This is a genomic window from Variovorax sp. ISS6 (genome assembly GCF_056523145.1).
Genome location: NZ_JAWRZC010000001.1, coordinates 442,872 through 887,320 on the forward strand (window position 1 = coordinate 442,872; position 444,449 = coordinate 887,320).

At 69.6% G+C, this 444,449-nt stretch carries 412 protein-coding genes, 1 tRNA gene, 2 pseudogenes and 1 riboswitch (2 of these 416 cut by a window edge); of the genes and pseudogenes, 181 read left to right on the forward strand and 234 right to left on the reverse strand.

Annotated elements, in window-relative coordinates; genetic code table 11:
- Nucleotides 1-236, forward strand: the end of a protein-coding gene (locus tag AC1HIL_RS02000) for a tripartite tricarboxylate transporter permease (RefSeq protein WP_057597257.1). Its footprint begins 1,276 nt before the window's first position; the window shows 236 of its 1,512 coding nt (coding positions 1,277-1,512); its start codon lies beyond the left edge, outside the window; it ends in the stop codon at nucleotides 234-236.
- Between the two features lie 56 nt (nucleotides 237-292).
- On the opposite strand, the gene AC1HIL_RS02005 is transcribed toward AC1HIL_RS02000, so the two are convergent.
- A complete protein-coding gene (locus tag AC1HIL_RS02005; protein WP_057597258.1) occupies nucleotides 293-1,051 on the reverse strand; it encodes a sulfite exporter TauE/SafE family protein in 759 nt (252 codons plus the stop codon).
- Nucleotides 1,052-1,468: 417 nt separating this feature from the next.
- Here AC1HIL_RS02005 and AC1HIL_RS02010 point away from each other — a divergent pair, with 417 nt between their 5' ends.
- Both AC1HIL_RS02010 and AC1HIL_RS02015 read left to right on the forward strand, forming a co-directional pair.
- On the forward strand, nucleotides 1,469-2,704 hold the full coding sequence (locus tag AC1HIL_RS02010; protein WP_057597259.1) for an ammonium transporter: 1,236 nt from the start codon (nucleotides 1,469-1,471) through the stop codon (nucleotides 2,702-2,704).
- A 6-nt stretch (nucleotides 2,705-2,710) separates the two neighbouring features.
- The gene (locus tag AC1HIL_RS02015; protein ID WP_203203224.1) at nucleotides 2,711-3,025 is read left to right on the forward strand and encodes a hypothetical protein; all 315 of its coding nucleotides are present in this window, start codon (nucleotides 2,711-2,713) and stop codon (nucleotides 3,023-3,025) included.
- Here AC1HIL_RS02015 and AC1HIL_RS02020 read toward each other — a convergent pair.
- The 4 genes from AC1HIL_RS02020 to amaB form a co-directional block, all read right to left on the reverse strand.
- Nucleotides 3,022-4,701, reverse strand: a complete 1,680-nt coding sequence (locus AC1HIL_RS02020) for a thiamine pyrophosphate-binding protein (protein ID WP_479671034.1) — start codon at nucleotides 4,699-4,701, stop codon at nucleotides 3,022-3,024. The two genes, AC1HIL_RS02015 and AC1HIL_RS02020, sit on opposite strands and share 4 nt — an antisense overlap.
- A gap of 43 nt (nucleotides 4,702-4,744) precedes the next feature.
- Nucleotides 4,745-5,980, reverse strand: a complete 1,236-nt coding sequence (locus AC1HIL_RS02025; RefSeq protein WP_261210064.1) for a pyridoxal phosphate-dependent aminotransferase — start codon at nucleotides 5,978-5,980, stop codon at nucleotides 4,745-4,747.
- Nucleotides 5,977-6,894: an amino acid ABC transporter substrate-binding protein gene (locus AC1HIL_RS02030; RefSeq protein ID WP_057597263.1), complete on the reverse strand. Its 918-nt coding sequence runs from the start codon at nucleotides 6,892-6,894 to the stop codon at nucleotides 5,977-5,979. Before AC1HIL_RS02030 ends, AC1HIL_RS02025 begins: the two co-directional genes overlap by 4 nt.
- 103 nt (nucleotides 6,895-6,997) lie before the next feature.
- Nucleotides 6,998-8,539 carry an L-piperidine-6-carboxylate dehydrogenase gene (gene amaB / locus AC1HIL_RS02035; RefSeq protein ID WP_057597264.1) on the reverse strand — a complete coding sequence of 514 codons (1,542 nt, stop codon included), beginning with the start codon at nucleotides 8,537-8,539 and terminating at the stop codon, nucleotides 6,998-7,000.
- A 260-nt stretch (nucleotides 8,540-8,799) separates the two neighbouring features.
- Here amaB and AC1HIL_RS02040 point away from each other — a divergent pair, with 260 nt between their 5' ends.
- Nucleotides 8,800-9,303 (forward strand): hypothetical protein, encoded by a 504-nt coding sequence (locus tag AC1HIL_RS02040; protein ID WP_057597265.1) that lies wholly within the window; start codon nucleotides 8,800-8,802, stop codon nucleotides 9,301-9,303.
- On the opposite strand, the gene AC1HIL_RS02045 is transcribed toward AC1HIL_RS02040, so the two are convergent.
- A complete protein-coding gene (locus tag AC1HIL_RS02045; protein WP_479671035.1) occupies nucleotides 9,293-10,129 on the reverse strand; it encodes an IclR family transcriptional regulator in 837 nt (278 codons plus the stop codon). The genes AC1HIL_RS02040 and AC1HIL_RS02045 overlap by 11 nt on opposite strands.
- A 207-nt stretch (nucleotides 10,130-10,336) precedes the next feature.
- Here AC1HIL_RS02045 and AC1HIL_RS02050 point away from each other — a divergent pair, with 207 nt between their 5' ends.
- From AC1HIL_RS02050 to AC1HIL_RS02080, 7 genes are all read left to right on the forward strand, one after another.
- Nucleotides 10,337-11,407, forward strand: a complete 1,071-nt coding sequence (locus AC1HIL_RS02050) for an ABC transporter ATP-binding protein (protein WP_479671036.1) — start codon at nucleotides 10,337-10,339, stop codon at nucleotides 11,405-11,407.
- Complete coding sequence (locus AC1HIL_RS02055; RefSeq protein ID WP_261210079.1) at nucleotides 11,404-12,264, forward strand: ABC transporter permease; 861 nt, start codon at nucleotides 11,404-11,406, stop codon at nucleotides 12,262-12,264. The genes AC1HIL_RS02050 and AC1HIL_RS02055 overlap by 4 nt, the downstream gene beginning before the upstream one ends.
- A 4-nt stretch (nucleotides 12,265-12,268) precedes the next feature.
- Nucleotides 12,269-13,063: an ABC transporter permease gene (locus AC1HIL_RS02060; protein WP_057597269.1), complete on the forward strand. Its 795-nt coding sequence runs from the start codon at nucleotides 12,269-12,271 to the stop codon at nucleotides 13,061-13,063.
- Nucleotides 13,064-13,360 carry a (2Fe-2S)-binding protein gene (locus tag AC1HIL_RS02065; protein WP_261210082.1) on the forward strand — a complete coding sequence of 99 codons (297 nt, stop codon included), beginning with the start codon at nucleotides 13,064-13,066 and terminating at the stop codon, nucleotides 13,358-13,360.
- Nucleotides 13,357-14,766: an FAD/NAD(P)-dependent oxidoreductase gene (locus tag AC1HIL_RS02070; RefSeq protein WP_479671037.1), complete on the forward strand. Its 1,410-nt coding sequence runs from the start codon at nucleotides 13,357-13,359 to the stop codon at nucleotides 14,764-14,766. Before AC1HIL_RS02065 ends, AC1HIL_RS02070 begins: the two co-directional genes overlap by 4 nt.
- Entirely contained in the window at nucleotides 14,763-15,944 is a 1,182-nt protein-coding gene (locus AC1HIL_RS02075) for an NAD(P)/FAD-dependent oxidoreductase (RefSeq protein ID WP_422098280.1), read from the forward strand. Before AC1HIL_RS02070 ends, AC1HIL_RS02075 begins: the two co-directional genes overlap by 4 nt.
- Nucleotides 15,945-16,008: 64 nt before the next feature.
- Nucleotides 16,009-17,073 (forward strand): ABC transporter substrate-binding protein, encoded by a 1,065-nt coding sequence (locus AC1HIL_RS02080; protein WP_057597404.1) that lies wholly within the window; start codon nucleotides 16,009-16,011, stop codon nucleotides 17,071-17,073.
- A gap of 23 nt (nucleotides 17,074-17,096) precedes the next feature.
- On the opposite strand, the gene tet is transcribed toward AC1HIL_RS02080, so the two are convergent.
- Nucleotides 17,097-18,299, reverse strand: coding sequence for a Tet(A)/Tet(B)/Tet(C) family tetracycline efflux MFS transporter (tet, locus tag AC1HIL_RS02085; protein WP_057597405.1), 1,203 nt, complete (start codon nucleotides 18,297-18,299; stop codon nucleotides 17,097-17,099).
- A gap of 93 nt (nucleotides 18,300-18,392) precedes the next feature.
- Between tet and tetR the strand changes: the two genes are divergently transcribed.
- Nucleotides 18,393-19,079, forward strand: a complete 687-nt coding sequence (tetR, locus tag AC1HIL_RS02090) for a tetracycline resistance transcriptional repressor TetR (RefSeq protein ID WP_479671038.1) — start codon at nucleotides 18,393-18,395, stop codon at nucleotides 19,077-19,079.
- 7 nt (nucleotides 19,080-19,086) lie between these two features.
- On the opposite strand, the gene AC1HIL_RS02095 is transcribed toward tetR, so the two are convergent.
- Nucleotides 19,087-20,721, reverse strand: coding sequence for a GMC family oxidoreductase (locus tag AC1HIL_RS02095; RefSeq protein ID WP_479671039.1), 1,635 nt, complete (start codon nucleotides 20,719-20,721; stop codon nucleotides 19,087-19,089).
- Nucleotides 20,722-20,750: 29 nt separating this feature from the next.
- Nucleotides 20,751-26,420, reverse strand: coding sequence for an alpha-2-macroglobulin family protein (locus AC1HIL_RS02100; RefSeq protein WP_479671040.1), 5,670 nt, complete (start codon nucleotides 26,418-26,420; stop codon nucleotides 20,751-20,753).
- A 270-nt stretch (nucleotides 26,421-26,690) separates the two neighbouring features.
- Here AC1HIL_RS02100 and AC1HIL_RS02105 point away from each other — a divergent pair, with 270 nt between their 5' ends.
- The 6 genes from AC1HIL_RS02105 (at nucleotide 26,691) to AC1HIL_RS02130 (ending at nucleotide 31,722) form a co-directional block, all read left to right on the forward strand.
- Nucleotides 26,691-27,581 (forward strand): LysR family transcriptional regulator, encoded by an 891-nt coding sequence (locus AC1HIL_RS02105; RefSeq protein ID WP_261210097.1) that lies wholly within the window; start codon nucleotides 26,691-26,693, stop codon nucleotides 27,579-27,581.
- A gap of 183 nt (nucleotides 27,582-27,764) precedes the next feature.
- Nucleotides 27,765-28,937: an MlaE family ABC transporter permease gene (locus AC1HIL_RS02110; RefSeq protein WP_479671041.1), complete on the forward strand. Its 1,173-nt coding sequence runs from the start codon at nucleotides 27,765-27,767 to the stop codon at nucleotides 28,935-28,937.
- Nucleotides 28,934-29,788 (forward strand): ABC transporter ATP-binding protein, encoded by an 855-nt coding sequence (locus tag AC1HIL_RS02115; protein WP_413762093.1) that lies wholly within the window; start codon nucleotides 28,934-28,936, stop codon nucleotides 29,786-29,788. The genes AC1HIL_RS02110 and AC1HIL_RS02115 overlap by 4 nt, the downstream gene beginning before the upstream one ends.
- 3 nt (nucleotides 29,789-29,791) lie before the next feature.
- On the forward strand, nucleotides 29,792-30,763 hold the full coding sequence (locus AC1HIL_RS02120; protein ID WP_479671042.1) for an MlaD family protein: 972 nt from the start codon (nucleotides 29,792-29,794) through the stop codon (nucleotides 30,761-30,763).
- A gap of 35 nt (nucleotides 30,764-30,798) precedes the next feature.
- The gene (locus tag AC1HIL_RS02125) at nucleotides 30,799-31,455 is read left to right on the forward strand and encodes an ABC-type transport auxiliary lipoprotein family protein (RefSeq protein WP_479671043.1); all 657 of its coding nucleotides are present in this window, start codon (nucleotides 30,799-30,801) and stop codon (nucleotides 31,453-31,455) included.
- A 45-nt stretch (nucleotides 31,456-31,500) separates the two neighbouring features.
- The gene (locus AC1HIL_RS02130) at nucleotides 31,501-31,722 is read left to right on the forward strand and encodes a hypothetical protein (protein ID WP_479671044.1); all 222 of its coding nucleotides are present in this window, start codon (nucleotides 31,501-31,503) and stop codon (nucleotides 31,720-31,722) included.
- A gap of 14 nt (nucleotides 31,723-31,736) precedes the next feature.
- Here the strand turns inward: AC1HIL_RS02130 and AC1HIL_RS02135 are convergent, their stop codons facing one another.
- The 3 genes from AC1HIL_RS02135 to AC1HIL_RS02145 are packed head-to-tail and all read right to left on the reverse strand — an operon-like array spanning nucleotide 31,737 to nucleotide 35,121.
- Nucleotides 31,737-32,756: an alginate O-acetyltransferase AlgX-related protein gene (locus tag AC1HIL_RS02135; RefSeq protein ID WP_064262236.1), complete on the reverse strand. Its 1,020-nt coding sequence runs from the start codon at nucleotides 32,754-32,756 to the stop codon at nucleotides 31,737-31,739.
- Entirely contained in the window at nucleotides 32,753-34,291 is a 1,539-nt protein-coding gene (locus AC1HIL_RS02140; RefSeq protein ID WP_296732686.1) for a serine hydrolase domain-containing protein, read from the reverse strand. Before AC1HIL_RS02140 ends, AC1HIL_RS02135 begins: the two co-directional genes overlap by 4 nt.
- The gene (locus tag AC1HIL_RS02145; protein WP_479671045.1) at nucleotides 34,288-35,121 is read right to left on the reverse strand and encodes an IclR family transcriptional regulator; all 834 of its coding nucleotides are present in this window, start codon (nucleotides 35,119-35,121) and stop codon (nucleotides 34,288-34,290) included. The genes AC1HIL_RS02140 and AC1HIL_RS02145 overlap by 4 nt, the downstream gene beginning before the upstream one ends.
- Before the next feature lie 119 nt (nucleotides 35,122-35,240).
- On the opposite strand from AC1HIL_RS02145, the gene AC1HIL_RS02150 reads away from it, so the two are divergent.
- Genes AC1HIL_RS02150 through fahA form a run of 6 tightly spaced genes read left to right on the forward strand, consistent with a single transcriptional unit; the run spans nucleotide 35,241 to nucleotide 41,758 of the window.
- Nucleotides 35,241-36,200, forward strand: coding sequence for an MBL fold metallo-hydrolase (locus tag AC1HIL_RS02150; RefSeq protein WP_057593181.1), 960 nt, complete (start codon nucleotides 35,241-35,243; stop codon nucleotides 36,198-36,200).
- Nucleotides 36,201-36,259: 59 nt separating this feature from the next.
- Nucleotides 36,260-37,936 (forward strand): FAD-dependent oxidoreductase, encoded by a 1,677-nt coding sequence (locus AC1HIL_RS02155; RefSeq protein ID WP_479671046.1) that lies wholly within the window; start codon nucleotides 36,260-36,262, stop codon nucleotides 37,934-37,936.
- Between the two features lie 24 nt (nucleotides 37,937-37,960).
- Nucleotides 37,961-38,158, forward strand: a complete 198-nt coding sequence (locus AC1HIL_RS02160; protein WP_057593179.1) for a DUF2783 domain-containing protein — start codon at nucleotides 37,961-37,963, stop codon at nucleotides 38,156-38,158.
- 21 nt (nucleotides 38,159-38,179) lie between these two features.
- Complete coding sequence (hmgA, locus tag AC1HIL_RS02165; RefSeq protein ID WP_413762088.1) at nucleotides 38,180-39,490, forward strand: homogentisate 1,2-dioxygenase; 1,311 nt, start codon at nucleotides 38,180-38,182, stop codon at nucleotides 39,488-39,490.
- Complete coding sequence (locus AC1HIL_RS02170; protein WP_203203250.1) at nucleotides 39,487-40,461, forward strand: Bug family tripartite tricarboxylate transporter substrate binding protein; 975 nt, start codon at nucleotides 39,487-39,489, stop codon at nucleotides 40,459-40,461. Before hmgA ends, AC1HIL_RS02170 begins: the two co-directional genes overlap by 4 nt.
- Before the next feature lie 28 nt (nucleotides 40,462-40,489).
- The gene (gene fahA, locus AC1HIL_RS02175) at nucleotides 40,490-41,758 is read left to right on the forward strand and encodes a fumarylacetoacetase (protein ID WP_413762086.1); all 1,269 of its coding nucleotides are present in this window, start codon (nucleotides 40,490-40,492) and stop codon (nucleotides 41,756-41,758) included.
- An 81-nt stretch (nucleotides 41,759-41,839) separates the two neighbouring features.
- Here fahA and ggt read toward each other — a convergent pair whose 3' ends face one another.
- Nucleotides 41,840-43,648 carry a gamma-glutamyltransferase gene (gene ggt / locus AC1HIL_RS02180; protein WP_479671047.1) on the reverse strand — a complete coding sequence of 603 codons (1,809 nt, stop codon included), beginning with the start codon at nucleotides 43,646-43,648 and terminating at the stop codon, nucleotides 41,840-41,842.
- A gap of 106 nt (nucleotides 43,649-43,754) precedes the next feature.
- Here ggt and AC1HIL_RS02185 point away from each other — a divergent pair, with 106 nt between their 5' ends.
- The 9 genes from AC1HIL_RS02185 (at nucleotide 43,755) to AC1HIL_RS02225 (ending at nucleotide 56,562) form a co-directional block, all read left to right on the forward strand.
- Nucleotides 43,755-44,663 carry a LysR family transcriptional regulator gene (locus AC1HIL_RS02185; RefSeq protein ID WP_296732693.1) on the forward strand — a complete coding sequence of 303 codons (909 nt, stop codon included), beginning with the start codon at nucleotides 43,755-43,757 and terminating at the stop codon, nucleotides 44,661-44,663.
- Nucleotides 44,660-45,820 (forward strand): branched-chain amino acid ABC transporter substrate-binding protein, encoded by a 1,161-nt coding sequence (locus AC1HIL_RS02190; protein ID WP_479671048.1) that lies wholly within the window; start codon nucleotides 44,660-44,662, stop codon nucleotides 45,818-45,820. The genes AC1HIL_RS02185 and AC1HIL_RS02190 overlap by 4 nt, the downstream gene beginning before the upstream one ends.
- Before the next feature lie 172 nt (nucleotides 45,821-45,992).
- The gene (locus AC1HIL_RS02195; protein ID WP_479671049.1) at nucleotides 45,993-48,476 is read left to right on the forward strand and encodes a type VI secretion system Vgr family protein; all 2,484 of its coding nucleotides are present in this window, start codon (nucleotides 45,993-45,995) and stop codon (nucleotides 48,474-48,476) included.
- Between the two features lie 22 nt (nucleotides 48,477-48,498).
- Nucleotides 48,499-48,927, forward strand: coding sequence for a DcrB-related protein (locus AC1HIL_RS02200; RefSeq protein WP_057593172.1), 429 nt, complete (start codon nucleotides 48,499-48,501; stop codon nucleotides 48,925-48,927).
- A gap of 22 nt (nucleotides 48,928-48,949) precedes the next feature.
- A complete protein-coding gene (locus tag AC1HIL_RS02205; RefSeq protein ID WP_479671050.1) occupies nucleotides 48,950-53,518 on the forward strand; it encodes an RHS repeat-associated core domain-containing protein in 4,569 nt (1,522 codons plus the stop codon).
- A 25-nt stretch (nucleotides 53,519-53,543) separates the two neighbouring features.
- Nucleotides 53,544-53,948, forward strand: a complete 405-nt coding sequence (locus tag AC1HIL_RS02210; protein WP_057593170.1) for an immunity 22 family protein — start codon at nucleotides 53,544-53,546, stop codon at nucleotides 53,946-53,948.
- A gap of 92 nt (nucleotides 53,949-54,040) precedes the next feature.
- Nucleotides 54,041-55,063, forward strand: coding sequence for a thiamine pyrophosphate-dependent dehydrogenase E1 component subunit alpha (locus AC1HIL_RS02215; RefSeq protein ID WP_422098267.1), 1,023 nt, complete (start codon nucleotides 54,041-54,043; stop codon nucleotides 55,061-55,063).
- A complete protein-coding gene (locus AC1HIL_RS02220; RefSeq protein WP_057593168.1) occupies nucleotides 55,054-56,034 on the forward strand; it encodes an alpha-ketoacid dehydrogenase subunit beta in 981 nt (326 codons plus the stop codon). The genes AC1HIL_RS02215 and AC1HIL_RS02220 overlap by 10 nt, the downstream gene beginning before the upstream one ends.
- 18 nt (nucleotides 56,035-56,052) lie before the next feature.
- Nucleotides 56,053-56,562 (forward strand): MarR family winged helix-turn-helix transcriptional regulator, encoded by a 510-nt coding sequence (locus AC1HIL_RS02225; RefSeq protein ID WP_413762080.1) that lies wholly within the window; start codon nucleotides 56,053-56,055, stop codon nucleotides 56,560-56,562.
- On the opposite strand, the gene AC1HIL_RS02230 is transcribed toward AC1HIL_RS02225, so the two are convergent.
- The gene (locus tag AC1HIL_RS02230) at nucleotides 56,490-57,170 is read right to left on the reverse strand and encodes a peroxiredoxin-like family protein (RefSeq protein ID WP_479671051.1); all 681 of its coding nucleotides are present in this window, start codon (nucleotides 57,168-57,170) and stop codon (nucleotides 56,490-56,492) included. The two genes, AC1HIL_RS02225 and AC1HIL_RS02230, sit on opposite strands and share 73 nt — an antisense overlap.
- 125 nt (nucleotides 57,171-57,295) lie before the next feature.
- On the opposite strand from AC1HIL_RS02230, the gene AC1HIL_RS02235 reads away from it, so the two are divergent.
- The gene (locus AC1HIL_RS02235) at nucleotides 57,296-58,195 is read left to right on the forward strand and encodes a LysR family transcriptional regulator (protein WP_057593166.1); all 900 of its coding nucleotides are present in this window, start codon (nucleotides 57,296-57,298) and stop codon (nucleotides 58,193-58,195) included.
- 9 nt (nucleotides 58,196-58,204) lie between these two features.
- On the opposite strand, the gene AC1HIL_RS02240 is transcribed toward AC1HIL_RS02235, so the two are convergent.
- Entirely contained in the window at nucleotides 58,205-58,972 is a 768-nt protein-coding gene (locus tag AC1HIL_RS02240) for an SDR family oxidoreductase (protein WP_479671052.1), read from the reverse strand.
- Nucleotides 58,973-59,085: 113 nt separating this feature from the next.
- Between AC1HIL_RS02240 and AC1HIL_RS02245 the strand changes: the two genes are divergently transcribed.
- Together AC1HIL_RS02245 and AC1HIL_RS02250 are read left to right on the forward strand one after the other, a co-directional pair.
- Nucleotides 59,086-60,024, forward strand: a complete 939-nt coding sequence (locus AC1HIL_RS02245; RefSeq protein ID WP_479671053.1) for a LysR family transcriptional regulator — start codon at nucleotides 59,086-59,088, stop codon at nucleotides 60,022-60,024.
- Nucleotides 60,025-60,146: 122 nt separating this feature from the next.
- Complete coding sequence (locus AC1HIL_RS02250) at nucleotides 60,147-61,166, forward strand: Bug family tripartite tricarboxylate transporter substrate binding protein (RefSeq protein WP_479671054.1); 1,020 nt, start codon at nucleotides 60,147-60,149, stop codon at nucleotides 61,164-61,166.
- 91 nt (nucleotides 61,167-61,257) lie between these two features.
- On the opposite strand, the gene AC1HIL_RS02255 is transcribed toward AC1HIL_RS02250, so the two are convergent.
- Together AC1HIL_RS02255 and AC1HIL_RS02260 are read right to left on the reverse strand one after the other, a co-directional pair.
- The gene (locus AC1HIL_RS02255) at nucleotides 61,258-61,581 is read right to left on the reverse strand and encodes a DUF1840 domain-containing protein (RefSeq protein ID WP_057593162.1); all 324 of its coding nucleotides are present in this window, start codon (nucleotides 61,579-61,581) and stop codon (nucleotides 61,258-61,260) included.
- 13 nt (nucleotides 61,582-61,594) lie between these two features.
- On the reverse strand, nucleotides 61,595-62,866 hold the full coding sequence (locus AC1HIL_RS02260; RefSeq protein ID WP_057593161.1) for an SAM-dependent methyltransferase: 1,272 nt from the start codon (nucleotides 62,864-62,866) through the stop codon (nucleotides 61,595-61,597).
- A gap of 187 nt (nucleotides 62,867-63,053) precedes the next feature.
- Between AC1HIL_RS02260 and AC1HIL_RS02265 the strand changes: the two genes are divergently transcribed.
- From AC1HIL_RS02265 to AC1HIL_RS02290, 6 genes are read left to right on the forward strand one after another with little or no spacing between them, the layout of a single operon-like run.
- On the forward strand, nucleotides 63,054-65,402 hold the full coding sequence (locus tag AC1HIL_RS02265) for a bifunctional salicylyl-CoA 5-hydroxylase/oxidoreductase (RefSeq protein ID WP_479671055.1): 2,349 nt from the start codon (nucleotides 63,054-63,056) through the stop codon (nucleotides 65,400-65,402).
- Between the two features lie 16 nt (nucleotides 65,403-65,418).
- Complete coding sequence (locus AC1HIL_RS02270; protein ID WP_057593159.1) at nucleotides 65,419-65,898, forward strand: MarR family winged helix-turn-helix transcriptional regulator; 480 nt, start codon at nucleotides 65,419-65,421, stop codon at nucleotides 65,896-65,898.
- Nucleotides 65,895-66,749 carry an enoyl-CoA hydratase family protein gene (locus AC1HIL_RS02275; RefSeq protein ID WP_057593158.1) on the forward strand — a complete coding sequence of 285 codons (855 nt, stop codon included), beginning with the start codon at nucleotides 65,895-65,897 and terminating at the stop codon, nucleotides 66,747-66,749. The genes AC1HIL_RS02270 and AC1HIL_RS02275 overlap by 4 nt, the downstream gene beginning before the upstream one ends.
- Before the next feature lie 4 nt (nucleotides 66,750-66,753).
- Nucleotides 66,754-67,944, forward strand: coding sequence for an acyl-CoA dehydrogenase family protein (locus tag AC1HIL_RS02280; RefSeq protein WP_261213045.1), 1,191 nt, complete (start codon nucleotides 66,754-66,756; stop codon nucleotides 67,942-67,944).
- Nucleotides 67,941-69,593 (forward strand): AMP-binding protein, encoded by a 1,653-nt coding sequence (locus AC1HIL_RS02285; protein WP_479671056.1) that lies wholly within the window; start codon nucleotides 67,941-67,943, stop codon nucleotides 69,591-69,593. The genes AC1HIL_RS02280 and AC1HIL_RS02285 overlap by 4 nt, the downstream gene beginning before the upstream one ends.
- The gene (locus tag AC1HIL_RS02290) at nucleotides 69,587-69,985 is read left to right on the forward strand and encodes a RidA family protein (protein ID WP_057593191.1); all 399 of its coding nucleotides are present in this window, start codon (nucleotides 69,587-69,589) and stop codon (nucleotides 69,983-69,985) included. The genes AC1HIL_RS02285 and AC1HIL_RS02290 overlap by 7 nt, the downstream gene beginning before the upstream one ends.
- A gap of 145 nt (nucleotides 69,986-70,130) precedes the next feature.
- On the opposite strand, the gene AC1HIL_RS02295 is transcribed toward AC1HIL_RS02290, so the two are convergent.
- From AC1HIL_RS02295 to rplN, 18 genes are all read right to left on the reverse strand, one after another.
- Nucleotides 70,131-70,207 (reverse strand) — tRNA-Met (locus AC1HIL_RS02295).
- 21 nt (nucleotides 70,208-70,228) lie between these two features.
- Nucleotides 70,229-70,630: a 50S ribosomal protein L17 gene (gene rplQ / locus AC1HIL_RS02300; protein WP_057593155.1), complete on the reverse strand. Its 402-nt coding sequence runs from the start codon at nucleotides 70,628-70,630 to the stop codon at nucleotides 70,229-70,231.
- A gap of 87 nt (nucleotides 70,631-70,717) precedes the next feature.
- A complete protein-coding gene (locus tag AC1HIL_RS02305; protein WP_057593154.1) occupies nucleotides 70,718-71,707 on the reverse strand; it encodes a DNA-directed RNA polymerase subunit alpha in 990 nt (329 codons plus the stop codon).
- A 145-nt stretch (nucleotides 71,708-71,852) separates the two neighbouring features.
- Nucleotides 71,853-72,476, reverse strand: coding sequence for a 30S ribosomal protein S4 (gene rpsD / locus AC1HIL_RS02310; protein WP_057593153.1), 624 nt, complete (start codon nucleotides 72,474-72,476; stop codon nucleotides 71,853-71,855).
- Nucleotides 72,477-72,606: 130 nt separating this feature from the next.
- The gene (rpsK, locus tag AC1HIL_RS02315) at nucleotides 72,607-73,011 is read right to left on the reverse strand and encodes a 30S ribosomal protein S11 (protein WP_009124825.1); all 405 of its coding nucleotides are present in this window, start codon (nucleotides 73,009-73,011) and stop codon (nucleotides 72,607-72,609) included.
- Nucleotides 73,012-73,024: 13 nt separating this feature from the next.
- On the reverse strand, nucleotides 73,025-73,390 hold the full coding sequence (gene rpsM, locus AC1HIL_RS02320) for a 30S ribosomal protein S13 (RefSeq protein ID WP_013544105.1): 366 nt from the start codon (nucleotides 73,388-73,390) through the stop codon (nucleotides 73,025-73,027).
- 23 nt (nucleotides 73,391-73,413) lie between these two features.
- Nucleotides 73,414-73,527 carry a 50S ribosomal protein L36 gene (gene rpmJ / locus AC1HIL_RS02325; protein WP_038201958.1) on the reverse strand — a complete coding sequence of 38 codons (114 nt, stop codon included), beginning with the start codon at nucleotides 73,525-73,527 and terminating at the stop codon, nucleotides 73,414-73,416.
- A gap of 51 nt (nucleotides 73,528-73,578) precedes the next feature.
- Nucleotides 73,579-74,892, reverse strand: a complete 1,314-nt coding sequence (gene secY / locus AC1HIL_RS02330; RefSeq protein WP_057593152.1) for a preprotein translocase subunit SecY — start codon at nucleotides 74,890-74,892, stop codon at nucleotides 73,579-73,581.
- 32 nt (nucleotides 74,893-74,924) lie between these two features.
- Nucleotides 74,925-75,356: a 50S ribosomal protein L15 gene (gene rplO / locus AC1HIL_RS02335; RefSeq protein ID WP_057593151.1), complete on the reverse strand. Its 432-nt coding sequence runs from the start codon at nucleotides 75,354-75,356 to the stop codon at nucleotides 74,925-74,927.
- A gap of 11 nt (nucleotides 75,357-75,367) precedes the next feature.
- Complete coding sequence (gene rpmD / locus AC1HIL_RS02340; RefSeq protein ID WP_057593150.1) at nucleotides 75,368-75,553, reverse strand: 50S ribosomal protein L30; 186 nt, start codon at nucleotides 75,551-75,553, stop codon at nucleotides 75,368-75,370.
- A gap of 35 nt (nucleotides 75,554-75,588) precedes the next feature.
- Nucleotides 75,589-76,107 carry a 30S ribosomal protein S5 gene (gene rpsE / locus AC1HIL_RS02345; protein WP_057593149.1) on the reverse strand — a complete coding sequence of 173 codons (519 nt, stop codon included), beginning with the start codon at nucleotides 76,105-76,107 and terminating at the stop codon, nucleotides 75,589-75,591.
- 18 nt (nucleotides 76,108-76,125) lie between these two features.
- Nucleotides 76,126-76,491, reverse strand: a complete 366-nt coding sequence (gene rplR, locus AC1HIL_RS02350; RefSeq protein WP_057593190.1) for a 50S ribosomal protein L18 — start codon at nucleotides 76,489-76,491, stop codon at nucleotides 76,126-76,128.
- Nucleotides 76,492-76,505: 14 nt separating this feature from the next.
- Complete coding sequence (rplF, locus tag AC1HIL_RS02355) at nucleotides 76,506-77,039, reverse strand: 50S ribosomal protein L6 (RefSeq protein ID WP_057593148.1); 534 nt, start codon at nucleotides 77,037-77,039, stop codon at nucleotides 76,506-76,508.
- Nucleotides 77,040-77,063: 24 nt separating this feature from the next.
- Nucleotides 77,064-77,459: a 30S ribosomal protein S8 gene (rpsH, locus tag AC1HIL_RS02360; protein WP_057593147.1), complete on the reverse strand. Its 396-nt coding sequence runs from the start codon at nucleotides 77,457-77,459 to the stop codon at nucleotides 77,064-77,066.
- 20 nt (nucleotides 77,460-77,479) lie between these two features.
- Nucleotides 77,480-77,785: a 30S ribosomal protein S14 gene (rpsN, locus tag AC1HIL_RS02365; protein ID WP_057593146.1), complete on the reverse strand. Its 306-nt coding sequence runs from the start codon at nucleotides 77,783-77,785 to the stop codon at nucleotides 77,480-77,482.
- 8 nt (nucleotides 77,786-77,793) lie between these two features.
- A complete protein-coding gene (gene rplE / locus AC1HIL_RS02370; RefSeq protein WP_057593145.1) occupies nucleotides 77,794-78,333 on the reverse strand; it encodes a 50S ribosomal protein L5 in 540 nt (179 codons plus the stop codon).
- An 11-nt stretch (nucleotides 78,334-78,344) separates the two neighbouring features.
- Nucleotides 78,345-78,677 (reverse strand): 50S ribosomal protein L24, encoded by a 333-nt coding sequence (gene rplX / locus AC1HIL_RS02375; RefSeq protein WP_057593144.1) that lies wholly within the window; start codon nucleotides 78,675-78,677, stop codon nucleotides 78,345-78,347.
- A gap of 13 nt (nucleotides 78,678-78,690) precedes the next feature.
- Nucleotides 78,691-79,059: a 50S ribosomal protein L14 gene (gene rplN, locus AC1HIL_RS02380; RefSeq protein ID WP_057593143.1), complete on the reverse strand. Its 369-nt coding sequence runs from the start codon at nucleotides 79,057-79,059 to the stop codon at nucleotides 78,691-78,693.
- A gap of 225 nt (nucleotides 79,060-79,284) precedes the next feature.
- Between rplN and AC1HIL_RS02385 the strand changes: the two genes are divergently transcribed.
- Together AC1HIL_RS02385 and proC are read left to right on the forward strand one after the other, a co-directional pair.
- On the forward strand, nucleotides 79,285-80,469 hold the full coding sequence (locus tag AC1HIL_RS02385; RefSeq protein WP_296734160.1) for an esterase-like activity of phytase family protein: 1,185 nt from the start codon (nucleotides 79,285-79,287) through the stop codon (nucleotides 80,467-80,469).
- Nucleotides 80,466-81,323 (forward strand): pyrroline-5-carboxylate reductase, encoded by an 858-nt coding sequence (gene proC / locus AC1HIL_RS02390; RefSeq protein ID WP_479671057.1) that lies wholly within the window; start codon nucleotides 80,466-80,468, stop codon nucleotides 81,321-81,323. The genes AC1HIL_RS02385 and proC overlap by 4 nt, the downstream gene beginning before the upstream one ends.
- Nucleotides 81,324-81,329: 6 nt before the next feature.
- Here the strand turns inward: proC and AC1HIL_RS02395 are convergent, their stop codons facing one another.
- From AC1HIL_RS02395 to AC1HIL_RS02420, 6 genes are all read right to left on the reverse strand, one after another.
- The gene (locus AC1HIL_RS02395; protein WP_479671058.1) at nucleotides 81,330-81,845 is read right to left on the reverse strand and encodes a MaoC/PaaZ C-terminal domain-containing protein; all 516 of its coding nucleotides are present in this window, start codon (nucleotides 81,843-81,845) and stop codon (nucleotides 81,330-81,332) included.
- Nucleotides 81,846-81,870: 25 nt separating this feature from the next.
- Entirely contained in the window at nucleotides 81,871-82,770 is a 900-nt protein-coding gene (gene ubiA, locus AC1HIL_RS02400; protein WP_057593139.1) for a 4-hydroxybenzoate octaprenyltransferase, read from the reverse strand.
- The gene (locus AC1HIL_RS02405) at nucleotides 82,767-83,348 is read right to left on the reverse strand and encodes a Dps family protein (protein ID WP_057593138.1); all 582 of its coding nucleotides are present in this window, start codon (nucleotides 83,346-83,348) and stop codon (nucleotides 82,767-82,769) included. The genes ubiA and AC1HIL_RS02405 overlap by 4 nt, the downstream gene beginning before the upstream one ends.
- A gap of 157 nt (nucleotides 83,349-83,505) precedes the next feature.
- Nucleotides 83,506-84,471 (reverse strand): LysR substrate-binding domain-containing protein, encoded by a 966-nt coding sequence (locus AC1HIL_RS02410; protein WP_057593137.1) that lies wholly within the window; start codon nucleotides 84,469-84,471, stop codon nucleotides 83,506-83,508.
- A 74-nt stretch (nucleotides 84,472-84,545) separates the two neighbouring features.
- Nucleotides 84,546-84,941 (reverse strand): tautomerase family protein, encoded by a 396-nt coding sequence (locus AC1HIL_RS02415; RefSeq protein WP_057593136.1) that lies wholly within the window; start codon nucleotides 84,939-84,941, stop codon nucleotides 84,546-84,548.
- A 31-nt stretch (nucleotides 84,942-84,972) separates the two neighbouring features.
- Nucleotides 84,973-85,776 (reverse strand): SDR family NAD(P)-dependent oxidoreductase, encoded by an 804-nt coding sequence (locus AC1HIL_RS02420; RefSeq protein WP_261212920.1) that lies wholly within the window; start codon nucleotides 85,774-85,776, stop codon nucleotides 84,973-84,975.
- Nucleotides 85,777-85,966: 190 nt separating this feature from the next.
- Between AC1HIL_RS02420 and AC1HIL_RS02425 the strand changes: the two genes are divergently transcribed.
- On the forward strand, nucleotides 85,967-86,911 hold the full coding sequence (locus tag AC1HIL_RS02425) for a GlxA family transcriptional regulator (RefSeq protein WP_479671059.1): 945 nt from the start codon (nucleotides 85,967-85,969) through the stop codon (nucleotides 86,909-86,911).
- Nucleotides 86,912-86,920: 9 nt separating this feature from the next.
- On the opposite strand, the gene AC1HIL_RS02430 is transcribed toward AC1HIL_RS02425, so the two are convergent.
- Nucleotides 86,921-87,853 carry a LysR substrate-binding domain-containing protein gene (locus tag AC1HIL_RS02430; RefSeq protein WP_479671060.1) on the reverse strand — a complete coding sequence of 311 codons (933 nt, stop codon included), beginning with the start codon at nucleotides 87,851-87,853 and terminating at the stop codon, nucleotides 86,921-86,923.
- A gap of 70 nt (nucleotides 87,854-87,923) precedes the next feature.
- Between AC1HIL_RS02430 and AC1HIL_RS02435 the strand changes: the two genes are divergently transcribed.
- The 3 genes from AC1HIL_RS02435 to AC1HIL_RS02445 all read left to right on the forward strand — a co-directional run bounded on the left by AC1HIL_RS02435 (nucleotide 87,924) and on the right by AC1HIL_RS02445 (nucleotide 90,690).
- On the forward strand, nucleotides 87,924-88,991 hold the full coding sequence (locus AC1HIL_RS02435; RefSeq protein WP_479671061.1) for a GntG family PLP-dependent aldolase: 1,068 nt from the start codon (nucleotides 87,924-87,926) through the stop codon (nucleotides 88,989-88,991).
- Nucleotides 88,992-89,016: 25 nt separating this feature from the next.
- A complete protein-coding gene (locus AC1HIL_RS02440; protein ID WP_261212914.1) occupies nucleotides 89,017-89,997 on the forward strand; it encodes a tripartite tricarboxylate transporter substrate binding protein in 981 nt (326 codons plus the stop codon).
- Between the two features lie 135 nt (nucleotides 89,998-90,132).
- Nucleotides 90,133-90,690: a thioredoxin family protein gene (locus AC1HIL_RS02445; RefSeq protein WP_057597878.1), complete on the forward strand. Its 558-nt coding sequence runs from the start codon at nucleotides 90,133-90,135 to the stop codon at nucleotides 90,688-90,690.
- 126 nt (nucleotides 90,691-90,816) lie between these two features.
- Here AC1HIL_RS02445 and AC1HIL_RS02450 read toward each other — a convergent pair whose 3' ends face one another.
- Nucleotides 90,817-91,557 carry a response regulator gene (locus AC1HIL_RS02450; RefSeq protein ID WP_057597879.1) on the reverse strand — a complete coding sequence of 247 codons (741 nt, stop codon included), beginning with the start codon at nucleotides 91,555-91,557 and terminating at the stop codon, nucleotides 90,817-90,819.
- Between the two features lie 266 nt (nucleotides 91,558-91,823).
- On the opposite strand from AC1HIL_RS02450, the gene AC1HIL_RS02455 reads away from it, so the two are divergent.
- From AC1HIL_RS02455 to AC1HIL_RS02465, 3 genes are all read left to right on the forward strand, one after another.
- The gene (locus tag AC1HIL_RS02455; RefSeq protein WP_057597880.1) at nucleotides 91,824-92,243 is read left to right on the forward strand and encodes an organic hydroperoxide resistance protein; all 420 of its coding nucleotides are present in this window, start codon (nucleotides 91,824-91,826) and stop codon (nucleotides 92,241-92,243) included.
- Between the two features lie 41 nt (nucleotides 92,244-92,284).
- Nucleotides 92,285-93,658, forward strand: a complete 1,374-nt coding sequence (locus tag AC1HIL_RS02460; RefSeq protein WP_479671062.1) for an ATP-binding protein — start codon at nucleotides 92,285-92,287, stop codon at nucleotides 93,656-93,658.
- A gap of 113 nt (nucleotides 93,659-93,771) precedes the next feature.
- The gene (locus AC1HIL_RS02465) at nucleotides 93,772-95,556 is read left to right on the forward strand and encodes a cytochrome c biogenesis protein DipZ (protein ID WP_479671063.1); all 1,785 of its coding nucleotides are present in this window, start codon (nucleotides 93,772-93,774) and stop codon (nucleotides 95,554-95,556) included.
- Between the two features lie 15 nt (nucleotides 95,557-95,571).
- Here AC1HIL_RS02465 and AC1HIL_RS02470 read toward each other — a convergent pair whose 3' ends face one another.
- The 6 genes from AC1HIL_RS02470 to AC1HIL_RS02495 are packed head-to-tail and all read right to left on the reverse strand — an operon-like array spanning nucleotide 95,572 to nucleotide 101,465.
- Complete coding sequence (locus tag AC1HIL_RS02470) at nucleotides 95,572-97,023, reverse strand: aldehyde dehydrogenase (protein WP_479671064.1); 1,452 nt, start codon at nucleotides 97,021-97,023, stop codon at nucleotides 95,572-95,574.
- Between the two features lie 26 nt (nucleotides 97,024-97,049).
- Nucleotides 97,050-97,775 carry an ABC transporter ATP-binding protein gene (locus tag AC1HIL_RS02475; RefSeq protein WP_479671065.1) on the reverse strand — a complete coding sequence of 242 codons (726 nt, stop codon included), beginning with the start codon at nucleotides 97,773-97,775 and terminating at the stop codon, nucleotides 97,050-97,052.
- Nucleotides 97,772-98,530, reverse strand: a complete 759-nt coding sequence (locus AC1HIL_RS02480) for an ABC transporter ATP-binding protein (protein ID WP_479671066.1) — start codon at nucleotides 98,528-98,530, stop codon at nucleotides 97,772-97,774. Before AC1HIL_RS02480 ends, AC1HIL_RS02475 begins: the two co-directional genes overlap by 4 nt.
- Entirely contained in the window at nucleotides 98,523-99,455 is a 933-nt protein-coding gene (locus AC1HIL_RS02485) for a branched-chain amino acid ABC transporter permease (protein ID WP_479671067.1), read from the reverse strand. The genes AC1HIL_RS02480 and AC1HIL_RS02485 overlap by 8 nt, the downstream gene beginning before the upstream one ends.
- Nucleotides 99,452-100,327, reverse strand: coding sequence for a branched-chain amino acid ABC transporter permease (locus tag AC1HIL_RS02490; protein ID WP_261212896.1), 876 nt, complete (start codon nucleotides 100,325-100,327; stop codon nucleotides 99,452-99,454). The genes AC1HIL_RS02485 and AC1HIL_RS02490 overlap by 4 nt, the downstream gene beginning before the upstream one ends.
- 4 nt (nucleotides 100,328-100,331) lie before the next feature.
- The gene (locus AC1HIL_RS02495) at nucleotides 100,332-101,465 is read right to left on the reverse strand and encodes an amino acid ABC transporter substrate-binding protein (protein WP_479672464.1); all 1,134 of its coding nucleotides are present in this window, start codon (nucleotides 101,463-101,465) and stop codon (nucleotides 100,332-100,334) included.
- Nucleotides 101,466-101,743: 278 nt separating this feature from the next.
- Here AC1HIL_RS02495 and AC1HIL_RS02500 point away from each other — a divergent pair, with 278 nt between their 5' ends.
- Complete coding sequence (locus tag AC1HIL_RS02500) at nucleotides 101,744-102,700, forward strand: AraC-like ligand-binding domain-containing protein (protein ID WP_296794833.1); 957 nt, start codon at nucleotides 101,744-101,746, stop codon at nucleotides 102,698-102,700.
- A gap of 65 nt (nucleotides 102,701-102,765) precedes the next feature.
- Nucleotides 102,766-103,395: a LysE family translocator gene (locus AC1HIL_RS02505; protein ID WP_208509744.1), complete on the forward strand. Its 630-nt coding sequence runs from the start codon at nucleotides 102,766-102,768 to the stop codon at nucleotides 103,393-103,395.
- A 25-nt stretch (nucleotides 103,396-103,420) separates the two neighbouring features.
- Here the strand turns inward: AC1HIL_RS02505 and recG are convergent, their stop codons facing one another.
- The 3 genes from recG to AC1HIL_RS02520 are packed head-to-tail and all read right to left on the reverse strand — an operon-like array spanning nucleotide 103,421 to nucleotide 107,774.
- Nucleotides 103,421-105,604 carry an ATP-dependent DNA helicase RecG gene (recG, locus tag AC1HIL_RS02510; protein WP_479671068.1) on the reverse strand — a complete coding sequence of 728 codons (2,184 nt, stop codon included), beginning with the start codon at nucleotides 105,602-105,604 and terminating at the stop codon, nucleotides 103,421-103,423.
- 11 nt (nucleotides 105,605-105,615) lie between these two features.
- Nucleotides 105,616-107,106, reverse strand: coding sequence for a TIGR01777 family oxidoreductase (locus AC1HIL_RS02515; protein WP_479671069.1), 1,491 nt, complete (start codon nucleotides 107,104-107,106; stop codon nucleotides 105,616-105,618).
- Nucleotides 107,103-107,774 (reverse strand): DUF4166 domain-containing protein, encoded by a 672-nt coding sequence (locus AC1HIL_RS02520; RefSeq protein ID WP_479671070.1) that lies wholly within the window; start codon nucleotides 107,772-107,774, stop codon nucleotides 107,103-107,105. The genes AC1HIL_RS02515 and AC1HIL_RS02520 overlap by 4 nt, the downstream gene beginning before the upstream one ends.
- A 141-nt stretch (nucleotides 107,775-107,915) precedes the next feature.
- On the opposite strand from AC1HIL_RS02520, the gene queA reads away from it, so the two are divergent.
- Genes queA through AC1HIL_RS02535 form a run of 3 tightly spaced genes read left to right on the forward strand, consistent with a single transcriptional unit; the run spans nucleotide 107,916 to nucleotide 110,982 of the window.
- On the forward strand, nucleotides 107,916-108,968 hold the full coding sequence (gene queA, locus AC1HIL_RS02525; protein ID WP_479671071.1) for a tRNA preQ1(34) S-adenosylmethionine ribosyltransferase-isomerase QueA: 1,053 nt from the start codon (nucleotides 107,916-107,918) through the stop codon (nucleotides 108,966-108,968).
- Nucleotides 108,969-108,973: 5 nt separating this feature from the next.
- Nucleotides 108,974-110,146 (forward strand): tRNA guanosine(34) transglycosylase Tgt, encoded by a 1,173-nt coding sequence (gene tgt / locus AC1HIL_RS02530; RefSeq protein ID WP_261212883.1) that lies wholly within the window; start codon nucleotides 108,974-108,976, stop codon nucleotides 110,144-110,146.
- 59 nt (nucleotides 110,147-110,205) lie between these two features.
- The gene (locus tag AC1HIL_RS02535; RefSeq protein ID WP_057596195.1) at nucleotides 110,206-110,982 is read left to right on the forward strand and encodes an SDR family NAD(P)-dependent oxidoreductase; all 777 of its coding nucleotides are present in this window, start codon (nucleotides 110,206-110,208) and stop codon (nucleotides 110,980-110,982) included.
- A gap of 74 nt (nucleotides 110,983-111,056) precedes the next feature.
- Here the strand turns inward: AC1HIL_RS02535 and AC1HIL_RS02540 are convergent, their stop codons facing one another.
- From AC1HIL_RS02540 to AC1HIL_RS02570, 7 genes are all read right to left on the reverse strand, one after another.
- Nucleotides 111,057-111,449, reverse strand: coding sequence for a DUF3597 domain-containing protein (locus AC1HIL_RS02540; RefSeq protein ID WP_057596196.1), 393 nt, complete (start codon nucleotides 111,447-111,449; stop codon nucleotides 111,057-111,059).
- 99 nt (nucleotides 111,450-111,548) lie between these two features.
- A complete protein-coding gene (locus tag AC1HIL_RS02545) occupies nucleotides 111,549-112,640 on the reverse strand; it encodes a zinc ribbon domain-containing protein (protein ID WP_057596197.1) in 1,092 nt (363 codons plus the stop codon).
- A 37-nt stretch (nucleotides 112,641-112,677) separates the two neighbouring features.
- Nucleotides 112,678-113,472: a DUF2145 domain-containing protein gene (locus AC1HIL_RS02550; protein ID WP_057596198.1), complete on the reverse strand. Its 795-nt coding sequence runs from the start codon at nucleotides 113,470-113,472 to the stop codon at nucleotides 112,678-112,680.
- Nucleotides 113,469-113,948 (reverse strand): hypothetical protein, encoded by a 480-nt coding sequence (locus AC1HIL_RS02555; RefSeq protein ID WP_172705682.1) that lies wholly within the window; start codon nucleotides 113,946-113,948, stop codon nucleotides 113,469-113,471. The genes AC1HIL_RS02550 and AC1HIL_RS02555 overlap by 4 nt, the downstream gene beginning before the upstream one ends.
- A 32-nt stretch (nucleotides 113,949-113,980) precedes the next feature.
- A complete protein-coding gene (locus tag AC1HIL_RS02560) occupies nucleotides 113,981-114,478 on the reverse strand; it encodes a YiaA/YiaB family inner membrane protein (protein ID WP_479671072.1) in 498 nt (165 codons plus the stop codon).
- Between the two features lie 187 nt (nucleotides 114,479-114,665).
- Nucleotides 114,666-116,606: an MFS transporter gene (locus AC1HIL_RS02565; protein ID WP_479671073.1), complete on the reverse strand. Its 1,941-nt coding sequence runs from the start codon at nucleotides 116,604-116,606 to the stop codon at nucleotides 114,666-114,668.
- A gap of 71 nt (nucleotides 116,607-116,677) precedes the next feature.
- Nucleotides 116,678-117,535 (reverse strand): hypothetical protein, encoded by an 858-nt coding sequence (locus AC1HIL_RS02570; protein ID WP_057596202.1) that lies wholly within the window; start codon nucleotides 117,533-117,535, stop codon nucleotides 116,678-116,680.
- A 157-nt stretch (nucleotides 117,536-117,692) separates the two neighbouring features.
- On the opposite strand from AC1HIL_RS02570, the gene AC1HIL_RS02575 reads away from it, so the two are divergent.
- Complete coding sequence (locus AC1HIL_RS02575) at nucleotides 117,693-118,427, forward strand: helix-turn-helix domain-containing protein (protein ID WP_057596203.1); 735 nt, start codon at nucleotides 117,693-117,695, stop codon at nucleotides 118,425-118,427.
- Between the two features lie 16 nt (nucleotides 118,428-118,443).
- Here the strand turns inward: AC1HIL_RS02575 and pyrF are convergent, their stop codons facing one another.
- The 6 genes from pyrF to AC1HIL_RS02605 all read right to left on the reverse strand — a co-directional run bounded on the left by pyrF (nucleotide 118,444) and on the right by AC1HIL_RS02605 (nucleotide 123,281).
- The gene (gene pyrF / locus AC1HIL_RS02580) at nucleotides 118,444-119,268 is read right to left on the reverse strand and encodes an orotidine-5'-phosphate decarboxylase (RefSeq protein ID WP_413762052.1); all 825 of its coding nucleotides are present in this window, start codon (nucleotides 119,266-119,268) and stop codon (nucleotides 118,444-118,446) included.
- A gap of 44 nt (nucleotides 119,269-119,312) precedes the next feature.
- Nucleotides 119,313-120,140 (reverse strand): uracil-DNA glycosylase family protein, encoded by an 828-nt coding sequence (locus AC1HIL_RS02585; protein ID WP_261212874.1) that lies wholly within the window; start codon nucleotides 120,138-120,140, stop codon nucleotides 119,313-119,315.
- Nucleotides 120,137-120,691 carry a ribosomal protein S18-alanine N-acetyltransferase gene (gene rimI / locus AC1HIL_RS02590; RefSeq protein WP_057597908.1) on the reverse strand — a complete coding sequence of 185 codons (555 nt, stop codon included), beginning with the start codon at nucleotides 120,689-120,691 and terminating at the stop codon, nucleotides 120,137-120,139. Before rimI ends, AC1HIL_RS02585 begins: the two co-directional genes overlap by 4 nt.
- The gene (tsaB, locus tag AC1HIL_RS02595; RefSeq protein WP_479671074.1) at nucleotides 120,688-121,416 is read right to left on the reverse strand and encodes a tRNA (adenosine(37)-N6)-threonylcarbamoyltransferase complex dimerization subunit type 1 TsaB; all 729 of its coding nucleotides are present in this window, start codon (nucleotides 121,414-121,416) and stop codon (nucleotides 120,688-120,690) included. Before tsaB ends, rimI begins: the two co-directional genes overlap by 4 nt.
- On the reverse strand, nucleotides 121,409-122,443 hold the full coding sequence (locus tag AC1HIL_RS02600) for a DMT family transporter (protein WP_479671075.1): 1,035 nt from the start codon (nucleotides 122,441-122,443) through the stop codon (nucleotides 121,409-121,411). Before AC1HIL_RS02600 ends, tsaB begins: the two co-directional genes overlap by 8 nt.
- A 67-nt stretch (nucleotides 122,444-122,510) precedes the next feature.
- On the reverse strand, nucleotides 122,511-123,281 hold the full coding sequence (locus tag AC1HIL_RS02605; protein ID WP_296723872.1) for a DeoR/GlpR family DNA-binding transcription regulator: 771 nt from the start codon (nucleotides 123,279-123,281) through the stop codon (nucleotides 122,511-122,513).
- A gap of 79 nt (nucleotides 123,282-123,360) precedes the next feature.
- Here AC1HIL_RS02605 and AC1HIL_RS02610 point away from each other — a divergent pair, with 79 nt between their 5' ends.
- From AC1HIL_RS02610 to AC1HIL_RS02620, 3 genes are all read left to right on the forward strand, one after another.
- Complete coding sequence (locus AC1HIL_RS02610) at nucleotides 123,361-123,948, forward strand: GDP-mannose pyrophosphatase (RefSeq protein WP_479671076.1); 588 nt, start codon at nucleotides 123,361-123,363, stop codon at nucleotides 123,946-123,948.
- Between the two features lie 8 nt (nucleotides 123,949-123,956).
- The gene (gene dacB, locus AC1HIL_RS02615; protein WP_479671077.1) at nucleotides 123,957-125,399 is read left to right on the forward strand and encodes a D-alanyl-D-alanine carboxypeptidase/D-alanyl-D-alanine endopeptidase; all 1,443 of its coding nucleotides are present in this window, start codon (nucleotides 123,957-123,959) and stop codon (nucleotides 125,397-125,399) included.
- A 119-nt stretch (nucleotides 125,400-125,518) separates the two neighbouring features.
- Nucleotides 125,519-127,117 carry an alpha/beta hydrolase family protein gene (locus tag AC1HIL_RS02620; RefSeq protein WP_479671078.1) on the forward strand — a complete coding sequence of 533 codons (1,599 nt, stop codon included), beginning with the start codon at nucleotides 125,519-125,521 and terminating at the stop codon, nucleotides 127,115-127,117.
- Nucleotides 127,118-127,143: 26 nt separating this feature from the next.
- Here AC1HIL_RS02620 and AC1HIL_RS02625 read toward each other — a convergent pair whose 3' ends face one another.
- From AC1HIL_RS02625 to purE, 3 genes are read right to left on the reverse strand one after another with little or no spacing between them, the layout of a single operon-like run.
- Nucleotides 127,144-128,145, reverse strand: coding sequence for an L-threonylcarbamoyladenylate synthase (locus AC1HIL_RS02625; RefSeq protein ID WP_057594390.1), 1,002 nt, complete (start codon nucleotides 128,143-128,145; stop codon nucleotides 127,144-127,146).
- Between the two features lie 7 nt (nucleotides 128,146-128,152).
- Complete coding sequence (locus AC1HIL_RS02630; RefSeq protein ID WP_479671079.1) at nucleotides 128,153-129,334, reverse strand: 5-(carboxyamino)imidazole ribonucleotide synthase; 1,182 nt, start codon at nucleotides 129,332-129,334, stop codon at nucleotides 128,153-128,155.
- Nucleotides 129,331-129,873 (reverse strand): 5-(carboxyamino)imidazole ribonucleotide mutase, encoded by a 543-nt coding sequence (purE, locus tag AC1HIL_RS02635; protein WP_057594388.1) that lies wholly within the window; start codon nucleotides 129,871-129,873, stop codon nucleotides 129,331-129,333. Before purE ends, AC1HIL_RS02630 begins: the two co-directional genes overlap by 4 nt.
- Nucleotides 129,874-129,909: 36 nt before the next feature.
- Here purE and AC1HIL_RS02640 point away from each other — a divergent pair, with 36 nt between their 5' ends.
- The 4 genes from AC1HIL_RS02640 (at nucleotide 129,910) to AC1HIL_RS02655 (ending at nucleotide 133,164) form a co-directional block, all read left to right on the forward strand.
- On the forward strand, nucleotides 129,910-130,830 hold the full coding sequence (locus AC1HIL_RS02640; RefSeq protein WP_479671080.1) for a tetratricopeptide repeat protein: 921 nt from the start codon (nucleotides 129,910-129,912) through the stop codon (nucleotides 130,828-130,830).
- 131 nt (nucleotides 130,831-130,961) lie between these two features.
- Nucleotides 130,962-131,261 carry a helix-turn-helix transcriptional regulator gene (locus tag AC1HIL_RS02645; RefSeq protein ID WP_413762044.1) on the forward strand — a complete coding sequence of 100 codons (300 nt, stop codon included), beginning with the start codon at nucleotides 130,962-130,964 and terminating at the stop codon, nucleotides 131,259-131,261.
- Nucleotides 131,262-131,302: 41 nt separating this feature from the next.
- Nucleotides 131,303-132,604 carry a type II toxin-antitoxin system HipA family toxin gene (locus AC1HIL_RS02650; protein WP_479672465.1) on the forward strand — a complete coding sequence of 434 codons (1,302 nt, stop codon included), beginning with the start codon at nucleotides 131,303-131,305 and terminating at the stop codon, nucleotides 132,602-132,604.
- Between the two features lie 113 nt (nucleotides 132,605-132,717).
- Nucleotides 132,718-133,164 (forward strand): META domain-containing protein, encoded by a 447-nt coding sequence (locus tag AC1HIL_RS02655; RefSeq protein ID WP_057594385.1) that lies wholly within the window; start codon nucleotides 132,718-132,720, stop codon nucleotides 133,162-133,164.
- A 54-nt stretch (nucleotides 133,165-133,218) separates the two neighbouring features.
- Here AC1HIL_RS02655 and AC1HIL_RS02660 read toward each other — a convergent pair whose 3' ends face one another.
- The 4 genes from AC1HIL_RS02660 to AC1HIL_RS02675 all read right to left on the reverse strand — a co-directional run bounded on the left by AC1HIL_RS02660 (nucleotide 133,219) and on the right by AC1HIL_RS02675 (nucleotide 136,909).
- Nucleotides 133,219-134,124: a phosphoribosylaminoimidazolesuccinocarboxamide synthase gene (locus AC1HIL_RS02660; protein WP_057594384.1), complete on the reverse strand. Its 906-nt coding sequence runs from the start codon at nucleotides 134,122-134,124 to the stop codon at nucleotides 133,219-133,221.
- 102 nt (nucleotides 134,125-134,226) lie between these two features.
- Nucleotides 134,227-135,291 carry a class II fructose-bisphosphate aldolase gene (gene fba / locus AC1HIL_RS02665; RefSeq protein WP_057594383.1) on the reverse strand — a complete coding sequence of 355 codons (1,065 nt, stop codon included), beginning with the start codon at nucleotides 135,289-135,291 and terminating at the stop codon, nucleotides 134,227-134,229.
- A 66-nt stretch (nucleotides 135,292-135,357) separates the two neighbouring features.
- Nucleotides 135,358-136,287, reverse strand: coding sequence for an alpha/beta hydrolase (locus AC1HIL_RS02670; RefSeq protein WP_082322028.1), 930 nt, complete (start codon nucleotides 136,285-136,287; stop codon nucleotides 135,358-135,360).
- 82 nt (nucleotides 136,288-136,369) lie between these two features.
- Nucleotides 136,370-136,909, reverse strand: a complete 540-nt coding sequence (locus tag AC1HIL_RS02675) for an Lrp/AsnC family transcriptional regulator (RefSeq protein ID WP_057594382.1) — start codon at nucleotides 136,907-136,909, stop codon at nucleotides 136,370-136,372.
- Between the two features lie 151 nt (nucleotides 136,910-137,060).
- Between AC1HIL_RS02675 and AC1HIL_RS02680 the strand changes: the two genes are divergently transcribed.
- Nucleotides 137,061-138,077 (forward strand): 1-aminocyclopropane-1-carboxylate deaminase, encoded by a 1,017-nt coding sequence (locus AC1HIL_RS02680; RefSeq protein ID WP_479671081.1) that lies wholly within the window; start codon nucleotides 137,061-137,063, stop codon nucleotides 138,075-138,077.
- Here the strand turns inward: AC1HIL_RS02680 and pyk are convergent, their stop codons facing one another.
- The 3 genes from pyk to AC1HIL_RS02695 all read right to left on the reverse strand — a co-directional run bounded on the left by pyk (nucleotide 138,078) and on the right by AC1HIL_RS02695 (nucleotide 141,818).
- Nucleotides 138,078-139,526 (reverse strand): pyruvate kinase, encoded by a 1,449-nt coding sequence (pyk, locus tag AC1HIL_RS02685; RefSeq protein WP_057594380.1) that lies wholly within the window; start codon nucleotides 139,524-139,526, stop codon nucleotides 138,078-138,080. It lies immediately after the preceding gene.
- A gap of 100 nt (nucleotides 139,527-139,626) precedes the next feature.
- Complete coding sequence (locus AC1HIL_RS02690) at nucleotides 139,627-140,820, reverse strand: phosphoglycerate kinase (protein WP_057594379.1); 1,194 nt, start codon at nucleotides 140,818-140,820, stop codon at nucleotides 139,627-139,629.
- Nucleotides 140,821-140,909: 89 nt separating this feature from the next.
- Nucleotides 140,910-141,818: a LysR family transcriptional regulator gene (locus tag AC1HIL_RS02695; RefSeq protein ID WP_479671082.1), complete on the reverse strand. Its 909-nt coding sequence runs from the start codon at nucleotides 141,816-141,818 to the stop codon at nucleotides 140,910-140,912.
- Nucleotides 141,819-141,924: 106 nt separating this feature from the next.
- Here AC1HIL_RS02695 and AC1HIL_RS02700 point away from each other — a divergent pair, with 106 nt between their 5' ends.
- From AC1HIL_RS02700 to AC1HIL_RS02730, 7 genes and pseudogenes are all read left to right on the forward strand, one after another.
- Nucleotides 141,925-142,470: a VOC family protein gene (locus AC1HIL_RS02700; protein ID WP_057594377.1), complete on the forward strand. Its 546-nt coding sequence runs from the start codon at nucleotides 141,925-141,927 to the stop codon at nucleotides 142,468-142,470.
- A complete protein-coding gene (locus tag AC1HIL_RS02705) occupies nucleotides 142,463-143,584 on the forward strand; it encodes an alpha/beta hydrolase family protein (protein ID WP_413762042.1) in 1,122 nt (373 codons plus the stop codon). Before AC1HIL_RS02700 ends, AC1HIL_RS02705 begins: the two co-directional genes overlap by 8 nt.
- Before the next feature lie 15 nt (nucleotides 143,585-143,599).
- Nucleotides 143,600-145,261 (forward strand): FAD-dependent monooxygenase, encoded by a 1,662-nt coding sequence (locus tag AC1HIL_RS02710; RefSeq protein ID WP_479671083.1) that lies wholly within the window; start codon nucleotides 143,600-143,602, stop codon nucleotides 145,259-145,261.
- Nucleotides 145,258-145,467, forward strand: a complete 210-nt coding sequence (locus tag AC1HIL_RS02715) for a DUF2783 domain-containing protein (protein ID WP_093351286.1) — start codon at nucleotides 145,258-145,260, stop codon at nucleotides 145,465-145,467. Before AC1HIL_RS02710 ends, AC1HIL_RS02715 begins: the two co-directional genes overlap by 4 nt.
- Nucleotides 145,464-146,436 (forward strand): annotated as a pseudogene (locus AC1HIL_RS02720) (MBL fold metallo-hydrolase). Before AC1HIL_RS02715 ends, AC1HIL_RS02720 begins: the two are co-directional and overlap by 4 nt.
- Nucleotides 146,437-146,483: 47 nt before the next feature.
- Entirely contained in the window at nucleotides 146,484-147,467 is a 984-nt protein-coding gene (locus AC1HIL_RS02725) for a Bug family tripartite tricarboxylate transporter substrate binding protein (RefSeq protein ID WP_057594372.1), read from the forward strand.
- Nucleotides 147,468-147,533: 66 nt separating this feature from the next.
- Nucleotides 147,534-148,448 carry an NAD(P)-dependent oxidoreductase gene (locus AC1HIL_RS02730; protein WP_479671084.1) on the forward strand — a complete coding sequence of 305 codons (915 nt, stop codon included), beginning with the start codon at nucleotides 147,534-147,536 and terminating at the stop codon, nucleotides 148,446-148,448.
- Here the strand turns inward: AC1HIL_RS02730 and AC1HIL_RS02735 are convergent.
- From AC1HIL_RS02735 to def, 5 genes are read right to left on the reverse strand one after another with little or no spacing between them, the layout of a single operon-like run.
- Nucleotides 148,432-148,770, reverse strand: coding sequence for an AzlD domain-containing protein (locus tag AC1HIL_RS02735; protein WP_057594370.1), 339 nt, complete (start codon nucleotides 148,768-148,770; stop codon nucleotides 148,432-148,434). The two genes, AC1HIL_RS02730 and AC1HIL_RS02735, sit on opposite strands and share 17 nt — an antisense overlap.
- Nucleotides 148,767-149,507 (reverse strand): AzlC family ABC transporter permease, encoded by a 741-nt coding sequence (locus tag AC1HIL_RS02740; RefSeq protein WP_057594369.1) that lies wholly within the window; start codon nucleotides 149,505-149,507, stop codon nucleotides 148,767-148,769. Before AC1HIL_RS02740 ends, AC1HIL_RS02735 begins: the two co-directional genes overlap by 4 nt.
- Nucleotides 149,508-149,514: 7 nt before the next feature.
- Nucleotides 149,515-150,474, reverse strand: a complete 960-nt coding sequence (fmt, locus tag AC1HIL_RS02745; RefSeq protein ID WP_398498626.1) for a methionyl-tRNA formyltransferase — start codon at nucleotides 150,472-150,474, stop codon at nucleotides 149,515-149,517.
- Nucleotides 150,471-150,974: a hypothetical protein gene (locus tag AC1HIL_RS02750; protein ID WP_057594368.1), complete on the reverse strand. Its 504-nt coding sequence runs from the start codon at nucleotides 150,972-150,974 to the stop codon at nucleotides 150,471-150,473. Before AC1HIL_RS02750 ends, fmt begins: the two co-directional genes overlap by 4 nt.
- 3 nt (nucleotides 150,975-150,977) lie before the next feature.
- A complete protein-coding gene (gene def / locus AC1HIL_RS02755; RefSeq protein WP_057594367.1) occupies nucleotides 150,978-151,499 on the reverse strand; it encodes a peptide deformylase in 522 nt (173 codons plus the stop codon).
- A gap of 160 nt (nucleotides 151,500-151,659) precedes the next feature.
- Here def and AC1HIL_RS02760 point away from each other — a divergent pair, with 160 nt between their 5' ends.
- The 3 genes from AC1HIL_RS02760 to AC1HIL_RS02770 all read left to right on the forward strand — a co-directional run bounded on the left by AC1HIL_RS02760 (nucleotide 151,660) and on the right by AC1HIL_RS02770 (nucleotide 154,691).
- A complete protein-coding gene (locus AC1HIL_RS02760) occupies nucleotides 151,660-152,874 on the forward strand; it encodes a LysM peptidoglycan-binding domain-containing protein (RefSeq protein WP_261212847.1) in 1,215 nt (404 codons plus the stop codon).
- A gap of 16 nt (nucleotides 152,875-152,890) precedes the next feature.
- Complete coding sequence (gene dprA, locus AC1HIL_RS02765) at nucleotides 152,891-154,045, forward strand: DNA-processing protein DprA (RefSeq protein ID WP_479671085.1); 1,155 nt, start codon at nucleotides 152,891-152,893, stop codon at nucleotides 154,043-154,045.
- A 127-nt stretch (nucleotides 154,046-154,172) separates the two neighbouring features.
- Complete coding sequence (locus AC1HIL_RS02770; protein ID WP_057594364.1) at nucleotides 154,173-154,691, forward strand: Smg family protein; 519 nt, start codon at nucleotides 154,173-154,175, stop codon at nucleotides 154,689-154,691.
- 13 nt (nucleotides 154,692-154,704) lie between these two features.
- Here the strand turns inward: AC1HIL_RS02770 and AC1HIL_RS02775 are convergent, their stop codons facing one another.
- From AC1HIL_RS02775 to AC1HIL_RS02795, 5 genes are all read right to left on the reverse strand, one after another.
- Nucleotides 154,705-157,080 carry a DUF1631 family protein gene (locus AC1HIL_RS02775; RefSeq protein ID WP_479671086.1) on the reverse strand — a complete coding sequence of 792 codons (2,376 nt, stop codon included), beginning with the start codon at nucleotides 157,078-157,080 and terminating at the stop codon, nucleotides 154,705-154,707.
- Nucleotides 157,081-157,245: 165 nt separating this feature from the next.
- The gene (gene secF, locus AC1HIL_RS02780; RefSeq protein WP_057594362.1) at nucleotides 157,246-158,199 is read right to left on the reverse strand and encodes a protein translocase subunit SecF; all 954 of its coding nucleotides are present in this window, start codon (nucleotides 158,197-158,199) and stop codon (nucleotides 157,246-157,248) included.
- Between the two features lie 12 nt (nucleotides 158,200-158,211).
- Nucleotides 158,212-160,104 carry a protein translocase subunit SecD gene (gene secD, locus AC1HIL_RS02785; protein ID WP_479671087.1) on the reverse strand — a complete coding sequence of 631 codons (1,893 nt, stop codon included), beginning with the start codon at nucleotides 160,102-160,104 and terminating at the stop codon, nucleotides 158,212-158,214.
- A 93-nt stretch (nucleotides 160,105-160,197) separates the two neighbouring features.
- Complete coding sequence (yajC, locus tag AC1HIL_RS02790; protein WP_057594360.1) at nucleotides 160,198-160,530, reverse strand: preprotein translocase subunit YajC; 333 nt, start codon at nucleotides 160,528-160,530, stop codon at nucleotides 160,198-160,200.
- A gap of 331 nt (nucleotides 160,531-160,861) precedes the next feature.
- The gene (locus tag AC1HIL_RS02795) at nucleotides 160,862-164,464 is read right to left on the reverse strand and encodes an indolepyruvate ferredoxin oxidoreductase family protein (RefSeq protein WP_261212843.1); all 3,603 of its coding nucleotides are present in this window, start codon (nucleotides 164,462-164,464) and stop codon (nucleotides 160,862-160,864) included.
- 178 nt (nucleotides 164,465-164,642) lie between these two features.
- On the opposite strand from AC1HIL_RS02795, the gene AC1HIL_RS02800 reads away from it, so the two are divergent.
- The 16 genes from AC1HIL_RS02800 (at nucleotide 164,643) to AC1HIL_RS02875 (ending at nucleotide 182,534) form a co-directional block, all read left to right on the forward strand.
- On the forward strand, nucleotides 164,643-165,119 hold the full coding sequence (locus AC1HIL_RS02800; RefSeq protein ID WP_057594358.1) for an Lrp/AsnC family transcriptional regulator: 477 nt from the start codon (nucleotides 164,643-164,645) through the stop codon (nucleotides 165,117-165,119).
- Nucleotides 165,120-165,250: 131 nt separating this feature from the next.
- Entirely contained in the window at nucleotides 165,251-167,701 is a 2,451-nt protein-coding gene (locus AC1HIL_RS02805; protein WP_479671088.1) for a type VI secretion system Vgr family protein, read from the forward strand.
- 17 nt (nucleotides 167,702-167,718) lie between these two features.
- On the forward strand, nucleotides 167,719-169,965 hold the full coding sequence (locus AC1HIL_RS02810; protein ID WP_479672743.1) for a hypothetical protein: 2,247 nt from the start codon (nucleotides 167,719-167,721) through the stop codon (nucleotides 169,963-169,965).
- Entirely contained in the window at nucleotides 169,962-170,423 is a 462-nt protein-coding gene (locus AC1HIL_RS02815; RefSeq protein WP_479671091.1) for a hypothetical protein, read from the forward strand. The genes AC1HIL_RS02810 and AC1HIL_RS02815 overlap by 4 nt, the downstream gene beginning before the upstream one ends.
- Nucleotides 170,424-170,501: 78 nt before the next feature.
- Nucleotides 170,502-171,272 carry a basic amino acid ABC transporter substrate-binding protein gene (locus AC1HIL_RS02820; RefSeq protein ID WP_479671092.1) on the forward strand — a complete coding sequence of 257 codons (771 nt, stop codon included), beginning with the start codon at nucleotides 170,502-170,504 and terminating at the stop codon, nucleotides 171,270-171,272.
- A gap of 91 nt (nucleotides 171,273-171,363) precedes the next feature.
- Nucleotides 171,364-172,134: an amino acid ABC transporter permease gene (locus AC1HIL_RS02825; RefSeq protein WP_057595865.1), complete on the forward strand. Its 771-nt coding sequence runs from the start codon at nucleotides 171,364-171,366 to the stop codon at nucleotides 172,132-172,134.
- 45 nt (nucleotides 172,135-172,179) lie between these two features.
- On the forward strand, nucleotides 172,180-173,805 hold the full coding sequence (locus tag AC1HIL_RS02830) for an MFS transporter (protein WP_296732508.1): 1,626 nt from the start codon (nucleotides 172,180-172,182) through the stop codon (nucleotides 173,803-173,805).
- Between the two features lie 22 nt (nucleotides 173,806-173,827).
- On the forward strand, nucleotides 173,828-174,991 hold the full coding sequence (locus AC1HIL_RS02835) for an MFS transporter (RefSeq protein WP_479671093.1): 1,164 nt from the start codon (nucleotides 173,828-173,830) through the stop codon (nucleotides 174,989-174,991).
- Between the two features lie 103 nt (nucleotides 174,992-175,094).
- Nucleotides 175,095-175,916, forward strand: a complete 822-nt coding sequence (locus AC1HIL_RS02840; protein ID WP_203203336.1) for a creatininase family protein — start codon at nucleotides 175,095-175,097, stop codon at nucleotides 175,914-175,916.
- 38 nt (nucleotides 175,917-175,954) lie between these two features.
- Nucleotides 175,955-176,761: an ABC transporter ATP-binding protein gene (locus AC1HIL_RS02845; RefSeq protein ID WP_057595869.1), complete on the forward strand. Its 807-nt coding sequence runs from the start codon at nucleotides 175,955-175,957 to the stop codon at nucleotides 176,759-176,761.
- Nucleotides 176,739-177,629, forward strand: coding sequence for an ABC transporter permease (locus AC1HIL_RS02850; protein WP_261209000.1), 891 nt, complete (start codon nucleotides 176,739-176,741; stop codon nucleotides 177,627-177,629). The genes AC1HIL_RS02845 and AC1HIL_RS02850 overlap by 23 nt, the downstream gene beginning before the upstream one ends.
- Entirely contained in the window at nucleotides 177,601-179,001 is a 1,401-nt protein-coding gene (locus tag AC1HIL_RS02855; protein WP_479671094.1) for an FAD-binding oxidoreductase, read from the forward strand. Before AC1HIL_RS02850 ends, AC1HIL_RS02855 begins: the two co-directional genes overlap by 29 nt.
- A gap of 59 nt (nucleotides 179,002-179,060) precedes the next feature.
- Nucleotides 179,061-180,098, forward strand: coding sequence for an ABC transporter substrate-binding protein (locus tag AC1HIL_RS02860; protein WP_057595872.1), 1,038 nt, complete (start codon nucleotides 179,061-179,063; stop codon nucleotides 180,096-180,098).
- A gap of 168 nt (nucleotides 180,099-180,266) precedes the next feature.
- Nucleotides 180,267-180,857: an NAD(P)H-dependent oxidoreductase gene (locus AC1HIL_RS02865; protein ID WP_093351348.1), complete on the forward strand. Its 591-nt coding sequence runs from the start codon at nucleotides 180,267-180,269 to the stop codon at nucleotides 180,855-180,857.
- Between the two features lie 31 nt (nucleotides 180,858-180,888).
- The gene (locus AC1HIL_RS02870; RefSeq protein WP_413762026.1) at nucleotides 180,889-181,860 is read left to right on the forward strand and encodes a PDR/VanB family oxidoreductase; all 972 of its coding nucleotides are present in this window, start codon (nucleotides 180,889-180,891) and stop codon (nucleotides 181,858-181,860) included.
- An 8-nt stretch (nucleotides 181,861-181,868) separates the two neighbouring features.
- Entirely contained in the window at nucleotides 181,869-182,534 is a 666-nt protein-coding gene (locus AC1HIL_RS02875) for a TetR family transcriptional regulator C-terminal domain-containing protein (protein ID WP_422099819.1), read from the forward strand.
- Here the strand turns inward: AC1HIL_RS02875 and AC1HIL_RS02880 are convergent.
- The 11 genes from AC1HIL_RS02880 to mdeB all read right to left on the reverse strand — a co-directional run bounded on the left by AC1HIL_RS02880 (nucleotide 182,527) and on the right by mdeB (nucleotide 195,002).
- Nucleotides 182,527-182,991 carry a RidA family protein gene (locus tag AC1HIL_RS02880; RefSeq protein WP_479671095.1) on the reverse strand — a complete coding sequence of 155 codons (465 nt, stop codon included), beginning with the start codon at nucleotides 182,989-182,991 and terminating at the stop codon, nucleotides 182,527-182,529. The two genes, AC1HIL_RS02875 and AC1HIL_RS02880, sit on opposite strands and share 8 nt — an antisense overlap.
- Nucleotides 182,988-184,196, reverse strand: a complete 1,209-nt coding sequence (locus AC1HIL_RS02885; protein ID WP_479671096.1) for an amidohydrolase family protein — start codon at nucleotides 184,194-184,196, stop codon at nucleotides 182,988-182,990. Before AC1HIL_RS02885 ends, AC1HIL_RS02880 begins: the two co-directional genes overlap by 4 nt.
- Nucleotides 184,178-184,996, reverse strand: a complete 819-nt coding sequence (gene otnI, locus AC1HIL_RS02890) for a 2-oxo-tetronate isomerase (RefSeq protein WP_479671097.1) — start codon at nucleotides 184,994-184,996, stop codon at nucleotides 184,178-184,180. Before otnI ends, AC1HIL_RS02885 begins: the two co-directional genes overlap by 19 nt.
- A 45-nt stretch (nucleotides 184,997-185,041) precedes the next feature.
- Nucleotides 185,042-185,716, reverse strand: coding sequence for a class II aldolase/adducin family protein (locus tag AC1HIL_RS02895; protein ID WP_422099822.1), 675 nt, complete (start codon nucleotides 185,714-185,716; stop codon nucleotides 185,042-185,044).
- A 197-nt stretch (nucleotides 185,717-185,913) separates the two neighbouring features.
- The gene (gene otnK / locus AC1HIL_RS02900) at nucleotides 185,914-187,185 is read right to left on the reverse strand and encodes a 3-oxo-tetronate kinase (RefSeq protein ID WP_479671098.1); all 1,272 of its coding nucleotides are present in this window, start codon (nucleotides 187,183-187,185) and stop codon (nucleotides 185,914-185,916) included.
- Between the two features lie 3 nt (nucleotides 187,186-187,188).
- Nucleotides 187,189-188,202: a D-erythronate dehydrogenase gene (gene denD / locus AC1HIL_RS02905; protein ID WP_296742414.1), complete on the reverse strand. Its 1,014-nt coding sequence runs from the start codon at nucleotides 188,200-188,202 to the stop codon at nucleotides 187,189-187,191.
- Between the two features lie 5 nt (nucleotides 188,203-188,207).
- On the reverse strand, nucleotides 188,208-189,131 hold the full coding sequence (gene ltnD, locus AC1HIL_RS02910; RefSeq protein ID WP_479671099.1) for an L-threonate dehydrogenase: 924 nt from the start codon (nucleotides 189,129-189,131) through the stop codon (nucleotides 188,208-188,210).
- Nucleotides 189,132-189,226: 95 nt separating this feature from the next.
- Nucleotides 189,227-190,036, reverse strand: coding sequence for a FadR/GntR family transcriptional regulator (locus AC1HIL_RS02915; RefSeq protein WP_296742417.1), 810 nt, complete (start codon nucleotides 190,034-190,036; stop codon nucleotides 189,227-189,229).
- 40 nt (nucleotides 190,037-190,076) lie between these two features.
- Nucleotides 190,077-191,249: an MFS transporter gene (locus AC1HIL_RS02920; protein ID WP_479671100.1), complete on the reverse strand. Its 1,173-nt coding sequence runs from the start codon at nucleotides 191,247-191,249 to the stop codon at nucleotides 190,077-190,079.
- Between the two features lie 3 nt (nucleotides 191,250-191,252).
- Complete coding sequence (locus AC1HIL_RS02925; protein ID WP_479671101.1) at nucleotides 191,253-192,257, reverse strand: GlxA family transcriptional regulator; 1,005 nt, start codon at nucleotides 192,255-192,257, stop codon at nucleotides 191,253-191,255.
- A gap of 90 nt (nucleotides 192,258-192,347) precedes the next feature.
- On the reverse strand, nucleotides 192,348-195,002 hold the full coding sequence (gene mdeB, locus AC1HIL_RS02930) for an alpha-ketoglutarate dehydrogenase (protein WP_479671102.1): 2,655 nt from the start codon (nucleotides 195,000-195,002) through the stop codon (nucleotides 192,348-192,350).
- Between the two features lie 105 nt (nucleotides 195,003-195,107).
- On the opposite strand from mdeB, the gene AC1HIL_RS02935 reads away from it, so the two are divergent.
- Nucleotides 195,108-195,581 carry an Lrp/AsnC family transcriptional regulator gene (locus AC1HIL_RS02935; RefSeq protein WP_057595886.1) on the forward strand — a complete coding sequence of 158 codons (474 nt, stop codon included), beginning with the start codon at nucleotides 195,108-195,110 and terminating at the stop codon, nucleotides 195,579-195,581.
- Between the two features lie 18 nt (nucleotides 195,582-195,599).
- Here the strand turns inward: AC1HIL_RS02935 and AC1HIL_RS02940 are convergent, their stop codons facing one another.
- From AC1HIL_RS02940 to mltA, 3 genes are all read right to left on the reverse strand, one after another.
- Complete coding sequence (locus AC1HIL_RS02940) at nucleotides 195,600-197,603, reverse strand: PhoX family protein (RefSeq protein ID WP_479671103.1); 2,004 nt, start codon at nucleotides 197,601-197,603, stop codon at nucleotides 195,600-195,602.
- Between the two features lie 223 nt (nucleotides 197,604-197,826).
- Complete coding sequence (locus tag AC1HIL_RS02945) at nucleotides 197,827-200,055, reverse strand: PhoX family protein (RefSeq protein ID WP_479671104.1); 2,229 nt, start codon at nucleotides 200,053-200,055, stop codon at nucleotides 197,827-197,829.
- Nucleotides 200,056-200,280: 225 nt separating this feature from the next.
- Nucleotides 200,281-201,432 (reverse strand): murein transglycosylase A, encoded by a 1,152-nt coding sequence (gene mltA, locus AC1HIL_RS02950; RefSeq protein WP_261208972.1) that lies wholly within the window; start codon nucleotides 201,430-201,432, stop codon nucleotides 200,281-200,283.
- Here mltA and AC1HIL_RS02955 point away from each other — a divergent pair.
- The 3 genes from AC1HIL_RS02955 to AC1HIL_RS02965 all read left to right on the forward strand — a co-directional run bounded on the left by AC1HIL_RS02955 (nucleotide 201,431) and on the right by AC1HIL_RS02965 (nucleotide 203,132).
- Nucleotides 201,431-201,592 carry a hypothetical protein gene (locus AC1HIL_RS02955; protein WP_172705778.1) on the forward strand — a complete coding sequence of 54 codons (162 nt, stop codon included), beginning with the start codon at nucleotides 201,431-201,433 and terminating at the stop codon, nucleotides 201,590-201,592. The genes mltA and AC1HIL_RS02955 overlap by 2 nt on opposite strands.
- A gap of 195 nt (nucleotides 201,593-201,787) precedes the next feature.
- Nucleotides 201,788-202,450 (forward strand): YiaD family glycine zipper/OmpA-like lipoprotein, encoded by a 663-nt coding sequence (locus tag AC1HIL_RS02960; protein WP_057597447.1) that lies wholly within the window; start codon nucleotides 201,788-201,790, stop codon nucleotides 202,448-202,450.
- Nucleotides 202,451-202,559: 109 nt separating this feature from the next.
- On the forward strand, nucleotides 202,560-203,132 hold the full coding sequence (locus AC1HIL_RS02965) for an OmpA family protein (protein WP_057597446.1): 573 nt from the start codon (nucleotides 202,560-202,562) through the stop codon (nucleotides 203,130-203,132).
- A gap of 61 nt (nucleotides 203,133-203,193) precedes the next feature.
- Here AC1HIL_RS02965 and AC1HIL_RS02970 read toward each other — a convergent pair whose 3' ends face one another.
- The 4 genes from AC1HIL_RS02970 to AC1HIL_RS02985 all read right to left on the reverse strand — a co-directional run bounded on the left by AC1HIL_RS02970 (nucleotide 203,194) and on the right by AC1HIL_RS02985 (nucleotide 211,179).
- Entirely contained in the window at nucleotides 203,194-203,820 is a 627-nt protein-coding gene (locus AC1HIL_RS02970; protein ID WP_057597445.1) for a response regulator transcription factor, read from the reverse strand.
- Between the two features lie 44 nt (nucleotides 203,821-203,864).
- Nucleotides 203,865-205,901 (reverse strand): two-component system sensor histidine kinase NtrB, encoded by a 2,037-nt coding sequence (locus AC1HIL_RS02975; RefSeq protein ID WP_057597448.1) that lies wholly within the window; start codon nucleotides 205,899-205,901, stop codon nucleotides 203,865-203,867.
- 77 nt (nucleotides 205,902-205,978) lie between these two features.
- Entirely contained in the window at nucleotides 205,979-206,794 is an 816-nt protein-coding gene (locus AC1HIL_RS02980) for a carbon-nitrogen hydrolase family protein (RefSeq protein ID WP_057597444.1), read from the reverse strand.
- The gene (locus tag AC1HIL_RS02985; RefSeq protein WP_479672744.1) at nucleotides 206,791-211,179 is read right to left on the reverse strand and encodes a YhdP family protein; all 4,389 of its coding nucleotides are present in this window, start codon (nucleotides 211,177-211,179) and stop codon (nucleotides 206,791-206,793) included. Before AC1HIL_RS02985 ends, AC1HIL_RS02980 begins: the two co-directional genes overlap by 4 nt.
- Here AC1HIL_RS02985 and glnE point away from each other — a divergent pair.
- Both glnE and AC1HIL_RS02995 read left to right on the forward strand, forming a co-directional pair.
- Nucleotides 211,166-213,982, forward strand: coding sequence for a bifunctional [glutamate--ammonia ligase]-adenylyl-L-tyrosine phosphorylase/[glutamate--ammonia-ligase] adenylyltransferase (glnE, locus tag AC1HIL_RS02990; RefSeq protein WP_479671106.1), 2,817 nt, complete (start codon nucleotides 211,166-211,168; stop codon nucleotides 213,980-213,982). The genes AC1HIL_RS02985 and glnE overlap by 14 nt on opposite strands.
- A 46-nt stretch (nucleotides 213,983-214,028) precedes the next feature.
- Entirely contained in the window at nucleotides 214,029-215,156 is a 1,128-nt protein-coding gene (locus AC1HIL_RS02995) for a septal ring lytic transglycosylase RlpA family protein (protein ID WP_413762013.1), read from the forward strand.
- A gap of 19 nt (nucleotides 215,157-215,175) precedes the next feature.
- On the opposite strand, the gene AC1HIL_RS03000 is transcribed toward AC1HIL_RS02995, so the two are convergent.
- The 3 genes from AC1HIL_RS03000 to AC1HIL_RS03010 all read right to left on the reverse strand — a co-directional run bounded on the left by AC1HIL_RS03000 (nucleotide 215,176) and on the right by AC1HIL_RS03010 (nucleotide 217,571).
- Nucleotides 215,176-215,637: a carboxymuconolactone decarboxylase family protein gene (locus AC1HIL_RS03000; protein WP_422099831.1), complete on the reverse strand. Its 462-nt coding sequence runs from the start codon at nucleotides 215,635-215,637 to the stop codon at nucleotides 215,176-215,178.
- A gap of 90 nt (nucleotides 215,638-215,727) precedes the next feature.
- Entirely contained in the window at nucleotides 215,728-216,621 is an 894-nt protein-coding gene (locus AC1HIL_RS03005) for an RNA polymerase sigma-70 factor (RefSeq protein WP_413762012.1), read from the reverse strand.
- Nucleotides 216,622-216,713: 92 nt separating this feature from the next.
- Nucleotides 216,714-217,571: a ferritin family protein gene (locus AC1HIL_RS03010; protein ID WP_057597796.1), complete on the reverse strand. Its 858-nt coding sequence runs from the start codon at nucleotides 217,569-217,571 to the stop codon at nucleotides 216,714-216,716.
- 128 nt (nucleotides 217,572-217,699) lie between these two features.
- On the opposite strand from AC1HIL_RS03010, the gene AC1HIL_RS03015 reads away from it, so the two are divergent.
- From AC1HIL_RS03015 to AC1HIL_RS03030, 4 genes are all read left to right on the forward strand, one after another.
- Entirely contained in the window at nucleotides 217,700-218,329 is a 630-nt protein-coding gene (locus tag AC1HIL_RS03015; protein WP_057597797.1) for a glutathione peroxidase, read from the forward strand.
- Nucleotides 218,330-218,655: 326 nt separating this feature from the next.
- Complete coding sequence (locus tag AC1HIL_RS03020; RefSeq protein WP_479671107.1) at nucleotides 218,656-219,972, forward strand: NAD(P)/FAD-dependent oxidoreductase; 1,317 nt, start codon at nucleotides 218,656-218,658, stop codon at nucleotides 219,970-219,972.
- The gene (locus AC1HIL_RS03025) at nucleotides 219,969-220,772 is read left to right on the forward strand and encodes a DUF1365 domain-containing protein (protein ID WP_479671108.1); all 804 of its coding nucleotides are present in this window, start codon (nucleotides 219,969-219,971) and stop codon (nucleotides 220,770-220,772) included. The genes AC1HIL_RS03020 and AC1HIL_RS03025 overlap by 4 nt, the downstream gene beginning before the upstream one ends.
- A complete protein-coding gene (locus tag AC1HIL_RS03030; RefSeq protein ID WP_261208956.1) occupies nucleotides 220,769-222,013 on the forward strand; it encodes an SAM-dependent methyltransferase in 1,245 nt (414 codons plus the stop codon). Before AC1HIL_RS03025 ends, AC1HIL_RS03030 begins: the two co-directional genes overlap by 4 nt.
- A gap of 65 nt (nucleotides 222,014-222,078) precedes the next feature.
- Here AC1HIL_RS03030 and AC1HIL_RS03035 read toward each other — a convergent pair whose 3' ends face one another.
- The gene (locus AC1HIL_RS03035) at nucleotides 222,079-222,690 is read right to left on the reverse strand and encodes a glutathione S-transferase N-terminal domain-containing protein (protein WP_057593676.1); all 612 of its coding nucleotides are present in this window, start codon (nucleotides 222,688-222,690) and stop codon (nucleotides 222,079-222,081) included.
- 116 nt (nucleotides 222,691-222,806) lie between these two features.
- Here AC1HIL_RS03035 and purB point away from each other — a divergent pair, with 116 nt between their 5' ends.
- The 4 genes from purB to AC1HIL_RS03055 all read left to right on the forward strand — a co-directional run bounded on the left by purB (nucleotide 222,807) and on the right by AC1HIL_RS03055 (nucleotide 228,412).
- The gene (gene purB / locus AC1HIL_RS03040) at nucleotides 222,807-224,186 is read left to right on the forward strand and encodes an adenylosuccinate lyase (protein WP_261208953.1); all 1,380 of its coding nucleotides are present in this window, start codon (nucleotides 222,807-222,809) and stop codon (nucleotides 224,184-224,186) included.
- A 205-nt stretch (nucleotides 224,187-224,391) separates the two neighbouring features.
- A complete protein-coding gene (locus tag AC1HIL_RS03045) occupies nucleotides 224,392-225,519 on the forward strand; it encodes a PepSY-associated TM helix domain-containing protein (protein ID WP_479671109.1) in 1,128 nt (375 codons plus the stop codon).
- 132 nt (nucleotides 225,520-225,651) lie between these two features.
- A complete protein-coding gene (locus AC1HIL_RS03050; RefSeq protein ID WP_479671110.1) occupies nucleotides 225,652-227,787 on the forward strand; it encodes a TonB-dependent receptor family protein in 2,136 nt (711 codons plus the stop codon).
- Nucleotides 227,788-227,851: 64 nt separating this feature from the next.
- The gene (locus AC1HIL_RS03055; RefSeq protein WP_479671111.1) at nucleotides 227,852-228,412 is read left to right on the forward strand and encodes a YaeQ family protein; all 561 of its coding nucleotides are present in this window, start codon (nucleotides 227,852-227,854) and stop codon (nucleotides 228,410-228,412) included.
- Between the two features lie 10 nt (nucleotides 228,413-228,422).
- On the opposite strand, the gene AC1HIL_RS03060 is transcribed toward AC1HIL_RS03055, so the two are convergent.
- Together AC1HIL_RS03060 and AC1HIL_RS03065 are read right to left on the reverse strand one after the other, a co-directional pair.
- Nucleotides 228,423-228,725: a DUF2007 domain-containing protein gene (locus AC1HIL_RS03060; protein ID WP_413762007.1), complete on the reverse strand. Its 303-nt coding sequence runs from the start codon at nucleotides 228,723-228,725 to the stop codon at nucleotides 228,423-228,425.
- Between the two features lie 12 nt (nucleotides 228,726-228,737).
- Entirely contained in the window at nucleotides 228,738-229,205 is a 468-nt protein-coding gene (locus tag AC1HIL_RS03065; protein WP_479671112.1) for a DUF3717 domain-containing protein, read from the reverse strand.
- 494 nt (nucleotides 229,206-229,699) lie between these two features.
- On the opposite strand from AC1HIL_RS03065, the gene AC1HIL_RS03070 reads away from it, so the two are divergent.
- From AC1HIL_RS03070 to AC1HIL_RS03080, 3 genes are all read left to right on the forward strand, one after another.
- Entirely contained in the window at nucleotides 229,700-230,446 is a 747-nt protein-coding gene (locus tag AC1HIL_RS03070) for a TerC family protein (protein ID WP_057593682.1), read from the forward strand.
- Nucleotides 230,447-230,524: 78 nt separating this feature from the next.
- Complete coding sequence (locus tag AC1HIL_RS03075; RefSeq protein ID WP_057593683.1) at nucleotides 230,525-230,989, forward strand: hypothetical protein; 465 nt, start codon at nucleotides 230,525-230,527, stop codon at nucleotides 230,987-230,989.
- Nucleotides 230,990-231,138: 149 nt separating this feature from the next.
- Complete coding sequence (locus AC1HIL_RS03080) at nucleotides 231,139-231,492, forward strand: phage holin family protein (protein ID WP_057593684.1); 354 nt, start codon at nucleotides 231,139-231,141, stop codon at nucleotides 231,490-231,492.
- A 16-nt stretch (nucleotides 231,493-231,508) separates the two neighbouring features.
- On the opposite strand, the gene AC1HIL_RS03085 is transcribed toward AC1HIL_RS03080, so the two are convergent.
- The gene (locus AC1HIL_RS03085) at nucleotides 231,509-233,095 is read right to left on the reverse strand and encodes a M48 family metalloprotease (RefSeq protein WP_479671113.1); all 1,587 of its coding nucleotides are present in this window, start codon (nucleotides 233,093-233,095) and stop codon (nucleotides 231,509-231,511) included.
- Nucleotides 233,096-233,148: 53 nt separating this feature from the next.
- Here AC1HIL_RS03085 and moaC point away from each other — a divergent pair, with 53 nt between their 5' ends.
- Nucleotides 233,149-233,640 (forward strand): cyclic pyranopterin monophosphate synthase MoaC, encoded by a 492-nt coding sequence (moaC, locus tag AC1HIL_RS03090; RefSeq protein WP_479671114.1) that lies wholly within the window; start codon nucleotides 233,149-233,151, stop codon nucleotides 233,638-233,640.
- Here the strand turns inward: moaC and AC1HIL_RS03095 are convergent.
- On the reverse strand, nucleotides 233,637-235,115 hold the full coding sequence (locus AC1HIL_RS03095) for a PglL family O-oligosaccharyltransferase (protein ID WP_479671115.1): 1,479 nt from the start codon (nucleotides 235,113-235,115) through the stop codon (nucleotides 233,637-233,639). The two genes, moaC and AC1HIL_RS03095, sit on opposite strands and share 4 nt — an antisense overlap.
- A gap of 415 nt (nucleotides 235,116-235,530) precedes the next feature.
- Between AC1HIL_RS03095 and AC1HIL_RS03100 the strand changes: the two genes are divergently transcribed.
- The 7 genes from AC1HIL_RS03100 (at nucleotide 235,531) to AC1HIL_RS03130 (ending at nucleotide 243,671) form a co-directional block, all read left to right on the forward strand.
- Nucleotides 235,531-236,010 (forward strand): type IV pilin protein, encoded by a 480-nt coding sequence (locus tag AC1HIL_RS03100; RefSeq protein ID WP_479671116.1) that lies wholly within the window; start codon nucleotides 235,531-235,533, stop codon nucleotides 236,008-236,010.
- Nucleotides 235,980-236,642 carry a GspH/FimT family pseudopilin gene (locus AC1HIL_RS03105; protein ID WP_479671117.1) on the forward strand — a complete coding sequence of 221 codons (663 nt, stop codon included), beginning with the start codon at nucleotides 235,980-235,982 and terminating at the stop codon, nucleotides 236,640-236,642. Before AC1HIL_RS03100 ends, AC1HIL_RS03105 begins: the two co-directional genes overlap by 31 nt.
- Nucleotides 236,643-236,725: 83 nt before the next feature.
- Entirely contained in the window at nucleotides 236,726-237,115 is a 390-nt protein-coding gene (locus AC1HIL_RS03110) for a type IV pilus modification PilV family protein (protein WP_479671118.1), read from the forward strand.
- Between the two features lie 2 nt (nucleotides 237,116-237,117).
- Nucleotides 237,118-238,308, forward strand: a complete 1,191-nt coding sequence (locus tag AC1HIL_RS03115) for a PilW family protein (RefSeq protein WP_479671119.1) — start codon at nucleotides 237,118-237,120, stop codon at nucleotides 238,306-238,308.
- Nucleotides 238,305-238,991: a pilus assembly PilX family protein gene (locus AC1HIL_RS03120; protein ID WP_479671120.1), complete on the forward strand. Its 687-nt coding sequence runs from the start codon at nucleotides 238,305-238,307 to the stop codon at nucleotides 238,989-238,991. Before AC1HIL_RS03115 ends, AC1HIL_RS03120 begins: the two co-directional genes overlap by 4 nt.
- A 30-nt stretch (nucleotides 238,992-239,021) precedes the next feature.
- On the forward strand, nucleotides 239,022-242,918 hold the full coding sequence (locus AC1HIL_RS03125) for a pilus assembly protein (RefSeq protein WP_479671121.1): 3,897 nt from the start codon (nucleotides 239,022-239,024) through the stop codon (nucleotides 242,916-242,918).
- A 396-nt stretch (nucleotides 242,919-243,314) separates the two neighbouring features.
- Complete coding sequence (locus tag AC1HIL_RS03130) at nucleotides 243,315-243,671, forward strand: hypothetical protein (RefSeq protein ID WP_479671122.1); 357 nt, start codon at nucleotides 243,315-243,317, stop codon at nucleotides 243,669-243,671.
- A 136-nt stretch (nucleotides 243,672-243,807) separates the two neighbouring features.
- Here the strand turns inward: AC1HIL_RS03130 and AC1HIL_RS03135 are convergent, their stop codons facing one another.
- The 13 genes from AC1HIL_RS03135 to sucC form a co-directional block, all read right to left on the reverse strand.
- The gene (locus AC1HIL_RS03135) at nucleotides 243,808-245,334 is read right to left on the reverse strand and encodes a hypothetical protein (protein ID WP_479671123.1); all 1,527 of its coding nucleotides are present in this window, start codon (nucleotides 245,332-245,334) and stop codon (nucleotides 243,808-243,810) included.
- A complete protein-coding gene (locus AC1HIL_RS03140; RefSeq protein ID WP_479671124.1) occupies nucleotides 245,331-245,816 on the reverse strand; it encodes a hypothetical protein in 486 nt (161 codons plus the stop codon). The genes AC1HIL_RS03135 and AC1HIL_RS03140 overlap by 4 nt, the downstream gene beginning before the upstream one ends.
- A 114-nt stretch (nucleotides 245,817-245,930) precedes the next feature.
- Nucleotides 245,931-247,553: an NAD(P)/FAD-dependent oxidoreductase gene (locus tag AC1HIL_RS03145; RefSeq protein ID WP_479671125.1), complete on the reverse strand. Its 1,623-nt coding sequence runs from the start codon at nucleotides 247,551-247,553 to the stop codon at nucleotides 245,931-245,933.
- 10 nt (nucleotides 247,554-247,563) lie between these two features.
- Nucleotides 247,564-248,004: a GtrA family protein gene (locus AC1HIL_RS03150; protein ID WP_479671126.1), complete on the reverse strand. Its 441-nt coding sequence runs from the start codon at nucleotides 248,002-248,004 to the stop codon at nucleotides 247,564-247,566.
- On the reverse strand, nucleotides 247,994-249,799 hold the full coding sequence (locus tag AC1HIL_RS03155; RefSeq protein WP_479671127.1) for a hypothetical protein: 1,806 nt from the start codon (nucleotides 249,797-249,799) through the stop codon (nucleotides 247,994-247,996). The genes AC1HIL_RS03150 and AC1HIL_RS03155 overlap by 11 nt, the downstream gene beginning before the upstream one ends.
- Nucleotides 249,800-249,973: 174 nt before the next feature.
- Nucleotides 249,974-250,444 carry a pilin gene (locus AC1HIL_RS03160; protein WP_479671128.1) on the reverse strand — a complete coding sequence of 157 codons (471 nt, stop codon included), beginning with the start codon at nucleotides 250,442-250,444 and terminating at the stop codon, nucleotides 249,974-249,976.
- A gap of 221 nt (nucleotides 250,445-250,665) precedes the next feature.
- Entirely contained in the window at nucleotides 250,666-251,469 is an 804-nt protein-coding gene (locus tag AC1HIL_RS03165) for a 3',5'-cyclic-nucleotide phosphodiesterase (RefSeq protein ID WP_057593694.1), read from the reverse strand.
- A gap of 26 nt (nucleotides 251,470-251,495) precedes the next feature.
- Complete coding sequence (locus tag AC1HIL_RS03170) at nucleotides 251,496-253,757, reverse strand: CHASE2 domain-containing protein (RefSeq protein ID WP_479671129.1); 2,262 nt, start codon at nucleotides 253,755-253,757, stop codon at nucleotides 251,496-251,498.
- Nucleotides 253,758-253,814: 57 nt separating this feature from the next.
- A complete protein-coding gene (locus AC1HIL_RS03175; RefSeq protein ID WP_057593696.1) occupies nucleotides 253,815-254,465 on the reverse strand; it encodes an FHA domain-containing protein in 651 nt (216 codons plus the stop codon).
- A 75-nt stretch (nucleotides 254,466-254,540) separates the two neighbouring features.
- Nucleotides 254,541-255,344 carry a Stp1/IreP family PP2C-type Ser/Thr phosphatase gene (locus AC1HIL_RS03180; protein ID WP_057593697.1) on the reverse strand — a complete coding sequence of 268 codons (804 nt, stop codon included), beginning with the start codon at nucleotides 255,342-255,344 and terminating at the stop codon, nucleotides 254,541-254,543.
- Between the two features lie 46 nt (nucleotides 255,345-255,390).
- Entirely contained in the window at nucleotides 255,391-256,080 is a 690-nt protein-coding gene (locus AC1HIL_RS03185; protein WP_057593698.1) for a TerC family protein, read from the reverse strand.
- A gap of 117 nt (nucleotides 256,081-256,197) precedes the next feature.
- Nucleotides 256,198-257,091 (reverse strand): succinate--CoA ligase subunit alpha, encoded by an 894-nt coding sequence (gene sucD, locus AC1HIL_RS03190; RefSeq protein ID WP_057593699.1) that lies wholly within the window; start codon nucleotides 257,089-257,091, stop codon nucleotides 256,198-256,200.
- 11 nt (nucleotides 257,092-257,102) lie between these two features.
- The gene (gene sucC / locus AC1HIL_RS03195) at nucleotides 257,103-258,269 is read right to left on the reverse strand and encodes an ADP-forming succinate--CoA ligase subunit beta (RefSeq protein ID WP_057593700.1); all 1,167 of its coding nucleotides are present in this window, start codon (nucleotides 258,267-258,269) and stop codon (nucleotides 257,103-257,105) included.
- Between the two features lie 208 nt (nucleotides 258,270-258,477).
- Here sucC and argC point away from each other — a divergent pair, with 208 nt between their 5' ends.
- On the forward strand, nucleotides 258,478-259,401 hold the full coding sequence (argC, locus tag AC1HIL_RS03200; RefSeq protein ID WP_479671130.1) for an N-acetyl-gamma-glutamyl-phosphate reductase: 924 nt from the start codon (nucleotides 258,478-258,480) through the stop codon (nucleotides 259,399-259,401).
- Nucleotides 259,402-259,454: 53 nt separating this feature from the next.
- On the opposite strand, the gene AC1HIL_RS03205 is transcribed toward argC, so the two are convergent.
- From AC1HIL_RS03205 to recA, 4 genes are all read right to left on the reverse strand, one after another.
- Nucleotides 259,455-260,207 (reverse strand): hypothetical protein, encoded by a 753-nt coding sequence (locus AC1HIL_RS03205; protein WP_479671131.1) that lies wholly within the window; start codon nucleotides 260,205-260,207, stop codon nucleotides 259,455-259,457.
- Nucleotides 260,208-260,281: 74 nt separating this feature from the next.
- Nucleotides 260,282-260,698 (reverse strand): hypothetical protein, encoded by a 417-nt coding sequence (locus AC1HIL_RS03210; protein WP_057593703.1) that lies wholly within the window; start codon nucleotides 260,696-260,698, stop codon nucleotides 260,282-260,284.
- The gene (recX, locus tag AC1HIL_RS03215) at nucleotides 260,685-261,140 is read right to left on the reverse strand and encodes a recombination regulator RecX (RefSeq protein WP_057593704.1); all 456 of its coding nucleotides are present in this window, start codon (nucleotides 261,138-261,140) and stop codon (nucleotides 260,685-260,687) included. The genes AC1HIL_RS03210 and recX overlap by 14 nt, the downstream gene beginning before the upstream one ends.
- A 67-nt stretch (nucleotides 261,141-261,207) precedes the next feature.
- Nucleotides 261,208-262,269 (reverse strand): recombinase RecA, encoded by a 1,062-nt coding sequence (gene recA, locus AC1HIL_RS03220; protein WP_057593705.1) that lies wholly within the window; start codon nucleotides 262,267-262,269, stop codon nucleotides 261,208-261,210.
- 146 nt (nucleotides 262,270-262,415) lie between these two features.
- Here recA and AC1HIL_RS03225 point away from each other — a divergent pair, with 146 nt between their 5' ends.
- From AC1HIL_RS03225 to AC1HIL_RS03235, 3 genes are all read left to right on the forward strand, one after another.
- Nucleotides 262,416-262,901 carry a MarR family winged helix-turn-helix transcriptional regulator gene (locus tag AC1HIL_RS03225; RefSeq protein WP_479671132.1) on the forward strand — a complete coding sequence of 162 codons (486 nt, stop codon included), beginning with the start codon at nucleotides 262,416-262,418 and terminating at the stop codon, nucleotides 262,899-262,901.
- Nucleotides 262,902-262,974: 73 nt separating this feature from the next.
- Nucleotides 262,975-263,646, forward strand: coding sequence for a response regulator (locus AC1HIL_RS03230; RefSeq protein WP_057593707.1), 672 nt, complete (start codon nucleotides 262,975-262,977; stop codon nucleotides 263,644-263,646).
- 37 nt (nucleotides 263,647-263,683) lie between these two features.
- Complete coding sequence (locus AC1HIL_RS03235; protein WP_057593708.1) at nucleotides 263,684-265,123, forward strand: sensor histidine kinase; 1,440 nt, start codon at nucleotides 263,684-263,686, stop codon at nucleotides 265,121-265,123.
- 9 nt (nucleotides 265,124-265,132) lie between these two features.
- On the opposite strand, the gene AC1HIL_RS03240 is transcribed toward AC1HIL_RS03235, so the two are convergent.
- The 3 genes from AC1HIL_RS03240 to AC1HIL_RS03250 are packed head-to-tail and all read right to left on the reverse strand — an operon-like array spanning nucleotide 265,133 to nucleotide 266,900.
- The gene (locus AC1HIL_RS03240; RefSeq protein WP_479671133.1) at nucleotides 265,133-265,342 is read right to left on the reverse strand and encodes a sporulation protein; all 210 of its coding nucleotides are present in this window, start codon (nucleotides 265,340-265,342) and stop codon (nucleotides 265,133-265,135) included.
- A 14-nt stretch (nucleotides 265,343-265,356) separates the two neighbouring features.
- The gene (locus AC1HIL_RS03245; RefSeq protein ID WP_413761989.1) at nucleotides 265,357-266,184 is read right to left on the reverse strand and encodes a biotin--[acetyl-CoA-carboxylase] ligase; all 828 of its coding nucleotides are present in this window, start codon (nucleotides 266,182-266,184) and stop codon (nucleotides 265,357-265,359) included.
- Nucleotides 266,185-266,186: 2 nt separating this feature from the next.
- Nucleotides 266,187-266,900 (reverse strand): SET domain-containing protein, encoded by a 714-nt coding sequence (locus AC1HIL_RS03250; protein WP_479671134.1) that lies wholly within the window; start codon nucleotides 266,898-266,900, stop codon nucleotides 266,187-266,189.
- Nucleotides 266,901-267,040: 140 nt separating this feature from the next.
- Between AC1HIL_RS03250 and AC1HIL_RS03255 the strand changes: the two genes are divergently transcribed.
- The 3 genes from AC1HIL_RS03255 (at nucleotide 267,041) to AC1HIL_RS03265 (ending at nucleotide 271,258) form a co-directional block, all read left to right on the forward strand.
- On the forward strand, nucleotides 267,041-269,992 hold the full coding sequence (locus AC1HIL_RS03255) for a DNA topoisomerase III (RefSeq protein ID WP_057593712.1): 2,952 nt from the start codon (nucleotides 267,041-267,043) through the stop codon (nucleotides 269,990-269,992).
- Between the two features lie 3 nt (nucleotides 269,993-269,995).
- Nucleotides 269,996-270,982: a tripartite tricarboxylate transporter substrate binding protein gene (locus tag AC1HIL_RS03260; RefSeq protein ID WP_479671135.1), complete on the forward strand. Its 987-nt coding sequence runs from the start codon at nucleotides 269,996-269,998 to the stop codon at nucleotides 270,980-270,982.
- A 96-nt stretch (nucleotides 270,983-271,078) separates the two neighbouring features.
- On the forward strand, nucleotides 271,079-271,258 hold the full coding sequence (locus AC1HIL_RS03265; protein ID WP_057593714.1) for a hypothetical protein: 180 nt from the start codon (nucleotides 271,079-271,081) through the stop codon (nucleotides 271,256-271,258).
- 13 nt (nucleotides 271,259-271,271) lie between these two features.
- On the opposite strand, the gene AC1HIL_RS03270 is transcribed toward AC1HIL_RS03265, so the two are convergent.
- Nucleotides 271,272-272,165 carry a gamma-glutamyl-gamma-aminobutyrate hydrolase family protein gene (locus tag AC1HIL_RS03270; protein WP_057593715.1) on the reverse strand — a complete coding sequence of 298 codons (894 nt, stop codon included), beginning with the start codon at nucleotides 272,163-272,165 and terminating at the stop codon, nucleotides 271,272-271,274.
- A gap of 106 nt (nucleotides 272,166-272,271) precedes the next feature.
- Between AC1HIL_RS03270 and AC1HIL_RS03275 the strand changes: the two genes are divergently transcribed.
- Nucleotides 272,272-273,327, forward strand: a complete 1,056-nt coding sequence (locus tag AC1HIL_RS03275) for a sugar phosphate isomerase/epimerase family protein (RefSeq protein WP_057593716.1) — start codon at nucleotides 272,272-272,274, stop codon at nucleotides 273,325-273,327.
- A gap of 9 nt (nucleotides 273,328-273,336) precedes the next feature.
- Here AC1HIL_RS03275 and AC1HIL_RS03280 read toward each other — a convergent pair whose 3' ends face one another.
- Nucleotides 273,337-274,428 (reverse strand): catalase family protein, encoded by a 1,092-nt coding sequence (locus tag AC1HIL_RS03280; protein WP_479671136.1) that lies wholly within the window; start codon nucleotides 274,426-274,428, stop codon nucleotides 273,337-273,339.
- A 113-nt stretch (nucleotides 274,429-274,541) separates the two neighbouring features.
- On the reverse strand, nucleotides 274,542-276,023 hold the full coding sequence (gene pdxR / locus AC1HIL_RS03285; protein ID WP_479671137.1) for a MocR-like pyridoxine biosynthesis transcription factor PdxR: 1,482 nt from the start codon (nucleotides 276,021-276,023) through the stop codon (nucleotides 274,542-274,544).
- A gap of 83 nt (nucleotides 276,024-276,106) precedes the next feature.
- On the opposite strand from pdxR, the gene AC1HIL_RS03290 reads away from it, so the two are divergent.
- From AC1HIL_RS03290 to dbpA, 3 genes are all read left to right on the forward strand, one after another.
- The gene (locus AC1HIL_RS03290) at nucleotides 276,107-277,354 is read left to right on the forward strand and encodes an MFS transporter (RefSeq protein ID WP_479671138.1); all 1,248 of its coding nucleotides are present in this window, start codon (nucleotides 276,107-276,109) and stop codon (nucleotides 277,352-277,354) included.
- A gap of 418 nt (nucleotides 277,355-277,772) precedes the next feature.
- Complete coding sequence (gene infA / locus AC1HIL_RS03295; protein WP_057597684.1) at nucleotides 277,773-278,051, forward strand: translation initiation factor IF-1; 279 nt, start codon at nucleotides 277,773-277,775, stop codon at nucleotides 278,049-278,051.
- A gap of 137 nt (nucleotides 278,052-278,188) precedes the next feature.
- Nucleotides 278,189-279,595 carry an ATP-dependent RNA helicase DbpA gene (gene dbpA, locus AC1HIL_RS03300; RefSeq protein WP_479671139.1) on the forward strand — a complete coding sequence of 469 codons (1,407 nt, stop codon included), beginning with the start codon at nucleotides 278,189-278,191 and terminating at the stop codon, nucleotides 279,593-279,595.
- Here the strand turns inward: dbpA and AC1HIL_RS03305 are convergent.
- On the reverse strand, nucleotides 279,570-281,018 hold the full coding sequence (locus tag AC1HIL_RS03305) for an MATE family efflux transporter (protein WP_479671140.1): 1,449 nt from the start codon (nucleotides 281,016-281,018) through the stop codon (nucleotides 279,570-279,572). The two genes, dbpA and AC1HIL_RS03305, sit on opposite strands and share 26 nt — an antisense overlap.
- Before the next feature lie 86 nt (nucleotides 281,019-281,104).
- Between AC1HIL_RS03305 and AC1HIL_RS03310 the strand changes: the two genes are divergently transcribed.
- From AC1HIL_RS03310 to AC1HIL_RS03325, 4 genes are all read left to right on the forward strand, one after another.
- The gene (locus AC1HIL_RS03310; protein WP_172705803.1) at nucleotides 281,105-281,275 is read left to right on the forward strand and encodes a hypothetical protein; all 171 of its coding nucleotides are present in this window, start codon (nucleotides 281,105-281,107) and stop codon (nucleotides 281,273-281,275) included.
- A gap of 111 nt (nucleotides 281,276-281,386) precedes the next feature.
- On the forward strand, nucleotides 281,387-281,707 hold the full coding sequence (locus AC1HIL_RS03315) for a hypothetical protein (protein ID WP_413761979.1): 321 nt from the start codon (nucleotides 281,387-281,389) through the stop codon (nucleotides 281,705-281,707).
- Between the two features lie 16 nt (nucleotides 281,708-281,723).
- Nucleotides 281,724-282,731 carry a MerR family transcriptional regulator gene (locus AC1HIL_RS03320; RefSeq protein WP_479671141.1) on the forward strand — a complete coding sequence of 336 codons (1,008 nt, stop codon included), beginning with the start codon at nucleotides 281,724-281,726 and terminating at the stop codon, nucleotides 282,729-282,731.
- Nucleotides 282,732-282,787: 56 nt separating this feature from the next.
- A complete protein-coding gene (locus AC1HIL_RS03325; protein ID WP_479671142.1) occupies nucleotides 282,788-284,005 on the forward strand; it encodes an acyltransferase family protein in 1,218 nt (405 codons plus the stop codon).
- Here the strand turns inward: AC1HIL_RS03325 and AC1HIL_RS03330 are convergent.
- Nucleotides 283,942-284,829, reverse strand: coding sequence for a LysR family transcriptional regulator (locus AC1HIL_RS03330; RefSeq protein WP_261208871.1), 888 nt, complete (start codon nucleotides 284,827-284,829; stop codon nucleotides 283,942-283,944). The two genes, AC1HIL_RS03325 and AC1HIL_RS03330, sit on opposite strands and share 64 nt — an antisense overlap.
- A gap of 81 nt (nucleotides 284,830-284,910) precedes the next feature.
- Between AC1HIL_RS03330 and AC1HIL_RS03335 the strand changes: the two genes are divergently transcribed.
- The gene (locus AC1HIL_RS03335; RefSeq protein WP_479671143.1) at nucleotides 284,911-285,825 is read left to right on the forward strand and encodes an EamA family transporter; all 915 of its coding nucleotides are present in this window, start codon (nucleotides 284,911-284,913) and stop codon (nucleotides 285,823-285,825) included.
- Nucleotides 285,826-285,829: 4 nt separating this feature from the next.
- Here AC1HIL_RS03335 and AC1HIL_RS03340 read toward each other — a convergent pair whose 3' ends face one another.
- The 15 genes from AC1HIL_RS03340 to AC1HIL_RS03410 form a co-directional block, all read right to left on the reverse strand.
- Nucleotides 285,830-286,753 (reverse strand): fatty acid desaturase family protein, encoded by a 924-nt coding sequence (locus tag AC1HIL_RS03340; RefSeq protein ID WP_479671144.1) that lies wholly within the window; start codon nucleotides 286,751-286,753, stop codon nucleotides 285,830-285,832.
- A gap of 55 nt (nucleotides 286,754-286,808) precedes the next feature.
- On the reverse strand, nucleotides 286,809-287,483 hold the full coding sequence (locus tag AC1HIL_RS03345) for a GntR family transcriptional regulator (RefSeq protein WP_057598405.1): 675 nt from the start codon (nucleotides 287,481-287,483) through the stop codon (nucleotides 286,809-286,811).
- 34 nt (nucleotides 287,484-287,517) lie between these two features.
- Entirely contained in the window at nucleotides 287,518-288,810 is a 1,293-nt protein-coding gene (locus AC1HIL_RS03350) for an FAD-dependent oxidoreductase (protein WP_479671145.1), read from the reverse strand.
- Nucleotides 288,807-289,070: a 2Fe-2S iron-sulfur cluster-binding protein gene (locus tag AC1HIL_RS03355; protein WP_057593239.1), complete on the reverse strand. Its 264-nt coding sequence runs from the start codon at nucleotides 289,068-289,070 to the stop codon at nucleotides 288,807-288,809. Before AC1HIL_RS03355 ends, AC1HIL_RS03350 begins: the two co-directional genes overlap by 4 nt.
- Nucleotides 289,067-290,176 carry an NAD(P)/FAD-dependent oxidoreductase gene (locus tag AC1HIL_RS03360; RefSeq protein WP_479671146.1) on the reverse strand — a complete coding sequence of 370 codons (1,110 nt, stop codon included), beginning with the start codon at nucleotides 290,174-290,176 and terminating at the stop codon, nucleotides 289,067-289,069. Before AC1HIL_RS03360 ends, AC1HIL_RS03355 begins: the two co-directional genes overlap by 4 nt.
- A gap of 8 nt (nucleotides 290,177-290,184) precedes the next feature.
- Entirely contained in the window at nucleotides 290,185-291,129 is a 945-nt protein-coding gene (locus tag AC1HIL_RS03365) for a 4-hydroxyproline epimerase (protein ID WP_479671147.1), read from the reverse strand.
- 91 nt (nucleotides 291,130-291,220) lie between these two features.
- Nucleotides 291,221-292,354, reverse strand: coding sequence for a branched-chain amino acid ABC transporter substrate-binding protein (locus AC1HIL_RS03370; protein ID WP_479671148.1), 1,134 nt, complete (start codon nucleotides 292,352-292,354; stop codon nucleotides 291,221-291,223).
- Nucleotides 292,355-292,436: 82 nt separating this feature from the next.
- Nucleotides 292,437-293,351, reverse strand: coding sequence for a dihydrodipicolinate synthase family protein (locus tag AC1HIL_RS03375; RefSeq protein ID WP_479671149.1), 915 nt, complete (start codon nucleotides 293,349-293,351; stop codon nucleotides 292,437-292,439).
- A gap of 139 nt (nucleotides 293,352-293,490) precedes the next feature.
- Nucleotides 293,491-294,180 (reverse strand): outer membrane lipoprotein, encoded by a 690-nt coding sequence (locus AC1HIL_RS03380; RefSeq protein WP_479671150.1) that lies wholly within the window; start codon nucleotides 294,178-294,180, stop codon nucleotides 293,491-293,493.
- 137 nt (nucleotides 294,181-294,317) lie between these two features.
- On the reverse strand, nucleotides 294,318-295,631 hold the full coding sequence (locus tag AC1HIL_RS03385) for a HipA domain-containing protein (protein WP_479672466.1): 1,314 nt from the start codon (nucleotides 295,629-295,631) through the stop codon (nucleotides 294,318-294,320).
- A 20-nt stretch (nucleotides 295,632-295,651) separates the two neighbouring features.
- Nucleotides 295,652-296,104 carry a helix-turn-helix domain-containing protein gene (locus tag AC1HIL_RS03390; RefSeq protein WP_479671151.1) on the reverse strand — a complete coding sequence of 151 codons (453 nt, stop codon included), beginning with the start codon at nucleotides 296,102-296,104 and terminating at the stop codon, nucleotides 295,652-295,654.
- A gap of 92 nt (nucleotides 296,105-296,196) precedes the next feature.
- Nucleotides 296,197-297,159 (reverse strand): tripartite tricarboxylate transporter substrate-binding protein, encoded by a 963-nt coding sequence (locus AC1HIL_RS03395; RefSeq protein ID WP_057593245.1) that lies wholly within the window; start codon nucleotides 297,157-297,159, stop codon nucleotides 296,197-296,199.
- A gap of 53 nt (nucleotides 297,160-297,212) precedes the next feature.
- Nucleotides 297,213-298,415 (reverse strand): M20 aminoacylase family protein, encoded by a 1,203-nt coding sequence (locus AC1HIL_RS03400; protein ID WP_479671152.1) that lies wholly within the window; start codon nucleotides 298,413-298,415, stop codon nucleotides 297,213-297,215.
- 70 nt (nucleotides 298,416-298,485) lie between these two features.
- A complete protein-coding gene (locus AC1HIL_RS03405) occupies nucleotides 298,486-299,349 on the reverse strand; it encodes a pirin family protein (protein ID WP_479671153.1) in 864 nt (287 codons plus the stop codon).
- Nucleotides 299,346-299,930, reverse strand: coding sequence for an NADPH-dependent FMN reductase (locus AC1HIL_RS03410; RefSeq protein ID WP_479671154.1), 585 nt, complete (start codon nucleotides 299,928-299,930; stop codon nucleotides 299,346-299,348). Before AC1HIL_RS03410 ends, AC1HIL_RS03405 begins: the two co-directional genes overlap by 4 nt.
- Before the next feature lie 141 nt (nucleotides 299,931-300,071).
- Between AC1HIL_RS03410 and AC1HIL_RS03415 the strand changes: the two genes are divergently transcribed.
- From AC1HIL_RS03415 to AC1HIL_RS03425, 3 genes are read left to right on the forward strand one after another with little or no spacing between them, the layout of a single operon-like run.
- Complete coding sequence (locus AC1HIL_RS03415) at nucleotides 300,072-300,998, forward strand: LysR family transcriptional regulator (RefSeq protein WP_479671155.1); 927 nt, start codon at nucleotides 300,072-300,074, stop codon at nucleotides 300,996-300,998.
- Between the two features lie 37 nt (nucleotides 300,999-301,035).
- Entirely contained in the window at nucleotides 301,036-301,512 is a 477-nt protein-coding gene (locus AC1HIL_RS03420) for an FKBP-type peptidyl-prolyl cis-trans isomerase (RefSeq protein ID WP_093351617.1), read from the forward strand.
- A gap of 22 nt (nucleotides 301,513-301,534) precedes the next feature.
- Nucleotides 301,535-302,380: a DUF6216 family protein gene (locus AC1HIL_RS03425; RefSeq protein ID WP_479671156.1), complete on the forward strand. Its 846-nt coding sequence runs from the start codon at nucleotides 301,535-301,537 to the stop codon at nucleotides 302,378-302,380.
- Between the two features lie 36 nt (nucleotides 302,381-302,416).
- Here AC1HIL_RS03425 and AC1HIL_RS03430 read toward each other — a convergent pair whose 3' ends face one another.
- A complete protein-coding gene (locus AC1HIL_RS03430) occupies nucleotides 302,417-304,009 on the reverse strand; it encodes a CYTH and CHAD domain-containing protein (protein ID WP_479671157.1) in 1,593 nt (530 codons plus the stop codon).
- 223 nt (nucleotides 304,010-304,232) lie between these two features.
- On the opposite strand from AC1HIL_RS03430, the gene AC1HIL_RS03435 reads away from it, so the two are divergent.
- A complete protein-coding gene (locus AC1HIL_RS03435; RefSeq protein ID WP_057593252.1) occupies nucleotides 304,233-304,649 on the forward strand; it encodes a VOC family protein in 417 nt (138 codons plus the stop codon).
- 20 nt (nucleotides 304,650-304,669) lie between these two features.
- A complete protein-coding gene (locus tag AC1HIL_RS03440) occupies nucleotides 304,670-305,869 on the forward strand; it encodes a pirin family protein (RefSeq protein WP_261208836.1) in 1,200 nt (399 codons plus the stop codon).
- Between the two features lie 4 nt (nucleotides 305,870-305,873).
- On the opposite strand, the gene AC1HIL_RS03445 is transcribed toward AC1HIL_RS03440, so the two are convergent.
- Both AC1HIL_RS03445 and AC1HIL_RS03450 read right to left on the reverse strand, forming a co-directional pair.
- Nucleotides 305,874-306,164 carry a YciI family protein gene (locus AC1HIL_RS03445; RefSeq protein ID WP_209540170.1) on the reverse strand — a complete coding sequence of 97 codons (291 nt, stop codon included), beginning with the start codon at nucleotides 306,162-306,164 and terminating at the stop codon, nucleotides 305,874-305,876.
- Nucleotides 306,165-306,272: 108 nt separating this feature from the next.
- Nucleotides 306,273-307,601 (reverse strand): Nramp family divalent metal transporter, encoded by a 1,329-nt coding sequence (locus AC1HIL_RS03450; RefSeq protein WP_261208833.1) that lies wholly within the window; start codon nucleotides 307,599-307,601, stop codon nucleotides 306,273-306,275.
- A 130-nt stretch (nucleotides 307,602-307,731) separates the two neighbouring features.
- Between AC1HIL_RS03450 and AC1HIL_RS03455 the strand changes: the two genes are divergently transcribed.
- The 3 genes from AC1HIL_RS03455 to AC1HIL_RS03465 all read left to right on the forward strand — a co-directional run bounded on the left by AC1HIL_RS03455 (nucleotide 307,732) and on the right by AC1HIL_RS03465 (nucleotide 309,387).
- A complete protein-coding gene (locus AC1HIL_RS03455) occupies nucleotides 307,732-308,040 on the forward strand; it encodes a putative quinol monooxygenase (RefSeq protein ID WP_057593255.1) in 309 nt (102 codons plus the stop codon).
- A 121-nt stretch (nucleotides 308,041-308,161) separates the two neighbouring features.
- Nucleotides 308,162-308,761, forward strand: coding sequence for a hypothetical protein (locus AC1HIL_RS03460; protein WP_057593256.1), 600 nt, complete (start codon nucleotides 308,162-308,164; stop codon nucleotides 308,759-308,761).
- Between the two features lie 23 nt (nucleotides 308,762-308,784).
- Nucleotides 308,785-309,387 (forward strand): hypothetical protein, encoded by a 603-nt coding sequence (locus AC1HIL_RS03465; RefSeq protein WP_082322056.1) that lies wholly within the window; start codon nucleotides 308,785-308,787, stop codon nucleotides 309,385-309,387.
- A gap of 66 nt (nucleotides 309,388-309,453) precedes the next feature.
- On the opposite strand, the gene gap is transcribed toward AC1HIL_RS03465, so the two are convergent.
- Together gap and AC1HIL_RS03475 are read right to left on the reverse strand one after the other, a co-directional pair.
- Nucleotides 309,454-310,455 carry a type I glyceraldehyde-3-phosphate dehydrogenase gene (gap, locus tag AC1HIL_RS03470; protein ID WP_057593257.1) on the reverse strand — a complete coding sequence of 334 codons (1,002 nt, stop codon included), beginning with the start codon at nucleotides 310,453-310,455 and terminating at the stop codon, nucleotides 309,454-309,456.
- Nucleotides 310,456-310,517: 62 nt separating this feature from the next.
- Complete coding sequence (locus tag AC1HIL_RS03475) at nucleotides 310,518-312,620, reverse strand: transketolase family protein (RefSeq protein ID WP_057593258.1); 2,103 nt, start codon at nucleotides 312,618-312,620, stop codon at nucleotides 310,518-310,520.
- Between the two features lie 172 nt (nucleotides 312,621-312,792).
- On the opposite strand from AC1HIL_RS03475, the gene speD reads away from it, so the two are divergent.
- From speD to AC1HIL_RS03490, 3 genes are read left to right on the forward strand one after another with little or no spacing between them, the layout of a single operon-like run.
- On the forward strand, nucleotides 312,793-313,179 hold the full coding sequence (gene speD, locus AC1HIL_RS03480) for an adenosylmethionine decarboxylase (RefSeq protein ID WP_422099878.1): 387 nt from the start codon (nucleotides 312,793-312,795) through the stop codon (nucleotides 313,177-313,179).
- Nucleotides 313,180-313,208: 29 nt separating this feature from the next.
- Complete coding sequence (locus AC1HIL_RS03485; protein WP_479672467.1) at nucleotides 313,209-313,922, forward strand: nucleotidyltransferase family protein; 714 nt, start codon at nucleotides 313,209-313,211, stop codon at nucleotides 313,920-313,922.
- Nucleotides 313,923-313,952: 30 nt separating this feature from the next.
- Nucleotides 313,953-315,350, forward strand: a complete 1,398-nt coding sequence (locus AC1HIL_RS03490) for an aminopeptidase P N-terminal domain-containing protein (RefSeq protein WP_057593260.1) — start codon at nucleotides 313,953-313,955, stop codon at nucleotides 315,348-315,350.
- Here the strand turns inward: AC1HIL_RS03490 and AC1HIL_RS03495 are convergent.
- Nucleotides 315,292-316,257, reverse strand: a complete 966-nt coding sequence (locus AC1HIL_RS03495) for a LysR family transcriptional regulator (RefSeq protein WP_479671158.1) — start codon at nucleotides 316,255-316,257, stop codon at nucleotides 315,292-315,294. The genes AC1HIL_RS03490 and AC1HIL_RS03495 overlap by 59 nt on opposite strands.
- Before the next feature lie 130 nt (nucleotides 316,258-316,387).
- Here AC1HIL_RS03495 and AC1HIL_RS03500 point away from each other — a divergent pair, with 130 nt between their 5' ends.
- Nucleotides 316,388-317,455 carry an aldo/keto reductase gene (locus AC1HIL_RS03500; RefSeq protein ID WP_479671159.1) on the forward strand — a complete coding sequence of 356 codons (1,068 nt, stop codon included), beginning with the start codon at nucleotides 316,388-316,390 and terminating at the stop codon, nucleotides 317,453-317,455.
- A 7-nt stretch (nucleotides 317,456-317,462) separates the two neighbouring features.
- Here the strand turns inward: AC1HIL_RS03500 and AC1HIL_RS03505 are convergent, their stop codons facing one another.
- The 19 genes from AC1HIL_RS03505 to AC1HIL_RS03595 all read right to left on the reverse strand — a co-directional run bounded on the left by AC1HIL_RS03505 (nucleotide 317,463) and on the right by AC1HIL_RS03595 (nucleotide 340,169).
- The gene (locus AC1HIL_RS03505) at nucleotides 317,463-317,828 is read right to left on the reverse strand and encodes a DUF3325 domain-containing protein (protein ID WP_057593263.1); all 366 of its coding nucleotides are present in this window, start codon (nucleotides 317,826-317,828) and stop codon (nucleotides 317,463-317,465) included.
- Nucleotides 317,828-319,501 carry a PepSY-associated TM helix domain-containing protein gene (locus AC1HIL_RS03510; RefSeq protein ID WP_479671160.1) on the reverse strand — a complete coding sequence of 558 codons (1,674 nt, stop codon included), beginning with the start codon at nucleotides 319,499-319,501 and terminating at the stop codon, nucleotides 317,828-317,830. Before AC1HIL_RS03510 ends, AC1HIL_RS03505 begins: the two co-directional genes overlap by 1 nt.
- A complete protein-coding gene (locus tag AC1HIL_RS03515) occupies nucleotides 319,498-319,803 on the reverse strand; it encodes a DUF3649 domain-containing protein (protein ID WP_057593265.1) in 306 nt (101 codons plus the stop codon). Before AC1HIL_RS03515 ends, AC1HIL_RS03510 begins: the two co-directional genes overlap by 4 nt.
- A 116-nt stretch (nucleotides 319,804-319,919) precedes the next feature.
- On the reverse strand, nucleotides 319,920-322,502 hold the full coding sequence (locus AC1HIL_RS03520) for a phage head spike fiber domain-containing protein (RefSeq protein WP_479671161.1): 2,583 nt from the start codon (nucleotides 322,500-322,502) through the stop codon (nucleotides 319,920-319,922).
- A 4-nt stretch (nucleotides 322,503-322,506) separates the two neighbouring features.
- Complete coding sequence (locus AC1HIL_RS03525; protein ID WP_479671162.1) at nucleotides 322,507-323,691, reverse strand: phage head spike fiber domain-containing protein; 1,185 nt, start codon at nucleotides 323,689-323,691, stop codon at nucleotides 322,507-322,509.
- A gap of 17 nt (nucleotides 323,692-323,708) precedes the next feature.
- Nucleotides 323,709-324,350 (reverse strand): DUF4376 domain-containing protein, encoded by a 642-nt coding sequence (locus AC1HIL_RS03530; protein ID WP_296735004.1) that lies wholly within the window; start codon nucleotides 324,348-324,350, stop codon nucleotides 323,709-323,711.
- Between the two features lie 3 nt (nucleotides 324,351-324,353).
- Entirely contained in the window at nucleotides 324,354-330,995 is a 6,642-nt protein-coding gene (locus AC1HIL_RS03535) for a hypothetical protein (RefSeq protein WP_479671163.1), read from the reverse strand.
- A complete protein-coding gene (locus AC1HIL_RS03540) occupies nucleotides 330,983-331,411 on the reverse strand; it encodes a DUF6950 family protein (RefSeq protein ID WP_296735009.1) in 429 nt (142 codons plus the stop codon). Before AC1HIL_RS03540 ends, AC1HIL_RS03535 begins: the two co-directional genes overlap by 13 nt.
- Complete coding sequence (locus AC1HIL_RS03545; protein WP_296735012.1) at nucleotides 331,408-332,031, reverse strand: hypothetical protein; 624 nt, start codon at nucleotides 332,029-332,031, stop codon at nucleotides 331,408-331,410. The genes AC1HIL_RS03540 and AC1HIL_RS03545 overlap by 4 nt, the downstream gene beginning before the upstream one ends.
- Nucleotides 332,028-332,651 (reverse strand): hypothetical protein, encoded by a 624-nt coding sequence (locus tag AC1HIL_RS03550; protein WP_479671164.1) that lies wholly within the window; start codon nucleotides 332,649-332,651, stop codon nucleotides 332,028-332,030. The genes AC1HIL_RS03545 and AC1HIL_RS03550 overlap by 4 nt, the downstream gene beginning before the upstream one ends.
- Nucleotides 332,648-335,212 (reverse strand): phage tail length tape measure family protein, encoded by a 2,565-nt coding sequence (locus AC1HIL_RS03555; RefSeq protein ID WP_479671165.1) that lies wholly within the window; start codon nucleotides 335,210-335,212, stop codon nucleotides 332,648-332,650. Before AC1HIL_RS03555 ends, AC1HIL_RS03550 begins: the two co-directional genes overlap by 4 nt.
- A gap of 76 nt (nucleotides 335,213-335,288) precedes the next feature.
- Nucleotides 335,289-335,639, reverse strand: a complete 351-nt coding sequence (locus AC1HIL_RS03560) for a DUF1799 domain-containing protein (RefSeq protein WP_479671166.1) — start codon at nucleotides 335,637-335,639, stop codon at nucleotides 335,289-335,291.
- A 17-nt stretch (nucleotides 335,640-335,656) separates the two neighbouring features.
- A complete protein-coding gene (locus AC1HIL_RS03565; protein ID WP_093343522.1) occupies nucleotides 335,657-336,007 on the reverse strand; it encodes a hypothetical protein in 351 nt (116 codons plus the stop codon).
- A 37-nt stretch (nucleotides 336,008-336,044) separates the two neighbouring features.
- On the reverse strand, nucleotides 336,045-336,974 hold the full coding sequence (locus AC1HIL_RS03570; RefSeq protein WP_479671167.1) for a phage tail tube protein: 930 nt from the start codon (nucleotides 336,972-336,974) through the stop codon (nucleotides 336,045-336,047).
- Nucleotides 336,975-337,203: 229 nt separating this feature from the next.
- Complete coding sequence (locus AC1HIL_RS03575; protein ID WP_296735022.1) at nucleotides 337,204-337,695, reverse strand: hypothetical protein; 492 nt, start codon at nucleotides 337,693-337,695, stop codon at nucleotides 337,204-337,206.
- Between the two features lie 189 nt (nucleotides 337,696-337,884).
- A complete protein-coding gene (locus AC1HIL_RS03580; RefSeq protein WP_281078879.1) occupies nucleotides 337,885-338,154 on the reverse strand; it encodes a hypothetical protein in 270 nt (89 codons plus the stop codon).
- Nucleotides 338,151-338,795, reverse strand: a complete 645-nt coding sequence (locus AC1HIL_RS03585) for a hypothetical protein (RefSeq protein ID WP_479671168.1) — start codon at nucleotides 338,793-338,795, stop codon at nucleotides 338,151-338,153. Before AC1HIL_RS03585 ends, AC1HIL_RS03580 begins: the two co-directional genes overlap by 4 nt.
- Nucleotides 338,792-339,361, reverse strand: coding sequence for a lysozyme (locus AC1HIL_RS03590; RefSeq protein WP_479671169.1), 570 nt, complete (start codon nucleotides 339,359-339,361; stop codon nucleotides 338,792-338,794). Before AC1HIL_RS03590 ends, AC1HIL_RS03585 begins: the two co-directional genes overlap by 4 nt.
- Nucleotides 339,362-339,449: 88 nt before the next feature.
- Nucleotides 339,450-340,169 (reverse strand): XRE family transcriptional regulator, encoded by a 720-nt coding sequence (locus AC1HIL_RS03595; RefSeq protein ID WP_479672745.1) that lies wholly within the window; start codon nucleotides 340,167-340,169, stop codon nucleotides 339,450-339,452.
- 349 nt (nucleotides 340,170-340,518) lie between these two features.
- On the opposite strand from AC1HIL_RS03595, the gene AC1HIL_RS03600 reads away from it, so the two are divergent.
- The 4 genes from AC1HIL_RS03600 (at nucleotide 340,519) to AC1HIL_RS03615 (ending at nucleotide 342,937) form a co-directional block, all read left to right on the forward strand.
- Nucleotides 340,519-341,037 carry a hypothetical protein gene (locus tag AC1HIL_RS03600; protein WP_479671170.1) on the forward strand — a complete coding sequence of 173 codons (519 nt, stop codon included), beginning with the start codon at nucleotides 340,519-340,521 and terminating at the stop codon, nucleotides 341,035-341,037.
- Entirely contained in the window at nucleotides 341,034-341,486 is a 453-nt protein-coding gene (locus AC1HIL_RS03605; protein WP_479671171.1) for a hypothetical protein, read from the forward strand. Before AC1HIL_RS03600 ends, AC1HIL_RS03605 begins: the two co-directional genes overlap by 4 nt.
- A gap of 49 nt (nucleotides 341,487-341,535) precedes the next feature.
- A complete protein-coding gene (locus AC1HIL_RS03610) occupies nucleotides 341,536-342,147 on the forward strand; it encodes a DUF3164 family protein (RefSeq protein WP_093343537.1) in 612 nt (203 codons plus the stop codon).
- Between the two features lie 262 nt (nucleotides 342,148-342,409).
- Nucleotides 342,410-342,937 (forward strand): Mor transcription activator family protein, encoded by a 528-nt coding sequence (locus tag AC1HIL_RS03615; protein ID WP_479671172.1) that lies wholly within the window; start codon nucleotides 342,410-342,412, stop codon nucleotides 342,935-342,937.
- A gap of 9 nt (nucleotides 342,938-342,946) precedes the next feature.
- Here the strand turns inward: AC1HIL_RS03615 and AC1HIL_RS03620 are convergent, their stop codons facing one another.
- From AC1HIL_RS03620 to AC1HIL_RS03660, 9 genes are all read right to left on the reverse strand, one after another.
- The gene (locus AC1HIL_RS03620) at nucleotides 342,947-344,302 is read right to left on the reverse strand and encodes an esterase-like activity of phytase family protein (RefSeq protein WP_422099473.1); all 1,356 of its coding nucleotides are present in this window, start codon (nucleotides 344,300-344,302) and stop codon (nucleotides 342,947-342,949) included.
- Between the two features lie 73 nt (nucleotides 344,303-344,375).
- Nucleotides 344,376-346,709 (reverse strand): penicillin-binding protein 1C, encoded by a 2,334-nt coding sequence (gene pbpC, locus AC1HIL_RS03625; protein WP_479671173.1) that lies wholly within the window; start codon nucleotides 346,707-346,709, stop codon nucleotides 344,376-344,378.
- Nucleotides 346,710-346,728: 19 nt separating this feature from the next.
- The gene (locus tag AC1HIL_RS03630) at nucleotides 346,729-352,752 is read right to left on the reverse strand and encodes an alpha-2-macroglobulin (protein ID WP_479671174.1); all 6,024 of its coding nucleotides are present in this window, start codon (nucleotides 352,750-352,752) and stop codon (nucleotides 346,729-346,731) included.
- Nucleotides 352,753-352,867: 115 nt separating this feature from the next.
- Complete coding sequence (locus AC1HIL_RS03635; protein ID WP_479671175.1) at nucleotides 352,868-352,990, reverse strand: hypothetical protein; 123 nt, start codon at nucleotides 352,988-352,990, stop codon at nucleotides 352,868-352,870.
- On the reverse strand, nucleotides 352,987-354,618 hold the full coding sequence (locus AC1HIL_RS03640; protein WP_479671176.1) for an FAD-dependent oxidoreductase: 1,632 nt from the start codon (nucleotides 354,616-354,618) through the stop codon (nucleotides 352,987-352,989). The genes AC1HIL_RS03635 and AC1HIL_RS03640 overlap by 4 nt, the downstream gene beginning before the upstream one ends.
- Nucleotides 354,619-354,637: 19 nt before the next feature.
- Nucleotides 354,638-356,203: a polyamine aminopropyltransferase gene (locus tag AC1HIL_RS03645; protein WP_412179415.1), complete on the reverse strand. Its 1,566-nt coding sequence runs from the start codon at nucleotides 356,201-356,203 to the stop codon at nucleotides 354,638-354,640.
- The gene (locus AC1HIL_RS03650; RefSeq protein ID WP_057593269.1) at nucleotides 356,200-356,418 is read right to left on the reverse strand and encodes a DUF350 domain-containing protein; all 219 of its coding nucleotides are present in this window, start codon (nucleotides 356,416-356,418) and stop codon (nucleotides 356,200-356,202) included. Before AC1HIL_RS03650 ends, AC1HIL_RS03645 begins: the two co-directional genes overlap by 4 nt.
- A 57-nt stretch (nucleotides 356,419-356,475) precedes the next feature.
- Nucleotides 356,476-357,963: a DUF4178 domain-containing protein gene (locus AC1HIL_RS03655; protein ID WP_057593284.1), complete on the reverse strand. Its 1,488-nt coding sequence runs from the start codon at nucleotides 357,961-357,963 to the stop codon at nucleotides 356,476-356,478.
- A 103-nt stretch (nucleotides 357,964-358,066) separates the two neighbouring features.
- Nucleotides 358,067-359,116, reverse strand: a complete 1,050-nt coding sequence (locus tag AC1HIL_RS03660) for an SPFH domain-containing protein (protein ID WP_057593270.1) — start codon at nucleotides 359,114-359,116, stop codon at nucleotides 358,067-358,069.
- Nucleotides 359,117-359,296: 180 nt separating this feature from the next.
- Here AC1HIL_RS03660 and AC1HIL_RS03665 point away from each other — a divergent pair, with 180 nt between their 5' ends.
- The 4 genes from AC1HIL_RS03665 to AC1HIL_RS03680 all read left to right on the forward strand — a co-directional run bounded on the left by AC1HIL_RS03665 (nucleotide 359,297) and on the right by AC1HIL_RS03680 (nucleotide 362,979).
- The gene (locus tag AC1HIL_RS03665; RefSeq protein WP_057593271.1) at nucleotides 359,297-361,645 is read left to right on the forward strand and encodes an NADP-dependent malic enzyme; all 2,349 of its coding nucleotides are present in this window, start codon (nucleotides 359,297-359,299) and stop codon (nucleotides 361,643-361,645) included.
- 202 nt (nucleotides 361,646-361,847) lie between these two features.
- Nucleotides 361,848-362,264: a guanyl-specific ribonuclease gene (locus AC1HIL_RS03670; RefSeq protein WP_057593285.1), complete on the forward strand. Its 417-nt coding sequence runs from the start codon at nucleotides 361,848-361,850 to the stop codon at nucleotides 362,262-362,264.
- Nucleotides 362,265-362,317: 53 nt separating this feature from the next.
- Nucleotides 362,318-362,743: a barstar family protein gene (locus tag AC1HIL_RS03675; protein ID WP_172705479.1), complete on the forward strand. Its 426-nt coding sequence runs from the start codon at nucleotides 362,318-362,320 to the stop codon at nucleotides 362,741-362,743.
- A complete protein-coding gene (locus AC1HIL_RS03680) occupies nucleotides 362,722-362,979 on the forward strand; it encodes a hypothetical protein (RefSeq protein WP_172705478.1) in 258 nt (85 codons plus the stop codon). Before AC1HIL_RS03675 ends, AC1HIL_RS03680 begins: the two co-directional genes overlap by 22 nt.
- Nucleotides 362,980-363,061: 82 nt before the next feature.
- On the opposite strand, the gene rsmA is transcribed toward AC1HIL_RS03680, so the two are convergent.
- The 3 genes from rsmA to AC1HIL_RS03695 are packed head-to-tail and all read right to left on the reverse strand — an operon-like array spanning nucleotide 363,062 to nucleotide 367,883.
- Nucleotides 363,062-363,829 carry a 16S rRNA (adenine(1518)-N(6)/adenine(1519)-N(6))-dimethyltransferase RsmA gene (rsmA, locus tag AC1HIL_RS03685; RefSeq protein ID WP_057593272.1) on the reverse strand — a complete coding sequence of 256 codons (768 nt, stop codon included), beginning with the start codon at nucleotides 363,827-363,829 and terminating at the stop codon, nucleotides 363,062-363,064.
- A gap of 10 nt (nucleotides 363,830-363,839) precedes the next feature.
- Entirely contained in the window at nucleotides 363,840-365,249 is a 1,410-nt protein-coding gene (locus AC1HIL_RS03690) for a peptidylprolyl isomerase (protein WP_057593273.1), read from the reverse strand.
- Between the two features lie 21 nt (nucleotides 365,250-365,270).
- Nucleotides 365,271-367,883, reverse strand: coding sequence for an LPS-assembly protein LptD (locus AC1HIL_RS03695; RefSeq protein ID WP_057593274.1), 2,613 nt, complete (start codon nucleotides 367,881-367,883; stop codon nucleotides 365,271-365,273).
- 235 nt (nucleotides 367,884-368,118) lie between these two features.
- Here AC1HIL_RS03695 and AC1HIL_RS03700 point away from each other — a divergent pair, with 235 nt between their 5' ends.
- The 6 genes from AC1HIL_RS03700 to AC1HIL_RS03725 all read left to right on the forward strand — a co-directional run bounded on the left by AC1HIL_RS03700 (nucleotide 368,119) and on the right by AC1HIL_RS03725 (nucleotide 376,347).
- Entirely contained in the window at nucleotides 368,119-369,237 is a 1,119-nt protein-coding gene (locus AC1HIL_RS03700) for an aminoglycoside phosphotransferase family protein (protein WP_261208800.1), read from the forward strand.
- A gap of 87 nt (nucleotides 369,238-369,324) precedes the next feature.
- Nucleotides 369,325-370,059, forward strand: a complete 735-nt coding sequence (locus AC1HIL_RS03705) for a 16S rRNA (uracil(1498)-N(3))-methyltransferase (RefSeq protein WP_057593276.1) — start codon at nucleotides 369,325-369,327, stop codon at nucleotides 370,057-370,059.
- Nucleotides 370,060-370,166: 107 nt separating this feature from the next.
- On the forward strand, nucleotides 370,167-371,534 hold the full coding sequence (locus AC1HIL_RS03710; protein WP_413761958.1) for a M20/M25/M40 family metallo-hydrolase: 1,368 nt from the start codon (nucleotides 370,167-370,169) through the stop codon (nucleotides 371,532-371,534).
- 99 nt (nucleotides 371,535-371,633) lie between these two features.
- Nucleotides 371,634-372,092 (forward strand): YidB family protein, encoded by a 459-nt coding sequence (locus AC1HIL_RS03715; RefSeq protein WP_057597353.1) that lies wholly within the window; start codon nucleotides 371,634-371,636, stop codon nucleotides 372,090-372,092.
- Between the two features lie 129 nt (nucleotides 372,093-372,221).
- On the forward strand, nucleotides 372,222-373,391 hold the full coding sequence (locus AC1HIL_RS03720; protein WP_479671177.1) for an MFS transporter: 1,170 nt from the start codon (nucleotides 372,222-372,224) through the stop codon (nucleotides 373,389-373,391).
- A 19-nt stretch (nucleotides 373,392-373,410) separates the two neighbouring features.
- Entirely contained in the window at nucleotides 373,411-376,347 is a 2,937-nt protein-coding gene (locus tag AC1HIL_RS03725; RefSeq protein ID WP_479671178.1) for a DUF4132 domain-containing protein, read from the forward strand.
- Nucleotides 376,348-376,357: 10 nt separating this feature from the next.
- On the opposite strand, the gene AC1HIL_RS03730 is transcribed toward AC1HIL_RS03725, so the two are convergent.
- Nucleotides 376,358-377,221: a lysophospholipase gene (locus tag AC1HIL_RS03730; RefSeq protein ID WP_479671179.1), complete on the reverse strand. Its 864-nt coding sequence runs from the start codon at nucleotides 377,219-377,221 to the stop codon at nucleotides 376,358-376,360.
- The gene (locus AC1HIL_RS03735; protein WP_422099483.1) at nucleotides 377,218-378,729 is read right to left on the reverse strand and encodes a M20 family metallopeptidase; all 1,512 of its coding nucleotides are present in this window, start codon (nucleotides 378,727-378,729) and stop codon (nucleotides 377,218-377,220) included. The genes AC1HIL_RS03730 and AC1HIL_RS03735 overlap by 4 nt, the downstream gene beginning before the upstream one ends.
- Nucleotides 378,730-378,824: 95 nt before the next feature.
- On the opposite strand from AC1HIL_RS03735, the gene AC1HIL_RS03740 reads away from it, so the two are divergent.
- Entirely contained in the window at nucleotides 378,825-379,727 is a 903-nt protein-coding gene (locus tag AC1HIL_RS03740) for a DUF72 domain-containing protein (RefSeq protein ID WP_479671180.1), read from the forward strand.
- On the opposite strand, the gene AC1HIL_RS03745 is transcribed toward AC1HIL_RS03740, so the two are convergent.
- Nucleotides 379,728-380,252, reverse strand: a complete 525-nt coding sequence (locus AC1HIL_RS03745; protein ID WP_261212084.1) for a bactofilin family protein — start codon at nucleotides 380,250-380,252, stop codon at nucleotides 379,728-379,730.
- A 156-nt stretch (nucleotides 380,253-380,408) separates the two neighbouring features.
- Between AC1HIL_RS03745 and AC1HIL_RS03750 the strand changes: the two genes are divergently transcribed.
- Complete coding sequence (locus tag AC1HIL_RS03750) at nucleotides 380,409-381,362, forward strand: ion transporter (RefSeq protein ID WP_057597359.1); 954 nt, start codon at nucleotides 380,409-380,411, stop codon at nucleotides 381,360-381,362.
- On the opposite strand, the gene AC1HIL_RS03755 is transcribed toward AC1HIL_RS03750, so the two are convergent.
- From AC1HIL_RS03755 to AC1HIL_RS03770, 4 genes are all read right to left on the reverse strand, one after another.
- Nucleotides 381,307-381,894, reverse strand: coding sequence for an IMPACT family protein (locus AC1HIL_RS03755; protein WP_413761952.1), 588 nt, complete (start codon nucleotides 381,892-381,894; stop codon nucleotides 381,307-381,309). The genes AC1HIL_RS03750 and AC1HIL_RS03755 overlap by 56 nt on opposite strands.
- Before the next feature lie 16 nt (nucleotides 381,895-381,910).
- Nucleotides 381,911-382,498, reverse strand: a complete 588-nt coding sequence (gene metW / locus AC1HIL_RS03760) for a methionine biosynthesis protein MetW (RefSeq protein ID WP_057597361.1) — start codon at nucleotides 382,496-382,498, stop codon at nucleotides 381,911-381,913.
- Entirely contained in the window at nucleotides 382,495-383,655 is a 1,161-nt protein-coding gene (gene metX, locus AC1HIL_RS03765; RefSeq protein WP_057597362.1) for a homoserine O-succinyltransferase MetX, read from the reverse strand. Before metX ends, metW begins: the two co-directional genes overlap by 4 nt.
- Nucleotides 383,656-383,811: 156 nt before the next feature.
- The gene (locus AC1HIL_RS03770; RefSeq protein WP_057597363.1) at nucleotides 383,812-384,375 is read right to left on the reverse strand and encodes a TMEM165/GDT1 family protein; all 564 of its coding nucleotides are present in this window, start codon (nucleotides 384,373-384,375) and stop codon (nucleotides 383,812-383,814) included.
- A 90-nt stretch (nucleotides 384,376-384,465) separates the two neighbouring features.
- Nucleotides 384,466-384,573, reverse strand: a riboswitch (yybP-ykoY riboswitch).
- 266 nt (nucleotides 384,574-384,839) lie between these two features.
- Here AC1HIL_RS03770 and AC1HIL_RS03775 point away from each other — a divergent pair.
- Nucleotides 384,840-385,370 (forward strand): RNA recognition motif domain-containing protein, encoded by a 531-nt coding sequence (locus AC1HIL_RS03775; protein WP_479671181.1) that lies wholly within the window; start codon nucleotides 384,840-384,842, stop codon nucleotides 385,368-385,370.
- A 70-nt stretch (nucleotides 385,371-385,440) separates the two neighbouring features.
- Here the strand turns inward: AC1HIL_RS03775 and AC1HIL_RS03780 are convergent, their stop codons facing one another.
- From AC1HIL_RS03780 to AC1HIL_RS03795, 4 genes are read right to left on the reverse strand one after another with little or no spacing between them, the layout of a single operon-like run.
- Nucleotides 385,441-386,229 carry an SDR family oxidoreductase gene (locus AC1HIL_RS03780; RefSeq protein WP_479671182.1) on the reverse strand — a complete coding sequence of 263 codons (789 nt, stop codon included), beginning with the start codon at nucleotides 386,227-386,229 and terminating at the stop codon, nucleotides 385,441-385,443.
- Between the two features lie 10 nt (nucleotides 386,230-386,239).
- Nucleotides 386,240-386,887, reverse strand: a complete 648-nt coding sequence (gene lptC / locus AC1HIL_RS03785) for an LPS export ABC transporter periplasmic protein LptC (protein ID WP_479671183.1) — start codon at nucleotides 386,885-386,887, stop codon at nucleotides 386,240-386,242.
- Nucleotides 386,884-387,432 carry a KdsC family phosphatase gene (locus AC1HIL_RS03790; protein WP_057597889.1) on the reverse strand — a complete coding sequence of 183 codons (549 nt, stop codon included), beginning with the start codon at nucleotides 387,430-387,432 and terminating at the stop codon, nucleotides 386,884-386,886. Before AC1HIL_RS03790 ends, lptC begins: the two co-directional genes overlap by 4 nt.
- Nucleotides 387,432-388,433, reverse strand: a complete 1,002-nt coding sequence (locus AC1HIL_RS03795) for a KpsF/GutQ family sugar-phosphate isomerase (RefSeq protein WP_479671184.1) — start codon at nucleotides 388,431-388,433, stop codon at nucleotides 387,432-387,434. Before AC1HIL_RS03795 ends, AC1HIL_RS03790 begins: the two co-directional genes overlap by 1 nt.
- A 123-nt stretch (nucleotides 388,434-388,556) precedes the next feature.
- Here AC1HIL_RS03795 and AC1HIL_RS03800 point away from each other — a divergent pair, with 123 nt between their 5' ends.
- Nucleotides 388,557-390,542 (forward strand): monovalent cation:proton antiporter-2 (CPA2) family protein, encoded by a 1,986-nt coding sequence (locus tag AC1HIL_RS03800; protein WP_413761948.1) that lies wholly within the window; start codon nucleotides 388,557-388,559, stop codon nucleotides 390,540-390,542.
- A gap of 12 nt (nucleotides 390,543-390,554) precedes the next feature.
- On the opposite strand, the gene AC1HIL_RS03805 is transcribed toward AC1HIL_RS03800, so the two are convergent.
- The 7 genes from AC1HIL_RS03805 to rpmH form a co-directional block, all read right to left on the reverse strand.
- Complete coding sequence (locus AC1HIL_RS03805) at nucleotides 390,555-391,499, reverse strand: zinc-ribbon domain-containing protein (RefSeq protein WP_479671185.1); 945 nt, start codon at nucleotides 391,497-391,499, stop codon at nucleotides 390,555-390,557.
- 76 nt (nucleotides 391,500-391,575) lie between these two features.
- Nucleotides 391,576-392,037 (reverse strand): Crp/Fnr family transcriptional regulator, encoded by a 462-nt coding sequence (locus AC1HIL_RS03810; RefSeq protein WP_296733178.1) that lies wholly within the window; start codon nucleotides 392,035-392,037, stop codon nucleotides 391,576-391,578.
- Nucleotides 392,038-392,143: 106 nt separating this feature from the next.
- Nucleotides 392,144-393,553: a tRNA uridine-5-carboxymethylaminomethyl(34) synthesis GTPase MnmE gene (gene mnmE / locus AC1HIL_RS03815; protein WP_057591859.1), complete on the reverse strand. Its 1,410-nt coding sequence runs from the start codon at nucleotides 393,551-393,553 to the stop codon at nucleotides 392,144-392,146.
- 76 nt (nucleotides 393,554-393,629) lie between these two features.
- Nucleotides 393,630-395,324 (reverse strand): membrane protein insertase YidC, encoded by a 1,695-nt coding sequence (gene yidC / locus AC1HIL_RS03820; protein ID WP_479671186.1) that lies wholly within the window; start codon nucleotides 395,322-395,324, stop codon nucleotides 393,630-393,632.
- A complete protein-coding gene (gene yidD, locus AC1HIL_RS03825; RefSeq protein WP_057591857.1) occupies nucleotides 395,321-395,608 on the reverse strand; it encodes a membrane protein insertion efficiency factor YidD in 288 nt (95 codons plus the stop codon). The genes yidC and yidD overlap by 4 nt, the downstream gene beginning before the upstream one ends.
- Nucleotides 395,605-396,027, reverse strand: coding sequence for a ribonuclease P protein component (locus tag AC1HIL_RS03830; RefSeq protein ID WP_057591856.1), 423 nt, complete (start codon nucleotides 396,025-396,027; stop codon nucleotides 395,605-395,607). The genes yidD and AC1HIL_RS03830 overlap by 4 nt, the downstream gene beginning before the upstream one ends.
- 86 nt (nucleotides 396,028-396,113) lie before the next feature.
- Complete coding sequence (rpmH, locus tag AC1HIL_RS03835) at nucleotides 396,114-396,248, reverse strand: 50S ribosomal protein L34 (protein WP_007834827.1); 135 nt, start codon at nucleotides 396,246-396,248, stop codon at nucleotides 396,114-396,116.
- Nucleotides 396,249-396,618: 370 nt separating this feature from the next.
- Here rpmH and dnaA point away from each other — a divergent pair, with 370 nt between their 5' ends.
- The 6 genes and pseudogenes from dnaA (at nucleotide 396,619) to AC1HIL_RS03865 (ending at nucleotide 404,830) form a co-directional block, all read left to right on the forward strand.
- Nucleotides 396,619-397,998, forward strand: coding sequence for a chromosomal replication initiator protein DnaA (gene dnaA, locus AC1HIL_RS03840; RefSeq protein WP_057591855.1), 1,380 nt, complete (start codon nucleotides 396,619-396,621; stop codon nucleotides 397,996-397,998).
- A gap of 121 nt (nucleotides 397,999-398,119) precedes the next feature.
- Nucleotides 398,120-399,226 carry a DNA polymerase III subunit beta gene (gene dnaN, locus AC1HIL_RS03845; protein WP_057591854.1) on the forward strand — a complete coding sequence of 369 codons (1,107 nt, stop codon included), beginning with the start codon at nucleotides 398,120-398,122 and terminating at the stop codon, nucleotides 399,224-399,226.
- Between the two features lie 242 nt (nucleotides 399,227-399,468).
- Nucleotides 399,469-401,988, forward strand: a pseudogene (gene gyrB / locus AC1HIL_RS03850) (DNA topoisomerase (ATP-hydrolyzing) subunit B); the annotation flags it as partial.
- Nucleotides 401,989-402,321: 333 nt separating this feature from the next.
- A complete protein-coding gene (locus tag AC1HIL_RS03855; protein ID WP_057591852.1) occupies nucleotides 402,322-402,843 on the forward strand; it encodes a hypothetical protein in 522 nt (173 codons plus the stop codon).
- Between the two features lie 131 nt (nucleotides 402,844-402,974).
- Nucleotides 402,975-403,463: a hypothetical protein gene (locus tag AC1HIL_RS03860; protein WP_057591851.1), complete on the forward strand. Its 489-nt coding sequence runs from the start codon at nucleotides 402,975-402,977 to the stop codon at nucleotides 403,461-403,463.
- Between the two features lie 119 nt (nucleotides 403,464-403,582).
- Nucleotides 403,583-404,830: a metallophosphoesterase gene (locus tag AC1HIL_RS03865; protein WP_479671187.1), complete on the forward strand. Its 1,248-nt coding sequence runs from the start codon at nucleotides 403,583-403,585 to the stop codon at nucleotides 404,828-404,830.
- Nucleotides 404,831-404,839: 9 nt separating this feature from the next.
- On the opposite strand, the gene AC1HIL_RS03870 is transcribed toward AC1HIL_RS03865, so the two are convergent.
- From AC1HIL_RS03870 to AC1HIL_RS03885, 4 genes are all read right to left on the reverse strand, one after another.
- Nucleotides 404,840-405,355, reverse strand: coding sequence for a polyhydroxyalkanoate granule-associated phasin (locus tag AC1HIL_RS03870; RefSeq protein WP_057591849.1), 516 nt, complete (start codon nucleotides 405,353-405,355; stop codon nucleotides 404,840-404,842).
- 156 nt (nucleotides 405,356-405,511) lie between these two features.
- Nucleotides 405,512-406,516: a lysylphosphatidylglycerol synthase domain-containing protein gene (locus tag AC1HIL_RS03875; RefSeq protein WP_479671188.1), complete on the reverse strand. Its 1,005-nt coding sequence runs from the start codon at nucleotides 406,514-406,516 to the stop codon at nucleotides 405,512-405,514.
- Nucleotides 406,513-407,784, reverse strand: coding sequence for a cardiolipin synthase ClsB (clsB, locus tag AC1HIL_RS03880; protein WP_479671189.1), 1,272 nt, complete (start codon nucleotides 407,782-407,784; stop codon nucleotides 406,513-406,515). Before clsB ends, AC1HIL_RS03875 begins: the two co-directional genes overlap by 4 nt.
- 14 nt (nucleotides 407,785-407,798) lie before the next feature.
- Nucleotides 407,799-408,527 carry an endonuclease/exonuclease/phosphatase family protein gene (locus AC1HIL_RS03885; protein ID WP_172705372.1) on the reverse strand — a complete coding sequence of 243 codons (729 nt, stop codon included), beginning with the start codon at nucleotides 408,525-408,527 and terminating at the stop codon, nucleotides 407,799-407,801.
- A 366-nt stretch (nucleotides 408,528-408,893) separates the two neighbouring features.
- Here AC1HIL_RS03885 and AC1HIL_RS03890 point away from each other — a divergent pair, with 366 nt between their 5' ends.
- Nucleotides 408,894-409,331: a hypothetical protein gene (locus AC1HIL_RS03890; RefSeq protein WP_057591845.1), complete on the forward strand. Its 438-nt coding sequence runs from the start codon at nucleotides 408,894-408,896 to the stop codon at nucleotides 409,329-409,331.
- Between the two features lie 100 nt (nucleotides 409,332-409,431).
- Here AC1HIL_RS03890 and AC1HIL_RS03895 read toward each other — a convergent pair whose 3' ends face one another.
- From AC1HIL_RS03895 to AC1HIL_RS03915, 5 genes are all read right to left on the reverse strand, one after another.
- Nucleotides 409,432-409,998 (reverse strand): Spy/CpxP family protein refolding chaperone, encoded by a 567-nt coding sequence (locus AC1HIL_RS03895; protein ID WP_479671190.1) that lies wholly within the window; start codon nucleotides 409,996-409,998, stop codon nucleotides 409,432-409,434.
- Between the two features lie 150 nt (nucleotides 409,999-410,148).
- On the reverse strand, nucleotides 410,149-411,222 hold the full coding sequence (locus AC1HIL_RS03900; RefSeq protein ID WP_479671191.1) for a flavodoxin family protein: 1,074 nt from the start codon (nucleotides 411,220-411,222) through the stop codon (nucleotides 410,149-410,151).
- 92 nt (nucleotides 411,223-411,314) lie between these two features.
- Nucleotides 411,315-412,214, reverse strand: coding sequence for a pirin family protein (locus tag AC1HIL_RS03905; protein WP_057591842.1), 900 nt, complete (start codon nucleotides 412,212-412,214; stop codon nucleotides 411,315-411,317).
- 52 nt (nucleotides 412,215-412,266) lie between these two features.
- Nucleotides 412,267-412,830, reverse strand: coding sequence for a hypothetical protein (locus tag AC1HIL_RS03910; protein ID WP_057591841.1), 564 nt, complete (start codon nucleotides 412,828-412,830; stop codon nucleotides 412,267-412,269).
- The gene (locus AC1HIL_RS03915) at nucleotides 412,827-414,296 is read right to left on the reverse strand and encodes a carotenoid oxygenase family protein (RefSeq protein WP_479671193.1); all 1,470 of its coding nucleotides are present in this window, start codon (nucleotides 414,294-414,296) and stop codon (nucleotides 412,827-412,829) included. The genes AC1HIL_RS03910 and AC1HIL_RS03915 overlap by 4 nt, the downstream gene beginning before the upstream one ends.
- A gap of 131 nt (nucleotides 414,297-414,427) precedes the next feature.
- Between AC1HIL_RS03915 and AC1HIL_RS03920 the strand changes: the two genes are divergently transcribed.
- Nucleotides 414,428-415,159, forward strand: a complete 732-nt coding sequence (locus AC1HIL_RS03920) for a TetR/AcrR family transcriptional regulator (RefSeq protein ID WP_479671194.1) — start codon at nucleotides 414,428-414,430, stop codon at nucleotides 415,157-415,159.
- Nucleotides 415,160-415,169: 10 nt separating this feature from the next.
- Here the strand turns inward: AC1HIL_RS03920 and AC1HIL_RS03925 are convergent, their stop codons facing one another.
- Genes AC1HIL_RS03925 through AC1HIL_RS03945 form a run of 5 tightly spaced genes read right to left on the reverse strand, consistent with a single transcriptional unit; the run spans nucleotide 415,170 to nucleotide 420,795 of the window.
- A complete protein-coding gene (locus AC1HIL_RS03925) occupies nucleotides 415,170-415,916 on the reverse strand; it encodes a GNAT family N-acetyltransferase (RefSeq protein WP_479671195.1) in 747 nt (248 codons plus the stop codon).
- Nucleotides 415,913-417,202, reverse strand: a complete 1,290-nt coding sequence (locus tag AC1HIL_RS03930; RefSeq protein WP_261212120.1) for a biosynthetic peptidoglycan transglycosylase — start codon at nucleotides 417,200-417,202, stop codon at nucleotides 415,913-415,915. Before AC1HIL_RS03930 ends, AC1HIL_RS03925 begins: the two co-directional genes overlap by 4 nt.
- The gene (locus tag AC1HIL_RS03935; RefSeq protein ID WP_413764584.1) at nucleotides 417,199-417,765 is read right to left on the reverse strand and encodes a hypothetical protein; all 567 of its coding nucleotides are present in this window, start codon (nucleotides 417,763-417,765) and stop codon (nucleotides 417,199-417,201) included. The genes AC1HIL_RS03930 and AC1HIL_RS03935 overlap by 4 nt, the downstream gene beginning before the upstream one ends.
- 4 nt (nucleotides 417,766-417,769) lie before the next feature.
- A complete protein-coding gene (gene xrtQ / locus AC1HIL_RS03940) occupies nucleotides 417,770-418,705 on the reverse strand; it encodes an exosortase Q (protein WP_057591837.1) in 936 nt (311 codons plus the stop codon).
- A 17-nt stretch (nucleotides 418,706-418,722) separates the two neighbouring features.
- The gene (locus tag AC1HIL_RS03945) at nucleotides 418,723-420,795 is read right to left on the reverse strand and encodes a VIT and vWA domain-containing protein (RefSeq protein WP_479671196.1); all 2,073 of its coding nucleotides are present in this window, start codon (nucleotides 420,793-420,795) and stop codon (nucleotides 418,723-418,725) included.
- Between the two features lie 187 nt (nucleotides 420,796-420,982).
- On the opposite strand from AC1HIL_RS03945, the gene creD reads away from it, so the two are divergent.
- From creD to AC1HIL_RS03965, 4 genes are all read left to right on the forward strand, one after another.
- A complete protein-coding gene (creD, locus tag AC1HIL_RS03950; RefSeq protein WP_479671197.1) occupies nucleotides 420,983-422,431 on the forward strand; it encodes a cell envelope integrity protein CreD in 1,449 nt (482 codons plus the stop codon).
- Nucleotides 422,428-423,744, forward strand: a complete 1,317-nt coding sequence (locus AC1HIL_RS03955) for a glycoside hydrolase family 3 N-terminal domain-containing protein (RefSeq protein ID WP_479671198.1) — start codon at nucleotides 422,428-422,430, stop codon at nucleotides 423,742-423,744. Before creD ends, AC1HIL_RS03955 begins: the two co-directional genes overlap by 4 nt.
- A 13-nt stretch (nucleotides 423,745-423,757) precedes the next feature.
- Nucleotides 423,758-426,142, forward strand: a complete 2,385-nt coding sequence (locus tag AC1HIL_RS03960) for a penicillin-binding protein 1A (RefSeq protein ID WP_479671199.1) — start codon at nucleotides 423,758-423,760, stop codon at nucleotides 426,140-426,142.
- 80 nt (nucleotides 426,143-426,222) lie between these two features.
- Nucleotides 426,223-426,834 carry a hypothetical protein gene (locus tag AC1HIL_RS03965; protein ID WP_057591832.1) on the forward strand — a complete coding sequence of 204 codons (612 nt, stop codon included), beginning with the start codon at nucleotides 426,223-426,225 and terminating at the stop codon, nucleotides 426,832-426,834.
- Between the two features lies 1 nt (nucleotide 426,835).
- On the opposite strand, the gene creC is transcribed toward AC1HIL_RS03965, so the two are convergent.
- Both creC and AC1HIL_RS03975 read right to left on the reverse strand, forming a co-directional pair.
- Complete coding sequence (gene creC / locus AC1HIL_RS03970) at nucleotides 426,836-428,284, reverse strand: two-component system sensor histidine kinase CreC (protein ID WP_413761931.1); 1,449 nt, start codon at nucleotides 428,282-428,284, stop codon at nucleotides 426,836-426,838.
- Complete coding sequence (locus AC1HIL_RS03975; protein ID WP_479671200.1) at nucleotides 428,281-429,087, reverse strand: response regulator; 807 nt, start codon at nucleotides 429,085-429,087, stop codon at nucleotides 428,281-428,283. Before AC1HIL_RS03975 ends, creC begins: the two co-directional genes overlap by 4 nt.
- 560 nt (nucleotides 429,088-429,647) lie before the next feature.
- Here AC1HIL_RS03975 and AC1HIL_RS03980 point away from each other — a divergent pair.
- Nucleotides 429,648-430,622 (forward strand): YcjF family protein, encoded by a 975-nt coding sequence (locus tag AC1HIL_RS03980; RefSeq protein WP_479671201.1) that lies wholly within the window; start codon nucleotides 429,648-429,650, stop codon nucleotides 430,620-430,622.
- 4 nt (nucleotides 430,623-430,626) lie between these two features.
- On the opposite strand, the gene cueR is transcribed toward AC1HIL_RS03980, so the two are convergent.
- Both cueR and AC1HIL_RS03990 read right to left on the reverse strand, forming a co-directional pair.
- The gene (gene cueR / locus AC1HIL_RS03985) at nucleotides 430,627-430,974 is read right to left on the reverse strand and encodes a Cu(I)-responsive transcriptional regulator (protein ID WP_409976546.1); all 348 of its coding nucleotides are present in this window, start codon (nucleotides 430,972-430,974) and stop codon (nucleotides 430,627-430,629) included.
- Nucleotides 430,975-431,042: 68 nt separating this feature from the next.
- Nucleotides 431,043-431,237: a heavy-metal-associated domain-containing protein gene (locus AC1HIL_RS03990; RefSeq protein WP_057591827.1), complete on the reverse strand. Its 195-nt coding sequence runs from the start codon at nucleotides 431,235-431,237 to the stop codon at nucleotides 431,043-431,045.
- Between the two features lie 147 nt (nucleotides 431,238-431,384).
- Between AC1HIL_RS03990 and AC1HIL_RS03995 the strand changes: the two genes are divergently transcribed.
- The gene (locus tag AC1HIL_RS03995) at nucleotides 431,385-433,643 is read left to right on the forward strand and encodes a heavy metal translocating P-type ATPase (protein ID WP_479671202.1); all 2,259 of its coding nucleotides are present in this window, start codon (nucleotides 431,385-431,387) and stop codon (nucleotides 433,641-433,643) included.
- Between the two features lie 7 nt (nucleotides 433,644-433,650).
- Here AC1HIL_RS03995 and AC1HIL_RS04000 read toward each other — a convergent pair whose 3' ends face one another.
- The 5 genes from AC1HIL_RS04000 to AC1HIL_RS04020 form a co-directional block, all read right to left on the reverse strand.
- Nucleotides 433,651-434,133 carry a GNAT family N-acetyltransferase gene (locus AC1HIL_RS04000; protein ID WP_296733097.1) on the reverse strand — a complete coding sequence of 161 codons (483 nt, stop codon included), beginning with the start codon at nucleotides 434,131-434,133 and terminating at the stop codon, nucleotides 433,651-433,653.
- 59 nt (nucleotides 434,134-434,192) lie between these two features.
- Entirely contained in the window at nucleotides 434,193-435,329 is a 1,137-nt protein-coding gene (locus tag AC1HIL_RS04005) for a sterol desaturase family protein (RefSeq protein ID WP_479671203.1), read from the reverse strand.
- A 46-nt stretch (nucleotides 435,330-435,375) separates the two neighbouring features.
- The gene (locus AC1HIL_RS04010) at nucleotides 435,376-436,677 is read right to left on the reverse strand and encodes a beta-ketoacyl-[acyl-carrier-protein] synthase family protein (protein ID WP_261212142.1); all 1,302 of its coding nucleotides are present in this window, start codon (nucleotides 436,675-436,677) and stop codon (nucleotides 435,376-435,378) included.
- Complete coding sequence (locus tag AC1HIL_RS04015; RefSeq protein WP_057591822.1) at nucleotides 436,674-436,967, reverse strand: acyl carrier protein; 294 nt, start codon at nucleotides 436,965-436,967, stop codon at nucleotides 436,674-436,676. Before AC1HIL_RS04015 ends, AC1HIL_RS04010 begins: the two co-directional genes overlap by 4 nt.
- Before the next feature lie 160 nt (nucleotides 436,968-437,127).
- Complete coding sequence (locus AC1HIL_RS04020; RefSeq protein ID WP_479671204.1) at nucleotides 437,128-438,000, reverse strand: alpha/beta hydrolase; 873 nt, start codon at nucleotides 437,998-438,000, stop codon at nucleotides 437,128-437,130.
- Between the two features lie 137 nt (nucleotides 438,001-438,137).
- Here AC1HIL_RS04020 and AC1HIL_RS04025 point away from each other — a divergent pair, with 137 nt between their 5' ends.
- Both AC1HIL_RS04025 and AC1HIL_RS04030 read left to right on the forward strand, forming a co-directional pair.
- Nucleotides 438,138-438,827, forward strand: a complete 690-nt coding sequence (locus AC1HIL_RS04025; protein ID WP_057591820.1) for a response regulator transcription factor — start codon at nucleotides 438,138-438,140, stop codon at nucleotides 438,825-438,827.
- 13 nt (nucleotides 438,828-438,840) lie between these two features.
- Nucleotides 438,841-440,247, forward strand: a complete 1,407-nt coding sequence (locus AC1HIL_RS04030) for a sensor histidine kinase (RefSeq protein WP_057591819.1) — start codon at nucleotides 438,841-438,843, stop codon at nucleotides 440,245-440,247.
- On the opposite strand, the gene gloA2 is transcribed toward AC1HIL_RS04030, so the two are convergent.
- The 5 genes from gloA2 to gstA form a co-directional block, all read right to left on the reverse strand.
- The gene (gene gloA2 / locus AC1HIL_RS04035; protein WP_413761927.1) at nucleotides 440,231-440,641 is read right to left on the reverse strand and encodes an SMU1112c/YaeR family gloxylase I-like metalloprotein; all 411 of its coding nucleotides are present in this window, start codon (nucleotides 440,639-440,641) and stop codon (nucleotides 440,231-440,233) included. The genes AC1HIL_RS04030 and gloA2 overlap by 17 nt on opposite strands.
- Nucleotides 440,638-441,120: a GNAT family N-acetyltransferase gene (locus AC1HIL_RS04040; protein ID WP_261212145.1), complete on the reverse strand. Its 483-nt coding sequence runs from the start codon at nucleotides 441,118-441,120 to the stop codon at nucleotides 440,638-440,640. The genes gloA2 and AC1HIL_RS04040 overlap by 4 nt, the downstream gene beginning before the upstream one ends.
- Nucleotides 441,117-441,602, reverse strand: coding sequence for a RidA family protein (locus AC1HIL_RS04045; protein WP_093343645.1), 486 nt, complete (start codon nucleotides 441,600-441,602; stop codon nucleotides 441,117-441,119). Before AC1HIL_RS04045 ends, AC1HIL_RS04040 begins: the two co-directional genes overlap by 4 nt.
- A gap of 45 nt (nucleotides 441,603-441,647) precedes the next feature.
- Nucleotides 441,648-442,751, reverse strand: coding sequence for an alkene reductase (locus tag AC1HIL_RS04050; protein ID WP_479671205.1), 1,104 nt, complete (start codon nucleotides 442,749-442,751; stop codon nucleotides 441,648-441,650).
- 217 nt (nucleotides 442,752-442,968) lie between these two features.
- A complete protein-coding gene (gene gstA / locus AC1HIL_RS04055; RefSeq protein WP_057591814.1) occupies nucleotides 442,969-443,577 on the reverse strand; it encodes a glutathione transferase GstA in 609 nt (202 codons plus the stop codon).
- A gap of 177 nt (nucleotides 443,578-443,754) precedes the next feature.
- On the opposite strand from gstA, the gene AC1HIL_RS04060 reads away from it, so the two are divergent.
- The 3 genes in view from AC1HIL_RS04060 to AC1HIL_RS04070 are tightly spaced (at most 28 nt apart) and all read left to right on the forward strand, a layout consistent with a single transcriptional unit that may run on beyond the window.
- On the forward strand, nucleotides 443,755-443,940 hold the full coding sequence (locus AC1HIL_RS04060) for a DUF1328 domain-containing protein (protein WP_057591813.1): 186 nt from the start codon (nucleotides 443,755-443,757) through the stop codon (nucleotides 443,938-443,940).
- Nucleotides 443,940-444,089, forward strand: coding sequence for a hypothetical protein (locus tag AC1HIL_RS04065; RefSeq protein ID WP_172705369.1), 150 nt, complete (start codon nucleotides 443,940-443,942; stop codon nucleotides 444,087-444,089). The genes AC1HIL_RS04060 and AC1HIL_RS04065 overlap by 1 nt, the downstream gene beginning before the upstream one ends.
- 28 nt (nucleotides 444,090-444,117) lie before the next feature.
- Nucleotides 444,118-444,449, forward strand: the start of a protein-coding gene (locus AC1HIL_RS04070) for a transglutaminase-like domain-containing protein (protein ID WP_479671206.1). Its footprint extends 553 nt past the window's final position; only the first 332 of its 885 coding nucleotides appear in the window; the start codon lies at nucleotides 444,118-444,120; its stop codon lies off the right edge, out of view.

Here is a 444,449-nt window from a genome sequence, read left to right on the forward strand (position 1 = left end):
GCTACCTGTTCCTCAAGCTGCGCACCGAGCCGGCCCCGCTGCTGCTGGGCTTCATCCTCGGCCCGATGATGGAAGAGAACCTGCGGCGCGCGCTGCTGCTGTCGCGCGGCGCCTGGAGCGTGTTCGTCACGCGGCCGCTGTCGGCGGGCCTGCTGGTGGCCGCGGCGCTGCTGCTGGGCATCGTGCTGCTGCCGGCCGTGAAATCGAAGCGCGAGGAAGCCTTCGTCGAGGATTGAGCGCCACCGCGCCGTTCGACTGAGCAAAGGCCCCGGTGTTCGCCCCGGGGCCTTTTCTATTTGAGGAAGGCGTCGTACGCGGTCTTGAGGATCAGCGCGCTCACCACGACCATGAACACGATCCGCACGAAGCCCGCGCCGTGCCTGAGCGCCACGCGCGTGCCGATCAGGCTGCCGGCCACGTTGGCGACCGCCATCGCCAGCCCGTAGTGCCACCAGACATGGCCCTTGAGCGCGAGCAGCAGCAGCGCCGCGCCGTTGGTGAGCACGTTGATGACCTTGGCCGAGGCCGAGGCGTTGAGGAAGTCGTAGCCCATCCAGCGCACGAACAGGAACACCAGGAAGCTGCCCGTGCCGGGGCCGAAGAAGCCGTCGTAGACGCCGATGCCCAGGCCGATGCTGCAGGCCGCGAGCGTCTCGGCGCGGCCGGTGAAGCGCGGCGCGTGGTGACGCCCCATGTCCTTGCGCGCGAGCGTGTAGAGCAGCACCGCCAGCAGGATGGCCGGCAGCGCGCGGCGCAGGAAGTCGCCCGGGAACTGGGTGACGCCCCAGGCGCCGGCCAGCGCGCCGCAGAAACCGGCCAGCGCGGCCGGCCACAGCGCGCCCCAGCGCATCTGCACACGCTGGCTGAACTGCGCCGCCGAAGCGGCCGTGCCCCAGATCGACGCGCTCTTGTTGGTGCCCAGCAACGTGGCCGGCGGTGCCCCGGGGAAGGCGGCGAACAGCGCCGGCACCAGGATCAGTCCACCACCGCCCACGATCGCATCCACGAACCCCGCGAGCAGCGAGGCCGCGGTCATCAGCCACATTTCCATGGCTGCGATTGTCGCACTGGAATCACTATCAAAAGAGTAGCAACCAATGGCGACGCAGCCGACTCTCCGGCTGCTTTTCAAGGCAAGAAATCGGGACGCCGATGCGAAAGCGACAGGCAAAAAAAAGCGCCGACCAGCGGCGCTTCTGAATTTTTCAACCCGGCTCTCGGATGTAGCCTTTTGGATGATTGTTCTTGTCGATCGGGAATTTGTCTCCTCGGCCCTCGGCAGCACGAGCAGGGCCCGTTCGCGAGTGGCTGGACTTTAGGGGGTGCACCGCCGCAGTGCATTGGGAATTACCCGCTTTGCCTTACTTTCGCGCACGGCGTAGCAAACCAAAGTGTTTCACGCAGTTAACGATGTGGCACGACTTGTGCACAGAGCCCGGGACCACCACTCCAAGAAGAGACCGCCCCCATGGCCCTGGTACCGCAAGCCTCCATCAGCGCCGCGGACACCGCGTGGATGATGACCTCCACGGTGCTGGTGCTGCTGATGACGCTGCCGGGCATCGCGCTCTTCTATGCCGGCATGGTGCGGCGCAAGAACGTGCTCGCCACCATGGCCTGCGTGGTCGCCATCGCCGCGGTGGTGTCGCTGACCTGGTTCGCGCTCGGCTATTCGCTGGCCTTCACGCCCGGCTGGCCCTGGCTCGGCGGCACCGGGCGCTTCTGGTTCGCGGGCTTCGACTACCTGAAGGACGCCGGCACGCTGGCCGTGAGCCACGTGGCGCCCAACGTGCCCGAAACGGTCTACGCGATGTTCCAGCTGAGCTTCGCGATCATCACCACCGCGCTGGTGCTCGGCGCCTTCGTCGAGCGCATGCGCTTCTCGGCGGTGCTGTGGTTCGCGCTGCTGTGGAGCGTGCTGGTCTACGCACCGATCGCGCACTGGGTCTGGGAGCCCGGCGGCTGGCTCGCGCAGATGGGCGCGCTCGACTTCGCGGGCGGCTCGGTGGTGCACGTCAATGCGGGCGTGGCGGGACTGGTCTGCGCCTATGCGCTGGGCCCGCGCCGCGGCTACGGCCGCGAGCCCTTCGAGCCCTACAACCTGGCCTTCACCATGGCCGGCGCCAGCCTGTTGTGGGTGGGCTGGTTCGGCTTCAATGCGGGCTCGGCGGTGGCGGCCGACGGGCGCGCGGGCCTCGCGATGCTGGTCACGCACGTGGCGGCCGCCGCGGGTGCCGCGAGCTGGATGATCGCCGAGTGGACGGTGCGCCGCAGCCCCTCGCTGCTGGGCCTGTGCTCGGGCCTGGTCGCGGGGCTGGTGGCGATCACGCCGGCCGCGGGCTTCGTCACGCCGCCCTCGGCGCTGGCCATCGGCGCCATCGCCGGCCTGGCCTGCTACTGGGGCGCCACCGGCCTCAAGCGCCTGCTGGGCGCGGACGATTCGCTCGACGTGTTCGGCGTGCACGGCATCGGCGGCATCGTGGGCGCGCTGCTCACGGGCGTGTTCGCCGACAAGGCCATCTCGGGCGCCAGCGGCAACGTGCTGACGCAGGCGATCGCGGTCGGCGGCGTGGCGGTCTACAGCGCGGCCGGCACCGCGATCGTGCTGTTCCTGGTGCGCGTGCTGGTGGGGCTGCGCGTCGATCCCGACAGCGAGGTGCAGGGGCTCGACCTGGCCCAGCACCGCGAACACATCGGAGGCTGAACCGCGATGGATGGCCACGTCATGTCCGAGAGCGAGCGCATCGCGCTCGCGGCGCGCCTGCACGTGGCCCTGCGCCGCAAGCACGGCCGCGTGACCGACACCGAGTGGATGGCCGTCAATGCCGAGTACGCCACCGAGATGGTGCGCTTCGCGCGCGCGCATGCGGCCGAGACCCACGACGACGAGCTCGCGGCCATCGCGCTGCGGCTCGAACAGGCGATGGAGCCGCTGGCGCGCGCCGCGCGGCTCGAGGCCGCGGCGCGGCTGCCCGACGGCAGCGGGCGGCAGCCGCCGCCCAAATACATCGGCGGCCTGCGCTAGGCGTTCTTCGCAAGCGCCGTGTCGCGGATCGCCTGCAGCGTGGCCGACGGCGTGATCGCCTCCGGATCGAGCACGCAGTGCAGGATCGCGGGCTTGCCGCTGGCCCGCGCGCGCGCCAGCGCGGGGCCGAACTCGGCGGTGCTCGTCACGCGCTCGCCGTGGCCGCCGAACACCTCGGCATAGCCGCGGAAGTCGGGGTTCTTCAGCTGCGTGGCGCTGACGCGGCCCGGGTAGTGGCGTTCCTGGTGCATGCGGATGGTGCCGTACATGGCGTTGTCGAGCAGCACCACGAGGATCGGCAGCCCGTACTGCACCGCGGTCGCGAACTCCTGGCCGTGCATCAGGAAGTCGCCGTCGCCCGCGAACACCACCACCTCGCGCTGCGGCCACAGCCGCTTCGCGCCGACCCCGGCCGGCAGGCCGTAGCCCATCGAGCCGCTGGTGGGCGCGAGCTGGCTCGCGAAGGCGCGGAACGGCCAGAAGCGGTGCACCCAGGTCGCGAAGTTGCCCGCGCCGTTGCAGAAGATGGTGTCGTGCGGCAGCACCTCGCGCAGGTGCTGCATCACCTCGCCCATCTGCAGCGGACCCGGCACGCGGATCGGCGCGGGATCGCTCCAGCGCAGGAACTCCTCGCGCGCTTCGGCCGTGCGCGACTTCCAGGCCGGCGCCCGCGCCGGCTTCAGCGCGGCCACCGCCTCGGCGAAGGCGCGCGGCGTGGCATGGATGCCCAGCGCGGGCCGGTAGAGCCTGCCGAGTTCGTCGGCATCGGCATGCACGTGCACCAGCGCCTGCGCGGGCTGCGGAATGGCCAGCAGCTCGTAGCCCTGCGACGGCACCTCCGACAGCCGGCCGCCGACCAGCAGCACCAGGTCGGCCTCGCGGATGCGCTGCAGCATGCGCGGGTTGGCGCCCAGCCCCAGGTCGCCCGCGTAGCAGGGATGCTCGGCCGACAGCAGCATCTGGCGCCGGAACGAGCAGTACACGGGCAGCGAGAAGGCCTCGGCGAACTGCGCGAACTGCCGCGCGGCCTCGGCCGACCAGCGGCTGCCGCCGAGCACCACCACCGGCCGCTCGGCCTGCGCGAGGCGCTGCTGCAGCTCGGCGATCTGCGCCGCGCCCGGATGGGTTTCGGTCACGGCGTAGGGCAGCGCATCGGCCACCGCGGCGGCCTCGGTCAGCATGTCCTCGGGCAGCGCGATCACCACCGGGCCCGGCCGGCCCGAGGTCGCCACGTGGAAGGCGCGCGACACCAGTTCGGGCACGCGCGCGGGGTCGTCGATCTGCACCACCCACTTGGCCATGGTGCCGAACACCGCGCCGTAGTCGAGCTCCTGGAAGGCCTCGCGTCCCAGCGCCTCGCGCGCCACCTGGCCCACGAACAGCAGCAGCGGCGTCGAGTCCTGGTGCGCGATGTGCACGCCGGCCGAGGCATTGGTCGCGCCCGGTCCGCGCGTGACGAAGCACACGCCGGGCCGGCCGGTGAGCTTGCCCTGCGCCTCGGCCATCATGGTGGCGCCGCCTTCCTGGCGGCAGACGGTGACGGCGATCGAGGCGTCATGCAGCGCATCGAGCACCGCGAGGAAGCTTTCGCCAGGAACGCAGAACAGCTGCTCGACGCCGTGCAGGACGAGCTGGTCGACCAGGAGCTGGCCGCCGGTGCGGGAGGTGGGGGTCACGAGAGGGCTCCGATGCGAGGGAGAAGAAGAAGGAAGGACGGATTCATTCGAGCGCCGCGCAGGCCGCCGCGATGCGCGCGCAGGCCTCCTCGAGCTGCGCCATCGAGGTCGCGTACGAGATGCGGAAATAGGGCGCGAGCCCGAACACGCTGCCCGGCACCACCGCCACCTCGAAGTCCTCGAGCAGGTAGCGGCAGAAGTCCGCGTCGCTGGCCAGCAGCGCGCCATGGCGCGTGCGCCGGCCCAGCAGGCCCTGGCAGCGCGCGAAGGTATAGAACGCGCCCTCGGGCCGCGGGCAGTGCAGGCCGTCGATGCGGTTCAGCGCGGCCACCACGAAGTCGCGCCGGCGCTGGAAGTCGTCGCGCCGCTCGGCCACGATCTGCTGCGGCCCGGTCAGCGCCTCGATCGCCGCGGCCTGACTCACCGACGAGGGGCACGAGGTGGTCTGGCTCTGCACCACGGCCATCGCCGCGATCAGCGCGCGCGGCCCGGCGCCATAGCCCACGCGCCAGCCGGTCATCGCATAGGCCTTCGACACGCCGTTGATCGTCAGCGTGCGCTCGCGCAACCGCGGCTCCACCGCCGCCGGCGTGGCGAAGGCCAGGCCGTCGTAGAGGATGTGCTCGTAGATGTCGTCGGCCAGCACCCACACGCGCGGATGCCGCAGCAGCACCTCGCACAGCGGCTTCAATTGATCGGCGCCGTAGGCCGCGCCGCTCGGGTTCGAGGGCGAGTTGAGGAACAACCAGCGCGTGCGCGGCGTGATCGCCGCCTCGAGCTGCGCGGCCTCGAGCCGGAAGCCCTGTGCGTCGCCGCAGGGCACGCCGACCGGCACGCCGCCGCAGATGCGCACGATGTCGGCGTACGAGGTCCAGTAGGGCGCGGGCAGGATCACCTCGTCGCCCGGATCGAGGCTGGCCATCAGCGCGTTGAAGATCACCTGCTTGGCGCCCGCGCTCACGCTGATCTCGTCGAGGCCGAAGTCCAGCGCGTTGTCGCGCCTGAACTTGAGCTGCACCGCCGCCTTCATCGCCGGGCTGCCGTCGAGCACCGTGTAGCGCGTGTCGCCGCGCCCGATGGCGCGCACCGCGGCCTCGCGCACGTTGTCGGGCGTGTCGAAGTCGGGCTCGCCCGCGCCCAGCACGATCACCGGGCGGCCCGCGCGTTTGAGCGCATTGGCATGGTCGGTGATGCGCAGGATCTCCGACACGCCGAGCGCGCGCACGCGCTGCGCCGGCACGAAGTCCGAGGAAGAAGAGACGGCGGCAGCGGGACTCACTTGGCGTAGCTCTCCAGCGGCTTGTCGTTGGGCTCGAGCACCAGCTGCTTGAGCATCGCGCTCATCGGCAGGTTCAGGCTGGTGTTCTTCGGCGGGATCGGCGCCACGAACCACTTGGTGTAGAGGCGCTCGAGCTCGCCGCTCTTCATGAGGCGGCGCAGCGCGCCGTCGACCGCGGCCTTGAAGGCCGGGTCGTCCTTGCGGAACAGCAGCGCGATCGGCTCCGAGCCCAGCGGCTCGCCGACGATGCGGTAGGCCGTCGGGTTCTTCGAGTTCGCGATGATCCCGGCCAGCAGGTTGTCGTCGAGCACGAAGGCATCGGCACGGCCGGACTCCATCAGCAGGAAGCTCTCGAGGTGGTCCTTGCCGAGCATGGTGTTGATGCTCACGTTGTTGCTGCGCTCGCGCTTGCGCAGCAGCTGCACCGCCGTCGTACCGGTGGAGGCCGACACGGTGCGGCCCGCGAGCTGGTCGAGCGTGGTGATGCCCGAGTCGACGCGCGTGGCCATGCGCACCTCGCTCACGTAGGTGGTGAGCGCGAAGGCCACCTGCTGCTGGCGCGCGAGGTTGTTGGTGGTGGGGCCGCAGCCGATGTCGAGCGTGCCGTTCTGCACCAGCGGGATGGTGTTCTGCGCCGTGACCGCCATGTACTCGAGCTTCGCGGCCGGCACGATGTCCTTGAGCACGCGCTCGCACAGCTCCACGTGGTAACCCACGTACTTCTCGCCCGCGCCCAGCATGTAGGCCATGGGCGGCGAGGCCTCGCGCACGCCGAGCACCGCCTTGCCGCTGGCGGCGATCTTCTCGAGCGTGCCCGCGGGCGCCGGTTGCTGCGCGCCGGCCGTGGCGGCCAGGGCCAGCAGCAGCGTGGCGGCCGCGGCCTTGAGCGGGTGCAGGGATGGAATGAAGTTCATGTCGTCGTCTCCTCGTCGTTGTGGTGGATGGTCAGGCAAGCGCGCAGGCATCCGCTCCGCGGCGACGCTCATGCGCCGCCGCGGCCGGTATGCCGTCAGAAAATCAGTCGCCGATGTCGAAGGTCACGCCTTGCGCCAGGGGCAGTGCCGTCGAATAGTTGATGGTGTTCGTCGCGCGGCGCATGTAGGCCTTCCAGCTGTCGGAGCCGGCCTCGCGGCCGCCGCCGGTTTCCTTCTCGCCGCCGAAGGCACCGCCGATCTCGGCGCCGCTCGGGCCGATGTTGACGTTGGCGATGCCGCAGTCGGAACCGGCGCACGAGAGGAAGCGCTCGGCCTCGCGCATGTCGAGCGTGAAGATCGACGACGACAGGCCCGCGCCCACCGCGTTGTGCTGCTCGATCGCCTCGTCGAGCGAGGCATAGCGCAGCACGTAGAGGATCGGCGCGAAGGTCTCGCGCAGCACCGCGCCGGCATGCGCCTTCAGTTCGACCAGCGCCGGGCGCGCGTAGTAGGCCTCGGCACCGCCGATGCCCTCGACGCGGCCGCCGCCATGCACGATCGCGCCGGCATCGCGGCTCTCGTCGAGCGCCTTCTGCATGCCTTCGAAGGCCGCGCGGTCGATCAGCGGACCGACCAGCGTGCCGGCCTCGCGCGGATCGCCGACCTTCACGCCGCCATACACCTTGACGAGGCGCGGCACCAGCTTGTCGTACACGCTCTCGTGCACGAACAGCCGGCGCAGCGTGGTGCAGCGCTGGCCCGCCGTGCCCATGGCCGCGAAGGCGATCGCGCGCAGGGTGAGGTCGAGGTCGGCCGAAGGCGTGACGATGGCCGCGTTGTTGCCGCCGAGTTCGAGGATGGCGCGCGCGAAACGGGCCGCGAGCTTGGGACCGACCTGGCGGCCCATCGCGGTGGAGCCGGTGGCCGACAGCACCGCCACGCGGTGGTCGTCGACCAGCAGCTCGCCGATGTCGCGTTGGCCCAGCAACAGGCCGAGCAGGCCCTCGGGCGCGTCGGCACCGAAGCGCTCGATGGCGCGCGCGGCGATCGCATGGACCGCGAGCGCGGTCAGCGGCGTCTTCTCGGACGGCTTCCACACCACCGGGTCGCCGCACACCAGCGCCAGCGCCGCGTTCCACGACCACACCGCGACCGGGAAGTTGAAGGCCGAGATCACGCCGCACACGCCCAGTGGATGCCAGGTTTCCATCATCCGGTGCTCGGCGCGCTCGGTGGCCAGCGTGAGGCCGTAGAGCTGGCGCGAGAGCCCGACCGCGAAGTCGCAGATGTCGATCATTTCCTGCACCTCGCCGGCGCCCTCGGACGGGACCTTGCCGGCCTCGAGCGTGACCAGCCGGCCGAGGTCGCGCTTGGCCGCGCGCAGTTCCTCGCCGAGCAGCCGCACCAGTTCGCCGCGCCGCGGCGCCGGCACCGCGCGCCAGGCCTTGAAGGCCGCATGCGCGCGCGCGATGGTCTCGGTGGCCGCGGCCGGCGTGGTCTGCGCGACCTGCGCGATCACCTCGCCCGTGAGCGGCGAGCGCACCGTCAGCTCGCCGCCGACGTGGGACTCGCGCGGCACGCCCAGGCGCTGGAGCAGTTGTTCGACTTCGGAGGGCAGGGAGACGGAGGTGTGGACTTCGGACATGGGCGCGCTCCGCGGGGGAGTCGGGAAGAAAGAAGAAGGAAGGCGACCGGGGTCGGGGGAACCGCGCCAATATCTGCGAAGTGGGCGGGGTTGGCTAGTGAAAATATGGAAGGACTTGATGCGTTTGGGGAAGGAACTCGGCCGCCGGAGCTCGCCTGCGTATCACCCGCCACGCGCGTTCCTCGAAACGGCTCGCGCGCCTACGCACCGATTTGCGCCCGGCGCCGACGATGCGGCACCCTCACTTCGCCGCCCCTGCCATGAAGCTGATCCACACCCTCTATGCCGCGGTCCATGCGCTGATGGCGCTCGCCTTCGCCATCGCGTCGCTGGTTCTGATCGTGATCGCGGCGCGCGCCGGCTGGGGCGCGGTCGTGCACGACCTCGACCTGCCGGCGGCCGAGGCGATCATCGAGGCGGTGGGCCTGCTCGCGGCGGCTGTCGTGGCGCTGCAGATCTCCCAGACCGTGGTCGAAGAGGAGGTGGTGCGCGACGCCCACATCGGCGCGCCGACCCGGGTGCGTCGCTTCCTCTCGCGCTTCATGGTGGTGATCGTGGTGGCCGTCGCGGTCGAAGGGCTGGTCGCGACCTTCAAGGCGCGCGAGGCGCCGGAGCTGATGCTGCACGCGGCCGCCATGCTGGGCGCGGTCGGGCTGATGATGGCCGGCTGGGGCCTCTTCATCCGGCTCAACCGCTACGCCGAGGAACTGGAGCCCGAGGCGATGCAGGAAGCGAAGAACGAGGACCGCAAGCTCAAGCAGTGATCCTCTGCCCCGCCGGCGACCCCGCCAGGCTCTGCGCCGGCCGGCGCAGCGAGGCATCGAAGGGATTGATCCTCGGCCCGATCGCCACCGCCTCGCGCTGCAGCAGGTCGACCACGGTCGGCAGCCGGTCGGCATTGAGGCGGTCGGCGATGGTGCCCACGCTCAGCGCGGCCACGGCGCGGCCCTCGCGGTCGAGGATGGGCACGGCCACGCCGGCCATGCCCTCGAGCAGGCCGGTGTTGCGGCCCGCGAAGCCGCTCTGGCGCACGCGCTCGATCTCGGTGCGCAGGTAGACCTCGTCGTAGACGCCGTACTCGCGCACGCGCGAGAGGTTGAAGCGGATCACCTCCTCGCGCTCGCCCTCGGGCAGGAAGGCCAGGATCGCGAGCGCGCCCTGCCCCACGCCGAGCGCGATGCGCCCGCCGATGTCGCCGGTGAACGAGCGGATCGGGAACGGGCCCTCGCTGCGGTCGAGGCACACGGCGTCGAAGCCGCTGCGCACCAGCAGGAAGATGCTGTCGCCCAGGCTCGCGCACAGGCGCAGCAGCGCGGGCCGGCACAGGGTGCGCAGGTCGCCGGGATTGCCGGCGTTGGCCGCGAGCGCGAAGAACTCGATGCTCAGCCGGTACAGCTTGCTGCGCTCGTCCTGCTCGACCACGCCCTCGGCCATCAGCGACTGCAGCAGGCGGTGCGTGGTGGCCTGCGTGAGGCCGACGGCGCGCGCGATCTGGGTGACGCGGCCGCCCTCGGCCTGCACCACGCCGAGCGCCCGGATCACCGAAAAGATGCGCGGCACGCCGCCGCTGGCCGCGGTTGTGGTTTCCATGTCCCGTTTCCTTGGAATATGTCGATCTTGCTCGAGCCATCATATTCCATTTAACGGAATAAATTGAATAAATATTCTGATTAATGGAATACCCGTGGCGATCTGGCGCGATCGTTGCAATAGAGTGAACCGAAAGCACTCACGCATCCATGGCCCCGGCGCCTGCGCGCCGGCCATGGATTCCGACCCCCGACGAAAGGCGTTTCCATGTCATTCCTGCGGCTCAGCGACGTGTCCAAGTCCTATGGCGCCACCCGCGCGGTGACGGCCATGAACCTCACCGTCGAGAAGGGCGAGTTCGTCTCGCTTCTCGGCCCCTCGGGCTGCGGCAAGACCACCACGCTGCAGATGATCGCGGGCTTCGAGGCCGTGACCAGCGGCCGCATCGAGCTCGCGGGCCAGGACATCACGCATGCCAAGGCCAACACGCGCGGCCTGGGCATCGTGTTCCAGAGCTATGCGCTGTTTCCGCACATGACGGTGGCCGACAACGTGAGCTTCGGCCTCGAGATGCGCAAGATGCCCAAGGCCGAGCGCCGCGAGCGCGTGCAGCAGGCGCTGGCGCTGGTGCACCTCGAGGCCCATGCCGCGCGCTATCCGCGCGAGCTCTCGGGCGGCCAGCGGCAGCGCGTGGCGCTGGCGCGCGCGCTGGTGATCGAGCCGCCGGTGCTCTTGCTCGACGAGCCGCTGTCGAATCTCGACGCCAAGCTGCGCGAGGAGATGCAGTTCGAGCTGCGCCAGATCCAGCGCAAGGTCGGTACCACCACGGTGATGGTCACGCACGATCAGAGCGAGGCGATGTCGATCAGCGACCGCGTGGTGGTGATGGAAGGCGGCCGCGCGACGCAGATCGATCATCCGCATCGCGTGTACGAGCATCCGGGCACGCGCTTCATCTCGACCTTCGTGGGCAAGGCCAACCTGCTGCCGGGCCGGGTCACGGCCTGCGGCACCGGCAGCTGCAACGTGGCGGTCGGGCCGCTCGCGGTCGAGGTGGACGAAGGTGGCTACGACAGCGGCGCCGCCGTGCTGATGAGCGTGCGCCCCGAGAAGCTGCAGCTGGTGCCCGCGGGCAGCGGCCGGCTCGACGGCACGGTACAGGAGCGCTTCTTCCTCGGCAGCCAGTGGCTCTACCGCCTTGCCACGCCGGCCGGCGAGCTGATGGTGCTGAGCCCCAACGACGGCCGCGCCGCGCTGGCCGAGGGCGACGCGGCCGGCATCGACTGGCCCGCGCACTGCACGCGGCTGCTGCGCGACGACGAGGCGGTGGCGGCATGAGCGGCATCGCTCGCAAGGCCACGCCCTGGTGGCTCTCGGGCCCCGCGCTGGCGCTGTTCATCGCGCTGCTCGTGGTGCCGCTGCTGCTCACGGCCGTGCTGTCCTTCAACGTCTACGACCCGGCCAGCGGCCCGCGCGCCGGCGAGTTCACGCTCGCGCACTACGCGCAGGTGTTCGGCGACGACTACTACCACGGCATCTTCTGGCGCACCTTCTGGATCTCGGCGCTGGTCACGCTGATCTGCGTGCTGATCGGCGCGCCCGAGGCCTATGTGCTGAGCCGCATGCGCAACCCCTGGCGCTCGGTGCTGCTGCTCGTGGTGCTGGCGCCGCTTTTGGTGTCGGTGGTGGTGCGCGCCTTCGGCTGGAGCATGCTGCTGGGCCCCGAGGGCGCGGTCAACGCGCTGCTGCAACTCGTGGGCATCGGCCCGGTGAAGATCCTCTACACCAGCGCGGCCGTGGTGATCGCGCTGGTGCACGTGATGCTGCCGTTCATGGTGATCCCGGTCTGGACCTCGCTGCAGAAGCTCGATCCCGGCGTGGAGAACGCGGCCCTCTCGCTCAATGCCACGCCCTTCACCACGCTGCGCCGCATCGTGCTGCCGCAGGTGATGCCCGGCATCCTCTCGGGCAGCCTGATCGTGTTCGGCCTCGCGGCGAGCTCGTTCGCGATTCCCGGCCTGCTCGGCGGACGCCGGCTCAAGATGGTCGCGACCGTGGTCTACGACGAGTACCTGAGCGAGCTCAACTGGCCGCTGGGCGCGGCCGTGGCGCTCACGCTGCTGGTGGCCAACCTCGTGGTGATGCTCAGCTACAACCGCCTGGTCGAAGGCCGCTACAAGAAAGCGCTGGGGTGATCGCATGAGCAGGAACGGCCCCGTCGCCCTCGCGTTCAACGCGCTCGTCATCGCCTTCATGCTGGCCCCGCTGCTGGTGGTCTGCATCGTCGCGTTCACGCCCGAGAACACGCTGACCATTCCGACCACGCACTTCTCGCTGCGCTGGTTCGAGGCGGTGTTCGCGCACCCCGACTTCATGCAGTCGTTCTGGAACAGCCTGTGGCTCGCGCTGAGCGCGGCCACCATCGCGACGCTGCTCGCGGTACCGGCCGGCATGGCGATCACGCGCTACGACTTTCCGGGCCGCGACTTCCTCAACGGCCTGTTCCTGTCGCCGCTGATCATTCCGCACCTGGTGCTCGGCGTCGCGCTGCTGCGGCTGTTCGCGCTGGTGGGCGGCACCGGCAGCTTCGGCTGGCTGGTGATGGCGCATGCGCTGATCGTCACGCCCTACACGCTGCGGCTGGTGGTGGCGGCACTGGTGGGCTTCGACCGCAGCGCCGAGCAGGCCGCGCTCTCGCTGGGCGCGAGCCAGGCCACAGTGTTCCGCCGCATCACGCTGCCGATGATCCTGCCGGGCGTCACCGGCGGCTGGATGCTGGCCTTCATCAACAGCTTCGACGAAGTGACGATGTCGATCTTCGTCACCTCGCCGAGCACGGTGACGCTGCCGGTGCGCATGTACATGTACGCCACCGAGTCGATCGACCCATTGATGGCCGCGGTGTCGGCGCTGATGGTGGCCGTGACGGCCGTCGCGATGGTGGTGCTCGACCGGCTCTACGGACTGGACCGCGTGCTGGTGGGGCGCAAGTAGATGGCGACCCATGCATTGCTGCATCGCGTGGCCGAGACCGGCCGCGCCACGGTGTCCTTCACGCTCGACGGCGCGCCCGCCTCGGCGCTGGCCGGCGACACGGTGCTGACCGCCGTGCTCACGCAGGCCGCCCAGCTGCGCCGCAACGAATTCAGCGACGCGCCGCGCGCAGGCTTCTGCATGATGGGCGCCTGCCAGGACTGCTGGATCGCGACCGCCGAGGGCGAGCGGCTGCGCGCCTGCTCCACCTTCATCGCGCCGGGCATGGCGCTGCTCACCGGGCGGGGCGAGGCATGACGACGACGGCACTTCCTCCCGTGATCGTCGGCGCCGGGCCGGCCGGCGTGCGCGCCGCGCAGGCACTGGTCGCGCATGGCCTGCGGCCGATCGTGATCGACGAGGCCGCGCGCGCCGGCGGGCAGATCTACCGCCGCCCGCCCGCCAACTTCGTCGAACGCGCGGCGGCCACGCTCTACGGCTTCGAGGCCGCGCGCGCGAAGGCGGTGCACGCGACCTTCGACGGGCTGCGCGATCGCATCGACTACCTGCCCGACAGCCTGGTGTGGAACGCGCAGGGCGGCGTGCTCGACGTGCTGCACGGCCCGACGCGCAGCACCGCGCGCGTGCCGCACGGCCCGCTGATCGTGGCCACCGGCGCCACCGACCGCGTGCTGCCGCTGCCGGGCTGGACCCTGCCCGGCGTCTACACGCTCGGCGGCGCGCAGGTGGCGCTCAAGTTCCAGGGCTGTGCCATCGGGCAGCGCGTGGTGTTCATGGGCACGGGGCCGCTGCTCTATCTGGTGGCCTACCAGTATGCGAAGGCCGGCGCGCGGGTCGCGGCCGTGCTCGACACCGCGCGCCTCGCGGACCAGCTCGCGGCCACGCCCGCGATGCTGCGGCAGCCCGCGGTGTTCGCGAAGGGCGTCTACTTCGTCGCCTGGCTGCGCGCGCATGGCGTGCCGCTGCATGGCGGCGTGCGGCCGCTGCGCGTGCTCGGCGACGATGCCTCGAGCCGCGTCACCGGCGTCGCCTGGCACGACGGCCGCGAGGAGCGCCGCATCGACTGCGATGCCGTCGGCTTCGGCTATGCGCTGCGTTCCGAGACCCAGCTGGCCGACCTGCTGGGCTGCCGCTTCGAATTCGCGCCGATGCATCGCGCCCATCTTCCCGTGCGCGACGCGGCGGGCCGCTCGAGCGTGGCGGGCGTGTACCTCGCGGGCGATGGCGCCGGCATCATGGGCGCCGACGCGGCCGAGTGGGCCGGCGAGCGCGCGGCGCTCGCGCTGCTCGCGGACCAGGGCGTGGCCGTCGATGGCGCGCGCGCCGCGCTGCTCGAGCGCAAGCTCGACCAGCTGACGGGCTTTCGCCGCGGACTCGAACGCGCGTTTCCGCTGCCGCGGGACTGGGCCGCCAACGCACCCGACGAGCTCGTCGTCTGCCGCTGCGAGAACGTCACGGCCGGCACGCTGCGCCAGACCGTCGCGGTCAACGGCGCCGACGAACTCAACCGCCTCAAGGCGCTGTCGCGCGTGGGCATGGGCCGCTGCCAGGGCCGCATGTGCGGCGTGGCCGCGGCCGAGATCCTCGCGCATGCAACCGGCCAGCCGCTCGCGCAGGTGGGCAGGCTGCGCGGTCAGGCGCCGGTCAAGCCGATACCGATCCGGCTCGTCACGCAGGCCCCCGCCGAGGGAGCGCGCGCATGAGCACCACCCGTACCCTGCGCTGCGACGTGGCGATCGTAGGCGGCGGCATCGTGGGTTCGTCGGCCGCGCTCGCGCTGCGGCGCATGGGCCTGGAGGTGGTGCTGCTCGAGCGCGACCTCTGCGGCTCGCGCTCCAGCGGCGTCAACTACGGCGGCGTGCGGCGCCAGGGCCGGCCCTTGAGCCAGCTGCCGCTGGCGCAGCGCGCGCACCGCATCTGGGGCCGTCTCGGCGAGCTGATCGGCACCGAGGGCGAGTACCAGCGCTCGGGCCATTTCAAGATCGGCCGCAGCGAGGACGACATGGCCGCGCTCGAACGCTACCGCGCGAGCGTGCGCGACGCCGGCTTCGACCTCGGGCTCGAGCTGGTGACGGGCACGCGGCTGCGCGAGCGCTGCCCCTGGCTCGGCGCGCGCGCGCTCGGCGGCTCGCTGTGCATCGAGGACGGGCAGGCCAATCCGCGGCTGGTGTCGCCGGCCTTCGCGCTCGCGGCACGCCAGGCGGGTGCGCAAGTGCTCGAGCGCCACCGCGTCGACGAGGTCGCGCACGACGGCACGCTGTTCCGGCTGCGCGCCACCCATGCCGAGGGCACGCTCGAGGTGCGCTCGCCGGTGCTGCTGAACTGCGCGGGCGCCTGGTCGGGCCCGATCGCCACCCACTTCGGCGAGGCCGTGCCGCTGCAGTCGGGCCATCCCGCGATGGCCGTGACCGAGCCCCTGCCCTTCTTCATGGACTGGAGCCTCGGCGTCGAGGGCGGCGGCATCTACTGCCGCCAGGTCGCGCGCGGCAACCTCGTGCTCGGCGGCGGTGCCGGCATCGGGCTCGATGCCGAGCGCGCGCGTTCCGAGCGCGACGCGATCGCCACGCTGTCGACGCAGGCGATCGAGCTCTTGCCGCGGCTCGCGCATGCGCACTTCATCCGCACCTGGAGCGGCACCGAGGGCTACCTGCCCGACCGGCAGCCGGTGCTGGGGCCGAGCCGCACCACGCCCGGCCTGTTCCACGGCTTCGGCTTCGCGGGCGCGGGCTTCCAGATCGGCCCGGCCGCAGGGGAGGTGCTGGCCGAACTGGCGCGCGATGGCCGCAGCACCACGCCGATCGAGGCCTTCGCGATCGAGCGCTTCCTTCCCGACACGCGGGCCGAGCGGCCCGCCGAAGCCGCCGCATCGGCCTCGCACTGAACACGACCAGAGCAACCCACCGCAACCGCAGATCCACCCTCGACACCGAACGGAGAGTCCCACCATGGCACGACGCGAACGCACTTCCTTTTTCCTCACCTTCGCCGCCACCGCGGCGGCCGCCCTCGCGGGCTTCGGCGGCGCGGCCCACGCGCAGACGAAGACGCTCTACATCGGCATGAACGGCGGCACGATGGAGAAGGCGTACACGCAGTACGTCTTCCCGGCCTTCGAGAAGCTCTACGGCGCGAAGGTGGTGGTGGTTCCCGGCACCTCCTCCGACATCCTCGCCAAGGCGCAGGCCAACAAGGACCGGCCGCAGATGCACGTGATGTTCCTCGACGACGGCATCATGGTGCGCGCCATCGGCATGGGCCTGTGCCAGAAGCAGAAGCCCAATCCCTCGCTGGCCGAGATCTACCCGGCCGCGCGCTTCAAGGACGACATGGCCAGCGGCGTGAGCCTGGGCATGACCGGCCTGGCCTACAACGCGAAGATGTTCAAGGAGAAGGGCTGGGCCGCGCCCACCTCGTGGATGGACCTGGCCGATCCGAAGTTCAAGGGCAAGGTGGTGTTCCAGTCGATGTCGTCCTCGTCCTTCGGGCTGCACGGCTTCCTGATGTTCAACCGCATCCAGGGCGGCAACGACAGGAACGTGGAACCCGGCTTCAAGGCCTGGCCCACCACCATCGGCCCCAACGTGCTCGAGTACATCCCGAGCTCGGCCAAGCTCTCGGAGATGGTGCAGACCGGCGAGGCCGCGATCTTCCCGCTCACGCCGACGGCCGTGGCCGCGCTCAAGGTCAAGGGCATCCCGGTGGAATACGCGCCGCCCAAGGAGGGCGCGGTGGTGCTGATGGTGGGCCAGTGCGTGATCGCCAACAACAGCGAGCCCGAGCTGTCGCAGAAGCTCGCCGAGTTCCTGCTGAGCCCGCTGGCGCAGGCCAACGTGCTGCAGTACGGCGCGCAGATCCCGACCAACCCCAAGGCACCGGCCGTGGGCGAGGGCGCGACGCAGGTGGCCGAGATCAACCAGTGGATGAAGAGCGCCATCACCATCGACTGGGAGAGCATCAACGCCAACCGGCCGGCCTGGAACGCGCGCTGGAACAAGACGATCGAGAAGTGACCGGCGCTTTTCGGTGAAGCGGCTCAGCGCGTGCGGCGCAGCAGCACCGGCAGGCACAGCAGGTAGAGCGAGGCACCCGCGAGCCACACGATGCCCGGAAAGCGCGCGCGGAACGCGAAGTACAGCGGGCTGATCAAGAGCGGCCCGAACACCGCGGCCAGGCTGGTGATGCTCGCGAGCACGCCCTGCAGCCGACCCTGCTGCGCCTCGCCCACGCGCGCCGACAGCGTGGCCTGCAGCGCGGGCGCGCAGACGCCGCCCATGCACAGCAGCGGCAGCAGCGCGATGGCCATCCAGCCCTGGGAGGCGAAGGCGATCAGCGCATAGCCGGTGCCGTCGGCGATGGTGCCGACGGCGATCGCCGCGCGCTCGCCCCAGCGCTCGACCAGCGGGCCGGCCGCGAAGCCCTGCACCAGCGCATGGAGCAGGCCGAAGACCGCGAGCGAGAAGCCGACCATGGTGCCGTTCCAGGCATAGCGGTCCTGGCCGTAGAGCACCCAGGTGGTGCCCGCGACCTCGCCCACCAGCACCAGCAGCAGGAACACGCCGAGCAGCGGCAGCAGCGCCGGAAAGCTCGTGGCCCAGCGCAGCGGCGCGAGCGGATGCAGCACGCCGCGGTCGAAGGGCTGCGCGGCGAGCGCCGGCGGCCGCGATTCGCGCAGCACCAGCAGGCCGACCAGGAAGGTCAGGCCGTTGAGCGCGGCCGCCGCGAGGAAGGGCAGGCGCACGCCGTGGTCGCCGAGCACGCCGCCGAGCGCCGGCCCGGCGATGAAGCCCAGCCCGAAGCAGGCGCCCATGCGGCCGAACCAGCGCGCGCGCTGGTGCTCGGGCGTGAGGTCGGCGATGGCGGCCGAGGCCACGGCCATGCTCGCGCCGGTCATGCCGGCGATCGCGCGGCCCACGAACAGCAGCCACAGCGAGGGTGCGAAGGCCATGAACAGCGCGTCGATCGCCGCGCCCAGCACCGAGACCAGCAGCACCGGCCGGCGGCCGAAGCGGTCGCTGAGCGCGCCGAGCACGGGCGCGCAGAGGAACTGCATCAGCGCGTAGAGCGAGAGGAAGGCGCCGAAGTGCCAGCCGAGCTCGCCGCCGTGGCCGACCTCGCGCAGCAGGCTCGGCACGATCGGCATGACCAGGCTGATGCCGATGGCATCGAGCGTGACGATCGCCAGGATCACCGCCTGCGCATGGCGGCCTCCGGCGAATGGGATGGAAGTGGAGGACATGTTGGAATTTATCGTTGATAAGGAATTATCAGCGATAAATTTTGGACTGTGAAGTACCCTCCCGGATCGACACCCGGCAAGCACGACATCTGAATGAAACTGGACCGCGACGTGATCCTCCAGGCGGCGCTCGCGCTGCTCGACGAGGTAGGCATGGACAAGCTCAGCACCCGGCTGCTGGCCGAGCGGCTCGGCGTGCAGCAGCCCGCCCTCTACTGGCACTTCAAGAACAAGCGCGCGCTGCTCGACGCGATGAACGGCGAGATCCTGCGCCGCAGCCATCACCGCAAGCTGCCGCTGCCCGACGAGACCTGGGAGGGTTTCCTGCGCGAGAACGCGCGCAGCTTCCGGCGCGCGCTGCTGGCGCGGCGCGACGGCGCGCGCCTGCATGCGGGCTCCGAGCCCGACCCGGGCGACCTCGACATGGTCGAGGCCCAGCTCGCGGCCGTGGTGCGCCTGGGCGTGCCGCCCGCGCAGGCGATGACCCTGCTGATCGCGCTGGGCCGCTACACCGTGGGCTGCGTGCTCGAGCAGCAGGCGACGCCGGCCGACGCGGCGATGCAGCAGCAGACGCTCGATGCCGCCGCGGCCTCGCGGCCGTTGCTGGCGGAGGCTTTCGCGACCTACCGCGCGGCCGGGCCCGATGCGCTGTTCGAGATCGGTGTGGACCTGATGCTCGAAGGCGCGAAGGTGCGGCTGGCGGCCCAGGCCCCGCAGGCGAGGCGCCGCGCGGCCGCCGAGGGCGCGCCGCCGCGGCGCGGCCCGGCGCCGCGGCGCTGAGGCCGGTTCAGCGCGCCTCCGCGCGGATCCAGCCCGCCGCCTTCTCCGCCATCATCAAGGTGGGGCTGTTGGTGTTGCCGCTCGTGATGGTCGGCATCGCGCCCGCATCGACCACGCGCAGCCCCTGCACGCCGCGCACGCGCAGCCGCGCGTCGAGCACCGCCATCGGATCGTTGTCGGCGCCCATCCTGGTGGTGCCCACCGGATGGAAGATGGTGGTCGCGATGTCGCCAGCCAGGCGCGCGAGGTCCTCGTCGCTCTGGTACTGCACGCCGGGCTTCCATTCCTGCGGCTTGTACTTGGCGAGCGCGGGCTGCGCGGCGATGCGGCGCGTCACGCGCAGCGAGTCGGCCGCCACCTTGCGGTCGGCGTCGGTGCTCAGGTAGTTGGGCGCGATCGCGGGCGCGTCCTCGAAGCGCTTCGAGCGGATGCGCACCGTGCCGCGGCTCGTGGGGTTGAGGTTGCACACGCTCGCGGTGAAGGCCGGGAAGGCGTGCAGCGGCTCGCCGAAGGCATCGAGCGAGAGCGGCTGCACGTGGTACTGGATGTTGGGCCACTCGCGATCCGGCGAGCTGCGCGTGAAGGCGCCGAGCTGCGAGGGCGCCATGCTCATCGGGCCGCTGCGGCTCATCACGTACTCCAGGCCGATGCGCGCCTTGCCGAACAGCGAGGAGGCCAGCACGTTGAGCGTGGGCGCGCCGTCGATCTTGTAGACCGCGCGGATCTGCAGGTGGTCCTGCAGGTTGGCGCCGACGCCGGGCGCGTCGACCGCCACCTCGATGCCGTGCTGGCGCAGCAGCTCGGCCGGGCCGATGCCCGAGAGCTGCAGGATCTGCGGCGAGCCGATGCTGCCCGCGCTCAGGATCACCTCGCGCGTGGCATGCGCCGTCACCATCTCCTGGCCGTTCCAGATCCGCGCGCCGGTGCAGCGCTGCGTGCCGTCGGCCTGCCGCTCGATCACCAGCTGCGAGACCTGCGCGCCGGTCCAGAGCTCGAAGTTGGGCCGGCCGTAGCAGGTGGGCCGCAGGAAGGCCTTGGCCGTGTTCCAGCGCCAGCCGTTCTTCTGGTTGACCTGGAAGTAGCCCACGCCCTCGTTGCTGCCGCGGTTGAAGTCGGTGGTGTGCGGCACGCCGGCCTCGACCGCGGCGGCCGCGAAGGCATCGAGGATGTCCCAGCGCAGCCGCTGCTTCTCGACCCGCCATTCGCCGCCCGCGCCGTGCATCTCGTCGGCGCCGAGGTAGAAGTCCTCGTGCTTCTTGAAGGCCGGCAGCACGTTCTGCCAGCGCCACTCCTCGTCGCCGGTGAGCGCGGCCCACTGCTCGTAGTCGCGCGACTGGCCGCGCATGTAGATCATGCCGTTGATGCTCGAGCAGCCGCCCAGCGTCTTGCCGCGCGGATAGCGCAGCACGCGGCCGTTGAGGCCGGCGTCGGGCTCGGTGCTGTAGAGCCAGTCGGTGCGCGGGTTGCCGATGCAGTAGAGGTAGCCGACCGGGATGTGGATCCAGTGGTAGTCGTCCTTGCGGCCGGCCTCGACCAGCAGCACGCGCTTGTCCTTGTCGGCGCTGAGCCGGTTCGCGAGCAGCGCGCCGGCGGTGCCGGCGCCGATGACGATGTAGTCGAAGGTGGTGTCGTTGTCTCTCATCTTTGCTTTCTCTTTTCTGGCGTGTGCTCTCAGGGTTGGACGGTCATGGTTTCGGGCACGCCCTCGCCGAAGACCTCGGGCGCGTACATCGCCTCGGCGCGCACGGGCGGCAGCCTGAATTCGCCCGCGTTGTTCAGGCGCACGGTGTACTCCACGCGCCATTGGCCGCGCGGCACGTAGCGGAAATAGGCGCGCCAGCTGTCGGTGGCGCGCTCGACGTGGCTGGGCCAGGCCCAGCCGCCTTGCGTCTCGCCCTGCCGCGCCAGGCCGCTCTCGCGGCCCAGGCCGCGGCCGAGCTGGCTGGCACCCGAGGGCACGGCGTCGCGCACCACCACCCAGGTCTGCGCGGCCGTGGATTCGAGATCGAGCCGCACGCGGTAGACGTCGCCCACCGACCACCGGCCCTTGCGCTTCTGCTCCACTGGCGTGACGCTGCGGCGCACCGAGAGGCCGTGCGCGAGCGGCTGCGCATTGCGCGTCGCGGCCAGCGCGCTGACGACGGCCCAGGGCTTGCCGCCGCCTTCGTGGCGCAATTGCAGCGTGCCTTGCGCGCCCTGCGCGGGCCAGGGCAGCAGCATGTCGGGCGCCTTCGCATCGGTCCAGGCGGCCTCGCGCGTCGCGCGGCCCAGCGCCGCGCGCGTGACGCCGTCGACCGGTCCGGCCTCGAACTGCTGCTGGAAGTTGCGCAGCGCCACGGTGCTCCAGGCATTGCCGGTGGTGGTGCTCCAGCGGCCCGCGCTCTGGCGGCCGACCAGGCCCTGCACGATCAGCGGCGCATCGGCCTTCCAGGCCGCATCGGTGCGCGCCCATTGCTGCGCCAGCAGCGCCATGCGCGCGGCCGTGCTGTCGCCGCTCCACATGAACCACCACCAGTGCAGCGCCGGCTCGTCGCGCCAGCGCATGCGCGTGCCCTGCACGTCGAAGCGGCCGCGCAGCTGCGCGCCGGCCTCGGCCAGCGCGGCATCGCGCACGGCGTCCGCGGGCATGGCCAGCAGCGTGCGCGACCAGTCGACCAGCGACTGCGCCGAGAGCGCAGCGACGGACTGGGGCCGCAGCACGATGTTCCGGCGGCCCTGCTCGACCAGCGTGGCCTGCGCGGCGAGCTGCTGCGATTCGAGGTAGTTGCGCGGCGCCCAGTCCTGCGCCTCGAGGCGGCCTTCGAGCAGCGACTCGAGCGCATCGAGCATGCGGCGGCGCTGCGCCTCGGGCACCGGCCAGCCCTTGGCCTGCGCGATGTCGAGCAGCTGCACCGTGAGCATCTCGCTGCCCGGCAGCGTGGGCTCGGGAAAGTAGCGCGCCAGGCCCTTGTCGTCGATGTACTTCGGCAACTGCGCCATCAACCGGTCCCAGCTCGCGCGGTCGTCGAGCGAGACGAAGCGCGAGCTCTGCTGCTCGAGGCACATGTACGGGTACTGCGCCATCCAGCGCATCGATTCGGCGAGCGCGGCATCGACCAGGCTGGACTGCAGCGCGACGCGCACGCCGCCGACCAGCGGCACCGCATCGCGCGGCTGCGCCACGGGCACGGCACCCGCGTCGGCCACCGGCAGCAGCATCGACTGGCGCACCGTGGCGTTCAGCGCGGGCACCACGCGCTGCACGATCTCCAGCGCGTCGCGCTCGTCGACGCCGGCCCCCCGGCCCTGCGCACCGATGCGCCAGCGCAGCGCGCCCGCGCCGCCCGGCACGGCCACGGGCCACAGCACTTCCTGCGTCTGGCCGGGCGCGAGCTGCAGCCGGCGCTCGATCTTCAGGCCGCGCGCGGCCAGTGCCTCGGCGGGCACGATCTCGCGCGCGCCCGACCATTCGTCGCCGGGCTCGACCGCGGCCTCGGCCTTGAGCACCACGGCGAGCGCTGCCTTGCCGGTGTTGCGCAGGCTGAGCTTCTGCACGATCGCATCGTCCGCACGCAGCAGCTCGGGCAGGCCGCTGAAGATCTGCAGCGGCTGGGTGCTGACGAGCGTGGCCTCGCCCTCGCCGAACTGCGCCTCGCCCGCGCTCGCGATGGCGACGATGCGGAACTGGGTCAGCGCGTCGTTGAGCGGCACGGTGGCGCGGGCGATGCCCTGGGCGTCGGTGCGCAGGTCGGTGCGCCAGAGGACGAGCGAGGAGAAATCGGAGCGTGTCGGGGGCGCGTCGCCGCCGTCGAGCCCCGGCGCCCTGCCGGCCGCCATCATCGCCGCGGGAGCCGGCACCACGCCGGGCATGCTGCGCGCGGCCTCGTCGTAAGGCCGATGCGCGGGCTGCCATCCGAGGTCCACGCCGCGCAGCAGCCCGGCATCGAGCGCGCCGCCGCGCACGGCATTGCCGCGCTGGGCGAACATCGCCTTCGCGAGCGCCCAGGTCCCGTTGGGCTTGAGCGCGAGCAGTGCCTGGTCGACCGCCACCAGCGTGACGCGCGCATCGGCCACGGCCCGGCCGGCGGCATCGCGCACCGCGACCTCCACCGGCACCTGCGCGCGCGGCCGCGTATCCGTGGCCGCGGGCCGCACGCCCACCGAGAGCGTCCACGCATCGGGCCGCACCCGCAGGTCGGCGCGCTGCGCGCTCGACAGCGGCTGGTCCTTGCCCGCGCCCTGCAGCGGATACACGTAGCGCGCGGACAGGGCCACGTTGGGCGCGTGCTGCGCGGCGAGCGGCAACGCGATGCGCTGCTGCAGCGCCGAGAGCGCATGCACGCTCGCGCTCATCACGCCCTCGCGCTCGACGGTCAGCAGCAGATGGGCCGGCAGGCGCTCGGGGCGCGCGACGACGATGGCCGTGTCGCCGGGGCCGAAGTCCGGGCCGTTGTCGACCTGCAGCGCGTCGCGCGCCAGCGCCTCGCGCCAGCCGAGCGACCAGCGGCTCTCGAGCATCGCGGTGCGCACGATCGCTCGGCTGTGCCTGAGCGAATCGGCGCTGGCCTCGAACAGCCAGTGTTCGGCGACCTGTGCCCCCTGCGCATCGTCGGGCAGTCGCCATTCGCAAGCCCATTGGCCCTGGGCGTCGGTGCGCGCGCTGCACACCTGCGTCTCGGGGCCCAGATCGACGATGCTGTACTGGCCGCCGTTCCAGTCCCGCCGCACGGGCCTGGCGCGCACCGTGACGGGTTCGTCCGCCACCGGCCGGTCCCTGTCGTCGAGCGCGATGCCTTCGATCGCCTGCGGCCGGTCGCGCTCCTTCGCGCGCACGCGCAGGCCGAGCTTCATGCGGTCGGGCCACAGCATGGCGGCACTGCCGACGGTCTGCGTCTCTCCGTTCGGGTCCTGGAACTTCAACTCCGTCTGCAGCAGCATCGGGCGCTCGAGCGGCGGCGCGGCGAGACGGATGCGCGCCTTGCCGTCGCGATCGAGCTGCGCCTGTTCGGCCGGGATGGCCGGCGGCATCGCGCGGCCCTGGGCGGTCTCCGCGGCGTAGAAGGAATAGCCTTCGCGCGGCGCGCGCACCTGCGCGAGCCAACTCTGCTTGACCTCGACGGGCAGTCCCACCGCGGCACCGCCCGCGAAGTAGGCCAGCCGCGCATCGAGCTGCGCCACCTGCGTGTCGCGCTCCCAGAAGGCCTTCGCCTGCAGGGCCGCGTCGAACACCGGCGTGCGGAACTCCTCGACCTGGAACTGCGTGCCGCCGAGCCGGCTGCCGGCCTGCGACAGGCTCACCGTGTAGTCGCCGAGCCGGGCATCGCGCGGGATCGTCCATGCGCTCGTGGCGCTGCCGTCGGCGCCGAGCATCGCGCTGGTGGCGAAGACCTTCTCGCCCGCGCCATGGCGGATCTCGATCTCCACCGCGCCGCGCGGCGGCAGGGCGAAGCCGCGGCTTTCCAGCAACCGCACCACGTGCTGCATGCCGACGGTCTCGCCGGCCTTGAAGAGCGTGCGGTCGAGCACCGTGTGGGCGCGCAGGTTGCGCGCGGCGCCGCCCGTGGCTTGATATCCGTACCAGTTCGCCGGCACCTGCATCACGGCCATGTCGTTGCCGGCGCGCACCACCACCCAGGCGCCGTTGGCATAGCCGGCGTCGCTGCAGGCGAGCCGGCCCCGCAGCGCCTCGCCGGGCTGGGCCAGGCCCTGCGCGTCGGTCCTGCCGCGCCAGAGCAGTTCGCGCTTGCAGGAATAGATCGCCACCTCCGCGGCCGCCACCGGCAGCGCGGTGTCGAGCGCGGTCACCCAGACCGACGAGGCGCCGATGTCGCTGAAGCGCGCATCGGGATTGAGGTTGGTGGCCTGCACCACCGTGTAGCGCTGGAACGGCCCGGGGTCCGGCCGCTCGCCCGGCAAGGGCTTGCGGTTGCCCATGTAGTCGGAGAAGGCCGCGCTGTCGGCGCGTACCACGTGCAGGCCGGGCGCTGTCAGCGGCACGCCGACGAACTCCATCGCGCCGCCTTGCGTGGGGATGCTCGAGGTGCGCGGCGCGCCGGCCTTGTCGTCCAGCGGCGTGACGGGCCAGGCGTTCGACCTGCGGGCCTGCAGCAACTCGATCGCATAGGCCTCGACGCCCTCGCCCATCTCGCCGCCGAAGCGCCATTGGCGCACCGGCAAGGACTTTTCAGCGCGACGCACCGCGAAGGCCGCGACCGCGCCGCCGCTACCCGGCTGCCACGGCATGACCGACTGCGCATGGACGGCGCCCAGATAGGGCGGCAGCTGCACGAAGGCGACGCTTCGCGGGAACTCGCCGGCGTTGGCGAGCGGCCGGCCCAGCGTGTCGCGCAGTTCGGCCGGCATGCGCAGGCTGTAGCGGCTGTCCTCGCCGAAGCCCGCCGCGGCAGGCGTCGCCGCCAGCTGCGTCGTCTCCTGCGGCTGGCGCCAGGCGGGCATCGGGGTCAGCGGCATGTCCCGGCCCGCCGGGTCCACGAGCCGAACCTGCCGCGCGGCCTCCAGCGACAGCGGCGCCGAGAACACGATGTTCAGCGACAGGCGCGGGTCGCAGGCCTCGCGGCCCCTGGGATGTTCGAGGACGGTGCAGCCGACGCGGGCGGTGAAGGGCGGACGCACGCGATAGCTGAAGGACCGCGGCTCGCCGTCCTGGACGAACCGCAGCACGGCGCCCTCCGGCACCGGCTGCGCGCAGCGCAGGCCGAGTGCGAAATTGCGCGATCCGCGCTCGCGGCGCGCGGTCTCGAGCGCAGCCTCGAGCGCCGCCCCGGTCACGGCCACCGCGGGTTGGCGCCGCACCCGGTCGCCGTCGTGCACCTCGCAGGCGAAGCCGGCCGCCAGCGTTGGCGCAGCTTCGGCCGGCTGCGGGTCATGGTGGCGCAGCAGGACGACCTGATCGGGCGCGATCTCCGATCCCTCGACCGGCTCGCTGCTGAAGAAGCCGTAGGGCCCGGCGACGAAGCCGGCCATCGACGGCGTGCTCACCGCCTCGCCAGCCAAGGTCTTCAACCCCGGCTTGAACACCACGCGGCAACGCGTGCCGCCGCGCACGTCCTGCGCGAACTCGAAGGCCCAGGCGCGCGGCCCGATCCAGCGGGCGCTGCCCGCCGGCGTCCGCGGCGTGCACTGCACGCTCGCGGGTTCGGCGCCGTCGTCCTGGCCCAGCGGCACCATGTCGGCGTCGAAGCGCACCGCCACCTGCCGCACGTCGCGCGCCTCGCCCTGCGGGCTCACCGACAGCACGCCGGCCGCATGCAGCGGCGCCGCCGCGCAGGCCGCCAGCAACGCGGCCAGCACGGCCATCAGCCAAGGGGTTCGACGGGATGCCTCGCGAGAAGTCGCAGCCATGGTTCCTCCGTTCTTCGTGAAGTCTTGTGCCCGCGGATGCGCAAGGCCTGCGCTCCGTCCACCCCTCCTGGGGATCACGGCGACTCTACGAAAGAAAGGTTTCAGCGAAAGCGGCATCGACCCGCACCGGTGACGGCGAAAGATATTTCACGGACTGATGGATGCGACGACTGCTCCATGGCCGTCATTGGGCCCAATCCACGAGGGGAAAGCCAATGAATTCGGTTCGCCCAGCGTATAAACCTACCTTATATGACTGCCGCCGCCCCGATGGACCTCCAGATCCTGCGCGCCTTCGTGCTGGCCGCGCGCGAAGGCAGCGTCTCGCGCGCCGCCGCCAGGCTGCACCTCACGCAGCCCGCCGTGAGCCTGCAGCTCAAGCGCCTGGCGGAGGACACCGGCCTGCAACTGTTCACGCGCACGCCGCACGGGCTGGCGCTCACGGCCGACGGCGCGGCGCTGCTGCCGCAGGCCGAGCGCGTGCTGGCCGCGGTGGGCGACCTGCAGCAGGCGGCGCGCAACCTGCAGTCGACGGTGCGCGGCGCGCTGCGCATCGGCACCATCCTCGACCCCGAATTCACGCGCCTGGGCATGTTCCTGCGCGAGCTGGTCGAGTCGGCGCCGCAGATCGAGACCGAGCTGCGCCACGGCATGAGCGGCACGGTGCTGGCGCAGGTGCTGCGCGGCGAGCTCGACGTGGGCTTCCATCTCGATGCGGATGGCGATGCGGACGGCGGCGATGCCGCGCTGGCCGCGCGCACCCTCACGCGCTTCACCTACCGCGTGGTCGCGCCGGCCGGCTGGGGACCTCAGGTGACGGGGCGCGACTGGAAGGCGCTGGCGGCGCTGCCCTGGCTCGCGACGCCGCCCGAATCGGCGCACCACCGGCTGCTCGAGCGCGTGTTCGGACCGCTGGGCCTGGCGCCGCGCCGCGTGGCGCTGGTCGACCAGGAGGCCTCGATGCTCGACCTGCTGAAGTCGGGCGTGGGCCTGAGCCTCTTGCGCGACTCGATCGCGATCCGCGAGAGCCAGGCCCACGGGCTGGTGCTGGCCGACCGGGTGCAGCTCGACTGCGCGCTGCGCTTCGTGTCGCTGGCGGCGCGGCGCAACGAGCCGGTGATCGCGAGTGCCTGGGATGCGCTGACGCGCGCCTGGAGCTGAGCCTCCAAAAGGTTTCACGAAAAGTTAAGAAAGGCCTCAGGAAAAACGGCGTGCTTCCCTACGTAATCCAGGGTTCGGTCGCACATGGCGCCCCGGGGCCTACGGTTAGGATGCGCGCTGCATTTTGAAACCTTTGGTTCGTTTCGCTCCTCCTTCCTCCTCTTCCCACCCGCCCCCCGGACCATGCCCTCCACCACGACGCCTGCCGACAGCCCCGCTGCAGCCGACGTCGGCGCGAGCCCCCGCATCGAGTCGCGCGAACAGGACGGCCGGCGCTGGATCGTGGCGAGCGGCCGCTGGACCACGCTGGCGATGTCCTCGGCCGCCGACTGGCAGGCGCTCGCGAAGAGCCTGGACGCGCTGCCCAGGCAGGACGACGCGGCCTGGGACCTGCGCCCGATCACGCAGCTCGACCACATCGGCGCGCAGTTGCTGTGGGAGCGCTGGCGCCACGACTGGCCGGCCACGCTCGAGATGGCGCCGCGGCACAAGGCGGTGCTCGACCAGGTGGCGCAATACACGGTCGGCACGCCCGAGGAACCGGCCAGGACGCTGACCGAGCGGCTGCGCGACTTCTCGCACAACGGCCCGCGCGCGATGGGCGTGGTGCGCGACTTCGTCGGGCTGATCGGCCAGCTCACGATCGACGTCGGCAAGCTGCTGGCGGCGCCGCACCGCGGGCCCTGGCGCGACTTCTCGGGCCACCTCTACCAGTTCGGCGCGACGGCGCTGCACATCACGGCGCTGGTCGGGCTGCTGATCGGCGTGGTGCTGGCCTACCTGATCTCGCAGCAGCTGCGCCAGTACGGCGCCGAGACCTTCGTGGTCAACATCCTCGGCCTGTCGCTGGTGCGCGAGCTCGGCCCGGTGCTCGCGGCGGTGCTGATCGCGGGCCGCTCGGGCTCGGCGATCACGGCGCAGATCGGTGTGATGCGCGTGACCGAGGAGCTCGACGCGATGCGCGTGATGGGCATCCCGCACGGCTTCCGGCTGGTGATGCCGCGCGTGCTGGCGCTCGCCATCGCGATGCCGCTGATCAGCCTGTGGACCTCGATGGCGGCGCTCCTGGGCGGCATGCTCGCGGCCGACGCGGCGCTCGACATCTCGCCGGCCTATTTCCTCTCGGCGCTGCCGCGCGCGGTGCCGATCGCCAACCTCTGGCTGGCCACCGCCAAGTCGGCGGTGTTCGGCATCCTGATCGCGCTGATCGGCTGCTACTTCGGCATGAAGGTCAAGCCCAACACCGAGAGCCTGGGGCGCGGCACCACCTCGTCGGTCGTGACCTCGATCACCGCGGTGATCCTGGTCGACGCGCTGTTCGCCGTGCTGTTCAAGGGCATCGGGTTCCGCGGATGAACGCGCAGGCCACGCCTTCCACCGCCGCGCCCGAGACCGTGGTCGACATCCGCCGGCTGTGGACCGTGTTCAGGAACACCGACGGCGAGCAGGTGGTGCACCGCGACCTCGACCTGCGCATCGCGCGCGGCGAGGTGCTGTCGCTGGTCGGCGGCTCGGGCACCGGCAAGACGGTGCTGCTGCGCCAGATCCTCGGCCTGGAGAAGCCCTCGAAGGGCACGGTCGAGGTGCTGGGCCAGGCGCCCGGCGAACTCAGCGCGGCGGGCGCGGCCAACGTCGGCATGCTGTTCCAGCACGGCGCGCTGTTCTCGGCCTTCAGCGTGCTCGAGAACATCGCCTTTCCGCTGCGCGAGCTCAAGCTGCTGCCCGACGAGCTGATCCGCAACGCGGCGCTGGTCAAGCTGCAGATGGTGGGCCTGGAGCCGCGCCATGCGAACCGCAGCCCGGCCGACCTGTCGGGCGGCATGATCAAGCGCGTGGCGCTGGCGCGCGCGCTGATCATGGATCCGCCGCTGCTGCTGCTCGACGAACCCACGGCCGGCCTCGACCCCGAGGCCTCCGACAGCTTCTGCGACCTGCTGCGCGGGCTGCACCGCGAGCTCGGCCTCACGGTGGTGATGGTCACGCACGACCTCGACACGCTGTTCGACCTCAGCACCCGCATCGCGGTGCTGGCCGACCAGAAGGTCATCGTGAGCGGTACCGCGCGCGAGGTGATCGCCTACCCGCATCCCTTCATCCACGAGTACTTTCTCGGTGGGCGCGGCCAGCGCGCCCTGGAGGCGCTGCACGACAAACCCGCCCCCGAATCACATGCGCCGCGGCCCGGGGCCGGCGGCGCCGAAAGGTAGTCCATGGAAAACAAGGCCCATGCCCTCGCCGCCGGAGCCTTCGTGCTCGGCCTGCTCGCCGTGCTCGTGGGACTGGTGGTCTGGTTCACGCGCGACAGCACCGTGCGCAACATCTACGAGCTCTCCACGCGCGACCCGGTCAGCGGCCTGCAGCCGCAGGCGATGGTGCGCTACCGCGGCATCGCGGTCGGCAAGGTCACGCTGATCGACTTCGACCCCAAGGTGAAGGGCAACGTGCGCGTGCGCATCACGGTCGACGAACGCGTGCCGCTGACCACCTCGAGCTTCGCCACGCTGAGCTACCAGGGCGTGACCGGCCTGGCCTTCATCGCGCTGGACGACAAGGGCGAATCGAACGTGGCGCTCAAGCCCGACAACGGCGATCCGCCGCGCATCCCGCTCAAGCCCTCGATGCTGGCCCAGCTGCAGGACCGCGGCGAGGCGATCATCAACCAGGTCGAGGAGGTGACCAAGCGCGCCAACCGCCTGCTCAACGACGACAACCAGAAGCGCGTGGCCGACGCGCTCGAGAACATCGCGGCCGCGACCTCGAGCGCCAACCAGCTGATGCTGCGCCTCGACGGCACCGTGAAGACCGGCGTCGCCCCCGTGCTGCAACGGCTGCCCGACACGCTCGATTCGGTGAAGAAGGCCGCGGGCGACGTCTCGCGCGTGGCGAACAACTTCAACGGCACCGTGACCCGGCTCAATGCGCCCGACGGCCCGGTGCAGCGCCTGGGCGACGGCACCAAGGCGCTGGCGCAGGCGGTCGATTCCTTCAACGCCGCCACGCTGCCGCGCGTGAACCGCGTGGCCGACGACACCTCGCACGCGGTGCGCCGGCTCGGCCGCGCGGCCGACAGCATCAACGACAACCCGCAATCGCTGCTGTTCGGCAACGGCGGCGCGGCGGCCGGACCGGGCGAGCCGGGCTTCTCGCCGCCGCCCGCCTCGGGCAGCGGCGCCAGGCCCTGAGCGGCCACTGCATCCACGATGGCAGGACAACGACCATGAAGAACGCCACGCATCCCCTTCTCGGCCTCGGCCTCGCGCTGCTGCTGGCCGGCTGCGGCGCGCTGCCCGACAAGCCCCAGCGCGCCACGCTCTACGACTTCGGTCCCGGGCCGATGGCGGCGCAGCAGGCGAGCAGCGCGCCGGCGGCGCAGGCCATGATCGCGCTGCCCGAGATCGAGGCCAATCCGCGGCTCGACGGCACGCAGATCCTCTACCGCCTCGGCTATGCCGACGCCAACGAACTCAAGCCCTACGGCCAGTCGCGCTGGAGCCTGTCGCCCGCGCAGCTGCTGCGCCAGCGGCTGCGCGACACGCTGGCCGAGCGCCGCACCGTGCTCGGCCCCGAGGAGAGCGCGACCATCGCGCGCGCCGAGGGCCGCGTGCCCGACACGCTGCGTCTCTCGCTCGACGAGTTCAGCCACTACTTCGATTCGCCCACCGCCAGCGTGGGCCTGGTGCGGCTGCGCGTCACGCTCGTGCGCGGCGGCACCGGCGGCGACCGCGTGCTGGGCCAGAAGCTGATCACCGTGCGCCGGCCCGCGCCGAGCGCCGACGCACCGGGCGGTGTGAAGGCGCTGGCCGCGGCCAGCGACGCGGCGATCGCCGAGATCGTGCAGTGGGTGGACCAGCAGCAACAGCAGCAGCCGCGGTAGTAAGCTGCCGCCGGCCACTTCGGTCCAAGGATGGAGGAAACGCACATGAACGTCACCCGCATCGTCGGCATCATCCTGATCGTCGCCGGCATCGCCGGGCTCGGTCTCGGCGGCTTCAGCTTCACGCGCGAGACGCACCAGGCCAAGCTCGGGCCGATCGAGCTGTCGGTCAAGGAGAAGCAGACAGTGAACTTCCCGGCCTGGGCCGGCGTCGCGGCGATCGTGGTGGGCGGCGTGCTGGTGCTGTTCGGCGGCCGCAAGGGCTGAACGGCCTCGCGGCCTCAGCCCCCGCGCGGCGCGGCCAGCTTCTCCTTCACCGCCTGCACCATGCGGTCGCCCAGCACCAGCTGCCCCTGCATCGAGATGTGGGTGTCGTTGGGCATGTAGAAGTCGCGCATCGCGGTCTTCTGCTGCTGCGCGAAGGCGTACAGGTCGGGGCCGAGGCCGGCCTCGCCGAAGGCCTTCACGAAGTCCCGCGAATGCGCGGGCTTGAGATAGGTGGTGGTCTTGTCGGGCACGATCATCCAGAGGATCGGCACCGTGCCGCGCGCCTTGCCGAAGGCCTGCAGCTGCGCCGCGTGCGCGGCCGTGAGTTCGCGGCTGGCCTCGTCCTGGCCCAGGAACAGCGCCATCTCGCAGCGCCGGTTGCTGAACAGCGCGCAGCCGTCGGGCACCGCATGCGCGCGCGTCTGCTGGTCGCAGCCGCTGCGCTTCTTGCCTTCGATGGCCGCGCGCGTGCAGCGCTGCGTGAGGAAGCCGGCGTAGAGCTGGCCCTCCCAGTTGAGCGCGAAGCCCGGCACGCTGTCGAGCGGCGGCGACGGCACCTCGGGATTCGCCGCCAGCGGCTTCTTCATTTCGCGGCAGGCCTGCGAGCGCTCGAGCCGGAAATCGACCAGCCGCTCCACGCTCTCGACGATCACCAGCTTGCCGCGAAAGCCGCCGGCCGCGAGCCAGCCGTCGAAGTCGTCGCACAGCGTCTCGTCGATGCCCTGCCAGTAGGTAGTGGCGACGCCGTATCCGGCCTTCGCGAGCTGCGACTGCCAGCGGTGCGTGGCCGAGAAGCTGTCGCCGATCACCAGGATGTCGGCCTGCTCGAGCGGCACGCCGCGCAGCAGCGCGGGGTCGACGTGCGGCGGGTCGATGCGCCAGCCGAAGTCGTGGTCGGAGATGCGCCCGATGCGCGCGAGGTCGCCGTAGGGCGCGGGCGTGAAGAGGGTCTGCAGCAGCAGCCCGACGAGCACGGCATAGCCGATGCCGAAGATCCAGAGCCAGAGCCTGGCGAAGGAAGCGTTCATGGTCATGGCGCGGGCTCCCCGCGCATTTCGGCCTGGAAGCCGTAGGAGTTGGAAAAGACGAGGTCGATGCCCTCGGCGCCATCTTCGCGCAGCCGCAGCAGGTAGCGGGTGCGCAGCGGTTCGCCGAGGATGCGCGCCTCCACGTCGAAGCTGCGCGCATCGCTCCAGCGGCCCCGGGTGGCGACCACCGGCATCGGGCCGCCCGCGGGGCTGGTGCGGAACAGGCCGTCGAGGCCGATCGGCGCGGTGAAGCGCTCGTCGGCGCCGCCGGGGCGGCGCGCGGCGGTCACGACCTCGTAGCGCGGGTTCGCGGGATCGAGCTCGAGCCGCAGGCTGCGCAGCCCGATCGGATTGGCACCGAAGCGCCAGGTGCGGCCCGCGAGGCGCTGCGCCGCCTCGGGCACCGGGCCGGCCTCGGAGGGCTTCTCGGCCGTGGCCTTCGCCACCGCGGCCTCGAGCGCGGCCTGGGCCGCGGCATCGTCGGCGACGGCGCCGCCGGCCTTGACCGACCGAAGGATGCGCTCGATCAGCAGAGGCACCGGCGCCGCGCGCGTGCTCGTGAACACCGCCACCGCGTCGGCCTCGGGCAGCACCACGATGCCCTGGCCGTTGTGGCCCATGGCCATGTAGACGCGGCGCGCGGGCAGGGTCCACCAGCCGTTGGCATAGAAGAAGCCCGGCGTGCCGAGGTCCTTCATCTCGACCGTGGCCGCGAGGTTCTTCGCGACCCAGGCGGCCGGCACGAGCTGGCGGTCTTCCCAGCGGCCGCCGCGCAGGTAGAGCTGGCCGATCTTCGCCATGTCGCGCGGCTGCAGCGCGAGGCCGAAGCCGCCCACGGGCAGGCCCTGCGGGTCCTGGCGCCAGCGCAGGTCGGCGATGCCCAGCGGCTTGAACAGGCGCTCGGCGGCGTAGGCCCGCAGGTCGCCGCCGGTGCGCCGCGCGAGCAGCGCCGACAGCAGTTGCGAGTTGCCGCTGTTGTAGTTGAAGCCGGCGCCGGGCGCCTGCGCCATCGGGCGGCCGCGCACGTAGGCGGCCCAGTCGCTCGCGCGCTCCATCTCGATCAGCGAGACCGGCTTGCCGCGGTCGTTGAGCGGCTCGGTCCAGTCGATGCCCGAGGTCATGTCGAGCAGGTGCGCGACCGTGACCGCGCTGCGCCGGGGATCGGTGGCGCCGTCGAACACCGGGTCGTCGAGGCGCAGCCTGCCGTCCTCGATGGCGATGCCCGCGAGCGTGCCCACCACGGCCTTGGTGACCGAGTTGACCGCATGGCGCAGGCCGGGGCGGAACGGCGCGTAGTAGGCCTCCACCACGATGCGGCCGTGGCGCACCACCAGCAGGCTGTCGAGCTGGTGGGTGGCGCCGAGTTCGACCAGCCGCGCGAGCTCGGCCGGGTCCATGCCCTGCGAGGCGGGCGTGGCGACGGTCCAGCCGGCGGTGGGCCAGGGGCCGTCGTCGGCCGCGGCGGCACCGCCCGCGAAGGCGAGGGAGACGGACAGCGAGAGGGCCTGGAGGCCCGCGGCCACGGCATTCGACGCGTTCATCGGCGGCTCGCCCCCAGCCGTTGCGACACCGCGTCGGCGCAGCCCTTGAGCGCGGTGCCGATGGCGCCGTCCCAGGTCGTGTCGAAGATGCCGGCCGGGCCGATGGCGGTGATCGCGAGCACGATCGCGCCCGTGTGGTCGAACACCGGCGCGGCCATGGCGCTCACGCCCTCGATCACCTCGCCGTCGGAACGGCTGATGCCGTGCGCGCGCACCTCCCGCAGCTGGCGCTCGAAATCGGCCCACGAGGGCAGCGGCTGCACCGGCGGCATGCCGGCCGGCGGCGCGGGCTCGGCCTTGCGCTGTTTCTGGCGCTGGCGCTCGGCCTCGAGCAGTTCGCGCACGCGCTCGGCGTCGAGGTAGGCCGCGAACACCCGGCCCGAGGCCGTGTTGGTCAGCGAGAACACCGTGCCGTGGCGCATGTTGACGTGCACCGGCGAGGGCGATTCGGCCGTGCGCACGATGGTCGCGCCGCGCGCGCCCCAGACCGCCAGCGCGATGGTGTGGCCGGTCTGCTGCGCGAGCTGGGCGATGGCCGGCGTGGCGATGTGCACCGGGTCGGCCTGCTGCAGGCTGATCAGGCCCAGTTGCAGCGCCAGCGGGCCGAGCAGATAGTGGCCGCTCGCGCGGTCCTGCTCGATCAGCCCCAGCCGGCCGAAGCTCACCATGTAGGGATGGGCCTTGGCGGGCGTCATGTCGGCCTCGCGCGCCAGGTCCTTGAGCGCCATCGGCCGGCCGTGGTGCACCAGCGCGCGCAGCAGCTGGCCGCCGACCTCGATGCTCTGGATGCCGCGCTGGGCGCGGTCGGCGTCAGGTTGTGCTTCGTTCATGGAGTGGGGATTAGACATGAAGCGATTCGCGGCTTACACTCGCGGAAATTCGTTAACCGCAAATTCGTTCGATTTAGACGAATTCACGATCCACCCACCCACTCCACCGGAGACACACGATGAGCCAAGCCAAGAAATTCGCCAGCCAGGCCGACATGGAAGAGAAGAAGGTCACCTTCAGCCAGATCTCGGAGCACGCCTGGGCCTACACCGCCGAGGGCGACCCGAACACCGGCATCGTGATCGGCGACGACTGCGTGCTGGTGGCCGACACCCAGGCCACGCCCGCGATGGCGGCCGACGTGGTGCGCCGCATCCGCGAGGTGACCGACAAGCCGATCAAGTACGTGGTGCTCACGCACTACCACGCGGTGCGCGTGCTGGGCGCGGCCGGCTACGGTGCCGAGCACATCCTGGCCAGCCAGGACACGCGCGACCTGATCGTCGAGCGCGGCGAGCAGGACAAGGCCAGCGAGATCGGCCGCTTCCCGCGCCTGTTCCAGAACGTCGAGACCGTGCCGCCGGGCCTGACCTGGCCCACCATGACCTTCACCGGCAAGATGACCCTGTGGCTCGGCAAGCTCGAGGTGCAGCTGCTGCAGCTCGGCCGCGGCCACACCAAGGGCGACACCGTGGTCTGGCTGCCGCAGGAGCGTGCGCTGCTCTCGGGCGACCTGGTCGAGTTCGGCGCCACGCCGTACGCGGGCGATGCCTATTTCAAGGACTGGCCGCAGACGCTGGACAACGTCGCCGCCCTCAAGCCCGCCGCGCTGGTGCCGGGCCGCGGCGCCGCGCTGACCACGCCCGAGGCCGTGGCCGAGGGCCTGACGGGCACGCGCGACTTCATCGCCGACGTCTACGCCAGCGTGCAGGAAGGCGTGAAGGCCGGGCGCGACCTGAACGCGGTCTACAAGGACACCTACGAGAAGCTCAAGCCCAAGTACAGCCAGTGGGTGATCTTCGACCACTGCATGCCGTTCGACGTGAGCCGCGCCTACGACGAGGCCTCGGGCCATGTCGACCCGCGCGTGTGGACCGCCGAGCGCGACGTGGAGATGTGGAAGGCGCTCGAAGGCTGAGACGGGCGCTCCCTCCCCGCCGAGGGAGCGGCAGGACAGAAGAGACGGAGACAACGGACGTGAACGCACTCGCCACCGAAGCCGCGCAGGTCGACTACCAGAGCCTGCGCTTCGACTACCGCCGCCACCCCGACCAGGACGCGGCCCCGCCCGCGCGCCACCCGGTGGTGGTGGTCGGCGCCGGCCCCGTGGGCCTGGCGCTGGCCATCGACCTCGCGCTGCGCCAGGTGCCGGTGGTGCTGCTCGACAACGACAACACCCTGTCGACCGGGTCGCGCGCGATCTGCTTCGCCAAGCGCACGCTCGAGGTCTTCGACCGGCTGGGCTGCGGCGACCGCATGGTCGACAAGGGCGTGTCGTGGAACATCGGCAAGGTCTACTTCCACGACGAGCAGGTCTACCGCTTCGACCTGCTGCCCGAGCCCGGCCACGAGCGCCCGGCCTTCATCAACCTGCAGCAGTACTACGTCGAGGGCTACCTGGCCGAGCGCGCGGCGCAGCTGCCGCTGATCGACATCCGCTGGAACAACAAGGTCACCGGCATCGCGCAGGACGCCGATGGCGCGACGCTGAACGTGGAGACGCCCGAGGGCGAGTACCGGCTGGCCGCCGACTACGTGAGCGCCTGCGACGGCTCGCGCTCGAACCTGCGCCAGCTGCTGGGCCAGGAATCGAAGGGCCGCGTGTTCCGCGACCGCTTCCTGATCGCCGACATCACGATGGACGCGCAGCTGCCGACCGAGCGCCGCTTCTGGTTCGACCCGCCCTTCCATCCGGGCCAGAGCGTGCTGCTGCACAAGCAGGCCGACGGCATGTGGCGCATCGACTTCCAGCTCGGCTGGGAGGCCGACCCGGTGGAGGAGCGCAAGCCCGAGCGCATCGTGCCGCGCGTGCGCGCGCTGCTCGACAGCATCGGCCACGCGGGCGTGCAGTTCGAGATCGGCTGGGCCAGCGTCTACACCTTCGCCTGCCAGCGCATGGACAGCTTCCGCCACGGCCGCGTGCTGTTCGCGGGCGACTCGGCGCACGGCGTGTCGCCGTTCGGCGCGCGCGGCGCCAACTCGGGCGTGCAGGACGCCGACAACCTGGCCTGGAAGCTGGCCGCCGTGGTGCGCGGCGAGGCGCCCGATGCGCTGCTCGACAGCTATGCCGGCGAGCGCGAGTATGCGGCCGACGAGAACATCCGCAACTCCACGCGCGCCACCGACTTCATCACACCCAAGAGCGAGGTCAGCCGGCTGTTCCGCGACGCGGTGCTGGCGCTGACGCGGCAGCACGCCTTCGCGCGCACGCTGGTCAACAGCGGCCGGCTGTCGGTGCCCTCCGTGCTGCGCGGCTCGCCGCTCAACACGCCCGACGTGGATGGCGACGGCTTCGCGGGCGCGATGGTGCCGGGCGCGGCCGCGGCCGACGCGCCGGTGGCACTCGCCGACGGCGGCAGCGGCTGGCTGCTGCGCGAGCTCGGCCGCGCGCACGGCTTCACGGCGCTGGTGTTCGGCGATGCCGACGACGCGGCGGTCGCGCGGAGCCTGCGCGCCATCGAGGCCGCGGCGCTGCCGCTGCGCACCGTGCGCGTGCCCGCGGGCGAAGCGAGCGAACTGGCCGTGCGGCGCTACGATGCGCGGCCCGGCACCGTCTACCTGCTGCGCCCCGACCAGCATGTGAGCGCGCGCTGGCGCGCGCCATCGTCCGCGCAGATCCGCGCGGCCTTCGACCGCGCGCTCGGCAAGGCCTGAGACCACACGCAGCGAGACATTGCCATGACCGCATCCACCCCCACGCTGATCACCGACGCGCACCTCGAGGCGCCCGACGATTTCTACGAAGCGCTGATCGAGGCGCACCAGGGCCTGAGCACCGAGGAAAGCCATGCGTACAACGCGCGCCTCGTGCTGCTGCTGGCCAACCACATCGGCTCGCTGCCCGTGCTGCGCGAAGCGCTCGCGGCCGCGAAATGAACACCACCCAGTGAGGACACCATGACCGCCGCAACTCCCGCCACCGAGCGCCGCTACCAGAGCGGCTTCGGCAACGAATACGCGTCCGAGGCCGTGCCCGGCGCGCTGCCGCAGGGCCGCAACAACCCGCAGCGCGGGCCCTTCGACCTCTACACCGAGCTGCTCTCGGGCACCGCCTTCACCGCGCCGCGCCACGAGAACCGCCGCACCTGGCTCTACCGCCGCCAGCCCTCGGTGGTGTCGGGCCGCTACCAGCCCTATGCGCAGGCGCACTGGACCACCGGCGCCGACCGCGAGATCGCGCTGCCGCCCGAGCCGCTGCGCTGGCATCCGCAGCCGCTGGACGGCGCGGGGGAACATGACTTCGTCGACGGCATGCACACCATCGCGGCCAACGGCGATGCCGAGTCGCAGGTCGGCATCGGCTCGCTGATGTACCTGGCGGGCCGCTCGATGGACAAGCGCGCCTTCGTCAACGCCGACGGCGAGATGCTGGTGGTGCCGCAGCAGGGCCGGCTGGTCATCACCACCGAGCTCGGCGTGCTCGAGGTGAAGCCCGGCGAGATCGCGCTGCTGCCGCGCGGCATGGCCTTCAAGGTGGCGCTGCCCGACGGTCTCTCGCGCGGCTACGTCTGCGAGAACTACGGCGCGCACTTCCGCCTGCCCGAACTCGGCCCGATCGGCTCGAACGGGCTGGCCAACGCGCGCGACTTCCAGGCGCCGGTGGCGGCCTTCGAAACGGAAGAAGGCGGCTACGAGATCGTCAAGAAGTTCGGCGGCCGCTTCTGGCACGCGCCGATGAAGCAGACGCCCTTCAACGTGGTTGCCTGGCACGGCAACCTCGCGCCCGTGAAGTACGACACCGCGCACTTCATGGTGATCGGCTCGATCAGCTTCGACCATCCCGATCCCTCGATCTTCACCGTGCTGACCTCGCCCAGCGACACGCCCGGCACCGCCAACTGCGACTTCGTGATCTTCCCGCCGCGCTGGATGGTGATGGAGAACACTTTCCGTCCGCCGTGGTTCCACCGCAACCTGATGAGCGAGTTCATGGGCCTGGTGCTCGGCGAGTACGACGCCAAGCCCGGCGGCTTCAAGCCCGGCGGCGCGAGCCTGCACAACAGCATGGTGCCGCACGGCCCCGACGAGGAAGCCTTCGACAAGGCCACCCACGCCGACCTCAAGCCGCACAAGCTCGACAACACGCTGGCCTTCATGTTCGAGAGCCGCTACCGTTTCATCCCGACGAACTTCGCGCTGCAAAGCAAGGCGCTCGACACCGACTACGCCGACTGCTGGGCCGGCCTCAAGGACCAGTTCAAGCCATGAACCCCGTCTTCGCACTGACGCGCCGCGCGGCCGTCCTCGCGCTGCTCGCCGCGCCCCTGTTCTCGCAGGCCGCGGACTTCCCCGCCAAGCCGATCCGCTTCATCGTGCCCTACACCCCGGGCGGCACCACCGACCTGGTGGCGCGCACCGTGGGCCAGAAGGTGTCGGAGAAGCTGGGCCAGCCGGTGCTGATCGACAACCGCGGCGGCGCGGGCGGCAACATCGGCATGGATGCCGTGGCCAAGGCCGCGCCCGACGGCTACACCATCGGCTTCGGCGCCATCTCGACCAATGCGCTGAACCCGCACATCTACAAGTCGATGGCTTTCGACCCGCGCAAGGACTTCACGGCCATCAGCCTGCTGGGCACCTCGACCATCGTGCTCGAAGTGCCGGCGGCCTCGCCGATCAAGTCGGTGGCCGACCTGATCGCGGCCGCGAAGAAGACTCCGGGCATGCCCTACGCCACCGCGGGCGCGGGCACCTCGATGAACCTGGCCGGCGTGATGTTCGCGCAGATGACCGGCACCGAGCTGACGCACGTGGCCTACAAGGGCAGCGGCCCGGCCATCACCGACATGCTGGGCAACAACATCGGCCTGATGTTCGACAACCTGCCGGCCTCGCTGCCGCACATCCAGGCCGGCAAGCTGCGCGCGCTGGCCGTGGCCGGTCCCACGCGCTCGCCCTCGCTGCCCGAGGTGCCGACCATCGCCGAGGCCGGCCTCAAGGGCTATGCGCTCGAGCCCTGGTTCGGCGTCTACGGCCCCGCCAACCTGCCGGCGCCGATCGTGAAGGCGCTCAACGAGGCCTTCGTGGAGGCGCTCGCGCAGCCCGACGTGAAAGCCAAGCTGGCGCAGGCCGGCTTCTCGCCGCGCGGCTCGAGCGCGCAGGAACTGGCCACGCTCACGCAGACCGAGTACCAGCGGCTCGGCGAGGTGGCGAAGAAGGCCGGCATGACGGCCGAGTGAACCGAACACAGCAACGAAAGACACATCCATGACCACCGCACTGAACGCCACCCACGACCCGAAACTGCGCAGCTGGGTCGCCTCGGCCAATGAAGCCGGCAGCGACTTCCCGATCCAGAACCTGCCCTTCGGCCGCTTCCGCGCCGCCGGCAGCACCGAGGCCTTCCGCATCGGCGTCGCCATCGGCGACCAGGTGCTCGACCTGCGCGCCGCGGGCCTGGTCGACAGCGACGACATGAACGCGCTGATGGCCGCCGGCACCCAGGAGCGCCAGGCGCTGCGCGCCGCGCTCTCGGCCGGCCTCGCCGAAGGCAGCGACAAGCAGGCCGCCTGGTCGAAGGCGCTCGTCGCGCAGGCGCAGGCCGAGATGACCGTGCCCTGCCGCATCGGCGACTACACCGACTTCTACACCGGCATCCACCACGCGACCACCATCGGCAAGCTGTTCCGTCCCGACCAGCCGCTGATGCCCAACTACAAGTGGGTGCCGATCGGCTACCACGGCCGCGCCTCGTCGATCGGCGTGAGCGGCCAGGTCTTCAAGCGCCCGCAGGGCCAGACCAAGGCACCCGATGCCGCCGAGCCCAGCTTCGGTCCGTCGAAGCGCCTGGACTACGAACTCGAGCTCGGCTTCCTGGTCGGCCGCGGCAATGCGCTCGGCGAGCCGATCGCCATCGGCGAGGCCGAGGAGCACCTGTTCGGCGTGACCCTGCTCAACGACTGGTCGGCGCGCGACCTGCAGGCCTGGGAGTACCAGCCGCTCGGCCCCTTCCTCGCGAAGAACTTCGCGAGCACGCTGTCGCCGTGGATCGTGACCATGGAGGCGCTCGCGCCCTTCCGCGCGAAGTTCGAGCGGCCCGAGGGCGATCCGCAGCCGCTGCCCTACCTCGACGCGCCGTCGAACCGCGCAGCCGGCGCGCTCGACATCACGCTCGAGGTGCTGCTGCAGACCGCGAAGATGCGCGAGGCCGGCGAGGCGCCGGTGCGCCTCACGCTCGGCAACACCACCGAGGCCGCCTACTGGACCGCGGCGCAGCTCGTGACCCACCACACGGTGAACGGCTGCAACCTGCAGCCCGGCGACCTGCTGGGCTCGGGCACGCTTTCGGGCCCGAAGCCCGACCAGGCCGGCTCGCTGATGGAGCTCACGCTCGGCGGCAAGCAGGCGGTGACCTTGCCCAACGGAGAGAAGCGCACCTTCCTCGAGAACGGCGACACGCTGGTGATGCGCGGCTGGTGCGAGCGCGCGGGCGCGGTGCGCATTGGGCTCGGCGAGGTCAGCGGCACGGTGGTCTGACGCCACCGGCGTTCGTCCTGCACAAGACAGTGAAGGCGGTGAAGGCGGCAACGCCTTCACCGCCTTTTTCACGTCAACGCATCAGGGCTTCGGCGCCACCACGAGCGCGAGGCCGTCGGGATTGCGCGGGTCGGACACCGGCACCGGCGCGTTGCCCACGACCTGGATCGCCTGGATGTTCTGGCCGCCGGCCAGTCCGTCCTGCATCGTCCAGCCGCGTGCGCGCAGGTTGTCGGCCGTGGCCGCGGGGAAGCGCTCGGCCTCGTAGTAGATGACGTTGTCGGGCAGGAGCTGGTGGTGGAAGCGCGGTTGCGCCTGCGCCTGGTCGAGCGGCAGCTTGTAGTCGAGCACGTTGACCAGCACCTGGTAGACCGCCGTGAAGATGCGCGAGCCGCCGGGCGTGCCGAGCACCAGCGCGAGCTTGCCGTCCTTCACCGCGATGGTCGGGCTCATCGACGACAGCGGGCGCTTGTTGGGCTGGATCGAGTTGACATCGCCGCCGACCACGCCGAACTGGTTCGGCACGCCGGGCTTGGCGGAGAAGTCGTCCATCTCGTTGTTGAGCAGGAAGCCCGCACCCTCGACCACGATGCCGCTGCCGAAGCCGCCGTTGAGCGTGTAGGTGATGGCCAGTGCGTTGCCCCACTTGTCGACCACCGAGAAGTGCGTGGTCTGCGGCTTCTCGCCGGTGCTGACCGGCGGCACGGGGTCGGTGCCGAGGCCCGGCTTCACCTTGGCCAGCGGCGTCGGCGTGGCGGGGTTGACCTCGGCCGCGCGGCCCTTGAGGTAGTCGTCGGCCAGCAGCTTCAGCATCGGCACCTGGTAGAAGTCCGAGTCGCCGAGGTACTGCGCGCGGTCCGCGAACACGCGCTTCTCCATCTCCGCCGTCAGGTGCACGTACTGCGCCGAGTTGAGCGGCGCCTTGGCGAACTGCGGCTCGAGGTCCTTCTTCATCTTGAGCAGTTGCCCAATGCCGAAGCCGCCCGAACTCGGCGGCGGCGCGGTGTAGACCGTGTGGCCGTTCCAGTCGATGGCCACGGGATCGCGCCACACCGCCTGGTAGTTCTTCAGGTCGTTCTTGCTGATGAGGCCGCCGGTGCGTCCCATCTCGGCCACCAGCAGGTCGGCCGTCTTGCCGGTGTAGAACTCGCTGCCGCCGTTGTCGCTGATGCGCTGCAGCGTGTCGGCCAGCTCGGCCTGCTTGAACAGCTGGCCCTTGATCATCTTGCCGCCGAAGTACTTGTTGAAGTTCGAGCGGCTGTTGACGGTGGTCAGCTCGGCCGTCGAGTACGCGACGAAGCCGTTGCGCGCATAGGCGATGGCCGGTGCCAGCACCTGCGCCCAGCTGAGCTTGCCGAAGCGCTGGTGCGCGGTCCACATGCCCGCGACCGAGCCCGGCACGCCCGCGGCCAGCGAGCCGTCGAGGCTCAGGCCCGGGATCACGTCGCCGTTCTTGTCGAGGTACATGGTGGGCGTGGCCGCGCCCGGTGCCTTCTCGCGGAAGTCGAGGAAATAGGGCTTGCCGTTCATCCAGGTCGTCATGAAGCCGCCGCCGCCGAGGTTGCCCGCCTCGGGCAGGGTCACGGCGAGCGCGAAGGCGGTAGCGACGCCGGCATCGACGGCATTGCCGCCCGCGTCGAGGATCTGCTTGGCGGCGGCCGCGCCGAACTGGTCGGGCGATGCCACCGCGCCCGCGTTGAGCGTGGTGCTCTCGGCCGGAGGCGCCGGTGGCGCGGCGGGAACGACGGGGGCGAAGGCGGTGCCCGATCCGCCACCGCCGCAAGCGGAAATACCGATGGTGGCGAACAGGATCAGGGAATGAAATGCGCGGCGCGACGTGGCGTGCGTGAAGGGCACTGTGAGTCTCCTCAAGTTGTGAATCTCTGGCATGCTCGCCAGGCTTTTTTGGGGGGTGCGCACTCCCGGGGGCGGACTGTAGTGCCCGGTCCTGCCAGCGTCTAACGAAAGATTTTCGATTTACCTATTCCGGATCCTCATGGAGACAAGAAAGCTGGCGCACCTGATCGAATTGGCGATGACCGGCTCCTTCAGCCGCGCGGCCGCCAACCTGCATCTCACGCAATCGGCGCTGAGCAAGAGCATCCAGTCGCTCGAGGCCGAAATCGGCGTGCCGCTGATCGAGCGGCTCGGGCGGCGCTGCACCACCACCGCCGCGGGCTCGCTGGTGGTCGAGCGCGCGCGCCGGCTGCTGGTCGACGTCGACAACCTCTCGGTCGGCGTGAGGGACGAGGCCGTGCTCGAGGGCACGCTGCGCGTGGGCTTCGGTGCCGGCCCCGGCGCGTGCATGAGCGCGGACTTCATCAACCACGTGCTCGAGGCGCATCCGCGCGTGAAGCTGCTGGTGCGCCGCGGCACGGCGCGCTTTCTCATGAGCGCGCTGCGCGACCGCTCGATCGACGCCGTCCTGATCGACGCGCGCTCGCTGGTGCTGTCCGACGAGCTCGTGGTCGAGCGCCTGGGCGGCCTCGCGGGCGGTGCCATCTGCCGCGTCGGCCATCCGCTGGCCGCGCGCGCGGCGGTCACGATGCAGGACCTGCTGCAGTACCCGATCCTCAGCACCGACGTGTCGGACGAGGTGGCGACGCTGACGAAGGAGCACTACGGCCTGAGCGACGACGTGCGCCACTCGACCACCGTGGAGTCGGAGGAACTCGAGCCCCTGATCGCCGCGACGGCGCGCTCCGACGCGATCTTCTTCGGCGCGCTCGCGGCCGCCGGCGAGCAGATCGCCGCGGGCCGATTGCGGCGCATCACGGTCGAGTCGCAGCTCGAGCTGTCGATCCCGGTCGCGCTCGTGCGGCTGGCCAGCAAGGGCGAACAGAAGCTGGTGCAGGTGGTGCGCGAGTTCGCGGCCCATTGGTTCGCGGCGCGGGAGACCCCATGAAGCCTTCTTCGTCGCGCATCGCGAAGCGCGTGCTGGCGAGCGCGCTGGCCGGTCTCGCCTTCGGCGCGCTCGCGCAGGAACAGACCATCCGCATCGGCCTGGTCGCGCCCATGAGCGGCGCGCTGGCCGTCTCGGGCAAGGCCAACCAGAAGGGCGGGCAACTGGCCGTGGACGAACTCAACCGGCAGCAGTTGCGCATCGGCGGACGACGCGCGCGCTTCGAGCTGATGGCCGAGGACGATGCGGGCGATCCGAAGCAGGGCACCGCGGCCGCGCAGAAGCTGGTCGACGCCAGGGTCCACGGCGTGGTCGGCCACCAGACCTCGGGCTCGGCCATTCCCGCCTCGCGGCTCTACAGCGAAGCCGGCATCCCGCAGGTCTCGCCTTCGGTCACGGCACCCAGGTACACCGAGCAGGGCTTCAAGACCACCTTCCGCATCGTCGCGGGCGACGCCAACATCGGCGACGCGATCGCCACCCATGCGGTGCAGCGGCTGCGCATGAAGCGCTTCGCGATCGTCGACGACCGCAGCTCCTACGGCCACGGCATCGCCGAGGAGTTCGCCAAGGCCGCCGTGCGTGCGGGCGGCACCATCGTCGGCCGCGAACATGCGAGCGACAGGAGCAGCGACTTCTCGGCCATCCTCACCGCGATCAAGGCACAGCAACCCGATGCGATCTTCGTCGGCGGCATGTACGCGATGGCCGGCCCGATGCTGCGCCAGATGAAGCAGCTCGGGCTCGGTGCCGGCATGCTCGGCGGCGACGGCATCTGCGACAACGAGCTGCTGCGCCTGGCCGGCGGCGCGGCGCGCGACGACCAGGTGTTCTGCGCGGCCTCGGGCGAGATCGAGGACGACCGCGAAGGCCGGCTGCGCGACTTCCGGAAGGCCTACCGCCAGCGCTTCGACATGGACCCGGAGCTGGTCTCGCTGTATTCCTACGACGCGGTGAAACTGCTCGCGGATGCGATGCGCCGCGCCGATTCCGCGAACCCCGAGACCTACCTGCCCTTCCTGGCACGCACGCGCGACTACGCCGGGCTCACGGGCAGGATCTCCTTCGATGCGAAGGGCGACCTGCTGCATCCGCAACTGGCGCTCTACACCTTCAGGCACGGCGTGCGCGCGCACCTGGCGACGGTCCAGATGCCGTAGCGCGCGCGGCCGCTGCGAGCTTTCGTACTCCTCGCGCGACCGGATCGCCCGCCGCGCGCCGCGTGTCATATCCCGGCCATGAAAGCTTCATAAGGTCATCGCAGCACCTGGGGCCACACCGTCTTGCGCTCCAGCGATCGACGGCCATCAGGTCACGGGGAGACCAGAAGGAATGAACCGCAGCTTCATCGCCCACAGTCCGCTGGGCGAGCGCGTGAAGTTTCGCTCGATGACGGGACAGGAGCGGATCTCCACGCTGTTCGAATCGCGCGTGCGCCTGGTCGCCGACACGCCCGGCATCGCCGCCCGGAGCGTGCTCGGCAAGGACATGACGATCGAGATCGACCTCGCGACCGAGCTCGGCGGCGCGGGCCGGCGCTTCATCAGCGGCCAGGTCACGCGCTTCGCGCGCGTGGGCAAGGACGACGGCGACATGCATGTCTACGAAGCCGTGCTGCGCCCCTGGCTCTGGTACGCGACGCGGCGCTCGGACTTCAAGATCTTCCAGTTCAAGACCGTGCCCGAGATCGTGCAGGAGGTGCTCGCGCCCTATGGCTTCGCGATCGAACCCAAGCTCTCGGGCAGCTACCGCAACTGGGACTACTGCGTGCAGTACGGCGAGACCGACTTCGACTTCGTGAGCCGGCTCATGGAGTCCGAGGGCATCTACTACTTCTTCGCGCATGCAAAAGGCAGCCATCAGCTCGTGCTGTGCGACGGACCGGGCTCGCATGCGCCGCTGCCCGCCGGCCCGGTGAAGGTGCCCTACCACGCGGGCGTGCTCGCGGCGCAGATCCTCGAGCAGGACTTCATCGACAGCTGGCACCACGCCGAGGACATCGCCTCGGGCCATTTCGCGGCCGACGACTACGACTTCAGGAAGCCCCAAGCCGAGATCGACACGCTGCGCCGCCAGCCCGCGGGCCATGACCACGACAGCTACGAGCGCTACGACTGGCCCGGCGGCTACACCGAACTCGGCGACGGCGAGAACTACGCGCGGCTGCGGCTCGAACAGCAGATCGGCCGGCGCGAATCGATCGAGGCCGAAGGCAACCTGCGCCACATCGCGCCCGGCTACCTGTTCGACCTCGCGCGCCATCCGAACGCCGAGGACAACCGCCGCTACCTGATCGAGGCCGCGAGCCACGACTTCCAGGAGAACGCGCTGCGCGTGGCCGCCGCCGGCGCCGCCTACGGCGAATCGACCAGCAGCACCAGCTACCGCCAGGCCTTCGCGGTGGTGCCCGACAGCGCGCCGTATCGCGTGCCGCGCCTCACGCCGCGCCCGCGCACCACCGGCCCGCAGACCGCGGTGGTGGTGGGCCCGGCGGGCGAGGAGATTTACACCGACGAGTACGGCCGCATCAAGGTGCAGTTCCACTGGGACCGCTACGGCCAGCGCGACGAGAACGCCTCGTGCTGGATCCGCGTCTCGCAGACCTGGGCCGGCGGCGGCTACGGCAGCATGCAGATCCCGCGCATCGGGCAGGAGGTGATCGTCGACTTCCTCAACGGCGATCCCGACCATCCGATCGTGACCGGCTGCGTCTACAACGCCGCGCAGATGCCGGCCTGGGAGCTGCCGCGCCACAAGACGCAGTCGGGCATCCAGACGCACTGGAGCAAGGGCGGTGGCGGCAAGCACATGCTGCGCTTCGAGGACCAGCGCGGCAGCGAGCACATCGAGCTCTCGACCGACCATGGCGCCACCCACCTGCACATGGGCTACCTGATGAACCAGGGCTCGGAGGTGCAGCGCAGCTACGGCTTCGAGTTGCGCACCAACGAGTGGGGTTCGATCCGCGCCGACAAGGGCCTGCTCTTGACCACCTACACGCAAGACTTCACGCAGAAGATCTCGCGCGACAACCCCGACGGCCACGAGCAGCTCGGCGCCACACTGGCCCAGAGCCAGGCCCTGATGCAGGAGGCGGGCCAGGCGATGGCCGCCACGAAGTCGCTGGTCGGCGCGCTGGCGCGCGGCAAGAACCAGCAGCTCGTGGGCCTGGTGCAGGGCGTGCAGTCGGCCGGCGGCACCTCGCAGGCGGTGGCGGCGCTCGCGGCCGCGGGATCGCCCGAGGGCGGCGTGTCGGACGATGCGGACCCCTCGATGGACGAGGCGCAGCAGATGCTGGGCCTGTCGCGCAAGATCGACAAGCCGGTGGTGTCGATCGTGAGCCCCGAGGGCCAGACCATGATCAGCCCCAAGCCCATCGTCGTGAGCTCGGGCCGCAGCGTGTCGATCCGCGCGCAGTCGGCCATGACGCTGACCAGCGGCGCGCAACTCACGCAGCTCGCCAAGACCGGCATGGTGACGCAGGTCAGCACCGGCGGCCAGGTCAACGTGGTGTCGGCCGGCGACATCGTCTCGCGCGCCAGCGAGGGCGCGATGAACCTGCTGTCGAAGAACGATGCCACGCTGGCCTCGACGAGCGAGAACGCGAACCTGTTCGGCAGGAAGTCGGTGATCGTGAATGCGGCCGAGCAGGACGTCTTCGTGCTCGGCAAGACCAGCATCTCGCTGCTCTGCGGCGAATCGTCGATCGTGTTGCTGGCCGACGGGACCATCCGGATCAAGGGCAAGACCGGCGTCTTCGAGTTCTCCGACACGCTGGACCAGACGGGCCGCAACAAGATCCTTCTCAACTGCTGAGGCGCGCCCGCCGGAAAGCCGAATGCACTATCACTTCCAACGCGGCACCGTCGAGGTCCCCGACCACTACAACGACCGCACGATGCACGTGCTGGTGCCCGCGGGCGCCGGCTTCACCTTCATCATCAGCCAGGACGAGCTCGAGCCCGGCGAGTCGCCCGAGGCCTTCGTGCAGCGCCAGCTCGGCAACCTCGCGCGCCAGGTCACGAAGTTCGAGGAGACCGCGCGCGAAGCGATCTTCCTGGGCCCGCCCGAGCAGGGCGTGCAGGGACTGCGCATCGAGTTCAGGTACCGCCAGCGCGGCAGCTTCTCCTACCAGTGCCAGGGCATCTTCCCGTTGTCCGACCGCAAGACGCTGCTGACCTTCACCGCCAGCGCCGCCGCGCCCTTCGACGCACCGCAGCTGCAGCTGTGGCGGCAGATGGTGGCGAGCGTGGCGCTGCGCCGGTAGGCCCCGCAGCGCGAGCCGCGCCATGCCCGAAGCCGCGCGCATCGACGACGCCATCGGCCATGTCTCCGTGTGGGCCCGGCTCGCGCGCGTGGGGTTGCGCGTGGCCGCGGGCATGGCCGAGGCGGTGCTCGTGGGCGCGGCGATCGTGGGCGTGGCCGCGCTCATGTCCACGCCGGTCGGCTGGTGCGGCGCGATCTTCGCGGGCGGGCTGATCGCCGGCTTCGTCGGCGGCGCGACCGGCTGGAGCGACTACAAGGAAAAGAAGATCAAGGAGCTGACCGAGGACATCGGCTCGCCCACGGTCACCGGCGCCATCAGCCGCATGGGCTCGCCCGACGTGCAGGTCAACGGCAAGGCGGCCGCGCGCGCGATCGCGGACTCGGGCGCCTGCTCGAGGCACTCGGGCCCGATCCCGATCGCCGAAGGATCGGACTCGGTGTGGATCAACACCTTCCCGGCCGCGCGCAAGGGCGACAAGCTGCAGTGCTCGGCCGCGATCGTCGAGGGCAGCGCCAACGTGTTCATCGGCGGCGCGAAGACCGCCTACATGGAGATCGCCGACGACAAGGAATGGTGGGAGACCGCGCTGGAGATCGGCATCGGCCTGGCCATGGGCCGCGGCAGCTTCGGCGCGCGCCTCGGCTGCCTGGGCATGGGCATGCTCGCCAACATGGCGGCCGACCGGCTGGGGCGCGGCTTCCGCTCGCTGATCGGCTATCCCGTGCATCCCGCGACGGGCGGCAAGATCCTGACCGGCGAGGCCGACACCGACTTCGTGCTGCCGGGGCCGCTGCCGATCGTCTGGAAGCGGCGCTACAGCAGCCACGACCGCCGCGCCGACGGGCCGTTCGGCACCGGCTGGAGCGTCGCGCCCCATGGGGTGAGCCTGCGCGTGCAGCCCGGCGCGGGGCCGCGCGCGCTGGTCTACACCGACGAGGCGGGCCGCGAGGTCGAGATGCCGGCCCTGCAGCCCGGCCACGGCCTCTTCAACGTGGCCGAGATGTTCTCGATCGGCTGCACGCCCGGCGGCCACTACGAAGTGACCACGCTCGAGGGCCTGCTCTACCAGTTCGGCGCGCCGGCGGCGCCCGAGGTCGCCGAGACGCTGCCGCTTCGGCGCCTGCGCGACCGCAACGGCAACTGGATCGCCTGCCGCCACGACGCGGCGCGGCGCCTCGCCGAGATGGCCGACAGCATCGGCCGGCTGCTGCGCTTCGACTACGCGGGCGACTCGCGGCGCGTGCAGGCCATCCACCTCGCCAAGGGCGCGGAGGACGAGATACCGGGCCTGCTGGTGCGCTACGGCTACGACGCCAACGCGCAGCTGGCGACGGTGATCTCGCGCGAGGACCGGCCGCTGCGGCGCTTCGCCTACACCGACGGCCTGATGACATGGCAGGAATCGGCCGGCGGCTTCTCCTGCGGCTACGAATGGGAACCGGCGGGCGCGGCCACCGGGCCCGAGGGCGACCGCCGCGTGCTGCGCCACTGGACCGGGGACGGCGAGCACTGGGACATCGCCTATGCCGAGGCTTCGGGCCCGGACGCGGCGGGCACCACCGTCGCGACCGACCAGCTCGGCCGGCGCTCGAGCTGGTGCTGGGATGCCGGCTACAACCTCACGCGCTACGTCGATCCGCTGGGCCACGCATGGACCCTGCAATGGGACGCGGACCGGAAGCTGCGCAGCGTGCGCAACCCGGGCGGCGGCGAGCTGCGCTTCGCGTACAACGCCCATGGCATGCCGGTGGCCGAGACCGATCCGCTGGGCCGCAGCACGCGCACGCTCTGGGACGACCGCTGGTTCGAGCCGCGCAAGATCACGCTGCCCGACGGCCGCAGCTATCTCTTCGAGTACGACGACCGCGGCAACCACACGGTGCTCATCGATCCCGCGGGGCAGGAAACCCGCTACGCCTACGACCGCTTCGGCCTGCTCGAGGCGGTGACCGATGCCCTCGGCGGCACCAGCCGCCTGCGCTGGAACCGGCGCGCGCAGGTCGTGGCGCGCACCGACTGCTCGGGCAAGACCACCCGCTTCGCCTACGACGCCTGGGGCTTCCCGCAGTCGGTGACCGACGCCGCCGGGCAGTCCACGCGCTTCGTCCACGACGCGATGGGGCGGCTGCTCTCGATGTCGCAGCCCGACGGCTCGCACCATGCCTATCGCTACGACGCGGCCGGCCGCCTGGTCGGCGCCGTCGATCCGCTGAGCCGCGGCACGCAGCTGGTGCTGAACGCGCGCGGCCAGCCCACGCTGCAGCAGGACGCGCAGGGCCGGCGCATCGAGCTGCACTACGACGGCGGCCATCGGCTGCATGCGCTGGTCAACGAGAACGGCATGCACTTCCGCTTCGCGCACGACGAGGCCGACCGCGTGGTGGAGGAGCATCGCGCGGGCGGCACGCGCGTGTGCATCGAGTACGACGCCAATGGCTGGCCGTCGGCGGTCGTGCACTACCCGGGCATCGGCGACGAGGACCTGGCGCTCGACGGGGGCGCGGATGGCGGCACGCGCACGCAGCCGCTGCGCACCGAGTTCGTCCGCGATGCCGCGGGCCGGCTGGTGGAGAAGCGCACCGCGCGCCATCGCTACCGCTACCGCTACGACGCGCTCGACCAGCTGGTGGAGGCCTGCAAGCTCGCGCCCGCGGAGGCCGGCGGCGAGCCGCGCGCGCTGCATCGCGTCGCCTTCGAGTACGACCGCCTCGGCAACCTCGCGGCCGAGACCGCCATCGACGAGACCACCGGCGAGCGCCATGCGCTGCGCCACGAGCACGACGCGCTGGGCAACCGCACGCGCACGCTGCTGCCGGCGCTGGGCGACGGCGGCGTCCAGCGCGCGCTGAACTACCTGCACTACGGCTCGGGCCACCTGCACCAGGTCAACCTTTGGCAGCGGCACGGCGACGCGCCCGCGGAGCACGCCCTGGTCAGCGACATCGAGCGCGACGACCTGCACCGCGAGGTGGCGCGCACGCAGGGCCGGCTGGCCACGCGCTTCGCCTGGGATCCGCTGGGGCGCCGCGTGGCGTCGTGGTGCCGCGCGGCATCGCTGGGCGAGGCCTTCACGCCGCGCGACGCCGGCTGGCGCGAGGCGATGGACAGCGTGGGCACCGCGCGCGCCCGGGTTCTCGACGGGCTGATGAAGGAATACGGCTACGACCTCGCCGGCGAACTGCGCCATGCGCGCCATTCGCTGCAGGGCCGCACGGAACACGGCTACGACGCCACCGGCCGCATCGAGGCCACGCGGCGCGTGCCGCGCGCGGCATCGGGCGCGGCCGCGAACGAGGAACGCTTCGCCTACGACCCCGCCGGCAACCTGCTCGACAGCGCGATGGCCGGCGCCCGGGGCCCGGGCTACGTGCGCGACAACCTCGTGCGCGTGTTCGAGGACAAGCGCTACGACTACGACGGCCACGGCCGCCTCGTGCGCAAGCGCGCGGGCCGCCACACCGAGCAGCGCTTCGAGTGGGACGAGGAGCACCGCCTGCTCGCGGTGCGCACCACGCGCCGGCCCGGCACGCCGCAGGCCGTGACGCAACACACGCGCTTCGACTACGACGCTCTCGGCCGCCGCGTGGCGCGCCACGATGCCTTCGGCAGCACCCGCTTCGTGTGGGAAGGGCTGCGGCTGCTCGAGGAGCGGCGCGGCGGCCACGCGACCAGCTATGTCTACGAGCCCGGCTCCCACGTGCCGCTGGCGCGGCTCGACGCCGGGCAGGACACGGCCGGGCGCGAGGCCGGCGAGCTTCGCTACTTCCACACCGCGCCCTCGGGCCTGCCCGAGGAACTGAGCGACAGCGAGGGCCGGCTGTGCTGGCGCGCCAGCTACCGGACCTGGGGCGCGACGGTCTCGGAGCAATGGGAGACGGTGGCGCTGGACGGGCGGCCCGCCGTGTCCGGCGCGCCGGCGTCCCCGCCGCTCGAGCAGAACCTGCGGCTGCAGGGCCAGTACCTCGACCGCGACACCGGCCTGCACTACAACACCTTCCGCTTCTACGACCCCGACATCGGCCGCTTCATCGGTCCCGACCCGATCGGGCTGAGCGGCGGCATCAACCTCGGCAGCTACGCGCCCAACCCCTACGGCTGGATCGATCCGCCGGGCTGGGCCGGCGGCCTGTGGGGCGGGCCGGGGCAGCCAGCGAGCTTCGACACCTGGTTCGACAACGCCAGCGTGGCCGACGTGCGCGAGGCGATGGCCAACCCCGCCTCGCGCGACGCGATCCACACCGCGCTGCGCAACGGCGGCGGCGCGCACGAGTGGTTCCCGGTGTCGATGGCCGACAAGGCCAAGGAGCTGGGCTTCTCGGCACAGGAACTCAAGAAACTCACCACGCCCACGCGCGAGGTCTGGTTCCAGAACGTGCCCGATCCGCGCAACCCGGGCGAGACCCTCTCGGGCCCGCACTCCACCGGCGCCGCGCTACCCGAGGGCCAGTCGGGCCGCGCCAGTTCGCTCGCGCACAAGATCCTCTTCGCCAAGCTCGCTGGCGCCACCTCCAAGGCCGGCGCGCTGGCGCGCATCCGCAACTTCGCGAACAAGTACACCCGCGGAGGAAAATCCTCCATCGGCAAGTGCTAGCCCGCCACCGCATCGAGGCCACCCCATGATCGACAGCAGAACCCCCGGCATCGTCTCCGTCTGGATGGGCACCACCCGCCAGTCGCTCGAGGACTTCAATCAGTACACCGAAGGCATGGAGACCGCGGGCTCGGGCTGCCCCGCACATGCGGACTTCGGCTGCGACTTCATCGACTCGGACGTGTTCGTCGCCTATCTCGCCGCGGGCGGCGCGGCGGTGCCGGTCGAGGACCTGGCCGAGGAGGTCGACGTCTCCACCAACGAGGCCGTGACCGCGATCGCCGCGCGCTGCCACGAGCTCGGCATCGACAGCGCCAACGCGCTGTACTACTGGGTGAACTGCACCTTCACCGAGGAGCAGCCGGGACGGCTCTACAACGGGCTGCGCTTCATCGGGGCCTTCGACGACCGGAAGAAGCGCAAGCGCTGAGCGCCGGCCCCGGGGAAAGCCCCCTGCCCCCAGTCCGTCACGCTTGATACGATTTTTCCGCAAACGCCCATTCCACAGGCGTCGGAGACAAGATGGACCTGGACATCCCCAGCGGCGCCGCCGAGGCGCTGTACCGCACCATGGTGCGCATCCGCGCGTTCGAGAACGCGGCCGAGACGGCCAGCCAGGGCGGCGTGAGCGCCTATGGGCAGCAGGCCGGCGGCGCGGCCAAGGTGCGCGGGCCGCTGCACCTGTCGACCGGGCAGGAGGCGGTGCCGGCCGGCGTCTGCGCGCACCTGCGCGCGAGCGACTACCTCACCTCCACGCATCGCGGCCACGGCCACACGCTGGCCAAGGGCGCCGACCTCGCGCGCATGATGTGCGAGCTGTTCGGCAAGGCCACGGGCTTCAACGGCGGCAAGGGCGGCTCGATGCACATCGCCGATTTCTCGGTCGGCATGCTGGGTGCCAACGGCGTGGTGGCGGCCGGGCTGCCGATCGCGGTGGGCGCGGCGCATGCGCAGAAGGTGCTGGGCCAGGGCGACGCGATCACGGTCTGCTTCTTCGGCGACGGCGCGATCAACCGCGGCCCCTTCCTCGAGGCGCTGAACTGGGCCCGCGTGTACGAGCTGCCGGTGCTGTTCGTCTGCGAGGACAACCGCTGGAGCGCGACCACGGCGAGCGGCCCGATGACCGCGGGCGACGGCGCCTCGGCGCGCGCCGAAGCGCTGGGCATCGCGGCCACGCAGGTCGACGGCAACGACGTGTTCGCGGTGCACGCGGCCGCGGCGCGGCTGGTGGCCGAGGTGCGCGGCGGCGGCGGACCGCGATTGCTGCATGCGCTGACCTACCGCGTGAAGGGCCACGTGTCGGTCGACCTCGCGGCCTACCGCGATCCGGCCGAGCTGGCGGCGGCGCTCGAGACCGATCCGCTGGCGCGCGCGCGTGGCCGGCTGCTGGAAGCCGGGCTCGAGGCGGCGGCGCTCGATGCGATCGAGAACGCGGCCACGGCCGAGGTCGAGGCCGCCCTCGCCACCGCCGACGCGGCGCCCTGGCCCGAGGCCGGCGCCGCCTTCACCGACGTGCAGACCACGGGAGCCGGGCAATGGCACTGAACGCAGCGAACACCGTGGAAGAACTCGGCTATGCCGAAGCCGCCGTGCGCGCCATCGCGCGCGAGATGGAAGCCGACGCGCGCGTGGTCGTGCTCGGCGAGGACGTGGGCCGCGGCGGCATCTTCGGCCAGTACAAGGGGCTGCAGCAGCGCTTCGGCGAGCGGCGCGTGATCGACACGCCGATCAGCGAGGCCGCGATCATGGGCGCGGGCGTGGGCATGGCGCTCGCGGGCCTGCGGCCGGTGGTCGAGATGCGCGTGGTCGACTTCGCGCTGTGCGGCATGGACGAACTGGTGAACCAGGCCGCCAAGAACCGCTTCATGTTCGGCGGCCAGGGCCGCGTGCCGCTGGTGGCGCGCATGCCGGGCGGCATCTGGGACGCCTCGGCGGCGCAGCATTCGCAGTCGCTCGAAGCCTGGTTCGCGCACCTGCCGGGCGTGGTGGTGGTGAGCCCGTCGACGCCGCAGGACAACCATTCGCTGCTGCGCGCGGCGCTGCAGTGCGGCGACCCGGTGGTCTACATCGAGCACAAGACGCTGTGGGGCGCGCGCGGCCCGGTCGACGAGACGCTGGCGGTGCCGCTGGGCAAGGCGGCACGCATGCGCCAGGGCGATGCGCTCACGCTCGTGAGCTGGAGCCGGCAGGCGCAGGTCTGCGCCGAGGCCTGCGAGCGGCTCGCGGCCGAGGGCATCGCGGTCGACCTGATCGACCTGCGCACGTTGTGGCCCTGGGACCGCGAGACGGTGTTCGAATCGTGCGCGCGCACCGGCCGGCTGCTGGTGGCGCACGAGGCGGTGCAGGCCGCGGGCTTCGGCGCCGAGATCGCGGCCAGCGCGGCCGAGGCCACGGGCTGCCGCATCGCGCGGCTCGGCGCGCCGCGCATTCCGGTCGGCTATGCGCCGGTGCTCGAGGCGCAGTCGCGCGTGGGCGTCGACGCCATCGTCGCGGCGGCGAAGAAGCTGGCGGGCTGACACGCGCCCCGCGCACCCATGGACCCGCTGTTCTTCAAGCTGGTGCGCGTGGTCAACCTCACGGCGCGGCCCTTCCACGAACGCGTGGGCCGCGAGCACCAGCTCACGCTCAACGAGTGGCGTACGATGGCGGTGCTGGGCGCGCAGCCCGGGCTCACCGCCTCGCAGGTGGCCGACCAGACCGGCCTCGACAAGATGGCGGTGAGTCGCGCGCTGGCCGGCCTGAAACGTCATCGGCGCGTGCAGTGCCGCGAGGATCCGACCGACCAGCGCAGGAGCCGGCTGCACCTCACGGCCGCGGGCAAGGCGTTGCACGCAACTGTGAGCGAACTGGGCCGCGAACGCGAGGCCGCGCTGTTCGCGGGCGTGGGCGCCGACGAGCTCGCGCGGCTGGGCAGCACGCTCGACCGGCTGATCGCCTCGGTGAGCGGCGACGCGGAGACCCAGGCCCAGGCTCATGCGCCGGCCGTCGCGCGCAGCCGCTCGAGCACCGGCAGCAGCTCCGAGGGATCGGGCCGCTGCGTGTAGTCGGGGTTGACCTCGGCATAGGCGATGGTGCCGTCGCGCGCGATCACGTAGCGCGCGGGCATCGGCAGGGTCCAGCTCGGCTCGCCGTTGACCACCGCGAGGTCGTTCCTGAACACGTCGCGGTAGAGGTCCTGCAGGTAGCCCGGAAGCGCGAAGCGCAGGCCGAAGGCGGCGGCCACGGCATTGCCGGTGTCCGACAGGATCGGGAAGGCGAGCTTGTTGTCGCGCGCCGACTTGCGGCTGTTCGAGGGCGTCTGCGGCGACACCGCCGCCAGTTGCGCGCCGAGCGCCTGCAGGCCCGGCAGCGCTTCCTGCAGCGCCTGCAGGTCCAGGTTGCAGTAGGGGCACCAGACGCCGCGGTAGAAGGTCAGCACCAGCGGGCCCTGGGCCAGCAGCTCCTGCGACGACCAGGCGCGGCCGTCGGCGTCGTGCAGCGTGAAGACGGGGGCGCGATCGCCGGCGCGCAGCGCGCGGTCGGCGGCGCCCGAGGCGATCAGCTCGTCGGTGGCGCGGTGCATGGGCTCGTGGATGAAGGCGGGCGCGTTCCACGGCGGGCCGCCGGCTTCGAAGTTGGCGCGGAAGGCGGCGAGTTTCTCGGGCAGTGACATGGCGATTTCTCCAGCAGGTTGAAGGCACCGGCGGTGCCGTGCCGTCACTGTCTTTGATTCGCCGTTCAGCCGGTAGCCGGCCGGCACGACTAAGATCCATTCGCCATGCAAATCAATCGCAAGCCATGAGCGACCGGCTGCTCGCCCTGCGCCTGTTCACGCGCGTCGCGCACGCGGGCAGCTTCTCGCGCGCGGGGCGCGAGTTCGGGCTCTCGCAGCCTTCGGCCTCGCGCGTGATCGCGACGCTCGAGAAGGAAGTGGGCGCGGCGCTGCTGACGCGCACCACGCGCGCCGTGACGCTGACCGAGGCCGGTGCCGACTACCTCGCGCGCATCGAGCCGATCCTGGCCGCGCTCGAGGAGGCCGACCATGCGGCGCGCGGCACCGGCGAGCTGCGCGGCGTGCTGCGCGTGGCGCTGTCCTCGAGCTTCGCGGTGCGCGAGGCGATCCCCGCGCTGGCGCCTTTCATGGCGCGGCATCCGGCGCTGCGCGTCAAGCTGCTGATGCACGACCAGCTGCAGGACCTGGTGAGCGAGGGCGCGGACCTCGCGTTCCGCTTCGGCACGCTGCCCGATTCCAGCGCCACGGCGCGCAGCCTGGGGCTGTTCCAGACCCTGCTGGTGGCCGCGCCCGGCTACCTGCGCCATGCCGGCACGCCGGCGCTGCCGGCCGAGCTCGCGGCGCACGCGGTGGTGGCCGGGCCGAGCGGCGGCGCGTCCTGGTCCTTCGAGCGCGACGGGCGGAAGGTGTCGGTGCGCATCGCGGGCGCGCTGCTGAGCAGCACGATGAACGAGGGCTCGATCGCCGCGGCCGTGGCGGGCCTGGGCATCACCCACACCAGCGAGCTGGGCTGCGGCGCCGAGCTGGCCAGCGGCGCGCTGGTGCGGGTGCTCGCGGACTGGCGCATGGCGCCGGTGGAGCTGCATGCGGTGTTCCCGGCCGGGCGCGCCGCCAAGCCCTCGGCGCGTGCGCTGGCCGAGCACGTGGGCGCGACGCTGGCGGCGCGGGCGACGCCCGGCCGCTGAGCCGCGCGCTCAGGCCGCGAAGCCGCCGTCGATGTTGAGTCCGGCGCCGGTCACGAACGCGGCCTCGGGGCTCGCGAGGTAGGCCACCATGCCCGCGATCTCGTCGGCGTGGCCGTGGCGGTCGAGCGCCATGAAGCTGTGCATGGTCGCGGCCATCGGGCCGTTGGCCGGGTTCATGTCGGTGTCGACCGGGCCGGGCTGCACGTTGTTGACCGTGATGCCGCGCGGACCGAGGTCGCGCGCCAGGCCCTGCACCAGGCCCGTGAGCGCCGACTTGCTCATGGCGTAGATGCTGCCGCCCGCGAAGGGCATGCGCTCGGCGTTGGTGCTGCCGATGTTGACGATGCGCCCGCCGCTGCCCATGTGCGCCAGCGCGGCCTGGATGGCGACGAACACGGCGCGCACGTTGACGGCGATGGTGCGGTCGAAGTCGGCCAGCGTGAGCTGGTCGACCGGCCCCAGGTGCAGCACGCCGGCGCTGTTGACCAGGATGTCGATGCGGCCGCCGAAGTGGCGCGCGGCCTGGTCGATGCCGGCCTTGAGCGCCTCGGCATCGGCGCTGTCGATCTTCAGCGCGAGCGCGCGGCCGCCCTCGGCCTCGAGGCTGCGCGCGAGTGCCTCGGCGACGGCCTGCGAGCTGCTGTAGCTGAAGGCCACGGCGGCGCCGTCGCGCGCCAGGCGGCGCACGATGGCCGCGCCGATGCCGCGCGAGCCGCCGGTGACGAAGGCGACCTTGCCCGCGAGGACGGGGGCCGGGGAAGTGGTGGTGGAGGTCATGGTTTTTTCCTGGGTGAGTGGTGTTGGAAGGCCTCCAGTCTCTGCCTTCGATTGCGTTTTCGGTAGCCATCAATCGGTCCCATCAAATTCAACCATTGGTTGAAAATGAGACGATGGAACCGCTCAACCATCTCGCCTCCTTCGTGCAGAGCGCCGAGGGCGGCAGCTTCTCGGCCGCCGCGCGCCGCCTCGGGCTCACGCCGGCCGCGGTCAGCAAGAACGTGGCGCGGCTGGAGGCGCGGCTCGGCGTGCGGCTGTTCCAGCGCAGCACGCGCCGGCTCACGCTGACCGAGGGCGGCGAACGCTTCCTGGCGCAGATCGGCGGCGCGCTCGCCACCCTGCAGGAGGCGGTGGCCGGCATCGACCAGGACGACGGCCAGCCCTCGGGCACGCTCAAGGTCAGCATGGGCCAGGCCTTCGGCCGCGCCCACGTGCTGCCGATGATGGGCGACTTCCTCGCGCGCTACCCGGCGATCGTGCCGGACTGGCATTTCGACAACCTGCAGGCCGACCTCGTCGGCGAGGGCTTCGACGCGGCCATCGGCGGCGGCTTCGAGCTGTCGGCCGGGCTGGTGGCGCGCGAGCTGGCGCGCATCCACGTGGTGGCGGTGGCAGCGCCGGCCTACATGGCGCAGCGGCGGATGCCGCGCCATCCCTCGGAGCTGGCAGCGCTCGACGCACTGGTGCGCCGCTCCTCGCCCACGGGCCGGCTGCGCAGCTGGACCTTGCGGCATGCGCGCGGCGCGGCGAAGGAGGCGGAGGTCACGGTCGAGCTGCCGCGCCCGCGCGCGATCTTCAACGACCCCGAGGCGATCGCGCAGGCCGCGCTGATGGGGCTGGGCGTGGCGATGCTGCCGATGCCCTTCGTGGAACGGGGACTGCGCGACGGCAGCCTGCTGCGGCTGCTGCCCGAGTGGCACCACGACGCGGGCGCGGTCTGGCTCTACTACCCGAGCAAGAAGCTGCTGCCGCCGAAGACGCGGGCCTTCGTCGACTTCGTGCTCGAGCGCTTCCGTGAGGAGCGGTTTGCGCAGCGCATGCAGGTGAGCTGAGCGCCGCGCCGGGCCGCCCCAAGCAAGCTCGCACCGCAGTGCGAAGCACGAAGGTGCTTCAATGAGCCACGCCGGGGTTTTCACCCGCGACGACCGCGGCGAGCGCCTGTACAAAGGCGCGCATGACTTCCATCCCCCTCCATTCCTCGTCCCGGCGCGCGCTGCTCGCCGCCTCGATCGCTGCCACCACCTTGCTCGTCGCGCCCGCGTGGGCACAGGGCACCTGGCCCACCAAGCCGGTGCGCATCGTCGTGCCCTTCGCCGCCGGCGGCACCACCGACATCCTCGCGCGCGCGGTCGCGCCCGAGCTCTCGAAGGCCTTCGGCCAGCAGTTCATCGTGGACAACCGCGCGGGCGCCGGCGGCAACATGGGCGCGGAGATCGTGGCGCGCGCGCCGAACGACGGCTACACGCTGCTGATGGGCACGGTGGGCACGCACGGCATCAACCGCGCGCTCTATCCGAAGCTGCCCTTCGACCCGATCAAGGACTTCGTGCCGATCACCATGGTGGCCGCGGTGCCGAACGTGATGGAGATGAACGCCGAGAAGGCGAAGACGCTCGGCATCCACAACGTGCAGGACTTCATCAAGTACAGCAAGGCCAATCCCGGCAAGTTCAACATGGCCTCGAGCGGCAGCGGCACCTCGATCCATCTCGCGGGCGAGCTGTTCAAGAGCATGACGGGCACCTTCATGGCCCACATCCCCTACAAGGGGTCGGGCCCGGCCCTGCTCGACATGGTGGCCGGCAACGCCGACGTGATGTTCGACAACCTGCCCTCGTCGATGGCGCAGATCAAGGCCGGCAAGCTCACGGCGCTGGCCGTGACCAGCGCCCAGCGCTCGCCCGCGCTGCCCGACGTTCCGACGGTGGAAGAGGCCGGCGGCCCGACGCTCAAGGGCTTCGAGGCCAGTTCGTGGTTCGGGCTGCTGGCGCCCGCGGGCACCTCGCCCGAGATCGTCAACCGCATCCAGCAGGAAGTCGCCAAGTCGCTCGGCACGGCGGCGATCAAGGAGAAGATGCTGGCGCAGGGCGCGATCCCGAGCGGCAGCACGCCGGCCGACTTCACGAAGCTCATCGCGAGCGAGCACGTGAAGTGGGCGAAGGTGGTGAAGGATTCGGGCGCGAAGGTGGACTGAGAGCGTCCCGCCCGAGTGAAGATTCAGCGCCCGTCCGTCGCGGGCTGGCGCCGGCAACCGGCCGCCGCGCGGCCGGTTGTCCGACCCGGACTCAGGTGGTCCAGGTCACGTCCTTGTTTTCGGCCAGCGATTCCTTGAGCATGTGCAGCAGCGGCGTGGCGCGCTGGTGCAGCGCCACATGCTGTTTTTCGGCGTCGTGGGTGTGGTCCTCGACCGCGAATTCGTCGTGGTTGTGGGTGTTGCTCTTCTCGCGCGCGAGCGCGGCCTCGATGGCCGAGATCGCCCCGGGAATCTGCTCGACCGTGATGATTCCTTGCGCGGAAGGCGACTTGCCGACGATGTCGAACAGCTGGCGCGCGTGCGTCTCGAGCATCACGAAATCCGACGAGGCCCTGGACTGGAAACGATAGAGCATGGGGTTGTCCCTTTCACTTGTAGAGATGATCACGCGTGAAAGGGTACACCGATTGCGCACCGCGCAAGGTGCCGTGATCGACCTTGCCGTCGGGCTTGGTCGAGACCATCTGGTACAGGCCGATCCAGCCCTGCTCGAAGCTCATGGCCGAGCCCGCGAGGTAGAGCCGGTAGGCGCGCAGGATGCGCTCGGCGTTGGCGTGCTGGCGCTCGCTGCCGCCGTTGCGCAGCACGGCGCGCGCCGTTTCGAGCTGCGCCTCGAGCGCGTCGGACCAGGCCCACAAGGTGCGCGCGTAGTGCGGCCGCAGGCTCTCGACGTCGACGATCTCCAGGCCGGCCGCCGCGGTCTCGCGCAGCACGTGCGTGACGTGCAGCAGCTCGCCGCCCGGGAAGATGTACTTCTCGATGAAGTCGCCCATGCCGTTGCCGAGCTGGCGGTAGTTGAGCTGGCCCGAGGTGATGCCGTGGTTCATCAGCAGGCCGCCGGGCGCCAGCAACGAATGGATCTTGGCGAAGTAGGTCGGCATGTTGGCCGCGCCCACGTGTTCGAACATGCCCACCGAGGAGATCTTGTCGAAGGGCCGCTCCGCCGACAGCTCGCGGTAGTCGCGCAGCTCGACGCGCACGCGGCCCGTGAGGCCCTTCTCCTCGATCAGGCGCTGCACGTGCGCATGCTGGTTGCGCGACAGCGTGATGCCGGTGGCGTCGACACCGTAGTGCTCGGCGGCCCATAGCAGCAGGCCGCCCCAGCCCGAACCCACGTCGAGGTAGCGCTCGCCGGGCTTGAGCATCAGCTTGCGGCAGATGTGGTCGAGCTTGGCTTCCTGCGCCTGCGCCAGCGTGAGGTCGGGCGTCGCGTAGTAGGCGCAGGAGTAGACCCGGCGCGGGTCGAGCCACAGCGCGTAGAAGTCGTCGGAGACGTCGTAGTGGAACTCGATCTGGGCGGCGTCCTTGCGCAGCGAATGCGAGCCGCGGGACTTGGCCAGGTGCTGCAGGCGGCTCCACCATCCGGTGTCGGTCTCGGCCGGGTTGCCGGGCAGCAGGCCGACGGCGGCATCGATCAGGTCGCGCATGGCGCCCTCGATCTGCACCTTGCCCTCCACATAGGCCTCGCCGATCGCGCCCACCTGTCGGGCCGCGAGCTTGGCCAGTGCCGACCACTCCGAAAAAGCCAGCGTGACACGCGAACCGGCTGCGGCAACCCGTCGCCCATCGGGCAGTTCCAGTGCCACGGGCACGGGTAGCGAAGCCAGCTGCGACTCGATCTTGGGTATCAAGCTTTGCATGGGCCGCATGGTATTGATTTTTCGAGCTTCTTGCATGCGGTTGCATCCGGCGGCCCGGATCGTGTCGCGGGGACACCGGCCGGCGCCAGCGCGGACGGGCCCGATGTGCTGCGGGTAAATCCGTTTGACAGCAGATTGTTTATGTCTAAACTATTCAACCATGAACAGCATCGCCCACGCCCCGTCCATGGACCTCCAACGCATCCTGTGCATCGGCGGCGGGCCCGCCGGCCTGTACTTCGCGCTGCTGATGAAGGCGCGCAACCCGGCCCTCCAGATCACGGTGGTGGAGCGCAACCGGCCCTTCGACACCTTCGGCTGGGGCGTGGTGCTCAGCGACCAGACGCTCGCGAACCTGCGCGCGGCCGACCCCGAATCCGCCGCGCTGATCGGCGACGACTTCCACCACTGGGACGACATCCAGGTCTTCTTCAAGGGCCGCCAGGTGCGCTCGGGCGGCCACGGCTTCTGCGGCATCGGCCGCAAGCGGCTGCTCAACATCCTGCAGGAGCGCTGCCTCGCGCTCGGCGTCGAGCTGGTGTTCGAGACCGACGTGACCGACGACCAGGCACTGGCCGCGAAGTACGAGGCCGACCTGGTGATCGCGAGCGACGGCCTCAACAGCCGCATCCGCCAGCGCTATGCCGACGTGTTCCAGCCCGACATCGACCTGCGCCAGTGCCGCTTCGTCTGGCTCGGCACGCACCAGACCTTCGACGCCTTCACCTTCGCCTTCGAACAGACCGAGCACGGCTGGTTCCAGGCCCACGCCTACCAGTTCGACAAGGACACCTCGACCTTCATCGTCGAGACGCCCGAGGCCGTGTGGCAGGCCCATGGCCTCGACCGGATGGAGCAGCCCGAGGCGATCGCCTTCTGCGAGAAGCTGTTCGCCAAGTACCTCGACGGCCACTCGCTGATCAGCAACGCCACGCACCTGCGCGGCTCGGCCAACTGGATCCGCTTCCCGCGCGTGGTGTGCGAGCACTGGACGCACCGCGTCGACGTCGGCGGCCGCTCGGTGCCCGTGGTGCTGATGGGCGATGCCGCGCACACGGCGCACTTCTCGATCGGCTCGGGCACCAAGCTCGCGCTCGAGGACGCGATCGACCTGGCCAACGAATTCGCCGCCGGCGGCAGCACCGACCAGGTGCTCGAGCAGTACGAGGCGCGCCGCAGCGTCGAGGTGCTCAAGATCCAGAACGCCGCGCGCAACTCCACCGAATGGTTCGAGAACGTGCCGCGCTACACCGGCATGGAGATCGAGCAGTTCGCCTATTCGCTGCTCACGCGCTCGCAGCGCATCAGCCACGAGAACCTGCGGCTGCGCGACACGAAGTGGCTCGGCGGCTACGAGCAGTGGCTGGCCGGCGGCAAGGCCGTCGCGCCGATGCTGATGCCGCTCAAGGTGCGCGGGCTCGAGCTCAAGAACCGCATCCTGGTCTCGCCGATGGCGACCTACAGCGCGGTCGACGGCGTGCCGCAGGACTTCCTGCTGGTGCACCTGGGCGCGCGCGCGCTCGGCGGCGCGGCGATGGTGTTCGTCGAGATGACCAGCCCCACGCCCGAAGGCCGCATCACGCCCGGCTGCACCGGCCTCTACAACGACGAGCAGCAGGCCGCGTTCAAGCGCATCGTCGACTTCGTGCACGCGCAGTCGAGCGCGAAGATCGCGATGCAGCTCGGCCACAGCGGCCCCAAGGGCTCGACGCAGGTGGGCTGGGAAGGCACCGACGAGCCGCTGCCCAGCGGCAACTGGCCGCTGCTGGCCGCCAGCGCGCTGCCCTACGGCGAACAGAACCAGCTGCCGGCCGCGATCACGCGCGCCGAGATGGACACGCTGCGCGATCAGTTCGTGGCCTCGACCCGCCGCACGGCCGAGGCCGGCTTCGACTGGCTCGAGCTGCACTGCGCGCACGGCTACCTGCTGTCGGCCTTCATCAGCCCGCTGACCAACCTGCGCGAGGACGAGTACGGCGGCAGCCTCGAGAACCGCTGCCGCTATCCGCTCGAGGTGTTCCGCGCGATGCGCGCCGCCTGGCCGGCGGACAAGCCGATGAGCGTGCGCATCTCGGCCCACGACTGGGCGCCCGGCGGCAACACCGATGCCGACGCGGTGGCGATCGCGCGCTTCTTCAAGGACGCGGGCGCCGACTTCATCGACGTCTCCTCGGGCCAGACCACGCGCGCCGCCAAGCCGGTCTACGGCCGCATGTACCAGACGCCGTTCGCCGACCGCATCCGCAACGAGGTCGGCATCTCGACCATCGCCGTGGGCGCCATCACCGAGGCCGACCAGGCCAACAGCATCATCGCGGCCGGCCGGGCCGACCTCTGCGCGATCGCGCGGCCCCACTTGGCCGACCCGGCCTGGACGCTGCACGAGGCCGCCAAGCTGCAGAGCCGCGCCGTCGAGTGGCCGAAGCAGTACCTGAGCGGGCGCGACCAGATGTACCGCGAGATCGCGAAGCAGCAGCAGATGGCGGCCGCCGCCAATGCAGCGATGGCCGCGGCGCAAAGCGAAGAGACGCACTGAACGACGGCGGCACCCCATGGACCTCGAAGCCCGCGCCCACGCCGAACACCCCGAAGCGCTGCGGCTGTGGCTGCGCCTGCTGACCTGCACGCAGCTGATCGAGAAGGAAGTGCGCAACGGGCTGCGCGCGCAATTCGCCACCACGCTGCCGCGCTTCGACCTGATGTCGCAGCTCGAGCGCTCGCCCGAGGGGCTGAAGATGAACGAGCTGTCGCGCCGGATGATGGTGACCGGCGGCAACGTGACCGGCATCACCGACCAGCTCGTGACCGAGGGCCTGGTCGAGCGCGTCGACGTCGAGGGCGACCGCCGCGCCTGGCGCGTGCGGCTCACGCCGCGCGGCCGCAAGCTGTTCCACGAGATGGCGCAGCAGCACGAGGACTGGATCGTCGAGGCCTTCGCGGGCCTCACGGGCAAGGAGATCGCGCAGTTGCACAAGCTGCTCGGCAAGGTCAAGCAACACTCACAGAGCCAGACACTGGCGGAGGCCGAATGAAGCACTACATCGGCGCGGGCAATCCCATGCACGCGCAATTCGAAGCGAAGGCGGCCTATGCCGCGAAGCACTTCGCCTGGCACTACGACAACGGCGTGGGCACCATCACGCTGAACCGCCCCGAGCGCAAGAACCCGCTGACCTTCGACTCGTACGCCGAGCTGCGCGACCTGTTCCGCGCGCTCAACTACGCGAGCGACGTGAAGGTGATCGTGGTCACGGGCGCGGGCGGCAACTTCTGCTCGGGCGGCGACGTGCACGAGATCATCGGTCCGCTGACCGGCATGCGCATGCCCGAGCTGCTCGAATTCACGCGCATGACGGGCGACCTGGTGAAGGCGATCCGCGCCTGCCCGCAGCCGATCGTCGGCGCGATCGACGGCGTGTGCGCCGGCGCCGGCGCGATGATCGCGCTGGCCTGCGACCTGCGCTACGGCTCGCCCGCCACGCGCACCGCCTTCCTGTTCACGCGCGTCGGCCTGGCCGGCGCGGACATGGGCGCCTGCGCGCTGCTGCCGCGCGTGATCGGCCAGGGCCGCGCTTCCGAGCTGCTGTTCACGGGCCGCGCGATGACCGCGCAGGAAGGCCATGCCTGGGGCTTCTTCAACGCGCTGCACGAGAGCGACGCGCTGCTCGAGGCCGCGACCAAGATGGCGCGCGAGCTGGCCGAGGGCCCGAGCTTCGCGCACGGCATGACCAAGACCATGCTGGCGCAGGAATGGTCGATGACCATCGACCAGGCGATCGAGGCCGAGGCGCAGGCGCAGGCGATCTGCATGCAGACCGAGGACTTCCGCCGTGCCTACGAGGCCTTCGCGGCCAAGCGCAAGCCGGTGTTCGGCGGGGACTGAGGCCATGGCGAAGATCCCGGCTCCCCCTTCCACCGCGCACCTGGCGCTGCCCTTCTTCGACGAGGCGCATCGCGCCCTCGCGAGCGACCTGCTGCCCTGGTGCGCCGCGCAGGAGGTCGACGAGCGCGACGACCGCGCGGCCTGCCGCGAATGGGTGCGCCGCCTCGGCGACGGCGGCTGGCTGCGCTACGCGGTGCCCGGCAGCGCCGGCGGTGCGCTCGAGCGCCTCGATTCGCGCGCGCTGGTGCTGCTGCGCGAGACCCTCGGCTACCACTCGCCGCTGGCCGATTTCGCGTTCGCGATGCAGGGCCTGGGCAGCGGTGCGATCACGCTCGCCGGCACGCCCGAGCAGCAGTCGCGCTACCTCGGCGCGGTCGGCAAGGGCGAGAAGATCGCGGCCTTCGCGCTGAGCGAGCCCGAGGCCGGCTCCGACGTGGCCGCCATGGCCATGCGCGCCGAGCCCACGGCCGACGGCTGGCGCCTCCACGGCAGCAAGACCTGGATCAGCAACGGCGGCATCGCCGACTTCTACTGCGTGTTCGCCAAGACCGATCCCGCGGGCGGCACGCGCGGCATCACGGTGTTCATCGTCGATGCGACCACGCCCGGCCTCGACACCTCCGAGCACATCGACGTGATGGCGCCGCATCCGCTGGCCACCCTGCGCTTCGACGACTGCGTGGTGCCGCGCGACGCGCAGCTCGGCGAGCTCAATGGCGGCTTCAAGCTCGCGATGCGCACGCTCGACATCTTCCGCGCCTCCGTGGCCGGCGCCGCGCTCGGCATGGGCCGGCGCGCGCTGGCCGAGGCGATCTCGCACGCGAAGAACCGCCGCATGTTCGGCCAGACGCTGGCCGACTTCCAGCTCACGCAGGCCAGGCTCGGCGAGATGGCGGCGCTGATCGATGGCGCGGCGCTCCTGACCTACCGCGCGGCCTGGATGCGCGACGAGGCCGAGCAGCGCGGCGGCGCGCCGGTGGGCGACGTGTCGGCCGCGGCCGCGATGGCCAAGATGGCCGCGACCGAGAACGCCAGCCGCGTCATCGACATGGCGCTGCAGATGCATGGCGGCCTCGGCGTCAAGGTCGGCACCAAGATCGAGGCCCTCTACCGCGACATCCGTTCGCTACGCATCTACGAGGGCGCGACGGAAGTGCAGCAACTGATCATCGGCAAATCCGTACTGCGGGGATGAACACCGTGACCGCTCCATCCGCCCAAGTCGACCGCTTCGTGCACGACCGGCTGCCGCCGGCGGCGCAGTTGCCGGTCTTCCGCTACGACCGGCCCGAACTGCAACTGCCCGACCAGCTCAACCTGGTCGAGGAACTGCTCGACAAGGCGCCCGCCAAGGGCTTCGGCGACCGGCCGCTGCTGCGCTCGCCGCAAGGCACGCTCAGCTATTCGCAGGCCGCCATCGAGGTCAACCGCATCGCGCAGGTGCTGACCGAGGACCTGGGCCTGGTGCCCGGCAACCGCGTGCTGCTGCGCGGCGGCAACTCGGTGGCGATGGCGCTGGCCTGGCTCGCGGTGGTGAAGGCCGGACTGATCGCCGTCGCGACCATGCCGCTGCTGCGCGCCAAGGAGCTCGGCGACATCATCGAGAAGTCGCAGCCGGTGGCCGCGCTGTGCGACGGCCGGCTGCTCGAAGAGCTGGTGGCCGCGCAGCAGGCGCACCCGGTGCTCGCCGACATCATCGCCTTCAACCGGCCCGACGCGCCCGATTCGCTGTCCGCGCGCGCGGCCGCCAAGAGCGGCATCTTCGAGGCCTGCCCCACGGCGGCCGACGACATCGCGCTGCTGGCCTTCACCTCGGGCACCACGGGCAAGCCGAAGGCGCCCGTGACCACGCACCGCGACGTGCTCGCGATGTGCGAGACCTGGCCGCGCCACGTGCTGCAGGCGCGGCCCGAGGACGTGGTGGTGGGCTCGCCGCCGCTGGCCTTCACCTTCGGGCTCGGCGGGCTGCTGGTGTTCCCGATGTACGCGGGTGCCTCGATCTACTTCCCCGACGCGCCCTTCACGCCCGAAGGCCTGGTGAAGCTGATCAACGAGGTCGGCGCGACCATCTGCTACACCGCCCCGACCTTCTACCGCCAGATGGCGCCGTTCGTGAAGCAGCACGGCGCGCCCACGCTGCGCATCAGCGTGAGCGCGGGCGAAGCCCTGCCCGATGCCACGCGCCAGCTCTGGAAGGAGGCCACCGGCCTCGAGATGCTCGACGGCATCGGCGGCACCGAGGTGTTCCACATCTACATCTCGGCCGCGGGCGACGAGGTGCGCCGCGGCGCCGTCGGCAAGGCCGTGCCGGGCTTCATCGCCAAGGTGGTCGACGCCGAGGGCAACGAGGTGCCGCGCGGCACGGTCGGCAAGCTGGCGCTGCAGGGACCGGTGGGCTGCCGCTACCTCGACGACGCGCGGCAGGCCGACTACGTGAAGAACGGCTGGAACTATCCGGGCGATTCCTTCGTCCAGGACGACGACGGCTATTTCTTCTACCAGGCGCGCGCCGACGACATGATCATCACCGCCGGCTACAACGTCGGCGGCCCCGAGGTCGAGGATGCGCTGCTCAAGCATCCGGCCGTGGCCGAATGCGGCGTGATCGGCAAGCCCGATGCCGACCGCGGCATGATCGTCAAGGCCTTCTGCGTGCTGAAGCCCGGGCAGACCGGCGATGCCGGCCTCGTGAAGGCGCTGCAGGACCACGTGAAGGCCACGATCGCGCCGTTCAAGTACCCGCGCGAGATCGAGTTCGTGTCCGTGCTGCCACGCACCGAAACCGGCAAGCTGCAACGCTTCAAACTGAGACAAACCGAAGACAACAGGTCCACCACATCATGATCAAACTCTTGCAGCCTCCAGGCTGGTTGCCCCCCAAGGGCTATGCGAATGGCGTCGCGGCGCGCGGCACCATGGTGTTCGTCGGCGGACAGATCGGCTGGAATGCCCAGCAGCAGTTCGAGTCGGACGACTTCATCGACCAATGCGGCCTGGCGCTGCGCAACATCGTCGAGGTGCTGCGCGAGGCCGGTGCCGGCCCCGAGCACATGGTGCGCATGACCTGGTACGTGGTCGACCGCGACGAGTACAGCAGTCGGCTCGCCGAGCTCGGCCCGGTGTACCGCGATGCGATGGGCCGCAACTTCCCGGCGATGACCTGCGTGCAGGTCGCGGCGCTGGTGGAGCCGCGCGCGAAGATCGAGATCGAGGTCACGGCGGTGGTGCCGGACTGACGAAGGCACTTCGCCCCATCAACGACAAAGCCCTCTCGCGAGGGCTTTTCTTTTGGGCGTGCGCTTTGCGTTGTTGCAACGCGCTTGCGAATTCGGAGCGGGAAAAGAAAAAGGGCCTTTCGTTTCCGAAAGACCCTTCTCAATGTGGTTGCGCGAGCAAGATTTGAACTTGCGACCTTTGGGTTATGAGCCCAACGAGCTACCAGGCTGCTCCATCGCGCGGCAAGAGATAAATTATAGCACTTATTCCGCGGCGTTCTGCTCGGTGGCAGCAACTTCGCTCACTTCAGGGCGATCGACGAGTTCGACCAGCGCCATCGGCGCGTTGTCGCCCACGCGGAAACCCATCTTGAGGATGCGGGTGTAGCCACCGGGACGCGCGGCGAAGCGCGGGCCCAGTTCGCCGAACAGCTTCACGACGGAGTCGCGGCTGCGCAGGCGGTCGAAGGCCAGGCGCTTGTTGGCGACGGTGGGCTTCTTGGCGAGCGTGATCATCGGCTCGATGACGCGGCGCAGTTCCTTGGCCTTGGGGACCGTGGTCTTGATGACTTCATGCTCGATGAGCGAGTTCATCATGTTCTGCAGCATCGCGAGGCGGTGCGAGCTGGTGCGGTTGAGTTTGCGGAGTCCGTGTCCGTGACGCATGGTGCTTTCCTTTGCTTTTTGAAGAACGGGCAGCCGTGTCAGGTACTGCCCGGTGCACTGGCCCTTTTCAGAGGGCCGTTAAAAAAATCAACGCTTGTCGAGGCCGGCCGGCGGCCAGCTTTCGAGCTTCATACCCAGGGTCAGGCCGCGCGAGGCGAGCACTTCCTTGATTTCGTTGAGCGACTTGCGACCCAGGTTCGGGGTCTTGAGCAGCTCGTTCTCGGTACGCTGGATCAGGTCGCCGATGTAGTAGATGTTTTCGGCCTTCAGGCAGTTGGCCGAACGCACGGTGAGCTCGAGCTCGTCGACCGGGCGCAGCAGGATCGGGTCGAACTGCTGTGCGCTGCGCGGTGCCGGAGCATCGAACGCGGCCAGTTCGCCGCCTTCGAGCTGCGCGAACACGGCGAGCTGCTCGACCAGGATCTTGGCCGAGGCGCGCACGGCGTCTTCGGCGGTGATCGCGCCGTTGGTCTCGATTTCGACCAGCAGCTTGTCGAGGTCGGTGCGCTGCTCGACGCGGGCGCTTTCGACGGTGTAGCTCACGCGCTTCACGGGCGAGAACGAAGCATCGAGAACGATGCGGCCGATCGACTTGGTCGGCTCGTCCGCATAGCGGCGCATCGTGCCGGGCACGTAGCCGCGGCCCTTCTCGACCTTGATCTGCATGTCGAGCTTGCCGCCTTGCGACAGGTGGGCGATCACGTGGTCGGGATTGATGATCTCGACGTCGTGCGGGGTCTGGATGTCCGATGCCAGGACCGCGCCTTCGCCGTCCTTGCGCAGGCTCAGCGTGACTTCATCGCGGTTGTGGAGCTTGAACACCACGCCCTTGAGGTTCAGCAGGATGTTGACGACGTCTTCCTGCACGCCATCGATCGACGAGTACTCGTGCAGAACGCCGGCGATCGTGACTTCGGTGGCCGAATAACCGACCATGGACGACAGCAGCACGCGACGCAGCGCGTTGCCGAGCGTGTGGCCGTAGCCGCGCTCGAAAGGCTCGAGCGTCACCTTGGCCTTGTTGGCCGCGAGTTGCTCGACCTGGATGGTCTTGGGTTTCAGCAGGGTGGTTTGCATGCAGACTTCCTCTCAATACCCCCGGCTCGTTACACCGGTAAGGCTGGTGAAGCGCCTGGCCCGCAGCGCGCGTGCGGCACGAACCAGGAACGGGAACAACAAAAACAGGACTCCCGCCGCCGCTTGCGCGGTGCGGGAGTGGAAATCAACGCGAATACAGTTCGACGATCAGCGATTCGTTGATGTCCGCGGCGAACTCGTCGCGATCCGGGACCTTCTTGAAGGTGCCTTCGGCCTTGTCGGCATTCACGTCGACCCAGCCGGGGATACCGACTTGCTGGGCGAGTTGCAGCGCTTCGACGACGCGGTTCTGCTTCTTCGACTTCTCGCGCACGGCGATCACGTCGCCGGTCTTCACCAGGTACGACGGGATGTTGACCGACTGGCCGTTCACCGTGATCGCCTTGTGCGACACGAGCTGGCGCGCTTCGGCGCGGGTCGAGCCGAAGCCCATGCGGTAGACGACGTTGTCCAGGCGCGACTCGAGCAGGAACAGCAGGTTGGCGCCGGTGTTGCCACGGCGGCGATCGGCTTCTTCGAAGTAGCGGCGGAACTGCTTCTCGAGCACGCCGTACATGCGCTTGACCTTCTGCTTCTCACGCAGCTGCAGACCGTAGTCCGAGGTGCGCTGACCCGAGGTGCGGCCATGCTGGCCGGGCTTGGAGTCGAACTTGGCCTTGTCCTGGATCGAGCGGCGGGCGCTCTTCAGGAACAGGTCGGTGCCTTCGCGGCGGGAGAGTTTGGCCTTGGGGCCGAGGTAGCGTGCCACGTCTTTTCCTTTGTTTGCTGCCGCAGTCGCCTGCGGGAGCCATCGACAACAGAGTGCCGATGGCGGTGGGCTTAGTTAAAAAACAAATGCGCAGCCGCTTTGAAACGGCTGCGCCTGAGGGGGCTGACGCTCAGATGCGACGACGCTTCTGGGGGCGGCAGCCGTTGTGCGGAACGGGCGTCACGTCGGCAATGGAATTGATCCGGATGCCGAGCGCAGCCAGTGCGCGCACCGACGATTCGCGACCGGGGCCGGGGCCCTTGATCTCGACGTCGAGGTTCTTGATGCCTTGTTCGACAGCAGCACGGCCGGCCACTTCGGAAGCGACCTGCGCGGCGAACGGGGTCGACTTGCGCGAGCCCTTGAAGCCCTGGCCACCCGACGAAGCCCACGACAGGGCGTTGCCCTGGCGATCGGTGATCGTGATGATGGTGTTGTTGAACGAGGCGTGCACGTGGGCGATGCCGTCCGCAACGTTCTTGCGAACCTTCTTGCGAACGCGCTGTGCGGCGTTGTTGGCAGGAGCTTTAGCCATGCTGTTTCAATCCTTACTTCTTCAGGGACTGCGCTGCCTTGCGCGGACCCTTGCGGGTGCGGGCATTGGTGCGCGTGCGCTGGCCGCGCATCGGCAGGCCGCGACGATGACGGAAGCCGCGGTAGCAGCCGATGTCCATCAAGCGCTTGATGTTCATCGTCGTCTCGCGGCGCAGGTCGCCTTCGATCGTGAACAAGGCGATCTGGTCGCGGATCTTCTCGAGATCGGCGTCGGTCAGATCCTTGATCTTCTTCGAATATTCGATGCCGCTCGCTTCGCAGATCTGACGGGCGCGGGTGCGACCGATACCGAAGATGGCGGTCAGGCCGATCTCAGCGTGCTTGTGCGGCGGAATGTTGATGCCAGCAATACGTGCCATGTGCGTCCTCTAATACTCTTTGATCAACCCTGGCGCTGCTTGTGGCGCGGGTCGGTACAGATCACGCGCACCACACCCTTGCGGCGGATGATCTTGCAATTACGGCAGATGGTTTTGACCGAAGCCGAAACTCTCATTTCACTCTCCTAAATCTCTGTTCAACCGGCGGGGGGACGGTGCCCTGTGCCTTACGAAGTCTTGAAATTGGCCTTCTTCAGCAGCGACTCGTACTGCTGGGACATCATGTAGTTCTGCACCTGGGCCATGAAGTCCATCGTGACGACCACGATGATCAACAGGGAGGTACCGCCGAAGTAGAACGGAACGTTGTACTTCAGGATCAGGAACTCGGGCAGCAGGCAGACGAAGGTGATGTACACCGCGCCAGCCAACGTCAGGCGAACCAGGATCTTGTCGATGTAGCGCGCCGTCTGGTCACCCGGGCGGATGCCCGGAATGAACGCACCGCTCTTCTTCAGGTTGTCGGCGGTCTCGCGGCTGTTGAACACGAGGGCCGTATAGAAGAAGCAGAAGAACACGATCGCGGCGGCATACAGCAGCACGTAGATCGGCTCGCCCGGGCGCAATGCGCTCGCCACGTCCTTGATCCAGCGGAACCCGCCTTCGCCGGTGCTGAACCAGCCCACCACCGTCGCCGGCAGCAGAATGATCGAGGACGCGAAGATCGGCGGAATCACGCCGGCCATGTTCAGCTTCAGCGGCAGGTGCGACGACTGGCCGCCATACACCTTGTTGCCGACCTGGCGCCGCGCATAGTTCACGAGGATCTTGCGCTGGCCGCGTTCGACGAACACCACGAAGTAGGTGACCAGCACCACCACCGCGACGATGAACAGCGCGATGATCACGTTCATGGCGCCGGTACGCACCAGCTCCAGCAGACCGCCGATGGCGTTCGGCAGGCCGGCCGCGATACCCGCGAAGATCAGGATCGAGATGCCGTTGCCCAGGCCGCGTTCGGTGATCTGCTCGCCGAGCCACATCAGGAACATCGAACCGGCCGTCAGGCTCACCATGGCGGTGATGCGGAAGCCGAAGCCGGGCGAGATCACCAGGCCGGCCGACGACTCGAGCGCCACCGCGATGCTGAACGACTGGAACAGCGCCAGACCCAGTGCACCGTAGCGGGTGTACTGCGTGATCTTGCGACGGCCCGCCTCGCCTTCCTTCTTCAATTGCTCGAAGCTCGGAAGCACGTAGGTCATCAGCTGCATGATGATCGACGCCGAGATGTACGGCATGATCCCCAGCGCAAACACCGTGAAACGCGACAGCGCGCCACCCGAGAACATGTTGAACAGGCTCAGGATGCCGCCCTGCTGCCCCTGGAACAACGCCGCGAGCTGGTCGGGGTTGATGCCGGGCACGGGAATGTGCGCGCCGATCCGGTAGACCACGAGCGCGAGCAGCAAGAAGACCAGCCGGCGACGCAGGTCGCCGAACTTGCCCGTCTTTGCGATCGTTGCCGCGTTAGTTGCCACGAGGAGCTTCTTTCAGTCCGAAGGTCTGTCGATCAGGCGACGCTGCCGCCGGCCGCTTCGATCGCGGCCTTGGCACCAGCGGTGGCACCGACGCCCGTCAGCTTGACGGCCTTGGTGAGTTCACCGGTCTTGATGACCTTCACCACCTTGGCGAGCTGGCCCACGAGGCCGGCTTGCTTCAGGGCGAGCACGTCCACTTCGGCCAAGCCGAGCTGCTCGAGAGCGGCCAGCGTGACTTCGGCGTTGAACTTGAGCGATTGCGACTTGAAGCCACGCTTCGGCAGGCGGCGCTGCAGCGGCATTTGACCGCCTTCGAAGCCGACCTTGTGGAAACCGCCTGCGCGCGACTTCTGGCCCTTGTGGCCGCGACCCGAGGTCTTGCCCAGGCCGGAACCGATACCGCGGCCGACACGGCGCTTGGCGTGCTTGGCGCCATCCGCCGGCTTGATGCCATTGAGTTCCATGTCAGTCTCTCTTACAGAACTTTGACCAGATAACTGATCTTGTTGATCATGCCGCGCACCGCGGGGGTGTCCTGCAGCTCGCTCACGCTGTTGAGCTTGCGCAGACCCAGGCCACGGACGGTGTCCCGGTGCGATTGCTTGGTGCCGATCGGGCTCTTGACCAGTTGCACCTTCAGGGTTTGTTGTTGCGTCGTCATTTGAATGCTTCCTTCAGCCTTGCAAGAGCTCGCGCTCAGGCGAAGAGTTCTTCGACGGTGAGGCCGCGCTTGGCAGCCACTTCGGACGCGGTCGTCGAGTTCTTCAACCCGTCGAGCGTGGCACGAACCATGTTGTAGGGATTCGACGAACCATGGCTCTTGGCCACGATGTCGGTGATGCCCATGACTTCGAACACGGCGCGCATCGGGCCGCCGGCGATGATGCCGGTACCCTTGGGGGCCGGGTACATCACGACCGTCGAGGCACCGTGGTGACCCTGCACCTGGTGATGCAGCGTGCCGTTCTTGATCGGCGCCTTGAACAGGTTGCGACGGGCTTCTTCCATCGCCTTCTGCACGGCGGCGGGCACTTCCTTCGACTTGCCCTTGCCCATGCCGACGCGGCCATCGCCGTCACCGACCACGGTCAGCGCCGCGAAACCGAGGATACGACCACCCTTCACCACCTTGGTGACGCGGTTGATCGCGATCATCTTCTCGCGCAGACCGTCCTCGGGGCCTTCGTTCTGCGTTCTTGCCTGAATCTTTGCCATTTTGAATCTCGTGTCCGGTTAGAACTGCAGGCCGGCTTCGCGGGCCGCATCGGCCAGCGCCTTGACGCGGCCGTGGTACGCGAAACCTGCGCGGTCGAAGGCAACCTTCTCGACGCCGGCAGCCTTCGCCTTTTCGGCGATGCGCTTGCCGATGGCCGTGGCCGCAGCGGTGTTGCCGCCCTTGCCCGAGCCGCCGAGCGCGGTGCGCACTTCGGCTTCGGCGGTGGAGGCCGTGGCCAGCACCTTCGAGCCGTCGCCGGAGATGACGGTCGCGTAGATGTGCAGGTTGGTGCGGTTCACGGTCAGGCGAGCCACGCCCTGCGTCGCGATGCGGATGCGGGTCTGGCGCGAACGGCGGAGACGCTGTGCTTTTTTGGTCAACATCATTTTGCTGCCCCTTACTTCTTCTTGGTCTCTTTGATCACGATCTTCTCGTCCGCATAGCGGATACCCTTGCCCTTGTAGGGCTCGGGCGGACGAACGGCACGGATCTCAGCGGCCACTTGGCCGACGCGCTGGCGGTCGGCACCCTTGATCACGATTTCGGTCGGGGTCGCGGTGGCCACCGTGATGCCTTGCGGCATGTCGATGTTGACCGGGTGCGAGTAACCGACTTGCAGATTCAGCTTGGAACCCTGGGCGGCGGCCTTGTAGCCCACGCCGATCAGGTTGAGCTTCTTCTCGAAGCCCTTGGTCACACCGACCACCATGTTGTTCACCAGCTGGCGGATCGTGCCGCTCATCGCATTCGCTTCGCGCGAATCGTTGGCGGGCTCGAAGTTCAGCTTGCCGTCCTTGCTGACGACGTTGACCAGCGCGTTGCGCGCGAGGCTGAGCGAACCGCCCGTGCCCTTGACGCTGATCTGGTCTTCCTTGATCTGCACATCCACGCCTTGGGGGATGGCGACCGGCGATTTTCCTACTCGGGACATTTCAGTTTCTCCTCGATGTCTCGGTCAGGCGACGTAGCACAGCACTTCGCCACCGACACCGGAGGCGCGCGCCTTGCGGTCGGTCATCACGCCCTGGGGGGTCGTGACGATCGCAACGCCGAGGCCGTTCTGGACTTGCGGAATGGCCGAGCTGGCCTTGTAGACGCGCAGGCCGGGGCGGCTCACGCGTTCGATGCGCTCGATCACCGGACGACCGGCGTAGTACTTCAGCGAAATCTCGAGCTCGCTCTTGCCGGCTTCGGTCTTGACCTGGAAGCCGTCGATGTAGCCCTCGTCCTTCAGGACTTGTGCGATCGCGATCTTCACCTTGGAAGACGGGACCGACACGGTGGGCTTCGCCACCATCTGCGCGTTGCGGATACGCGTCAGCAGGTCGGCAATGGGATCACTCATGCTCATGTTGTTTGCTCCTGCCTGGCTTACCAGCTGGCCTTGATGACACCGGGGATGTCACCGTTGAATGCCAGTTCGCGGATCTTGGCGCGGGCCAGACCGAATTGACGGAAGGTGCCGCGCGGACGACCGGTGATTTCGCAACGGTTGCGTTGACGCGTGGGGTTCGCGTTGCGCGGGAGCTTTTGCAGTGCCAGGCGGGCGGCTGCGCGCTCTTCTTCGGTCTTCTTGAGGTCGTTCGAGGCGGCCTTCAGTTCGGCGTGCTTGGCGGCGAACTTGGCAACCAGCTTGTCGCGCTTGAGTTCGCGCTGGATCAAAGATGCTTTAGCCACGGATCACCTCAGTTCTTGAACGGGAAACGGAAGCCGGCGAGCAGCGCCTTGGCTTCTTCATCGGTCTTGGCCGTCGTCGTGATGCTGATGTTCAGACCACGCAGGGCGTCGACCTTGTCGTACTCGATCTCGGGGAAGATGATCTGCTCTTTCACGCCGATGTTGTAGTTGCCACGACCGTCGAATGCACGACCCGAGATACCGCGGAAGTCGCGCACGCGGGGCAGGGCCACGGTGACGAAGCGGTCCAGGAATTCGTACATGTGCACGCCGCGCAGCGTGACCATGCAGCCGATGGGCTGGTTCTCGCGGATCTTGAAACCGGCGATGGCCTTCTTCGACTTGGTGACCACGGGCTTCTGGCCGGCGATCTTGGTCAGGTCGGCGACGGCGTTGTCGAGGACCTTCTTGTCGGCGACGGCTTCACCCACGCCCATGTTGAGCGTGATCTTGGTGAGGCGGGGGACCTGCATCGGCGAGGTGTAGCCGAACTTCTCGGTCAGGTCTTTCGCGATCTTTTCGCGATAGTGTTGTTGGAGACGTGCCATCTGAGTACCTCTTAGGCGATCTTGATTTCTTCGCCGCTGGACTTGAAGACACGCACTGCGACGCGCTTGCCTTCGGCATCCTGGCTCACCTTGATGCCCACGCGATCGGCCTTGCCGGTCGCGGCATTGAAGATCGCCACGTTGGATTGGTGAATCGGCATGGCCTTCTCGACGATGCCACCGGTCGTGCCCTTGAGCGGGTTCGGCTTGGTGTGCTTCTTGACGAGGTTGATGCCTTCGACGAGCACGTGCGAGTCGTCCTTGCGCAGCGTGACGACGCCACGCTTGCCCTTGTCGCGGCCGGCCAACACGATGACCTGGTCGCCTTTGCGAATCTTGTTCATGGCGTTGTTGTCCTCAGAGAACTTCGGGGGCCAGCGACACGATCTTCATGAACTTCTCGGTGCGCAGTTCGCGCGTCACCGGTCCGAAGATGCGGGTGCCGATCGGCTCCAGCTTGGCGTTGAGCAGCACGGCGGCATTGCCGTCGAACTTGACGAGCGAGCCGTCGCCGCGGCGGATGCCCTTGGCGGTGCGCACGACCACGGCGCTGTAGATCTCGCCCTTCTTGACGCGACCACGCGGAGCGGCTTCCTTGACGCTGACCTTGATGACGTCGCCCACGCTGGCATAACGCCGCTTGGAGCCACCGAGCACCTTGATACACAGGACGGACTTCGCGCCTGTGTTGTCGGCCACTTCGAGCCGGGATTCAGTTTGGATCATTTCTTGATATTCCCAACTTGTACCAATGCGCGGCCCGGAGGGATTCGCGTGTCTCGCATCGGTCAGTCTTGGGCCCGCCGTCCGCGCCTCGAACCACTCGAAGCGCTTCCCGTTTGGGCTGAAATCTTCGCCTTTTTGAAGCGAAGCCCGCGATTGTGGCACCCGGCTGCGTCGATGTCAACTGCCTTCTTCGGGCCACCTGCCAAGACACTAGACTCGGGCCCCGTGCGCCCTCCAGCCTCCACCCCCTCCTTCTCGACCACCCGCCGCCTCGTGCTGGGCGGCCTCGCGGGGGCGGCCGGCGCCCTGGCGCTGGGCACGGCCGGCTGCGGCAGCCCGGCAGCCATGCCCGCCTCCGGCCGGCTGCGCCGCCTCGCGGAAGCGCGCTGGCCGCACCGGCTCTCCATCGGCGGCACGCCGGCGGGCGGACTCTCGGGCATCGACTTCGACGCCCGCACAGGTGAGTACCTGCTGCTGAGCGACGACCGGTCGGATCTGGCACCCGTGCGCTTCTATATGGCGCGCTGGCCCGCGCCCTGGAGCGCCGCGCCCGAAGCCACCGGTGTCGTCGAACTGCAACGCCCGGGCGGCGGCCCCTGGCCTTCGCGCCGGCAGGCCATCGCCGGCCTGCCGGTGCCCGACCCCGAATCGCTGCGCCTGCGGCCCGACACCGGCACCGTGCTGTGGAGCAGCGAGGGCGACCTCGCGCGCGGCTTCGGGCCCGCGCTCTACGAATCGGCGCGCGATGGCCGCTTCCTGCGCGAGTTCGAACTACCCGCCATGTTCCGACCCGACCCGGCCCAGCGCCGCGGCCCGCGCGACAACCTCGCCTTCGAGGGCCTCGCGCTCACGCCCGACGGCCGCACGGCCTGGCTGGCGATGGAGAACGCGCTGATCCAGGACGGCCCCGTGCCCACGATCGACGCCACCGGCGGCCCCTGCCGCTTCACGCGCATCGACCTGGCCAGCGGCCGGGCGACCGGCCAGATCGCCTACGTGCCCGACGCGATCCCCCTGCGTCCGCTGCTGCCGGGCACCTATGCCGACAACGGCGTGAGCGAGGTGCTGATGATCGACGCGCACCGCCTGCTGGTGCTCGAGCGCGCCTACGCGGCCGGCACCGGGAATTCGCTGCGCCTCTATGAAATAGACACCCGCGGCGGCGGCGACGTGCTGGGCCTGGAGGCGCTGGCGCCGGGCAACCACCGCCCGGTCGCCAAGACCCTGGTCGCCGATTTCTCCCGGCTCGGGGCCGACAACGGCCTCTCGCGCCTCGACAACAGCGAGGGCATGTGCTGGGGCCCGCCGCTGCCCGGTGGCGGGCGGACGCTGATGATCGTCAGCGACGACAATTTCAACCCGCTGCAGATCACGCAGTTCGCCGCCTTCGAATTCATCGACCGACCATGACCATCGCCGCCACCTTCCTGCCCCGCAACGCCCCCGCGCCGCTGCCGCCCGTCGCCTTCATCGGCGGCGGCAACATGGCCAGCGCCATCATCGGCGGGCTGATCCAGCAAGGCACGCCGGCCGCCTCGTTCGAGGTGGTCGAACCCTTCGAGGAGGCGCGCGCCCGGCTGTCCAACACCTTCGGCATCGCGGCCCAGCCGGCCGCCAGCGAGGCGCTCGCGCACTGCGCGGTGGTGGTCTGGGCGGTCAAGCCTCAGACCTTCGCCGAGGCCACGCGCCCGGTGCGCGCCTTCGCCGGGAACGCGCTGCACCTGAGCGTGGCCGCGGGCATCCCGTCCGACAGCATCGCCCGCTGGCTGGGCACCGAGCGCGTGGTGCGCGCCATGCCGAACACGCCGGCGCTGGTCGGCCAGGGCATGACCGGGCTGTTCGCGCGCCCCGGTGCCGACGGCGCCGACCGCGCGCTGGTCGGCCAGCTGCTGGCGCCCACCGGCGAGCTGATCTGGGTCGACCAGGAGCCCGCGCTCGACGCCGTGACCGCGATGTCGGGCTCGGGCCCGGCCTACGTGTTCTATTTCATCGAGGCCATGACCGAGGCCGGCATCGAGATGGGCCTCGCGCCCGAGCAGGCGCAGCGGCTGGCGATCGGCACCTTCACCGGCGCCTCGGCGCTGGCCGACAGCGCGCACGAGCCGCCCGCGGTGCTGCGCGAGCGCGTGACTTCCAAGGGCGGCACCACCTACGCGGCGATCAGCGCGCTGCAGCAGGCCGACGTCAAGGGCCAGTTCAAGACCGCGATTCGCGCGGCGCAGAAGCGCGCGGCCGAGCTCGGCGAGGAATTCGGCCGCGGCTGAGGGCCGTCAGGCCGGCGGCGCGTCGAAGGTGCCCGCCAGCGCGCGCGGGCCGAGGAAGAACAGCCAGTCGGCCGCCAGCGTGACGGTGCCGTCCTCCAGCTCGAGCTGCAGCGCTTCCTTCAGCAGGAAGCTGTCGCCGGGCTTGGGCGTGACCTCCGCGATGCGCACGCGCGCCCGGAAGCGCGCGCCCACCGGCATCGGCCGCACGAAACGCAGGCGGTCGAAGCCGTAGTTCAGCGCATGGTTGGTGTCGAAGGGCAGCAGGCTGCGCATCGCCTCGCCGCTGAGCTTGATCAGGTGCGAGACCTGGAAGAAGCCCTGCACGATGGCGCCGCCGTAGCCGGCCTCGCGCGCCGCGCGCTCCGGATCGAGATGGATCCACTCGCCCTCGCCGTCGCCCGAGAGTTCGGCATAGCGCGCCACCATGTCCTGCGTGATGCGGTGCCACTCCGAATGGGCTTCGCGGCCGATCCGGGCGCGCAGCTGCGCCAGCGTGGCCTGGGTGTCGGGCGCGGGCTGCATGCGGTCTCGTTTCCGGGGCCGCGGATCAGCGCAGGCCGTAGCCGGCCACCACGCCGGCGAAGACCGCGAAGCCCAGCCAGTGGTTGAGCCGGAAGGCCTGGAAGCAGCCTTCGCGCGTGCGATCGCGGATCAGCCGCCAGTGCCAGGCCGCCTGCCCCGCCGCGATCGCGATCGCGAGGTAGAACGCGACGCCGAGCCCGCGGCTCGCGCCGGCCCAGGTCCACACGGCGAGAAAGACCGCATAGCTCGCCATCACCGCAGCCACGTCGAAGCGGCCGAAGGTGATGGCCGAGGTCTTCATGCCGATCTTGAGGTCGTCGTCGCGGTCGACCATCGCGTACTCGGTGTCGTAGGCCAGCACCCAGAACAGGTTGCCCGCCAGCAGCCACCAGGCGAAGGCCGGCACCGTGGCCTGCACGGCCGCGAAGGCCATCGGAATGCCGAAGCTGAACGCGATGCCGAGCACCGCCTGCGGGATCGACACGAAGCGCTTCGCATAGGGATAGACCAGCGTGACCGCGAGCGCGGCGAACGACCAGTACACCGTGACCCGGTTGGTCGTGAGCACCAGGCCGAAGGCCACCAGCGCGAGCACCGCGCCGAGCAGCAGCGCCTCGCGCACCGAGATCTCGCCGCTGGTCACGGGCCGCTGCGCGGTGCGCTTCACATGGCGGTCGAAGTCGCGGTCGGCCACGTCGTTGACGCAGCAGCCCGCGCTGCGCATGAGGATCGTGCCGAGCACGAACACCGCGACCAGGTGCCAGCCCGGCCAGCCGTCGGCCGCGAACCAGAGCGCGCCGAGGCTGGGCCACAGCAGCAGCAGCCAGCCCGCGGGACGGTTCCAGCGGATCAGGTCGAGGTACACGGCAAAACGCCCGCGGCGTGGCGCGGGCGTGAGGCCGTGGGGAGCGGTGCCGGGGTTCAATCCTCGAGCAGCGAACGCAGCATCCAGGCGGTCTGGTCGTGCACCGTGCAGCGCGCGGTCAGCATGTCGGCCGTCGGATCGTCGCCGGCTTCCTCGGCCACGGGGATGAATTCGCGCGCGATGCGCGACACGGTCTCGTGGCCCTTCACGAGGATGCGCACCATCTCCATCGCCTTGGGCGGGTCCTGCGGCACGTCGGGCACGGTGGCGATCTTGCTGAACTCGGCGTACGAGCCCGGCGCGTAGTGGCCCAGCGCGCGGATGCGCTCGGCGATCACGTCGGTCGAGTTCCACAGCTCGGTGTACTGGGCCATGAACATCGCGTGCAGCGAGTTGAAGTGCGGACCCGTCACGTTCCAGTGGAAGTTGTGGGTGGTGAGGTAGAGCGTGTAGGTGTCGGCGAGCACGCGGCTCAGGCCTTCGGCGATGGCCGCGCGGTCCTGGCGCTCGATGCCGATGTTGATGATCGGCGCATTGCGGCTGCCGGACTCCTGCGCGACCACCGCGCCGCCCTTCTTGGGCACCTTGCCGGCGGAGGAAGCGGGAGAGGGCTTGGTTTTCTTGGGAGCTTTGGCCATGGCAAAAGATCTTTCTTCAAGTTGGGAGTGACACCGGAATTCTCGAAGCCGGCGCGCGGCTTCGCAACAGCGTCACTCTATCGCAGCGTTCGAGATTCCAGGCTTGCGGCGGCGTAGGCCGAGGTCGCGAATTCGCCTGCTCCCGCGCCACATCAGTTCAGGAGAGCCGCTTCACGCCCGGCAGTTCGCAGGCATAGATCGCGTTGCGCAGCGCCGCGATCGCCTCGTAGCGCGTGAAGGTGCGCCGCCATGCGAGCACCACGCGGCGCGTGGGCGGATCGCGGTCCTGCGCATCGCGCACCGGCAGGTAGCGCACCATCTGCTCGGACTCCTTGCGGCCCTTGCCCCTGGGCTTGAGCGCCTCGGCCGGCACCGACAGCCGCGGCACCAGCGTCACGCCCATGCCCGAGGCCACCATGTGCTTGATGGTCTCGAGCGACGAGCCCTCGAAGCTCTTGCGGATGCCCTCGGCATTGCTCGAGAAGCGCGCGAACTCGGGGCAGACCTCGAGCACGTGGTCGCGAAAGCAGTGGCCCGTGCCCAGCAGCAGCATGGTCTCGCTCTGCAGTTCTTCGGAGGTGATCGACTCGCGGTCGGCGAACTTGTGCTTGACCGGCAGCGCCGCCACGAAGGGCTCGTCGTACAGCGGCGCCATCGCGAGGCCGGTGTCGGGAAAGGGCTCGGCCATGATCGCGCAGTCGATCTCGCCGGCGCGCAGCATCTCGAGCAGCTTGACGGTGAAGTTCTCCTGCAGCACCAGCGGCATCTGCGGCGTGCGCGAGATCACCTGGCGCACGAGGTCGGGCAGCAGGTAGGGCCCGATGGTGTAGATCACGCCGAGGTTCAGCGGCCCGGCCAGCGGGTCCTTGCCGCGCTTGGCGATCTCCTTGATGCTGGCCGCCTGGTCGAGAACGCTCTGGGCCTGCTGCACGATCTGCTCGCCGAGCGGCGTGACCGTGACTTCGCCGGCGCTGCGCTCGAAGAGCTTGACTTCGAGTTCGTCCTCGAGCTTCTTGATGGCCACCGAGAGCGTGGGCTGGGACACGTAGCAGGCTTCGGCCGCCTTGCCGAAATGGCGCTCCCTGGCCACGGCAACGATGTATTTGAGTTCGGTGAGGGTCATAGCTTGCGTCAATTATGCGCAAGGCACCGTGACCGCTCGCCGTCAGGGGTCGGGCGCCGCCGAAGCGGCGCGCGTCAGGACTCCCCGGGCGTCCAGTCCGGGCTGTAGCCGCCGAGCGTGGGGTGGTACATCTCGTCGCCCGTGTGCTGCGTGAACTCGACGTTGAGCCGGTCCTCGCGCAGGCCCAGCAGCTCGATGCAGTGGGCGCACAGCGCCTTGGCGAGCGCCATGCGCAGCTCGGGCGGGCGGCCCTGGCGGATGTCCAGCATCATCAGCGAGACCGGCACCGGCGGGCCTTCCGGGTCGGGAATGCGCCAGAGCCCGCCCTCGCCGAGCTCGCGCACCGCGACGCTGATGCGGCGGATGTCCACCGACATCATCTCGGCGTAGGTGCGGCTCATGCGTTCGGCCAGGCGCTGCTTGAGCTCGCTCGGGTAGTGGTCGTTGACGTCCAGTTGAAGGTACGGCATGCGGGGCTCCTGAAAAGAAAGAAAAGAGGGCTCAGCGCGCCAGACCATAGCGCGCGGCCGGGACGGCATTGGCGAACTTCGGCGCCAGCGCACGGCGATCGGCTTCCCACTGCGTCCACCGCTCGCCCTCGTGCAGGCCCGGAATGGTCACGCGCTCGCCCGCGTCGAGGCCCGCCAGCGCGGCGTCCACCAGGTCCGCGGCCGACATGGTGCTGGCCGATTCCTTCTGCGGCGCATAGCCCGCGACGTCCCAGAACTCGGTGGCCGTGGCGCCCGGCATCACGGTCTGGATGCGCACGCCCTTGTCGCCCAGGTCGCGCTGCAGCGTGTGGCCGAAGCCGATCACATAGGACTTCGACGCGCTGTAGACGCCGTTGAGCATCTCGACCGCGACGCCGACCACCGAGGCGATGTTGACGATCGTGCCGGCCTTGCGCCGCACGAACGCGGGCGCCACGGCATAGCTCAGGCGCGTGAGCGCCGTGACGTTGAGCGCGATCATGTGCTCCATGGTGTCGGCATCGTCCGCGAGGATGGACGCGACCGAGCCGATGCCGGCGTTGTTGACCAGCATCGTGAGGGACTCGTCGGTGCGCAGCACTTCCTCGACGCGCGAGCGCGCCGCCGGGTCGGTCAGGTCGGCGACGAGGGTCGTGATGTGGCGGCCGGTGGCGGCGCGCAGTTCGTCCGCCAGCGCGCGCAGCCGCTCGCCGTTGCGGGCCACCAGGATCAGGTCGTGGCCGCGCCGGGCCAGGCGGTCGGCGTAGACGGCACCGATGCCGGTGGAAGCGCCCGTGATCAGCGCGGTGCCTGGGGAGGTCGTGGAAGAGGTCATGGAATTCACCTTGGAAGAGAGCGGGCCGGCGGGCTGCCGGCGCCTGGAAGTCATCGTAGAAATCGCACCGGATTTCCTCAATGTCATAGATGCAAGGTTTTAGGACACGAACCGGCAGCACCGCGCGAAGCGCCGCAGAATGGCGCGCTTGCACGACATGCAAGTTTTCAGGTCACTCGAGGAGCGCGAAATGCACAGCGTCGGATTGCTCGTCTACCCCGGCTTCCAGTCCCTGGCCCTGGCGGTGGCCACGGCCTTCGAATACGCCAACCTGATGCACGGTTCGGCGGCCTACGACTTCGCCGTGGTGTCCGAACCCGGTGGCGCGGTGGCCTCGTCGCAGGGCTTCGCGGTGCAGACCGAGGCCTGGGGCGAGCGCACCTTCGACACCCTGATCGTGGCGGGCGACAACGAGTGCCGCCTGCCGCCGCGCAGCCTGATCGAGCAGGTCCGCGCCTCGGCCGCACGCTCGCGCCGCATGGCCTCGATCTGCACCGGCGCCTTCGTGCTGGCCGAAGCGGGTCTGCTCGACGGCCGCAAGGCGACCACCCACTGGCTGCATGCGCGCGCCTTCAGGGAGCGCTATCCGCGCGTGCAGATGGAGGAAGACCGCATCTTCGTCATCGACGGGCCGGTCTGGACCTCGGCCGGCATGAGCGCGGGCCTCGATCTCGCGCTCGCGGTGATCGAGAAGGACCTCGGCCGCAAGCTGGCGCTGACGATCGCGCGCAAGCTGGTCATCTACCAGCGCCGCGGCGGCGGCCAGTCGCAGTTCTCGACCCTGCTCGAGCTCGATGCCAGGTCCGACCGCGTGCAGACGGCCCTGGCCTATGCCAGGGAGAACCTCGCCTCCGACCTGTCGGTGGAGGTGCTGGCCAACGCGGCGCACCTGAGCCCGCGCCAGTTCAGCCGCGTGTTCCGGGAGGAGACCGGCCAGCCGCCGGCCAAGGCGATCGAGCGGCTGCGCGTGGAGGCCGCGCGCCTGATGATGGAAACCAGCCGCCACCCGATCGAGGTGATCGCGCGCGAAACCGGGTTCGGCGACCGCGAGCGCATGCGGCAGGCGTTCCTGCGCGCCTTCGGGCAGCCGCCGCAGGCGATCCAGCGCATCTCGGCCAACGCCGAGCTGGTGTAGCCGGCGGCTTCAGCGCCGGTACGGCCGGATCACCTCGAGGTCCGACGCGATCACCGCGCGCACCTGGTCCGCGAAGGCGCTCACCAGCCGCGAATCCGGTGCATCGGGTGGCAGCAGCAGCGCGAGCCGCACCGGGATCGCGGGCACGAAGGCGCGCACCGCGAGTTCGAGGTTGCGCCGCTCCTCGAGCGCCGCCAGCGGATTGAGCACGCTGACGCCCAGGCCCGCGGCGACCAGCGCGCAGACCGAGGCACCGAGGTCCGACTCCAGCACCGTGCGCGTGCGGGCGCCGGCGGCCGCCAGCACGCGGTCGATGCGTTCGCGCGGCGCGCTGCCGAGCGGGAACGAGACGAAGGCCTCGCCCTCGAGGTCGGCCGCCGCGACCTGCTTGCGCTTCGCGAGCCGGTGCCCGATCGGCAGCACGGCCACGCAGTCCATGGTCAGCAGGGTCTGGACCTGCATGCCCGGCACGTCGTCGCCGTAGAGGATGACCAGGCCGAGCTCGCACAGGCCCGAGCTGACCCAGGTGTTGACGGTGGCGGCCGCGCCCGAGTGGATGGTGAGCAGGGTCTCGGGATGCTCGGCCTTGAACTGCGCGACGGCCTTGCTCAGCAGCCCGCCCGCGATCCGCGGCATGGCGGCCACCGCGAGCCGGTCGCCGCCGAAGGAGCGGATGTTCGAGGCCGCGCCCTCCAGGCCCTCGAGCCCGACGAAGGCCTTCTCCACGTCCTGGAAGAAACGCTTGCCGTCGAGCGAGGGCAGGAGGCGCGTGCCGCGGCGCTCGAACAGCAGGAAGCCGACGATGGCCTCGAGCTGCGACACCAGCCGGCTGACCTGGGGCTGCGAGGTGTGGAGCCGGCGCGCGGCCTCGGTCATCGAGCCCGTCTGCATGACGATGCGGAAGGCCTCGATGTGCTTGAGCGTCATGCGGCGGGTCGTCATATCAAAATTGTATGACGCACCCTCTACAAGGAATTTTGCGTATCCGGGCGGCGCGCGAATACTCGCCGCCATGACTGGCACCGACGCGACCGCACCCTCCGATCCTCCCGGCGTGGACCTGCGCAGCGACACCGTCACGCGGCCCACGCCCGCGATGTACGAGCGCATGCGCAGCGCGCCGCTGGGCGACGACGGCCTCGACGGCGACCCGACCGCGCGCGAACTCGAGGCGCTGGTGGCGCGCACGCTCGACAAGGAGGCCGGCCTCTACGTGCCCACGGCCACCATGGGCAACCTGCTGGCCGTGCTCGCGCAGACCGAGCGCCAGGGCCAGGTGCTGCTCGAGGCCACGGCCCACATGTTCCTGACCGAGCGCGGCGGCGCCACGCTCGCGGGCCTGGCCTACCTCGGCATCGCGGGCACGGCCGGCGCGATGGACCTCGACGAACTCGATCGCACCCTGCGCCGCCCCGGCGGCCTGCGCACCGAACTTGTCGGCATGGAGACCTCGCACGCGAACGCGGGCGGCGCCGTGCCGCCGCTCGAGCACATGCGCGCGGTGCTGGAGGCCGCGCGGGGCGCGGGCGCGCGCGTGCACCTCGACGGCGCGCGGCTGTTCAACGCGGCGGTCGCGCTCGAGGTGGCGCCCGCCGCCATCGCGCGCTTCGCCGACAGCGTGTCCGTCTGCCTCTCGAAGGGCCTGAGCGCGCCGGCCGGCGCGGTGCTGGTCGGCACCGCGGCGACGATCGAACGCGCGCGGCGGCTGCGCAAGATGCTCGGCGGCACGCAGCGCCAGGTCGGCGTGGTCGCGGCGGCCGGGCTCGAGGCCATCGAGACCATGGCGGGCCGGCTCGCCGACGACCACCGCCAGGCGCGGCGGCTGGCCGAGGGCCTCGGCGGCCTCCGGCCCGGCGCGCTGCGCACCAACGCGCCCGCCACCAACATCGTGCTCGCCGACCTGCCCGCGCACGGCCCCGACAGCGAGGCCTGGACCCGCGCGCTGCGCGAACACGGCGTGCTGGTGCGCGCCTGGGGCGGCCACCGGCTGCGCCTCGTGACGCATCGCCACATCGACACCGCCGGCGTCGACGCCGCCATCGCCGGCTTCCGCCGCGCCGCCGACGCCCTGCTCGGCTGAGCCGCCCCCTTCCAGGAGATCCACCATGCCCACCCTGTCCCGCCGCGACTTCGTCGCCACCTCCCTCTCGGCCGCGGCCCTGTCGCTCGGCCGCCCCGCCTTCGCCAATGACTACCCGAGCCGCCCGATCCGCTTGGTCGTGCCCTATGCGCCCGGTGGCGGCTCCGACGTGGTCGGGCGCCTGGTCGCGCAGAAGCTGACCGAGTCCAGCGGCTGGAACGTCATCGTCGACAACAAGGCCGGCGCCTCCGCCATGATCGGCACCGATGCCGTGGCCAAGAGCGCGGCCGATGGCTACACGCTGCTGATCGCCGATGCCGCGCACGCCACCAACGCGGCGGTGCAGCCGCGGCTGCCCTTCGATTCGATCCGGGACTTCGCGCCGCTCACGCTGATCGGCTCCTCGCCGCAACTGCTGGTGGCGCATCCGTCGTTCCCCGCCAACTCGCTCAAGGAGCTGCTGGCGCTGCCGCGCGAGCAGGTGCGCCAGTACGGCGTCGGCACGCCGGGCCAGGGCTCGGCGCCGCACCTGCTCTACGAGCTGCTCAAGCTCAAGACCGGGATGGAGCTGGTGCACGTGCCCTACAAGGGCGGCGCGCTCGCGCTGACCGATGCCATCGGCGGCCAGGTGCCGATGGTGATCAACTCGGTGCCGGCCTGCATGCCGCACATCGAGGCGAAGCGGCTCAAGGTGCTCGCCATCGCGAGCACGGCGCGCGATCCCAAGCTGCCGCAGGTGCAGACCTTCGCCGAGAGCGCGCCCGGCATCGTCGGCAGCGTCTGGTACGGCCTCATGGTGCCCGCGAAGACGCCCGCCGACGTGCAGCAGCGCCTGAACGCCGCGCTCGCCAAGGTGCTCGACCTGCCCGAGGTCAAGGCCCGGCTGGCCGATGCCTTCATCGACCCGATGCCGCGCGGCAGCCAGGCCTTCGCGAAGCACCTGAACGACGAGATCGCGCGCTGGCAGGCGGTGGTGAAGCAGACGGGGTTCACGCTCAACAGCTAGCAGCGTGCAACGTACTGTGCGGTCCGCGTCCCGCGGATACACAGGAATACGCAGCGCGCGCGGCAGCGGCGGCGGGCATCGAAGAATCGCCGCATCGATTCTTCCACCGCCTCTTTCTCACCCGAAGGAACCGCCATGCGCATCCCCGCCGCACCGCTCGCCATCGCCGCCGCCATCGCCGCCTCGGTGGCTTTCGTCACCCTCGCCGCGCCGCCCGGCGGCGGCGATATCCCCGCCGCGCAGGCCGCGCCCGCGCCGGCCTTCACCAACATCGACACCTGGCTCAACTCGCCGCCGCTGGACATGGCCGCGCTGCGCGGCAAGGTGGTGCTGGTCGACTTCTGGACCTACACCTGCATCAACTGCCTGAACCACCTGCCCTACGTCAAGGACTGGGACGCGAAGTACAAGGACCAGGGGCTGGTCGTGGTCGGCGTGCACACGCCCGAGTTCGCCTACGAGAAGTCGACGCAGAACGTGAAGGACGCGATCCAGCGCCTGCAGATCCGCCACGCGGTGGCGCAGGACAACAGCTATGGCACCTGGAAGGCCTTCCGCAACCAGTACTGGCCGGCCGTCTACCTGATCGACAAGCAGGGCCGCATCGTCTATTCGCACTTCGGCGAGGGCAGCTACGGCGCCACCGAGAAGAAGATCCAGGCGCTGCTGGCCGAACCCGCGCCGGCGTCCTGAGATGAAGAAGCTCTGGTTCGCCCTGCTGTTCCTCGCGGGCGGCTTCGCACATGAAGTCCGCCAGCCGACGAACTGCCAATGCATCTCGACCCGCTCGGCGACGGGTCCTTCGAAGCGAAAAGGCGCCTAGTCGCGCGCCTCGACCGCCGCGGCCAGCACGTAGCCCTCGCTGCGCACCGTCTTCAGGTAGCGCGGCTCGCGCGCATCGTCGCGCAGGCGCTGGCGCAGCCGGCTCACCAGCAGGTCGATCGAGCGCTCGAACAGCTCGGCCTCGCGGCCCTGGGTCAGGCTCAGCAGTTGGTCGCGGCTCAGCACCTTCTGCGGATGGTCGAGGAACACGCGCAGCAGCCGGTACTCGGCGCCGCTGAGCGCGACCATGGTGCCGCTCTCGTCGAGCAGGTGGCGCTCCACCGTGTCGACCTGCCATTCGCCGAACACCAGCTTGCGCGCGGCCTCGGCCGAGCCCATGTTGGGCGGCAGCATGCGGGTGCGGCGCATCACCGAGCGGATGCGCGCGAGCAGCTCGCGCGCCGAGAAGGGCTTGGCCAGGTAGTCGTCGGCGCCCATCTCCAGGCCCAGGATGCGGTCGGCCTCCTCGCTGCGCGCGGTCAGCATCAGGATCGGCGTGGCCTTGTACTTGCCGGTGCGCAGGTCGCGGCACAGCGTCAGGCCGTCCTCGCCCGGCAGCATCAGGTCGAGGATGATCAGGTCGAAGGGCCCCGAGTCCTCGAGCGCCGCGCGCATGTGGCGCCCGGTCGGCACCGCCACCACGCGCAGGCCGTTCTTCACCAGGTAGGTGCTCAGCAGTTCGCGGATCTCCCGGTCGTCGTCGACGATGAGGATGTGGTCGGAGGGCCTGGTGTTCATGGCGCGGTCTCTGGGTTGTCGTGCAGCGCAATGTAGCCGCCGGCCGGCGCGCGCCAGCGGCTTTTGTATGTCCAAGTATCGGGCGCGGCGCGGCGCCACATGCCGTTGCATTCGGGGCTGGCTGCGCCCGGGGACGTGAAACGTACTGTGTGCGTTTTTCGCGCGGATACACAGGCATACGCAAGGCGCGCCGCGGGGATGGTCGCGGCCCAAGAATCCGTTCCGTTCGACGAACAGACCCTTCTTCATCCATCCAAGGAACCACCATGAGCCAGATCGACAAGGTCCTCTACACCGGCAAGACCCACACCACCTCCGGCGGCCGCGACGGCAGCGCGCGCAGCAGCGACGGCCGGCTCGACATCCAGCTGTCCTCGCCCGGCTCCGCCGGCCAGGGCACCAACCCCGAGCAGCTGTTCGCGGCCGGCTGGTCGGCCTGCTTCATCGGCGCGATGGGCCTGGCCGCCGCGAAGCAGAAGATCGCGCTGCCGGCCGACCTCAGCGTGAACGCCGAGGTCGACCTCGGCACCGGCACGGGCGGCTACTTCCTGCAGGCCCGGCTCGACGTGAGCATCCCGGGCCTGGACCGCGAGGTGGCCCAGGGCCTGGTCGACGCGGCGCACCAGACCTGCCCGTACTCGAAGGCCACGCGCGGCAACATCGACGTGACGCTGCGCCTGGTCTGAGCCGCGCCGGTGCCCTCCTCCGTCCGTCTATAAAGGCGTCCATGCCCACCCCCGCCAGCCCCGCCGCCAGCCAGGCCGCCCCCGTCCGCCGCGGGCTGCGCCGGCTGGTCCCGCGCTCGCTGTTCGCGCGCGTCACGCTGATCATCGTGGTCGGCCTCGCGATCGCGCAGGCCCTGACCTTCGGCGCGATCAACTACGAGCGCGGCCTCGCGATGCGCGAGCTGATGATGATCGGCATCGAGCGCGACATCGCGAGCTCGGTGGCGCTGCTCGACCGCCTGCCGGCCGGCGAGCGCGCGGACTGGCTCGCGCGGCTGGAGCGGCGCAACTACCACTTCACGCTCGGCGGCGAGGCCGGCGGCGGCACGCCGGCCTCGGCCTCGCTGCGCCAGTTCGGCGAGGCCATCATGGACGCGATGCGCCCGTTCGAGATCGTGAAGATCGGCGAGGTCGGCAACCCCGCCGGCGGCCTGGAGATCCAGGTGCGGCTGCACGACGGCTCGGCGCTGATCGTGCATGCGCGCCGCGTCGACATGCCGATGTCGCCCTGGCTGATGTGGGGCATGGCGGTCCAGCTGCTGGTGCTCGCGCTGTGCGCCTGGGCCGCGGTGCGGCTGGTCACGCGGCCGCTGGCGCAGCTCGCGAGCGCGGCCGACGAGCTCGGGCCCGACCTCAAGGGCCGGCCGCTCGACGAGCACGGCCCGAGCGAGGTGGCCCATGCCGCGCGCGCCTTCAATGCGATGCAGCAGCGCATCTCGGGCTACATGTCGGAGCGCGTCGAGATCCTGGCCGCGATCTCGCACGACCTGCAGACGCCGATCACGCGCATGCGGCTGCGCACCGAGCTGATGGACGCCACGCCCGAGCGCGACAAGTTCCGCCAGGACCTCGACGCGATGAATTCGCTGGTGCGCGAGGGCGTGACCTATGCGCGCACGCTGCACGGCGCGACCGAGCCGCCGCTGCGCGTGGATGCCGATGCGCTCGTGCAGAGCATGCTCGCCGACTACGAGGACGCGGGCCAGCCGGTGCGGCTCGAGGGCCGTGCCGGCACGCCGATCGTGACCCGGCCCAACGCACTGCGCCGCATCCTCGCCAACCTGATCGACAACGCGCTCAAGTTCGGCACCGAGGTCAGCGTGCGCGTGCAGCCCGAGGCCGCGGGCGGCCAGCTGCGCATCGCGGTGGTCGACAACGGCCCGGGCATCCCGGCCGACGAGCTCGACGCGGTGCTCAAGCCCTTCTACCGCGTCGAGAGCTCGCGCAACCGCGACACCGGCGGCACCGGCCTGGGCCTGGCGATCGCCCAGCAGCTCGCGACCGCGATGGGCGCGCAGCTGCGGCTGGCCAACCGGCCCGAGGGCGGGCTCGAGGCCAGCCTGCTGCTGGGCACGCGCCCCGCGCCGGGCGACTGAGCGCACACAACCCACCACGGCGACACCCGACGGCGGCCCCGCGACGCGAGGCCGCGCGGGATGCGCACGCCCCTTCCCATCGATCCATCCACGACCCAACCAGGAGCGCCACCATGCTCGTTCTCATCGTTGCCTACCTCGGCGGGGTGCTCACCATCCTGAGCCCCTGCATCCTGCCGGTGCTGCCCTTCGTGTTCGCGCGCGCCGACCGCCCGTTCCGCTCGCACGGCCTGCCCATGCTCGCGGGCATGGCGCTGGCCTTCGCGGCCGTCGCCACCCTCGCGGCCGTGGGCGGCGGCTGGGTGGTGGCGCTCAACGAGTGGGGGCGCTACGCGGCGATCGCGCTGCTCGCGCTGTTCGGCCTCACGCTGCTGCTGCCCGCGCTGGCCGACCGGCTGAGCCGGCCGCTGGTGGCGCTCGGCTTGCGGCTGGCCGACGCGCCCACCGGCGGCTCGGTGTTCTCGCCGCTGCTGCTGGGCGTGGGCACGGGCCTGCTGTGGGCGCCCTGCGCGGGGCCGATCCTGGGCCTGATCCTGACCGGCGCCGCGCTCAACGGCGCCAGCGCCGGCACCTCGCTGCTGCTCCTGGCCTACGCGGCCGGCGCCTGCACCTCGCTGGCGGCCGCGCTGCTGTTCGGCCACCGGATGTTCGCGCGCATGAAGGCCTCGCTGCGCACCGGCGAATGGCTGCGCCGCGCGGCCGGCGCCGCGGTGCTCGCGGGCGTGGGCGCGATCGCGCTCGGGCTGGACACCGGCCTGCTGAGCCGGCTCTCGGGCGGCGGCACCAACGCGCTCGAACAGGCGCTGCTCGACCGCCTCGGCCCGCCGAAGCCCGCCGTGCCGCAGTCCGCGCGCCAGGACCGCGGCGGCCTGATGCTGACCAGCGCCGAAGCCCCCGCGCCCGCGCCCGCCTTCACGCCGCGCCCTTTGCGCGACCAGGGCCCGTTCCCCGCGCTGGCCGGCGCGACCGAATGGATCAACTCGCCGCCGCTCACGCCCGAGGCGCTGCGTGGCAAGGTGGTGCTGGTCGACTTCTGGACCTACTCCTGCATCAACTGCCTGCGCACCCTGCCCTACCTGCGCGCCTGGGCCGAGAAGTACAAGGACGCCGGCCTCGTGGTGGTGGGCGTGCACACGCCCGAGTTCGCCTTCGAGAAGCGCCCGGCCAACGTGCGCCGCGCGGTGAAGGACCTCGAGATCGGCTTCCCGGTCGCGGTCGACAGCGACTACGCGATCTGGCGCGCCTTCGGCAACCAGGCCTGGCCGGCCTTCTATTTCGTCGACGCGCAGGGGCGCATCCGCCACCAGCTGTCCGGCGAAGGCCAGTACGCGAAGTCGGAGCAGGTGATCCAGCAGCTGCTGGCCGAGGCCGGGCAAACGCGCGTGGCGGCCGCGGGGCTGGTCGCGCCGCAGGGCCTGGGCACGCAGGCCGCGCCCGGCACCGAGCCCGTGCGCTCGGGCGAGACCTACATCGGCCAGGAACGCGCCGAGGGCTTCGCCTCGCCGGGCGGGCTGGTCGCGGGCCGCACCCATGCCTACCAGGTGCCGGCCGCGCTGCGCATCAACCAGTGGGCGCTGGCGGGCGACTGGGCGGTCGATGCCGAGCGCGCGGTGCTCGCGCGCCCGGGCGGGCGCATCGCCTACCGCTTCCAGGCGCGCGACCTGCACCTGGTGCTCGGCCCCGCGGCCGACGGCAAGCCGGTGCGCTTCCGCGTGCGCATCGACGGCCAGCCGCCCCTGGCCGACCACGGCTTCGACACCGACGCGCAAGGGCAGGGCACGGTCGACGCGCAGCGGCTCTACCAGCTGGTGCGCCAGCAGCAGGGCGCGCGCGAGCGGCTGTTCGAGATCGAGTTCCTCGACCCCGGCGCGCAGGCCTATGTCTTCACTTTCGGCTGAAGCCGGGGCGATGCCTCAGAACGGGTAGTGCCGCGGCGTGGTCTGCACCGTGAGCCAGCGCAGCTCGGTGAAGGCCTCCACGCCGGCCTTGCCGCCGAAACGGCCGTAGCCCGAGGCCTTCACGCCGCCGAAGGGCATCTGCGCCTCGTCGTGCACCGTGGGCCCGTTGACGTGGCAGATGCCGGCCTCGATGCGGCGCGCCACGTTCCAGGCGCGCGCGATGTCGCGGCCGAACACGGCCGACGAGAGGCCGAAGGCGTTGTCGTTGGCGGTGGCGATCGCTGCCTCGGTATCGGCCACGCGCACGATGGCCTTGAGCGGACCGAAGGTCTCCTCGCCGTAGACGCGCATCGCGGGCGTCACGCGGTCGAGCACGGTGGCCGGCATCAGCGTGTTCTCGGCGCGGCCGCCGCACACCAGCACCGCGCCCTGGGCCAGCGCATCGTCGATCAATGCGTTGCAGCGCTCCACGGTCGCCATGTCGACCACCGAGCCCAGCACCACCGGGCCCTCGCGCGGGTCGCCCAGCGGCAGGCTCTTCGCGCGCGCAGCGAACCTGGAAACGAACGCGTCGGCGATGCGCTCGTCGAGCACGATGCGCTCGGTCGACATGCAGATCTGGCCCGAGTTGGCGAAGGCGCCGAACACGGCGGCATCGACCGCGGCGTCGATGTCGGCATCGTCGAGCACCACGAAGGGCGCCTTGCCGCCAAGTTCGAGCACGGCGGGCTTGAGGTGGCGCGCGCAGGTCTGCGCGATCAGCCGGCCCACGCGCGTGGAGCCGGTGAAGTTGACGCGCCGCACCGCCGGGTGCGCGACGATCGCCTCGACCACCTCGGCCGCGTCGGCCGGCGCGTTGGTCACGAAGTTCACCGTGCCCGGCGGCAGGCCGGCGTCGTGCAGCGCATCGACGATCAGCGCATGGGTCTGCGGGCACAGCTCCGAGCCCTTGAACACCACCGTGTTGCCGCAGGCCAGCGGCGTGGCGAGCGCGCGCACGCCGAGGATCACGGGCGCGTTCCACGGCGCGATGCCGAGCACCACGCCGGCCGCCTGGCGCACGCCCATCGCGAGGCTGCCGGGCACGTCGGAGGGAATCACCTCGCCGCCGATCTGGGTGGTGAGCGCGGCCGCCTCGGTCAGCAGCCCGGCCGCGAGGTGCACATTGAAACCGGCCCACAGCGCCGAGGCGCCGGTCTCGCGCGCCATCGCCTGCACGAAGTCGTCGTGGCGCGCCTCGATCGCCTGCGCGGCCTTCAGCAGCAGCGCGCGGCGCTCGCCGGGGCCGGTCTGCGACCAGGCGCCGAACGCTCGTTGCGCGGCCTCGACCGCGGCGACGGCATCGCGCGCGGTGGCGGCGGGGGCGCGCGTGGCGACGGCGCCATCGAGCGGGTTGCGGCGCTCGAAGACGGCGCCGCCTTCGGCCGGACGGCGTTCGCCGCCGATGCACATGAGGATGTCGGTCATGGGAAAGTCCTTGGCTGGAAGAAGGTTCAGGCGACGCCGAGGTAGGCCTGGCGCACCGCGTCGGAATCGAGCAGCGCGCGGGCCTCGCCCGCGGCCACGATGCGGCCGCGCTCGAGCACGTAGCCGCGATCGGCGGCCTGCAGCGCCTTGCGCACGTTCTGCTCGACCATCAGCACGGTCACGCCCTGGTCCGCGATGCGGCGCACGATGGCCAGCAGCTCGTCGACCATGCGCGGCGCGAGGCCCAGCGAGGGCTCGTCGAGCATCAGGAGGCGCGGCCCGCTCATCATGGCGCGCGCCACCGCCACCATCTGCTGCTCGCCACCGCTCATGGTGCCGGCCAGCTGCCTCGCACGCTCGCGCAGCCGCGGGAAGTCGTCGAAGGCGCGCGCCAGCCGCTCGGCACGCAGCGCGGTGGGCACCAGCCAGCCGCCGAGCTCGAGGTTCTCGGTCACCGTCATCTGCGCGAACAACTGGCGGCCCTCGGCCACCAGCGCCATGCCGCGGCGCACGCAGGCGGTGGCATCGCCCGCGGGCAGCGCCACGCCGTCGAGCAGCGCCTCGCCGCGGCGCGGCAGCAGGCCGGCCAGCGCCTTCAGCAGCGTGGTCTTGCCGGCGCCGTTGGGGCCCAGCACCACGGTCACGCCGGGCTCGGCCTCGAGGTCGAGCCCCTGCACCACCTCGAAGCCGTGGTAGCCGGCGCGCAGGCCGCGCACGGCGAGGCGGCTGCCGTCGTTCGATGCAACGCTCATGCCGTGGCCTCCATCTCGTCGCCCAGGTAGGCCTCGATCACCTCCGCGTTGCGCACCACCTCGGCGGGCGTGCCGTCGGCGATCTTGCGGCCCTGGTGCAGCACCAGCACGCGCTCGACGTACTTCAGCAGGGTGGTCACCGCATGCTCGATCCACACCACGGTGAGCCCGTGCCCGTCGCGCAGCCGGCGGATGCGCTGCGCCATGGCCTCGACCTCGGCCTCGGTGAGCCCGGCCGCGACCTCGTCGAGCAGCAGCACGCGCGGCCGCGTGCCGAGCGCCATGCCGATCTCGAGCAGCCGCTGCTGCGAGGGCGTGACCTCGGCCGCGAGCCGGTCGGCGAACGCGCCCAGGCCCAGCATGTCGAGGATCTCCCCCACGCTCGCGAGGCCCGGCAGCGGCGCGCGGTGCCGGCCCGCGAACTGCATGCCGAAACGCACGTTGTCCTCGAGGCTCATGCCGGCCATCACGCGCGGCGTCTGGAAGGTGCGCGCGATGCCGTGCGCGGCGAAGCGGTGCGGGCCGCGGCGCGTGAGGTCGATGCCGCCCTCCACCAGCAGCTGCCCGCCGGTGGGCATCACCACGCCCGAGATGGCGTTGAAGAAGGTGGTCTTTCCCGCGCCGTTGGGACCGATGATGCCGACCAGCTCGCCGGCATGCAGCGCGACGCTGACCGCGTCGACGGCGGTGAGGCCGCCGAAGCGCACGCTGACCTCGCGCGCCTCGAGCAGCAGGGGTCGCGCGGCCTCAGACATGGCGCACTCCCTTCGCCTTGCGCCGCCACAGCGACGCCAGCCCCTCGGGCAGGTACATCACGCACAGGATCAGCAGCAGCCCCAGCACCATCATGTAGCCGTAGGGCAGCTGCAGCCGCAGGGTCTCGGACAGCACGCTGAACACCACGGCCGCGAGCACCGGCCCGCCGATGCTGGCGGCGCCGCCGATCATCGCGATCAGCACGGTCTGGAAACCGATGAAGGGGCTGAAGACGGCGGCCGGTTCGATGTAGGTCCAGCGCACCGCCATCGCCGCGCCGACCGCGCCCGCGAAGGCCGCGGTGAGCGCGAAGCCGGCGATCTTCACGCGCCGCGTGTCCACGCCCAGGGTCTGGGCGCGCTGCTCGTCGGCACCGATGCCCGCGAGCGCGAGGCCGAAGCGGCTGCGCTTCACGGCCATCGCGGTGGCGATCGCGAGCACGGCGATCGCGAGCACCGTGAGGTAGACCGTCTCGTTGGACGGCACCTCGGTCAGCACCCGGCCCACGGTGCCCGAGACCTGCTTCTCGACGAAGGTCAGCGCATGCCGGATCAGCTCGGTCATGCCGAAGGTCAGCACCGCGAAATAGGTGCCGCGCAGGTGCAGCACGGCCGCGCCCATCAGCAGCGCGACCGCGCTCGCGATGGCGGCGCCGCCGAGGATCACCAGCGGCCAGGGCAGCACGTCGAGCAGCACGGCGCTGGCATAGGCGCCGAGGCCGAAGAAGGCCGAGGTGGCGAGCGACAGGTAGCGCGTGGCGCCGCAGAACAGCGACCAGCTCGTGGCCAGCGCGATGTACATCAGGCAGCCCAGCGCCACCGAGCTCAGGAACTCGCTGGCGACCCAGGGCACGCAGGCGGCGAGCGCGGCGGCGGCGCCGAGCAGCAGCCACGGCCGCGCGGAAGAAGAGGACAGGGAACTCATCGCGAGAACAATCCGTTGGGCCGCCAGATCAGCACGCCGATGAACACGGCGTACGACAGCAGCATCTTGAGCGAGGGGCTGGTGAAGTACATGCCCAGCGCCTCGACCACGCCGAGCAGCAGGCCGCCGACCAGGCTGCCGGCGATGCTGCCGAAGCCGCCGAGCGTGATGACGATCAGCGCGGTCACGGTGTAGGGCTCGCCCATCGAGGGCGATATCTCGTAGGTCATCGACAGCAGCGCGCCGGCCACGCCCGAGAGGCCCAGGCCGATGCCGAACATCAGCGGATGCAGCCGCCGGGTGTTGATGCCGACCAGTTGCGCGCCGGTGGGCGACTGCATCAGCGCGCGCACCGCCTTGCCCAGCAGGGTGCGCTTGAGCAGCGCCACCAGCACCAGGCTCAGCGCGAGCGCGACGCCGAACAGCACCAGCTTGTTGGCCGTGAAGCGCATCGCGCCGAGCTGCACCGGCTCGGCCAGGTAGTCGTAGCCGCGCAGGTCGCCGCCCCACACCAGCAGCGCGGTGTTCTGCACCAGGAACATCAGGCCGAAGCCCACCATCAGGCTGCGCGCCTCGAACACCTCGACGTTGGGCGCGCGCGCCGCCACCTGGCGAAAGCACAGCCAGTGCACCGCCATGCCCAGCGCCATCAGCAGCGCGAAGGCCACCGGCACGAACAGCAGCGGCGAGATGCCCAGCGCGGTGTGGGCCCACCAGGTCAGGAAGGCGCCGAGCATCAGGAACTCGCCGTGCGAGATGTTCATGATGCGCATCAGCCCGTACTGCAGGTTCAGGCCGATGGCCACCAGCGCGTAGATGCCGCCCGAGATCAATCCGCCGGCCAGCAGCTCGGCCCATCCTCCGAAGGACATGCGGCTACTTCCAGGCCGGCTTGGGCGCGAGCTGCGCGGTGGCGCGGTCCTTCGGCCACACGACCTCGAACTCGCCGCCCTGCCATTGCGCGACGGTGCCGGGCACCGAGGCGTTCTCGCTGCCCTCGAAGCGGATCGGCCCGAGGATGGTCCCGAACTCGGTCCTGGCGATGTGCTCGCGCAGCGCCTTGCGGTCCAGCCCCACGCTGGCCACCGCCTGCTGCAGGATCTCGAGGCCGGCCCAGGCATGGCCGCTGGCCCAGCGGTCGGGCTCCTTGCCGAACTTCTTCGTGTGGGCGTCGAAATAGGCCTTGGCGCCGGGGCTGGTCTTGCCGTTCCACGAGCCCATGCCGATCACGCCCTCGGTGTTGGCGGCCATCACGTTCTTGTACAACTGGAAGGCGGTGCCGACCGAGGCATAGAAGAACTTCGGGTTGAAGCCCACCTCGCGCGCCTGGCGGCTCGCGAGGATGGTGTCGGGCGGATAGGTGATGCCGATGAAGGCGTCGGGGTTCAGGTCCTTGATGCCGCGCAGCACCGGCGCCAGGTCCTTCACGCCGAGCGGATAGCTCTTGCGCTCCACCACCTGGATCTGCGTCTTCTTGAGCGCGTTGTTGAGCGCCGCGAAGTTCTCGAGGCCGAACAGGTCGTCCATGTAGACGATGGCCACGGTCTTCGCGCCCTGGGCCACCAGCAGGTCGACCAGCGCGCCCATCATCTTGTCGGGCTGCTGCAGCAGCGAGAAGAAGTACGGCAGCCGCATGTCGATGAGCTTGCGCGACAGCGCGGTGGGCGCGAGCAGCGGATAGCCGAGGCGGTTGGCCAGCGGCGCGACCGCGAAGTTGGCGCCCGAGCCCCAGGGCGGCAGCACCAGGTCGACCTTGTCGCTGCCCATGAGCTTCTCGAAGGTGCGCACGCAGGTCTCGGTCTCGCTGCGGTCGTCGTAGCCGATCAGCTCGATCGGACGCCTGGCCCCGCCCTTCACCGCGAGGCCGCCGGCCGCGTTGACCTGCTCGGCCCACAGCAGGTAGTTGGGCTCCTGGCTCACCTGCGCGCCCGCGGCCCAGGGACCGGTGCGGGCGATGGCATAGCCGATGCGCACCGGCGCGCCCTGCTGGGCGAACAGGCGCGGCGCCATGGCGGCGGCGCCGAGCGCGGCGGCGCCCTGGATCCAGCGGCGGCGAGGGGTGTGGAACACGGCGGTCTCCTTCGATGTTCGGGTCGTGCGGCGCCCGGTACGGGCCCTGCCGGCATCGTAGGAACGGCACCGCGCGGACGCTGTGCCGGCGGTGCACAAAGCGCTTGTCCCAGCGTGCAGCCGGCTAGTGGTTAACCCGCAAGGCGAGCCGGCGCCCGCGCGGCCCACAATGGGCGCCCCATCCACCTCCATCGACCCCCTTCGCCTTCCGCCGCGCCATGACCGCATCGCAACTGCTGTCGACCGACGAAGTGCCGCCGCGCGAGCGCGGCCCGGCGTGGTGCGAGTGGGTGTACCGCCACTTCGGCGGCCTGGGCTCCGACCTCTACGGCGACGAGGTGCCGTTCGACGGCCACCTGGCGGCCTCGCGCGCGGGCGACGTGATCCTCACGCGGCTCGAGGCCAACCGCCACCGGGTGCTGCGCACCGCGCAGATGGCGCGCCTGAGCGACGCGGCCTACCTGAAGATCGTGGCGCCCTGGCAGGGCTCGGCCGAGGTGGTGCAGAAGGGCCGCGCGGCGGCGGTGCGCTCGGGCGGCTGGACGCTCTACGACACCACGCTCGACTACACGGTGGCCAATCCCGAGCGCAGCGACCACCTGATCGTGATGCTGCCCAAGGAACAGCTGGCCCTGCCCTCGCTGCCGCTCGCGCAGCTGGTGGCGCGGCGCGTCGGCGGCACCAGCGGCATCTCGCGCGTGGCGCTCGAGACCATGCGCAGCACCTACCAGGAGCTGCCCTCGATGAGCGAGGCGGCCGCGCGCGGCGCGGGCGAGCTGCTGATCCAGCTTGTGCGGCTGTCGCTGATGGAGCTGGCCGGCCAGCACACGCAGCAGACCCAGCGCGAGGCGCTGGCCGACCGCATCCGCCACCACGTGGCGCAGAACCTGCACGACCCGGCCCTGTCGGTCGAGGGCATCGCGCAGGCGCTGCGCTGCAGCAAGCGGCTGCTGCACGGCGCCTTCGCCGATGGCGAGGACACGCTCGCGGGCTACATCCAGCAGCAGCGGCTGGCCGCCAGCATCCGCGCGCTGCGCGACCCGGCACGCGCGGCCGAGCCCGTGACCGCCATCGCGCTCGCGGCCGGCTTCGTGAACCTCTCGCATTTCAGCCGCGTGTTCCGCGCCCACACGGGCCTGAGCCCGAGCGATTTCCGGCGCCAGGCGCTCGGCTGAAGCCGGCGGTCCGCGGCGCTGCGGATAATGGTCGCCTCCCCAGATTCCCACCGCACGCAGACGCCATGACCCTGTCCGCCTACCTGCTGTTCCTGCCGGCCTGCTTCGCCATCAACATGGCGTTCGGCCCCAACAACCTGCTCTCGGTGAGCAACGGCGCGCGCTACGGCATCGCGCAGGCCGTGACCGCCGCGGCCGGCCGCCTGGTCGCCTTCGCGCTGATGATCGCGATCGCCGGCCTGGGCATGGGCGCGGTGCTGGTCGCCTCCGAACTGGCCTTCGACATCGTCAAGTGGATCGGCGCCGCCTACCTCGTGTGGATCGGCATCCGGCTGCTGCGCGCGCCCGCGCCCGAACTGGCGCAGCAGGCGCGCGAGCTCGCGGGCCCGCCGCCGATGCGCGTGCTGGTGCGGCAGGAGTTCACCGTCGCCGCGGGCAACCCGAAGGCGATCCTGGTGTTCACCGCCTTCTTCCCGCAGTTCGTGGTGCCGGGCGCCTATGCCTCGAGCTATCTGCTGCTGGGCCTGACCTTCCTGGTCTTCGAGGTGGTGGCGATCGCGCTCTATGCGCTGCTCGGCGCGCGCATGCGCCGGCTGGCCGGCGGCAGCCGCGCGATGCGCTGGTTCAACCGCGTGAGCGGCAGCATGATGATCGGCTTCGGCTGCCTGCTGGCGTTGACGCGGCGGCCGAGCTGATCGACGCCCGCCCTCTCTTCCGGCTTCAAGCCTTCAGGTACTCGGCCTTGGTGCCGAGCCAGCGGTCGATGTGCCGCCGCGCCAGCTCGGGATGCTGCTCGAGCATGCGCGGCGCGAGTTCGCGCGCCCAGTCGAGCAGCAAGGTGTCGGTCGTGAGGTCGGCGAAGCGCAGCAGCGGCGCGCCCGACTGGCGCGCGCCGAGGAACTCGCCGGGCCCGCGGATCTCGAGGTCGCGGCGCGCGATCTCGAAGCCGTCGCTGGTCTCTGCCATCGCGCGCAGCCGCGCGCGCGCCGCCTCGCCGACGCGGCCGCTGTCGCCGGGCGCATAGAGCAGCACGCAGGCCGAGGCCGCCGCGCCGCGGCCCACGCGCCCGCGCAGCTGGTGCAGCTGCGACAGGCCGAAGCGCTCGGCATGCTCGATCACCATCAGCGAGGCATTGGGCACGTCCACGCCGACCTCGATCACCGTGGTGCTCACCAGCACGTGCATCTGGTTGGCGGTGAAGGCCGCCATCACCGCCTGCTTCTCGGCCGTGGGCATGCGCGAATGCAGCAGGCCGACGTTGACCTGCGGCCCGAGCATGTCGGCCAGCTCGTCGCGCGTGGCGGTGGCGTTGCGCAGGTCGACCGCCTCGCTCTCCTCGATCAGCGGGCAGACCCAGTAGACCTGCCGGCCCTGCTCGATCTGCGACTGGATGCGCGCGATCACCTCGTCGCGCCGGTGCTCGGCCACCAGCCGCGTGACGATCGGCGTGCGGCCCGGCGGCAGCTCGTCGAGCGTGGAGACGTCGAGGTCGGCGTAGTAGCTCATCGCGAGCGTGCGCGGGATCGGCGTGGCGCTCATCATCAGCAGGTGCGGCTCGAGCTCGTCGCGCGCCTTGCCGCGCAGCGCCAGCCGCTGCGCCACGCCGAAGCGGTGCTGCTCGTCGATGATCGCCAGCGCGAGGTTGTGGAAGCGCACCTTCTCGGAGATGACGGCATGGGTGCCGATCACCAGCGCGGCCTCGCCGCTCTCGACAGCCGCGCCCATGGCGTCGCGCTCCTTCTTCTTCTGGCTGCCGGTGAGCCAGGCCACGCGCAGGCCGCGCTCGGCCAGCAGCGGATCGAGCCAGCCGACCAGCTTGCCGAAATGCTGGGCCGCGAGGATCTCGGTCGGCGCCATCAGCGCGCACTGGAAGCCCGCGTCGATGCAGCGCGCCGCCGCGAGCGCGGCCACCACCGTCTTGCCCGAACCCACGTCGCCCTGCAGCAGCCGGTGCATCGGCAGCTCGCGCCCGAGGTCGCGCGCGATCTCCTCGCCCACGCGCGCCTGCGCGCCGGTCAGGCCGAAGGGCAGCACGGCCAGCAGCGCGTCGTGCAGCGAGCCCTTGCCGCCGAGGGGCGCGGCCGCCATGTCGAGCATCGGCGCGCGCTGCGCCGCGCGCTCCATGCGCGCCTGCATCTGCGACAGCTGCTGCGCCAGCAGCTCCTCGGCCTTGATGCGCTGCCAGGCCGGGTGGCTGTGGTCCTCGAGCGTGGCCATCGCCACGTCGGGCGTGGGGTAGTGCAGGAAGCTCAGCGCGGCGCGCAGGTCCCAGGCGCCGCGCAGGCCGATCTGCACCGGGATGGTCTCGTCGAGCACCGCGCGCGCGAGGCCCGAGCGCACCTCGCGCCGCAGCACCGGCTGCGCGAGGCCGGCCACGGTCGGATAGACCGGCGTGAGCGCCTCGGGCAGCGCGGTGCCCGCGGCCTTGACCGTGGGATGCATCATCTGCCGCCCGACGAAGCCGCCGCGCACCTCGCCGCGCACGCGCACCCGCGCACCCACCGCGAGCTGCTTCTGCTGCGAGGGATAGAAGTTGAAGAAGCGCAGCTGGCAGGTCTCGCCGCCGTCGTCGATGGTCACGATGAGCTGGCGCCGCGGCCGGTAGGCCACCTCGGCCTCGGTCACCACGCCCTCGATCTGCGCGGTGTCGCCGTCGCGCGTGTCGGCCAGCCGCACCACGCGGGTCTCGTCCTCGTAGCGCATCGGCAGGTAGAGCGCGAAGTCGATGTCGCGCACCAGGCCGAGTTTGCGCAGCGCGCGCTGCACCACGCTGAGGCCGCTGCCCGGTGGGCCGGCCGGAGCGGCGGGAGCGGCGGGAGCGGCGGGAGCGGCGGGTGCGGGCGCGGCGGCGCCCGGTGCGCTCGGCGCGGCGGCGGGTGGGGAGGCTTTCTTCTTGGCGGGCACGGACAGGTCTTCTAGCGTGGACGGCAAAGGTCCGTCAAGGCGCCGCGCGCATCGGGAAACATGAACGCGAAGCCGCCGCGCAGCAGCCGCGCGGGCACCACGCGCTGGCCTTCGAGCAGCAGGTCGGCCTGCTCGCCGAGCAGCAGCTTCACGGGCGCCGCGGGCGTGGGCATCCAGCAGGGGCGATGCAGCACCTCGGCCGCGACGCGCGTGAAGTCGTGCTGGCTCAGCGCCTGCGGCGCGGTCACGTTGAAGGCCTGCGCGGCCGGCGTGCCAGCTTCGCGTTCGATCTGGGTCCAGGCATGCGCGAGCGCGCGCACCAGGTCGTGCACATGCACCCACGACAGCCACTGCCGCCCGCTGCCCAGCCGCCCGCCGACACCGAGCCGCACCGGCAGCAGCAGCTGCGGCAGCGAGCCCTGGTGGCCCAGCACGAAGCCGAAGCGCATGCAGGCCACCTGCACGCCCAGCGCGACCGCGGCCTGCGCCGCCTGTTCCCAGCGCTGGCACAGGCTCGACATGAAGATGTCCTGCGGCGGCGCCTCCTCGTCGAGCGCGGTGGCATCGCCCTGCGGCTGCACGCCGTAGTAGCCGATGGCCGAGCCCGACAGCAGCAGCCGGGGCTTGCGCGGGCGCGCGGCCATCCATTCGACCAGCTGCCGCGTCAGGCCCTCGCGGCTGGCCAGCAGCTGGCGCTGGCGCCGCTTGCTCCAGCGCGCGCCGAGGATGCGCGCGCCCGCGAGGTTGACCACCACCTCGATCTCCTCGGCCGCGGGCAGCTCGGCCAGCGACTGCACGCAGCGCACCGCGCCGCCGAAGTTCCAGGCCGCCGCGCGCGCATCGCGCGTCCACACCGTGACCGCATGGCCGTCGGCCAGCAGGTGGCGCACGAGGATCTGGCCGATGAAGCCGGTGCCGCCCGTGACCAGCACGCGCCGCGGCCGCGCGCCGAAGCGCACCGGCGCCTCGGACTCGCGCACCCGCGCCTGGCGCCGGTGCCGCAGCAGCGCGCGCGCCGCGAAGGCATCGCGCAGCCCCGACACGCCCACCCCCACGCCGCACAGCGCGAGGAAGGCGCCGAGCCAGCCCTGCGGCTGCCAGGCGAGCGCGGTCGGCTCGGCAGCCCAGCCGACGGCCGCCAGCGCGAGCAGCGCGATGAAGGCGCCCGCGTTGATCGCCAGCACCGTGTGCGTGACACGCTCGGTGGCCGGCAGCAGGCGGCTGCGGTCCTCGACCACGAAGTCCCACAGCGTGAGCACGATCTCGACGCCGAACACCGTGAGCAGCACCCAGGCCCAGGCACCATGCCAGGCCCAGGACGAGAGGCCGATGAACAGCAGGCAGTAGATCGACGAGCGCGTGGCGTGGATCGCGAGCTCGCGCCCGGCCGAGGCGCGCCGCGGCAGCGCCTCGGTGCCCTCGTGGTGGTAGAGCGTGTCGAAGGCGCCGAGCGCGCCCTGGGCCGCCATCAGCTGCAGCGCCAGCAGGTGCGTGTCGATCATCCGGGGGCGGACACTTCCTCGAACACGCCGACCTGGGTGAAGGTGGTGCCCATCAGCGGGTGGCGGATCTCGATGCGGATGTTGAAGCGCTCGGGCGTCTCGTTGTGGTGCCAGAGGAAGGTCTTGCCGGGCGTGAGCAGGCCCGGCAGCGGGATGCGCCAGCCGAGCAGCTGCCAGAAATAGCCGTCGCTCTGGAAATGCAGGCTGCCCTTCTCCACGCTGAGCACCAGCTTCATGCCCAGCCCCATGCCGACGTACTCGAGCACCTCGCCGCGCTCGCTCTCGCGCATGAAACTGGTGAACTGGATCGGCCGGCGCCCGTGCAGCCGGTAGATGCGCTGCTTGTAGATCGCGGGGTCGCCGGGCTTCGCGTAGACCTGGATCTCGACCGGGAAGTCGGCGTCGCTGTAGGGGATCAGCGCGCCCTGGATCAGCGGCTGCGTGAGATGGCCCAGCAGCCGGCCGAAGCGCGAGCAGCGCAGCTCGCTGAGCCGGCCGCGGTAGTGCAGCGCCTTGCCGGGCGAGGGGTTCTTGTCGAAGCGGCGGCGGATGTCGGCATGCAGGCCCTGCCAGGCGGCGCCGAGGATCTTCTTGAAGAGCTCGCCCTCGGAGGGTCCGGGCGCGGACCCGGCCTCCTGCGAAACGCGCGCTGCATGTGTATCGACCATGCGGCGATTCTGCCTCGCCGGCTCTGGCCCGACCCCGCGGCGGCGGACGGTTTTCGCGCCATGGGACAATCGCCGCCTCGCTCTCCGAACGGCCCCTCGCGGCCACCTTCTTGGAACGGGCCCGTCCGGCCCTCAAGCATCATGCGCGCCTTCACGCTCTCCGATTTCGATTTCGCCCTGCCGCCCGAGCTGGTGGCGCAACACCCGGCCACCGAACGCACCGCCTCCCGCCTGCTCGACGGCACCGGCTCCGCCCCGGCCGACCGCATCTTCCGCGACCTGCCTTCGCTGCTGCGCGAGGGCGACCTGCTGGTCTTCAACGACACCCGCGTCGTCAAGGCGCGCCTGTTCGGCGAGAAGCCGACCGGCGGCAAGCTCGAGCTGCTGGTCGAGCGCGTGCTGCAGGGGCAGGAGGTGGTGGCCCACATGAAGGTCAGCAAGAAGCCGCCCGTGGGCACCACGCTGCAAATGGTCGGCGGCTTCCGCGCCACCCTGCTCGGCCGCTGGCCCGAGGAGGACGGCGCCCTGTTCCGCTTCGCCTTCGAGAGCGACAGCGGCGAGAACCCCTACCTGCTGATGGAGCGCTGCGGCCACGTGCCGCTGCCGCCCTACATCACGCACGACGACTCGGCCGAGGACGAGCGCCGCTACCAGACCGTGTTCGCGCGCGTGCCCGGCGCCGTGGCCGCACCCACCGCCGCGCTGCACTTCGACGAGGGCCTGCTGGCCGCGCTCGAGGCACGCGGCGTGCAGCGCGCCAGCGTGACGCTGCACGTGGGCGCCGGCACCTTCCAGCCGGTGAAGACCGAGAACATCGCCGAACACACCATGCATGCCGAGCGCTACGAGGTGCCCGAGGCCACGCAGCGCGCCATCGCCGAATGCAAGGCGCGCGGCGGCCGCATCGTGGCCGTGGGCACGACCACCGTGCGCACGCTCGAGTCGTGGGCGAAGAGCGGCGAGGCCGCGGGCGACACCCGCATCTTCATCACGCCGGGCTTCGCCTTCGCGCACGTCGACCTGCTGGTCACCAACTTCCACCTGCCCAAGAGCACGCTGATGATGCTGGTCTCGGCCCTCGCGGGCTACGAGCGCGTGATGGCGCTGTATGCGCACGCCATCGCGCAGCGCTACCGCTTCTTCAGCTATGGCGATGCGATGCTGCTCGCGCGCCAACCGAGAACAGAGGACTGACCCCCATGCTGAACTTCGAACTCCTCAAGACCGACCCCGACAGCCACGCGCGCCGCGCCACGCTCACGCTCAACCACGGCGTGGTGCAGACGCCGATCTTCATGCCCGTGGGCACCTACGGCACCGTCAAGGGCGTGATGCCGCGCAGCCTCGAGGAGATGGGCGCGCAGATCATCCTGGGCAACACCTTCCACCTGTGGATGCGCCCGGGCCTGGACGTGATGCAGAGCTTCGGCGGGCTGCACCAGTTCGAGAAGTGGAACAAGCCGATCCTCACCGACTCGGGCGGCTTCCAGGTCTGGTCGCTGGGCGCGATGCGCAAGATCAGCGAGGAAGGCGTGAAGTTCGCGTCGCCGGTCAACGGCGACAAGCTGTTCCTCACGCCCGAGGTCTCGATGCAGATCCAGACCATCCTCAACAGCGACATCGTGATGCAGTTCGACGAGTGCACGCCCTACGACACCAAGGGCCACATCACGACCGAGGCCGAGGCGCGCATCTCGATGGAACTGAGCCTGCGCTGGGCCAAGCGCTGCCAGGCCGAGTTCGAGCGGTTGCAGAACCCGAACGCGCTGTTCGGCATCGTGCAGGGCGGCATGTACGAGAACCTGCGCGAGGAATCGCTGACGGCGCTGGTCGACATGGACTTCCCCGGCTACGCCATCGGCGGGGTGAGCGTGGGCGAGCCCAAGGAGGAGATGCTGCACATCATGGGCCACACGCCGCACCGGCTGCCCGCGCACAAGCCGCGCTACCTGATGGGCGTGGGCACGCCCGAGGACCTGGTGCAGGGCGTGGCCGACGGCGTCGACATGTTCGACTGCGTGATGCCCACGCGCAATGCGCGCAACGGCACGCTGTTCACGCGCTTCGGCGACCTCAAGATGCGCAACGCGCGCCACAAGAGCGACCCGCAGCCGATCGACCCGAGCTGCACCTGCCACGCCTGCGCGGGCACATCGGGCGTGAGCTGGAACGACGGCGGGCGCGAGGGCTTCAGCCGCGCCTACCTGCATCACCTCGACCGCTGCGGCGAGATGCTCGGGCCGATGCTCACGACCATCCACAACCTGCACTACTACCTGAACCTGATGCGCGAGATCCGCGAGGCGCTCGACGCGGGAACGTTCACGGAATTCCGCGCGCGCTTCAAGTCGGAGCGGGCACGGGGCGTCTGAGACGCGACGCGCGTTCCGCGCTAACCTCGCGGGCTTCCAGGCTGTCGTCTTCCACGCCCATGAGCACCGCACCCTCGCCCTATACCGCGCGCTATCCCTCGCTCGCCGAGCGCACCGTCTTCATCTCGGGCGGCGCGAGCGGCATCGGCGAATCGCTGGTGCGGGCCTTCCATGCGCAGGGCGCGAAGGTCGGCTTCTGCGACATCGACAGCGCCGCGGGCCAGGCGCTCGCGGGCCAGCTGCGCGGCGAGCATCCCGCGCTGTTCCTGCCCTGCGACGTGACCGACACGGCAGCGCTGGGCGCCACCATCGACGCGGTGCGCTCGCACTTCGGGCCGGTGGGCGTGCTGCTCAACAACGCGGCCAACGACCGCCGCCACGAGATGGCCGACGTCACCGACGAGGACTTCGACCGGCTGGTGGCCGTGAACCTCAAGCACCAGTTCTTCGCCGCGCAGGCGGTGGCGCCCGACATGCGCGCGCTGGGCGGCGGCTCGATCGTCAACTTCGGCTCGGTCAGCTGGATGATGAAGGGCCGCGGCTACCCGGTCTACCAGGCCTGCAAGGCGGCGGTGCGCGGCCTCACGCGCTCGCTGGCGCGCGACCTGGGCAAAGAGAACATCCGCGTCAACACGATCGTGCCGGGCTGGGTGATGACCGAGCGGCAGCTGCGGCTGTGGGTCAAGCCCGAGTCGGGCGCGGAGATCGACGCGGCCCAGTGCCTGCCGGGCCGCGTGATGGGCGAGGACATCGCGGCGATGGCGCTGTTCCTGGCGGCCGACGATTCGCGCATGTGCACGGCGCAGGACTACGTGGTGGATGCGGGCTGGACCTGAGCGCCATCTCGCACCACCAAAAGAAAAAGCCCGGCACTGCCGGGCTTTTTTGCTGGACGCGGGCCGCGCGCGGATCAGTCGCGCAGTTCGGCCGGCACCTTGCCGCCGTTGGCCGCCAGCTTGGTCATGACCTGGCGGTGCAGCCAGATGTTCATCTTGGCGCTGTCGCTGGTGTCGGCGCCGTAGCTCAGCTCGGCCGCGAGCTGCTTGCGCGCGTCGAGGCTGCTGTCCAGGCCCAGCAGCTTCATCAGGTCGACGATGGAGGTGCGCCAGTTGAGCTGCTTCGCGCCCGGCATGCCGTCGAGCAGGGCCTCGACGTCGACCACCGTGATGGCCGGTGGCGGTGCGGCGGCGGCCGGGGCACCCGCGGGTGCCGGTGCGGCGGGGGCAGCGGGTGCCGTGGCCGGCGGTTGCGCGGCCTGCGCGGACGGGAAGATCTTGGAAAGGATGCTGCCGAAGATGCTCATTGCGCGTACTCCTTCGAGATGAGACGGGGGACGGACCGGGGCTGCGGCCGCGAATGCGGCGCAGCGGGCGGTTGTAGCACGAGCGCGTGACCGCCCTCCTCAGGCCGCGGGTTGCGGCGGGGTCCGGGGCGTGAAGGATTTCGCGTCCGGCTCCGACGATGCGGCCGAGGCACCGCAGGCATGGCAGAAGCGCGAGAAGGCACTCTTGCGCGTCTCGCAGACCTCGCAGTGGTCGTGCAGGCCGATGCCGCAGTGCGGGCAGAAGTCGATGGCGGTGTTCTTCAGGTCCACCGGCCGCTCGCAGCCGGGGCACACGCCCTTGTCGAGCCGCGCCAGCGCGGTGTCGTAGCTCAGTTCCTCGCGCCGCACCTGGTCGGGCTGCTGCTCGGCCAGCTTCTGGCGCGCGAGGTAGTTGTTGAGCGCGACGATCGCGTAGCGCCCCACCAGCACCGTGATCACGATGCCCACCGCGTAGCGCACGTAGCCGCCGTAGCTCGGCAGGTAGGGCACGAGTTCGACGAAGAAGGCGAACAGCGCGAACAGGATGAAGCCCCAGACGAAGGGCCACCAGGTGCTCTTGCGCTTCTTCACGAACAGCCAGCCCGCGATCACCAGCAGCGGCAGCGTGAGCGCGAGCCGGTAGGCGAACACGCGCAGCTCGATGCGGCGGTACTCGGCGTCGAGCTTGAGCTGCGCGTCGCGCTCCAGCTCGGCCAGCGCGGTGCGCGCGCGCTGCTCGGCCTGGCGCGCGTCGAGCATGCGCTGCTGCTGCGCGTTGACCTGGCGCTGCACCGCCTCTTCCTTCTGCTTGATGGCGTCGAGCGCCTTGGTGCGCGCGATCAGCTCGGGGTCCTGGTCGGGCTGCGCGGTGGCGCGGCGCGTGGCGATCCAGTTGCCGAAGGTCTCGCGTGCATTGGCGCCGGCCTGCTGCGCGGCCTGCAGTTGCAGCCGGATCTGGTCGAGGTCGCGCGAGGCCTGCAGCTCGGCGGCCTCCGAGGCCTTGACGGTGGCGCGCAGCGGATCGGCCGCGCGGTGGTCGATGAAGTCCTCGATGGTGCGCACGCGCTCGACCTGCGGCAGGTCGCCCACGATGGTGCTGCCCAGCCCGATCAGGAAGCCCGCGAACACCAGCGCCACCAGCCAGAGGCCGCGGCGGAACCATTTCTCGGAGAGGCGCAGGGATTTGCTCATGTCGTCGTTCCTTCCATTCTTCTCGTGCGGGCCGTGCTCACAGCTTGAACGCCACCGGCGCCGCGCCCAGGCCCGCGCGCTGCAGCCATTCGAACACCGAATCGACGGTCACGGTCTCGATGCGGTCCGAGAAGCGCTTGTCGTTGGGATGGTCGTCGAAGGCGATGTTGGCCGAGCCGATGCGCCCGCCCAGGCGGGTCAGCGGGCCAAGCTTCAAGGTGGTGGGCTCGTAGCCCTTGAACTGCAGCCAGGCCTGCGCCTGCGAGCGATTGGCGATGGTGGCGGGCTCCATCGCGGCGGCCAGCGTCTCGAGCGCCCACTGGTTCGACTGCTGGTACTTGCGGCCCCAGGCGTAGCTGACGACGCTGTAGGGCGCGACATGCAGCCGCACCAGGCGCGGCGTCGGCTCCTGCAGCGCGGCCAGCAACTGCGCCTGCACCTGCGGCGTGGGCACGACCCAGGCGGTCTCGTAGCGCCAGAGGTCGTCGAGGAAGAACTCGCCGAGCCCCTGGCGGTAGACCGCCGCCACCGCGGTGCCGCACTGGTTGAGCTTGTGCACCACGCGCCACGGGCCGGCCTCGGTCTTGTAGGCCAGGCCGAGGTGCGAGTAGCGCAGGCCGTACTTGCTCAGGTCCTGGCCGGCGCGCGCCAGCACGACGACGCGCGCGCCGCTGGCGTCGAGCTGCTGCGAGGTGCGCTCGGCCAGCTCCATGCCCTTGGCGATCAGCGCGGCGCCGGGCTTGACCTGCTCGCACGAGCGGCCGGCCTGCGCCTGCGTCGCCGCGGCGGCCACGGCGAACGCGGCCAGCGCCAGGAAAGCGGCGCGCTTCACGACAGCCTCTCGTTGGCCAGCAGCGCGCGGCCGATGGCGTTGGGCACGAAGGCCAGCACCTCGCCCGCGGCCGAGAGCACGACGCCGGTGCCGATCACGCTGACGACGATGGCGGTGCCGACCGCGGTCGAGGCGCCCTGCGCCACGCGGCCCGCCACCTTGACGCTGGCGCGCGCGCCGTCGGCGGCGCGTTCGAGCACGTAGACCGTGCCGTCGGCCGAGGCCTCGACGGCGACCACGGTCAGGATCGAGCCGCCGACCGAGAGCGCGGCCGGCACTTCGCTGGCCTTGGCGGCCGAGGCGCCGGCGGCACCGACCGCGGAGGCGCCGACCAGCACCGAGGCCACGGGCAGCATCGACAGCGCGATGGAGGCATCGCTCTGGGCGCGGGCCACGGGCGCCGCGAGCGCGGCGAAGGCGGTGCAGGCGGCCACGAGGACGGTGGCCAGGGACTTGCGGGCGAAAGCGGTGTTCATGATCGGACTCCTTGCGTGCGGGGTGCGGGCGGTCATTCGGCGGCCGGGGCCTGGGCGGCTTCGACGCGGGCGGCGTGGCGGCCTTGCAGGCGGGCTTCGGCGAGGTCGGCCTCGTGGCGGTCACGCAGGGTCTTGGCCAGCGTGAAGGCCGAGCTGATCAGGAACAGCCAGCTCACGCCCAGGAAGGCCTTGTAGGTGTCGTTGATCTCCATGCGCAGCAGGCCCCAGCCGGTCAGCAGCATCGCGACGAAAAAGCTGCCCCAGACGACCAGCTTCCACATCGGCAGGTCGCGGCCGGCGGCATGCTGGTTGTCGCGCACGAACTTCGACAGCACGAAGGCCGTGCTCAGGCAGAACACATAGCCCATCACCATGAAGGCCCGGTCCAGTGCCTCGCCCGGCAGCCAGCTCAGGCCGGTCGCGCAGAGGAAGACGGCGATCGCGAAGGACGCCCAGACCTGGAACTGCCAGGCCCGCGTGTCGCGCTGGACCGGAGCGGTGGTGATGGTGTTGGCTATATGGGTTTGCATGAGTGCCTCGCGGCGTAGTGAAGGTGGGCGGATGATGGTCCGCCCCCGCGCCGCGGGACTCGAATGATTCGACCGGTTCAGCGTTTCGGCTCCGGCGGTATCTCCAACGGATACTTTTCGGGGTATCTCGCCCCCCAAGAGAAAGGCCGCCCGAAGGCGGCCCGTGTCCGTGCGCGCGGTCCCGGATTCAGGGCTGCAGCAGCCCGCCCACGCGCTGCTGCAGCAGCTCGGGCCGCACCTCGGCCGGCGCCACCGGTACGCCGACGTTGAGGCCCACGCGGCTGAAGAAGCCGCGGCGGAAGGGCTTGACCATCGCCACCGGCTCGCCGCCGCGCAGCTCGATGCGGCTGAAGAACGAGCCCCAGAGGTTGGTCAGCGCCATCGGGATCACGGGCGGCTCGATGCCCTCGGCGCGCGCGCCGTCCACGATCTTCATCACGCCGCCCTTGAAGGGCTGCAGCGCGCCGTCGCGCGTGATCGCGCCCTCGGGGAAGATGGCCAGCAGGTCGCCCTCGCGCAGCACGCCGAGCGCCTTGGCGAAGGCCGCCTCGTAGGCCGCCGGGTCTTCCTTCTGCGGCGCGATCGGGATCGCCTTGGCGAGCTTGAACAGCCAGCCGAGCACCGGCACCTTGAAGATGCGGTGGTCCATGATGAAGCGGATCGGCCGCGGGCTCGCGGCCATCAGCAGCACCGCGTCGATGAAGCTCACGTGGTTGCACACCAGCACGGCCGGGCCCTCGACGGGGATGTGCTCGTCGCCCCGGATGTCGAAGCGGTAGACGAAGCGCGACAGCACCCAGGCCACGAAGCGCAGCAGGTACTCGGGCACCAGCATGAAGATGTAGAAGGCCACCACCGCGTTGGCGATGCCGGTGAACAGGAAGATCTGCGGGATGGTGAAGCCCGCGCCCAGCAGCGCGCCCGCGATCACCGAGCTGCCGATCATGAACAGGGCATTGAGGATGTTGTTGGCCGCGATGATGCGCGCGCGGTGCGTGGGCTGGCTGCGCAGCTGGATCAGCGCGTACATCGGCACGCTGTAGAGGCCCGCGAACAGCGACAGCAGCGCCAGGTCGGCCATCACCCGCCAGTGCGCGCTCTGGTGCAGGAAGGCGCCGAGCCCCATCTCGGGCACCGCGGGCAGGCCGCGCGCGGCGAAGTACAGGTCGATCGCGAACACGCTCATGCCGATGGCGCCCAGCGGCACCAGCCCGATCTCGACCTGGCGCCGGCTCAGCGTCTCGCACAGCAGCGAGCCGACGCCGATGCCGATCGAGAACACCACCAGCAGCAGCGAGGCGACCTGCTCGTTGCCGTGCAGCACCTCCTTGGCGAAGCTCGGGAACTGGCTCAGGAACACGGCACCGAAGAACCACATCCACGAGATGCCCAGCAGCGAGCGGAACACCACGATGTTCTCGTGCGCGAGCTTGAGGTTGCGCCAGGTCTCGCTGACCGGGTTCCAGTTGACGACCAGTTTCGGGTCGGTGGCGGGCACCGGCGGGATCGCCTGCGCCACGGCGCGCCCGGCCAGCGCCAGGGCCACGCAGGCGACGGCCACGCTCAGGTGGCCGATCTGCGGCACCGCCACCAGCAGGCCGCCGGCCACCTGGCCCAGCAGGATCGCGATGAAGGTGCCCATCTCGACCATGCCGTTGCCGCCCGTGAGCTCGCGCGCGTCGAGCACCTGCGGCAGGTAGGCGAACTTGACCGGGCCGAACAGGGTGGAGTGCAGGCCCATGAGGAAGACGCAGCCCAGCAGGATCACCGCGTCGGCGCGCACGAAGCCCCAGGCCGCGATCAGCATGATCGCGATCTCGAGGTTCTTGACGAAGCGGATCATCTTCGTCTTGTCGAACTTGTCGGTGAGCTGGCCCGCGGTGGCCGAGAACAGCAGGAACGGCAGGATGAACAGCGCGCCGATCACCAGCCCCGCCATCGAGGGCTGCATCCAGCTGAGCTGCAGCTGGTAGGTCACCATCACGGTGAAGGCGAACTTGAACAGGTTGTCGTTCGCCGCGCCCGCGAACTGGGTCCAGAAGAAGGGCGCGAAACGCCGCTGGCCGAGCAGCGCGAACTGGTTGGCGTGGGCATTCGCCTCGGGCGGGGCAGCGGCGGGCGTGGTCATTCGGAAGCTTCTCCTCTTGGCGGCTCCGCGCGGCCCCCGGCGGGGAACGCTCGCGGGGCCGGGGGCTGTCGTCAGGCCGTCAGGGCGGCCGCGCCGGGATTGTGCCGCAGGGCCACGGCGCGCCAGCCGCTGTCGAGCCGCTTGAGCGCGGCCAGCACCGGCAGCGCGGCCAGGGCGGCGCACAGGTGCTTGAGCGTGTGGCCCGAGATCACGCCGTGCGTGGCCTCGTAGATCGGCTGGTCGGCCAGCTCGAAGGCCTTGGCCAGCACGTAGGCCGCGATCACCCAGCCCAGGCGCAGGCCGACGGCGCCGGGCATCGGCCGCGACAGCGCCAGCGTGAGCACCAGCGCCATGCCGCCGAACTGCACCAGCGCCCAGGGCAGCACGTTGCCGGTCTCCTGCGCGATCTCGGCCGACAGCAGGCCGGTGGTGAGCACGAACCAGGCGGCCGGCCAGCCGGCGCGCTGGCTCACGCGCTCGCAGACCGCCACCCCGATCAGGCCGGCGAAGGCGACCGCCATGCCGGCGCGGTCGGCCGCCAGCCGCGGCGCGTCGGGCGCCAGGTGATAGAAGGCCGAGCCGGCGGCGGTGGCGATCAGGCCGGCGAAGAAGAGCCAGGCGCAGTCGAGCGTGTTGTCGGGCGGATCGCTGGCCGGCGGCGCGAGCGGGAAGCCGGCCAGCGCCTCGTGGTGCGCGCGGTCGATGCGGTTGAGCCAGTACAGGCCCCAGCAGCCCATGAGGACGAAGGGCAGGTTGCTCAGCACGTCCATGGCGTTGGGCAGGCCGTGCCAGGAACGGGTGTCGGCGAAGACCAGGGCGATCGCGACCTCGGCGGCCGGCAGCGCCGGGCCGACGATGCCGATCAGGAGCAGCAGGCCCAGGAAGAAGGCCAGGCCACGTTCGCGGCGTGTCAGGGAGTGGAGGAGCATGTCTGTTCTCGAAGTTGGGTGATGGCGGGATGGCCGATCGGTTGGCGGGCGGAATTTAGTTGCCAGCCTCTCCCCAGGCATCGAGAATCGATACGAGGCACTATTTCACACCCATCGGTATCTCCAACCGATACCCAACCGGAACCCCGCCACCTTCATGAGTACCACCGTCGACCTCGTCCAGGCCCTGAAGAACGAACTCAAGAGCGCCCGCATGACCTACGCCGACCTGGCGCGCTCGCTCGACATGGCCGAGTCCAGCGTCAAGCGGATGCTGGCCAAGAGCGACATGCCGCTGTCGCGCGTGGACGCCATCTGCCGCGCGCTGAAGATCGATTTCGCCGAGCTGGCGCGGCGTGTGGCCGACGCCCAGCCGCTGCTCAAGGAACTGACGCACGAGCAGGAGAAGGCCGTGGTCAAGGACAAGAAGCTGCTGCTGGTGGCGATCAGCGTGCTGAGCCAGTGGACGCTGGAGCAGATCGTGACGGCCTACCGGATCAGCGAGGCCGAGTGCATCGGCTTCCTGGCCCAGCTCGACCGCATCGGGATCATCGAACTGCGGCCGCTGAACCGGTATCGCCTGAAGCTCGCCAAGACCTTCCGCTGGCGCCCGCACGGGCCGGTGATGGAGTTCTTCCGCGAGAACGTGGTGCTCGACTACTACCGCGGCGGCTTCGACGGCCCGGCCGAGGGCCTGCTGCTGGTGCACGGCTCGATCAGCCGTTCGCTGGCGCCGGCCTTCCTGGAGCGGCTGCAGCGCGTGGCGCAGGACTTCGCGCAGCAGCACCAGACCGACCAGAAGCTGTCGCCCAAGGACCGCGAGGGCTACACGCTGCTCTTGGGGATGCGCAACTGGGAGTTCGAGCTGTTCACGCGGCTGCGGCGGGCCTGAGCCCGGGCCGCCGGGGTCAGGCCTTGGCGGCTTCGAGCGTGTCGCGCGTGGTCCGCGCCGCGGCGCGCGCGGCCTCGGCGAAATCGTCGCCCGACGAGGCATAGATGATCGCGCGCGAGGAGTTCACGACGATCGGCGCGTCGGCGCGCCAGCCGGCGCGCACGGTGGCGGCCGCGTCGCCGCCCTGGGCGCCGACGCCCGGGATCAGCAGCGGCACCGTCGGCGCCAGCGCGCGCACGCGCTCGATCTCGGCCGGATAGGTGGCGCCGACCACGAGGCCGAGCTGGCCGTTGAGGTTCCACGGGCCCTGCGCCAGCCGCGCGACGTGCTCGTAGAGGAAGGGCTGGCCCTCGACGCTCGCCAGCCGCTGGCCCTGCAGGTCGGACCCGCCGGGGTTGCTGGTGCGGCACAGCAGGAACGCACCCTTGCCGTGGTGGCGCAGGTAGGGCTCGACCGAGTCGAAGCCCATGAAGGGCGAGAGCGTGACCGCGTCGGCGCCGTAGCGCTCGAAGGCCTCGATGGCGTACTGCTCGGCGGTGGAGCCGATGTCGCCGCGCTTGGCGTCGAGGATGGTCGGCACCTGGGGCGCGTTGCGGCGCATGTGCTCCATGAGCCGTTCGAGCTGGTCCTCTGCGCGGTGGGCCGCGAAGTAGGCGATCTGCGGCTTGAAGGCGATGGCGAGGTCGGCCGTGGCGTCGACGATGCGGGCGCAGAAGTCGTAGATGCGGCGCGCGTCGCCCTTGAGCTGCCCCGGGAACTTCGCCGGCTCCGGATCGAGCCCCACGCAGAGCAACGAACCGTTTGTTTGCTGCGCGGCGGCAAGCTTGTCGAGGAAAGTCATGGGGGGCGATTTTAAAGGGGGCTCCCGACGGCCCCCGCCCCGGCTCAGCCCGCCTCGGGCTGCTGCTGCGCGGCCGCCAGGCACAGGTCGGCCCAGGCGCGGCCCTTGTCGACCGGATTGCGCAGCAGGTAGGCCGGGTGGTAGGTCGCGACCACCGGCACGCCCGCGAGCTGCGCCGCCTGGCCGACCCGGCCGCGCAGCTTGCCCAGCGGCTCGCCGCTCTGCATCAGCCCCTGCGCGGCCAGCGGGCCCATGGCCAGCACCAGCCGGGGCGCGAGCGCCGCGGCATGTTCGGCGAAGGCCTCGTCGAGCGGGCGCGGGCCGCCGGGCTGGCCCGAGGCCACGCCGCGGTGCAGGCGCATCAGGTGCACCGGCGTGCCGCCCTCGTGCAGCTTGAGCGCGCGCAACATGTTGTCGAGCAGCCGGCCGGCATCGCCCGCGAAGGGTTCGCCATGGCGGCCGTCGGCCTCGGGCGGCATGTCGGCCAGCACCAGCCAGCCGCCCTGCGGCGCAACGCCCTCGGCGGCGTCGGCATAGAGGCGGCGCGGCGCCTCGACCAGCACGGCCGCGCCGTGGCCGGCGGGAACCGGCGCCGGGCGCGGCGGCGGCGCGGCCACGGGCGCGCGCGCGGCGGCCGGGGCACGCGGCGCGACCGGTTCGGGTTCGGGCACGGCGTCGTCTCGGGCGTCATAGCGGGCGTCCGGCGGCGGCATGTCGATCGGTTCGGCCTCGTCCTCCACCACCGGCGCGGGCGCCACGGCCACGGGGACCTCGGCCGCCTCGGGCACCGGCCACCAGACCTTCACGCCCATCTCGTCGAGCATCGCGCGCTGGCGCGCGTCGAGCCGCAGGGTCTGCACGGCGGCGTTCATCGCAAGGCTCCCCAGGCACTGCCTGTTTCGTTGAGGCGCATGCTCATGACGATCGCATCCTCGCGGCCGCCCTCGGCGCCCGGGTAGTAGCCCTTGCGCACGCCGACCGTGCGGTAGCCCTGGCGCAGGTAGATGTCGAGCGCGCGCCGGTTGCTCTGGCGCACCTCGAGCCACAGCCACTGGGCGCCCTGGGCGCGCGACCAGCCGGTCAGCGCCTCGAGCATCAGCGGCGCCCAGCCCTGGCGCTGGAAGGCCGGCGCCACGGTGATGTTGAGCAGGTGCACCTCGTCGACGCCCTTCATGGCCACGAAGTAGCCGATCAGCATCTCGCCGAGGCTGGTGACCGGCGAGAGGCGCGCCGCCTCGATGCCGGTGCCGGCGACCGGCGCCAGCAGGCACTGGCAGTGGTAGCCGACGGCGATCGAGTCGGTGAAGTTGGCGCGCGTCCAGGGATGGCTGTAGGCCGTCTGCTCGACGGCGCAGACGGCGTCGAGCCGCTCGATGGTGAGCGGCTCGAGGCGGGCTTCCACGGGTTGCGGGAGGGCGCTCATGCGGTCGCGGGCGGTGTGTTGTGGTGGGCGGCGGCCGCCTTGATGGCGGCACGCTCCTCGGTGGTTTGCGCCACTTTATCGCGAACGTAGAGCGGCCAGGCCTGCGCCGCGGGCACGGTGCGGCCTGCCGCCAACAGCGCGGGGGCCAAGCGCAGCATGGCGGCGGCCGTGGGCAGCACCGCGTGGCGCGCGGCGGCGGCCGGCAGGCGCTCGCCGTAGGCGGCGAAGGCATTGCCGGCCAACGCCCAGCCGGCCGGCACCACGAGCGATTCGGGCGCCATCAGCAGCGGGCCCTCGGCGCCGGCGGCGGGCTCGCCGAGTGGGCCATGGGCCTCGAAGTCGTAGCGCGCGGCGTAGATCTCCTCCATGCGCGCATCGAGCAGCGCCACCGTGCGCCGGGCGCCGAAGGCATGGCGCGCCTCCTCGGCCACGGCCAGCAGGGTGTCGACCGGCAGCAGCGGCACGCCCGAGCCGAGCGCCAGGCCCTGCGCCACCGCGCAGGCGGTGCGCAGCCCGGTGAACGAGCCCGGGCCGCGGCCGAAGGCGATGGCGTCGAGCCGCGCCAGCGCGAGGTCGGCCTCGGCCAGCAGCTGCTGGATCAGCGGGATCAGCGTGGCCGAGGACTGGGCGCCGCCCGCGCCCTCGTGAGTCCACACGCGCTCGCCGCGGCGCACCGCGATCGACAGCTGCTCGGTGCTGGTGTCGAAGGCCAACACATCAGGCATCGCGACGCTCTCCCGCCACGGTGGCCACGGCCGGCACCAGGCCGGCGGCGCGCGCGGGCGCCGGCTTCTGCACGCCGAACAGGATGCCGGCGGTCACCAGCAGCAGGCCGGCGATCAGGTTCCAGTAGAGCGGCTCGTCGAGCCACAGCACCGCGCCCAGCGCCGACAGGCCGGGCACCAGCGCCGTGATCATGGTGGTGCGCACCGGGCCGAAGTGCTGGACCATCTTCGTGAAGGTGATGCCCGACACCACGACCGAGCCGATGCCCTGGAACAGCATCTGGAACGCCAGCTCGCCCCAGGGCGCGCTGCCGATGCGGCTGGCGACCCAGCCGCCGGCCACCAGCAGGCTGTAGACCGGCACGTAGCTCAGCAGCGCGAACACGGTGATGGCGATGGTGGCGCGCACGGCGTCGAGGCCGTGGCGGCGCACCACGATGCTGTAGCAGGCCCAGCAGAAGGCCGCGGCCATGAACAGCAGGTCGCCCTTCCAGACCTCGCCGCCCTCGAAGGCATGCAGCAGGCTGCGCCCGCCCACCAGCAGGTCGCCCGCGACGATCAGCGCCAGCCCGAGCGCGCGCGCCGGCGTGATGCGGTCGCGCAGCACCAGCGCGGCCAGCAGCGTGGTCCACAGCGGCAGGCTGCCGGGCAGCAGCACCGAGGCATGGCTGGCCGGCGCGAAGAAGAAGCCGCAGTAGGCGCACACGGCATAGGCGACGCCGCCGAACACGCCGGCCATGGCCGTGACGCGCAGCGACAGCGGCGACAGGCCGAAGAAGGAGGCGGCCGCCTGCGCGCCGCCCGCGCGGGCGCGCATCACGAGCCATGCGCCCCAGGGCACCAGCACCAGGCTGGCGCCGCAGATGCGCGCGAAGGCGATGTCGAACGGGGACAGCGAGCGGCCGGCCGAAGCGCGCGCGATGACGATGAAGGCGGTCCACACCAGCACGGTGATCACGGCCGCGCCGATGCCGACGGTGCGGGGGGACAGGCGGGCGGGGGGAGACATCGGGGGCGCGGCGGGCATCCCCGGGATTATCGAGGGGCCCCGCGGACTGCGCCCGGCGGGGGACGAATCGCGGCCCGCGGCGGGGTCAGCCGGCCGCGCCGTCGCCGCGCATGATCGCCAGGCCGGCCCGGCGCAGCGGCGCCAGCGCCTTCTCGGGCGCCTCGGGCGACACCAGCAGCCGCGCGGCCGCGCGCACCGGGTTCACGACCCAGGCCGAGGCCGCGCCCAGCTTCTCGGACGAGGCCAGCACCACGGTCTCGGCGGCCGCCGCCATCAGCGCGCGCTTGATCTCGGCCTCCTCGCTGTCGCCGGTGGTCAGGCCGGCCTCGGCATGCACGCCGGTGACGCCCAGGAAGAAGAGGTCGGCATGCACGCGCGAGATGGCGTCCATCGCGGCCGCGCCCACCGCCACCATCGAATGCCGGAACAGCCGCCCGCCGATCAGCAGCAGCTCGAGCCGGTCATGGCCGGCCAGTTCGGCCGCCACCAGCGGGCTGTGGGTGACGACGGTGGCGCGCAGGTCCAGGGGCAGGTGGCGCGCGAGCTGCACGGCGGTGGTGCCGCCGTCGACGAACACCACCTGGCCCGGGCGCACCATGCGCGCGGCGGCGCGGCCGATGGCCACCTTCTCCCCGGGCGCGATGCGCTGGCGGCCCGCGAGGTCGGCCTCGGCCGGTGCCAGCGGCAGCGCGCCGCCGTGCACGCGCTGCAGCCGGCCCTCGGCGGCGAGCTCGCGCAGGTCGCGCCGGATCGTGTCTTCCGACAGGCCCAGCGCCTCGCTGAGCGGCTTGGCGACCACCTGGCCGTCGCGCGCCAGGACCGAGAGGATGTGTTGCTTGCGCTGCCGGGTGAGCATGGGCCGATGGTAGCGTCGGCTTCACGCGATTGCACGAATTTTCTTGTTATTGCACGAATTCGCACCTATGCTCGCCGCCATGACCCTGCAAGACCGCGTCCGGGTGCACGAAGTCACCCTTCTCTCCGACAACTGGTACACGCTGAAGACCACGGCCTTCGACTGGCGCCGCAGCGACGGCAGCTGGCAGCGCATGCACCGCGAGACCTACGACCGCGGCAACGGCGCCACCCTGCTGGCCTACAACCGCGCGCGGCGCACGGTGCTGCTGACGCGGCAGTTCCGCTATCCGGCCTTCGTCAACGGCTGGGACGACCTGCTGATCGAGGCCGCAGCCGGCCTGCTCGACAACGCGGCACCCGAGGAACGCATCCGCGCCGAGGTCGAGGAAGAGCTCGGCTACCGGCTGGGCACGGTGCACAAGGTCTTCGAATGCTTCATGAGCCCGGGCTCGGTGACCGAGAAGCTGCACTTCTTCGTCGCCGAGTACGAGCCCTCGATGCGCGTGGGCGCGGGCGGCGGGCTGGCCGAGGAGGGCGAGGACATCGAGGTGCTCGAGTTCGGCATCGACGAGGCGCTGGCCATGGTGGCCGACGGCCGCATCGCGGACGCGAAGACGATCCTGCTGCTGTACCACGCGCGGCTGCATCTTTTCGCGCCGGGATAATGGGCCGCATGCCCGCTGTCACCGTCGAACGCCGTCCCTTTCCCCGTCCTTCCCGCGCGCTCTGCGCCTTCGCGCTGTGCCTGGCCGCCGGCGTCCACGCCCAGCAGCCGCTGCCGGCCGAGGTCGATGCCGCGCTGGCCCGCGCCAAGCTGCCGCGCGACGCCGTCACCATGCTGGTCGCCGATGCCGACGGCGTACGTCCGCCGCGGCTGGCCTGGCGCACGCAGGTGCCGGTGAATCCCGCCTCGATCATGAAGCTGGTGACCACCTACGCGGCGCTCGACCTGCTGGGCGCGGCCTACACCTGGAACACGCCGGTCTACGTCGAGGGCAGCATCGCCAACGGCGTGCTCAACGGCAACCTCTACATCAAGGGCCAGGGCGATCCCAAGCTGGTGATCGAGCGCATGTGGCTGCTGCTGCGCCACGTGCAGGGCCTGGGCATCACGAGCGTGAGCGGCGACATCGTGATCGACCGCAGCGCCTTCGAGAACACGGTCGAGAACGACCCTGGCGCCTTCGACGGCGAGCCGCTGCGGCCCTACAACGCCTCGCCCGATGCGCTGCTGCTGAACTTCAAGTCGGTCAACATGAGCTTCGTGCCCGACCGCGGCGGCCAGTTCGCGCGCGTAAGCTACGAGCCGCCGCTGGCGGCCGTGGCGATGCCGCAGACGGTGCCGCTTTCGCCCGGCGAATGCGGCGACTGGCGCACGGCGCTGCGCGCCGACTACGGCGATCCGAACCGCATCCGCTTCAACGGCGGCTTTCCCGCCGCCTGCGGCGAGAAGAGCTGGGCCGTGGCCTATGCCGATCCGCGCAGCTACGCGCTGCGCGCCATCGGCGGCCTGTGGGCCGAGATGGGCGGGCGCGTGGGCGGCCAGATGCGCGAGGGCCGCGTGCCCGCGGGGCTCAAGCCGGCGTTCGAGTTCGCCTCGCCGCCGCTGCCCGAGGTGATCCGCGACATCAACAAGTACAGCAACAACGTGATGGCGCAGCAGGTGTTCCTGACCCTCGGCCTCACGCAGAAGAACCGCGGCACCTTCGAGGCCTCGCGCGGCGCGCTGGTCCAGTGGTGGCGCGAGCGCATCGGCACCGGCGAGGCGCCGCCGGTGTTCGAGAACGGCTCGGGCCTGTCGCGCGACGAGCGCATCAGCGCGGCCGCGCTCGGCAGGATGCTGCAGGTGGCCTGGCGCTCGCCGGTGATGCCCGAGCTCGTGGGCTCGCTGCCGGCGCTCGGCGTGGACGGCACCCTGCGCAAGCGCACGCTGCGCTCGGGCGGCGCCGCGCACCTGAAGACCGGCACCCTGCGCGACGCCTCGGGCATCGCCGGCTACGTGCATGGCGCGAGCGGCCGGCGCTACGTGCTGGTGGCGATCGCCAACGCCGAGAACGCGGGCGCGGCGCGCGCGGCCTTCGACGCGCTGGTCGACTGGACCGCGCAGGACAACTGAACGACCGCGGGCCCGGCGGCCTGTACTGAAAACGTTGTGCAGGCAAGCACTGCTTGCATGGCACCGGGGCGCTGACAGAATCGAACGCCCGTTCGTTCGAAGATCCAGGAGACCCCGACGTGCCAAGCCTCGTACCGCCACCCTCCCCTTCCCGCAACCTGCTCGCCGCCGCCTTCGCGAGCGCGACGCTGCTGCTCTCGGCCTGCGGCGGGGGCGGCGGGGGTGGCGGCTTCGGCATCGGCACCTTCCCGCCCGCGCCGCCGCCGCCCGAGGACACCGGCCGCGGCTCGGTCGTGACCAATCCGCCCGAGCGCGTGCTGAGCCTGTCGGCCGGCGATTTCCGCACGCTGCTGCAGCTCGACGACAAGGGCAAGGCGCTGCTGCAGGTGTCGGGCACGCCCAAGTGCGGCATCGACACGCGCTACCTCGAATACCGCACCGTCGGCGGCAAGGGCGAGGCCACCAACGCCACGGCCGCCATCATGGTGCCGCGCGGCGGCGACGCGGCCTGCAGCGGCCCGCGCCCGATCGTGCTGTACGCCCACGGCACCAACGCCGCGCGCGACTACAACATCGCCAAGTGGGCCGACGTGAACCAGGCCGCCGCCGGCGAGGGCGTGGTGGTCGCGGCCATGCTGGCGGCGCAGGGCTTCATCGTGGTCGCGCCCAACTACGCGGGCTACGACAAGTCGACGCTGCCCTACCACCCCTACCTCAACGGCGACCAGCAGGGCAAGGACATGGTCGATGCGCTGACCGCCGCGCGCAAGACCTTCGCCAACATCGACGCCTCGGACGCGGGCTCGCTGTTCGTCACCGGCTATTCGCAGGGCGGCTACGTGGCGCTGGCCGCGCACCGCGAGCTGCAGGCCACGGGCAAGACGGTGACGGCCTCGGCGCCGCTGTCGGCACCCTCGGCCATCAGCCTGCTGGTGGACTACAACTTCAAGGGCTGGCCGGCGCTCGGCAGCACGCTGTTCGTGCCGCTGCTGTCGACCAGCTGGCAACAGCAGTTCGGCGACGTCTACAGCAACACCAGCGACATCTACGAGGCGCAGTACGCGACCGGCATCGACACCCTGCTGCCCAGCCTCACGCCCACCAGCACGCTGATCGCCCAGGGCAAGCTGCCGCAGCTCGCGCTGTATCCGGCCGGCGCAACGCCCGGCCCGGTCGATCCCTCGCTGTCGATCTTCTACGGCGCCGGCAACCTGGTGCGCCAGAGCTACCTGACGCGCGCCTCCAACGACATCGACGGCAGCCCCTGCCCCGGCAACGCCCTGAAGGCCACCCCCGCCTCGCTGAACTCGGCCACGCCGCTCGACTGCGCGCCCACGCTGGGCTTCCGCAAGGCGGCGCGCGCCAACGACCTGCGCAACTGGGTGCCGGCCAGGCCGGTGCTGATGTGCGGCGGCGCGCAGGACCCGACCGTCAACTTCCTGAGCACCCGGGCCACCGCCGGCTACTTCCGCGCCAAGGGCGTGCCGTCGGAGCGGCTGACCGTGGTCGACCTCGAGGACAGCGCGACCACCGACGCCTACTCGGCCGCGCGCGCCGGCTTCGCCCAGGCCAAGGACGTGCTCGCGCAGAGCACCGGCGGCAGCGACGCCGACAAGGCGCGCGCCGTGATGCTGGCCTACCACGGCACGCTGGCGCCGCCGTTCTGCCTGGCGGCGGCACGCGGCTTCTTCCAGGGCGTGCTGGCGGCGGGGGGCTGAGGCTGGGAGGCTGCCCGATCCCGATTTCAGGCCGCGGCGGCCCGCTGCAGGCGGTCGCGCACGCCCTCCCACTCGGGCGTGTCGGGCGGCGTCTCGACCCAGATCAGCTTGACGCCCTCGGCGTCGAACTCGCGCAGCACCGCGAACAGCTGCTGCGCGCTGGCGGCGGCGTCGTCGGGCATGCGGCGCTGCACGACGCGCTGCGAACGGCTGCGCACGGCGCTGCGGGTCCAGATGGCGATGTGGGCGGCATTGGCGCCCAGCACGTCGAGGCCGGTCTGGATCGCCTTGGCGTCCATCAGCCGCACCTTGGCGTCGGGCGCGTAGTGCGCCTCCAGCGTGCCCGAGGCGCGCGGGTCGGGCATCGCCATGAGCTCGCGGTCGCGCAGGCGTTCGCCGCAGGCGGCCTCGATCTGCGCGCGCGTGATCAGCCCCGGGCGCAGCAGCACCGGCGCGCCGCGGCTGCAGTCGACGATGGTCGACTCGATGCCGACCTCGCAGGCGCCGCCGTCGAGCACCGGCACGGTGTCGCCGAATTCGCCGAACACGTGCTGCGCGGTGGTCGGGCTCACGCGGCCGAAGCGGTTGGCGCTCGGGCCCGCGAGGCCGGGCACGCCCTGCTCGGCGCAGGCCTCGAGCAGCGCCTGCGCCACCGGGTGCGAGGGGCAGCGCAGGCCGATGGTGTCCTGCCCGCCCGCGGCGGCGGCGGCCACGCCGGGCTGGCGCGTGACGATCAGGGTCAGCGGTCCGGGCCAGAAGGCCTGCACCAGCTTCTGCGCGAACGGCGGCAGCGGCTGGGCGAAGCGCGACAGCGCCTCCGTGCCCTTGGTGCCGGCCGCCACGTGCACGATCAGCGGATGGTCGGCCGGCCGGCCCTTGGCCTGGAAGATGCCGGCCACGGCCGCGTCGTTGCTGGCGTCGGCACCGAGGCCGTAGACGGTTTCGGTGGGAAAGGCCACCAGCCCGCCGGCGCGCAGGATGCGCGCCGCCTCGGCGATGGCTGCGGGCGATGGGCCGTCGAGGATCATGCGGCCTTCATGCCACCGGCGGCAGGCCGAGCAGCAGCGCGACCTGCGAGGCGATGGCGCGCACCTGGTCGGCGTCGGCGCCGGTGAAGGTCAGGTGGCCCATCTTGCGGCCGCGGCGCGGTTCGATCTTGCCGTACAGGTGCAGGTGGGCGCCGGGCAGCGCGAGCACCTCGCTCCAGCGCGGCGAGACCGGCTTGTCGTCGCCGGCCGAGAACCACAGGTCGCCCAGCAGGTTCAGCATCACGGCCGGGCTGTGCTGGCGCGGCATGGCCAGCGGCAGGCCGGCCAGGGTGCGCACCTGCAGCTCGAACTGCGACACGTCGCAGGCCTCCATGGTGTAGTGGCCGCTGTTGTGCGGGCGCGGCGCCATCTCGTTGACCACCAGCGAGCCGTCGGCCAGCACGAAGAACTCGACGCACAGCACGCCGACGTAGCCGAGGCCGTTGGCGATGTTCTTGGCCGCGGTGATCGCGGCCTGGGCCACGGTCTTGGGCATGTTCTGGCCATGCACCTCGGTCACGGCCAGGATGCCGTCGCGATGCAGGTTGCGCTGGGGCGGGAAGTTCACCAGCTGGCCGTCGCGGCCGCGCGCCACGATCACCGAGCATTCGAAGTCCAGCGGCAGCAGCTTCTCGAGCACGCAGGGCACGCAGCCCGTGGCCTGCCAGGCCTCGACCAGCTCGGCGCGCGTGCGCACGCGCTGCTGGCCCTTGCCGTCGTAGCCCAGGCGCGCGGTCTTCAGGATGCCGGGCAGGAGCCGGTCTTCCACCGCCGCCAGCTGGGCCGCGGTCTCGATCGCCGCGTAGGGCGCGCAGGCCACGCCGCAGCGGCCGAAATGGGCCTTCTCGGCGATCCGGTCCTGCGCGATCGCGATCGCCGGCGCGGCGGGCGCCACCGGCCGCGCCACCGCGAGGTGCTCGAGCGAGGGCGCGGGCACGTTCTCGAACTCGGTGGTCACGGCGTCGGCCAGGCCGGCCAGCCGCGCGAGGCCGTCGACGTCGCCGTAGTCGGTGTGGATGTGGTGGTGGCTGACCCGGCCGGCCGGGCTGTCGGCATCGGGGTCGAGCACCGCGGTGAAGTAACCCATGCGCTGGGCGGCATGCACGAACATGCGGCCGAGCTGGCCGCCGCCGAGCACGCCGAGCGTGGCGCCCGGGAGGATCGGCAGGTCGCCTTTGCTGTTGCTCACAGGGCACCTCCGCCTTGCGGCGAGAAAGGAGAAACCGGGGCCGGCTCCACGGGCGGCAGCGCCATGGCCTCGGCCGCGGCGGTCTGGGCCGCGCGGAAGGCGTCGAGCCTGGCGCGCAGGCCGGGGTCGTTGACGGCCAGCATCGAGACCGCGAACAGCGCCGCGTTGGCCGCGCCCGCGTTGCCGATGGCGAAGGTGGCGACCGGCACGCCCTTGGGCATCTGCACGATGCTGTAGAGGGAATCGACGCCCTGCAGGTGCCGGCTGGCGACCGGCACGCCGAGCACCGGCACCGTGGTCTTGGAGGCCAGCATGCCCGGCAGATGGGCCGCGCCCCCCGCGCCGGCGATGATCGCCGCGAGTCCGCGCCCGGCGGCGCTTTCGGCGTACGCGAAGAGCGCATCGGGCATGCGGTGGGCGGAGACCACCTTCGCTTCGTGGCGGATGCCGAATTGCTGGAGAATCTCGACCGCGTTGCGCATCGTCTCCCAATCGGAGCTCGAGCCCATCACCACACCGACCTGAATGGTTTCGTTCATGGTTCCAATTTTACGTTTCACCCCCAGTTGTTCCCGATGATCGACATCACTCTCGAAAATTTCCAGGACGAGCTGATCGAAGCCTCCCTCGCCCGGCCGGTGCTGCTGGACATCTGGGCCGAATGGTGCGGCCCCTGCAAGCAGCTCGGGCCGGTGCTCGAAAAGCTCGAGGTGGAGTACGCCGGGCGCTTCACGCTGGCCAAGCTCGACGCCGACAAGGTGCCGCAGATCTCCTCCCAGCTCTCCGAGATGTTCGGCGTGCGCAGCATCCCGTTCTGCGTGATGTTCAAGGACGGCCAGCCGGTCGACGGCTTCGTCGGCGCCATTCCCGCCGAGAAGATCCGCGAATTCCTCGACAAGCACGTGCCCGGTGCCGACGAGGCCGAGGCCGCCGCCGAGGAAGAGGCGGCGCAGGAGGCGCTGGCCGAGGGCGACACCGAGGGCGCGCTCGAGAAGCTGCAGCACGCTGTGGCCACCGACCCGGCCAACGATGACGCGCGCTTCGACTACGTGAAGCTGCTGCTGCAGCTCGACCGCGCCGACGACGCCAAGGTGGCCTTCGCGCCCGTGATCGCCAAGGCCTCGGTGGTGCGCCGCTTCGATGCGCTGCAGCGCTGGATGGACGCGATCGATTTCGCGGCCCCGCCCACGGGCGCGGCACCCGCGATGGCCGAGCTCGACGCGAAGATCGCGGCCAACAAGCGCGACTTCCAGGCCCGCTTCGACCGCGCCCGCCTGCTGGTCGCGCAGCAGCAATGGACTGCCGCGATGGACGAGCTGCTCGAGATCCTGATGCGCGACAAGAGCTGGAGCGAGGAACTCGCGCGCAAGACCTACGTGGCGATCCTCGAGCTGATCGAGCCGCCGAAGGTGAAGGTGGCCGACGGCCAGATCCCGCCCGACGATCCGACCGTGGCGACCTACCGGCGCCGGCTCAGCAGCGTGGTACTGAGCTGAGGCGATCGAATCAAAAGCGCATTTGAATGCGCAATTTCATTGAAAAGCGACTTTAGAGTCGCTTTTTTATTTGTCGAATCAATCCCAAATAGCTACTATCAATACTCTTTTTTACTGAAAAGATCACTCCAATGATCCATCTGATCCAGGAACTCGAGCAGGCCCGCAAGGCGGCCGGCCTGAGCCAGGAGGCGCTGGCCAAGGCCGCCGGGCTGTCGCGCATGACGGTGCAGCGCATCGAGAGCGGCCAGATCGACCCGCGGCTGTCGACCTTGCTCGAGATGGCGCGCGTGCTGGGGCTCGGGCTGATGCCCGTGCCGGCGGCGCTGCGCCCCACGCTCGAGGACTTCGTGCGCGCGGGCGGCCGGCTGCTCGGCCAGCCGGCCGGCATCGAGGCGCCGCCCTCCATCGCCCAGAGCCTCGGCCCTTGACCGCCGGCGCCGCCTTCGGCACCAGCATCCGCTACCTGCGGATGTACCTGCACGCCCCGGGCGGCGATGCCTCGCGCCGGCGCTCCATCGGCTGGCTCTCGCAGTACGGCGACATCCTGCGCGTCTCGTTCGACCCCGGCTACGTCGACGACCCGGCGCGCCCCACGCTGTCGCTGGCCTACCGCGGCGCCGACGAGGCCGCCACGCGCGCCATCCTGGGCTCGGCGCGCGATGCGCGGGTGTCGCGCGGCGACGGCCACTGGCCCGCCTACTTCCAGAACCTGCTGCCCGAGGGCCACAACCGCGAGCGCCTCGCCCGGCAGCGCGGCTGCCGCGCCGACGACGAGTTCGAACTGCTGGCCGCCGCCGGGCACGACCTGATGGGCGCGATCGAGGTCGAGCCGGTGCCGCCGGCCGAGGGCATTCCCGACACGGTGCGGCACTGGCACACCGCGCTCGGGCTCGACGTGCTCGAGCCCGGCTTCGTCGAGCTGCCGGTGGAGGACGCGGCCGCCATCCCCGGCGTGGTGACCAAGTTCTCGGCCGTGCAGGATGGCCGGCGCTACGTGGTGCGGCGCCACGGCGCGGCCGGCTCCTTCATCCTCAAGCTGCCGACCGTGCGCCACCCCGACCTGGTCGCCAACGAGATCGCCGGCTACCGCCTGTGCGGCGCGCTCGGCCTGGACTGCGCCGAGGCCAGCGTGATCGGCCGCGCCGACGCCGACCTGCCCGAGCAGCTGCCGTTCGAGCAGATCCTCGCGGTGCGCCGCTTCGACCGCACGCCCGACGGCGGGCGCATCCACATGGAGGAGTTCGCGCAGGTGCTGCAGTACGAGCCGCGCCAGAAGTATGGCCGCGGCCTCGCGATCGACGGACCCGCGATGCTGCGCGTGCTCGACCGGCTGTCGCCGAACCCGGTGGCCGACGTGCGCGAGTTCGTGCGCCGCATCGTCGCCTTCATCCTGCTGGGCAACAGCGACGCCCACCTGAAGAACTGGGCGCTGCGCTATCCCGATGGCGTGGCGCCCGTGCTCGCGCCGCTCTACGACCCGGTCTGCGTGGCCGCCTTCTTCGAGCAGGTGCCCGGCGGCGACTACGCGGTCAACCGCGCCATCGACGCCAAGCTGCGCGGCTTCGGCTGGGCCGCGCTCGAGGCGCTGCTGCGCGACGCCGGGCTGCTGCGTCCCGCGCGGCTGCTCGCGATCGCGCGCGACACGGTGCGCCAGGCGCGCGCCGAGTGGCCGGCGCTGCTGGCCGACGAGGCCATCCCGCCCGCGGTGCGGCGCTGCGTGCAGGCGCGGCTCGATGGCGGCGTGGCGCTCGCGGCCGACCTGCAGCGTTGAGCGCGCGGGCCTGCGAACACCCACTGGCCCCCGGCGTTGGCGAGCCACGCCGGCTCGCATACGATCACACCGATTTCACCTTGTTGCAGATTCGTCAAAAGGACCGACCGGCCATGCGCTTCTCCGCCCGCCCTGCCGCCCTGCGCGTGCTTCCCACCCTCGCCGCCACCGCGCTCGCGGCACTGCTGACCGCCTGCGGCAGCGGCATCAACCTCGACGAACCGATCGAAGGCCCGGTGTGGCGCCTGTCGCAACTGGGCGAGGAAGCGATCGCGCCGGGCAGCGACGCCCAGCTGCAGTTCGACCGCGCCAACGCGCGCGTCACCGGCTCGGGCGGCTGCAACCGGATTTCGGGCTCGTACACGCGCACCGGCAGCGCCTTGCGCATCGGCCAGATCGCCGCCACCCGCATGGCCTGCGCCGACCCGGTACGCGGTGCGACCGAGGCGCAGTTCCTCGCGGTGCTGCAGGGCACGACCAGCTACCGGCTGGCGCCCGGACGGCTGACCTTGCTCGACGCGGGCGGACGCACGGTGGCAACCCTGAGTTCGGGACGCTGAAAAGGAAAAGGGCCGGAGAACCGGCCCTTTCTTTGAATACGAAACCCGGCCCGCTCAGGCCGTCAGCCGCTCCAGCGCCTCGCGGTACTTGGCGGCGGTCTTCTCGATCACCTCGGCCGGCAGGCGCGGCGCCGGCGGCGTCTTGTCCCAGGGCTTGCCGTTGATCTTCGTGGCCTCGAGCCAGTCGCGCACGAACTGCTTGTCGTAGCTCGGCGGGTTGGTGCCGGCGGCCAGCGCGGCCTCGTAGCCCTCGACCGGCCAGTAGCGCGAGCTGTCGGGCGTGAGCACCTCGTCCATCAGCACCAGCGTGCCGGCCTCGTCGAGGCCGAATTCGAACTTGGTGTCGGCAATGATCATGCCCTTGGCCAGCGCGATCTGGGCCGCGGTCTCGTAGATCGCGATGCTGGTCTCGCGGATCTGCTGCGCGAGCTTGGGGCCGACGATCTCGACCACGCGCTCGTAGCTGATGTTCTCGTCGTGCTCGCCGGCCGCGGCCTTGGCCGCGGGCGTGAAGATCGGGCGCGGCAGCTTGCTCGCGTTGGTCAGGCCCTCGGGCAGCGGCACGCCGCAGACCGCGCGCGATTCCTGGTATTCCTTCCAGCCGCTGCCGGCCAGGTAGCCGCGCACCACGGCCTCGACCGGGATCGGCTTCAGGCGCTTGACCAGCATCGAGCGGCCCGTGACCTGGGCGACTTCCTCGGGCTTGACCACGCTCTCGGGCGCGTCGCCGGTCAGGTGGTTGGGGCAGAGCTGGCCGAGCCGCTCGAACCACCACAGCGCCATCTGCGTGAGGATCTCGCCCTTGCCGGGGATCGGCTCGCCCATGATCACGTCGAAGGCGCTGAGCCGGTCGCTCGCGACCATCAGGATGCGGTCCTCGCCGACCGCGTAGTTGTCGCGCACCTTCCCGCGCGCAAGCAGGGGCAGGCTCTGGATGGAGGAGGTGTGGACGGTGGTCATGGGCAGGGACGGCGAACGGTGAAAAACGGGAGACGGTGAAGCGGATTGTGCGCGCAGAAAAAAGCCACCGCGAGCGGTGGCCGGCGATTCACGGCAAGCGGCTCAGACCACTTCTTGCGCGAGTTCGCCCTTGGCGTACTTGGCGGCGACGATCTGCAGCGATTCGCCCTTGATCTTGGGCGCCTGGCCTTCGCAGCCGAACTCGATGTAGCGCTGCTTGCAGATCTGCTTGGCGGCTTCGCGCGCGGGCTTGAGCCACTCGCGGGCATCGAACTTCTCGGGGTTCTCGGCCATGAACTTGCGCACCGCGCCGGTCATCGCGAGGCGGATGTCGGTGTCGATGTTGATCTTGCGCACGCCGTACTTGATGGCTTCCTGGATTTCCTCGACCGGCACGCCGTAGGTTTCCTTCATGTTGCCGCCGTACTGGCGAATGATCTCGAGCAGGTCCTGCGGCACCGACGACGAACCGTGCATCACCAGGTGGGTGTTGGGCAGGCGGGCGTGGATTTCCTTCACGCGCGAGATCGACAGGATGTCGCCGGTGGGCTTGCGGGTGAACTTGTAGGCGCCGTGGCTGGTGCCGATGGCGATCGCCAGCGCGTCGAGCTGCGTGGCCTTGACGAACTGGGCGGCTTCCTCGGGGTCGGTCAGCAGGGCCGAGTGGTCGAGCACGCCCTCGGCGCCGATGCCGTCTTCCTCGCCGGCCATGCCGGTCTCGAGCGAGCCCAGGCAGCCCAGTTCGCCCTCGACGGTGACGCCGACCTTGTGGGCCAGCTGCACCACCTTGCGGGTCACGTCGACGTTGTAGTCGAACGAAGCCGGCGTCTTGCCGTCTTCCTTGAGCGAGCCGTCCATCATCACGGACGAGAAGCCGAGGTCGATGGCGCCCTGGCAGATGGCCGGGCTCTGGCCGTGGTCCTGGTGCATCACCAGCGGGATCTGCGGATAGGCCTCGATGGCGGCCTGGATCAGGTGCTTGATGAAGGCTTCGCCGGCGTACTTGCGGGCGCCCGCGCTGGCCTGGAGGATCACGGGCGCGCCGACTTCCTTGGCCGCTTCCATGACGGCCTGCACCTGTTCGAGGTTGTTGACGTTGAAGGCCGGAATGCCGTAGCCGTTGGCGGCTGCATGGTCCAGCAGTTCGCGCATCGAGACGAGTGCCATGGGGAAATACCTCGCGGGAAATAGGGTGAGAAGACGGGGAAAAGACGAGAGAAAACTGCCGCGATTCTACCGAGCGCCCTTGTGGGACGGGACTGACGGCAACCCGAGGAACTCGACGACCGGCGGCAGCACCGGCCCGCCGAGCCACTGGATGGGCTTGCCGAAGGCGCCCATCAGCGTGACGTGGCTCAGGTTGTCGAACACGCGGACCTCCACCGGCACGCCCGCGGCGCGCAGCGCGGCGGCCAGCGGCAGGGTGTTGCGCTCGGGGTAGACCAGGTTGTCCTTGGCCGCGGCCATCAGCAGCGTGCGCGGCGCGCCCGGCGTGACGTGCGCGAGCGGCTGCGAGTCGGCCGGCGTGCGGGGCCAGTCGAAGGCGACGCGGGTCTGCGGATCGCCGATGGGCAGGAAGTCGTAGGGCCCGGCCAGCCCGATCCAGCCCGCGAGCTGGCGCGGACTGGCGCCGAGCTCGCCGAGCCAGCGGCCGTCGAGCGCGACCATGGCCGCGTTGTAGCCGCCCGAGCTGTGGCCCATCACGTAGACCTGCTTCGGGTCGGCGCCGAGCTGGGCCGCGTTGTCGAGCGCCCATTTCACCGCCAGCGCGCTGTCGCGCACGAACACCGGGTAGGTGTGGCGCGGCGACAGGCCGTAGTCGGGCACCACCACCACGGCACCGCGCGCGGCCAGCGCCTCGCCGAGGAAGCGATAGCTCTCGCGGTCGCCGGTGGTCCAGGTGCCGCCGAAGAAGAACACCACCAGCGGCCGCCGGCCGCGCGCGGGCACGGTGTCGGGCAATGGCTGGTAGACGTCGAGCTGCTGGCGCGGCGCGGGCCCGTAGGCGATGTCGCCCTGGAACTGGTAGGTGTCGGTGGGCACCAGGCCGTTGAGCAGCTTGATCGGCGAGCAGGCCGCCAGCGCGGTGGCCGCGGCGACGCCCAGGGCGGTGGTCAGGGCACGGCGGCGCCGGCGGATCGACGCAAGGACGGGAAAGGTCATCGAAGGGGTACGCGCGGGATGGGGCGCCGGTTTCGCGGCGCGACGAAGCGCCGATTGCAGCGCATGGCGCGCGCGCCGCGTGTCAGAGAGGCAGCTGTGTGGTCGACAGCACCTGCTTGAGCACGACGAAGGTCCGGATCTGGCGCACGCCCGGCAGGTAGAGCAGCTGCTCGGCATGCAGCCGGTTGAAGCTGTCGTTGTCGCGCGTGCGCACCAGCATGAAGTAGTCGAACTCGCCCGTGACCACGTGGCACTCGAGGCAGCCCGAGACCTTCTGCGCGGCCTTCTCGAAGTCGGCGAAGGAGTCGGGCGTGGAGCGGTCGAGCACCACGCCGATCATCACCAGCATGCCCATGTCGAGCGCCTGCGCGTCGAGCAGCGCGACCACGCCCCTGATCAGGCCCGAGGCCTTGAGCCGCTCGACGCGGCGCAGGCAGGCCGGCGCGCTGAGGCTGACCTTGGCGGCCAGCGCGACGTTGGACATCGAGGCGTCGCGCTGCAGCGCGCGCAGGATCGCGCGGTCGGTGCGGTCGAGCGCGGCGGCGGCCGAAACGGCGGGCGTGGGGGCCTGTTGCGGCTTGGCGGAACGCGCAGGCGAGGAACGCAATTTCGTTGTGCTCATGGAGACTTTGGCGCATCAAATGGCTTCGATCCCCGCATCTTGATTCCTTTTGGTTCGCGAGGCCATCGAATTTTGCAACCCTGTTGCTCCACCTTCTTCCTACCATCGGCTCCATCGCCCTTCCCCTGTGCTTCACCCTGGAGTCTTGCCGATGAACCTGAAGAAATTCCCCCGCCACGTGCTGACCTTCGGCCCGACGCCGATCCATCCGCTCCGGCGCCTGAGCGCCCACCTCGGCGGCAAGGTCGAGCTCTATGCGAAGCGCGAGGACTGCAACAGCGGCCTCGCCTTCGGCGGCAACAAGACGCGCAAGCTCGAGTACCTGATCCCCGAGGCGCTCGAGGGCGGCTACGACACGCTGGTGTCGATCGGCGGCATCCAGTCGAACCAGACCCGGCAGGTGGCCGCGGTGGCCGCGCACCTGGGCCTGAAGTGCGTGCTGGTGCAGGAGAACTGGGTCAACTACTCCGACGCGGTGTACGACCGCGTGGGCAACATCGAGATGTCGCGCATCCTCGGCGCCGATGTGCGGCTCGACGCGGCCGGCTTCGACATCGGCATCCGCAAGAGCTGGGAGGACGCGATGGACAGCGTGCGCCAGGCCGGCGGCAAGCCGTTCCCGATTCCCGCGGGCTGCTCCGAGCATCCGCTGGGCGGGCTGGGCTTCGTGGGCTTCGCCGAGGAAGTGCGCCAGCAGGAGGCCGAGCTCGGCTTCAAGTTCGACTACATCGTGGTCTGCTCGGTCACGGGCAGCACGCAGGCCGGCATGGTGGCGGGCTTCGCGGCCGACGGTCGGGCCGACCGCGTGATCGGCATCGACGCCTCGGCCAAGCCGCAGCAGACCTTCGAGCAGATCCTGCGCATCGCGCGCAACACGGCCGAGCTGATCGAGCTGGGCCGCGAGATCACCGAGCGCGACGTGGTGCTCGACCGCCGCTTCGGCGGCCCCGAGTACGGCCTGCCGAACGAAGGCACGCTGGAGGCGATCCGCCTGAGCGCGCGCTTCGAGGGCATGCTGACCGACCCCGTGTACGAGGGCAAGTCGATGCACGGGATGATCGAGAAGGTGCGGCTCGGCGAATTCCCGGCCGGCTCGAAGGTGCTGTACGCGCACCTGGGCGGCGTACCGGCGCTCAACGCCTACAGCTTCCTGTTCCGCAACGGCTGATCAGCTCGCGCGGCAGATCTTCAGCATGTTGGTGCCGCCCGGCGCGCCCATCGGCTCGCCGCAGGTGATCGCGTAGACGTCGCCGCTCTGCACGATGCCGCGCTTCTTCAGATGCGCCTCGGCCTGCTCGAGCGCGGTGTCGCGGTCGCTTTCCGAATCCATCAGCAACGGGCGCACGTTGCGGTAGAGCGCCATCTTGCGCTGCGTGGCCAGGCGCGAGGTCAGCGCGTACATCGGGATGTGGGCGCGGTGGCGGCTCATCCACAGCGGGGTCGAGCCCGACTCGGTCAGCGCGACGATGGCCTTGGCGCCCAGGTGATGGGCGGTGAACAGCGCGCCCATGGCGATCGACTGGTCGATGCGCGCATAGGACTGGCCGCTGAAGTCGGCGTCGAGCTGCTTGTCCTCGGCGGCCTCGGCGGCCTCGCAGATGCGGCTCATCTCCTGCACGGTCTCGAGCGGGTAGCGGCCCGAGGCGGTCTCGGCCGAGAGCATCACGGCGTCGGTGCCGTCGAGCACCGCGTTCGCCACGTCGCTGACCTCGGCGCGCGTGGGCACGGGGTTGGTGATCATCGACTCCATCATCTGGGTCGCGGTGATCGCCACCTTGTCCATGTCGCGCGCCATGCGGATCATCTTCTTCTGCAGTGCCGGCACCGCGGCATTGCCGACCTCGACCGCGAGGTCGCCGCGCGCGACCATGATGCCGTCGCTGGCGCGCAGGATCTCCTCGAGCCGGGGGATCGCCTCGGCGCGCTCGATCTTCGCGATCAGCCCGGGCTTGTGGCCGTACTCGGCCGCGGCCACGTTGCACAGCTGGCGCGCCATTTCCATGTCGGTCGCGTTCTTCGGGAAGCTCACGGCCACGTAGTCGGCCTGGAAGCTCATCGCGGTCTTGATGTCCTCCATGTCCTTGGCCGTGAGCGCCGGCGCCGTGAGGCCGCCGCCCTGCTTGTTGATGCCCTTGTTGTTCGAGAGCTCGCCGCCGAGCTTGACGGTGGTGTGCACCGCCTCGCCGCGCACGGCGTCGACCACCAGCACGATCAGGCCGTCGTTGAGCAGCAGCCGGTCGCCGGCGCGCACGTCGCGCGGCAGGTCCTTGTAGTCGAGGCCCACGGCATCGATGTCGCCGGGCTCGGTGCGCGAGGCGTCGAGCACGAACTTCGCGCCCGGCTCGAGCCAGATCTTGCCCTGCGCGAACTTGCCCACGCGGATCTTCGGGCCCTGCAGGTCGGCCATGATCGCGACCTCGCGGCCGGCCTTGCGCGCCGCCTCGCGGACCATGGTGGCGCGGTCGATGTGGTCCTGCGCCGTCCCGTGGCTGAAGTTGAGCCGCACCACGCTGACCTTGTGGATGATCATCTGCTCGAGCAGTTCGGGCGTGCTCGACGCGGGGCCGAGCGTGGCGACGATCTTGGTGGCGTGGCGGGGAAGGCGGTCGGTGCTCATGGATCTATCTCCGTTTTTGTATCCGCTACTGTATACACTTTATGTGTCGCGTGGAAGACACCGCGCGAATCGATGGCATCCGCGCGAGCCTTCCGCGCTCTCAGCCCGCGGCGCGCCTGGCCAGGATCTCGAAGGCCGGCAGGGTCTTGCCCTCCAGCACCTCGAGGAAGGCGCCGCCGCCGGTCGAGATGTAGCCCACGTCCTTCTCGATGCCGTACTTGGCGATCGCCGCGAGGGTGTCGCCGCCGCCGGCGATCGAGAACGCGCTGCTCTCGGCGATCGCCTGGGCGATAGCCTTGGTGCCGCCCGCGAAGGCGTCGAACTCGAACACGCCCACCGGGCCGTTCCAGACGATGGTGCCGGCCTCGCGCAGTTGCGCGGCCAGTTGCGCGGCCGTCTTCGGGCCGATGTCGAGGATCAGGTCGTCGTCGGCCACCTCGCCGGCCGCCTTGACGGTGGCGGGCGCGTCGGCCGCGAAGGTCTTGGCCGTGACCACGTCGACCGGGATCGGCACGTCGGCGCCGCGCGCGCGCATCGATTCGATCACCGACTTCGCCTGGTCGACCAGGTCGGGCTCGGCCAGCGACTTGCCGATCTTCAGGCCGGCCGCGAGCAGGAAGGTGTTGGCGATGCCGCCGCCGACGATCAGCTGGTCGACGTTGGCCGACAGGCTCTGCAGGATGGTGAGCTTGGTGCTGACCTTGGAGCCCGCGACGATCGCCACCAGCGGCCGCTTGGGCTGGGCCAGCGCCTTGGTGATGGCGTCGATCTCGGCCGCCAGCAGCGGGCCGGCGCTCGCCACCTTGGCGAACTGCGCGATGCCGTAGGTGGTGGCCTCGGCGCGGTGCGCGGTGCCGAAGGCGTCGTTGACGTAGATGTCGGTCAGCGCGGCGAGCTTGCGCGCGAGCGCCTCGTCGTTCTTCTTCTCGCCCTTGTTGAGGCGGCAGTTCTCGAGCAGCACGACCTGGCCCGGCTTCACGTCGACGCCGTCGACCCAGTTCGCGACCAGCGGCACCTCGCGGCCCAGCAGCTCGCCCAGGCGCTTCGCGACCGGCGCCAGCGAATCCTCGGGCTTGAACTCGCCCTCGGTCGGGCGGCCCAGGTGCGAGGTGACCATCACCGCGGCACCGGCGTCGAGCGCCAGCTGGATGCAGGGCACCGAGGCGCGGATGCGGGTGTCCTCGGTGATGTTGCCGGCATCGTCCTGCGGCACGTTGAGGTCGGCACGGATGAAGACGCGCTGGCCGGCGGCTTTGCCCTGGGCACAGAGGTCGGTGAATCGAAGAACGTTCATGGTCTGGATGGGATGGATACGGGTCGCCCCGCATTGTAGGTAGGGCCTCACTGCGCGACTGCGCGTCTCGTGACGCCGGCCGATGCTTTTCAGCCCTCGCCCCGCTCGCTCGCGAAGCGCTCCAGAATCTGCACGAAGCTGGCCGCCGCGGGCGACAGCGAACGCCGCGCCGCGCCGTAGACGCAGACCTCGCGGTGGAAGTCGGGCGCCTCCAGCCGCACCATGCGCAGCCCGTGCGCCTGCACCAGCGGCGCCGAGTAGGTCGGGCACACGGTCAGCCCGAGCCCCGAGGCCACCATGCCGAGCGCGGTCGTCATGTACGACACCTCCTGGGTGCCGGGGCGCTGCATCCAGGCGCGCTCGGCGCTCGCGAGCTCGGGCAGGACGCGCTGGCGGAAGTCGCGCGTGGGCGCGATGAAGGTGTAGGGCGCGAGCTCGGCCCAGCGCGCCTTGCGCCGCCCCTCGAAGGCATGGCCGGGCGGACAGATCAGCCAGTGACGGTCGCGCAGCAGCGTGCGGCGCTCGATCAGCGCCGGGTCGACCTCGAGGTCCTGCCCCACGGCCAGCTCGACCTCGCCCGCGAGGATGCCGTCGAGCAGGTGCTCGGGCAGGGTGTCGGCCAGTCGCACCTCCACGTCGGGGTATTGCGCGCGATACACGGCGATCACGCGCGGCATCAGCGTGCAGGCCATGAGCTGCGGCGCGGCCAGCCGCAGCAGGCCCTTCTTCTTGTCGCGCAGCTCGGTCACGCCGGCCACCGCGCCCGCGAGGTCGCCGAGCAGCCGGTGCACCGAGGGCAGGAACTCGCGCCCGGCCTCCGACAGCAGCACGCGCCGCGTGTGGCGGTCGAGCAGCTGCACGCCCATCTCGCGCTCGAGCTCGCGCACCAGCACGCTGAGCGCCGACTGGGTCAGGTGCAGCTGCTGGGCCGCGGCGGTGAAGCTGCCGGTCTCGGCGACGGCGGCGAAGGCGCGCAACTGGCGCAAGGTCAGATTCATATGGCTATTTCATCAATCGATGAATTAATTTCGATTGCATCATAGGTCCGGCCATCGCCCAATACCGGCTCGGACGGCCCCGATGGCCGTCCCGGAGACAAGCCCGATGCCGACCCCATCCGCCGCGCCCCCGATCCGGGGCCTGCACCATTTCGCCTGGCGCTGCCGCGACAGCGAGGAAACCCGCCGCTTCTACGAGGACCTGCTCGGCCTGCCGCTGGTGCACGTGATCAAGAGCGACCACGTACCGAGCACCGGCGAGTACTGCCCCTACGTCCACATCTTCTTCCGGATGCGCGACGGCTCCTTCATCGCCTTCTTCGACCTCGGCGACGACATCGCCGCGCTGCCCTCGCCCAACACGCCCTCGTGGGTCAACCACATCGCGCTGCGCGTGGACGGCGTGCCCGACCTGCTGGCCGCCAAGGCCCGGCTCGAGGCCGCGGGCGTCGAGGTGCTGGGCATCACCGACCACCACATCATCGAGTCGATCTACTTCTTCGACCCCAACGGCATCCGCGTGGAACTGACCACGCCGACCGTGCCGCAGGCCGAGATGGACGCGCACGCGCTGCGCGCCCATGCCGACCTCGACGCCTGGACCGCGCGCAAGGCGCAGCTGCTGGCCGCGAAAGGCACGGCCGATGCCTGAACTGCAACTCGCCGTCATCGACGTCAAGCCGGGCGCGGCGCTCGAGAGCCAGTCGGGCCTGCAGATGCTGCGCCCGCGCATCTACGGCGCGTACCGCGCGCCCGCGGGGCCGAAGCGCATCGCGGCGATCGTGATGCATCCCACCAGCAACTTCATGGGCCACTATCTGATCGCGCCGCTGGCCGAGCGCGGCATCTGCTGCATGGGGCTCAACTCGCGTTACGTCGGCAACGACACCGTGCTGCTGATGGAGCGCGCGATCCAGGACCTGGGCGCCGGTGTGCAGTACCTGCGCGCGGCCGGCTACGAGAAGGTGTTCCTGGTCGGCAACTCGGGCGGCGCCGCGCTCGCGGCCTTCTACCAGGCGCAGGCCGAGCTGCTCACGGCCACGCACTTCCCCGACGGCGACCCCACCCACCTGCACCCCGGCGACCTGCCGCCGGTCGACGGCATCGCGCTGTGCGCCGCGCACCTGGGCCGCACGCGGCTGATGCGCGACTGGATCGATCCCTCGGTCACCGACGAGCACGACCCGCTGTCGGTGGACCCCGAACTGGACATGTACGACGCGCGCCACCGCGTGCCCTACGACGCCGACTTCCTCGCGCGCTTTTCCGCCGCGCAGCAGGCGCGGCTCGCGCGCATCGAGCAGTGGTGCCTCGACCGGCTCGCGCTGCTGCGCGGCACCGTGGGCGCGCCGCGCGACCAGACCTTCATCGTCTACCGCACCCACGCCGATCCGCGCTGCGTCGACCTCTCGCTCGATCCCAACGACCGCCTGCCCGGCAGCGTCTGGGGCGATGCGCGCCAGGTCAACTACTCGGCCAACGCGATGGGCCGCACCACCTCGCTCACGGCCTTCCTGTCGCAGTGGTCCTCGCGCTCGCAGGCCGACGGGCCCACCAACCTCGCGCGCACCACGGTGCCCAAGCTGCTGCTGACCTACACCGGCGACCAGTCGACCTTCCCGAGCACGCGCGATGCCTGGCTGGCCGCGGGCGGCGCGCGCATCCGCAACGTCGACATCGTCGGCGGCAACCACTACCTCGCGGGCCAGCCGGAACTGGTGCCGAAGGCCGCCGACGCGATCGCCGAGTTCGCGCATTCGCTCTAGTCACGCAGGCAAGCCATGGAAGAAAACTTCGCTTTCGCGCCAGCCTACGAACTGCCGAGCTGGCCCTTCGTGCCGCCGCCCGAGCTGGCCAGCGGCCAGGTGGTGCGCCACCCGCTCGTGATCGTCGGCGCCGGCCCCTCGGGCCTCACGCTGGCCTGCGACCTCGCCCAGCGCGGCGTGCGCGCCGTGCTGCTCGACGAGGACGACACCGTCGGCGTGCGCGGCGCCTCCTCGCGCGGCATCTGCTATGCGCAGAAGAGCCTGGAGATCTTCGAGCGCCTGGGCATCTTCGAGCGCATCGCGGCCAAGGGCATCACCTGGTCCTTCGGGCGCACCTTCTCGGGCGAGCAGGAGGTCTACAACTTCAACCTGCAGACGGCCAGCGTCTCGCGGCAGCCGCCCTTCATCAACCTGCAGCAGTTCTACATCGAGTGGTTCCTGGTCGAGCGCATCCTCGAGCTCGGCCTCACCGAGCTGCGCTGGAAGAGCCGCGTGACGCGCGTCGAACCGATCGCCGACGGCGTGCGCCTCGAGGTCGAAACGCCCGCGGGCCGCTACACGATCGAGGCCGACCGGCTGATCGACGCCACCGGCGCCAACAGCGCGATCCGCACCGGCCTCGGCATCGAGGCCCATGCCTCGCGCAGCACCGACCGCTGGTGCATCAGCGACGTGCGCTTTCGCAAGCCGCTGCCGACCGAGCGCTGGACCTGGGTCGACGCGCCCTTCAACGAGGGGCGCGGCGTCTGGCAGCACCTGATGGCCGACGGCGTCTGGCGCATCGACTACCAGATGCCCGAGGACTGCGACACCGCCTACATCAGCCGGCCCGAGGTGGCGGGCGCGCGGCTGCGCGAGCAGCTCGGGCCGGGCGTGGAGTTCGAGTTCGTCTGGATCGGCCCCTACGGCTACCGCGACCACCTGCTCGAGCGCTTCCGCCATGGCCGCGTGTTCTTCATCGGCGATGCCGCGCACGTGGTGAGCCCCTTCGGCGCGCGCGGCGGCAACAGCGGCATCCAGGACGCGGCCAACCTCGGCTGGAAGCTCGCGCTGGTGGCGCGGGGCCAGGCCGGCGACGCGCTGCTCGACAGCTACGACGCCGAGCGCCAGCCGGCCGCGCGCGAGAACCTTCGGGTCACGAGCCGCTCGGCGCGCTTCCTCGCGCCGCGCTCGCCGGCCGAGCACACGCTGCGCCGCGCCGTGGTCGCGCTGGCCGCGCGCTTTCCGTTCGCGCGCGCCCTGGTGAACACCGGGCGCATGTCGGTCGCCAACGACTACCCGGCCGCGCCGCAACTGCCCGCGGGCGGCCGCACGGTGCAGAACCTGCCGCTGCGCCGGGCCGACGGCCGCGACACCACGCTGATGCAGTTGCTGGCCGAGGACACGCGCTGCATCGGCCTTTGGTTCGCGCCCACGGCGGATGCGGCGTGGGCCGCGCTCGATGCGACGGCGGGACTGCCGCTGCGCCTGCTCGCGGTCGGCGGCGCCGGCCACGGCCTGCCCGCGCTGCAGCCCGACGACCGGCTCGCGGCCCACGTCGGCGCGGGCGAGCCCGGCAGCTTCGTGCTGGTGCGCCCCGATGCCTACCGCGCCCGCGTGCTCGCGCAGGCCACGCCCGAGGCCATCGCCGACGCCGTCCGCACCGCCCTGGCCCTCCCCCTCGATCCCGCGCCATGAACACCGAACTCCGCATCCCCGATCCCGACGGCTTCTATGCCGCGCTGCTGGCCGCGCACGAAGGTCGCAGCGAGGCGCAGAGCGCCGACCTCAACGCCCGCCTCGTGCTGCTGCTGGCCAACCAGTGCGCCGACCAGGCGGTGCTGCTGGCCTGCATCCGCGCGGCCGCCGAAGAAGAACATTCCACGAGCCCCCACCCCGCATGACCGCCAACGTCTCCTTCGCCTCCGCCTCCGACACCCGCGAGCAGAAGCCGCAGCTGCGCGAGCTCGCGCCCGGCGCCTTCGGCTACATCAGCGACTTCGATCCCAACTGCGGCTTCGTGGTCGGCGAGGAGCAGGTGGTGCTGATCGACACCCGCCCCACGCCGCGCATGGCGCGCGACTTCCTCGCGGCCATCCGCACGGTGACCGACAAGCCGATCCGGACCATCGTGCTGACCCACTATCACGCGGTGCGCGTGATGGGCGCGAGCGCCTTCGACGAGGTCGAGCAGATCGTCGCGAGCGCGGGCACGCTCGACTGGATCCGCACGCGCGGCCAGGCCGACTTCGATTCGGAAGTGGGCCGCTTCCCGCGCCTGTTCGCGGGCCTCGAGGAGATCCCGGGCCTGACCTGGCCGACGCTGAGCTTCCAGAACGAGATGAGCCTGTGGCTGGGCCCGCGCCCGGGCACCGGCCGCGAGCTGCGGCTGATGGCGCTGGGCCGCGGCCATTCGAGCGGCGACACCGTCGCCTGGCTGCCCGATTGCGGCCTGCTGTTCTCGGGCGACGTGGTCGAGAACCACTGCGGCGTGTACGCGGGCGACGCCTACATCGGCGACTGGGCCGGCACGCTCGACGCGGTGCGCGCGCTGCGCCCGCGCGTGCTGGTGCCGGGCCGCGGCGCGGTGCTGCAGGACGAGGCCGCCTGCGCCGAGGCGATCGACCTGACCCAGGCCTTCCTCTCGACCCTGCTCGACAGCGTGCGCCGGCATCGCCGCGGGCGAGGCGCTCAAGGGCTGCTTCGCGCGCGCCGAGGCCGCGATGAAGCCGCGCTTCGGCCAGTGGCCGGTGTTCCAGCACGTGCTGCCCTTCGACGTCTCGCGCGCCTACGACGAGTTGCGCGGCATCGAGCACCCGGTGGTGTGGACCGCCGAGCGCGACCGCGAACTCTGGCAGACGCTGCACGCGTAGGCCGCCACGATTTCCCCTGAAGAAAAAACCACCCCGGAGACAAACCGATGAAGCGCTTCCTGCCCCTGATCGCCCCCGTGCTCGCCGCCTTCGCGCTGGCCGGCGCCAGCCTCGCGTCGGCCCAGAGCGGCCCCTATCCGAACCAGCCGATCAAGTGGCTGGTGCCCTATGCCGCGGGCGGCGGCACCGACAACATCGCGCGCCAGCTCGCCGACGCGATGCAGCCCTCGCTGGGCCAGCCGGTGGTGATCGACAACCGCCCCGGCGCCTCGACCAACATCGCGGTCGGCCTGCTGATGCAGTCGAAGCCCGACGGCTACACGATCATGCAGGCCGAGAACGCGGCGCTGCTGTTCAACGAGCACATGTTCGCCAAGCTGCCCTACAAGCCCGCGAGCGACTTCACCTACATCGGCGCCATCGGCCGCATTCCGCTGGCGCTGGTGGTGCGGCCCGACTTCCAGGCCAGGACCCTCAAGGACTTCGTCGCCTACGTGAAGGCCAACGGCGACAAGACCAACTACGCCTCGCCGGGCATCGGCACGCCGCACCACATGGCGATGGAGCTGTTCAAGCAGAAGGCCGGCCTGTCGATCACGCACGTGGCCTACAAGGGCGGCGCGCCGGCGCTGCAGGACATCATGGGCGGCCAGGTGCCGATGATGATGCTCGACCTCACGGCCGCGCTGCCCTATCTCAAGACCGGCAAGCTGCGCGCGCTGGCGATCGCGCTGCCGCAGCGCGCCAAGGGCCTGCCCGAGGTGCCGACCTTCGCCGAGCTCGGCTATCCGGAAGTCAACGCCTTCGCCTTCCACGGCCTGATCGGCCCGGCCGGCATGCCGCCCGAGGTGGTGAACCGGCTCAACGCCGAGCTGCACAAGGCGCTGCAGACGCCGCGCATCCAGCAGGTGTTCAGCGAGTTCGGCTTCGAGGCGCTGCCGGGCACGCCGAAGGAGTTCCAGGAGATGGCGCGTTCGCAGAGCGCGTACTGGGGCCAGGTCATCAAGACCTCGGGCGTGCAGCTCGACTGAACACGCTCTTCATCCGACTGCTTTTTTCTCTCATTCATGTCCAACGAACCATCCCCAGCTTCGACCGTGCGCGATCGCGTCGGCTTCATCGGCCTCGGCGTCATGGGCGCGCCCATGGCCGGCCACCTGGCGCGCGCCGGCCACGCGGTCTCGGTCTACGACCTCGCGCCCGGCGCGGCGCAGCGGCTCGCCGAGTCGCAGCCCGGCATCACGGCACGCGCCAGCCTGCGCGAGGTGGCGGCGCACAGCGACGTCATCGTGACCATGCTGCCCAACGGCCGCGTGGTGCGCGAGGTGGTGTTCGCCGACGACGGCCTGCTCGCGGGCTGGGCGCGCGGCGGCCTGCTGCTCGACACCTCCTCGGCCGAACCGTGGATCACGCGCGAGACCGCCGCGCGGCTGGCCGAACACGGCATCGCGATGGTCGACGCACCGGTCTCGGGCGCGGCCTGGGGCGCGCAGGCGGCCGAGCTGGTGTTCATGGTCGGCGGCGCACAAGCCGACGTGGCGCGCGCGCGCCCGCTGCTCGACGCGATGGGCCGCGCGGTGTTCCACCTGGGCGCGCTCGGCGCCGGCCACACCATGAAGTGCCTCAACAACCTGATCACCGCCGTGACGCTCACGGCCACGGCCGAAGGGCTGGCGATCGGCACCCGCGCCGGGCTCGATCCGGCCGTGATGACCGACGTGCTCAACGAGGCCACCGGCGGCTCGTGGATCACGCGCACGCACATCCACCAGCGCGTGATCAGCCGCAGCTTCGACGATCCGTTCAAGCTCGAGCTGATGCTCAAGGACATGGGCATCGCGGTCGACCTGGCGCGCGAACTCGGCATGCCGGCGCCGATCAGCGAGGAGGGCCGCCGGCTGTGGCAGCAGGCCGATGCCGCGCGCGGACCCGGCGTGAGCGTGAGCGAGCTGGTGCGCTGGGTCGAGACCGAGGCCGGCACCGAGATCCGCTCGGCTACCAGCCCCAGATGAGGTGCAGCGGCAGGTACACCGCCATGCCGGCCAGCATGGTGCCGAGCACGCCGCGGCGCCAGTAGTAGTAGGCCGCGCCGACCACGGTGGCGTAGATGCGCGCGTCGTGCAGCGAGGTGATCAGGTGGCCCTGCGTCATCACGATCTCGGGCGCGATCACGCCGGCCAGCGCGGCGGCCGGCGCGTAGTGCAGCGCGCGGTGCGCCCACTCGGGCAGGCCCCAGGGCCGGTCGAGGATGAAGAAGAAGCAGCGCGTGAGCACGGTAACGCCGGCCAGGCCGACGATCACGGCGAGCGTCCAGAGGTCGGTCTCGCCCTTCACTTGTCGTCCTCCGCGGCGGGGTCGAGGCCGAACTGCTTCTCGAGCCAGAAGCACAGCAGCACCGCCACGCCGATGGCGGCCACGATGTTGAGCTTGAGCGGCAGCGCATAGGCCGCCACCGCCGTGGCGCCCGCGATCAGCGCCGCGAGGATGCGCAGCCGCGTCGTGGCCATCGAGCAGACGATCGCCACCAGGCTCAGCACGCCCGCGAAGCCCAGGCCCCAGCTCTGCGGGATCAGGTTGGCCAGCGCGATGCCCAGCAGGCTCATGCCCATCCAGGCGCACCAGGTCACGGCGTAGTTGCCCGTGAGGTAGGCCTCCTGCGCGAGCCGTTCCTCGTCGGTGACCGGTGGCGCCGGGTACTGCTTCGTGAACAGCGCATAGCTCATGTCGGCCGTGAGGTAGCCGTGCAGCATGCGGCGCCAGCGAGGCATGTGCATCAGGTAGGGCCGCAGGTGCAGGCTGAAGACCACGAAGCGCAGGTTGACGCAGAAGCCGGTCGCCAGGATCACCCAGGCCGGCGCGCCCGCGAACAGCAGCGGAATGGCCGCGAGCTGCGAGCTGCCCGCGTAGACCAGCAGCGTCATCGCCACGGCCTCGAGCACGCTCATGTTCGACTTGACCATGGCCACGCCGGTCATCAGGCCCCAGGCGCCGATGCCCAGCGCCACGGGGGTCATGTCGCGCACGCCCACGCGGAACTGCGGGCGGCGCCGGATGGCGGCCGACAGGAACATCAGGCGCTCACCCGAACACCTGGCCGGTCTTCAGGTCGAAGCCACGCAGGAAGTCGGCGACGCCCAGGCGCTTGCCGCCCGGTCGCTGGAGCTCGGTGACGGTCACGACCGCATCGGCGGCCGCCACCGCGATGCCGTCGCCGGTCACCGCGAGGATGGTGCCGGGCGCGTCCGAGACCGTGCCGGCCACGGCATGCGCGGCCCAGAGCTTGATGGTCTCGTTCTCGAGCGGGCTGTTGGCGCCCGGGAAGGGATCGAAGGCGCGGATGCGGCGCACGATCTCGGCGGCGGGCCGCTGCCAGTCGATCAGCGCTTCCTGCTTCTCGACCTTGTTGGCGTAGGTCACGCCCTCGGCCGGCTGCGGCGTGCGCACCAGCCGGCCTTCGGCGGCGCCGGCCAGCGCCTCGACGATCATGCGGCCGCCGAGCGCGGCCAGCCGGTCGTGCAGGCGGGCGGTGTTGTCCTCGCCGATCTCGAGCGCCTCGACCGACAGCATGTCGCCGGTGTCGAGGCCGGCATCCATCTGCATGATCGTGATGCCGGTGCGCGCGTCGCCGGCCTCGATGGCGCGGTGGATCGGCGCGGCGCCGCGCCAGCGCGGCAGCAGGCTGGCGTGGATGTTGAGGCAGCCCAGGCGCGGCAGGTCGAGCACCCACTGCGGCAGGATCAGGCCGTAGGCCGCGACCACCATCACGTCGGCGCGCGCCGCCAGCAGGGCCTCGCGCGCGGCGGCGGCCTCGTCGGGGTACTTGCCGTCCAGCCGCAGGCTGCGCGGCTGCGCCACGGGCCAGCCCCTGGCCAGCGCGCATTGCTTGACCGGCGAGGCCTGCAGCTTCATGCCGCGGCCGGCCGGGCGGTCGGGCTGGGTCAGCACCAGCGCCACGTCATGGCCGGCGGCCGCGATGGCCTCCAGCGCGACGCGCGCGAACTCGGGCGTGCCCGCGAAAACGACGCGCAGCGGGCTCACCAGCGCAGCCGATCGAAGTCGAGGTCGTCGCCCGTGTGATAGCGCCGCACCACGCCGGCGGGATCGATGTAGATATGGAGCAGGCGGCGCTCGTTCACCGCCTTGTAGCGCCAGGTCCAGACATTGCCGTCGAAGGAGGTCACGCGGCGGATCTCGTAGGGGCGGCCGTAGAAGGCCATGACATCGTTCTGGCGCCACTTGTCGACCTGGATGTCATGGTCGAAGCGGCGCTCGTCGAGCACCTGGGTCACCGAGACCACCTTGCCGCTGGCGTCGACGTCGATGTCGGTGACCTCGAAGCCGGCCGGCGTGCGCGAGTACTGCAGCCGCTCGCCGCCGCCGTTCAGCGGATAGCGGCCCGTGGGCTCGCCCAGGCGCTGCAGGGTTTCGGCGGCCGAGGTGCCGGGGACGATGCGGGTGGGTTCGCTGGCGCAGCCGGCGAGCGCCAGCAGGACGGCGGCGCAGAGGAGGGGCAGGCGGCTCGAGGCACCGAAGCGCATCGCTCAGGCCCTGCCTTCGCGCAGGTCCTCGCGCTGTTGCTTGAGCAGCTTGCTCTTGATGCGGTTGCGCTTGAGCGGCGACAGGTATTCGACGAAGACCTTGCCCAGCAGGTGGTCGAGCTCGTGCTGGATGCACACGGCCAGCAGGCCCTCGGCCTCGAGGCTGCGCAGCTCGCCGTCGAGGTCGAGCGCCTGCACCTTGACCGAGGTCGAGCGCTCGACGCCGTCGTAGATGCCGGGCACCGAGAGGCAGCCTTCCTCGTTGACGACCTTCTCGTCGCTGGCCCAGGTGATCTCGGGATTGATCAGCACCAGCGGCTGGTCGCGCTCTTCCGACACGTCGATGACCACGACCCGCTCATGCACGTTGACCTGGGTCGCGGCCAGTCCGATACCGTTGGCGTCGTACATGGTCTCGAGCATGTCGGCCACCAGGGCCTTGATGCGCGCGTCCACGCCCTGCACGGGCTTGGCGACCGTGTGCAGGCGCTTGTCCGGGTAACTCAGAATGATTCGTTTGGCCATGAAATCGGGGGGAAGTTGTGGCTATTTTCGCCAATTCGGCGGCCCCAGGCCGCGCGTTTGCCGGATAAACGTTGCCCTTCCGGGGGCTTGGCGCCAGAATTCGTAGCAAATTGTGAGATTCGTATGCGCCGCGATACGTCGCGCGCTCACCCATCCAGACATGAAAAAGCTCCCAATCCCGGCTCGCCGCCCGAACCTCTCCGCCTCCCTGGCAGCCCTCGCGGTCGTTGCGGCGGGTGGCGTCGGCACCACGGCCTGGGCGCAGAATTATCCGATCACCGCGCAGCAGCGCGCCACGGCCCAGCAGACCGCGCAGGCCGGCGTGCCGCTCAGCGAGCTGGCGCCCAACGCGCCCGACGAATACACGGTCAAGCCCGGCGACACGCTCTGGGCCATCTCGCGCCTGTACCTGCTGCGCCCCTGGCGCTGGCCCGAGCTCTGGGGCATGAACCTCAACGAGATCGCGAACCCGCACCGCATCTACCCGGGCCAGGTGCTCTACCTCGACAAGAGCGGCGGCCGCGCCCGCCTCACCACCCGCCGCGGCGTCGGCGGCGAGGGCGGCACCATCAAGCTCACGCCGCGCACGCGCTTCGACTCGCTGGCCGGCATGGCGCTGCCCACGCTCAACCCGAGCCTGATCGAACCCTTCCTCAGCGAGCCGATCGTGGTCGACGAGAACACGCTGCAGGCCGCGCCGCGCATCGTGGCCGGCAACGACAGCCGCGTGCTGCTGTCGCGCGGCGACCGCGCCTATGCGCGCGGCGAGAAGGATTCGCCGCTGCTCGAGGTGCCGGGCCCGATCCAGCATTTCCGCGTGTTCCGCAGCGCCACGCCGCTCAAGGACCCCGGCACCGGCGAGATCCTCGGCTACGAGGCCCAGTACCTGGGCAAGGTCCAGCTGCAGCGCGGCGAGTCGACCACGGTCGAGACCAAGGACGAGAAGGACTACATCACGGTCGTGCCCGCCACCGTCGACGTGATCGCGGCGCGCGAGGAGATCCGCGCCGGCGACCGCCTGCTGCCCGAGCCGCCGCGCCAGCTGCTGAGCTACGCGCCGCGCGCGCCGTCCACGCAGGTCGAGGGCCGCATCGTCTCGGTCTACGGCAACGCGGTGCAGTTCGCGGCGCAGAACCAGGTGGTGGCCATCAACAAGGGCACGCGCGACGGCATCGACAGCGGCCATGTGCTGGCGATCCTCAAGAACGGCGAGACCATCCTCGACCGCACGGGCGACAGGAAGGAAACCATCAAGCTGCCGAACGAACGCATCGGCCTGCTGATGGTGTTCCGTCCCTTCGAGAAGGTCTCGTACGCGCTGGTGCTCGAAATCAACGACACCCCGCGCGCCGGCGACTTCATCGTCAACCCCTGACCCACCCGGTTCCCGCGTGGACCGCGCAGAACTCGCGGGCTGGCTGCGGCTGTCGCTGACGCCGGGCATCGGCGACGGCGCCGCGCGCCGCCTGCTGGCCGCCTTCGGCCTGCCGGCCGATGTCTTCGCCCAGAGCGAGACCGCGCTGCGGCAGGTCGTGAGCGAAGCCCAGGCCGCGGCGCTGCGGCAGATGCCGGCCAACCTGCAGGCGCTGATCGACCAGACCCAGCAGTGGCTGCGCCAGCGCGACGACGGCGCCGACACGGTGGTGCGCCGCATCGTCACGCTCGGCGACCCCGGCTATCCGCGCTCGCTGCTCGAGACCGCCGACCCGCCGCTGATGCTGCACGTTCTGGGCGCCGAAGCCTTCGACCTGACCCAGCTTGGCCACAGCCTCGCCGTGGTCGGCAGCCGCAACCCGACGCCGCAGGGCGCCTCGAACGCGCGCGCCTTCGGCCGCGCGCTCGGCGAAGCCGGCCTGCCCGTGATCTCGGGCCTGGCGCTCGGCGTGGACGGCGCCGCGCACCAGGGCGCGCTCGACGCGGCCGATGCCGCGGGCACCGGGCCGCGGCTCGCCACGGTGGCGGTGGTCGGCACCGGGCTCGACCGCGTCTATCCGGCACGGCACCGCGAGCTCGCGCAACGCATCACGCAGCAGGGCCTGATCGTGAGCGAGTTCCTGCTCGGCACGCCGCCGCTCACGCAGAACTTTCCGAAGCGCAACCGGCTGATCGCGGGACTCGCGCGCGGCACGCTGGTGGTCGAGGCGGCACTGGCCTCGGGCTCGCTGATCACGGCGCGGCTCACCTCCGAGCAGGGCAAGGAGGTGTTCGCGATCCCCGGCTCGATCCACTCGCCGCAGTCGCGCGGCTGCCACGCGCTGATCCGCCAGGGCGCGAAGCTGGTCGAGTCGGTGGCCGACATCCTCGAGGAATTGCAGCCGCTCGCGCAGCAGCCATCGCCGGACGCCTTCAGGCCGTGGAGCGGCGGCACGGACCACGGGGATCCGTTGCTCGAGGCACTGGGCTTCGATCCGGTGAGCCTCGATGCACTGGGCGCGCGCACAGGCTGGAGTGCCGCGGCGCTGCAGGCCCGCATGCTCGAGCTCGAACTCGACGGCCGCGTGGCACGCCTGCCGGGCGGATTGTTCCAGCGCATGGGCGCGGCCTGAGCGCACGAACGCGCACCACCCGCCACCGTCGCGCACGGCCTCGCGGGCGGCCATCGGTATTTACGCCGATCCTTGCATTTGCACCACGCGTCGCGTCGTGTCCATGATCGTGGGCTATATTGGGCCCATGTTCGAAGTGCTCGTGTTCGTCTACGAAAACTACTGGCGCAGCGATGCCTGCCCTGAACCCGAGCAATTGAGCCGCAAGCTCAGCGCCCACGGCTTCGAGGCCGAGGAGATACGCGATGCCTTGCAATGGCTCGATGGCCTGAGCCTCGCCACGCAAGGCGTGCAGCTCAAGCGCAACGACGAGGAGGGCCGCAGCGTCACGGTCGCGTTGCGCAGCAGCGCCGAGGCCACGCGGCCGCAGTCGCCCGATTCGATGCGCGTGTATTCGCAGGCCGAGCAGGACCACCTGGGCGCCGAGTGCCTGGGCTTCATCCAGTTCCTCGAAGGCTCGAACGTGCTGCCCTGCGACATGCGCGAGATCGTGGTCGAGCGCGCGATGGCCGCGCCGGGCGCGCCGGTGGCGCTCGACGAGCTCAAGATCATCGTGCTGATGGTGCACTGGAGCACCGGCATCGAGCCCGATGCGCTGGTGCTCGACGAGCTCTGCGAGAGCCACGAAGGCCGGCTCGCGCACTGAGCCCTGCGGCGCCTCAGTTCAACAGGCGCTCGGGATTCGCGTCGAGCTTCGCGAGCGCCTCGCGCGTGGCGCGCACCGTCAGCGTTTCTTCCTCGGCCGGCGTCAGCAGCCCGGCCTGCAGGTAGGACGCGAGCCGCCCGGCCTGGATCAGGAAGCTGCGCCCGTCGGCCGAGGCGAACAGGTGCAACTGCTTGCGGTCGCTGCGCCAGACGAACTGGACCTGGCTCACGCGGTCGTTGTGGTCGAGCATGAACCAGGTGCCCACCTGCAGCTCGTTGGCCCAGGCCAGCATGTCCTCGCTCGCCCGCGCGCCCGCCGTGTCGGCCACGACCTCGATCGCGCTCGCGTCCACGCCGAGCAGCAGCTCGATGTTGGTGGCGTCGAGCGGCAGGTCGGCATCGCCGCCGCTGTCGCTCACGAAGTCCTCGAGGTGCGCGAGCCGCTCGGCCATGGCCTCGATCTTGGCCTGCGGGATGGCCTCGGTCTTGAGCATGAAGGCATCGGACAGCGTGGCGCCGATGGTCTTGATGTAGGCCTCCTGCGGCTCGTCGACGATGCCCAGCAGCGCCATGCCCTGGCGCAGCCGCTGCAGCAGCTGCGGCAGGTCCTGGATCACGCGCGCGCGGTCGGTACGGCTGGGCTTGGCGCTCGCGGCCCACACCAGTTCGGAGGCGGCGCGCTTGAGCGTCACGGTCTGCTCGTCCTGGCCGCCATAGCGCAACGCGGCGATCGCCAGCACCTCGGCCCAGACCTTGAACAGGAACTCGCGGATCTCGTCGCGCACCGGCATGTCGTTGAGCATCTTGCGCAACTCGATGGTGTACTGGATCGCCATCGTCTCCTTCTGCTCGACCTGCTGCGCCACGCTCATCACGCGCTGCGCGGTGTCGCTCTGCGTGAGGTAGCGGTTGAGGAAGGCGACGAATTCGTCGAACACCAGCTTGAAGACGCGCTGCCCGGTCTCGGGGTACTGCTCGATCACCTGCACCACGCGCTTGATCTCGTTCTCGAGCGCGCTGCCCGAGATCGCGGCCGCGTCGAAGCCCATCACGCACGAGCCCATGCGGTCGATCAGCATGCGCGCGGGATGCTGCAGCGTGCCGAAGAACTCGGGCTCGGCGATGGCCACGCGCAGCACCGGCATCTGCAGCCGCGCGAACCACACGCGCGCCGAGAACGGAATGCGCTCCTCGGCCAGGATGGCCTGGAACATCAGCGCGACGATCTCGACCGTGGCCTTGTCGGCGGTGGTCGGCGCGCGCTTCTTGAGTTCGGTGCTGCGACGGCGCAGGTCGACCGCGCTCTGCTGGATCAGCGTGGCCTGCTCGCCCGGGGCATCCAGGTACTGGGTGGCGGCCGCGCGGTAGGCGGCCTCGGCGTCGGCGATGGCGCCCGCGAAGGTGCGCGAGAAGGGCCGCGGCGCGCCGAAGTCGGCGCCGCCGGCAGTGCCGCGGCCGTCGATACCGATCGACGAGGCCGGCTGCGTGCTGTTGCCGGTGTCGCCGCCGATGCGGCCGGTGACGAAGCGCTTGAGGTTCAGCAGCGCGGTCTGGGCGCGCTGGCGAGCCGTGGCGAGCGGCGAGCCGCCGGAGGGCACGCCGCCGCCGCGCTGGAACGTGCCGGGCACGGAGGCCGTCGACGACATCGCGCCGCCCGGCGTCACGGGGCCGCCGGCTTGCCAAACGCCCGCTGCGCCCGCTGTGCCCGGAGCACCCGGGCCGGTCGCACCACCCGTGCGCCGCACGAAGCTCTTGAGGTCGATCTCGGGCATCACGCCGTTGGCGACCAGGTGGGCGTTGGCGTCTTCATAAGCCTTGGCGACCACGTCGACCAGCTGCGCCTGTACCGTCTCCTGCACGCGGGCCCAGAGCTGGCGGCTCAGGCCGGCGGCCAGCCATTGCTCGACCAGCAGCTTGGCCAGGGTCTCGGGCTTGAGCACGTCCTTGCCGTCGAGCTCGCTCGTGCCCTCGAGGTGCTGGATGCGCAGCCGCAGGTCGCTGAGCTCGAAGCTCGCGCGGTCGTGGATCACCTGCGCGAGGCGCGAGGAGAGGATGTTGCTTTCCACCACCTCGTCGCCGATCAGCTCGAGCCGCAGCATCTGCGTGTGCGAGGTCGAGCTGTGGAAGCCGCTGGGGCCGCTCTCGCCGAGCGCCTTGCGCCAGCCGGTCTGCGCGAGCGACACCCATTGCGAGGCATTGCCCTGGAACGCCACGAAATCGTCGCGGTGCTCCTGCATGGCGCGCGCGCTGCCGACTTCGGAAGCCAGCTGGGTCAGGCGGTCGCGGACGGCGCGGGCCAGCGGAACGATGGCGCCTTCCGTCGCCAGCACGAAACGCTCACGCGTCTCGCGAGCGAGCTGCAGGGACGAGGCTGATCGCGCAATGCTCATTGAGGAAGATCAGGGGGCAGGTACCGGTTTCACCCGACAGACGCGAGCTTGCATCGGGAAGCGCATCCGCACAAGGGTGCGCGCCCGGTCGCGTTGCATGGGCGCCTCGCGGCGAAGGACGGGCCCGACTTTACCTTGCCCAGCGCACGCCGCAGGGGCGCCGCTTCAGACCACCGCGCCGGCGTTCGGATCGTCCGGATCGCCTTCGCGCTTGATCGGGCCCTTGATCAGGTCCTCGCGCTTGATGCCGAGCCACATCGCAATGGCGGCCGCTACGAAGCACGACGAATAGATGCCGAAGCAGATGCCGATGGTGAGCGCCAGCGCGAAGTAGTGCAGCGTCGGGCCGCCGAAGAAGAACATCGACAGCACCACGAGCTGCGTGGAGCCGTGGGTGATGATGGTCCGGCTGATGGTCGAGGTGATCGCGTTGTCGATGATCTCGGTGGTCGTCATCTTCCGGTAGCGCCGGAAGTTCTCGCGGATCCGGTCGAAGATCACGACCGATTCGTTCACCGAGTAGCCCAGCACCGCCAGCACCGCCGCCAGCACGGCGAGCGAGAACTCCCACTGGAAGAAGGCGAAGAAGCCCAGGATGATCACCACGTCGTGCAGGTTGGCCAGCACGGTGGCGAGCGCGAACTTCCATTCGAAGCGGAACGCCAGGTAGATCATGATCCCGACCACCACCATGCCCAGCGCCTTCAGGCCGTTGGTGGTGAGCTCCTCGCCCACCTGCGGGCCGACGAACTCGATGCCGCGCTGCGTGGCGGAAGGGTCGATCGCCTTGAGCGCGGCCATCACCGGCACGCTCTGCTGCTCGGCGCTCATGCCCTGGCGCGCCGGCAGGCGGATCTGCACGTCGCGCGAGCTGCCGTAGTTCTGCACCAGCACTTCCTGGTAGCCGAGCTTGCTCACGGCGTCGCGGATCTTGCCGACGTCGGCGGGCTGCGAATAGGCCACCTCCATCACGGTGCCGCCGGTGAACTCGACCGACAGGTGCAGGCCGCGGTGCATCAGGAAGAACACCGCCAGCGCGAAGGTCGCGAAGGAGATGATGTTCAGCACCAGGGCATGGCGCATGAACGGAATGGTGCGGTGGATGCGGAAGAACTCCATGGCCTTCTTTCCTTACTTGGCTTGGGCCACGGACGTGCCGTCGGCGGTATCGGTCTTGGGGCGCCAGACGGTGCCGATCGACACGCTCTTGAGCTTCTTCTTGCCGCCGTACCAGAAGTTCACGATGCCGCGCGAGAAGAACACGGCCGAGAACATCGAGGTCACGATGCCCAGGCAGTGCACCACCGCGAAGCCGCGCACCGGACCCGAGCCGAAGGCCAGCAGCGCGATACCCGCGATCAGCGTGGTCACGTTGGAGTCGAGGATGGTGCCCCAGGCGCGGTCGTAGCCGGCGTGGATGGCCGCCTGCGGCGAGGCGCCGTTGCGCAGCTCCTCGCGCACGCGTTCGTTGATCAGCACGTTGGAGTCGATCGCCACGCCGATCGCGAGCGCCATGGCCGCGATGCCGGGCAGCGTGAGCGTGGCCTGGATCATCGACAGCAGCGCCACCAGCAGCAGCAGGTTGACCGCCAGCGCGATCGACGAGAACAGGCCGAACAGCGCGTAGTACACGCACATGAAGACCATGATCGCCAGGAAGCCGTACATCACGGACTTGATGCCCTTGTCGATGTTGTCGGCGCCCAGCGTCGGGCCGATGGTGCGTTCCTGGATGATTTCCATCGGCGCGGCCAGCGAGCCGGCGCGCAGCAGCAGCGCGAGGTCGTTGGCCTCGGTCACGCTCATCGAGCCCGAGACCTGGAAGCGGTTGCCCAGCTCGCCGTTGATCGAGGGAGCCGTGAGCACTTCGCCCTTGCCCTTCTCGAAGATCATCATCGCCATGCGCTTCTTGTAGTTCTCGCGGCTGACGTCGCGCATGATGTTGCCGCCCTTGGCGTCCATCGTCAGGTCGACCTTGGGCTGGTTGCTCTGCTGGTCGAAGCCGGGCTGCGCGTCGGTGAGGTTCTCGCCGGTGACCAGCACCTGCTTCTTGACGATCACCGGGCGGCCCGCGCGGTCGAAGAACTTCTCGGAGCCGAAGGGCACCGGCCCGCCGCTGAGCTCGGCCGCGCGGCCTTCGGACGATTCGTCGACCAGGCGCATCTCGAGGGTGGCGGTGCGGCCGAGGATTTCCTTGGCCTTGGCCGTGTCCTGCACGCCCGGCAGCTGCACGACGATGCGGTCGATGCCCTGCTGCTGGATCACGGGTTCGGCCACGCCGAGTTCGTTGATCCGGTTGTGCAGCGTGGTGATGTTCTGCTTGAGCGCGGCGTCCTGCAGGCGGCGCGCGGCCTCGGGCTTGATGGTGGCGACGAGGCGCCAGTTGCTGCCGTCCGGACCGTCGGTGGTCGTGAGGTCGGGGAACTGGTCCTGGATCAGCTGCTTGGCCTTTTCCAGCGCCGCGGCGTCGCGGAAGGTCACCTCGACGGCCTGGCCGTTGCGGCTCACCTGGGTGCCGCGGATGTCCTTCGAGCGGAAGTTGGTGCGCAGGTCGCTCGCGAAGGACTCGGCCTTCTTGTCGATGGCGCCCTTCATGTCGACCTGCAGCAGGAAGTCGACGCCGCCGCGCAGGTCGAGCCCCAGGTACATCGGGAAGGCATGCAGCGCGGTGAGCCACTTGGGCGAGCGCGACACCAGGTTCAACGCCACCGTGTACGGCGGGTCGTTCGTGTCGGGCACCAGCGCGTGCTGGATCAGGTCGCGCGCCTTGAGCTGCTCGTCGGGGCTGGCGAAGCGCGCGCGCAGCGAACCGCCGTCGAGCGTGATCAGATCGGGCACGAGGTTGCCCGCCTTCAGGGCCTCCTCGACGCGGGTCTGGGTGGCGGCGTCGACCTTGACGGTCGACTTGGCCGACGAGACCTGCACCGCAGGCGCCTCGCCGAAGAAATTGGGCAGGGCATAGATCAGCCCCACGAGCAGCACGATCACGATGATCGCGTACTTCCAGACCGGGTAACGGTTCATGAGATCGCGCTTTTCAGAGACGGCAGGAACGGGACACGGCGTGACTTGAGGTCCGGGGCGACGAAGCGCAAGACCGGGCCACGCTTTTCTTTCTTATTTGACGGCGCCCTTGGGCAGCACCTGCACCACCGAGCTGCGCTGCACCTTGATCTCGACGCCGTTGGCGATCTCGAGGCCCAGGTACTGGTCGCCGACCGAGGTGATCTTGCCGAGCACGCCGCCGGCGGTGGCGACTTCGTCGCCCTTGACCAGCGCCTCGATCATGGCGCGGGCTTCCTTCTGGCGCTTCATCTGCGGGCGGATCATGACGAAATACAGCACCACGAACATGAGCACCAGGGGGAGCATGCTGCCCAGCGAGGACATCATGTCGCCGCCTCCGGCAGCGGGAGCGGCGGTCTGGGCGAAAGCAGTAGAAATGAACAAGGAAGTCTCCAACAGAGGGAAGAGGTAAGGGCGCCGGCGCGAGCCGCGCTCGGGGTCTGGCGACACCAGGGCCTTCAACGGGCCAGGGGTCCACGGGCACGGGCCGCAAATCGAAGCTCGGCGGACGGGGGCCGCGCACAGCACCGGGCATTGTATTCGTGGCGAAGCGCCGCCCCGCGCGCTTATCCGGCGCGAGGCGGTGGGCATTCGAAGTGGGGGAGGCGCTCCTGGATTGCTATGTTTTGGATAGCATCGATCCTAAGCGGTGCCTGTGACAGCACCGTTTCGGCGCCGGACCCGCTGGCGCGGGCCCGCGCCGGCGGGCGCGCGCTCAGGCCGCGGCGCGCTCGGCCCGGGGCTGGCGCCACCTGGCCAGCAGCTCGTTCCAGCGGATGCGCGCGGCCTCGAGGTTGCGCTCCTTCACGTGGCCGTAGCCGCGGATCTGCTCGGGCAGCGTGGCGATCTCGAGCGCCAGCGCATGGTTGTCGGCGCGCAGCGCACCGATCACCTCGTCGATGCTCGCGCGGTACTCGCCGATCAGCGCACGCTCGGTCTTGCGCTCCTCGGTGCGGCCGAACACGTCGAAGGCGGTGCCGCGCAGGCCCTTGAGCTTCGCCAGCAGCCTGAAGCCCGTCAGCATCGAGGGGCCGAACTTCTGCTTCACGAGCTGGCCCTTGGCGTTCTTCTTCGCGATCAGCGGCGGCGCGAGGTGGTAGTTGAGCTTGAAGTCGCCCTCGAACATGCCCTCGATGCGCTCGAGGAAGGCGCGGTCGGTGTGCAGCCGCGCGACCTCGTACTCGTCCTTGTAGGCCATGAGCTTGAACAGGTAGCGCGCGACCGCCTCGGTCAGCGAGCTCTTGCCGGTCAGGCTGGTCTCGGCCTGCTGCACCTTGGCGACGAAGCGGCGGTACTCGTCGGCATAGGCCGCGTTCTGGTAGCCGGTCAGGAACTCGACGCGGCGCGCCACCAGGCTGTCGACGCTCTCGCGCTTCTTGAACTCGATCACCTGGCCGGGACGCACGCGCTTTTGCAGCTCGTCGGGCCGCACGGCGGCCTGGCGGCCCCATTCGAAGGCGGCCTTGTTGTTGTCGATCGCCACGGCATTGAGCTCGATCGCGCGCATCAGCGACTCGTGCGCCAGCGGGATCCAGCCCTTCTGCCAGGCGTAGCCCAGGATCATCGGGTTGACGTAGATGGTGTCGCCCATCAGCGCGGTCGCGGCCGCGTCGGCATCGAAGGCGCCCACGCCCTCGGCGCCCACGGCGCGCGCGATCTCGGCGGCACAGGCGTCCTCGGGGTTCTGCCAGTTGGCGTTGCGCACGAAGGCCGCGGTGGGCGTGCTGTGCGTGTTGAGCGCCACGTGGGTGCGGCCCTCGCGCATGCGCGCCATGGTCTCGCCGTTCACCGACACCAGCGGGTCGCAGGCCAGGATCAGGTCGGCCGCCGCAGTGCCCACGCGGGTGGTGCGGATGTCGCCCTGGGTGTCGCCGATCAGCACGTGGCTCCAGGTGGCGCCGCCCTTCTGCGCCAGGCCGGCCGCGTCCTGCGTGACGATGCCCTTGGCCTCGATGTGCGCGGCCATGCCCAGCAGCTGGCCGATGGTGATCACGCCGGTGCCGCCGACACCGGCCACCACCACGCCCCAGACCTTGCCGCCGTCCAGCGACGGGATCGCGGGCTCGGGCAGCAGGCCGAACTCGGCCGGCGTGGCCGCCTTGTTCTTCGCCTTCTTCTTGAGCTGGCCGCCCTCGACGCTGACGAAGCTCGGGCAGAAGCCCTTCAGGCAGCTCATGTCCTTGTTGCAGGTGCTCTGGTTGATCGCGCGCTTGCGGCCGAACTCGGTCTCCAGCGGCTCCACGCTCAGGCAGTTGCTCTGCACGCCGCAGTCGCCGCAGCCTTCGCAGACCAGCTCGTTGATGACCACGCGCTTGGCCGGGTCGACGGCCGTGCCCCGCTTGCGGCGGCGGCGCTTCTCGGTGGCGCAGGTCTGGTCGTAGATGATGGCCGTGGTGCCGGGCATCGCGCGGAACTCGCGCTGGATCTCGTCGAGCAGGTCGCGGTGCTTGACCTGCACGTGGTCGCCCGGGATGCTGACGCCCTCGTACTTCTCGGGCTCGTCGGTCACGATCACGACCTTCTTCGCGCCCTCGGCGTGCAGGCTCTCGGCGATCTGCAGCACCGAGTGGCCCTCGGGGCGCTCGCCCACGGTCTGGCCGCCGGTCATCGCGACGGCGTCGTTGTAGAGGATCTTGTAGGTGATGTTCACGCCGGCCGCGATGCTCTGGCGGATCGCCAGCAGGCCGCTGTGGAAGTAGGTGCCGTCGCCGAGGTTGGCGAAGATGTGCTGGTCGGTCGTGAACGGCTGCTGGCCCACCCACGGCACGCCCTCGCCGCCCATCTGCGTGAAGCCGATGGTGGAGCGGTCCATCCAGGTCGCCATGAAGTGGCAGCCGATGCCGCCCATGGCGCGCGAGCCCTCGGGCACGACGGTGCTGGTGTTGTGCGGGCAGCCCGAGCAGAACCAGGGCTGACGCGCGTCCTTCACGCCCTCGGCCTGGATCACCTGCATCGAGCGTTCCTTGGCCTCGAGGATCGCGAGCTGCGCGTCGATGCGCGCCGCCATGTCGGAGCCGGCGGGCAGCAGGCCCGTCTTCTTGAGGCGCCCGGCGATGGCCTTGGCGATCAGCGCCGGGTTCAGGTCGGCGTTGGCGCGCAGCAGCGTGTGGGCGGTCGGGTTGGGCATCGACCATTCGCCGCCCGAGTAGCCCTCGGCCGCGTGCACCTCGCCCTCGTCGAACTTGCCGACCACGTTGGGCCGCACGTCGGAGCGCCAGTTGTAGAGCTCTTCCTTGAGCTGGTATTCGATGACCTGGCGCTTCTCCTCGACCACCAGGATCTCCTGCAGGCCGGTGGCGAACTCGCGCGTGAGCTGCGCCTCGAGCGGCCACACCACGCCCACCTTGTGCAGCCGGATGCCGAGCTGGCGGCAGGCCGCGTCGTCCAGGCCCAGGTCGATCAGGGCCTGGCGGGTGTCGTTGTAGGCCTTGCCGCTGGCCATGATGCCGAAGCGGTCGTTCGGACCCTCGATCACGTTGTGGTTGAGGCGGTTGGCGCGGATGTAGGCCAGCGCGGCATACCACTTGTAGTGCATGAGCCGGGCTTCCTGCTCCAGCGCATGGTCGGGCCAGCGGATGTGCAGGCCGCCGGGCGGCATCTCGAAGTCGGTCGGGATCACGATGTCGACGCGCTCGGGGTCGATCATGGCCGTGGCGCTCGACTCGACGATCTCCTGGATCGTCTTCATGCCCGACCACACGCCCGAGAAACGGCTCAGCGCGAAGGCGTGGATGCCGAGGTCGAGGATTTCCTGCACGTTGGCCGGGAAGAACACCGGCGTGCCGCAGGCCTTGAAGATGTGGTCGCTCTGGTGCGCTGCCGTGCTGCTCTTGGAGATGTGGTCATCGCCGGCCACCGCGATCACGCCGCCCCAGGCGGTGGTGCCCGCCATGTTGGCGTGCTTGAAGACGTCGGAGCAGCGGTCCACGCCCGGGCCCTTGCCGTACCAGATGCCGAAGACGCCATCGAACTTGTTGGTGCCCTGCGGCGAGAAGCCCAGCTGCTGGGTGCCCCACAGCGCGGTGGCCGCGAGTTCCTCGTTCACGCCGGGCTGGAAGACGATGTTCTGTTCCTTGAGGAACTTGCTGGCCTTCCACAGCGCCTGGTCGTAGCCGCCGAGCGGCGAGCCGCGGTAGCCGCTGATGAAGCCGGCCGTGTTCTTGCCGACCTGCTTGTCGCGCAGGCGCTGCAGCATCGGCAGCTTGACCAGGGCCTGGACCCCGCTCATGAATGCGCGCCCGTAGTCGAGGCTGTATTTGTCGTCGAGCGTGACGGTTTCTAGCGCGCGGCGGATGTGCTCGGGCAGCGGGGCATTCATGTCTGTCGTCTCCGTGGTGGCAGGGCCTTGTGGGCCTGGCTGATAGGTGCGGGTCTGTGCCCGGTCGGGCGCGAGCCCATGATCACGCAAAGTGTATGCCGGGGTCCGCGACAGGTGTTTGCTTTCCATGCCCCCAAAAAGCCACTTCCAGAAAGAAGATTGCTTAATATCGAGGCTTATGGAAAGCATTGACAAGTTCGACCTTGCCATCCTGCAAGAACTGCAGACCGACGGCCGCCTCACCAACGCCGAGCTTGCGCAGCGCGTGGGCCTGTCGGCAGCGCCCTGCTGGCGCCGCGTGCGCGCGCTGGAAGAGGCCGGCTTCATCAAGGGCTACCGCGCCGAGATCGACCGGCACAAGATCGGGCTGGGCGTGCTCGCTTTCGTGCGCGTCGACACCGAGCGCGTCACCAACGAAGCTACCCGCAAGCTCGAGGACGCCATCCGCAAGATGCCCGAGGTCGTGGCCTGCCACTACATCAGCGGCACGGGCACCTTCGAGCTGCAGGTGGTGGCGCGCGACCTCGACGGTTTCTCCGCCTTCGCGCGGCAGCACCTGATGAACCTGCCGAACGTGAAGGACCTGCACACCAGCTTCTCGCTCGGCGAGGTGAAGGCGAGCAGCGCGCTGCCGCTGGGGCACCTGGCGAAGTAGCGGCGGCCATGACTTTTCTCCGCCCCGCGGCGCTTTTGTGAGCGCTCGCTTGCGGGGATGACCATTGTTTGCAGTGCCAACGCGATGGCGCTTGCACACTGCGCGACCTCGTTTCTCTGGAGGTCACGCCGATGTCGAATCTGCCGCGCACCTTGTCGGTCTCCGGACCGGCGCTTCCCCTTGTCGATGGCCAGCCCGCGCTGCGGGCCGTGCGGCTGTCGGGCCGCGAGGGGCTCGATGCGCTGTTCTGCTACGAACTGCTGCTCGAGTCGCCCGACGATGCGAACCTCGACCTCGATGCCTTCATCGGCCGCGAGATCCACTGCCGCATCGCACTCGACGATGGTGCGGACGGCGCGCGCGAGATCAACGCGCTCGTCACCGAGGCGGCCTTTCTCGGCGAGGCGGGCCGCCACGCCCAATACCTGCTGACACTGCGGCCCTGGTTGCACCTGGCCGAACTGCGCACCGACTGCAGGATCTTCCAGGACCTGACGGTCGTGCAGATCCTCGAGGCCCTGCTCGCGCGCTATCCCTTTCCCGTGCGCTGGCGCCTGGCCGAGCACTATCCGCCGCGCGACTACCAGACCCAGTTCAACGAGAGCGACTTCGCCTTCTTCGAGCGCCTGTGCCAGGAATGGGGCATCGGCTATCACTTCGAGCATGCGGACGGGGCGCACCGGCTGGTGCTCGGCGATGGGACCGGGGCTTTCCACCCTGCTGCCGGGCGCTACCGCGACCTGGACTTTCATCCGCCGGGCTGGAAGCTCGATGCGGAGTACGTCCACGGCTTCGTGCCCATGCACCGGATCGCCAGCGGGCGGTATGCGAGCCGGGAGTACGACTACATGCGGCCGCGGGCCGACCTTTCCGTCGGCCAGGGCGATTCACGGGCCGAGGTCTACAGCTGGCACGACCCGGTCGGCGGCAGCCACTGGGCGCAGCCTCGGGCCGGGCGCGGGGGCTTCGAGGACGCCGCGAACGATCCTTTCGCCGAGGGCCGCCAGCTGGCGCTGCTTCGCCTGCAGGCCCTGCGCGCCGAGGCGGTGCGCGCGCGGGGCAGCGGACCTCTGCGGGGCCTGGCCCCTGGACACACCTTCCGCCTGCACGGCCACCCGCGCCAGGAGGTCGGGGCCACCGAGTACCTCGCGCTCGACACCCGCTTGCTGATCGAGGAGGTCGGCGCCGACAGCAACCGCCGCGCGCACTGGCGCATGAATCTCGACTTCACCGCCCACCCGCTGGCCGAACCGCTGCGCCCCGCGCTCGTGCGGCCCAAGCCCGTGGCCGTCGGCCCGCAGGTCGCAAGAGTCGTCGGCCCCGCGGGCCGGAACCTCTGGACCGATGCCCTGGGCCGCATCAAGGTGCGGTTCCCCTGGGACCGCGAGGGCACCCACGACGCCCACGGCAGCTGCTGGCTGCGCGTGAGCGCGCCCTGGGCGGGCAACCAGCTCGGCGGCGCCTGGCTGCCGCGCATCGGCCAGGAAGTGATCGTGAGCTTCATCGGCGGCGATGCCGACCTGCCGATCTGCACGGGGCGGGTGCATGACCGGGACAACCTGCCGCCCTGGGCCTTGCCGCAGCAGGCCGCGCTCAGCGGGTTCAGGAGCCGGGAGCTGACCGAGGGCGGCGGCAATGCGGCGGCGGGACGCAGCAACCACCTGGTGCTCGACGACACGCCCGATCGCATCCAGGCGCAGCTCAGGAGCGACCACCAGTGCAGCGTGCTGAGCCTGGGGCGCTTCGCGCGCATCGAGGACCATGCGGGACGCAAGGAGGAGCGCGGCGAGGGCTTCGAGCTGCGCACCGACGGGCACGGGGTGCTGAGGGCGGCACGGGGGATGCTGATCACCACCGAGGCCCGGCCGAACGCGGCGAACCATGCGCTCGACATGGGCGAGACCACCGCGCGGCTGGCCCGTGCGCAGGACCAGCACGACATGCTCGCGGAAGCCGCCAGGCTGCACCGCGCGCAGGAGGCCGGCATCGACCAGGACGAAGTGCAGCAGGCGCTCGCAAGGCAGAACACGGCCATCGCCGGCACGGGCGATCCATTCCCCGAACTGGAAGCGCCGCACCTGGTGCTCGCGAGCCCCGCCGGCATCGCGGCCTCCACGACCGGTCCGCTGCACCTGCACGCCAAGACCCACGCGGCCTTCACGAGCAGCGGCCATCTCGGCTTCAGCAGCGCCAGACGCTGGCTCGCCAGCGCCGCCGAGGGCATCCGCGCCTTCACGCAGCGGCACGGCATCCGCTTCATCGCCGCCAAAGGGCCGATCGACATCGAAGCCCATGCGGACGAGCTGGTGCTGCTCGCGCACAAGGACGTGCGAATCCGGAGCATCGACGGCGAGCTCCACATCAGCGCCCGCAAGAAGGTCGTGATCATCGGCGGCGGCAGCTACACCGAATGGAGCGCGCAGGGGATCGTGCATGGCACCGCCGGCACCTGGCAGGAGCATGCGGCGATGCATGCGCAGGTGGGGCCGATGCAGAGGCCGCCCAGTTTCCCGACGTTCGCGCGAGGTCGCTTTCACGGCAAGGACGCCGGGTCATCTCACCGCTTTTCCCCGTCGGCTTGAGCCTCGAGAAAGCGAGCATGCTGATCAGCCCTCCGTTCCTGCCTGAGCCGCTTGCCGATGACGAGGCCTTCGTCGCCGCGGCCATGCCGGATGGCGCGGACATCGCCCCCGGCTCCGGCGGTGCGCCACTGGGCTCATACCCCTTGACGACGGCGCTGACCTGGCACAACGGCCTGCACCTGCGCGCACCCCGAGACGCCCAGAATCGCGCCGCGCCTGTTCGTGCCATTGCCGATGGCACTGTCATCTTCAAGCGCGAGCCACGCGCTTCGAACGCGGTAGCCGACGATCCACAGAACTACAACCCCTACGGGATCGAGCCGGCCTGGACCGACAACGGCATCCTCATCCTGCGTCACAGCACCGAGATCGGAGCAACCGCCCATGTGCCCACGCGCCTGACCTACTACAGCGTCTACATGCACTTGTGCGGCATCGCTGCCACGGTGACGGAAGGAGGCTCCGTCTGGCGCAAGGATCCCATTGGCATCGCCGGGCGAATTCTGGGCCGCGAGGATCACCTTCATTTCGAGATCTGTCTGAGCCCCACCCACCTGCGCACGCTGTTGGGCAGCGCACGCGAATGCACCTGGACCGCCCCATCGCGAGCGCCAACCGCCGATGGCCGCATCGACAGCGTGTTCGGAAGCCTCCACATCTACCTGCCGGCTGGAACGCCCACCCGAAGCAGTTCCCCCATCTCGCATCTGAGAGAAGGCAATGCATCCAGAGGCGGCTCGAGCGCAGCCACGGACCACTTTCCTCCAGACACCTTGCGCAGGGCTCAATGGGTGGAGATCCTTCACAAGAGAGGCAACACCACATACCGGAGCTATCTCGCGAACGGTCCCCATGCAGGAGAGCCCATCGGAAGCGCTCACATCGTCCAAGGCTTCGAGTACGACCTGTACACCGAAGCCTGTGCGAGGCATGACAGCCTCGGGGCGGCGGTTCGCGCCGGCAGCAGTCCGAGCGGCTGGTACGAGCTCCTGCGCTTCGGGCGCAATCTGGGGCCCGATGCACTGCCCTCCAATGCGGCGAACTGGCAGAAGATTCCCACGGCCGACGGCACGGTCTGGGTCGATCTCAATGCCGCGGGCACCTTCAAGTTCAGCGATGCGGACTTTCCTGGATACCGCGGCTGGCAATGTTTCGACGACGACACGAGCGAGGACAACCAGCGGTGCGACTCCTCGCATCTGAAAAGCCTGCTGCGCGACCCCTCGACACCCGAGCGCATCCGCGAGCGCGAGGCGCTTGCGCGCCGACTGGGCCAGCACGACATCCGCGAAAAGCTCTCTCGTGCCATCTGCAGGTTTCCCACCGAATGGGATCGGCGAACCATCGCCAGGCGCTACGAGTGGCTCCAGGTGGATGAGGAGTTTCGAGTGGAAAGCGGAAAGGAGTGGGACGAGTTCAAGGCCCATGCCGAAGCCATCAGCTTCGACGATCTGCCCTCCGAATATGTCGATGCGGTCTGGCACTTCCATCCACGCACCTTCATCTCGCACATGCGCAAATGTGGATGGCTCAGCCGCGGGGAGATGGTTCAGTGCATCCCCCGGGTTTCGCCCGCAGGGGGCATTCCTCTCGCCACGGCCCGGACACGGGTCGACACCTGGTGCGTGGCGATCAACGCCATGGCCAGGAAGTTCGGCCTGGACAGCGCGCTGCGGATGACGCACCTTCTGGCCCAGGTCTGGGCCGAAACAGGCTACCTGCGCCTGACGCGCGAAGCGGGCGCGGACCACGCGCGCTACGCCCCCTACATTGGCCGAGGCCTCATCCAGATCACCTGGAAAGACAAGTACGACGCCTATGCCGACTTCACGAAACTGAGCGCGCGCGCTGCCGGCCCGTTCAATCTGGAACTGATTGCCACCGATCCGTACCACGCAGGAAACTCATCGGGTTTCTATTGGGTCTCCAAGACCTACCTGGAGCCGCGCAAGACATCGAGCATCAATCTTTCGCGCATCGCCGACACCGGCTGGTCGACGGATTCCATCGGAAAGCTGTGCCTCTGGATCAATGGCGGAGGGAATCACTATGACCATAGGCATGTCCATGCGATCTTCATCGCGCGCATGCTCGACGATATTGACTATGCCCGAAGTACGGCCACGGAAACGGTCTCGTTCCCGAAGATGGAGTTCGACAGGGAAAGCAGCGTCGTGAACGGCCGCTCCCTGCGCAAGATCGTCGGCACGCAGATATCGAACGACTCGATGACCGTCTCGGTCAACTTCACACCGCAAAGATGACCCGCCTCCCCCTGGCCCTAAGCGGGCTCCTTTTCTGCAACGCAGCCTTCGCAGGCGCCAAGGATGAATGTTTCCCCTCGCTCCCGGGAAGGGAAGACATTCCGTTCGACGCTCCCGGCGAGGTGAAGATCACCAGGTTTCGAATCTCCGCGCAACGGGAATCGGCCTATCTCGCCACCGAGTACATCGGTGCCAAGAATCTGCAAGCAACGCTCTACTTGAAGCGCCCAGACGGCTACTGCCTCTCCGGTGACCTGGGCGCCTTGACAGACTTCCACGTGGACCGTTCGATCGCTTCGCACGGGCGCTATGGAATCGTCGTCCTGTCGAGTTCCGGTGACTACCGCTTCTCGCGGCGGTTCAGCTACAAGAAGTCATCGCAAAAGTACGAGCTCGATGCTTGCCGTGTCGGGACGGAAGGGGGTCGTTGGAGAGCCTGTACCGCCTCCGAACAGTAGAGAAGCCGCGCCCAGGCGCCGCCAGCCTAAAATCCTCGCCCACCCCAAAACCCGCCCCCCGGCACCCAAGGACCCCGCATGACCCCCACCCGCCGCGCCCTGGCGCTTGGCTTTGCCGCCGCTGTGATGGCTTTCGGCGCCCTGGCGCCCGTCCAGGCGCAGAACCGCGAACTGACCGTGGCGTCCAGCGCCACCTATGCGCCGTTCGCGTTCGAGAACAAGGACAAGCAGATCGTCGGTTTCGACATCGACATCATCAACGCGATCGCCAGGCAGCAGGGCCTGAAGATCAAGATCGTGAACACGCCGTTCACGGGCATCTTCGGCGCGCTCAACAACGGCGACGTGGACCTCGTGATCTCGGGCGTGACGATCAACGAGAAGCGCAAGCAGAGCTACGACTTCACGCCGCCCTACTTCGCGGCGCGCCAACTGATCGCGCTGCCGAAGAACAGCACGGTCGCCTCGCTCAAGGACCTCACGGGCAAGAAGATCGCGGTGGTGAGCGCCTCGACGGCCGACGACATCGCGTCGCGCGAGTTCGGCAAGACCAGCCCGAACATCCGCCGCTTCGAGAGCACGCCGCTGATCATCTCCGAGCTGGCCGGCGGTGGCGTCGACGCGGCGATGGGCGACAACGGCGTGATCGCCTACCGCGTGTCGCAGAACCCCGAGCTGAAGACCGTCGACGACAAGTCCTTCCCCGAGGAAGGCTTCGGCATCGTGGTGAAGAAGGGCGACAAGGCGCTGCTCGACAAGCTCTCGGCCGGCCTGGCGGCGATCCGCGCCGACGGCAGCTACGTGACGATCTACAAGAAGTGGTTCAACAAGGACCCGAGCGTGCGCTGAGCCGCACGGCCCCCGTTCTGCTCCCACGGCCGCGCTTCGCGGCCGTTTCGTTTTTCTTTTCGTTCGTTTCTCTGCATTGAAGGAAGCCGCCATGGAACAACCGGTGTTGCTGTTCGGATGGTTCCGCTGGGACATCCTGGTCGAATACAAGGACCTGTTCTGGCAGGGCGCCTGGATGACGTTGCGCATGACGGTGGTCTGCGTGCTGCTGGGCGCGAGCTGGGGCCTGTGCCTGGCGCTGGCGCGGCTGGCGCAGCCGCGGCATGCGCCCTGGACCTGGGTGGCGCGCTTCTTCCTGCGCTGGCCGGCCACGGTGTACGTGAGCTTCTTCCGCGGCACGCCGCTGTTCGTGCAGATCCTCTTGATCCACTTCGCGGTGATGCCGGTGTTCATCCACCCCACGTCCGGCCTGCTGATCGACGGCGAGCTCGCGCGCACGCTCAAGCAGGAGCACGGCGCGCTGATCTCGGGCGTGGTGGCGCTCACGCTCAATTCGGCGGCCTACATCTCCGAGGTGTTCCGCGCGGGCATCCAGTCGATCTCGCGCGGCCAGTTCGACGCCGGCCGCTCGCTGGGCTTCAACCCGGCGCAGGTGATGCGCTACGTGGTGCTGCCGCAGGCCTTCCGCCGCATGCTGCCGCCGCTGGGCAACAACGCGATCGCGCTGCTGAAGGACACCTCCCTGGTCTCCGCCATCGGCCTGGCCGAGCTGGCCTACGCGGCGCGCACGGTGGCCGGCGCCTATGCGCGCTACTGGGAGCCCTACCTCGCGATCTCGGTGATCTACTGGGTAATGACGCTGGTGCTGACCACGCTGCTGCGCCGGCTCGAGCACCGGCTCGCGCGCAGCGACCGCGGCTGACCGCGAACTGACCAGCTCGGGGCCTCGCGGCGACAATAGCCCCACATGCCCCCGATATCGCCCGAAGAGACGCCCATCCCGCCCGCGCGGCCGAAGCCGCCCAAGCTCGCCGCGCTCGAGCCGCTGAAGCTGCCGGTGTTCCGCATGCTGTGGAGCACCTGGCTGATCGCCAACATCTGCATGTGGATGAACGACGTGGCGGCGGCGTGGATGATGACCTCGCTGACCACCTCGCCGATCTGGGTCGCGCTGGTGCAGTCGGCCTCCACGCTGCCGGTGTTCCTGCTCGGCCTGCCCAGCGGCGCGCTGGCCGACATCCTCGACCGCCGGCGCTGGCTGATGGCCACGCAGTTCTGGCTCGCGGGCACGGCGATCGTGCTGTGCGCCGCGATCGCGCTCGACATGATGACCGCGCCGCTGCTCTTGGCGCTGACCTTCGCCAACGGCATCGGGCTGGCGCTGCGCTGGCCGGTGTTCTCGGCCATCGTGCCCGAGCTGGTGCCGCGCCCGCAGCTGCCGGCCGCGCTCGGGCTCAACGGCATCGCGATGAATGCCTCGCGCATCATCGGCCCGCTCACGGCCGGCATGCTGATCGCGAGCGCGGGCAGCGTCTGGGTGTTCGCGCTCAACGCGGTGCTGTCGGTGGCCTCGGGCTTCGTGGTGCTGCGCTGGCGCCGCGAGCACACGCCCAATCCGCTGGGCCGCGAGCGGCTGATCAGCGCGATGCGCGTGGGCGTGCAGTTCGTCTGGCAGTCGCAGCGCATGCGCGCGGTGCTCAGCCGCATCACGATCTTCTTCTTCCATTCGACGGCGCTGCTGGCGCTGCTGCCGCTGCTGGCACGCAACCTCCAGGGCGGCGGTGCCGGCACCTTCACCCTGCTGCTGGCGGCCATGGGCTCGGGCGCGATCGTGGCGGTGCTGTTCCTGCCGCGACTGCGCCAGGCGCTGGGGCGCGACCAGCTGGTGCTGCGCGGCACCGCGCTGCAGTCGGCCGCCACGGCGGTGATGGCCTTCGCGCCCAACGCCTGGGTCGCGGTGCCGGCGATGTTCTTCGGCGGCATGGCCTGGATCACGGTGGCCAATTCGCTGTCGGTGTCGGCCCAGCTCGCGCTGCCCGACTGGGTGCGCGCGCGCGGCATGTCGACCTACCAGATGGCGATCATGGGCGCGAGCGCGATCGGCGCCGCGCTGTGGGGCCAGGTGGCCACGGTCACCGACCTGCAGGTGAGCCTGGTGGTGGCCTCGGTCACCGGCACGCTGCTGATGCTGGCCGCGCTGCGCTGGGTCACCGACGTCTCGGGCGAGGACGACACCACGCCCGCCAAGGCCGGCTGGGCCTCGGGGCCGCCGACCGAGGCGCCGCAGGAAAACGGCCGCGTGGTGATCCACGTCGAGTTCATCATCGACCCGGCGCGCGCCGCCGCCTTCCACCTGGTGATGCAGCAGACGCGCCGCGCGCGGCTGAGCCAGGGCGCGATCGGCTGGGAGCTGCTGCACGACATCGGCGAGCCGGGCCGCTACGTCGAGCAGATCGTCGACGAGAGCTGGACCGAGCACCTGCGCCGCTTCAACCGCGCGACCGCCGCCGACATGGCGCTGCGCGAGCGCCGGCTGGCCTTCCACCTGGGCGAATCGCCGCCGGTGGTCACGCGCTACGTCGTGCGCCGCTGATCCACACAAGCCCCCTGACGCCATGAAGACGACCCAGGTCGCCACGCTGTTCTGCTGCCTGTTCCTCATCGGCTCGGCCGAGGTGGTGGCGGGTCCGATGATGGGCGCGATGAGCGCCGACCTCGGCGTGCGCTCGAGCGCCATCGCCTACCTGCCGGCCGCCTACGGTCTCGCCTACGGCGCCTTCGCGCTGATCGCCGGGCCGCTGTCGGACCGCTGGGGCCGCCGGCGGCCGCTGCAGGCCGGGCTGCTGGGCTTCGCGCTGCTGAGCGCCGCGCTCCCGAGCGCGCCGAGTCTGGCGGTGGCGATCGTGCTGTCGGCGCTGGCCGGACTGTGCGCGGGTCTGATCCAGCCCAATGCGCTGTCGCTGGTGGCCGACGAATCGCCGCCCGAGCAGATCGGCCGCCGGCTCAGCCACGTGTTCGTCGGCCTGATGCTGGCCTTCGTGCTCACGCCGGTGGTGGCCGGCTGGCTGAGCGACACCGCGGGCTGGCGCTCGGCCTACTACACGCTGGCGGCGATGGCCGCGCTGGCCTTTCTCGCGGTGACGCGCACCTTCGTGCAGCGCGTGCCGTCCGCCACATCGCACGCGGGCTTCCTCGCCACCCACGCGCGGGCGCTGCGCACGCCCGGCGTGCGGCGGCGGCTCGCGGTCAGCTACCTCTGGCTCGGCTGGGTGGCGGGCTTCGGCGCGGTGGTGGCCGAGGTGGCGGCGCGCAAGCTGGTGCTGTCGTCGACCGACACCGGCCTGATCGCCGGCCTGTTCGGCCTGGCCGTGATCGCCGGCAACCTCGCCAGCGGCCGGCTGCAGCGCGCGCTCGGCGAGGCCGCGCTGCCGCTGGCGGCGCTGGCCGCGGCGGCGGGCCTGCTGGGCCTGGCGCTGCCGGTGGGCTCGACCACGCAGCTGGTGCTGCTCGGCCTGCCCTGGGCCTTCGGCTACGGCTGCGCGGGGCCGCTGCACCATGCACGACTCAGCGCGCTGTCGGAGCGCTACCGCGGCACCATCAACTCGTACCACGCGAGCCTGCTCAACCTCGGCATCTTCTCGGTCTCGTTCCTGCTCGGCAGCGTGGTGCCGCGCTTCCCCGTGGAAGTGTTCTGCGCGCTGGCCGGCGGGGTGACGCTGGTCGGCGCCTGCCTGCTGCTGCCGTGGCCGTGGCGCAAGGCGGGGGTGGCGACGACCTGAGCGCGGGGCGGCAGCCCGAGGAAAACCCTGACGCGACTTTTTTTGACCATTCGGATAATTTAGGTCATCATCCGCGCCGTCGCCACGAACGAGGACCACCCCGATGAACCCGGTCACCCTGCGCAGCCGCTTCTGGTCGGACCTGACCAGCGAAGAGTTCTCCCGCCTCGACCGCGAACGGCTGATCGCCGTGCTGCCGGTGGGCGCCACCGAGCAGCACGGTCCGCACCTGCCGATGTCGACCGACACCGCCACCATCGACGGCATGGTGCGCGCCACGCTCCCCCACCTGCCCGACGACCTGCCGGTGCTGTTCCTGCCCACGGTGCCCTACGGCAAGAGCAACGAGCACTCGCGCTACCCGGGCACGCTCACGGTCTCGGCCAGCACGCTGATCGCGATGTGGACCGACATCGGCGCCTGCGTGGCGCGTGCCGGCGTGCGCAAGCTGGTGCTCTACAACAGCCACGGCGGCCAGATGAGCGTGATGGACATCGTGGCGCGCGACCTGCGCGAGGCGCACGGGATGATGGTGGTGGCCGCCAACTGGTACACGCTGGGCCTGCCCGAGGGCCTGTTCACCGCGCACGAGGGCAAGCACGGCATCCACGCCGGCGACCTCGAGAGCTCGGTGATGCTGCACCTCACGCCCGACTACGTGCGCGCCGACCAGTTCCGCAACTTCCATTCGATGACCGAGGACCTCGCGGCCGAGAACAAGTACCTCTCGATCACGCCCAGCGGCAAGCTCGGCTGGCAGATGCACGACATCAACCCGATGGGCGCGGCCGGCGACGCCACCCGCGCCACCGCCGAGAAGGGCGCCGCGGTGCTCGACCACGTGGGCCGGCGCTTCGTCGACCTGCTGCACGAGATCGACCGCTTCCCGCTGTCGCGCCTGGCCAACGAGCCCGCCTGGCGCTAGGCTCGCGCCCCTCTCCGCCACGCCCTTCGGAACACCCCATGGAAAGCACCACGCCATCCACCCCCGATGCCGAAGCGCCGCTGGTCCGGCTGCGCAACGTCGGCAAGCGCTTCGCCAACGGCACGCTCGCGCTGCAGGGCATGTCGCTCGACATCGGCGCGCACGACTTCATCAGCTTCCTCGGCCCCTCGGGCTGCGGCAAGAGCACGGCGCTGCGGCTGATCGCGGGCCTCACGCGCGCCAGCAGCGGCGAGATGGCCTGGACCGGCGGCGCCGCGGCGCGCACCGACCGCGACCTGGGCTTCGTGTTCCAGGAGCCCACGCTGATGCCCTGGGCCAAGGTGTTCGACAACGTCTGGCTGCCGCTCAAGCTCGCGGGCATGAAGCGCGACGCCGCCGCGCCCGTGGTGCAGCAGGTGCTCGAGATGGTCGGGCTCTCGCGCTTCGCCGACGTCTATCCGCGCGAGCTCTCGGGCGGCATGAAGATGCGGGTGTCGATCGCGCGCGCGCTGGTCACGCACCCGCGCCTCTTGCTGATGGACGAGCCCTTCGCCGCGCTCGACGAGATGACGCGCATCAAGCTCAACAACGACCTGCTCGCGATCTGGCGCGAGCACCGCTTCTCGGTGGTGTTCGTCACGCACAGCGTCTACGAGTCGGTCTACCTCTCGAACCGCATCGTGGTGATGGCCGCGCGCCCGGGCCGCGTGATCGACGAGATCCGCATCGACGAGCCCTACCCGCGCGGCGAGTCCTTCCGCACCTCGAGCCGCTACAACGCGCACTGCACCGCGGTGTCCCAATCCCTGCATGGAGCCCTGCATGGCGTCGACATCGATCACTGAGCCCGCGGTCACCGCCCTGCACGACGACGACCTCGCCACGCCCTCGGCCGATGCCCAGCGCGCCCACGAGGATCGGCAGCGCCGACGCGAATCGCTGCTGCGCATCGTGGTGCCCGCGGTGGTGGTCGGCGCGCTGCTGCTGCTGTGGGAATGGACCGTGCGCGCCAACAACATCCCGCACTACATCCTGCCCGCGCCCTCGCTGATCCTGAAGACGCTGTTCGACAACTGGGAGTCGCTCTCGAGCGCGCTGTGGTTCACCGTGCGGCTCACGCTGCTCGCGCTGGCCGCGGCCATCGTCGGCGGCGTGCTGCTGGCCATCGCCTTCGCGCTGTTCAAGTGGGTGGAGATCGGGCTGTTCCCGATCGCGGTGATCCTGCAGGTCACGCCGATCATCGCGATCGCGCCGCTGATCCTGATCTACGTCTCGAGCACCACCGCGGCACTGCTGCTGTGCGCCTGGATCGTGGCCTTCTTCCCGATCCTGTCGAACACGGTGGTGGGCCTCAAGAGCGCCGACAGCAACCTGCGCGACCTGTTCCAGCTCTACAAGGCCTCGCCCTGGCAGACCTTCCGCTACCTGCTCGCGCCGAGCGCGCTGCCCTACTTCATGGCGGGCCTGAAGATCGCGGGCGGCCTGAGCCTGATCGGCGCGGTGGTGGCCGAGTTCACCGCGGGCACGGCCGGCAAGGAAACCGGGCTGGCCTCGCGCATCCTCGAGTCGAGCTTCCGCACCGAGATCCCGATGATGTTCGCGGCGCTGCTGCTGGTGTCGCTGCTCGGGATCGTGATCTTCATCGTCTTCGCCGCGCTCTCGCGCCTGGTGCTGGGCCACTGGCATGAAAGCGAAATGCGCCGTGAACGCTAGGACCTCGCTCGCCCCGGCCATCGACTGGGACGCGGTGCGCCGCGACCTCGCGGGCCTGAACCTGGTCACCGCGCCGGGCCAGCGCAAGCAGCTGTCGAAGGACTTCTTCTGGTACAGCCCGATCCTCACGGCGCAGCTCTCGGGCTGCGTGGCCGAGCTGGTCGTGAAGGTCGGCACCGAGGACGACGTGCGCCAGGTCTGCGCCACCGCCGCCAAGTGGAAGCTGCCGCTCACGGTGCGCGCGGGCGGCACCGGCAACTACGGCCAGTGCGTGCCGCTCGAGGGCGGGCTGGTGATGGACGTGACGCAGCTGTGCCGCGTGCTCGACATCGGCGACGGCCGCATGCGGGTGGAGGCCGGCGCGCGCATGCACGACATCGACCTGGCCGCGCGCGAGACCGGCCAGGCGCTGCGCATGTGGCCCTCGACCTGGCACGTGGCCAGCATCGGCGGCTTCATCGCGGGCGGCTTCGGCGGCATCGGCTCGTTCCGCCACGGCATCCTGCGCGACCCCGGCAACCTGCTGCGCGCGCGCGTGATGACGGTGGAGCGCGAGCCGCGCGTGATCGAGCTCGCGGGCGACGAGATCCAGCAGGTGCACCATGCCTACGGCACCAACGGCGTGATCCTCGACGTGGAGGTGGCGCTGAGCCCGGCCGTCGACTGGGTGCACTGCACGGTGCTGTTCGAGCGCTACCGCGCGGCGCTGGACTTCGGCATCGCGGCCAGCACGCCCGATCTCGACCTGTTCCTGCTGTCGACCGTGGAGGCGCGCTTCTCGCCCTACTACACGGCGATGGGCGAGCACTTCCCCGCCGACCGGCATGCGGTCTTCACGATGGTCGCGCCCGCGTCGATGGAAGACTTCCGCGCGCTCGCCGCCGCGCACGGCGGCCGCATCGCGCTGGCCGGCACCGAGGCCGAGCTGCTCGCGGCCGGCCTGCCGCCGGCCTACGAATGCGCGTTCAACCACACGACGCTGCAGGCGCTCAAGATGGACCGCGGCTGGACCTACCTGCAGGTGGCCTATGCGCAGCCCTTCGATCCCGCGGTGGTCGAGCGCCACCTCGAGATCTTCGGCGACGAGGTGCTGCAGCACCAGGACTTCGCGCGCGCGGGCGGCGAGGCCGGCACCTTCGGCATCCTGCTGGTGCGCTGGACCGGCGAGGCGCGCCAGTACGAGCTGATCCGCGAGATCGAGTCGCAGGGCGGCTGCAAGATCTTCAACCCGCACGTGGTGACCATCGAGGACGGCGGCATGAAGACCATCGACACGCAGCAGATCGAGTTCAAGAAGCGCAGCGACCCGATGGGCCTGATGAACCCCGGCAAGACGCGCGGCTGGACCGCTGACATGGCCACCGAGGGCTGAAAAGATTTAGGCTTCGCGTCCCGTCCCTTTTCAAAAAACCTCCACAGGAGCACGTCCTCATGCGCATCCCCGCTTTCCGCATCCGCCCGCTCGGCAGTCTGGCCCTCGGCCTGGCGCTGACCGCCGCCGCTTTCGCCGCGCAGGCGCAGGAGAAGGTGGTGTTCGCCACCAACTGGAAGGCGCAGGCCGGCCATGGCGGCTTCTACCAGGCGCTGGTGGACGGCACCTACAAGAAGTACGGCCTCGACGTCGAGATCCAGCAGGGCGGCCCGATGGTCAACAACCGGCCGATGCTGCCGGCCGGCAAGATCGACTTCCTGATGACCGGCAACCTGCTGCAGTCCTTCGACAACGTGAAGAACGGCGTGCCCACGGTGGTGGTCGCGGCCTTCTTCCAGAAGGACCCGCAGGCCATGTTCGCGCACCCGGGCCAGGGCTTCGACACCTTCAAGGACATGACCAAGGCGCCCGTGGCCTTCATCGGCAAGGACGGCCAGTTCAGCTTCTGGCAGTGGATGAAGTCGGAGCACGGCTTCAAGGATTCGCAGCTCAAGCCCTACACCTTCAACGTGGGTCCGTTCCTGGCCGACAAGAAGTCGATCCAGCAGGGCTACGCGATCTCCGAGCCGCTGTCGATCAAGGCCCAGGCCGGCTTCGACCCGGTGGTGCAGCTGCTGGCCGACAACGGCTTCTCGACCTACTCGACCACCATCGAGACGCGCGCCGACCTCGTGAAGACCAAGCCCGAGACGGTGCGCAAGTTCGTCGAGGCCTCGATCATCGGCTGGAACAACTACCTCTACGGCGACAACAAGGCCGCCAACGAGCTGATCGCCAAGACCAACCCCGACTCGCCCGTGGCCGCGCTGCAGGGCTCGATCGAGCTCATGAAGAAGATGGGCATCGTCGACAGCGGCGAGTCGCTGACCAAGGGCATCGGCGCGATGGACGAGGCGCGCGTGAAGGACTTCTACGACAAGATGGTCAAGGCCGGCCTCTACAAGCCTGGCGAGGTCGACCTGTCGAAGGTGGTCACGACCCAGTTCGTGAACAAGGGCGTGGGCCTGGACGTGCGCAAGAAGCTCACGGGCAAGTAAGCCGCGACCAGGGATCCGATCCACGACCACACCGATTTCTCCGCGGGCCGCGCGGTGCTTGCGCCGGGGTCAGATGCCGGTGCCTGGGATGCCATAAGGCACCGTGCGGCTCTTCATTCGCTGGGCTCTGACCCCGTATCGCCGCTGCGTCGGCGAACCGGCCCTCTCATGAAAACGCTCGTCGTTCATTGCCATCCGAACCCTGACAGCTTCAACCACGCGCTCTACCGCACGGCGCTCGCCGCCCTCGAACCCCGCCACCAGGTCCGGGCCATCGACCTGTACGCCGAGGGCTTCGACCCGACGCTGACCCGCGAGGAACGCATCGCGTACCTCGACAACACCCAATTGATCCGCGAACGCGTGCAACCCCACGTCGAAGCGCTGCTGTGGGCCGAGCACCTGGTGTTCGTCTACCCCACCTGGTTCCACGGACCGCCCTCGATGCTCAAGGGCTGGCTGGAGCGGGTGTGGCTGCCCGGCGTGGCCTTCCTGCCGGCCGAGCGCAAGGGCCAGGCCGCGCGCTCGGGCATGCGCCACATCCAGCGCCTCACGGTGGTCACCACGGGCGGCTCGCCGCGCTGGTTCGTGATGATCATCGGCGACCCCGGGCGGCGGCTGTTCACGCGCGCGCTGCGCGCCCTGTTCGCCTGGCGCTGCAAGGTGACCTGGCTGCAGCTGCACGACATGAACGCCGTGACCGCGCTCGACCGCACGCGCTTCATCGAGCGCGTGGCGCGCAAGCTGCAAACGCTGTGACCACGACCCCAACGATCCGGGAGAAAACACCATGAGCCTCGAACGCACGCTCACCGTCCGCGTGACGCGCATCGCGCGCCAGACGCCCGAAATCCTGGCCTTCGAGCTGGCCCATCCCTGGGGCCGCGCGCTGCCCGGTTACGAGGCCGGCGCGCACATCGACGTGCACATGCCCGGCGGCTTCTCGCGCCAGTACTCGCTGGCGCGCGCGCCCTCGGCGGGCGCCGTCTCGTCCTACCTGATCGGCGTGAAGCGCGAGGCCGCGAGCCGCGGCGGCTCGGCCTCGATGCACGAGCGCGTGCGCGAGGGCGACCTGCTGCCGATCAGCACGCCGCGCAACACCTTCCCGCTGCAGGCGCGGGCGCGCCATCACCTGCTGCTGGCCGGCGGCATCGGCATGACGCCGCTGCTGGCGATGGCGCAGGCGCTGGCCGCGCGCGGCGAGGGCTTCACGCTGTGCGTGTTCGCGCGCGCCGAGGAGCACCTGGCCTTCGCCGAGGCGCTGCGCGATCCGGCGCTGGCACCGCACGTGCGGCTGCACCTCGACCAGGGCGACGCCTCGCAGCGCATCGACCTGCGCGCGCTGCTGGCCGCGCATGCCGGTGCCGCGCATCTCTATGTCTGCGGCCCCGGCGGCTTCATGCAGGCGGTGCGCGACGCGGCCGCCGCCGCGCGGTGGCCCGAGGACGCGATCCACGCCGAGTACTTCGCCGCGCCCACCGATGCCGCCGCCACCGCGGGCCAGCCCTTCGTGCTGCGGCTCGCGCAGCGCGGCATCGTGGTGCCGGTGGCGGCCGACCAGACCGCCGTCGACGCACTGCACGAGGTCGGCATCGACATCCCGGTGTCCTGCGAGCAGGGCCTGTGCGGCACCTGCGTGGTCGGCGCCGAAGGCGAGGGCGCCGAGCACCGCGACTTCTGCCTCACGGGCAGCGAGCGGCGCCACAAGGTGGCGCTGTGCTGCTCGCGCGCCAAGGGGGCCGAGCTGGTGGTGCAGCTCTGAGACCGCGCATGGCCAGGACCACCGCCGTCGACACCGCCGAGGACGCCGAGGGCCCCGCCACGCGCGGGCGCTCGCGCAAGTACGCGCAGGTGCTCGGCGTGATCAACCAGGCCGCGATCGAGGTGTTCGCGAGCGAGGGCCTGGCCGGCGCCTCGACGCAGGCGATCGCCGACAAGGCCGGGCTCTCGAAGGCGCAGCTGCATTACTACATCGACAGCAAGGAGGCGCTGTACCGGCAGATCCTGCAGGACATCCTCACCGACTGGATCGTGGTCTTCGGCTTCGACGACGAGGCCCTGGGCCCGCGCAAGGTGCTCGGCGACCTGATCCGCCGCAAGATGGCGTTCTCGTTCGAGCACCCGCTGCGCTCGCGCATCTTCACGGCCGAGATGCTGCGCGGCGCGCCGGTGCTCAACCCCCTGATGGACACGAGCAAGCAACGCACCGACCAGGCCGCCGCCGTGATCCGCAACTGGATGGACCAGGGCCTGATGGACGAATCCGACCCGATGCTGGTGCTGTTCCACATCTGGGCCGTGACGCAGTTCTATGCCGACCACGCGACCCAGGCTGCGTACTTCCGCAACACCGCGCAGCACGGCGACGCGCAGGACCGCGATTACCTGGTCGAACAGGTGACGGCGTTCCTGTTCAAGGGCGCGGGCGTCAGGTAGCGCGCACCGGCAGGTACATGGTGGCCTCGACCTCCACCAGCACCTCGTCGCCCGGCAGGAAGCGCGACACCTCCACCACCGTGCTGACCGGCGGCTCCCCCGGGTAGAACAAACCGCGCACGCGGTTGTAGAAGGCGTAGTGCGGCAGGTGGCGGAAGTACTGCACCAGCTTCACCACGTCCTCCATGGTGCCGCCGTGCTCCGCCGCGATCTGGCGGATGCGCTCCAGCACGAACCAGCTCTGCGCCACGATCGGCGCCTCGAACACGTCGACCGACATCTGGCCGGTGGCGTAGCCCAGGCCCTGCAGCGCGCTGCGCCCGGCCTCGGGAATGGCGTCGTAGCCGGTGACCGCGCGGCGCGTGGCCGGGTCGACGGCTACGACGCCGCTCATGTAGACGAAATCGCCGACGCGCTTGGCGGCGGCATAGTTGGCCATCGGCTTGCCCATGCTCATGCGGTGTGCTCCAGGATCCGGCCCGCGCGGATGACGCTGCGGCGGCGGCCGCGCGGGTCGATGAGTTCGTGTTCGTCGGTGGCGGCCAGCACCACCAGGTCGGCCGGACAACCCGCGGCGATGCGACCGTCCCAGGCCAGCCCGAGCGCGCGCGCCGGCGCGAGCGTGATGCTGTCGATCCAGTCGAGCGCCGGCGCGAGGTGCGCCACCTGCACGCCGAGGCCGAAGGTCTCGACGAGGTCGTAGCTGCCGTAGGGATAGAAGGCGTCCTGCACGTTGTCCGTTGCCAGGCTCGCACGCAAGCCGCGTGCCGCGGCCTCGCGGATGCGCGTGATGCCGCGCGGCACCGGCGTGCGGTCCCAGGCGCCCTGCAGGTAGAGGTTGGTGGTGGGCAGCGCGACCAGGTGCAGGCCCGCGCCCGCGCACAGCGCCAGGGTTTCGTGCGCCACGGCATCGTCCTGCACCGAGAGCGAGCAGGCATGGCCGCAGACCACGCGGCCCTCGAAGCCGCGCGCACGCACCAGCTGCGCGATGGCGCGCAGGCCGCTGGCGTCGGCATCGAGGCCCTCGTCGACATGGAAGTCGAGCGACAGCCCGTGCTTGTGCGCGAGCTCGAACACGCGGTCGAGCTTGGGCAGCAGGGCCTCGTTGCGGTAGACGAAGGCGCCGAGCGCGCCGCCCGCGCGCGCCACCTCGCGCGCGATGCGCTCGCCGGCCTCGGCATCGGCGAACAGGTCGAGCGGCGTGAGCGAGACGAACTGCAGCTCGACGCGGCCGCGCCAGGCCTCGCGCAGCGATTCGAACACCGCGAGCGAGACCGGCGCCTCGGGCTGCACCCAGTCGAGGTGGGTGCGCAGCGCGCGCGTGCCGCTGCGCCAGGCGTCCTCGAGCGCGCGTTCCATGCGCGGGCGCAGCGAGTCGGCGGTCCAGCCGGCGCGGTGGCCGTTCATGCGCTCGATGGCCGCGAACAGGTTGCCCTGCGCCGCGCCCACTTCCTGCACGGTGTAGTTCTTGTCGATGTGCGCATGCGCGTCGACGCAGGCGCTCAGCACGATGCCGCGCGCCACCTCTTGCTGCGCGCTCGGCGCGACCGAGGCCACGCGGTCGCCGTCCAGCACCAGATCGAACAGCTCGGCCTCCGACGCGAAGCCGCGCAGCGGCTTCGGGATGCGCAGCGCCTCGAGCTTCACTGCGCCTCGCGCCACGCGCGCAGCCAGCCCAGCCCGGCCGAGGTGCCGCCGGGTTCGCTGCCGCGCCGCGGCCGGTATTCGCAGCCGACCCAGCCCTGCCAGCCGGTCTGCGCCGACACCTCGTCGATCACCTGGAACAGGTAGGGATAGTTCTGCTCGCCGATGTCGGGCTCGTGGCGCTCGGGCACGCCGGCGATCTGGATGTGGCCGACGCGGCCGGTGGGCAGGTACTGGCGGATCTTCATCGCGACGTCGCCCTCGACGATCTGGCAGTGGTAGAGGTCCATCTGCACCTTGAGGTTCGGCGCGCCGATGCTCTCGACGATGGCGTGCGCATGGTCCTGGCGGTTGAGGAAGAAGCGCGGGATGTCGCGCGTGTTGATCGGCTCGATCAGCACGTCGCGCCCGGCCTTGGCGGCCTCCTCGGCGGCCCAGCGCAGGTTGTCGACGTACACCTGCTGCACGGCATCGGCCGTGAGGCCCTCGGGCACCAGCCCGGCCATGACGTGGATGCGCGGGCAGTCGAGCGCGACCGCGTAGTCGATGGCTTTTGCAATGCCTTCGCGGAACTCGGCATCGCGCCCCGGCAGGCAGGCCAGGCCGCGTTCGCCGCCCTCCCAATTGCCGGGCGGGCCATTGAAGAGCACCTGTTGCAGGCCGTTGTGCCGGAGGCGCGCGACGATGTCCTCCTTGGAGAAGGCATAGGGGAACAGGTACTCGACGGCCTCGAAGCCGTCCTTCGCGGCGGCATCGAAGCGGTCGAGGAAGTCCAGCTCGGGATAGAGCATCGAGAGGTTGGCGGCGAAGCGTGGCATGGCGTTGTCTCTTTGAAGTTCTGGCGATTGTGGTCTCGAACGAACTTACCAGCGCGCGCCGAAAGTCGCGCGCAGTTCGGCGATCTGTTCGGGCGACAGCGGCGCGGGTGGCGTGGCATGGTCGCGCGTCATAAGGTGGAGCCTGGCGGTCTCCTCGAGTTCCTCGAGCACGGCCATCGCGGCGGCGGGGGTGTCGTGCCATACGTTGGGGCCGAGGCGGTCGAGCATCACGGCGCGGATCGGCACGCCGGCCGCGCCACGCTGCGCGATGGCCTGCGCGACCTCGGCCGCTGCTTCGGGCGCACCCGGGCGGTGGTAGTGGATGCGCGGCACGTGGCCGACCTTCATCACGAAATAGGGCGTAAGGGCGGGCAGCAGTTCGTCGCTGGCTCCGCTCAAGGTGAGCGCGACGCAATGGGAGCTGTGGGTGTGGATCACGCAGGCGGTGTCGACATCGAATGCTCGCGCTGCTTCGTAGATGCGCATGTGCAGTGCGATGGTCTTGCTGGCACGGTCACCGCTGGTCTGTTGCCCCTGCGCATCGAGCCTCGCGAGCCGCGCGGGGTCGAGGAAGCCCAGGCAGGCATCGGTCGGGGTGATGAGGAAACCGCCGTCTTCCAGGCGCACGCTGATGTTGCCGGCCGTGGCGTGGACGTAGCCTCGGTCGAACAGGCTTTTTGCCGTGCGGCAGATCTCTTCTCTTGCTTCTGTTTCGGTCATGGTTTTTTTGGCTTGTTCGGGGCGCGTGCACAGGAAGCGCTGCAGTGATGCCGGCCGATCAGGCGCTGCGCATCTGGCGTGTGTCGATGGGGTACTCCCCGCAGCGAAATAAAGGAGGAGCCGAAGGCGGGGGACATTCGCGGAGGGGAGTACCCCATCGGCGCACGCCCGCCCCGACCTGTCAACACCCCAAGGCATCACCCCAACACCGCAAACGCCTTGGTAAAGAAATCATCCCCCCCGAAGTTCCCCGACTTCAAGGCGATATGCACCCCAGTGTCAGGCGCCAACGAGGAACGCGCATGACACCATGGCACCCCCGGATCGATCTGCGGCCCGATCTGCATCTGCGCGATGCCGAGCGCCTGCACGCAGGCACCGGAGGTTTCGCCGCCCGCCACCACGAGCTGGCGCACACCGTGCTCGACCAGCCCGCGCGCGATCGCGGCGATGGTGCGCTCGACCATCGCGCCGGCCTCTTCCACGCCCAGTTGGCCTTGCACCGACTTCACGGCACCGGCTTCGGCCGTGGAGTAGACGAGCACCGGCCCCCTGTCGATCAGCGGCGCGGCCCAAGCCAACGCCTCCGCCGCGACATCGACACCGGCCGCGATGCGCAGAGGATCGATGGCCAATGCCGCGCCGCCACGGCCGATGAAGTCGAGCACCTGCCGGTTGGTGGCCAGCGAGCAGCTGCCCGACACCACCGCCGTGCGGCCGCCGGCCTTCGGCAGCGCGCTGGCCTGCGAGGAGGGTGCGAGCCCGAAATTGGCCGGCAGGCCGATGGCCACGCCCGAGCCCGCGGTGACCAGCGGCAGCTTCGCGAGTGCCGGGCCCATGCGCAGCAGGTCGTCGTTCGACACCGCGTCGACGATCGCGATCGACACGCCCTCGGCCTTCAGCTGCGCGATGCGCGCTTCGATCGCTTCCGCGCCGCGCGCCACCACCGCGTGATCGATCAACCCCACCTTGCGCCCGCACTGCGCCTGCAGCACCCGCACCAGGTTCGGGTCGGTCATCGGCGTCAACGGATGGTTCTGCATGCCGCTCTCGTTGAGCAGCACCTCGCCCGCGAACAGGTAGCCCTTGAACACCGTGCGCTTGTTGTCGGGGAAGGCCGGCGTGGCGATGGTGAAGTCGCAGCCCAGCGCCTCCATCAGCGCCTCGGTCACCGGGCCGATGTTGCCCTGCGGCGTGCTGTCGAAGGTCGAGCAGTACTTGAAGTAGATCTGTTGCGCGCCCTGCGCCTGCAGCCAGCGCAGCGCCTCGAGCGACTGCGCGATGGCCTCGGCCGGCGCGATGGTGCGAGACTTGAGCGCCACCACCACCGCATCCACGTCGGCCGCCAGCGGCCCCGCGGGCACGCCGATCGTCTGCACCACGCGCATGCCCGCGCGCACCAGGTTGTTGGCGAGATCGGTGGCGCCGGTAAAATCGTCGGCGATGCAGCCGAGCAGCAGCTTCGCCATGGCTCAGCCCTTCACCGCGAGCTTCACGGCCTGCGGGTTCTCGCGCACGTAGTCGCGCAGGATCGCGTCGAAGCTGGCATCGGCCTTCAGGCCCAGCGCCTCGGCACGCGCCGCATGCACGCGGCTGGGCCAGCTCGTGACGATCTTCGCGATCGCCGCGTCGGGTTCCCAGTCGATCAGGCTCGTCGCCTCGGTGCCCGCGATGCGCTCGAGCGCCTGCGCCATCTCGCGCACGGTGGTGGTCAGCGCGGGCAGGTTGACCGCCGTGCGCGCGCCCCACTCGGCGCCGCTGGCCGTGGCCGCGCGCACGATGCCCGCGATGGTGTTGCCGGGCGAGGCCAGCGCCACCGGCGTGTCGGGCGCGACCGGGCAGCGCGCGCGTTCGCCCGCGAGCGGTTCACGCAGCATGCCGCTGAGGAAGCTCGAGGCCGCGCCGTTGGGCCGGCCCGGACGCACCGACACCGTCATCAGCCGCACGTTGCGGCCCTGCACGAAGCCCTTGCGCGTGAAGTCGGCCACCAGTTGCTCGCCGACGAACTTCTGGATGCCGTAGCTGTTCTGCGGCGTGGGCAGCGTCGTGTCCTCGATCAACGCCGGCAGCCGCTGCTCGGGCGAATCGCCGAACACCGCGACCGAACTCGAGAACACGAACACCGGCGCATGGCCGGCGCGGCGCGCGGCCTCGAGCAGCGCGCGCGTGGTGTCGAGGTTGCTGCGCATGCCGAGGTCGAAGTCGGCCTCGCATTCGCCGCTGACGGCGGCGGCCAAGTGGAACACGAGCTGGCTGCTGGCGATCGGCAGCGCGCCGCTTTGCGCCTGCTCGAGCAGGTCGCCCTGCAGGAACTGCACGCGCGCGTCGGCCGCGAGGTCGGCCGGCGGCGCCACGCGGTCGGCCAGCACGATGCGTTCGATGGGCTGCGGCGCGGCGCCGGCCAGCGCCAGCGGTCCCTGGGCGAGCAGCGTGCGAGCGAGGCGCGCGCCGAGGAAGCCGCAGCCGCCGGTGATGAGGATGTTCATGGTCGTCATTCTGGAGTGGATGTCGGGGCAGGCAGCGTGATGCCCGGGAAGATCTTGATCACCGCGCTGTCGTCCTCGCGCGCATGGCCCGCGGTCGAGGCCTGCATGAACATCTGGTGCGCCGTGGACGACAGCGGCAGCGGAAACTTGCTGCCGCGCGCCACGTCGAGCACCAGGCCCAGGTCCTTCACGAAGATGTCGACCGCCGACAGCGGCGTGTAGTCGCCCGCGAGCACGTGCGCCATGCGGTTCTCGAACATCCAGCTGTTGCCCGCGCTGTGGGTGATGACCTCGTAGAGCGCGGCCGGGTCCACGCCCTCGCGCAGGCCCAGCGCCATGGCCTCGGCCGCGGCCGCGATGTGCACGCCGGCCAGCAGCTGGTTGATGACCTTCACCTTGCTGCCCGCGCCCGCGCTGTCGCCGAGCCGGTAGACCTTGGCGGCCATCGCGTCGAGCACGCCGCCGGCCTTTTCGTAGGCCGCGGGCGTGCCGGCGGTCATCATCGTCATCTGGCCGTTCGCGGCCTTGGCGGCGCCGCCCGAGATCGGCGCGTCGAGGTAGAGCAGGCCGAGCTTCTTGAGCCGCGCCTCGAGCGCCACCGACCAGTTCGGGTCGACGGTCGAGCACATCACGAACAGGCTGCCGGGCTTCATCGAGGCCGCGCAGCCCGGCGTGTCGCCGTCGCCGAACAGCACCGTCTCGGTCTGCTGCGCGTTCACGACGACCGAGATCACGATGTCGCTGGCGGCGCCGAGCGCGGCCAGCGTGTCGCAGGCGGTGCCGCCGTCGCGCGCGAAGGCCTGCGCGGCCTCGCGGCGCAGGTCGAACACGTGCGGCGCATGGCCCGCGCGGCGCAGCGACCGCGCCATGCCGGCGCCCATGGCGCCGAGGCCCACGAGGCCGACGACGGGAGGGGAGGAAGTGGTCATGGAGGAAGGGGCAGGATGATTTGTCAGGTCATCATACAAATTTGAAGCGACTTTGTCTTGCCCGGAATTCCCCCGACCGCCCCCCCGACCGACTCTCAGGAAGCCTTCTTGCGCCGCCCCTTGCCGGCCGCCGCGCTCTCCTGCAGCCCCTCGACCAGCGGCCGCGCGAGCTGCGCGCCCTCCTGCTGCCAGAAGGCCGGGTCGGCCTGCTCGATGCGGCGGATCGCGTTGTCCATGTGGGTCTTGGCGGCCTCGCGCGCGCGCAGCGCATCGCCGGCCTCGATCGCCTCGACGATGCGCGCGTGTTCCTGCGCCACCTCGCGCGCGAAGTCGGCGCGGCGCGCCTCGTTGGCGCGCGTGACGCGGGTGGCGCCATGCAGGAACTGCCGCAGGTACTGCAGGGTGCCGATCAGGAACGGGTTGCGCGCGGCCTCGGCGATGGCGCGATGGAAGCGCACGTCCTCCTCGGCGCCGTTGCCGCCGACGGCCACTGCCGCATGCAGCGCCGCGATCGCGTCGCGGATGCGGCGCACGTCCTCGTCGGTGCGGCGCTCGGCCGCCAGGGCCGCCACCTCGGCCTCGAGCGCACGGCGCAGCTCGACCATCTGGATCACCGCCTCGCGCGAGGCCACGTGCGGCAGTTCGAAGCGCAGCGGCTCGACCCCGGCCGCGCGCACATAGACGCCGCTGCCCTGGCGCGAATCGACCAGCCCGAGCGACTTGAGCCGCGACACCGCCTCGCGCACCACCGTGCGGCTGACGCCGAACTGCTCGGCCAGCGCGGACTCGGTCGGCAGCCGGTCGCCCTCGGACAAGCGCCCGCTGCGCACCTCGGCCGCCAGCGCATCGGCCACCTGGTCGGCCAGGCGGACGGCGGGGGCGAGCGATTGGAAGCGGGCGGTCATGAATGGGCTGCGACTCTAACGCAGGCCCTTGCAACGCCTCCTAGGCGCGTTCGACCGCCGGCCGCGCGTTGAGCCACAGCAGCGTCAGCGCGAACGCCAGCAGCGGCAGCATCGCGAGATTGATCGCGGTCCACCCCACGCCCGCGAGCAGCGCGCCCGAGCCGAAGGACATCAGCACGGCCGTGGTGCCGTTGCTCAGTTCCATCAGCGCCTGCGCCGGGCCGCGCTCGTGCTCGGCATGGGCTTCGGCCAGCAGCGTGGTGCCGGCGATCAGCATCAGGTTCCAGCCCAGGCCCAGCAGCAGCGAGCTCGCGAGGAAGTGCGCGAAGTCCTGGCCCGAGAGCGCGACCGCGGCGCTGGTCGCGAGGATCGCCGAGCCCAGCATCGCGACGCGGCGACTGCCCCAGCGGTCGACCAGCGCGCCGGCGAAGAAGGCCGGCGCGAACATGCCGAGCACATGCCACTGGATCACCTGCGCGGCCGCGGCGGCGGAGAAGCCGCAGAAGTCCATCGCGAGCGGGGTCGCGTTCATCGCCAGCACCATGAGGCCGTGGCCGATGGCGGTCATGAGGATGGCGGCGCGCAGCATCGGCCGCGCGAGCAGCACGCGCATCTGGGCCCAGCCGCGCGCCACGGCCGGCGGCGCCGCGCCCTCGCGCAAGCGCGACATGGCGGCCACGCCGCACAGCGCGAGCACCGCGATCGCGAGGTAGGCGCCCGCGAAGGGCACGGGCAGCGCATTGCGAGTCCAGACCGCGATGGCGGGCGCGAACACCGCTGCGCAGACACCGCCGCCGACCACCAGCGCGGCGGCGCGGCCCTTGTGGCGCGGCTCGACGGCCTCGAGCGCGGCATATCGGTAGAAGCCGGCCGAGGCCTGGTAGCCGCCGATGCAGGCGGCGCCGAGGCAGAACAGCGCGAAGCTGCCGAGCCCCAGGCCCGTGGCGCAGACCAGCCCGCCCACCACGCCGAGCAGCGCGCCGCCCATCAGGCCGTGGCGGCGGCCGCGCCGCTGCATGAACATCGACAGCGGCGACACGGCCGCGAGGTTGCCGAGCACCAGCAGCGCGAGCGGCAGGGTGGCCAGCGCGGGCCAGGGCGCGAGCCGCAGGCCCGCGACCGAGGTCAGCGTGATGCCGATGATGGAGCACGACCAGTAGAGCGCCTGGCCGAGGAACAGCAGGCGGATCGCGGGATTGCGCAGCAACTGCATCGCTCAGCCCCCGGCGCCGAAGCGCTGCACGAAGGCCTGCGGGCTCACGGCGAGGTGCTTGTGGAAGCTGCGCCGCAGCGTCTCGGGATGGCCGAAGCCGCACAGCCGCGCGACCGTCGACACCGAGGTCTGCGCATGGGCCAGCAAGGCCGAGGCGGCCTCGACGCGCACCCGCTCGACGTAGTGGCCGGGCGTCATGCCGAGCTCGCGCCGGAACACGCGGCTCAGGGTGCGCGGCGGCATGCAGGCGCGCTCGGCCAGCGCCTCGAGCGAGAGGTCGCCCGCGAGCTGGCCCGGGATCCATTCGAGCAGCGACGACAGCCGCGGCGCATGCGTGGCCTCGGGCGCGAGGAAGCGGCTGAACTGCGCCTGCCCGCCGGGCCGGCGCAGGAACATCACGAGCCGGCGCGCCACCGCCAGCGCGATCGCGCGGCCGAGGTCGTGCTCGACCAGCGCCAGCGCGAGGTCGATGCCGGTGGTGACGCCGGCCGAGGTGAAGACATGGCCGTCGCCCTCGCGCCCGCTCGGGTCGTAGGTGTGGAGCCGGTCGGCCGCCACCTCGACCGCGGGATGACGCGTGCGCAGCGCCTCGACGCTGTCCCAGTGGGTGGTGGCGAGGCGGCCATCGAGCAAGCCGGCCTGCGCGAGGATCAGCGCGCCCGAGCAGACCGAGCCGAGCCGGCGCACGCGCGGCTCGGCGCGCCGCAGCCAGGCCAGCAGGGCCTCGTTGCTCAGCTGGTCCTCGGCGCCCCAGCCGCCGGGCACGAGCACGGTGTCGAAGCGCGCCGGGTCCTCATCCTCGCGCGCGGCCTCGGCCAGCAGCGAGAAGCCGGCCGAGCATGCCACCGGCCCCACCGCGTCGGCCAGCAGGTGCAGCGAGTAGCCGGCGGGACGGCCCTGGCGCTGCAGCTCGACGTTGGCCGAGGCGAACACCTGCAGCGGACCGGTGACGTCCAGCACCTGGACATCGGGGTAGATCGTGCAGGCGATGGCGCGCGGTGTTTGCATGCGGGCAGTGTCATGCGCGCCGCGATTGGCCGCAACGACAACGACCCCACGGATCCGGCCACTTTCGGCGTGGCCGGCCGGTGCGGCGGGTCAGCCCAGCGCGTGCCGCGCGGCCTTCGCGATGCTCTGCGCGTCGACGCCGAAGAAGCCGCGCAGGGCGGCGCGCGTGTCGCTGCGCCCGAAACCGTCGGTGCCCAGCGTGAGGTAGCGGCGACCCGCGGGCAGGAAGGCGCGGATGCTCTCGGGCACGGCGCGCACGTAGTCGGTGGCGGCGACGATCGGCGCCTTGCCCTGGCCGAGCTGGCGCGCGACGAAGGACTCTCCGGCGTCCTCGCCCGAGATCGCGCGCTGCTCGCAGGCCAGGCCGTCGCGCGCGAGCTCGCTCCAGCTCGTGACGCTGAACACCTCGGCCTCGATGCCCTCGTCGGCCAGCAGCTGCGCGGCCTTCACGACCTCGGTGAGGATCGCGCCCGAGCCCAGCAAGGTGACCTTCTTCTTCGCCTTGCCCGCTGCCGGCGCGTAGGTGCCGAAGCGGTAGCAGCCGCGCAGGATGTCGCCTTCCGCACCGGCCGGCACGTCGGGCTGCGCGTAGTTCTCGTTCATCAGCGTGACGTAATAGAACACGTCCTGCTGCTCGACCATCATCTCGCGGATGCCCGCGTCGACGATCACCGCCATCTCGCCCGCGTAGGCCGGGTCGTAGGCCTTGCAGTTGGGAATGGTGGCGGCCACGAGGTGGCTGCTGCCGTCCTGGTGCTGCAGTCCCTCGCCGCCGAGCGTGGTGCGGCCCGAGGTGGCGCCGAGCAGGAAGCCGCGCGCGCGCTGGTCGGCCGCGGCCCAGATCGCGTCGCCCACGCGCTGGAAGCCGAACATCGAGTAGTAGATGTAGAACGGCAGCATCGCCAGGCCGTGCACGCTGTAGCTGGTGGCCGCGGCGGTCCAGCTCGCGATGGCGCCGGCCTCGCTGATGCCTTCCTCGAGGATCTGGCCGTCGGTGGCCTCGCGGTAGCTGAGCACCGAGCCGATATCCTCGGGCGCGTAGCGCTGGCCCACGCTCGAATAGATGCCGACCTGCTTGAACAGGTTCGCCATGCCGAAGGTGCGCGCCTCGTCGGCCACGATCGGCACGATGCGCGGGCCCAGCGCCTTGTCCTTGAGCAGGTTGCCCAGCAGGCGCACGAAGGCCATGGTGGTGCTCATCTCCTTGCCAGCGGCCGCGACCGCGAACTGCGCGTAGTTCGCGATGTCGGGCTTGGCCACCGCTTCGCAGGCGGTCTCGCGGCGCGGCATGGCGCCGCCGAGCGCCTCGCGGTGCTGGCGCAGGTAGCGCATCTCGGCGCTGTCCTCGGCCGGGCGGTAGAAGTCCATGGCGGCGGCCTGCGCGTCGCTCAGCGGCAGGTCGAAGCGGTCGCGGAACTCGATCAGGTCGACCTCGCCCATCTTCTTGTGCGAGTGCGTGGTCATCTTGCCCTGGGCCGCGCTGCCCATGCCGTAGCCCTTCTTGGTGTGGGCCAGGATCACGGTGGGCCGGCCCTTGTGGGCGGCCGCCGCGGCATAGGCGGCATGGATCTTCACGAGGTCGTGCCCACCGCGCTTGAGGCGGTCGATCTGCTCGTCGGTCATGCCCTCGGCCAGGCGCGCGAGCTCGGGGTTCTGGCCGAAGAAGTTGTCGCGGTTGAAGCGGCCGTCCTTGGCCGCGAAGGTCTGCATCTGGCCATCGACGGTGGCGGCGAAGGCGCGCGCCAGCGCACCGCTGGTGTCGCGCGCGAACAGGCCGTCCCAGTCGCTGCCCCAGACCAGCTTGATGACGTTCCAGCCGGCGCCCGCGAACAGCTTCTCGAGCTCGTCGATGATGCGGCCGTTGCCGCGCACCGGGCCGTCGAGCCGCTGCAGGTTGCAGTTGACCACCCACACGAGGTTGTCGAGCTTCTCGCGCGCGGCCAGGGTCAGCGCGCTCATCGATTCGGGCTCGTCCATCTCGCCGTCGCCGAACACGCCCCAGACCTTGCGGCCCTCGCAGTTCAGCAGGTTGCGGTGCGAGAGGTAGCGCATGAAGCGCGCGTGGTAGATCGAGCTGATCGGGCCGATCCCCATCGAGCCGGTGGGGAACTGCCAGAAGTCCGGCATCAGGTAGGGATGCGGATAGCTGCACAGGCCGCGCGCGCCGCTGCCGTCGACGAAGGCGGGCGCGGTGAGTTCCTGGCGGTAGTGCGCGAGGTCGCCTTCGCTCAGGCGCCCCTCGAGGTAGGCGCGCGCATAGACGCCGGGCGCGCTGTGCGGCTGGAAGAACACGAGGTCGCCACCATGGGCGGCGCTGCGCGCATGGAAGAAATGGTTGAAGCCGGTCTCGAACAGGTCGGCCGCGCTCGCATAGCTCGCGATGTGCCCGCCGAGCTCGCCATAGGCCTGGTTGGCCTTGGCCACCATCGCGAGCGCGTTCCAGCGCATCAGCGAGGCCAGCTTCTCCTCGACGGCGAGGTCGCCCGGGAACGGCGGCTGGTCCTCGGCCGCGATGGTGTTGACGTACGGCGTCGACAGCTCCGGCTGCCAGCCGATGCGCTGCTGGCGCGCGAGCCGTGCGAGTTCGTCGAGCATCTGGCGCGCGCGCTGCGGCCCGTGGACCTGCGCCAGCGCGAGGAAGGACTCGCGCCATTCGGCGGTCTCGGCGGGATCGGGGTCGTGCGACAGCGCTGCCTCGTCGAGCAGCAGGGCACGGATCTGGTCGGCGGAAATCGGGGCGTTCATGTCGGCACTTTAAGCCGCCACGAAAAGAATTGGCTACTGCTGCGGCCCGCAACTTGACGGCTCGTCGGCATAAAATTCCGCCAATCCATCAGATCACGGCATTTCATGCAACTCGACGCGATCGACCTGCGCATCCTCGACGAATTGCAGCGCGACGGCGCGCTGTCGAACGTGGAACTCGCACGCCGCGTGCACCTGTCGCCCTCGCCCTGCCTCGCGCGCGTGAAGCTGCTCGAGACCGAGGGCGTGATCGACCGCTACGTGGCGCTCGCGAGCGCCAAGGCGCTGGGCCTGGGCCTCAACGTGTTCATCTCGATCAGCCTCACGACGCAGAGCAAGCAGTCGCTGGCCGACTTCGAGCAGCGCATCGCCGAGCACGACGAGGTGATGGAGTGCTACCTGATGACCGGCGACAGCGACTACCTGATCCGCATCGCGGTGGCGGACATGGCGGCGCTCGAGAAGTTCATCCTCGAGCAGCTCACGCCGATCCCGGGCATCGAGAAGATCCGCTCGAGCTTTGCGCTCAAGCAGGTGCGATACAAAACGGCGCTGCCGTTGCCGACAGCGCCGTCCTGATCTCTTCGGCGGGGCCGATTACTTCGAGAGCTTCGGCTGGATCGGGTCGGCCGTGAGGTAGCCGACGGCCGCAGCGTAGCGTTCCTTGTAGTTCGCGCGCACGTACGGATCGAGCGTGGCCTGGACCTTCGAGTGGATGCCGCCCCAGTCGCCCGGGTGCTGGAAGTTGCTCATGATGTAGGTCCAGCCGTTGATCTCGTCCACGGCATGCAGGCCGGTCGACTCGCCGCCCGCGGGGATCGACATGATGCGCGACAGCTTCTTGGTGTCGACGTTGTACGCCCACAGGAAGTTGTTGACGTGGCTGCTGCTGTCCTCGCCGATGAAGAGGGTGCGCATCTTCTCGGAGAACTTCAGGTTGTCGGGGTTGCCGATGATGTCCGGGTTCGAGGTATTGCCCAGCGCGTCGGACGCGATGTCCTCGCCCACGATCAGTGCGCGGGTCTGGGTCGGCACCCATTCGCTGACGATCGCGGCGCCGTCGCCGTCCTTCTGGCCGCCCGCGAGGTTGTGGGCCATCACGCCACCCGCGCTGAGCTTCTTCGGCAGCGCGATGTTGGTGGCGGCGGTCCAGCCCTTGCCGCCGCTGACCATCGAGTCCTGGATGTTCTGCAGCGCCGAGTAGGCGACCTTGTCCTTGATGTTGACGGTCGTGCCTTCCATCTTGGTGAAGGCCATGCTCGCGCCCTTGAGGTTGGCGTAGCGGTGGGTCTCGAGGAAGGCGGCGGCCTTCTCCATGCCCGGCTTCAGGCGGACCCAGTTAGCGGCGCCGTCGCAGAACATCTTGGTGTAGCTCGCGTCCGACGGGTCGGTGTAGACCACGTCCATGATGTCGCTGGCCTTGAGCGTATTGGCCAGGGCCTCGATCTCGGCACTGGTGGCGTGGCCGAGCTTGATCCACGACATCTTCGTGGCGGCGGCGGCCGGGTCGATCGAGTAGCCCGCGTCGTACTTGGCGACGTAGAGCGTGCCGGCCGACAGGTCCTTCTCCTTGTCGGCGACGAACATGAAGAAGCCGCCGTTGGTGTAGTCGTCGCCCATGATGGCGGTGCGCATGTCGGGCATGACCTGGATCAGCTCGTGCGAGATGCGGCCCATGCAGTAGTGCTTCTTCACGCTGCCGGTGCCGTCGGCATTGACGGTGATCTCGGGCAGGTGGCCATAGTGGTAGGGGTTGGCCGTGGTCTCGTCGCCGAACACGTTCTTGCTGTAGGCCTTGAACATCGTGTTGGTGGAGATGCTGGCCGCGTCGGGCTCGTACTCCTCGCTCGACAGGTGGGTGCCCCAGGGCGACAGGCTCGCGCCGCAGGTGATCCACAGGCCGTGCGCGCTCGACATGTCGACGTTGTGGTACTTCACCAGGCTGAGCTTGCCGGTGGCCTGGTCCTGGTCGAGCGTGAGCACGGCGATGGGCGAGGGCAGCGTGCCGTAGGTGCTGTTGCCGGCGAGGTCGCGCGTGGTGTATTCGAACTGGACCACGGCGAACACCGGCTTGCCCTTGACGCCGTCGACCTTGGCATTCGGCACGGTCAGCAGCGAGGTGCCGTCGGGGCTGTCGGAGTAGAACTGGCGCGTGTTGGCCGGCACCGACTTGTCGAGGATGGGCTGGTTCTTGATGTCGTAGTAGCCGCCGGCCAGGACCTTGCCGCCCTTGCCGTCCGACACCAGGTCGCCGGTCAGGAAGAAGGGCTGGTAGGCAAGGCGGTACTCGGTCGAGCTGCCGTTGTCGAACGAGATCTTCAGCGTGGAACCGACCGTGGTGGTGGCCATGGCCGCGGGGTCGGCCAGCGTGGGGGCGGCCATGCCGGTGAATTCGGCCGACTTGAACTGCGCGGCGGGCGCCGGTGCGGGTGCGGGCGCGGGTGCCGGAGGAATGACGGGCAGGAAGCCGCCGCCGCCTCCGCCACCGCCGCAGGCGGTCAGGAAGGCAACGCCGCCGAGCGGCAGCATCGGTGCGGCGCCGAGCAGTTTGAGGGCGTGGCGGCGCGAGGCGCCGGACTGCGCCTTGGTGGAATCGGACATGGATTTCTCCCGAGTTGTCGTGGGGTGTCGAGGACGACCGTGCAGCCTCTGTTTCTCTCCGCTGCCGGTCAGCCGCGAACCTTAGTTAACTACTGTGACGACGGCATGCATCGCACATGACAAGGCCGTGACACCACGCACGCGGCCGTGACGACGGCCGCGTGTCGTCCACGCTCGGGAATCGTGTCCGCGGACCGGCCTCGCCGGTCCGCGGCACGGTCGCTCAGAGGCCGATGAGACCGCCGTCGTCCTTCGTGATCACCAGCGTGGCCGAGAGCGGGCGGGCGTTGCCGCCCTGCGGCCAGTGGCTGCCGAACTTGGCCGGATCGCCGATGTCGCCGGTGGGCGTGGTCTCGCCGGGATGCTGGATGTTCACGAACAGCGCGCGGCCGTCGCCCGACTCGGCGATGCCGGTCAGCTCGCAGTCCTTCGGTCCCACCAGGAAGCGGCGCAGGCCGTCGGTGCCCGGGGCCTTGCCCACGAAGGTGTTCTGCGTGCGCGTGGTCGTGCCGTCGGTGTTGGTGATCACCTTCGCGCCGCCGTCGCCGAGCTTGCCCGGCAGGGCCGCCAGCAGCATGCAGTTGGTGACGTCGGTGTAGGCACCGTCGTCGGTCTGCAGCCACAGCAGGCCCGGCGCGGCGTGGCTGAACCACATGCCGTCGGGGCTCGAGAAGTCGTTGTCGGCCGAGAGCTGCGACACGTTGACGTCGGCCGCGGCGGTGGAGCGCGCGCCGAACAGGTAGACGTCCCACTTGAAGCTCAGCGCCGCCGGGTCGGCGTTGTCGTCGGCGAAACGCACGATGTGGCCGTTCGGGTTGCCGATCTGGTTCGTCGTCTCGTTGTTCTTCTTGTCGTTGTAGAAGCGCGGGTTGGCGCCATCGGTCGAGGCGATCGGACGCGAGCTCGCGTTGGTGTTGGTCAGCGTCACGTAGACGTCGCCGTTCTTCGGGTTCACGGCGGTCCACTCGGGACGGTCCATCTTGGTCGCGCCGGCGGAATCGGCGGCCAGGCGCGCGTTGATCAGCACGTCGGCCGCGTCGGCGAAGGCGTAGACGGTGTTGCTCGAGGTGATGCCGTTGACGCCGAGCTTGAGCTCGAGCCACTTGCCGGTGCCGTCGGCATCGAAGCGCGCCACGTAGAGGCGGCCGTCGTCCATGTACTTGTCGCCCGCGGCCATGCCGCCGCCGATGTCGGCCGCATCCCAGTTCTTCGTCGAGACGAACTTGTAGATGTACTCGTTGCGCGAGTCGTCGCCCATGTACCAGACCAGCGGCTTGCCGACCACGACCGGGCCGAGGCAGGCACCTTCGTGGCCGAAGCGACCGAGCGCGGTGCGCTTCTTCGGCGTGCTCGAGGGGTTGAAGGGATCGATCTCGACCACCCAGCCGTAGGTGTTGTGGCCGTTGCGGTAGTCGGCGGTGGCGCTGGCGCCGAGCAGCTCGGTGTTCCAGCGGCCGTACTGGTTGTCGGCGGTGTCGGGCGTGACGGTGGCCCAGAGTTCGCGGCCGGTGCCGGAGACGCCGTAGCGCGCGAAGGACGCTTTTTCCTTGTCGCTGCGCTTGGGGTTGTCGGTGGCGGCGACGCGGCGGAAGTAGCCGGCCCAGTTCTCCTCGCAGGTCAGGTAGGTGCCCCAGGGCGTGGTGCCGTTGGCGCAGTTGTTGACCGTGCCGCGGGTCTTGCTGCCGTCGGCCGAGAACTTGGTCTTCAGGTAGTCGGTCCTGGCGGCCGGGCCCGAGAAAGCCATCTCGGTCAGCGTGTGGACGCGGCGGTTGAAGCTCGAGTCCTGCTTGTAGCTCCAGGCGTTGCCGTTCTTGACGACCTCGATCACGCTGACGCCGTGCAGGTAGAACTCGCGCTTGACCTCGTCGGCCACGGTGCGCACGCCGCCGGCCACGGTCTGGCCGGTGGGATGCAGGAACAGCGGCGTGATGGCCTCGTGGTTCATCACCAGCAGGCCGCGCGTCGCGTTGACGGCATCCCACTTGTTCGAGCCGTTCATGCCGAAGAAGGTCATGCCGTCGTGGTGGTCGCCAGCGCGGCGGTCGTAGGTGGCCGGATCGTCGGTGCCGTCGTTCTTGTACGCGGCCACGCCGGCGGCCATCGGGTCGCCCAGGCGGAAGAGCACGCTGGCGGTATAGCCGGCGGGCACGGTGACCACGTCGGCGAGGCTCTTGGCCACGGGATTGAAGTTGAGCTTCAGCGGTGCCGGGGGCGCGGGCGGCGGGGGTGCCGGCGCGGGCGGGGGCGGGACGATGGGCAGGAACCCGCCACCGCCGCCACCACCGCCGCAGGCCTGCAGCAGCGCGGTGCCGGCGGTGCCGACGCCCAGGCCGAACAGATGGCGGCGGCTCAGGCGCGAAGCGATCAGGTCGTTGAACGACGGGTTCTTGCTGGGATTGGTGCCGACGTCGTCGAGATCGTACGAAGGGTCGTCGCGGGTAGGTGCGGTCATGCGCGCTGTCTTTCTCGTGGGTTGGAAAAGAAACCAGCCCGCGAAGTTAGGTAGAACGAATGACAGTTCCGTGAATTGGTCAGCTTCTGTTCAGGTTCATTCGACCTGTGTTTTTGTGGTTGTCACGATGCCGCCATGCGACGGCCCCCGGCATCCAGATGCGGACGAAAAAAAGGGGGCTTCGAGCCCCCGATGAATGGACGAGGCATCGAGCCCCGCGCGGAGTCAAGGCGGCGGCAGCTGCTTCGGCCACAGCGCCCACAGGCGCAGCGACTGGTTCATGCTCGCCGCGAAGCGCCCGGCATCGGCGCCGGTGCCCGCGAAGTAGTCGGCGCGCACCGCGCCGACGATGGCGCTGCCGGTGTCCTGCGCCACCACCAGCTTCTGCAGCTGCGCGGACGGGCCCGCGGAGGCCAGCCATACCGGGGTGCCGTAGGGGATGCTCTCGCGGTCGACCGCGATCGAGCGGCCCGCGGTCAGCGGCACGCCCTGGGCGCCGCGCGGGCCGAAGGCGGCATCGACCTCGTTCAGGTCCTCCTCGCGGAAGAACACGTAGCGCGGATTGCTCCACAGGAGCTGCGACACGCGCTGCGGGTTCTGCGCCACCCAGGCCTTGGTGTCGTCGGGCCAGCGGCCGACCTTGGTCACGCCCTGCGACATCAGCCACTGCTGCACGCTGCGGTAGGGCTGCTCGTTGGTGCCGGCGAAGGCCATGCGCACCGTGCGCTGCGAGCCGTCGGCCTCGGTCAGGCGCAGCCGGCCCGAGCCCTGGATGTGCAGCATCAGCGCGTCGATGGGGTCGGCCATCCAGGCGATCTCGCGGCCGCGCAGCGCGGCCTGGGCCTCGGGCAGGGTCTCGATCTCCTGGCGCGTGTACCAGGGACGGCGCGGCACGAAGCCCGCGGGCACCTGGTAGAGCGGGATGTTGAACTGCGCGGTCGGCACGCGCGAGGCCTCGTACACCGGCTCGTAGTAGCTGGTGAGCTTGCCCTCGCTCGAGCCGGCGAGCGACTCGACGCGGTAGGGCTGCAGCCGCTGGGTCATCCACTGGCGCTGCTCGTCCAGGCTCGCGATCGCGAGCTGGCGCACCTCGCGGCACAGCGGCGCGAAGGCGGCATTGGGCCGCGAGCAGTTCGCCACCAGCGCGATCCAGGCCTCGTGCAACGGGTCCTCGCCGAAGCCCGGCAGCTCGGCCCAGCCGACAGGCACCCAGCGGCTCTTGGGATGCGCCATCGATCCGGTGAGGGGGCCGAGGTCGCGCGGCGGCTGCACGACGGGGGGGCGGGTGGGGGTGTCGGGCACGCGCGGCCCGACGGAGCAGCCGGCCAGCGTTGCTACGATCGCGAGCCCAACCAGCCACTGGAGTCCATTTCTCATGGGTTTGATTTTGCTTGAAGCCCTCGCGGCCGGACTCCTGTTCATCGGCATCGTCTGGTGGACCATGTTCTCGGGCCGCAAGAAGGGCGAGCTGCACGAGGAGGACGAGCCCAAGGCGGGGGACGCGAAGGACCAACAAGACCCGCCGCCGCATCCGTGAATTCCTCCTGCAGTCCCGGGTCGACGCGCGCTGTCGGAGAACGGCCCATTGGCTATTACTTTGGTAGCAATCCAGCGAGCAATCACGGGCCCTGTCGCGGCTTCCGGTGTTTCAGGACGGCCCCGGAAGCCGTACCATCCCAGCCGCCGCAAGGCTAAGCTGTGCCCGCTTGAACCAACCTCGAAAGGGATCGCCATGAAGAAACTCGTACTCGCCACCACCTCGCTCGCCATCGTTCTCGCGGGCTGCGCGGGCGGCGGCATGTCCGACACGCAGCGCAACACCGCCATCGGCGCGGGCGCTGGCGCCCTGGGCGGCGCCGTCATCGGCTCGGCCACCGGCGGCAACCGCGGGGCGATCGGCACCGGTGCCGTGGTCGGCGCGGCGGCCGGCGCGCTCGGCGGCTACCTGTGGTCGCAGCGCATGGAAGCGCAGAAGCGCCAGATGGAAGCCGCCACCCAAGGCACCGGCGTGGCCGTGACGCAAACCCCCAACAACGAGCTCAAGCTCGCGATCCCGAGCGACGTCTCCTTCGACGTGGGCCGCTCGAACATCAAGCCCAACTTCGCGCCGGTGCTCGACCAGTTCGCCAGCGGCCTGCGCAACAACCCGGCCGCCGAGGTGCGCATCATCGGCCACACCGACAGCACCGGCTCCGACGCCATCAACAACCCGCTGTCGGTCGACCGCGCCGCGAGCACGCGCGACTACCTGGTGGCGCGCGGCGTGAACGCGGCCATCTTCCGCATCGAGGGCCGCGGCTCGCACGAGCCGATCGCCGACAACAACAGCGACGCGGGCCGGGCGCAGAACCGCCGCGTCGAGATCTACGTCGGCGAGCGCGGACCGCGCGGCTGACGACCGGACGGCCGCCGAGGCGGCCGTCCCCCTGCAGGGAAGGCAGGCGCGCCGGACCACCGGCGCCCACATCCACGTCTTGTCCAATGGTTCATCAGAGGGAAATTTCATGAGGAAGCTCGCTGTTTCGAGCGCGGCCGCCGCCGTGCTCCTGTTCATCGCCGGTTGCGCCTCGCAATCGTCCGCGCCACCGGCCGACGCCGCCGCGCCCGCCGCCAAGACCGAAGCCCCGGCCGCCAACAGCTGGACCGCGCGGCTGGCCACGCTGAAGACCGACCTGGAGACCGCCACCAAGGGCACGGGCGTGGTGATCGAGCAGACGGCCGACAACCAGCTGCACCTCGTGATCCCGAACGAGCTGTCGTTCGACACCGGCCGCGCCAACGTGAAGCGCAACCTCGCGCAGGTGCTCGACAAGGTCGCCGACGGCCTGAAGAGCGCCACCGCCGCCAGCGTGCGCGTGATCGGCCACACCGACAACACCGGCAGCGAGGAAGGCAACGAGCGCCTCTCGGTGAGCCGCGCCGACAGCGTGCGCAACCATCTGGTGGGCCGCGGCGTGTCGACCACCGCCATCACCACCGACGGCCGCGGCTCGCGCGAGCCGGTGGCCGACAACGGCACGGTGGCCGGCCGCGCGCAGAACCGCCGCGTCGAATTGTTCGTGGCCGAGAAGGCCTGAGCGCCGGCCCGCCGGACGCATCGCCAGCCCTCCCTTCGCGGAGGGCTTTTTTTCGCGCGGCTCAGAGCCCGCGCAGCTTGTTCGCGAGCTCCACCGCCGACTTCACTTCCATCTTGTCGAACACGCGCGCGCGGTGGACCTCCACCGTGCGCACGCTGATCGCGAGCTGGTCGGCGATCAGCTTGTTGGGCAGCCCCTCGATCACCAGCCGCATCACGTCGCGCTCGCGCTCGGTCAGCTCCGCGATGCGGTCGGACAGCCCGCGGCGCGCGCGCCGCGCCTCGAGCGCGTCCTGCGACAGCAGCAGCGCCTGCTCGATGCGGTCGACCAGCGCGTTGTCCGAGAAGGGCTTCTCGCAGAAGTCGAAGGCACCGCGCTTGACCGCGTCGACCGCGGTCGGCACGTCGGCATGGCCGGTCAGGAAGATCACGGGCAGGGCCGCCAGCAGGCCGCGCTCGACCAGCCGGTCGAACAGCACCAGCCCGCTGGTGCCGGGCATGCGCACGTCGAGCAGCAGGCACAGCGGCTGCTCGGGCAGCGGGCCCTCGGCCAGGCGCTGCTCGAAGGCCTCGGCGCTGCCGTAGTGCTCGCTGGCCAGGCGGCGCGAGCGCAGCAGCCAGGCCAGCGCCTCGCGCACGCTGGCGTCGTCGTCGACGATGAAGATCAGGCCATCGATCAGCGGTTGCATATCGGTCGGGAAGGAAATCGAAGAGGAGTCGGGGGGCGGCGGCCTCAGGCCGCGGCCGGGAGGGTAAACCGGAACACGGTGCCGCGCGGCCGGTTGGGCTCGAACATCAGCGCGCCGCCGTGCTGCTCGACCACGGTGCGGCACAGGCTCAGGCCCAGCCCCATGCCGTCGGCGCGGGTGGTGAAGAAGGGCGTGAACAGGCGCGCGGCGACTTCCTCGCCGATGCCGCTGCCGAGGTCGGCCACCGAGAACTCGAGCCAGCGCCGTGCGTCCTCCGTGCCGCTGCCGCCGACCGCCACCGCGCGCGCCACGCGCAGCCGCAGCACGCGGTTGCCGATGTTGTCGGCCGTGTCCATGGCCTGCATCGCGTTGCGCGCGAGGTTCAGCAGCACCTGCTCGACCAGCGTGCGGTCGCACATCGCGGCCGGCAGCCGGTCCTCGAGCACCACCTCGATGATCACGCCGAGCTTGCGCGCCTGCAGCCGCACCAGCGGCAGCACGGCATCGATCAGCGCCTGCGGCGCCACCGCCTCGCGCGTGCGGTCGCGCCGGCGCACGAAGTCGTGCACGCTGCGGATCACCTGGCCCGCGCGGTCGGCCTGCTCGGCGATGCGGCGCACCGCCATCGCCACCTCGCCCTGTTCGCCGCGCGCGTCGGGACCGAGCATATTGAGCGAACCGGTGGCGTAGCTGGCGATCGCGGCCAGCGGCTGGGTGAGCTCGTGGCTCAGCAGCGAGGCCATCTCGCCCACGGTGGCCAATCGCGCGCTGGCCTGCAGCCGCTCCTGGCTGGCACGCGACAGCTCCTCGATGCGGCGCTGCTCGCTGACGTCGATGAAGGCGCTCATCCAGCCGGTCTGCACGCGCTGCGCGTTGAGCAGCGGCGCCTCGAAGATCAGCACCGGGAAGCGGGTGCCGTCCTTGCGCATGAAGACCGACTCGAAGCCCTCGCGCGGCGGCATGCCGCCGGCCAGCCGGCGCGCCTGGCGCTGCTGGTACTCGTGCGCGAGCTCGGTCGGCCAGTAGGGCGCGTCGTTGGCCTCGCGTGCCATCAGCTCCTCGGCGCTGAAGCCCACCATCTCGCAGAAGGCCGGATTGACGTAGGTGATGCGGCCCTGCAGGTCGCGCGCGCGCAGGCCGGTGATCACCGAGTCCTCCATCGCCTTGCGGAAGGCCAGCGAGTCGGCGAGGTCGCGCTCGGCGCGCAGGCGCCGCCGCGTGTCGCGCGCCAGCAGCACCAGCACCGACACCAGCGCGATCGAGATCGCCGTGACCAGCGCGGTCAGCACGTTCGGGAACAGGTCGGGCGCGGAGCGCCAGCCGTCCACGCGCAGCATCAGCGCGGCGCCCGGCAGGTCGATCAGCTGCTGCGAGGTGAACACGCGCGTGCCGACGCGGCGCGCGGTGCCGATGGCCACGAGACGCGTGCCGTCGGTCTCGGTGAAGGCCACCTCCTGGCCGCGCGTGAGCGTGGGGCCGACCAGCTCGGCCAGCGTGTCGCGCAGCGAGTAGCTGGCCACCAGGAAGCCGCCGCCGGCGTCCATCGGCACGCACAGCTCCATCACCTCCATGCCGCCACCGCCACCCAGCGGCACGTAGTGGCTCGGCGAGTAGGCCGGCGTGCCGAGCTTGCGCGCGGCGGCGCAGGCCAGCGAGACGTCGGACTGCTCGGCGGTGCGGGTCGCGGGATCGAGCACATGCAGCCGGTAGGGCGTGTCGACCGCGTCGAGCGTGCGCAGCCGCGCGTCGCGCCATTCGAGCCGCAGCCATTCGCGGTGCTCGCGCAGCAGCGCGGCCGCGGCCTCGGGCCAGTGCGAGCGGTCGGGGCCGGGCGCCTGCGTGGCGCGCAGGCTCTGGGCATTGCGCTGCATGCCGCTGCGCAGGTCGGTCACGGCGTCGGCGGTGTCGCGGTCGAGCGCGGCCTGCACCTGCTCGACCTCGTGCTTGCCCGCGAGCCAGACCACGGTGACCAGCAGCGCCAGCACCAGGATCGCGAGCAGCAGCCAGAGGAACCAGCGCTGCCACAGCGAGCGCAGCCGCGCGAGGCCGGTCACGACGCGGCGATAGGGCGGCACCGGCATCGGCGGTGGCGCGAAGCCGGGCTCCGGCGCGCCGGGCACCGCAAGATCGGCCGCATCCACCGCCATCGCGCCCGGCCCTACAGGATGCGGTGCGACAGCGCGGGCAGCTGCGTGCGCGCGCGCTCGACCTGCGCGGTGTCGATGTCGAACAGCACCACGCCCTCCTCGCTCGCCTGCTGCGCGACCACCGTGCCCCAGGGATCGACGATCAGCGACTGGCCCCAGGTGCGGCGGCCGTTCTCGTGCGTGCCGCCCTGCGCGGGCGCGACCACCCAGGCCAGGTTCTCGATGGCGCGCGCGCGCAGCAGCACCTCCCAGTGCGCGGCGCCCGTGGTGTGGGTGAAGGCGCTGGGCACCAGCAGCAGGTCGGCGCCCTGGCGCGAGAGCGCGCGGTAGAGCTCGGGAAAGCGCAGGTCGTAGCACACGCTCAGGCCGATGCGCCAGGCATGGCCGTCGCGCGAGGGCAGCTCGAACAGCACCGGCTCGGCACCCGGCGCGATCACGCGGCGCTCGTCGAAGCGCTCGCGGCCGTTGTCGAAGAAGAACAGGTGGATCTTGTCGTAGCGCGCCACGCACTTGCCCTCGGGCGAGAAGGCCAGCGAGCTGTTGAAGACGTGGTCGGCATCGGTGCTCTCGATCGGCAGCGTGCCGCCGACGATCCACAGGCCGAACTCGCGCGCCGCGTCGGCCAGGAAGCCCTGCACCGTGCCCGCGCCGGCGGTCTCGCGCAAGGCCAGCTTGTCGGTGTCGCGCGCGCCCATCATGCAGAAGTACTCGGGCAGCACCGCGAGCTCGGCGCCCTCGGCGGCGGCGCGCGCGAGCAGGTCGTGCGCGCGTGCGAGGTTGGCTTCGCGGGCGATGGCCGACACCATCTGGATCGCTGCGACTCTCATTGCGTGGTCTCCGGTCTCTTGCTCTCGCCCGCGGCCGGCAGCCCCGGGATGCCCGGCAGGCTGGGGATGGCCGGCAGGTGCGGCAGATTGTTGGAAATATTGGGCAGCAGCGGGCGCGCCACCTTCGCTATTTTGGGGTCGGCCCAGGTGCCCTCGATCTGGAACTCCTGGGTGGCCGCGCTCGACAGCGGCTTGCTCAGCACCCACTGCGCGAGGAAGGTGCCGAGGCCGATGGCCGGATTGATCGCGGTCGCCACCAGCGCGGCGGTGCCGGCGTTGATCTCGGGCACCACCACCACGCGCAGGTTCTGCGTCTCGTGGACGATGTCGGCCGAGCCGTCCATCAGCGCGGCGGCGTTCACGCCCTTCATCTGCAGGTTGTTGGTGCTCGCGGTGCCGTTCGCGATCTTGGCGTCGCCGCGGATGAAGTCGAAGGCGAAGCCCTGGCTGAACACGTCGCGGAAGTCGAGCGTGAGCCGGCGCGGCAGCGCCTGCAGGCTCAGCACGCCGAGCAGCTTGGCCAGGCCCGGGTCGGCCTTGAGGAACTGGCCCGACTCGACGTTCACGCCGAGCTGGCCGCCCAGGCTCGGGTAGTCGATGGAGAACGGCGAGCCGCGCCAGTCGACGTTGCCCTCGAGCCGGCCGCTGCCGCGGCGCAGCACGCCGGGCATGCCGAAGCGCCCGAGCAGGATGCCGGCATCGTTGATGTCGAGGCGGAAGGTCATGGCGGTGCGGCGCTGCTCGGCGCGGCCGCCGCCGCCCGAGCCCGGGATCGCGGCCCAGGTGCCCTTGGCCACGAAGTTGGCCTCGGGCATGGTGAAGCTCAGCCGGTTGAGCAGCCATTCGCGGCCCACGCCGCCGCGGTTGACCGCGTCGATCTCGGCGCGGCCCAGGCGCTTGCCGAGCAGCTCGAAGTCGTCGACCACGATGTCGAGCGCGGGCAGGGTGCCGGGCTGCTCGTCGAGCAGGGCCTCGACCTGGGGCGCCTCGCTCGGCGCGATCTTCAGCCGCGCGAGCCGCGCATAGAGCCGGCCGGCCTGGGTGTGGCGGTACTCGGCATAGCCGCTGAGCTCGGTGGCGTCGATGTTGGCGCGCCACAGCGCGCCGTCGCGCGTGCCGCCGAGCACCACCTCGTGCAGGGTGCGGCCCGCCACGCTGAGCTGCTGCGCGCGCACCGCGATGCGCGTGGGCAGGTAGGGCGAGGCCTCGTCGCCGGCCGCGGCCTGCACCTCGGCATTGCTCGCGCCGGTGGCCTCGCCGAAGGCCGCCTGCCAGGCCGCCATGTCGAGCCGCGCGAGGTTGATGTTGGCGAGCACGCCGCGCTCGGGCACGCTCGCGGTCTCGCCGGCCGCGAGGCCGACCGCGATGGCGCCGCGCAGCACGCGCGGCTCGCTGCCCGAGATGTCGCGCACGTACTGCACCGAGCCGACGCGGCCGATCTCCAGGCCGATCTGGTCCTGCGTGGCGACGCTGGCCGCGGCCGCGCTGCCCGCCGTGCCGGCGCGCGCCTCGCGCTGCACGATCTTCTTCTCGATGCGCAGCGGCATCTGCTCCTCGGCGCTCTTGGCGAGCGGTGCCGGCAGCTGCAGCGCCAGGCCCTGCAGGCTGCTGGCCACCGAGAACTCGGAGACACCCTCGCGCATCGAGAAGCTCGCGCTGTAGGGCGCGCCGCCGGTGGCCTTCTTCGCCAGCCGCGCGAGCCAGTCGACCTCGCGCGCGGCGCGCATGCCCTCGGCGCTGACGCTGCCCTGCGCGCGGATGGCGAGCTCGTGGCTCGCGGCCGGGCCGGTGTAGCGGCCGCGGCCGTCGATGCGCACGTCGCCGCCGAGCAGCCGGGCCTGCACGCCGGCCAGCGCGAAGCCGGTCTCGGTGAAGTTCAGCGTGCCCTTGGCCTGGGTCAGCAGCGGCGCCTCGGGCACCGGCTGCACCTCGTTGTTGTCGCCGAAGGCCACGCTGGCCTGCACCTTCGCCTTGTCCATGGCCTCGAGCGGCAACTCGAGGTGCAGCTTGTAGTCGGCCACGCCGTTGGCGCGCACGCCGCGCAGGAACTCGCCGGCATCGCCGGCCAGCGGCGCGCCCACGCGCAGCAGCTCGCCCAGCGGCCCGCGCGCCTGCGCGTCGACCTTGAGCAGCGCGGCGTGGTGCGACATGTCGGGGATCTGCGCCTCGGCCTTCGACACCTCGATGGCGGTGGCGCCCGCGAGCCGGCCGCGCGCGTTGCGCACCTGCATGCCGGCGCGCTCGAAGATCAGCTCGCCCGACAGGCCGGTGATCGCGGGCCACTGGGCCACGCCGGGCGCGGCGGGCGAGGCGACGGTCGGCGGATTGGGCGCGGCGGCGACGCGGGAGGCCGCGGTGCCGCGTGCGGGCGCCGGCGCGGCGGGAACGGGCGTGGCCGCGGGCACGTGCGGCGGCGCGTAGGCGTAGTGCACGTCCTGCACCTTGGCCGCGATGCGGAACTCGCCGAGCCGCGGGTCCATGAAGGGCATGTCGTGCAGGTCGCCGCGCACGCGGAAGTCGACGCTGCTCGCGACGCCCTTGGTGACCGCGTCGCGCACGTAGTCGCGCGTGTGCTGCGGGATGTCGAGCGGCAGGTAGCGGTAGACCCGCGTGCCGTCGGCCCGGGTCAGCTTGCCGCGCAGGTCGAGCACGCCGGGAAAGCGCGCCTTGCTGCTCGATGTGGCCGGGTCGCTGGTGCGCCAGCTGGCCTCGGCATCGCCCTCGGCATCGACGTTGGCGAAGCGCAGCTTCGACACCTGCAGCTGCGTGTTGCCGTTGTCGATCTTCCACTGCAGCTGGGCCGAGAGCCGGTCGATCGGGATCGCGGGCTCCTCGAACACGCCGGGGAATTCGAGCCCGCCCTGCGCGATCGCGAGCGTGGCGCTGCCGCCCGTGTGGCTGGCGTCGAAGTCGAGCGTGGCACCGCTGAGGCCCGGGGTGCCGGGGTGCACGCGCGGCGGGGCGGCCGCGGTCGCGCTGCTCGCCGAGGATGCCGGAGCGGGCGGCTTGGCCGCGGGCGTGGCGGGCGCGGCAGCGGGGGTCTCGGCCGGCGCCGTACCTGGCTGCGAGGCGATGCGCAGCCCGCTGATGCGGCCCTTGGCCTGGTAGCGGTCGGGCGCGCCCAGCGAGCCCTGCCAGTTCAGGTCGATGCGCTCGACCAGCCCGCGCGGGCCGTAGGCATCGAGCACGCGGTGGGTGGCGTCTCCGAGCGGCAGCCGGTCGGCGATGAGCGCCAGCGCCGCAAGGTCGAGGCGGTCGGCGCGCAAGGCGCCGTGCTCGGGCGTGCGGCCCTTGGCGGGCGTGTGCTGCAGCCAGAGGTTGCCGCCGGGCCAGCGCAGGCCGTCGGCGGTGTCGAACTGCAGCGCGGTGGTCGAGAACTCCATCGTGTCGACCGTGAGCCGGCCCGCGAGCCGGCCCGTGACCGCGCGCAGCACCAGCGGCTGCAGTCCCTGGCCGAGCGAGGCATCGACGCGGTCGAGCCCGAGGTCGGCGGCCGCGCCCACGATCTGGCCGTCGTCCACGTCGGCCCACAGCCGCAGCGCGCCGTTGCCCTCGCGGATGCGCGCGTCGATCGACACATAGCGCCCGAGCCGGGTCACGTCGATGTAGGGCAGGTCGGCGTAGATCTGGCCGTCCCAGGTCTGCCAGCGGCCGGTGCGCACCGACAGCAGCGGCTGGCGGAACTCGCCGCGCAGCGTGAACCGATCGCCCCAGCCGGCCGGCGGCGTGGCATCGAGCCGCAGGCCATGGCGGCGGCCGCCGTTGCGCGCCACGAAGCGCACGTCGGTCAGCATCAGCGGCTCGGCCTGGCGCTGCTCGTCGGTCCAGCGCACCGTGCCGCCTTCGATCACCAGTTCGCGCTGCGCGAAAAACCAGTCGGCGGCGCGGGTTTCTCCGGTCGTATCGGTCGACATGTGCAGGCCCGCGACATGGAGTTTTCCCTGAGTGTCGCGGCGCACGTCGAGCGCCGGGCCCTCGATGTAGAGCTGCTCGAAATTGAAGCGCCACAGCGAGCGCGGAGAGACGCTGGCCACCACGCGCACGAGGCGCAGCGCCTCGCGCTGCTGCGCGTCCTGCAGCACCACGTCGCGCAGCTCGAAGGCGGGGAACAGGCTGCCCGAGCGGGCCGTGATCGAACCGATGCGCACCGGCACCCCGATCGCCTTGCTGGCCTGCGCCTCCAGCGCACCACGGTAATCGCCGATTCGCGGCACAATCCACGCGTGCAGGACCACGACTGCCAGGGCCAGGAGAAGCCACGCAGCCACGAGAAGACCCAGGAGCCAGCGCGCCGTCACAGCGGTGATCTTGAGCAGACGTGAAGGGGAAGACACCGTGTCGTTCATTGAGGATCGCGCTGTGCCGGGAATTATGACCGCCACCATCGGGACGGGTTCCGCCGCAACCAGCACCAGTTTGAATCAGTTGTCAGCTACAGCATCGACGAACCCCGACGCGGACAAGCCCGCCTTGTCCTCCTATTCGCGCTTCGTGCAGCGCCTGCGCCGCCGCTATGCGGGCGAACTCGCGCTGCTGCCCGAGGGCGAACCGCGCCGCGCATCGATGACGCAGGCCTACGAGGCACTGCGCGCGCGCGGCGACGGCGTGGGCGATGCCCTGCGCATCGTGCGGCAGCTGGTGATGGAACGCCTTGTCACACTCGACTGCGACCGCCAGGCGCCGCTGGCCGTGGTGACCACCGCGGTCACCGAGCTCGCCGAGTTCGCGCTCGACACCGCCTGCCGCGAGGCCTGCGCCGAGCTCGACGCCGCGCATGGCGCGCCGCAGGGCGCCGACGGCCAGCGCTCGCAGCTGTGGATCGTGGGCATGGGCAAGCTCGGCGCGCGCGAGCTCAACGTGTCGAGCGACATCGACCTCATCTACCTCTACGACCAGGACGGCGACACCGCCGGCGACCCCCAGGGCCGCGGCAAGCTCGCGAACCAGGAGTACTTCGCGCGCGCCGTGAAGCGCATCTACGCGCTGGTGGGCGACACCACCGAGCACGGCTTCGTGTTCCGCGTCGACCTGGCGCTGCGGCCCAACGGCAACTCGGGGCCGCCCGTGGTCTCGCTCGATGCGCTGGAGGAGTATTTCCAGGTGCAGGGCCGCGAATGGGAGCGCTTCGCCTGGATGAAGAGCCGCGTGGTCGCGCCCACCGAGGTGGTCGCGCAAGGCCAGGCCCAGGGCCTGCGCGGCGCGGTGCTGCCCTTCGTGTTCCGCCGCTACCTCGACTACAGCGTGTTCGATTCGCTGCGCGTGCTGCACCGCCAGATCCGCGAGCAGTCGGCGCGCCGCAGCGCGGGCCGGCCCGAGCGCGCGAACGACGTCAAGCTGTCGCGCGGCGGCATCCGCGAGATCGAATTCACCGTGCAGCTGCTGCAGGTGGTGCGCGGCGGCCAGTTCCCCGAGCTGCGCACCCGGCCCACGCTCGATGCGCTGCAGCGGCTCGCGCGCGCCGGCCTGATGCCGCAGGAAACCGCCGACACGCTGGCCGCGGCCTACGAGTTCCTGCGCCGGGTCGAGCACCGCATCCAGTACCTCGACGACCAGCAGACCCATGCGCTGCCCGTGGCCGACGAGGACCTGCGCTGGATCGCGCAGACCCTCGGCTATGCCGACTGCTGCCCGTTCCTGGCCCAGCTCGACACCCACCGCGAGTTCGTCGCGCAGGAGTTCGACAAGCTGCTGGGCGGCGACAAGCCCTGCAACGGCAAGTGCAACGGCGCGCGCAAGGCGGCCGCGCCGGCCGAGCTCTCGGACCTGCTCGACGAGCTGCCGCCGGCCTTCGCCGAACGCATCAAGGACTGGTGCGAAACGCCGCGCATGATGGCGCTGCGCGATGAAACGCGCGCGCGGCTGCGTCAGCTGGTGCAGCGCACCGGCCAGTGGCTGCGCGAACCCGACGGCGACGACCAGGGCCAGACCGCGCACCATGTCGATGCCGCGCTGCGCTGGGCCGACTGGATCGAGCCGCTGCTGCGCCGCGAGAGCTACCTCGCGCTGCTGGTCGAGCGGCCCGCGGTGCAGGAACGCCTGCTGCGGCTGCTGGGCTCGGCGCGCTGGCCGGCGCGCTACCTGATGCAGCACCCGGGCGTGATCGACGAGCTGGCCAGCGACGAGATGCTGTCGGGCCGCTTCGTGGCCGCCGAATTCGAGCGCGAGCTCGAGGCGCGCCATGCCTCGCTGAGCCGCACCGGCGAGGCCGACGAGGAGCGCCTCTTGAACCTGCTGCGCCACGCGCACCATGCCGAGGTGTTCCGCACCCTGGCGCGCGACGTGGACGGCCGCATCAGCGTCGAGCAGGTGGCCGACGACCTGAGTGCGCTGGCCGACACCACCTTGCGCGTGACCGCCCGCTGGTGCTGGCCGCATGTGCGCAACCGGCACCGCGAGGTGGCGCAGTTCGCGATCATCGGCTACGGCAAGCTGGGCGGCAAAGAGCTCGGCTACGGCAGCGACCTCGACATCGTGTTCGTCTACGACGACGACGACGAGCGCGCCGGCGAGGTCTACGCGGCCTACGTGCGCAAGCTCATCAACTGGCTCACGGTGAAGACGCGCGAGGGCGACCTGTTCGAGATCGACACCGCGCTGCGGCCCAACGGCAACTCGGGCCTCTTGACCACCAGCTTCGAGGCCTACGAGAAGTACCAGCTCGGCCGCGGCAGCAACACCGCCTGGACCTGGGAACACCAGGCCATGACGCGCGCGCGCTTCGTGCTCGGCAGCGAGGACCACGGCGCCGAACTGGGCGCGCGCTTCGACCAGGTGCGCGAGGCCGTGCTGGTGGCGCCGCGCGACCGCGAGGCGCTGAAGGCCGAGATCATCGCGATGCGCGACAAGCTGCGCGGCGCGCGGCCCGTGAAGGCCGACCGCTTCGACGTCAAGCACAGCCCTGGCGGCATGGTCGATGCCGAGTTCGCGGTGCAGTTCCTGGTGCTGTCGGCCTCGGGCGAGCATCCCGAACTGATCCCCAACCTCGGCAACATCGCGCTGCTGATCCGCGCCGAAGACGCCGGCCTGCTGCCTCCGGGCGTGGGCCGCAACGCGGCCGCGGCCTACCGCGAGCTGCGGCGCGTGCAGCACCGCGCACGCCTCAACGAAGAACCCACGCAGGTGACGCCGCCCGCGCTGGCCACGCAGCGCGAGGCGATGCTGGCGCTGTGGAGGGCCGTGTTTGGTTGAGGCGCGCGGCGCCCGCCGATCCAGCGCGGCCGGCGCCGCCTGTGCGGTGGCTGTCGCCATCGTGCTCGCGGGATGCGCGAGCGGCCCGCGCGGCGGCGGTGGCCGCGACGGTCCGGGCACCAGCCCGCCGTCCAACCTCGAGCGCGTGCCCGACGCCGAGCCCCGCATCGAGCCCATCCGCGGCAGCGGCGGCACCAGCAAGCCCTACACCGTGCTCGGCCGCGGCTACACGCCGATCACCGACGACCGGCCGTTCCGCGAATCGGGCCTGGCCTCCTGGTACGGGCGCAAGTTCCACGCGGGCTCGACGGCCAGCGGCGAGCCCTACGACATGTACGCGATGACGGCGGCCCACAAGACGCTGCCGCTGCCGAGCTACGTGCGCGTGCGCAACCCGGCCAACGGCCGCGAGGCGATCGTGCGCGTGAACGACCGCGGGCCCTTCGTCGACGGCCGCGTCATCGACCTGAGCTACACGGCCGCGCTCAAGCTCGACCTGCTGCGCGGCGTGGCGCCGGTGGAGATCGAGCGCATCACGAACGAGGACATCCGCACCGGCGCGTGGCGGCGCGGGTCGGACACGATGCTGGCGGCGGCCCCCGTGCCCCCACCCGTGCCCGCGGCGCCGGTCTACGTACCGCCACCGCCGATGCCCGCGCGCGCGGCCGCCGCGCCGGTGGCCGTGCCCTCGGCCTGGGTCTCGACGGTGGGCACCAGCGCGCCCGAAGCCTCGCCGATGCCGGTGGCGCCGCCCGCCGCGGCCGCGCCCGCCCCCGGCGTCGACGACGAGGTCGAGCCGCCGGGGCCGCGCCCGCCGATGGTGGTGAACACCTTGCCGCCACTGGCACCGGCCGCGTCCGCGCCGCCGCCGAGCGGGCCGACACCCGCGGCGGTGGCTGCCGCGGCCGCGGCTTCGCTGGCCGGGCCCGACACGCCCTCGGCCGGCTTCTGGGTCCAGCTCGGCGCCTTCCGCGAACGCGGCGGCGCCGAGACCCTGCGCGCCCAGGCCGCGCGCGGCCTGCCCTCGCTCGCGCCGCAGCTGCGCGTGTTCAGCGAAGCCGGCACGCACCGGCTGCAGGCCGGCCCCTTCGCCTCGCGCGGCGAAGCGGGCGAGGCCGTGTCGCAGGTGCGCGAGAGCCTGCGCATCTCGCCGATGGTGGTCGAGCGGCGCTAGGAGCGCCCGGCCGCTGCACTTATTCGAGCGGCTTGACCGGCACGGGCACGTGCATCGCGACGTTCATGCGGTTCCACGAATTGATCTGCGCCACCGCGACCGTGAGCTCGGCGATCTCGAGGTCGCTGAAGGCGGCCTTCAGCGCCTCGTACTCGGCATCGCGCGCATCGTGGCGGTCGGCCATGCGCGTGAGCGATTCGGCCCAGGCCAGCGCGGCGCGCTCGCGCGCGTCGTAGAAGCTCATCTCGCGCCAGGTCGGGAGGCTGTTGATGCGCTGCCAGCCTTCGCCTTCCTTGCGCAGGTCGCGCACGTGCATGTCGAGACAGTAGGCGCAGCCGTTGATCTGTGAGACGCGGGCGAACACGAGGTCGACCAGCTTCTTCTCGAGCGTGGTGCCGGCGATGGCGGTGTTGACCGACAGCAGGGCCTCGAAGGCCTTGGGCACGGTCTTGAACCAGTTGAGGCGGGGGGTGGTGTTCATGGCGATGTTCTCCAGTGGTTGACGATGAAATCGGGCTACACACTGAAGACGCGCCGGCCCGCCGGCCTGTGACACGAAGTCCGAAAAAAATCAGCGCGCGAAGGCCGCGGCGATGCGCGCGAGCTTGTCCGGATTGCGCTGCGCGCGCACGCGGGAGATGCGGTCGCCGTCGAACTCGAAGGTCTGGGCCGACTCGAGCACGCCGCCGATGAAGCGCAGCAGGCCCGGCTCGCCGTTGATGTCGACCAGCTCGGTGCGCACGCTGCGTTCCGGCTCGCCGCCCGCGTGGCGCCGCTGCACGGCGAAATAGAGCTGCGCGATGCGGCGCGCGCCGACCAGCCCGTGCGTGAAGGTCTGGACCTTGCCGCCGCCGTCGCCGACCAGTTCGGCTTCCTCGGTGAAGAAGGCCTCGAGCTCGCGCACGCTGCCCTTGGCCGAGGCCTCGGCGAAGCTGCGCAGCAGCCGCATCTGGGTCTCGCGCGAGACGCGGTAGCGCGGCCGCCCTTCCTGCACCTGGGTCTTGGCGCGGTGCACGAGCTGGCGGCAGGCGGCCTCGCTCTTGCCGAGCATGCGCGAGATCTCGTCGTAGTCGGTGTCGAACACCTCGCGCAACAGGAAGGCCGCGCGCGCCTCGGGCGCCAGCCGCTCGAGCACGGCCAGGAAGGCCACCGAGACGTCGTCGGCGCGCTCGAGCATCTGCTCGGGCGTGACCGGCGACTCGGTGAGCATGGGCTCGGGCATCCAGTGGCCGCTGTAGTGCTCGCGCTGCACCTTGGCCGCGCGCAGCCGGTCGATGGAAAGCCGGGTCACGACCGTGACCAGCCAGGCCTCGGTGCTGTCGAGCGCCTCGGTGGCGGTTTCGTGCCAGCGCAGCCAGGCGTCCTGCACGACCTCCTCGGCCTCGGCCACGGAACCGAGCATGCGGTAGGCGATGCCCTGCAGGCGCGGGCGGTGGCGGTCGAAGGCGAGGGTGGCGGCGTCCATGGAAGCAAGACGGCTGGCGTTGCCGGTTCGTGACAGGGGCGCCCAAAAAAATCGCCCCGGCGTGCGGGGCGATTTTCTGCTGTCTTTCTTGCTTACGCGCCCTGGTATTCGGGCTTGGGGCCGAGGCTGGCCGCCAGTTCCTTGCGGTAGCGGTTCAGTTCCTGGACCGTCTTGAAGCTGCGGTTCATCAGCAGGCTCAGGTTGTGCAGGATGCGCTCGCCGACCTTGGTTTCCCAGACGGCGTCGAACTTGATCTGCTTGTCGAGCCAGTGCTCGAGCCAGTCCGGATCGGGCATGCGGCTCTGGATGGTGTCGTTCGGGAACAGCGCCTTGTTCACGTGCAGGTTGGTCGGGTGCAGCGCCTGGGCGGTGCGCCGGGCGCTCGCCATCAGCACGCCGACCTTGGTGAAGGCCGAGCGGGCCTCGTCGCCGAACTTCTCGAGCGCGCGCTTCATGTAGCGCAGGTAGGCGCCGCCATGGCGGGCCTCGTCCTGGCTCAGCGTGGTGTAGATGTGCTTGATGACCGGCTCGGTGTGCCACTGGGCGGCACGGCGGTACCAGTGGTTGAGGCGGATCTCGCCGCAGAAGTGCAGCATCAGGGTTTCGAGCGGGGGCGCCGGGTCGAAGTCGAAGCGCACCTCGTGCAGCTCGGCCTCGGTGGGCGCATGCTGGGGACTGAAGCGCTTCAGGTACTCCATGAGCACCAGCGAGTGCTTCTGCTCCTCGAAGAACCAGATCGACATGAAAGCGGAAAAATCGCTATCGTGGCGGTTGTCGCGCAGGAACATCTCGGTGGCCGGCAGCGCCGCCCACTCCGTGATGGCGTTCATCTTGATGGTTTGCGCCTGCTCTTCGGACAGCAGCGAAGCGTCGAACGACTGCCACGGGATGTCCTTGTCCATGTCCCAGCGGACGGATTCGAGTTGTCTGAAGAGTTCCGGATAGAGCATCTATATCTTTCTAAGGCCGCCGATTTTAAACGGCACGTTTGGCGCGTCCATGACAAGCGCGCGATGATGCGGATACGTGCGCCGTCGCGGCACGGATGCGCCCCCCCTTTGTGAACCAGGAGCCCGCCATGCGAACCCCCACCCCATTGTCGGTCCCGATGCTCCGTACGTCGGCAATGGCCCTGATGGCCGGCCTGTTGACCGCGGCAACGGCCCTCGCCCAGCAACCCGCGGCACCGGCGCCGGCCGCCGCGCCCCAGGCGGCGGCAGGCTGTCCCGCCATACTGCAACACACCTTCCCGCGGCTGCAGGACGAAAAACCACAGTCGCTGTGCCAGTACTCGGGCAAGGTGGTGCTGGTGGTCAACACGGCCAGCTTCTGCGGCTTCACCCCGCAGTACAAGGGACTGGAGGCACTCGACTCCAAGTACCGCGCGCGCGGGCTGGTGGTGCTGGGCTTCCCGTCGAACGATTTCGCCCAGGAATCGGCCTCGAACAAGGAGATCGCCGACTTCTGCGAAAGCACTTTCGGCGTGAAATTCCCGATGTTCGGCAAGTCCTCGGTGCGCGGCTCGGACGCCAATCCGCTGTTCAAGCAACTGGCCCAGGCCTCGGGCACCACGCCCAAATGGAACTTCTACAAGTACCTGATCGGCCGCGACGGCAAGGTCGTGCAGGCCTGGTCGAGCATGACGGCGCCCGACGAGAACGCCTTCATCGCGATCATCGAGAAGCAGTTGGCGGCCAATCCGGGCTGATGCCGGCGAGTTCGCACCAGCGATGTAAATAGAAACTGATCAGTTCACACCGAGACGTATCGGTAATATTATTTACCGATGCGTCAATCAGATTGTGAACCGATCGTCACAAACGCTTACCACTGCGGTGGGAACCGTGCGGCGAGGTCCTCGCTCATAACTCGCGTGGGCAGTGAATGCCCCACGGTTTTCATGTTGCGAGGTCTTCCGGGCGCCTGCCGTCCGGTCGAAATCCCGAGGCGATTCTTCTCCTCCTCCCTCCCTCCCTCCTTCGCGTCGGGGCGCCTCGCAGCATTTTTGTCTTCCAGCCAACCCGGGGCGGTGCCATGAGGCCGCCGGCCCGGGTCGCCATCGTCGGCGCCGGCATCTCGGGACTGGCCGCGGCCCACGCGCTGCGCGACTCGGCCCGCATCACCCTCTTCGAAGCCAGTGACTACTTCGGTGGCCACGCCCACACGGCCACGATCTCGCTGCCGGTTTCGCCCGGTTCGGGCGAACGCGTCGCGCACGGCGTCGACACCGGCTTCCTGGTCTACAACGACCGCACCTACCCCGAGCTGATCCGCCTGTTCGCCGACCTGGGCGTGGCGACCGCCGACTCGGACATGTCGTTCTCGGTCCAGGCCACGCGGCCCGGCGGCGGCCGGCTCGAATGGAGCGGCAGCAGCCTCGCGACCGTGTTCGCGCAGCGCCGCAACCTCGTCGACCCGCGCTTCCTGGGCATGCTGGCCGACCTGATGCGCTTCAACCGGCTGACGACGCGCATCGCGCTCGCCGGCACCGAAGGCGAACTGGCCCAGCCGCTGGGCGACTTCCTCGATGCCCACCGCTTCGGCCCGGCCTTTCGCGACTGGTACTTCCTGCCGATGATGGCCTGCATCTGGAGCTGCCCGACCGCGCAGATGCTGGCCTTCCCGGTCGCGACCATGATCCGCTTCTGCCACAACCACGGCCTGATCCAGATCGCCAACCGGCCGCAGTGGCGCACCGTGCGCGGCGGCTCGCGCCAGTACGTCGAGAAGATCGTCGCGGGCCTGTCCGATGCGCGGCTGAACACCCCGGTGCGGCGCATCGAGCGCGATGTCGACGGCGTGCGCATCGCCACCGATGCCGGCACCGAGGCCTTCGACCACCTGGTGCTCGCGACCCATTCCGACCAGGCCCTGGCTCTCTTGGCCGAGCCCAGCGCCGCCGAGGCCGCGGTGCTCGGCGCCATCCGCTACCAGCCGAACCACGCGGTGCTGCACACCGACGCCTCGGTGCTGCCCGAGCGGCCCTCCGCCTGGGCGGCCTGGAACTACCAGCGCGCGGACGGCGCGCGGGAATCGGGCGGGGTCTGCCTGCACTACCTGCTCAACAGGCTGCAGCCGCTGCCCTGGTCGCAACCGGTGATCGTTTCGCTGAATCCGGTTCGCGAGATCGCGCGTAGTGAGGTCATGGCCGAATACGACTACGCCCACCCGGTACTCGATCTCGAAGCGATCGACGCCCAGTCGCGGGTGCCCGCGCTGCAGGGACAGCGCCGCACCTGGTTCGCGGGTGCCTGGATGGGCTACGGCTTCCACGAGGACGGCCTGAAGGCCGGCCTGGCCGCGGCCCGCGGCCTGCAGGCGCAGCTGGCGACCGGGAAAGACGCCCCATGACCACGGCGGGGCCGTTGCCGCTGATCGGCTTCGGCGAGGTCCGGCATGCGCGGCTGCGCCCGGCCCGCAACGCCTTCGCCTATCCCACCTTCTTCCTCATGCTGCCGATGCGCGCCCTGCGCCGCGACGGCAGCCCGGCGCTCGCGTTCAACCGCCGCGGCGCACTGTCCTTCCACGACGTCGACCATGGCGACGGCCGCGCGCCCGGTGCCGGCGGCGCGCTGGCCTGGCTCGACGAGCTGCTGGCGTCGCACGGCATCGACGACGCCGACGGCGAGGCCTGGCTGCACTGCTATCCGCGGGTGTTCGGCTACACCTTCAAGCCGGTCAGCTTCTGGTACTGCCACGACCGCGCGGGCGCGCTGCGCGCGATCGTGGTCGAGGTCAACAACACCTTCGGCGAGCGCCACTGCTACCTGCTCGACCGGCCGGCCTACGGGCCCGAGCTGCGCGCGACCAAGGCCTTCCACGTCTCGCCGTTCTGCCGCATCGACGGCAGCTACCGCTTCCGCTTCTTCACCGACGCCGAACGCACGCGCACGCTGGTGCGCATCGACCACGACGACGCCGACGGCCCGCTGCTGCAGACCAGCGTCGGTGGCGAACTCCAGGCGCTCGACGCCGCCAGCCTGCGGCGCGCGCTCTGGCGCTACCCGGCCATGACGCTGGGCCTGATCGCGCGCATCCACTGGCAGGCCGCGCGGCTGTGGCTCAAGCGCGTGCCCTTCGTCCACAAGCCGGCCCCGCCGCTTCATTCCGTGTCGCGCGGCGAGCCGCGCCAGCCGCAGGCGAATCTATGACCCCGACGACGACCACCGCCGACTCGCCCGCCTCGGGCTTCCACCTGCCGCAGGACGCGCCGCGCGCGGCCCGCAGCGTGCTGCGCCTCTTGCAGCGCCTGGCGCACGGCTCGCTGACCGTGCGGCTGCCCGACGATTCAGTGCGCCACTTTGGCGCCGCGCCGGGCGAGGGCCCGACCGCCTCGCTCACGCTGCGCAACTGGACGGTGTGCAGCGCCGCGCTGAAATCGGGCGACATCGGTTTCGCCGAGAGCTACATCGCGGGCGACTGGACCACGCCGAACCTGGTCGAGCTGCTGCGCGTGTTCGTGGCGAACCGGCGCGCGATCGAGAACGTGTTCTACGGCAGCTGGACCGGCCGCCTGCTCTACCGCCTGCGCCACCTGCTGCTGAACCGCAACAGCAGGACCGGCAGCGCGCGCAACATCCAGGCGCACTACGACCTGGGCAATGCCTTCTACGAACTCTGGCTCGACGAGACGATGAACTACTCGTCGGCCTGGTTCGAGGGCGACCTGACGCGGCCGATGCCCGAGGCGCAGCACGCCAAGGTGCGGCGCGCGCTCGCCATGGCGGGCGTGCGGCCCGGCGACCGGGTGCTCGAGATCGGCTGCGGCTGGGGCGCGCTGGCCGAGAAGGCCGCGACCGAATTCGGCGCGGCCGTCACCGGCGTGACGCTCTCGCACGAGCAGCTCGCCCACGCGCGCCGGCGCACCGAAGGCCTGCCGGTCGACCTGCGGCTGCAGGACTACCGCGACATCGGCCGGACCACCGGCGACGCGCCCTTCGACGCGATCTGCTCGATCGAGATGGTGGAAGCCGTGGGCCGCGAATACTGGCCGACCTACTTCGCGAGCGTGAGCCGGCTGCTCAAGCCGGGCGGGCGCGCCTGCATCCAGAGCATCGTGATCGACGACGCGCTGTTCGAGCGCTACGTGGACGCCACCGACTTCATCCAGCAGTACATCTTCCCGGGCGGCTGCCTGCCCTGCCCGCGCGAGTTCCGGCGCGCCGCCGAGGCCGCGGGGCTCGAAGTGATCGACGAATTCGCCTTCGGCGCCGACTACGCCGAGACCCTGCGGCGCTGGCGCGAGCGCTTCCTGGCGCAGCGCGCCCAGGTGCTGCAGCTCGGTTTCGACGAGCGCTTCATGCGGATCTGGGAGTTCTACCTGGCCTACTGCGAGGCGGCCTTCGCCGAGCGCAGCATCGACGTGGTGCAGTACACGCTGCGCAAGCCCTGAGCCGGGGCAAACGACAAAAAAGCGCCGGAAGGCGCTTTTTTCATGGGCGAAAACGGTTCAGCCGCTCAGGGCTGGGTGTCGATGAAGCTCGGCCGCTGCATCAGCTTGTCGTAGAGCTTCGCGAGGTTCGCGTAGTCGGCACGCCACTCGATCTCGGGGAAGCGCAGGTTCAGCCAGCCCAGGGTGCAGCCCACCGCGATGTCCGACAGGCTCAGGTGGATGCCGCTGCAGAAGGGCTTGTCGCCCAGGCCCTTGGCCATGGCGGCCACGCCGGCCTCGACCTTGGCGCGCTGGCGGTCGATCCAGGCCTCGCTGCGCTCGCCGTCGGCGCGGCCGGACCAGGTGCGCTCCAGGCGCCACAGCACGCCGGCGTCCATCACGCCGTCGGCCAGCGCTTCCCAGGTCTTGACCTCGGCGCGCTCGCGGCTTTGCTGCGGAATCAGCTTGCCGACCGGCGACAGGGTGTCGATGTATTCGACGATCACGCGCGAGTCGAACATCGCCTCGCCGCCTTCCATGATCAGGCACGGCACCTTGCCCAGGGGGTTGGAATGGGCGATGGTCGTGTCGGGCGACCAGACGTCCTCGATCACGAACTGGTAGTCGAGCCGCTTCTCGGCCAGCACCACGCGCACCTTGCGCACATAGGGGCTGGCGGCGGATCCGATCAGTTTCATGAAGGCGCTCTCCCTCGATTTTGATAACGTTTGTTCATAATCATTTTAGGGGAACGCCAAAGCCCGGTTTTCGGTGTACCGGGTTCGTCCCCGGGCGGCCCGCCTAAAATTCGGGCATGAGCTTCTCCACCGTCTCCGCCCTTTCCCCCCTGGACGGCCGCTACGCGGCCAAACTCGCGGCCCTGCGCCCCCTGATGAGCGAGCAGGGCTACATGCACCGGCGCGTGCAGGTCGAAGTGGCGTGGTTCATCGCGCTGTCGGACTGCGGCTTCGCCGAATTCAAGCCGCTGACCGGCGGCGCCCGCAAGTACCTGATGGGCCTGGTCTCGCACTTCTCCGAGGCCGACGCGCTGGCCATCAAGGAGATCGAGAAGACCACCAACCACGACGTGAAGGCGGTCGAATACTGGATCAAGTCCAAGTTCGAGGCCCGCCCCGAGCTGCTGGCCGCGGCCGAGTTCGTGCACTTCGCCTGCACCAGCGAGGACATCAACAACACCAGCCACGCGCTGCAGATCCAGGCCGCGCGCGACACCGTGCTGCTGCCCGCGATCGACGGCCTGATCGCCAAGCTGCGCGAGATGGCGCACCAGTTCGCCGACGTGTCGATGCTCTCGCGCACCCACGGCCAGACCGCCAGCCCGACCACGGTCGGCAAGGAGATCGCCAACGTGGCGGTGCGGCTGTCGAAGGCGCGCGCGCAGATCGCCTCGGTGCAGCTGCTGGGCAAGATGAACGGCGCGGTCGGCAACTACAACGCCCACCTGGCGGCCTGGCCCGACTTCGACTGGGAGGCCTTCAGCCGCAAGGTCGTCGAGACCCCGGCGCCACTGGGCCTGGGCCTGAGCTTCCAGCCCTACAGCATCCAGATCGAGCCCCACGACTACATGGCCGAGCTGTTCGATGCCGTGGCGCGCGCCAACACCATCCTGGTCGACTTCTCGCGCGACGTCTGGGGCTACGTGAGCCTGGGCTACTTCAAGCAGCGGCTCAAGAAGGGCGAGATCGGCTCCTCGACCATGCCGCACAAGGTCAACCCGATCGACTTCGAGAACGCCGAGGGCAACCTGGGCCTGGCCAACGCGCTGCTGCGCCACCTGAGCGAGAAGCTGCCGATCAGCCGCTGGCAGCGCGACCTGACCGACAGCACGGTGCTGCGCAACATCGGCGTGGCCTTCGGCTACGCGACCCTGGCCTATGCCAGCCTGGCCACCGGCCTGGGCAAGCTCGAGCTCAACCGCGACGCGCTCGCGGCCGACCTCGACGCCTCGTGGGAAGTGCTGGCCGAGCCGATCCAGACCGTGATGCGCCGCTTCGGCGTGCAGGGCGCCTACGAGCAGCTCAAGGAAGTGACGCGCGGCCAGACCGTGACGGCCGAGGCGCTGCATGGCCTGATCCGCTCGCTCGCGATTCCCGAAGAGGAAAAAGCCCGCCTGCTGGCCATGACGCCGGCCAGCTACGTGGGCAAGGCGGCCGAACTCGCCGGTAGAATCTGACGCCCTGTGCATCGATGCACCAACCGCTTTTCCCAAGCGGTTGGTTCGCTCGCTGAGGCCGCCTGAGGCCAATTAAGGGGCGGGCGATTCGTTTCGATCGCCCTTTCCGGTTTCCTTCCAATTTCCTAGCCAACGCACGCCGCATGCCGGCCGTGCGCCAGCCAGCAACACTTCCGTGCGGGACGCCTCGGCGTCCCCGTCGTCCATGCTGCGCGCTTCCCTGCGACGTCTCTGGCTCAAGATCCATCGCTGGGTCGGCCTCACGCTCGGCCCGATCCTCGCCGTCACCGCCCTGCTCGGCGCGGCACTGGTCGTGGGCCAGCCGCTCGACCGTCAGGCCCATCCCGAGCTGTTCGTCGCGCGCACGGCCGGCAACGCCACCGCGGCGCGGCTGCCGCTGGAACCGCTGCGCCAGCGCCTGCTGGCCGAGTTCGGCCCCGACACCAACCTGACCCTGCGCCCGCCGCGCCAGCCCGGCGACAGCTACTGGGTGCTGGTGCGCGGCAGCTGGGACGGCACGGTCTACCTCGACCCCTTCACCGGCGCCGAACAGGGCCGGCGCGGCACCCAGGAAGGTGCCTACAACCTGATCTACAAGATCCACAACAGCCTGCTGCTCGACAGCACCGGCAAGGGCATCCTGGCCTTCGTCGCGCTGTCCTACCTGGTGCTGCTGGTGACGGGCCTGGTGCTGTGGTGGCCGACGCGCTGGCCGCCGTCGCTGCGCATCGTGCTCAACCGCGGCCTGCTGCGCGGGCTGTTCGACCTGCATCGCACGGGCGGCGCGGTGCTCGGCCTGCTGATCGCGGTGTCGGTCGCCACCGGCGCCTACATGGCCTGGCGGCCACTGGGCGATTTCATTTCCGCCGCCATGGGGCAGCAGCCGGTCAAGGCGCCGACGATCGCCAAGGGCACGGCCCAGGGCCCGCGCCTGCCGCTGGACGAGATCGTGGCGCGCGCGCAGCAGGTTTACCCGGGCCAGCCGATCGGCTACGTGGCGGTGCCCGGCAAGGCCGACCGGCCCGTGCGCGTTCGCTTCAAGCTGCCCGACGACCCGCATCCCAACGGCATCGGCTCGGCCTGGCTCCACCCGGTCACGGGCGAGGTGCTGGCCGCGCGCAAGTGGCAGGAACTCGATGCCGGCAACGGCTCGGTGGCGGTGATCTTCCCGCTGCACACCGGCGAGCTCGGCGGCGTGGTCCACGAGATCGTGACCGCGCTGCTGGGCCTGGCGCTCGGCGGCCTGGGCTTCAGCGGCATCTGGCTCTGGTGGCGGCGCCGCCGCACGGCCGCGACGGCGCGCCGCGACGCGGTCGCGCGCCCCACCTCCTGAGCCCAAACGATTCGACGACGGCGCGACGACGCCGTCCTGCCCGAACGACGCGCCCCACGCCCGCCCGTTCCTTTTTCAATTTCAAAAAACCGAGGAGTTCCCGTGTCTGCATTCAAACGCACCGCCATCGCGATGGCCCTGCTTCCCCTGAGCCTGCCCGGCTTCGCCGCCGAGGGCGATGCGCCCGCGGGCGCCGACGGCAAGGCGCTCGAGGCCATCACCGTCACCGGTGACTGGCTCGGCAGCCCCACCGAGAAGAAGGTCGTCGAGCATCCGGGCGCGCGGACCATCGTCGAGCAGCGCCAGATCCGCGAGAGCGGCTCGTCCAGCGTGCGCGACGTGCTGCGCCAGATCCCCGGCGTGCAGGTGCAGGAGAGCAACGGCACCGGCGGCAGCGACATCTCGCTGAACGTCGGCGTGCGCGGCCTGACCTCGCGCCTGTCGCCGCGCTCCACCATCCTGATGGACGGCGTGCCGCTGGCCTACGCGCCCTACGGCCAGCCGCAGCTGTCGCTGGCGCCGCTGTCGCTGGGCAACATCGAGACCGTGGACGTGGTGCGCGGCGCCGGCTCGGTGCGCTTCGGACCGCAGAACGTGGGCGGCATCATCAACTTCGTGACGCGTTCGATTCCCGAGAAGTTCGCCGCCGAGGCCAGCGTCGGCGTGGAGAGCGCGGGCCATGGCGGCGGCACCAAGTCGACGCCCAGCGTGTTCGTCGGCGGCACCAACGACAAGGGCCTGGGCCTGGCGCTGCTGTATTCGGGCACGCACGGCGAGGGCTTCCGCCAGAGCAACGACAAGACGAACATCGACGACCTGATGCTCAAGGGCAGCTACCGCTTCTCGAAGACCGACGACATCGCGGTGTCGCTGCACCACTTCGAGGGCCAGGGCCGCATGCCCGGCGGCCTGACGACGGCGCAGTACGCGCTGAACCCGTTCCAGTCGGACCGTCCCTTCGACGAATTCACCGGACGGCGCACTGACGGCTCGCTGCGCTACACGCACAACGACGGCATCAACAAGTTCGAGCTGCTGACCTACTACACCGACTCGTTCCGCGGCAGCCACCTCGAGCAGGAAGGCACGGGCACCAGCGCCGGCCAGCGCCGCCTGACCGCCGCGCCGCGCGAGTACCACACCTTCGCGATCGAGCCGCGCTACTCGCGCCTGATCGACTCGGGCAGCGTGGTGCAGGAAGTCAGCGTGGGCTACCGCTACCTCAAGGAGTCCAGCTCGGAAGTGGCCACGCGCAGCAGCTACTACCGCCCGCGCCTGGGCTTCGACGCCACCACGCTGGCGCAGCCGGCCTACCAGACCAGCGCCGGCGGCACCACCGCCAACGCCTTCTACATCGACGACCGCATCGACTTCGGCAACTGGACCGTGACGCCCGGCGTGCGCTACGAGGCGATCCGCTCGCACAACGACGTGGTGGGACTCACCAGCGGCCGCATCACCAGCGTGATCGCGCCGAAGATCGACTCCAACGAATGGCTGCCGACCGTGTCGGTGATGTACCGCATGAACGAGCGCTGGTCGCTGTTCGCGAACGCCGGCGTGTCCTTCGGGCCGCAGCAGTACGCGCAGCTCGCGCAGTCCACCGACGGCCTGCATCCCGAGAAGGCGAAGACCTATGAGATCGGCACGCACTACAAGGGCGAGGCCTGGAGCTCGGAGCTCACGCTGTTCAACATCGACTTCGACAAGGAGCTGCAGCTCGCGCGCTCGATCACCGGCGACGTCGGCCAGTGGACCGACCTGGGCGCCACGCGCCACCGCGGCCTGGAATCGGCGCTGCGCTACGAGCTCGGCGACCTGAGCCCGGCCCTCAAGGGGCTGTCGCTGTCGGCGACCTACACCTACACCCAGGCCACGCAGAAGGCCGGCGCCTTCGCGGGCCGCGACCTGCCGTTCTACTCGCGCCAGGTGGCCACGCTGGGCGCGCGCTACGAGCGCGGCCCGTGGACCTTCAACGCCGACGTCTACGCGCAGTCGAAGCAGCGCTCGCCGGGCTCGCCCGACACCAATGCGCGCTATGTCACGCTCGAGGACAGCACCGGCCGCCTGGGCAACATCCCCGGCTACGCGGTGATGAACCTGCGCGCCGGCTACGACTTCGGCCCGACGATGCGCAACCTCAAGCTGGCCGTGGGCGTGAAGAACCTGTTCGACCGCCGCTACTTCAACCGCTCGGTGGACAACAACGGCGGCAAGTACGTGGGCCAGCCGCGCACCGTGTACCTGCAGGCCTCGGTCGCCTATTGATCGGCCGGCGGGCAGTTCCCGGGCCGGCGCAGGCCCGGGAGCGCGCGCATACACTCGCGCACCCATGGCGCTCAAATCCACCATCTTCAAGGCCAGCCTCGCGGTGGCCGACATCGACCACGGCTACTACGCCGACCACGCGCTCACGCTGGCGCGCCATCCGAGCGAGACCGACGAGCGGATGATGATCCGGCTGGTCGCGCTGGCGCTCAACGCGCACCAGCTGCAGGACATCTGCAAGGGCGACGGCACGCTGGCCTTCGGCGCCGGCCTGTCGAACGTGGACGAACCCGATGTCTGGCTGCGCGACTTCACGGGCCAGACCCGGCTGTGGATCGAGGTCGGCCAGCCCGAGGACAAGCCCGTCATCAAGGCCTGCGGCAAGGCCGACCAGGTGATCGTCTACTGCTTCAACCACGCGGCCGAGATCTGGTGGCGCGGCATCGAGAACAAGCTCACGCGGCCGCAGAACCTGAGCGTCTACCGCGTGCCCACGGCGGCCTCGCAGGCGCTCGCGGCGCTGGCGCAGCGCTCGATGCAGCTGCAGGCGACGATCCAGGAGAACACGCTGACGCTCGGCGACGGCGCGAACAGCGTCGACATCGAGCTGCTGCGCTGGAAATAACGCAGGGGCCTCAGGGCGGCATCATCTCGCCGCACTGCCAGCACTGCTCGAAGCCGCCCTCGATCCGCTCGCCGCAGACGCACTGCCAGCTGCGCTGCGGCCGGTGCTGCAACGCATGCAGCAGCCGCTGCGCGAGCTCGAACTGGCTTTCGTCGTCGATCCAGATCTCGGGCAGGCACTGGTCGGGCGGCAGCTGGCCGGCCGCCGCGCCCAGGTACTCGCGCTGCACCGTCGCGGCCACGCCGTCCTCGCGCAGCGCATGCACCCACAGCGTCGCGATCGCGAGGTTGGGGGCTTGCGCGAGGCGACGCATCGGGTCGGCCGCTCAGTTCGCGTCTTCGGGCCCGGTGGGCACGGCGGGGTCGTCATCGGGCCACTGCGGCGGCTCGGCCTCGCGCGCGCGCTCGGCATAGCGGTTGAAGCGCCAGGCCGAATCCTCCATGGTGATGCGGCGCCAGGTGACGCGCTTCTCGGCCGGCGTCATCGCGGGCCAGTGCTGCACCTCGTCGAAGCTGCGCCCGCAGCCCTTGCACTGGTCGTCGCCCTGGCTGGTGGAGCAGATCGCGATGCAGGGGGTGTCGGGCGTGCTCTGGTACCAGTCCAGCCAGGCGGCCCAGGCCTTGGCCGGGAAGCCGACCTCGTCGACCTCGTCCTCGTGGTGGTAGACCATGAGCGCATAGACCTCGGCCAGCGCGCGCAGCTCGGGCGCGAGCGTGACGCCATCGGGCGAGGGGCTCTTCTCGCGCCAGTGATTGATGGCGGCCTCGATGTCGGTGATGTGGATGGCGGCCATGAAACGCAGAAAGATGGCAGGGCGGGCGATCATAGTCCGCCAATGTCCCGGGACCTCCGAAGGTTATAGGCGCTACCAAACTTGTAGCAATAGACCTTGCGGCGATGCAGGTTTTGAACGCCTTCCGTTTGAAAGCTTGAAACTTTCGGTTGCCAGCGCGCGAGCGCCGATGCTCTAATCGCGCCCACGAAGGGGAGTAGCTCCCGGCCGTCGCATACGCGGCGGACATCGCCAGGTCGTCAATACGAAGCACAACACTTCCGGCCTGTCGGGCATCGCGCATGTCGCCGAGCGGCCATGCGCATGCCGAGCCAGACCTTCGATTTGAACCTGTGCAGGTTTGGTCGAAGCGTCGTTGAAGTCCCCGGTGTCACCCGGTTTCATTTCCTCGCATCGATCAGCCCGCCCGGGATGAATCGAAACGCATCGATGTGCCTTGCCCGCGGCCGCCACGTACCGGCGCAGCGGACCGGGCACGAGGAACAGAGGAAACTATGGAACAGTTCATGACCCCGGAATTCTGGGTCGCCGTCGGTCAGATCATCATGATCGACATCCTTCTTGGCGGCGACAACGCCGTCGTGATCGCGCTGGCCTGCCGCAAGCTGCCGCCGGCCCAGCGCACGCAGGGCATCCTGTGGGGCACCGCCGGCGCCATCCTGCTGCGCGTGATCCTGATCTTCTTCGCGCTGACCCTGCTGGCCATTCCGTTCCTGAAGCTCGTGGGCGCGATCCTGCTGCTGTGGATCGGCGTCAAGCTGCTGGCGCCCGAGCATGACGACGCGCACGGCAACATCGCCGGCAGCGACAGGCTCTGGGGTGCCGTCAAGACCGTGATCATTGCCGACCTCGTGATGAGCGTCGACAACGTGATCGCCATCGCGGGTGCCGCCCAAGGCGCCGGCGAAGGCCACCAGATGCCGCTCGTGATCTTCGGCCTGCTCGTGAGCATCCCGATCATCGTCTGGGGCAGCCAGCTCGTGATCAAGCTGATGGACCGCTTCCCGATGATCATCACGCTCGGCGGCATGCTGCTGGGCTGGATCGCCGGCACCATGGCCGTGTCCGACCCCGCCGTGGTCAACCCCGCCGCCTGGACCTGGGTGCCGAAGCTGCCGCAGACCGATGTCGTGAAGTACGCCTCCGGCATCATCGGTGCGCTGCTCGTGCTGGCCATCGGCAAGTGGGTGGCCGCGCGCCAGGCCCGCGCCAAGGCTTCCACGCCGGCCACCGCGAGCTGAGCCCGCTGCCCGCCCCACGAAAGTCCCCTATCCATTTCGACCCGTCTCTGCCACTCTAACTACCTGAAGGAGCACCCTATGGAAAAGATCATTCTTTACGTCGACGACGCCGTCTACGCCTGCGAACAGTTCGCCGAACTGGCGCCGGATGCCGATGCGGTCGTGGCGCGTCACTGGGTGCTCGTGGCTTGCGCGCCGCGCATGACGCATCGCATCAGCAAGTGGGTGAGCCACAGCGCGCGCGAGAACTGGCGCGCGAAGTGGTTCAGCAAGCTGCAGGCGCAGCTGCTGCCGCTGCTGGAGCGCAATGGCGGGCAGGTCACGGCCGTGCTGGCCAAGGGTCCGCTGGCCGAGCTCACGCAACAGCTCAAGCGCGAGCACATGGCATCGCACGTGGTCGATGCCCGCCGTCCGAAGGTCGGCGTGGACCTGGAGCCGGTCACGCCCGAGCAGAAGCCGGCCGGCCAGCAGGGCTGGGCTTTTCCCGGTGCCGTGATGGGCATGGGCGCGCTGCTGGTGCTGGCGAACGAACTGGCGGAATAAAGGGGCCGCGGCCTCGGTGCCGCGCCATCCCGCTCAGGCGACGGCTCCTTCGGGAGCCATTTTTTTGGCCCTGCCAACGCCCCGTCCCACGCGGATTCGCGGGCATGTCCGTCTCGCCGCCGCCCCGGCGCTGCGGTATCCTGGACCGCATGCGCATCCTCCTCAAATGGCTGCTCAGCGCGGTGGCGCTGCTCGCGGTGGCCTACCTCTACAGCGGCGTCCAGGTCAGCAGTTTCGGCGCGGCACTGATCGCGGCCGTGGTCATCGGCCTGCTCAACATGATCGTGCGCCCGGTGCTGGTGGTGCTCACGCTGCCGGTCACCATCGTCACGCTCGGGCTGTTCCTGTTCGTGATCAACGCGCTGATGTTCTGGGCCGCCTCCGGCCTGCTGTCGGGCTTCCACGTCAACGGCTTCCTGGCCGCGCTCGTGGGCTCGCTGCTCTACTCAGTGCTCGGCCTGCTGATCGAGAGCGCGCTCGGCGGGCTGCTGACGCGCCGCTGATCGGCCTGCCGCCGGCTCAACGCAGTGCCGGCTCCTCGGCCTGCCGCTTCACCAGCACCTCGATCTCGCGCGCGCGGGTGTCGACGATCGACGCCTCGAAGTGGTCGACCGGCACCGCGCCCGGACGGCCGCTCTGACTCTGGCGGATCAGTTCCTGCGCCGCCTTGAAGCGGTCGCGCGCGGCCGGATAGTCGAGGATCGCCACGTTCGACTCGGCGTCCGCGCGGATCGCGTGCAGCGTGTCGCCCTGCGCGCCATAGAGATTGGCCAGCGTGCGCCAGGCGGTGGCATCGCGCGGGTTCGTCGCCACCCAGTCGCGCAGCACCGGGATCATCGGCGCCGGCTGCCGGGCCGCCACCGCGGCGTCCGCCGCCAAGAGCATCTCGGGCCGCGACTTCGCCTTGCCATCGAGCAGCGAGGCCGCCTTGGCCACGCCCGCGCCGCCCGCCGCCAGTTCGATCTCGGCCTGCAGCCAGCGCGCCTGGCGCGCGGCCGGGACATCGTCCGCCGTGCGCTCGACCAGCCGCTGCGCCAGCGCGCGCGCCGCCCTGTAGTCGCGCAATTCCTTGGCCGACAGCGCCGCCGCGTAGAGCGTGCCGGCCTGCTGGGCCGGCGAGCTCCTGGCGAACTCGCCGCTGGCGGCCGCGTCGACCCACTGACGCAGCACGTCGACGCCGGGCCGCGTCAGCACGCGCGCGCGCGAGGAGACCATCGCGTGGTCCATCACGAGTACCGGCGCCGGCACCGTGTCCATGCGGAACTGGAAGCGGCCCTGCATGTCGGAGATCCGCTCGCTCGTCAGCGGATGGCTGCGCAGGTAGGGGAAGGAACCGTTGTCGTTGAGCCGCGAGGCGTACTGCAGCTTCTCGAACATCGTCGCCGCGCCCTGCGGCGCGAAGCCGGCCTGCGTCATCACGCCGAAGCCCACGCGGTCGGCCTCGCGCTCCATGTCGCGCGAGAAGTTCAGCTGGTTCTGCATGAACGCCGCCTGGCTGCCCATGACCATCGCCTGGCCCGCGTCGCCGCCGCTGCGGCTCTTGCCCGCGGCGATCATGCCGAGGATCAGGCCCGCGAGCATCAGCGGGAACTGCTTGCTCTGCTTGTCCATCATGCGGGCGATGTGGCGCTGCGTGACGTGCGACAGCTCGTGGCCGAGCACAGTCGCCAGCTCGTCGCGGCTGCCCACCGCCGCCACCAGCCCCAGGTTGAGCCCGAGGTAGCCGCCCGGCAGCGCGAAGGCGTTGATGTTGCGGTCGCGCCCCAGCATCACCACCCAGGCATAGCGCTCGTCGAGTTCGGGCGTGAGTTCGCCGCGCACCCGCGCCGCCGCCAGCAGGCGCTGCCAGATCTCCTGCACGTAGTCGGCGATCACCGGATCGTCGATGTAGTCCGTGTCGCGGTAGAGTTCGCGCGCGATCTGGTCGCCCAGGTGGCGCTCGGCGGTCGCCGTCATCTCGCCACCGTCGCCGAGCCCCGGCAGCAGCTGGGCGCGCGCCAATGGCGGCATCAGCACCTGCGAAGCTATCAAAACACTAGCGCAAACCGTCCGCATGGCGGGCGCGAAGAGGCGTTTCTTGCGAGGGGGTGGGGTCCAGCGTGGCATGGCTTGTCCAGAACTCGGGCTCGTATGATGCACCTCCCTCTTGAACGTTCACCATGAGCTCACTCACCCATTTCGACGCCCAGGGCCAGGCCCACATGGTCGACGTCGCCGCCAAGCCTGCCACCCATCGCGTGGCCGTGGCCACCGGCCGCATCGAGATGCGGGCCGAGACCCTGGCGCTGATCGCCTCGGGCAGCGCGAAGAAGGGCGACGTGCTCGGCATCGCGCGCATCGCCAGCATCCAGGCGGCCAAGAAGACCAGCGACCTGATCCCGCTGTGCCATCCGCTGGCCATCACCCGGGTGGCGGTCGACCTGGCGCTCTCGGACGCCGACGACGCGACCCCGCACGTGCAATGCACCGCCACCGTCGAGACCGTCGGGCCGACCGGCGTGGAGATGGAGGCGCTGACCGCCGTGCAGATCGCGCTCCTGACCGTGTACGACATGTGCAAGGCCGTGGACCGCGGGATGACGGTCACCGGGGTGCATGTGGTGGAGAAGCACGGCGGGAAGTCGGGGAGCTGGACTGCGCCTGCAGCCTAGGGAGCCGGGGCCTTGTCGCCCGGGTTGTGCCTGAGCCAGTGGACGTAGGCGCTCGGATAGGCCTCCCTGAAGCGCTCGGCGATCAGACGCGCCTCGTCTTCATGGCCCGAGAGCTCCGCGCTCTCGATCAGCTTCACGATCACGCGCGGCTCCGGCGAGAAATGCAGCGTTCGCTGCGCGAGCACATGCATCCGGGCCGCGTTCTCGTGCGTGACCGGCGTCAACGTCAGCTCGGCGAAATCGACCTGGCGCGCGAACAGCCAGGAACTGCGGACCTTCGCAAGCGTGTCGTCCTGCCAGGGTGGCAGGCGCGCATCGCGCGGCAGGTAGATCTGGCTGATGCGCGTGTAGTCCCAGGCGGCGTAGACGACGAACGAGAGCAGGGCGATGCCTGCCAGCGCCTGGAATCTTCGGCGATCGGGGAGCCACTTTCTGATCGATCGCGGTGACGATTCCTCGGTTTGGCGCGCGGGCCACAGCATGCCCAGGCACAGGCCGAAGACCAGCTGGAAGGGGCCGTACCACAGCGGGTACTCGAGCAGGCTGTGCACGAGGATGACGGCCAGCAGGCCCCAGGCCATGAGTCGGTTCGGGTCGCGCTCGCGCCAGGGGCGGGCGGAAATCACAAGCCAGAGGAAGCCACCGCAGATCAGCACGGCGGCGGGGATGCCGAGTTCGACCGCGAGGTGCAGGGGGAGGTTGTGGGCGTTGTCGAGAAGCACCGGGAAACGAGGGCCCGGGTAGACGGCCATGAAATGGGCGTAGCTGAGTTCGCCCCAGCCCCAGCCCGTCAGCGGGCGCTCGGCGATCAGGGAGAGGACGTTGTGCCAGAGGGTGAGGCGGCTTTCGTTGCCGAGGGCGGTGGGTTGGAGACGTTGGACGAGGGCGCCGGCGGAGGTGAGGGCCTTGCTGCTCGTGCCGAAGGCTGCGAGTTGGGGTAGCAGCCAATTCAGGGCGAAGTAGAGGGGGAGGATGGCCAGCAGCGCCAGGGGTGGGGGCAGGCGGCGGTGCGCCGCTGGATCGGAAGTGGTGCGGTGTTCCTTCCAGGCAGCAACTCCTGCGGTGACCACAATCAACGCGAGTTGAAGCACACCGGTGCGAGAGCCTGATGCGGCGGTGGCGGTGATCAACAGGACGGCGGCGGCGACCAGGCCGGTCCGCACGCGGCAGGAGCCCTTCATCGCGTACAGCCACAAGACCCCGATCAGCGCGAGGCTGATCAATGTGGCGAATTGGTTGGGCTGGCGAAGCGTGCCCCAGGCGCGACCGGGGGAGGGAGAGGTGATCCAAGGGATAAGAGCGTCAGCGAGCTTGTAGTACTGGAGTAGGCCGACGAGGGCATTGCAGGCCCCTGCAAGCAGCAAGCCCCAGGCCAAGGCGCTCGGGATGGCGCTTTGCCGAATCGCCGCGGCGCCCGCGACGCCCAACAAGCCAACCGCTGCAAGCACGGTGCATGCCATGAGCCGAATGTCCATCGGGCTGTGAGCTGAGAGTGCAAAGGCCGCTACACACAGGCCCAGCCAGGCGAGCAATCCACGGCCCAGCGATCCATTTGGCGAACAGAGCAGCAGAAGGGCAGCACACACCCCAGAAGTGAGCAGTTGCCACGCATTCGCGGAGGGGCCAGAGACGAGTGGGCAAAGGAGTGGAAACGCAATGAGGCACAGACGAAGCCGATGCTTCCAGTTGTCCCAAGAGGAAGTTCGGAGCAAGGTCGCCTCAGATGTCATCCGCGAGATTGTTGCCGCCTCCGCCCCATGACAAGCGGCTTCCGCAAGTGGATGAGCGGATTTGCAAAAAGCAACATTCAGAGACATTCTTTAACCGCTGTTCCCACTCCGTTTCCGGATTGTGGGACCACTTTAGCCAGCCCCCTTAAAAGGCCATCCCTTGATAAACCACCTCACTGAACATCGGCGTTCCGCAGAGGCCCGCAGCGCAGCCGGCTTCACGCTCATCGAAGTCATGATTACCGTGGCAATCGTCGCCATCCTGGCGGCAGTGGCACTTCCGTCCTACAACGACTATCTGCGTCGCGGCAAGATGCCCGAGGCATTCAGCCAACTGTCCGACCTGCGCTCCAAGATGGAACAGTACTACCAGGACTACAGAAGCTACGGCGACGCGACGAAGTGCGCGAAAAACATGGCATCAGGGACATGGGGTGACTTTGCCTCGACGGCCAATTTCACCTATGAGTGCACGACCTCGTCGCCGTTCGACACCTACACCATCACCGCGAAGGGCAAGGGATCGCTTGACGGTTACTGGTACACGATCAATCAACAAGGCACGCCCGGAACCAGCAAGTTCAAGAATACGACCGTTTCGACGAGCACATGCTGGATGACGAAGAGCGCCTCATGTTGAGCCGCGGTCATCCACGAACCCGACAAGAGGGTTTCACCATCGTCGAATTGGTCGTCACGATCACGGTACTCGCGCTGATCCTCTTGGTGGCCATGCCCAGCATCGGCAACTGGCTGGCCAATACCCGCATCCGTAACATGGCGGAGTCTCTCCAGAACGGACTCCAGACCGCACGCAACGAAGCCGTGCGCCGTAACCAAAACATCGGCTTCTATCTGGTTTCGTTGACGGATCCAGCCAAGATGGACAACAGCTGCGCGCTGTCCGACACAGGTGCTTCATGGGTGATTGCGGCGACCTCGCCTGCGACCAAATGCGCCAGCGCCCCTTCCACCACGACGGCCCCCATGATCGTCTCGAAGCAGGCTGCCGGCAGCGGTGCAGTTGGCGTCAAGGCCAAGCATGACGACGACACGACGGCCCACACAGTGGAGTTCAACGGACTCGGCCGCGTGGTCAACGCAGACACCGCCATCAGGACGATCGAAATCCTCGGTCCTGACGCGGACGCCTCCAGCACGGCCTTCCGTCCTCTGCAACTGCACGTCACCGCAGCAGGCGCGGTCCGGTTGTGCGATCCCAGCACCGCGCTTCCATCCAACGATCCACGCCGATGCCCGGCCACGGAGTAACGGCAATGCCTCGACGCCTCGGAATGCCTTCCTTGAGCCACCCGCATCGACATTCACTCCGGTTCTCTTCGCGGGGATCACGCATGCACGGCATCGCGCTGATCGAGGTATTAGTAGCCATCCTCATTTTCATGCTGGGCGTACTGGGTCTGATCGGCTTGCAAAGCGGTATGACGCGAAGTGCAACCGAATCGAAGATACGCGCTGACGCCGTCTACCTTGCGAGCGAGGTCGTCGGTCGGATGTGGGCCGACGCCGACAACCTCACCGCGTACGCCGGCGACGACACGTGCTCGGCAACCAGTTGCACGGAATGGCGAACCAAGGTGGCTCAGGTACTGCCAAGCGGTGGCGCCGCCATCACCGTCAACTCCCTCAACGGTGACGTATCCGTCACCGTGACTTGGCAACTTGGCGACGGGATACCGCACCAGCACGTGACCACTACCACCATCGTGTCGAAATCGAGCTGAATATGCGACACCGCATCCAATCTTCTGCGCAACGTCCCGGCTTGCACCGTCGCGGTCGCCTGACCGGCTTCACCCTCATCGAATTGCTGGTCGGGCTGGTATTGGGCATGCTGACGGTGCTGGTGATCAGCACGGTGCTCGCGAACGCCGAAGGCAAGCGCCGCACCATCGCGATGGGCAGCGACGCGCAAGCCAACGGGACACTTTCCCTCTATACGCTGCAGCGAGACATGCAGATGGCCGGCTATGGCGCTGCGATCAACCCCGAAGCGCTGGGCTGCGCGATCAAGGGCGAATACAAGGATCCATCGGCGGATGCCTCGCTTCCTGCCATCCCCTTCTCCACCACGCTTGCACCTGTCGTCATCACCGACGGTGCGAGCGGCGCGCCGGACCAGATCACCGTTCTGCAGAGCCGCACCCGGCGCTTTTCCGCACCGATGTTGCTGTCGATCAACCATCCCAAGACGACGGAAGTCTTCACGGTCAAGTCGACCTTCGGCGCCACCGCGGGCGACCTGATGATCGCAGTGCCCGCAGGGGGTGGCGACGCCGACAACTGGTGCACCGTCTTCACGGTGACCGATTCCGGCTCGGGGGGCGCCGCGGGCACGGTACTCGACGGCACTCAGATTCCCCACAAGTCCGGCGGCACCAGCAAGTGGAACCGCAGCAGCGTATTTCCCGACGCCGGGTATGTGACTGGCAGCTATCTGCTGAACATGGGGCAGATGTCGTTCAACAGCTACTCGATCGACGCGAATCAGAATCTTGTCGTGACCGGGATCACCGCCGATGCGGCCACTGGAACGCCCGAGATCCTCTACCCCCAGATCGTCAACCTACAAGCGATGTACGGGAAGGCGACAGCGGGCACGACCCAAGTCAGCTCCTACGACAACACGACGCCCACGACCGCCGCCGACTGGCAGCGGGTTCTGGCCATTCGCATTGCGCTCGTGGCACGCAGCAATCAATACGAAAAAGACATCGTGACCTCCAGTGCGCCACTGTGGGATGTTGGTGCGAGCAGCACGATCAGTGGAACCGTTGCCTGCGGCACGAGCAAGTGCATCCAACTCAAGATCAATCACGTGCCCGACTGGCAGCACTACCGATTCAAGGTTTACGACACGGTCGTTCCACTGCGCAATGTGCTTTGGAATTCCGCCAAAACCCCCGGCTCGTCATGATGAACCCTCTTTCACCCCGCCGTGGACAACGCGGCATTGCACTCATCTTTGCGCTGCTCGCACTGGTTGCGTTGTCGCTCGCGACCCTGGCCTTGGTCCGCTCCGTCGACACCAGCTCGATGCTCGTGGGCAATGTGGGGTTCAAGCAGGACGCAACGACGTCAGGCGACCAGGCAGCCCGCCAGGCCATTGCCTGGCTGAAAACCAACGTTACGAGCCTGGACACGGATGCCGCCGCGAGCGGCTATTACGCCAGCACTCAGGAGATTGTCAGCGGCGTGAACGCACCCGTTGACGTCACGGGCCAGCAACTTCCAGCCAACAGCAGCAGAAAGCTGATCGACTGGAGTACCGAACAGAACGGCAACTGCCCCTATGCAGCCTCGGGCAGCTATGCAAGCTGCTCGATCAAGTCGGCGACAGCAACGTTGACGAATACGACCAATACGGCCCGCTACGTCATCTTCCGACTCTGTGCGAATGCAGGCAGCGCAGACGACGCCATCGCAAACAGCTGCGCGAAACCGCTGGCAGACACGGGTGCGGCCCCTGGCCGAGGCGCGCTTTCGTACGGCAGCGGTCGTATCAGCACCAAGAGTGGTCCGTACTACAGGGTCGTCGTGCGCATCAGCGGGCCGCGCAACACCACCAGCTTCACAGAAACCATCGTCAATTTCCAATAGTGCGGCGTCGCGGCACGAGGAGCTTTCACCATGCTGATCCATACAGCGCCAAGGACCTGGCGAGCAGGCCTTCGTTTGAACATTGCGATTTCATCTCTTCTCATCCTGCTCGTGGGCCAGTTGGGATTTCCCACCCAGGCATTGGCCGCTCAGACGATCATCCAAGACGAGCCACTGACCACGCGTTCGGAAAACACCGCGCGGCCCAACCTGCTTTTCATTCTCGACGACTCGGGCAGCATGGCATTTGACTACATGCCCGATACGATGAGCAGCAGTAGCAAGTACGGCTTTCGCTCGGCGCAATGCAACGGCGTCGCTTATGACCCCGACACGGTGTATTCACCGCCTGTCACCGCCACCGGCACGAACATGGCGAACTCGTCGTTCGTTTCCGCCTGGTCCGATGGTTTTGCCCAATCGGGGGCGACCAATCTCGACTTCAGCACGTCCACAACCGTTGATTTTTCGACATCGAATATAGCGATGGGAACGGGGAGCAAGACCTTCGCGTTCACGGGTAGCGGCTACTCGAGCACCACATTCACGATCGGCGAGACACTGATTATTACCGCGGGCGGCAGCCGGTCCATGACCGGCACAGTGACTAATTGGAGTGCAACTTCCTGGAATAGCAGCGGCACCAAAACCCTCGTGGTCAACGTGACCTCATCCAATAGCAACGACACTCGAAACAGCTGGACCGCCACGCGCGGAACCGGAAGTTATTACTATAAATCGACGTCCACCCAACCCAAGATGGGTTGGGTTTATACGAGTTCTGGCCCCGTCCAGAACACGTTCTATCTGGAATGCATGAGCGATGTAGGCGGCGCTCCCGGAAGTGGCGTGTTCACGAAAGTGGTCGTTCGAAGCACCTCGGCAGAAGCCGGAAATTACGCCAACTGGTATTCGTATTACCGCACTCGTACGCTGATGATGCGGACATCCGTGGGCAGTGCATTCAAGACTCTTAACGACACGTATCGCGTAGGTTTTTCGACCATCAACAGCAGCACGGACGTCACGACCGGTCCAGGCTTCCACCCCATCGATTTCTTCACGGGAGCGCAGAAGACCAGTATCTATTCCAAACTCTATGGAGCGGCGGCCAGCGGCGGAACGCCATTGCGAGGGGCGCTCTCGAAGGCTGGCAGGTACTTCGCGAAGCGGTTCAGTGGTCAGACAGACCCGGTCCAGTACTCCTGCCAACGCAACTATGCCTTGCTTTCCACAGATGGATATTGGAATTCAGGTGGCGATGGTGTCGAGAACAACACGACCTATGGCGCGCTTGATTTGAATGGCAATATGGTCGGCAATCAGGATGGCCAGGAAAGCAGGCCCATGTTCGACGGTACCGTGACGTCGGAGGTAACGACCAAACAGAAGTACGTCGTTGGCTCTTTAGGGTCGTGTCGCGCCGGGTCCTCCAATCGATATCAGGTCACTTCCCAGACCCAGAAATTTACCAACGGAGATTGGATAGATTCAGGTGGAGCGACTACAAGCTGCCTTCGCGCCAACGACGTGGTTGTAGACGGGAAAACTGCATCCGACCTCAGGAATCAGACCTATTACACACAGCCGACAACCAACACGGTGGTCACCGGTGGATCCTCCAATACGCTGGCTGACGTGGCCGCGTACTACTACAACACCGACCTTCGTACCGAGGCGTTGAATAATTGCAGTTCGGACAGCAGCGGCACTGCGCAGTCCGTGTGCAGCAACGTGCTCAAGCCTGCCGGCCTTGATACCGCGGCGCACCAGCACATGACCACTTACACCATCGGTCTTGGGGTGAGCGGCACGTTGGCCTACGACCCCAATTACCTCAATCAGACGAGTGGCGATTATGTGAACCTCAAGTCCGGTGCTGTCGATTGGCCCGTGCCTACCACCAACATCAGCGGAAATTCGGGCGATGCTCGGAATATCGACGACCTCTGGCATGCAGCCGTGAATGGTCGGGGTCAATATTATTCTGCCTCCAATTCGAAGCAGCTTGGTGAAGCCATCAGTGGAGTGGTCAATGCAATCACACAGCAGACCGGGTCGGCATCTGCCGCGTCGACAAGCGCTCTGGAACTTATTGCGGGTGACAACAATCAGGTCTTCCAGGCAAGCTACACGACCAAGACTTGGACAGGCGACCTGAAAGCGTTCACGCTCAATGGCGACACTGCGGAGATCGGAGCGACCCCACTGTGGTCGGCTCAGACCCAGCTGACGCAGAGCACGACAGCGTCCGAGCGCAAGATCTACTACAAGCAACCGGCTTCCGCGACTCGACGGGAGTTCAACTGGACGAACCTCAATGCGGACGGGCTGGGCGCCAACTTCAGCGGTCTTTGCGCCAAGAGCCAGAGGGCCACGCAGTGCGACAACCTGTCTGCCGCCGAAAAGACCATCGCGGAAACGGGCAGCAATCTGGTCGGCTATCTGCGCGGCACCCGCACTTACGAGACGGCCAGTTCGGCAAACAGCACGACGCGAGCCCTCTATAGGGCGCGCACGGGCGTACTCGGCGACATCATCAACGGTGCGCCTGTCTACGTGAGCAAGCCCCCCTTCAGCTACACCGACGCCGGGTACGCAGCTTTCGTCACCGCGAAGAGGAGTCGCAAGCCGATGGTGTATGTCGCGGCCAATGACGGGATGCTTCATGCGTTCTCGGCTGCCAGTGCCGACGGCGGTACGGAGATGTGGGCTTACATTCCGAACGCAGTGATGCCAGAGATGTACAGATTGGCTGACGCCGGGTACGAAGCAAGGCATCGTTATTTCGTCGACGGAGCACCAGTTGTCGCCGACATCCAGGTCGGCACGGAGTGGAAGACCATTCTGGTCGGTGGACTCAACAAAGGGGGGCGCAGCTACTACGCGCTGGACGTCACCGATCCCGCGAATCCTCTGCCGCTCTGGGAGTTCACGGATACCAACCTGGGTCTCACGTATGGCAATCCAGTCGTTGCCAAGCGGGGCAACGGCACCTGGGTCGTCGTGTTCGGCTCCGGCTACAACAACGATGTCGACGGAGGTGATGGCAAGGGGCGACTCTTCGTCCTGAATGCCAACACCGGAGAAAAGCTCCTCGGCATTGCCACCACCGTTGGCGCTGTCGATAGTCCCAGTGGATTGGCGAAGATAAACGCATGGGTCGACGACCCCGCCAACAACACATCGAAGCGCTATTACGGCGGAGACCTGCAAGGGAACCTCTGGCGCTTCGATGTGGACGATCTCGTCGAGCCCCGGCACAGCGCACTGCTGCTCGCCACCTTCCAAGTGGATGCCGCCACCCCGCAGGCGATCACGACGCGGCCGGAGACCGTCGAGATCGCGGGCAAACCGGTGATCGTCGTCGGAACGGGCCGGTATCTGAACACCGACGACATCAACAGCACTACGCAAGCGACGCAGACCATCTACGCCGTCAAGGACAATCTCACGTCGACGGGCCTTGGCAACGTGCGCGCGGACAGCAACATGGTTCGCCAGACTTTCACCGTCACTGGAGATTCGGCCAGCATCACGAACAACCCCGTCGACTGGAACTCGAAGAACGGCTGGTGGGTGGATTTTCCGCACTCTGGGGAGCGCGTGGTGACGGACATTGCGCTGCAATTCGGAACGCTGTCCGTTGCGACCGCCATCCCGAGTGGCGACGCTTGTAGTTCGGGCGGCAAATCTTGGCGCTACTACCTCAACGCAGCCAACGGTAACTCGCTCGAAGACCCTGCAGGCCAACTGTGGAGCGATACCGCGCTGATCGTAGGTCAGAGTTGGGTGAAGTTGGAAAACGGCGAAACGAGAATCTTGCGGCAAAGCAGCGACGGCTCGATCAAGATCGAGCGTCCGCCAGGCGGAGGCGGGGCAGCGGGTCTTCCGCACCGCACGTCGTGGCGAGAGTTGGCCGACTGAGGTCGATCGGGAATGAAGGCAAGAGTACGGACGGAGGAACGATATCCCGGCGTTTTCCTCCCTCCTCGTGCGGTTTGGTTCGCCGCAGGGTGCGTCGCGTTCTCGGTTGCGTTGCACGCCCTCTTGCTCTCGATACGCCTGCCTGCCCCCTCTCGATCGTCGGGCCCTGCGAATATGCAGCAGCTACACGCCCGTTTTCAAACGCGGCATGTCGTGCAGAGTAGCGCTCCACCATCCGTAGACAAGGCCGCGCCAGAGCAAGTCAACGCTCAACCCGTATCCGCAGTGTCAGTACGGCCTTTCAAGACACCTGATCGTTCGCTCGGAACGGGTACGCCGGCGGCGAGCGTTTCGTCGCCATCCTCCGAACTGTTGTCCTCCGAAATCGAAACAGACTTGGACAAGAAGGATCTTCCAGTCGGAACTCCCTATCCGCCCGTAGACCCCTTCAGCGAGTACGTGCCTCGCTCCTTGCTGTCGTCGGCGCCAACGCCCAGAGCGCCGATCATCTTGAAAGCACCGGAACAACAACACCCCCCCGATCGACGGGTGGGCGTCTTCTCCCTCTTCATCGACGAATATGGTGAGGTCCGGAGAATGTTGGCCGAGGAGCCACTGTTGCCGCCGGTGTATGAAACGATTGCCCGCGAGGCGTTCATGAATGCCGCCTTCATTCCGGGGGAATTGAGGGGCTCGGCAGTGAAGGCGCGCGTGCGCATCGAAGTGGTTTTCGACAATACCCCGCTGCCGTAGCAGCGGCATTCGGCAAGCGGCTCCCCCGCTACATCGCCATCGCCATCGCCATCGCCGATTCGATCCTCCGTGGTTCGCAACCGGATGAGTCATCGCAGGCGCCTCCAGCTGCGGTGCGGAAAAGGTGCGATCGGCGCTACTCCTGGGGATCGCGCAGCAGACGGGGTTTTCCCTTCGAGAAGTACTGGGGCAAGAACTCCCAGCCGCATAGTTCGAAGAACTCCTGAGCGCTATAGGTCGTTTTCGTCGCCACCGTACGAATCCATTTTTGCCCCAGTGGGTCATTGGGGCCCAAGGCCAAGTGCGCTCGAGCCCCAGTGCGCACATACAGCACCTCACTCACCGCCGCAGGTGTGCATAGCACCAGCGCCAGCGCGACGGGAACCACCGTCCGCACGGTAAGCCGCTCCTGCAAAACTGTCTGAATGGAGCGAATGCCCAGAACGAACAAGGGGCCCATCGATGCGCGCATGACCAGATCCGGAGTTTGTCCGTGGAACAGCGGCAGAAGACACAACGTGACGACGGAAATCAGACAACCAAGATCCTGCACGATGCGCTGGCGAAGAATCAACGCGAATACGGAAAGCTCGACCGCCAGGAAAAGAAGCACGTCCGGCACGAGATGAAGCCGGTCCGGGAGGCAGGAGAAACAGGCACCACCGGACGGCAGTTCCGTGGACAAGTAGTCCACCATGCAAAGTGCAATAGCGGCGCCGGCCAGCACCTGGATCGCAGTTTTCCAATGCAGCAACTCATGACGCCGTTCCCAAGCCAGCAACAGCATCGGCGGCAGCAGACCGATCATTCCGTAGGGCGACCACAAGGAAAGTAGGCCATAACCCAACACCGCAGCACCCAAACCACCTTTTCGATCATTGAAAAGTATCAGTCCGGCCACGAGAAAGGTGGCGATGCTTTGATGCGGGACCCAGATCAAGGCCGTCAAGAACGAAGAGAACTCGATCGGCAGCCTGAAAGCATTCGCCGCCCATGCCTCGTAGTGAATGCCGAGCCATGGTGCGACGGGCAGCTTCTGCCCCCCCCGGGCGATGTGCTCCGCGAAGGCATCCGCACCGCCAAGAACGAGCAAGAGAATCGCCGCGGCGCCGGATTGCCATTTCGTGGCCCCCACTGCGCACACCGTGCGAAACACGAGCACGAATCCGCCGAAGAGCCACACGCCGAACGCGAACTGCAGATCCACGGTCGGCAGAAGTTTGTGCACGAAAGACGGAACCAGATAGGCACCCAGGTAAAAGCGAAGATGACGTGCAAGACCATCCAGTTCCAGGACAACGGGCCATGAGTCGGTCCCCAGCTCGTTGACAATGGCCCAATGCTTGACCCAGTCCCACACGAAGGGACCGTTGGGAAACCCCGCGAGGAGAATGACGATCGCCGCGGCACACACGGCCGTGGATGCCGCCCATCCGGAACCTGAGCGCTCAGGCCGCTCAGCGAAAACGAGGATGCAGCCTATCCCGAGGAGAATCGCAATGGCAATGCCTACCCACCACGCGAGGAAGCCGAGGGCGAATACGAACGCCGGCAGAGCGAGGTAAGCAATCTCGAGGTGACGCGTGGTCGACCGCTGTTCATAGAGGTGACGAATCTCGATGGCTTCAGAGGTCGACGTCGTCGTTTGCGGATATGCAGTCACGTTGAAGAGCCACAGGCAAAAACAAGGGCAACCGCGCGAAATGCCGCAGCCATCCACCGTCCTTCGGATGAAGCCACATAGCCTTCGCCGTCTCGTCGCATGGTGCCTGTCGCGAGCTGCTCTTCCAGCCTGCGGTCAACCCCACCACCGTCACTGAAGTAACGCTGAAACATCGAGGAAATCTCGCTCTTCGAGACAACGCCTTGGGCTCCGGCGACGTGTTCGATCATCCTGACGGAATAGGACCGATCCACCGTCGTCGGAATCGTGAAAACGAAAGCGTAAACGAGCAGGAAGGTCACCATCGCGTCTTTCACGTAAGGCGACCGTGGCTTGCGCCTTGACTGGACGACGCACTGGATGCACGCGCCGATGACGGCAACGCACACGCCCTGATAAAAAATGAACCCGCCAGGGATCAGATGACGCCATAGCACCAGCAACACGATGGATGCAAGAAAACCAACGACTATCGATTTCATCCAAGTTTGTACCGGTAGAGCGAGACAGACCCGCCTTTGATCTCAAGGCAAGTCCGCCTCTCGACATGACCTGAGCACCCATGCCCTGCGGAACGCGCGGCTGGCTTCGAACGCTCAGGACTGAGCCCCCAAGGCCGGCTCCGCTCCAATCATTCCAGGCTGCGCGGGAGCCGACTGCTCCGACACCGCCTTCTCTTCGTGGTACTCATCGTCCACGTTGATCGCCCACAAGCGACTCTTGTCGACCTCGCCCGTGATGATCTGATGCGCAGCTTCCTTCGCCGTCAGCATCGAGTGATCCTGATTGTTGTACCGATGCATTCCATTGCGACCAACCAGAAACAGGTTGGAAACTGCATCCAGCGCGGACTGGACTTGGTCGAATTGCTCATAGGCTTCTCCGAAATAGCCGGGGTAGGCTTTTGGGACGCGCAGCACCGTCGCGTCGATGGCCGTGGAGGTACTGACCAGCTTGATCTGCTTCATCTCCGACTGCGCGAGCTGCTTGAGCGAATCGTCGCTCAGCGACCATAGGTCGTCGTCTTCCTTGCAGAAGAATTCGAGGCCGAGCCATACCGTCTCGGGATCGCTGACCATGTACGGGCTCCAGTTGTTGAAGACTTGGACTCGCCCCACCTTCACACCCGGCTCTTGGATATAAATCCAGTTGTCACTGAGCGCGACTGGCAGGTCCTCGCGCCGATACAGCAGTCCAACCGTCATAAAGTCGCGGTACTCAAGGCGGCTCGCGATGCTCACGACTTCGGCCGGCCAAGCATCCTGGGATGCCGCAACGAGATCCTTGACCGGCATTGTCGACACGACGTGCGTGCACTCGAGCCGTTGACGTTGCCCATCGTGCGAGATCACGTCGACCGCGCGAACGGTTCCTTCTGAAATCTCGATACGTTGCGCACGGTGCTTCATCAGCAGCACGCCACCGCTGTTCACGAATCGCCTGGCAACCTCTTCCCACATCTGTCCCGGCCCAAGCTTGGGATAGACAAAGGACTCGATGAGCGACGTCTGTTCTGCCTGGCCGTTGTTCATGCCGAGCGCCGACTTGGCCGCGTGCCACAACGCCTTGCTGACGGAGAGGCTCTTGACGCGCTGAGCCCCCCAGGCTGCACTGATTTCGCTGCAAGGCACGCCCCATACCTTTTCGGTGTATTCCTTGAAGAATTGGCGATACAGCTTCTCACCAAATCGATTGATGAAGAAGTCTTGCAATGAGACTTCCTGCTTGATGGGACTCGCCTTGGCCTTGATGTAGCTGAGCCCGAAAGTGACGGTCTTCGTCCACCCAAGCTTGCGGAGATTTCCAGCGTTGAGTTTCAAGGGGTAGTCGAAGAAGCGCTCATTGAAGTAGATGCGCGAAAGGCGGTTGCGGACCATCATCACGTCGTCTCGTCCCGACGGATTCACCTCCGCGAGGTTTTCAGGCAACGCATCCCTCTGTTGCCCTTGGTATCTGAAGTTGAGCGCCCCACTTTCCGCCGCCTTCTCCACTGGGAGGATGGATGCCCACCACTGCATCACCCAGTCGGACTTGGAAAAGAATCGATGGCCTCCGATGTCGATCCGATTGCCCCGGTACTCGACGGTCTTGGAAATTCCGCCCACTTGAGCGTCCGCTTCGATGACGGACACCCGCTGCACGCCCGCACGCTGGAGTTCATAGGCAGCCGTCAGCCCCGCAGGGCCCGCGCCGATCACGACCACGTTGATTTCATTCATGTTCATTCCCTCATCCCCTCGAGAAAAGCACCAGCTTGCGCAGTGCGAAGTTGCAGACGAAGCTGGCACCTGCCGCGCCTATCTTGGTCCAGCGATAGTCAAGATGCAGTTGTTGCGTGCCCACGTGCATGATGAGCATCGTCAAGAGAAGGCCGGCGACTCCCAGCATGGCAAACGTGAAGAACTCGACGACGGGCTGCGCAACGCGCCGGTTCATAAACACGAACTTCACGGAACACAAATAAACCACGGCGAGACCAGCCATGAACGCAGCAACCGACGAATGGACGACTGGCAACCCACATCCAGAAACCAGAATCAGAAGCATGACCCCATCAACCATGAGCCCTGCGAGCGACACGGCGAAGTAGCCGGCAAATTCCCTAGCGATGGACAGCGCCGAAAGCCTCGGCGCGGCGGATGAAATACCGTAAGAGGAATCAGCGTGCATTTACTGCCTTAGGGTTAGTGGTCTTCTTGGTGAGTTCGGCACAGCCGTAAAGGTAGTACGTCTTCAGGTTGCCCTCGTTGCCGTTTCCGATTTCGCTCCTGGGCGTCCAGGACGCGAGTACCCAGCCCTCCAACTTGGTGGGCATGACGATGTATCCGAGCTGGGGATCTGCTTCGCAGGTCAGTTCGAGACCTGACACGTCAGGCTCGCATGAGTCCTTGTCGTCCCGCAGTGCATTCAGAAGGCCGCAGATCTCCCGCTGCACATCGAAGGCCGAGGTGACGTCACGACGGCGATCCAGTTCAATTGCCGTGCCACGATTGAATACCAAGCCCGCAGCCTGCACGCCACTCGCATAGCTGCGGCGGTGCATTAGCAGCCACGGCGCGAGAGCATCACCCTGCCAATACACCTCGGCTTCAGGCGGCACCACATCAGCGAAAACATGTGGCCCCCGGACTGGGGTGCTTTCAACGACCTTGGTGATCTCTGGGCGACGATCCCAACGTACGGCGGTGGTCACGGTGAGGCCAATCAATATCACGCAGATAGCGATCTGCGAACGCCGGAAGCACCAGATCAGCCCGATGGCGATCAATCCCAAGAGCAAAGGACCAACCGGAGCCTGCTGCATAAATGCGCTGGCCTTGCTGCCAAAGCTCATCGATTGCGCTCCGCTCAGGTACTCGCCCATGCGAATCGAAACAGTGACCTTTTTCCACCAGTTGTACCCAACTGCCGCAACCAAGCAGGTCACGGAAAAATATAGAGTGAATCGAGACAGCTGCCAATTGCGAGGAGCCCCGACATAGAGTAGCAACAGGCCCATCAGCATGGCCAAGCTTCCCGTCGCAATGTCTTGAAACAACACGGCGTAAATCAACAATGCGACCGCCAATTGTTCGGCTCGAGAGCCATGCCAGCCACGCAGCAATTCTGGCGCCAGGAATACCAGCGCAACGAGATGCACGAGCCACTGCACGCGCCATAGTTGCAGGGAGGTCACGAGTACATTGGACAGAAGATCGCCGCCGAACAAGGCCAACGCTAAACAAAGGACTGCCATCACTGCGAGGGCTCTTAGCATTGACGCAAGGTGACTGTCGCTCTGGCGAAGTGCGAGAGTCCAAAGCAACGCAAGGTCGGCGAGCAAGGCTAGCCAACTGGCAAATGGCCATCCCGTCATGAAAACGAAGTTGTGCTTGTCAACGAGCTGTCGCCACTCAGCGTCGTAAAAGAGAAATGCGCGATCAAGCGGTGCTGCACCAAAATAGCCCGCTGCCATCAGCGGGACACCGAGTGCGAGTAGCCATAGCCAAGCACGATGCTGCCGCACGGCCAGTGCCCAGCACAGCAACAGGCCCGGGAGCGCCATTAAGGGATGCAGCAATGCCGCAACCATGCAGAACGCCGCAGCCGCAATCAATTGACCGCGGGCCATGAACGCGACCCCGAACACAACGAGAACTTCTGAATAGGTGCGGGCCGTCAGGAAAGGCTCTGCAAAATGAAAGATGGACGAGCTGCCGTAGGTGCCAGCAGTAATCGCCAAGATGCAGCAAGCCAGCGCTCTAGCGCCTTCTGGAAGAACGCGCCAAACCAGAAAGCCGATCGAAACAATGAAGAGAAGCTGCCCGGCAAGTACCCCAATCAAAGAAGACCAAGCAACTCCCATGACTTCGACTGCATGTGCGTACACCCTCCCGAAAACGCTGAAGGAGTCTTGCGAGCCAAACTTGAAGAATAAGTCCCCGTTGAAGATGGCGGGATCGATGTGCTTCAGGGCCTGGGCCACGTAAAGCATCCCGTCATGGCGGATTCCGTTGTATGGGTGGACCCATGCGAAAAGCAAAGCCGCAACTGCGGCGAATGCCCATTGGAACCTTCTCCCTGCGTGCATGCCCCACCCAGCTACGTCAAAGTACAAAAAAGGCCCGCAAGCGGGCCTGCATTGATTGCACCCTGCCAATTAAGTAGCGTTACGGCATTCGCTAGGCACGTACTTGAACTTCTCTGACGTCGTGCTGCACTTCCACTTGATTTGGCCCGACGGGGTACCGCCTGCGGCAAGTGGAGCATCGCTGCTGCCAGAGGTGGGGGTCAGCGTCAGATCCACGCTACCTGCTGCTGCAGTCGTCTTCACCAGGATGACACCCGTATCCTTGTCAATCGACATCGACGTCACGTTCTTCGTCGAGTTGACCGAGGTGGAGTCGAAGCCCAGCGTGAGATCCGAAGCCGCATTAGCAGCGTTCTCGCCAACCAGCGTCTTGGCGGCCGATGCGAGCACCATGGCTTCCGACACGCGCGCACGCACGGTGTAGTCCTGATAAGCCGGCAGCGCCACGGCCGCAAGAATGCCAATGATCGCCACAACGATCATCAATTCAATAAGGGTGAAACCCTTCTGCACATTGCGTGCGATGGAACGACGGTTCATTTCACTAACTCCAGGTTGGTTGGGTTGGTTGTCACTCCCGGGAGTCCTCCCCCCGGAGCGGAGAACCTTCCGCAGCATCCGTGCCACCCGGTTTCCCGCCCCGTCAGCGACCTAACGCGTCACCCCGGACCACATTGGTGTTACTGCACGTGACAGAAGATGTATCAAGATGCGACACATGGTGACAATTTTGTCATGCCATCCCCGTCGCGCGACCCGGCTCAGAAAGTCAGGATCCCATCCGCCTTCAGCCAGCGGATGTCCCGCTGCGCCAATCCCCGCACCTTCCGCCCCGCCAAGGTTTCGATCTGGCTCATGATCTCCTCGGTCTCGGCCGGCTTGGTGTGCGTGATGTAGATCGGATAGTCCTTGCCCGGATCGATGTGGGCCAGTTCGTCGGCCAGCATGGTCGGCGACAGATGCAGGCTTCGCTCCGCCAGCGCCTGCTCCCGGTTGCTGAAGGCCGTCTCGATCACCAGCATCGCAACCTCCAGCGCGTTGACCCGGTCCCAGAACGGCGCGTTGCGCTCGGTATCGCCGCTGAAGACCCAATGCGCTCCCCCGTCGGCGCGGCTCACGGCGAAGCCGCAGGCGGGCACGGTGTGCACGGCCGGCAGCACCTCGATGCGCTTGGGCGTGGCGCTGCCGAGCAGCAGCGTCTGGCCGACGGCGATGTCGTGGAAGGTGACGAAGGGGGTCTCGGGACTCGGGATGCTCTCGAAGTCGGGCCAGATGATGTTGTTGAAGACGTGGGCACGCAGCGCCTCGATGGTGGCGCGCAGCGCATGCACGCGCAGCGGCCGGGTGCGGCGGCCGCCGACGGCGTCGAGCATCAGGGGCAGGGCGGCGATGTGATCGAGGTGGCAGTGCGTGAGCACCATGTCGTCGACGCCGGCCATTTCGTCGAGGGTGAGGTCGCCGACGCCGGTGCCGGCATCGACGAGCAGGTCGGTGTCGACCAGGAAGGAGGTGGTGCGGCAGTCTTTGGCGATGGCGCCCGAGCAACCCAGCACACGAACCTGCATTGTGAGAGACCCCTTGTCTGTGTCTGTCATTTGGTTTCGAACCGGGTTGCACCGTCCCACGACGGGTCGTGCGGGCGCAAGGCCATCGAGGCTAATCTCTGCGCGTAGAGCTGGTAAAGGACTTTTTTGGCATCGGCCACGAGGAGGGGGTCCAGCAAGTTTCGGCCCAAGGCCCAGTCCTGGCGCCGGTAGGCGGCCAGTACCTCGGCCCAGCGCTCGAGCCGGTGCGCCTCGCGCACGGCGATGACGGCCGCCTCGTCCCAGGCGACGGCCAGCGGCGTGAACACGGCGACGGCCTGGGCCCGGCCCTTGACGAAGACGCTGTCGAGCTCCTGCCAGACATAGGCCGGCGCGAGCTCCCGCGTGGCACCGCTGGCGACGATCTCGACGCCGTAGTGGCCGCTGAGCCCCTCGAGGCGCGAGGCCAGATTGACCGCGTCGCCGACCACGGTGTAGCTGCGCCGCGCGGCCGAACCCATGTCGCCCACGCTCATGACGCCGCTGTTGATGCCGATGCCGATGCTGATCTCGGGCCGGCCGGTGGCGCGGTGGATGCGGTTGATGTCGTGCACCGCCTCGGCCATGTCGAGCGCGGCATTCACGGCGAGGCTGGCGTGCTCAGGCGTCTCGAGCGGCGCGCCCCAGAAGGCCATGACGCAATCGCCCATGTACTTGTCGACGGTGCCGCGGTGGGCGGTGATGACGTCGGTGAGGCGGCTGAACACGGTGTTGAGGAAGGCCTGCAGTTCGGCCGGCGACATCTGCTCCGAGAAGCGCGTGAAGTCGCGCATGTCGCAGAACATGACGGTCATGGTCTTGCTCTCGGCACGCATGCTGTAGCGGCCCGGGCGCTCCAGCATCTCGTCGACGAGCTGCGGCGGCACATAGGTGCCGAAGAGCTGCACCAGGCCGCGGCGCGCGCGCGATTCGACCAGGTAGCCCCAGCTCATGTTGAGCAGGAAGGCGAGCGCAACCATCGCGAGCGCCGAGGCCAGCGGCAGCACCAGGCCATGCGCGACGTAGAGCCAGGTGTTGAGTCCGACCAGCGCCGCGGCCACGGCGAGCATGAAGGCCACGGCGCGCAGCGCGGGCAGCAGCGACAGGCCGATGGCCAGCACGACGCCGGCGACGAACACGCTCAGCACCTCGTAGCCGGGCGCGTAGTCGGGCACGGCGAGCAGGCGGTCGTCGAGCAGCGCCGAGACGATGTTGGCATGCACCTCGACGCCGGCGAAGGACGGGGCCGCGGGCGTGGCGCGCAGGTCCTGCAGGCCGGGCGCGGTGGCGCCGACGAGCACGATCTTGTCCTTGAGCTCCTCGGGCGCGAGCCGGCCCTCGAGCACGTCGGCGGCCGCCACGTAGCGGAACGACCCGCCGCGGCTGCCGCCCGGGCCGCGGAACGGCACCTGCACGCTGGCGTTGCGGTCGACCGGCACGCGCAGCTCGCCGATGCGCAGCGACTCGAGCTGCGCGACCGGACTGCCGGGCACCAGCGCGGGCAGCACCGGCGGCGAACCGTTGGCGAGCCGGTAGACGGCCAGCGCGAGCGACTCGTAGTAGCCGGGCTGGGCGCGGTCGCCGTCGTAGCGCGCGATCAGCGGCACGCTGCGGATCACGCCGTCGTCGCTCTCGCCGACCAGGGTGTTGAGGAAACCCCCGCTGGGCGCGGCCTGCGCGAGCACCGGCAGGCTGGCGCCGAAGCCGTTCCAGTGCGTGGTGTAGCCCTCCGTCGCGGGCAGGGCGCCGGCGGGCCACAGCGGCGTGGCGGGCAAGGCGCCGCGGGCGCGCGGCGTCTCGGCCTGCGTGAAGTAGTAGCCGAGCGCCACGGGCTGGCCCGCGAGCGTGCGCGCCAGCACGGCATCGTTGTCGAGCGAAGGCGCGAGCTTCTCGACTTCGGCGGCGAAGCCGGGGATGCCGCGCAGCGGACCGCTCGCCAGCTCGCGCAGGCGGTCCACGCTCGAGCTGCGGTCGGGCTCGACGAACATGACGTCGAAACCGACGACCCTGGCCTGCTGGTGCGACAGCAACTCGCTCGCGAGCCGCGCCACCTTGTCGCGCGGCCACGGCCATTGCCCCTGGCGCGCGAGGCTCGCGTCGTCGACGTCGACGATCACGATGCGCGGATCGAAGGTGCCCGGCATGGTGGCGCGCAGGCGCACGTCGTAGATCAGGTGGTCGAGGCGCTCGAGCATGCCGGCATGCCAGAGCCCGGTGGCGTGCGCCAGCGCCAGCAGCACGGGCAGCAGGGTGACGGCGATGCGCGCCCAATGGCGCCGCAGTGCACTCATGATCGACCGGAACCGGGACGGGAATCGAAGCCGGTTCGCCGACGGAAGCCCCGCGGCTCAGACCCGCTGGAACTGCAGGCGCAGGGTGCCGAGTTCGAGCAGGTCGTTCTCGTGCAGCGCCACGGCCTCGGCGCCCAGCGGCTCGCCGTTGAGCAGGACGGCGCCCATGACGCTCGCGGCCACGTAGCCCTGGCGCCGGCGCGTGACGACCGCCACCGCGACGCCGGGCTTGCCGACGGTGGTGACGACCTTCTGCAGCGGCAGGTCGCGCCCGGCGTTCTCGCCGGCCAGCACGCGCAGCACCGGCACGCCGAGTTCGACCAGCGCCCCCGATTCGGTGGGCGCGGCCGACAGGGGAATGGGTGCGGAAGATTCGCTGGCGACAGCGACGTGGACCGGCACGCCGGCCGCGGGCGCGACGCTGCGCGCGCGGTAGTGGATGCGGCAGCCGCCGACCTCGATGACGTCGTTGTCCTTGAGCGTGCGCTTCTGCACCGCCACTGCGTTGACGTAGGTGCCGTTGGTGCTGTTGAGGTCTTCGATCTGGACATCGCCACCGCGCAAGGTCAGGACGGCATGCTCGCCGCTCACCGCGAGATTGTCGACCACGATGTCGTTATAGGCGCGCCGCCCGAGGGTGGTACGGTCCTTCGCGAGCGTCACTTCCCGGATGACGACACCATCGATCGAGATACTCATTCTCGGCACTGCCGACTCCCTGATTGCAATTGTCGCGAGACCCGAAACGACATGGCGGATGGACTTGCCACCCCGCCGATTTCGTCAGGCTGCCGTGCGAGGCAGGCTGGCCCGGGCCAGGATGACAGAAATGTTATCCCGTCCGCCATTTTCGTTGGCGATGTTTGCCAAAAGTGATACCTTGGACTCAATACCACCGTCTTGTCTCGTCAGAAGCGTGAAAAGCTGGGCGTCCGGGACCATTTCGCTGAGCCCGTCCGAGCACAGCATATAGAGATCGTCGGGCCTGGCCGTGTGTTCATGCATTTCCAGCAAGACTTGGGCCTCGACGCCGACGGCGCGGGTCACGAGGTTGCGGTTGGGCGAGGACAGCGCTTCCTCGGCCGTGATGGCGCCCGCGTCGAGCTGCTGCTGGCGCAGCGAATGGTCGCGCGTGAGCTGCTCGAGCTTGTCGTTGCGCAGCCGGTAGCAGCGCGAGTCGCCGATGTGGCCCACCATCACGCGGTGCGGCCCGAAGGCCGCCAGGACCAGCGTGGTCCCCATGCCCTGCAGGTGGGGATTGGTCAGGCTGCCGTCGAGGATGGCGGCATTGGCCTCGTCGGTCGCGGCCTGCAGCGCGCGCCGCACGACGCGGGCCGGTGCCTGCGGACCGGCCTGCACGTACCAGCGCCGGAAGTTCGCGTGCACCAGCGACACCGCCATCGCGCTGGCCACTTCGCCGCCCTTGTAGCCGCCCATGCCGTCGGCCAGCACCGCCAGCCCGAGCGCGGGGTCGACATGGACCGCGTCCTCGTTGTGGGCCCGCACGCGGCCGACGTCCGTCAGCGCCGCGAACTCCCACGAGAGCGGCGGACGGGTCGAGAAAAGAGAGGTGCCGACACCTACCATGGTCGCAAGTGTCGGCGAAGCGGCAGCCCGGTGGTGGCTTCCGGTTTCAGTGCTGCGCGGCGGCCGCGTGGGCGCGCCGCTGGAGCAGCTTGCCCACCGCCACCACGAACAGCGCACCGGCCGCGGCGGCGGCGTAGTGCAGCCACGGGTTGGCCGCCAGCATCTCGCGCAGCGACACGTCGCTCACGATGGTCTCGCCGCCGACCCAGCCGATCAGCGCGGCACCCAGCATCACGATGATGGGGAAGCGCTCCATCAGCTTGATCATCAGCGTGCTGCCGAAGATCACCAGCGGAATGCTGATCGCCAGGCCCAGCACCAGCAGCACCATGCTGCCCTGCGCGGCTGCCGCCACGGCGATCACGTTGTCCAGGCTCATCACGAGGTCGGCCAGCAGGATGGTGCGCACGGCCGCCATCATGCTGCCGTACTCCTTGGAGTCGCCCTCGCCCTCGTCGTCCTCGCCGAGCAGCTGCAGGCCGATCCACAGCAGCAGCAGGCCGCCGATGATCTGCAGGTAAGGCAGCGCCAGCAGCTTGGCCGCCACCACCGTCAGCACGATGCGCAGCACGACGGCCGCGCCGGAGCCGAACAGCACCGCCTTTTTCTGCTGCTCGGGCGGCAGCGAACGCGCCGCCATGGCGATCACCACGGCGTTGTCGCCCGACAGGATGATGTTGATCCAGACGATCTTGATCAGGCCGATCCAGAAGTCCGTGCTTTGAAGAAGTTCCATGTCTCTGATCCCGCTTTGTTTTTGTGAAAAAAACGCCCGCAATCGGATTGCGGGCGTCTTGTTCTTTCTTGCGCGTGAGGTCTCTTTGCGGACCTTGCCGGGCGCGAACGCCTAGGCTTACAGCTTGCCCTTGAGCAGCTTGGCCAGTTCCGAGAAGTTGCGCGTCACGGTGAAGCCGCACTCTTCCATGATGGAGAGCTTGGCCTCGGCCGTGTCGGCACCGCCCGAGATCAGCGCGCCGGCATGGCCCATGCGCTTGCCGGGAGGCGCCGTCACGCCGGCGATGAAGCCGACGACCGGCTTCTTCATGTTGTCCTTGCACCAGCGGGCGGCGTCGGCTTCGTCGGGACCGCCGATTTCGCCGATCATGATCACGGCGTCGGTGTCGGGGTCTTCGTTGAAGGCCTTCATCACGTCGATGTGCTTGAGGCCGTTGATCGGGTCGCCGCCGATGCCGACCGCCGACGATTGGCCCAGGCCGATCTCGGTCAGTTGCGCCACGGCTTCATAGGTCAGCGTGCCCGAGCGGCTCACGACGCCGATGCGGCCCTTGCGATGGATGTGGCCGGGCATGATGCCGATCTTGATCTCGTCGGGCGTGATCAGGCCGGGGCAGTTCGGGCCGAGCAGCAGCGTCTTCTTGCCGCCGGCGGCTTCCTTGGCCTTCATCTTGTTGCGCACTTCGAGCATGTCGCGAACCGGAATGCCTTCGGTGATGCAGATGGCCATGTCCAGGTCGGCCTCGACGGCTTCCCAGATCGCGGCCGCCGCGCCTGCCGGCGGCACGTAGATCACCGACACGGTGGCGCCGGTCTGCGTGGCGGCTTCCTTCACCGAACCGAAGATCGGGATGTTGAAGATCGACTCGCCGGCCTTCTTGGGGTTCACACCGGCCACGAAGGCGTTCTTGCCGTTCGCGTATTCCTGGCACTTCTCGGTGTGGAACTGGCCCGTCTTGCCGGTGATGCCTTGGGTGATGACTTTGGTGTCTTTGTTGATGTAGATCGACATGACTCTGTTCCTTAGGCCTTCTTGACTGCTGCCACGACCTTCTGGGCCGCTTCCGCCATGGTGTCGGCGCTGATGATCGGCAGGCCCGAATCGGCCAGCAGCTTCTTGCCTTCGGCTTCGTTGGTGCCCTTCATGCGCACGACCAGCGGCACTTGCAGGTTCACGGCCTTGCAGGCCGCGATCACGCCGGTGGCGATGGTGTCGCACTTCATGATGCCGCCGAAGATGTTGACGAGGATGGCTTCCACGTTCTTGTTCTTCAGCATGATCTTGAAGGCCTCGGTGACCTTCTCGGGGGTGGCGCCGCCGCCCACGTCGAGGAAGTTGGCCGGCTCGCCGCCGAACAGCTTGATGGTGTCCATCGTGGCCATCGCGAGGCCGGCGCCGTTCACCAGGCAGCCGATGTTGCCGTCGAGCGAGATGTAGGCGAGATCGAACTTCGAGGCTTCGACTTCGGCCGGATCTTCCTCGTCGAGGTCGCGCAGCGCGACGATCTCGGGGTGGCGGAACAGCGCGTTGCTGTCGAAGTTGAACTTGGCGTCCAGCGCCATGACGTTGCCCTTGCTGTCACGGTTGAGCGGGTTGATCTCGACCAGCGAGGCGTCCGTCTCCATGTAGCAGGTGTAGAGCTTCTTGAGGATGTCGACCGTTTGCGCGGTCGAATCGGCCGGCATGCCGATGCCGTCGGCGATCTGCTTGGCCTGTTCGTCGGTCAGGCCCTTTTGCGGGTCTGCGAACACGGTGATGATCTTCTCGGGCGAGGAGTGGGCCACTTCCTCGATGTCCATGCCGCCTTCGCTCGAGGCGATGAAGGCCACCTTCTGGGTGGCGCGGTCGGTCACGGCCGAAACGTAGTATTCCTTCTGGATGTCGGCGCCGTCTTCGATGTAGAGGCGGCGGACCTTCTGGCCTTCGGGGCCGGTCTGGTGCGTCTTGAGCTGCATGCCGAGGATCTCGCCGGCCAGCTTCTTCACGTCCTCGATGGTCTTGGCGACCTTCACGCCGCCGCCCTTGCCGCGGCCACCCGCGTGGATCTGGGCCTTGACCACCCAGACCGGGCCGCCCAGCTTCTGGGCGGCTTCGACCGCCTCCTGGACCGTGTAGGCCGGAATGCCGCGCGGCACCGGCACGCCGAACTTGGCAAGGATTTCCTTGCCTTGGTACTCGTGAATCTTCATGAGGGATGTCTCTCGGAAGGAAGAGGTTGAAAAACGGGAGATCGAGGCAGGCTGGTGTTGGCTCTGTTGTCCACAGGCGACGGCAGCCTGACGGCTGGGGGCGGCGGACAATCGCGGACTGTATCATGGTGCGCCGCATCAATACTGACGGGCGTGTGCGGTCAATACGTACTTTCTTCTAGGCCCCTCTCTATCAGGCAACCCCACCATGGCCAAGGTCTTTATCGACGGCGAAGCCGGCACCACCGGCCTCCAGATTCGCGAGCGGCTGCAGAACATGCCGCAGATCGAGCTCGTGAGCATCGCGCCCGAGCTGCGCAAGGACGTGAACGCCAAGCGTGAACTCATGGCCGGCGTCGACCTCGTCGTGCTGTGCCTGCACGACGACGCGGCGCGCGAATCGGTCGCGCTGATCGACCAGCTGTCGGGCAGCAAGCCCAAGATCATCGACGCCTCGACCGCGCACCGCGTGGCGCCGGGCTGGGTGTTCGGCTTCCCCGAACTGGTCGAAGGACACTGGCAGGCCGTGGCCCGGGCCGACCGCGTGGGCAACCCCGGCTGCTACGCCACCGGCGCGATCGCCATGGTGCGCCCGCTGGTCGACGCGGGCCTGCTGCCGGCCGACTTCCCGATCGCGCTGCCCTCGGTCAGCGGCTACTCGGGCGGCGGCCGGGCCATGATCGAGGCCTACGAGAAGGGCGAGGCGCCGCTGTTCGAGACCTACGCGCTGGGCCTCAAGCACAAGCACATCCCCGAGATCATGAAATACACCGGCCTCACGCAGCGCCCGGTGTTCATCCCCTCGGTCGGCAATTTCAAGCAGGGCATGCTGGTGCAGTTGCCGCTGCACCTCGACCTGCTGCCCGGCAAGCCGAAGGCCGGCGACCTGCACGAGGCGCTGGCCGCGCACTACGCGAAGAGCAACACGCCCGAGCAGTTCGTGAAGGTGCTGCCGCCCACCGAGGACGGCAAGCTCGACGCTTTGGCGCTCAACGACACCAACCAGCTCGAGATCCGCGTGTTCCCGAACGAGGACCACCGCCATGCCGTGGTGATCGCGCGCCTCGACAACCTCGGCAAGGGCGCGAGCGGCGCCGCGGTGCAGAACCTCAAGCTGATGCTGTCGCTCTGAGGCGCGGCTTCCCCGCTCAAAAAGGCGCCGGCTCCCCGGCGCCTTTTTCGTTTTCAGCCCACCAGCCAGAGCCCCGTGCCGAACAGCGCCGCATGCAGCGCGAGCACGATCCAGAACGGCATGCGCGAGGGTGTCGACATCTCCTGCAGCGTCTCGTGGATGCGTCGCGCGATCAGCGCGCGCAAGGCCGGATCCTGCGCGGGCGCCGCGCCGCCCGACGCCACGGGCAACGGCGGCTCGCCCTGCGCGGCGCGGCCCTGCTGCCACTCGGCCAGCATCTCGCTGAGCGGCAGCCGGTCGAGCACGAAGGCGATCACCGCCCGCACCGCCTTGCCGTCGCCGAGCACCGGCGCGAGCTGCGCGCTCAGCGCATCGACCGAGAGCCAGTCGCTCGCGCGCCGCAGCGCCCCGTGGGTGCGCGGCATCGATTCGATGCGCCCGGCGATGGCATCGCCCAGGCGCTGCGCCACCGCTTCGCCGCGCGCGGCCACCAGATGCTGCATCGCGCGCGTGCGGCCTTGCGACACGCCGAGGATCACGTACACGCCCATGAAGAGCGCCAGCAGCACGGCCACCAGCAGCGGCGGCGAGGTCAGCAGCGCGAGCGCCGCGCCGACGCCGCCCGCGCGTGCGCCGGGATAGCCGGGCCCGCTCAGCTGGCCCAGGTAGTAGAAGAAGGCGCCGCCGCCGAGCAGCGCGCCGAAGAAGATGCCCTTCGCGACCGAAGCGACGAAGGCCGCGCCGGCGCGGGCGCCGGTGCGTATCAACGAGGGAGGCTCGGATGGGTTGGCGGGGTTCGATGACATGGCGCGGCTCCTCCTCGTTGTTCGAAGCCGCGGATCATGCCAGCGGTCTGGCGCGGCCCCGGCCGCCCGGCCGCTCAGCGGGCCGGCGCCTCGAGCAGCGCCCGCAGCGCGCGCAGGTCGCGCGCGATCCATTCGGCGTCGTGCGCGAAGGCGGCGTCGTCCATGTGCGGCTGGCGCAGCAGCGTGAACTGCAGCTCGCAGGCGCCGGGCGCCACGCCGACGACACGAAACGGCACGTAGACCTCGGGCACGCCCTCGGGCGCCACCCAGTGGTCGAGCACGCCGAATTCGTTGGCCGGCGCGAAGCGCAGCACCGCGCGACCGCCGGGCGTGGTCGCGACCCAGTGCTCGCCTTCGCGCGCCAGCGCGCCGTCGGCCAGGCCGCTGGCCCATTCGGGCAGGCGCGCGGGATCGGCCGCCAGCGCATAGGCCGCGCGCCAATCGCAGGCCACGCGCTGCGTGATCACGCGCGAGAGTTCATTCGAGTTCATCGATGTCGCTCCTCAGCACCTTGGCCGCCACCGCGGCCGAAAAGCCCCGCGCCATCAGGAAGCGGGCCTGCCGCGCGCGCTCCTTGGGATCGGCGGGCGGGGCGTCGAAGCGGCGGCGCCAGAGCGCGGCCGCGCGTTCGAGCTCGCTGCCCTGCAGCCCGGCCACCGCCTGCGAGATGGCCTCGGCGCCGATGCCCTTGGCCTGCAGTTCCTGCCGCACGCGCGCCGCGCCGAGCCGGCCCGCGCGCTGGTGCAGCACCGAGGCGACCACGCGCTCCTCGCTGATGAAGTCCTTGGCCGCGAGCTCGTCGAGCGCGGCCTTGAGCGTGCCCGGCTCTTCCTCGTAGCGCGCCAGCTTGCGCTCGAGCTCGCCACGGGAATGCTCGCGCTGGCTCAGCAGACGCAGCGCGCGGCCTTTCAGGGAAGGAGCATCGAATGCCATCGGAAATGCAGGGGCGGAAAAGGAAAGCGGGGCGGCCGCAGGCGCCCCGCTCGCAGGCATCGGCCGGTTATTCGGCCGCGCCGGCCGCGTCCGCCGCCAGCAGCGGGATGCCCAGCGACTCGCGCACCTTGTTCTCGATCTCGCGCGACAGCTCGGGGTTCTCGCGCAGGAACTCGCGCGCGTTGTCGCGGCCCTGGCCGATCTTCTCGCCGTTGTAGGCGTACCAGGCGCCCGACTTGTCGATGATCTTGGCGGTCACGCCCATGTCGATGATCTCGCCCTCGCGGCTGATGCCCTCGCCGAACAGGATGTCGAACTCGGCCGTCTTGAACGGCGGCGAGACCTTGTTCTTCACCACCTTGACCTTGGTTTCGTTGCCGATGGCCTCGTCGCCCTTCTTGATGGTGCCGATGCGGCGGATGTCCAGCCGCACCGAGGCATAGAACTTCAGCGCGTTGCCGCCGGTGGTGGTTTCGGGCGAACCGAACATCACGCCGATCTTCATGCGGATCTGGTTGATGAAGATGACCATGCAGTTGGTCTTCTTGATCGTGGCCGTGAGCTTGCGCAGCGCCTGGCTCATCAGGCGGGCCTGCAGGCCGGGCAGCGAGTCGCCCATCTCGCCTTCGATTTCGGCCTTGGGCGTGAGCGCGGCGACCGAGTCGACCACGATCAGGTCGACGGCGCCCGAGCGTACCAGCGAGTCGACGATCTCGAGCGCCTGCTCGCCGGTGTCGGGTTGGCTGATCAGCAGGTCGGACAGGTTCACGCCGAGCTTCTGGGCGTACTGCACGTCGAGCGCGTGCTCGGCGTCGACGAAGGCGCAGGTGCCGGCCTGCTTCTGCATGGCGGCGATGACCTGCAGCGTGAGCGTGGTCTTGCCCGAGGATTCAGGACCGTAGATCTCGACCACCCGGCCGCGCGGCAGGCCGCCGACGCCCAGGGCGATGTCGAGGCCCAGCGAACCGGTGGAGACCACCTGGATGTCCTCGAGCGCCTCGCCTTCGCCGAGCCGCATGATCGTGCCCTTGCCGAACTGCTTCTCGATCTGGGCCAGCGCGGCCTGGAGGGCCTTGGCCTTTTCGCTGTTGGCACCTGCGATGCTCGAGCCCTTGACGACTGCGTCCATGTGAAAAACTCCTTGAAGATCAACGGGTTGTGTACTGCCGGATCCATCTGCTTTTAACTACAGCCTGGATGCTTGAACAGTAGTGTAGGGGCGGATGGATTCGAGTAAACCCATTTTTTGGTCAGTTTGCTTTACCATTTGACGCCGTGAGCGACACCCCTTTTCCCCTCGACCCCGATGCCTGGCGCCAGACCCACCTGGGCCGGCTGCTCGGCCACGCGATGCGGCGCTTCGACGAGCGCGTGCTCGCGCTGATGGCGCACGACGTCGACGTGCCGCTCGCGCTGTCGAACCTCGCGGCCCGTGCGCAGGTCAGCGCGGCCCACATCCACATCACGCGCCACCTCGCGCGCGAGGGCTCGCGCCTGACCGAGCTCGCCGAGCGCGCCGGCATGACCAAGCAGGCCATGGGCGCGCTGGTCGACCAGTGCGAGGCCTGGGGGCTGGTCACGCGCGGGCCCGATCCGCTCGATGCGCGCGCGCGGCGCGTGCTGTTCACGGCCGACGGCCTGGCCTGGCTCGAGGCCTTCCGCCAGGCGGTGACGCAGGCCGAGCGCGAGTTCCGCGCCAGCGTGGGCGACGAGGTCGCCACCGTGGTAACCATCGGTCTGGAAGCCTATACGGCGGGCTAGACTCCCTGCCGAGCGGAGACAACGAACGTGCAACGGCGCCGCCCCGCGGCGCGAACCGGGCTGGAGGTGGGCTATGCGGATTCTGATTGCCGAGGACGACCAGGTGCTGGCCGACGCCCTGCTGCGCAGCCTGCGCACCTCGGGCGCCGCGGTCGACCACGTGGCCAACGGCTCCGAGGCCGACACCGCGCTCATGACCCACAGCGAGTTCGACCTGCTGATCCTCGACCTCGGCCTGCCGAGCCTGCACGGCATCGAGATCCTCAAGCGCCTGCGCGCGCGCGGCTCGCAGCTGCCGGTGCTGGTGCTGACGGCGGCCGACAGCGTGGAGGAGCGCGTCAAGGGCCTGGACAACGGCGCCGACGACTACATGGCCAAGCCCTTCAGCCTGCAGGAGCTCGAGGCGCGCGTGCGCGCCCTCACGCGCCGCGGCATGGGCACCACCAGCAACGCGATCAAGCACGGCCCGCTGGTCTACGACCAGGCCGGCCGCGTCGCCACGCTCGACGGCAAGATGGTCGAGCTGTCGGCGCGCGAGCTGGGCCTGCTCGAGGTGCTGCTGCAGCGCGCGGGCCGGCTGGTCAGCAAGGACCAGCTGGTGGAGCGGCTGTGCGAATGGGGCGAGGAGGTGAGCCTCAACGCGATCGAGGTCTACATCCACCGCCTGCGCAAGAAGATCGAGAAGGGCCCGGTGCGCATCGCCACGGTGCGCGGGCTCGGCTACTGCCTCGAAAAGATCCAGTGACGCCCGCGCGGCCGCCAGGCGCGGCGGGTCCGGCCCGATGAAACTCTTCCAGCGCGCGCAGCGCTCCCTGTTCGGCGAGATCCTCGACTGGATGCTCACGCCGCTGCTGCTGCTGGTGCCGGTCAGCATCGGCGTGACCTGGCTGGTGGCGCAGGGCATCGCCAACGCGCCCTTCGACCGCGCGCTCGAGCACAACGTCGAGACGCTGGCGCGCATGGTCACGACGCAGAAGGGCGGCCCGCGCTTCGAACTGCCGCAGTCGGCGCGCGAGATCCTGCGCGGCGACGATGCCGACCGCGTGTACTACCAGGTGCTCGACAGCCACGGCGCGCTGCTCAGCGGCGAGCGCGACGTGCCGCATCCCAGCCTCGACGAGCCGCCGGTGATCGGCCAGGTCTCGCTGCGCGACGGCGAGATGAACGGCAAGCCGGTGCGCGTGGCCTCGGTCTGGCTGGCCGGCGAGCATCCCGACGCGCCGCCCGCGCTGCTGCAGATGGCCGAGACGCGCCAGAAGCAGTCGCTGCTGGCGGCCGAGATCATCAAGGGCGTGCTGCTGCCGCAGTTCGCGATCCTGCCGCTCGCGGTGCTGCTGATCTGGCTGGCGCTGGTGCGCGGCATCAAGCCGCTGTCGGTGGTGGAGGCGCGCATCCGCGAGCGCCGCCCCGGCGACCTGAGCCCGCTCGACGAATCCTCGGTGCCGCTGGAGGTGGTGCCGCTGGTGTCCTCGGTCAACGAGCTGCTCGACAAGCTCAACGATTCCATCGACACGCAGAAGCGCTTCCTGGCCGACGCGGCGCACCAGCTCAAGACGCCGCTCGCGGGCCTGCGCATGCAGGCCGACCTGGCGCAGCGCGAGAACGCCAACGCCGACGAGCTCAAGCAGTCGCTCAAGCAGATCGGCCGCGCCAGCGTGCGCGCCACCCACACGGTGAACCAGCTGCTGTCGCTGGCACGCGCCGAGGGCAACAGCGCCGGCGCCCATCGCCAGCCCTGCGACCTGGCGCGGCTCACGATCGAGGTGGTGCGCGAGGCGGTGCCGCGCGCGATCGAGAAGCGCATCGACCTCGGCTACGACGGTGTCGATCCCGGCTCGCGCGGCGTGGTGCTCGAGGGCAACCCGACCCTGCTCAAGGAGCTGGTGCGCAACCTGGTCGACAACGCGATCAACTACACGCCCTCGCGGCCCGAACGCGCCGGCGTGATCACCGCGCGGGTGCTGGCCGATCCCTTCGGCCGGGTGCTGCTGCTGCAGGTGGAGGACAACGGCCCGGGCATTTCCGAAGCCGACCGCGAGCTCGTGTTCGAGCCCTTCTACCGCGTGCTCGGCAACGAGGCCGACGGCTCGGGCCTGGGACTGCCGATCGTGCGCGAGATCGCGAACCAGCACCATGCGCAGGTGACGCTCGAGGACGCGCATCCCGAGCGGCAGCCGCCGGGCGCGCGCTTCACGGTGCGCTTCGAAAGCGCGCCGGCCTGAACGGCTGGCCTATCGGGCGCTGGTGTCCGACGCGCCGGCCTTCGGCGGCTCGGCGCGGATCTGCAAATACTCGGGATGGATCTGCCGCGTGAGGCGCTGCGGATCGCGCTCGTCGAGCCCCGCCGGCGCGAGACCGAAGCCCGCGAGGTCGCCACGCGACCACAGCCAGTAGCCGCCGTTGAGAACCAGCAGGGCGATCACGAGCAGGCGCAGCGGCATCGCGGCGTCCGGTCTCAGAGGGCCATGCCGCGCGGCCGCACGCTGACTTCGTCGCTGACGATGGCCTGCAGGCCCTCGGCCGTGCGCACCTGCAGCTCGCCGGTCCACGAGACGCCTTCGCACAGGCCCGCGCGGCCGTCGCTGAGCACCACCTCGCGCCCGCGCAGCACGTCGCGCGCCGCGAAGCGCTCGGCGAACGGCGCGAAGCCGCGCGCGCCGAAGGCGAGCACGTCGCGCACCAGCGGCGGGATCAGCTCGGCCAGCACCGCGGGAGACGTGGCGTCGGGGCGCCACTGGCGCATCCAGGCGGGCGGCGTGCGCATGCCCTCGGCCTCGCGCGCGCCGATGTTCACGCCGATGCCGATCACCACGTAGCGCGGCGCCGGTGCGGCACCGCCGGCATGCGGCAGCGCGGTCTCGATCAGGATGCCCACGAGCTTGCGCTCGTCGACCCAGAGGTCGTTGGGCCACTTGAGCCCGAGCCTGGCCGCGCCCGTGGGATCGAGGTTCTCGGCCAGGCTCACGCCGACCGCGAGCGAGAGGCCCGACCAGTCGGCCGGCGCGAGCGGCAGGCCCAGCGAGAAGGTCAGCGACGGCGCGACATCGTCGCCGGGCTGCTGCGCGCTCTGCCAGGGCCGGCCGAGCCGGCCGCGGCCCGCGGTCTGGCGCTCGGCGACCAGCAGCACGGGCTCGGTCCGCCCGGCGCGCGCGCGCCGCATGAGTTCGGTGTTGGTGGAATCGACCTCGGCGACCACCTCGGCCGCGAAGCCCGGCAGCAGCGGGGCGACCGCGGCGGCGATCCGCTCCTCGTGCCACCGCAGGGCGCTGCCGCCGGCGGCCATGCTCAGAGCCCGCCGTTGCCGGCCGCGACGGGGGCGGCCTCGGCGACCGCCTCGGCCTTCTTCGGCTTGGCCGGCTTGTCGGCCTTCGCTTCCTTGTCCTTCTTCTTGCCGTCCTTCTTCTTGTCCGACTTCCTGTCGGCCTTCTTTTCGGCTTTCTTCTCCGCCTTCTTGTCGGCCTTCTTCTTTTCGGCCTTCTTCGCTTCCTTCTTCTTCGCCTTCTTCTTTTTCTTCTTGTCGTCCTCGTCGTCGTCCTTCGGCGTGAGCAGCGTGCCGCGGCATTGCTCGGAGCCGCAGTAGCACGGGAACTCGGACAGCAGCTTCTCGGTGTACGGCTCGTCGATGATCAGGCCGTAGTCGTAGTTGAGTTCCTCGCCGGCCGCGATGTTGCGCAGCGCCTTGATATAAACGCGCCCATCGACCTCGTCGGCTTCGCAGTTGGGCTCGCACGAGTGGTTGATCCAGCGGGCCGCATTGCCGTCGACGTTGCCGTCGATCACGCGCCCGTCGTCGATGTGGAAGTAGAAAGTGTGATTCGGCTGGGCCGGATCGTGCGGATGGCGGCGCAGGGCCTCCTTCCACGTGATGATCTCGCCCTTGTATTCGATGATCCGCTCGCCTTCGGCCAGGTCCTGCACCGCGAACACGCCGTTCCCATGAACGGAGGAACGCCGCGTCTGGATTCGGCGGGCGTTGGAAAGTGGGGATTTGGAAGGCATCGCCGAAGTCTGTTAGTTTGAATATGCACACATGCGCGTGCGCGTGTGCGCACGCGAGAAGCCGCCGAGTATAGAGAGAGCCCATGGCGCTGCGCGCATGGCCCGCGAGCCGGCTTGGCGAAACAGTTGAGAGAGCACAGATGACGAAGACATTGGTTATTGCAGAAAAACCGTCGGTGGCGCAGGACATCGTGCGTGCGCTCACGCCGGTGGCCGGCAAGTTCGACAAGCACGACGAGCACTTCGAGAACGACCAGTACGTCGTGACCAGTGCCGTCGGCCACCTGGTGGAAATCCAGGCGCCCGAGGAGTTCGACGTCAAGCGCGGCAAGTGGAGCTTCGCCAACCTGCCGGTGATCCCGCCGCACTTCGACCTCAAGCCGGTCGACAAGACCAAGACCCGCCTCAACGCGGTGGTCAAGCAGGCCAAGCGCAAGGACGTGACCCAGCTCGTGAACGCCTGCGACGCGGGCCGCGAGGGCGAGCTGATCTTCCGCCTGATCGAACAGTACGCCGGCGGCAAGACGGGCCTGAACAAGCCGGTGCGCCGGCTGTGGCTGCAGTCGATGACGCCGCAGGCGATCCGCGACGGCTTCGACTCGCTGCGCACCGAGAAGCAGATGCAGGGCCTGGCCGACGCCGCGCGCTCGCGCTCCGAGGCCGACTGGCTGGTGGGCATCAACGGCACGCGCGCGATGACGGCCTTCAATTCGCGCGACGGCGGCTTCTTCCTGACCACCGTGGGCCGGGTGCAGACGCCCACGCTGTCGGTGGTGGTCGAGCGCGAGGAGCAGATCCGCAAGTTCGTCTCGCGCGACTACTGGGAAGTGCACGCCAGCTTCCTGGCCGAAGCCGGCCACTACCCGGGCAAGTGGTTCGACCCGGCCTGGAAGAAGGCCAACGCGCCGCTGCTGCCCAACGGCGAGCCCGACCCCGAGCAACGCGCCGACCGGGTCTGGAACGAGCGCGACGCGCTGGCCATCGCCGAGGCCGCGCGCGGCAAGCCCGCCAGCGTCACGGAGGAAAGCAAGCCCACCACCCAGGCCTCGCCGCTGCTGTTCGACCTGACCTCGCTGCAGCGCGAGGCCAACAGCCGCTTCGGCTACTCGGCCAAGACCACGCTGGCGCTGGCGCAGAGCCTGTACGAACGCCACAAGGCGCTGACCTATCCGCGGACCGACTCGCGCGCCCTGCCCGAGGACTACCTGCCGGTGGTCAAGCAGACCCTGGGCATGCTCGCCACCAGCGGCATGCGCCACCTCGCGCCGTTCGCGCAGCAGGCGATCGACAACAACTACGTCAAGCCGAGCAAGCGCATCTTCGACAACGCGAAGGTGTCGGACCACTTCGCGATCATCCCGACCCTGCAGGCGCCCAGCGGCCTGTCGGAAGCCGAGCAGCGCCTCTACGACTTCGTGGTGCGCCGCTTCCTGTCGGTGTTCTTCCCGAGCGCCGAATACCAGGTCACGACCCGCGTCAGCACGGTGGCGCAGGCCGGCAAGAACTACGCCTTCCGCTCCGACGGCAAGGTGCTGGTCAAGCCGGGCTGGCTCGCGATCTACGGCAAGGAAGCCGTCAGCGACGACGACGAGAAGGACGGCAAGAACCTGGTGCCGGTCAAGCCCGGCGAGATGGTGCTGGCCGAGAGCGTCGACACCAAGGGCCTGAAGACCCGCCCGCCGGCGCGCTACTCCGAAGCCACGCTGCTCGGCGCCATGGAAGGCGCGGGCAAGACCATCGACGACGAGGAACTGCGCGAGGCGATGCAGGAGAAGGGCCTGGGCACGCCAGCCACGCGCGCGGCCACCATCGAAGGCCTGATCGCCGAGAAGTACATGCTGCGCGAGGGCCGCGAACTGATCCCGACCGCCAAGGCCTTCCAGCTCATGACGCTGCTGCGCGGCCTCGGCGTGGAGGAACTCTCCAAGGCCGAGCTCACCGGCGAATGGGAATACAAGCTCGCGCAGATGGAGAAGGGGTCGCTCAGCCGCGACGCCTTCATGCGCGAGATCGCGGCGATGACCGAGCACATCGTCAAGAAGGCCAAGGAGTACGACCGCGACACGGTGCCGGGCGACTACACGACGCTGGCCACGCCCTGCCCCAACTGCGGCGGCGTGGTGAAGGAGAACTACCGCCGCTACGGCTGCACCGGCAAGAGCGGCACGGGCGAGGACGCCTGCGGCTTCTCGTTCGGCAAGTCGCCGGCCGGGCGCACCTTCGAGGTCGCAGAGGCCGAGGCGCTGCTGCGCGACAAGCACATCGGCCCGCTCGAGGGCTTCCGCTCCAAGGCCGGCTGGCCCTTCACCTCCGAGATCGTGCTCAAGTACGACGAGGAGGCGAAGAACTGGAAGCTGGAGTTCGACTTCGGCGACGACAAGAACGAGGACAGCGGCGAGATCATCGATTTCAGCGAGCAGGACACGGTCGGCCCGTGCCCGATCTGCGGCGCGCCCGTGTTCGAGCACGGCAGCAACTACGTCTGCGAGAAGTCGGTACCGACCCAGGCCCAGCCCACGCCGAGCTGCACCTTCAAGACCGGCAAGATCATCCTGCAGCAGCCGGTGGAGCGCGCGCAGATGGAGAAGCTGCTGGCCACCGGCAAGACCGACCTGCTCGACAAGTTCGTCTCGATGCGCACGCGCCGCGCCTTCAAGGCCTTCCTGACCTGGAACGCCGAAGAAGGCAAGGTGACCTTCGAGTTCGCGCCACGCGAGGGCGGCAGCAAATTCCCGCCGCGCAAGACCTTCGGCAAGGCCGCGCCGGCCGGCAAGACCGCGGCCGCCAAGAAGGTGGCGGCGAAGAAGGCGCCCGCGGCCAAGAAGGCACCGGCCGAGAAGAAGGCGCCGCGCAAGACCGGCGCCGGCCTCAAGCCCAGCGACGCGCTCGCCGCGGTGATCGGCAACGAGCCGGTGGCGCGCACCGAGGTGGTCAAGAAGCTCTGGGACTACATCAAGGCCAACGGCCTGCAGGACGCGAAGGACAAGCGCTCGATCAATGCCGACGCCAAGCTCAAGCCGGTGTTCGGCAAGGACCAGGTGACTATGTTCGAGCTCGCGGGCATCGTGGGCAAGCACCTCACGGCGCCCTGAGCCATGCGGCGCAGACGCTTCGCAGGCACGGCCGGCGCCCTTGCATTGGCGCTGCTTTCCGCCTGGGCTCCGGCCCGGGCCGCCGACTGGCCCGACAAGCCCGTCAAGCTGGTAGTGCCCTTCCCGCCCGGGCAGGCCACCGACATCTTCGCGCGCGCGCTCGCCGAGCAGCTCGGCCGGCGGCTGGGCCAGCCGGTGATCGTCGACAACAAGGCCGGCGCCGGCAGCAACATCGGCACCGAGTTCGTGGTGCGCTCGCAGCCCGACGGCTACACGCTGGTGGTGGCCGGCAGCGCGATGGCGGTCAACCAGACGCTCTACGCCAAGCCCGGCTTCGACCCGCGCCGCGACCTCGTGGGCATCTCGCTGATCGCCAAGGTGCCGCTGGTGTTCCTCGCCACGCCCGAGAGCGGCATCCGCACGCTGGGCGAACTCACCGCGCGCGCGAAGGCCGAGCCCGGCCGGCTCAGCTACGCGAGCGCCGGCATCGGCGGCACGCAGCACCTGTCGGGCGAGATGTACAAGTCGGCGGCGCATGTGTTCGTCACGCACATTCCGTACCGGGGCAGCGGGCCCGCGCAGGCCGACTTCCTCGGCAACCAGGTGCCGCTGATGATCGATTCGGTGACCGCCGCGCTGCCGCACATCAAGGCCGGCAAGGCGATCCCGCTGGCCGTGACCTCGGCCACGCGTTCCTCGCAGCTGCCCGAGGTGCCCACCGTGCGCGAGAGCGGCGTGGCCGGCACGCGCGACTTCGAGGCCGTGGGCTGGCTCGGCCTGATGGCGCCGCGCGGCACGCCCGCCGAGGTGGTGACGCGCCTGAACCGCGAGGTGACCGAGATCCTCAAGAGCGAGCAGATGGCGCGCTTCATGCGCGAGCGCGGCTCGGAGCCGGCGCCCACCACCGGGCCCGAGTTCGACCGCTTCGTCGCGAGCGAGATCGGGCTCTGGGGCGCGGCCGTCAAGGCCTCGGGCGCGAAGCCCGAGTAGTCGCCACGGGAACCCGGCACGATCTCCAGGGTCTTGTTACAGGCCGCCGCGGCCCGCGGCCTATAGTCGTTCGATCCACCCCAGGGGACAGATTCCATGAAGTCATTGATTGCCACCGCCTTCGCCCTCGCCATGGGCTTCTCGCTCGCGGGCTGTGCCTCGTCCTCGCGCACCGCCGATGCCGGCGGCACCGCGTCCTCGGGCAGCGGCGTGACGGTGTTCGGCACCATCGACGCCGGCGTCAGCGGCTACTCGACCAAGTCCGAGCGCCGCTGAACCGGCGCGGCGCTCAGCGGCGCCGCCGCAGCAGCGCCTGCTGCAGCACGCGCGCCGCGCGGTCGCGGATCTTGCCGGGCGCGCCGCGCAGCGTGGTCTTCGGCGCCACCTTCGCGGTGGCGCAGGCCCACAGGAAGTCGTGCAGGATCGGCGTGTCGTCCACGGTCTCGGTGCTGCCGTACTTGTGGAATTCGGGATGCCACTGCGTGGCCGCGATGTAGCTGCGGCCACGGTCGGGCCGGCGGCGGATCGCCTCGGGCACCCGGTCGGGCAGGCTCCAGGCCTCGACCTCGAAACCCGGCGCGAGGTCCTTCACGCCCTGGTGGTGGATGCTGTTGACGCGCGCGGTCTGCACCTCGGGATAGAGCTTCGCGAGCCGCGTGCCCGGCACGATCCCGATCTGGTGGAAGTTCTGGTCGTAGGTCACCGGGTCGCGGTGGCGCAGCGTCTCGGGATGGCCGTGCTGCTCCTCGATGTCCTGGTAGAGCGTGCCGCCGAAGGCCACGTTGATGAGCTGCAGCCCGCGGCACACGCCGAAGATCGGCTTGCCGGCCTGCTCGAAGGCTTCGACCAGCGCGAGGTCGTAGAGGTCGCGGATGCGGTCGCCGATCCAGGCGTCCTTCAGCGGCACCTCGCCATAACTGCCGGGCCAGACGTCGGCGCCGCCGTGCATCACCACGCCGTCGAGCCACTCGGCGTAGTGCGAGAGCTTGGTGTCGCCGCGCGCGGTCTCGCCCGTGGGGCAGGGCACCATCACCACCATCGCGCCGGCCGACATCAGCCAGTGGGCGATCGACTGCTCGACGTACTGCAGGGTCTTGTTGGTGAACAGCGAGCGCGCCGGATCGGCGTGCGAGAAGCAGGCGGACAAACCGATCTTGAGTCGGGCGGAGACGGGCTGGGGCATCTCGATGGGTTCCCTGTGAGCGAAATTCATTCTGCGCCCACCGAACTTCGGTCGTGTGTCAGCCGAACCCGCGAAGTATCCTGTCGGGCCCACAAGGAGACACCGCATGCAGACGATCAAGGGGCCCGCCATCTTCCTGGCCCAGTTCGCGGGCGATACCGCGCCCTTCAACTCGCTCGACGCGATCGCGGGCTGGGCCGCGGGCCTGGGCTACAAGGGCGTGCAGATCCCGAGCTGGGACGCGCGGCTGATCGACCTGAAGCAGGCCGCCGAGAGCAGGACCTACTGCGAGGAGATCCAGGGCACGCTCGCCGCGCACGGCCTCTCGATCACCGAGCTCTCGACCCATCTGCAGGGCCAGCTGGTGGCGGTGCACCCGGCCTACGACGCGGGTTTCGACGGCTTCGCGGCGCCCGAGGTGCGCGGCAATCCGGCGGCGCGCCAGCAGTGGGCGGTGCAGCAGCTGCACTACGCGGCGAAGGCCTCGGCGAACCTCGGCCTCACGGCGCACGCGACCTTCTCGGGCGCGCTGGCCTGGCCCTACCTGTACTCGTGGCCGCCGCGCCCGCCGGGACTGATCGAGGAGGCCTTCGACGAGCTCGCGCGGCGCTGGCGCCCGATCCTCGACGCCTTCGACGCCGCGGGCGTGGACGTGGGCTACGAGATCCATCCGGGCGAGGACCTGCACGACGGCGTGAGCTACGAGATGTTCCTCGAGCGCGTGAACAACCATCCGCGCGCCTGCCTGCTCTACGACCCGAGCCACTTCGTGCTGCAGCAGCTCGACTACCTGGCCTACATCGACCACTTCCACGAGCGCATCAAGATCTTTCACGTGAAGGACGCCGAGTTCAACCCGACCGGCAAGCAGGGCGTGTACGGCGGCTTCCAGAAGTGGATCGACCGCGCCGGGCGCTTCCGCTCGCTGGGCGACGGGCAGGTCGACTTCAAGGCCATCTTCTCGAAGATGGCGCAGTACGACTTCCCGGGCTGGGCGGTGCTCGAGTGGGAGTGCTGCATCAAGCACCCCGAGGACGGCGCGCGCGAGGGCGCGAAGTTCATCGCCGACCACATCATCCGCGTGGCCGACCGCGCCTTCGACGACTTCGCGGCCGGCGGTGTCGACGTGGCGGCCAACCGGCGCGTGCTCGGCCTCGACTGACGCCGCCGCTCAGCGGTGCAGCGGGCAGCCGTTGCGCTCGCCGCGAAATTCCGACGAGGCCGCATAGGCCGCCTTGCGCGCGCGCATCACTCCGCCCAGCGGCCGGTGCGCCGCGAGCGCCTGCCAGGGGCTGAAGGCCATGCCGTCGTCCATCTCGCGCGACAGCTCCTCGCTCCAGCCTGCTTGCGGCGGCGCCAGCACGCGCGCGACCGTCACGTAGGGACTGAGTTCCTGCGGCCATTCGACCGAGGCATCCTCGACCGGCATGCGCTCGAGGTCGACGCACAGCTGGGCCCGCAGCTCCCACTCGCCGCCATTCCCGCGCAGGAAGTCCATCACCGCCTCGCGCGTGCCGTCGGGCTTGCCGTCCAGATGCAGTTCGGCCTTCTCGAGCGCCACGAGCGCCTCGGACACCGGCGCGAGCTGCAGCTTGGCGATGTGATCGCCGAAGCGGATCGGCACCTGCGTGAAGAAGGTGGCCCCCAGCGGATGGGTCAGCGGATGCGCGCCCAGCGCGACCAGCTTCGCGCTCGAGCCGCCCGCCACCTCGATCAGCTTCTCGATGCTCTGCAGCACGCCCGACAGCAGCAGCTTGCCGGTCGGCGCGCGGTCGGTGGTGGCCGCGAGCAGCTTGAGGCTGCGCAGGAAGCCCCGCGCGTCGGGCGCGACGAACACCGGGCCGTCGACGAACAGGAAGTCCTGCGTGGTGTGGTCCTCGGAGCCCTCGACGCGCTCGCCCTCGACATCGAACACCTTGAGCGCCATGCCGCGCGGCAGCGAGATGCGGTCGTCGAGCACCTCGGCCGGCGGCGTCGACAACCGCATCGCCGCGCGATGGCGCCCCGGCCTGGCGAACAAGCCCTGTGCGTACGCGGGCGGCAGGCCCTCGGGCACGACGAGTTCGGCATGCAGCAGGCCGTGGCTCTTGGCGTGCACGGCGCGCATGGCATGGCCGGCGTGCTCGGCCACGGTCTGCGCCATGTCGCGCAGCGTGGCCACCAGCTCGATCTGCGTCTGGGCCTCGTCCTCGCGTTCGGTCTCCACGGAGGGATCGAAACGCACGGGGGCAAGCGTGGATGTGGGCGTGGCGGTGTCGTTCATGGTCGAGGCTCCTTGGGCATCGTGGGCCGAGCCATTGAGCGCGGCACGACCGGCGCGCGATGTAGGCCGTCGGCTCCCGTGGCTGCGCTCGACCGCCTGCACGAGAGGCCGCGTCAGCCGGCGCGAGCGAGCTGCGCCACGCGCCGGATCGCGTCGTCGATGCGCGCGGCCTCGATCAGCCCGTAGCCGAAGGCCAGGCCCTCGGGCACGTCGGCCGCATGCGGATCGAGCGCATAGCGCGACAGCGGCGCCAGCGCGATGCCGGCCTCGGCCGCGCGCCGGGCCAGCAGGTCGGCGCGCAGCGGCGCATGCAGCCGGACCGACAGATGCAGGCCGGCCTGCGAGGGAATGGCCTCGAACAGGTCCGCGCCGTGGCGCACCAGCGCCTCGAGCAGCAGGCGGCGGCGCTCGCCGTAGACCTTGCGCATCCTGCGGATGTGGCGCGCCAGGTGGCCTTCGGCGATGAAGTCGGCCAGCGCGTCCTGGCCCAGCACCGGGCTGTGCCAGTCGGCCAGCTCGCGCATGCGCACCAGCGCCGCGCGCGCCCACGGCGGCGCCACCACGAAGCCCAGGCGCAGCGCGGGAAAGAGGCTCTTCGAGAAGGTGCCCACGTAGCAGACCGAGTCGGCGCGGTCCAGCGTCTGCAGCGCGTCGAGCGGGCGGCCGGCGAAGCGGAATTCGCTGTCGTAGTCGTCCTCGATCACCACCGCCTGGCGCTCGCGCGCGAAGGCCAGCAGCGCGGCGCGCCGCGGCGTCGACATGGCCACGCCGGTGGGGAACTGGTGCGAGGGCGTCACGCAGATCACGCGCGCCTCGGCCGGCAGCCGCTCGACGCACAGGCCCTCGGCGTCGGTGGGCACGGGCACCACCTTCGCGCCCGCGGCCGACAAGGCCTCGCGCAGCGAGGGATAGGACAGCTGCTCGACCGCCACCACCGTGCGCCCCGGCACGACGAGGATGCGCGCGAGCAGCCCGAAGGCCTGCTGCGCGCCGGCGGTGACGACGATGTCGTCGGCACCGCAGCCGACCGCGCGCGTGAAGGACACGTGGCGCGCGATCGCCTCGCGCAGGGCCGGCTGGCCGCGCGGGTCGGCGTACTGCGCCGCTTCGCCGCCGCCGCGCGCGATGCGGCGCAGCGCGCGGTCGGACAGCCGACGCCAGATGTCGAAGGGCAGCGCGCTCGCATCGGGCAGGCCGATGCGGAAATCGTCGCGCGCCGGGCGCTGCTGCAGCGTGGGCGGCAGGTCGGCGCCGGGCACGCGCGGCGGGGCCAGGCGGGGGTCGCGGCGCGGCGTGCCGGCCTCGACCCGTGGCGCCCCGCCGCGGCGCGAGGCCGGCAGGGTGTCGGCCACGTAGGTGCCGGCCCCGGGGCGGGCGACCAGGTAGCCCTCGCTGAGCAGCAGGTCGTAGGCCGCCAGCATGGTGTTGCGCGACACGCCCAGGCGCTGCGCGAGCGCGCGCGTGGCGGGCAGGCGGGCGCCGGGCCGCAGCCGACCGTCGAGGATGGCGGCGTGCAGCTGCCGGTGCAGCTCGCGCAGCAGTTCGCGCGAGCCAGTCGCGGGCAGCTGCAGGGACAGCTCGAAAAGTGGCTCCATGGAATTGGCCGATTGTGGTTCTTTTGAGGAACCAATCGCAAGCCTACGCTGGAGTCCTTGGAATGCTCGATGGAGAACCCGCCATGCACCACGATCCCGCCCCCTCTTCCACCGCTCCCGCCACGCCGGAACGCCTGCCGCCGAGCCTGGCCTGGCTCGCGCTCGGCGCCTTCGCGATCGGCACCGAGAGCTTCATCGTCGCGGGCCTGCTGCCCGTGCTCGCGGCCGACCTGCGGATCAGCCCCACGCACGCGGGCCAGCTCGTGCTGCTGTTCGCGCTCAGCTATGCGATCGGCTCGCCGCTGATGGCCGCGGCCTGCGCGCGCTTCGGCCGCCGGCCGCTGCTGGTCGCGAGCCTCGCGGCCTTCAGCGGCCTGACGCTGCTGGCGTCGATGGCGCAGGGCTTCGGCCAGCTCGCGCTGGCGCGGCTGGCGCTGGGCCTGGTGGCGGGCGTGTTCGTGCCGACCGCGAGCGCGGTGGCGGCTTCGCTGGTGTCGCCCGCCTTGCGCGGCCGGGCGCTGGCGATCGTGACCGGCGGCGGCACGCTGGCGGTGGCGCTCGGCGTGCCGCTGGGCGCCTGGATCGCGGGCTGGGGCGGCTGGCGCACGGCCTACCTGCTGATCGCCGCGCTGGGCCTGGTCGCGACCGTGGGACTGGCGGCCGGGCTGCCGCGCCGGCTCGCGGTGGCGGCGCCCGCCGCATCGGGCGGCGCGGCCTTCGCCGTGCTGCGCGCGCCGGGCGTGCTGGCCGGACTCGGCGTCAGCGTGCTCTGGACCACGGGCGGCTTCAGCTTCTACACCTACATCGCCCTCTTCCTCTCGCGCACGGTCGGCATCGGCCCCGAAGGCATCGGCGCGGTGTTCGTCGCCATCGGCGTGGCGGCGGCGCTCGGCACCGCGGCCGGCGGCTGGGCCACCGATCGCTTCGGCGCCGACCGGGTGGCGCGCGGCTTCGCGCTGCTGCTGGTGGCGGTCCTCGGCGGGCTGTCGCTCGCGGCCCAGGCGCTGCCCGGCGGCCTGGCGCTGCCGGCCGTGGTGGGCCTGGCGGCGCTGTGGGGTTTCGCCGGCTGGGGCTTCGGGCCGGCGCAGGCGGTGCGGCTGATCCGGCTGGCGCCCGAGCGCGCGCCGATGACGCTGTCGCTCAACGCCTCGGCGATCTATCTCGGGATCGCGGCCGGTTCGCTGTTCGGCGGCGTGGCGATCGCGTGGTTCGGCGTGAGCGCCGTCGGCTGGGTGGGCGCGGCCTGCCAGCTGGCCGGCGTGCTGCTGCTGGCCCGGGGCCGCCAGCGCGGCGGTGCGCTCGCGCCGGTCGGGGAGCCTGCGACGGCCTGAGGGCTTTCAGCTCCTCTTTTGATAGCAATATCGGCCGATTTGTCGCGCGTTCGCGCCAGTCCCGACCGAAACCTGAGCAACAGTCATGCCAGTCCGGTTACAATGCCGGGTTCGTTTCGATACTACGACGAAGTCTTTTCTCGTCACCCCACCGGCTGGCCGATTGGCACCGAGGCCCCCTGAACCCGATTTGAAATCCCCGGGTTCCGCACCTCCCCCGCCAGGCACGCCGGTTCTTGCCGTGTGTTGGAGCGCCAGTTCCGGCGCCCATGATTGCCACCACGGTCTTCGTTCATGTTGAAGCGAGCAGAGCGCGTCCCCGCTGCGCCGTGTGTGTCGGCCGGCCGTCGCGCCTGAAACCAAACACGACGGATTTCATTCATATCCAACAGACAACGAAGATTCGAGGTAATAAAGCATGCCGAAGGAAGAACTGATCGAAATGAACGGCGCAGTGACCGAAGTCCTGCCCGATTCGCGCTACCGCGTCACGCTCGACAACGGTCACCAGCTGATCGCCTACAGCGGCGGCAAGATGCGCAAGCACCACATCCGCATCCTGGCGGGCGACAAGGTGTCGCTGGAGCTCTCGCCCTACGACCTGACCAAGGGCCGCATCACCTTCCGCCACCTGGAACGCCGCGGTCCTCCGCCGACGGGTCCCGGCGGCAACAACGGCGGCGCCCAGCGCCGCTGAACGACCGGCAAGCGCCGACCGTCGCAGCCCCCGAGGGCCTTGCAGCACTGTCGCCCTGGCGGCGGGCTGCAAGGCCCTGATTTTTTGCTCCTCCGACTCTTCTCCAAGCTTCCGCCGGGCCTGCTGGCGGCCACGCCATGACCACCACCTCCCCCGACGACTTCGCCACCCTGCCGCTCGCGCCGCAGGTGCTGGCCAACCTCGCGCAGCTCGGCTACGCGCGCATGACGCCGATCCAGGCCGCGAGCCTGCCGGTCGCGCTGCTCGGCAAGGACCTGATCGCCCAGGCCAAGACCGGCAGCGGCAAGACCGCCGCCTTCGCGCTGGCGCTGCTGGCCAACCTCAATCCGCGCCGCTTCGCGGTGCAGGCGATGGTGCTGTGCCCGACGCGCGAGCTGGCCGACCAGGTCACGACCGAGATTCGCCGGCTGGCGCGCGCGGAAGAGAACATCAAGGTGGTCACGCTGTGCGGCGGCGTCGCGCTGCGCGGGCAGACCGCGAGCCTGGAGCACGGTGCCCACGTGGTGGTGGGCACGCCGGGGCGGATCATGGACCACCTCGAGCGCGAGAACCTCGCGCTCGACGCGCTCAACACGCTGGTGCTCGACGAGGCCGACCGCATGCTCGACATGGGCTTCTTCGACGACATCGTGACCGTGGCGCGCCAGTGCCCGAAGGAGCGCCAGACGCTGCTGTTCTCGGCCACCTATCCCGAAGGCATCGCCAAGCTCGCGCAGCAGTTCATGAAGGACCCGCAACAGATCGCGGTGCAGGCCCAGCACACGGGCAGCGCGATCCGCCAGCGCTGGTACCAGATCAAGGACGGCGAACGGCTGCACACCGTGAGCCGGCTGCTCGACCACTTCCGCCCGGCCAGCACGCTGGCCTTCTGCAACACCAAGCAACAGTGCCGCGACCTGGTCGACGTGCTGCAGGCGCAGGGCTTCAGCGCGCTCGCGCTGTTCGGCGAACTCGAGCAGCGCGAACGCGACCAGGTGCTGGTGCAGTTCGCCAACCGCAGCTGCTCGGTGCTGGTGGCCACCGACGTGGCGGCGCGCGGCCTGGACATCGCGCAGCTCGAGGCGGTGATCAACGTCGACGTGACGCCCGATGCCGAGGTGCACGTGCACCGCATCGGCCGCACCGGCCGCGTCGGCCAGCAGGGCGGCGCCGAGGGCCTGGCGCTGAACCTCGCGAGCATGGACGAAATGGGCTTCGTCGGAAAGATCGAGCAACTGCAGGGCCGCGAATCCGAATGGCACCCGCTCGCCGAGCTCACGCCCGGAAAGGGCGCGCCGCTCGCGCCGCCGATGGCCACGCTGCAGATCGTGGGCGGGCGCAAGGAGAAGATCCGCGCCGGCGACGTGCTGGGCGCGCTGACCGGCGACTGCGGCTATGCGAAGGAGCAGGTCGGCAAGATCAACGTCAACGAATACTCGACCTACGTCGCGGTCGAGCGCGGCATCGCCGCCGAGGCGGCGCGCCGGCTCAACGACGGCCGCATCAAGGGCAAGAGCGTCAAGGTCCGGCTGCTGGATCTCTGAGGTCGCCCGCGAGCGCGGCGGCGCCGCCGGCCGCCGAGGTCGGCGCGACCGGGGCGTCGAGCACCGGCACCACGTCTTCGGGCGGCGCCGGCGCGACATCCTCGCGCAGCGCCAGCCGGTTCGCGAGCCGGAACGCCACCGTCACCGCGAGCACGCCGAAGATCGAGGCGCCCACCGCCTGCCCGATCAGCACGCCGGCCGCGCCGTACTGCGCGCCCCACCAGATGAAGGGCACCGTGCCCACCGTCGCGCGGCCCCAGTTGAAGGCCGTCGACAGCAGCGGATGGCCGAGGTTGTTGAACGAGGCATTGGCCACGAACAGCCCGCCCGCGAAGAAGAAGCTGGCCGCCAGCCAGCTGCAGAACAGCGCGATCAGCTCGGCCGAGACGCCGTCGGCCGAGAAGGCGCGGATCAGCAGGTCCTGCCCCAGCGCCAGCACCGCCCAGGCCACCGCCACCGACACGCCCATGACCAGCAGGCTGTCGCGCAGCCCCTGGCGCACGCGCCGGTACTGCCCGGCGCCGAGGTTCTGCGCCAGGATCGGCCCGACCGCGCCGCTCAGCGCATAGACCAGCCCGAAGGCCACCGGGCTCACGCGGTCGATGGTGGCGGCGCCGGCCACGGCCGCGGGCCCGAACTGCGCGATGCTGTGGGTGACGAAGGCGGCGCTCACCGGCGTCGCGAGATTGGTCAGCACCGCCGGCCCGGCCACCGCGGCCATCGCGCGGGCATCGGCGCCCAGCTGCTTCGGCTCGAAACGGCCCAGCATGCGGTGCCGCACCGCCACGCCGTGCAACCCGACCGCGGCCAGCGCCAGCCGCGAGAACACGGCGCTCACGGCGGCGCCGTCGAGCCCCATGCCGAAGCCGAAGATCAGGATCGGGTCGAGCACCGCGGTGACGAAGGCGCCGACCAGCGTGACCATCATCGCGCGCCGCGCATCGCCGACCGCGCGCAGCAGCGCCGAGCAGGCCATGCCGATCCCGAGCAGCGGCAGCGTGTGCACCGTGATCGCGAGGTAGCGCTGCGCGAAGCGCGCGGTCTCGCCCTCGGCGCCCAGCGCATGCACGGCCGGGCCGAGGAAGAAGGCGGTGCCGCTGCCGGCCACCAGCGAGATCGCCGCCATCAGCACCAGGCTCGCGGTGGCGATGCGGCGCGCGTCGTGCGCGCGGCCCGCGCCCACGGTGCGCGAGACCACGGCCGCGATGCCGATCATCAGCCCGATGCACAGCGAGGTGTGGAAGAAGCCGACCACGCCCGCGAAACCCACGGCCGCGGCGATGGCCTTCTCGCCGAGCAGCGAGATGTAGAACAGGTTGATCAGGTCGACCGCGAACACCGCGATCAGGCCGATGGCGCCGGTGCCCGCCATCACGCAGACATGCCGCAGCAGCGAGCCCGTGACGAACCTCGGCCGGGCCATGTCTCCCCCCATTGCGCTTTCTGGCATGCAAAATCCTCGCTGTGGCCTAATTACGCCTTCGAACTTCACTTTTACCCGAGCTTTCCATGCCCAAGAAAATCCGTACCGAAGCCGACCGTCTCGCCAGCCCGAAGCCCGTGCCCCTGCCCGGCTTCACCCTGCCGCGCAACGGTGGCGGCCAGAAGGTCAGCCTCGAGCGCGGCACCGCGACGCGCAGCAAGAAGAACCCCGGCAAGCGCGCCAAGAAGGGCGGCTGATCCGGCCTTCGCCGCCACGGCCCGCCGGGCCGGTGGCGCGAAACCCCGACAAACGCGCCCGCGGGCGCGTTTCGTCGTTGAGGTGCCCCTGCCAGGGGCTATAACCCTTCGATGTCCGACGACAACCAGATCCTGATCCCGCCCTCGTTCTTCGCCGTCTACACCGACGCGCGGCAGCGGCTGCGCGAGCCCATCGGCGTGGTGCGCGCGCGCTACGAGATCTGCGAGGACCTGGCCAGCCACCTGGTGGGCCATGCGCAGATCCAGCACCACACCGAGGTGCCGGTCGAGAACGAGATCCTGGCGCGCATCCGTGCCGGCCTGGCCGCGCCCGAGGCGGGCCTGCAGCCCGGCGAGGCCGACTGGGTGGTGCAGCGGCTGGCCGAGCTGCTGGGCTGGCCCGGGCCCGAACCGGTGCCGTCCGGGGACTGAACCCGGCGCCGCCGCCATGCTGCTCCAGGTCGGCGAACTCGCGCGGCGCACCGGGCTCACGGTGCGCACGCTCCATCACTACGACGCCATCGGCCTGCTCGCGCCCTCGGCGCGCTCGGAGGCCGGCTACCGGCTCTACGGCGCCGACGACATCGCGCGGCTGCACGCGATCCAGGCGCTGCGGCTGCTCGGGCTGCCGCTGGCAGAGATCGGCGGCCTGCTGGGCGCGGGCGGCGAATCGCTGCCCGCGATCGTCGAACGCCAGATCGCCGCGCTCGACCGGCAGATCGCGCAGGCCACCACGCTGCGCGAGCGGCTCGCGCTGCTCGAACAGCGGCTGGCCGAGGGCGGCCGGCCCGACACCGGCGACTGGCTCGCGACGCTCGAGCAGATGAGCACCTACGGCCGCTACTTCAGCCCGGAGGAGATCCGCGCGCTGATGGCGAACTGGAAGGCGGTGGCCGACCAGTGGCCGCCGCTGATCGCCGAAGTGAGCGAGCGCATGGCGCGCGGCGTGCCGGCCGATGCGCTCGAGCTGCAGCCGCTGGCCGCGCGCTGGATGACGCTGATGGGCCAGTGGATGGACGGCAACTACGACCTGATCGAGCGCTGGGGCGAGATGTACCGCAGCGAGCCGGTGGCGCGGCGCGACGACGGCCCCTCGGCCGCGCTGATCGGCTACATCGAAGAGGCCATCGGCCTGCGCATGGCCGCGCTGCTGCGCCACCTCGACGCCGAGGACTTCGCGCGCCTGGGCACGCCGCCCGACGCGGCCTGGCGCCGGCTCTCGGGCGAACTCGAGGCCCTGCAGGCCCGGGGCGCGACGCCCGGCGACCCGGCCGTGCAGGCGATCGCGCGCGAGTGGGCCGCGCTGTTCGATGCCTTCTGCGACCACGACCCGGGCATCGCGGCCCGGCTGATGCAGGCCATGGCCACCGAGCCCGTGCTGCAGGCCGCGGCGGTGACCGCGCCGCCGGTGCGCGAGCTGCTGCTGCGCGCCATGGCGACGCTGCGCGCGGCCTGAAAAACCCCTTCGCGCCCGCTTGACCCTGACGTTGCGTGAGGCCCAACAGTGGCCGCATGAACAACGCCAACACCCCTCCTTCCGCCCCGCAACGCCTGCACGCGCTCGACAACCTGCGCGCCCTCATGATGTGGCTGGGCATCGTGCTGCACGTGGCCCTCAACCACCTCACCGTCGCCTCGCCGCTGCCCTGGCGCGACCCGCAGACCTCGCGCGTCGCCGACCTGCTGCTGCTGTTCATCCACGGCTTCCGCATGCCGGTGTTCTTCGTGCTCGCGGGCTTCTTCGTCGCGCTGCTGATCGAGCGGCGCGGCGCCGACGACATGCTGCGCAACCGCGCGCTGCGGCTCGCCCTGCCCTTCGCGCTGTTCTGGCCGCCGCTGTTCGCGCTGACCACGCTGCTCGCGATGGTCTACATCCACCTCACGGTGCGCGGCGTGCCGGGGCTCGATGCGGCGCTGGCGCCGCCGCGCCCGCCGGGCGGCTCGCCGTTCAACACGCTGCACCTGTGGTTCATCTACCAGCTGTTCTGGCTCTGCGTGCTGGCCTGGGCCGGCGCGAAGCTGGGCCGCTTCGTGCCGGCGCGGCTGCGCGCGGGCTTTTCGCGCGGCTTCGAACTGCTGGCGCGCAAGCCCTGGGGCGTCCTGGTGCTGGCGCTGCCGCTGGCGGTGGCCGGGTCCTTCCATCCCACGGGCCTGGCGCCGCAGAGCGGCTCCTTCCTGCCGCCCTGGGGCGAATGGGTGCACAGCGGCCTGTTCTTCGTGTTCGGCCTGTGCCTGCACGGGCGGCAGGAACTGCTCGCCCGCTTCGCCGCGCGCTGCCAGCTCCTGGCGCTCGCGGGCCTGGGCTTCTTCGGCGCGACGCTCGCGCTGCTGGGCGCCGCGCGCGGCACGACGCCCCTGCCGCATGCCGCCTTCTGGATCGCCTACGCCTACGGCACCGCCGGCTGGCTCTGGAGCCTGGCGCTGATCGGCGCCTTCGTGCGCTGGCTGCCGCGGCGCAACGGCGTGCTCGACTACCTCTCGCGCAGCTCGTACTGGGTCTACCTGGTCCACATGCTCGGCACCGTCGGCTTCGGCGTGCTGCTGTTCCATGCGCCGCTGGGCGCGCTCGCGAAGATGGGCCTCAACATCGCGGCCACCTCGCTCGTCGCGCTCGCGAGCTACGAGCTGCTGGCGCGCCGCACGCCCATCGGGCGGCTGCTCAACGGTCAGCGCGAGGCGAAGCGCTCGAGCAGGAAGTCGACGAAGGCGCGCGTCTTCGCGGCCAGGTGACGCGAGGGATAGACGGCATAGACCGGCGTGCGGTCGGCCTCCCAGTCATCCAGCACCGCCTCGAGCCGGCCCGCGGCCAGTTCGTGCGCGACGTAGATGCGCGGGATCAGGCTCAGGCCGAAGCCCGCGAGCAGCGCGTCGCGCACCGCGAGGCTGGAGCTGACCTTGTAGCGCCCGTCGACCGGCACCGCCACGCTGCGGCCGGCGCGCCGGAAGGTCCACTTGTGGGCATGGCCCGAGAGCGTGAACTGCACGCAGTCGAAGGCCTTCAGGTCCTCGGGCCGCGCGGGCCGGCCACGGGCGGCGAAATAGGCCGGCGCGCCGCACAGCACGTGGGTCATGGTCGTGAGCTCGCGCGCCACCAGGCTCGAGTCCTCGAGCCGGTCGCTGCCGCGGATCGCGAGGTCGTATCCGCCGCCGATCAGGTCGGTGCGCGCGTCCTGCAGGTCGAGCTCGAGCCGCAGGTTCGGGTGGCGCTCCATGAAGGCCGGGATGCCGGGCGAGATGCAGGTCAGCGCGAAGGTCAGCGGCGCGCTGACCCGCAGCACGCCCGACGGGCTGCTGCCCATCGGCGCGAGCGCGGCGTCGGCCTCGCTCAGGTCGTCGAGGATGCGCGAGAGCCGCTGGTGGTAGGCCGCGCCGGCCTCGGTGAGGCTCATGCTGCGCGTGGTGCGGTTGATGAGCCGCACCTTCAGGTGCGCCTCGAGCTCGGCGATGTTCTTGCTGACCGCGGCGGCCGACAGCCCGAGCTGGCGCGCCGCGCCCGCGAAACTGCCGCTGGTGGCGGCGGTGCGGAAGACCTGGAGGGCGGTGAGATGGTCCATGATCCACAACCATTGGTAATGAATCAATTCATTATTCAGACATTCACAACCAACGGTCAATTGAAATAGATTCAAGCCTCCATGACCGATACCACCGACCGCAGCGCCCGCCCTCCCGCCCGGGGCGCCGACATCCTGCTGACCCCCGCCGCGCCCGCGATCTGGGGCAGCACCTACATCGTCACCACCGAGCTGCTGCCCGCGAACTACCCGCTCACGGTCGCGATGCTGCGCGCCCTGCCCGCCGGCCTGCTGCTGCTGGCCATCGTGCGGCAGTTGCCCGAACGCGCCTGGTGGGGCCGCATCCTGGTGCTGGGCGCGCTCAATTTCTCGCTGCTGTGGGCGATGTTGTTCATCGCGGCCTACCGGCTGCCGGGCGGGGTGGCGGCCACGATCACCTCGCTGCAGCCGCTGATGGTGGTGTTCCTCGCGAGCGCGCTGCTCGGCACGCGGGTGCGCGCGCTGTCGGTGGTGGCGGCCGCCGTGGGCTTCGGCGGCGTGGCGCTGCTGGTGCTCACGCCGCAGGCCAGGCTCGATGCGGTGGGCATCGCGGCGGCGCTCGCGGGCGCGGTGTCGATGGCCTTCGGCACCGTGCTGGCGCGGCGCTGGCAGCCGCCGGTCTCGGCGCTGACCTTCACCGCCTGGCAGCTCACCGCGGGCGGCCTGCTGCTGCTGCCGGTGGCGCTGTGGCTCGAACCGGCGCTGCCGCCGCTCACGGCCACCAACTGGCTGGGCTTCGGCTGGCTGGGCCTGGTGGGCGCCGCGCTGACCTACATCCTGTGGTTTCGCGGCGTGGCCCGGCTGGAGCCGGCCGCCATCGCCTCGCTGGCCTTCCTGAGCCCGGTGACGGCCGTGATCCTCGGCTGGGTGCTGCTGGGACAGCGGCTGTCGCCGCTGCAGGTGGCGGGCATCGCCATCGTGATCGCGAGCATCTGGCTGAGCCAGCATGCGCAGCGCGGGGCGCTGCCCACGGCGGCGCGACCTGCGACGCGCTGATGGATCAGGCCGCCGTGGCCTGCTTCAACAGGCTCAGGTAGCCGGGCTGCACCTCCATGCGCGCGGTGGTGCCACCGCGCTGCAACAGCCGGTGCGCCTGCGGCAGGCTCCAGCACGGCAGGCTGGTGAACATGTGGTGCTCGCAGTGGTAGTTGACCCAGTAGGGCGCGATGAAGATGCGCTCGGCCAGGTTGGCATGCGTGGTGCGCGCCTGGCGCAGCGGATCGGCCTCGTTCTGCGCCACCAGCGCATGCTCGGCGATGTTGCGCACCCGGCTCACGAGCGGCAGCCAGGTCGCCATGGGCAGCAGCCACATCAGGACCCAGGCCCACCAGTAGCCGGCCAGCGCGAAGGCCAGCAGCCCGAGGCCGTTGGCGAGAAGGAAGCGCCGGTCCTTCGCGAGCTCGCGGCCGAACGCCTTGAACGCCGATTCACCCGGCGCGCGCTGGCGGATGCCTTCGGCGACATGGCCGAAGCGCTGCTTGTAGAAGGTCTGGCCGCTGAGGTCGCGCACGACCTTGCGCCACATCGAGGCGCGCGAGATCGGGAACGGCGCCGACAGCACGAGGTCGGGGTCCTCGGTCTGCTGCACGAAGCGGTGGTGCTGCAGGTGGTAGGGCCGGTAGTCGCGCAGGGTGGACGAGCACAGCCAGTGGCCGACCCAGTCGTTGACGCGCCGGTTGCGGTGCAGCCCCGCATGGGCCGCGTCGTGCATCAGGATGAACAGGCCGAGCTGGCGCGCGCCGACGATCGGCACCATCAGCGGAAGGGTCCATGGCCAGACGATGCCCACCAACATCGCGAGGCCGATGACGCCCCAGCAGTGCGCGACCAGCCACAACCCCTTCCACGACGAGCGCGCGGTCACCGCCTGCCATTCGTCGGTGCTGAAGAAATCCTCGGGGCGGGCTCGGGGTGCGGCGGCCATCGGGCCAGTATGCGCCGCGGGTTCGGGCGATGCACGCGGACTTCCCCGCAGACGCCTAGCGGTCGATGATCTTGCGCGCGAAGCGCTCGAGGTAGTCCATCAGCCGGTCGGCGCCCGCGATGGCGGCGGCCTCGTCGCCGGTGGCGATGCCCTGCGCCAGTTCGAGGTGGGCATTGGCGCCCTCGACGATCTCGCCCTGGTGCTGGTAGGCGTACCAGAAGCGGCGGCACTGCACGATCAGCGGCGTCACGGCCTTGACGGCCGAGTCGTTGTGGCTGGCCTGGTGGTTCACCAGGTCGAGCGCATGGTCGGCGCGCATGTAGCCGTCGAGGTCGCCGCGCGCGGCCGCCTCCACCATCTGCTCGGCGCAGCGCACGATCTCCTTGCGCTGCGGCGCGGTGGCGCGGCGCGCGGAGCAGGTGGCGATCAGCTGCTCGAGCACGCGGCGCGTCTGCACCACGTCGAGGTGGTCGGCGAGGTCGATGGTCGACACCAGCAGGCCGCGGCGCGCCTGCTGCACGACGAGGCCGATCGACACCATGCGCATCAGCGCCTCGCGCACCGGCGTGCGGCCCAGGCCGGTGCGCTCGGCCAGCTCGGCCTCGACGATCTGGCTGCCGGGCTCGAGCTGCAGCGTGGACAGCAGGGTCTCGATGGCGTCGTAGGCCATGTCGGCGGCGCGGCGCTTCGGGGCGGACGCGGGGGCAGGGGCGGGGATCGGGGCAGCCATGGAGGTTCGGGGACGCGGATCTGCGTAGTGTGGATCAGTCCGGGTCGCGCGCGCCCAGGCCGGCCAGCGTCGCGATGCGCACGGGCGACAGCGGCGGCCGCGGCGCGGGCGGCGTCCAGCCGAACAGGAACTGCGCGGCGTCTCCGCACACGCGCCCCTGGCACGGCCCCATGCCGCAGCGCTGGTGCAGCTTGGCGTCGGTCCAGCCGCCGCAGCCGGCGAGCGCCGCGAGGGGCACGTCCTCGCAGCGGCACACCAGCGTGTCGGGCCGGGCCAGCGCGCGGATCGCGGGGCCGGGCGCGAAGCCGCGGTGCAGGCGCGTGGCGAAGGCGTTCCAGCGCGCGCGTTCGGCGTATTGCAAGCGTGCGGCCTTTTCGTCGCCGACGGCCGCATGGCCCGCGATGGCGCCCTGCGCGAGCGCGCGTTCGCTGCCGCCGAAGCCCGTGCATTCGCCGGCCGCGTAGACGCCGTCCAGGCTGGTGGCCTGCCGCTCGTCGACGGCCAGCGCGAGCGTGCCGCTGTCGCCGAAGGGCGCGAGCGCGCAGCCGAGCATCTGGCCGAGCTGGGTGTTGGGCACGAGGCCGAAACCGCAGGCCAGGCGCTCGCAATCAATCTCCTGCAGGCGGCCGCCCTGATTCAGGCGCACCGATTCGAGCCGTGTCGTGCCCAGTGCCTCGACCACGTGCGAGCCCGTGCGGTAGGCCGCATCGACCAGCGTCAGCGCCTGCGCCGCCTTGCCGGGCCAGCGTGCGAGCCCCAGCGCGAAGCCCGCGACCGCGCCGAAGGCCGCCTGCTCGGCGATGCGCAGCACCTTCGCGCCGGCCTGGCGCGCGGTGGCCGCGGCCGCCAGCAGCAGCGGGCCGGTGCCGGCGACGACGATGCGCTCGCCCACCACCGGCAGGCCGGCCTTGATCAGCGCCTGCAGGCCGCCCGCGCCGGTCACGCCCGGCAGGGTCCAGCCCGGGAAGGGCAGCAGGCGTTCGCGCGCGCCGGTGCACAGCACGAGCCTGCCCCAGCGCAGGCGCCAGGCGCGCTCTGCCTCCTCGAGCAGCAGTTCGCGCGGCGCGCTGGCGGCCACCACGCGCGTGCCGCTGTGCACGCGCACGTTGGCGCGGGCGGCCAGCGCCTCGCGCAACCGGCGCGCGGCCGGCGGCAGGGCGACGCCGGGGCCATCGCGCCAGATCTGGCCGCCGGGCACGGGGTTGTCGTCGATCACGACGATGGACGCGCCGCTGGGCGCGGCCGCCAGCGCGGCGGCCATGCCCGCGGGGCCGGCGCCGACGATCAGCAGGTCGCAGTGTTCGAGGCCGACGGCGTCGGTGCTCATCGCAGGGTCTCCACGCGCATGCCTTCCCCGCAGACGGTCTGGCAGGCGAGGCGGCGGCGGCCGTCGATGGCGACGCGGCATTCCTGGCAGATGCCCATGCCGCAGAGGGGCGCTCGCGGCTGGCCCGTGACGGAGACGCGCGCGACGCCCATGGCCGGGGTCGTGTCGGCGATGCGCAGCGCGGCGGCGACCGAGCTGCCGGCCGCGACGCGCACCTCACGGCCGTCGACCTGCAACAGAACCTGCGGCGCGGCGTTCATGCCACTGCCTCGAGCAGCCGCCCGGGCGCGAAAGGCCGCGCATCGAACGGCGGCGCAGTGCCCGTCATCAGCGCTACCAGCAGCTCGGCGCTGCCCGGCGCGGTGGTCACGCCCAGGCCTTCGTGGCCGAGCGCGAGCCACAGCTTCTCGCGCCATGGATGCGCGCCCAGCAGCGGCAGGCCGTCGGGCGTGGCGGCGCGCAGGCCGGTCCAGCTGCGGATGGCGTTGAGTTCGCCCAGGCCCGGCAGGTAGTCGATCGCGCGCCGCAGCATGCGCGCGAGCATCGCGGGCTCGACCGCGGGATCGGTGGTGTCGAACTGCCGCGAGGAGCCGACCAGCAGCTGCCCCGTGGGCCGCGGCTGCACGTTGAAGGCGACCGAGTCGCCCTCGGCATGGTGCGCACTGGTGACGTAGCCGAGCTCGACCAATTGGTGCCGCACGGTGCCCGGATAGCGGTCGGTGATCAGCAGGTGGCCCTTCTTGGGCCGCAGCGGCAGTTCGGGGCACAGCGCGGCCGCCTCGAGGCCGGCGGCCAGCACGACCTGCGCGGCGCGGCGCCGGCCGCCGTCGGCCAGAAGCAGCGTGCCGTCGTCCTCGATGGCCGCGACCCGGGCCTGCTCGAATTCGATCGCATCGCCCGCATCCGCGAGCAGCCAGCGCGCCGCATTCGGCGCATAGAGGATGCCGTCGCCCGGCACCTCGAGCGCGCCCGCGAGGCCGGCGCGCAATGCCGGTTCGGCCATGGCCAATGCCCTCGCGTCGAGCAAGCGGCTCGCGATGCCCAGCGCGGCGAGCCGCTCGCGCTTGCGTTCGGCCTCGGCCATCTCCGCGTCGTCGGCGGCGATCCAGAGCGTGCCGCAGGCGCTGTGCGCGCAATCGGCCGGCATGCGCGGCGCGAGCGTGCGCCACAGGTCGATCGAGCGGCTGCTGAGTTCGAGCTCGGCGCGGTTGTCGTCCATCGCCACGAGGTGGCCCATGCCGGCGCCGGTGGCACCGCCCCGGCGCGCATCGATCACGCGCACGCGACGGCCCGCGCGCGCGAGCGCATGCGCGCAGGCGGCGCCGACGATGCCGGCGCCGATGACGATCGCGTCCGCCTCGGCCATGCGCGAGTTCAGAGCCGGATGCCCCAGCCGAAGGGATCGGCCTCGTCGATCAGCAGGGTGGCTTCGGCGCTGATGTGGGCGCGGCCGCGCAGCGTGGGGATGACGCGGCCGTCGTCGGCGGGCTCGTAGCTGGCCTCGAAGCGGCTGCCGATCACGCTGGCCTGCGTCCACGCCTGGCCAGGCGCGAGCTTGCCGTCGGCCGCGAGGCAGGCGATCTTGGCGCTGGTGCCGGTGCCGCAGGGCGAGCGGTCGTAGGCATTGCCGGGGCACAGCACGAAGTTGCGGCTGTCGGCGCCGTCCGCGTCGTCGGCGAACAGTTCGATATGGTCGATCTCCGCGCCCTCGGCGCCGGTGATGCCCTGCGCCGCGAGCGCGCGCCGCAGCGCGGCCGTGTAGTCGGTGAGCGCGGCGAGGTTGTCGCTCGCCACGCGCTGGCCGTGCGCGGCCTCGCTCACGAGGAAGAACCAGTTGCCGCCCCAGGCCACGTCGCCGCGCACCGTGCCATGGCCCGGCAGCTCGACGGCCACCTGGTGCAGGTGACGGTACGCCGGCACGTTGCGCACGCTGACCGCGCCATCCGCGTGCAGCGTGGTGGTGACGGTGCCCACGGGCGTCTCGATGCGGTGCTCGCCGGGGCCGATGCGGCCCAGGTGCGCGAGGCTCGCGACCAGGCCGATGGTGCCGTGGCCGCACATGCCGAGGTAGCCCGCGTTGTTGAAGAAGATCACGCCGGCCGCTGCATCGGGCGCGACCGGTTCGCACAGCAGCGCTCCGACCACGACGTCGCTGCCGCGCGGCTCGAGCACGGTGGCGGCGCGCCATTGGTCGTGATGCTCGGCCAGCAGCGCGCGGCGCTCGGCCATGCTGCCGCGGCCGAGGTCCGGGAAGCCGCCGGTCACGAGGCGGGTGGGCTCGCCGCCGGTGTGCGAGTCGATGATCTGGATGCGGTGCATGGAGATGGGCGCATCGCCTTCCTTGAAGACGGCGATGCGTTGAAGGAAAAGGAGGAGGAAGGGGCCGCGGCCCCTTCCGGGAAGGCGTGGCTCAGTAGCTCGCGAGCGCCGTCGGCGCGGCGTTCTTGAAGGTGAACACCGTGATCGGCGCCTGCTTCATGTTGCCCTTGTCGTCGTAGGCATAGGTCGCGGCCACGCCCTTGTAGGTGGTCTTGTAGAGCTCGGCGCCGACCTTGTCGGGATCGATCGAGTTGGCCTTGGCCATCGACTCGCCGATGAACATCACCTGGTCGTAGTACGAAGCCGCGTAGGCATCGGCGTCGACGCCGAAGCGCTTCTTGAACTTCTCCTTGAAGGCCGGACCGCTGACCGCCTTCTCGAGGATCGAGCCGCCCTGGGCGCAGAACACCGCGTCGTTGACCGCGTCGCCGCCGAGCTTGCCCATCGCGGGGCTGCACAGCGTGTCGCCGCCGAGCAGCTTGGCGTTGATGCCGAGCTGCTTCATCTGCCGCGTCATCGGCGCGCCCTGCGGCGCATAGCCGCCGAAGAAGATCGCCTCGGGCTGCTTGGCCTTCATGTTGGTCAGGATGGCGGTGAAGTCGACCGCCTTGTCGGTGGTGAACTCCTGGCCGACCACGGTGAGGCCCTGCTTCTTCGCTTCCTTGGTGAACTCCTCGGCGAGCCCCTGGCCGAAGGCGGTGCGGTCGTCGATCACGCCGACCTTGGTGACCTTGAGCACCTTGGCCGCGTACACGGCCATGCTGCCGCCGATCTGGTTGTCGCTCGCGATGATGCGGTAGAGGTTCTTGTAGCCACCCTGCGTGACCTTCGGGTTGGTGCCCACGGTGGACAGCAGCACGCCGCCTTCGCTGTAGACGCGCGAGGCCGGGATGGCCACGCCCGAGCAGTACGGGCCCATGACGAACTTGACGTTGTCGTCGACGAACTTCTGCGCCACGGCCACGCCGCTCTTGGCGTCGCAGGCATCGTCCTCCGACTTGAGTTCGAACTTGAGCGTCTTGCCGCCGACCACGAGCTTCTTGGCGTTGAGCTCCTCGATCGCGAGGCGCACGCCGTTCTCGTTGTCCTTGCCCGCGAACGCATTGGGGCCGGAGAGCGGCCCGGTATGGCCGATCTTGACCACCTGCTCCTGCGCCTTCGCCTGGGTTGCGAGGGCCAGCGCCACGAGGCCGAGCAGCGGAATCATCTTCGATGGTGTCTTCATGCTTCTTCCTGGATAAGGGGACACGGAGGGTACGAGGGAAACGAGGGCGCCGCCCTCGGGGGAAACGCAGCAAACGAGGGGCTTAGGCGACCGATTGGTACTTGGCCGGACGGGTCGCGAGCGCCTTCTTCACGATGGCCTCGATGGCCTCGCGCTCGGCGCCCACCAACGGCAGGCGCGGACGGCGCACGTGCTCGGTGCCCACGCCCACGAGGTGGTCGATGAGCTTGAGGTTCTGGACCAGCTTGGTCGAGACGTCGAGATGCAGCATCGGCGTCATCCACTGGTAGAGCTCGAGCGCCTCGGCGAACTGGCCGGCCTTCATCAGCTCGTACAGCGCCACCGTCTCGCGCGGGAACGCGCAGCCCACGCCGGCCAGCAGGCCGTCGCAGCCCAGCGCCAGGCCCTCGTAGGCGAGGTCGTCCACGCCGAGGAACAGCTGGTAGCGGTCGCCGACCGTGTTGCGCAGGTCGGTGATGCGGCGGATGTTGTCGGTGCTCTCCTTGATGGCCGCGATCCATTCGCAGTCGGCCAGCTCGACCATGTGCTCGGGCTTGAGGTCGACGCGGTAGGCCACCGGGTTGTTGTAGACCATCACCGGCTTCTGCGCCGCGTTGGCGATGGTGCGCACGTTGAGCATGGCTTCGCGCGCGTCGGCCACGTAGATCACCGAGGGCATGACCATGTAGCCGGCCACGCCGAGCTTGTTGCCGCCCTCGACGTAGCGCAGCGCCTCGCGGGTGCTGGTCTCGGACACGTTGGCCAGCACCGGGATGCGGCCGTCGGCGGCCTCGAGCGCGATCTGCGCGACCTGCAGCTTCTCCTCGAGCGACAGCGTGCTGGCCTCGCCGAGCGAGCCGCAGGTGACGAGGCCGTGGATGCCGTTGCGGATCTGGAAGTCGATGTGGCGCGCGGTGCCTTCGGCATCGATGCGCTCGTCGGCATGGAACTTGGTGGTGACGGCGGGAAAGATGCCTTGCCAGCGGGGGTTGCTCACGAATTCGCTCCTTGGATGGGCCCGGATGGGCGGGGCTGGGACGGAGCGGATTTAAATATATTAAGGATATACCGTCAATATTCTCGTAAACGCGCATACCCGGCCGGAAGGCCGGGCGTGTCTCGAAGCACCGGTGGGTCTACTTGTGGCCGTCGGCCGGGCTCAGCGTGTGGCCCTTGAGCCTGACGGCCTTGCCGATCGGCGGCGCGCTGCGCGTCTCGACGCTGCGCAGCGTGCCGTTGTCCATGCGCACGCCGACCTGGTAGACGGTGACCGTGTGGGTGCGCTTCTCGATCTCGTTTCCGGCATAGCCGCCGCCGACGGCGCCGAGCACGGTCGCGGCCGTGCGGCCGCCGCCATGGCCGATCTGGTTGCCCACCAGCCCGCCGACCACGCCGCCGGCCACCATGCCGACGCCGCTCGGGCGCTGGGTACGCTGCACGGCGCGCACCGTCTCGACATGGCCGCAGACCGCGCAAGGCGGAGCGGCGGCCGGTTCGGGCACGGCGGCCATCGGCGCAGGGCCCGTGGCTGGAACGGGCTGCGGCGTGGCGCTCATGGCCGGCGCAGGCGCCGCCGAGGTCGCGGTCCCAGTCGGGCCGGACGGCAAGGGCTGGAGCGCCGGCGGCGCGGCATCGGGCTTGAAGTCGTCGGGTGCCGGGCCGGATGCCAGGGCCACGGGCGGCGATGCCGCCGTGCCGCCCTGGTGCTTCTGCCACAGCGCGCCGCCGAGCGCGGCCACCGCCACCGCGAGCACGCCGATCACCACCCAGAGCTTCTGCGTTCCACCCTGGCGCGAGGGCATGGCTGTTGTCGTTGTCTGTTCCATGAAAGCCTTCCTTCCTGCGGTCCGGCCTACGAGCCGGAACCCGTTCCCAGCATCGCCCGCGGAAGGCCGAAGTCAATGCACGGGCGTCCTACACGCCGGCACGCGGCGAGCGCATCCGGCTGGAGGACGAGACCGGGTCAGCGCGTCGCGGCGGGCACCACGCCCGAAAGGAAGCGCCGTGCCTCGGCGCGCATGCCGCGGGAAACGGCCTCCCAGGTCCGCGCGGGAAAGTCCGCGGGCAGCGCGGCCTCGACCTCGGCCAGCGCCTCGTCGAGGGTCTCGACCATCGCGAGCATCGCGCGCCAGGTGTCGTCGCCGCCGTTGCGCATCGCGAGCCCCCACCAGTGGCGCGCCTGGATGGTGTGCAGCGCGTAGTGCGCGTTCTTCGAGCGCACGGCCATCGCCAGCTCGGCCCGGCGCGGCTGGAACTGGCTCGCGCCGTTGCCGAAGTAGGGCCACATCGAGAGCACGTCGTAGAGCGGCGTCATCTCGTAGGCATCGCCGCGCTGCAGGTGGATCGAGAAATTCTTGGCATGCCCGTCCGTGGCCGCCAGCAGGAAGAAGGCGAGCTGCGCGAGCAGGAACAGCGTGCCGTCGTCCCGGCTGCGGCTTCCCTGCAGCAGTTGCAGGCAGCGGGTCATGCCGGGGCCGCCGTGCTGCTCGTACTTGCGCTCGGGCGGCAGCGCCATCGCCTGGCAGAAATCTTCCTGCGGCAGGCGCGCGATCCAGCGCTCGCCGTTCGCGCCCGCCATCCACTCGCGGTCGAAGCGCTCGACCGCCAAGACCTTCTGGTCGCCGAAGGTCTCGATGGCGGTCGGCGCGACCGGCAGACCCAGCGCGCCGACGATCCGCGCGCAGAGCCATTCGTTCTGCACCGAGTCCGAGGCATCGACGCGCCGCGAGCCCCCGATCAGCCCCAGCGGCAGCTTGAGGATGTGGGTGGTCGGCGTGGCGCCATGCGGGCGGCACCAGCGGCCGTCGACGCGGGTCAGCGCGGTCTTTTCCTGCGCGCCCGCGAGCGAGATGCGCAACAGGTCGCGGTCGCGCAGCCGCTCGGGCGTCGATTCGGTCGGCACGGCACGCAGCAGCTCGGCCACCTGCTCGTCGGCGAGCGGCTCGCAGTTCACGCGGTCCCAGCCTTCGGGCACCGCGCCGTCGGGCAGCAACTGCACCGCACCCACGCAGTCGCGGCCGATGGCTTCGAGCAGGTCGAAGACCTTGGTGTTCCTGAGCCCGAAGCGCTGGCCCAGCCGCGCGCGGATCCGCTCGTTGTCGGGCAGCAGGTTGTCGAAGTAGTTGCGCACCGCCTCGCCCTGGACTTCGAGCGCCGTGGTGATCGGCAGCGAGAGCGACAGCGAGCGGCGCCGCGGCGACGCGAGCCAGGCGGGCTCGTAGCGGAAGGTGTGGGATTCGCGATCGACCGACCAGGTGCCGACGAGCTCGCCGTTCATCCAGGCCTTGAGCGCGCGCCTCACCAGGAGCCCTTCCTCGGTGTGGCGGCGAAGCGCTCGCGGGCGGCGGGCGCGGGGCCAGCCGCGGCGGGGCGCGGCGCTTGCGGTTCGGGGAGCGACGGGGCGGCCGGCGGTTCCACGCCTTTTTCCTGGACGACCGGCGCGGCCGGCGACGGCACGCGGCCATAGGCGCGCGTCGCGTTGCGGTCGCTCGGGCGCGGGTCGCCATCGGGAAGTTCCGCATTCGCCGGTGCCTCGTCCTCGTCGTGCAGCGAGATCGACGCGCCCAGCGCCGCCAGCAATTTCATCAGCTGCTCGAAGCCGACGGCCCCCGGATTCGCCTCGATCTCGGCGATCCGGGCCTGGCTGACGCCGACGAGGGCGCCGGCCTGCGCCTGCGTCAGGCCGCGCTTCTTCCGCAGCGCCTGGAGGTGCGCCCGGAGCTGGTCGGCAAAACGAAGGGGGTAGTCCATCTTGTCTTCAAGATATAGGTCTATCCTTGTTTTGTCAATTTACAGGCTTAGGCTTATATTTACCTTTTATCTGCCAGAGCTTGTATTCGACTTCAATCGACCTTCGCCCCCGAAGCCTTCACCACCGCCCCCATCGCATCCCAGTCGGCGCGCAGCAGCTTCTGGAATTCCTCGGCGCTCTGGCTGCGCGGCTCCACGCCCAGCCGCGTGAAGCGTTCCTGGATCGCCGGGTCGGCAATCACCTTGTTGACGGCCGCGTTGAGCCGCTCGACCTCGGCCTTGGGCGTGGCCGCCGGCGCGAGCAGGCCGATCCACGAATCGAAGGCATAGCCGGGCAGGCCGCTCTCGGCCACGGTCGGCAGCTTCGGCAGGAAGGGGCTGCGCGACTGGCCGGTCGAGGCCAGCAGCTTCATGCGCGGATCGCTCTGGAAGCCCATCACGCCGATGCTCGACGAGATCACCGCCTGCACCCGGCCCGCGAGCACCTCGTTGACCGCCTCGCCGGTGGACTTGGTCGGGATGTGCGTCATCTGCAGCCCGGCCTTGGCGAGGAACGAGGCCATCGCGAGGTGCGTGGCGCTGCCGTTGCCGGCCGAGGCGTAGTTGTACTTGCCGGGATTGGCCTTGACCTCCTTGATGAAGTCGGCCGTGGTCGACACGTTCATGCCGCTGGCCACCGCGAGCACGTAGCCCGCGTTGCCGATGTTGGCCACGCCCACGAAGTCCTTGAGCGGGTCGTAGGGCAGCTTGCTGTAGAGGAAGCCTGCGATGTTGTGGCTCGCGGCCGCGAGCACCAGCGTGTTGCCGTCGGCCGGCGCCTTGGCCGCGATCGCCGCGCCCACGGTGCCGCCCGCGCCCGCGCGGTTCTCGACGATGGCGCTCGCATTGAGCGCCGCGCCGAGCTCGTTGTTGAAGGCGCGCGCCACGGTGTCCTGCACCGCGCCGGTGCCGAAGGGCACGACGATGTGGATCACGCGCTGCTGCGCCGCCGCGGGCAGTACGGCCGCCGCGAAGGCCAGGGCGAGGAGCGAGCGTCGGGCGAACGGGGTGGTCATCGGTGGGGCCGCTTTCGTCGGGTTGGAGAAAGGAAGAAGTCCGCGTGGTCGCTTCAGCGCCCCGGCGCGAGCCAGCGCTGCGCCAGCCGCACGAAGTAGCTCGCGCCGATCGGGATGATCTCGTCGTTGAAGTCGAACGAACTGTTGTGGATGATGCAAGGCCCGGGCCCGTGGCCGTCGAGGCGGTGGTCGCCGTCGCCATTGCCGAGGAAGGCATAGCAGCCGGGCCGCGCCAGCAGCATGTGGGCGAAGTCCTCGGCGCCCATCACCGCCGGGAAGTCGGTGGTGACCATGTCGTCGCCCACCACCTCGCGCATCACGGCGGCCGCGAAGCGCGCCTCGGCCGGGTGGTTCACCGTCGGCGGCGAGGAGCGGTTGAAGAACACCTCGGCCGTGCAGCCGTGCGCCGCCGCCACGCCCGCGGCCACCTCGCGCAGCCGGGCTTCCAGCAGGTCGATGGCCTCGATCGAGAAGGTGCGGATGGTGCCGCCGACCGTGGCCTCGTCGGGAATGATGTTGGGCGCATCCGAGCCGCGCAGTTGCGTGACCGCGAGCAGCGCGCGCTCGGTGCTCGGGATGGTGCGCGCGACGATGGTCTGCAGCTGCTGCGCGAGGTTGACCACCGCCGCCACCGGGTCGATGCCGGTGTGCGGCATCGAGGCATGCGTGCCGCGCCCGTGCAGCGTGATGCGGTAGGTGTTGCTCGAGGCCATGAGCGCGCCCTCGTTGAGCGCGAAGCGGCCCACGTCGCCGACCGGGAAGTTGTGCAGGCCGAAGACCGCGTCGCACGGGAAGCGCTCGAACAGGCCCTCGTCGATCATCTTCTTGGCACCGGCCTTGCCCATCTCCTCCGCGGGCTGGAAGATGAAATGCACCGTGCCGTCGAAGTCGTCCGGGCCCTGTTGCGACAGGTGCCAGGCGGCGGCCAGCAGCATGGTGGTGTGGCCGTCGTGGCCGCAGGCATGCATGCGGCCCGCATGGCGCGACTTGTGGGCGAACTCGTTGGCCTCGTGTAGCGGCAGCGCGTCCATGTCGGCGCGCAGGCCGATGGTGCGCGCGCCCGTGCCCTTGCGCAGCACGCCGACCAGGCCGGTGCCCGCGATGCCGCGGTGCACCTCGATGCCCCATTCGGCGAGCAGGCCGGCCACTTTCTCGGAAGTGCGGTGTTCCTCGAAGCCGAGCTCGGGGTGGGCGTGGATGTCGCGCCGGATGTCGACGAAGCGCGCGACGTCGGCGAAGGAATCGACGATGTTCATGGGGGTGGCTGGCTGAATCGTTCTGGAAGCGAACGATTCTGGCGCAGCCACCCGCCGCGCGCATGCTCGATTACGAGGCTCGGCCGAGCCGGCCCTCCTGCCGCAGCTTCGCGCCGATGCGACGGATCTCGGCCTCACCCTGGTCCAGCGTCGCGCGGCTGGTGTGCACCGAGTAGTGGCCCATCACGAGCTCGTGCGGATGCTTGACCGCCGAGCCCAGCACGAAGGAGGTGTCGCCATGCGCCACGAGCTCGATAGCCTCGCCCGACTCCTCGAACACCGCGAGCTCGCCGTCGCCGATCGGCCCGCCGGCCGCATCGCCCGCGTCGAGCCGCCCGCTCTCCACCGCGAGCCAGCCCACCGTGTGGCCGGCCGGCGGCGTGTAGCGCCAGTGCTCGCCGTCCTTCAGCTGCACCGCGAGGTAGTTGATCGGCGCGGGCGCCGGGATCGCGCTGCGCGCCGCGCCGTAGCTGCCGAGCAGCACGCGCGCCGGGCCCTCGCGCGGCACCTGCGAGGGCGCGAGGTAGATGCTCTGCGCGGGCGCGTTCTCTTCCGATGCGGGCAGCGCCACCCAGAGCTGGAAGCCGCGCACACGCTTCACGCCCGGCGCCGGCGCGCCCGTGTGCCAGACGCCATTGCCCGCGCGCATCCACTCGACGCCGCCGCCGCGCAGCACGCCCTGTTCGCCGGTCGTGTCCTCGTAGAGCGTGTCGCCCTCGATCAGCCAGGTCAGCGTGGCGATGCCCGAGTGCGGATGCATGCCGAAGCCGCGGTGGCCGCCTTCGGTGTCGAAGCCGAACAGGTCCAGGAAGACGAAGGGCTTGAGGAATTCGCCGAGGTCGCCCGGGCTCACGAGCCGCGCGATCGGCCCGTGCTTCATGCCGCGCGTGCGGTAGACGATGCCGCGGGTTCGTGTTGCGACTTCAGCGGTCATACGGCCTCCCTCGCGGTCTTCAGCGCCTTCGTCCACCACGCGAGGTCGTCGAGCATGCCGCCCGCGGCCTGCGCGAGGTGCGGGAAGTCCTCGAAGTTCTTGCCCTGCTGCCAGATGCCGAGGAACTCGACCATGCCGATGTGGACCGCGTTGCGCACCGGCGCCATCTGCATTTCGACCGCGATCAGCCGCAACTGCTCGATCGCGCGCGCTGCGCCCACGCCGCCGTAGCCCACGAAGCCGATCGGCTTGCGCACGAACTCCTTGTAGGCCCAGTCGATCGCGTTCTTCAGCACCGCGCTCGGGCCGTGGTTGTATTCGGGCGTGACCACGACGAGGCCGTCGAAGCTGGCCAGCTTCGCCTGCCAGCGCTGCGCGGCCTCGTTCTTCACCGGGCCCCAGGCCGGCGCGCCGGCTTCGTCGAAGAAGGGCAGCGGATGGTCGCGCAGGTCGATCAGTTCGAAGGCGAGGTCGGTACGCTGCTTCGCGATCTCGTGGATCCAGTGCGCGGGCTTCTCGCCGAAGCGGCCTTCGCGGGTCGAGCCGATGACGATGCCGATGAGGGGTTGGGTGGTGGACATGGAAGCTCCTGGGATTCGGGGTCGATGGATGGATGGACGGGCCTGCGGGCCCGATGGATCGAAGGTTAGGGCGCCACCCATTGATCGACTAGACGGTAGAGTCGGATTGCACTCGTCCATTCTTGGAAGGAATCGAATCCCATGCTCGACCTCAACGACATCGCCATGTTCGTGCAGGTGGTGCGCCACGGCAGCTTCGCCGAAGCCGCCCGGCGCCTCGGGCTGCCGCCCAACACCGTGAGCCGGCGCATCCAGCAGCTCGAGGCGCAGCTGGGCACGCGGCTGATGCAGCGCTCGACACGCAAGCTGACGCTGACCAGCGCGGGCCAGGCTTTTCACGAGCGCTGCGCGGGCGCGGTCGATGGACTGGTCGAGGCCGGGCAGGAGCTGATTACCGGCAGCCATGCGCCCAGCGGCCTCGTGCGCGTGGCGGCGACCGCCGACTTCTTCGATTTCTTCCCGATGGAATGGGTGGCCGACTTCCTGGCCGCGAATCCGCTGGTGCGGGTCGACTTCGTGCTCAGCGACGCCAAGGCCGACCTGATCGCGGAGCAGATCGACGTCGCCTTCCGTGGCGGCGCGCAGCCCGATTCGGGCTACGTCGGCCGCAAGCTGCTGGGACCGCGCACCGACGGCCTGGTGGCGAGCCCCGCCTACATCGCCGCGCGCGGCGCCCCGGCCACGCTGCAGGACCTGGCGCAGCACGACTGCGTGACCGCGGCGCATCCCAGCGGCCGCGCGACCTGGCGGTTGGCCGGGCCGGACGGCGAGGAGGAAGTGCAGGTCACGGGCCGCTTCAGCGGCAACACCGCGCAGGCGCTGCGCCGGGCGGCCGTGGCCGGCCTGGGCATCGCGCTGCTGCCGCCCTCGATGGGCCGGCTCGACGTGGCAGCCGGCCGGCTGGTGCCGGTGCTGCCGCAGTACCAGCGCACGGGGCAGGGGCTGACCGTGCTGTACCCGAGCCGCAAGCACCTGCCGCTCGCGGTGTCGGCCTTCATCGCGATGGTGACGCAGAAGCTGAGCACGGAGGAAACGCTGCCCGAGGCCTTCCGCTCGTGGAAGACCTAGCTGCTACGGCCTATCGGTTTGCACGGAAAATGGCCCGATGAAAATCGCAAAAGACACCGTCGTCACCCTCAAGTACAAAGTCGCCGACGCCCAGGGCAAGCTGATCGAAGCCAGCCCCGAGCCCATGGCCTACCTGCATGGCGGCTACGAGAACACGCTGCCCAAGATCGAGGAAGCGCTCGACGGCCAGGAGAAGGGCTACCAGACCACGCTGAACCTCGCGCCCGAGGACGCCTTCGGCCAGCGCGACGAAACGCTGGTGCGCAGCATTCCCAAGACCGACTTCCCGCCCGGCGTGAAGGTGGGCGGCCAGCTGCAGGGCCGCCTCGACGACGGCCGCGAGCACGTGTTCACCGTGATGAAGATCAAGGGCCCGGTCGTGCTGCTCGACGGCAACCATCCGTGGGCCGGCAAGGCGCTGCGCTTCAGCCTGACCGTGACGGACGTGCGCGAGGCGCTGCCGGTGGAGATCGAGCATCGCCACGTGCACGGGGCGCACGGCCACCACCACTGAGCGCTAGCTGCGGCTACGTCCGATGGATTCCGCGAGCATTTCCGACGTCTCCAAAGTCTTCAGCATCGCAACGCCGCTGCTCATTTGCGGGGTGTTCTTGTGGGCGATATGGCGGACGGAATCTCGCCATGTGCTGATCCGGCGGCTTTGGCAGCTGGTGCACGGAAATCAGGAGATTTCCGATCCCGAGATCCGGGCTTTCGTCGACGAGCAGACCAGCCTGGTCTCTTTTCGAATGTTTGCCGGACTGCCTGTCACGAGTCTGGAGAAAGCGAGAGAGCTCATCCGCTGGGCAAAGCTCAACGGTGTCCAGATGCGAACCCTGCGCATGTGTGGCGAGTTCTTCGATCCAGATACGCGCGAGGTCAACACAAGGAAATTGCCATCGCAGAGTTTGCAGGGAGTGAAGCTGGCAGGCTTCGCTATCGCGGTACTGCTATGCGCTGCCTCTGCAGCAAGCTTGGTCTCGCCGCGCTCGCTGTTGAGTCTGAAGGCTACGAATCGTTTTTTCTTGGCGACAACCACGGACGTGAAGCCACTGTGGCCTCTATGGCCGTTCGATGAGACACCGCTGCGCGCGAGCAACTGCTCGGCAAGCAACGAGGCCATTCAAATCAGCACGTCCTTCACGCCGCAAGAGGTCGGCATCCTCTGCGAGATATTGAAGGATGAAGGGTCCGCGAATTTCTTCAAGGACGCATTGAAAGAGCAGCGTTGGAGCGCCGCGCTTCTCTTCCTGTTTTGCGCATGGCTTTCCTGGATCGCGCTCTTCGCATGGGCAGCAGGAGCTGCAGCAAGGCGTCTGGCCGATCGCCGGCTTGATCCTGCGCTGCCGGGGTCTCAACTAAGTCTGGACCTTGGTAACTGACCGGCGTCGCTTGACTGCGGCCTGCATTGCAGCAGGTCAGTTCTTTCTTTTCTTCCAGAACCGCGGCGCGCCCTCGATCTTTTCCAGCGCCTCCCGGCAGGCCGCCGCGCCCGCCGCATGCCGCGCGCTGAACCAGCCCACCGCGAACCACGCGCGCGCATCGTGCGCGGTGGCTTCGCGGTACAGGGCCATCGCGACGGCCTCGTCGTTGAACTCGCCCAATGCGTCCTGCGCGGGACGCAGGCGCTTCAGGTAGCGCTCGGCGGCGCTCTTGTCGTCGCTCTTCTTCTCGTCCCGGGTCTCGAACAGCGGCGCCGCGAATTCGGCGAGGTAGCGCAGGCGCTTGAGGCGCTTGCGCACGCGGTGCTGGCTGTCGGTGTCCAGCGATTCGAAGCGGCCGCCATCGCGCAGGGCCTGCTCGTGCAGGCGTTGCAGGCGCTTGCGCAGGAAGCGGCGGGCGTCGTCGGAGTCCAGCGGCGTGACGGGCGGCGCGCCCTCCACGGCCGGTTCGGGCGCCGGGGCCTCGGTGGCGGTGAAACCGATCAAGGCCACCAGCACCGCCTGGAACGCGGGCGCGCGAACAGCGTCGCCGGGTGAAGGCTGGGTGGGGCCTGCGTCGGCCGCCTCGCCGGCCAGCGGATCTACCTCGGGCGCTCCGGCCTCGCGCAGTTTCGGCTGCGCGATCTTCGCCACCTGCTCGCGGTCGCGCAGCGCGCCCAGTACGCGGAAGCAGTCGACCAGCGCCGGCTCCCAGCCCGCGCGGTCGAAGGCGCCCGTGGGGTCGAGCCCCTCGAGTTCGCGCAGGGCCGTGCGCAGGCGCCGGATGCCGATGCGCAGTTGATGGACCTGTTCCTCGTCGTCGCTGCCCGCGGCCACTTCGGTGGCATTCGGCAGGATCTGCGCGAGGCAGTTCGCGACCACGGCGCGCTGGATCGCGCGGCCATCGGGCGCGCTCGCGAAGCGTGGCGGCTCGGCCTTGATGGCGGGCACCACGTCGAGCCCCGCGAGCAGCCGCGCGCCGCGCTCGGCCTTCGAAATGGTGCTGAACCACAGCCCATGTTGCTGCGACCAGCGCTGCGCGAGCGCGACCAGGCCCGGCACGCTGCCGCGCTTGAGTTCGAGCTCGAGCTCGCAGACCGGCGATTCGCGCTGTTCGGGCGTGCCGGCATGCGCGACCACCTTGCCGACATCGAGCGCCAGTTCGGCAACGACGCCACCGGGCCCGGTGCTGCGCACGTCGCGCGTGAGCCGCACGATGTCGGTGGACTGGCGTTCGACCAGCGCCGCGGGCTGCCCATCCTCGCCCGCGAGCGCCTGCGCCAGCCGTTCGCCGACCGGCGTGCCCTGGTGGCGCTGCGGGTCGATGCCCGGCGAGGCGCCCGCGGTGCCGAGGTCGACGTTGTGCTCGAGCCGGTGCAGCGCGTTGTCGCCGGTGGCCTTCACCGTCTGCACCCAGCGCCGGCCCTCCTTGCGCAGCCGCAGCACGATGCCCTGCGCGGCCAGCCGCTCGTCGGCGGTGTCGAAATAGCGCGCCTGCAGCCGCGTGCGCACCACGGCACCGCGGCGCAGCGCGGCGTCGACGGCCTTCAGGCGGTCGGCGGGGATGTGGAACTTGAATTCGATTTCCATGAGCCAGCCATGATGCACGCTGCGCGACGCGGCGCCACCCATCGGCGCACGGTACGCGCGGGCATCGGGACGGGCCGTTGGGGGGCCGGAAGCGTCTTCTTGCAAATTGATGTGGACACCGTCCATTTTGTTTTGCATAATTTGTGGACGCTGTACACAACAACCAGTCCAGCGCCCCGAAGTCCCCTCTTTCGTTCCCATCTTTCGACGCACAGGAAACACCATGGCCACCAAGCAGATCTTCGTGAACCTCCCCGTCAAGGACCTCGACAAGTCCAAGGCCTTCTTCAACGCGCTGGGCTACAGCTTCAACCCGCAGTTCACTGACGCCAACGCCGCCTGCATGGTGGTGCAGGAAGGCAGCATCCACGCGATGCTGCTGGTCGAGCCCTTCTTCAAGACCTTCACCGACAAGGCGATCGCCGACACCCGCACCAGCACCGAAGTGCTGCTGTGCCTCTCGTGCGAGAGCCGCGCCGAGGTCGACGAACTGGTGGCCAAGGCGGTCGCCGCCGGCGGCACCACGCCGCGCGCGCCGCAGGACCTCGGCTTCATGTACGGCCATGGCTTCCAGGACCTCGACGGCCACCTCTGGGAACTCGTGTTCATGGACCCGAACGCGCAGATGCCGCAGCAATAAGGGCTGCAGGCGGTCCGGCGATGCCCATCGTTCCATCCGCGAGCCGCACTGTCGCGCGCACGCGCCCTTCCGATGGGCGCCGGCGCCCCGACATGGAAGGCAAGGACGCCGCGCCATCGACGGCGTCCGATCCCGAAAGGAAGGCCGACGTGCCCACCGCCACCGCCAGCAACAACCCCATCGTGCGGGTCAAGCCCCTGGGCTTCCCGTGGGAGACGGTCGACCCGTTCCTGTTCTGCGTCTACCACGACGACGCCTATCCGCGCGCCAACGCGCAGATGGGCCCCGAGGCCTCGCTCGCGGGCCGCGACATCGGCCAGGACTTCAGCCGCAAGGACGGCTGGAGCATGTACCACGGCGAGACCGTGCCGGGCTTTCCCTCGCACCCGCACCGCGGCTTCGAGACCGTGACCATCGTGCGCAAGGGCCTGATCGACCATTCCGACTCGCTGGGCGCCACCGCGCGCTTCGGCGGCGGCGACGTGCAGTGGCTCACGGCCGGCAAGGGCATCGTGCATTCCGAGATGTTCCCGCTGCTCGACGCCGGCGCGCCGAATCCGCTCGAGCTGTTCCAGATCTGGCTGAACCTGCCGGCCGCCAGCAAGATGGCCGAGCCGCATTTCACGATGTTCTGGTCGGAAGCGATCCCGCGCCTGGTGGTCGAGTCGCCGCGCGGCGGCCGCACCGAGATCGCGGTGATCGCGGGCCGGCTCGGCAACGCGGCCGAGGCCGGCGCGCCCGCGCCCATCGATCCGCTGGCGCCGCCGCCCGATTCCTGGGCCGCGCGCACCGAGGCCGACGTGGCGATCTGGACCCTGCGCATGACGCCCGGCGCCGACTGGACGCTGCCGGCCGCCAGCGGCGCAGGCACGCGGCGCATGCTGTACTTCTTCAAGGGTGCGCAGGCGCGCATCGCGGGCCGCGAGGTGCAGGGGCCGGCGGCCATCGAGTTGCATGCCGGCACCGCGGTCGAGATCGTCAACGGCGACGCCGACACGGCCGAGTTCCTGCTGCTGCAGGGCCGCCCGATCGCCGAGCCGGTGGTGCAGTACGGGCCCTTCGTGATGAACACGCAGGCCGAGATCAGCCAGACCCTGGCCGACTACCGCCGCACGCAGTTCGGCGGCTGGCCGTGGGACGACGGGGCGCCGGTGCATGGCCGCGACCCGGCGCGCTTCGCGCGGCATCCGGGCGGGCGCGAGGACAAGCCGGCCCCCTGAAGACTCAGAAGGTCTTGAGCATCTCGGCGCCCAGCGCCGTCATGCTCGGCACGAACTCGATCACCTCGGCGCGCGCCACCTCGCCCTGCACGAAGGGGTCGCGCGCCAGCACCGCCTCGAGCGCGGCGCGGTCGCCCGAGCGCGCGATGATCACGCCGCCGCGGCGCGGCACCTGGCGGCCCGAGGCGATGAACATCCCGCTCTCGTAGTGCTTCCGCAGCCACACCATGTGCGCGTCGATCAGCGCGTCGACCTCCTCGAGAGGGCGGATGTAGGTGAGGGTCACGATGAACATGCGCGGGGCTTCCTGGGTGATGCGACGGGCCCGATGCTAGGGCCTTCGCATGACCGCCCGAAGCCACGCCGGGTAACCGGATGCAAATCCGCGACCGACGGTCGGCGCTCAGCCGATGCCCAGCACCACCGACGCCACCAGCCACACGTTGGCCGCGCTGATCACCGCGAACAGCAGCCAGGCCAGCGACTTCAGCACCGGCCCGTTCGCGAAGCCGCCCATCAGCGCGCGGTCGCTCGTGAAACGGATCAGCGGCCACATCGCGAACGGCAGCTGGAAGCTCAGCACCACCTGGCTCAGCACCAGCATCCTGCCCACGCCGCCGTCGCCGAACCACCACACGCCGACGAAGGCCGGCACCAGCGCCAGCGCGCGCGTGATCAGGCGCCGCTGCCAGCACGGGATCTTCAGGTCGAGAAAGCCTTCCATGACGATCTGGCCCGCGATGGTGCCGGTGAAGGTCGAGCTCTGCCCCGAGGCCAGCAGCGCCACGCCGAACAGCGTTGCCGCCAGCGCGCTGCCCACCACCGGCTCGATCAGCCGGTAGGCGTCGTCGATCTCGGTCACCGCCGTGTGGCCGGTGCCATGGAAGGCGCTGGCCGCGAGCACCATGATGGCCGCGTTGACCAGCAGCGCGAGCGACAGCGAGACCACCGCGTCGAGCGTGCAGAAGCGCACCGCCTCGCGCCGCGCGGGCTCGGTCGGCGCCACCAGCCGGGTCTGCACGATCGACGAATGCAGGTAGAGGTTGTGCGGCATCACGGTCGCGCCCACGATGCCGATCGCGAGGTAGAGCGCGCCCGGCTGGTGCAGCCGCTCGAGCATCGGCACGAAGCCGACCGCCACGCCGAACCAGTCGGGCGGCGCCATCGCGAGCTCGACCACGAAGCAGGCCGCGATGGTGCCGACCAGGCCGAGCACGATCGCCTCCACGCGGCGGAAGCCGGCACCTTGCAGGCCCAGCACCAGCAGCGTGTCGAAGGCGGTGATGAGGATGCCGACCGGGATCGAGACGCCGAACAGCAGATGCAGCGCGAGCGCGCTGCCGAGCACCTCGGCGAGGTCGCAGGCCACGATGGCCAGCTCGGCGCCGAGCCAGAGGAAGCGGTTGACGCGCGGCGAATAGCGCTCGCGGCAGGCGCGCGCCAGGTCCTTCTGCGCGATCAGCCCGAGCCGCACGCACAGGGTCTGCAGCAGCATCGCCGCGAGGCTCGCGAGCAGCACCACGAACAGCAGGCCGTAGCCGAAGCGCGAGCCGGCCTCGATGTCGGTGGCCCAGTTGCCCGGGTCCATGTAGCCCACCGACACCAGCAGCCCCGGACCCGCGTAGCGCAGCAGCTTGCGGCCGAAGGACAGTTCCCGCGGCACCGCGACGCTGCCTTTCACCTCCGACGGACAGAAGGGCGCGGTGGCGGTGCGGGGCAGCGGAAAGAACATGCGCGCGATGATAGGGACAAGCCTCGGGCCTTGTCGCCCAGCGGACCGGCACGCCCGGGCGGAATCTCTTAGATTCAGAGGCTCGCGGCCGCACCGGCCCGTTCTTCCCTTCCCCAGGAGACCCTCGCCCATGATCCACGTCGTCGCCGTCATCACCGCCAAGCCCGGCCAGCGCGCCGCACTGCTCGCCGCCTTCGCCGAGAACCGCGCCGCGGTGCTGGCCGAGAAGGGCTGCATCGAATACGGCGCCACCATCGACGCGCAGGGCATCCCGCCCTCGAAGGCCAGCTTCGGCGCCGACACCTTCGTCGTGATCGAGAAGTGGGAGACGCTGGCCGACCTGCAGGCCCATGCGGTCGCGCCGCACATGAAGGCCCACGGCGAGAAGACCAAGGCACTGGTCGAGAGCAAGCTGATCCACGTGCTCGAGCCGGTCTGAGGCCGCGCGCCCGACGGGCGCTTCTCCTTCGCCGCCTACCCCTTTCCGTTGTATTCGTGCGCACGGGATGCTGCTACCTTCGTCGGCAGCCGTTCAACGATACAGAGAGGGGACCACGGACATGGCGATCTTCCGTTCGCAAGGCCCGCGCCGATGCGCGCGTGCCGCCGCGGTGCCCGCCGCGCTGGCCGCGCTCGTGCTGCTGGCCAGCGGCTGCGCGCCGCTGATGGCACCGCCCTACGCGGCCGACTACGAGGCGCTCGACCGCCTCGAGGCCACGCGTCCCGGCATGGTGGCGGTGGCGCGCGCCCAGCCCACCGATCCCGAGGACAAGGTCAACAACGTGCGCATGCGCAGCACGCGCCTGGTCTCGCCCAATGGCAGCTTCGCGCTCTACCTCGAGGAGGCGATGCGGCGCGACCTGGCCGAGATCTCCATCCTCGACCCGAAGGCGCCCACGCGCATCGCGGCGCGCATCCTCGTCAACGAGCTCGACCTCGGCGTGCTCAACGGCGGCGGCCGCATGGAGGTCGAGATCGTGGTCACGCGCGCCGACACGCAGCGGCTGCGCCGCACCTACCGCGCCGAGACCAAGTTCGAGTCGGGCTACGGCGGCGCGGTGGCCGTGCCGGCCGGCCAGGCCGAGTACCCGCGGCTGGTGCGCGCGCTGCTGCGCCAGGTCTATGCCGATGCGCAGTTCGTGGCGGCGATCCGGCCATGACGACAACCACAGGAGGCGCCGCCATGTCCCTGCTTTCCGCTTTCTCGCGCGCCACCGGCATCGCCGCCCTGGCCCTCGGCGCGCTGCTGCTCGCGGCCTGCACCCATCCGATCACCATGGTCACGGACCCGGCACCGCCGCGCTCGCTGCAGCACCTGGTGCAGAAGAAGGTGGCCTACGTGATGACCGACGCGCAGCGCGACACCCAGGTGGTCACGCCCGGCGGCAGCGGCAGCAAGGTCAGCTACTACCCGTACCGCGACCTCGAGAAACCGGTGCGCGATGCGCTGCGCGCGGTGTACCGCGACGTGGTGGTGCTGCGCACCGCGAACGACGTGAAGGCCAACCAGGCGGCCGGCATCGCGCTGGTGTTCACGCCGAGGATCACGACCGACTCGAGCTCCAGTTCGCTGCTCGCCTGGCCGCCGACCTCGTTCACCGCGGAGGTGCAGTGCACGGTCACCGATGCCGCCGGCGCCGAGGTCACACGGGTGCGCGCGGTCGGCAACGGCACCGCCGAGTTCGACGAATACAAGAGCGATTTCGGCCTGGCCGCGCGCCGCGCCGCGGCACGCATGGCAGCGCAGCTCGCGAGCGAGATACGGCGCAACGAGAAGCTGCGCTGAACGTCGCGCGGCGCCCAAAAAAAACGCGCTCCGGGGAGCGCGTTTTTTCCTGGTGGCGTCGAAGGCTTACTTCGAGACGACCTTCACCATCTCGAGGCACTTGTTCGAGTAGCCCCATTCGTTGTCATACCAGCTCACGAGCTTCACGAAGGTGCCGTCGAGCGCGATGCCGGCTTCGGCGTCGAAGATCGAGGTGCGCGGGTCGCCGCGGAAGTCGGTGGCCACCACCTTGTCTTCGGTGTAGCCCAGCACGCCCTTGAGCGCGCCTTCGCTCTGTGCCTTCATCTCGGCGCAGATTTCCTTGTACGTGGCTTCCTTCACCAGCTCGACCGTCAGGTCGACCACCGACACGTCGGAGGTCGGCACGCGGAAGCTCATGCCGGTGAGCTTCTTGTTGAGCTCGGGGATCACCACGCCCACGGCCTTGGCCGCGCCCGTCGACGACGGGATGATGTTTTCCAGGATGCCGCGGCCGCCGCGCCAGTCCTTGTTGCTCGGGCCGTCCACGGTCTTCTGCGTGGCGGTGGCGGCGTGCACGGTGGTCATCAGGCCGCGCTTGATGCCCCACTTGTCGTTGAGCACCTTGGCCAGCGGGGCCAGGCAGTTGGTGGTGCAGCTGGCGTTGCTGACGATGGCTTCGCCGGCGTACTTCTTGTCGTTCACGCCGTAGACGAACATCGGCGTGTCGTCCTTCGACGGCGCCGACAGGATCACCTTCCTGGCGCCCGCGTCGATGTGCTTCTGCGCCGTTTCCTTGGTGAGGAACAGGCCGGTCGACTCGAGCACGACGTCGGCGCCGACCTCGTTCCACTTCAGGTTCGCGGGGTCGCGCTCCTGCGTCAGGCGGATCTTCTTGCCGTTCACGATCAGCGTGTTGCCCTCGACCGTGACCTCGCCCTTGAAGCGGCCGTGCACCGAGTCGTACTGCAGCATGTAGGCCAGGTAGTCGGGCTCGAGCAGGTCGTTGATGGCGACGATTTCGATGTCGTTCTTGAAGTTCTGCACGGCCGCGCGCAGCACGTTGCGACCGATGCGGCCGAAGCCGTTGATACCGAGTTTGATAGCCATCTGACTTGCTCCTAAGGTTGGAAAAACTTCTCTGATCTTGATCGGACGGAAGACGCTCTGCCTCAGTCGCGCAGCGCGGCCTCGACCGTGGCGGCGACGTTCTCGGCCGTGAAGCCGAAGTGCTTGAACAGCACCGGCGCGGGTGCCGATTCGCCATACGTGTCGATGCCGACGACGGCGGCGCAGCCGTACTTCCACCAGCCGCCGGTGCAGCCCATCTCGACCGCGATGCGCGGCAGCTTCTTCGGCAGCACGGCCTTCTTGTAGGCCAGGTCCTGGCGGTCGAAGGTGGTGGTCGAGGGCATCGACACCACGCGCACCGCGATCTTCTTCTCGGCCAGCAGCTTCTGCGCGGCCAGCGCGAGCTGCACTTCGGAGCCGGTGGCGATGATGACGGCAGCCGTCTTCTTGCTCTTCAGGCCGACCGCTTCCGGCTCGGCGAGCACGTAGGCGCCGCGGCTGATGTCGCCGAGTTCGCTCTTCGGTGCGTAGGCGATGTTCTGGCGGCTCAGCAGCAGCGCGGTCGGGCGCGACTGGTTCTGCAGCGCCACGGCCCAGGCCACGGCGGTCTCGGCCGTGTCGCCCGGACGCCAGACGTCGAGGTTCGGGATCAGCCGCAGCGAGGCGGCATGCTCGATCGACTGGTGCGTCGGGCCGTCTTCGCCCAGGCCGATGGAGTCGTGCGTGAACACGTGGATCACGCGGCGCTTCATCAGCGCGGCCATGCGGATCGCGTTGCGGCTGTAGTCGCTGAAGGTCAGGAAGGTACCGCCGTAGGGGATGTAGCCGCCATGCAGCGCCACGCCGTTCATGATCGCGGCCATGCCGAACTCGCGCACGCCGTAGTTGATGTGGCGGCCGATGGTGCCGTGCGGGGCTTCGGCCGGCGCTGCCGGCTTGGCTTCGTCTTCGGCGGCGGGCTTGGCCTCGACCGCCGGCACGTTCAGCACCACGGCGCCGGTCTTCGGATCGAAGCGCAGCGCGGCCGTGCTCTTGGTGTTGGTGAGGTTCGAGCCGGTCAGGTCGGCACTGCCGCCGAGCATTTCGGGCAGCGCGGCGGTGAACGCTTCCAGCGCGAGCTGGCTGGCCTTGCGGCTGGCCACGGTCTCGGCCTTGGTGTGCGCGGCCACCACGGTGTCGAACGCGACCTGGTGGAATTCCTTGGGCAGCTCGCCCTTCATGCGGCGCGTGAACTCGCCGGCCAGCTCGGGATAGGCGACGGCGTAGGCGGCGAAGCGCTCGTTCCAGTCGGTCTCGACGCGGTGGCCTTCGTCCTTGTGGTTCCAGTCGGCATAGACCTCGGTCGGGATCTCGAAGGCCGGCGCCGTCCAGCCCAGGGCTTCGCGCGTGAGCTTGATCTCTTCGGCGCCGAGCGCCTCGCCGTGCGCCTTGGCGGTGCCGGCGCGGTTCGGGCTGCCCTTGCCGATGGTGGTCTTGCAGGCGATCAGCGTCGGGCGCGAGGTTTCCTTCTTCGCCTCGGCGATGGCCTTCGACACGGCCTGGGCGTCGTTGCCGTCGATCGGGCCGATGACGTTCCAGCCGTAGGCCTTGAAGCGCTCTTCCGTGTTGTCGATGAACCAGGGCTTGACCTGGCCGTCGATGCTGATGCCGTTGTCGTCGTACAGCGCGATCAGCTTGTTGAGGTGCCAGGCGCCGGCCAGGGCGCAGGCTTCGTGGCTGATGCCTTCCATCATGCAGCCGTCGCCCAGGAAGGCGTAGGTGTGGTGGTCGACGATGTCGTGGCCCTGGCGGTTGAACTCGGCGGCCAGCAGCTTCTCGGCCAGCGCGAAGCCCACGGCATTGGTGATGCCCTGGCCCAGCGGGCCGGTGGTGGTTTCCACGCCGGGGGTCACGTCGACCTCGGGGTGGCCCGCGGTCTTGCTGTGCAGCTGGCGGAAGTTCTTGAGCTCGTCGATCGGCAGGTCGTAGCCGGTCAGGTGCAGCACCGCGTACAGCAGCATCGAGGCATGGCCGTTCGACAGCACGAAGCGGTCGCGGTCGAACCAGTGCGGGTTGGCGGGGTTGTAGCGCAGGTGCTCGCCCCACAGCGCGACGGCCATGTCGGCCATCCCCATCGGTGCGCCCGGATGTCCGGAGTTGGCTTGTTGAACGGCATCCATCGCCAACGCGCGGATCGCGTTGGCCATCAGGGCTTGGTTGGCCATGGGCAGGGAACTTTCGGGGGAGTTGGGTGGGAGGGACTCGGGAGAACCCGCGATTTTACCGGGCGAGCCCGAACCGGCACCGACAGCCTCTTTACACCCCTCTTCGCTTATTTTGCGCAGCCGGCCGGACCCGCGTTTTCCCGCATGGGCGATGTACTAAAGTCGCGGACATATGCACGGGCTGCACCTCACCGCCGACCTTCACGACTGCCAATGCGGCGCGCAGTGGCTCACCGACGGCGAGGCGCTCGGCGCCGTCTGCCTCAAGGCCGTGTCGGCCGCGGGGCTGCAGCCGGTGGGCAAGCTGGTCCACGGCTTCCCGGCCACCGCGCACGGCCCGGGCGGCGTCACCGCCACCGTGCTGCTGGCCGAATCGCACCTGTGCCTGCACACCTGGCCCGAGCAGCGCGCCGTCACGCTCGACGTCTACGTCTGCAACTTCGGCGGCGACCATTCGGCCAAGGCGCATGCGCTGATGGACTGCCTGGTCTCGCTGTTCCGCCCGCGCCACAGCGAACGCAACGAGCTGCAACGCGGGCGCGTGGCGGCCCGCGCTTGAGCGGGAACGCGACGGTGGCGGCCAAGGCCATGGTGCTCGCGGCCGGTCGCGGCGAGCGCATGCGGCCGCTGACCGACACCACCCCCAAGCCCCTGCTCGAGGTTCGCGGCAAGCCGCTGATGCAATGGCCGATGGAGGCGCTGGCGGCCGGCGGCTTCACCGAGCTGGTGCTCAACACCGCCTGGCTCGGCGACCGGATCTCCAGCCACTTCGGCCCGAAACCGTTGCTGGGTGGCCAGGTGCCGCTATCGATTTCATACTCCGACGAGGCCCGCGATTTCGGCGGCGCGCTCGAGACCGCGGGCGGCATCGTGCGCGCGCTGCCGCTGTTGGGCGATCCGTTCTGGGTCGCGGCGGGCGACGTGTTCGCGCCCGGCTTCGTCTTCACCCAGGCCGCGGTCGAGCGCTTCGTGGCGGGCGGCAAGCTCGCGCACCTGTGGCTGGTGCCCAATCCCGCGCACAACCCGAAGGGCGACTTCGGCCTCTCGGCCGAGGGCCTCGCGCTCAACACGCAAGACGGCCCGCGCCACACCTTCTCGACCATCGGCCTGTACCGCGCCGCGCTGTTCGCGCCGCCCTACTGCGCCATCCCTGGCGGCAACCCCGGCGGCGTCAAAGCCCCGCTGGCGCCGATCCTGCGTGCCGCGATGGACAATGGCCTGGTGAGCGCCGAGCTCTACACCGGCCCCTGGACCGACGTGGGAACGCCCGAGCGCCTCGCCGAACTCAACCGGCCTTCGTAGCCAGCCCGTCTCACAGGAAGTCTCCACGCGATGACCACCACCGACACCAAGAAGATCTACGCCGAGCGCCGCGCTCGCCTCGCCTCGCAACTGGGCAAGGACGGCATCGCGATCATCCCGACCGCGCCCGAACGCCAGCGCAACCGCGACAGCGACTTCCTGTTCCGCCACGACAGCTACTTCTACTACCTGACCGGCTTCACCGAGCCCAATGCCTGGCTGGTGCTCGGCGGCGACGGCCGCGCCACGCTGTTCTGCGCGCCCAAGGACCTGGAGCGCGAGATCTGGGACGGCTACCGGCTCGGCCCCGACGCCGCGCCCGAGGCGCTCGGCCTCGACGAGGCCTTCTCGGTCACCGAGCTCGATGCGAAGCTGCCCAAGCTGCTCGAGAACCGCTCGGTCGTCTGGTATCCGTTCGCCACCCACAAGGGCCTCGAGACCCGCGTCGACGGCTGGCTGCAGTCGGTGCGCGCGCGCGTGCGCTACGGCGCGCTGTGCCCCGAGGAGCAGCGCGACCTGTGCGGCCCGCTCGACGAGATGCGCCTCGTGAAGGACGCGCACGAGCAGGACATCATGCGCCGCGCCGCCCAGATCAGCGCCCGCGCCCACATCCGCGCGATGCAGCTGTCGGCGCGCATGCTGCGCGAGGGCAAGGACGTGCGCGAGTACCACCTCGACGCCGAGCTGCTGCACGAGTTCCGCCTCGGCGGCTCGCAGTACCCGGCCTACGGTTCCATCGTCGCGGCCGGCGCCAACGCCTGCGTGTTGCATTACCGCGCCGATGCCGCGCCCGTGCGCGACGGCGAGCTGGTGCTGATCGACGCCGGCTGCGAGCTCGACGGCTACGCCAGCGACATCACGCGCACCTTTCCGGCCAACGGCAGGTTCACCGGCCCGCAGCGCGCGCTGTACGACCTCGTGCTCGCGAGCCAGGACGCCTCGGCCGCCGCCACCAAGGCCGGCAACCGCTTCAACGACCCGCACGACGCCGCCGTGCGCGTGCTCGCGCAGGGCATGCTCGACCTGGGCCTGCTCGACGCCAACAAGGTCGGCGGCCTCGACGACGTGATCGACAGCCGCGCCTACTTCCAGTTCTACATGCACCGCACCGGCCACTGGCTCGGCATGGACGTGCACGACTGCGGCAGCTACGTCGAGCCCACGCAGGTCGGCGAGGTCAGCGAGCGCAAGGATCCGCTGTCGAACGAGCTCATCAAGAACCGCCCGAGCCGCATCCTGCAGCCCGGCATGGTGCTCACGCTCGAACCCGGCATCTACGTGCGCCCCGCCGACGGCGTGCCCGAGCAGTTCCACAACATCGGCATCCGCACGGAAGACGACGCCATCGTCACGGCCACCGGCTGCGAACTCATTTCGCGCGGCGTGCCGGTGAAGGCGGACGAGATCGAGGCGCTGATGCGAGCCTGAGCGCCGCGCGCTGCGGCGCATGTCGCGCCTGCAGGAAGTCGATGAACACCCGCAGCTTGCGCGGCATCTGCGCGCGGCTCGGGTAGTAGAGATAGAAGCCCGGGAAGGTCGGCCACCACGGCTCGAGCAGCGGCACCAGCCGGCCGCTGTCGAAGTCCTCGCGCACCGTGCCCTCGAAGGCCACCCCGATGCCCGCGCCGGCGCGCGCGGCCGCCAGCAGCACCTCGCTGTCGTTGGCGATCACCGGCCCCGCCACCTCCACGTCGAGCTCGCGGCCGTCCTGCGCGTACTCCCAGCGGTAGAGACCGCCGGTCGTGAGCCGGAAGTTGAGGCAGCGGTGCTCGCGCAGGTCCTCGGGCGTGCGCGGCGGCGTCCGTCCCTCCAGGTAGCGCGGCGCGGCGAAGCTCACCATGCGCTGCGGCCCCGCGATCGGCAGCGCCACCACGTCCTGCGCCAGGCTCTCGCCGAGCCGGATGCCCGCATCGAAGCCGCCCTCGACCAGGTCGACCATGCGGTTGTCGCAGACCAGCTCGAGCACGATGTCTGGATAGGCCGCGGCGAAATCGCCGAAGTGCGGATAGAGCAGCAGCTCGGCCGAGACCCGCGCCACGTTCAGGCGCAGCAGCCCCGCCGGCTTGTCGCGTGCCTCGTCGATGCCCTCCACTGCCTGTGCCAGCGCCGCGAGCGCCGGCCGCGCGCCCTCGAGGAACTGCCGGCCCAGTTCGGTCGCGCCGACGCTGCGCGTGCTGCGGTCGAGCAACCGCACGCCGAGCTTGGCCTCGAGCGTGCGCACGGTCTGCGACAGCGCCGAGGGCGAGACGCCGAGTTCCTCGGCCGCGCGCGTGAAGCTGGCGTGATGGGCCACGCGGGCGAAGGCGGCGATGGCGGGGAGAAGGTCGGGGGACATGTGGGCATTATGAAGAGAGGCTTCACAAAGCATCAAGCACAGCGGTCTTTTTCCAATGCAATGGTGGAACGACATTCGAGTCCATGGCGCTCGCGCACCGCGGCGCCTTCCCCCTCGAAAGGACATCCCCATGCAACTCGACGACTACCTCACCCTCGGCCGCTCGGGCCTGCGCGTCAGCCCGATCTCGCTCGGCACCATGACCTTCGGCAGCGACTGGGGCTGGGGCGCCGACGCCGGCGAATCGCGCCGCATGTTCGACGCCTACCTCGAACGCGGCGGCAACTTCGTCGACACCGCCAACTTCTATACCAACGGCAGCTCGGAGCGGCTGCTGGGCCAGTTCCTCGCCGACCGGCGCGAATCGGTGGTGCTGGCCACCAAGTACACGCTCAATATGCAGCCCGGCAATCCCAACGCGGGCGGCAACCACCGGCGCAACATGGTGCGCTCGGTCGAGGCCAGCCTGAAGCGCCTGGGCACCGACTACATCGACCTGCTGTACCTGCACATCTGGGACGGCCTGACGCCCTTCGACGAAGTGATGCGCGCCTTCGACGACCTGGTGCGCGCGGGCAAGGTGCTCTACGCGGGCATCTCCGATACGCCCGCCTGGCAGGTCGCGCGCATGCAGACCCTGGCCGAACTGCGCGGCTGGGCGCCGCTGGTGGCACTGCAGATCGAGTACAGCCTGATCGAGCGCACCGTGGAGCGCGAGCTGCTGCCGATGGCGCGCGAGCTCGGCCTCGGCGTGATGGCCTGGTCGCCGCTGGGCAGTGGCGTGCTGACCGGCAAGTACAGCCGCGCCGACCTCGACCACGCCAAGGGCCTCGACCCGCGCGTGACCGGCACGCGCAAGGACGTGGCCGTGGGCAACGGCGCGCTCTCGGAACGCGCCCTCGCCATCGCCGACGTGGTGGCACAGATCGCGAAGGAGCAGGACCGCTCGAGCGCGCAGATCGCGCTGGCCTGGCTGCTGCACCGGCGCGGGCCGACGGTGATGCCGATCATCGGCGCGCGCACCTTCGCGCAGTTCGAGGACAACCTCGGAGCGCTCGAGATCGAACTCGATGCCGAGGCGCTGCGACGGCTTGATGCGGCGAGCGCGATCGCACTGGGGTTTCCGCACGACTTCATGGCGCTGCCGATGACGCAGGGGGTGCTGCATGGCGGCACCTCGACGCGCCGCGGGGAGTGAGAGAGGCTCAGTCGCCCAGCGCGGCCAACACCAGGCACCCGAGCCCCGCCAGCACCGCGATCGCCGCCGCCGCCGACGCCACCCAGTGGAAGCGGCGCGGCGCATAGCTCAACAGCCCCACCACCGTCTGCGCGGCCGCCGTGAGCGCGCCGAACCAGAGCACCCAGCCGATCGAATGGCCGGCGGCGCGCAGGCTGGCGACGAGCGACAGGCACAGCGCCACGCTGCCGCCGAGCTGCAGCCAGCGGCGCCACGGGCCGGGCGTGCTGCCGCGGCCGAAGACGTCCTCGCTGTGGCGGTCCATTGCGAGGCCCAGCGCGCAGAAGCCCGCGAGCGAAGCGGCGAACACCGTCGCGATCAGCAAGGCGTTCATCACGATCCCTGGCCCAAGGTGGCGAGCGAAGGCGATTCCACCGCGTCATCGGCCGGGCCGGCCTTCGCGGCTTTCTTCGCCGCGGTGCCCAGAGCCTTGCGCCGCTTGCGTTCCACCATCCAGGCCGCGCCCGCGAGCCCCAGGCCCAGCGCGATCGACACCAGGTCGAAGCCGGCGACGGCGCTCGGGCCCGAACGCAGGCTGACCGTGAGCGGCGCCGGCCCGGTGAAGGCGTTGAGCACCGGCAGCAGCGCGAACAGCAGCGCGCCCGTGGCGAGCTGCGCCTGCCACATGCGCAGCGTGGGCCGCGCGAGACCCAGCAGCGCGGCCGCGCCCCAGACCGCGAAGAACCAGCCGATCTCGGCCGCGCCACGGTCGGCCGTGTCGAAGGGCACCAGCCGGTTGGCCCAGAAGAAGGCGGCCATCGCGAGGGGCAGGCCCGCGATCGCGCCGAGGTTGAGCCCGTCGACCAGCCGCAGGCCGAAGCTCACGCGGCCGCCCTGCTTGAGCCGCTTCGCGAACTTCTGGCGCTCCTTCACGGCCCACAGCAGGAGGCCGGTGGCGACCATCAGGCAGCCCGCGAGGCCCGAGATGAAGAACAGCGCACGCAGCAGCGGATCGCCGAAGCGGCCGATGTGCAGGCCGTAGAGCACGCTGCGCGTCTCGACGGCGGGCCGCATGCTGTCGCCGTAGGCACCGACCAGGGCGCCGGTCACGCCGTTGAAGACCATCGACGGTTGCTCGGACCCCAGTTGCGGCCCTTCGGCGCGGCGCACGATGACCGTCGCATTGGCATCGTTCGGCGAGTTGACCGTGAGGCGGCCGACCGGCGCGCCGCCCCAGTGCGCGGAAGCCTGCGCGAGCATCGGTGCGACCGGTGCCATCGGCGCCTTCTGGCCCGCGGCCTTGAACTGCTCGCGCACGCCGCCCGCGAAGGCTTCGGAGAAGAAGGCCTGCGTGCCGCCGCTGTCCTTGTAGGCCGCCTGCGGGCCCCAGGGCATGTACATGAACATCAGCGTGACCAGGCCGGTGTACGTGATCATCGCGTGATAGGGCAGTGCGAGCACCGCGGTCGCGTTGTGCGCGTCGAGCCAGGAGCGCTGGCCCTTCTTCGGCCGGAAGGTGAAGAAGTCCTTGAAGATGCGCTTGTGCGTGACGATGCCGCTGAGGATCGCCACCAGCATGAACATCGCGCAGAAGCCGACGATCCAGCGGCCCCAGATCGCGGGCATGTAGTGCAGGTCGAAGTGCAGGCGGTAGAAGAACTCGCCGCCGCGCGTCTCGCGCACCGCCGCCGAGGGCTGGCCGCTGGCGGCGTCGAGCACCGCGCGGCCGAAGCGGTCGCGCCGGTCGCGCGGCGGCGAGCCGGCCGGCGGCGCGGGCCGGGTCCAGAACAGGCTGGTCGAGGGTTCGCGCTCGGTCGGCAGCGTGATGAACCAGCGCGGCGAATCGGCCGCGTGCTGCTGCAGGTAGGCGTAGGCGCCCTCGGTGGCCTGCACCTGCGGCACCGGCGCGCGCGAGAGGCCGTGCAGCTCGGGCTTCATCCACAGCGTGATCTCGTCCTTGAAGTACGAGGCCGTGCCGGCCGCGAACACCATGAACAGCACCCAGCCGACCAGGAGGCCCGACCAGGTGTGCAGCCAGGCCATCGACTGGCGGAAGCCTTCCTTCATGCGCCCGCTCCCGGCGTCGGCAACACGAGCAGCAGCGCGCCCAGCGGCGCCGCGGCGATGACCAGGCCGATCCAGGCGCGCCACGCGCTGCGCGCCGCGAACACCCACATCACCGCGATCGCGAACACCAGAAAGGAGGCCAGCGTGCCGGTCATCGCGGCTTCGCTGCGCGCCATGCCGAAGGCGGCGGGCAGGCACAGCGCGAGCGCGGCGGCGGAGAGCGCGGCCACGCCGTAGCCGCCAGCGATGGCGGCGACGGCGCGCGAGGCCACGCCGAGGCGATAGCGCAGGCCGGCGCTCACGCCGGGCGCCGGACGGCGGGCGAAGTCGTTCGGGAAGTCATGGGAAAGGGGGATTCGGAAAGATGAGAATAATACTCATCCGCCGAATCCGCACCGGGGGCTGTGGCTTTTTCCGCTTAGGCGGTCAGTGCCGAGACTTCCGCGTCGGTCAGGCGCTGGGGGAAGTAGCGGGCCGCTTTGATGTGGAGACAGGCCTGGTTGCTGCCCCAGGCAACCGCGCCGAGCGCGAAGCGCGTGATAGGCGGCATGGCTGCCATCGCGTTCTTTCGGAGCCCGTCCGTGCGGAAGCTGTAGCGCAACCCTTCGGCCCCATAGGCCAGGGCGACCTTGAAGTAATCGCCTGGAGACAGCACGCCGGCGTTCCCCGCGGAGGTGGTCGCGGTGGTCGTGCCCCCGACCGTGCCGGTGCAGTACACGCCCCCGGGAATGCTCATCCCCATCGACAGCCGGTTGCCCGCCGTGCCGTCCCCGAGTTCCATGATGTTCCGCACCGTGATGTCCGGCATCTTCGGCAGTTCGACCTCGAGGGCAACCGCTCCTTCGGCGGCGTTGAGCCAACCCTTGGCGGCATCGATGTAGACGAAGTCGGCGCTTCGCGCGACGGCGGTCGACCCGACTGTGTCGGCGGCGCGCGTACTGGCGGTCGAGCTCGTCACGTCCGCAGCGCGCAGAACCGTTGCCGCAGCCGTGGGGATGTAGCTCGAAGCGAATGCAGCTTGCTCGAGCTGGTATCCGGTGACCCGGAAACCACGAGGCGAGTTTTGAGGGTACTTGACCGCGCCGACGTTCGCTCCAGGCACAGAAGAGCCCGTCGTGTGGGTGCAGGAGACGCGATAGACGCCGTCACCCTGGGGCGTCACGACGAACTTCGTCATAGGTGGCGTGACTCCGACGATGGCCAGCGCGAAATCGTTCGACTCGGAAGCGGCGGTGTCCGATCTGAAGACGGGGGCCAGGCCATCGTCCATCTTCACGAACACCGACAAGCAATACGAGGTATTCGGCTGCAAGGTCACTGTCTTGTAGGCAAGACTCCATTGCTGGGCCACTGTCGGCCGACCGATCTTCACGCCCGTGGCCATTCCGATGCCGTTGAAATCGCTGTAGGCCGCGTCACCCAGCAGTGAAGTCCCGCCGGGTGTCGCGAAATCCGAGACAGTCAGCATGTTGGTACTGGCGACTTCTTGAAGCAGTGTCGGAGGCGCCAGCAGGTCGGCCGGGTTGTAGGTCATCCGCGCAGCATTCACTGCGGCTGTCTGGATCTTCCCCTGGGCATCGAAGTAGGTGCCGATCGAGGAGCGCGAAGTGAAGGTGTCGTTGCTAGGGATATACGAGGTTGGAACGGGTCCGTCTTCGAGCTGCGCGCCAAACACCTGAAAGGAGCCCCGATCACCACTGGTGCCGGTCACACCCGCGTAGATTCGCAGCGAATCCCCCACCGCGATGCCGGTGTTGCGACTCGTCCAGAGTCGATACCACCCATTCGCCATGGCTTTCATCTCCCAACCTGCACCCGAAAGCGAAAGACCGCCGTTTCCATCGGAGACGATCGTGGCATAGGGAGTAAAGGTCTGCAGGGACGTATCGTTGCGCCAGGCGAAGGAGAGCGGGCCCGTGAGGCCCGCGTTCTTGACGAACACGGAATAGGTCATCTCGGTGCTCGTGGCGATCAGGCCCCCCTGCGTGAAGGGACCCGAAGCAGCACCCGACAGTTCGATGGCGCGAGGGGTGCCATCGGGAGCCGACTTTCCTGCGGCCGCAACCAAACCGGCGACACTCCATGGATTGCGGTTGAATTGCGAGCTGCTCAGAACGAGGTTAGTCCGTTGCGGCTCGGCGAGCAGCGCAGGTGCCACGGCGAGATTTCCGGAGTCGTAATTCATTCGCCCTGCTCCCGCGGCGGCGTACCGCATGATCCCTTTGGCGTCGTAGTACGAGCCGATCGAGACTCGCGCGGTCACAGTGTCCACACTGGGAATGTACGAGGTGGCGAACGTGCCCGCCTCCAGCTGGGCGCCCCAGGCGAAAGCGCCGTTGACATCGTCGCCAGGGCCCGTGGAGGCACCGCTCGGATAGAGGGCGTAGGTAATCCCGGTCGTATCGTCGGAAGTGAAGACCAGAACGTAACGGCGCCACCCGTTTCCAGCATCGGTGACCGATGTGGAGACGATCGAGAAAGTGCCAATCTTGGACGACGAATGTGTGCTGCCCAGCAGGTCGAAATTCGCGCTGATCGAGTTCGTAGCGCCTGTGCCGCAAACGTAGATGAATGCCCGTTGCCCACCTGCGGACTTCAGGTACACGGAGGCCACGTAGGTTCCCACGGCGGCGGCCTTGGTGGTGGCCTGCGCGACGCGCCCGTTGCCATAGTTGCTCTGGCTGCTCAGGATGAGCTTGGCCGCCTCCATGTGTCCATTCGGTGCGAGCGTGGCATTCGGCACGACTTTGACGTGCGGCGTTCCGCCAACGACATAGACACTCCAGCCAGTCGTTTGATCGAAGCGCGATGCATATCGCAGCATGTTGGTCCGACCGCCTTCGATCAGGAGGCCCTTGGCCGCTTTGGTGACAGGGTCGTAGTCAAGGCGCGGTGCCACTGCGGGCTCGATGAAGCCCAGCGGGCTCACGCGTGTGCCATTGAAGCCACCGCTGGAGACGAACATCTCGGCGACAGATTTGGAAGTGAGATTCGTGGGCATGGAGTCAGCCAGTAAGGGTTTCGGTTTCGGGGGTCAGGGTAGCGATCTCGGTCGCGCTGGCCGCCTTGGGCCAATACACGAAGTTCTGGAGGTGCCCATCGAGCGGACCGGGGTTACCCGCAAAGTTGCCCAGCCTGAGTTCATGGCCTCCGCCGGCAAACCCGCCGAAGGTCGGACCCGATTGGATCGCCGCACCTCCTTCGACCGAAAGAAGAATCTTTGCGCCAGCTTTGTACGAGACACCTAGCCTGCGGATCGCGCCGACAGGCACGAGACCTGCCGTCGATGCGACGGTGATGGGTGCCGGGGCCTGAACGGCTACGCTGCCGTTGGATGCGATCGACGCAATCAAGTAGCTGGTATTGGCGGCATTGGAAACGCAGAAGACCCCGAAATTCATCGAGGCCGGCGGCATCGTCGAGATGTCGAAATCAACGAGAAACGTTCCTTCCACCATGTTGAACCACGGCGCTTGGTGGACGTTGGAAATCGTCACCGCATCGATGGTTCTCGCGACCACCCCGGCATTGGTGGGGATATAGCCGGATGCTGCAGCCCCGACCTCGACCTGCCCCTTGCAGATCCAGACCGTCAGGTTGCTCGCCAGCGTCGACACGATATGGACCACCGGATAGATCGTCCCTGTGTTGCCGGGCGTGGCGTTGCCCATCACAACCCGGGTGAAGCGCTCGGCATATGGGGCCGAATTCACGGCGGAGATGTTCGTGCTTCCCATCCCGTTCGAGCCTGTGTAATAGACGTTGATGGCCTCGCTTCCGACCAGCGGCCGACTGAGCTTCACGTAGGAACTCGTCGAGTAGGTGGTCGAGGCCACGATCGCCGCCGCCGAACTATTGGGGCGCCAGCGACTTCCCGGGTAGCCTGATGCCATGGCCGGGGTAAATGTCACGGCCGAACACGCCTCTCCATCGACAGTGGCCACGCCCACGGTGGGCGGCGTGGTTCCCTCGGCAACCCCCAGGGCGCTGAGCTGGCTGTTCGTCAGAAGATTGGTGCGGACAGGTCCGCGAAAGCGCAGTCCGCGAGCCGCGAGCGTGATCGGGTCATAGTCGAAAGCCGGTGCAACAGCAGCCTCGATCCTCCCCTGCGCATTCACGCGCGTGCCGTTCGCGCCGCCAGCGGCGGTCAGCAACTGCGCAAAGGTTTTTTCTGTAAGCGTGGTGGTCATGAGTGGGCTTTCCTCGATCAAGAATTGGCGGGCGGTTCTTCGGATGTCGATGTGCTCAGGCCGGTGGCGGGCCATCCGGCATTGCAGTCGTAGGCATCGAACTGCGCCACGGTCTCCAGCATGGCAATGGCTTCGTGATGGGAGCGCTCGGACGAAAAGCAGGCTTGCACATGCAGCTCGATCGCACGAGCCACTGCATCGAGCTCGGCAAGGCTCATGCGCGTCCAACCGCTGTCGAACTTGAAATCCACCGCCTCGATGCCGGCACGCTCGGCCTTGACCAGGAGCGCGGTGAGCGCATCGCGGTCGGAGCGCTTGGTGCTCACGCGCAGGCCGTCAGGCAACACCAAGCCACCGGTCTCCAGCGCCCAGCGGCGCTCGGCCACTTGGTCACGCAGGGCTTGACGCCTGTCCTCGGACGTTCGCGGATCGACCCAGGCGTGCGTCGACCAGTCGAAGACGTGGTGTTCGTTCGGCTGCTCGCTCATCGGAATCGGTGCGAGCGTCTGCGGATCCAGGTAGTGATTCGCCGGGACATCCCCAATGAGAATGCCCTCGTGGACTCCCGCGGCCTGCTTGCTGCAGGCCTCGTCGCTGTGCGCGGTTCCCCGCGCGATGACGCGGCCGGTGACCTTGTCATAGGCTGTGTAGTTGGGCATGGATTACCTCTGGCAGCTGAGTGCGAAGATGGAAGTGTTCGAACCGCCGAAGGTGCCGGTCGAACCGATGCTGTGCCAGCCTGGGGGAAGATCCAGCACCACAGTCCCTGTGACTGTCGAACCGGGCACGCCGGCGCCTATCCAGTACGCGTTGCCGTTCAAGGTGATCGTCAAGAAACCACCGAGGCCACCACCCGCGCCAGGGGGGATGAATGTCGAACCCGTGATGTATGTCGTCACCCACGCGCCGTTGATGTTGGGCACTTCATGGCTGATGCCCGCGACGCTCCCTCCTTCCGAACGCGCCGTCGGTACGGTCACGGCTCGTCCACGGATGTTCACCGACTCAATGACATCGGCTTGATGAATACGCAGGGTGCCATTGACGATGCTCATCCCGGTCGAGTAGACGTTGCCGGTCTGCGCCTCGATCTGAAAGTAGCCTCGATCTCTTTGATTGCCCATGAGCAGACCGTCGCCAGACAGGAACATGCCTGCCTGCCCAACGGGGGGCCAGCTGTAGCTCGTGAAGCCGCCGGAGCGCAATCGATCAACCTGGAGATCGCCAGTCCTTGCCGAGACGGCGCTCAGGGAGTCGACACTGATCTTTTCAGCCGTCACTGCCCCCGCCTCCAAGGCGCGCCCCTTGATGGTTCCGTCGACGTACATGTTGCCGTCGATACCCACCGAGGCGGTGCCGTTGACGGTGCCCACCACGAACGGAAACTTCGTCGCGCCATTCGGTCCCGCTGCAGCAATGGCGAACTTGTCCACCTGCACCACCATGTTCGAGGTCGTGCCATCGTTGTCCAGGATCAACCCCGAGACCTTGCCATTCGCATCGACGTTCAACCGCCAGCTGCCCTTCACCTTCCCATCGAGCGCCGCCAACGCCGTTGCCGTGTTCGTGATCGCCACCGTGTTCGCGCCCGCCGAGGTCGACAACTGGCCGATCTGCGTGGCCTGGGCCGTGATCGCGCCGTTGATCGAGCTGACGGAAGTCGAGAGCACCGAGGTCGCGGCCGCGCCTGTAACGATGCCGCTTTCGGCCGTGGAAAGCCGCGTGCTCACGCTGGTGATGGCTGCGGCGTTGGCATCGTCCGCCGTGATGCGGGCGGTACGTTCGTCGTAGACCAGTCCGCTGGCCAGGCCCCCCAACGACAGCGGTTGCCAGGCGCCCAGCATCGCGCCCGAAGCCTGTGCAAATTGCAGCCGCAGCGAAGGCCCCTCGACATTGGCGAGGCTGCTCGCGACCTCCTCCGCCCCGGTCAGTACCGCAGAAAGCGCCTGCCTTTGCGACACTTCCGCCGCGTCGGCCCGTGCACGCGCATCAGCTTCGCTGGTCAGCGCCGCCATGCCGGCCGTCTGGTTGTTGCTCACGGTCGTCGAAAGCGCGCTGATCGAGCCGGCCTGCGCGGTATCGGCCGCGACGCGAGCGGTCTGTTCGCTGAGCAGGCCGGCATTGGCCGTCGACAGTCCGGTCGACATCGAGGCCGCCAGCGCCTGCCGAGCCACGACCTCTGCGTTGTCCGCGGCCACGCGCGCCTGCCGCTCGCTATAGATCAACCCGCCGGCGACCGCGTTGAGATCGCCGCCCGCATAGGCGCCGCGGATCTGCGTGGCCAGCGTCTCGCGTGCCGCGACCTCCGCACTGTCGGCATTGCTGCGCGCGAGTTGCTCGGCGGTGAGGCCGGCGGTCACGGTCGACAGGCCGGTCGATATGGAGGTCGACAGGACCTGGCGCGCGACCACCTCCGCCTGGTCGTCGGCGATACGAGCTTGCCGCTCCTCGTAGATCAAACCCGATGCGAGCGTCGCGCCCGTCGGCGCCTGCCACAGGCCGTAGCTGTTTTCGGCGAAGTTCGCCTCCATCGACGCACCGATCACCGTCGCCAGCGTGCCCGAGATATCGGGCATGCCGGTCAGCGCCGCGGACAGCCCCTGCCGTTGGGTGATCTCGGCCGCATCGGCGCGCACGCGCGCATTGACCTCGGTCTGCAGCGCCGCGGTGGTGCTGGTCAGGGTGGTCGACAACGATGTCGACAACGCCGAGATCGCGTTGGCATTCGCGCTGTCGCCGTCCGAGCGCGCGGACTGCTCCGCGAGGATCGCCGCGTCGGTCTGCGTCTTGTTGTTGACGACGGTGGTCGACAGGGCCTGGCGCGCCGTCACTTCGGCCGTGTCGGCGCTGATGCGAGCCTGGCGTTCGCTGAAGACCAGGCCCGCGCTCAGCGCATTCACATCGGTGCCCGCATAGCTGCCGCGCATCTGCGTGGCCAATGCCTCACGCGCACTCACCTCGGCGGTGTCGGCATTCGCCCGCGCGGTCTGCTCGGCCGTGAGGTTGGCGGACACGGTCGACAGGCTGGTGGACAGCGAAGCGCCCAGTGCCTGCCGTGCCGAGACCTCGGCCGCATCCGCGTTGGCACGAACCGTCTGCTCGGTGAGCATGGCGGCATCCGCGGCCGTCTTGTTGCCGGTCACGGTGGCGGCGAGCTGCTGCCGTGCCGTCACCTCGGCGGCATCGGCCGACACGCGTGCATCGCGCTCGGCCGCCAGCAGGCCCGAGCTCAGCGCACCGACGTCGTTGCCGGCGTAATTGCCACGCAGTTGCGCCGCCAGGGTCTCGCGCGCCGTGACCTGCGCCGCGTCGGCGCTCGCACGCGCGGTGGCCTCGGCCTGCAGCGCCGCATTGGACGCGCCCGGCGATGGCCTGCCGATCGCCACCCAGTCGATCTCGAAGTAGTCGGTGGCCGACTGCGCGACCGAGAGATCGATGCGGATCTGGTCCACCGTCACGTCCCAACCGGGGCTCACGTTGACCATGCCGATGCCGGCGGCATCGTAGGTCGGCTCGGTCAGCGTCGCGGCGCGGCCTCCGGTGAAGCCGGTGTCGGCGGCCGCGCGCCAGAAGATCTGGCCGGCCCAGACGGGCGCGCCGACCTTGCGGATCCGGATGCGCACCTGGCTGAAGGTCGCGCCCGGGCTCGCGAGGCCCGTGGGCGAGATCACCCAGGGGTCGCTCGCATTCGCCGGCCGCAACCAGCCCGCCGTGGCGACCGGCACGCCATTTCCACCCCAGGCTTCCACGCCCGTATCGAAGTACCAGATCTTCGCGTAGTCGAACTGCTCGCCCACGCCCGCCGAGATCAGCGTGATCTGCTGCGCCAGCGCCTCGTCCTGGCTGGCGCGCGCAGTGCGCTCCTGGAACAGCAGGCCGCTCGAAACCTGCGACAGATCGGTGCCCCCGTAGCCGCCGGTCAGTTGCGCCTGCAAGGTCTCGCGCGCCGTCACTTCGGCCGCATCGGCTGTCAGGCGCGCCTGGCGCTCCTCGGCCAGCAAGCCGCCCACGCTGGCGATGGTGGCGGGCTGCCAGACGCGATAGCTCGAAGCGGCGAAGTCGAGCAGGAGCGACGGGCCTTCCACGTAGTCGAGACTCGCGCTCACATCCTGGAGGCCGGTCAGCGCAACCGACAGCGACTCGCGGCTGCGCGCCTCCGCCTCATCGGCGGTGCTGCGCGCGGCAGCCTCGCTGGCGAGCGAGGCTGCCAGCGTCGCATCCGCGTTCTGCAACTGGGTGGCGAGCTGTTGACGCGCGCCGGCCTCGGCGGCATCGCCACTGATGCGCGCGCTCTGTTCGGTCTGCAACGCCGCGGCCGTGGTCGCCAGCGAGGCCGTCAGGGTCGTGAACTGCGACGACAGCGCGCTGTCGGCCTGCTGGCGTACGGTGGCTTCGTTCGAGATCGCGGTACCGCGAGCGGCCGCCTCGGCGACCAGTGCCGCGGCGCGTGCGTTCTGCTCCGCAGTGATCGCATTCGCGCGCAATGTGGCCTCGGCCTGCACGGCCGTGGTTCGATCCGTGACCTCTCGCGCCACGGCGGCGATGCGCGCCTGCACCTCGGCGGTGTCCGCCGCCGCACGCGCCGCAGCCTCGTCCGCGATGGCATCGGTCAGGCCGGCGATCTGTTGCGTGCGCGTCTGGGCCTCGGCTTGCAGCGCCGTGAAGCGGTTCTGCGCCTCGGCCTGTACGGCCTGAACGCGCGCCTGCCCTTCGGCCACCAGCGCCGCCGCGCGGTTCTGCGCTTCCTGAGCGATGGCCGCGGCATTGGCACCGTCGGCCTGCTTCAGCTGGTCGACGGTCTCTTGCAGCCCTTCCTGCAGCTCCTCGAGCGCCTCATCGATGCCCGGCAGTGTCGTCAACTCCTTGAAGCCGGGCGCGCTGCGATTGCCCGCCAGGTCGATCGCGCACACCCAGTACAGATAAGTGCCCGGCACCGTCTGCGTGTACTTGTAGCCGAGGGCGTCCACCGTGCTCAGCACGCGCGCTTCCGCATAGACGGAGCCGACGCGTACCTCGTAGCCCCGCAAGGGCTGCGTGGTCCCGCTCGCGGGCCACTGCAACTCGACCTGGTCGCGGAAGGCCTGCCCGCTCAGCACGGGCTGCGTGGGCGGCAAGATCTCGATGGCGGTCGACACCGGCGTGGACCACCGGCCCGTCGTGTCGCCGTGCGATGCCCACAGCTTGACCACGCCCGCCTGCAGCCAGCCGAGGTTCGCCTGCACGGCCTTGCCCGACCAGACCTCCGCGGCGGTGGCCCAGTCCGTGCCGATGCGCAGCTCGGTCAGGTTCCAATCGAGCAGGTCGAGGCCCGCCGGCTCGGCCCAGCGCGCATGGACACCGTCGTTCTCCACGCCGAGCTGCAGCCCGCTGACGCTGCCAGGCGGCTGCGTCTTGCCGGTCACTACGTGCTCGACCATCACCCAGCTGCTGACCGCATAGGGCGTCGCGAAACGCACCCGCACCTGGTAGACCCCACCCACGGACAGTCCGAGCAGGAAGGTCTCGACGGCGTCGCCCGGCAGGTCGATGCTCTGCCATCCCTCGCCGGTCTGCATCAGCCGCCATTGCACCCGGATCGCACCCGTGCGGGCCGCCGCATCGTCGGCCCAGGGCGCCCAGCTCACGCGCGCCCGCACGACCGTCGAGCCGCCCTGCTGCACCATGAGTTCAGGTCCACTCTTCACCGCGAGGTCCATCGGGTTCTGCGGCGCGATGAAGGGGCTCGGGAGGTTGGTGTTGGGCGCGGGATCCGCCATCACCTCGTCGACCAGGTCGTAGAAGGTCGGCACGTCCTCGATCACCAGCAGGGTCAGCGGCGCGTTGCGCTGGTAGCTCCAGTCCTGCACGCGGAAAGTCTTGTTCACGAAGCCATACAGCACGCTCGACAGCACGATCCGGTCGCCGGGCTGCAGGTGCCAGGCCAGCATCTTGGGATGGATGCGCAGCACCAGGCCGCCGCGGCTCTGCTCGACGGCCACGCGCGCCAACTGGTGGCAGCGCACGTGCGAGCCAGTGAAGGCCAGCGCCATGTCGCCGAACCTGTCCTTCTCGTCCTGCGCGCGCAGCGTGGCGTTCTGGTAGGGCCTGAAGTCCTCGCTCACGCCGTTGCGCGCCGCGTTCACGTAGGTTCCGCGCATGCCGTTGAGGCGATCGGAGCCGAGGTTGGCGGTCTGGACCACGGTGGTCGGCGACAGCATGTCGACGTCCGTCAGGTTGAGCACAGGCGATGCCCAGGCGCCCGCCTGGATCCGCCAGACGCCACCGGTCTCGAGCGAAAAACCGGCCATCGACTCCTCGAGCTGCTGGCGCGTGGTCTCGCGATCCTGGTCGGAGCGGAAAACCCCGTCGCAGACATAGCGCAGCTTCGAGTTGCCGTGGTTCTCGGCATCGACGTTCGTGTAGACCTCGTCGTCGCAGGCGTTGGCCGCGCCGATCAGCGCCGCCTCGTCGATCTGGTCGGCGGCCGCGAGATAGCCGGCTTCCGAACGGATGAAGTCGGCCAGGCACAGCGCCGGATTGCGCGAGTAGCGGGTCTGACCGCTACGCGGGTCGTAGACCTTCTTGCCGCGGATGCGCGCGGTGATCTCGGGAAGGCCGCCCTGAAAGCGCTCGAACAGCATGTTCAGCGTCACGACCGCGTAGGTGTAGCCGCTGAGGCGGTGCGCATCGGTCCAAAGATCGAGATCGGGGAAGGTGGCCTTGAGACTGTCCCTCATGAAGACGTCCGCGGTGTCGACCCCGCCCGGCGAGGTGTGGAACTGGACGTTGACGGCTGGGCCCTCCGACGGCAGCCCCTTGAACGGCGGCGGCAGCTGGAACTCGGCGCCATCAGTCCACCCCGTCGCATTCGGGCGGCCGACCGAGGTGCCCTCGATGAAGATCTCGTCGATTGCCTCGCACTCGTGCGCGGCAAAGACGATCACCACGTGCTTGAACTGTGCCTGCCCACCGCTGTCGAGCACGGCCACGACCGAGCCACCCACCGGCGCCGGCGCGCCATAGATCGTGGTCCACGGCGATTCCGAGCTCACGATGGTCGTCGTGCGATCGCGCAGGTTGGCGGCATCCTCTGCCGCCTTGCGTGCGGCCGCCTGGCGGGCCTGCTTGCGGGCCTGGGAAGCCTTGGACAGGCCCGAGACCACGCTGACGGCCATCAACGCCCAGGAGGCCAGTGTCCCGGCGCTCGCGCCAGCGATTGCCGCGCCGATGGCGGAGATGGCGCCGGTGACGGGATCGGCCGACGCACTGCCGCACGCCAACAGCAACGCCGAGAACGCAAGAAGACGTGTCATCAAACCGCGCATGCGGACCTCCATGCAGCCACCGCTGCCGTCAAGGGAAGAAAGTTCATTCGATCCGTGCCGAGCGCCGCGACGTGGGTCCCGGTGCAGATGCCGAAGCAATGGCCAGAGACGCGGCCGATACGGCCGCCACTGCGGGCGAGCACCACGTCGCCGCGTTGGGCGCACAGGCCGGGCTTCGACGGCCCGAGCAAGGCATTGGCCGCTGCCTCGAAGCCGCCGGCCGCCCGCACGTGGCGCAGCGCGGTCAGCAGCCGCCGCGGCTCCAGGACGCCGCCCTCGGCGCGCAACGGGGCCAGCGGGTCGGTGCCCCGCACCTCCCGCACCCAGTCCGCCGCGAACGTGGCGCAGTCGTTGTCGAAATAGCCGAAGCGCAGCGCGCGCCGGGCCTCGATGAAGGCGTCGAGGTCGGCGTTCATTTGGAGCCCACTCCCAGCAGCTGGCGGTACTGGAGATTGGCCTGCAGCCACTTGCCCACCCACACGGCCGGATTGCCGATGATGCTGGTGAGGTAGCTGAAGCCCATCTCGCCGGGATGTCGTGCCTGGTGCTGCGCATGGTTCATGCGCAGCGCGGCCGGATTGCTGCGCACGTCGTAGCTTGCCGTGCGGCAATCCATGCCGATCGAGGCGGTCGTCCCGTCGCGCTCGATCTTCATCTGGTCCATCACGCCCACGAAGCGCAGCACCGGCTGGCCGGTGATCTGCAGGGTGGCCGCATCGACCAGCGCGATCCAGATGCGCACGCGCCGGTCCTGGTAGTCGGCCGGATCGCCGAGCGCGAGCGCGCGCGTGCCCACGTCGATCGGCGAGAGCGTCAGCGTGAGCTTCTCGGCCGCGCCGTCCTCGCTCTCGTGCATCTCGCCGATCGACCCCAGGTTGCCCAGGCCCAGCCACGACTGCCCCATCGTCTGCACGTTGACCGGCCAGGTGGTGTAGCGCACCGTGCCCGAGCGCAGCTGCAGTTCCGCCAGCGCCATCACGCCGTAGGCGCCGGCGCGGCTGGCCGCGTCGAATCCCGAATTGGTGTTCACCGTCATTCCCAGGACTCCATCAGGTCGAAGCTGAAGCCGCCCTGCGCGCGCGACTCCGAACTCCAGTTGCTCTTCGTGTCGGTCCGGCGCATCAGGCAGGTCGGCCGGTCCCAGACGACCGCGCTGCCCGCCGCCACGGCGACGCGCAACACCGGTTCGATCTGCACCACGATCAGGCCCGCGGCATCGGCGATCGCGTCGGCCTGCACGTGCAGCAGCTGGCGCTGGACCGACCCCTGGTTGACGCCGATCCAGTCGCCCTGCAGCAGCGTCTTGCCGGCCTGCGCGACCCCCATCTGGATCGACAGCGACGAGGCGCCGGCCAGCGCCGCCACCGCGGTCCAGGTGCCGCGCGCCGTGCCGCGCGGCACCGGCTGCAGCAGATCGCAGATCGCGAGCACGTTGACCTGGCCGCGCAATGCATGGGCGAGCGCGCGCCATTGCGCGGCTTCGCCCATCGTGGGAATGCGCTCCTCGCTCACGAGCGCGCAGGTGCGCCGCGGCGGTGCCAGCACGGCCACCTGCGTGGAACCGGTGTCGCCGCTGCTGAAGCTCAGGTCGAATGTCTGCAGGCCGAAGTCCTGGCGCTTGACCGGCAGGTTCGGCGGAAGTGTGACGATGCTCATTGGGGCACCACCCGCATGCGCTTGAGTTGTTCCATCTGACCCTCGTTGTTGGCTTGGAGCACGCGATCGAGGTCGGCCATGACGGCGCCCCTGTCGGATCGCGAATCGATGTAGAAGACATTCGAGGGCGCGAAGTGCAGCGCCTGCGCGGCCGCACCGCCTCCCTGCAGGCTCACGCCCAGTCGCCCGTCGGTGCCACGGCGCAGGGGCATGATGGCCTCGGCCCCCGCCTCGCCCATCAGGCCGATGCCCTTGGCGAACGGGAAGAACGTGGGGCGGTCGACGATGCTGCTCGAGTAGGCGTGCAGCGCGGGCGATGCGAAGACATTGCCCTTCGCGCTTCCTACGCCGAAGAATCCGAGCACGGTGCTGAAGAGACTTCCCAACCAGTTGCCACCACCGCCACCGCCTCCTCCTCCGCTCGCGCCCCCGTTGAACAGCCCCGTGATCGAGTTCGACAGCCACCCGGTGAACTTCTCCACCGCAGGCTTGAGCGTCGCGTCGTAGAGCGCATCGGCCAGTGCGCCGGAGACCTTCTTCTTGAGGGACTCGGCCATCTTGTCGAGCGCGCCTTCCTGGCCCTGCATCAACCCCGTGATGCCGTCCTTGAACGTGCCGTTGAGATCGTCCGAGAGCTTCTTGGAGCGGCCTTCCTGCTCCTTCTTCTTGTCCTCGGCCGACTTGATGCCTTCGGATTCGCGCGTGACCTGCAGCAGGTTCTTCTCCGCATCGATGCGTTGCCGCAGCTCATCGATGTAGCCGGGGATCACTCTGTCGGTGGCTTCGAGATCCACGAGCTGGCGCTCCAGCTGCGCAATCTTGACTTCCTTGATGGCCGAAGCCGACAAACCATGGACGGCGTTCTGCTCCACCATCGCGGAGGTCTGCTCCCGAATCGCATCCGTGGCCTGACGCATCGTCCGGAGCTGCGAGAGCTGCGCCGCCGAGTCGATCTCCCCGAAGGCTCGGTTGGCCTCCGTCTCGACGAAGCCGCGCTGCTCGAGCGTCTCCGTCAATTGCGACTCAACCCTGCGACCCTCGCTTTCATCGCCCTTGCGAGATTTGATCGCTTCGAGCTGATTCCGCAGCGACGTCTCGCGATTGCCGATGTCCTCGATCTGCAGATCGCGCTTGCGGCGCACCACGTCGTAGTCACCGATCAGCTCCCGCTTGCGCAGGCTGTCGACTTCCTTGATGCCATCCGCAATCACACGGGCCTTTTTCCTGTACGACTCGCGCTCGGCTTCCAGCTCCTTTTCCAGCAGCTCGTTCCGCGGACGCGTCACGCCCGAGGCGCCACCGGTCGTCTTGCTCTCCTTGCTGTCCTTGTCCTGCCTGTCCTTGATGGCTGCCTGGTTCTTGCGAGCCTCCTCGCTCGCGCGCTGGGCGGCGTTGTTGCCGAGCTTGACGGTCTCCGCGAGCGCACTCTCTTGGGTAGCCAACTCGTCGCGGGTCCGCTGCAGATCGGCATTCGACGCGGGGCGTCCGAACGCCGCACCTGCGCCGTTCACTCCGAAGCCCTTGTTCGCGATGAGCTGGTCGATGTTGGCGATCTTCTTGCGCACGGCTTCCAGCTTCTGCTCCGGGGACTCCTCGCGCCCGATATTGAGGAGGGCATCCCACCCCCTCCTGGCCGTGTTGGTGATGGCCAGCCACGCACGCTCCATCGTGCCCAGGTTGCCGACGACCTGCTGGGTACGCTGCTTCATCGCATTGGCAAAGGAAGACTGCGCCAAGGCGGCCGCCTCCTCGGTCTTGCCCTGCTTCTCGAGCGCGGCAATCCGGTCGTAGGTGCTGACGTTCAGGTAGTGGTAGGTCTGGTTGAGCTGGGCCGACGCCTTGCTCGGCTCTTCCGCGAGCTTGACGAAATTGCCGACCGCTTCGTTGATCGAGACACCCAGCACCCTGTTCATCGCAGAGGTGGCGTTCGCAACGTCCTCGATCGCCTGGCTGCCGATCTTTCCGGTTCCCGCCACGGCGGCGATCGCTTCGGCCGCCTGGAATTGCGTGCCGTCAGCGCCGGCGATTCTGACCGCCATGTCCTTGGACTGCCCCACCGTCAGGCCGGAGTAGTTGCCCGTCATCGTCAGCGCCGTCGAATAGGCTTTCGCCTCCTTGCTGCCCTCCGCGTATGCGGTGCTCAGCAGCTGTACGGCAGTGGTCGCGAGATTGAAGCGCGTGGCCATCTGGCCGACGCCGCTCGTCAGCGCGGAAGCCGCGGCCCCGACGCCACCGGATTCATCGACGAGCGTTCGCCCGCCCTGCATGAGGTTCGATATCAGCGCCGGGGCGCTGTCCGTGCTCGACGAAATGGTGGAGAAGAAGGACTTCGTCGCCTTGAGCTCCTCGGCCGCTTTCTTCAGGACGCCGGACTTTTCTTCCGCGGCGCGTTTCAGGCTGTCGGACTTCATCAGTTCCTGTTGCCTGTTGTTCAGCATCTCGATCTGGCCTGTCACTTCCTTCTGGAGCGCAGTGACCTCTCGCGTCGCCTGCGCCAGACCTGACGACAGCGTGGAGGTATCCAGCGTCATTCGAATGGAGAAGTTCTGTGCCGTTGCCATGACTTCATGGTCCTTCCAAAGAGAGAAATAAATGAGGCCGACATCTGTCGGCCCCTCGTGCCGGCAACGGCGTGGTTCAGGCGTTCAGCACGCCGATCCCCTCGTCCTCCATCACCTGCAGCTGCAGGAAAACCTCGCGCTGCCGCGCACGCGGAATGCCGAGGCGCCGCATCGCCACGTCGACCGCACCGAAGTCGAGCCCCTGGTGCCACGTGCCAGCGGGCCCCGCGACCACGCGCCACTGCGTGCGGCAGGCGTGGAACACCTCGAAGGCCTCCTGGTGTTCCGGCCAGAGCTCGAAGATGCGGATCTCCTCGCTGCCGGCCGCCGGCGAGACCAGCCGGACCGGATCGAGTCCGAGCGACGCACACTGGGTGCGCAACTCGTCGTCGAGTTCGTCGTGAACACGTGTGTCGGCGCCGAGCACGTAGCGCGCGGCGCCCCTCAGTTTTTTACGGCGGCCGGGTACGCGTGCTCGAAGTAGCTGTAGGTGATGGCTGCCTCGAAGCCCGGCCATTCCTCCACCGCCGCGGCACGGTTCTCGGGCGTGCAGATGAAGGGCAGGCCGTCGTCACCGGCCAGGCCCTTCCAGTCGGCCAGCACCATGTCGAGCAGCTCCCGGTCGTTGAGGCTGCGGTCGTCCAGGCGACGCTGCAGGGTGTCGTTCTCGGTCTTCGTCAATCGCTTGAAGACCGCGTCGAAGCGCACCTCCTCGACCTGGCCGTCGCCCGGCACGCGCATCAGGACCGGTGCGGCGAAGGTGGGCTTGATCGCGAGCTTGAGTTTCTGGGGCATCTGGTGTGTTCCTTTCGTCTTCCGATGAACCCGTCGCTCAGCGCACGACGATCGACCACTCGTCGTTGCCCGCGCCGCTGGGCACGAACTCGAGCGGCACGGTGATCATCTGGACGCCATCGACATCGCTGTAGGTGGGCTTGCCGATCTGGGCGCGCGGCGACTTGATCTCCACCACGTTGGTCGCGCCCTGGCCATGCTTGAGCGCCAGCGCGACGCGCGCGCCGCTGCGGGCCATGCCGATCCAGTCCTTCACGGCCACCGCGGTGTTCTCGAAGGTGACGGAGCCGGTCGACACGCGCGCGGTGATGTCGACGGCATCGATGGTCATCAGGTCCCGCTTGACGACGGTGTTGCCCGCGTCGAAGGCGAAGGCGCTGGCCGCGACGCCCAGGCCATCGAGGCTCAGCGTGGTGTTGGCCTTGTTCACGCCCAGCGGGTCCATGAACTTGCTGTAGTCGGCGGTCGGCAGCGGTGCATCGGCGGCCGGCACGAACAGGCCCGTGAATTCGAACTGCCACTTCGGGATGCCCTTGGCATCGACGGCGGCCTTCACGTTGCCGTGGGCGTCGGTCATCTTGTAGACGGTGCCGTCGACGTTGCCGTAGATGGTCAGCGACTCCAGCACGTCGGTGGTGGGCGCGAAGGTGGTGCTGACGCCGGCCGCGGTGGTGACGCTGATCGCGCAGCCGCGCATCAGCGGGGCATAGGCCGGCACGTCGCCTGCCGCGGCCACGCCCGCCATCTCGACCGAGAAGGCGATCTTGCTGTACTGGGTCACGAGCACCGAGCCGCGCGAACCGAAGTACGGACGCACGTTGTCGCGCTGGATCACGTCGCCTTCGATGGGCGTGAGCGTGACTTCGCTCACCAGGATCGCATTGGCGGCACCGGTGGGTGCGGCGTCGGTGCCGCGCACGGTTTCGGCCTTGGCCAGGATGGCCATCTTGCGCATGAGTTTGGGCATATTTGCGTTTCTCCGTTGGTTGAAAAAGCGGGTGAAAGGGATGGAATCGAAAGAGCCGAAAAACACGCACCGATTGCGCGATGCGCCTGGCACGACCGCCCGGTTCGCACGGGCGCGTCGATGCCGTCCTTGCCGATGCGTGCATGCGGCGCAGATGGAGAGCGGCGGGACCGAACGGGCACATCGCCGTTCGGTACCCGCCTTCAGCGGGTGGAAAAAGCGCGGACGCTCAGAGGTAGCGCCAGGTCCTCAATCGCAAGATGGCGCCATGGCACTTGAGGCCGCAGAAATCGACGAGGCCCACCTCCGCGACCTGCACGCCGTCGGTGTCCTCGGTGTCTTCGTCCTCGTCCTTCAGCGGCGAGAGCGCGCAGGCGCCGCCGAGCGTCGGATCGGCGCGCACCGCATCGCGGATGGCTTCGATCAGGGCATCGAACACGAGCTCGGAACCCGTGGCATCGTCGAAGGCGAGGTAGCCGCGCAGGGTCCAGGTGTCGATGGCGACACCGCGCACCGCATTCAGCGCGTGTTCGCTGGTCTGCGCGCGGCGCAACCACCAGCCGCGCAGCTGCAGGGCGTGATCGGGCAGCTCGTGCAAGAAGAGCGCGCGCAACGCCGTCTCGTCCGCGAGATAGCGCTCGCGGTCGTGCACGCGGCCGATGGCGGGCACGGTGCCCAGTGTCTGGACGATGGCGGTGCGGATGGCGGCGAGAGAGGTCATGCGTAGGCTCCGACGGTCATGCCATGCACACGATGCACGGCAGTTGCAATAAGAAAAGTCATCGAACGGCGACGAACGGGGCGGCAGAAAGATGCGGTGGCGTTCTTCTCGGTCGTTGGATCCACTGTCTCCGACGAAGCCCCGATCGCCGAGGCGGACATCTGTCCACCGATGGCCGCGCGACGCGCATCAGTTGCCGCTGGCATTGCTGCGAAACCACTGCTTGAGGCTCTCCGCGAGCAGGGCGGTCGCGATGGCCATGGCACCGCCGGATGCGGCGCCGAAGGCCGCGGCGCGCTGCTCCACCGCGCGCAGGCGGCTGTCGAGTGCGTCGAAGCGCGCATCGACAGCGTCCATGCGCCTGTTCTGCCGGTCCTGGCCCTCCTTGAGCGCCGACACCAGGCCGTGGATCTGCCCGAGCAGGAACAGCTCCTGGGCACGGATTTCCGGATCGTTCATGGCACGGGCCTCTGCGTGAGGAACTCGATCAACGCGGCGTGGCGGAGCCGGTCGGCGGCGCAGGCACGCGCGTTGAGCCGCTGGTTGTCCCATGCGTCGTCGACGACAAGACCGGAATCAGCAGCACAGGCCGCGTCGGAGGTATCAGCAGATCCGCAGGGACCGGCAGGGACATCGGTTCCCGCCAGGGCGCTGTTCCACATCCAGACAGCAGCGAGGCTGAGGCGATGGCGATCGTCGCCGACAGGGCTCGGCGGTACCGCCTCGACGGCATCGCGCGGCGACGGCGCAGGAGCCCGCGCGCCGCGTGGGCTCCGATCAGGGCGATCACGCGCAACGACGGGAGGGAGCACGAGAGCCACGCGCTGGCGCAATTCATGAGAGATTCCTTCGAGAGCGAGATAGCGGGTCTGCAGCGCGCCCGCGTCCAGCTGATAACGGGTGGAGGCGGCACGGCCGCGTTCGTATTCCTTGCGCAAGGCCTCGGCCGCCGCGGCGCTGCGCTGCGCTTCCCTGCCCTGCCAGACCAGGCGCTCACGCGTCGCGCCGGCCTCGTGGATGGCGGCGGCGAGCGCCGCGAGAAGGCCGATCGCCAGCATCGCCCCGGCGAGACGGAGCCAGGCCCTGGAGCTGCTGCTCATCCGGCGGCCTTCAGGCATTGCGCATGCAGGCGCAGGCGGTCTTTCCAGATGCCCGCGCAGACCTTGTTGCCCGGCGTGGAGCAGTCGACGCCGCCCGCGTACTTCCAGTCCAGGATGGCGTTGCAGGCCCCTTCGTAGTCCTCGGCATTGAGCCGGCTCACGAGCGTGGAGACCCGGCCTTCGCGCCCGCCCGTGCAGAAGTTGAAGCTGCCGATGTTGTAGGCCAGGCTCACGTACGCGTCGTACTCGGCCTGGTGCAGCGGCACCTTCACGCACTGCTTGAGGGCGCCCTCGTAGCTGCGGATGTCGCGCAGTGCGCGCTCCAGCGCGGGCACCGGCGTGGTGGTGTCGCCCATGCGCACGCCGTCGGTCGAGCCGAAGCCGATGGTGGGGACGGCGCTGCCGTGAACCGGGTCCGGATAAGCCCGGTCGCTGTAGCCCTCGCGCGCAACGATGCCGATCAGGCCCGCCGCGCTCAACGCCAGCGTGGCGAGTGCCTGCCGGGTGATGCCGCCTCGCACTCGCGAAGGCCGCGCGTTCGATGGATGGATGTTGTTGTTGCCCATGACCAGATGGTCTGGCAAAGGGCATCGAACACTGAGGTGGACAGGTGTCCGCCGAGAGGGTGCAAGGGGTGCGGGCGAGCCCGCCGCGCTATGCCGGCGGCGGCCTGCGGCCCATGAAGCGCGAGCTCAGAATCTCGCCGCCGTGCCAGACGACGCGGCCGCTGATCCGCAGTTCGGCCGCCTGTTCAGCGCTCAGCATCTGCGGCTTGTAGGCCGGGTTGTAGCTGATGATCTGCAGGCCGCCGGTCGAGAAGTCCCGCTGCAGGACCTTGACGTAGTCGTGGCCGTCGAGCTGGATGACATAGACGCCGTCCTGCTCGAGCGACCTGATGGCGGTGTCGACCAGCAGGATGTCGCCGTCGTTGATCTTGTCGGCCATCGAATCGCCGCGCGCATGCACGATCCTCGCGCTGGCAGGCTTGACGCCCTTGCGCGTCATCCAGGAGCGGCTGAACGCGAAGCGGCCCATGTTCTCCTGCGATCCGTTGAAGGCGCCGTTTCCCGCGCTGACCTGGACATCGAGCAGGTCGATCAGCACGAACAGCTCGTCGTCGAGCCCCGAGGACGGCGCACCTGCCTTGCCGGCGGGAAAGGGATTGAATTCGGCGGGATCGACGCCGAGCGCCAGCGCGATCACGTAGAGCTGTTCCAGGCTGGGGTCGCTCACGCCACGCTCGATGCGGCCGACGGTATTGAAGTGCAGGCCGCTGCGCTGGGCCAGGTCTTCGATCGTCAGCCCCTTTTGCTTGCGCAGATCCCGTACGCGGCCGCCCTGGGCGTGCGCCAGTTCGCCCACCCGCGATTTCACGTGGCCTTCGTCGACGGGAGGAGAGGGTGGGGGTGTCAAGACAAACCTCGATTCGACTTCATAGCACCAACACTAGAGATAAATCAGGTTGCAGTCAACACAAAACACGACTTTTATCCACAAGACACCTTCCATAGGTTTCGTTTCGAATGTTTAACTCGATTTGTGTTTACCATTGCGACAACAAACACAAAATGCGATTAAACAATGCTCATGTGTCTCGTCAGGGACTGGAAAACACTATTTTTGGTGTTTCTTGGTCGTTCCCTCACTCTAACTGGTTTTGAAATTAGGTCGAAGTGCGTGCTTTCGGGCCTGTGGAAGGTCGCCGGAGCAGGGAGATGACCCGATGAACGCGCCCGACTACATGGACGAACGGTGGTTCATGCTGCTGCGCGCCGCTTGTCACGGACGCAGGCAGGCCGCCATCGCCGCCCGGCTCGGCCTGAGCGGCGGCACGGTGAGCCAGGTGCTCAACGGCACCGGGAAATACGGCACGGGCCAGGCCACGACCACCCGGATCGCCCGGCGCGTGCTCGAGGTACTGGGCCACGGCGGCGAAGGCCCGGCCGGCGCGAAGCCGTCCCGCCATGCGGCGGACCACGCGGCAGGCAGCGTCCTGGCCCGGCGCATCTGCTCGACGCTGCGCAAGGAAGGCGGCTGGTGGTCGGCACCGAATCTGGCGCGCCACTGGTCCTCGGCCGGCGACCTCGAGGCCATCGAGGCGCAGCTGCAGGCGCTGCATGCCAGCGGCCTTCTCCAGTGCCGCCTGCTGCCTTCGGCGCCCCAGCAGCCCACCTATGCCATCGCCGCGCAACGCGTGGCACCCCGCGCCTGCGCATTCAGTTCCGAAGGAGCTTTCGCATGACACAGCCACGCCCTTGCGGGCATTCCGTTCCCCTGCCTTTCGGGCGGCACGCCGAGGCGGCGCGGCGCGCGATCCTCGGCCACCTGCAGGACCGCGGCGCGGCCTCGCAAACGGAGCTCGATCGCGTACTGCGGGCGCGCATCACTGACCACCGCGACGACCCGGCCTGCTCGGGGCTGCGCCAGCTGCTGTCGCTGCTGGCCAGGGCCGGCCACATCCATCGCATCGGAGCGCGGGGCAGGCGCCGATGGAAATCGGGAACCGGGCCGCTGACCGAACGGACCGCCGCGGCGCGCCAGATCCCGATGCTCGGCACCAGCGTCTACCGGCCGCCGGTTCCGTCCGAGGTACGCCAGGGTGCGATGGACTTCACCCGCATCCCCAGCGTCCTACTCGGGCGCCGCTGTCCCTATCGCGCGCCGTCGCCGCTTTCCGCGCCGGGTGGCTGACGCCATCCGAGCGCCCCGCCCGTTTCCCAACCATTCCAGAGGAGTTCACATGCAACAGATGCACGCACATCCAGGCCATCGGCAGCTCGAGGCGTCGATGCCGCGCCCGACGATCAAGCCCATCGACCGCGACCGCCACCACGTGGTCCGCCAGCTCTGCGAGGAAGCCAAGCGCCAGAGCGCGGCGCTGGTGGGTTTCAAGGTCGCGGCGATGAGCACGGTGCACGAGTTCCTCGAGCGCAGCCTCATGGACTACGACGTGCACCGGGGCGGCAAGAAGGGCAACGTGACGCTGGTGAGCGCCGACGGGCGGCACAAGGTCGAGCGCCGCGTGCAGGACACCATTTCGTTCGACGGCCGGCTGCAGGCGGCCAAGGCCCTGATCGACGAATGCATCCAGAACTGGAGCAAGGACATCAACGCCAACATCCGCCTGCTGGTCAACGATGCCTTCCGCATCGACCGGCAGGGCCGGATCAACACCGCCCGCGTGCTCGCGCTGCGACGGCTGGAGATCGCCGACGAGAAATGGCAGCAGGCCATGCAGGCCATCGGCGACAGCATGAGGATCGCCGGCACCAAGCCCTACATCCGCTTCTACGAGCGCGATGACGCAACGGGCGAGTACACGCCCATCCACCTCGACGTGGCGGCGGCATGACGGCGCCCGCGCACACCCTCTGCGCCTGGTGCCGCCCGCTCGAGCCGGGCGCGCCTCCCGCGGCATGCGAGGCATGCGGACCGCCGCATGAAACCAACGACCCGGCCCCGCCTGCGCCGCCCAAGGTGCAGATCGGCCCGACCGACATCTGACCCATCGTCCCGCCGCCACGCCGGCGCGCCCATCCACCGACCGCAACACGAGATCGACAGAAATGAATCCCCCGGAATTTGTGAGCAGAACCCCGTGTCCCGTGCATGCCATGGAGGACGACGCGCCGGACAGCGGCGGCATGTGGAGCGGCCTGATGCAGGGCCGGGACGGCACGCCGCGTTCGCCGGCGAGCTGCGTCCGGTCCGCGCCGCGCTCGAACCGCTGCGGCGCGACGGCGCCGCGCCGCGCGGAGCCGACCGCCGGCCGCTCGACGACCGACCTGCTGCCGCCGAGGCTGCAGGAGCTCATCCGCCTCATCGGCCTGCCGGCCACCATGCGCTTCGTCGAGCGCTTCGGCGGCTCGAGGATCTACATCCCCGCCCATCCCGCCGAGGACCATCCCTTCGTCGCGGTGATCGGTTTCGAGAACCTGCGCACGCTGAGCGCCGAGTACGGCATCGACGGGATCGGGCTGCGCTTCGAGCTGCCGACCGGGCGCAGGGCCCTCAATGCCGCGCGCAACGACCGGATCCGGGCGGAGTTCGACGCGGGCAAGTCGATCCGCGCGCTGGCCGCCGAGCACCGGCTCGTCGAGCGGCAGATCTCGCGGATCGTCGCGGAGGCTTCGCACGGATGAGCGCCGGCCTCACTTCGCCTGCAGCAGCGCCCCCGCCTCCAGCAACACCAGCTCGTTGTCGTCGGCCTTGTTCGGCTCGCGGCTGCTCGAGAAGGGCAGGTTGTTGTCGTTGCCGACGACGATGTGGGTGGCATCCACCACGTCGACGTTCTCGATGGTGAAGAACGGGAACTTGAGCACGCCGTCGTTGAGCGGCTTGCGCGCGAGCTTGTCGGGGTCGGCGATGTTCAGCAGGTCGATGTAGCCGATCTTGCGCACCGGGCCGCCGACGTTGGCGTCGCCGAGCTCGACCTTGTAGACGCGCTTGAACTTCGCGATGTCGTGGAAGCAGTCGGTGCGCTTCTGGCCTTCGGGGCAGGCCTTGTCGCTGGTGCCTTCGCCGTTGTCGCGCTCGATGATCAGGCCGGTGGTGCCGTCGATCATGTTGAAGTCGCCGATGGCGTTGCCGTTGGCCTCGAGCACGTACTTCCAGTGGCGGCCGGTCCACTTCTCGCCCGCCACGTCGAACTCGAGCACGCGCAGCGCTTCCTTGCCCTCGACCTTCTCGAAGTCCTTGGCCTCGGCGTTCCACACCGGGCCTTCGAGCAGCGCGTAGAGCTTGCTGCCGTCCTTCGAGGCGGCCATGCCCTCGAAGCCCTTGGAGCGCTTGATCTGGAAGTCGACCGCGCCGCCGGGCACGCCGGGCGTGGTCACGGCGGGGTTGTCGGGCGAGCGCACGACCTTGCCGTCGACCTGGGTGTCGAACACGGCGAGCACCTTGCCCTTGAGGTCGGCCTTGATCAGGTAGGGCCCGAACTCCTCGCCGATCCACAGCGCGCCGCCGGCGAACTGGAAGCTCTCGGGATCGAAGTCGGAGCCGGTCAGGTAGCGCTGCTTGCTGCCCTCGTGGACGATGCGGAACGGCACCTTCTTGTCGGGGTCGTGCAGGAACACGGTGGCCAGGCGCTGGAACTTGCCGCTCTTGAAGTCGACCTTGTAGTGGTTGAGGTAGAGCATGAAGTCGGGCGAGTTGGCCTTCGCGCCGGCACCGTTGTCGGTGAGGATCCAGAAGCTGCCGTCGTCCATCTTCTTGATGCCCGAGTGGCCCTGCAGCGGCTGGCCCTTGAAGGGCAGCGACACGCCGGTGCCGCGGCCGCCCGAGAGGCCCTCGACGCTGCCGATGGCTTCCACGCGCTTCGGCGTGGTGAACTTGCCGCTGACCTGCAGGTCGGCCGGTGCGTCCTTGGGCGCGGCGACGAAGCTCTGCGCGGGCAGCACGGCATGGCCGGCGAGGGTGGCGGGGAAGGCGGTCTGGGCCGAGGCACCGGTGGCGGCGAACGCAGCGGCGGCGGCCAGGGCGAGGAGGGAAAGGCGCGTCTTCTTCATGGAGGTCGGGAGTCCGAGTCGAAAACGCGAGACCTTGCCGACCACGCGTGACGCCGCGGTGACATGACTGCCACTAAGGTGCGATATCGACGATCACTTCACGCGACTCGGCCCGCCCCTGGTCGTCGACCACGCGCAGCACGTAGCGCCGCCCCGACTCGGCCAGGTCCGGCATCCAGGCGATGCCCTCGCCGGGCGCGGCACGGCCGACCAACGCGTCGTCGGCGAACCAGTAGAGGGTCTGCGTGCCGGCCGCGGCCTCGGCGCGCAGCACCAGCGGCTCGGGCTTGGCCACGCGCAGCGTGTGGCGCACGCCGCGCAGCGGCGAGCTGATGAGCGGGGCGGCCTCGGGCGCGCCCGCGTCCTTCTGCTCGCAGCCGTCGGCGGGCACGCTGGCGCGCGGCAGGCCAGCCTGGCGGAACAGGCGGCGCATGTCGCTGCCCCATTGCTCGACCACCTGCTGGCGCGCGTTCGGCTGCGGACCGCAGACCACCTTGCCCGTGGTCTCGTCGACCCACACGGCGCGATGCAGGTTGCTGACCTGGATCGGCGACTTGCCGGCGATGAACCAGGTGCCCGTGCGCACCGGGCACAGCGCATCGGGCAGGCCGCCGGTGGCGGCGCAAACCTCGACCTGACGCAGGTTGGCCGGCTGCGTGACGGCAACCTCGCCGGGATCGAGCCGCTCGGCGCGCAGCGCGTCGACCATGCGCAGGAACAGCGGCGCGGCCGCGTCGACGCCCACCAGCGCGGGGTTGCTGCTGCCATCGAAGTTGCCGACCCACACCACCAGCACGTGGCGACCGAACACGCCCGCGGTCCAGGCGTCGCGAAAGCCCCAGGAGGTGCCGGTCTTCCAGGCGATGGCGGGCCGCGCGGGCAGGGTGGTGTCGGGGCGCGGCGTCTGGCGCAGCATGTCGAGCGTGATGAACGAGGCCTCCTCGCTCAGCAGTCGCAGCGGCTGCGCGGGCCGCTCGTCGGGCGCGGGTTCGGTGTAGCGCAGCCGCTGCGCGATACCGCCGTTGGCCAGGGTGCCGTAGAGGCCCGCGAGCTCCTCGGGCGTGACCTCGCCGCCGCCGAGCACCAGCGCGAGGCCGTAGTGCGATTCGCTCTGCAGCTTCTGCACGCCGGCCAGCCGCATGAAGTCGTAGAGGCCCGGCTTCGAGAGCTTCGCGGCCACCGCGACCGCGGGCACGTTGCGGCTGCGGATCAGCGCCTCCTGCGCCGACAGCGGCCCGGCGAAGCGATGGTCGAAGTTCTCGGGCGTGTAGGGACCGAAGGCGGTCGGCGCGTCCTTCAGCATGGTCTTCGGATGCAGCAGCCCCTGGTCGAGCGCGAGCGCGTAGATGAAGGGCTTGAGCGTGGAGCCCGGCGAGCGCTTGGCCTGGGTGCCGTTGACCTGGCCCGCGATGGCATCGTCGTGCCAGTCGGCCGAGCCGATCAGCGCGCGCACCTGCATGGTCGAGGCATCGAGCAGCAGCGCGCTCGCGTTGTTCATGCCGACGTCGGCATGCGTGCGCAGGTACTGGGCCATCACGCGCTCGAGCGTGGACTGCATGCGCAGGTCGAGGGAGGCGCGGATCTCGACCGGCGCCGCGACGCCGGCATCGCTTCGCGGCTGCGCGAGCAGCATGTCGGTGAGGTGCGGCGCCAGGAAGGGCAGGCTGCCGCGCGACTGCGCCGAGAGCACGAGCTGCGCGTCGGGCGCATGCTGACGCGCGGCGGGATCGCGCTCGGCCCACAGCGCCCAGAGGCGTTCGCGCGCGGCCTGCAGCTCGGTGTTGCGGCCGCGCTCGGCGATGCGCTTGACCGGGTTCTGCGGAATCACCGCGAGCGTGAGCGCCTCGGGCAGGCTGAGCCTGGCGGCATCCTTGCGGAAATAGATCAGGCTCGCGGCCTGCACGCCCTCGATGTTGCCGCCGTAGGGCGCGGTGTTGAGGTAGGCCTCGAGGATCTCGCGCTTGCCGTGGCGCGCCTCGATCCACAGCGCGGCGGCGATCTGCGCGACCTTGCCGCCGGCCGTGCGACTGTCGATGCCGTAGAGCCGGCGCGCGAGCTGCATCGTGAGGGTGGAGCCGCCCTGGCGACGCTCGCCGCTCGCGATGCGCCAGGCGCTGCGCACCAGCGCCGCGGGATTGACGCCCGGGTGGGCGTAGAAGCGCCGGTCCTCGTAGAGCAGCACCGCGTCGATCAGGGTGGGCGAGATGCGCTCGAGCGGCACCCAAAGCCGGTACTGCTCGTCGGCCGCGAGCGTGAGCCGCAGCAGCTCGCCGCCGCGCGCGTAGACGGCGCGCGAGCTGCCCACGGTCTCGCTGAGCGGGGCATGAGGCCACAGCCGCAGCAGCGCGAGCAGCAGGGCCAGCAGCACGCCCGCGATCAGGGCTCGACGCGCGAGGGTCCGGGTCATGCCGCGTTCCGCTCCGGCCTCAGTTCGCGACCACCTGGAAGCGCGCACCGGCCGAGCGCGCGTAGATGCGCCGGTCGTACATCGCCTCGCCATAGGCCGCGGGCACCACGAAGTCGCCGACGTTGGTGGCGCGCGCCTTGTAGGTCACTTCGAGCAGGTTCTTGTCGACGCTGCCGTAGAACACCATGCGGTCCTCGCGGATGTCGGCGTACTGCACCTTCCACGAGCCGTTGCCGCCCAGGCGCTTCTTCCAGACCGGTGCGTCGGCGTTCTCGCCCTCGGCATCGTCGCCCACGGCCTGCAGCACGGGCTCGAGGCCGCCGGGCAGCAGGTCGACCAGCGCGACGTCGGCGATCTGCGGGCGCTCGAGGCTGCGCACGCGCACCCGCACGGTGACCTCTTCGCCGAGCTTCGCCTTGGTGACGGGATTGCCCTTGGCGTCGAGCACCTCGTGGAACACCTCCAGCCCCTGGTTCACCGCGGTGTCGGGCAGCTTGCGTTCGAAGCCCTGTTCGGTCCAGCTGTAGTAGAGGTTGAAGTCGCTGTCGTTCGCGAGGCCCAGCTTCGCGGTGCCGGCGGGCACCGCGGCGCGCGCCACCGGGTTGACGGCGCCGAGCGCGAGCGCCGCGGCCTTGCCCTGCGCATCGATGGCCGAGGCCGTGAGCTTGCCCTCGGCGTTCTGTGCCACGGCATCGAAGTAGGCATCGACCGCCATCAGCATCGCGGCCGACGACAGGCTGTTGTACCAGCCGTCGCGCACCATGCCGGCCATGCCTTCCCAGACGGCGGGCTTCAGCGTCTTGAGCCGCGCCGGGAAATGCCGGCCCACCAGGTGCAGCATCATGCTGTCGTGCACCAACGGGTCGTAGTAGCGGCCCCAGACGTTGCGGCGCTGGTTCTTCTCGCTGCGCGCGAGCAGGTCGGCCCACACGGGGTTGAGCAACTCGTTGGCCACCTGCTCCTGCTTCACGAGCTGGTAGCTCGCCGCGAGGTAGACGGCGCCGAGGTCGTCGCTCCAGCCCGCGGTCTGCTTCGACTGCTGGTTGCGCCAGGTCTCGCGCAGGTTCGCCAGCGCGGCCGGCACCACGATGCCCTGGCGCGTCAGCAGGTAGGCCGCCTGCGTGCGCTGGCGCCAGCCGTCGAGCGACGAGTCGCCGCTGCCGAGCCAGCCCTGCAGGTAGGTGTTGGCGCGCTGCAGCAGGTCTTGCGGCACCGGCAGCTTGTGGTCGCGCGCCTCCACCAGCAGGTGCACCGCATAGAGCGTCGCGAACGGATCGGCACCTGCCCCGGGCCACAGCGAGAAGCCGCCGTCGGCCGTCTGGCGCGCGCGCAGTTGCACGAGGTAGCGCTCGAGCGTCTTGCGCGCCTCGGGCAGCGGGCCCTGGTCGGCCGTGCGGCCCCGCGCCATTTCCTTCAGCAGCTCGGGCCGGCCCGCCAGCAGCACGGCCGGGAAGGTCTGGCTCGTGATCTGCTCGGTGCAGCCATGCGGATAGGCCTCGAGGTACTGCATGAGGCCGGTGGCGAAGGCCCAGGGCGCGGCCGACACCGCGAGGTCGCTGCGGCGGAAGTTCGGATAGAAGTCGCCCTTGCTCGCGATCTCGCCCGAGCGCTGGAAGCTGCCGGCCTGCACCAGCGAGACGAAGGGCGAGGCGGGCCGCACGCTCACCTCGGTGGCGAGCCGCGCGCTGAAGTTCTTGTGCGTGGAGGTGAACACCAGCGCCGACGAACCCAGCACCGCTTGTTCCCCGGGCTTGGCGCGCACGTTGAACTTGGTGCTGGCCTCGCCGCGCTCGTTGACCTTGAGCGTCTGCGTGGCATCGCCGACCACCTCGAGCCCGCCCGAGGCGGTGAGCGTGAGCGCGATGGGCGCTTCCTTGCCCGAGCCCGCGATGTTGTTGGCCAGGCCGACGCCGACCTCGACCGTGTCGCCGGGCGCCATCGCGAGCGGCGCGTTCGGCAGGATCACCATGTCGCCGCGCACCGTGGTGCGGGTGCTCTTCGCGGCCGTGGTCTCGTCGTTCACGGCCACCGCCATCACGCGCAGGCTGCCGTTGAAGCTCTCGGGCACGGTGTAGCTGAACTCGCGGCTGCCGTTCACGTCGACCAGGCCCGACCAGTAGGCCACCGGCTTGTCGCGCTTGCGCTTGAACGGGTTCAGGTGCTTGCCCAGTTCGCCTTCGCCGTCGCCGCCGGGTGCGGCGCCCTGCATCAGCTTCTTGAACTCGGGCAGGATCAGGTCGAGCGTCTGCAGCGTGCCGACCTCGAGCGCGCGCTTCTGGAAGAAGTGCTTGAGCGGGTCGGGCGTCTTGTAGCGCGCCACCTGCAGGATGCCCTCGTCGACCGCGAACACCACGGCGCGCGTGGGCTGGTCGCTGGTGAGCTTCATCTTCACCGTCTGGCCGGGCTTCACGAGCTCGGTGCTCGTGAGCTGCAGGTTGGCGGTGCGCTTCGACAGGCTGGTGGCGAAGGGCACGACGCCGTAGGACAGCGGGCTCATGTAGACCTCGTCCGAGGCCGGGTCGCGCACGAAGTGCACGTTGATGTAGCCGGTGCCCTCGAAGTCCTTGGGCAGCACGATCTTCTGCACAGAGGCGGTCTTGTCGGTCTTGAACCAGGCATGCGCATAGACCTTGTCGCGCTCGATGGTGATGAGGCCCGCGCCGACGTAGGGCGCGCGGATGCTGACCTCGATCTCCTGCCCGGGTTCGTAGTCCTTGCGGTCGAGCGTGAGCTGCAGCTCGGCATTGCGGTCGAGCGAGCGGCTGACGTTGGCATTGCCCGCCACGCTGTACTCGACGCGGTTGAGCTCGAGCCCGCCGGCATTGCGCACCACGTAGGCGAAGTTGCCGGGCGTGCCGGTGTCGAGCGCCACGTTGTTGCCGGCCGCGGCGATGGCCAGCGGCTTCTCGTCGAGCACGATCTCCTTGCGGCGCGATTCGTAGCGGTACAGGCCGTTGTCCTGCTTGATCAGCACCGACAGCACCTTGCGCTCCACGCGCTGCAGCACGAGATCGGCCACCGCGGTCTTCTTCGCCTGCGGGTCGATCGCGATCACGTGTGCATTGCGCGCAGCGCCCTTGCTCACGTAGCCGGTGTCACCGTCGACCTTGACGCCCACCAGGTAGGGCAGGTCGCTCACCAGCGTGCGCGCCTCGGCCGACACGCTGCGCCCGCCCTCGGGCTCGAAGGCCTTGGCCAGCACGTGCACCTGGTAGGTGGCGGCCTCGAAGCGCGACAGCCGCAGGTCGAACTCGGCCTTGCCCTCGGCGCTGGTCTGCACGCTGCCGAGGTCGTCCACCTGCTTCTCGGCCGCGCGCTGCGGATCGAAGAAGGCGTAGTCGGCGAAGGCGCGGAACACCGGGAAGGCCGGGCTCAGCGTGAGCGTGCCCTCGACCTTGCGGTCGGGCGCGGGCGTGCCGAAGAGGTTCTGCACGTCGATCAGCGCCTTCATGTCCTTGGGCTTCACCCAGCCTTCGGCGATCTCGCTGCTGAGTTTGGCCGTGACCTTGGTGCGGTCGGGCAGGAACTCCTGCACCTTCACCGTGGTGCTGCCCAGCAGCAACCCCTGCACCTCGGGCGCGCCGGGCGAGGACTCGCGCGGCAGGTAGAGGTTGACGGTGTAGTTGCCGGTGGGCGAGGTGTCCTGCGTGGCGTGCGCGATCTCGGCCGCGCCGCCGGGGCCGAGGCGCAGCTTCTCGCGCCGCACGCTCAGGCCGCGCGCATCGATGATCTCGGCTTCGAGCGGCAGGTCGCGCAGCGAGGTGCCCCAGTTGCCGGCCTTCACCATCATCGCGATGTGCATGGTGTCGCCCGGTCGGTAGATGCCGCGGTCGCTGAAGACGTAGGCCGTCATCTGGTTCGGCACGCCGGCCGCGCGCAGGCCGCCGACGTCGAAGCGCGAGATGTCGAGCGTGCGGTCGGTCTTGTTGAAGGGCAGGAAGCTCAGGTCGCCGTCCTTGCGCACCACCAGCACCACCGGCTGCTTCTCGCGCTGGAAGCCCGCGAGGTTGGGCAGCTTCGCGCGGCCCGTGGCGTCGGTGGCCTGCGACGCCACGATCATGCCGTTGCGGCCCCACACCTCGACCAGCGCGCCGCCCACGGGCTGGCCGTTGGCGATGCTCTGCACGAACACGTCGCGCGTGCCGTCGAGCGACTTCTTGGCGACGATGCCCAGGTCGGTGACCAGCACCAGCCGCTCGTCCTTCTGGTCCTCGGGGTTGCCGCTCTCGGGGTTGCCCTCGTCCTCGCCGGACGACTGCTGCTCCTCGTCCTCGGACGACGCCTCGGTGGCGTCCGCTTCGCCCTCGGGCTTCTTCTTCGCCTTGGGATCGAAACCCTGCACCTTGAGCAGGAACACGCCGCGCCGGTCGCTGATGTCGCTGCGCAGGTACTCGGCGAAATCGACCGTCTCGTAGTGCGCCTTGCCGGGCGGAATGGCCAGCGGGATCTGCTTCTCGAAGCGGTCGACCAGGTTGTCGGAGCCGAGGCCGCCGTAGAACTTGGGATGCGAGAAATCGCCGTTGCTCTGCGTCACCAGGTGCTGCAGCTGCTGCGGCAGCAAGCGCCCGATCTCGACGCGCACGCCCGGCAGGTCGCGCACCAGGATCGGCAGCTTGCGTTCGCCCGACAGCGCGAGCAGCGAGCCCTGGCTCATGATCGTGAGCTCGGGCGCGAAGGTCTTGAGCAGCTGCACGCTCTGGAAGGCCGTGCCGAGCTGGTAGCCGCCGGGCGTCTTCAGGCCCTTGGCCACGCGCACCAGCAGGTAGCGCCCGCCCTCGGCCTGCGGCAGGCGGAAGCTGACCGTCTCGGTCACCTCGCGCTCGCTGGCGATCGGCTGCAGGCCGATCTTCTTCGCGCGGCGCAGCACCGCGTCGGTGATCTTCGCGGGATCGGCGGACCAGTCGAACTTGTCTTCCGGGTCGCCCTTGGGATCTTCGGTGGCCGGCAGCAGCCAGGCCTGCACCAGGCGCGCCATCTCGCGCTCGTGCACCGGCATCGAGGCGCTGACGTGCATCACGTGCTCGGGCTCGCCGTTCTCGCCGGTGACGATGGTGGGTTCGACGCTCGCGATATCGAGGCTGAAGAGGCCGGGGATGTCGACCGCGCGCGAGACGTCGTTGCGCTGGCCCGGGCCGCCCTTCTGCGCCACCGCGCCGGCGGTGAGGCTCAGCAGCACGGGGCGGGTCTTCTCGGGAATGGGCAGGGGCTCGGACTGGACCGTGGCCGTGAGGCGCAGCTTGTCGTAGCTGACCGTGAACTTCTCGCTCGCGCATTTGCCGACGCTGAAGAACGAGCTGCTGCAGGCCTGGTCATAGGTCAGCACCAGCCGCTTCTCGAACTCGGCGGTGTTCACGGGATGCGAAAAGCGCACCTGGAACAGCGCGCGCCGCACGTTGGCCTGCACCGGGTCCTGATAGAACTCGGCGCCGGCGATGCGGGCGCTGAACTCGGCCGAGCTGAAGTCGTACTTGCGCTGCTCGATCTCGATGTGCGGCGCGAGCGCCTCCTTTGAGAGCTGCACCTTGTAGGCCTGGCCCACCGGCCAATCCTGCGCGGGCAGGAACTCCAGCTTCTTGGCATCGGTCCAGGTCCAGCGGCCCGCGATGGCCGGCTCGATGCCGACGCCCGTCGCCTCCTGGCCGACACGCGCGATCGGCGCGACCGAGGCCGAGAAGTTGATGACGACCGGATTGGGCCCCTTGTCGAGCTCGATCTGCGTGCGCGGCGGCGGCACGATCTGCGCGGTCGCCACGATGGGCTCGACGCGATCGGGCGTGAGGCCATGCCACCACTTCAGAAGCTGCGGGCTGGCCATCCATCCCGCGAACGCCAGCAGCACCAGCAGCAGCACCCAGGCGAGCCGCTGCTGCAGCCATTGCAGTCCGAGCAGCAGCAGGGCGCCCGCGATGCGCAGCCAGCCAGGGGGTCGCCAGGAACCGATGAGCCCGCGCGCGAGCGGGCGCAGGAAGCCGAGCGCGCGGCCCAGCCCGGTGAAGAGCACGTCGCTGAGCGACGCGAGTTTTCGATTGGCAACTTGAAGCATGGAAGCTCCCCCGGTGTTTTTGTTGGCGCCTGGCAGTCTCCAGGCTGTCTGTGAAGCAATCGCGGCGTGTGTGAAGTCTGCGTGAAAACCGCACGGGCGCGCATCCCGGGACGGTTCAGGCCTGGCGACCCTGCCTGTTCACCGGGACGAGGCTCAGACGCAGCAGGCGCTCGTCGTCGGCCGGGCGGCTGACGCGCGCGCCGAAGTTGCCGAAGCCTTCGAGCACCAGCGTCCTCATCCCAGACTCGCTCCCGCCACATGCCCACGCGTGAAGGCCTCCTCGAAGATCGAATAGCCCGACCAGTCGGCATGCGCGAACGACAGCCGGCCCGCGATCACGCTGCCGCGGTGCGCATCGTCGGGCGCGGTGCGCTGCGAACCGATCTGCGCCAGCAGGCCGGGCCGTGGAATGGCCATGGCGTGCCCGTAGCGCGTGATCTCGATGCGCGTGGCCAGCGCGGGCAGGTCGGGGTGCGGCACCGAGAGCTCGGCCAGCAGGTCGTCGCGCCAGCCGGTCCAGGGCCGCTCGAGCAGCAGGCGGCGGCCGTCGCCCTCGTCGTAGCGGCTCGGGCCCAGCGGCCGGTACCAGCTGAGCACGGTGCCGCGCGGCGTGGGGTCGAGCGTCTGGTGGCGCGCATCGACATAGCCGAGGCCGCGCGTGCCGTAGACCACGTTGTCCCAGCTCGGCGCGGCGCCGGGGCGGTCGATCAGCGGGCCGCGCAGGTGCACGTTGGCCACCAGCCAGGGCGCATGGCGCACGTGGGCGGCGGCATGCACGAGCACCGCGGGCGCGTTCTCGACCACGCGCGCGGCGACGAACACCGGCAGCGCGACGATGCAGCGCTCGGCCTGCCAGCGCACCAGCGATTGCGAGGCCGCATCCCAGGCATCGACCTCGACGCCACCGCGCACCTCGGCGATGCGCACGACCACCTGGCCCGTGCGCAGCCGTTCGCCCAGTGGCTTGGCCAGCTGCTTCGTGAGCCAGCCGTTGCCCTCGGGCCAGGTCAGCACGCCGTCGCGCTCGGGGTTGGTGTCGTTGGCGCTGCCCGACGGATCGCCGGGCGCGTGGAAGCCGTGCCGGCTCGCGAAGTAGTGGATGCCGGCCCAGGCCGAGACCTGCTCGATGCCCGCGCCGTAGTCATCGCGGCAGCAGTAGTCGAGGTACCAGCGCAGGTGCTCGTCGCTGAAGCCCTCGCGGTCGAGCCAGGCCGAGAAGGCCTGCGCATCGAGCGCCAGCAGCTCGGGCGTGACCGCGACCTTGAGCGTGGGAATGGCGAAGTGGGCCGCATGCTGCAGCGCGTCGATGCGCTGCGCGAAGCGGCGGTACTGCGCCAGCGTGTCGGCGCCCACGCCATGCACCGGCAACAGGCCGTCCTGCCACTCGCCGTGGAAGAACAGCCGCTCCTGTGGGCTGTGGCACAGCGTGCGCTCGTCGTATTCCCAGCGGCCGGCCACGCGCCGGCGCAGGCCCAGTTCCTCGAGCAGGTCCTGCACCTCGCGCGCATCGTCGCCGGGCACCGGCAGGTAGTGCGCGCCGAGCGGGCAGGCGATGCCGTTGACCATGCCGCCGCGCGCATTGCCGCCCGCGCTGTCCTCGAGCTCGAGCAGCGCGAAGTCGTCGATGCCCGCGAGGCGCAGCGCGCGCGCCGCCGCGAGCCCGGCGACGCCACCGCCGGCGATCAGCACGCGGGTCTTGCGGGTGCTCGCGGGCGCGCGCGACTTCAGCGTGCCGTCGCGCATCGCGTGGCCGCGCGCCATGTCGATCCCGGTGAAGCCGCCTTCGATGGGTGGCGGCGCATCGCAGCCGGCGAGCGCGAGCGCACCGGCGGCGCCGACCGTGCCGAGGAAGCCGCGCCGCCTCATGGCCGCATCGCCCGCGCGCTCAATGTGCCATGACCTTGCCCCACTCCTGTTCGTAGGTGGTGACGAGGACCTGGTTGGAGAGCCGGTTGACCTCGGCCGGCACGCGCGCCATGTCGAGCGGGAAGTCGAACATCAGCGGCAGCGTGGGCGCGGACAGGAAGCGCAGGCCCGCGGGCAGCGCATCGGGCTTCCGGTAGGGCCGATGGCTCGCGATGATGAAGCCCCATTCGCCGAAGCTCGGCACGTGCACGTGGTAGGGCGTCGCGGTCAGGCCCACCGACTCGACCGTCTGTGCCACGGTCCAGAAGCTCTTGCGCGCCACCAGCGGCGAGGTGGTCTGGATCACCGCGTAGCCGCTGGCCGCGAGGCGCTTGTCGAGCAGCGCGTAGAAGCTGTTGGTGTAGAGCTTGCCGATCGCGAAGTTGGTGGGATCGGGAAAGTCGACCACGATCACGTCGAACAGGTCGTCGTCGCCGCGCTGCTGCAGCCACTGGAAGGCATCGGTGTTGACGATCTTGAGCTTCGGCGACGACAGCGAATGGCCGTTGAGCGCGGCCAGCGTCTCGTGATCGGTGAACAGCTTCGTCATGTTCGGATCGAGCTCGACCAGCGTGACCGATTCCACCGAGGGGTACTTGAGTACCTCGCGCACCGCCATGCCGTCGCCGCCGCCGAGCACCGCCACTTTCTTGGGCGCGCCGTGCGCGGCCATCACGGGGTGCACCAGCGCCTCGTGGTAGCGGTACTCGTCGCGCTCGGCGAACTGCAGGTTGCCGTTGAGGAACAGCCGGTGCCCGAGCAGCCCGCGCGTGACCACGATGCGCTGGTAGGGCGAGGTGGCGCTGAAGACGATGCGGTCCTGGTAGAACTTGTCCTCGGCCAGCGTGGTGATGTGGTCGGCACCGATGAAGCCGCCCAGCAGCGCCGCCAGCGACAGGAAGCAGGCGAGCGCATGCGCGCCCACGCGCCGCAGCTCGTGGCGGAACAGCCAGAGCGCCCACACCGCCACCGCCGCGTTCATGAAGCCGAACAGAAGGCCGGTGCGGATCATGCCGAGCTGCGGCACCAGGATCAGCGGGAAGGCCACCGACACGGCGAGCGCGCCGAGGTAGTCGAAGGTCAGCACCTGCGACACCAGGTTCTTGAGCGCCACATTGCGCCGCAGGATGCGCATCACCAGCGGGATCTCGAGCCCGACCAGCGTGCCCACCACGATCACCAGCCCGTACAGCAGCAGCCGGAACGCGCCCGGCGCGTAGGCGTTGGCGAGGAACAGCACCGCCGGCAGCGCGCCGCCGATCAGCGCCACCATCAGCTCGATGCGCAGGAAGTGGGCCGGCAGCTGGCGGTCGAAGTAGCGCGACAGCCACGAGCCCACGCCCATCGCGAACAGGTAGGTGCCGATGATGGTGCTGAACTGCAGCACCGAGTCGCCCAGCAGGTAGGAGCTGAGCGCCGCCGCGCTGAGTTCGTAGACCAGGCCGCAGGCGGCGACCACGAAGACGCTGGCGAGCAGCGCGATCTCGACGGGCTGCGGCCCGCGCGCATCGGCCGGGCGCGCGGACAGGGCCTGCTCTTCGCTCAATGGATGGCGGCGGCGACGATGATGCTGATGCCCAGGCTCATGGCGGCGACCACCAGGCCCAGCGCCACGTTCTGCTTCTCGACGATCTCGCCCCACAGGTCATAGGGCGTGATCTTGTCGATGATCAGGAAGCAGACCCAGAAGATCACCACGCCGATCAGCGCGTACACGAGCGATCCGAGGACCACGCCAGGTTTCAGCCATTCAAATCCCATGGGGACCTCCAGTCGTATCTATCAGTCGATGAATCGGTAGCGGCCATGCGATCTTCGTCATTTGTGGCCGCCGCCGCTCGACGAGCCGCCGTAGGAGCCGCCCGAGCTGCGGTAGCCGCCGCTCGAACCGCTGCTGCTGCAGGTGCTCAGGATGATGAGCAGCACGATGATCACGATCGCGATCACCACGATGGTGCCGCAGCCCAGCCCCGAGGCCGCGCTGACCGGCGACGCGTCGGAGCGCTCGAACAGGTCCTTCTTGGCGTCGAGCTTGAAGGCCGTGGCGACCGCGCCGCTGTCGATCTTGCTGCCCGAGGACCAGGTGAGCTCGTTGACCGAGCGCTCCATCGACAGCAGGGCGCCGCCGACCGCGAAGTCGCGGTTGAAGGTCTTCTGCCCGCGCTCGACCTGCCAGTAGAACTCGCCGGCCACGTAGGTGGTCTCGGCGTTGTAGGCGTACTGCTGCTGGTAGCGCTTGCCGAGGTAGGTGGCGGTGCTGCCGTTCTCGGCCATCACCGGCGCGCCGGTGGTGGGACGCACCATGCTCCAGCCGTCCTCGGCATCGACCAGGAAGCTGAAGCCGCGCTTCTTGTTGTAGAGCAGGTATTCGTCCCAGCCGAACTGCTCGTCGTCGCCGGGCTCGCTGCCCATGCGGTGCTGGAAGCCCACCACCTGCCACTGGGCACCCTGCAGCTGGCCGATGCTGCCCAGGGCGATCAGCGGGCGCACCGGCTCGTTCTGCGCCGCGTGCTTGAGCTCGCCGCCGATGCCCTGCGTGAGGTCGATGATGCTGTTGCACGAGCGGCAGGTGACGCTCTTGCTGTCGGCCAGGTTGAGCGTGACCGGCGAGCCGCAGTTGGGGCAGTTGAAGCTGCGGCCCTTCTCGTCCTTGGCCGAATCCTCGCGCAGCCCCGTGAGCTGCAGCGATTCGAGATCGACCGAGCGGCCCAGCGAGGCCGTGGGCGGCTGCGAACCGTAGTCCAGGCTCAGCACCAGGCCCTTGTCGTTGCGCAGCTCGACCACCTGGAACGGCCGGCCCAGCTCGGGCAGGTGCGGCAGTTCGCCCTGCGCCGAGACCAGCGTCACCTCTTCGTTCGAGGCGACGGTGTAGCTCTGGCCGTTGAAAGCGCTGGTGGCGCCCACGCGCAGGTCGGCCGCGGCCGGCGCCGTGCGCTGCAGTTCGAAGGGCAGCGAGAAGACGTAGGCGCCGTTGTCCTCGCTGAGCACGCCGGTGCGGTCGCCGTCGAGGGCCGCGATCCACTCGGTCCAGCGGCCGCCGGCGTACTTGTACTGGAGCCGGCCGACGATGGTGAAGGGCTTGTCCTGGATCCGGCCCGCGGCGAACAGCTGCAGCGGGCTGAAGTCGTCGAACAGCTCGGCCATCTTGCCGGTGCGCGCGAGCGTGTCGCCCTGGCGCACGACCGTGCTCTGGCAGTAGGGGCAGACCGCATGGGTCGACTGGGCCGATCGGAATTCGACCGGCGCGCCGCAGCCGGGGCAGGGCGCGCGGTAGTAGCGCTGGGTGCCGCCGGCTTCCTCAGCCATGGCGCGCACGCGCGGGCTCGAGGCCCGCAGCATTCTTCCAGCCGATCATGCCTCTCACGCCCGTCGAGCGGGCGTCAGGCGCTATACAGAACATAGCGCCGGGTCAGACCAGCTTCTTGAGCAGTTCGGCCTTCTTGGCGTCGAACTCTTCCTGGGTCAGGATGCCCTTGGTCTTGAGTTCGCCCAGCTTCTCGAGCGTGGTCATCACGTCGTTGGGGTTCACCACCGCCACGGCCGGCTGCTGCTGGGTCGCGGCCGCCTGCGCCGCGGCGTTCGGGCTCAGGCCCTGCGCGAGGTTCTGCGCCAGCACCTGGCCGAGCGCCACACCGGCGCCCAGGCCCATCGCGTCGCCCGCGATGCCGCCGCCGTTGGCGGCACCTTCGGCGAACTTGGGGATCGCCTGCGCCGTCTGGTACTGCATGAATTTGCCCATGTCGTTGCCGACCATGCCCATGCCGATCTTCTGGTCGAGGATCTTCTGCAGTTCCTCGGGCAGCGAGACGTTCTGGACCGTGATGTTCTCGAGCTTGATGCCGATCTTGGCGAACTCGGGCACCAGCTGGGCCGCCAGCGCCTGCGCGAACTGGATCTGGTTGGCGGCGAGGTCGAGGAAGGGCACGCCGCTCGAGGCGATGGCGTTGCTGATGTTCTGCAGCACCAGGCCGCGCAGCTGGCCGTCGAGGTCGGCCACGGTGTAGGTGTCGCGCGTGCCCGAGATCTCGGTGTGGAACAGCTTGGCGTCGCCGATGCGGAACGAGTAGTTGCCGAAGGCGCGCAGGCGCACGGCGCCGAAGTCCTTGTCGCGGATGGTGATCGGCTGCGGCGTGCCCCACTTCTGGTCGACCTGCTGGCGCGTGCTGAAGAAGTAGACGTCGCTCTTGAAGGGGGACTCGAAGAGCTTGTCCCAGTTCTTCAGGTACGTCAGCACCGGCAGCGTCTGCGTGGTGAGCTTGTACATGCCGGGACCGAACACGTCGGCCACCTGGCCTTCGTTGACGAACACCGCGACCTGCGACTCGCGCACGGTCAGCGAGGCACCGTTCTGGATTTCCATCTCCGCCATCGGGAAGCGCCAGGCCAGCGTGCCATCGCCGGACTCGGTCCACTGGATGATGTCGATGAACTGTTTCTTGATGAAATCCATCAGGGCCATGGCTGCGCTCCTCTAGAGGGTTTTTGTGCGGACTTGGCATATTGCCACACCGACTTGACCGCAGACCCGTGCTTTTGGTCATTTTGGTCATGGCTGCACCCTGGCCAGGCGTCATAGTCCGTCACCGTCCGAGGTCTACAATCGGCGCCCCCAGAAGAAGCGCCTCAGGAGCTACGGCACATGTCCGACACGACCCCTTCGTCATCCTCGACTCCCTCGCCCGAAGACAAACGCGCCGAACTTCGACGTGCCGCCCTCGAGTACCACGAGCTTCCGGTCCCCGGGAAGATCTCGATCGCCGCGACCAAGCAGATGGTCAACCAGCGCGACCTGTCGCTGGCCTATTCGCCCGGCGTGGCAGCGCCCTGCGAGGAGATCGTCAAGGACCCGGCCAACGCCTTCAAGTACACCGCGCGCGGCAACCTGGTGGCGGTCATCAGCAACGGCACCGCGGTGCTGGGCCTGGGCGACATCGGCCCGCTGGCTTCCAAGCCGGTGATGGAAGGCAAGGGCGTCCTGTTCAAGAAGTTCGCCGGCGTCGACGTGTTCGACATCGAGATCGACGAGAAGGACCCGGCGAAGCTGGTGGACGTGATCGCCGCGCTCGAGCCCACCTTCGGCGCGATCAACCTCGAGGACATCAAGGCGCCCGACTGCTTCTACGTCGAGCGCGAGCTGCGCAAGCGCATGAAGATCCCGGTCTTCCACGACGACCAGCACGGCACGGCGATCACCGTGGCCGCGGCCATGCTCAACGGCCTGAAGGTGGCCGGCAAGAACATCGCCGACGTGAAGCTCGTGACCTCGGGCGCGGGCGCCGCGGCGCTGGCCTGCCTGAACCTGCTGCTCAAGGTCGGCCTCAAGCGCGAGAACGTGTTCGTGACCGACCTGGCCGGCGTGGTCTACGAAGGCCGCACCGAGCTGATGGACGACGACAAGCGCCAATACATGCAGAACACCACGGCGCGCTCGCTGGCCGAGGTGATCGAGGGCGCCGACGTGTTCCTGGGCCTCTCGGCCGGCGGCGTGCTCAAGCCCGCGATGGTCGCCAAGATGGCGACGCGCCCGGTGATCTTCGCGCTGGCCAATCCGAATCCGGAAATCACGCCCGAAGACGCGCGCACGGTGCGCGACGACATCATCATGGCCACCGGCCGCACCGATTACCCGAACCAGGTCAACAACGTCCTGTGCTTCCCGTACATCTTCCGCGGCGCGCTCGACTCGGGCGCGACCACGATCACCGACGAGATGGAGATCGCCGCGGTGCATGCCATCGCCGAGCTGGCCCAGGCCGAACAGAGCGAGCGCGTGGCGGCCGCCTACGTCGGCGAGAAGCTGTCGTTCGGCCCCGAATACCTGATCCCGAAGCCCTTCGACCCGCGCCTGATGATGAAGATCGCGCCGGCCGTGGCCAAGGCGGCCGAGGAAAGCGGCGTGGCGCTGCGTCCGATCAAGGACATGGACGCCTACCGCGACAAGCTGCAGAGCTTCGTCTATGCCTCGGGCACCACCATGAAGCCGATCTTCGACGCCGCCAAGCGCGCGCCGAAGAAGCGCGTGGCCTACTGCGAGGGCGAGGAAGAACGCGTGCTGCGCGCGGCCCAGATCGTGGTCGACGAGGGCATCGCGCGCCCGACGCTGATCGGCCGCCCGGCCATCATCGCCCAGCGCATCGAGAAGTTCGGCCTGCGCCTGAAGGAAGAGCTCGACTACGACGTGGTCAACGTCGAGCAGGACCACCGCTATCGCGACTTCTGGCAGACCTACCACCGCATGACCGAGCGCAAGGGCATCACGGTGCAGGTCGCCAAGATCGAGATGCGCCGCCGCCTCACGCTGATCGGCGCGATGCTGCTGCACAAGGGCGAGGTCGACGGCATGATCTGCGGCACCTGGGGCACCACGCTGATCCACCTGCACTACATCGACCAGGTGATCGGCAAACGGCCCGGCGGCTGCGCCAGCACCCCGCAGGACGTGCCGGTGTACGCCTGCATGAACGGCCTGCTGCTGCCCGAGCGCCAGGTGTTCCTGGTCGATACCCACGTCAACTACGACCCGACGCCCGAGGAACTCGCCGAGATCACGACCATGGCGGCCGAGGAGATGATGCGCTTCGGCCTCAAGCCCAAGGCGGCGCTGCTGTCGCACTCGAATTTCGGCACCAGCAACGAGCCCAGCGCGCTGAAGATGCGCCGCACGCTCGACCTGCTGCGCGTGCAGGCGCCCTGGCTCGAGGTCGACGGCGAAATGCACGGCGACGTGGCGCTCGACAGCAAGCAGCGCGCGGTGGTCATGCCGCACAGCGCGCTGGCTGGCGACGCCAACCTGCTGGTTTTCCCGAACATCGACGCCGCCAACATTTCCTACAACCTGCTCAAGACGGCGGCCGGCGGCAACATCGCGATCGGCCCGGTGCTGCTCGGAGCGGCCAAACCTGTGCACATTCTCACGGCGAGCGCCACGGTGCGGCGCATTGTGAACATGACGGCACTCACAGTGGCCGACGCCAACGCAGAACGTTAAGCTTTAGCAAGCATTTCTTCGAGAGTGGACGCCAACTTATGGCGTCCCTGTCAAGCCCTCGATACTGCTCAAACTTTGGGCAGTCGCTTGCTATTTTCGCCAGCGTGGTGCACACTCGCGGGCTTGGATTTGCGGGTTAACCCCAAGGTTGATCGCTGATCCGAACCCCCCCGCTCTTTTCTTGTGGTGCCTCTTTATGGCGATGGCGTCTTGCGCCTCGATCACGTCCTCTGTCGCTAAGTTTGCGCTCACCGGCTTCATGCTGGCGGCGCTGGCGACGACGGGGGCCGAGGCCCGCGGATGGTTCGGCGCCGGGAATTCCACCGCCCAGGAAACGATTGCGCTGGCCGAACTGCCGGCGCAAGGCCAGCGTACCTACGAAGCCATCCTGAACGGCGGTCCCTTCCGGTACGACAAGGACGGCTCGGTGTTCGGCAATCGCGAGCGGCTCCTGCCCCCGGCCCGGCGCGGCCACTATCGCGAGTACACGGTGACCACGCCCGGATCGCGCGATCGCGGCGCCCGGCGCATCGTCTGCGGCGGCGAGCAGCGCACGGCACCCGAGGCCTGCTGGTACACGGCGGACCATTACGCGAGTTTCAGACGGATCAAGCCATGAGCGGCGACGACAACGATTTGAGCGGTGCACCGAAGCGCCCCGAAGAAATGATGATGACTATGGAAAGACCAGCGGAGATGACTTTATCCCTTCGTGGCGTACGCCCGAACATCGTGCAATCGATCCGCGCGTTCCGCGTGAGCGACCTGCAGGACGCCGCCAACGCAGCAGGCCAGCACTTCCTGTATGCCAACCTGGGCAACGCGCAGACGAAGCAGGACGTGCTCGACCTGATCGCCCAGCAGTTCACCTTTCCGGCGCACTTCGGCAAGAACTTCGACGCGCTGTACGACTGCATGACCGACCCGTTGCATAAATCGGGCCCGCAGCCCGGTTTCGTGATCGTGCTCGAGCAGATCCCGGCCAACGGCAAGTTCGACAAGGAAGCGCGCGAGCAGCTGCTCGACATCTTCCGCGACGCGTCGGACTACTGGGGCGACCGCAAGGTGCCCTTCCGGTGCTTCTATTCTTTTCTGTAGCCCGTTCTGCACAAACCAGCCAAGCAGAACGGGCGAACGAGGCCCAGCCGACCGGTGCGGCAACCCTCGATGGCATCCAGATCGACCCGGCCACCGTCACCCCCGCGGTGACCGCCACCGCGACCGACGAGCCGACCGGCGAGAAAATGCCGACCGACAAGCTCGTCGACGTCTCGCCGCTCGCCTTGCGCATGAGCAGCCCGTTCAACGCGGGTTACTGGCTCGCCGCGGCTTAAAGAAAGAGTTCGCCGGACGCGTTCCGGCAGCGCATGAAAAAACCCGTCATCGACGGGTTTTTTTCGTTTCCATGCCGCCTGCTCAACCGAGCCCCGGCGTCTGCGCCAGCGCCACGTACGCCTCGACCGGCACTTCCTCGGCCCGCCGCTGCGTGTCGAATTCGCCGGCGAAACCGTGCTCGTCGAGCCACCGGCCCAGCGTATGGCGCAGCAGCTTGCGGCGCTGGCTGAACGCGACCTGCACGATCTCCTCGAGCCGCTTCGCATCGACCGCCGGCGGCGCGGCCAGCGGCACCATGCGCACCACGGCGCTGTCGACGCGCGGCGGCGGATCGAAGCTCTCGGGCGGCACGAACAGCACGTTCTCCATCGCGTAGCGCCACTGCAGCATCACGCTCAGACGGCCGTAGTCCGAGGTGGCGGGCCGCGCCACCATGCGGTCGATCACTTCCTTTTGCAGCATGAAGTGCTGGTCGGCCACCAGGTGGGCATAGCCCAGCAGGTGGAAGAGGATCGGCGTGGAGATGTTGTAGGGCAGGTTGCCGACCACGCGCAGCGCGGTGGTGGGCACCTTCGCCGCGAGCGCCGCGAAGTCGACCTTGAGCACGTCGGACTCGACCACCTCGAGCTGCGGATGGCTGCGCAGCCGCTTGGCGAGGTCGCGGTCGAGCTCGATGACGGTGAGCCGGCCGAGCCGCTCGACCAGTGGCTGCGTGAGCGCCGCGAGGCCGGGGCCGATCTCGACCATCGGGTCGCCGGGCTGCGGCGCGATCTCGCGCACGATCGCGTCGATGATGCCGCCGTCGGACAGGAAGTGCTGGCCGAAGCGCTTCCTGGGAATGTGCGCCATCGTGTGTCGATCAGGACTGCGGCGGGTCGCGGAACTCGACGTAGGCGCGCGCGCGCACTTCCTGCGCCCAGGTGTTGAAGGCTTCCTCGGTGCGCTGGTCGCGCAGCACGGCACGCGCGGCTTCGCGCTGCTCGTCCTGGCTCGGCTTGACGTTGCGGCGCTCGAGCACCTGGATCAGGTGGACGCCGAAGCGCGACACCACCGGATCGCTGATCTGGCCCGGCGCGAGGCGATTCATGGCCTCCTCGAACTCGGGCACGAACATGCCCGGGCGCGCCCAGCCGAGGTCGCCGCCGTCCTTGGCGCTGCCGTCCTGCGAGTTGTCGCGCGCCAGGCTGGCGAAGTCGGCGCCGTTGCCGGCCTGGATGCGCCGCTTGAACTCGGCCAGCTGCGCCACCGCCTGCTCGGTGGTGCGCTTGGGGTCGTTCTGCAGCAGGATGTGGCGCGCATGGGTCTGCGTGACCACGGCGTCGGCCGAGCCGATCTGCTCCTTGGCGATCACCTTGACGACGTGGAAGCCCGCGCCCGAGCGCACCGGGCCGACGATGCCGCCCACGGCCGTGGACTGGACGGCCTCGACGAACAGCGGCGGATAGCGGTCGGCGGTGCGCATCCCGAGCGCGCCGCCATTGGCGCGATCGGGCGCGTCCGAGTTGTCCTGCACCAGCTTGGCGAAGTCCTCGCCGGCGCGCGCGCGCTGCGCGAGGCCCTGGGCCTTCTGCTGCGCCTGCGCCACCTGCGCCTCGGTGGCGTTCTCGGGCACGGCCACCAGCAGTTGCGCGAGGTTGAGGTTCAGCATGGACGGATCGCCCTTGCCGCCGCTGTTGCGCTGGTCCTGCAGGAACTGGTCGGCTTCCGCGTCGCTGACCTTGACCTTCGAATCGACTTCGCGGCCGCGCAGGCGCGTGAGCATGAGCTGGTCGCGCAGGTCGTTGCGGAAGGCCTGCTGGCTGATGCCCTCGGCGGCCACGCGCTGGCGCAGCTCGGGCAAGGTCAGCTGGTTCTGGCGCGCGACGGTCTGCTCGGCCTGGTCGACCGCGATCTCGTCGACCTTGATGCCGGTTTCCTTGGCGAGCTGCAGCTGCGCGCGCTCGGAGATCAGCCGCTCGAGCACCAGGCGCGCGAGTTCGGGACGCGGCACGCGCTCGGCGTCGGGGTTCTCCTGGATCAGCCGCTGCACGCGGGTCAGGACCTCGGTGTTGGTGATCGGCTCGGAATTGACCAGCGCGACGATGAACTCGGCCGCGCGCTGCACCGGCGCGGCGGGCGCGGCGGGCCGGGCGGCCGGCGCTGCCAGCCGCGGGCCGGTGCGCATGATGTCGGTGATGCCGCCGCCGGAGCGGAAACCCTGCTGGGCGCCGGCAGTTGCGGCCAGCGTGGCGAGGCAGGCCAGGCTGAGGATGGAACGGATGTGTTTCATGGCGTAGCTCGGTCTCTGGTCTCAGTCGTAATTGGTGAAGCGGCTCGGCCCTTCGACCGGCGTGCGCAGGGGCTGGTAGCGCTGGATGTTGGTGCGCAGGGCCTGCATCGGGCTCGAGCCGATGGCGGCGAAACCGACGAATTCGAGCTGGAACATGATGCGGGTGTTGGCCGTCACCTGGCCGGTGGTGATGCGCTGCAGCACCACGCGCCCGATCCAGCAGCAGCCGTCGTACTCGACGCCGAGCACACCGTCGGTGAGCTTGCGGTCCTGCAGGTCGTAGTTGAGCCGGCCCACGGCGTACCAGCGTCCGCCGCCCTGGCCCTTGCCCGGGCCGAGGTCCTTGCCCTTGTCGCCCCAGAAGTCGTTGAGCGGCCACTGCCAGCCGACGTCGATCGACTTGCTGCCGTCGTTGACGGCGGTGGTGTTCGGGTTGAGTGCCTTGGCCGCGAGGTAGGCATCGCTGGGCGCCTGGTAGCGCAGCGCGATGTTCACGTTGTGATAGGGCGCGGGGTTGTAGCGCGCGCTGATGGCGCTGCGCGTGGACTTGCGGGTGTCGGGGTTGTACTGGATGACCGTGTCCAGGCTCCACTTTGGCGTCCAGTTGATCTGGCCGCCCAGCAGCAGGTCGCTCGCGCGGTCCGTGACCGGATTCGCGCCCGGCAGCGTGACGCGCTGGTCCGAGAAGCGCAGGCGCTGCGCGACGCCGAAGCGCGCGGCCTCGGCACCGGTGTCGGGATCGATCAGCCGCGAGGTCACGCCCATGGTGAGCGTGTTGGTGTCCGAGATGCGGTCGTTGCCCGAGAACGCGTTCTCGGTGTAGATGGTCGCGAAGCTGAAGTCGTTGGCCGCCGTGTCGTAGTTGGGCAGCTTGCTCTGGTCGCGGTAGGGCGTGTAGACGTAGTAGGCGCGCGGCTCCAGCGTCTGGCGGAAGGCACGGCCGAAGAAGCTGGCGTCGCGCTCGAAGATCAGGCCGCTGTCGAGGCTGAAGGTCGGCACCGTGCGGTTGGCCGAGGTGGACCAGAACACCGGCGAGCTCGGGTCGTACGGAATGCCGTTCACGTACTGCACGCCGTTGACCGTGAGCTTCGGAATGTCGGCCTGCGGCACGTAGTAGCTGTAGCTGGTGGCGTGCAGCTGCACCTTCGGAATGACGAAGGTGCTCGGCGTGATGAAGGGCCGGCTCAGCGCCGCCACGGCGTACAGGCGGTCGCCGTCGGGCTGCGACTGCTGGATCGCGTCGTAGCCGGGCTGTCCGGCGGCGATGCGGTTCACGCGAAAGCGCGTGTAGTCCGTGGTGAACGAGAAGTCGAAGCCGCCCCAGTCGTACTTGTTGTAGTTGGCCGTGATCTGCGGCATGCGGTCGTACGAGGGCACGACCGGCGCCAGGCTGTACTGCAGCGTCTGGTAGCGCAGCGCGCGCACCACGCCGTTCCAGTCGCCCTTGCTCCAGTTGAGCGTGGCGTCGTTGGGCAGCAGGCGCTGCGACAGCGTGGGCGTGCGCGTGAAGTCGCGCCAGTAGTCGTCGTCGCTGACGCGGTTGATGTTGATGCTGCCCGAGAGCGAATCGAGGCCGAGCGCCTTGGCGTCGAAATCCTGGCGGTGGTTGGCCCAGATGCCCCAGCGCCGGGAATTGGGCTGCCGCAGGTCGAGGTCCTTGGCCTGGATCTGGCCGCTGGCCAGCTGCTGCAGCTGCGTGGCGCGCGACTCGTTGAAGCGCTGGCCCACCAGGCGGTCGCTGCCCATCAGGTCGAGCCGGATGGTGCCGTTGTAGCCCTTCTCGAGATAGCGGAACTCCGAACCCAGGTTGATGCCGCGCTTGGACATCAGCGTCGGCGTGAAAGTGGCATCGCGGTTCGGCGCGATGTTCCAGTAGTACGGCTGCGCGTACTCGATGCCGTTGGTGTTGTCGATGCCGATGGTGGGCGGCAGCAGGCCGCTCTTGCGCTCGTTCGACAGCGGGAAGCTCATGCTGGGCAGCGCCGGCGTGGTGATGCCCATGAAGCTCAGCCGCGCGTCCTTGGCGACGCCCACGTTCTCCTCGGTGTCGGTGGTGATCGACGCCGCGCTCAGGATCCAGGCGGGCATCCAGCCCGGGAAGTCCTCGCGCCGGCAGGTGGTGTAGGTGGCCTCGCGCGCGACCGACACGTTGGCGTCGACGAAGTCGATGCGCTGCGCGTCGCCGTGCCCGCCGTTGGCGAGAAAGGTATAGCGCACGTTGTTGAAGAAGCCCTCGAAGGTCTCGAGCTTGAGCTCGAGCTCGGGGCCCTCGTAGACGTTGCCGGCCTGGTTGACGCGCACGTTGCCCGTGGCGCGCGCGCGGTCGTCGGGCTGGTAGTACTCGAGGCGGTCGGCGGTGATGGCGGTCTCGCCGCGCCGCAGGCTGGCATTGCCTTCCACCACGGTCTCGAGGTCGGGCCGGCCCGAGATGCGGTCGCCGGTGACGAGGCTGGGCAGTTGGCTGCGCAGCAGCGGCGGAATGGTCTCCGCGAGCTGGGGCGTGCGCTTGAGCGTGAGCGGGCCGTCGAGGCCCGTTCCCTGGGCCGATGCGCCATGCGCGTGCAGCAGCGCCAGCGTGAGGATGGCCAGCGGCAGCGGCGGGCCGGAACGGCGCACGTCGACTCGTCGGCTCATCAGACCTCCCGCCGATCCGTTCCGAGGAGAGCCCGGCGTCCTCCCGAGGAAGGCAGCGAGCGCACAAGGTGCCAGGCGTCGGGGCATGGATTCGTAGGCATCGGTTCGGACAAAGGAAACGTCGGGGGAGGCGGCGCGGCAGGCCGGCCGGTTGCGGGAGCCGACGGCGAACCGGTCCGATCGGGCTTCGATCGCAGAGGTTGCCGCGCCGGGCGGTTTGTAGAATCGATTATCCATGACAGCACCCCTGCCCCCGGCCCCGACGGCCCCGGCCCTCCCTGGGGCCATTTCCTGGACTGATCCTCAACGGGCCGAAGCGTTCCGGACCTGGCTTGCCGGCATCGCCGACGCACACGCGCTGCGCCCGGACACCGTGCGGCTCGCCTCGGCCGATGCGAGCTTCCGCCGCTACTTCCGCCTCGACAGCAGCGGCCCCGAGGGCACGCGCATCGTGATGGACGCGCCACCCGACAAGGAGAACAGCGCCCCCTTCGTCCAGGTGGCACGGCTCATGGCCGAGGCCGGCGTGCATGCGCCGCGGGTGCTCGAATGGGACCAGGCCCACGGCTTCTTGCTGCTCGACGATCTCGGCCGCCAGACCATGCTCGAGGTGCTCGACCCCGCGCGCCCCGACACCAGCCGCCCGCTCTACGACCAGGCGATCGACGCGCTGATCCGCTGGCAGCTCTCGTCGAAGCCCGGCGTGCTGCCGCCCTACGACCGGGCGCTGCTCGAGCGCGAGCTGTCGCTGTTTCCCGAGTGGTACCTGGGCCGCCACCGCGGCGTCGCCATCGAGGGCAAGCTCAAGGAACGGCTGGAGCGCAGCTTCAAGCTGATCGTCGACAGCAACCTCGCCGCGCCCAGCGTCTACGTGCACCGCGATTTCATGCCGCGCAACCTCATGGTGGCGCCGGGCGACACGCTCGCCGAACGCGCCAAGACGCCGCTGGGCGTGCTCGACTTCCAGGACGCCGTGCACGGCCCGATCACCTACGACATCGCCTGCCTGATGCGCGATGCCTTCCTGAGCTGGGACGAGGAGTTCGTGCTCGACATCACCGTGCGCTACTGGCAGAAAGCCCGCAAGGCCGGCCTGCCGGTCGACGAGGACTTCGGCGCCTTCTACCGCGCAGTCGAGTGGATGGGCCTGCAGCGCCACCTCAAGGTCGCGGGCATCTTCGCGCGGCTCACGCTGCGCGACGGCAAGCCACGCTACCTCGCCGACACGCCGCGCTTCATCGCCTACATCCGCGCCACTGCCAGCCGCTACAGCGAACTCACGCCGCTGCTGCGGGTGATCGACGAGGTCGAGGGCACGACCGCGGTCACGGGCTTCGCCTATGGCCGGGTCTGAGCGCTGAAGAAGCACTGAACGAAATCTGAAGAAAACAATGCCGTATCGCCCATGTCCCATGGGGATGCAGCTACGAATCTCATAGCAATGCCGCGTTTTCACTGCGCCGTCCCGCTGCACGCCGGCACCACGCTGGCGCTGCCCGCGGGTGCCGCGCGCCACGTCCAGGTGCTGCGGCTGCAGCCCGGCGACACCATCACGCTGTTCGACGGCAGCGGCGGCGAGTACGCGGCCACGGTCGAGCGCATGGGCCGCAGCGAGGTCAGCGTGACGGTCGGCGCGCACACGGCCCGCGAGAGCGAGGCCGCGCGTGCCGTGCACCTGGCGGTCGGCATGCCGGCCAACGAGCGCATGGACTGGCTGGTCGAGAAGGCCACCGAGCTCGGCGTGGCGAGCATCCAGCCGCTGGTCACCGCGCACGGCGTGCTGCGGCTGGCCGGCGAGCGCGCCGAGAAGAAGCGCGCGCACTGGGAAGCCATCGCGATCGCCGCCTGCGAGCAGTGCGGGCGCAACCGGGTGCCGGCGATCCATCCGGTGCGGCCGTTCGCGGGCTGGCTCGAGGCGGCGCCGGAGGCCGATGGGCCCGGCCCGGTGCTGCGCCTCGTGCTGAGCCTGGCCGAGGGCACGCGCGCGCTCGGCGAGGCGCTCGCGCAGGCCGGCGGCGACCCGGCCGCGGTGCGGGTGCTCAGCGGCCCCGAGGGCGGCCTGAGCGGCACCGAGGAGGCCGAGGCCCTCGCGCGCGGCTTCGCCCCCGTGACCCTGGGCCCGCGCGTGCTGCGCGCCGAGACGGCCGCGCTCGCGGCGCTCGTGCGCCTCGCCTGAACCGGCCCCGCATCCTCCTGGGTGTTTTCCGCGACGCACGTCCGCGGGCCTTTCGGAACAATGGGGCTTCACGTTCCATTGCATCGTTTCCAAAGGATCTCCCGCCCATGCATCGACCGCTTCGCGTGCCCCGGCTCGCCCCGCTGACCGTCGCCCTGGCCCTGGCGGCCTTCGCCGCCGTCCCCCTCGCCCATGCGCAGAGCGCGCCGGTGGCGCCCACGCCGGCGCAGGTGAGCCCCGACGTCGACAAGGTCTACGCGCAGCTGATGGCCGCGCCCGCGATCCAGAAGCTGCTCGAGGCAGTGAAGGCCGATCACGAGCGCACGGTGGAGGAGCTCCGGACGCTGACCGAGATCGAGGCGCCGCCTTTCAAGGAACAGAAGCGCGCCGAGGCCTTCCTCGCGCGCATGAAGGCGCTGGGCCTGGCGGACGCGAAGATCGACGCCGAGGGCAACGTGGTCGGCCTGCGCAAGGGCACGGGCCACGGCCCGAAGCTGCTGGTCTCGGCGCATCTCGACACCGTGTTCCCGGCCGGCACCGACGTGAAGGTCAAGGAGCGCGACGGCAAGCTGTTCGCGCCGGGCATCGCCGACGACACGCGCGGCCTGTCGGTGCTGCTGTCCTGGCTCAAGGTGCTCAACGACAACAAGGTGCAGACCCAGGGCGACCTGCTGTTCGTCGGCAATGTCGGCGAGGAGGAACTCGGCAACCTGCGCGGCATGAAGGCGATCTTCCGCGACCACCTCGACATCGACGGCATGGTCGGCCTCGAGCCTTCCCCCGAGGGCCACGTGCTGGTGCTGGGCACCGCGAGCCACCGCTACGAGGTGAACTTCAAGGGCCCGGGCGGCCACAGCTTCGGCGCCTTCGGCCAGGTGCCGAGCGCGATCCACGGCATGGGCCGCGCCATCGCCAAGATCGCCGAGGTGCGCACGCCCAGTTTCCCCAAGACCACCTTCACGGTCGGCACGGTCGGCGGCGGCACCTCGGTCAACACCATCGCGCCCGATGCCCGCATGGCGATCGACATCCGCTCGGACGACATGGGCTCGCTGCTCGAGACCGAGAAGAAGATCCTCGCCACGCTCGACGAAGCGGTGGCCGAGGAGAACAAGCGCTGGAACGTGAACACGCTGAGCGTGAGCACCAGGCTGATCGGCGACCGGCCCGGTGGCCGCACGCCGACCGACTCGGTGATCGTGGAGGCCGCGGTGCGCTCGAACAGTGCCTTCGGCCACAAGACGCTGCTGCGCGGCGGCAGCACCGACGCCAACGTGCCGATCTCGCTGGGCATCCCGGCGATCATCATCGGCGGCGGCGGCAAGTCGGGCGGATCCCATTCGCTCAACGAGTGGATCGACGTGACAGACGGCTGGAAAGGCGCGCAGAATTCGCTGGTCACCGTGCTGGGGCTGGTGGGCGTTCAGGGCCTGAGCCCGGCCTTGCTGCCCAAACGCGCGGCGCGTACCAAGTAATTTGTCACGTCGTAAGCCGAAAGTCAGCAAGCAAGATTTCGGCAACATTCCACCGCCTGGGAAAATCCCGCGGTTCTGTCACACACCAAGGAAAAAGCCATGGGATTGCTCGACTCGGTACTCGGTCAGGTGCTCGGAGGCGCTGCGCAACAGCAGCCCCAGGGCGGGGGGCTCGGCGGCTTGGGCGATCTGGGAGGCCTGGCCGGCGCGCTGGGCGGCCTGCTCGCCAACAACGGAAGCACGGGCGGCCTCGGCGGCCTGGTTTCGAAGTTCGAGCAGGCGGGCCTGGGCGAGGTGATCGGCTCGTGGGTCGGCAAGGGGGAGAACCTGCCGGTCTCGGGCGGTCAGCTGCAGGATGCGCTGGGCAGCGACACGATCGCCAGCATCGCCTCGAAGCTCGGCATCAATGCGCAAACCCTGCTGCCGATGCTCGCCACCATGCTGCCGGCCCTGATCGACCAGCTCACGCCGCACGGCAAGGTGCCCGAGCAGGGGCTCGGCAACCACGAGGATCTGCTGGGCTCGCTCAGCGGCCTGCTGCAAGGCCGCCAGTCCTGAGCCGCGAAGAACAACGCAATGATTCGGCGCCCGCGAGGGCGCTTTTTTTTGCTCCGCTGGCGCGGCACGGCGAGTTCGCGTAGAACCGCGGGCTCGCCCATCGTCTGCAACCCCCGTGCCGCTTCCTCCATGAATCGCAACCTCTGGCTGCTCGCCATCTGCCAGGGCCTGTTCCTGACCAACAACGTCACCTTCATCGCGATCAACGGGCTGGTCGGCCTCGCCATCGCGCCGCGCGGCTGGATGGCGACGCTGCCCGTGATGGGCTACGTGGTCGGCAGCGCGCTCGCCACCGGGCTGGTGGTGCGCAGCCAGCGCCGTTTCGGCCGCCGCGGCGCGTTCCAGATCGGCCTGGCCGTGGCGCTGGGCTCGGCGCTGCTGTGCGCCTACGCGGCCTTCTCGAAGAACTTCTGGCTGCTGTGCTTCGCGACCGTGGTCGCGGGTTACTACAACGCCAACGCGGGGCTCTACCGCTTCGCGGCGGCCGAGCTCGCCGCGCCCGACTGGCGCGAGAAGGCGGTCTCGCTGGTGATGGCCGGCGGGCTGATCGGCGCGGTGGCCGGCCCGAACCTCGCGGCCGCCACGCGCCAGATGTTCGCCGTGCCCTTCGCGGGCGCCTACCTCGCGCTCGCGCTGGTGGCGCTGCTGTCGATGGCGCTGATGCGCTTCATCGACTTCCCGGCGCCGCCCGCGCGCGCGCAGGGCGGCGGACGGCCGCTGGCCGAGATCGCGCGGCAGCCGGTGTTCATCGTGGCCGCCGCCGCGGGCGCGCTCGGCTACGGCGTGATGAACCTGCTAATGGCCGCGACGCCGATCGCGATGCAGATCTGCAGCCTGCCGTTCGAGGACGCAGCGCTGGTACTCGAATGGCATGTGATCGGCATGTTCGCGCCGGGCTTCTTCACCGGCCACCTGATCCGCCGCTTCGGCGCGCTGCCGGTGATGGGCGCGGGGCTGCTGCTGAATCTGGCCTGCATCGCGGTCGCGCTGTCGGGCGTGGAGCTGCGGCATTTCGCGATCGCTCTGTGCCTGCTCGGCGTGGGCTGGAATTTCCTCTTCACCGGCAGCACCACGCTGTCGCTGACCGCCTACACGGCCGAGGAGCGCGACCGGGCCCAGGGCGCGCTCAACTTCTGCGTGTTCGCGACGCTGGCACTGACCTCCTTCGCCTCGGGCGTGCTGGTGACGACCCTGGGCTGGCAGTTGCTGAACCTCGGTTCGCTGGTGCCGGTGGCGCTGACCGGCACCGCGCTGCTGTGGCTCGCGCACACGCGCCGCCGCGCGCGCGGCGTGGCCTGAGCCACGACGGGGACCGACGATGGCGACCGGCCGCGCGAAGAAGCAGCGCGACGATCCAGGCGGCTTGCCCGATGGCACGGTCCGCTGGACGGCGCCGATGCGCGGCGCGCTCGCCGAATTCCGCAACGCGCCCTGCCGCCAGTGCGGCGCCACGCTGTCCGACAACCAGCCGCTGCACGAGCAGCTCGACCACCTCGGCCGTCATCCGCAGCCCGCCTGGCAGCAGCGGCCGGCGCGGCTGCGCGTGCTCGAGCTGCATGGCGCCGACGCGTTGCCGCTGTTCCTCGAGCCCGCGCCGCGCAAGGAGGCGCTGGCCGACCTGCTCGCGATCCATCACGTCGACGCGGTGCGTTTCCTCGCGGGCCATGTCCGGCATCCCGAATGCAAGACGGCGCTCGCGAAGCAGGCCGAGCGCTGGCCGCTGCTGGTACTGCGCGAACTGCTGGCCGCCAACCCGTCGCGCCACCAGGCCGGCGCCGCGCTGGTGCTCGAGCTGCTGGCCGCGCATCCCGAATGGCAGGCGCCGCTCGAAGCCGCCTGCGACGAGCCCCGGCGCAAGGCGCTCGCGCGGCTGCAGGCCGACGACGGCGGTGGACTGGCCGATGCCGAAGCCGCGCAGTGGCCGGCCTTCCTGCGCGCACCGCCCTGGAAGGACAGGCAGGCGCTGCCCGCGATCCCGGTGCTGGCGCTCGATGCCATTGAACAGCCCGCTCGGCTGCACTGGCAGCACGCGGTGCCGCGGCGCCATCCCCCGGTCAGCGGCGAACCCGCGCAGTGGCTGGCCGATGAAGTGCGCGAGGCTCGGCAGCGCGGCGAACGCCAGTTGGCCGAATACCCGCGCCCGCACCACGCGACGCAGCCGCCGCCCGAGGCCCGGGCCTGGGACCGCCCGCGCAAGGCGCTGTGGATGCTGGGCCTGAAGGCCGAGCGCATCGAGGACGCGATCCGCGACCACGGCACCAGCCTGTCGGCGGACGACTTCGGCAAGCCGCCCGGCGACTCGTGGAGCTGCGGCGACCAGCTCTGGCAGTTGCCCGAACCGCTGGCGATGGCGGTGTTCGCGCGGCTGCCACCCGCGAGCCACTCCATGGGCGACGCGGGCTATCTGCGGCCGCTGCTGCATCGCTTCGGCACGGCCGCGCTGCCGGGCCTGCCGCCCTATCTGAAGCAGGGCTCGCGCGCCATGTTCGAGCTGGCCGCGGTGATCGAATGGGACCGGCTCGCGCCCTGGATCGCCAAGGGCTTCCACGGCAACCGCTGGGTGCGGCAGGAAGCCTGCGCCTGGCTCGGCCGCTATCCCGCGACCGCTGCGCGCGGCTTGGTGCCCGACGCGCTCGGCGCACCGGGCATCGCACGCGATGCGGCGCAGGCCGCGCTGCGCTGGCTGCACGAAGCCGGCCATGCCGATGCGGTCCATGCGCAAGCCATGGCCTACGGCCCGGCCGCGGCCGAGGCCGTGTCGCAACTGCTCGCCATCGCACCCGAACACCTGCTGCCCGAGACGCTGCCGGTGCTGCCGAAGTCACTGCCGCTGTCGACCCTGCCGCGCCTGGTGCTCGCCGAGGACGCCACGCGGGCGCTGCCCCTGTCGCTGCTGCCCGACGTGCTGATGACGATGGCGCTCGGTCAGCCCGAGACGCCGTACCCGGGCCTCGCGGCGCTGCAGGCCGCGGTCGCGCCCGAGGCGCTGGCGCGTTTCGCACGCGCGCTGCTGGCCTGGTGGATCGGCAATGGCCGCCCGGGCAAGGAGCGCTGGATGTTCGCGCTGCAGGGCCGGCTCGGCGACGACGAGACCGCGCGCCAGCTCGCGAGCCTGCTGCGCCAGTGGCGCGCGGCGCTCGACCGCGTGCGCGCCTACGACGCGCTCGCGATGCTCGGCGAGATCGGCAGCGACGCCGCGCTGATGCACCTGGGAGAACTCGCGCGCCAGACGCGCTACGCCGACCTCAACGCGCGGGCCTTGGCGCTGCTCGACGAGGTGGCGGCGCAGCGCGGCCTGAGCCTGGCGCAGCTGGCCGACCGCACGGTGCCCGAGCTCGGGCTCGATGCGCGCGCGGGCCTGGCGCTGGACTTCGGCCCGCGGCGCTTCGCGCTGCGGATGGACGACCGCCTGCAGCCGCTGCTGCGCGACGCCGCGGGCAAGCCGCTGAAGGCGCTGCCCAAGCCCAATGCCGCCGACGATGCGGCGCTGGCCGCCGCCGCGACCGAGCAGCTCAAGGAACTGCGCAAGCTGGCGAAGACCGTCGCGGCCACGCAGCTGCGCCGGCTCGAGGCCGCGATGTGCGAGCAGCGGCGCTGGACGCACGGCGAGTTCATGGCCTTCCTGGTGCGGCATCCGGTGATGCGCGTGTTCGTTCGGCAGCTGGTGTGGGGGCTGTTCGACGAGAGCGGTGAACTCGCAGCGAGCTTCCGCGCGAGCGCCGAGGGCGAGCTGGTCGATCCGCACGACGATCCCTTCGCGCTGCCCGACGACGAGGGCGCGCGCATCGGCATCGCGCATCCGCTCGAGTTCGCGGCGCGCGACCCCGCGCTGGCCACCGCCTGGGCCTCGGTGCTGGCCGACTACGAGATCGTGCAGCCCTTCGAGCAGCTCGCGCGGGCGCACTTCGCGCTCGACCCGGCGCTGCGCGCGCAACGCGCGCTGCCGCAGTGGACCGGCCGCACGGTGACGAATGCCGGCCTGCTCGGCCTGGAAGCGCGTGGCTGGCAGCGCGCGGTCGGCGACGGCGGAATGGTCCATCGCTTCGGCAAGCCGGTGGGCGAGGGCCTGGCGATCTGGCTGCAGGTCGAGGAGGGCTGGTACGTGCAGGGCGCGGTCGATCCGAAAACGCAGCAGACGGTGGCGAGCGTCGCGCTCGAGGGCGCCGAGGGCCGCTGCCTCGGCGACGTGGCGCCGATCGCGTGGAGCGAGGTCGAGCGCGACCTGCAGCGCGCGGTGTGGGCGCCGGCGCCCTGAACGCCCGCGCTCAGGCCGCGGCGGGAAAGCGCCGCTCCAGCCAGCGCTCGAGCGCATCGAACACCGGCTGCGCCTCGAGTTCGTTGAAGAGCTCGTGATAGAGCGTCTCGAAGCCATGCGCCTCGACCTGCCCGCTGGCCGCGGCGGCCTGCGCGAAGGCCCGGCTCGCGGCCGGCTTCACGAGCCGGTCGTCGCACGCGTACAGCAGCAGCGTGGGCACCGGCCAGCGCGGCGCCACGCGCAGCACGGTCTCGCCTTCGTAGGCCAGGAAGCGCGCGAGCCGGCTGCCGATACGGTCGTGGGTCAGCGGATCGTCGCGGTAGGCCTGGACCACGGCGCGGTCGTGCGAGAGGAAGTTGTCGTCGAGCCCGTTGCCCACGCGCAGGTTGGGCGCGATGCGCGGCAGCACCGCGAGCAGCAGCTTCTGGACGCCGCTCAAGCCCGGGTCGAACCCCGGCGACGAGAGCACCAGCCCATCGACCGGCCGCACGCCGCGCGCCACCAGGCTCGCCGCGACCAGTCCGCCCAGGCTATGCCCGAGCAGCACCAGCGGCAGGCCCGGGTTGGCGGCGCGCGCATCGTCGATCACCAGCGCGAGGTCGTCGACCAGCCGCAGCTCGCTCGGCAGGCCGCCGCGCGCGCCGCTCGAGGCGCCGTGGCCATGGTGGTCGTGAGCCCAGACGGCGAAGCCCCAGCCATGCAGCCGCTCGGCCAGCGCGTGGTAGCGGCCGGCATGCTCGCCGAGACCGTGCACCAGCACCACCACGGCGCGTGCCGGGCCCGGCGCGGGCAGGCGGCGCAGCACCAGCGTTTCGCCGCCGGGCGCGGCGAGCGACACGCGCTGCGGCTCGGGCAACGCGGCCCGCGGGCTCACGCGGCCGCCGGTGCTTCCCGCGCGGCGCGGTGCGCGGCCGGCAGCGCCGCGATCACCTCGGCCACGGCGGCCGTGAGCTTCTTGGCGTAGGGCACGTGCAGGAACTCGTTCGGGCCGTGGGCGTTGCTCTTCGGGCCGAGCACGCCGCAGACCATCATCTGCGCGGTCGGGAAGCCGGCGCTCAGCATGTTCATCAGCGGGATCGTGCCGCCCTGGCCGATGTAGCCGCAGGAGGCGCCGAAGTGGGCGCGCGAGGCCTTGTTGAGCGCGTCTTCGAACCAGGGCGTGATGGTGGGCGCGTTCCAGCCGGTGGCGCCGCCGTGGCTTTCGAAGGTGACGCGCGCCTGGTAGGGCGCGTTGTCCTCGAGCAGCGTCTTGAGGCTGGCGACCGCCTCGGCCGCGTCGACCAGCGGCGGCAGCCGCAGCGAGAGCTTGAAGGCGGTGTAGGGACGCAGCACGTTACCGGCATCCTTCAGCGCCGGGAAACCCTCGGCGCCGGTCACCGACAGCGTGGGCTTCCAGGTGCGGTTGAGCAGCGCCTCGACCGGGTCGGTGGTGGTCGGCAGCGCGAACATGGTGGAGCCGCCGCAGTCGTAGTGCGCCCACGGGAAGCGCTTGTAGACCTCCTCGCCGAGGATCGCGGCCGTGGCCCTGGCCTGCGCCAGCCGATCGGGCGGCACCTCGCAGTGGAAGCTCGCGGGCAGCAGCCGGCCGGTGGCGCTGTCCTCGAGGCGGTCGAGCACCTGGCGCATGATGCGGAAGCTCGAGGGCACGAGCCCCGAGGCATCGCCAGAGTGGATGCCCTCGGTCAGCACCTCGACCTTGAGCGTGCCGCTGGCCATGCCGCGCAGCGAGGTGGTGAGCCACAGCTGGTCGTAGTTGCCGGCGCCCGAGTCGAGGCAGATCACCAGTTCGACCTCGCCCAGGCGCGGACGCAGCGCGTCGACGTAGGGCAGCAGGTCGTAGGAGCCGCTCTCCTCGCAGGTCTCGATCAGGCCGACGATGCGCGGATGGGCCGTGCCCTGGCGCTTGATGGCCTGCAGCGCCGCGATGCTGGCGTAGACCGCGTAGCCGTCGTCGGCGCCGCCGCGGCCGTAGAGCAGGCCGTTCTCGTACTTGGGCGTCCAGGGGCCGAGGTCGTTGCGCCAGCCGGTGAACTCGGGCTGCTTGTCGAGGTGGCCGTACATCAGCACGGTCTCGCGCATGTCGGTGCCGGTGGCGGGCACCTCGAAGAACAGCACCGGCGTGCGGCCCTCGAGGCGCACGATCTCCAGCTTCAGGCCCTCGACCTTCTGCGCCTCGACCCAGGCGGCGGCATTGCGCAGCACGGTCTCGAGGTGGCCGTGGGCCGACCAGTCCTTGTCGAAGCCCGGCGACTTGGCCGGAATGGCGATGTAGTCGGTGAGCTGGCGCACGATGTCGCCGTCCCACTGAGCGGTGACGTCGGACAGGGCCCGCTCGGCGTCGAGCAGGCCGGCGGGGATTTCGCGGTGCAGGGGAGCGTTCATCGGGGTTCTCCGCGGTGGGGTGGCGAGACAAAAGCCGCATTTTGCGCCCATGGCCGCGGGCGCGTAGAGTGCGGTCGATCAACCTGGAGGGCGACGTGAGCAAGGCATCGACGACTCGGATCAAGGTGGGCATCGGCGGCTGGACCTACGAGCCCTGGCGCGACAACTTCTACCCCAAGGGGCTCGCGCACGCGAAGGAACTGAACTACGCGAGCCGCCACGTCAGCGCGATCGAGATCAACGGCACCTACTACAGCACCTTCAAGCCCGACAACTTCCGCAAGTGGCGCGACGACACGCCCGAGGGCTTCGTGTTCTCGATGAAGGCTTCGCGCTTCGCGACCAACCGCAAGCTGCTTTCCACCGCGGGCGAATCGATCCGGCGCTTCATCGACAGCGGCGTGACCGAGCTCGGCCCCAAGCTCGGGCCGATCGTCTGGCAGTTCATGCCGACCAAGCAGTTCGATGCCGAGGACTTCGAGGCCTTCCTCGAGCTGCTGCCGAAGAAGGAGGGCAGCACGCCGCTGCGCCACGTGATGGACGTGCGCCACGAGAGCTTCATCGTGCCGGCCTACAAGGCGCTCGCGAAGAAGCACAAGGTGTCGACCGTCTTCACCGACGCGGACAAGTTCCCGTCCTTCGACGAGCCCGAGGGCGAGTTCGCCTATGCGCGGCTCATGATGGCCGACGCGAAGCAGAAGACCGGCTATGCGCCGAAGGCGCTCGACGACTGGGCCGAGCGCGCGCAGGGCTGGGCCGGAACGGCCGCGAAGCCGCGCGAGGTGTTCGTCTACTTCATCAACGGCGCGAAGGAGCGCGCACCGGCGGCGGCGGCGGAATTGCTCAAGCGCCTGGGCTGGGAACCGCCGGCGCCGGCGGAAGAACCGGCAGCGGCACCGAAGACGCCCAGAACGCCGAAGCCGCCGGCTGCCGCGAAGAAGGCGGCTGGCACGGCGGCCAGGAAAGCGAAGACCGGAACGGCTTCGAAGAAAGCCTGATCAGGCCGCGGCTTGCCCCGCGGGCTTCGCGCCGAAGCTGATCTCGCCCGAGATCTGGCCGCCTTCCTCGATCACGATCTTGCCGTAGCGGATCTTGCCCGTGACCTTGCCGGTCGAATGGATCACGAGCTTCTCGCGCACCGTGAGGTTGCCGTCGAACACGCCGCGGATCTCGGCGATGTCGATCTCGGCCGAGCCCTTGAACTCGCCCTGCTCGGCGATCTGCATCAGGCGCGAATCCATCGTGGCCTCGACCAGGCCTTCGACCACGAGCGTGTCGCAGTCGGTGATCTCGACGCCCTTGAGCTTGATGTTGGGACCGACGGTGAGCTTGCTGCCGCCTTCCTTGGCTGCGGGTGCGGCGGCCGAGGCGGCATTGAGGCCGGCCTGGGCGGTCAACGAGGAGGGATTGACGGGGGAGCCCGAGAGGTTGGTGCCCGAGCCCACGAGCGGCGCGGGCCTGGAGGTCAATGCATCGTTTTCGCGGTCGCGCTTGCCGAAGAAAGGGGAGGAAGAAGTGGCCAAAAGAGAGCTCCTCATGAAAACGACTATCGTAAGAATGCACCCGGTACCTCTTGCACTTCATTGCGCAAGAGGCGTAACCGAATAAATCGATCGCCCGCCATCATCGCCCGATTCGGCGACGGTGCCAACCATGGGCGCGTCGGACAATCCGCCACCATGACGACCTTCCTCTCGAGAGACACCATCGCTTCCCTCACGGCCGAGGCCGCGGCCGGCGACGCGCGCTTCGGCAAGCCCGAGCATGGCTGGCGCCGCTCGCTGTTCTCGGTGATCTTCGAATCCGAGTCGCGCGCGGGCCGGCTGTTCGACCTGGTGCTGATCGCGGTGATCGTGACCAGCGTGGCGGTGGTGATCCTCGACAGCGTGCAGGCCATCCACCTGCGCTGGGGCTCGGTCTTCGGCGTGCTCGAATGGTGCTTCACCGCGCTCTTCACACTCGAGTACCTGGGCCGCCTGGCCTGCGTGAAGCGGCCGCTGCGCTATGCGCTGAGCTTCTACGGCGTGATCGACCTGCTGGCGCTGCTGCCGACCTTCCTGGCCGTGCTCACGCCCGAACTCGCCTACCTGATCGACGTGCGCATCCTGCGGCTTTTGCGCGTGTTCCGCATCTTCAAGCTCTCGCGCTATTCGGCCGAGTACCGCGCGCTGGTCTCGGCGGTGGCGGCCAGCCGCCGCAAGATCATCGTGTTCGTCGGCTTCGTGATGCTGGTGGTGCTGGTGATGGGCACGCTGATGTACGTGGTCGAGGGCCCGCAGCACGGCTTCACCAGCATCCCGGTGGCGGTGTACTGGGCGATCTCGACCATGGCCACGGTGGGCTTCGGCGACCTGGTGCCCAAGACCGACCTGGGCCGCGCGATCGCCTCGGTGATGATGCTGCTGGGCTGGGGCGTGCTCGCGGTGCCCACCGGCATCGTGACGGCCGAGATGGCGCGCCGCCCCTACGACGACGAAGGCACTGCGGCGGCCTTGCCGCTGGCGCCGCGCGGCGTGCTCGCGATGACGGCGCTGGCGCCCGACGAAGCAGCCGCGCCCGCCGTGCCGCGCAAGCGGCTCACGCCCGCGGCCAGGCGACGCGCCCTTGGGCAGCATCGTCGAGGCGCGCGATGAAGGCCTCGGCCGCGGTCTCGGGCAGCGCGAAGACGAAGGCCACCGTGCTGGCGTGCGCCACCGACTCGAGCACCGCGCCGGCCGCGGCCAGTTCGCGCCGCACCAGGCCCTCGAGCGCATAGGGCACCTCGCAGCGCAGGGTGCGCTGGCGCACCAGCGGCACCAGGGTCGCGCCGGCCAGCGCCTGCGCGATGCTGTCGGTGTAGGCGCGCACCAGGCCGCCCGCGCCCAGCTTCACGCCGCCGAAATAGCGCACCACGGTCGCGAGCGCGCCCTCGATCTGCTGGTGGCGCAGCACCTCGAGCATCGGCCGGCCCGCGGTGCCGCCCGGCTCGCCGTCGTCGTTGGCCGCCGACTGCCCGCCGGCCATCAGCGCCCAGCACACGTGGGCCGCGCCCGGGTGCGCGGCGCGCAGCGCGGCGACCACGGCCAGCGCCGCCTCGCGGTCGGGCACGGACTGCACGCAGCCGATGAAGCGGCTCTTCTTGATCAGCAGTTCGCTGTGGACCGGCTGGGCGAGCGTGAACGCCATGGGCGGCGGGGCGCCTTCAGCCCCCGTGCTCGAACTTGAACACGGCGGTGCTGGCGCGCGCATTGGGCAGCCAGCGCACGTCGCGGCCGTCCTGCAGGCCGAAGGCATCGAGCACGCGCAGGTTGTTCTTGCGCGCGAGCACCTCGAAGTCCTTGAAGGTGCCCACGCGGATGTTGGGCGTGTCGTACCACTGGTAGGGCAGCCGCCGCGTGACCGGCATGCGGCCGCGCGCCACGCTGATGCGGTTGGGCCAGTGCGCGAAGTTGGGGAAGGCCACGATGCCGAAGCGGCCCACGCGCGCGGTCTCGCGCAGCATCACCTCGGCATTGCGCAGGTGCTGCAGGGTGTCGATCTGCAGCACCACGTCGAAGGTGGCGTCGTCGAACATCGCCAGGCCTTCGTCGAGGTTGAGCTGGATCACGTCGACGCCGCGGCGGATGCACTGCAGCACGTTGCCGTCGGCGATCTCGACGCCGTAGCCGGTGCAGCCGCGCTCGCGCTGCAGCAGCGCGAGCAGGGCGCCGTCGCCGCAGCCGAGGTCGAGCACGCGCGAGCCCTCGGGCACGAGCGCGGCGATGTGGCGCTGGATGTCGTTGTCGCTCACGATGCTGTCTCCTGGGCCACGCGCTCGAAATAGGAACGCACCACGCCCATGTAGCGCACGTCGTCGAGCAGGAAGGCGTCGTGGCCGTGCGGGGCGTCGATCTCGGCGTAGCTCACGTTGCGGCGGTTGTCGAGCAGCGCCTTCACCAGCTCGCGGCTGCGCGCGGGCGAGAAGCGCCAGTCGGTCTTGAAGCTCACGAGCAGGAACTTGGCGCTGGCGCGCGCGAACGCGGCCGTGAGGTTGCCGCCGTGTTCGCGCGCGGGGTCGAAGTAGTCGAGCGCGCGCGTGATCAGCAGGTAGGTGTTGGCGTCGAAGTACTCGCTGAACTTGTCGCCCTGGTAGCGCAGGTAGCTCTCGATCTGGAACTCGATCTCCTGCGTGGAGTAGCGATAGGCCGCGTCGTCGCCGCCGGACTCGCCTTCGACCGCGTTGCGCAGCAGGCGGCCGAACTTCGCGTTCATGACGTCGTCGCTGAGGTAGGTGATGTGGCCGATCATGCGGGCGATGCGCAGGCCGCGCTTGGGGATCACGCCGTGCTCGTAGAAGTGGCCGCCGTGGAAATCGGGGTCGGTCACGATGGCGCGGCGCGCCACCTCGTTGAAGGCGATGTTCTCGGCCGTGAGGTTGGGCGCGCTCGCGACCACCACCGCGTGGCGCACGCGCTCGGGGTACTGCAGCGTCCACGACAGCGCCTGCATGCCGCCGAGGCTGCCGCCCATCACCGCCGCGAGCGTGCGGATGCCGAGCGCGTCGAGCAGCGCGGCCTGGGCGTCGACCCAGTCCTCGACCGTGACCACCGGGAAGTCGGCGCCATAGACGCGGCCGGTCGCGGGGTTCACGTGCATCGGCCCGGTGGAGCCGAAGCAGGAGCCGAGGTTGTTGACGCCGATGACGAAGAAGCGGTCGGTGTCCAGCGGCTTGCCGGGCCCGACCATGTTGTCCCACCAGCCCGCGGAGCGGGCCTGGCCCTCGTAGACGCCCGCGACGTGGTGCGAGGCATTGAGGGCGTGGCACACGAGCACCGCATTGCTGCGCTCGGCATTGAGCGTGCCGTAGGTTTCGTAGGCGAGCGTGTAGCTGCCGATGGTCGCGCCGCTGCGCAGGGCCAGCGGGCCCGCGAACTGCATCGACTGGGGAGTGACGACCAACGAGGACATGAAATGAAAAACCCGGCCTCGCCAAAAACGAGCCGGGTCACGGCATCCGTCTTTAGCTGTATTTATCAAGCGCCCGCAAGCTGGAGCAAATCGGCGCGAGCGGCAGTATATCGCCGCGGGCCCGGGACGGCAGGCCCCGGGCTTTGGACGGCGGCGCTACCAGCCGATCAGCGCGACCACGCCCAGCACCAGGAAGATGACGGCCGAGATCGAGTGCACGAGCTTGATCGGCACCCGCTTGACGATGCGGTCGCCGAGCCAGACCACCGGCGCGTTGGCCAGCATCATCCCGAAGGTGGTGCCGACCACGACCCAGAAATAGGCCTCGGTGAAGCGCGCCGCGAGCATCACGGTGGCGATCTGCGTCTTGTCGCCCATCTCGGCGAGGAAGAAGGCGACCACCGTGGTGCCGAAGACGCCGAAGTGCGAGGAGCGCGGGGCATCGTCGTCGTCGAGCTTGTCGGGGATCAGCATCCAGATCGCCATCGCGATGAAGGAGCCGCCGAGGATCCAGCGCAGGATGTCGGGGCCGAGCCAGTGGGTGATCCAGTTGCCGACCGCGCCCGCGAGCGCATGGTTGATGACGGTGGCGGCGAAGATGCCCGCCACGATCGGCCAGGGTTTTCTGAAACGGGCTGCCAGCAGGAGGGCGAGCAACTGGGTCTTGTCGCCCATTTCGGCGAGCGCGACGACACCGGTCGCGACGAGAAAAGCTTCCATGAAAAAACGGTTCCTTGGCCGAAGGGACGCAATTGACCGTGCAACACCTTCGGCCAAATTTCCCGAAGTTGCACGGTCAATGGTCTCGCCAGGTGTTGTTCTTCACTGCCCGCGCCATGTCCTGTGTGGGGCAGGACAAGTCTGTTGACGCGGGCCCTTCTCGTAGACGGAAGGCGGCTACTCCCCAATGACGGACGAATTCTAACCCTTAAGTGTCAAAGGCCCGGTGCGGGGCTTGGTTAGTAAGCGTGCGCTAACTCCAATAGGCAAAATCCGTGCTACCGCAAGAAGCAAATTCCTGCTTGCATTTCTTGTATTTCACCCATAATGCACGAGCCTCCCTTTTCATTTCGGGCTGGAGGCACTGGGTGATCGGACAGTTTCGCGCGACTCGGCGGCTCTCGTTTGAGTGATGCTAATCGGGACTCCATCGCTTTTCTTGATGTGTTTATAGGAGTCCCTTGATGGGCAACAAACTGTACGTCGGCAACCTGCCTTACTCGGTGCGCGACGGTGATCTGGAGCAGGCATTCGGTCAGTTCGGTGCTGTGACCAGCGCCAAGGTCATGATGGAACGCGATACCGGCCGCTCGAAGGGCTTCGGCTTCGTCGAGATGGGCAGTGAAGCGGAAGCACAGGCCGCCATCAACGGCATGAACGGCCAACCCCTGGGCGGCCGCAGCGTGGTCGTCAACGAAGCCCGTCCGATGGAAGCACGTCCCCCGCGCAGCGGTGGTGGCGGTGGCTACGGCGGCGGCGGTGGTGGTTATGGCGGCGGTGGTGGCGGTGGCTACGGCGGCGGCGGTGGTGGCGGCTACGGCGGTGGTGGCGGCGGTCGCAGCGGCGGCGGTGGTGGCTACGGCGGCGGTGGCCGCAGTGGTGGCGGCGGCGGTGGTGGCGATGGCGGTTTCCGCAGCCCCTACGGCGCCGGCCCGCGTGGCGGCGGCGGCGGTGGTCGCGGCGGCTACGGTGGCGGCGGCAACAGCGGCTACTGATCGCTTTCCAACAAAGACAAAAGGCTCCTTCGGGAGCCTTTTTCGTTGCCGCGGCCGGCGCGGCCCGGGTTCAGCCTTCGCCGCGCCGCTTCTTCCGTCCGCGTCCCTGCACCGCGCGGTCGAGCAGCGCATTGGGCAGCATGCGCATGATCTTGGCGATCACGCCCATCTGCCAGGGAATCACGCGATAGCTGGCGCCGCTCTCGATCGCGCCCAGCGCCCGGTCGGCGAAGGCCTCGGGCTTCATCAGGAACGGCATGCCGTAGCGGTTGCCCTGCGTGAGCGGGGTGTCGATGTAGCCGGGCAGCAGGGTCACGACCTTGACGCCGCTGCCGTGCAGCTCGCCGCGCAGGCTCTCGCAGTAGGCGACCACGCCGGCCTTGCTCGCGCAGTAGGCGCCGTGCCCCGGCAGTCCGCGGATGGCCGCGACGCTCGCGATGCCGACCAGCCGCCCGCTGCCGCGCTGTCTCATCGCGCGCACGAACGGGTGAAAGGTGGCGGCCAGCCCGACGTTGTTGGTGGCGAAGGTCTGCGTCAGCACGTCGAGGTCCTCGCGCTCCGCGGTGTCGATGCCCACGCTGATGCCTGCATTGGCGATCACCACGTCGGGCACGCCCTGGCGCTCGATGCTGGCGACGCCGGCCGCCACGATGCTGTCGGTGCGCGCCACGTCGGCGCTGTAGATCAGGTAGCGGCCGCGGTCGAGGCCGCGCGCGGTGGCCCAGGCTTCGATCTCGCCGGTGCGGCGCGCGACCAGCGCCAGCCGGTAGCCCGCGTCGTAGAAGCGCGCGGCCAGCGCCTGGCCGATGCCGCTGGAGGCGCCGGTGATGAAGACGAGGGGCGACGGCGCGGCGGTCATGGCGCGGCGCTCAGCGCTTGCCCGCGGTGCCGGCCGCCTTGGCCGAGGGCACCATCGTGCCGCGCACGCGGCCGTTGAGGTTGGCGATGCCGGTCAGGTTGTCGTAGTCCATCGTGTCGGCGGTGAACTGGTCGGTGCCGCGGATCAGCGTGACGGGCTTGTTCGACTGCACGCGCTCGGTGTCGAGGAAGGCATGCAGGAAGTCGCCGCGGAACTCCAGGCGCGGCGAGGTCTTGCCGTTGGCACCGACGGCCGCGTCGCGGATGACGACCGCGTTGCCGAACAGCTGGATCTCGCTGCCGTCGGAGTTCGACAGCCCGCGGTTGGCGGTGGCGTGGGTGGTGAAGCCCTGCGGCGACACCGAGCGCATGCGCACCTCGTCGACCTCGATGGTGTCGGTGTCGGGGTAGTGCCGGCCTTCCTTGCCGAACAGCTCGCTGCGCAGGTCGCCGCTGGGCAGGAAGTTCTTGATGACGAAGCCGCGCATGAAGTAGTCGGGCTCGTGGGTGGGCGCGACCTTGGCGGTCGGCTCGAGCAGCTTGGGCGCATTGCGCACCAGCCAGTAGGTGCCGAGCGCGACCGCGGCCGTCAGGATGATCGGCAGGTAGATGGTGACGCGATCGAGGACGCCGCGCAGGAGGTTCCAGGCCTGCTTCATAGGGCGGTGTTCCGTGCGACATCGAGCAGGCGGCGGTACTGTCCGCTGGCCGTGACCAGCAGATCGCAGAATTCGCGCGCCGCGCCTTCGCCGCCGCGCGCGCGGGTCACGTAGCGCACGGCGTCGCGCACCTCGACGTGCGCATTGGCCGGCGCCGCCGCGAAACCCACGCGCCCCAGCACCGGCAGGTCGGGCCAGTCGTCGCCGATGGCCGCGGCCTGCGGCCAATCGAAGCCCAGCGACTGCAGCATGGCCTCGGCGGCCGGCAGCTTGTCCTCGGTGCCGTAGCGCACGTGCTCGATGCCGAGCGCCTCGAGCCGCACGCGCAGCGGCTTGGAATCGCGCCCGGTGATCACTGCGGGCAGGATGCCGGCCTTGCGCAGCAGCTTCAGGCCGTAGCCGTCGAGGATGCTGAAGCGCTTGAGGGTCTCGCCGTGCTCGGTGAAGTAGACGCCGCCGTCGGTCAGCACGCCATCGATGTCGAAGAAGGCGATGCGGATGTCCTGCGCGGCGAGCAATGTCTCTGGCTGGAATTCGAAGGGCATCAGATGACCTTCGCGCGCATCAGGTCGTTGGTGTTCAGCGCACCGACGATCACCCCCGACGCATCGAGCACGAACAACCGGGTGATGCCGCATTCCTCCATCAATTCGGCGGCCTCGACGGCCAGCGCATCGACGCGGACGGTCCGGGGGTCGCGGTGCATGATTTCCTGCGCCGTGGGCAAGCGCAGATCGGCGCCCGCCTCGATCAGGCGCCGCAGATCGCCGTCGGTGAAGATGCCCAGCGCACGGCCGGCGGGATCGACGACCGCCGCGGCACCGAAGCCCTTGTTGCTCATGGCGCGCATCAGCTCGCTGATCGTCGCCGAAGGCGGCACGCGCGGAACGTCGTCGCCCGAGCGCATCACGTCGCTCACATGCGTGAGCAGCTTGCGCCCCAGCGCCCCGCCCGGATGCGAACGCGCGAAATCCTCCGAGCCGAAGCCGCGCGCATCGAGCAGCGCCACGGCCAGCGCGTCGCCCATCGCCATCTGGGCGGTGGTGCTCGCGGTGGGGGCGAGGTTCAACGGGCAGGCTTCCTTGGCGACGCCGGCGTCGAGCACGATGTCGGCATGCTTGGCGAGCGTGGAATCGGCGCGGCCCGTGATCGCGATCAGCGGCACGCCCTGGCGCTTGACCACCGGCAGGATCACCGTGAGCTCCTCGACCTCGCCGCTGTTGGAGATGGCGAGCACGAGGTCGACCGCCTTGATCATGCCGAGGTCGCCGTGGCTGGCCTCGGCCGGGTGCACGAACATCGCGGGCGTGCCGGTCGATGCCAGGGTGGCGGCGATCTTGCGGCCGACGTGGCCGCTCTTGCCCATGCCCATCACGACCACGCGGCCGCGCACCTCGAGGATCTTGCGCACGGCATCGACGAAGCTGTCGCCCACGCGCGCCTTGAGGCCGAGCACGGCTTCGGCTTCGATGTCGAAGGTGGCGCGCGCCCGCGCGAGCATCGCGGCGGGGTCGACCACGGGGGGCGTGGGGGGGCTGGAGGGCATCGGCGGATTTTACGGGCCGCGCCCCACCGCCCCGCGGTTCCCGGCGAGCCCCTACGCCATGACCCGGAATGGCCCCGGAAGCCGCGCCACGCGCGCACGGCTCTTGCTCTAGCATCGCCCACCATGTCTTCGTTCGATCTCACGCTCTTGTATCTGGTGGCCGCGGTGATCGGCGTGGTGGCATGCCGCTTCCTCAAGCTGCCGCCGATGCTCGGCTACCTGACGGCCGGCGTGCTGATCGGCCCGCATGCGCTGGCGCTGGCGCAGAACTCCGAAGGCATCCGGCACCTGGGCGAATTCGGCGTGGTGTTCCTGATGTTCGTGATCGGGCTCGAGTTCAGCCTGCCCAAGCTGCGCGCGATGCGCAAGCACGTGTTCGGGCTCGGGCTGCTGCAGGTGCTGCTGACGATGGCGATCGCCACCGTGGGCGCGCTGCTGATCGCCTCCTTCCTGCCGCCCGACTGGCGCCTGGGCTGGCAGACCGCGCTCGCGCTCTCGGGCGCGCTCACCATGAGCAGCACCGCCATCGTGGTCAAGCTGATGGCCGAGCGGCTCGAGCTCGAGAGCGAGCACGGCAAGCGCGTGATGGGCGTGCTGCTGTTCCAGGACTTGGCTGTGGTGCCGCTGCTGGTGCTGATCCCCGCGCTGGGCGCGCCGCCCGAGGCGCTGGCCAAGGCGCTGGGCTTCGCGCTGCTCAAGGCCTGCCTGCTGATCGGCGTGCTGCTGTACGGCGGGCCGCGCGTGATGCGCTGGTGGCTCACCCTGGTGGCGCGGCGGCGCAGCGAGGAGCTGTTCATCCTCAACGTGCTGCTGGTCACGCTGGGGCTGGCGTGGCTCACCGAATTCGCGGGCCTGAGCCTGGCGCTGGGCGCCTTCATCGCGGGCATGCTGGTCTCGGAGACCGAGTACAAGCACCAGGTCGAGACCGACATCCGCCCCTTCCACGACGTGCTGCTGGGCCTGTTCTTCATCACCGTGGGCATGTCGCTCGACTGGCACATCGTGGTCGAGCGCTGGCTGCTGGTGGCGGTGCTGCTGCTGGTGCCGCTGCTGTTCAAGCTGGGCCTCGTGACCTTGCTCGCGCGCGGGTTGGGCGCGACCTCGGGCGTGTCGCTGCGCACCGGCCTCTACCTCGCGCAGGCCGGCGAGTTCGGCTTCGTGCTGCTGACGCTGGCCCAGGAACGCAGCCTGCTGCCGCCCTGGCTGGCCAACCCGGTGCTGGCCTCGATGGTGCTGTCGATGCTGGCGACGCCCTTCATCGTGATGTACAGCAACGCGATCGTGCGCAAGCTGGTGGCCAGCGACTGGCTGCAGCAGTCGCTGCAGATGACGAGCATCGCGCGCAAGACCATCAACACGGCGCGCCACGTGATCATCTGCGGCTATGGCCGCTGCGGCCAGAACCTGGCGCGCATCCTCGAGCGCGAAGGCATTCCCTACATGGCGCTCGACCTCGATCCCGACCGCGTGCGGCAGGCCGCCGCGGCCGGCGACTCGGTGGTGTTCGGCGACGCCGCGCGGCTGCAGGCGCTGATGGCCGCGGGCCTGGCGCGCGCCAGCGCGGTGGTCGTGACCTACCTCGACGTGCCCGGCGCGATGAAGGTGCTGGCCAACACCCGCGCCCATGCGCCGCAGGTGCCGGTGATCGTGCGCACCCAGGACGACCATGACCTCGAGAAGCTGCAGGCCGCCGGCGCGACCGAGGTGGTCCCCGAAGCGATCGAGGGCTCGCTGATGCTCGCCAGCCATGCGCTGGCGCTGGTCGGCGTGCCGATGCGGCGCGTGATCCGCGTGGTGCAGGACCAGCGCGACGCGCGCTACAACCTGCTGCGCGGCTACTTCCACGGCGCCGACGACGACAACGCCGACGAACTCGACCATGAACGCCTGAACACCTTCACGCTCACGGAAGGCGCGCGCGCCATCGGCCAGACGCTGGAACGGCTGTCGCTGCAGGGCCTGGGCGTGCGGGTGGCGAGCCTGCGGCGCCAGGACGGCCAGGCGCGCGTGCCGGCCGACGACACGGTGCTCTCGGACGGCGACACGCTGGTGCTGTCGGGCAAGCCGGCCGCGCTGGCGATGGCGATCGACCGGCTGCAGAAAGGCTGAGCCCGGCCAGGCTCAGTTCGCCAGCGTCGGGTTGCGCTTCTCTTCCTCGAGCTGCTGCTGGCGCCGCACCGCCTCGCACTGCGCGTGGCCGCGGAACTCGGGCTTGGCGCATTGCGCGGCCATGCACTGGGCCCTGGCGATGAAGTTGCGGTCGCCGCACTGCGATTGCGGATCGGCCGGCGCGGCCGCCGGTGCCGGCGCGGGGGCCGCGGGGGGTGGGGCTGCCGCGGGTGCCTCGGCCACGGCCGGCGCTGCGGCGGGAGTCGCCGCCTTGCGTGCGGCCTTCGGCGGAGCGGCCGCGACGGGCCTGGCCGCGGGTGCGGGGGGTTCCTCCACGGCCGGCGCGGCGAGCTCCACTGGGGCCGGGGGCGCTTCCGCCGCCGGAGCCGGCTCGATGGGCGCGGGCGGTGGTGCCGGCACCGGTTGCGGCGCGGGCGCCACGACGGCCGGCGTGGGTGCCGCAGGCGCGGCACCGCGGCTGCCGAAGCCATACCAGCCCGCCGCGATCATCGCCACGCCCAGCACCAGCAGGCCAACCCAGAGCCACATGCCGCGCCGGCCGACCGCCGGTTGCGCCGCCTGGGCCTGCGCGCGCTCGCGGCGGCGGGCCCGCCGGGCCTCGGCGGATTCGTCGGACGAGGACTCCGGCTTCGGCGCGCGCGTCGGCTTGCCGCTGCCGACCAGCACGGTCCGGTCGGCATCGCCGTCCCGCGGCTGGCCCTTGCCGCCGCCGGGCGTGACGGCGGCCGCATCGTAGAGCTCGCCGGGAATGGTCGGAGCGCGCAGCTGCGCGGGCGCGGTCGCGGCCCATTCGCGCTCGAAGCGCGTGCTCGGGTTGGGCGTGGGCGCGGCCGGGATCGGCGGCGCGGAAGCGGGCGTCAGCCGCTCGCCGCAGCGCATGCAGAAATTCGCGCCCTCGCGGTTCTCCGCGCTGCAGACGGGACAGGTCAGGGCCATGGCGAAGTGGAGCAATCCAGGAAATGCACGCCGGCTGGCAGGGGCCGCATGGGGCTCGTCGTCTGGTGGTGCCGCCTCAGGTCACCGCCACGCGCTTCGAGCGGTGCGCCATGCGCTTGGCGATGACGGCACCGAGTGCCATCGTGAGCTCGAGCGCGAGGTTGGGCTGCCGGTTCGACATCTCGGAAAAGCGCGTGGTGGTGAGCCGCCAGACCCGGCCGGCACCGGTGACCACCACGTTGGCCGCATGCGGCTGGCGCGAGAAGAACGAACCTTCGCCGACCACCGCACCCGCGGTGAGCACCGCGAGGCGCATCTGCTCCTTGCTGCTCACGCGGTGCACGCTGAGCGCGCCGCTCTCGAGGAAGAAGACCGAACGGTCCTGCGCGCCCTGGGCGATCAGCACGTCGCCGACGTTGACGTCCTGCGGCTGCAGATACCCGGCCAGCGTGTCCCACTGCTGGACGTTGAGGATCAGCGCAAAGGCATCGTTGCTGGTGTTGTCCGCGATCGCGCGGCTCAGGTTCTGGATGGACATGCTGCTCTCACTCGCCCCCGGGCAGTTCAGCCGGAGTATCCGCGAACGGCCCACATTTCGGCTACAAATGTTTACGCGATGACGGCGCCGGCCGCGTGGAGTGTCGCTATTTGCCGATACAGAAACGCGAAAAGATCACACCCAGCAGGTCGTCGGCGCCGAATTCGCCGGTGATCTCGTTGAGCGCGTTCTGCGCCAGCCGCAGTTCCTCGGCCAGCAGGTCGAGCGACTGGGCATGGGCCGCCAGGTGCTCGGCCGCCAGCGCCAGGTGCATCTCGACCTGCCCCAGCGCCTGCACATGGCGCGCGCGCGCCAGGTACACGCCCTCGGGCACGGCCTGCCAGCCGGCCATGGCCAGCAGCTGCTCGCGCAGCGCCTCGATGCCGGCACCGGTCTTGGCCGACAGCGCGATGCCTTCGGCCGGCGCGGACGCCGAGCCGGCCGCGTCGAGCTTGTTCCACACGTCGAGCACCGGCACGCCCGCGGGCAGCTTCTCGCGCAGGCCGCGCAGGATCCCGGCGTCGGCCGCGGCGTAGTCGGGCGCAGCGGCACGCGTCAGGTCGTGCAGGAACAGCACCGCGTCGGCGCTCTCGATCTGGCCCCAGGCGCGCGCCACGCCGATCTGCTCCACCTCGTCGCTGCTCTCGCGCAGGCCCGCGGTATCGGCCACGTGCAGCGGCACGCCATGGATCTGGATGGTCTGCGACACCACGTCGCGCGTAGTGCCGGCCACCGCGCTCACGATCGCGAGCTCGGCGCCGGCCAGCGCATTGAGCAGCGAGCTCTTGCCGGCATTGGGCTGGCCCGCGATCACCACCTTGATGCCCTCGCGCAGCAGGGCGCCCTGGCGCGCGCGTTGCTGCACGGCCGCGAGCTGGCCCTGCAGCCGCGCCAGCTGGCCCGCGGCATCGGCCTTCTGCAGGAAATCGATCTCTTCCTCGGGAAAGTCGAGCGTGGCCTCGACCAGCATGCGCAGGTGGATCAGCGCGTCGCGCAGCGTGTGGATCTCGCGCGAGAAGGCGCCCGACAGCGAGCGCCCCGCGCTGCGCGCGGCGGCCTCGGTGCTGGCATCGATCAGGTCGGCGATCGCCTCGGCCTGGGCCAGGTCGATCTTGCCGTTGAGGAAGGCGCGCTGGCTGAATTCGCCGGGCTCAGCCACGCGCAGGCCCGGCAGCCGGGGACGGCCGGTGACGGCATCGAGCTCGGCCGCGGCCTCCAGGCAGCGCGCCAGCAGCAGTTGCAGCACGACCGCGCCGCCATGGGCCTGGAGCTCGAGCACGTCCTCGCCCGTGAACGAATGGGGCGCGGGGAAATGGATCGCCAGCCCGTGGTCGACCGCCTCGCCCGCCGCATCGCGAAAGGGCAGGTAGGTGGCCTCGCGCGGCTTGAGCGGCCGCGCGCACAGCGCCTCGATCAGCGGGGCGAGCCGAACGCCCGACACCCGCACGATGCCGACCGCGCCACGGCCGGAAGCGGTGGCGATGGCGACGATGGGATCGGAGGCGCGGGCGAGCATGGGCGGATTCTTTCAGCAAAAACGACAAAGGGCCGCTCGCGCGGCCCCTCGGGGAAAACGGTGACGTCGCGCCGGCCTACTTGCCGAGCACGCCGAGCCGCTTGTTGATCACCCACTGCTGGGCGATCGACAGGATGTTGTTCGTGATCCAGTACAGCACCAGGCCGGCCGGGAAGAAGATGAACATCACGCTGAAGGCCAGCGGCATGATCCACATCAGCTTGGCCTGCATCGGATCGGGCGGCGTCGGGTTCAGCCAGGTCTGCAGCAGCGAGGTGGCCGTCATCACGATCGGCAGGATGTACCAGGGGTCGGGTGCCGACAGGTCGGTGATCCAGCCGATCCAGGGCGCGTGGCGCATCTCGACCGACGACAGCAGCACCCAGTACAGCGCGATGAACACCGGGATCTGGATCAGGATCGGGAAGCAGCCGCCCATCGGATTGACCTTCTCGGTCTTGTAGATCCGCATCATCTCCTGCTGCATTTCCTGCGGCTTGTCCTTGAGCCGCTCGCGCATCTCCATGATCTTCGGGTTGATGGCCTTCATCTTGGCCATGCTCGCGTAGGCCTTGGCGTTGAGCCAGTAGAAGGCGGCCTTGAGCAGCACCACCAGCGCCACGATCGACCAGCCCCAGTTGCCGATCAGGCCGTGCAGCTGGTTGAGCAGCCAGTACAGCGGCTTCGAGATGATCGCGAAGATGCCGTAGTCCTTGACCAGGTCGAGGCCCGGCGCGATGGCTTCGAGCTTCTTCTCTTCCTCGGGACCGGCGAACAGCGTGCTGTTGACCGTCTGCGTCGCGCCCGGGGCGATCTTCGGCAGCGTGGCCACCATGGCGATGGTGTAGAGGTTGTCGCCCAGGTCCTTCACGCGGAATTCGCGCTTCAGGCCTTCGCTCGCCGGGTCGCCGCGCAGCAGCCAGGCCGACACGAAGTAGTGCTGGACCATGGCGATCCAGCCGTCGTTGGCGGCCGGCGGGGGCTCGACCTTGCCCTTGGTGATGTCCGTGAACGCGAGCTTGTGGAACTTCTTTTCGTTCGTGTACGCGGCCGGGCCGGTGAAGGTGTTGGTGCCGAACATGGTGCTCGAGGCCACGGTGCCGTGGCGCAGCAGCTGCATGTAGAGCTGCGCGTCGCGCGGCTGGTCGCTCACGTTGACGACTTCATGGCGCACGCCGATGGCGTAGTCGCCGCGGTGGAACACATAGGTCTTGACGTACTTGAGGCCGCCGACGGGGGCGCTCTCGAAGCCGACCTCGAGGGTGTTCTGGCCGGCGGCCATTTCGCGCGGACCGGCCTTGGGCGCCATCGGCGTCAGGTGGTTCGGGAAGCGCTCGCCGGTATCGACCTGGTTCAGCAGGCCGGTCTGCGCGAGGTAGCGCGTGGCGGGCGAGCCGTTCTCGAACAGCACCACGTGCTTGGTGCGGTCGTTCTCGTCGTACTTCAGCAGCTCGAGGTAGTTGACCGTGCCGCCTTCGCTGTCGATGGTCGCCTTGAACAGGTCGGTGGTGACCGTGACCTGTTCCTTCGGCGCGGCGGCCGCGGCCTGCGTGGGCACGGCACCGGCGCTGGCGCCCGGTGCGGCACTGGCGCTGGGCACGCTGCTGCCGGCGGCGGCGGCGCCGGTGGTGGGCACGGGCGCCGTGGCGGCAGGCTTGGTCGAGGGCAGGAAGGTCGGCTTGTTGCCGTTGAAGACCTGCCATTGGTCCCACAGCAGCACCAGCGAGAACCCAAAAATCACCCACAGGATCGTGCGGCGTATATCGTTCATGACGAAGACTTCTTGTCGGAGGAGAGAAGAGACGAAAACAGCGAGCCTGACCGGTCCGTGCGACGCTGTGATTTCGGTGGGACCGGATCGTGCCCGCCCTGGCACCAGGGCTGGCAGCGCGCGATGCGGTGCAGCGTGAGGTAGCTGCCCTTGAGGGCGCCGTGCACCTCGAGCGCCTCGATCGAATAGACCGAGCAGGTCGGCTCGAAACGGCACGACTGGCCGAGCCAGGGGCTCAGCAGCAGGCGGTAGCCTTTGACGAGGCCGATCAGCAGGCGTTTCATGGCGAAGACCGTGCGGGTGGCGCGGCGGGCGCGCGCGCCGGTGCCGGGCGCGCGGCGCGCTCCAGCAACAGTTCGAGCTCGGCCCGCACGGCTCGCTTGAGCCGCTCGGACGAGGCGCTCACGAATTCCTTGCGGTCGAAGGCCGACTTCAGGCGAACCACGTGCGCCGCGCGCGGCAGACCCGCGTGGGGCAGGGCGCTCACGCTGTAGATCTGGCGCTTGATCGCATTGCGCGTGACCGCGCGGCGCGCCCAGCGCTTGGGCACCATCGCGCCCAGCCAGACATCGTCGGACGCAAAAAGCTGCGCGCTCGATTCGGAATCGAGCGCGCAGCGATGCAATGCGAAATGGGCAGTGCGGGCCACGGTGGCACCTGCGAGAACGGCCTGGAATTGCGCGCGGGTCTTGAGCCGCTGCATGGGAGCCGGACTGGACACGCCGCTGGCGCGAGCCGTCGAAGCTGGCCCGGGCGTTCCTGCTGCTGGCAACTGCCGTGGGTCGGGCGTCAGACGGCCAGGCGCTTGCGGCCCTTGGCGCGGCGTGCGTTGATGACGGCACGGCCGCCACGGGTCTTCATGCGGACCAGGAAGCCGTGGGTACGGGCGCGGCGGACTTTGGATGCTTGGTAGGTGCGTTTCATGATGAGATTTCCTGATTCCCCTGTTTCTTCGGCAGTTCCGCGGTCGTCGGACCATGGGGAATCCATGGGCTCGACAGGCGAGGAATGCGCGAAAGGCGCTGGGTGCGGTTGGTTCCGGCCTCGCTGGGCTCAGCCGGTGGTTTCGGTCGGACCCCGAAAGACGCAAAGAGGTTTTCAGGGAAACCCGCAATTATCGCAAACATTCGGCCCCACAACAATCTTCGAGCGACTTTGCGGGCCTTTCCCCAGCCGTCCAGGGTATGTGGATAAGGTTTTGACAAGTTAGAATGCGCGGCGCCTTCCAGCAGAGAATATCCACAATACAAATAGCAAAAAATGGCAGAGGGAACCATCCAAAATCCGAGCGCCCATGTCGACTGACGGCATCGGCGAAAGCCTCTGGCAGGCCTGCGTCGACCAGCTCGCGCAGGAGCTGTCCGAGCAACAGTTCAACACCTGGATCAAGCCCCTCACCGCCGAGGTCGCCGACGACCTCTCGCGCATGACGGTGTTCGTCGCCAACCGCTTCAAGCTCGACTGGATCCGGGCCCAGTACGCCGGCAAGATCGCCGGCATGGCCGAGAAGATCTACGGCCAGCCCGTCGCCATCGAGTTAGCGCTTGCTCCTCGGGAAATCCCCGTGCGCGCTGCACCCGTGGCGGTCATGACCGAAACCGACGTACCGCGCGACGTGGCCGGCCCGGGCGAGGAACCGCCGGCCGCCGGCTTCAAGAACCGCCTCAATTCGGGCCTCACCTTCGACACCCTGGTCGAGGGCACGGCCAACCGCATGGCGCGCGCCGCGGCGATGCACGTGGCGGGCATGCCCGGGCACCTGTACAACCCGCTTTTCATCTATGGCGGCGTGGGCCTGGGCAAGACCCACCTCATGCACGCCGTGGGCAACCGGCTGCTGGCCGACCGGGTCGACTCCAAAGTTCTCTACATCCACGCCGAACAGTTCGTCTCGGATGTGGTCAAGGCCTATCAGCGCAAGACCTTCGACGAGTTCAAGGAGCGTTACCACTCGCTCGATCTGCTCCTGATCGACGACGTGCAGTTCTTCGCCAACAAGGACCGCACGCAGGAAGAATTCTTCAACGCCTTCGAAGCCCTGCTGGCCAAGAAGTCGCACATCGTGATGACCAGCGACACCTATCCCAAGGGCCTCGCGGACATCCACGAGCGGCTGGTCTCGCGCTTCGACTCGGGCCTCACGGTGGCGATCGAGCCGCCCGAGCTCGAGATGCGCGTGGCGATCCTGATCAACAAGGCCCGCGTCGAGGGCGCCGAGATGCCCGAGGAAGTCGCCTTCTTCGTGGCCAAGAACGTACGCTCCAACGTGCGCGAGCTCGAGGGCGCGCTGCGCAAGATCCTGGCCTATTCGCGCTTCAACCAGAAGGAGATCTCGATCGCCCTGGCGCGAGAGGCGCTGCGCGACCTGCTGTCGATCCAGAACCGGCAGATCTCGGTGGAAAACATCCAGAAGACGGTGGCCGACTACTACAAGATCAAGGTCGCCGACATGTACAGCAAGAAGCGCCCGGCCTCGATCGCGCGGCCGCGGCAGATCGCGATGTACCTGGCCAAGGAGCTGACGCAGAAGAGCCTGCCCGAGATCGGCGAGCTGTTCGGCGGCCGCGACCACACGACCGTGCTGCACGCGGTGCGCAAGATTTCGGGCGAGCGCCAGCAGCTCACCGAGCTCAACCAGCAGCTTCACGTGCTCGAGCAGACGCTCAAGGGTTGAAACTGAAAACCAAAGTCAACCAGGCCGGACGCCGCGACAGCGGAGAATGGCGGTCTGCGCGGGGCGGTGGGGCCCTGATCGACCAAGCTGATTCAAAGAGATAAGAGAAGAGGTAGAAGACATGATCGTCCTGAAGGCAACACAAGACAAAGTCCTCGCCGCGCTGCAGTCGGTGGCGGGCATCGTGGAGCGGCGCCACACCCTGCCGATCCTCGCCAACGTGCTGATCCGCAAGACCGGTGGCCAGATCCAGCTGACCACCAGCGACCTCGAGATCCAGATCCGCACCACCGCCGAGCTCGGCGGCGACGAAGGCAACTTCACCACCACCATCGGCGCGCGCAAGCTGATCGACATCCTGCGCACCATGCCGGCCGACCAGACCGTGAGCCTCGAATCGAGCGCGAGCAAGCTGGTGCTCAAGGGCGGCAAGAGCCGCTTCACGCTGCAATCGCTGCCCGCGGAAGACTTCCCGCTGGTGCAGGAAGCCGCCAACTTCGGCCCGGTGTTCAGCGTGCCGCAGAAGACGCTGAAGGACCTGCTCTCGCAGGTCTCGTTCGCGATGGCCGTGCACGACATCCGCTACTACCTCAACGGCATCCTGTTCGTCGCCGAGGGCAAGCAGCTGAGCCTGGTGGCCACCGACGGCCACCGCCTGGCCTTCTCCTCGGCCACGCTCGACGTGGAAGTGCCGCGCCAGGAAGTGATCCTGCCGCGCAAGACCGTGCTCGAGATGCAGCGCCTGCTGTCCGACGCCGAAGGCGCGATCGAGATGCAGTTCGCCAACAACCAGGCCAAGTTCAGCTTCGGCGGCATGGAGTTCGTCACCAAGCTGGTCGAGGGCAAGTTCCCCGACTACAACCGCGTGATCCCGAAGAACCACAAGAACTCGGTCACGCTGGGCCGCGCGCCGCTCCTGGCCAGCCTGCAGCGCACCGCGATCCTGACCAGCGAGAAGTTCAAGGGCGTGCGCCTGAACATCGAGCCCGGCACCTTGCGCATCGCCTCGAACAACGCCGAGCAGGAAGAAGCCCAGGACGAGCTCGACATCGACTACGGCGGCGACACCATCGAGATCGGCTTCAACGTCACCTACCTGATCGACGCGCTGGCCAACATGGGCCAGGACATGGTGAAGCTGGACCTGGCCGATTCCAACAGCTCCGCGCTGTTGACCATCCCCGACAACGCTTCCTTCAAGTACGTCGTGATGCCGATGCGGATCTAGTCACCCCGCATCACCACAGCGCCTTGCGCAGACAGCCCGCGGCAGCCCCGCGGGTTTGCTCTTTCAAGAGGCCTGAAAAACCGGGTGCCCCAGAGCCGGTGCGACCCCGTGAATCCCGTGAGAGATAGAGGAATATCCGAATGAGCGCAGAAGAGAACAAGCCGGAAGTGCCGCACACCGAACCGGTCTACACACCCGAGATCGACAACGCGGTGCCGATCGAGATCACGCCCGACAACTCCTACGGCGAAGGTTCGATCACGATCCTCGAAGGCCTCGAGGCCGTGCGCAAGCGCCCCGGCATGTACATCGGCGACACCTCCGACGGCACCGGCCTGCACCACCTGGTGTTCGAGGTGGTCGACAACTCCATCGACGAAGCACTCGCCGGCCACTGCGACGACATCGTCGTGACCATCCATTCCGACAACTCGATCTCGGTGACCGACAACGGCCGAGGCATCCCGACCGGCGTGAAGATGGACGACAAGCACGAGCCCAAGCGCTCGGCCGCCGAGATCGCGCTGACCGAGCTGCACGCGGGCGGCAAGTTCAACCAGAACAGCTACAAGGTCTCGGGCGGCCTGCACGGCGTGGGCGTGAGTTGCGTGAACGCGCTGAGCGTGATGCTGCGCCTGGTGGTGCGGCGCGAAGGCAAGATCCACGAGCTCGAGTTCAGCCGCGGCTTCGTGCAGGACCGCCTGCTCGAGACGGTCAACGGCGTCGAGGTCTCGCCGATGAAGATCATCGGCGACACCGACAAGCGCGGCACCGAGGTGCACTTCCTGCCCGACACCGAGATCTTCAAGGAGAACAACGATTTCCACTACGAGATCCTCTCCAAGCGCCTGCGCGAGCTGAGCTTCCTCAACAACGGCGTGCGCATCCGCCTGAAGGACGAGCGCAGCGGCAAGGAAGACGACTTCTCGGGCGCCGGCGGCGTGCGCGGCTTCGTCGAGTTCATCAACAAGGGCAAGACCGTCCTGCATCCGAACTCGTTCTATGCCGAGGGCGAGAAGCCGGCCGACACCTACGGCGGCATCCCCGGCACGCACATCGGCGTCGAAGTGGCGATGCAGTGGAACAGCGGCTACAACGAGCAGGTGCTGTGCTTCACCAACAACATCCCGCAGCGCGACGGCGGCACCCACCTCACGGGCTTGCGCGCCGCGATGACGCGCGTCATCAACAAGTACATCGAGGAGAACGAGCTCGCCAAGAAGGCGAAGGTCGAGGTCTCGGGCGACGACATGCGCGAGGGCCTGTGCTGCGTGCTCAGCGTGAAGGTGCCCGAGCCCAAGTTCTCGAGCCAGACCAAGGACAAGCTGGTCTCCAGCGAAGTGCGCGCGCCGGTGGAGGACATCGTCGGCCGCCTGCTGACCGACTACCTGCAGGAGCGTCCGAACGACGCCAAGATCATCTGCGGCAAGATCATCGAAGCCGCGCGTGCCCGTGAAGCGGCGCGCAAGGCGCGCGAGATGACCCGGCGCAAGGGCGTGCTCGACGGCATGGGCCTGCCGGGCAAGCTGGCCGACTGCCAGGAGAAGGACCCGGCGCTGTGCGAGGTCTACCTGGTGGAGGGCGACTCCGCCGGCGGCTCCGCCAAGCAGGGCCGCGACCGGAAGTTCCAGGCCATCCTGCCGCTGCGCGGCAAGATCCTCAACGTCGAGAAGGCGCGCTACGAGAAGCTGCTGACCAGCAACGAAATCCTCACGATGATCACCGCGCTGGGTACCGGCATCGGCCGCGCGGGCGCGAGCACGCCGGGCGGCGGCGCGGACGACTTCAATGTCGCCAAGCTGCGCTACCACCGCATCATCATCATGACCGACGCCGACGTGGACGGCGCGCACATCCGCACGCTGCTGCTCACCTTCTTCTACCGCCAGATGCCCGAGCTGGTCGAGCGCGGCCACATCTACATCGCGCAGCCGCCGCTGTACAAGGTCAAGGTCGGCAAGGAAGAGCAGTACCTGAAGGACGGCAATGCGCTCGACGCCTTCCTGCTCAAGGTCGCGCTGAAGGACGCCAGCATCCAGACCGGCGGCGCCAACTCCACCACGCTCGGCGGCGACACGCTGGCCGAACTGGCGCGCAAGCACCAGGTGGCCGAGGCCGTGATCCACCGGCTGCGCAACTTCATGGATGCCGAGGCCCTGCGCGCCATCGCCGACGGCGTGGCGCTCGACCTCGACACCACGCCCGCGGCCGAGGCCTCGGCCGTGGCGCTGCAGGCCAAGCTGCGCGAGCTCAACACCACCGGCGTGCCGGCCGAGGTCAGCAACGAGTTCGACGCGCGCACCGACAAGCCGCTGTTGCGCATCAGCCGCCGCCACCACGGCAACATCAAGAGCAGCGTGATCACGCAGGACTTCGTGCACGGCGCCGACTACGCCGCGCTGGCCGGCGCCGCCGACACCTTCCGCAACCTGCTGAGCCCCGAGGGCGCGGTGGTGCGCCGCGGCGAGGGCGAGCGCGCCAAGGAAGAAAAGGTGCTCGATTTCCGCCAGGCCATGCTGTGGCTGATCGGCGAAGCCGAGCGCGCCACCGCGCGCCAGCGCTACAAGGGCCTGGGCGAGATGAACCCCGAGCAGCTGTGGGAAACCACCATGGACCCGAACGTGCGCCGCCTGCTCAAGGTGCAGATCGACGACGCGATCGAGGCCGACCGCGTGTTCACGATGCTGATGGGCGACGAGGTGGAGCCGCGCCGCGAGTTCATCGAGCAGAACGCGCTGCGGGCGGCGAACATCGACGTCTGAGTCGATTCCGCCCTCGCCGTCACGCCGCCGTGGTTCGCACCCGGCGGCGTTTTTCATGGGCGCCCGAAGTCCGCGCACCATTCCCATGCCGCTTCCAGGCGGAGTGCGCACACGCAACGCGGGCGGTTCGCGCGGGCGACCAAGGGTTTGTCTGAGGGTGAATGACCACAGACTCTGTAAACGCTTGTCACAAGCCCGTCACCAGCTATTAAAACAATAGCGTTCAAAGCCTCGGCGAGGATCGTTCCTCGTAAACGCTATATCTAGCCCGAGTCTTGCTAAGCAAAATCCTCGACGAATTCCGCGTCACCCCTGATCGAGGACACCGAAGCAATGAAATCCATGCGTCTCAGCCGGTCCCTGGCCGCCATCGCAACGTGCGGCACGGCCGCCTTCCTCGGCGCGACCCTTCCGGCCCACGCTGCCCCGAATCCGCCCATCCAGACCGCCCAGGGCGTCGAATACATGTGCGGCGGCAGCAACAAGGACGAAGCCGCGTTCATGCAGATGGTGTCGCCGCGCTGGGCCGCCACCATTGAACTGGGCATCAACGGCAGCCCCGCGCAGCGCGCGAGCTTCCCGGCCCGCGCCAAGGTCGAGGTGCGCGAGCGCTACACCGGCCGAGCGATCATGGAAGCGCTGTCGCAGGGTCCGTACATGCTCGCGCGGCTCGACCCGGGCGCCTACGAAGTCAACGTCACGCTCGGCGGCCTCACGCTGACGCAGCCGCTGGTGGTGTTCGCGGGCATCCCGTCGAAGGCGACCTTCATGTGGCCGTCGAATTTCGACATGGCCTCGGTGCTGCCGCCGCAGCCCGAAACCCAGGCGATGGCGCAGACCAGCGCCGCGCGCTGAGGCGCCACCGAGCCGCGTCCACGGCCGGCGGCCACCCGCCGCGCCGTTCCCGTTAAGTCCTGTCTAAGCCGTGCGCCGCACAGTGGCGCCGTGGTTTTTCGCCACGAGAGCAAGGAAAGAAAGGACTCACCATGACCCCCCTGATTTCACCGCGCGCGCGGCCCCTGGCCGCCGCCCTGCTGTGCGGCGCCCTCGCGTTCGGCGCGCTCGCCTCCTCGGCCCAGGCTGCGTTCAACCCGCCGATCCGCATGTCGCATGGCATCGAGTACATGAGCGGCGGCATCGGCAGCGACGAGGCGAAGCTGATGGAAACGGTCCTGCCGCGCTGGCCGGCGAGCTTCGAATTCGCGATCAAGGATCACCAGGGCGCGGACTTCGCGGCCGACGTCCACGTCACGGTGCGCGATGGCCGCGGCGTGGCCCTGCTCGACAACGTGGTGGCGGGCGGACCGTTCATGGTGGCGCGCCTCGAGCCCGGCAGCTACCAGGTCGAGGCCACGCTGCGCGGCCAGACGCTCAAGCAGCCGCTGCATGTGGTCTTCGGCGAACCCACCAAGGCCACTTTCCTCTGGCCGGCGGGCACCGACATGGCCGCGGCGGGCACGCGCGCGGTGCAGTAAGCGCACGCAGCCACGGCGGCTCAGGCGCCGGATGCATGCGCTCACCTCGCCGCGGGCGGCACGGCACCCGATATCCGGGCATGCTGCGCTATTGAAAAAATAGCGTTACGGCGACTTGAATGCACGGCATGCGCCTTGCAGATGGCGTGTCCCGGGCAGTGCCCGAACCCATTGCCCCGATGCCGATCCGTCCCCTGAGCGTGCTGACCGCGCTCCTGCATGCCTATATCGCCCTGCGTCTGCTGCCCGCGGCCGCGGGGCTCACGCCGGCCTGGCCGATCGGCCTGCTGGCGCTGGCGGTGTCGGCGCTGACCATCCCGCTGCCCTTCCTGTCGCGGCACGCGCCGCGCAAGAAGCCGCTGCACGGCGCACTGCAATGGACCGGCCTGCTGAGCATGGGCTGGTTCTCGTCGATGTTCGTGCTGACGCTGGCGCGCGACGCCGGCCTGCTGCTGGCCTGGGTCGCGCAGCGCGTGGCCGGCCTCGCGGTGCCGTGGGACACGCTGCGGCCCTGGAGCGCGCTGGCCGTGTTCGGGCTGGCCACGCTGGTCTCGCTGATCGGCTTCGTCAATGCGCGCCGCACCGCGGACGTGAAGCACGTCGACGTGCCGATCCGCGGGCTGCCGGCCGCGCTCAAGGGCTTCACGATCGTGCAGCTCAGCGACATCCACGTCGGCCCGACCATCCGCAACAGCTACATCCAGCGCATCGTCGACGCGGTGAACCGGCTCGGTGCCGACGCGATCGCGATCACCGGCGACCTCGTCGACGGCACCGTGCCCGAGCTGCGCGAGCACATCGCGCCGCTGGCGGGGCTGCGTGCGCGCCATGGCACCTTCGTGGTGACCGGCAACCACGAGTACTACGCGGGCGCCCATGCCTGGATCGACGAGCTGCGCCGCCTCGGGCTGCAGGTGCTGCTCAACGAGCACGTGGTGCTGCAGACGCGCAACGTGCGCGGCGCGCAGAACGACGAGGAAACCTTCGAGAGCCAGCTGGTGCTGGCCGGCGTGACCGACTACACGGCGGGCCACTTCGACGCCTCGCACGAGAGCGATCCGCAGCGCGCGCTCGACGACGCGCCGCCGCTGGTGCACACGCGCGTGCTGCTCGCGCACCAGCCGCGCAGCGCGCCGAAGGCGGCCGCGGCCGGCTTCCAGCTGCAGCTCTCGGGCCACACGCATGGCGGCCAGTTCTTCCCGTGGAACCTGTTCGTGCCGATGCAGCAGCCCTTCACGGCGGGCCTGCACCGGCTGCAGGACATGTGGATCTACGTGAGCCGCGGCACCGGCTACTGGGGCCCGCCCAAGCGCTTCGGCGCGCCGTCCGAGATCACGCTGCTGACGCTGATGCCCGCGCGCGGCTGAGCGCGGCGCTCAGCCCTCGGCCTGCGCGCCGAGCCGCCGCGCGTTGGCGGTCGCCACCGCGTGGATCGGCTTCAATCCCTCGCTCGCGATGCGCGCCGTGCTGTTCGGCCAGCGCTGGGCCGCGTGCGCGGCGCGCGAGGCGGCGCGGATCAGCGCATCGCCATGCTCGGCCGCCTGCGCCGGCGTCACGCTGCCGGCCAGCGAAAGAAAGGCCGCGGCGCCATGCAGGCACTGCTGGCAGATGCGGCTCGCGAGGCCGATCTGGCTGCTGTGCCATTGCCGCGCCATCGCGAAACCCGAGGCATGCGCGGCCTCGAGCTTCTCGTCGCCCATGCGCCGGAATTCGACCAGGTCGTCGGCACTCGGCGCGAGCCCCGCCTGCGCGATGCGCTCGGTGCGCAGGCGGATCACGGTGCCAGACGACAGCAGCATTTCCTGCGTCTTGAGCGCGAGCTCGGTCCATTCGCGCAGCGGCCATAGCGGCCAAGTCGAAAGGCTGGAAGAGGAAAGAGAAGAGGGCGGCATCGTGGAGAGCGCCGAAACGCCTGCGGAGAAGATCGGTCCACTATAGGCCTGCCGCATGGCAATTGCTGCAGTGCAACAAAAACCTGAGCACATTCCGTGGCGTTTTACAGCTTTGGTGACGAAGTCCTAACCATCGGCCTGAAATTCGCGTAGGCGTCAGGCCGGTGACTTCGGAGGCAGGCCTCGGGCCCGGCGCCCGCGCCGCGCGCGCCACTCGGTCGCGAAATAGGCCAGCGTGGCCACCACCAGCGGCAGCAGGTAGTAGAGGCCGCGGTAGGCGAGCAGGGCGGCCAGCAGCTGCGCCTCGGCCACCTGGTGCGCGAGCAGCGCGACGAACACCGCTTCCAGCACGCCGAGCCCCGCCGGCACGTGGGTGATCACGCCGGCCACCGCGGCCACCAGCAGCACGGCCAGCACCTGCGGATAGGCCACCTGGCCCTGCAGCAGCAGCCAGATCACGCCACCGATCAGCGACCAGTTGGCGCACGACAGCAGGAACTGCAGCAGCGCCATGCGCAGGGTCGGCGTGCGCAGCACGTGCCCGCGCACATGCCAGCGCTTCTCGTGCGCGAAGGCGCACACCAGCAGATAGACCGCGGCCAGCACCAGCAGCGCCGCGCCCAGCAGCCGCAACTCCTCGCCATCCACCTTCCATGCCGGCGGCAGGCCCAGCGGCCAGAAGAAGAAGGCGACACCGGCCACCACGAGGTAGCCGATCCAGTTGGTGAGCATGCTGAAGCCCAGCACGCGCGTGATGGTGTCGTTGCGCAAGCCCAGCCGCGAATAGAGCCGGTAGCGGAAGGCCACGCCACCCACCAGCGAACCGAGGTTGAGGTTGAAGGCGTAGCTGATGAAGGTCACGCCCATCACCGTGCCGGCACGCAGGGGGTGGCCCGTGAGGTGGCGCCCCAGCAGGTCGTAGGTGCTGTAGAGCGCGAAGCTGCAGGCCGCGAGCAGACCGGCGCCGAGCAGCGTCGGCAAAGGCAGCGCGGCGATCGCGTCGCCGACCTCGTGCCAGTCGATGGAACGCGCCTGGCTCACGAGCAGCCAGGCCACGAGCCCGAAGAAGCCCCACACCAGCGTTCGCTTGGCCCAGGGCCAGGCGCGGCGCCAGCCGCTGGCGGGCAACGCATGCAGGCGGCCGCCAGCCGCCGCCGTCATGCGGCCTCCGTCGACGCGGGCGCGCCCTCGACCCCGTCGCCGTGGTCACGGCGCCGCCGGTCGCCCATGTCGGTGACTTCCACCGGCTTGAGCCGCGGCACGTGGCGCGGCAGCCAGCCCAGCAACGAGGGATACCAGCGCATCAAGTGGAAGATGAAGAAGCTGCGCACCAGCCGCCAGCCGCTCCATTCGCTCGCGAGGTCGGCCGTGTCGATCTGCTTGCAACTGTGCTGCATCAGGTGGTCGAGCCGTTCGTGCAGCAGCGCGTTGAAGGCCGTGTCGCGCACCACCACGTTGGCTTCGAGGTTGAGTGACAGGCTCAGCGGGTCGAGGTTGCTCGAGCCCACGGTGCTCCAGCGGTCGTCCATCAGCGCGACCTTGCCGTGCAGCGGCCGCTCGCAGTATTCGTAGATGCGCACGCCCGCGTGCAGCAGGTGGTGGTAGAGCATGCTCGCGGCCGTCTTCACGATCGGCATGTCGGGCTCGCCCTGCAGGATCAGCCGCACGTCGACGCCGCGCCGCGCCGCGCGCCGCAACTCCTTGATCAGACGATAGCCCGGGAAGAAGTAGGCGTTGGCGATCACGATGCGCTCGCGCGCGCTGCGGATCGCGGCGCGGTAGTGGCGCTCGATGTCGTTGGTGTGGTGGCGGTTGTCGCGCGTGACGAACATCGCTTCCACATCGCCGGCCACCGTGTCGCCCACGGGCGGCGCCTGCCTGAGCCGGCGCCGGAACCAGCCAGGCCCCTTGCCGCCGACCGCGATCGCGCGCAGCGCGAAATGGTGGATCTGCGCCACGATCGGTCCGGCGAGCTCGACCGCGTAGTCCTGCTTGGCCTTGGGGCCGAAGTCCATCAAGTGGTCGGCCGAATAGTTGATGCCGCCGACGAAGGCGCGCTCGCCGTCGATCACCACGATCTTGCGGTGCATTCGGCGGAACACGTTCAAGCGCTGACCGAGGAAGCGATGACCCGGATCGAACACGCGCACCTTCACGCCGGCCTGGCTCAGTTCCTCGAGGAACTCGCGCGAGAGATCGGGCGAGCCGAAGCCGTCGATCATCAGGTCGACCTTCACGCCGCGCCGTGCCGCCTCGTGCATCGCGGCGTGCAGGTCCAGACCCACCTTGTCCTCGAACAGGATGAAGGTCTCGATGACCACCTCGCGTTGCGCGGCGCGGATCGCCTCGAACACGCGCGGAAAGAACTGCTCGCCGTTCTCCAGCAGCTCGATGCGGTTGCCCGCGACCCAGGGATTGCCGTTGCTCATGGATGGATGCGCCTTCAGAGATCGATCTCGGCCACCAGCGGCGCGTGATCGGACAGGTGCGACCAGGGCCGGCGCGGCAGCACCACCGGCGCGTGCACGCCGGCATTGCGCACGTAGATGCGGTCCAGCGGCAGCACGGGGAAGCGCGAGGGGAAGGTCTTGGCGGCATGGCCGTGCGCGTGCACGAACACCTCGCGCAACGACGCGCCCTCGGCCAGCGTCGCATGCGCGCGGCCGCGCCAGTCGTTGAAGTCTCCCGCCACGATCAGCGGCGCATCGGCCGGCACCTCGTCGCGCACGATGTGGCACAGCAGTTCGAGCTGCTGCTGCCGGTGCGCCTCGGCCAGGCCGAGGTGGGCGCAGATCGCATGCACGTCGACCGTGCGGCCCGGCAGGCGCAGCACGCAGTGCAGCAGCCCGCGCTTCTCGGGCCCGGCCACCGACACGTCGTGGTTGCGGTGGTGCACGATCGGAAACTTCGACAGCAGCGCATTGCCGTGGTGGCCCTTGGGATAGACCGCGTTGCGCCCGTAGGCGAACTGCGGCCACATGGTGTCGGCCAGGAATTCGTAGTGCGGCGCCTCGGGCCAGTTGCTCACGCGGCGCGAATGGCGCGAGTGGGTGCCCAGCACCTCCTGCAGGAACACCACGTCGGCGCCCACGGTGCGTACCGCGTCGCGCAGCTCGGGCAGGATGAACTTGCGGTTGAGCGCGGTGAAGCCCTTGTGCGTGTTCACCGTCATCACCTTCAGCGACACCGGCGCGGCGGCATTGCCGGCGGCCGCCACGGGGGCAGGCGGGTTCGCCGCCGCGGTCGCGGAGTCGGTTTCGGTCGAAAAGATCGTCGGTGGAGAGGACATCGATGACGGTTGTACGTGGCCGCATCCACCCCGCCTGTAGGAACGCGCCACCTTCTCTTGGCGCCGTCCGGCCATCCGACGCGCAGGGCCCGCGACACCTGCGCACCCCGACGGCCGGTTCCTACAGGCAGGCCTGTCCCATCCCCACACGGGCCGCGCGGGGCCACTCCTACGGTGACCTCAGGGCGTCGCGAAAGACGCCCGGGATTTCTCACCTACTCACTACCAGAGACAGAAAAGGACCCGACCATGAAACACGCACAGCAACGACTTCTTCGAGCGACCCTGCTGGCCGGCCTGATGGGCGCGGGCGGCTTCGCGATGGCGCAGACCTCCTCGATGCCCGCCGCGCCCGATCCGGCGGTGGGCGGCCAGGCCAGCACGCAGTCCGCCACGGGCGTGGCCAACCCCACCCAGCGCCCCGACGGCTTCGAGCCGGTGTCGCGCGAGGCCGTGAAGGCCGAGGCGCGCGCCCACAACCGCAACAACACCAACACGCTGGTGCCCAAGGGCGAGGCCAGCACCACGATGAACGGCCAGCCGAACATGGTGATGGCACCGACCGGCGAGCAGTCGCGCTGGGAAGTGAGCCAGCAGACGCGCAAGGTGAAGCCGCACTTCGGCCAGCCGGGCGAACGCCCGGCGGTGCCGACCAACCCGACCGAGAAGACCGGCACGCCCAAGTAAACGGGGTCGCCAACGACAAAGGCCCGCGACGCGCGAAGCGTTGCGGGCCTTTTTTCGTTCACGACCGGCCGCCAGGACCGGTCATGACGGCGGGAGCGGCTCAACCCTTGGCGGGTTGCGCGTCGTGGCCGCCGCGATGGAAACGGTGGCCGTGGCCGCCGAAGTGCATCGTCTCGGCGTCGAAGGTCTTCTGCTGCTCGGGCGTCAGCGCGGCGTAGAAGGACTTCGTGGCGTCGGCGCGCTTGGCGAACATCGCGCTGCGTTCGGCCTGGCGGGCCTGCATGCGTTCGATGCGCTGCGGCGTGGTCAGCTTGGCGAAGTCGGCGCGGGTCATGCGCTGGCCATCGGGACGCGGGCCGGCCGGCTGGGTCGCGCTGGTGTAGCTGGACCAGGCGCTTTCCTGCGAGGCATTGAGCTTCAGCTTGTCCTTGAGGGCCGCGAGGCGCTTGGCGCGGTGCTCCTGCATGCGCTCGAAGCGCTTGGCCGGATCCATGCGCTTGTGCTCGGCGCGGGCCTTGCCTTGCGGTGCCGCGCCGTCCGCCTGCGCCACGGCGGCGGTGGGAGCCGCGGCCGTGGGCGCCGGCGTCTGAGCGAAGGCGCCCGACGATGCGAGGGCAGCCGAGCCCAGCAGGCCGGCCCAGAGGATGCGTTGGCGAAGAGAAATCATGAGAGTGCTTCCTTTCGAAGAACCGCCGCCGATGGGCAGCTGGTGAGACGAAGTGTGGAAGCCTTCTGTAACCCGTCGGTGAGCCCTGCGTGAGCCTGCGTAAAGAATGGTGAATGGGCGGCCGCGGGGCTCGCCGATTTCTTCCGCCGGCTACTTCGGGCGCGGCTTCTTCAGGCCCCGGTCAGGCGACTTGAGCTTGCCGGTGCGCAGCTGCCGCACCGCCTGCGCCACCGCGCGCGCGACGTTGCGCACCTCCTCCTGCACGTCGGCATCGGCATCGAGCGTGTCGTGGCTGGTGGCATAGGGCTCGTAGTAGCCGATGTAGCGGTCGAGCTGCGCTGCGTTGCCCGCATCGATCAATCCCATCCAGTCGAGCCAGTCGCAGAGGTTGCGCCGCACGCTCTCGATGCCGGCCACGTCGCCGTGCACCACCACGCCGTAGGCCCGGCCATCGAGGTGCTTGGGATAGCCCCAGCCCTCGAGCTCGAGCGCCTTGGCCTCCTCGGGCTTCTTGCCGTGCGTGCTGGTGGGGTCGGGGTTGCCGCCGTCGGCGCACACCAGCCGGTCGATCATCAGCTTGAGCGGGCTCGTGGCCTGGTACCAGTGGGCCGGCGTGAGCACGATCACGCCATGCGCGGCGGTCCAGCGCTCGTAGATCTCGTTCATCCAGTCGCCGGTCTGGCGCAGCGAATGGTTGGGATAGCAGCTGCAGGGCCAGTGGCACAGCGGCATCGCGGTCGAGACGCAACCCTTGCACGGATGGATCTCGCGGCCGTAGTCGGAGGTCAGGAGGCTCAGGTCGAGCAGGTCGGTTTTCACGCCGCTGCCCTCGAGCACCTCGCGCGCGATCTGCGTCAGCCGCCAGGTCTTGGAGATCTCGCCGGGGCAGGTGCCGTCGTTGCGCGGCGAGCCGTTGACCAGCAGCACGCGCGAATGACTCTGCGGATCGGCCCATTTCGCGTGCGCCGCGTCGATGCGCGCCTTGGCCTCGAGCCAGTCGACCGAGAGCTCGTAGTCGGGGTCGGCATAGCCGGGCCCGGCCTTGCGCGTGACGGGCGCCTTGCGGCCCTCTTGATAGGCCTCCCAGGCGATCAGCTCGATGCGCCGCAGCGATTCGGACTCGGCTTGGAAGGCCGGATCCTGGAAGTCCTGCATGAAGCGTTCGTGGAACTCGGCGCGCTGCAGCGTGGCGGGCGCCTGTCCTTTTCGGATCGTGGGGGGCATGCGGGCAAGGTAGAAGCCCCAACCGGCCCCGCGCGCCGCCTTCCATGCCGACACGCGGTAGGCGCAGGCCGCACCGCCGCGTCGGCGCCGGCTCAGCCGAAGCGGCCCTGGCGGAAGTCGTCGACCGCCTGCTTGATCTGCTCGGGCGTGTTCATCACGAACGGGCCGTACTGCACGATGGGTTCGTTCAACGGGTGGCCCGCGATCAGCAGCGCGCGCGCCGGGCTGTGGTTGGTCGAGCCGGCGCGCAGCAGCACGCCGTCGCTGCCGGCCTCGTTCGCGAGGATGGCCATGCGCCGCGTCGGCACCTCGCTGCCCGCGATCCACAGCGATTCGCGGAACACGTAGACCAGCGCGTTGTGCGACGGCGGCAGCGGCTGGGCGAACTCGGCGCCCGGCGGCAGCGTGATATCGAGGTACAGCGGCTCGGTGCGCTCGCGCCGCACGGCGCCCTCGATGCCGTGGCTCGCGCCGGCGATCACGCGCACGTGCACGCCCTCGGCGGTGGTGAACTCGGGAATCTCGGCACTCTGGATGTCGCGGTACCAGGGCTCGCGCAGCTTCTCGTCGGCCGGCAGGTTGAGCCAGAGCTGGAAGCCTTCCATCAGGCCCTCCTGCTGCTCGGGCAGCTCGCTGTGCACCAGGCCACGGCCCGCGGTCATCCATTGCACGCCGCCGTTCTCGAGCAGGCCCTCGTGGCCCGCGCTGTCGCGGTGCCGCATGCGGCCGGCGATCATGTAGGTGACCGTCTCGAAGCCGCGGTGCGGATGGTTCGGAAAGCCGCCGACGTAATCGCCGGGGTTGTCGCTGCCGAAGGCATCGAGCATGAGGTAGGGATCGAGCCGCTTCTGCAGCGGCTGCCCGAGCACGCGCGTGAGCTTCACGCCGTCGCCATCGCTGGCCGACACACCGGCCACGATGTGGTCGATGCCGCGCGGCGCGGCCACGGGCTCGGTGGGATGGTGGAGATGATGGTGGTTCGTGTGGGTCATCCGGCCATGGTGGCACCAATGGCCCGACCGCGCCACCCGTGGGGGCGGGCGCTCAGCCTCCGGCCGCGGCCTCGAAGCGCGCGCGCATGTGCTCGGGGTACCACTGCGTGAAGCGGATCGCACCGACGATGGCCGCGACCGTGACCGCGATGCCCACCCACAGCGGCAGCGAGGGCACGTAGACCATCGCCACGTCGGCCAGCACCATCAGCGCGAAGGCCACGGCCCAGGCGGCGGTGATGACCATGTTGATCAGCTTGAAACCCGGCAGCACCCAGATCTCGGGGGGCGTCTGCTCCTTCGCGTACTGCAGGGTGAAGGGCTGGCCGATGGCCATCGAGGCCAGCACCACCAGCAGCAGTCCCGCGTCGACGCGCAGCCGCACGCCGAGCAGCGACCATTCGGTGTGGGTGGCGAGCGCGAACACGGCCAGGCCGCCGAACAGCAGCACGGTGCCGATCTCGAGCACCTTGACCGTGCGCTTGGGCGTGAGCCAGTCGCGCAGCAGCAGCACCGCCGACAGCGCCGCCGCGGCCGAGAGCGCTGGCACCACGCCGAGCAGGCGGTCGCACAGCGCGAAGACGATGAAGGGCGCGAAGGCCAGCAGCATGCTCATGACGACGCTCCGAAGCGGACGGTGGGTTGGGCGTCGGCCAGCGCGCCGGCGCCGGGCACGCTGCTCGCGGCATCGAACCAGTTGCCATGGAAGCCCGCGGGCACGCGGTGCGGCAGCGCGGCGGTGCACAGCGGGCCGTTGGCCACGGCGCGCGCATCGAAGACGGCGAGCTCGCTGGTGTTGGTGGCGCCGCGCCAGATCGTGGCGAGCAGCCAGCCATCGCCTTCCTCGGCCTGCGCCGAGCGCGGCACGAACACGGCCTCCGACATCGTGTCGGGCGCGGGCAGCTTGTAGATGCCGCGCTCGCCGTTGGCATGGTCGACGTGCGCGAGGCCCGCGAAATTGCGCCGCGCCTCGGCCGGTCCCTCGTCCTCGCGCAGCACGTACCAGCCGTGGCGGTAGGGCAGGCCGGCGAAGCGCTCGTCGATGCGCGGGAATTCGCCGGGGCGCGGATCGAGCACGGTGCGCGTGAACTCGCGCGCCGGGTTCGCGAGCTCGAACTGCCAGCGCACCAGGCGCGCGGGCGGATCGCCCGCGCCGATCGGCGAGCCGTCGGGCCGCGGGAACAGCGGCGGGGTGTCGAACTGCATCACGTCGGCGTACAGGCTGCCGTCGGCCTCCCAGGCATTCATCACATGGAACACGTAGCAGGCCGGGCCGCGCCACCAGACGATGTCGGCGCTGCCGCCGCCGCGCGGCATCAGGCCGACGCGGGTGCCGAACTCGGGCTCCCAGGCATAGGGCGGGCGGCCCTGCTGCGCGCGCTCGAGGCTGGCGGTGATCGGCATGATCGGGAACATCACGTGGCCCTCGGTCACCATGAAGTCGTGGACCATGCTGGCATAGGGCGCCTCGAAGCTCTCGAAGCGCGTGACGCGGCCGTCGGCCGCGATGCTGCCGAAGCTCATGCCCGCCGACAGCGGCGCGGGCGTGCCGTAGCCGAAGAACAGCAGCTCGCCGGTGCGCGGATCGGTCTTGGGATGGGCCGTGAAGCTGCCGTGCAGGCGGCCGTCGAGGTCGGTGGCGCCGAGCGTGTCGAGCCCGGGCAGCGTCATCGCGATCGGCAGGTGCGCTTCCTCGAGCGCGAGCATGCGGCCGGCATGGCCGATCACGTTGGTGTTGCCGGTCCCGTCGTCCTCGCGCTTGGGCGCCTCGCCCTCGGTGCTCTGGAAACCGACGCGGCGCCGCTCCTGTCCTTCGACCGTGGCCTGCCAGCGCTGGGTGCGCACCCAGCGGTTGCGGTAATGCACCGCGCCATCGGCGATGTGGAAGGCATGCAGCATGCCGTCGCCGGCGAACCAGTGGGCGCGCGGGTCGGGCGCCACCGGGTTCGGGCCGTTGCGCACCAGCGTGCCGCGCAGGCCGGCGGGCAGCGTGCCCTGGAGCGGCAGCGGACCGACGTCGGTCTCGAAGTCGATCGGGCCCAGGTTGGAAGGCGGGGCGCTGCGGGTGACGGCATCGTTCATCGGGGTTCCTTCGGATCGTCGGCCGGGGCCGGTGTAGGGGTGAAAAAGCGGGGAGGGCTTATCTTTCCAGTGGAAATATCGTCGAGCCATTCAACGAAGTCAAGACATTTTTCCAGTGGTAAGATTTTTGGATGCCTGCTGCCTCCCGTTCGCGCCGTTCCCGTTCCACGGAGCCGGCCACCGCCGAATCTTCGCCGGCCGCGCCGGCCATACCGGCCGAACCCGCCGCGCCGGCCCGTCGCTACCACCACGGCGCCCTGCCCGATGCCTTGCTCGCCGCGGCCGAGACCGTGCTGCAGCGCGACGGCATCGCCGGACTCGGCCTGCGCGCGATCGCGCGCGAAGCGGGTGTCTCGCACACAGCGCCCAAGCACCACTTCGGCGACACCACCGGCCTGTTGAGTTCGCTCGCCGCCGTGGGGTTCCATCGCCTGGCCGACGCGATGCGCACCTCGGCGCCCGAAGGTGCCGACGCCAGCGCGCGGCGCAACGCGATCGGCCGCGCCTACGTGCATTTCGCGCACGGGAACCCGGCGCTGTTCGGGCTGATGTTCCGCACCGAGAAGATCGACATGCTGCATCCCGTGCTGGGCGCCGCGGCCGCCGAGGCGATGCGCGTGATGGCCTCGATCATCGGCGGCGCGCCGCGGCTGCCCGACAGCCCGCCCACCTCGCTGAGCAATGCCGAAGCCATGCAGATGACCTCGGCCTGGGGCTATGTGCACGGGCTCGCGGTGCTGCTGATCGATCACCGGCTGCGCGGCATCCTCAAGCTCGCGCCGGGCTTCGACGATCCGCTGGCGCTGGTCGACGCGGCGCTGGACGAGGTGCGTTTCGGGCTGGAGCTCGAGCCGCGCGGCTGAGCCTGCCGCTTCAGGTCGAAGGCTGCCAGTAGCGGTACTGCCAGCGTGTCTCGAAACCGGCGCGCCGGTACAGCGCCAGCGCGGGATCGTTCTGCGCCTCGACCTGCAGGAACACCTTGTCGAACCCCCGCTCGAGCGCCACCCGCGCCAGCCCCGCGAGCACGCGCCCGGCCAGGCCGCGGCCGCGCTGCGCGGCGTCGGTGCGCATGCCGTGCACGCTGGCCCAGCCGTGGCCGAAGGCCATCGCGCCCGCGGCCACGGTGCGGCCGCCTTCGCGCACGCTCGCATAGAGCGAGCCCTGGGCACGCGCCAGCACGCGCACGCGGTGGGCGCCATCGACGGGATCGAAACCCTCGCCGAGGAACAGCGCCGCCCAGGCCTCGTCGGGCACGGTATCGACCTCGGCCGGCAGCGCGCCGGCCGGTGCCACGGCCTGCATCCGCCGCAAGGTGGTGGTCTGCACCAGCGTGGGCCTGGCGCCGCGATAGCGCCGGGCTTCGAGCTCGGCGCGCAGGCCGTCGAAGCAGGCGAGATCGGCCAGCCGCAACATGGGCGGAAGCCCCTGCGCGGCATAGCGCTGCTCGATCCGCTCGAGCGTGCCTTCGGCCGCCGGCGCATGGCGCAGCGGCACGGCCGAGCGGGCACGCGAGACCGTGCCGTGGTCGAAGGGCAGCAGCCAGCCCTCGATGTCGCCGAGCGCATCGGGCGACACGGCCGCGACCGTGGCACGCTCGATCGCTTCGACCTCGGCGCTCATGGATTGGGCTCCGGCGGCGCGAACTTCGCGCTGGCCACGCTCTTGAGCAGCGACTCGCGCTGGTTGCGGCTGATGCCGCGCACGCCTTCGGCCACCCACTTCACGCGGTCGGGATCGATGGCGCCGTCGCGTCGCCACTGCTCGAGCACCGCCTGTGGCTTGTGCAGCATGGCCGCGAGCCAGACCGCCTGTGCGGGCTCGAGGCTGCGCGCGCTGCGCTTGAAATAGCGCTTGGCCGCAGCTTCCGCGCCACAGAGGTTACCGCCCCAGGGCGCGTTGTCGAGGTAGAGCTGCAGGATGCGCGCCTTGCCCAGCGTCTGCTCCATCTCGACCGCGTAGAGCAGCTCGCGCAGCTTGCGTTCGGCCGTGCGTTCGCTGCCGGTCGCCAGCAGCTTCGCGAGCTGCTGCGTGAGCGTGCTGCCGCCGCGCTTCTGCGCGCCTTCCTTCTGGTTGTTGTCGATCGAGGCCAGGATCTCGGTCAGGTCGTAACCGGCGTGGGTGAAGAAGCGCTGGTCTTCCGCGGCGATGACCGCGCGCGCGAGCCAGCTGTCGTTGGTCAGCCTGGCCGAGGGGCCGCAGCTGGTGCGCGCGCCCAGCATGGCCTCGGTGCCCAGGCCTTCGACCGTGAACTGGCTGATGGTGGGCAGCACCGAGAAGGTGGCTTCGGGCAGCACGACGTGGCCGCGCAGCGCCAGCGTGCCGCCGATGCGCGCGCGCTGCAGCTCGGGCAGGCCGGGCACCAGCACCGCGTACCAGCGCGCGATCGGCGCGTCCTGGATGTCGACGCTGAGCTGCAGGTTCTTCGGCGCCAGGCGGCCTTCCCACTTGCCGTGCAGCGTGGCGGCGGGATCGCCCGCGGGCGATCCCTGCGGCGTGGCGCCGAGCGTGCCGTTGAGCGTGTTGCCGTCGCGGCGCACCGTGGCCACCAGCTGCTGCACGCGGATCGGCTGCGCGCCCAGCGCCGGCAGCTCGACGCTGCATGGCGCGCAATGCAGCTCGAGCAGTTCGTCGGCCGCCTTCCAGGCGAAGCGCACCGTGCCGTGGCCGGTGTCGAGCGAGCGGCCGTCGAGCCAGGGCGCGAACCAGGGCGAGGTGGCGATGCGCACCGCGGTCGGCACGCCGGTCTCGAAGGCGAATGGGCCGGCCTTCACCGTGGTGCGCCATTCGCCGGGCGCGGGGGCCAGCGCCAGCTTGACGATCAGGAAGATCGCCACGCCAGCCGTGATCACCAGGGCCAGCAGGCCGAAGAGGAAGAATCGAAGGGTCTTTTTCAGCAACGGGTTCACATCGGTCTCGCCACGGTGACGGCTTGCCACGGTCCGTTCGACCGGCCGCTGGCTGCCGCCCAGTACCAGGCTGAAGTGTCGGTGAAAGCGGCGCCATCGGCGTCGACGATGCGCTCGCAGACGCGTAACTTTTGCCCACCGTGCCGTTGCGCAACAAAACAGCGCCACAAATTCGACTCGCCGGCCTGCACCTGGTGCTCCAGCCGCTCCTGCGCGATGCGATAGCCGAGCGCGCGGTAGCAGTCGGCCGCCGGATGCAGCATGCGCGTGGGCTGGCGCACCTCGCGCATCACCAGGGTCTGGCGGCCGTCGGTCATGCGGCCGATGGCGCCCGGGAAGCGGTCGGCGAAGCGCTGCTCCACCTCGCTGAGCGCGAGCGGACGCAGCGCGGCGCCCTCCCATTCGCGCGGCCATTCGATCGTGGCCGCCACTGGCTCGGCTTCCCTCGGCGTGCGCAGCGCGGCGGCGGTCGACCACAGGATGCACAGCAGCATGGCGGCGGCGAACAGCGTCTTGTGACCCATGCGGTTGATGAAATGGTTCGCGAACAAGCGCTCGAACATGTGCTCAATGGGCAGTGTCGACACGGCGGCCTCCCTGGGTGGTGATCAGGCCTGGAACGGGCCGCATGACGAAGTCGAGGCCCGCCTCGCTTGGCTCGCGCGCCATCAGCCGCGCGATGGCACCGCACACCAGCGCCAGCACCGCCAGGCCCAGCGCGTTGTGCGCCCACGGCGCCAGCGGATGGCCGGCGCCCTCGCAGGCGATCAGCACGCTGTTGCGCACGATGTTGCCGGCCAGCACCGCGAGGCCGACCAGCGGCAGCCGGGCCAGGAAGCCACGGTCGGCGCGCCGCGCCCACAGCGCGACGGCGCAGGCCGTGAAGTAGCCGAGCCAGACCATCTGTACGCCCGAGCACGGCGCGTCGACGATCACCATCCGGCCATCGATCAGCAGGGTGCTGCCTTCGCGCACCACCTCGAAGCCCGGAGCCAGCAGCCAGCGGCTGGCCTCGGCCGTCACCACGCGCAGCGGATAGCCGGCGTAGAACTGCAGCGAGGACAGCAGCGGCAGTGCCAGCACCGCGAGACCCGCGACCGGCACGGCCGCCACGCGGCGCGGCAGGAAGGCCATGAGGCCCGCCGCCAGCGACAGCACCGCCAGCAGGCCGGCCGCGAGCGGCGGCAGCGCGGGCAGGCTGCCGAGGCCGGTGCGCAGCACGGTCGCCGCGAGCGTGCCGGTGCCGGCCAGTGCGAGCCAGCCCAGCCGCGGCGCGGCACGCAACTCGCCGCGGCATTGCCAGGCCAATGCCGCGAGCGCGACCAGCGCCAGCAGCCCGAGCGGATCGTCCGACCCGTCGACCATGCGCCGCAGCATCCAGGCCCAGGTGGGCGCCAGCGCGGCGAACTGCAGGGCCAGCCAGCCGGCGGCCGGGAAACGGTCGATGCGGATGCCCCAATCCACGACGCGTGGATGGCGATGGGCCAACGTAGCCAGTGACATGGTGTCGTGCCCCCCGCTCAAGCCGTGAAGCGGCGCGCATCGTGGCGGCGCGCGCGGCGGCGCAGCATCGCCAGCACCGAGAGCACGACCGCGATCGCGCCCAGCGTCTCGGGCTCGGGGGTGCTCGGCACCTCGGCACCGAGCGCGCCGCCGTCCACCGCGCTGTCGCTCACGCCCTGCGGCATCGGCAGCGGCTGGTTCACGCTGGCGCTGTCCTGCGGCGCGGCATTGCGCACCACCTTGTCGACCGCGATGAAGCTGGTGTACTGGGTCAGCAGGCTGTACTTGAGGCCGAGCTCGGTGATGCGGTCCTTGAAGGCGGCGCTGCCTTCGAGCGCTTCCTGGTCGCTGAGGCTCTGGATGCGATGGCGCGCCCACAGCGTGCGCAGCGCGGCCGTGTCCTGCCTCGTGCGCGCATCGATGCGCACTTCCTGGCGGTATGGGCCCTCGGCACCCTGGCCCTCGACGATCACGCGGCCGCGCGCTTCGCCGCGCCACTTGCCGAACACGATCACCGGCCGTTCGCCCAGCACGTCGGGCAGTGCCTGCGGCTCCACGTCGTACACGTCGAGCCCGCCGAAGGTGGCCTTCACGCTGGTCAGCACCGGCGACTCGACCATGCGGCGGAAGCGCGCGGCCTGCTCGGGCGCCTGCACCGGGTCGGTGATGATGAAAGGCTCGCCCATGCCGGCGCGCGCGATGCCTTCCATCAGGCTGCGGTTGACCGAGGAGCCGATGCCGAAGGCGAACACGTTGGCCTTCGAGAGGTTATTGCGCACCAGTTCGAAGGCCTCGCGCTCCACCGTCACGTAGCCGTCGGTCACCACCACCACGGTGCGCGAGACCTTCTCGTCCTTCGGTTCCGCATACACGCGCTTCAGTGCCGGGATCAACTCGGTGCTGCCGCTGCCGTTGAAGTTCTTGATGGTGGCCAGCGCCTGTTCGATGTTGGCGCGGGTCGCGGGCACCGAGGCCGGCGACAGCATCCTGTTGCTGCCCGAGAACAGCAGCACGTTGAAGGTGTCGCTGGGACGCAGGCCGCCGATCAGGCGCTCGAGCACCACCTTCGCGGTGTCGATCGGGAAGCCATGCATCGAGCCCGAGATGTCGACCACGAAGATGTAGTCGCGCGGCGAGATGGCGCTGGCGGCCACGGCCTTGGGCGGCTCGACCATCGCGAGGAAGAAGTTCTCGGCGTTCTCGCCCTGGCCCTTGTAGAGCATCAGCCCCGATTCGATCTTCTCGCCCGCGAGGCGGTAGTCGAGCACGAAGTCGCGGTTGTCCGCCGGGCGGCCGTCCGCGGCCAGCACGATCTCGGCATGGCGGTCCTCGTCGCTCTTCTTCACCTCGATGGCATGCGTCGCCGAGCGGATCTCCTTCAGGCCCATCGGCGTGTCGATGCTGGCCTTGAGCTGGAAGGCGGTGCCGGCCGCCACGCCCGCGCGCAGCGTGGGCTGGCCGACCCAGGGCGCCTGCGCATTCGAGGACTGCGGGCTGTTGTAGCGCGGGCCCACCACGGTGGGGAACACGAAGGCGTAGTTGCCCGACTGCGGCACCAGCAGCTCGCTGTAGCGCAGTTCCACCTTCACGTCGTCGCCCGGCAGGATGTTGGCGACGTTCATCTGGAACACGTTCGGCAGGTGCTGCTCGAGCAGCGCGGCGGTCTTGCCTTCTCGCTTGGCGGTGTCGTATTCGATCTTCGCCTGCTGCTTCTCGCGGATCTGCGCGGTGATCAGGCGGTCGGCCAGGCGCACGTTGAGGCCGCTCACGGCCGCCTGGGTCGAGCCCGGGAACACGTACCTGGCCTCGATGGGGCGCTGGCCCTCGTTGCGGTAGGTCTGGGTCACCGTCACGTCGGCGATCACGCCCGAAATCTTCACCGAGACCTCGGTGCCCTTGAGCGGCAGCCGGTCGGTCGAGGGATCGTCGCTCTTCACGAAGAAATAGGGGCTCTCGGTCTTCAGGCGCGGCGCGGCCGCTTCCTGCGCATGCACGGGATTCAGGCTCAGCGCGACGAAGCCCGCCATCGCGAGGCTCAGTGTCGCCAGCCAGAGCCAGCGGCCGGGTCGATGGGCTAGGGGGGTGTGCATGTCGGGTCCTCTTGTCGGTTGTCGGATGGCCCGCACTGTCGCCAGCCCGCGAGAAGGCAATGGGAAGGCTTCTTGAAGTCCGCCGCGTTGTGTGAAGTCCGCGTGAAGTCGCCGCGCCGCCCCGCTTCACACGGGCTTCGGATCGCGCGGCGAGCATCCGGTCCGTCGTCAACGAGGAGAGAAAAACATGCTGCAACTTCTGAAGGATTCGATGCTGGCCAAGGTGGGCGGGCTGCTGCTCCTGGTGCTGCTGCTGTGCATTCCGCTGGCCGAGATCGACCGCATCAACAACGAGCGCGGCGACAGCCAGCGCGAGGCCGCCGCCGAGCTGGCCGCCACCTACGCGGGCCCGCAGACCGTGGTCGGTCCGCTGCTGCTGGTGCCCTATGCCGAGCGCTGGATGGAGCCGCTGCGCGACGCGCAGGGCAAGGTGATCGGCCAGGAGGCGCGCAGCAAGGAGATGGCGCACGTGGTCTTCCCCGACAAGCTGCACATCGAGGGCTCGATGACGCCGCAGCAGCGCTACCGCGGCATCTTCAAGATCCCGTTCTACACGCTCGACGCCACCCTGTCGGGCGGCTTCGCGGCCTTCGACCCCGAGGCGGTCGCGCACAGCGAGCCCGATTCGAAGATCGAATTCAAGACGCCGCTCGTGGCCTTCAACGTGAGCGACCTGCGCGGCCTCGACGGTTCGCCCGCGCTGACGGTGAACGGCGCCGAACTGCGGCTGCGCCAGCGCGTGCCCGGCCTGCCCGACGATTCCTGGTTCGCCAACGGCATCCACGCGCCGCTCGGTGCCGCGGCGCTGGCCGCCTGGCAGACGCGCGCGCCCTTGCCCTTCGAGATGAAGCTGTCGCTGGTCGGTCAGGACACCCTGTCGATGGTGCCGATCGCCGAGGAGACCAGCGCGCACCTGAAGTCGCCCTGGGCCCATCCGAGCTTCGGCGGCCGCTTCCTCGCGGCCCAGCGCGAGGTCACGCCGCAGGGCTTCGATGCGCACTGGCGCGTGTCCTCGCTCGTGAGCTCGGCGCGCGAACAGGTGCGCGCCGACCTCGCGGGCCGCGGCGACGTGGCGGCGGCCTCGGCCAACGGCAACGTGCGCGCCGGCCCGCAGCCCTTCCATCCGCAGAGCTTCGACGTCTCGCTCGCGCAGCCGATCAATGTCTATTCGATGAGCACCCGCGCGGGCAAGTACGGCGCGCTCTTCATCGGCCTGGTGCTGATGGCCGCCTTCATGTTCGAACTGTTCCGCAAGCTGCGGCTGCATCCGGTGCAGTACGGCCTGGTGGGCCTGTCGATCGCGATCTTCTTCCTGCTGCTGCTCGCGCTGTCGGAGAAGCTGGCCTTCTGGCTCGCCTATGCGGGCGCGGCCGGCGCGAGCGTGCTGCTGCTGGGCATCTACTTCGCCGCCGTGCTCGGCAGCTGGAAGCGCGGCGCCGGTTTCGCGGCCTTCGTCGCGGTGCTGTACGGTGCGCTCTATGGACTGCTGGCCTCCGAGAGCAATGCGCTGCTGCTCGGCGCGCTGCTGATCTTCGGCATGCTCTCGGCGCTGATGCTGATGACGCGCAAGGTCGACTGGTATGCGCTGTCGCGCCGGCCCGAGGCCGCACCGGCGGCTCTCATCGATCCCACATGAAAGCGCTGCGCGTCGCGCTCGGTGCCCTGGGCTGGCTGGCACTCGCCTTCCTCTGCTTCTGGGCCTGGCACCTGAAGGATCCGCACCTGCGCTTCATGCGCGCCTGGGAAGTACCGCTGCTGCTCGCGCTCGCGGGCAGCGGCGTGGCGATCGTCTGGCGCTTCGCGCGCCGTTCGCTGCGCCCGATGCTGCTCGGGCTGCTGTGCGCGGTGATGCTCTGCAGCGGAGCCGACGAGCTCTCGAGCCGCCAGCGCCGCGCGGAAGTGCTCGCCGCATCGGACGCGCAGGCACGCAGGCTCGGCGCGCACTTCATCGTCGGCTACGAGAACGCCGAGATGCCGATGCTGCGCGAGCTCGCGCGCCACGGCACGATCGGCGGCATCTTCGTGACCGGCCGCAACGTCAAGGGCCGCGGCGCGACGCAGCTGCGCGAGGAGATCTCGAGCCTTCAAGACTTGCGCACGGAAGCCGGCCTGCCGCCGCTGATCGTCGCGACCGACCAGGAAGGCGGCGCCGTGTCGCGGCTCTCGCCGCTGATCGAACGCCAGCCTTCGCTCGCCACCCTGATCGATGCCGACGTGCCCGAGAACGAACTCGCGCAACGCGCCCGTGCCTATGGCGAGCAGCAGGGCAGGGCGCTCGCCGCGCTGGGCATCACGCTCAACTTCAGCCCCGTGGTCGACCTGCGCACCGGCCGCGCGCCGGGCCGCTGGGACCTGCACACCCGCATCGACGAACGCGCGATCTCGGCCGACCCGGCCCTCGTCGCCGAGGTGGCGCGGGCCTACGAGCAGGGCCTCGAAGCGGCCGGCGTGCAAGGCACGCTCAAGCACTTTCCGGGACTGGCCGGCGTGGCCGAGGACACGCACCACGAAGCCGGCTTCCTGCGCACACCCACGGCCCGACTTGCAACACATGACTGGAAACCGTTTCAAGAGGTGTCGGCTTCGACACAAGCGGCTGTCATGCTCGCCCATGTGACCGTTCCAGAACTCGACCCCGACCATCCGGCATCGTTCTCGCGCAAAATCGTGCAGTCCGTGATTCGCGGCGCGTGGGGGCACGACGGCCTGCTCGTCACCGACGATCTCACGATGGGTGCAGCCTACGACCGGGGCCTGTGCAACGCCACGGTGCGTGCGCTGAACGCCGGCGTGGACCTGCTGCTGGTCGCCTACGACCACGACAAGTACTTCGACGCGATGCACTGCGCGCGGCAGGCCGAACGCCGTGGCGCCATCGACGCCGCCATGCTGGCCGCGAGCGCATCGCGGCTGGCCCGGAACCCGCGCCTGCGCGGACTCTCTCAATAGCAGGACCTCCCTCATGTTCAATCCCTTCAAGCCCCGCTCACCCGACGCCCCCGAACCACCGCGCTGGCAGCGCATCGCCGTCTGGAGCGCCATCGTCGCCGGCTCGGGCGTGCTGGTGCTCGCGGTCGCGGGCGCCGTCGCCATCGCCCTGATCTCGCCGCGCCTGCCCGACAGCTCCGAACTCGCCGACTACCGGCCCAAGCAACCGCTGCGCGTGTTCTCGTCCGACGGCGAGCTGCTCGGCGAATTCGGCGAGGAGCGCCGCAACCTCACGCCCTTCGCGGCGATCCCCAAGGTCATGAAGGACGCGGTGCTCGCCGTCGAGGACGCGCGCTTCTACGACCACGGCGGCGTCGATTACAAGGGCTTCCTGCGCGCGGCGGTGGCCAGCCTCAAGGGCGGACGCAAGCAGGGCGCCTCCACCATCACGATGCAGGTGGCGCGCAACGTCTACCTGAGCTCCGAGCGCACGCTGAGCCGGAAGGCCTACGAGATCCTGCTGTCGCTGCGGCTCGAGCAGCAGCTCAGCAAGGACCAGATCCTCGAGATCTACATGAACCAGATCTACCTCGGCAACCGAGCCTACGGTTTCGCCGCGGCATCGGATGCCTACTTCGGCAAGCCGCTGGCCAACATCACGATCGCCGAGGCCGCGATGCTCGCGGGCCTGCCGAAGGCGCCGGGCACCAACAACCCGGTGGCCAATCCGCGCCGCGCCCGCGCGCGCCAGCTCTACGTGATCGACCGCATGCAGGAGACCGGCTTCATCACCGCCGAGCAGGCGGCCGAGGCCAAGAAGGAGGAACTCCACCTGCGCGATGCCGCCGACCCGAACCGGCTGCACGCCGAGTTCGTGGCCGAGACGGTGCGCCAGATGATGCATTCGCAGTACGGCGACAGCATCTACACCAGCGGCATGAAGGTCTACACCTCGCTGGTGGCGGCCGACCAGTCGGCGGCCTACCGCTCGCTGCGCCGCGGCATCATGGACTACGAGCGCCGCCAGCCCTACCGCGGTCCCGAGAAGTTCGTCGACCTGCCCGACGATCCGAAGGAAGTCGACGAGGCGGTCGACGACGCGCTGGCCGAGCATCCCGACAACGGCGACGTGATCGCGGCCGTGGTGCTCGATGCCTCGTCCAAGCAGGTCAGCGCGGTGCGCGCGAACGGCGAGGCGATCGAGATCAGCGGCGAAGGCCTGCGGCCCGCGCAGTCGGGCCTGGCGGCCAAGGCGCAGCCCAACATCAAGATCCGCCGCGGCGCGGTGATCCGCGTGGCGCGCACGGCCAAGAACAGCTGGGAGATCACGCAGCTGCCCGAGGTCGAGGGCGCCTTCATCGGCATGGACCCGCGCACCGGCGCGATCAAGGCGCTGGTCGGCGGCTTCGACTACAGCAAGAACAAGTTCAACCACGTGACGCAGGCCTGGCGCCAGCCCGGTTCGAGCTTCAAGCCCTTCATCTACTCGGCCGCGCTCGAGAAGGGCTTCACGCCCGCCACCGTGGTGAACGACGCGCCGCTGTACTTCGAGCCCGGCGCCAACGGCGGCCAGCCCTGGGAACCGAAGAACTTCGACGGCGGCTTCGAAGGCCCGATGCCGCTGCGCACCGCGCTGATGAAATCGAAGAACCTGGTGACGATCCGCGTGCTGCAGTCGATCGGCACCGACTACGCACAGGACTGGATCACGCGCTTCGGCTTCGACAAGGACAAGCATCCGGCCAACCTGCCGATGGCGCTCGGCGCGGGCTCGGTCACGCCGCTGCAGATGGCCGCCGGCTATTCGGTGTTCGCCAACGGCGGCTACCGCGTCAATCCCTACCTCGTGACGCGCGTGACCGATGCCAAGGACAAGGTCCTGATGGAAACCGAGCCGCCGGCGCTCGACGAAAGCAACCGCGCGATCCCCGCGCGCAACGCCTACCTGATGGACTCGCTGCTGCAGAGCGTGGTGCGCAACGGCACCGGCTTCAAGGCCTACCAGGCGCTCAAGCGCGACGACCTGTTCGGCAAGACCGGCACCACCAACGATTCCTTCGACACCTGGTTCGCGGGCTTCCAGCCCACCATGGTCGGCGTGACCTGGATCGGCTACGACACGCCGCGCCAGCTCGGCGTGCGCGGCGAGACCGGCGGCAGCCTGAGCCTGCCGATCTGGACCGGCTACATGCAGACCGCGCTGCGCGGCGTGCCGGTGGCGCAGCTGCCCGAGCCGCCGGGTCTGGTGCACGTGGACGGCGAACTCTACTTCGACGACTACGCGCCGGGCCGCGGCGTCGCGAGCCTGGGCCTCGAGCCCGAGGTGGCGCCGCAGCCGGTCGAGGTGCTGACCGGCGTGCCGATCGGCGCGCCGCCGCAGCCCGAGGAGCGCAACCGCATCCTGGACTTCTTCCGCTAGGACGGCGGGCGACAAGGGCCGCGCCGGGGTCTCTACACTCGGCGCACTCCCTTCCTTCCCGTTCGCCCGTTCCCAAGTCCATGGAAATCCTCACCCTGGTGGCACTGATCGCCATCGGCGCCTACTTCCTCAAGTCCCACGACCAGCGCCGACGCATCGCGCTGCTGGCGCGCCACCTGGGCAACTACCAGATCGAGAAGCTGATGGAGAACCTCACCGAGGGCTACCTGCGCTGCCTCGGCGAGGACGATCCCGAGCGGCGCCAGCAGATCTGGGGCGTGCTCGACGCGACCGAGGCACGGCTCGCGGCCCAGTTCTCCAATTTCGCGGCCGAGTTCGCGCGCGTCGATGCCGCGCAGGCGCGCGTGAGCACCTCGCCGCTGGCGACCCTGCCCTATGCGCACCTGCTGTTTCCGCGCGAGACCTTCGACCTGCGCGCGGCCTTCGCGATCCATGCGCGCGGCATCAACGAGGTGATGCACAACCGCGCCGGCCGCAGTCCCAAGGACAAGGCCTACATGCTCTCGGCCGAGCTGTTCCTGATGCAGCACACCTGCCACTGGTTCTGCAAGTCGAAGATGGTGGCCTCGGCGCGCATGCTGGCGCGCCACAAGACCCCGTACGAACAGCTGATCGCCTCGGTCAGCGAAGGCACGCGGCGCGACTACCTCGCGCTGATCGGGCGCCAGTAGCTCAGGCCGGCAGCAGCGGCAGCGTGAGCGTGGCCACCGCGCCGCCGCGCGTCGCGTTGCCGAGCTCGATGCGGCCGTGGTGCAGCGCGGCGATCTCCTTGACGAAGGCCAGGCCCAGCCCGGTGCTCTTCTTCTGGCTGTGCGGCCGCGCCAGCGAATAGAACTTCTGGAAGACCTTCTCCTGCGCGTAGTCGGGAATGCCCGGCCCGCGGTCGCGCACGCTCACGCGCGCGAGCCGCGAGGTGGTTTCCAGGTTGATCAGCACCTCGCTGCCGGTGGGCGAGAAATCGATGGCGTTGTCCAGCAGGTTGCTGATCGCGCGGCGCAGCAGGAAAGGATCGCCCTCGACCGAAGCGTTCGCGCCCGTGCCTTCGCGCACGTTCACCTGCACCCGGATGTTGCGCTGGGCCGCCGCGCTCTGCGCGCCGGTCGCGATGTCCTCGATCAGCGGCGCCAGCGCCACCGGCTGGGTGCGCTCGAGCGCGCGCCGGGTTTCGAGCGCGGTCAGCTCCATCATGCGGTCGACGATCTCCTGGATGCGCTGGGTCTCGCGCGCGATGTTGGCGAGGAAGCGCTCGCGCTCCTCGTGCGGCATCGAGGGTTCCTGCAGCAGCTCGGCCGCGCCGCGGATCGCCGACAGCGGGCTCTTCACCTCGTGGGTGAAGGTCTGCACGTAGTCGGCGACGTAGTTGCGGCCGGTCAGCGTGTCGCGCATCTCGCTGAAGCCGCTGCGCACCGCATCGACCGCGCGCCGCGCCATGCGCCGCAGGCTCAGGCTGCGTTGCGCGCGCACCCAGCCCCAGTAGTCGCGGATCAGCCCGAAGGGCCGCACCAGCCAGACCGAGACGATCACCGCGAGCAGCAGCAGCGCCAGCGCTGAACCCACGCCGACCCAGATCGTGCGCGCCCGCGCATCCTCCACGAACTGGCCGAAGCTCTGCACCGGCTTGCCCACGCTGACCATGCCGACGATCTCGTTGTTCCAGCGGATCGGCGCCCCCACGTACATCACCGAGGTGCGCGGATCCACGTCGACGTCGCGCGAGGTGCGCGCGCCGTAGAGCCCGGCCAGCGTACGGCTCACGTCGCTCCATTTCGAATAGTCGGCACCCAGGTGCCGGCCGAGCGAATCGAACATCACGCGCCCGCCCCGGTCGGTCACGTAGACGCGCAACTCGACCCGGTTCTTGTGCAGGTTGTAGATCTGGGCCGAGAACTCGCGCGCATAGAGCGTGCGGAACAGCGGCTCGAGCCGCGCCGTGTTGATGGCGCCCGCGATCACGTCCTGCTCGACCAGGCTGGCCACCAGTTGCGAGGTCTCGACCAGCGATTCCTCGGCCGACTCGCGGTAGCGCGGATCGATGTCGGAGACGACGCGGTACAGCAGGAAGGCGATGCCGGCCGTGTAGATCAGCAGGATGCCGATGAAGATGCGCGTGCGCCGGGTCACGAGATCCTGGCGGGCAGTTCTTCGTTGAGGGCGTAGCCGGTGCCGCGCAGGGTGCGGATCGGCTCGACCTCGGGCGCGATCGCCTTGAGCTTGGCGCGCAGGGTCTTGATGTGGGCATCGACGGTGCGGTCGAAGCTCTCGCTGGCATCGTCCCAGACCCGCTCGAGCAGCTCGTCGCGCGTGAACACGCGTCCCGGGCGCTGCACCAGCAGGCGCAGCAGGCCGTATTCGTAGCGCGAGAGTTCGAGCAGGCGGCCGTAGTAGCGGATCTGCATGCGCTCCTGGTCGAGCATGAAGGGCAATGGTGGCGCTGCGGGCGGTTGAGCGGGCGCAGGCGACGTCTGGGGGGCGAGCGCATGGGGGACCCCCTGCCCGCCGCCCGCGGACGCTCCTGTGCCTCCTGGCGAGCCTCCACGCGCACTGCGCCGCAGGATGGTTCGCACGCGCGCCACCAGTTCGCGTGGCGAGAAGGGCTTGGCGACGTAGTCGTCGGCGCCGAGCTCCAGCCCCACCACGCGGTCGATCTCGTCGCTGCGCGCCGTGAGGAACAGCATCGGCACCTCCGGTCCGCCCATGGCCTGGTTCAGCGCGCGCAGCCGCTTGAACAGCTCGAAGCCGTTCATGTCGGGCAATCCCACATCCAGTATCGCGAGCGCCGGCGCTTCCTGCGCGAACTGGGCCAGCGCGTCTTCCGCGGTGGCGCACCAGACGGGCGTGAAGCCGTCGCTGTTGAGCACGTACTGGAGGGTGTCGGCGATGCCCGATTCGTCCTCGGCGATCAGGATCCGCGGTTTGAAGCTCATCCGGCGATGGTAGCGAGCGCCACGGGGCGGACGCCAGCCACGTCGACGGCGTTGCAACGAGGCGCGGCCTTCGGACTTTTTTTCGGGCGCGACCTTTGGTCTCTCTCTATTTCTTATTCTTCTTATTCAAATTAGTAGTAGTAGATAAGGGTCCGCCCCTTCTGTGGACAGGCCGATTTTTTCGTTATGTGACAAGCACTTGTCATACAGCGGTCACTGTGCGCAGCCGTGCTTCCGTGCTGTCGCGGCCAAAGGGACAACCTGGCGCATCCGTCCGGCGCTGTGGATAACCACCTGCTTGTGCCAGAACTCTCCCCAGAGTTGTCCTTTGACAGCCCTCCGGAAATCTGCGAAAGGCGTTTTTCGGGTGAGGAAATTCATTGCCCAATTTTTAAGCGGCCTGTAGATTTCCCATAAAAATCAATAACTTGCCGCGCCCCTACAAAGTAGTTCTGTGGTTATCCACAGAGTTGCACCCGCTTTGTGGGGAGAACGCGCGGCGGAACCTTCCCCCGGTCTTCCGACCGAACTTCGTCCTTCACCTTGTGGAAATTCCAGCCGTGACACCTTCCGAAACCCAGGCCATCGTGACCCTCAGCCTGCTGGCCGCCTTCGTCGACGGCGAAAAGCACGAACGCGAGCGCGCCGAGATCAAGCGCATCGCCGAAGGGCTGTCGCAAACCGATGGCCTGAACCTGCCGACGCTCTACCAGGACGTGCTGATGAAGCGCGTCTCGCTGCCGTCGGTGGCGGCGCAGCTGCAGAGCACCGAGGCGAAGCAGCTCGCCTACGAGATGGCGGTGTGCGTGTGCGATGCCGACGGCGCGCAGTCGCAGGCCGAGCGGATGTTCCTGGCCGACGTGCGCACCTCGCTCGGGCTCGATGCCTCGGCGGCGCAGTTCTCGAACCAGGCCGAGGAGATCGCGGCGGCCGGGGCGGTGGCCGGTGCCTCCGCGGGAGCCGTGGTGGCCGCGGCGCCGGTACCGGCCGTCGCGGCGGGCGCGTCGCCGCTCACGCCCGACAGCGCCGAGCTCGACAAGTCGATCCTCAATGCCGCCATCCTCAACGGCGCGCTCGAGCTGCTGCCCGAGACGCTGTCGACCATGGCGATCATTCCGCTGCAGATGAAGCTGGTCTACCGCATCGGCAAGGCGCACGGCTACGAGCTCGACAGCGGCCACATCAAGGATTTCATCGCCACCGTGGGCGTGGGCCTGACCTCGCAGTACCTCGAGCAGGCCGGGCGCAAGCTGCTGGGCGGGCTGCTCGGCAAGGTGGGCGGCGGCCTGCTGCGCGGCGTCGGCAAGCAGGCCGTGAGTTCGGGCATGAGCTTCGCGACCACCTATGCGCTGGGCCATGTCGCCAAGCGCTACTACGCGGGCGGCCGCACGCTGTCGACGCAGATGCTCAAGGACGCCTTCTCGGGCGTGGTGCAGGAAGGCCAGGGCCTGCAGTCGCGCTACCTGCCGGCGATCCAGGAGAAGGCCCGCACGCTCGATGCGGGCAAGGTGCTGTCGCTGGTCCGGGGCGCCTGAACCGTCAGGCGGTCTTCGACAGGTCGTCGAGGATCGGACACTCGGGCCGCGCATCCCCGTGGCAGCAGTGCACCAGGTGGGCCAGGGTGCTGCGCATCGATTGCATGTCGGCGATGCGCTGCTCCAGTTCCTCGAGGTGCTTCTGCGCGATGCGCTTCACGCTCGAACTCGTGCGCCGGCGGTCGTGCCACAGGCCCACGAGCTCGGCGATCTCCTCCATTGAGAAGCCGAGGTCGCGCGAGCGCTTGATGAAGCGCAGCGTGTGGATGTCGGCATCGCCGTACTGGCGGTAGCCGCTGTCGGTGCGCGCCACCGCGCTCAGCAGGCCCAGGCCCTCGTAGTGGCGCACCATGCGCGCGGACACGCCCGACAGCCGGGCGGCCTCGCCGATCGCCACGGGGCCGTGCGTGACCGGCACCTTCACTGCACCCGGTAGCCGGCGTTCTCGATCGCCGCCACCAGGTCCTGGCGCGGCTGCTGGCTCAGCACGTCCACATGGCCGGTCTCGAGGTCGACCGTGACCTGGGCCTCGGGGTCGACCGTCTGCACCGCGTTCTGCACCGCGTTCACGCAATGTCCGCAGCTCATGCCCGCGACCTGGAATTTCTGGCTCATCGTTTCTGCTCCTTCGTGGATGACAAGGTGGGCGTTGGCCCGTTCGGAAACCGAAGTCTGAACCTTGCCACGATGTCAATGTCCAGTCCAGGGACTCTTTTTGCCGCGCTTGACCTTGCCATGGTGTGAAGCTTTAGCCTTCGCAGCATGGAAAACGTACAAGCACGGCCTCTGCCGAATCTCACGCTCGACCTCTCGGTCGGCGGCATGACCTGCGCGTCCTGCGTGATGCGCGTGGAGCGCGCGCTCAAGGGCGTGCCCGGCGTCCAGGACGTCAGCGTGAACCTCGCGACCGAATCGGCGCGCGTGGTGGCGCAGGCGCAGGGCGGCGAGGACATCGATGCGAGGCTGCGCCGCGCGGTGCGCTCCGCCGGCTACGAGCCGCGCGCCGCGGCCGATGCGCAGGAGGAAGCCGCGGCGCTGTCGCCCTGGCACGGCTTCGGCCCGGTGGCGGTCGGCCTCGCGCTGTCGGCGCCGCTGATGCTGCCGATGGTCGGCGAGTTCTTCGGCCGCGACTGGATGCTCGATCCCTGGCTGCAACTGCTGCTCGCGACGCCGGTGCAGTTCTGGCTCGGCGCGCGCTTCTACCGCGCGGGCTGGCATGCGGCGCGTGCGCTCACCGGCAACATGGACCTGCTGGTCGCGCTCGGCACCAGCGCGGCCTACGGACTCTCGCTGTGGCTCTGGTGGCGTTCGGCCACCGGCGAGCACGCGGGCCACGGGATGGTGCCGCACCTGTACTTCGAGGCCTCGTCGGTGGTCATCACGCTGGTGCTGCTGGGCAAGTGGCTCGAGGCGCGCGCCAAGCGCCAGGCGACCTCGGCGATCCGCGCGCTGCAGCAGTTGCGGCCCGAGGTGGCGCACCTGGTCGGCCCGCGCGGCGAGAGCGACGTGCCGCTGGCCGAGGTGATGGTGGGCGACCGCCTCGCGGTGCGTCCCGGCGAACGCGTGCCGGCCGATGCGCGCGTGGTCGAGGGCGAATCGGAGGTCAACGAGTCGATGCTGACCGGCGAGCCGCTGCCCGTGCCCAAGGGACCGGGCGACCCGCTGACCGGTGGTGCCGTCAATGGCGACGGCCGGCTGGTGGTCGAGGTGCGCGCGGTCGGTGCCGAGAGCGTGCTTGCGCGCATCATCCGGCTGGTCGAGGATGCGCAGGCCGCGAAGGCACCGATCCAGCGGCTGGTCGACAAGGTGGCGGCCATCTTCGTGCCGGTGGTGCTGGTGATCGCGCTGCTCACCTTCGGCGGCTGGATGCTGCTTGGCGGCGCCGACATCGAGACCGCGCTGATCCACGCGGTGGCCGTTCTGGTCATCGCCTGCCCCTGCGCGCTGGGCCTGGCCACGCCGGTGGCGGTGATGGCGGGCACCGGCGTGGCGGCGCGGCGCGGCATCCTCATCAAGGACGCGCGTTCGCTCGAACTCGCGCACCGCGTCGACACGGTGGCCTTCGACAAGACCGGCACGCTGACGCTGGGCCGGCCGGTGCTGACCGCGCTCGTGCCGCTGGCCGATGGCGGCGAGGCCGACCGGTTGCTGGCCGTGGCCGCGAGCCTGCAGAGCGGCAGCGAACATCCGCTGGCGCGCGCCGTGCTCGTGGCCGCCGCCGACAAGAAACTGGCGGTGCCGGCGCTGCGTTCGATGCAGGCCATGCCCGGCCGCGGCGTGCGCGGAGAGGTCGAGGGCGAATTCGCCGGTGCCTGGGCCCTCGCGAGCCTGCGCTGGTGCCGCGAGCTCGATGCCGAGGTCGACGCGGCCGAGGTCGACCGGCTGCAGGCGCAGGGCGCCACGGTGTCGGCGCTGCTGCGCTTCGATGCCGCCGGCGCGGCCGAGGCACTGGCCCTGCTGGCCTTTGCCGACGAGCCCAAGCCGCAGGCGGCCGAGACCGTCGCCGCGCTGCGTGCGCGCGGCCTGCGCGTGGTGATGATCTCGGGCGATAACCTGCGCGCCGCACGCGCCATGGCGGCGCGGCTGGGCATCGCGCCCGAGGACGTGCGCGCCGAGGTGCTGCCGGCCGACAAGGCGCAGCAGGTGAGCGCGCTGCGCAGCGACGGCCACGTGGTCGCGATGGTGGGCGATGGCGCCAACGACGCGCCCGCGCTCGCGGCCGCCGACGTGGGCATCGCGATGGCGCCGGCCGATGGCGGCACCGACGTGGCGATGGAAGCCGCGGGCATCACGCTGATGCGCGGCGATCTCGCGCTGGTGGCGCAGGCGCTCGACCTCTCGGGCCGCACCGTGGCGAAGATCCGGCAGAACCTGTTCTGGGCCTTCGCCTACAACGTGGCGGGGATTCCGTTGGCGGCCTTCGGACTGCTGAGCCCGGTGGTGGCCGGGGCGGCGATGGCGCTGTCGAGCGTGAGCGTGATGGCCAATGCCTTGCTGCTGCGGCGCTGGAAGGGGTCCTGAGACCCTGTCAGTCGAGCAGCAGCGCCATCAGGTGATCGTCGATGTAGTCGGCCTCGCCGGCGCGCTTGTAGAACTTGCGCAACGTGCCCTCGCGCACGAAGCCCAGCTTCTCGTAGAAGCGCAGCGCGGGCGCGTTGTCGCTCTCGGCATAGAGCTCGATGCGCTTGACGCCGGCCGTGCGCAGTTGCTCGATGGCATCGCTCACCATGGCCAGCGCCACGCCGCGGCCATGGAAGGCCGGGTCCACCGCGAGCGTGCCGAGGCAGGCGACGTGCGCCACGCGGCCCGGATAGCGCGTAGCGCGGTAGAAGCCGGCCATGCGGCCCTCGACCTCCCAGATGTGGAAGCAGCCGCTGCGCACCAGCTCCTCGTGGATCGGCCGGAAGTCCGCGAGCGGCATCGGGTCGTAGCCGAGGAAGCGCACCACCTTCTCGTGCATGTAGAGCGCATGGACGGCGGCGAGGTCGTGGGAAGTGGCAAGTCGGCGCACGGCGGCTCCATGGTCGGGGTCGGTCTGGGGCCCGCAGGATAGCAATCCCGCGTGGCCGCTCAACCCGCCGCGAACAGGAGGGCGCCGGCCAGCGCCAGCAGCAGCACCTGCGCGGGCCAGGCCCAGCGCAATCGCAGCCGCGCATCGAGCACCGCGCCCACAGCCCAGAAACCCGCGATCGTCAGCGCCAGCAGTTCGAGCCCGGTGCGAAAAGCCATCTCGTCCGCGCGCCAGAGAAAGGCCAGCGTCATGCCGACCCAGCCCGCGAAATGCAGCGTGGCCGCGAGCGAGCGCGCACGGCCGACCGGTGGATCGTCGAGGGCCGCGGCCGCCTCGAGCGAGAAGTCGGGCTCGGGAAAGCGCGCCGCCACGTCGGCCGGCCGCCAGCCCGGCGATCGCCAGAACACGCCGAGCTTGTCGCGCCAGCGCCGCGTGTGCCAGGCATCGCGCGCGAGCGGTGCATAGGGGCCGAGCACCGCGCGCAGCGGATCGAAGCCCGCGAGCGGCTTGCGCGTGCCGTAGACGCAGCGCTCGCTCTCCTCGGCGAAGGTGCCGAACAGACGGTCCCACACCACCAGCATGCCGCCGTAGTTGCGGTCGAGGTAGCCGTCGTTGACGGCGTGGTGCACGCGATGGTTCGAGGGAGAGGAGAACACGCGGTCGAACCAGCCGAGCTTGCCGATGTGCTCGGTGTGGATCCAGAACTGGTAGACCAGCACGATCAGCCCCGCGAGCCCGAACTGCTCGGGCGGCACGCCCACCACGGCCATCGGCAGGTAGAAGGCCCAGCCGAGGAAGGCGACCATGCTCTCCTGCCGCAGCGCGGTCGAGAAATTGAAGCGCCGGCTCTGGTGGTGCACCGCGTGCGCGGCCCAGAACAGCGCCGACTCGTGGCCCGCGCGATGCAGCCAGTAGTCGCAGAAGTCGAACAGCAGCACCGCGGCGATCCAGCCGAGCGCGCTGTTCCAGAAGCCCGCGTCGGTGCACAGCGCGACATGCGGATAGACGAGCGCGTAGAGGCCGATCTGGAACAGCTGCGTGCAGACCGCGAGCGCCTGGCTCAAGAGACCCTGGCTCAGGCTCGCGACGGTGTCGGCGAAGCGGTAGGTGTTGCGCTGTTTGAGCCAGCCCCAGGCGAATTCGCAGGCCATCAGCAGCACGAACACCGGCACGACGAGAACCACCAGCCGATGCACTGCCTGCCTTGAGCCTTCCTGCGCGCGAAAAAACTTCAGCGAAGTTTCAGCGGGATGGGGCGTCGATGCGTCCAGCGACCAGCACGGCGTTGGTGCCGCCGAAGGCGAAGGAATTCGACATCGCCCAGCGCATGCCGGGCACGGCGCGCGCCTCGCCGCGCACGAAGTCCAGCTCGAAGGCCGCGTCGGGCTCGCGCAGGTTGGCGATCGGCGGCACGGCCTCGTGCGCCAGCGCGCGCAAGGTCGCGACCAGTTCGATCGCGCCGCCGCCGCCGAGCACATGGCCGTGGATCGCCTTGGTGGCGCACACCGGCATCGCGCTGCCGAACACCTCGCGCACCGAGGCCGCCTCGGCCGCGTCGCCGGCCATGGTGGCGGTGCCGTGGGCGTTCACATGGCCGATCTGCGCGGCATCGATGCCCGCGTCGCGCAGGGCTGCGCGCATCGCGCGCACCTGGCCCGCGCTGTCGGGGTTCGTGATGTGCGTGCCGTCGCAGTTGGTGGCATAGCCGGCCAGCACATAGGACGCACCATCGCCCGTGTCGAGTGCGCCGCGCGAACGCGCATGCGCTTCCGATTCGAGCACCAGCGCCGCGGCGCCTTCGCCGAGCGCGAAGCCCGCGCGGTCGCCCGAGAAGGGACGGCAGGCGGTCTCGGGCGCGCCGGCCGGCGGCGCGGCCATCACGCGCATCGCCTGCCAGCTCGCCATCACCCCGGGCGTGAGCATGGCGTCGTGGCCGCCGACGATGGCGACGTCGATCCAGCCGCCGCGAATGGCGCGCATCGCCTCGCCGATCGCCACCGCCGAGGAGGCGCAGGCGCAGGCATAGGCGATGGCCGCGCCGTGCGCGCCGAAGTGCAGTGCGAGCTCGGCCACTGCCGCATTGGGCATCACGGTGAGCACGGTGGTCGGCCGCATGCGGCGCTGCTCGGCATAGAGCGCCTGCGTGGTGTTGTCGAAGCTGCCCGCGCCCGCGAGGCCGCTGCCCCAGAAGATGCCCAGCCGTTCGGGGTCGACGCTGTCGCGCGCCAGTCCGGCCTGCGCCGCGGCATCCTGCGCGGCCGCGAGGGCCATCGCGGTGCCGCGGTCCAGCGGCAGGCGCGAGATGCTGCGCACGCCGTTCGAATCGAAGTCGCAGGCAGCCACGGGAATCTCGACGCTGTCCATGCCGGGGATCGCGAGCGTGTGCGAGCGCACGGCCGAGCGGCCATGGAACAGCGCATCGTCGAAGGCCTCGAGCGTGCGGCCGATCGGCGTGACGAAACCGACGCCGCTGACGCGCACCGGCGGCGCCGCGATGCGCTGCGCCGAAGCAGCGATCACCGCGTGTTCGACACCGCTGCTCATGCGTGCGCCGCCTCAGGCGCGTTCGCGGTGTTCGCCATCGCGGCAGCGCTCTCCGCATCGATCACTTCGCACAGGCGCTGCAGCGTGATGCCCGCTTCGCGCGGATCGAGACGGTCCTCGGGAATGCGCAGGTGGAAGGCATCCTCGACCGCGAAGACGAACTCCATCAGCGCGAGCGAGTCGAGGCCCAGGTCGGCGAGCGCGGTCTGCGGCGAGACCAGGCTGGCCTCGACGCGGAAGTCGTTCTCGAGGATGCGCGCGATGCTGTTGAAGGTGGGCGAGGTGGACATGGGGCTGGTTCCTTTCAGGCGAAGCGTGGTGCACGATCGTCGTGCGGGAGTGCCATCGGTCGGCGCGGCAGTTGCGGGGAAGGCGAGCGTCGCGACACCGCCTTGCACGGTTCATTGTGGGGTGGGATCGAGGGCATCGCGATGGCGAACGCGTTCCTTTTCAGGAAGCCTTCAGAGAGAAGGACGGGGCATCGGCGCCCGTGCCGTGCGCGACCTCGTCGGCGAAGGCGACGGTCTCGCGCACCACCTGCTGGCGGTCGTTGTCGATGGTGATCATGTGGTAGCTGTTGCTCACCACCACGCTGCGGAACGACCGGCAGCGCAGGCCGCGCGCGAGGATCTCGAGGTTGGCGACGCTGGCCACCTCGTCCTGCTGCGCATGCAGCGCGAGCACGCGGTCGCATTGCACGCGATGCAGGTTGGCGCGCACGTGGCGGATCAGCCGATGGTGCTCGCGCAGGTGGCCCACGCCGATCACCGAGCTGCCCGCGCGCGAGACCTTGCGGTGCCGCAGCTCGCGCTCGATCCAGGCGCGCACGCGTTCGTTCTTCACGCCGTAGGGCGGGCGTTCGCGGTACTGCCAGAGGCGGCCCAGCGGCGTGTAGTAGGCCAGCGGCAGCAGCATCTGCGTGCGCGGGATGGCCCAGCCGTCGAAGCGCAGCGTGGTCGACATCAGCACCAGCGCATCGACCGCGTCGCCGCAGCGGATGGCGGCGCCGAGCGCGAGCGAGGAGCCGGCCGAGATGCCCACGAGCAGCACGCGATCGTGCGTCTCGCGCAGGGCCGTGACCTGGGCCTCGATGCTGTCGAGCCACTGCTGGAAGGGCGCGGCCTGCTGCATCGGCGCATTGGCGTCGAAGGAGTAGCCGGGGATCGACATCGGGTGCACCGCGTAGCCGCCGTCGCGCAGCGCGGACTGCACGGTCAGCAGTTCGTCAGGTGTGCTGCACAAACCATGCAGCAGCACGACCGCGGTGCGTTGCACGGCGGGGTGCACGAAGCTCAGCAGGCTGGAAGGTTCGCGTGCGCTCATGACGATGCGGCCCCGATGAAAAGGGCCCGTGCGGCGATGGGCTGTCGTATGCTCATGCCGTGTTTATCGCGTGTCGTACTGACCGCCTGCTGACCCTCCCGCGAGCAAGAATAGGCACTTCAACCCACTCGAAAATCATGCGAATCCTGCTAGTCGAAGACGATGCCGTGCTGCGCGACGTGATGCTTCGCAGCCTCGCGGACGCTGGTCACCGCGTCGATGTCTCCACCAACGTCGAGGACGCCGACCACCTGTGGCGCGTGCAGCCCTTCGATGCGGTGCTGCTCGATCTCAACCTGCCCGCCACCGCGAGCGCGACCAGCGGTCTCGCGAGCGGACTCACCGCGCTGCGACAGGCACGCGCGCGCGGCGACCGCACGCCGGTGCTCGTGCTCACCGCGCGCGGCCGCACCGAGGAACGCATCGCGGGCCTCGACGCGGGTGCCGACGACTACCTCGGCAAGCCCTTCGACCTGGCCGAGGTCGAGGCGCGCCTGCGCGCGCTGGTGCGCCGCGCGAAGGGCACGGAAGACATCGTGCTGCTGGGCCAGCTGAAGCTCGATCGCAAGGCACGGCGCTTCTCCACCGCGAGCGGCCCGCTCGACCTGCCGGCGCGCGAGTTCGAGGTGCTGTGGGAACTGATGAGCCCGCCGGGCCGCACGGTGAGCAAGCGTGCGCTGTCCGACAAGCTCTCGAGCTTCGACGAATCGCTGGGCGACAACGCGCTGGAGGCCTTCATCTCGCGCCTGCGCAAGAAGCTGGTCGGCTCGGGCGCGGGCATCCGCACCCTGCGCGGCATCGGCTACCTGCTCGAAGCCGAAGTCTGAGCGCGCCGCGACCGTGAGCGACAGCGAAGCAGCGCCAGCGCGGATCACGCCCAGCCCGCCGCGCGCGGTGTCCACGCTCACGCGGCGCGTGCTGCGCAACGTGCTGGTGCCGCTCGCGCTGAGCTGGATGGTGGGCGCGGTGATCGCGCTGGTGATCGCGAACTACTTCTCCGAGCAGGCCTTCGATCGCGGCATGCTCGACGACGCCTATGCGCTGTCGGCCAACGTGCAGGCGGGCGAGCGCGGCATCGAGCTGCTGCTCACGCCGCGCGAGGTGGCCACGGTGCTGTTCGACCAGATCGACAAGGTCAACTTCTCGGTGCAGCGGCTCGACGGCACCCTGATCTCGGGTGCCGACGACCTGCAGGCGCCACTGCCCGTGGGCGGCGCGCGCTACCGCTTCTCGGACGTCACCTACCAGGGCAAGCCGATGCGCGCGGTGGTGCTCGAGCACGATGCCGAGCCCGGCGTCTCGATGCCCTACCGCGTGGTGATCGCGCAGACCACGCTGAGCCGCACGGCGCTCGTGCGGCAGCTGCTGGGCTATGCGCTGGCGCCACAGGTGCTGCTGCTGATGCTGCTCGCCGTGTGGCTCTGGCATGGCATCCGCCGCGATCTGCGGCCGCTCGGCGACCTGCAGCAGGCCCTCGACCGGCGCGACGTGCGCGACCTCTCGCCGGTGACGGTGGTGCGGACCTCGCGCGAGCTGCAGCACCTGGGCGAGGCGGTCAACGCGCTGTTCGAGCGGCTGGGCCACAGCGTGCGCGGGCAGCGCGAGTTCGTGGGCAACGTGGCGCACGAGCTGCGCACGCCGCTCGCGGGCATCCGCGCGCTGGCCGACTACGGGCTCGCGCAGCAGAAGCCCTCGGTATGGCGCGAGCAGCTCGAACAGGTGGCCAAGAGCCAGGAGCGCGCGAGCCACCTGATCGACCAGCTGCTCGCGCTCGCGCTGGCCGACGAGGCCAGCACCAGCCTCGAGACCGCGCCCGTGCGGCTCGATGCACTGGCCGAGCAGACGGTGCTGCGGCACCTCGCGCGCGCCGATGCGCGTGGCGTGGACCTGGGCGCGCGCGGCCTCGACGACAGCGTGACGGTGCAGGCCAACGAGGCGCTGGTGGAAGGCATCCTCGACAACCTGATCGACAACGCGTTGCGTTATGGCGGCCGCACCATCACGGTCGAGGTCAGCGGCGAGGTGCTCAGCGTGATCGACGACGGACCCGGCATTCCGCTCGATGCGCAGCGCCTGCTGATGCAGCGCTGGGCGCAGGGGCCCGCGGGGCAGAAGCTGGGGCAGGGCTCGGGCCTGGGCCTGTCGATCGTGGCTCGCTATGCGGAGCTGCTCGGGGCCGAGCTTCGGCTCGCGGCGGCCGAGCCGACGGGCCTGAAGGTCAGCGTGGACTTCACGCGCAAGGGCTAGCTTCGTAGAGCTCGAGCGGCAGTCCGTCGGGATCGGCGAAGAAGGTGAAGCGCCGGCCCGTGTACTCGTCGACGCGGATCGGCTCGACGGCAACGCCGTGCGCCTTGAGCGCCTCGGCCGCGGCACGCACGTCGGGCACCTCGAACGCCAGGTGGCGCAGCCCGCGCGCCTCGGGGCGCGAGACGCGCGGCGGCGGATCGGGAAAGGAGAACAGCTCGAGCTGCGAGCCGTCGGGCAGCGCGAGATCGAGCTTGTACGAGTTGCGCTCGGCGCGCAGGTGCTCGGCGACGATGCGCAGGCCCAGCACCTCGCTGTAGAAGCGCTTCGACACCGCGTAGTCGGAACAGATGATCGCGGCATGGTGGATGCGCGCGAGCCCGGGCGTGCCGCTCATCGCAAGGCCTTGCGCAGGAAGACGCGCGTGCGGTTCTCGAGCACCAGGCGCCGGTATTCGACATAGCCGATGCGCGCGTAGAGCGCGCGGTTCTCGCTCATCTTCTCGTTGGTGAACAGGTAGATCGAATCGAAGCCCTGGCGCAGCGCCTCGCGCTCGGCGAGCTCGAGCAGCGCGCGGCCCGCGCCGCTGCCCTGGTGCCTGGGCCGCACCGCGATCACGTCGACCAGGAAGCCTTCGTCGGTGATGTCGAGCACGAGCGCGGCCGCGATCTCGGCGGCATCCGCGGCATCCTGAGCATGGGCGGCGACCCACACCTGTTGCAACTCGATGGCGCTTGCGTAGTCCTTGCTCATCGGCAGCGGCACGATCGGCAGGCGCGGCAGATAGACGCTGAAGGCGGCGATCGCGCAGTCGCGGATCGCTTCGGCATCGGCCGCTTCGGCACGACGCAGGGTCCAGCGCGGTGCTTCGCTCATTCGGCGATCTCCACCTCGGCCTCGATCTCCACCGGGATGTTGAACGGCAGCTCGGCCATGCCGACCGCGCTGCGCGCATGCGCGCCGACCTCGGGCCCGAAGAGCTCGAGCACGAGGTCGGAGAAGCCGTTGATGACCGAGGGCTGGCGATCGAAGCCCGGGGCCGAGGCGACCATGCCGAACACGCGCGTCCAGGCCGTGATGCGGTCGAGGTCGCCGAGCGCGCGCTGCAGGCTGCCGAGCATCGCGAGCGCGGTGAGGCGCGCGGCCGCGTAGCCCTGTTCCACGTCGAGCTCGCGCCCGAGCTTGCCCAGCGGCGCGGCGATGCTGCCGTCGGCATTGAGCGGGCCGTGGCCCGAGACGAAGGCGCGCCGCCCGACGATGCGCACGAAGCGAAAGGGCAGCACCACGCCCGGTGGCGGCTGGACGGCGGGTGGAAGGACGAGGCCGCGCGCGGCCAGCTGGTTCTCGATCTGCGACATGGCGCAACGGTACCCGAAAGCACCGTGCGCCGGTCGCCGGCAGCCTCAGGCCAGCGCGGGATAGTCGGTGTAGCCCTTGGCGCCGCCGCCGTACAGGGTGGCCTTGTCGAGCTCGTTGAGCGGCGCGTGCTCGCGCAGGCGGCGCACCAGGTCGGGGTTGGAGATGAAGGGCTTGCCGAAGGCCACGAGGTCGTCGCCTTCCTTCACGGCCTCTTCCGCGAGCGGGCGGTCGTAGCCGTTGTTGACCATCCAGGCGGCCTTGCCGCCGGCCTCGCGGTAGGCGGCCTTGAGCGCCTCGTAGTCGAAGGGCCGGTCGGCGATCTCGCGCGGGCCGCCGGTGGCGCCTTCGATGATGTGGATGTAGGCCAGGTCGAGCTTCGCCAGTTCCTTCACCACGTAGGTGAACAGCGGCTGCGGGTTGCTGTCGTGCACGTCGTTGGCGGGCGTGACCGGCGACAGGCGGATGCCGGTGCGGCGCGCGCCGACGGCGTCGGCCACGGCGCGCGTGATCTCGAGCAGGAAGCGCGCGCGGTTCTCGATGCTGCCGCCGTAGTCGTCGCTGCGCTGGTTGCTGCCGTCCTTGAGGAACTGGTCGAGCAGGTAGCCGTTGGCGCCATGGATCTCGACGCCGTCGAAGCCCGCGGTCTCGACCGCATTGCGCGCGGCGGTGGCGAAGCCGTGGACGATGCCGGGGATCTCGCCGGCATCGAGCGCGCGCGGCTCGGAGGTTTCGGTGAAGGTGGGCACGCCGTCATGGATCAGCACGGTCTTGGTCTTGGCGGTGATGGCCGAGGGCGCCACCGGCTGGCCGTTGCCGGGCTGCAGGCTGGTGTGCGAGACGCGGCCCACGTGCCACAGCTGCACCACGATCTTGCCGCTCTGGGCGTGCACGGCGTCGGTCACCTTCTTCCAGCCGTCGAGCTGCTCGGTGCCGTAGAGGCCGGGCACGTCGGCGTAGCCCTGGCCCTGCTGGCTGATGGCGGTGGCCTCGGTGATCAGCAGGCCGGCGCTCGCGCGCTGCGCGTAGTAGGTGGGCGCGAGCGCGGTCGGGATGGCATTGGGCGAGCGGTTGCGCGTGAGCGGCGCCATCACGATGCGGTTGGCGAGCTTCAGGTCGCCGGCTTGGACGGGGTCGAAAAGGGTGGACATGGTGGGAGAAGGAAGGTGTGAACAGCGGAAGGAAGCGCAAGGGTAGGGGCGGGGCCTCAACCCTGCTGCCACGGGGTTGTAGTCTTGGTGCTAGGCGTTGCGGCGCTGCAAATGCAATCGGGTGGCATTGCACGGGCGGCCCGCCAGAAAGCGAACGGCCGGCGAGTTGCCGGCCGTTGAAGAGCGAAGCGCGGTGTTGCGCTCCGGCGGTGCGGAGTTACTTCAGCAGACCCTCTGCCTTCATCGCTTCCTGCACGGCGGGACGCTCGCTCACGCGCGCGCGCCAGGCCTGGAGGTTCGCGAAGCCCGCGAGGTCCACGCCGGTGGGCTTGGCCCAGTTGGTCACGGTGAACAGGTAGCCGTCGGCCACGCTGAACTGGTCGCCCATCAGGTACTGCTTGTTCGCGAGTTCGCCGTCGAGCCAGGTGAAGCGCGAAGTGAGCTTGTCGCGCGCGATGGTCTTGGCTTCCTCGGGCATGGCCGGGTTGAACAGCGGGCTGAAGCCCTTGTGGATCTCGGTGCCGATGAAGGTCAACCACTCCTGCAGGCGGTAGCGCTGCATGGTGCCGGCGGCGGGCGCGAGGTTCTTGGTCGGCACGAGGTCGGCGATGTACTGCAGGATCGCGGGGCCTTCGCGCAGGCGCGTGCCGTCGTCGAGCTCGAGCATCGGCACGTAACCCAGCGGGTTGATGCCGTAGTAGTCGGTGCCGTCCTGCAGCTTGTGGCTCTTGGTGCTGGCGAGCACCGGTTCGAAGGCGAGGCCGGCTTCGTGCATCGCGATGTGCGGCGAGAGCGAGCAGGCGCCCGGCGAGTAGTACAGCTTCATGCGAAAAACTCCAATCGATCGTTGAAATGGTTCTTTGGAACGCACCGGATGCTAGCGGGTTTGGGCTGCGCGGGTTTGTCCTACGGGTGCTTGGGCTCGCTGACTATCGGGGCGTCGAGCACCGCTTTCTATTCTTCGGGCACCGAGGGCTGCGACCCGCGGCAAAGGAGTCACTCGATGTTGAAGTACGCCATCATTTTCGCGGTCATCTCCCTGGTGGCCGGCCTGCTGGGTTTCGGCGGCATCGCGGCCGGTGCCGCGGGCATTGCCAAGGTGCTGTTCGGCCTGTTCCTGATCCTGGCCGTGATCTTCATCGTGCTCGCCGCGCTGGGCGTGGGCGCGGTGAAGAAGGCGCTCGACTGATGCACCGGCACCGGTCGGTGCGCTGGCCGCGCACGCGCTCGCTGGGCCAGCTGCTGCAGAGCCCCGCGCATTGCGTGCTGCGGGTGCTGCTGGTGACGCAGGCGCACTGGCAGCTGCCCGAGCACCGTTCGCGCCGAAGGCGCGCCTGAGCCAGGCGAAGAAGGGAAGGGGAGCCACATGCACATCTCGCACATCGAGGCGCAGTTGGACTACGAAGTCGGCGCGCCGGCCCATCTGCTGCTGAACATCGAGGCGGCGCGCGCGGGCGCGCAGGCGGTGATCCGCGAGACCCTCACGATCGAGCCGGCGGCCGAGGTGCAGGTGTTCTGCGACGAGGCCAGCGGCAACCGCTTCCTGCGCTTCGACGCGGCGCCGGGGCCGCTGAAGATCGCCTACACCGCGAGCGTGCAGCGCACCCAGGTCGACGTGCCGCACGACCTGCCCGAAGTGCCGGTCAACGAAGTGCCCGACGAGGTGCTGCACTACATGATGCCGACGCGCTACTGCGA

Coding starts and splice junctions, on each gene's coding strand:
- AC1HIL_RS02560 (WP_479671072.1), bottom strand. CDS start 114,478: ATGCAAACCCATATAGCCAACACCATCACCACCGCTCCGGTCCAGCGC.
- AC1HIL_RS02460 (WP_479671062.1), top strand. CDS start 92,285: ATGCCCACCCCCGCCAGCCCCGCCGCCAGCCAGGCCGCCCCCGTCCGC.
- AC1HIL_RS02870 (WP_413762026.1), top strand. CDS start 180,889: ATGAGCCTCGAACGCACGCTCACCGTCCGCGTGACGCGCATCGCGCGC.
- fba (WP_057594383.1), bottom strand. CDS start 135,291: ATGGCACTCGTCTCGATGCGCGAACTGCTGGACCATGCAGCCGCCAAC.
- AC1HIL_RS02770 (WP_057594364.1), top strand. CDS start 154,173: ATGTTCGAAGTGCTCGTGTTCGTCTACGAAAACTACTGGCGCAGCGAT.
- AC1HIL_RS04040 (WP_261212145.1), bottom strand. CDS start 441,120: ATGAGCGAAGCACCGCGCTGGACCCTGCGTCGTGCCGAAGCGGCCGAT.
- AC1HIL_RS02895 (WP_422099822.1), bottom strand. CDS start 185,716: ATGACCGAAACAGAAGCAAGAGAAGAGATCTGCCGCACGGCAAAAAGC.
- mnmE (WP_057591859.1), bottom strand. CDS start 393,553: ATGCTCGCCCGCGCCTCCGATCCCATCGTCGCCATCGCCACCGCTTCC.
- AC1HIL_RS02100 (WP_479671040.1), bottom strand. CDS start 26,420: ATGGCTGCGACTTCTCGCGAGGCATCCCGTCGAACCCCTTGGCTGATG.
- AC1HIL_RS02140 (WP_296732686.1), bottom strand. CDS start 34,291: ATGAACGCGTCGAATGCCGTGGCCGCGGGCCTCCAGGCCCTCTCGCTG.
- AC1HIL_RS02005 (WP_057597258.1), bottom strand. CDS start 1,051: ATGGAAATGTGGCTGATGACCGCGGCCTCGCTGCTCGCGGGGTTCGTG.
- AC1HIL_RS03140 (WP_479671124.1), bottom strand. CDS start 245,816: ATGAAATCGATAGTCGTTGGTTTTCTTGCATCCATCGTGTTGCTGGTG.
- AC1HIL_RS02190 (WP_479671048.1), top strand. CDS start 44,660: ATGAAGCCTTCTTCGTCGCGCATCGCGAAGCGCGTGCTGGCGAGCGCG.
- AC1HIL_RS04010 (WP_261212142.1), bottom strand. CDS start 436,677: ATGAGCAGCGGTGTCGAACACGCGGTGATCGCTGCTTCGGCGCAGCGC.
- AC1HIL_RS02055 (WP_261210079.1), top strand. CDS start 11,404: ATGAGCGGCATCGCTCGCAAGGCCACGCCCTGGTGGCTCTCGGGCCCC.
- AC1HIL_RS03905 (WP_057591842.1), bottom strand. CDS start 412,214: ATGACCCACACGAACCACCATCATCTCCACCATCCCACCGAGCCCGTG.
- AC1HIL_RS03345 (WP_057598405.1), bottom strand. CDS start 287,483: ATGGCTGCCCCGATCCCCGCCCCTGCCCCCGCGTCCGCCCCGAAGCGC.
- AC1HIL_RS03240 (WP_479671133.1), bottom strand. CDS start 265,342: ATGCCGCTGCGCCTGCTCGTGATCGCCCTGCTGGTTCTCAACGGCGGC.
- AC1HIL_RS03705 (WP_057593276.1), top strand. CDS start 369,325: ATGCCGCGTTTTCACTGCGCCGTCCCGCTGCACGCCGGCACCACGCTG.
- AC1HIL_RS02285 (WP_479671056.1), top strand. CDS start 67,941: ATGAACACCGTGACCGCTCCATCCGCCCAAGTCGACCGCTTCGTGCAC.
- AC1HIL_RS03505 (WP_057593263.1), bottom strand. CDS start 317,828: ATGAACGCCTTGCTGATCGCGACGGTGTTCGCCGCTTCGCTCGCGGGC.
- AC1HIL_RS03160 (WP_479671128.1), bottom strand. CDS start 250,444: ATGAACCGTCGTTCCATCGCACGCAATGTGCAGAAGGGTTTCACCCTT.
- AC1HIL_RS02935 (WP_057595886.1), top strand. CDS start 195,108: ATGCAACTCGACGCGATCGACCTGCGCATCCTCGACGAATTGCAGCGC.
- AC1HIL_RS02705 (WP_413762042.1), top strand. CDS start 142,463: ATGCCTGAACTGCAACTCGCCGTCATCGACGTCAAGCCGGGCGCGGCG.
- AC1HIL_RS03725 (WP_479671178.1), top strand. CDS start 373,411: ATGGCGACCGGCCGCGCGAAGAAGCAGCGCGACGATCCAGGCGGCTTG.
- AC1HIL_RS02840 (WP_203203336.1), top strand. CDS start 175,095: ATGAACCCGGTCACCCTGCGCAGCCGCTTCTGGTCGGACCTGACCAGC.
- AC1HIL_RS02060 (WP_057597269.1), top strand. CDS start 12,269: ATGAGCAGGAACGGCCCCGTCGCCCTCGCGTTCAACGCGCTCGTCATC.
- creD (WP_479671197.1), top strand. CDS start 420,983: ATGCTGCAACTTCTGAAGGATTCGATGCTGGCCAAGGTGGGCGGGCTG.
- AC1HIL_RS02050 (WP_479671036.1), top strand. CDS start 10,337: ATGTCATTCCTGCGGCTCAGCGACGTGTCCAAGTCCTATGGCGCCACC.
- AC1HIL_RS02420 (WP_261212920.1), bottom strand. CDS start 85,776: ATGACCTCTTCCACGACCTCCCCAGGCACCGCGCTGATCACGGGCGCT.
- AC1HIL_RS04025 (WP_057591820.1), top strand. CDS start 438,138: ATGCGAATCCTGCTAGTCGAAGACGATGCCGTGCTGCGCGACGTGATG.
- AC1HIL_RS03520 (WP_479671161.1), bottom strand. CDS start 322,502: ATGCCCACGAATCTCACTTCCAAATCTGTCGCCGAGATGTTCGTCTCC.
- AC1HIL_RS02255 (WP_057593162.1), bottom strand. CDS start 61,581: ATGCTCTATCGTTTCCAGTCCAGGGCCTCGTCGGATTTCGTGATGCTC.
- AC1HIL_RS02015 (WP_203203224.1), top strand. CDS start 2,711: ATGGATGGCCACGTCATGTCCGAGAGCGAGCGCATCGCGCTCGCGGCG.
- AC1HIL_RS03165 (WP_057593694.1), bottom strand. CDS start 251,469: ATGCAGGTTCGTGTGCTGGGTTGCTCGGGCGCCATCGCCAAAGACTGC.
- AC1HIL_RS03005 (WP_413762012.1), bottom strand. CDS start 216,621: ATGGACGCCGCCACCCTCGCCTTCGACCGCCACCGCCCGCGCCTGCAG.
- AC1HIL_RS02830 (WP_296732508.1), top strand. CDS start 172,180: ATGCCCCCGATATCGCCCGAAGAGACGCCCATCCCGCCCGCGCGGCCG.
- AC1HIL_RS02925 (WP_479671101.1), bottom strand. CDS start 192,257: ATGCAAACACCGCGCGCCATCGCCTGCACGATCTACCCCGATGTCCAG.
- AC1HIL_RS02425 (WP_479671059.1), top strand. CDS start 85,967: ATGCACAGCGTCGGATTGCTCGTCTACCCCGGCTTCCAGTCCCTGGCC.
- AC1HIL_RS02555 (WP_172705682.1), bottom strand. CDS start 113,948: ATGAACACCGCTTTCGCCCGCAAGTCCCTGGCCACCGTCCTCGTGGCC.
- rsmA (WP_057593272.1), bottom strand. CDS start 363,829: ATGGCGCACATTCCCAGGAAGCGCTTCGGCCAGCACTTCCTGTCCGAC.
- AC1HIL_RS02505 (WP_208509744.1), top strand. CDS start 102,766: ATGACCCTGTCCGCCTACCTGCTGTTCCTGCCGGCCTGCTTCGCCATC.
- AC1HIL_RS03555 (WP_479671165.1), bottom strand. CDS start 335,212: ATGGCAACGGCACAGAACTTCTCCATTCGAATGACGCTGGATACCTCC.
- moaC (WP_479671114.1), top strand. CDS start 233,149: ATGAGCTCACTCACCCATTTCGACGCCCAGGGCCAGGCCCACATGGTC.
- AC1HIL_RS03960 (WP_479671199.1), top strand. CDS start 423,758: ATGTTCAATCCCTTCAAGCCCCGCTCACCCGACGCCCCCGAACCACCG.
- AC1HIL_RS03290 (WP_479671138.1), top strand. CDS start 276,107: ATGCACCACGATCCCGCCCCCTCTTCCACCGCTCCCGCCACGCCGGAA.
- AC1HIL_RS03020 (WP_479671107.1), top strand. CDS start 218,656: ATGAGGCCGCCGGCCCGGGTCGCCATCGTCGGCGCCGGCATCTCGGGA.
- AC1HIL_RS03805 (WP_479671185.1), bottom strand. CDS start 391,499: ATGGCCCTGACCTGTCCCGTCTGCAGCGCGGAGAACCGCGAGGGCGCG.
- AC1HIL_RS03590 (WP_479671169.1), bottom strand. CDS start 339,361: ATGGGCAACAACAACATCCATCCATCGAACGCGCGGCCTTCGCGAGTG.
- tet (WP_057597405.1), bottom strand. CDS start 18,299: ATGTCCTCCACTTCCATCCCATTCGCCGGAGGCCGCCATGCGCAGGCG.
- rplQ (WP_057593155.1), bottom strand. CDS start 70,630: ATGCGTCACGGACACGGACTCCGCAAACTCAACCGCACCAGCTCGCAC.
- AC1HIL_RS03800 (WP_413761948.1), top strand. CDS start 388,557: ATGTCTTCGTTCGATCTCACGCTCTTGTATCTGGTGGCCGCGGTGATC.
- AC1HIL_RS02270 (WP_057593159.1), top strand. CDS start 65,419: ATGGACCTCGAAGCCCGCGCCCACGCCGAACACCCCGAAGCGCTGCGG.
- AC1HIL_RS02820 (WP_479671092.1), top strand. CDS start 170,502: ATGACCCCCACCCGCCGCGCCCTGGCGCTTGGCTTTGCCGCCGCTGTG.
- AC1HIL_RS03400 (WP_479671152.1), bottom strand. CDS start 298,415: ATGAACATCGTCGATTCCTTCGCCGACGTCGCGCGCTTCGTCGACATC.
- AC1HIL_RS02970 (WP_057597445.1), bottom strand. CDS start 203,820: ATGCAACCGCTGATCGATGGCCTGATCTTCATCGTCGACGACGACGCC.
- AC1HIL_RS03920 (WP_479671194.1), top strand. CDS start 414,428: ATGCCTGCTGCCTCCCGTTCGCGCCGTTCCCGTTCCACGGAGCCGGCC.
- mdeB (WP_479671102.1), bottom strand. CDS start 195,002: ATGAACGCCCCGATTTCCGCCGACCAGATCCGTGCCCTGCTGCTCGAC.
- AC1HIL_RS03495 (WP_479671158.1), bottom strand. CDS start 316,257: ATGTCCCCCGACCTTCTCCCCGCCATCGCCGCCTTCGCCCGCGTGGCC.
- AC1HIL_RS02775 (WP_479671086.1), bottom strand. CDS start 157,080: ATGAGCATTGCGCGATCAGCCTCGTCCCTGCAGCTCGCTCGCGAGACG.
- AC1HIL_RS03425 (WP_479671156.1), top strand. CDS start 301,535: ATGGATTCCGCGAGCATTTCCGACGTCTCCAAAGTCTTCAGCATCGCA.
- AC1HIL_RS02915 (WP_296742417.1), bottom strand. CDS start 190,036: ATGACCGCCCGCTTCCAATCGCTCGCCCCCGCCGTCCGCCTGGCCGAC.
- AC1HIL_RS03650 (WP_057593269.1), bottom strand. CDS start 356,418: ATGGGATTTGAATGGCTGAAACCTGGCGTGGTCCTCGGATCGCTCGTG.
- AC1HIL_RS02075 (WP_422098280.1), top strand. CDS start 14,763: ATGAGCACCACCCGTACCCTGCGCTGCGACGTGGCGATCGTAGGCGGC.
- AC1HIL_RS03665 (WP_057593271.1), top strand. CDS start 359,297: ATGTCCGACACGACCCCTTCGTCATCCTCGACTCCCTCGCCCGAAGAC.
- metX (WP_057597362.1), bottom strand. CDS start 383,655: ATGTCCTCGTTGGTCGTCACTCCCCAGTCGATGCAGTTCGCGGGCCCG.
- AC1HIL_RS03405 (WP_479671153.1), bottom strand. CDS start 299,349: ATGACCGCTGAAGTCGCAACACGAACCCGCGGCATCGTCTACCGCACG.
- AC1HIL_RS03565 (WP_093343522.1), bottom strand. CDS start 336,007: ATGCCCCAGAAACTCAAGCTCGCGATCAAGCCCACCTTCGCCGCACCG.
- AC1HIL_RS03025 (WP_479671108.1), top strand. CDS start 219,969: ATGACCACGGCGGGGCCGTTGCCGCTGATCGGCTTCGGCGAGGTCCGG.
- AC1HIL_RS03630 (WP_479671174.1), bottom strand. CDS start 352,752: ATGCTTCAAGTTGCCAATCGAAAACTCGCGTCGCTCAGCGACGTGCTC.
- dnaA (WP_057591855.1), top strand. CDS start 396,619: ATGTCGACTGACGGCATCGGCGAAAGCCTCTGGCAGGCCTGCGTCGAC.
- rpmJ (WP_038201958.1), bottom strand. CDS start 73,527: ATGAGAGTTTCGGCTTCGGTCAAAACCATCTGCCGTAATTGCAAGATC.
- secD (WP_479671087.1), bottom strand. CDS start 160,104: ATGAACCGTTACCCGGTCTGGAAGTACGCGATCATCGTGATCGTGCTG.
- AC1HIL_RS03875 (WP_479671188.1), bottom strand. CDS start 406,516: ATGACGGCGGCGGCTGGCGGCCGCCTGCATGCGTTGCCCGCCAGCGGC.
- AC1HIL_RS02495 (WP_479672464.1), bottom strand. CDS start 101,465: ATGGCGCCGCGCCTGTTCGCCCAGCAGGGCGCGCCGGTGCGCATCGGC.
- AC1HIL_RS02275 (WP_057593158.1), top strand. CDS start 65,895: ATGAAGCACTACATCGGCGCGGGCAATCCCATGCACGCGCAATTCGAA.
- AC1HIL_RS02415 (WP_057593136.1), bottom strand. CDS start 84,941: ATGCCGTACCTTCAACTGGACGTCAACGACCACTACCCGAGCGAGCTC.
- AC1HIL_RS03015 (WP_057597797.1), top strand. CDS start 217,700: ATGCGAACCCCCACCCCATTGTCGGTCCCGATGCTCCGTACGTCGGCA.
- AC1HIL_RS03690 (WP_057593273.1), bottom strand. CDS start 365,249: ATGAAACACATCCGTTCCATCCTCAGCCTGGCCTGCCTCGCCACGCTG.
- AC1HIL_RS03775 (WP_479671181.1), top strand. CDS start 384,840: ATGGGCAACAAACTGTACGTCGGCAACCTGCCTTACTCGGTGCGCGAC.
- AC1HIL_RS02805 (WP_479671088.1), top strand. CDS start 165,251: ATGTCGAATCTGCCGCGCACCTTGTCGGTCTCCGGACCGGCGCTTCCC.
- def (WP_057594367.1), bottom strand. CDS start 151,499: ATGGCCAAACGAATCATTCTGAGTTACCCGGACAAGCGCCTGCACACG.
- AC1HIL_RS03420 (WP_093351617.1), top strand. CDS start 301,036: ATGAAAATCGCAAAAGACACCGTCGTCACCCTCAAGTACAAAGTCGCC.
- AC1HIL_RS03965 (WP_057591832.1), top strand. CDS start 426,223: ATGGAAATCCTCACCCTGGTGGCACTGATCGCCATCGGCGCCTACTTC.
- AC1HIL_RS02220 (WP_057593168.1), top strand. CDS start 55,054: ATGGCACTGAACGCAGCGAACACCGTGGAAGAACTCGGCTATGCCGAA.
- pbpC (WP_479671173.1), bottom strand. CDS start 346,709: ATGACCCGGACCCTCGCGCGTCGAGCCCTGATCGCGGGCGTGCTGCTG.
- AC1HIL_RS03715 (WP_057597353.1), top strand. CDS start 371,634: ATGGGATTGCTCGACTCGGTACTCGGTCAGGTGCTCGGAGGCGCTGCG.
- AC1HIL_RS03360 (WP_479671146.1), bottom strand. CDS start 290,176: ATGGCCGAGGCGGACGCGATCGTCATCGGCGCCGGCATCGTCGGCGCC.
- rplX (WP_057593144.1), bottom strand. CDS start 78,677: ATGAACAAGATTCGCAAAGGCGACCAGGTCATCGTGTTGGCCGGCCGC.
- AC1HIL_RS03525 (WP_479671162.1), bottom strand. CDS start 323,691: ATGACCACCACGCTTACAGAAAAAACCTTTGCGCAGTTGCTGACCGCC.
- AC1HIL_RS03455 (WP_057593255.1), top strand. CDS start 307,732: ATGATCCACGTCGTCGCCGTCATCACCGCCAAGCCCGGCCAGCGCGCC.
- AC1HIL_RS02150 (WP_057593181.1), top strand. CDS start 35,241: ATGAGCCAAGCCAAGAAATTCGCCAGCCAGGCCGACATGGAAGAGAAG.
- AC1HIL_RS02405 (WP_057593138.1), bottom strand. CDS start 83,348: ATGGCCAAAGCTCCCAAGAAAACCAAGCCCTCTCCCGCTTCCTCCGCC.
- AC1HIL_RS03465 (WP_082322056.1), top strand. CDS start 308,785: ATGTCCCTGCTTTCCGCTTTCTCGCGCGCCACCGGCATCGCCGCCCTG.
- rpmD (WP_057593150.1), bottom strand. CDS start 75,553: ATGACGACGCAACAACAAACCCTGAAGGTGCAACTGGTCAAGAGCCCG.
- AC1HIL_RS02480 (WP_479671066.1), bottom strand. CDS start 98,530: ATGTCTGAGGCCGCGCGACCCCTGCTGCTCGAGGCGCGCGAGGTCAGC.
- AC1HIL_RS03575 (WP_296735022.1), bottom strand. CDS start 337,695: ATGACCTCTCTCGCCGCCATCCGCACCGCCATCGTCCAGACACTGGGC.
- AC1HIL_RS03330 (WP_261208871.1), bottom strand. CDS start 284,829: ATGGACCATCTCACCGCCCTCCAGGTCTTCCGCACCGCCGCCACCAGC.
- secF (WP_057594362.1), bottom strand. CDS start 158,199: ATGGAGTTCTTCCGCATCCACCGCACCATTCCGTTCATGCGCCATGCC.
- AC1HIL_RS03910 (WP_057591841.1), bottom strand. CDS start 412,830: ATGAGCATGCTGCTGGCCTTCGCGCCCTTCATCGTCTTCGCGCTGTGC.
- purE (WP_057594388.1), bottom strand. CDS start 129,873: ATGAACGAAACCATTCAGGTCGGTGTGGTGATGGGCTCGAGCTCCGAT.
- AC1HIL_RS03750 (WP_057597359.1), top strand. CDS start 380,409: ATGACGACCTTCCTCTCGAGAGACACCATCGCTTCCCTCACGGCCGAG.
- AC1HIL_RS03660 (WP_057593270.1), bottom strand. CDS start 359,116: ATGGCCCTGATGGATTTCATCAAGAAACAGTTCATCGACATCATCCAG.
- AC1HIL_RS02305 (WP_057593154.1), bottom strand. CDS start 71,707: ATGCAAACCACCCTGCTGAAACCCAAGACCATCCAGGTCGAGCAACTC.
- AC1HIL_RS03475 (WP_057593258.1), bottom strand. CDS start 312,620: ATGGCCAACCAAGCCCTGATGGCCAACGCGATCCGCGCGTTGGCGATG.
- AC1HIL_RS02700 (WP_057594377.1), top strand. CDS start 141,925: ATGCCGACCCCATCCGCCGCGCCCCCGATCCGGGGCCTGCACCATTTC.
- AC1HIL_RS03710 (WP_413761958.1), top strand. CDS start 370,167: ATGCATCGACCGCTTCGCGTGCCCCGGCTCGCCCCGCTGACCGTCGCC.
- AC1HIL_RS02575 (WP_057596203.1), top strand. CDS start 117,693: ATGAGTACCACCGTCGACCTCGTCCAGGCCCTGAAGAACGAACTCAAG.
- denD (WP_296742414.1), bottom strand. CDS start 188,202: ATGAACATCCTCATCACCGGCGGCTGCGGCTTCCTCGGCGCGCGCCTC.
- AC1HIL_RS03810 (WP_296733178.1), bottom strand. CDS start 392,037: ATGTCCATCCAGAACCTGAGCCGCGCGATCGCGGACAACACCAGCAAC.
- AC1HIL_RS02105 (WP_261210097.1), top strand. CDS start 26,691: ATGGACCTCCAGATCCTGCGCGCCTTCGTGCTGGCCGCGCGCGAAGGC.
- AC1HIL_RS02660 (WP_057594384.1), bottom strand. CDS start 134,124: ATGACCACCGTCCACACCTCCTCCATCCAGAGCCTGCCCCTGCTTGCG.
- AC1HIL_RS03755 (WP_413761952.1), bottom strand. CDS start 381,894: ATGGCGTTCACGCTCGCCCAGCCGGTCCACAGCGAACTGCTGATCAAG.
- amaB (WP_057597264.1), bottom strand. CDS start 8,539: ATGTCCGAAGTCCACACCTCCGTCTCCCTGCCCTCCGAAGTCGAACAA.
- AC1HIL_RS03990 (WP_057591827.1), bottom strand. CDS start 431,237: ATGAGCCAGAAATTCCAGGTCGCGGGCATGAGCTGCGGACATTGCGTG.
- AC1HIL_RS03600 (WP_479671170.1), top strand. CDS start 340,519: ATGAACGCGCCCGACTACATGGACGAACGGTGGTTCATGCTGCTGCGC.
- AC1HIL_RS03390 (WP_479671151.1), bottom strand. CDS start 296,104: ATGGACTACCCCCTTCGTTTTGCCGACCAGCTCCGGGCGCACCTCCAG.
- infA (WP_057597684.1), top strand. CDS start 277,773: ATGCCGAAGGAAGAACTGATCGAAATGAACGGCGCAGTGACCGAAGTC.
- AC1HIL_RS03270 (WP_057593715.1), bottom strand. CDS start 272,165: ATGCCCCAGCCCGTCTCCGCCCGACTCAAGATCGGTTTGTCCGCCTGC.
- AC1HIL_RS03265 (WP_057593714.1), top strand. CDS start 271,079: ATGAAGTCATTGATTGCCACCGCCTTCGCCCTCGCCATGGGCTTCTCG.
- AC1HIL_RS02610 (WP_479671076.1), top strand. CDS start 123,361: ATGACCCTGCAAGACCGCGTCCGGGTGCACGAAGTCACCCTTCTCTCC.
- AC1HIL_RS02570 (WP_057596202.1), bottom strand. CDS start 117,535: ATGCTCCTCCACTCCCTGACACGCCGCGAACGTGGCCTGGCCTTCTTC.
- AC1HIL_RS02195 (WP_479671049.1), top strand. CDS start 45,993: ATGAACCGCAGCTTCATCGCCCACAGTCCGCTGGGCGAGCGCGTGAAG.
- AC1HIL_RS03865 (WP_479671187.1), top strand. CDS start 403,583: ATGCACGGCATGCGCCTTGCAGATGGCGTGTCCCGGGCAGTGCCCGAA.
- AC1HIL_RS03120 (WP_479671120.1), top strand. CDS start 238,305: ATGATGAACCCTCTTTCACCCCGCCGTGGACAACGCGGCATTGCACTC.
- AC1HIL_RS03450 (WP_261208833.1), bottom strand. CDS start 307,601: ATGTTCTTTCCGCTGCCCCGCACCGCCACCGCGCCCTTCTGTCCGTCG.
- AC1HIL_RS03570 (WP_479671167.1), bottom strand. CDS start 336,974: ATGCCCAAACTCATGCGCAAGATGGCCATCCTGGCCAAGGCCGAAACC.
- AC1HIL_RS02845 (WP_057595869.1), top strand. CDS start 175,955: ATGGAAAGCACCACGCCATCCACCCCCGATGCCGAAGCGCCGCTGGTC.
- AC1HIL_RS02880 (WP_479671095.1), bottom strand. CDS start 182,991: ATGAGCATGGGCAAGCCGATGGCCAACTATGCCGCCGCCAAGCGCGTC.
- AC1HIL_RS03580 (WP_281078879.1), bottom strand. CDS start 338,154: ATGAACGATCCGGAAATCCGTGCCCAGGAGCTGTTCCTGCTCGGGCAG.
- rpsM (WP_013544105.1), bottom strand. CDS start 73,390: ATGGCACGTATTGCTGGCATCAACATTCCGCCGCACAAGCACGCTGAG.
- AC1HIL_RS03315 (WP_413761979.1), top strand. CDS start 281,387: ATGTCCGACGACAACCAGATCCTGATCCCGCCCTCGTTCTTCGCCGTC.
- AC1HIL_RS02980 (WP_057597444.1), bottom strand. CDS start 206,794: ATGAGAGTCGCAGCGATCCAGATGGTGTCGGCCATCGCCCGCGAAGCC.
- AC1HIL_RS02240 (WP_479671052.1), bottom strand. CDS start 58,972: ATGACCTCCACCACCACTTCCCCGGCCCCCGTCCTCGCGGGCAAGGTC.
- AC1HIL_RS03080 (WP_057593684.1), top strand. CDS start 231,139: ATGCGCATCCTCCTCAAATGGCTGCTCAGCGCGGTGGCGCTGCTCGCG.
- AC1HIL_RS02465 (WP_479671063.1), top strand. CDS start 93,772: ATGCTCGTTCTCATCGTTGCCTACCTCGGCGGGGTGCTCACCATCCTG.
- AC1HIL_RS02170 (WP_203203250.1), top strand. CDS start 39,487: ATGAACCCCGTCTTCGCACTGACGCGCCGCGCGGCCGTCCTCGCGCTG.
- AC1HIL_RS03695 (WP_057593274.1), bottom strand. CDS start 367,883: ATGAGCCGACGAGTCGACGTGCGCCGTTCCGGCCCGCCGCTGCCGCTG.
- gap (WP_057593257.1), bottom strand. CDS start 310,455: ATGGCTATCAAACTCGGTATCAACGGCTTCGGCCGCATCGGTCGCAAC.
- rplN (WP_057593143.1), bottom strand. CDS start 79,059: ATGATCCAAACTGAATCCCGGCTCGAAGTGGCCGACAACACAGGCGCG.
- cueR (WP_409976546.1), bottom strand. CDS start 430,974: ATGGTGCGCCACTACGAGGGCCTGGGCCTGCTGAGCGCGGTGGCGCGC.
- AC1HIL_RS02865 (WP_093351348.1), top strand. CDS start 180,267: ATGAAAACGCTCGTCGTTCATTGCCATCCGAACCCTGACAGCTTCAAC.
- dbpA (WP_479671139.1), top strand. CDS start 278,189: ATGACCACCACCTCCCCCGACGACTTCGCCACCCTGCCGCTCGCGCCG.
- AC1HIL_RS02410 (WP_057593137.1), bottom strand. CDS start 84,471: ATGACCCTCACCGAACTCAAATACATCGTTGCCGTGGCCAGGGAGCGC.
- AC1HIL_RS03035 (WP_057593676.1), bottom strand. CDS start 222,690: ATGAAACTGATCGGATCCGCCGCCAGCCCCTATGTGCGCAAGGTGCGC.
- lptC (WP_479671183.1), bottom strand. CDS start 386,887: ATGAAGCAGGCCTGGAACCTCCTGCGCGGCGTCCTCGATCGCGTCACC.
- AC1HIL_RS03065 (WP_479671112.1), bottom strand. CDS start 229,205: ATGGCCGCCATCCACATCACCGACATCGAGGCCGCCATCAATCACTGG.
- AC1HIL_RS02455 (WP_057597880.1), top strand. CDS start 91,824: ATGAGCCAGATCGACAAGGTCCTCTACACCGGCAAGACCCACACCACC.
- recX (WP_057593704.1), bottom strand. CDS start 261,140: ATGGCATTCGATGCTCCTTCCCTGAAAGGCCGCGCGCTGCGTCTGCTG.
- AC1HIL_RS02965 (WP_057597446.1), top strand. CDS start 202,560: ATGAGGAAGCTCGCTGTTTCGAGCGCGGCCGCCGCCGTGCTCCTGTTC.
- AC1HIL_RS02520 (WP_479671070.1), bottom strand. CDS start 107,774: ATGGTCGATACACATGCAGCGCGCGTTTCGCAGGAGGCCGGGTCCGCG.
- AC1HIL_RS03055 (WP_479671111.1), top strand. CDS start 227,852: ATGGCGCTCAAATCCACCATCTTCAAGGCCAGCCTCGCGGTGGCCGAC.
- AC1HIL_RS02395 (WP_479671058.1), bottom strand. CDS start 81,845: ATGCAGCCCGCGCCCGACACCCAGGCCACGCTGGCGCAGCTGCGCGCC.
- AC1HIL_RS03855 (WP_057591852.1), top strand. CDS start 402,322: ATGAAATCCATGCGTCTCAGCCGGTCCCTGGCCGCCATCGCAACGTGC.
- AC1HIL_RS03250 (WP_479671134.1), bottom strand. CDS start 266,900: ATGCCTTCCAAATCCCCACTTTCCAACGCCCGCCGAATCCAGACGCGG.
- AC1HIL_RS03830 (WP_057591856.1), bottom strand. CDS start 396,027: ATGCAGCGGCTCAAGACCCGCGCGCAATTCCAGGCCGTTCTCGCAGGT.
- AC1HIL_RS03900 (WP_479671191.1), bottom strand. CDS start 411,222: ATGCCCCCCACGATCCGAAAAGGACAGGCGCCCGCCACGCTGCAGCGC.
- AC1HIL_RS02230 (WP_479671051.1), bottom strand. CDS start 57,170: ATGTCACTGCCCGAGAAACTCGCCGCCTTCCGCGCCAACTTCGAAGCC.
- AC1HIL_RS02545 (WP_057596197.1), bottom strand. CDS start 112,640: ATGAGCAAATCCCTGCGCCTCTCCGAGAAATGGTTCCGCCGCGGCCTC.
- AC1HIL_RS03210 (WP_057593703.1), bottom strand. CDS start 260,698: ATGAACTCGAATGAACTCTCGCGCGTGATCACGCAGCGCGTGGCCTGC.
- AC1HIL_RS02600 (WP_479671075.1), bottom strand. CDS start 122,443: ATGCCCGCCGCGCCCCCGATGTCTCCCCCCGCCCGCCTGTCCCCCCGC.
- AC1HIL_RS02515 (WP_479671069.1), bottom strand. CDS start 107,106: ATGATCGACACGCACCTGCTGGCGCTGCAGCTGATGGCGGCCCAGGGC.
- AC1HIL_RS02135 (WP_064262236.1), bottom strand. CDS start 32,756: ATGACCATGAACGCTTCCTTCGCCAGGCTCTGGCTCTGGATCTTCGGC.
- AC1HIL_RS03305 (WP_479671140.1), bottom strand. CDS start 281,018: ATGGCCCGGCCGAGGTTCGTCACGGGCTCGCTGCTGCGGCATGTCTGC.
- AC1HIL_RS03440 (WP_261208836.1), top strand. CDS start 304,670: ATGCCCATCGTTCCATCCGCGAGCCGCACTGTCGCGCGCACGCGCCCT.
- AC1HIL_RS03125 (WP_479671121.1), top strand. CDS start 239,022: ATGCTGATCCATACAGCGCCAAGGACCTGGCGAGCAGGCCTTCGTTTG.
- AC1HIL_RS03230 (WP_057593707.1), top strand. CDS start 262,975: ATGCGGATTCTGATTGCCGAGGACGACCAGGTGCTGGCCGACGCCCTG.
- AC1HIL_RS03460 (WP_057593256.1), top strand. CDS start 308,162: ATGGCGATCTTCCGTTCGCAAGGCCCGCGCCGATGCGCGCGTGCCGCC.
- AC1HIL_RS02740 (WP_057594369.1), bottom strand. CDS start 149,507: ATGTTCCTGTCGGCCGCCATCCGGCGCCGCCCGCAGTTCCGCGTGGGC.
- AC1HIL_RS03895 (WP_479671190.1), bottom strand. CDS start 409,998: ATGATTTCTCTTCGCCAACGCATCCTCTGGGCCGGCCTGCTGGGCTCG.
- yidC (WP_479671186.1), bottom strand. CDS start 395,324: ATGAACGATATACGCCGCACGATCCTGTGGGTGATTTTTGGGTTCTCG.
- AC1HIL_RS02040 (WP_057597265.1), top strand. CDS start 8,800: ATGAAGCTGATCCACACCCTCTATGCCGCGGTCCATGCGCTGATGGCG.
- xrtQ (WP_057591837.1), bottom strand. CDS start 418,705: ATGTCACTGGCTACGTTGGCCCATCGCCATCCACGCGTCGTGGATTGG.
- AC1HIL_RS02245 (WP_479671053.1), top strand. CDS start 59,086: ATGGAACCGCTCAACCATCTCGCCTCCTTCGTGCAGAGCGCCGAGGGC.
- AC1HIL_RS03445 (WP_209540170.1), bottom strand. CDS start 306,164: ATGTTCATCGTGACCCTCACCTACATCCGCCCTCTCGAGGAGGTCGAC.
- AC1HIL_RS03975 (WP_479671200.1), bottom strand. CDS start 429,087: ATGAGCTTCAAACCGCGGATCCTGATCGCCGAGGACGAATCGGGCATC.
- AC1HIL_RS02445 (WP_057597878.1), top strand. CDS start 90,133: ATGCGCATCCCCGCCGCACCGCTCGCCATCGCCGCCGCCATCGCCGCC.
- AC1HIL_RS03110 (WP_479671118.1), top strand. CDS start 236,726: ATGCACGGCATCGCGCTGATCGAGGTATTAGTAGCCATCCTCATTTTC.
- AC1HIL_RS03655 (WP_057593284.1), bottom strand. CDS start 357,963: ATGGCTGAGGAAGCCGGCGGCACCCAGCGCTACTACCGCGCGCCCTGC.
- AC1HIL_RS02810 (WP_479672743.1), top strand. CDS start 167,719: ATGCTGATCAGCCCTCCGTTCCTGCCTGAGCCGCTTGCCGATGACGAG.
- rplO (WP_057593151.1), bottom strand. CDS start 75,356: ATGGAACTCAATGGCATCAAGCCGGCGGATGGCGCCAAGCACGCCAAG.
- AC1HIL_RS03770 (WP_057597363.1), bottom strand. CDS start 384,375: ATGGAAGCTTTTCTCGTCGCGACCGGTGTCGTCGCGCTCGCCGAAATG.
- AC1HIL_RS02695 (WP_479671082.1), bottom strand. CDS start 141,818: ATGAATCTGACCTTGCGCCAGTTGCGCGCCTTCGCCGCCGTCGCCGAG.
- AC1HIL_RS03170 (WP_479671129.1), bottom strand. CDS start 253,757: ATGAGTGCACTGCGGCGCCATTGGGCGCGCATCGCCGTCACCCTGCTG.
- AC1HIL_RS03915 (WP_479671193.1), bottom strand. CDS start 414,296: ATGAACGATGCCGTCACCCGCAGCGCCCCGCCTTCCAACCTGGGCCCG.
- AC1HIL_RS02585 (WP_261212874.1), bottom strand. CDS start 120,140: ATGAACGCCGCCGTGCAGACCCTGCGGCTCGACGCGCGCCAGCGCGCG.
- AC1HIL_RS04065 (WP_172705369.1), top strand. CDS start 443,940: ATGCACCGGCACCGGTCGGTGCGCTGGCCGCGCACGCGCTCGCTGGGC.
- AC1HIL_RS02825 (WP_057595865.1), top strand. CDS start 171,364: ATGGAACAACCGGTGTTGCTGTTCGGATGGTTCCGCTGGGACATCCTG.
- mltA (WP_261208972.1), bottom strand. CDS start 201,432: ATGAGAAATGGACTCCAGTGGCTGGTTGGGCTCGCGATCGTAGCAACG.
- glnE (WP_479671106.1), top strand. CDS start 211,166: ATGACCGCCACCATCGGGACGGGTTCCGCCGCAACCAGCACCAGTTTG.
- pdxR (WP_479671137.1), bottom strand. CDS start 276,023: ATGGAGCCACTTTTCGAGCTGTCCCTGCAGCTGCCCGCGACTGGCTCG.
- recA (WP_057593705.1), bottom strand. CDS start 262,269: ATGGACGCAGTCGTCAAGGGCTCGAGCATCGCAGGTGCCAACAGCGAA.
- pyrF (WP_413762052.1), bottom strand. CDS start 119,268: ATGACTTTCCTCGACAAGCTTGCCGCCGCGCAGCAAACAAACGGTTCG.
- AC1HIL_RS03635 (WP_479671175.1), bottom strand. CDS start 352,990: ATGAGGACGCTGGTGCTCGAAGGCTTCGGCAACTTCGGCGCGCGCGTC.
- AC1HIL_RS03260 (WP_479671135.1), top strand. CDS start 269,996: ATGCGGCGCAGACGCTTCGCAGGCACGGCCGGCGCCCTTGCATTGGCG.
- AC1HIL_RS02095 (WP_479671039.1), bottom strand. CDS start 20,721: ATGAGAGACAACGACACCACCTTCGACTACATCGTCATCGGCGCCGGC.
- AC1HIL_RS02645 (WP_413762044.1), top strand. CDS start 130,962: ATGATCCATCTGATCCAGGAACTCGAGCAGGCCCGCAAGGCGGCCGGC.
- AC1HIL_RS02440 (WP_261212914.1), top strand. CDS start 89,017: ATGCCCACCCTGTCCCGCCGCGACTTCGTCGCCACCTCCCTCTCGGCC.
- AC1HIL_RS03545 (WP_296735012.1), bottom strand. CDS start 332,031: ATGACGGTGAACACCAATTCGGGATTCGACGCGGCCAGCCGCGCCGGC.
- rplF (WP_057593148.1), bottom strand. CDS start 77,039: ATGTCCCGAGTAGGAAAATCGCCGGTCGCCATCCCCCAAGGCGTGGAT.
- AC1HIL_RS03890 (WP_057591845.1), top strand. CDS start 408,894: ATGAAACACGCACAGCAACGACTTCTTCGAGCGACCCTGCTGGCCGGC.
- clsB (WP_479671189.1), bottom strand. CDS start 407,784: ATGAGCAACGGCAATCCCTGGGTCGCGGGCAACCGCATCGAGCTGCTG.
- AC1HIL_RS04060 (WP_057591813.1), top strand. CDS start 443,755: ATGTTGAAGTACGCCATCATTTTCGCGGTCATCTCCCTGGTGGCCGGC.
- tgt (WP_261212883.1), top strand. CDS start 108,974: ATGCTGAACTTCGAACTCCTCAAGACCGACCCCGACAGCCACGCGCGC.
- ltnD (WP_479671099.1), bottom strand. CDS start 189,131: ATGACCACTTCCTCCCCTCCCGTCGTCGGCCTCGTGGGCCTCGGCGCC.
- rpsE (WP_057593149.1), bottom strand. CDS start 76,107: ATGGCAAAGATTCAGGCAAGAACGCAGAACGAAGGCCCCGAGGACGGT.
- AC1HIL_RS02750 (WP_057594368.1), bottom strand. CDS start 150,974: ATGCGCTTCGGTGCCTCGAGCCGCCTGCCCCTCCTCTGCGCCGCCGTC.
- AC1HIL_RS03310 (WP_172705803.1), top strand. CDS start 281,105: ATGCCCAAGAAAATCCGTACCGAAGCCGACCGTCTCGCCAGCCCGAAG.
- AC1HIL_RS03075 (WP_057593683.1), top strand. CDS start 230,525: ATGGAAAAGATCATTCTTTACGTCGACGACGCCGTCTACGCCTGCGAA.
- AC1HIL_RS03150 (WP_479671126.1), bottom strand. CDS start 248,004: ATGCACGCTGATTCCTCTTACGGTATTTCATCCGCCGCGCCGAGGCTT.
- AC1HIL_RS03430 (WP_479671157.1), bottom strand. CDS start 304,009: ATGGAAATCGAATTCAAGTTCCACATCCCCGCCGACCGCCTGAAGGCC.
- AC1HIL_RS02210 (WP_057593170.1), top strand. CDS start 53,544: ATGATCGACAGCAGAACCCCCGGCATCGTCTCCGTCTGGATGGGCACC.
- AC1HIL_RS02835 (WP_479671093.1), top strand. CDS start 173,828: ATGAAGACGACCCAGGTCGCCACGCTGTTCTGCTGCCTGTTCCTCATC.
- AC1HIL_RS02985 (WP_479672744.1), bottom strand. CDS start 211,179: ATGGTGGCGGTCATAATTCCCGGCACAGCGCGATCCTCAATGAACGAC.
- AC1HIL_RS02850 (WP_261209000.1), top strand. CDS start 176,739: ATGGCGTCGACATCGATCACTGAGCCCGCGGTCACCGCCCTGCACGAC.
- gloA2 (WP_413761927.1), bottom strand. CDS start 440,641: ATGAGCGGCACGCCCGGGCTCGCGCGCATCCACCATGCCGCGATCATC.
- AC1HIL_RS02920 (WP_479671100.1), bottom strand. CDS start 191,249: ATGCAGTTGCTGCGCAATCCCGCGATCCGCCTGCTGTTCCTCGGCCAG.
- AC1HIL_RS02715 (WP_093351286.1), top strand. CDS start 145,258: ATGAACACCGAACTCCGCATCCCCGATCCCGACGGCTTCTATGCCGCG.
- AC1HIL_RS03255 (WP_057593712.1), top strand. CDS start 267,041: ATGACGAAGACATTGGTTATTGCAGAAAAACCGTCGGTGGCGCAGGAC.
- argC (WP_479671130.1), top strand. CDS start 258,478: ATGGCCAAGGTCTTTATCGACGGCGAAGCCGGCACCACCGGCCTCCAG.
- AC1HIL_RS02815 (WP_479671091.1), top strand. CDS start 169,962: ATGACCCGCCTCCCCCTGGCCCTAAGCGGGCTCCTTTTCTGCAACGCA.
- AC1HIL_RS03795 (WP_479671184.1), bottom strand. CDS start 388,433: ATGCCCTCCAGCCCCCCCACGCCCCCCGTGGTCGACCCCGCCGCGATG.
- rpmH (WP_007834827.1), bottom strand. CDS start 396,248: ATGAAACGCACCTACCAAGCATCCAAAGTCCGCCGCGCCCGTACCCAC.
- AC1HIL_RS02855 (WP_479671094.1), top strand. CDS start 177,601: ATGAAAGCGAAATGCGCCGTGAACGCTAGGACCTCGCTCGCCCCGGCC.
- AC1HIL_RS02450 (WP_057597879.1), bottom strand. CDS start 91,557: ATGAACACCAGGCCCTCCGACCACATCCTCATCGTCGACGACGACCGG.
- AC1HIL_RS03145 (WP_479671125.1), bottom strand. CDS start 247,553: ATGAATGAAATCAACGTGGTCGTGATCGGCGCGGGCCCTGCGGGGCTG.
- AC1HIL_RS03670 (WP_057593285.1), top strand. CDS start 361,848: ATGGCGTCTTGCGCCTCGATCACGTCCTCTGTCGCTAAGTTTGCGCTC.
- AC1HIL_RS03870 (WP_057591849.1), bottom strand. CDS start 405,355: ATGCCGCCCTCTTCTCTTTCCTCTTCCAGCCTTTCGACTTGGCCGCTA.
- AC1HIL_RS02470 (WP_479671064.1), bottom strand. CDS start 97,023: ATGACCGACATCCTCATGTGCATCGGCGGCGAACGCCGTCCGGCCGAA.
- AC1HIL_RS03185 (WP_057593698.1), bottom strand. CDS start 256,080: ATGGAACTTCTTCAAAGCACGGACTTCTGGATCGGCCTGATCAAGATC.
- AC1HIL_RS03335 (WP_479671143.1), top strand. CDS start 284,911: ATGACCGATACCACCGACCGCAGCGCCCGCCCTCCCGCCCGGGGCGCC.
- AC1HIL_RS02485 (WP_479671067.1), bottom strand. CDS start 99,455: ATGAGTTCCCTGTCCTCTTCTTCCGCGCGGCCGTGGCTGCTGCTCGGC.
- AC1HIL_RS03340 (WP_479671144.1), bottom strand. CDS start 286,753: ATGGCCGCCGCACCCCGAGCCCGCCCCGAGGATTTCTTCAGCACCGAC.
- AC1HIL_RS02670 (WP_082322028.1), bottom strand. CDS start 136,287: ATGACCTTTCCCGTCCTTGCGTCGATCCGCCGGCGCCGCCGTGCCCTG.
- AC1HIL_RS02975 (WP_057597448.1), bottom strand. CDS start 205,901: ATGCCGGTGCCGCCCTATCGCCGCGTCGTGACCGGCCTCGCGCGGCTG.
- AC1HIL_RS02225 (WP_413762080.1), top strand. CDS start 56,053: ATGGACCCGCTGTTCTTCAAGCTGGTGCGCGTGGTCAACCTCACGGCG.
- AC1HIL_RS03925 (WP_479671195.1), bottom strand. CDS start 415,916: ATGAGCGCCGAGGTCGAAGCGATCGAGCGTGCCACGGTCGCGGCCGTG.
- proC (WP_479671057.1), top strand. CDS start 80,466: ATGACCATCGCCGCCACCTTCCTGCCCCGCAACGCCCCCGCGCCGCTG.
- AC1HIL_RS02500 (WP_296794833.1), top strand. CDS start 101,744: ATGACCGCATCGCAACTGCTGTCGACCGACGAAGTGCCGCCGCGCGAG.
- AC1HIL_RS03435 (WP_057593252.1), top strand. CDS start 304,233: ATGGCCACCAAGCAGATCTTCGTGAACCTCCCCGTCAAGGACCTCGAC.
- AC1HIL_RS03205 (WP_479671131.1), bottom strand. CDS start 260,207: ATGTCATCGAACCCCGCCAACCCATCCGAGCCTCCCTCGTTGATACGC.
- AC1HIL_RS03700 (WP_261208800.1), top strand. CDS start 368,119: ATGACAGCACCCCTGCCCCCGGCCCCGACGGCCCCGGCCCTCCCTGGG.
- AC1HIL_RS03235 (WP_057593708.1), top strand. CDS start 263,684: ATGAAACTCTTCCAGCGCGCGCAGCGCTCCCTGTTCGGCGAGATCCTC.
- dacB (WP_479671077.1), top strand. CDS start 123,957: ATGCCCGCTGTCACCGTCGAACGCCGTCCCTTTCCCCGTCCTTCCCGC.
- AC1HIL_RS03095 (WP_479671115.1), bottom strand. CDS start 235,115: ATGGACATTCGGCTCATGGCATGCACCGTGCTTGCAGCGGTTGGCTTG.
- AC1HIL_RS02110 (WP_479671041.1), top strand. CDS start 27,765: ATGCCCTCCACCACGACGCCTGCCGACAGCCCCGCTGCAGCCGACGTC.
- AC1HIL_RS03535 (WP_479671163.1), bottom strand. CDS start 330,995: ATGCGCGGTTTGATGACACGTCTTCTTGCGTTCTCGGCGTTGCTGTTG.
- AC1HIL_RS02640 (WP_479671080.1), top strand. CDS start 129,910: ATGATCGACATCACTCTCGAAAATTTCCAGGACGAGCTGATCGAAGCC.
- AC1HIL_RS02430 (WP_479671060.1), bottom strand. CDS start 87,853: ATGACGACCCGCCGCATGACGCTCAAGCACATCGAGGCCTTCCGCATC.
- AC1HIL_RS02010 (WP_057597259.1), top strand. CDS start 1,469: ATGGCCCTGGTACCGCAAGCCTCCATCAGCGCCGCGGACACCGCGTGG.
- AC1HIL_RS03860 (WP_057591851.1), top strand. CDS start 402,975: ATGACCCCCCTGATTTCACCGCGCGCGCGGCCCCTGGCCGCCGCCCTG.
- AC1HIL_RS02675 (WP_057594382.1), bottom strand. CDS start 136,909: ATGAGCACAACGAAATTGCGTTCCTCGCCTGCGCGTTCCGCCAAGCCG.
- AC1HIL_RS02535 (WP_057596195.1), top strand. CDS start 110,206: ATGAGCACCGCACCCTCGCCCTATACCGCGCGCTATCCCTCGCTCGCC.
- AC1HIL_RS03325 (WP_479671142.1), top strand. CDS start 282,788: ATGAACAACGCCAACACCCCTCCTTCCGCCCCGCAACGCCTGCACGCG.
- AC1HIL_RS03070 (WP_057593682.1), top strand. CDS start 229,700: ATGGAACAGTTCATGACCCCGGAATTCTGGGTCGCCGTCGGTCAGATC.
- AC1HIL_RS02065 (WP_261210082.1), top strand. CDS start 13,064: ATGGCGACCCATGCATTGCTGCATCGCGTGGCCGAGACCGGCCGCGCC.
- AC1HIL_RS02280 (WP_261213045.1), top strand. CDS start 66,754: ATGGCGAAGATCCCGGCTCCCCCTTCCACCGCGCACCTGGCGCTGCCC.
- AC1HIL_RS02215 (WP_422098267.1), top strand. CDS start 54,041: ATGGACCTGGACATCCCCAGCGGCGCCGCCGAGGCGCTGTACCGCACC.
- sucC (WP_057593700.1), bottom strand. CDS start 258,269: ATGAAGATTCACGAGTACCAAGGCAAGGAAATCCTTGCCAAGTTCGGC.
- AC1HIL_RS03105 (WP_479671117.1), top strand. CDS start 235,980: ATGCTGGATGACGAAGAGCGCCTCATGTTGAGCCGCGGTCATCCACGA.
- AC1HIL_RS03365 (WP_479671147.1), bottom strand. CDS start 291,129: ATGCACCGCATCCAGATCATCGACTCGCACACCGGCGGCGAGCCCACC.
- AC1HIL_RS03180 (WP_057593697.1), bottom strand. CDS start 255,344: ATGGTAGGTGTCGGCACCTCTCTTTTCTCGACCCGTCCGCCGCTCTCG.
- AC1HIL_RS02080 (WP_057597404.1), top strand. CDS start 16,009: ATGGCACGACGCGAACGCACTTCCTTTTTCCTCACCTTCGCCGCCACC.
- tsaB (WP_479671074.1), bottom strand. CDS start 121,416: ATGCCTGATGTGTTGGCCTTCGACACCAGCACCGAGCAGCTGTCGATC.
- AC1HIL_RS02145 (WP_479671045.1), bottom strand. CDS start 35,121: ATGAACGAAGCACAACCTGACGCCGACCGCGCCCAGCGCGGCATCCAG.
- AC1HIL_RS02260 (WP_057593161.1), bottom strand. CDS start 62,866: ATGCAAAGCTTGATACCCAAGATCGAGTCGCAGCTGGCTTCGCTACCC.
- AC1HIL_RS02125 (WP_479671043.1), top strand. CDS start 30,799: ATGAAGAACGCCACGCATCCCCTTCTCGGCCTCGGCCTCGCGCTGCTG.
- AC1HIL_RS03380 (WP_479671150.1), bottom strand. CDS start 294,180: ATGGAACAGACAACGACAACAGCCATGCCCTCGCGCCAGGGTGGAACG.
- rpsH (WP_057593147.1), bottom strand. CDS start 77,459: ATGAGCATGAGTGATCCCATTGCCGACCTGCTGACGCGTATCCGCAAC.
- AC1HIL_RS03640 (WP_479671176.1), bottom strand. CDS start 354,618: ATGAGGCGGCGCGGCTTCCTCGGCACGGTCGGCGCCGCCGGTGCGCTC.
- AC1HIL_RS02945 (WP_479671104.1), bottom strand. CDS start 200,055: ATGACCGCACCTACCCGCGACGACCCTTCGTACGATCTCGACGACGTC.
- AC1HIL_RS03500 (WP_479671159.1), top strand. CDS start 316,388: ATGCAACTCGACGACTACCTCACCCTCGGCCGCTCGGGCCTGCGCGTC.
- AC1HIL_RS02655 (WP_057594385.1), top strand. CDS start 132,718: ATGCGCTTCTCCGCCCGCCCTGCCGCCCTGCGCGTGCTTCCCACCCTC.
- AC1HIL_RS02605 (WP_296723872.1), bottom strand. CDS start 123,281: ATGCTCACCCGGCAGCGCAAGCAACACATCCTCTCGGTCCTGGCGCGC.
- AC1HIL_RS02710 (WP_479671083.1), top strand. CDS start 143,600: ATGGAAGAAAACTTCGCTTTCGCGCCAGCCTACGAACTGCCGAGCTGG.
- AC1HIL_RS02235 (WP_057593166.1), top strand. CDS start 57,296: ATGAGCGACCGGCTGCTCGCCCTGCGCCTGTTCACGCGCGTCGCGCAC.
- AC1HIL_RS03530 (WP_296735004.1), bottom strand. CDS start 324,350: ATGCCCAACTACACAGCCTATGACAAGGTCACCGGCCGCGTCATCGCG.
- AC1HIL_RS03050 (WP_479671110.1), top strand. CDS start 225,652: ATGGCCCTGCTTCCCCTGAGCCTGCCCGGCTTCGCCGCCGAGGGCGAT.
- AC1HIL_RS03350 (WP_479671145.1), bottom strand. CDS start 288,810: ATGAGCACCGACGCCGTCGGCCTCGAACACTGCGACCTGCTGATCGTC.
- AC1HIL_RS03490 (WP_057593260.1), top strand. CDS start 313,953: ATGACCACCACCGACACCAAGAAGATCTACGCCGAGCGCCGCGCTCGC.
- AC1HIL_RS03675 (WP_172705479.1), top strand. CDS start 362,318: ATGACTATGGAAAGACCAGCGGAGATGACTTTATCCCTTCGTGGCGTA.
- AC1HIL_RS02690 (WP_057594379.1), bottom strand. CDS start 140,820: ATGAACGTTCTTCGATTCACCGACCTCTGTGCCCAGGGCAAAGCCGCC.
- AC1HIL_RS03410 (WP_479671154.1), bottom strand. CDS start 299,930: ATGTCCACCACCCAACCCCTCATCGGCATCGTCATCGGCTCGACCCGC.
- AC1HIL_RS02490 (WP_261212896.1), bottom strand. CDS start 100,327: ATGTCCTTCGGAGGATGGGCCGAGCTGCTGGCCGGCGGATTGATCTCG.
- AC1HIL_RS03620 (WP_422099473.1), bottom strand. CDS start 344,302: ATGAAGAAGACGCGCCTTTCCCTCCTCGCCCTGGCCGCCGCCGCTGCG.
- purB (WP_261208953.1), top strand. CDS start 222,807: ATGAGCTTCTCCACCGTCTCCGCCCTTTCCCCCCTGGACGGCCGCTAC.
- rplR (WP_057593190.1), bottom strand. CDS start 76,491: ATGTTGACCAAAAAAGCACAGCGTCTCCGCCGTTCGCGCCAGACCCGC.
- AC1HIL_RS03245 (WP_413761989.1), bottom strand. CDS start 266,184: ATGGCCGCCGGCGGCAGCGCCCTGCGGTGGCACGAGGAGCGGATCGCC.
- AC1HIL_RS02070 (WP_479671037.1), top strand. CDS start 13,357: ATGACGACGACGGCACTTCCTCCCGTGATCGTCGGCGCCGGGCCGGCC.
- AC1HIL_RS02625 (WP_057594390.1), bottom strand. CDS start 128,145: ATGATCCTCGACGGCCCATCGCCCGCAGCCATCGCCGAGGCGGCGCGC.
- queA (WP_479671071.1), top strand. CDS start 107,916: ATGCGCGCCTTCACGCTCTCCGATTTCGATTTCGCCCTGCCGCCCGAG.
- rimI (WP_057597908.1), bottom strand. CDS start 120,691: ATGAGCGCCCTCCCGCAACCCGTGGAAGCCCGCCTCGAGCCGCTCACC.
- AC1HIL_RS03540 (WP_296735009.1), bottom strand. CDS start 331,411: ATGAACGCCGACCTCGACGCCTTCATCGAGGCCCGGCGCGCGCTGCGC.
- AC1HIL_RS03115 (WP_479671119.1), top strand. CDS start 237,118: ATGCGACACCGCATCCAATCTTCTGCGCAACGTCCCGGCTTGCACCGT.
- pyk (WP_057594380.1), bottom strand. CDS start 139,526: ATGAGCACCGACCGCCTTCCCCGCCACGCCACCAAGATCGTCGCCACG.
- otnI (WP_479671097.1), bottom strand. CDS start 184,996: ATGCCACGCTTCGCCGCCAACCTCTCGATGCTCTATCCCGAGCTGGAC.
- AC1HIL_RS03790 (WP_057597889.1), bottom strand. CDS start 387,432: ATGCCCTTCGAATTCCAGCCAGAGACATTGCTCGCCGCGCAGGACATC.
- AC1HIL_RS02960 (WP_057597447.1), top strand. CDS start 201,788: ATGAAGAAACTCGTACTCGCCACCACCTCGCTCGCCATCGTTCTCGCG.
- AC1HIL_RS03415 (WP_479671155.1), top strand. CDS start 300,072: ATGCTCGACCTCAACGACATCGCCATGTTCGTGCAGGTGGTGCGCCAC.
- AC1HIL_RS02160 (WP_057593179.1), top strand. CDS start 37,961: ATGACCGCATCCACCCCCACGCTGATCACCGACGCGCACCTCGAGGCG.
- AC1HIL_RS03485 (WP_479672467.1), top strand. CDS start 313,209: ATGGTGCTCGCGGCCGGTCGCGGCGAGCGCATGCGGCCGCTGACCGAC.
- AC1HIL_RS03355 (WP_057593239.1), bottom strand. CDS start 289,070: ATGAACGCCGCGCCGCAGGTTCTGTTGCAGGTCGACGGCCGTGAGGTG.
- AC1HIL_RS03370 (WP_479671148.1), bottom strand. CDS start 292,354: ATGAAGACACCATCGAAGATGATTCCGCTGCTCGGCCTCGTGGCGCTG.
- fahA (WP_413762086.1), top strand. CDS start 40,490: ATGACCACCGCACTGAACGCCACCCACGACCCGAAACTGCGCAGCTGG.
- rplE (WP_057593145.1), bottom strand. CDS start 78,333: ATGGCACGTCTCCAACAACACTATCGCGAAAAGATCGCGAAAGACCTG.
- AC1HIL_RS03780 (WP_479671182.1), bottom strand. CDS start 386,229: ATGACCGCCGCGCCGTCGCCCCTCGTCTTCATCACCGGCGCCTCCAGC.
- AC1HIL_RS02800 (WP_057594358.1), top strand. CDS start 164,643: ATGGAAAGCATTGACAAGTTCGACCTTGCCATCCTGCAAGAACTGCAG.
- AC1HIL_RS03085 (WP_479671113.1), bottom strand. CDS start 233,095: ATGCCACGCTGGACCCCACCCCCTCGCAAGAAACGCCTCTTCGCGCCC.
- AC1HIL_RS03030 (WP_261208956.1), top strand. CDS start 220,769: ATGACCCCGACGACGACCACCGCCGACTCGCCCGCCTCGGGCTTCCAC.
- speD (WP_422099878.1), top strand. CDS start 312,793: ATGCACGGGCTGCACCTCACCGCCGACCTTCACGACTGCCAATGCGGC.
- AC1HIL_RS02185 (WP_296732693.1), top strand. CDS start 43,755: ATGGAGACAAGAAAGCTGGCGCACCTGATCGAATTGGCGATGACCGGC.
- AC1HIL_RS03385 (WP_479672466.1), bottom strand. CDS start 295,631: ATGAACGGCGAGCTCGTCGGCACCTGGTCGGTCGATCGCGAATCCCAC.
- AC1HIL_RS03280 (WP_479671136.1), bottom strand. CDS start 274,428: ATGAACGACACCGCCACGCCCACATCCACGCTTGCCCCCGTGCGTTTC.
- AC1HIL_RS03045 (WP_479671109.1), top strand. CDS start 224,392: ATGCTGCGCGCTTCCCTGCGACGTCTCTGGCTCAAGATCCATCGCTGG.
- AC1HIL_RS02860 (WP_057595872.1), top strand. CDS start 179,061: ATGCGCATCCCCGCTTTCCGCATCCGCCCGCTCGGCAGTCTGGCCCTC.
- gstA (WP_057591814.1), bottom strand. CDS start 443,577: ATGAAGCTGTACTACTCGCCGGGCGCCTGCTCGCTCTCGCCGCACATC.
- AC1HIL_RS03955 (WP_479671198.1), top strand. CDS start 422,428: ATGAAAGCGCTGCGCGTCGCGCTCGGTGCCCTGGGCTGGCTGGCACTC.
- hmgA (WP_413762088.1), top strand. CDS start 38,180: ATGACCGCCGCAACTCCCGCCACCGAGCGCCGCTACCAGAGCGGCTTC.
- AC1HIL_RS02680 (WP_479671081.1), top strand. CDS start 137,061: ATGAACCTGAAGAAATTCCCCCGCCACGTGCTGACCTTCGGCCCGACG.
- rpsK (WP_009124825.1), bottom strand. CDS start 73,011: ATGGCTAAAGCTCCTGCCAACAACGCCGCACAGCGCGTTCGCAAGAAG.
- AC1HIL_RS02130 (WP_479671044.1), top strand. CDS start 31,501: ATGAACGTCACCCGCATCGTCGGCATCATCCTGATCGTCGCCGGCATC.
- AC1HIL_RS02205 (WP_479671050.1), top strand. CDS start 48,950: ATGCCCGAAGCCGCGCGCATCGACGACGCCATCGGCCATGTCTCCGTG.
- AC1HIL_RS03275 (WP_057593716.1), top strand. CDS start 272,272: ATGCAGACGATCAAGGGGCCCGCCATCTTCCTGGCCCAGTTCGCGGGC.
- AC1HIL_RS02475 (WP_479671065.1), bottom strand. CDS start 97,775: ATGAGCGTTGCATCGAACGACGGCAGCCGCCTCGCCGTGCGCGGCCTG.
- AC1HIL_RS03995 (WP_479671202.1), top strand. CDS start 431,385: ATGGAAAACGTACAAGCACGGCCTCTGCCGAATCTCACGCTCGACCTC.
- AC1HIL_RS02795 (WP_261212843.1), bottom strand. CDS start 164,464: ATGAATGCCCCGCTGCCCGAGCACATCCGCCGCGCGCTAGAAACCGTC.
- AC1HIL_RS02030 (WP_057597263.1), bottom strand. CDS start 6,894: ATGAACTTCATTCCATCCCTGCACCCGCTCAAGGCCGCGGCCGCCACG.
- AC1HIL_RS04050 (WP_479671205.1), bottom strand. CDS start 442,751: ATGTCCACCCTTTTCGACCCCGTCCAAGCCGGCGACCTGAAGCTCGCC.
- dnaN (WP_057591854.1), top strand. CDS start 398,120: ATGATCGTCCTGAAGGCAACACAAGACAAAGTCCTCGCCGCGCTGCAG.
- AC1HIL_RS03010 (WP_057597796.1), bottom strand. CDS start 217,571: ATGCTCTATCCGGAACTCTTCAGACAACTCGAATCCGTCCGCTGGGAC.
- AC1HIL_RS03510 (WP_479671160.1), bottom strand. CDS start 319,501: ATGAAGGAAGGCTTCCGCCAGTCGATGGCCTGGCTGCACACCTGGTCG.
- AC1HIL_RS02565 (WP_479671073.1), bottom strand. CDS start 116,606: ATGACCACGCCCGCCGCTGCCCCGCCCGAGGCGAATGCCCACGCCAAC.
- ggt (WP_479671047.1), bottom strand. CDS start 43,648: ATGCCAGAGATTCACAACTTGAGGAGACTCACAGTGCCCTTCACGCAC.
- AC1HIL_RS02120 (WP_479671042.1), top strand. CDS start 29,792: ATGGAAAACAAGGCCCATGCCCTCGCCGCCGGAGCCTTCGTGCTCGGC.
- AC1HIL_RS02725 (WP_057594372.1), top strand. CDS start 146,484: ATGAAGCGCTTCCTGCCCCTGATCGCCCCCGTGCTCGCCGCCTTCGCG.
- AC1HIL_RS03735 (WP_422099483.1), bottom strand. CDS start 378,729: ATGAACGCTCCCCTGCACCGCGAAATCCCCGCCGGCCTGCTCGACGCC.
- AC1HIL_RS02200 (WP_057593172.1), top strand. CDS start 48,499: ATGCACTATCACTTCCAACGCGGCACCGTCGAGGTCCCCGACCACTAC.
- AC1HIL_RS02760 (WP_261212847.1), top strand. CDS start 151,660: ATGAAAAAGCTCCCAATCCCGGCTCGCCGCCCGAACCTCTCCGCCTCC.
- AC1HIL_RS02940 (WP_479671103.1), bottom strand. CDS start 197,603: ATGTCCGATTCCACCAAGGCGCAGTCCGGCGCCTCGCGCCGCCACGCC.
- yidD (WP_057591857.1), bottom strand. CDS start 395,608: ATGAAACGCCTGCTGATCGGCCTCGTCAAAGGCTACCGCCTGCTGCTG.
- AC1HIL_RS03885 (WP_172705372.1), bottom strand. CDS start 408,527: ATGACGGTGAACACGCACAAGGGCTTCACCGCGCTCAACCGCAAGTTC.
- AC1HIL_RS03060 (WP_413762007.1), bottom strand. CDS start 228,725: ATGCGTCGCCTCGCGCAAGCCCCCAACCTCGCGATCGCGACGCTGTGG.
- AC1HIL_RS02045 (WP_479671035.1), bottom strand. CDS start 10,129: ATGGAAACCACAACCGCGGCCAGCGGCGGCGTGCCGCGCATCTTTTCG.
- AC1HIL_RS03000 (WP_422099831.1), bottom strand. CDS start 215,637: ATGAACACCACCCCCCGCCTCAACTGGTTCAAGACCGTGCCCAAGGCC.
- AC1HIL_RS03550 (WP_479671164.1), bottom strand. CDS start 332,651: ATGAGCATCGTCACACTTCCGCCGAACCTGCCGGTCAAGCGCCAGGAC.
- AC1HIL_RS02955 (WP_172705778.1), top strand. CDS start 201,431: ATGGGTTTGATTTTGCTTGAAGCCCTCGCGGCCGGACTCCTGTTCATC.
- tetR (WP_479671038.1), top strand. CDS start 18,393: ATGAAACTGGACCGCGACGTGATCCTCCAGGCGGCGCTCGCGCTGCTC.
- sucD (WP_057593699.1), bottom strand. CDS start 257,091: ATGTCGATCTACATCAACAAAGACACCAAAGTCATCACCCAAGGCATC.
- AC1HIL_RS02115 (WP_413762093.1), top strand. CDS start 28,934: ATGAACGCGCAGGCCACGCCTTCCACCGCCGCGCCCGAGACCGTGGTC.
- AC1HIL_RS02540 (WP_057596196.1), bottom strand. CDS start 111,449: ATGAGCATCTTCGGCAGCATCCTTTCCAAGATCTTCCCGTCCGCGCAG.
- AC1HIL_RS02435 (WP_479671061.1), top strand. CDS start 87,924: ATGACTGGCACCGACGCGACCGCACCCTCCGATCCTCCCGGCGTGGAC.
- AC1HIL_RS03945 (WP_479671196.1), bottom strand. CDS start 420,795: ATGCACACCCCCCTAGCCCATCGACCCGGCCGCTGGCTCTGGCTGGCG.
- AC1HIL_RS02875 (WP_422099819.1), top strand. CDS start 181,869: ATGGCCAGGACCACCGCCGTCGACACCGCCGAGGACGCCGAGGGCCCC.
- AC1HIL_RS02265 (WP_479671055.1), top strand. CDS start 63,054: ATGGACCTCCAACGCATCCTGTGCATCGGCGGCGGGCCCGCCGGCCTG.
- AC1HIL_RS03720 (WP_479671177.1), top strand. CDS start 372,222: ATGAATCGCAACCTCTGGCTGCTCGCCATCTGCCAGGGCCTGTTCCTG.
- AC1HIL_RS03605 (WP_479671171.1), top strand. CDS start 341,034: ATGACACAGCCACGCCCTTGCGGGCATTCCGTTCCCCTGCCTTTCGGG.
- AC1HIL_RS02250 (WP_479671054.1), top strand. CDS start 60,147: ATGACTTCCATCCCCCTCCATTCCTCGTCCCGGCGCGCGCTGCTCGCC.
- AC1HIL_RS02650 (WP_479672465.1), top strand. CDS start 131,303: ATGTACCTGCACGCCCCGGGCGGCGATGCCTCGCGCCGGCGCTCCATC.
- AC1HIL_RS04020 (WP_479671204.1), bottom strand. CDS start 438,000: ATGAGCGCACGCGAACCTTCCAGCCTGCTGAGCTTCGTGCACCCCGCC.
- AC1HIL_RS03935 (WP_413764584.1), bottom strand. CDS start 417,765: ATGTTCGAGCGCTTGTTCGCGAACCATTTCATCAACCGCATGGGTCAC.
- otnK (WP_479671098.1), bottom strand. CDS start 187,185: ATGGCGAAGCTGCTGCTCGGCTGCATCGCCGACGATTTTACCGGCGCC.
- AC1HIL_RS04045 (WP_093343645.1), bottom strand. CDS start 441,602: ATGTCGCAGATCGAGAACCAGCTGGCCGCGCGCGGCCTCGTCCTTCCA.
- AC1HIL_RS03615 (WP_479671172.1), top strand. CDS start 342,410: ATGGAGGACGACGCGCCGGACAGCGGCGGCATGTGGAGCGGCCTGATG.
- AC1HIL_RS03585 (WP_479671168.1), bottom strand. CDS start 338,795: ATGAGCAGCAGCTCCAGGGCCTGGCTCCGTCTCGCCGGGGCGATGCTG.
- AC1HIL_RS03320 (WP_479671141.1), top strand. CDS start 281,724: ATGCTGCTCCAGGTCGGCGAACTCGCGCGGCGCACCGGGCTCACGGTG.
- AC1HIL_RS03610 (WP_093343537.1), top strand. CDS start 341,536: ATGCAACAGATGCACGCACATCCAGGCCATCGGCAGCTCGAGGCGTCG.
- AC1HIL_RS03395 (WP_057593245.1), bottom strand. CDS start 297,159: ATGACCACCCCGTTCGCCCGACGCTCGCTCCTCGCCCTGGCCTTCGCG.
- AC1HIL_RS04015 (WP_057591822.1), bottom strand. CDS start 436,967: ATGTCCACCTCGCCCACCTTCAACAGCATCGCGCGCATCCTCGAGAAC.